416 protein-coding genes, 4 tRNA genes, 1 other RNA gene and 4 pseudogenes (1 of these 425 only partly in view) are annotated in these 453045 nt (G+C 66.2%); 201 read left to right on the top strand and 224 right to left on the bottom strand.

The genetic code is table 11. The annotated features are described in order from the left end of the window. Together DVK03_RS15720 and DVK03_RS15715 are read right to left on the bottom strand one after the other, a co-directional pair. Positions 1 to 386 carry the 5' portion of a ubiquinol-cytochrome c reductase iron-sulfur subunit gene (locus DVK03_RS15720; RefSeq protein WP_004041374.1) on the bottom strand. Its footprint begins 268 nt before the window's first position, so 386 of the gene's 654 nt are visible here — the first part of the coding sequence; it begins with the start codon at positions 384 to 386; its stop codon lies beyond the left edge, outside the window. Next, positions 386 to 961, bottom strand: a complete 576-nt coding sequence (locus DVK03_RS15715; protein WP_004041375.1) for a hypothetical protein — start codon at positions 959 to 961, stop codon at positions 386 to 388. Before DVK03_RS15715 ends, DVK03_RS15720 begins: the two co-directional genes overlap by 1 nt. Before the next feature lie 264 nt (positions 962 to 1225). On the opposite strand from DVK03_RS15715, the gene narO reads away from it, so the two are divergent. Continuing rightward, positions 1226 to 1861 (top strand): transcriptional regulator NarO, encoded by a 636-nt coding sequence (narO, locus tag DVK03_RS15710; protein WP_004041376.1) that lies wholly within the window; start codon positions 1226 to 1228, stop codon positions 1859 to 1861. An 82-nt stretch (positions 1862 to 1943) separates the two neighbouring features. Then, positions 1944 to 2096 carry a hypothetical protein gene (locus DVK03_RS20135; protein WP_162471306.1) on the top strand — a complete coding sequence of 51 codons (153 nt, stop codon included), beginning with the start codon at positions 1944 to 1946 and terminating at the stop codon, positions 2094 to 2096. A 1517-nt stretch (positions 2097 to 3613) separates the two neighbouring features. Here DVK03_RS20135 and DVK03_RS19750 read toward each other — a convergent pair. From DVK03_RS19750 to DVK03_RS15705, 3 genes are all read right to left on the bottom strand, one after another. Next, positions 3614 to 4333, bottom strand: coding sequence for a hypothetical protein (locus DVK03_RS19750; protein WP_147301756.1), 720 nt, complete (start codon positions 4331 to 4333; stop codon positions 3614 to 3616). A 67-nt stretch (positions 4334 to 4400) separates the two neighbouring features. Further along, a complete protein-coding gene (locus tag DVK03_RS19745; protein ID WP_121540823.1) occupies positions 4401 to 4697 on the bottom strand; it encodes a hypothetical protein in 297 nt (98 codons plus the stop codon). Positions 4698 to 4761: 64 nt separating this feature from the next. Then, on the bottom strand, positions 4762 to 5640 hold the full coding sequence (locus DVK03_RS15705; protein WP_115803513.1) for a ComEC/Rec2 family competence protein: 879 nt from the start codon (positions 5638 to 5640) through the stop codon (positions 4762 to 4764). A 99-nt stretch (positions 5641 to 5739) separates the two neighbouring features. Here DVK03_RS15705 and DVK03_RS15700 point away from each other — a divergent pair, with 99 nt between their 5' ends. Next, positions 5740 to 6819, top strand: a complete 1080-nt coding sequence (locus DVK03_RS15700) for a ComEC/Rec2 family competence protein (RefSeq protein WP_115803514.1) — start codon at positions 5740 to 5742, stop codon at positions 6817 to 6819. Here the strand turns inward: DVK03_RS15700 and DVK03_RS15695 are convergent. The 3 genes from DVK03_RS15695 to DVK03_RS15685 all read right to left on the bottom strand — a co-directional run bounded on the left by DVK03_RS15695 (position 6800) and on the right by DVK03_RS15685 (position 8822). After that, positions 6800 to 7624, bottom strand: coding sequence for an IS5-like element ISHvo1 family transposase (locus DVK03_RS15695; RefSeq protein ID WP_115803515.1), 825 nt, complete (start codon positions 7622 to 7624; stop codon positions 6800 to 6802). The genes DVK03_RS15700 and DVK03_RS15695 overlap by 20 nt on opposite strands. A gap of 375 nt (positions 7625 to 7999) precedes the next feature. Further along, positions 8000 to 8353: a hypothetical protein gene (locus DVK03_RS15690; protein ID WP_115803516.1), complete on the bottom strand. Its 354-nt coding sequence runs from the start codon at positions 8351 to 8353 to the stop codon at positions 8000 to 8002. Between the two features lie 16 nt (positions 8354 to 8369). Continuing rightward, on the bottom strand, positions 8370 to 8822 hold the full coding sequence (locus DVK03_RS15685; RefSeq protein WP_115803517.1) for a hypothetical protein: 453 nt from the start codon (positions 8820 to 8822) through the stop codon (positions 8370 to 8372). Positions 8823 to 9354: 532 nt separating this feature from the next. Between DVK03_RS15685 and DVK03_RS15680 the strand changes: the two genes are divergently transcribed. Then, positions 9355 to 10677: a twin-arginine translocation signal domain-containing protein gene (locus tag DVK03_RS15680; RefSeq protein ID WP_115803518.1), complete on the top strand. Its 1323-nt coding sequence runs from the start codon at positions 9355 to 9357 to the stop codon at positions 10675 to 10677. Continuing rightward, on the top strand, positions 10670 to 11782 hold the full coding sequence (locus tag DVK03_RS15675) for a hypothetical protein (protein WP_115803519.1): 1113 nt from the start codon (positions 10670 to 10672) through the stop codon (positions 11780 to 11782). The genes DVK03_RS15680 and DVK03_RS15675 overlap by 8 nt, the downstream gene beginning before the upstream one ends. A 91-nt stretch (positions 11783 to 11873) precedes the next feature. On the opposite strand, the gene DVK03_RS15670 is transcribed toward DVK03_RS15675, so the two are convergent. Genes DVK03_RS15670 through DVK03_RS15645 form a run of 6 tightly spaced genes read right to left on the bottom strand, consistent with a single transcriptional unit; the run spans position 11874 to position 18813 of the window. Next, a complete protein-coding gene (locus tag DVK03_RS15670; RefSeq protein WP_115803520.1) occupies positions 11874 to 12185 on the bottom strand; it encodes a hypothetical protein in 312 nt (103 codons plus the stop codon). After that, complete coding sequence (locus DVK03_RS15665) at positions 12175 to 12777, bottom strand: hypothetical protein (protein WP_115803521.1); 603 nt, start codon at positions 12775 to 12777, stop codon at positions 12175 to 12177. Before DVK03_RS15665 ends, DVK03_RS15670 begins: the two co-directional genes overlap by 11 nt. Next, positions 12774 to 13517 (bottom strand): phosphate starvation-inducible protein PhoH, encoded by a 744-nt coding sequence (locus tag DVK03_RS15660; protein ID WP_115803522.1) that lies wholly within the window; start codon positions 13515 to 13517, stop codon positions 12774 to 12776. The genes DVK03_RS15665 and DVK03_RS15660 overlap by 4 nt, the downstream gene beginning before the upstream one ends. Before the next feature lie 13 nt (positions 13518 to 13530). Next, a complete protein-coding gene (locus tag DVK03_RS15655; RefSeq protein WP_115803523.1) occupies positions 13531 to 16167 on the bottom strand; it encodes an ATP-binding cassette domain-containing protein in 2637 nt (878 codons plus the stop codon). Further along, on the bottom strand, positions 16164 to 17162 hold the full coding sequence (locus DVK03_RS15650; RefSeq protein ID WP_004061560.1) for an ABC transporter permease: 999 nt from the start codon (positions 17160 to 17162) through the stop codon (positions 16164 to 16166). Before DVK03_RS15650 ends, DVK03_RS15655 begins: the two co-directional genes overlap by 4 nt. A gap of 4 nt (positions 17163 to 17166) precedes the next feature. Continuing rightward, on the bottom strand, positions 17167 to 18813 hold the full coding sequence (locus DVK03_RS15645; RefSeq protein ID WP_233521822.1) for an ABC transporter substrate-binding protein: 1647 nt from the start codon (positions 18811 to 18813) through the stop codon (positions 17167 to 17169). A gap of 403 nt (positions 18814 to 19216) precedes the next feature. Here DVK03_RS15645 and DVK03_RS20540 point away from each other — a divergent pair. Continuing rightward, positions 19217 to 19330: pseudogene (locus DVK03_RS20540) on the top strand (transcriptional regulator TrmB); the annotation flags it as partial. A gap of 42 nt (positions 19331 to 19372) precedes the next feature. Here the strand turns inward: DVK03_RS20540 and DVK03_RS20290 are convergent. Next, positions 19373 to 19819 (bottom strand): hypothetical protein, encoded by a 447-nt coding sequence (locus DVK03_RS20290; protein WP_223174126.1) that lies wholly within the window; start codon positions 19817 to 19819, stop codon positions 19373 to 19375. Between the two features lie 513 nt (positions 19820 to 20332). Between DVK03_RS20290 and DVK03_RS15630 the strand changes: the two genes are divergently transcribed. The 3 genes from DVK03_RS15630 to DVK03_RS15620 all read left to right on the top strand — a co-directional run bounded on the left by DVK03_RS15630 (position 20333) and on the right by DVK03_RS15620 (position 22607). After that, complete coding sequence (locus DVK03_RS15630) at positions 20333 to 21142, top strand: hypothetical protein (RefSeq protein ID WP_115803525.1); 810 nt, start codon at positions 20333 to 20335, stop codon at positions 21140 to 21142. A 92-nt stretch (positions 21143 to 21234) separates the two neighbouring features. Continuing rightward, positions 21235 to 21687, top strand: a complete 453-nt coding sequence (locus DVK03_RS15625) for a helix-turn-helix domain-containing protein (RefSeq protein ID WP_004061567.1) — start codon at positions 21235 to 21237, stop codon at positions 21685 to 21687. Positions 21688 to 21959: 272 nt separating this feature from the next. After that, complete coding sequence (locus tag DVK03_RS15620) at positions 21960 to 22607, top strand: hypothetical protein (RefSeq protein WP_231896230.1); 648 nt, start codon at positions 21960 to 21962, stop codon at positions 22605 to 22607. A gap of 19 nt (positions 22608 to 22626) precedes the next feature. Here the strand turns inward: DVK03_RS15620 and DVK03_RS15615 are convergent, their stop codons facing one another. Beyond that, entirely contained in the window at positions 22627 to 23529 is a 903-nt protein-coding gene (locus tag DVK03_RS15615; protein WP_115803526.1) for a helix-turn-helix domain-containing protein, read from the bottom strand. 126 nt (positions 23530 to 23655) lie between these two features. On the opposite strand from DVK03_RS15615, the gene DVK03_RS15610 reads away from it, so the two are divergent. From DVK03_RS15610 to DVK03_RS20630, 3 genes and pseudogenes are all read left to right on the top strand, one after another. After that, on the top strand, positions 23656 to 25125 hold the full coding sequence (locus DVK03_RS15610; protein ID WP_115803527.1) for a M23 family metallopeptidase: 1470 nt from the start codon (positions 23656 to 23658) through the stop codon (positions 25123 to 25125). 121 nt (positions 25126 to 25246) lie between these two features. After that, a complete protein-coding gene (locus tag DVK03_RS15605) occupies positions 25247 to 26614 on the top strand; it encodes a DUF6498-containing protein (protein ID WP_115803528.1) in 1368 nt (455 codons plus the stop codon). Then, a pseudogene (locus DVK03_RS20630) lies at positions 26602 to 26706 on the top strand (IS5/IS1182 family transposase); the annotation flags it as partial. The gene DVK03_RS15605 and the pseudogene DVK03_RS20630, both read left to right, overlap by 13 nt. Positions 26707 to 27284: 578 nt before the next feature. Here the strand turns inward: DVK03_RS20630 and DVK03_RS15595 are convergent. From DVK03_RS15595 to nikR, 5 genes and pseudogenes are all read right to left on the bottom strand, one after another. Continuing rightward, a pseudogene (locus DVK03_RS15595) lies at positions 27285 to 27500 on the bottom strand (hypothetical protein); the annotation flags it as partial. A gap of 83 nt (positions 27501 to 27583) precedes the next feature. Further along, positions 27584 to 27760 (bottom strand): hypothetical protein, encoded by a 177-nt coding sequence (locus DVK03_RS19840; RefSeq protein ID WP_158599090.1) that lies wholly within the window; start codon positions 27758 to 27760, stop codon positions 27584 to 27586. A gap of 138 nt (positions 27761 to 27898) precedes the next feature. Further along, positions 27899 to 28186, bottom strand: coding sequence for a hypothetical protein (locus DVK03_RS15590; RefSeq protein ID WP_004061579.1), 288 nt, complete (start codon positions 28184 to 28186; stop codon positions 27899 to 27901). Between the two features lie 283 nt (positions 28187 to 28469). Beyond that, positions 28470 to 29312, bottom strand: coding sequence for a halocyanin domain-containing protein (locus DVK03_RS20285; protein WP_115803708.1), 843 nt, complete (start codon positions 29310 to 29312; stop codon positions 28470 to 28472). A gap of 659 nt (positions 29313 to 29971) precedes the next feature. Beyond that, the gene (gene nikR, locus DVK03_RS15580; protein ID WP_004041006.1) at positions 29972 to 30400 is read right to left on the bottom strand and encodes a nickel-responsive transcriptional regulator NikR; all 429 of its coding nucleotides are present in this window, start codon (positions 30398 to 30400) and stop codon (positions 29972 to 29974) included. A gap of 596 nt (positions 30401 to 30996) precedes the next feature. Here nikR and DVK03_RS15575 point away from each other — a divergent pair. Continuing rightward, on the top strand, positions 30997 to 32037 hold the full coding sequence (locus tag DVK03_RS15575; RefSeq protein ID WP_115803709.1) for an ABC transporter substrate-binding protein: 1041 nt from the start codon (positions 30997 to 30999) through the stop codon (positions 32035 to 32037). Positions 32038 to 32376: 339 nt separating this feature from the next. Here the strand turns inward: DVK03_RS15575 and DVK03_RS15570 are convergent, their stop codons facing one another. Further along, positions 32377 to 33978, bottom strand: coding sequence for an oleate hydratase (locus tag DVK03_RS15570; protein ID WP_115803529.1), 1602 nt, complete (start codon positions 33976 to 33978; stop codon positions 32377 to 32379). 168 nt (positions 33979 to 34146) lie between these two features. After that, positions 34147 to 34800, bottom strand: a complete 654-nt coding sequence (locus tag DVK03_RS15565; protein ID WP_004041009.1) for a helix-turn-helix domain-containing protein — start codon at positions 34798 to 34800, stop codon at positions 34147 to 34149. A gap of 289 nt (positions 34801 to 35089) precedes the next feature. Between DVK03_RS15565 and DVK03_RS15560 the strand changes: the two genes are divergently transcribed. Both DVK03_RS15560 and DVK03_RS15555 read left to right on the top strand, forming a co-directional pair. Next, a complete protein-coding gene (locus tag DVK03_RS15560; RefSeq protein ID WP_115803530.1) occupies positions 35090 to 36223 on the top strand; it encodes an aminotransferase class V-fold PLP-dependent enzyme in 1134 nt (377 codons plus the stop codon). Between the two features lie 210 nt (positions 36224 to 36433). Further along, the gene (locus tag DVK03_RS15555) at positions 36434 to 37129 is read left to right on the top strand and encodes a creatininase family protein (protein ID WP_115803531.1); all 696 of its coding nucleotides are present in this window, start codon (positions 36434 to 36436) and stop codon (positions 37127 to 37129) included. 278 nt (positions 37130 to 37407) lie between these two features. On the opposite strand, the gene DVK03_RS15550 is transcribed toward DVK03_RS15555, so the two are convergent. Next, positions 37408 to 38382, bottom strand: coding sequence for an ABC transporter substrate-binding protein (locus tag DVK03_RS15550; RefSeq protein WP_115803532.1), 975 nt, complete (start codon positions 38380 to 38382; stop codon positions 37408 to 37410). A 525-nt stretch (positions 38383 to 38907) separates the two neighbouring features. Between DVK03_RS15550 and DVK03_RS15545 the strand changes: the two genes are divergently transcribed. Further along, the gene (locus DVK03_RS15545; protein WP_115803533.1) at positions 38908 to 40713 is read left to right on the top strand and encodes a PAS domain S-box protein; all 1806 of its coding nucleotides are present in this window, start codon (positions 38908 to 38910) and stop codon (positions 40711 to 40713) included. Positions 40714 to 40817: 104 nt separating this feature from the next. On the opposite strand, the gene DVK03_RS15540 is transcribed toward DVK03_RS15545, so the two are convergent. From DVK03_RS15540 to DVK03_RS15530, 3 genes are all read right to left on the bottom strand, one after another. Then, a complete protein-coding gene (locus DVK03_RS15540) occupies positions 40818 to 41852 on the bottom strand; it encodes a HEAT repeat domain-containing protein (protein WP_115803534.1) in 1035 nt (344 codons plus the stop codon). Positions 41853 to 41945: 93 nt separating this feature from the next. Further along, positions 41946 to 43199: a PQQ-binding-like beta-propeller repeat protein gene (locus tag DVK03_RS15535; protein ID WP_115803535.1), complete on the bottom strand. Its 1254-nt coding sequence runs from the start codon at positions 43197 to 43199 to the stop codon at positions 41946 to 41948. Beyond that, on the bottom strand, positions 43189 to 44379 hold the full coding sequence (locus DVK03_RS15530) for a PQQ-binding-like beta-propeller repeat protein (RefSeq protein WP_115803536.1): 1191 nt from the start codon (positions 44377 to 44379) through the stop codon (positions 43189 to 43191). The genes DVK03_RS15535 and DVK03_RS15530 overlap by 11 nt, the downstream gene beginning before the upstream one ends. A 127-nt stretch (positions 44380 to 44506) precedes the next feature. Here DVK03_RS15530 and DVK03_RS15525 point away from each other — a divergent pair, with 127 nt between their 5' ends. Both DVK03_RS15525 and DVK03_RS15520 read left to right on the top strand, forming a co-directional pair. Continuing rightward, positions 44507 to 45796, top strand: a complete 1290-nt coding sequence (locus tag DVK03_RS15525; RefSeq protein WP_115803537.1) for a PQQ-like beta-propeller repeat protein — start codon at positions 44507 to 44509, stop codon at positions 45794 to 45796. After that, entirely contained in the window at positions 45793 to 47016 is a 1224-nt protein-coding gene (locus tag DVK03_RS15520) for a PQQ-binding-like beta-propeller repeat protein (RefSeq protein ID WP_115803538.1), read from the top strand. The genes DVK03_RS15525 and DVK03_RS15520 overlap by 4 nt, the downstream gene beginning before the upstream one ends. Positions 47017 to 47078: 62 nt before the next feature. On the opposite strand, the gene DVK03_RS15515 is transcribed toward DVK03_RS15520, so the two are convergent. After that, positions 47079 to 47837 carry a helix-turn-helix domain-containing protein gene (locus tag DVK03_RS15515; RefSeq protein ID WP_006599967.1) on the bottom strand — a complete coding sequence of 253 codons (759 nt, stop codon included), beginning with the start codon at positions 47835 to 47837 and terminating at the stop codon, positions 47079 to 47081. 60 nt (positions 47838 to 47897) lie between these two features. Here DVK03_RS15515 and DVK03_RS15510 point away from each other — a divergent pair, with 60 nt between their 5' ends. The 4 genes from DVK03_RS15510 to DVK03_RS15495 all read left to right on the top strand — a co-directional run bounded on the left by DVK03_RS15510 (position 47898) and on the right by DVK03_RS15495 (position 52223). Further along, positions 47898 to 48698: an alpha/beta fold hydrolase gene (locus DVK03_RS15510; protein WP_369333264.1), complete on the top strand. Its 801-nt coding sequence runs from the start codon at positions 47898 to 47900 to the stop codon at positions 48696 to 48698. 173 nt (positions 48699 to 48871) lie between these two features. After that, positions 48872 to 49738 carry a hypothetical protein gene (locus DVK03_RS15505; protein WP_199506010.1) on the top strand — a complete coding sequence of 289 codons (867 nt, stop codon included), beginning with the start codon at positions 48872 to 48874 and terminating at the stop codon, positions 49736 to 49738. Between the two features lie 86 nt (positions 49739 to 49824). Next, positions 49825 to 50601 carry an ABC transporter ATP-binding protein gene (locus tag DVK03_RS15500; RefSeq protein ID WP_006599969.1) on the top strand — a complete coding sequence of 259 codons (777 nt, stop codon included), beginning with the start codon at positions 49825 to 49827 and terminating at the stop codon, positions 50599 to 50601. Further along, the gene (locus DVK03_RS15495) at positions 50598 to 52223 is read left to right on the top strand and encodes a hypothetical protein (RefSeq protein ID WP_115803540.1); all 1626 of its coding nucleotides are present in this window, start codon (positions 50598 to 50600) and stop codon (positions 52221 to 52223) included. Before DVK03_RS15500 ends, DVK03_RS15495 begins: the two co-directional genes overlap by 4 nt. Before the next feature lie 55 nt (positions 52224 to 52278). Here the strand turns inward: DVK03_RS15495 and DVK03_RS15490 are convergent, their stop codons facing one another. The 4 genes from DVK03_RS15490 to DVK03_RS15470 all read right to left on the bottom strand — a co-directional run bounded on the left by DVK03_RS15490 (position 52279) and on the right by DVK03_RS15470 (position 56757). Beyond that, on the bottom strand, positions 52279 to 53508 hold the full coding sequence (locus DVK03_RS15490; protein WP_115803541.1) for a PQQ-binding-like beta-propeller repeat protein: 1230 nt from the start codon (positions 53506 to 53508) through the stop codon (positions 52279 to 52281). Positions 53509 to 53616: 108 nt separating this feature from the next. After that, entirely contained in the window at positions 53617 to 54480 is an 864-nt protein-coding gene (locus tag DVK03_RS15485) for a DUF6293 family protein (RefSeq protein ID WP_008610322.1), read from the bottom strand. A gap of 570 nt (positions 54481 to 55050) precedes the next feature. Then, entirely contained in the window at positions 55051 to 55458 is a 408-nt protein-coding gene (locus DVK03_RS15480; protein WP_004041026.1) for a PPC domain-containing DNA-binding protein, read from the bottom strand. Positions 55459 to 56031: 573 nt separating this feature from the next. Then, positions 56032 to 56757: an SDR family NAD(P)-dependent oxidoreductase gene (locus tag DVK03_RS15470; protein ID WP_115803543.1), complete on the bottom strand. Its 726-nt coding sequence runs from the start codon at positions 56755 to 56757 to the stop codon at positions 56032 to 56034. Between the two features lie 120 nt (positions 56758 to 56877). Here DVK03_RS15470 and DVK03_RS15465 point away from each other — a divergent pair, with 120 nt between their 5' ends. Beyond that, on the top strand, positions 56878 to 57831 hold the full coding sequence (locus DVK03_RS15465) for a TIGR03560 family F420-dependent LLM class oxidoreductase (RefSeq protein ID WP_115803544.1): 954 nt from the start codon (positions 56878 to 56880) through the stop codon (positions 57829 to 57831). A gap of 83 nt (positions 57832 to 57914) precedes the next feature. Next, entirely contained in the window at positions 57915 to 58739 is an 825-nt protein-coding gene (locus DVK03_RS15460) for a polysaccharide deacetylase (RefSeq protein WP_115803545.1), read from the top strand. Between the two features lie 27 nt (positions 58740 to 58766). Here DVK03_RS15460 and DVK03_RS20475 read toward each other — a convergent pair whose 3' ends face one another. The 4 genes from DVK03_RS20475 to DVK03_RS15440 form a co-directional block, all read right to left on the bottom strand. Continuing rightward, entirely contained in the window at positions 58767 to 61304 is a 2538-nt protein-coding gene (locus DVK03_RS20475; RefSeq protein WP_115803546.1) for an ABC transporter ATP-binding protein, read from the bottom strand. A gap of 180 nt (positions 61305 to 61484) precedes the next feature. Further along, positions 61485 to 62465, bottom strand: coding sequence for an ABC transporter permease (locus DVK03_RS15450; protein ID WP_186372494.1), 981 nt, complete (start codon positions 62463 to 62465; stop codon positions 61485 to 61487). Then, positions 62458 to 63465: an ABC transporter permease gene (locus DVK03_RS15445; protein WP_049896000.1), complete on the bottom strand. Its 1008-nt coding sequence runs from the start codon at positions 63463 to 63465 to the stop codon at positions 62458 to 62460. Before DVK03_RS15445 ends, DVK03_RS15450 begins: the two co-directional genes overlap by 8 nt. Before the next feature lie 60 nt (positions 63466 to 63525). Next, positions 63526 to 65112 (bottom strand): ABC transporter substrate-binding protein, encoded by a 1587-nt coding sequence (locus DVK03_RS15440; RefSeq protein ID WP_115803547.1) that lies wholly within the window; start codon positions 65110 to 65112, stop codon positions 63526 to 63528. A 221-nt stretch (positions 65113 to 65333) separates the two neighbouring features. Here DVK03_RS15440 and DVK03_RS15435 point away from each other — a divergent pair, with 221 nt between their 5' ends. Beyond that, on the top strand, positions 65334 to 66038 hold the full coding sequence (locus DVK03_RS15435) for a creatininase family protein (protein WP_004061634.1): 705 nt from the start codon (positions 65334 to 65336) through the stop codon (positions 66036 to 66038). A gap of 100 nt (positions 66039 to 66138) precedes the next feature. Here the strand turns inward: DVK03_RS15435 and DVK03_RS15430 are convergent, their stop codons facing one another. After that, on the bottom strand, positions 66139 to 67551 hold the full coding sequence (locus tag DVK03_RS15430; protein ID WP_115803548.1) for an amidohydrolase: 1413 nt from the start codon (positions 67549 to 67551) through the stop codon (positions 66139 to 66141). A 364-nt stretch (positions 67552 to 67915) separates the two neighbouring features. Between DVK03_RS15430 and DVK03_RS15425 the strand changes: the two genes are divergently transcribed. Beyond that, on the top strand, positions 67916 to 68680 hold the full coding sequence (locus DVK03_RS15425) for an IclR family transcriptional regulator (protein ID WP_115803549.1): 765 nt from the start codon (positions 67916 to 67918) through the stop codon (positions 68678 to 68680). Between the two features lie 133 nt (positions 68681 to 68813). Here DVK03_RS15425 and DVK03_RS15420 read toward each other — a convergent pair whose 3' ends face one another. The 13 genes from DVK03_RS15420 to rhcC all read right to left on the bottom strand — a co-directional run bounded on the left by DVK03_RS15420 (position 68814) and on the right by rhcC (position 84266). Then, the gene (locus DVK03_RS15420) at positions 68814 to 70763 is read right to left on the bottom strand and encodes an archaea-specific SMC-related protein (protein WP_115803550.1); all 1950 of its coding nucleotides are present in this window, start codon (positions 70761 to 70763) and stop codon (positions 68814 to 68816) included. 79 nt (positions 70764 to 70842) lie between these two features. Next, positions 70843 to 71466 carry a rod-determining factor RdfA gene (rdfA, locus tag DVK03_RS15415; RefSeq protein WP_004061642.1) on the bottom strand — a complete coding sequence of 208 codons (624 nt, stop codon included), beginning with the start codon at positions 71464 to 71466 and terminating at the stop codon, positions 70843 to 70845. A 792-nt stretch (positions 71467 to 72258) separates the two neighbouring features. Then, positions 72259 to 73056, bottom strand: a complete 798-nt coding sequence (gene rhcB / locus DVK03_RS15410; RefSeq protein ID WP_115803551.1) for an L-rhamnose 1-dehydrogenase — start codon at positions 73054 to 73056, stop codon at positions 72259 to 72261. 51 nt (positions 73057 to 73107) lie between these two features. Further along, positions 73108 to 73959 (bottom strand): 2,4-diketo-3-deoxy-L-rhamnonate hydrolase, encoded by an 852-nt coding sequence (rhcF, locus tag DVK03_RS15405; protein WP_006599980.1) that lies wholly within the window; start codon positions 73957 to 73959, stop codon positions 73108 to 73110. Between the two features lie 99 nt (positions 73960 to 74058). Beyond that, complete coding sequence (locus tag DVK03_RS15400; protein ID WP_008609140.1) at positions 74059 to 74817, bottom strand: IclR family transcriptional regulator; 759 nt, start codon at positions 74815 to 74817, stop codon at positions 74059 to 74061. A 228-nt stretch (positions 74818 to 75045) separates the two neighbouring features. Beyond that, positions 75046 to 76074, bottom strand: a complete 1029-nt coding sequence (locus DVK03_RS15395; RefSeq protein WP_008609137.1) for a TIGR03560 family F420-dependent LLM class oxidoreductase — start codon at positions 76072 to 76074, stop codon at positions 75046 to 75048. 2 nt (positions 76075 to 76076) lie between these two features. Further along, positions 76077 to 77282, bottom strand: a complete 1206-nt coding sequence (gene rhcD, locus DVK03_RS15390; protein WP_115803552.1) for an L-rhamnonate dehydratase — start codon at positions 77280 to 77282, stop codon at positions 76077 to 76079. Between the two features lie 87 nt (positions 77283 to 77369). Then, positions 77370 to 78404 (bottom strand): 2-keto-3-deoxy-L-rhamnonate dehydrogenase, encoded by a 1035-nt coding sequence (rhcE, locus tag DVK03_RS15385; protein WP_115803553.1) that lies wholly within the window; start codon positions 78402 to 78404, stop codon positions 77370 to 77372. Positions 78405 to 78573: 169 nt separating this feature from the next. Beyond that, positions 78574 to 79755, bottom strand: coding sequence for an ABC transporter ATP-binding protein (locus DVK03_RS15380; RefSeq protein ID WP_006599984.1), 1182 nt, complete (start codon positions 79753 to 79755; stop codon positions 78574 to 78576). A gap of 96 nt (positions 79756 to 79851) precedes the next feature. Beyond that, a complete protein-coding gene (locus tag DVK03_RS15375; RefSeq protein ID WP_004061658.1) occupies positions 79852 to 80823 on the bottom strand; it encodes a carbohydrate ABC transporter permease in 972 nt (323 codons plus the stop codon). Beyond that, on the bottom strand, positions 80823 to 81749 hold the full coding sequence (locus DVK03_RS15370; RefSeq protein WP_115803554.1) for a carbohydrate ABC transporter permease: 927 nt from the start codon (positions 81747 to 81749) through the stop codon (positions 80823 to 80825). The genes DVK03_RS15375 and DVK03_RS15370 overlap by 1 nt, the downstream gene beginning before the upstream one ends. Before the next feature lie 58 nt (positions 81750 to 81807). Continuing rightward, entirely contained in the window at positions 81808 to 83184 is a 1377-nt protein-coding gene (locus tag DVK03_RS15365; protein WP_115803555.1) for an ABC transporter substrate-binding protein, read from the bottom strand. A 212-nt stretch (positions 83185 to 83396) separates the two neighbouring features. Beyond that, a complete protein-coding gene (gene rhcC / locus DVK03_RS15360; RefSeq protein ID WP_004061663.1) occupies positions 83397 to 84266 on the bottom strand; it encodes an L-rhamnono-1,4-lactonase in 870 nt (289 codons plus the stop codon). 79 nt (positions 84267 to 84345) lie between these two features. On the opposite strand from rhcC, the gene DVK03_RS15355 reads away from it, so the two are divergent. Further along, positions 84346 to 84648 (top strand): L-rhamnose mutarotase, encoded by a 303-nt coding sequence (locus DVK03_RS15355; RefSeq protein ID WP_004061665.1) that lies wholly within the window; start codon positions 84346 to 84348, stop codon positions 84646 to 84648. A 543-nt stretch (positions 84649 to 85191) separates the two neighbouring features. Here DVK03_RS15355 and DVK03_RS15350 read toward each other — a convergent pair. Together DVK03_RS15350 and DVK03_RS15345 are read right to left on the bottom strand one after the other, a co-directional pair. Further along, positions 85192 to 86289, bottom strand: coding sequence for a Gfo/Idh/MocA family protein (locus DVK03_RS15350; RefSeq protein ID WP_008607086.1), 1098 nt, complete (start codon positions 86287 to 86289; stop codon positions 85192 to 85194). 100 nt (positions 86290 to 86389) lie between these two features. Continuing rightward, positions 86390 to 87457: a glycoside hydrolase family 105 protein gene (locus DVK03_RS15345; protein WP_115803556.1), complete on the bottom strand. Its 1068-nt coding sequence runs from the start codon at positions 87455 to 87457 to the stop codon at positions 86390 to 86392. Between the two features lie 187 nt (positions 87458 to 87644). Between DVK03_RS15345 and DVK03_RS15340 the strand changes: the two genes are divergently transcribed. After that, complete coding sequence (locus tag DVK03_RS15340; RefSeq protein WP_115803557.1) at positions 87645 to 88418, top strand: IclR family transcriptional regulator; 774 nt, start codon at positions 87645 to 87647, stop codon at positions 88416 to 88418. An 18-nt stretch (positions 88419 to 88436) separates the two neighbouring features. On the opposite strand, the gene DVK03_RS15335 is transcribed toward DVK03_RS15340, so the two are convergent. The 4 genes from DVK03_RS15335 to DVK03_RS15320 all read right to left on the bottom strand — a co-directional run bounded on the left by DVK03_RS15335 (position 88437) and on the right by DVK03_RS15320 (position 93650). After that, entirely contained in the window at positions 88437 to 89888 is a 1452-nt protein-coding gene (locus DVK03_RS15335; RefSeq protein ID WP_115803558.1) for an aldehyde dehydrogenase family protein, read from the bottom strand. A gap of 140 nt (positions 89889 to 90028) precedes the next feature. After that, a complete protein-coding gene (locus tag DVK03_RS15330) occupies positions 90029 to 90937 on the bottom strand; it encodes an AEC family transporter (protein ID WP_115803559.1) in 909 nt (302 codons plus the stop codon). A 98-nt stretch (positions 90938 to 91035) separates the two neighbouring features. Then, a complete protein-coding gene (locus DVK03_RS15325; RefSeq protein WP_115803560.1) occupies positions 91036 to 92070 on the bottom strand; it encodes an SGNH/GDSL hydrolase family protein in 1035 nt (344 codons plus the stop codon). Between the two features lie 641 nt (positions 92071 to 92711). Then, complete coding sequence (locus DVK03_RS15320; RefSeq protein ID WP_004041058.1) at positions 92712 to 93650, bottom strand: dihydrodipicolinate synthase family protein; 939 nt, start codon at positions 93648 to 93650, stop codon at positions 92712 to 92714. A 209-nt stretch (positions 93651 to 93859) separates the two neighbouring features. Between DVK03_RS15320 and DVK03_RS15315 the strand changes: the two genes are divergently transcribed. Then, a complete protein-coding gene (locus tag DVK03_RS15315; RefSeq protein WP_004061681.1) occupies positions 93860 to 94699 on the top strand; it encodes an NAD(P)-dependent oxidoreductase in 840 nt (279 codons plus the stop codon). A gap of 81 nt (positions 94700 to 94780) precedes the next feature. On the opposite strand, the gene DVK03_RS15310 is transcribed toward DVK03_RS15315, so the two are convergent. Continuing rightward, entirely contained in the window at positions 94781 to 95242 is a 462-nt protein-coding gene (locus DVK03_RS15310) for a universal stress protein (RefSeq protein ID WP_115803561.1), read from the bottom strand. Positions 95243 to 95350: 108 nt separating this feature from the next. On the opposite strand from DVK03_RS15310, the gene DVK03_RS15305 reads away from it, so the two are divergent. From DVK03_RS15305 to DVK03_RS15275, 7 genes are all read left to right on the top strand, one after another. Further along, positions 95351 to 95572: a hypothetical protein gene (locus DVK03_RS15305; protein WP_004061687.1), complete on the top strand. Its 222-nt coding sequence runs from the start codon at positions 95351 to 95353 to the stop codon at positions 95570 to 95572. Positions 95573 to 95743: 171 nt separating this feature from the next. After that, positions 95744 to 97543, top strand: coding sequence for an ABC transporter substrate-binding protein (locus DVK03_RS15300; protein ID WP_115803562.1), 1800 nt, complete (start codon positions 95744 to 95746; stop codon positions 97541 to 97543). 73 nt (positions 97544 to 97616) lie between these two features. Beyond that, positions 97617 to 98621 (top strand): ABC transporter permease, encoded by a 1005-nt coding sequence (locus DVK03_RS15295; protein ID WP_013034964.1) that lies wholly within the window; start codon positions 97617 to 97619, stop codon positions 98619 to 98621. A gap of 2 nt (positions 98622 to 98623) precedes the next feature. After that, on the top strand, positions 98624 to 99646 hold the full coding sequence (locus DVK03_RS15290; RefSeq protein ID WP_008610421.1) for an ABC transporter permease: 1023 nt from the start codon (positions 98624 to 98626) through the stop codon (positions 99644 to 99646). 45 nt (positions 99647 to 99691) lie between these two features. Further along, the gene (locus tag DVK03_RS15285; RefSeq protein WP_004041065.1) at positions 99692 to 100762 is read left to right on the top strand and encodes an ABC transporter ATP-binding protein; all 1071 of its coding nucleotides are present in this window, start codon (positions 99692 to 99694) and stop codon (positions 100760 to 100762) included. Next, positions 100759 to 101820 carry an ABC transporter ATP-binding protein gene (locus tag DVK03_RS15280; RefSeq protein WP_006599995.1) on the top strand — a complete coding sequence of 354 codons (1062 nt, stop codon included), beginning with the start codon at positions 100759 to 100761 and terminating at the stop codon, positions 101818 to 101820. The genes DVK03_RS15285 and DVK03_RS15280 overlap by 4 nt, the downstream gene beginning before the upstream one ends. Before the next feature lie 173 nt (positions 101821 to 101993). After that, positions 101994 to 102212: a hypothetical protein gene (locus DVK03_RS15275; protein WP_004041067.1), complete on the top strand. Its 219-nt coding sequence runs from the start codon at positions 101994 to 101996 to the stop codon at positions 102210 to 102212. Positions 102213 to 102355: 143 nt separating this feature from the next. Here DVK03_RS15275 and DVK03_RS15270 read toward each other — a convergent pair whose 3' ends face one another. After that, on the bottom strand, positions 102356 to 103486 hold the full coding sequence (locus tag DVK03_RS15270) for an enolase C-terminal domain-like protein (protein WP_115803563.1): 1131 nt from the start codon (positions 103484 to 103486) through the stop codon (positions 102356 to 102358). A gap of 108 nt (positions 103487 to 103594) precedes the next feature. Next, entirely contained in the window at positions 103595 to 105022 is a 1428-nt protein-coding gene (locus DVK03_RS15265) for a sulfatase (RefSeq protein WP_115803564.1), read from the bottom strand. 56 nt (positions 105023 to 105078) lie between these two features. Here DVK03_RS15265 and DVK03_RS15260 point away from each other — a divergent pair, with 56 nt between their 5' ends. Beyond that, positions 105079 to 106695 (top strand): glycosyl hydrolase family 28 protein, encoded by a 1617-nt coding sequence (locus tag DVK03_RS15260; RefSeq protein WP_304466018.1) that lies wholly within the window; start codon positions 105079 to 105081, stop codon positions 106693 to 106695. A 175-nt stretch (positions 106696 to 106870) separates the two neighbouring features. Further along, a complete protein-coding gene (locus DVK03_RS15255; protein ID WP_004041071.1) occupies positions 106871 to 107287 on the top strand; it encodes a heme-binding protein in 417 nt (138 codons plus the stop codon). A gap of 84 nt (positions 107288 to 107371) precedes the next feature. Here DVK03_RS15255 and DVK03_RS15250 read toward each other — a convergent pair whose 3' ends face one another. Next, entirely contained in the window at positions 107372 to 108241 is an 870-nt protein-coding gene (locus DVK03_RS15250) for an SMP-30/gluconolactonase/LRE family protein (RefSeq protein ID WP_115803565.1), read from the bottom strand. Between the two features lie 743 nt (positions 108242 to 108984). Between DVK03_RS15250 and DVK03_RS15245 the strand changes: the two genes are divergently transcribed. The 12 genes from DVK03_RS15245 to DVK03_RS15190 all read left to right on the top strand — a co-directional run bounded on the left by DVK03_RS15245 (position 108985) and on the right by DVK03_RS15190 (position 122302). Continuing rightward, positions 108985 to 110706 (top strand): ABC transporter substrate-binding protein, encoded by a 1722-nt coding sequence (locus DVK03_RS15245; protein ID WP_008609275.1) that lies wholly within the window; start codon positions 108985 to 108987, stop codon positions 110704 to 110706. Next, a complete protein-coding gene (locus DVK03_RS15240; protein WP_004968525.1) occupies positions 110703 to 111734 on the top strand; it encodes an ABC transporter permease in 1032 nt (343 codons plus the stop codon). The genes DVK03_RS15245 and DVK03_RS15240 overlap by 4 nt, the downstream gene beginning before the upstream one ends. Continuing rightward, positions 111731 to 112630 (top strand): ABC transporter permease, encoded by a 900-nt coding sequence (locus DVK03_RS15235; protein ID WP_004061713.1) that lies wholly within the window; start codon positions 111731 to 111733, stop codon positions 112628 to 112630. The genes DVK03_RS15240 and DVK03_RS15235 overlap by 4 nt, the downstream gene beginning before the upstream one ends. Next, positions 112627 to 113739, top strand: a complete 1113-nt coding sequence (locus DVK03_RS15230; RefSeq protein ID WP_008609280.1) for an ABC transporter ATP-binding protein — start codon at positions 112627 to 112629, stop codon at positions 113737 to 113739. The genes DVK03_RS15235 and DVK03_RS15230 overlap by 4 nt, the downstream gene beginning before the upstream one ends. Further along, a complete protein-coding gene (locus tag DVK03_RS15225; protein ID WP_006600002.1) occupies positions 113732 to 114802 on the top strand; it encodes an ABC transporter ATP-binding protein in 1071 nt (356 codons plus the stop codon). Before DVK03_RS15230 ends, DVK03_RS15225 begins: the two co-directional genes overlap by 8 nt. Beyond that, positions 114799 to 115890 carry a DUF917 domain-containing protein gene (locus DVK03_RS15220; RefSeq protein WP_115803566.1) on the top strand — a complete coding sequence of 364 codons (1092 nt, stop codon included), beginning with the start codon at positions 114799 to 114801 and terminating at the stop codon, positions 115888 to 115890. Before DVK03_RS15225 ends, DVK03_RS15220 begins: the two co-directional genes overlap by 4 nt. Then, a complete protein-coding gene (locus DVK03_RS15215) occupies positions 115883 to 117427 on the top strand; it encodes a hydantoinase/oxoprolinase N-terminal domain-containing protein (protein ID WP_006600004.1) in 1545 nt (514 codons plus the stop codon). Before DVK03_RS15220 ends, DVK03_RS15215 begins: the two co-directional genes overlap by 8 nt. Continuing rightward, positions 117427 to 118515, top strand: a complete 1089-nt coding sequence (locus DVK03_RS15210; RefSeq protein ID WP_115803567.1) for a DUF917 domain-containing protein — start codon at positions 117427 to 117429, stop codon at positions 118513 to 118515. The genes DVK03_RS15215 and DVK03_RS15210 overlap by 1 nt, the downstream gene beginning before the upstream one ends. Then, positions 118512 to 119627, top strand: coding sequence for a DUF917 domain-containing protein (locus DVK03_RS15205; protein WP_115803568.1), 1116 nt, complete (start codon positions 118512 to 118514; stop codon positions 119625 to 119627). Before DVK03_RS15210 ends, DVK03_RS15205 begins: the two co-directional genes overlap by 4 nt. Positions 119628 to 119839: 212 nt before the next feature. Then, positions 119840 to 120370, top strand: a complete 531-nt coding sequence (locus tag DVK03_RS15200; protein WP_115803569.1) for an Lrp/AsnC family transcriptional regulator — start codon at positions 119840 to 119842, stop codon at positions 120368 to 120370. Between the two features lie 74 nt (positions 120371 to 120444). After that, positions 120445 to 121116 (top strand): helix-turn-helix domain-containing protein, encoded by a 672-nt coding sequence (locus DVK03_RS15195; protein WP_006600006.1) that lies wholly within the window; start codon positions 120445 to 120447, stop codon positions 121114 to 121116. Positions 121117 to 121252: 136 nt separating this feature from the next. Continuing rightward, positions 121253 to 122302: a zinc-dependent alcohol dehydrogenase family protein gene (locus DVK03_RS15190; protein ID WP_115803570.1), complete on the top strand. Its 1050-nt coding sequence runs from the start codon at positions 121253 to 121255 to the stop codon at positions 122300 to 122302. 171 nt (positions 122303 to 122473) lie between these two features. On the opposite strand, the gene DVK03_RS15185 is transcribed toward DVK03_RS15190, so the two are convergent. Continuing rightward, positions 122474 to 123784 (bottom strand): aspartate aminotransferase family protein, encoded by a 1311-nt coding sequence (locus DVK03_RS15185; RefSeq protein WP_115803571.1) that lies wholly within the window; start codon positions 123782 to 123784, stop codon positions 122474 to 122476. A gap of 258 nt (positions 123785 to 124042) precedes the next feature. Here DVK03_RS15185 and DVK03_RS15180 point away from each other — a divergent pair, with 258 nt between their 5' ends. Both DVK03_RS15180 and DVK03_RS15170 read left to right on the top strand, forming a co-directional pair. Continuing rightward, a complete protein-coding gene (locus DVK03_RS15180; protein WP_004041086.1) occupies positions 124043 to 125422 on the top strand; it encodes an NAD-dependent succinate-semialdehyde dehydrogenase in 1380 nt (459 codons plus the stop codon). Between the two features lie 276 nt (positions 125423 to 125698). Next, entirely contained in the window at positions 125699 to 127111 is a 1413-nt protein-coding gene (locus DVK03_RS15170; RefSeq protein ID WP_004061736.1) for an APC family permease, read from the top strand. Positions 127112 to 127178: 67 nt separating this feature from the next. Here the strand turns inward: DVK03_RS15170 and DVK03_RS15165 are convergent, their stop codons facing one another. The 4 genes from DVK03_RS15165 to DVK03_RS15150 all read right to left on the bottom strand — a co-directional run bounded on the left by DVK03_RS15165 (position 127179) and on the right by DVK03_RS15150 (position 129163). Next, a complete protein-coding gene (locus DVK03_RS15165) occupies positions 127179 to 127673 on the bottom strand; it encodes an Lrp/AsnC family transcriptional regulator (RefSeq protein WP_004041088.1) in 495 nt (164 codons plus the stop codon). Positions 127674 to 127797: 124 nt separating this feature from the next. Further along, positions 127798 to 128139, bottom strand: a complete 342-nt coding sequence (locus DVK03_RS15160; RefSeq protein ID WP_115803572.1) for a ferredoxin — start codon at positions 128137 to 128139, stop codon at positions 127798 to 127800. Continuing rightward, complete coding sequence (locus DVK03_RS15155; RefSeq protein ID WP_004041090.1) at positions 128139 to 128975, bottom strand: CbtA family protein; 837 nt, start codon at positions 128973 to 128975, stop codon at positions 128139 to 128141. The genes DVK03_RS15160 and DVK03_RS15155 overlap by 1 nt, the downstream gene beginning before the upstream one ends. Before the next feature lie 2 nt (positions 128976 to 128977). Then, positions 128978 to 129163: a CbtB domain-containing protein gene (locus DVK03_RS15150; protein ID WP_004041091.1), complete on the bottom strand. Its 186-nt coding sequence runs from the start codon at positions 129161 to 129163 to the stop codon at positions 128978 to 128980. A gap of 169 nt (positions 129164 to 129332) precedes the next feature. Here DVK03_RS15150 and cbiT point away from each other — a divergent pair, with 169 nt between their 5' ends. Genes cbiT through DVK03_RS15095 form a run of 11 tightly spaced genes read left to right on the top strand, consistent with a single transcriptional unit; the run spans position 129333 to position 138098 of the window. Further along, the gene (gene cbiT, locus DVK03_RS15145) at positions 129333 to 129887 is read left to right on the top strand and encodes a precorrin-6Y C5,15-methyltransferase (decarboxylating) subunit CbiT (RefSeq protein ID WP_004061742.1); all 555 of its coding nucleotides are present in this window, start codon (positions 129333 to 129335) and stop codon (positions 129885 to 129887) included. Further along, positions 129884 to 130591 carry a cobalt-factor II C(20)-methyltransferase gene (locus DVK03_RS15140; protein ID WP_006600012.1) on the top strand — a complete coding sequence of 236 codons (708 nt, stop codon included), beginning with the start codon at positions 129884 to 129886 and terminating at the stop codon, positions 130589 to 130591. The genes cbiT and DVK03_RS15140 overlap by 4 nt, the downstream gene beginning before the upstream one ends. Continuing rightward, positions 130588 to 131427 (top strand): precorrin-4 C(11)-methyltransferase, encoded by an 840-nt coding sequence (cobM, locus tag DVK03_RS15135; protein ID WP_004041094.1) that lies wholly within the window; start codon positions 130588 to 130590, stop codon positions 131425 to 131427. Before DVK03_RS15140 ends, cobM begins: the two co-directional genes overlap by 4 nt. Then, positions 131420 to 132400 carry a cobalt-precorrin 5A hydrolase gene (gene cbiG, locus DVK03_RS15130; RefSeq protein ID WP_115803573.1) on the top strand — a complete coding sequence of 327 codons (981 nt, stop codon included), beginning with the start codon at positions 131420 to 131422 and terminating at the stop codon, positions 132398 to 132400. The genes cobM and cbiG overlap by 8 nt, the downstream gene beginning before the upstream one ends. After that, positions 132397 to 133281, top strand: coding sequence for a precorrin-3B C(17)-methyltransferase (locus DVK03_RS15125; protein ID WP_115803574.1), 885 nt, complete (start codon positions 132397 to 132399; stop codon positions 133279 to 133281). The genes cbiG and DVK03_RS15125 overlap by 4 nt, the downstream gene beginning before the upstream one ends. A gap of 3 nt (positions 133282 to 133284) precedes the next feature. Next, entirely contained in the window at positions 133285 to 134322 is a 1038-nt protein-coding gene (cobJ, locus tag DVK03_RS15120; protein ID WP_115803575.1) for a precorrin-3B C(17)-methyltransferase, read from the top strand. 1 nt (position 134323) lies between these two features. Further along, complete coding sequence (locus DVK03_RS15115) at positions 134324 to 134578, top strand: ferredoxin (RefSeq protein WP_004572753.1); 255 nt, start codon at positions 134324 to 134326, stop codon at positions 134576 to 134578. Beyond that, positions 134575 to 135252: a cobalamin biosynthesis protein gene (locus tag DVK03_RS15110; RefSeq protein ID WP_115803576.1), complete on the top strand. Its 678-nt coding sequence runs from the start codon at positions 134575 to 134577 to the stop codon at positions 135250 to 135252. The genes DVK03_RS15115 and DVK03_RS15110 overlap by 4 nt, the downstream gene beginning before the upstream one ends. Further along, positions 135249 to 136469 carry a CbiX/SirB N-terminal domain-containing protein gene (locus DVK03_RS15105; protein ID WP_004572755.1) on the top strand — a complete coding sequence of 407 codons (1221 nt, stop codon included), beginning with the start codon at positions 135249 to 135251 and terminating at the stop codon, positions 136467 to 136469. The genes DVK03_RS15110 and DVK03_RS15105 overlap by 4 nt, the downstream gene beginning before the upstream one ends. A gap of 2 nt (positions 136470 to 136471) precedes the next feature. Further along, positions 136472 to 136855 (top strand): DUF3209 family protein, encoded by a 384-nt coding sequence (locus DVK03_RS15100; protein ID WP_004041101.1) that lies wholly within the window; start codon positions 136472 to 136474, stop codon positions 136853 to 136855. Between the two features lie 4 nt (positions 136856 to 136859). Then, positions 136860 to 138098 (top strand): PQQ-binding-like beta-propeller repeat protein, encoded by a 1239-nt coding sequence (locus DVK03_RS15095; RefSeq protein WP_115803577.1) that lies wholly within the window; start codon positions 136860 to 136862, stop codon positions 138096 to 138098. A gap of 35 nt (positions 138099 to 138133) precedes the next feature. On the opposite strand, the gene DVK03_RS15090 is transcribed toward DVK03_RS15095, so the two are convergent. Continuing rightward, complete coding sequence (locus DVK03_RS15090) at positions 138134 to 140290, bottom strand: VWA domain-containing protein (protein WP_115803578.1); 2157 nt, start codon at positions 140288 to 140290, stop codon at positions 138134 to 138136. A 44-nt stretch (positions 140291 to 140334) separates the two neighbouring features. Between DVK03_RS15090 and cobN the strand changes: the two genes are divergently transcribed. The 12 genes from cobN to DVK03_RS20440 all read left to right on the top strand — a co-directional run bounded on the left by cobN (position 140335) and on the right by DVK03_RS20440 (position 157736). Next, entirely contained in the window at positions 140335 to 144189 is a 3855-nt protein-coding gene (cobN, locus tag DVK03_RS15085) for a cobaltochelatase subunit CobN (RefSeq protein ID WP_115803579.1), read from the top strand. After that, entirely contained in the window at positions 144182 to 144862 is a 681-nt protein-coding gene (locus tag DVK03_RS15080; RefSeq protein WP_115803580.1) for a precorrin-8X methylmutase, read from the top strand. The genes cobN and DVK03_RS15080 overlap by 8 nt, the downstream gene beginning before the upstream one ends. Further along, positions 144855 to 145685 (top strand): cobalt-precorrin-7 (C(5))-methyltransferase, encoded by an 831-nt coding sequence (locus tag DVK03_RS15075; RefSeq protein ID WP_115803581.1) that lies wholly within the window; start codon positions 144855 to 144857, stop codon positions 145683 to 145685. The genes DVK03_RS15080 and DVK03_RS15075 overlap by 8 nt, the downstream gene beginning before the upstream one ends. An 88-nt stretch (positions 145686 to 145773) precedes the next feature. Next, complete coding sequence (locus tag DVK03_RS15070) at positions 145774 to 146982, top strand: ABC transporter substrate-binding protein (RefSeq protein WP_008605878.1); 1209 nt, start codon at positions 145774 to 145776, stop codon at positions 146980 to 146982. A gap of 463 nt (positions 146983 to 147445) precedes the next feature. Beyond that, positions 147446 to 148819: a diaminobutyrate--2-oxoglutarate transaminase gene (locus DVK03_RS15065; RefSeq protein ID WP_115803582.1), complete on the top strand. Its 1374-nt coding sequence runs from the start codon at positions 147446 to 147448 to the stop codon at positions 148817 to 148819. Further along, positions 148816 to 150387: an aspartate aminotransferase family protein gene (locus DVK03_RS15060; protein WP_115803583.1), complete on the top strand. Its 1572-nt coding sequence runs from the start codon at positions 148816 to 148818 to the stop codon at positions 150385 to 150387. The genes DVK03_RS15065 and DVK03_RS15060 overlap by 4 nt, the downstream gene beginning before the upstream one ends. Then, entirely contained in the window at positions 150384 to 152165 is a 1782-nt protein-coding gene (locus DVK03_RS15055; RefSeq protein ID WP_115803584.1) for an IucA/IucC family siderophore biosynthesis protein, read from the top strand. Before DVK03_RS15060 ends, DVK03_RS15055 begins: the two co-directional genes overlap by 4 nt. Beyond that, entirely contained in the window at positions 152162 to 152803 is a 642-nt protein-coding gene (locus tag DVK03_RS15050; RefSeq protein WP_115803585.1) for a GNAT family N-acetyltransferase, read from the top strand. Before DVK03_RS15055 ends, DVK03_RS15050 begins: the two co-directional genes overlap by 4 nt. After that, positions 152800 to 154173 carry a lysine N(6)-hydroxylase/L-ornithine N(5)-oxygenase family protein gene (locus DVK03_RS15045; RefSeq protein ID WP_115803586.1) on the top strand — a complete coding sequence of 458 codons (1374 nt, stop codon included), beginning with the start codon at positions 152800 to 152802 and terminating at the stop codon, positions 154171 to 154173. Before DVK03_RS15050 ends, DVK03_RS15045 begins: the two co-directional genes overlap by 4 nt. Before the next feature lie 8 nt (positions 154174 to 154181). Then, positions 154182 to 156020 (top strand): IucA/IucC family siderophore biosynthesis protein, encoded by a 1839-nt coding sequence (locus DVK03_RS15040; protein ID WP_115803587.1) that lies wholly within the window; start codon positions 154182 to 154184, stop codon positions 156018 to 156020. 658 nt (positions 156021 to 156678) lie between these two features. Further along, positions 156679 to 157434, top strand: a complete 756-nt coding sequence (xacR, locus tag DVK03_RS15035; protein ID WP_004041114.1) for an HTH-type transcriptional regulator XacR — start codon at positions 156679 to 156681, stop codon at positions 157432 to 157434. Positions 157435 to 157604: 170 nt separating this feature from the next. Further along, positions 157605 to 157736: a hypothetical protein gene (locus DVK03_RS20440; protein ID WP_255409752.1), complete on the top strand. Its 132-nt coding sequence runs from the start codon at positions 157605 to 157607 to the stop codon at positions 157734 to 157736. A 44-nt stretch (positions 157737 to 157780) separates the two neighbouring features. Here DVK03_RS20440 and DVK03_RS15025 read toward each other — a convergent pair whose 3' ends face one another. Further along, on the bottom strand, positions 157781 to 159229 hold the full coding sequence (locus DVK03_RS15025) for a 2,5-dioxovalerate dehydrogenase (RefSeq protein WP_115803588.1): 1449 nt from the start codon (positions 159227 to 159229) through the stop codon (positions 157781 to 157783). Positions 159230 to 159385: 156 nt separating this feature from the next. Here DVK03_RS15025 and DVK03_RS15020 point away from each other — a divergent pair, with 156 nt between their 5' ends. After that, entirely contained in the window at positions 159386 to 160624 is a 1239-nt protein-coding gene (locus tag DVK03_RS15020) for a xylonate dehydratase (protein ID WP_008610469.1), read from the top strand. Positions 160625 to 160885: 261 nt separating this feature from the next. On the opposite strand, the gene xacK is transcribed toward DVK03_RS15020, so the two are convergent. The 6 genes from xacK to DVK03_RS14985 form a co-directional block, all read right to left on the bottom strand. Beyond that, positions 160886 to 162037, bottom strand: a complete 1152-nt coding sequence (gene xacK / locus DVK03_RS15015; protein ID WP_115803589.1) for a xylose/arabinose ABC transporter ATP-binding protein XacK — start codon at positions 162035 to 162037, stop codon at positions 160886 to 160888. A gap of 2 nt (positions 162038 to 162039) precedes the next feature. Beyond that, entirely contained in the window at positions 162040 to 163203 is a 1164-nt protein-coding gene (xacJ, locus tag DVK03_RS15010; RefSeq protein ID WP_115803590.1) for a xylose/arabinose ABC transporter ATP-binding protein XacJ, read from the bottom strand. A gap of 3 nt (positions 163204 to 163206) precedes the next feature. Further along, positions 163207 to 164136, bottom strand: a complete 930-nt coding sequence (gene xacI, locus DVK03_RS15005; RefSeq protein WP_004061770.1) for a xylose/arabinose ABC transporter permease XacI — start codon at positions 164134 to 164136, stop codon at positions 163207 to 163209. Positions 164137 to 164138: 2 nt separating this feature from the next. Further along, positions 164139 to 165092, bottom strand: coding sequence for a xylose/arabinose ABC transporter permease XacH (gene xacH / locus DVK03_RS15000; RefSeq protein WP_004061772.1), 954 nt, complete (start codon positions 165090 to 165092; stop codon positions 164139 to 164141). A gap of 54 nt (positions 165093 to 165146) precedes the next feature. Next, entirely contained in the window at positions 165147 to 166463 is a 1317-nt protein-coding gene (locus DVK03_RS14995; protein ID WP_006600028.1) for an ABC transporter substrate-binding protein, read from the bottom strand. 319 nt (positions 166464 to 166782) lie between these two features. Next, positions 166783 to 167547, bottom strand: a complete 765-nt coding sequence (locus tag DVK03_RS14985) for an L-arabinose 1-dehydrogenase (protein ID WP_115803591.1) — start codon at positions 167545 to 167547, stop codon at positions 166783 to 166785. Between the two features lie 99 nt (positions 167548 to 167646). Between DVK03_RS14985 and DVK03_RS14980 the strand changes: the two genes are divergently transcribed. Both DVK03_RS14980 and xacC read left to right on the top strand, forming a co-directional pair. Further along, complete coding sequence (locus DVK03_RS14980) at positions 167647 to 168408, top strand: SDR family oxidoreductase (protein WP_004061776.1); 762 nt, start codon at positions 167647 to 167649, stop codon at positions 168406 to 168408. 141 nt (positions 168409 to 168549) lie between these two features. Beyond that, complete coding sequence (gene xacC, locus DVK03_RS14975; protein WP_115803592.1) at positions 168550 to 169425, top strand: pentonolactonase XacC; 876 nt, start codon at positions 168550 to 168552, stop codon at positions 169423 to 169425. A gap of 24 nt (positions 169426 to 169449) precedes the next feature. Here xacC and DVK03_RS14970 read toward each other — a convergent pair whose 3' ends face one another. The 4 genes from DVK03_RS14970 to DVK03_RS14955 all read right to left on the bottom strand — a co-directional run bounded on the left by DVK03_RS14970 (position 169450) and on the right by DVK03_RS14955 (position 174113). After that, entirely contained in the window at positions 169450 to 170427 is a 978-nt protein-coding gene (locus DVK03_RS14970; protein WP_004061781.1) for a D-xylose 1-dehydrogenase, read from the bottom strand. A 60-nt stretch (positions 170428 to 170487) separates the two neighbouring features. Then, positions 170488 to 171675: a D-xylose 1-dehydrogenase gene (locus DVK03_RS14965; protein ID WP_115803593.1), complete on the bottom strand. Its 1188-nt coding sequence runs from the start codon at positions 171673 to 171675 to the stop codon at positions 170488 to 170490. Continuing rightward, a complete protein-coding gene (locus DVK03_RS14960; RefSeq protein ID WP_006600031.1) occupies positions 171672 to 172541 on the bottom strand; it encodes a fumarylacetoacetate hydrolase family protein in 870 nt (289 codons plus the stop codon). The genes DVK03_RS14965 and DVK03_RS14960 overlap by 4 nt, the downstream gene beginning before the upstream one ends. 798 nt (positions 172542 to 173339) lie before the next feature. Then, on the bottom strand, positions 173340 to 174113 hold the full coding sequence (locus DVK03_RS14955; protein WP_115803594.1) for an SDR family NAD(P)-dependent oxidoreductase: 774 nt from the start codon (positions 174111 to 174113) through the stop codon (positions 173340 to 173342). 98 nt (positions 174114 to 174211) lie between these two features. Here DVK03_RS14955 and DVK03_RS14950 point away from each other — a divergent pair, with 98 nt between their 5' ends. The 5 genes from DVK03_RS14950 (at position 174212) to DVK03_RS14930 (ending at position 177757) form a co-directional block, all read left to right on the top strand. Beyond that, entirely contained in the window at positions 174212 to 175252 is a 1041-nt protein-coding gene (locus DVK03_RS14950) for a zinc-binding dehydrogenase (protein WP_115803595.1), read from the top strand. Between the two features lie 461 nt (positions 175253 to 175713). Then, positions 175714 to 176577: a ParA family protein gene (locus DVK03_RS14945; RefSeq protein ID WP_004041136.1), complete on the top strand. Its 864-nt coding sequence runs from the start codon at positions 175714 to 175716 to the stop codon at positions 176575 to 176577. Continuing rightward, positions 176574 to 176996, top strand: coding sequence for a hypothetical protein (locus DVK03_RS14940; protein WP_115803596.1), 423 nt, complete (start codon positions 176574 to 176576; stop codon positions 176994 to 176996). Before DVK03_RS14945 ends, DVK03_RS14940 begins: the two co-directional genes overlap by 4 nt. A gap of 155 nt (positions 176997 to 177151) precedes the next feature. Continuing rightward, the gene (locus DVK03_RS14935; protein ID WP_004061804.1) at positions 177152 to 177382 is read left to right on the top strand and encodes an AbrB/MazE/SpoVT family DNA-binding domain-containing protein; all 231 of its coding nucleotides are present in this window, start codon (positions 177152 to 177154) and stop codon (positions 177380 to 177382) included. Next, positions 177383 to 177757, top strand: coding sequence for a PIN domain-containing protein (locus DVK03_RS14930; RefSeq protein ID WP_115803597.1), 375 nt, complete (start codon positions 177383 to 177385; stop codon positions 177755 to 177757). A 169-nt stretch (positions 177758 to 177926) separates the two neighbouring features. Here DVK03_RS14930 and DVK03_RS14925 read toward each other — a convergent pair whose 3' ends face one another. The 4 genes from DVK03_RS14925 to solA form a co-directional block, all read right to left on the bottom strand. Continuing rightward, positions 177927 to 180440, bottom strand: coding sequence for an FAD-dependent oxidoreductase (locus DVK03_RS14925; RefSeq protein WP_115803598.1), 2514 nt, complete (start codon positions 180438 to 180440; stop codon positions 177927 to 177929). A 213-nt stretch (positions 180441 to 180653) separates the two neighbouring features. Further along, positions 180654 to 180812, bottom strand: a complete 159-nt coding sequence (locus DVK03_RS20130) for a hypothetical protein (protein ID WP_004041141.1) — start codon at positions 180810 to 180812, stop codon at positions 180654 to 180656. 36 nt (positions 180813 to 180848) lie between these two features. After that, positions 180849 to 182603, bottom strand: a complete 1755-nt coding sequence (locus DVK03_RS14920; RefSeq protein WP_115803599.1) for a BCCT family transporter — start codon at positions 182601 to 182603, stop codon at positions 180849 to 180851. 290 nt (positions 182604 to 182893) lie between these two features. Next, positions 182894 to 184036, bottom strand: a complete 1143-nt coding sequence (gene solA, locus DVK03_RS14915) for an N-methyl-L-tryptophan oxidase (protein WP_115803600.1) — start codon at positions 184034 to 184036, stop codon at positions 182894 to 182896. Between the two features lie 197 nt (positions 184037 to 184233). Between solA and DVK03_RS14910 the strand changes: the two genes are divergently transcribed. Both DVK03_RS14910 and DVK03_RS14905 read left to right on the top strand, forming a co-directional pair. Next, the gene (locus DVK03_RS14910) at positions 184234 to 185376 is read left to right on the top strand and encodes an aromatic ring-hydroxylating dioxygenase subunit alpha (protein WP_004041144.1); all 1143 of its coding nucleotides are present in this window, start codon (positions 184234 to 184236) and stop codon (positions 185374 to 185376) included. Further along, positions 185369 to 185743: a hypothetical protein gene (locus DVK03_RS14905; protein ID WP_004061816.1), complete on the top strand. Its 375-nt coding sequence runs from the start codon at positions 185369 to 185371 to the stop codon at positions 185741 to 185743. The genes DVK03_RS14910 and DVK03_RS14905 overlap by 8 nt, the downstream gene beginning before the upstream one ends. Positions 185744 to 185771: 28 nt before the next feature. Here the strand turns inward: DVK03_RS14905 and DVK03_RS14900 are convergent, their stop codons facing one another. After that, a complete protein-coding gene (locus DVK03_RS14900; RefSeq protein WP_004061817.1) occupies positions 185772 to 186422 on the bottom strand; it encodes a helix-turn-helix domain-containing protein in 651 nt (216 codons plus the stop codon). 242 nt (positions 186423 to 186664) lie between these two features. Between DVK03_RS14900 and DVK03_RS14895 the strand changes: the two genes are divergently transcribed. After that, a complete protein-coding gene (locus DVK03_RS14895; RefSeq protein WP_004061818.1) occupies positions 186665 to 187543 on the top strand; it encodes a hypothetical protein in 879 nt (292 codons plus the stop codon). Between the two features lie 154 nt (positions 187544 to 187697). Here DVK03_RS14895 and ilvA read toward each other — a convergent pair whose 3' ends face one another. Further along, a complete protein-coding gene (ilvA, locus tag DVK03_RS14890; RefSeq protein ID WP_115803601.1) occupies positions 187698 to 188939 on the bottom strand; it encodes a threonine ammonia-lyase in 1242 nt (413 codons plus the stop codon). Positions 188940 to 189307: 368 nt separating this feature from the next. On the opposite strand from ilvA, the gene glyA reads away from it, so the two are divergent. Together glyA and DVK03_RS14880 are read left to right on the top strand one after the other, a co-directional pair. Further along, the gene (glyA, locus tag DVK03_RS14885; RefSeq protein WP_115803602.1) at positions 189308 to 190555 is read left to right on the top strand and encodes a serine hydroxymethyltransferase; all 1248 of its coding nucleotides are present in this window, start codon (positions 189308 to 189310) and stop codon (positions 190553 to 190555) included. A gap of 234 nt (positions 190556 to 190789) precedes the next feature. Continuing rightward, complete coding sequence (locus tag DVK03_RS14880; protein ID WP_004041150.1) at positions 190790 to 191209, top strand: heme-binding protein; 420 nt, start codon at positions 190790 to 190792, stop codon at positions 191207 to 191209. Positions 191210 to 191256: 47 nt separating this feature from the next. On the opposite strand, the gene DVK03_RS14875 is transcribed toward DVK03_RS14880, so the two are convergent. The 3 genes from DVK03_RS14875 to DVK03_RS14865 form a co-directional block, all read right to left on the bottom strand. Then, positions 191257 to 192414, bottom strand: coding sequence for a M20 family metallopeptidase (locus DVK03_RS14875; protein ID WP_115803603.1), 1158 nt, complete (start codon positions 192412 to 192414; stop codon positions 191257 to 191259). Positions 192415 to 192535: 121 nt separating this feature from the next. Next, positions 192536 to 193768, bottom strand: a complete 1233-nt coding sequence (locus tag DVK03_RS14870; RefSeq protein ID WP_004041152.1) for a Cdc6/Cdc18 family protein — start codon at positions 193766 to 193768, stop codon at positions 192536 to 192538. Between the two features lie 793 nt (positions 193769 to 194561). Further along, positions 194562 to 195128 carry a TATA-box-binding protein gene (locus tag DVK03_RS14865; protein ID WP_004061821.1) on the bottom strand — a complete coding sequence of 189 codons (567 nt, stop codon included), beginning with the start codon at positions 195126 to 195128 and terminating at the stop codon, positions 194562 to 194564. Between the two features lie 272 nt (positions 195129 to 195400). On the opposite strand from DVK03_RS14865, the gene tenA reads away from it, so the two are divergent. The 3 genes from tenA to DVK03_RS14850 are packed head-to-tail and all read left to right on the top strand — an operon-like array spanning position 195401 to position 198371. Then, positions 195401 to 196066, top strand: coding sequence for a thiaminase II (tenA, locus tag DVK03_RS14860; RefSeq protein WP_115803604.1), 666 nt, complete (start codon positions 195401 to 195403; stop codon positions 196064 to 196066). Then, positions 196063 to 196848, top strand: a complete 786-nt coding sequence (locus tag DVK03_RS14855) for a TenA family protein (RefSeq protein WP_115803712.1) — start codon at positions 196063 to 196065, stop codon at positions 196846 to 196848. Before tenA ends, DVK03_RS14855 begins: the two co-directional genes overlap by 4 nt. Continuing rightward, complete coding sequence (locus DVK03_RS14850; RefSeq protein WP_115803605.1) at positions 196842 to 198371, top strand: sodium:proline symporter; 1530 nt, start codon at positions 196842 to 196844, stop codon at positions 198369 to 198371. Before DVK03_RS14855 ends, DVK03_RS14850 begins: the two co-directional genes overlap by 7 nt. Positions 198372 to 198377: 6 nt before the next feature. On the opposite strand, the gene DVK03_RS14845 is transcribed toward DVK03_RS14850, so the two are convergent. Then, positions 198378 to 198770, bottom strand: coding sequence for a pyridoxamine 5'-phosphate oxidase family protein (locus DVK03_RS14845; RefSeq protein WP_004041157.1), 393 nt, complete (start codon positions 198768 to 198770; stop codon positions 198378 to 198380). A gap of 260 nt (positions 198771 to 199030) precedes the next feature. On the opposite strand from DVK03_RS14845, the gene DVK03_RS14840 reads away from it, so the two are divergent. After that, positions 199031 to 200050: a GNAT family N-acetyltransferase gene (locus DVK03_RS14840; protein ID WP_006600047.1), complete on the top strand. Its 1020-nt coding sequence runs from the start codon at positions 199031 to 199033 to the stop codon at positions 200048 to 200050. An 18-nt stretch (positions 200051 to 200068) separates the two neighbouring features. Here DVK03_RS14840 and DVK03_RS14835 read toward each other — a convergent pair whose 3' ends face one another. From DVK03_RS14835 to DVK03_RS14825, 4 genes are all read right to left on the bottom strand, one after another. Next, positions 200069 to 201079: an aldo/keto reductase gene (locus DVK03_RS14835; RefSeq protein ID WP_006600048.1), complete on the bottom strand. Its 1011-nt coding sequence runs from the start codon at positions 201077 to 201079 to the stop codon at positions 200069 to 200071. Between the two features lie 81 nt (positions 201080 to 201160). Further along, on the bottom strand, positions 201161 to 201898 hold the full coding sequence (locus DVK03_RS14830) for a sporulation protein (protein ID WP_004041160.1): 738 nt from the start codon (positions 201896 to 201898) through the stop codon (positions 201161 to 201163). Between the two features lie 236 nt (positions 201899 to 202134). Continuing rightward, positions 202135 to 202350, bottom strand: a complete 216-nt coding sequence (locus DVK03_RS19740; protein ID WP_049897149.1) for a hypothetical protein — start codon at positions 202348 to 202350, stop codon at positions 202135 to 202137. Positions 202351 to 202531: 181 nt separating this feature from the next. After that, the gene (locus tag DVK03_RS14825) at positions 202532 to 202726 is read right to left on the bottom strand and encodes a hypothetical protein (RefSeq protein WP_004061830.1); all 195 of its coding nucleotides are present in this window, start codon (positions 202724 to 202726) and stop codon (positions 202532 to 202534) included. 209 nt (positions 202727 to 202935) lie between these two features. Between DVK03_RS14825 and DVK03_RS14820 the strand changes: the two genes are divergently transcribed. Continuing rightward, positions 202936 to 204426, top strand: a complete 1491-nt coding sequence (locus tag DVK03_RS14820; RefSeq protein ID WP_115803606.1) for an aldehyde dehydrogenase family protein — start codon at positions 202936 to 202938, stop codon at positions 204424 to 204426. 214 nt (positions 204427 to 204640) lie between these two features. Here the strand turns inward: DVK03_RS14820 and DVK03_RS14815 are convergent, their stop codons facing one another. The 10 genes from DVK03_RS14815 to DVK03_RS14770 form a co-directional block, all read right to left on the bottom strand. Beyond that, positions 204641 to 205450, bottom strand: a complete 810-nt coding sequence (locus tag DVK03_RS14815; protein ID WP_115803607.1) for a molybdenum ABC transporter permease — start codon at positions 205448 to 205450, stop codon at positions 204641 to 204643. Beyond that, on the bottom strand, positions 205431 to 206348 hold the full coding sequence (locus tag DVK03_RS14810; RefSeq protein WP_004041165.1) for an extracellular solute-binding protein: 918 nt from the start codon (positions 206346 to 206348) through the stop codon (positions 205431 to 205433). The genes DVK03_RS14815 and DVK03_RS14810 overlap by 20 nt, the downstream gene beginning before the upstream one ends. Continuing rightward, positions 206345 to 207103 (bottom strand): molybdenum cofactor guanylyltransferase, encoded by a 759-nt coding sequence (locus DVK03_RS14805; protein ID WP_115803608.1) that lies wholly within the window; start codon positions 207101 to 207103, stop codon positions 206345 to 206347. The genes DVK03_RS14810 and DVK03_RS14805 overlap by 4 nt, the downstream gene beginning before the upstream one ends. A 4-nt stretch (positions 207104 to 207107) precedes the next feature. Beyond that, positions 207108 to 207581, bottom strand: coding sequence for a molybdopterin-dependent oxidoreductase (locus tag DVK03_RS14800; RefSeq protein ID WP_006600054.1), 474 nt, complete (start codon positions 207579 to 207581; stop codon positions 207108 to 207110). 151 nt (positions 207582 to 207732) lie between these two features. Next, complete coding sequence (locus DVK03_RS14795) at positions 207733 to 208326, bottom strand: molecular chaperone (protein WP_004061839.1); 594 nt, start codon at positions 208324 to 208326, stop codon at positions 207733 to 207735. After that, positions 208323 to 209636: an NrfD/PsrC family molybdoenzyme membrane anchor subunit gene (nrfD, locus tag DVK03_RS14790; RefSeq protein ID WP_004061840.1), complete on the bottom strand. Its 1314-nt coding sequence runs from the start codon at positions 209634 to 209636 to the stop codon at positions 208323 to 208325. Before nrfD ends, DVK03_RS14795 begins: the two co-directional genes overlap by 4 nt. Further along, positions 209636 to 210457, bottom strand: coding sequence for a sulfate reduction electron transfer complex DsrMKJOP subunit DsrO (gene dsrO / locus DVK03_RS14785; RefSeq protein ID WP_004041170.1), 822 nt, complete (start codon positions 210455 to 210457; stop codon positions 209636 to 209638). The genes nrfD and dsrO overlap by 1 nt, the downstream gene beginning before the upstream one ends. 2 nt (positions 210458 to 210459) lie before the next feature. Next, positions 210460 to 212979, bottom strand: a complete 2520-nt coding sequence (locus tag DVK03_RS14780) for a molybdopterin-dependent oxidoreductase (RefSeq protein WP_115803609.1) — start codon at positions 212977 to 212979, stop codon at positions 210460 to 210462. Next, positions 212972 to 213211, bottom strand: a complete 240-nt coding sequence (locus DVK03_RS14775; RefSeq protein WP_004041173.1) for a 4Fe-4S ferredoxin N-terminal domain-containing protein — start codon at positions 213209 to 213211, stop codon at positions 212972 to 212974. Before DVK03_RS14775 ends, DVK03_RS14780 begins: the two co-directional genes overlap by 8 nt. A gap of 132 nt (positions 213212 to 213343) precedes the next feature. Continuing rightward, entirely contained in the window at positions 213344 to 213985 is a 642-nt protein-coding gene (locus DVK03_RS14770; protein ID WP_004041174.1) for a helix-turn-helix domain-containing protein, read from the bottom strand. Positions 213986 to 214143: 158 nt separating this feature from the next. Here DVK03_RS14770 and DVK03_RS14765 point away from each other — a divergent pair, with 158 nt between their 5' ends. The 7 genes from DVK03_RS14765 (at position 214144) to DVK03_RS14730 (ending at position 223699) form a co-directional block, all read left to right on the top strand. Continuing rightward, the gene (locus tag DVK03_RS14765; protein ID WP_115803610.1) at positions 214144 to 215406 is read left to right on the top strand and encodes a glycosyltransferase family 2 protein; all 1263 of its coding nucleotides are present in this window, start codon (positions 214144 to 214146) and stop codon (positions 215404 to 215406) included. Between the two features lie 247 nt (positions 215407 to 215653). Beyond that, positions 215654 to 216820, top strand: a complete 1167-nt coding sequence (locus DVK03_RS14760) for a hypothetical protein (protein WP_004041176.1) — start codon at positions 215654 to 215656, stop codon at positions 216818 to 216820. 177 nt (positions 216821 to 216997) lie between these two features. Next, a complete protein-coding gene (locus DVK03_RS14755; protein ID WP_115803611.1) occupies positions 216998 to 217723 on the top strand; it encodes a hypothetical protein in 726 nt (241 codons plus the stop codon). Positions 217724 to 217792: 69 nt separating this feature from the next. Continuing rightward, positions 217793 to 219619, top strand: coding sequence for a spermidine synthase (locus DVK03_RS14750; protein WP_115803612.1), 1827 nt, complete (start codon positions 217793 to 217795; stop codon positions 219617 to 219619). 6 nt (positions 219620 to 219625) lie between these two features. Then, positions 219626 to 220150, top strand: a complete 525-nt coding sequence (locus DVK03_RS14745) for a hypothetical protein (RefSeq protein WP_115803613.1) — start codon at positions 219626 to 219628, stop codon at positions 220148 to 220150. Positions 220151 to 220186: 36 nt separating this feature from the next. Further along, a complete protein-coding gene (locus DVK03_RS14740) occupies positions 220187 to 221158 on the top strand; it encodes a hypothetical protein (protein WP_004061855.1) in 972 nt (323 codons plus the stop codon). A 237-nt stretch (positions 221159 to 221395) separates the two neighbouring features. Next, entirely contained in the window at positions 221396 to 223699 is a 2304-nt protein-coding gene (locus tag DVK03_RS14730; RefSeq protein WP_115803614.1) for a pentapeptide repeat-containing protein, read from the top strand. A gap of 25 nt (positions 223700 to 223724) precedes the next feature. Here DVK03_RS14730 and DVK03_RS14725 read toward each other — a convergent pair whose 3' ends face one another. Further along, on the bottom strand, positions 223725 to 224555 hold the full coding sequence (locus tag DVK03_RS14725) for a carbon-nitrogen hydrolase family protein (RefSeq protein WP_004041188.1): 831 nt from the start codon (positions 224553 to 224555) through the stop codon (positions 223725 to 223727). A 42-nt stretch (positions 224556 to 224597) separates the two neighbouring features. Beyond that, positions 224598 to 224951 (bottom strand): hypothetical protein, encoded by a 354-nt coding sequence (locus DVK03_RS14720; RefSeq protein ID WP_115803615.1) that lies wholly within the window; start codon positions 224949 to 224951, stop codon positions 224598 to 224600. 252 nt (positions 224952 to 225203) lie between these two features. Between DVK03_RS14720 and DVK03_RS14715 the strand changes: the two genes are divergently transcribed. Further along, positions 225204 to 225629: a DUF5518 domain-containing protein gene (locus DVK03_RS14715; protein WP_115803616.1), complete on the top strand. Its 426-nt coding sequence runs from the start codon at positions 225204 to 225206 to the stop codon at positions 225627 to 225629. 202 nt (positions 225630 to 225831) lie between these two features. Here DVK03_RS14715 and DVK03_RS14710 read toward each other — a convergent pair whose 3' ends face one another. From DVK03_RS14710 to DVK03_RS14700, 3 genes are all read right to left on the bottom strand, one after another. After that, complete coding sequence (locus tag DVK03_RS14710; RefSeq protein WP_004041191.1) at positions 225832 to 226554, bottom strand: ThuA domain-containing protein; 723 nt, start codon at positions 226552 to 226554, stop codon at positions 225832 to 225834. 492 nt (positions 226555 to 227046) lie between these two features. Further along, a complete protein-coding gene (locus DVK03_RS14705; RefSeq protein WP_115803617.1) occupies positions 227047 to 228873 on the bottom strand; it encodes a hypothetical protein in 1827 nt (608 codons plus the stop codon). A 211-nt stretch (positions 228874 to 229084) separates the two neighbouring features. Beyond that, positions 229085 to 230023 carry a dihydrodipicolinate synthase family protein gene (locus tag DVK03_RS14700; RefSeq protein ID WP_115803618.1) on the bottom strand — a complete coding sequence of 313 codons (939 nt, stop codon included), beginning with the start codon at positions 230021 to 230023 and terminating at the stop codon, positions 229085 to 229087. Between the two features lie 102 nt (positions 230024 to 230125). Here DVK03_RS14700 and DVK03_RS14695 point away from each other — a divergent pair, with 102 nt between their 5' ends. Together DVK03_RS14695 and DVK03_RS14690 are read left to right on the top strand one after the other, a co-directional pair. Further along, positions 230126 to 231178: a Gfo/Idh/MocA family protein gene (locus tag DVK03_RS14695; protein WP_115803619.1), complete on the top strand. Its 1053-nt coding sequence runs from the start codon at positions 230126 to 230128 to the stop codon at positions 231176 to 231178. Positions 231179 to 231270: 92 nt separating this feature from the next. Further along, a complete protein-coding gene (locus DVK03_RS14690) occupies positions 231271 to 232515 on the top strand; it encodes a mandelate racemase/muconate lactonizing enzyme family protein (protein ID WP_115803620.1) in 1245 nt (414 codons plus the stop codon). Between the two features lie 63 nt (positions 232516 to 232578). Here DVK03_RS14690 and DVK03_RS14685 read toward each other — a convergent pair whose 3' ends face one another. Continuing rightward, complete coding sequence (locus DVK03_RS14685; protein ID WP_158599088.1) at positions 232579 to 233616, bottom strand: hypothetical protein; 1038 nt, start codon at positions 233614 to 233616, stop codon at positions 232579 to 232581. 437 nt (positions 233617 to 234053) lie between these two features. On the opposite strand from DVK03_RS14685, the gene DVK03_RS14680 reads away from it, so the two are divergent. From DVK03_RS14680 to DVK03_RS14665, 4 genes are all read left to right on the top strand, one after another. Continuing rightward, positions 234054 to 235190 (top strand): mandelate racemase/muconate lactonizing enzyme family protein, encoded by a 1137-nt coding sequence (locus tag DVK03_RS14680; RefSeq protein WP_115803622.1) that lies wholly within the window; start codon positions 234054 to 234056, stop codon positions 235188 to 235190. A 123-nt stretch (positions 235191 to 235313) separates the two neighbouring features. Beyond that, positions 235314 to 235763: a universal stress protein gene (locus tag DVK03_RS14675; RefSeq protein ID WP_115803713.1), complete on the top strand. Its 450-nt coding sequence runs from the start codon at positions 235314 to 235316 to the stop codon at positions 235761 to 235763. Positions 235764 to 235826: 63 nt separating this feature from the next. Then, positions 235827 to 237260 (top strand): hydrolytic enzyme lplD, encoded by a 1434-nt coding sequence (locus DVK03_RS14670; RefSeq protein ID WP_008608596.1) that lies wholly within the window; start codon positions 235827 to 235829, stop codon positions 237258 to 237260. An 82-nt stretch (positions 237261 to 237342) separates the two neighbouring features. Then, positions 237343 to 238425: an LLM class flavin-dependent oxidoreductase gene (locus DVK03_RS14665; RefSeq protein ID WP_115803623.1), complete on the top strand. Its 1083-nt coding sequence runs from the start codon at positions 237343 to 237345 to the stop codon at positions 238423 to 238425. A gap of 57 nt (positions 238426 to 238482) precedes the next feature. Here the strand turns inward: DVK03_RS14665 and DVK03_RS14660 are convergent, their stop codons facing one another. The 3 genes from DVK03_RS14660 to DVK03_RS14650 form a co-directional block, all read right to left on the bottom strand. After that, positions 238483 to 238728, bottom strand: a complete 246-nt coding sequence (locus DVK03_RS14660) for a hypothetical protein (protein WP_115803624.1) — start codon at positions 238726 to 238728, stop codon at positions 238483 to 238485. A gap of 70 nt (positions 238729 to 238798) precedes the next feature. Continuing rightward, the gene (locus DVK03_RS14655) at positions 238799 to 239452 is read right to left on the bottom strand and encodes a ThuA domain-containing protein (protein WP_115803625.1); all 654 of its coding nucleotides are present in this window, start codon (positions 239450 to 239452) and stop codon (positions 238799 to 238801) included. A 100-nt stretch (positions 239453 to 239552) separates the two neighbouring features. Beyond that, positions 239553 to 240236 (bottom strand): carbohydrate-binding family 9-like protein, encoded by a 684-nt coding sequence (locus DVK03_RS14650; RefSeq protein ID WP_115803626.1) that lies wholly within the window; start codon positions 240234 to 240236, stop codon positions 239553 to 239555. An 86-nt stretch (positions 240237 to 240322) separates the two neighbouring features. On the opposite strand from DVK03_RS14650, the gene DVK03_RS14645 reads away from it, so the two are divergent. The 6 genes from DVK03_RS14645 to DVK03_RS14620 all read left to right on the top strand — a co-directional run bounded on the left by DVK03_RS14645 (position 240323) and on the right by DVK03_RS14620 (position 246731). Next, positions 240323 to 241513 carry a UxaA family hydrolase gene (locus tag DVK03_RS14645; RefSeq protein WP_115803627.1) on the top strand — a complete coding sequence of 397 codons (1191 nt, stop codon included), beginning with the start codon at positions 240323 to 240325 and terminating at the stop codon, positions 241511 to 241513. After that, a complete protein-coding gene (locus DVK03_RS14640; RefSeq protein WP_115803628.1) occupies positions 241510 to 241821 on the top strand; it encodes a UxaA family hydrolase in 312 nt (103 codons plus the stop codon). The genes DVK03_RS14645 and DVK03_RS14640 overlap by 4 nt, the downstream gene beginning before the upstream one ends. Beyond that, entirely contained in the window at positions 241818 to 243032 is a 1215-nt protein-coding gene (locus DVK03_RS14635) for a UxaA family hydrolase (RefSeq protein WP_115803629.1), read from the top strand. Before DVK03_RS14640 ends, DVK03_RS14635 begins: the two co-directional genes overlap by 4 nt. A gap of 147 nt (positions 243033 to 243179) precedes the next feature. Next, entirely contained in the window at positions 243180 to 244364 is a 1185-nt protein-coding gene (locus DVK03_RS14630) for an MFS transporter (protein WP_315851354.1), read from the top strand. Between the two features lie 132 nt (positions 244365 to 244496). After that, positions 244497 to 245531, top strand: a complete 1035-nt coding sequence (locus DVK03_RS14625; protein WP_115803631.1) for a Gfo/Idh/MocA family protein — start codon at positions 244497 to 244499, stop codon at positions 245529 to 245531. Positions 245532 to 245609: 78 nt separating this feature from the next. Next, positions 245610 to 246731 (top strand): Gfo/Idh/MocA family protein, encoded by a 1122-nt coding sequence (locus tag DVK03_RS14620; protein WP_115803632.1) that lies wholly within the window; start codon positions 245610 to 245612, stop codon positions 246729 to 246731. 137 nt (positions 246732 to 246868) lie between these two features. Here the strand turns inward: DVK03_RS14620 and DVK03_RS14615 are convergent, their stop codons facing one another. Both DVK03_RS14615 and DVK03_RS14610 read right to left on the bottom strand, forming a co-directional pair. Beyond that, on the bottom strand, positions 246869 to 247984 hold the full coding sequence (locus tag DVK03_RS14615) for an ABC transporter ATP-binding protein (protein ID WP_115803633.1): 1116 nt from the start codon (positions 247982 to 247984) through the stop codon (positions 246869 to 246871). Continuing rightward, positions 247981 to 249042: an ABC transporter ATP-binding protein gene (locus DVK03_RS14610; RefSeq protein ID WP_004041211.1), complete on the bottom strand. Its 1062-nt coding sequence runs from the start codon at positions 249040 to 249042 to the stop codon at positions 247981 to 247983. Before DVK03_RS14610 ends, DVK03_RS14615 begins: the two co-directional genes overlap by 4 nt. A gap of 215 nt (positions 249043 to 249257) precedes the next feature. On the opposite strand from DVK03_RS14610, the gene DVK03_RS14605 reads away from it, so the two are divergent. After that, entirely contained in the window at positions 249258 to 249476 is a 219-nt protein-coding gene (locus DVK03_RS14605; protein WP_115803634.1) for a hypothetical protein, read from the top strand. 233 nt (positions 249477 to 249709) lie between these two features. Here DVK03_RS14605 and DVK03_RS14600 read toward each other — a convergent pair whose 3' ends face one another. Together DVK03_RS14600 and DVK03_RS14595 are read right to left on the bottom strand one after the other, a co-directional pair. After that, positions 249710 to 251836, bottom strand: coding sequence for an ABC transporter permease subunit (locus DVK03_RS14600; protein ID WP_115803635.1), 2127 nt, complete (start codon positions 251834 to 251836; stop codon positions 249710 to 249712). Between the two features lie 205 nt (positions 251837 to 252041). Continuing rightward, a complete protein-coding gene (locus DVK03_RS14595) occupies positions 252042 to 254132 on the bottom strand; it encodes an ABC transporter substrate-binding protein (RefSeq protein WP_115803636.1) in 2091 nt (696 codons plus the stop codon). Positions 254133 to 254294: 162 nt separating this feature from the next. Here DVK03_RS14595 and DVK03_RS14590 point away from each other — a divergent pair, with 162 nt between their 5' ends. The 3 genes from DVK03_RS14590 to DVK03_RS14580 all read left to right on the top strand — a co-directional run bounded on the left by DVK03_RS14590 (position 254295) and on the right by DVK03_RS14580 (position 257804). Further along, positions 254295 to 254537: a hypothetical protein gene (locus DVK03_RS14590; protein WP_223174116.1), complete on the top strand. Its 243-nt coding sequence runs from the start codon at positions 254295 to 254297 to the stop codon at positions 254535 to 254537. Positions 254538 to 255104: 567 nt separating this feature from the next. Continuing rightward, positions 255105 to 256169 carry a S9 family peptidase gene (locus DVK03_RS14585; RefSeq protein ID WP_115803637.1) on the top strand — a complete coding sequence of 355 codons (1065 nt, stop codon included), beginning with the start codon at positions 255105 to 255107 and terminating at the stop codon, positions 256167 to 256169. 96 nt (positions 256170 to 256265) lie between these two features. Further along, entirely contained in the window at positions 256266 to 257804 is a 1539-nt protein-coding gene (locus DVK03_RS14580) for a glycoside hydrolase family 28 protein (protein ID WP_115803638.1), read from the top strand. A gap of 48 nt (positions 257805 to 257852) precedes the next feature. Here the strand turns inward: DVK03_RS14580 and DVK03_RS14575 are convergent, their stop codons facing one another. Together DVK03_RS14575 and DVK03_RS14570 are read right to left on the bottom strand one after the other, a co-directional pair. Continuing rightward, the gene (locus DVK03_RS14575) at positions 257853 to 259229 is read right to left on the bottom strand and encodes a DUF362 domain-containing protein (RefSeq protein ID WP_115803639.1); all 1377 of its coding nucleotides are present in this window, start codon (positions 259227 to 259229) and stop codon (positions 257853 to 257855) included. 24 nt (positions 259230 to 259253) lie between these two features. Beyond that, complete coding sequence (locus tag DVK03_RS14570; protein WP_115803640.1) at positions 259254 to 260402, bottom strand: Gfo/Idh/MocA family protein; 1149 nt, start codon at positions 260400 to 260402, stop codon at positions 259254 to 259256. Positions 260403 to 260779: 377 nt separating this feature from the next. On the opposite strand from DVK03_RS14570, the gene DVK03_RS14565 reads away from it, so the two are divergent. The 3 genes from DVK03_RS14565 (at position 260780) to DVK03_RS14555 (ending at position 264962) form a co-directional block, all read left to right on the top strand. After that, complete coding sequence (locus DVK03_RS14565; protein ID WP_199506011.1) at positions 260780 to 262894, top strand: pectate lyase; 2115 nt, start codon at positions 260780 to 260782, stop codon at positions 262892 to 262894. Between the two features lie 84 nt (positions 262895 to 262978). Continuing rightward, positions 262979 to 264085: a Gfo/Idh/MocA family protein gene (locus DVK03_RS14560; RefSeq protein WP_115803641.1), complete on the top strand. Its 1107-nt coding sequence runs from the start codon at positions 262979 to 262981 to the stop codon at positions 264083 to 264085. 109 nt (positions 264086 to 264194) lie between these two features. After that, a complete protein-coding gene (locus tag DVK03_RS14555) occupies positions 264195 to 264962 on the top strand; it encodes an IclR family transcriptional regulator (RefSeq protein ID WP_004041222.1) in 768 nt (255 codons plus the stop codon). A gap of 386 nt (positions 264963 to 265348) precedes the next feature. On the opposite strand, the gene DVK03_RS14550 is transcribed toward DVK03_RS14555, so the two are convergent. From DVK03_RS14550 to ade, 3 genes are all read right to left on the bottom strand, one after another. Next, the gene (locus DVK03_RS14550) at positions 265349 to 266143 is read right to left on the bottom strand and encodes an IclR family transcriptional regulator (RefSeq protein ID WP_008605613.1); all 795 of its coding nucleotides are present in this window, start codon (positions 266141 to 266143) and stop codon (positions 265349 to 265351) included. 333 nt (positions 266144 to 266476) lie between these two features. Further along, positions 266477 to 267652 (bottom strand): BMP family ABC transporter substrate-binding protein, encoded by a 1176-nt coding sequence (locus DVK03_RS14545; protein WP_004041224.1) that lies wholly within the window; start codon positions 267650 to 267652, stop codon positions 266477 to 266479. A 169-nt stretch (positions 267653 to 267821) separates the two neighbouring features. Continuing rightward, complete coding sequence (gene ade / locus DVK03_RS14540) at positions 267822 to 269501, bottom strand: adenine deaminase (RefSeq protein ID WP_233521826.1); 1680 nt, start codon at positions 269499 to 269501, stop codon at positions 267822 to 267824. A gap of 220 nt (positions 269502 to 269721) precedes the next feature. Here ade and DVK03_RS14535 point away from each other — a divergent pair, with 220 nt between their 5' ends. Genes DVK03_RS14535 through DVK03_RS14525 form a run of 3 tightly spaced genes read left to right on the top strand, consistent with a single transcriptional unit; the run spans position 269722 to position 273475 of the window. Then, positions 269722 to 271350: an ABC transporter ATP-binding protein gene (locus tag DVK03_RS14535; protein ID WP_115803643.1), complete on the top strand. Its 1629-nt coding sequence runs from the start codon at positions 269722 to 269724 to the stop codon at positions 271348 to 271350. Next, complete coding sequence (gene tsgB13 / locus DVK03_RS14530) at positions 271347 to 272489, top strand: glucose ABC transporter permease TsgB13 (RefSeq protein ID WP_008607966.1); 1143 nt, start codon at positions 271347 to 271349, stop codon at positions 272487 to 272489. The genes DVK03_RS14535 and tsgB13 overlap by 4 nt, the downstream gene beginning before the upstream one ends. Beyond that, positions 272483 to 273475: an ABC transporter permease gene (locus DVK03_RS14525; RefSeq protein WP_008607967.1), complete on the top strand. Its 993-nt coding sequence runs from the start codon at positions 272483 to 272485 to the stop codon at positions 273473 to 273475. Before tsgB13 ends, DVK03_RS14525 begins: the two co-directional genes overlap by 7 nt. A gap of 322 nt (positions 273476 to 273797) precedes the next feature. Here the strand turns inward: DVK03_RS14525 and DVK03_RS14520 are convergent, their stop codons facing one another. From DVK03_RS14520 to DVK03_RS14500, 5 genes are all read right to left on the bottom strand, one after another. Beyond that, complete coding sequence (locus DVK03_RS14520; RefSeq protein ID WP_115803644.1) at positions 273798 to 274382, bottom strand: NTP transferase domain-containing protein; 585 nt, start codon at positions 274380 to 274382, stop codon at positions 273798 to 273800. Further along, the gene (locus DVK03_RS14515) at positions 274379 to 275521 is read right to left on the bottom strand and encodes an XdhC family protein (protein WP_115803645.1); all 1143 of its coding nucleotides are present in this window, start codon (positions 275519 to 275521) and stop codon (positions 274379 to 274381) included. Before DVK03_RS14515 ends, DVK03_RS14520 begins: the two co-directional genes overlap by 4 nt. A 116-nt stretch (positions 275522 to 275637) precedes the next feature. Beyond that, positions 275638 to 276507 (bottom strand): xanthine dehydrogenase family protein subunit M, encoded by an 870-nt coding sequence (locus tag DVK03_RS14510; protein ID WP_115803646.1) that lies wholly within the window; start codon positions 276505 to 276507, stop codon positions 275638 to 275640. After that, the gene (locus tag DVK03_RS14505; protein WP_115803647.1) at positions 276504 to 278867 is read right to left on the bottom strand and encodes a xanthine dehydrogenase family protein molybdopterin-binding subunit; all 2364 of its coding nucleotides are present in this window, start codon (positions 278865 to 278867) and stop codon (positions 276504 to 276506) included. Before DVK03_RS14505 ends, DVK03_RS14510 begins: the two co-directional genes overlap by 4 nt. A gap of 1 nt (position 278868) precedes the next feature. Further along, positions 278869 to 279345 (bottom strand): (2Fe-2S)-binding protein, encoded by a 477-nt coding sequence (locus tag DVK03_RS14500; RefSeq protein ID WP_115803648.1) that lies wholly within the window; start codon positions 279343 to 279345, stop codon positions 278869 to 278871. A gap of 922 nt (positions 279346 to 280267) precedes the next feature. Here DVK03_RS14500 and DVK03_RS14495 point away from each other — a divergent pair. From DVK03_RS14495 to DVK03_RS14455, 9 genes are all read left to right on the top strand, one after another. After that, positions 280268 to 281587, top strand: a complete 1320-nt coding sequence (locus DVK03_RS14495) for a Zn-dependent hydrolase (RefSeq protein ID WP_115803649.1) — start codon at positions 280268 to 280270, stop codon at positions 281585 to 281587. A gap of 26 nt (positions 281588 to 281613) precedes the next feature. After that, positions 281614 to 282030 (top strand): DUF3830 family protein, encoded by a 417-nt coding sequence (locus DVK03_RS14490; protein ID WP_115803650.1) that lies wholly within the window; start codon positions 281614 to 281616, stop codon positions 282028 to 282030. A gap of 359 nt (positions 282031 to 282389) precedes the next feature. After that, a complete protein-coding gene (locus DVK03_RS14485) occupies positions 282390 to 283814 on the top strand; it encodes a uracil-xanthine permease family protein (protein WP_115803651.1) in 1425 nt (474 codons plus the stop codon). A gap of 86 nt (positions 283815 to 283900) precedes the next feature. Further along, on the top strand, positions 283901 to 285280 hold the full coding sequence (locus DVK03_RS14480; RefSeq protein ID WP_115803652.1) for a dihydroorotase family protein: 1380 nt from the start codon (positions 283901 to 283903) through the stop codon (positions 285278 to 285280). Between the two features lie 83 nt (positions 285281 to 285363). Continuing rightward, on the top strand, positions 285364 to 285870 hold the full coding sequence (gene uraD, locus DVK03_RS14475) for a 2-oxo-4-hydroxy-4-carboxy-5-ureidoimidazoline decarboxylase (protein WP_115803653.1): 507 nt from the start codon (positions 285364 to 285366) through the stop codon (positions 285868 to 285870). Positions 285871 to 285967: 97 nt separating this feature from the next. Beyond that, positions 285968 to 286954 carry a factor-independent urate hydroxylase gene (gene pucL, locus DVK03_RS14470; protein ID WP_115803654.1) on the top strand — a complete coding sequence of 329 codons (987 nt, stop codon included), beginning with the start codon at positions 285968 to 285970 and terminating at the stop codon, positions 286952 to 286954. Position 286955: 1 nt separating this feature from the next. Further along, positions 286956 to 287306 carry a hydroxyisourate hydrolase gene (gene uraH / locus DVK03_RS14465; RefSeq protein ID WP_004061872.1) on the top strand — a complete coding sequence of 117 codons (351 nt, stop codon included), beginning with the start codon at positions 286956 to 286958 and terminating at the stop codon, positions 287304 to 287306. Positions 287307 to 287899: 593 nt separating this feature from the next. Further along, positions 287900 to 288085, top strand: coding sequence for a hypothetical protein (locus DVK03_RS14460; protein WP_004041242.1), 186 nt, complete (start codon positions 287900 to 287902; stop codon positions 288083 to 288085). 111 nt (positions 288086 to 288196) lie between these two features. Next, positions 288197 to 288598 carry a hypothetical protein gene (locus DVK03_RS14455; protein WP_004061875.1) on the top strand — a complete coding sequence of 134 codons (402 nt, stop codon included), beginning with the start codon at positions 288197 to 288199 and terminating at the stop codon, positions 288596 to 288598. 47 nt (positions 288599 to 288645) lie between these two features. Here DVK03_RS14455 and DVK03_RS14450 read toward each other — a convergent pair whose 3' ends face one another. The 5 genes from DVK03_RS14450 to DVK03_RS14430 all read right to left on the bottom strand — a co-directional run bounded on the left by DVK03_RS14450 (position 288646) and on the right by DVK03_RS14430 (position 293866). Then, positions 288646 to 289779, bottom strand: coding sequence for an ABC transporter ATP-binding protein (locus DVK03_RS14450; protein WP_115803655.1), 1134 nt, complete (start codon positions 289777 to 289779; stop codon positions 288646 to 288648). A gap of 10 nt (positions 289780 to 289789) precedes the next feature. After that, on the bottom strand, positions 289790 to 290656 hold the full coding sequence (locus DVK03_RS14445; RefSeq protein WP_004041245.1) for a carbohydrate ABC transporter permease: 867 nt from the start codon (positions 290654 to 290656) through the stop codon (positions 289790 to 289792). Positions 290657 to 290660: 4 nt separating this feature from the next. Then, positions 290661 to 291554, bottom strand: coding sequence for a carbohydrate ABC transporter permease (locus tag DVK03_RS14440; protein ID WP_004041246.1), 894 nt, complete (start codon positions 291552 to 291554; stop codon positions 290661 to 290663). A gap of 21 nt (positions 291555 to 291575) precedes the next feature. Continuing rightward, positions 291576 to 293057, bottom strand: coding sequence for an ABC transporter substrate-binding protein (locus DVK03_RS14435; RefSeq protein ID WP_115803716.1), 1482 nt, complete (start codon positions 293055 to 293057; stop codon positions 291576 to 291578). A gap of 131 nt (positions 293058 to 293188) precedes the next feature. Next, on the bottom strand, positions 293189 to 293866 hold the full coding sequence (locus DVK03_RS14430) for a glycerophosphodiester phosphodiesterase (RefSeq protein WP_115803656.1): 678 nt from the start codon (positions 293864 to 293866) through the stop codon (positions 293189 to 293191). Between the two features lie 114 nt (positions 293867 to 293980). Here DVK03_RS14430 and DVK03_RS14425 point away from each other — a divergent pair, with 114 nt between their 5' ends. After that, on the top strand, positions 293981 to 294745 hold the full coding sequence (locus tag DVK03_RS14425) for an inositol monophosphatase family protein (protein WP_008610349.1): 765 nt from the start codon (positions 293981 to 293983) through the stop codon (positions 294743 to 294745). Between the two features lie 97 nt (positions 294746 to 294842). On the opposite strand, the gene bioB is transcribed toward DVK03_RS14425, so the two are convergent. Both bioB and DVK03_RS14415 read right to left on the bottom strand, forming a co-directional pair. Then, positions 294843 to 295901, bottom strand: coding sequence for a biotin synthase BioB (gene bioB, locus DVK03_RS14420; protein WP_115803657.1), 1059 nt, complete (start codon positions 295899 to 295901; stop codon positions 294843 to 294845). Positions 295902 to 296041: 140 nt separating this feature from the next. Next, the gene (locus DVK03_RS14415) at positions 296042 to 296239 is read right to left on the bottom strand and encodes a hypothetical protein (RefSeq protein WP_004041251.1); all 198 of its coding nucleotides are present in this window, start codon (positions 296237 to 296239) and stop codon (positions 296042 to 296044) included. A gap of 149 nt (positions 296240 to 296388) precedes the next feature. Between DVK03_RS14415 and DVK03_RS14410 the strand changes: the two genes are divergently transcribed. Further along, positions 296389 to 296907 carry a TRAM domain-containing protein gene (locus tag DVK03_RS14410; RefSeq protein WP_004041252.1) on the top strand — a complete coding sequence of 173 codons (519 nt, stop codon included), beginning with the start codon at positions 296389 to 296391 and terminating at the stop codon, positions 296905 to 296907. A 202-nt stretch (positions 296908 to 297109) separates the two neighbouring features. After that, a complete protein-coding gene (locus tag DVK03_RS14405; RefSeq protein ID WP_233521827.1) occupies positions 297110 to 297508 on the top strand; it encodes a hypothetical protein in 399 nt (132 codons plus the stop codon). Between the two features lie 141 nt (positions 297509 to 297649). Here the strand turns inward: DVK03_RS14405 and DVK03_RS14400 are convergent, their stop codons facing one another. The 4 genes from DVK03_RS14400 to DVK03_RS14385 all read right to left on the bottom strand — a co-directional run bounded on the left by DVK03_RS14400 (position 297650) and on the right by DVK03_RS14385 (position 301733). Next, on the bottom strand, positions 297650 to 298684 hold the full coding sequence (locus DVK03_RS14400) for a transcription initiation factor IIB family protein (RefSeq protein WP_115803658.1): 1035 nt from the start codon (positions 298682 to 298684) through the stop codon (positions 297650 to 297652). A gap of 170 nt (positions 298685 to 298854) precedes the next feature. Continuing rightward, on the bottom strand, positions 298855 to 299157 hold the full coding sequence (gene yciH / locus DVK03_RS14395) for a stress response translation initiation inhibitor YciH (protein WP_115803659.1): 303 nt from the start codon (positions 299155 to 299157) through the stop codon (positions 298855 to 298857). A gap of 99 nt (positions 299158 to 299256) precedes the next feature. Beyond that, entirely contained in the window at positions 299257 to 300030 is a 774-nt protein-coding gene (locus DVK03_RS14390; RefSeq protein WP_004061890.1) for a helix-turn-helix domain-containing protein, read from the bottom strand. Positions 300031 to 300143: 113 nt separating this feature from the next. Further along, on the bottom strand, positions 300144 to 301733 hold the full coding sequence (locus DVK03_RS14385; protein WP_115803660.1) for a MarR family transcriptional regulator: 1590 nt from the start codon (positions 301731 to 301733) through the stop codon (positions 300144 to 300146). 420 nt (positions 301734 to 302153) lie between these two features. Here DVK03_RS14385 and DVK03_RS14375 point away from each other — a divergent pair, with 420 nt between their 5' ends. From DVK03_RS14375 to DVK03_RS20125, 3 genes are all read left to right on the top strand, one after another. Further along, positions 302154 to 302525: a hypothetical protein gene (locus DVK03_RS14375; RefSeq protein WP_004061893.1), complete on the top strand. Its 372-nt coding sequence runs from the start codon at positions 302154 to 302156 to the stop codon at positions 302523 to 302525. A gap of 364 nt (positions 302526 to 302889) precedes the next feature. Next, complete coding sequence (locus tag DVK03_RS14370) at positions 302890 to 303507, top strand: class I SAM-dependent methyltransferase (RefSeq protein WP_004061895.1); 618 nt, start codon at positions 302890 to 302892, stop codon at positions 303505 to 303507. 67 nt (positions 303508 to 303574) lie between these two features. Continuing rightward, positions 303575 to 303736 (top strand): hypothetical protein, encoded by a 162-nt coding sequence (locus DVK03_RS20125; protein WP_004041260.1) that lies wholly within the window; start codon positions 303575 to 303577, stop codon positions 303734 to 303736. A 99-nt stretch (positions 303737 to 303835) separates the two neighbouring features. Here the strand turns inward: DVK03_RS20125 and DVK03_RS14365 are convergent, their stop codons facing one another. Further along, on the bottom strand, positions 303836 to 304624 hold the full coding sequence (locus DVK03_RS14365; protein ID WP_115803661.1) for a winged helix-turn-helix domain-containing protein: 789 nt from the start codon (positions 304622 to 304624) through the stop codon (positions 303836 to 303838). A 199-nt stretch (positions 304625 to 304823) separates the two neighbouring features. On the opposite strand from DVK03_RS14365, the gene DVK03_RS14360 reads away from it, so the two are divergent. Next, positions 304824 to 305795, top strand: a complete 972-nt coding sequence (locus DVK03_RS14360; protein WP_115803662.1) for a DMT family transporter — start codon at positions 304824 to 304826, stop codon at positions 305793 to 305795. A gap of 266 nt (positions 305796 to 306061) precedes the next feature. On the opposite strand, the gene DVK03_RS14355 is transcribed toward DVK03_RS14360, so the two are convergent. Genes DVK03_RS14355 through DVK03_RS14345 form a run of 3 tightly spaced genes read right to left on the bottom strand, consistent with a single transcriptional unit; the run spans position 306062 to position 308586 of the window. Continuing rightward, positions 306062 to 306460 carry a hypothetical protein gene (locus DVK03_RS14355; RefSeq protein WP_115803663.1) on the bottom strand — a complete coding sequence of 133 codons (399 nt, stop codon included), beginning with the start codon at positions 306458 to 306460 and terminating at the stop codon, positions 306062 to 306064. Continuing rightward, on the bottom strand, positions 306457 to 306822 hold the full coding sequence (locus DVK03_RS14350; protein WP_115803664.1) for a phosphatidate cytidylyltransferase: 366 nt from the start codon (positions 306820 to 306822) through the stop codon (positions 306457 to 306459). Before DVK03_RS14350 ends, DVK03_RS14355 begins: the two co-directional genes overlap by 4 nt. Before the next feature lie 57 nt (positions 306823 to 306879). After that, on the bottom strand, positions 306880 to 308586 hold the full coding sequence (locus DVK03_RS14345; protein ID WP_115803665.1) for a histidine kinase N-terminal 7TM domain-containing protein: 1707 nt from the start codon (positions 308584 to 308586) through the stop codon (positions 306880 to 306882). Between the two features lie 204 nt (positions 308587 to 308790). Between DVK03_RS14345 and DVK03_RS14340 the strand changes: the two genes are divergently transcribed. The 5 genes from DVK03_RS14340 (at position 308791) to DVK03_RS14320 (ending at position 316075) form a co-directional block, all read left to right on the top strand. Beyond that, positions 308791 to 310779 (top strand): helix-turn-helix domain-containing protein, encoded by a 1989-nt coding sequence (locus DVK03_RS14340; RefSeq protein WP_115803666.1) that lies wholly within the window; start codon positions 308791 to 308793, stop codon positions 310777 to 310779. Between the two features lie 199 nt (positions 310780 to 310978). After that, positions 310979 to 311611 (top strand): TasA family protein, encoded by a 633-nt coding sequence (locus tag DVK03_RS14335; protein WP_004061909.1) that lies wholly within the window; start codon positions 310979 to 310981, stop codon positions 311609 to 311611. A gap of 153 nt (positions 311612 to 311764) precedes the next feature. Next, positions 311765 to 313405 (top strand): TasA family protein, encoded by a 1641-nt coding sequence (locus DVK03_RS14330; protein ID WP_115803667.1) that lies wholly within the window; start codon positions 311765 to 311767, stop codon positions 313403 to 313405. Beyond that, positions 313402 to 314220 (top strand): signal peptidase I, encoded by an 819-nt coding sequence (locus DVK03_RS14325; RefSeq protein ID WP_115803668.1) that lies wholly within the window; start codon positions 313402 to 313404, stop codon positions 314218 to 314220. The genes DVK03_RS14330 and DVK03_RS14325 overlap by 4 nt, the downstream gene beginning before the upstream one ends. A 7-nt stretch (positions 314221 to 314227) precedes the next feature. After that, positions 314228 to 316075: a hypothetical protein gene (locus DVK03_RS14320; RefSeq protein WP_115803669.1), complete on the top strand. Its 1848-nt coding sequence runs from the start codon at positions 314228 to 314230 to the stop codon at positions 316073 to 316075. A 34-nt stretch (positions 316076 to 316109) separates the two neighbouring features. On the opposite strand, the gene DVK03_RS14315 is transcribed toward DVK03_RS14320, so the two are convergent. Together DVK03_RS14315 and DVK03_RS14310 are read right to left on the bottom strand one after the other, a co-directional pair. Then, the gene (locus DVK03_RS14315; RefSeq protein WP_006600083.1) at positions 316110 to 316466 is read right to left on the bottom strand and encodes a hypothetical protein; all 357 of its coding nucleotides are present in this window, start codon (positions 316464 to 316466) and stop codon (positions 316110 to 316112) included. Positions 316467 to 316531: 65 nt separating this feature from the next. After that, positions 316532 to 317554 (bottom strand): LLM class flavin-dependent oxidoreductase, encoded by a 1023-nt coding sequence (locus DVK03_RS14310; RefSeq protein WP_115803670.1) that lies wholly within the window; start codon positions 317552 to 317554, stop codon positions 316532 to 316534. A gap of 345 nt (positions 317555 to 317899) precedes the next feature. On the opposite strand from DVK03_RS14310, the gene DVK03_RS14305 reads away from it, so the two are divergent. After that, complete coding sequence (locus DVK03_RS14305) at positions 317900 to 319078, top strand: M24 family metallopeptidase (RefSeq protein WP_115803671.1); 1179 nt, start codon at positions 317900 to 317902, stop codon at positions 319076 to 319078. A gap of 26 nt (positions 319079 to 319104) precedes the next feature. Further along, positions 319105 to 320412 (top strand): glutamate dehydrogenase GdhB, encoded by a 1308-nt coding sequence (gene gdhB / locus DVK03_RS14300; protein ID WP_369333262.1) that lies wholly within the window; start codon positions 319105 to 319107, stop codon positions 320410 to 320412. A gap of 57 nt (positions 320413 to 320469) precedes the next feature. On the opposite strand, the gene DVK03_RS14295 is transcribed toward gdhB, so the two are convergent. Next, positions 320470 to 323628, bottom strand: a complete 3159-nt coding sequence (locus DVK03_RS14295; protein ID WP_115803672.1) for an FAD-binding and (Fe-S)-binding domain-containing protein — start codon at positions 323626 to 323628, stop codon at positions 320470 to 320472. 6 nt (positions 323629 to 323634) lie between these two features. Further along, complete coding sequence (locus tag DVK03_RS14290; RefSeq protein ID WP_115803673.1) at positions 323635 to 324603, bottom strand: D-2-hydroxyacid dehydrogenase; 969 nt, start codon at positions 324601 to 324603, stop codon at positions 323635 to 323637. 129 nt (positions 324604 to 324732) lie between these two features. Between DVK03_RS14290 and DVK03_RS14285 the strand changes: the two genes are divergently transcribed. Together DVK03_RS14285 and DVK03_RS14280 are read left to right on the top strand one after the other, a co-directional pair. Then, positions 324733 to 326043: an amidohydrolase gene (locus DVK03_RS14285; protein WP_115803674.1), complete on the top strand. Its 1311-nt coding sequence runs from the start codon at positions 324733 to 324735 to the stop codon at positions 326041 to 326043. Further along, positions 326040 to 327335 carry a threonine/serine dehydratase gene (locus DVK03_RS14280; protein ID WP_115803675.1) on the top strand — a complete coding sequence of 432 codons (1296 nt, stop codon included), beginning with the start codon at positions 326040 to 326042 and terminating at the stop codon, positions 327333 to 327335. The genes DVK03_RS14285 and DVK03_RS14280 overlap by 4 nt, the downstream gene beginning before the upstream one ends. A gap of 74 nt (positions 327336 to 327409) precedes the next feature. Here the strand turns inward: DVK03_RS14280 and DVK03_RS14275 are convergent, their stop codons facing one another. Both DVK03_RS14275 and DVK03_RS14270 read right to left on the bottom strand, forming a co-directional pair. Then, a complete protein-coding gene (locus DVK03_RS14275) occupies positions 327410 to 328774 on the bottom strand; it encodes an aminotransferase class III-fold pyridoxal phosphate-dependent enzyme (protein ID WP_115803676.1) in 1365 nt (454 codons plus the stop codon). A gap of 181 nt (positions 328775 to 328955) precedes the next feature. Further along, positions 328956 to 330590 (bottom strand): BCCT family transporter, encoded by a 1635-nt coding sequence (locus tag DVK03_RS14270; protein WP_004061931.1) that lies wholly within the window; start codon positions 330588 to 330590, stop codon positions 328956 to 328958. 459 nt (positions 330591 to 331049) lie between these two features. Between DVK03_RS14270 and DVK03_RS14265 the strand changes: the two genes are divergently transcribed. After that, the gene (locus DVK03_RS14265; protein ID WP_004041279.1) at positions 331050 to 331703 is read left to right on the top strand and encodes a hypothetical protein; all 654 of its coding nucleotides are present in this window, start codon (positions 331050 to 331052) and stop codon (positions 331701 to 331703) included. A gap of 75 nt (positions 331704 to 331778) precedes the next feature. On the opposite strand, the gene DVK03_RS14260 is transcribed toward DVK03_RS14265, so the two are convergent. Together DVK03_RS14260 and DVK03_RS14255 are read right to left on the bottom strand one after the other, a co-directional pair. Continuing rightward, positions 331779 to 332165, bottom strand: coding sequence for a Rid family detoxifying hydrolase (locus DVK03_RS14260; protein WP_008097267.1), 387 nt, complete (start codon positions 332163 to 332165; stop codon positions 331779 to 331781). A gap of 15 nt (positions 332166 to 332180) precedes the next feature. Continuing rightward, positions 332181 to 333560, bottom strand: a complete 1380-nt coding sequence (locus tag DVK03_RS14255; RefSeq protein ID WP_115803677.1) for an aspartate aminotransferase family protein — start codon at positions 333558 to 333560, stop codon at positions 332181 to 332183. Positions 333561 to 333718: 158 nt separating this feature from the next. Between DVK03_RS14255 and DVK03_RS14250 the strand changes: the two genes are divergently transcribed. After that, entirely contained in the window at positions 333719 to 335386 is a 1668-nt protein-coding gene (locus DVK03_RS14250) for an aldehyde ferredoxin oxidoreductase family protein (protein ID WP_115803678.1), read from the top strand. Between the two features lie 54 nt (positions 335387 to 335440). Here the strand turns inward: DVK03_RS14250 and DVK03_RS14245 are convergent, their stop codons facing one another. The 3 genes from DVK03_RS14245 to DVK03_RS14235 all read right to left on the bottom strand — a co-directional run bounded on the left by DVK03_RS14245 (position 335441) and on the right by DVK03_RS14235 (position 340204). Next, complete coding sequence (locus DVK03_RS14245) at positions 335441 to 336238, bottom strand: IclR family transcriptional regulator (protein WP_115803679.1); 798 nt, start codon at positions 336236 to 336238, stop codon at positions 335441 to 335443. 690 nt (positions 336239 to 336928) lie between these two features. After that, positions 336929 to 337732 carry an inositol monophosphatase gene (locus DVK03_RS14240; RefSeq protein ID WP_115803680.1) on the bottom strand — a complete coding sequence of 268 codons (804 nt, stop codon included), beginning with the start codon at positions 337730 to 337732 and terminating at the stop codon, positions 336929 to 336931. A gap of 1236 nt (positions 337733 to 338968) precedes the next feature. After that, positions 338969 to 340204, bottom strand: coding sequence for an MFS transporter (locus tag DVK03_RS14235; protein WP_223174111.1), 1236 nt, complete (start codon positions 340202 to 340204; stop codon positions 338969 to 338971). 173 nt (positions 340205 to 340377) lie between these two features. Between DVK03_RS14235 and DVK03_RS14230 the strand changes: the two genes are divergently transcribed. Together DVK03_RS14230 and DVK03_RS19735 are read left to right on the top strand one after the other, a co-directional pair. Next, on the top strand, positions 340378 to 341013 hold the full coding sequence (locus DVK03_RS14230) for an IS6 family transposase (protein ID WP_115804006.1): 636 nt from the start codon (positions 340378 to 340380) through the stop codon (positions 341011 to 341013). 288 nt (positions 341014 to 341301) lie between these two features. Then, positions 341302 to 341622: a hypothetical protein gene (locus tag DVK03_RS19735; protein ID WP_147301748.1), complete on the top strand. Its 321-nt coding sequence runs from the start codon at positions 341302 to 341304 to the stop codon at positions 341620 to 341622. 58 nt (positions 341623 to 341680) lie between these two features. Here the strand turns inward: DVK03_RS19735 and DVK03_RS14220 are convergent, their stop codons facing one another. Next, positions 341681 to 343174, bottom strand: coding sequence for a pentapeptide repeat-containing protein (locus DVK03_RS14220; protein ID WP_147301747.1), 1494 nt, complete (start codon positions 343172 to 343174; stop codon positions 341681 to 341683). Positions 343175 to 343291: 117 nt separating this feature from the next. Here DVK03_RS14220 and DVK03_RS14215 point away from each other — a divergent pair, with 117 nt between their 5' ends. Then, positions 343292 to 344455: a hypothetical protein gene (locus DVK03_RS14215; protein WP_115803305.1), complete on the top strand. Its 1164-nt coding sequence runs from the start codon at positions 343292 to 343294 to the stop codon at positions 344453 to 344455. Beyond that, positions 344452 to 345570, top strand: coding sequence for a hypothetical protein (locus tag DVK03_RS19730; RefSeq protein ID WP_147301746.1), 1119 nt, complete (start codon positions 344452 to 344454; stop codon positions 345568 to 345570). The genes DVK03_RS14215 and DVK03_RS19730 overlap by 4 nt, the downstream gene beginning before the upstream one ends. Positions 345571 to 345711: 141 nt before the next feature. Here the strand turns inward: DVK03_RS19730 and DVK03_RS14210 are convergent, their stop codons facing one another. From DVK03_RS14210 to gnd, 7 genes are all read right to left on the bottom strand, one after another. Continuing rightward, the gene (locus tag DVK03_RS14210; RefSeq protein ID WP_115803304.1) at positions 345712 to 346446 is read right to left on the bottom strand and encodes a DUF6339 family protein; all 735 of its coding nucleotides are present in this window, start codon (positions 346444 to 346446) and stop codon (positions 345712 to 345714) included. Positions 346447 to 346448: 2 nt separating this feature from the next. Continuing rightward, entirely contained in the window at positions 346449 to 346967 is a 519-nt protein-coding gene (locus DVK03_RS14205; RefSeq protein ID WP_121540822.1) for a hypothetical protein, read from the bottom strand. Between the two features lie 612 nt (positions 346968 to 347579). Further along, positions 347580 to 347888 (bottom strand): DUF3892 domain-containing protein, encoded by a 309-nt coding sequence (locus tag DVK03_RS14200; RefSeq protein WP_115803301.1) that lies wholly within the window; start codon positions 347886 to 347888, stop codon positions 347580 to 347582. A 487-nt stretch (positions 347889 to 348375) separates the two neighbouring features. Further along, positions 348376 to 348448 (bottom strand) — tRNA-Arg (locus DVK03_RS14195). 62 nt (positions 348449 to 348510) lie between these two features. Then, complete coding sequence (locus DVK03_RS14190; protein WP_304466017.1) at positions 348511 to 349977, bottom strand: MATE family efflux transporter; 1467 nt, start codon at positions 349975 to 349977, stop codon at positions 348511 to 348513. A gap of 187 nt (positions 349978 to 350164) precedes the next feature. Then, positions 350165 to 350746 carry a 2Fe-2S iron-sulfur cluster-binding protein gene (locus DVK03_RS14185; RefSeq protein ID WP_049896652.1) on the bottom strand — a complete coding sequence of 194 codons (582 nt, stop codon included), beginning with the start codon at positions 350744 to 350746 and terminating at the stop codon, positions 350165 to 350167. A gap of 180 nt (positions 350747 to 350926) precedes the next feature. Next, a complete protein-coding gene (gene gnd / locus DVK03_RS14180; RefSeq protein ID WP_004041720.1) occupies positions 350927 to 351826 on the bottom strand; it encodes a phosphogluconate dehydrogenase (NAD(+)-dependent, decarboxylating) in 900 nt (299 codons plus the stop codon). 91 nt (positions 351827 to 351917) lie between these two features. Here gnd and DVK03_RS14175 point away from each other — a divergent pair, with 91 nt between their 5' ends. After that, the gene (locus tag DVK03_RS14175; protein WP_115803300.1) at positions 351918 to 353012 is read left to right on the top strand and encodes an aminopeptidase; all 1095 of its coding nucleotides are present in this window, start codon (positions 351918 to 351920) and stop codon (positions 353010 to 353012) included. A 96-nt stretch (positions 353013 to 353108) separates the two neighbouring features. On the opposite strand, the gene DVK03_RS14170 is transcribed toward DVK03_RS14175, so the two are convergent. Next, positions 353109 to 353411 carry a rubrerythrin-like domain-containing protein gene (locus DVK03_RS14170; RefSeq protein WP_004041718.1) on the bottom strand — a complete coding sequence of 101 codons (303 nt, stop codon included), beginning with the start codon at positions 353409 to 353411 and terminating at the stop codon, positions 353109 to 353111. Positions 353412 to 353565: 154 nt separating this feature from the next. Here DVK03_RS14170 and DVK03_RS14165 point away from each other — a divergent pair, with 154 nt between their 5' ends. Genes DVK03_RS14165 through DVK03_RS14155 form a run of 3 tightly spaced genes read left to right on the top strand, consistent with a single transcriptional unit; the run spans position 353566 to position 354912 of the window. Next, positions 353566 to 353967, top strand: a complete 402-nt coding sequence (locus DVK03_RS14165; protein ID WP_004041717.1) for a 30S ribosomal protein S6e — start codon at positions 353566 to 353568, stop codon at positions 353965 to 353967. A 24-nt stretch (positions 353968 to 353991) separates the two neighbouring features. Continuing rightward, positions 353992 to 354429 (top strand): hypothetical protein, encoded by a 438-nt coding sequence (locus DVK03_RS14160; protein WP_004063077.1) that lies wholly within the window; start codon positions 353992 to 353994, stop codon positions 354427 to 354429. A 54-nt stretch (positions 354430 to 354483) separates the two neighbouring features. Next, positions 354484 to 354912, top strand: a complete 429-nt coding sequence (locus DVK03_RS14155; protein WP_004041714.1) for a DUF5807 family protein — start codon at positions 354484 to 354486, stop codon at positions 354910 to 354912. Positions 354913 to 354957: 45 nt separating this feature from the next. Here the strand turns inward: DVK03_RS14155 and DVK03_RS14150 are convergent, their stop codons facing one another. Both DVK03_RS14150 and DVK03_RS14145 read right to left on the bottom strand, forming a co-directional pair. After that, a complete protein-coding gene (locus DVK03_RS14150) occupies positions 354958 to 356247 on the bottom strand; it encodes a DHH family phosphoesterase (protein ID WP_115803299.1) in 1290 nt (429 codons plus the stop codon). Between the two features lie 103 nt (positions 356248 to 356350). Continuing rightward, a complete protein-coding gene (locus DVK03_RS14145; protein ID WP_186328097.1) occupies positions 356351 to 356812 on the bottom strand; it encodes a universal stress protein in 462 nt (153 codons plus the stop codon). A gap of 101 nt (positions 356813 to 356913) precedes the next feature. On the opposite strand from DVK03_RS14145, the gene DVK03_RS14140 reads away from it, so the two are divergent. Continuing rightward, positions 356914 to 357369 (top strand): universal stress protein, encoded by a 456-nt coding sequence (locus DVK03_RS14140; RefSeq protein WP_004041708.1) that lies wholly within the window; start codon positions 356914 to 356916, stop codon positions 357367 to 357369. A gap of 51 nt (positions 357370 to 357420) precedes the next feature. On the opposite strand, the gene DVK03_RS14135 is transcribed toward DVK03_RS14140, so the two are convergent. Both DVK03_RS14135 and DVK03_RS14130 read right to left on the bottom strand, forming a co-directional pair. Further along, positions 357421 to 357975, bottom strand: coding sequence for a GNAT family N-acetyltransferase (locus tag DVK03_RS14135; protein WP_004063074.1), 555 nt, complete (start codon positions 357973 to 357975; stop codon positions 357421 to 357423). Then, positions 357972 to 358340 carry a universal stress protein gene (locus tag DVK03_RS14130; RefSeq protein ID WP_004041703.1) on the bottom strand — a complete coding sequence of 123 codons (369 nt, stop codon included), beginning with the start codon at positions 358338 to 358340 and terminating at the stop codon, positions 357972 to 357974. Before DVK03_RS14130 ends, DVK03_RS14135 begins: the two co-directional genes overlap by 4 nt. 120 nt (positions 358341 to 358460) lie before the next feature. Between DVK03_RS14130 and DVK03_RS14125 the strand changes: the two genes are divergently transcribed. Beyond that, entirely contained in the window at positions 358461 to 359228 is a 768-nt protein-coding gene (locus tag DVK03_RS14125) for a DUF5806 family protein (RefSeq protein ID WP_115803298.1), read from the top strand. Positions 359229 to 359293: 65 nt separating this feature from the next. Here DVK03_RS14125 and DVK03_RS14120 read toward each other — a convergent pair whose 3' ends face one another. Next, positions 359294 to 359821, bottom strand: a complete 528-nt coding sequence (locus DVK03_RS14120) for a hypothetical protein (protein ID WP_006601078.1) — start codon at positions 359819 to 359821, stop codon at positions 359294 to 359296. Positions 359822 to 359947: 126 nt separating this feature from the next. Here DVK03_RS14120 and DVK03_RS14115 point away from each other — a divergent pair, with 126 nt between their 5' ends. Beyond that, entirely contained in the window at positions 359948 to 360400 is a 453-nt protein-coding gene (locus DVK03_RS14115; protein ID WP_115803297.1) for a hypothetical protein, read from the top strand. A gap of 32 nt (positions 360401 to 360432) precedes the next feature. Here DVK03_RS14115 and DVK03_RS14110 read toward each other — a convergent pair whose 3' ends face one another. Together DVK03_RS14110 and DVK03_RS14105 are read right to left on the bottom strand one after the other, a co-directional pair. After that, positions 360433 to 361722: a dihydroorotase gene (locus DVK03_RS14110; RefSeq protein ID WP_115803296.1), complete on the bottom strand. Its 1290-nt coding sequence runs from the start codon at positions 361720 to 361722 to the stop codon at positions 360433 to 360435. Between the two features lie 64 nt (positions 361723 to 361786). Further along, positions 361787 to 362473: a lipoate--protein ligase family protein gene (locus DVK03_RS14105; protein WP_115803295.1), complete on the bottom strand. Its 687-nt coding sequence runs from the start codon at positions 362471 to 362473 to the stop codon at positions 361787 to 361789. Positions 362474 to 362527: 54 nt separating this feature from the next. On the opposite strand from DVK03_RS14105, the gene DVK03_RS14100 reads away from it, so the two are divergent. Beyond that, on the top strand, positions 362528 to 363439 hold the full coding sequence (locus DVK03_RS14100) for a hypothetical protein (protein WP_115803294.1): 912 nt from the start codon (positions 362528 to 362530) through the stop codon (positions 363437 to 363439). Positions 363440 to 363661: 222 nt separating this feature from the next. Then, a complete protein-coding gene (locus tag DVK03_RS14095; protein WP_115803293.1) occupies positions 363662 to 364345 on the top strand; it encodes a helix-turn-helix domain-containing protein in 684 nt (227 codons plus the stop codon). A gap of 199 nt (positions 364346 to 364544) precedes the next feature. On the opposite strand, the gene DVK03_RS14090 is transcribed toward DVK03_RS14095, so the two are convergent. Both DVK03_RS14090 and DVK03_RS14085 read right to left on the bottom strand, forming a co-directional pair. Continuing rightward, entirely contained in the window at positions 364545 to 365672 is a 1128-nt protein-coding gene (locus DVK03_RS14090; RefSeq protein WP_006601081.1) for a hypothetical protein, read from the bottom strand. 60 nt (positions 365673 to 365732) lie between these two features. Continuing rightward, on the bottom strand, positions 365733 to 368312 hold the full coding sequence (locus DVK03_RS14085) for a PAS domain S-box protein (RefSeq protein WP_115803292.1): 2580 nt from the start codon (positions 368310 to 368312) through the stop codon (positions 365733 to 365735). Positions 368313 to 368549: 237 nt separating this feature from the next. Here DVK03_RS14085 and DVK03_RS14080 point away from each other — a divergent pair, with 237 nt between their 5' ends. Further along, positions 368550 to 369035, top strand: coding sequence for a PaaI family thioesterase (locus DVK03_RS14080; protein ID WP_004041693.1), 486 nt, complete (start codon positions 368550 to 368552; stop codon positions 369033 to 369035). Between the two features lie 78 nt (positions 369036 to 369113). Here DVK03_RS14080 and DVK03_RS14075 read toward each other — a convergent pair whose 3' ends face one another. Next, positions 369114 to 369686, bottom strand: coding sequence for a cysteine hydrolase family protein (locus DVK03_RS14075; RefSeq protein ID WP_115803291.1), 573 nt, complete (start codon positions 369684 to 369686; stop codon positions 369114 to 369116). 99 nt (positions 369687 to 369785) lie between these two features. Between DVK03_RS14075 and DVK03_RS14070 the strand changes: the two genes are divergently transcribed. The 4 genes from DVK03_RS14070 to DVK03_RS14055 all read left to right on the top strand — a co-directional run bounded on the left by DVK03_RS14070 (position 369786) and on the right by DVK03_RS14055 (position 374605). Further along, positions 369786 to 371216 (top strand): Hvo_1808 family surface protein, encoded by a 1431-nt coding sequence (locus DVK03_RS14070; RefSeq protein ID WP_115803290.1) that lies wholly within the window; start codon positions 369786 to 369788, stop codon positions 371214 to 371216. 96 nt (positions 371217 to 371312) lie between these two features. Continuing rightward, on the top strand, positions 371313 to 371771 hold the full coding sequence (locus DVK03_RS14065; RefSeq protein WP_115803289.1) for a hypothetical protein: 459 nt from the start codon (positions 371313 to 371315) through the stop codon (positions 371769 to 371771). 44 nt (positions 371772 to 371815) lie between these two features. Then, on the top strand, positions 371816 to 373255 hold the full coding sequence (locus tag DVK03_RS14060) for an Hvo_1808 family surface protein (protein ID WP_115803288.1): 1440 nt from the start codon (positions 371816 to 371818) through the stop codon (positions 373253 to 373255). Between the two features lie 183 nt (positions 373256 to 373438). After that, entirely contained in the window at positions 373439 to 374605 is a 1167-nt protein-coding gene (locus tag DVK03_RS14055) for a nicotinate phosphoribosyltransferase (protein WP_115803287.1), read from the top strand. A gap of 93 nt (positions 374606 to 374698) precedes the next feature. Here the strand turns inward: DVK03_RS14055 and DVK03_RS14050 are convergent, their stop codons facing one another. Further along, complete coding sequence (locus tag DVK03_RS14050) at positions 374699 to 375301, bottom strand: TIGR00296 family protein (RefSeq protein WP_004041686.1); 603 nt, start codon at positions 375299 to 375301, stop codon at positions 374699 to 374701. 150 nt (positions 375302 to 375451) lie between these two features. On the opposite strand from DVK03_RS14050, the gene rnpB reads away from it, so the two are divergent. The 4 genes from rnpB (at position 375452) to DVK03_RS14030 (ending at position 379006) form a co-directional block, all read left to right on the top strand. Beyond that, positions 375452 to 375879: RNase P RNA component (gene rnpB / locus DVK03_RS14045), an RNA gene on the top strand. A 91-nt stretch (positions 375880 to 375970) separates the two neighbouring features. Further along, on the top strand, positions 375971 to 377116 hold the full coding sequence (locus DVK03_RS14040; RefSeq protein WP_115803286.1) for a zinc-dependent metalloprotease family protein: 1146 nt from the start codon (positions 375971 to 375973) through the stop codon (positions 377114 to 377116). Positions 377117 to 377200: 84 nt separating this feature from the next. Beyond that, on the top strand, positions 377201 to 377533 hold the full coding sequence (locus tag DVK03_RS14035) for a hypothetical protein (RefSeq protein ID WP_004063056.1): 333 nt from the start codon (positions 377201 to 377203) through the stop codon (positions 377531 to 377533). A 240-nt stretch (positions 377534 to 377773) separates the two neighbouring features. Continuing rightward, a complete protein-coding gene (locus DVK03_RS14030) occupies positions 377774 to 379006 on the top strand; it encodes a digeranylgeranylglycerophospholipid reductase (RefSeq protein ID WP_115803285.1) in 1233 nt (410 codons plus the stop codon). Positions 379007 to 379090: 84 nt separating this feature from the next. On the opposite strand, the gene DVK03_RS14025 is transcribed toward DVK03_RS14030, so the two are convergent. Continuing rightward, positions 379091 to 379483, bottom strand: a complete 393-nt coding sequence (locus DVK03_RS14025; RefSeq protein WP_199505991.1) for a hypothetical protein — start codon at positions 379481 to 379483, stop codon at positions 379091 to 379093. Between the two features lie 111 nt (positions 379484 to 379594). Here DVK03_RS14025 and DVK03_RS14020 point away from each other — a divergent pair, with 111 nt between their 5' ends. Further along, the gene (locus DVK03_RS14020; protein ID WP_115803284.1) at positions 379595 to 380827 is read left to right on the top strand and encodes an MBL fold metallo-hydrolase; all 1233 of its coding nucleotides are present in this window, start codon (positions 379595 to 379597) and stop codon (positions 380825 to 380827) included. A 49-nt stretch (positions 380828 to 380876) separates the two neighbouring features. Here DVK03_RS14020 and DVK03_RS20120 read toward each other — a convergent pair whose 3' ends face one another. Next, positions 380877 to 381017 (bottom strand): hypothetical protein, encoded by a 141-nt coding sequence (locus DVK03_RS20120; RefSeq protein WP_004063052.1) that lies wholly within the window; start codon positions 381015 to 381017, stop codon positions 380877 to 380879. Between the two features lie 149 nt (positions 381018 to 381166). After that, complete coding sequence (locus DVK03_RS14015; protein WP_004063051.1) at positions 381167 to 381550, bottom strand: SHOCT domain-containing protein; 384 nt, start codon at positions 381548 to 381550, stop codon at positions 381167 to 381169. 241 nt (positions 381551 to 381791) lie between these two features. Here DVK03_RS14015 and DVK03_RS14010 point away from each other — a divergent pair, with 241 nt between their 5' ends. Continuing rightward, positions 381792 to 383900 (top strand): PAS domain-containing sensor histidine kinase, encoded by a 2109-nt coding sequence (locus DVK03_RS14010; RefSeq protein WP_115803283.1) that lies wholly within the window; start codon positions 381792 to 381794, stop codon positions 383898 to 383900. 15 nt (positions 383901 to 383915) lie between these two features. On the opposite strand, the gene DVK03_RS14005 is transcribed toward DVK03_RS14010, so the two are convergent. Both DVK03_RS14005 and DVK03_RS14000 read right to left on the bottom strand, forming a co-directional pair. Beyond that, a complete protein-coding gene (locus DVK03_RS14005) occupies positions 383916 to 384191 on the bottom strand; it encodes a hypothetical protein (RefSeq protein WP_004063049.1) in 276 nt (91 codons plus the stop codon). A gap of 44 nt (positions 384192 to 384235) precedes the next feature. Further along, positions 384236 to 384724 carry an Lrp/AsnC family transcriptional regulator gene (locus DVK03_RS14000; protein ID WP_004041677.1) on the bottom strand — a complete coding sequence of 163 codons (489 nt, stop codon included), beginning with the start codon at positions 384722 to 384724 and terminating at the stop codon, positions 384236 to 384238. A 202-nt stretch (positions 384725 to 384926) separates the two neighbouring features. Between DVK03_RS14000 and DVK03_RS13995 the strand changes: the two genes are divergently transcribed. Further along, positions 384927 to 385874 carry a DMT family transporter gene (locus DVK03_RS13995; RefSeq protein WP_115803282.1) on the top strand — a complete coding sequence of 316 codons (948 nt, stop codon included), beginning with the start codon at positions 384927 to 384929 and terminating at the stop codon, positions 385872 to 385874. A gap of 42 nt (positions 385875 to 385916) precedes the next feature. On the opposite strand, the gene DVK03_RS13990 is transcribed toward DVK03_RS13995, so the two are convergent. The 4 genes from DVK03_RS13990 to DVK03_RS13975 all read right to left on the bottom strand — a co-directional run bounded on the left by DVK03_RS13990 (position 385917) and on the right by DVK03_RS13975 (position 389697). After that, on the bottom strand, positions 385917 to 386837 hold the full coding sequence (locus tag DVK03_RS13990; protein ID WP_013035554.1) for a DMT family transporter: 921 nt from the start codon (positions 386835 to 386837) through the stop codon (positions 385917 to 385919). Between the two features lie 318 nt (positions 386838 to 387155). Next, positions 387156 to 387440 (bottom strand): DUF6360 family protein, encoded by a 285-nt coding sequence (locus tag DVK03_RS13985; RefSeq protein WP_004063046.1) that lies wholly within the window; start codon positions 387438 to 387440, stop codon positions 387156 to 387158. Between the two features lie 66 nt (positions 387441 to 387506). Continuing rightward, positions 387507 to 389285 carry a nitrite/sulfite reductase gene (locus tag DVK03_RS13980; protein ID WP_115803281.1) on the bottom strand — a complete coding sequence of 593 codons (1779 nt, stop codon included), beginning with the start codon at positions 389283 to 389285 and terminating at the stop codon, positions 387507 to 387509. 88 nt (positions 389286 to 389373) lie between these two features. Then, positions 389374 to 389697, bottom strand: coding sequence for a hypothetical protein (locus tag DVK03_RS13975; RefSeq protein WP_004063044.1), 324 nt, complete (start codon positions 389695 to 389697; stop codon positions 389374 to 389376). Positions 389698 to 390001: 304 nt separating this feature from the next. Between DVK03_RS13975 and DVK03_RS20115 the strand changes: the two genes are divergently transcribed. Beyond that, positions 390002 to 390172, top strand: coding sequence for a hypothetical protein (locus DVK03_RS20115; protein ID WP_188148408.1), 171 nt, complete (start codon positions 390002 to 390004; stop codon positions 390170 to 390172). A gap of 96 nt (positions 390173 to 390268) precedes the next feature. Continuing rightward, positions 390269 to 390943, top strand: coding sequence for a hypothetical protein (locus DVK03_RS13970; protein ID WP_115803280.1), 675 nt, complete (start codon positions 390269 to 390271; stop codon positions 390941 to 390943). Here the strand turns inward: DVK03_RS13970 and DVK03_RS13965 are convergent. Further along, positions 390931 to 392175, bottom strand: coding sequence for a M20/M25/M40 family metallo-hydrolase (locus DVK03_RS13965; protein WP_115803279.1), 1245 nt, complete (start codon positions 392173 to 392175; stop codon positions 390931 to 390933). The genes DVK03_RS13970 and DVK03_RS13965 overlap by 13 nt on opposite strands. A gap of 86 nt (positions 392176 to 392261) precedes the next feature. Here DVK03_RS13965 and DVK03_RS13960 point away from each other — a divergent pair. After that, positions 392262 to 392335, top strand: a tRNA-Lys gene (locus DVK03_RS13960). A gap of 387 nt (positions 392336 to 392722) precedes the next feature. Here the strand turns inward: DVK03_RS13960 and pepF are convergent. Continuing rightward, positions 392723 to 394522, bottom strand: a complete 1800-nt coding sequence (gene pepF, locus DVK03_RS13955) for an oligoendopeptidase F (protein WP_115803278.1) — start codon at positions 394520 to 394522, stop codon at positions 392723 to 392725. Between the two features lie 386 nt (positions 394523 to 394908). On the opposite strand from pepF, the gene DVK03_RS13950 reads away from it, so the two are divergent. Then, complete coding sequence (locus tag DVK03_RS13950) at positions 394909 to 396246, top strand: M28 family metallopeptidase (RefSeq protein WP_115803277.1); 1338 nt, start codon at positions 394909 to 394911, stop codon at positions 396244 to 396246. A 9-nt stretch (positions 396247 to 396255) separates the two neighbouring features. Here the strand turns inward: DVK03_RS13950 and DVK03_RS13945 are convergent, their stop codons facing one another. From DVK03_RS13945 to DVK03_RS13900, 10 genes and pseudogenes are all read right to left on the bottom strand, one after another. Then, entirely contained in the window at positions 396256 to 396582 is a 327-nt protein-coding gene (locus DVK03_RS13945) for a hypothetical protein (RefSeq protein ID WP_115803276.1), read from the bottom strand. A gap of 111 nt (positions 396583 to 396693) precedes the next feature. Beyond that, complete coding sequence (locus DVK03_RS13940; RefSeq protein ID WP_115803275.1) at positions 396694 to 397341, bottom strand: HAD family hydrolase; 648 nt, start codon at positions 397339 to 397341, stop codon at positions 396694 to 396696. Positions 397342 to 397428: 87 nt separating this feature from the next. Continuing rightward, positions 397429 to 398280: a tRNA pseudouridine(38-40) synthase TruA gene (truA, locus tag DVK03_RS13935; protein ID WP_115803274.1), complete on the bottom strand. Its 852-nt coding sequence runs from the start codon at positions 398278 to 398280 to the stop codon at positions 397429 to 397431. 70 nt (positions 398281 to 398350) lie between these two features. Continuing rightward, positions 398351 to 398795 (bottom strand): annotated as a pseudogene (locus DVK03_RS13930) (universal stress protein). A 122-nt stretch (positions 398796 to 398917) separates the two neighbouring features. Beyond that, a complete protein-coding gene (hisS, locus tag DVK03_RS13925; RefSeq protein ID WP_115803273.1) occupies positions 398918 to 400213 on the bottom strand; it encodes a histidine--tRNA ligase in 1296 nt (431 codons plus the stop codon). A gap of 54 nt (positions 400214 to 400267) precedes the next feature. After that, complete coding sequence (locus DVK03_RS13920) at positions 400268 to 401173, bottom strand: EamA family transporter (protein WP_004063032.1); 906 nt, start codon at positions 401171 to 401173, stop codon at positions 400268 to 400270. 106 nt (positions 401174 to 401279) lie between these two features. After that, entirely contained in the window at positions 401280 to 401870 is a 591-nt protein-coding gene (locus tag DVK03_RS13915; RefSeq protein WP_004063031.1) for a hypothetical protein, read from the bottom strand. 3 nt (positions 401871 to 401873) lie between these two features. Next, positions 401874 to 402236, bottom strand: coding sequence for a DNA-binding protein (locus tag DVK03_RS13910; RefSeq protein WP_004041739.1), 363 nt, complete (start codon positions 402234 to 402236; stop codon positions 401874 to 401876). Positions 402237 to 402341: 105 nt separating this feature from the next. Further along, the gene (locus DVK03_RS13905) at positions 402342 to 402797 is read right to left on the bottom strand and encodes a 30S ribosomal protein S19e (protein WP_004041740.1); all 456 of its coding nucleotides are present in this window, start codon (positions 402795 to 402797) and stop codon (positions 402342 to 402344) included. A 114-nt stretch (positions 402798 to 402911) separates the two neighbouring features. Next, positions 402912 to 403940 carry a lysylphosphatidylglycerol synthase transmembrane domain-containing protein gene (locus DVK03_RS13900; protein ID WP_115803272.1) on the bottom strand — a complete coding sequence of 343 codons (1029 nt, stop codon included), beginning with the start codon at positions 403938 to 403940 and terminating at the stop codon, positions 402912 to 402914. A gap of 151 nt (positions 403941 to 404091) precedes the next feature. Between DVK03_RS13900 and thiL the strand changes: the two genes are divergently transcribed. Beyond that, positions 404092 to 404985: a thiamine-phosphate kinase gene (gene thiL / locus DVK03_RS13895; RefSeq protein WP_006601101.1), complete on the top strand. Its 894-nt coding sequence runs from the start codon at positions 404092 to 404094 to the stop codon at positions 404983 to 404985. Between the two features lie 38 nt (positions 404986 to 405023). Here thiL and DVK03_RS13890 read toward each other — a convergent pair whose 3' ends face one another. From DVK03_RS13890 to DVK03_RS13875, 4 genes are all read right to left on the bottom strand, one after another. Then, positions 405024 to 406163 carry a site-2 protease family protein gene (locus tag DVK03_RS13890; RefSeq protein ID WP_006601102.1) on the bottom strand — a complete coding sequence of 380 codons (1140 nt, stop codon included), beginning with the start codon at positions 406161 to 406163 and terminating at the stop codon, positions 405024 to 405026. A gap of 469 nt (positions 406164 to 406632) precedes the next feature. Further along, positions 406633 to 406878: a hypothetical protein gene (locus tag DVK03_RS13885; RefSeq protein ID WP_008574797.1), complete on the bottom strand. Its 246-nt coding sequence runs from the start codon at positions 406876 to 406878 to the stop codon at positions 406633 to 406635. Positions 406879 to 407184: 306 nt separating this feature from the next. Then, positions 407185 to 407970: a molybdopterin synthase gene (locus DVK03_RS13880; protein WP_115803271.1), complete on the bottom strand. Its 786-nt coding sequence runs from the start codon at positions 407968 to 407970 to the stop codon at positions 407185 to 407187. A gap of 24 nt (positions 407971 to 407994) precedes the next feature. Further along, a complete protein-coding gene (locus DVK03_RS13875; protein ID WP_004063024.1) occupies positions 407995 to 408339 on the bottom strand; it encodes a hypothetical protein in 345 nt (114 codons plus the stop codon). Between the two features lie 93 nt (positions 408340 to 408432). Between DVK03_RS13875 and pyrH the strand changes: the two genes are divergently transcribed. Further along, complete coding sequence (gene pyrH / locus DVK03_RS13870; RefSeq protein WP_004041748.1) at positions 408433 to 409146, top strand: UMP kinase; 714 nt, start codon at positions 408433 to 408435, stop codon at positions 409144 to 409146. A gap of 1 nt (position 409147) precedes the next feature. Continuing rightward, entirely contained in the window at positions 409148 to 410815 is a 1668-nt protein-coding gene (gene lysS, locus DVK03_RS13865) for a lysine--tRNA ligase (RefSeq protein WP_115803270.1), read from the top strand. Positions 410816 to 410866: 51 nt separating this feature from the next. Here the strand turns inward: lysS and DVK03_RS13860 are convergent, their stop codons facing one another. Next, a complete protein-coding gene (locus tag DVK03_RS13860) occupies positions 410867 to 411406 on the bottom strand; it encodes a hypothetical protein (protein WP_008574805.1) in 540 nt (179 codons plus the stop codon). Between the two features lie 130 nt (positions 411407 to 411536). On the opposite strand from DVK03_RS13860, the gene DVK03_RS13855 reads away from it, so the two are divergent. The 3 genes from DVK03_RS13855 to DVK03_RS13845 all read left to right on the top strand — a co-directional run bounded on the left by DVK03_RS13855 (position 411537) and on the right by DVK03_RS13845 (position 415623). Then, positions 411537 to 412022: a hypothetical protein gene (locus DVK03_RS13855; RefSeq protein WP_115803269.1), complete on the top strand. Its 486-nt coding sequence runs from the start codon at positions 411537 to 411539 to the stop codon at positions 412020 to 412022. A 148-nt stretch (positions 412023 to 412170) separates the two neighbouring features. Beyond that, the gene (locus DVK03_RS13850) at positions 412171 to 413955 is read left to right on the top strand and encodes a site-2 protease family protein (RefSeq protein ID WP_006601107.1); all 1785 of its coding nucleotides are present in this window, start codon (positions 412171 to 412173) and stop codon (positions 413953 to 413955) included. A gap of 117 nt (positions 413956 to 414072) precedes the next feature. Beyond that, the gene (locus DVK03_RS13845; protein WP_115803268.1) at positions 414073 to 415623 is read left to right on the top strand and encodes a heme-binding protein; all 1551 of its coding nucleotides are present in this window, start codon (positions 414073 to 414075) and stop codon (positions 415621 to 415623) included. A gap of 181 nt (positions 415624 to 415804) precedes the next feature. Here the strand turns inward: DVK03_RS13845 and DVK03_RS13840 are convergent, their stop codons facing one another. The 3 genes from DVK03_RS13840 to DVK03_RS13835 form a co-directional block, all read right to left on the bottom strand. Then, the gene (locus tag DVK03_RS13840) at positions 415805 to 416053 is read right to left on the bottom strand and encodes a hypothetical protein (protein WP_115803335.1); all 249 of its coding nucleotides are present in this window, start codon (positions 416051 to 416053) and stop codon (positions 415805 to 415807) included. 281 nt (positions 416054 to 416334) lie between these two features. Continuing rightward, positions 416335 to 416505 carry a hypothetical protein gene (locus DVK03_RS20110; protein ID WP_004041755.1) on the bottom strand — a complete coding sequence of 57 codons (171 nt, stop codon included), beginning with the start codon at positions 416503 to 416505 and terminating at the stop codon, positions 416335 to 416337. After that, a complete protein-coding gene (locus DVK03_RS13835; protein ID WP_115803267.1) occupies positions 416505 to 417578 on the bottom strand; it encodes an aldo/keto reductase in 1074 nt (357 codons plus the stop codon). Before DVK03_RS13835 ends, DVK03_RS20110 begins: the two co-directional genes overlap by 1 nt. A 189-nt stretch (positions 417579 to 417767) precedes the next feature. Here DVK03_RS13835 and DVK03_RS13830 point away from each other — a divergent pair, with 189 nt between their 5' ends. The 3 genes from DVK03_RS13830 to DVK03_RS13820 all read left to right on the top strand — a co-directional run bounded on the left by DVK03_RS13830 (position 417768) and on the right by DVK03_RS13820 (position 419326). After that, positions 417768 to 418685, top strand: coding sequence for an acyltransferase (locus DVK03_RS13830; RefSeq protein ID WP_115803266.1), 918 nt, complete (start codon positions 417768 to 417770; stop codon positions 418683 to 418685). Positions 418686 to 418799: 114 nt separating this feature from the next. Beyond that, positions 418800 to 419096 (top strand): hypothetical protein, encoded by a 297-nt coding sequence (locus tag DVK03_RS13825; protein WP_004063015.1) that lies wholly within the window; start codon positions 418800 to 418802, stop codon positions 419094 to 419096. A gap of 50 nt (positions 419097 to 419146) precedes the next feature. Then, entirely contained in the window at positions 419147 to 419326 is a 180-nt protein-coding gene (locus DVK03_RS13820) for a hypothetical protein (RefSeq protein WP_004041759.1), read from the top strand. Between the two features lie 193 nt (positions 419327 to 419519). Here DVK03_RS13820 and DVK03_RS13815 read toward each other — a convergent pair. Continuing rightward, positions 419520 to 419590, bottom strand: a tRNA-Gly gene (locus DVK03_RS13815). A gap of 163 nt (positions 419591 to 419753) precedes the next feature. Between DVK03_RS13815 and DVK03_RS13810 the strand changes: the two genes are divergently transcribed. Further along, positions 419754 to 420584, top strand: a complete 831-nt coding sequence (locus DVK03_RS13810; protein WP_115803265.1) for an NAD+ synthase — start codon at positions 419754 to 419756, stop codon at positions 420582 to 420584. Positions 420585 to 420617: 33 nt separating this feature from the next. Here the strand turns inward: DVK03_RS13810 and DVK03_RS13805 are convergent, their stop codons facing one another. Next, on the bottom strand, positions 420618 to 421313 hold the full coding sequence (locus DVK03_RS13805) for an enoyl-CoA hydratase/isomerase family protein (RefSeq protein WP_004063013.1): 696 nt from the start codon (positions 421311 to 421313) through the stop codon (positions 420618 to 420620). A 60-nt stretch (positions 421314 to 421373) separates the two neighbouring features. Here DVK03_RS13805 and DVK03_RS13800 point away from each other — a divergent pair, with 60 nt between their 5' ends. Both DVK03_RS13800 and DVK03_RS13795 read left to right on the top strand, forming a co-directional pair. Next, positions 421374 to 422051, top strand: coding sequence for a hypothetical protein (locus DVK03_RS13800; RefSeq protein WP_115803264.1), 678 nt, complete (start codon positions 421374 to 421376; stop codon positions 422049 to 422051). Positions 422052 to 422129: 78 nt separating this feature from the next. Beyond that, positions 422130 to 422201: transfer RNA gene (locus DVK03_RS13795), tRNA-Thr, on the top strand. An 81-nt stretch (positions 422202 to 422282) separates the two neighbouring features. On the opposite strand, the gene DVK03_RS13790 is transcribed toward DVK03_RS13795, so the two are convergent. Further along, on the bottom strand, positions 422283 to 423287 hold the full coding sequence (locus tag DVK03_RS13790) for a pectinesterase family protein (protein WP_008605643.1): 1005 nt from the start codon (positions 423285 to 423287) through the stop codon (positions 422283 to 422285). 242 nt (positions 423288 to 423529) lie between these two features. Next, entirely contained in the window at positions 423530 to 424141 is a 612-nt protein-coding gene (locus DVK03_RS13785; RefSeq protein ID WP_186372488.1) for a metal-dependent hydrolase, read from the bottom strand. Between the two features lie 98 nt (positions 424142 to 424239). Here DVK03_RS13785 and DVK03_RS13780 point away from each other — a divergent pair, with 98 nt between their 5' ends. Together DVK03_RS13780 and DVK03_RS13775 are read left to right on the top strand one after the other, a co-directional pair. Then, the gene (locus DVK03_RS13780; RefSeq protein WP_004063005.1) at positions 424240 to 424857 is read left to right on the top strand and encodes a hypothetical protein; all 618 of its coding nucleotides are present in this window, start codon (positions 424240 to 424242) and stop codon (positions 424855 to 424857) included. Positions 424858 to 424897: 40 nt separating this feature from the next. Further along, positions 424898 to 425551, top strand: a complete 654-nt coding sequence (locus DVK03_RS13775) for a TrkA family potassium uptake protein (RefSeq protein WP_004041766.1) — start codon at positions 424898 to 424900, stop codon at positions 425549 to 425551. A 309-nt stretch (positions 425552 to 425860) separates the two neighbouring features. Here DVK03_RS13775 and DVK03_RS13770 read toward each other — a convergent pair whose 3' ends face one another. From DVK03_RS13770 to DVK03_RS13760, 3 genes are read right to left on the bottom strand one after another with little or no spacing between them, the layout of a single operon-like run. Next, a complete protein-coding gene (locus DVK03_RS13770) occupies positions 425861 to 426727 on the bottom strand; it encodes a phosphate ABC transporter ATP-binding protein (protein ID WP_115803263.1) in 867 nt (288 codons plus the stop codon). Continuing rightward, positions 426724 to 427422 (bottom strand): ABC transporter permease, encoded by a 699-nt coding sequence (locus tag DVK03_RS13765; RefSeq protein ID WP_004063002.1) that lies wholly within the window; start codon positions 427420 to 427422, stop codon positions 426724 to 426726. Before DVK03_RS13765 ends, DVK03_RS13770 begins: the two co-directional genes overlap by 4 nt. 24 nt (positions 427423 to 427446) lie before the next feature. Then, positions 427447 to 428475: a substrate-binding domain-containing protein gene (locus DVK03_RS13760; RefSeq protein WP_115803262.1), complete on the bottom strand. Its 1029-nt coding sequence runs from the start codon at positions 428473 to 428475 to the stop codon at positions 427447 to 427449. Positions 428476 to 428706: 231 nt separating this feature from the next. Here DVK03_RS13760 and DVK03_RS13755 point away from each other — a divergent pair, with 231 nt between their 5' ends. Then, positions 428707 to 429183, top strand: a complete 477-nt coding sequence (locus DVK03_RS13755) for a PIN domain-containing protein (protein WP_004063000.1) — start codon at positions 428707 to 428709, stop codon at positions 429181 to 429183. A gap of 59 nt (positions 429184 to 429242) precedes the next feature. Here the strand turns inward: DVK03_RS13755 and DVK03_RS20105 are convergent, their stop codons facing one another. The 12 genes from DVK03_RS20105 to DVK03_RS13700 all read right to left on the bottom strand — a co-directional run bounded on the left by DVK03_RS20105 (position 429243) and on the right by DVK03_RS13700 (position 437213). Further along, entirely contained in the window at positions 429243 to 429416 is a 174-nt protein-coding gene (locus DVK03_RS20105) for a hypothetical protein (protein WP_004041771.1), read from the bottom strand. Between the two features lie 233 nt (positions 429417 to 429649). Continuing rightward, positions 429650 to 430057 carry an ACT domain-containing protein gene (locus DVK03_RS13750; protein ID WP_115803261.1) on the bottom strand — a complete coding sequence of 136 codons (408 nt, stop codon included), beginning with the start codon at positions 430055 to 430057 and terminating at the stop codon, positions 429650 to 429652. 160 nt (positions 430058 to 430217) lie between these two features. Then, positions 430218 to 430850 carry a non-canonical purine NTP pyrophosphatase gene (locus DVK03_RS13745; RefSeq protein ID WP_004062997.1) on the bottom strand — a complete coding sequence of 211 codons (633 nt, stop codon included), beginning with the start codon at positions 430848 to 430850 and terminating at the stop codon, positions 430218 to 430220. A gap of 54 nt (positions 430851 to 430904) precedes the next feature. Further along, positions 430905 to 431183, bottom strand: coding sequence for a DUF5808 domain-containing protein (locus DVK03_RS13740; protein WP_004041775.1), 279 nt, complete (start codon positions 431181 to 431183; stop codon positions 430905 to 430907). Between the two features lie 62 nt (positions 431184 to 431245). Next, positions 431246 to 432904, bottom strand: coding sequence for a bifunctional N(6)-L-threonylcarbamoyladenine synthase/serine/threonine protein kinase (locus DVK03_RS13735; protein ID WP_115803260.1), 1659 nt, complete (start codon positions 432902 to 432904; stop codon positions 431246 to 431248). A gap of 33 nt (positions 432905 to 432937) precedes the next feature. Next, positions 432938 to 433243, bottom strand: coding sequence for a 30S ribosomal protein S24e (locus DVK03_RS13730; protein ID WP_004041777.1), 306 nt, complete (start codon positions 433241 to 433243; stop codon positions 432938 to 432940). Between the two features lie 68 nt (positions 433244 to 433311). After that, a complete protein-coding gene (locus DVK03_RS13725) occupies positions 433312 to 433851 on the bottom strand; it encodes a GTP-dependent dephospho-CoA kinase family protein (protein ID WP_115803259.1) in 540 nt (179 codons plus the stop codon). A gap of 13 nt (positions 433852 to 433864) precedes the next feature. Then, a complete protein-coding gene (spt4, locus tag DVK03_RS13720) occupies positions 433865 to 434062 on the bottom strand; it encodes a transcription elongation factor subunit Spt4 (protein ID WP_004041779.1) in 198 nt (65 codons plus the stop codon). Further along, positions 434062 to 434634: a DNA-directed RNA polymerase gene (locus tag DVK03_RS13715; protein WP_004041780.1), complete on the bottom strand. Its 573-nt coding sequence runs from the start codon at positions 434632 to 434634 to the stop codon at positions 434062 to 434064. Before DVK03_RS13715 ends, spt4 begins: the two co-directional genes overlap by 1 nt. Before the next feature lie 7 nt (positions 434635 to 434641). Further along, the gene (locus DVK03_RS13710; protein ID WP_004062994.1) at positions 434642 to 435010 is read right to left on the bottom strand and encodes a hypothetical protein; all 369 of its coding nucleotides are present in this window, start codon (positions 435008 to 435010) and stop codon (positions 434642 to 434644) included. Between the two features lie 22 nt (positions 435011 to 435032). After that, complete coding sequence (locus DVK03_RS13705) at positions 435033 to 436268, bottom strand: translation initiation factor IF-2 subunit gamma (RefSeq protein WP_115803258.1); 1236 nt, start codon at positions 436266 to 436268, stop codon at positions 435033 to 435035. A gap of 237 nt (positions 436269 to 436505) precedes the next feature. Beyond that, a complete protein-coding gene (locus DVK03_RS13700) occupies positions 436506 to 437213 on the bottom strand; it encodes a hypothetical protein (protein WP_004041783.1) in 708 nt (235 codons plus the stop codon). A 225-nt stretch (positions 437214 to 437438) separates the two neighbouring features. On the opposite strand from DVK03_RS13700, the gene DVK03_RS13695 reads away from it, so the two are divergent. Then, positions 437439 to 438422: a DUF5787 family protein gene (locus DVK03_RS13695; RefSeq protein WP_115803257.1), complete on the top strand. Its 984-nt coding sequence runs from the start codon at positions 437439 to 437441 to the stop codon at positions 438420 to 438422. A 4-nt stretch (positions 438423 to 438426) separates the two neighbouring features. Here the strand turns inward: DVK03_RS13695 and DVK03_RS13690 are convergent, their stop codons facing one another. From DVK03_RS13690 to DVK03_RS13680, 3 genes are all read right to left on the bottom strand, one after another. Further along, a complete protein-coding gene (locus DVK03_RS13690; protein WP_004062991.1) occupies positions 438427 to 438639 on the bottom strand; it encodes a hypothetical protein in 213 nt (70 codons plus the stop codon). Then, a complete protein-coding gene (locus DVK03_RS13685) occupies positions 438636 to 439460 on the bottom strand; it encodes an MBL fold metallo-hydrolase (protein WP_115803256.1) in 825 nt (274 codons plus the stop codon). The genes DVK03_RS13690 and DVK03_RS13685 overlap by 4 nt, the downstream gene beginning before the upstream one ends. 66 nt (positions 439461 to 439526) lie before the next feature. Further along, positions 439527 to 440945 carry an ATP-binding protein gene (locus DVK03_RS13680; RefSeq protein WP_115803255.1) on the bottom strand — a complete coding sequence of 473 codons (1419 nt, stop codon included), beginning with the start codon at positions 440943 to 440945 and terminating at the stop codon, positions 439527 to 439529. A gap of 323 nt (positions 440946 to 441268) precedes the next feature. Here DVK03_RS13680 and nasA point away from each other — a divergent pair, with 323 nt between their 5' ends. The 6 genes from nasA (at position 441269) to DVK03_RS13650 (ending at position 447901) form a co-directional block, all read left to right on the top strand. After that, a complete protein-coding gene (gene nasA, locus DVK03_RS13675) occupies positions 441269 to 443410 on the top strand; it encodes an assimilatory nitrate reductase NasA (protein WP_115803254.1) in 2142 nt (713 codons plus the stop codon). 58 nt (positions 443411 to 443468) lie between these two features. After that, positions 443469 to 444101 (top strand): molybdenum cofactor guanylyltransferase, encoded by a 633-nt coding sequence (locus DVK03_RS13670; protein WP_004062986.1) that lies wholly within the window; start codon positions 443469 to 443471, stop codon positions 444099 to 444101. 265 nt (positions 444102 to 444366) lie between these two features. Continuing rightward, a complete protein-coding gene (locus DVK03_RS13665) occupies positions 444367 to 446121 on the top strand; it encodes a nitrite/sulfite reductase (RefSeq protein ID WP_115803253.1) in 1755 nt (584 codons plus the stop codon). Between the two features lie 2 nt (positions 446122 to 446123). Then, positions 446124 to 446327 (top strand): hypothetical protein, encoded by a 204-nt coding sequence (locus DVK03_RS13660; protein WP_115803252.1) that lies wholly within the window; start codon positions 446124 to 446126, stop codon positions 446325 to 446327. A gap of 127 nt (positions 446328 to 446454) precedes the next feature. Beyond that, complete coding sequence (locus DVK03_RS13655; protein WP_115803251.1) at positions 446455 to 447588, top strand: thiolase family protein; 1134 nt, start codon at positions 446455 to 446457, stop codon at positions 447586 to 447588. A gap of 130 nt (positions 447589 to 447718) precedes the next feature. After that, entirely contained in the window at positions 447719 to 447901 is a 183-nt protein-coding gene (locus DVK03_RS13650) for a hypothetical protein (protein ID WP_115803250.1), read from the top strand. 51 nt (positions 447902 to 447952) lie between these two features. On the opposite strand, the gene DVK03_RS13645 is transcribed toward DVK03_RS13650, so the two are convergent. The 3 genes from DVK03_RS13645 to DVK03_RS13635 form a co-directional block, all read right to left on the bottom strand. Beyond that, positions 447953 to 449860, bottom strand: coding sequence for a cation:proton antiporter (locus DVK03_RS13645; RefSeq protein ID WP_004062981.1), 1908 nt, complete (start codon positions 449858 to 449860; stop codon positions 447953 to 447955). A gap of 129 nt (positions 449861 to 449989) precedes the next feature. Next, positions 449990 to 451990, bottom strand: a complete 2001-nt coding sequence (locus DVK03_RS13640) for a long-chain fatty acid--CoA ligase (protein WP_115803249.1) — start codon at positions 451988 to 451990, stop codon at positions 449990 to 449992. 97 nt (positions 451991 to 452087) lie between these two features. After that, on the bottom strand, positions 452088 to 452996 hold the full coding sequence (locus DVK03_RS13635; protein WP_006601120.1) for an MBL fold metallo-hydrolase: 909 nt from the start codon (positions 452994 to 452996) through the stop codon (positions 452088 to 452090). Positions 452997 to 453045: the final 49 nt, after the last annotated feature.

The raw sequence follows: 453045 nt of genomic DNA, 5'->3' as shown, positions 1-453045 counted from the left end.
CCGTAGGCGTCCTCCGCGTGTCTCACGAGCAGCGTCGGTGCCTTTTCGATGCCCGGCCGGGGCTCCGGGAACACGGTCATCTTCTCACCTTCACTGAGGGCGTTCTCGCCGATGCGCTCGCCGTCGCCGTCGACGAGGTAGATGCCGTCCGAGTACACGGGGCCGGTGTACGAACGCTCGAAGACGCGAGTCAGCCCCGCCAACGGTGCCGCGAGGCTCGCGACGGCGGTCAATCCCCCGACGCTGGCGAGCAGTTTCGCGTAGTCGCGGCGGGCGAGCGAGGCGCGGTCGTCGGAGAAGATACTCGGCTGGTGGTTGCTGTCGTCCCCGCAGTCAGCGCAGTGCTCGTCGCAGTCGTCCGATGCGTGCTGATTGTCGAGTCTCATTAGTGTCCCCTCCGCTCTGCGACCTCGACGTGGGGGAGGAACCACGCGTAGTACGATACGGTGAGCAAAGCGAGCGCGGTGAACATCCCCGCGGCGTAGACGCCGAAGTACTGGGTCCGCGCGAGCGTCAGATACTCGCCGGTGAACAGCGCCGCAAAGACGATAGCGAGGATGGTCAGCCCGCCCATCGCCACGATTCCCTCGATAGCGTCGGAGGCGTCGTCGTACTCGACGACCCAGCGGTCCGCCGTCCAGAACCACGGAAGCCCGACCCGACCACCGTCTGCGACGGTCGGTTCGTCGCTCGGGCCGGCTCTGACCGCCGTGTCCATGAACCGGTGGACTGCGGCGAGGACGCCGACGAGCGCGAAGAGCGCGACCCACACGATGACGCCCACCTGACTCGGCGCGAGCTTCTCCGGCGTGTCGACGATCTCTTGTAGCGGCCGCATCTCGGTGACGCTCTGGTCGATTTCTATCTGTTCGCTCGGCGGCTCGCCGTGCAGCGCCACGTACCACGTCGGCAGGAGCACCGCGACGACGAGCAGCAACACGACGACCGTCCCGCGTCTCACGGTGACTCACCCCGCGTACCGACGCGCCGCCTCACACTCCAACCGGGCGTCGATCCGTTCACCCGTTTGGCCCCGAGCAAGCTCGTATATAGCATACTTCGATTCGTTCGAAAATCTGCACCGAGGCCAGTAACACCCGAACCATAGGGTGCGGGGACTTTATACCGCCCTCGTCGAGGAATCGGAGGGAATCCGAAGCGAAACCGCGTGACTGCGAACGGATTCGCCGAAGAATATTTCAGAACCACCACCGTACGCCGGCCTATGAATGAGGGCGTGCACGGTGAAATCCACGTGGCCGACCCGTCCATCTGTCGGGTGTCGGAGGCGTCGAAGGAGACCGCAGTCGAATCCGTCTCGCGGTCGGTCGGCGCTACCGGCGATACCGCCGCAGTCGAGTTTACCGCCCCCTCGTCGGCCGCGATTGATGACGCGGACGAGATATTTCACCACGAACAGAAGACGATTTATCGCGTCACCCACTCTTTCACCGAGGAGTCGCGGTGTGCCTGCGAACTCATCGAGGGTCACGGCTGTCCAGTCCGCCACCTCGAAGCGGACTGCGGCGCGGTCGTGCTGTCGTTCGTCGCCGCGGACCTCGAGTCGTTCCGCGACATCGTCGTCAACCTCAAATCGGCGTTCGACGGCGTGTCACTCCGGCGACTCACGCAGTCAGAGCCGGACTCCGCTACCGGCTCGCTCGTGTTCGTCGACCGCGACGAACTGACGGCGAGACAGCGGGAAGTCCTCGAGACGGCCCACGAGATGGGTTACTTCGAGCACCCCCGTGAGGCGAACGCGACGGAGGTCGCCGCGGCGCTCGATATCAACCGCTCGACGTTCACCGAACACCTTTCGGCCGCCCAGTCGAAGCTTCTCGATACGATTCTCGACGTGTAGTTGATAACTCGCCTATGTATTCCCGCCCTATGATGGGGTGTGATAGATACTGATTGGGGTCTGTGCTTCGGTCGTGATCGCCGTGCCAGGTCAGTTCGTCTTCGACTGCCCGGTGTGCAGCGTCGAGGTGTGTGTCGACGCGGGCATCCGCGAGCGGATTCTGGACGACGGGTGCGTGTTGTGCGCCTCGCCAGTCGAGACGGACGCATTCGACCCGCACCCGCGCAAGTCGTAACCTGGTCTGCCGTCCCTCGCTTCGCGGACGGCGACGGGGATTTCTGTCGGTGGCCGCGTTCATTCTTTGGTCGAGAGTCACCGCCTCGATTCCTTGGTCTTCGAGAGGACTCACCACGTACGCGCTTGCACCATCGCGCCGTCTCGTCGACAGCTGAACTCAAAGCCAACTCATCCTCTCTAGCCAGCCTCGTTGGAACTCCGAGTCCGACAGTACCAAACTACACCCTCGAAATCCCCCGGGAATACAATCTACTCGTCGATTCAATTGGGGCAACTCAAAATCAACGAGCAAAAGCACACGCTCCATTCGAGAGACACAACCCGTGTGTCACGTCGAGAAGCCCCCCAGAGTACGCTCAGGAGCGCCATTGCACAAGATGGGTGGTCGTCGAAAAACCCAATACGAGCAGTCGTCAACCCCCACCCAATTTCGGCGTTGACGGCAATCGAATACAGTCGATACACCCCACCAACGAGAGGGTGTACTGACGAATTAGCGTATTGACGTTGTGTTTGGTGAGCATTACAGGAGGTGATGTTTCCATTGGCCAGTGTTGTATGTGGATGAGATTCGTGCAGTAGCGGGACTCCTGTGGGTAAACACAAGCAAATTAGAAATCAGTACTGTCGAATAAATCGGGCCGATAGTGATTCGTTTTCACCCTCGATTGGTTCCGATCTGCGTACACCCTTGCGGAAAATCGACGTGGGTACACCCCTGTAGACCATGGGTGTAGAGCCCGGAATCTAGTTCACCCTCGAATTCAGGGATGTAGAATTCCACTAGTTTTGGCCAAGGGTGTATCCGTTGACTCGACTAGTGATTCCAACGAAGGGGGACCTTAGAACACTCTGTCTTCCTCTGTGTGCTACTTCTTCTGTGTCCTCAGTTTGTCGGCTCTCTAGCTCAGTCGGCAGTGAATACACCGAGCGATAGTGTCGAGTTCACTGATCGTTCACACGAACGACATTGAACCGATGTGACGAGCTTCTGAACATCGCTGATTGGTGTGGTTGTCCGGATAACCTCGCTTATCCTGAAAAGTGAGGGTGTATTTTTCACTGAACTCAGAATAGCCTAACTAAAATTTCCGTGAGCATAGCAGTGGATAAGTCCGCACAACTATCGATTACACGGGGGCAGTCGCATAGTTCACTAGGAAGCTAATGAAGAAATAGAGAAACGCAGCAGCAATGACCCCGCCTTTGAAGGACTCATTGGCACTCTGTAGGAGCCCCACAGAGGCGACCAGAGCGGCTACTATGTCAATAACTATCGCCAGATGAGAAGTCGGAGCAACAGTCATCACACCGGCATAGAAGAAACGCGAGAGTTTGTTAGCCGTTTGGACGGCATCCGGTGAGCTACCGAGCGAGAAATCGATTGTAGAGGAACAAGGCTGTAAACAGGACGAATGCTGCCAGGCCCCCGGTTTCGATGGCTTCCTCTGCGTCCACATTCTCTCTGTGGAGATCAGAAGTTGTGAAAGTACTGTTAACTCAAATATGGAGATCTCAGCTGCCAGGCCCAGTACCTCTTGACTCAGTTGACTTCTGAGCGTTATAAAAATCGATGAACAGGTATTTCACGAATGTTTTGTCGAACTTATTTTTTCGATTCCGAAAGACAACCACACCCACAAGAGTAGCGATGGTAACACCACCAGTTACGTTAATTGAAGGAAGAAGAGAGTGCCCCAGACAACTGAAGCCAACTAAAGCAGCGACCACAACTAGGAGGGACCATGATGCGGCCCACATGCTTCGATGAAATGAATAGACCGATTGAAACCGAAGTGCTCGCGTATACGGCGTCGTCTCGAGGTAGCTCAGGACCATCTTCAACAGCTTCCCGTAATGATTGAACTCCGATGGGAGCGAAAATCGTTGCTCGCACAACGTCAAAAATGACTCCTCAACGTACGTGACCGATATAGGTGCCGACTCTGGATTTTCACTTTGAATCGCAGTGAGCGTATCTCCGAAAGTCGTTGGTGAGTCAGCCCGACTGCCAAGTGCTTGCAGTAGATGTCCGATCACGTACGCGAAGGCAAGAAACCCCCCGACAATCACCCCGCTGGGAAGTCCTTGCATCGGCTCATCAACTGAGAGTAAAAGGATGAAGGCACCTGTCCAGAGGGCACCTGGAACGAGATTCGTGAGGACATCATAGAAGCCGAGTGCCCCAAAGCTTCGCGCGAGAGCCATACTTGTTGATACAGTTATTCCACTCACCTATATATCACCTCATATGAATTACTGAAAGAGGTTTGCCGAGGTATCGACCCGATCTATGATGGGTTTATGCCGACGCTAGGATTTGTTCTTCGACAGCGGTCAGATCTGCACTAGACCCAAAGAGTTCCCCAAGAATTTTGCCAACGAGCCATGCTGCACCAACCAAGACAACCGCTTTACCAATAGCTTCCCCCAAGGAGGGTTGCTGCGACTGCTGCTCCAACGTAGACGTAGTTGGGTTAGAGTCCTGTATACCGTCGAGCAGCCCGTTTGAGGTAGTTTCAGCAGTGGGGGCAAGAGTATCGAACTCCGGACCGTCACGGAGTCCAGTGTTTTGCGAGGGGTCGAACGTGGAAACCATTATCTGACATATGTTGCTGACTCCTTATAAATACTCGGACGTATTCTGCGAGTACTAAAGATGGTCAATCGATTCGTACACGGTACTCTTCGTCGTCTATTCCGATGTCGAGAACACCATCCTGTCGAGTAGTAACAACATTCCGATTTGTCGTTGTTCCTGATCGTCGGGAGACAGGGATGCCTGTTGCCTGCGCACTGTATTTTTGGCTTGCATTCGTCGACCCGGCTTTCGCGTCCGAGATCGCAACTAACTCCGGCGTCATATAGTGAAACAACTTCGGTGTGTAACTACTCTCACGGCCGTGATGTGGTGCGATGAGAACATTTGTATCTCGAAGATCATCGCGTACTGAGGATCGCTGCAGAAGGGCTTCGATCGCCTTTTGTTCGAGGTCGCCCGCAGTGACAAGCTTGAACGACCCATATTCAAGAACTGTCAAAATACTCAGATTGTTTAGGTTCACCGTCTCACCCCTGCTTAAGTCGTCGATCGGTGTCGTTCCGGCTTCCTCCAACGAAAGGATATGATGTGTAAACGTCAGACCACCGTTCCAAGAGGGATCACTCGGTGAGAAGGTCGCTCGTTTATCATACGAACCAGTAAGTGTCAGATAGGAATCTGTCACTGTCTGATAGTGCGGACGATCGGGATAGAGGTCGTTTTTCCGCCGTCTGATGTACTCATCTGCTTCGTCACGACGGGCAATCACTTCGGGTGAGAAGTACGATGAAAACTCGGGTAAGTCTTCGATATGATCTTCATCTGGATGCGTGAGCACTAGGTAGTCAACCGAATCGATTCCGTGCTGTGTATGGATGTGGCGACTGGGAGAAAAGCCATTCGTGTGTCCGAGATCAATAATTGCGTTACGTTCCGGCCCTTTAACAAAAATTGCATCCCCTCGCTTGACGTCCCAAATGTAGATTTCGACAGCAGCCATACTGGCATTAGATTAGCCGGCTTCTTAGGAGGTTCGGACAGGGTTAAAAAGAAATGTCACCCGAAAGAAACATGCGGAGTTGGTGTGTGTTCACATCAAATGCTCTATAATCACCTTCAGGTTCATTTTTTGAACGTTGACCACGGTGATTGCACCATCATTCGGCACCCCGGTGATCAGCATCGTGACGAAGGGCGAATATCGGTTATCGATATCAACGATTGGCCGGAGCAAAAGGCGCATGTTGAAGAAGACGACATCAGCAGTCTGGAGTACTATCTCCAGTTTCCGGTAAAGGACGATCAACAAAGCCGCTTATCTGGTATCCGACAGAAAAGCCAGATCAGCCCTGAAGAGTACGCTCAAGAGTATCTCAATGATCCAATCGAGTACTATAGCGAGAACTTTGACGAGGTGACGCACAAGATTTGGCGCTTCATCGCAACACATCCGGATATGGACCACCTATCGGGGTTGAAGCGACTTGACGAAGAAATCGGATTCAATGTGTTTTGGGACACCAATCACAATCGCGAACGTGATGAAGATAGTTGGTATGAGGTCTATGAGTGGGGAGATTGGGAACTCTATGACGACATTCGAGAGGGAAACACGGGCCACGACAATATCCAGCCGACTCGAGGGCAACAAAAGAAATTCTGGGAACACGACAGTATAGAGATTCTTCATCCGTCCCCGGAGTTCGTTCAAGAGCTTAATGAACAGAATGCTGAGCTAGAAAATCCAGAATATAATGACTACAGCTACGTCCTCAAAATCCAACACGGAACACGCTCAATTCTGCTCCCAGGAGATGCCGAAACAGAAGTTTGGGACGATATCTTAGAGGAGTGGGGACCTGAGGTTCTCGAAGACGTCCATGTGCTGAAAGCTGCTCACCATGGTCGCAAGGATGGCTTCCACAGAGAGGCAGTAGAAGCGATGGACCCCGCTTACGTGATTGTGAGTGTTGGGAAGAAAGACAACCAGGACGCGTATGATAACTATCGCTCGGCATGTAGTGACGAGACAGAGATACTATCGACTCGTCAATACGGTCGTATCAAGGCGAGCTGTACCCACCCGAGCTCGATTCTCGTCGACAAGGCGGAACCAGATGGGATGGCTCTGGTGAATCGCCATACAGCGGTTGATTTGGCTATGTTGCGGCACGCTTGATATTGTGAACGACACATTTCAAAACGAGTTCACGAAATTCACGGTACCACGTTCGCGCTCGCACGGCGTCGCCGTGCGTGCGCTTGATCGACGAGAAGACAGTCTCACACATCGATCTCTGGCGGTATCGAGGCCCATCGACTCGCGCGTTATGCGCGTGGTCGATGGGCCGGAAGATACGATGTTTAATCAGCGGTCTCACGCCTTCCTCGCGTAGTTTTTCGCGTAACTGCATCCAGTCGTAGCCTTTGTCAGCGGCGAGGCTGTGCAGGTCGCCTGCGTTGCGGGAGGCGACCTGCCAGCCGAGTTGTGTGTCGTGGGTTTTCTCGGTCGTACAATGAACGTCGAGAACAGCTTGCGTTTGCGTATCGACGAGAGCCGTCGCTTTGAGTGTCTGAACGTGGTAATTCGTGCGGCGGCAGTAGTGCTTGCTAGCGTTTTCGCGGTCAAAAAAGGTGGCATCGATGGCGGCGTGACCCGAGGGGTCGTGCAGCTGCGCCGACAGGCGCAGCAGCACTCGCCAGGCCTTCATCTGAAACCTATCAAATGCCTTAACTAGTGTCGAGTGATCAGGGAGATCGCCCTCTTCGAGGCCGATCTCGGCGAGAATATGCGGCATTTCGCTCAGCAGATCCAGTGCGTTGCGGTACGACTCATCGAGGTAAATCCGCAGACAGTGCAGCGATACGAGAGCGTAGTCGGCGAAGCCGCCACCCCCTGCGGGGGCGGCGACTTCGCCTCGGTCACCAACAACATTTTTAGCCAACGTGACCGCCTTCTTCGTGAAGCGGGAGATTTTCGACATAGAGCATCGACGGTTTCCCGCTTCATCTTCCAAATTCTACCGGTCGAAACCGACGCCGTCTAGTGATTCACCAGAGCCGAGTAGTTCCTTTTCGGTGTCAATACCGAAGAGTTTCAACAGAGTCAGATTGGTATCTCTGTTGAAATTTTCTGAACCTGACAGAAAGTCCGTGTGGAATATAGAAGGTGTATTTAGCAATCGGAGCCACTTATTTCATACTGGGTGAGTCAAACGCCCCGATTAGAAGAGCGTGTGAATCAATCACACTGAAAAGACCGCGTTATACAACCAGAATCACGGACGGTCATTTGCAGAGCGAAGGTGTGAGGACATTCCAGTACAGTTCTCAACACAATATCGATTGTTTACAGGGCTTCAATATGCTATAAGTACGTATATTGCCGAGAGCGTCCCTACACTGAGTAAAACCCGATATACAACGTCAGTTCTTCGATTATTCTGGATTAGCCCACTGACAGCATAACCAAGCACAATGGCAATTACAGATAGAAGAAGTTGCCAGTTCGGGATCATGACATTAAGAATCTCCCACGTGTTGCAGCTACAAGCCTGTTTGCACTCCGACACCCCACCGAACACAGTCCACTCGTCGGTCACCACACCACCGGACAGCGGCGTGTACTCGACACGATAGATATCAGCCACGTCGTCGACGACGATTCGAACAGCGATACCACGATCAGGAAGCGGCTCTCTCAGGAGTACCATTGGCCACAGCGTCGACTCAATAATGGACATCAGCGGGAACGATCCACAGATGATCGTTCGACTCGACGAGTTGCTCAAGCCGCTCGCGGTGGCGAACCCCGTCAGCGAACTCGTCGTAGAGGTACACTACCGGCCCACGGTACGCCCCGAGATTGTGGCACGCATGCCTGACGAGGTCCTCATCGCGCATGATCGCCGCAGCGTCGAGGTCGTCAACGCCCTCGCGAACACGCTCGAGGTTTCGCTCGAACTCGCGTGTCGTCACCTGCCACCCGCGCTCAAGGAGTTCCTGGCCGTCTTCTGAGTCAACAGGTTCTGCAACCGGGAGGTCACACCACCGGGCGCTACCGGCGACCGTTGTCGAGTCGTCATCGACCGTCACATAATGTTGGTCGAACACGTCGGCGGTCCGCGAGAGGGCTTGGTCTGTTGTCGATGCAGTCACGAGCGCGTAGATTATCTGGTGCATTCGTCGTCACCTCGCCGACTCAGGAGTCGAAGTCTGTCCGACCCCCTGCGCCGGCACCCATCGTCGGCGCACACAAACACAACTCACTACGAGACAGCGGGGTTCACACATACTGTTGTTCTTGGGAGGTTTGGAGGTCACTTCACACCGGAATTTCGTTAAAACAAGACCTGCTACACCAGACCGACCAACATCTGGTATCTTGGTCAGATCCGTACTGCGGTGTTCGAGATATGGAACGGAGTTATACTAGTTCACAGTTCACACTACAGACAGACTGTCTTCTCGTGAGTTGAGCCGGCGGTATCTGTTCGCCACACAATCAACACCGCTAAGGTAAGCTATGGTTGAAGCCATCGAATCGCTCTCGTTACCCCACAGTTTCAGCAGTTTTATACACTTTTAGGCCGACCAAAAAGTGATGTCAGAGCGGGACACTTGCCACCGACCACACCGGAATGAACACGTCCGAAACGAGGACAGAGATGAAGAGAACAGCCGTCACGACTGTCCAGCGGATAGCGTACCGCCGATGGACGATTCAGAGAGCGACGAACTCGACCGGCGGGCGTTCCTGAAAGCCGCCGTGGCCGCGGGCGGCGCGGCGGCGTTCAGCGCGTGTCTCAGTCGAGAAGATACTGACGTTCCGCGCGGTCCCGACGACCTGTCGTCGCATCCGGCGCGGCAACACGCGTGGAACCGTGTTCTCCCACGCGATGACTATGGGAACGTTGTCGCCCCGAGACACCATCTCCTCCTCTATTTAGATCTTCAGACGAGTGGCCGTCCGACTGACGCGGACAGAGAAGCCGTCGAAACAGCGCTTCGCGGGGTCGAGCGCGCTTACGAACGAAGCGGTGACGGGCTCTTACTGACCGTCGGTTACTCGCCGGCGTACTTCGACCGGTTCGACGACCCGCTTCCCGCCACGGTCGACGTTCCGCGACCGGAGGCGCTATCCCCCTTCGAAGACCCTGCATTCGACGAACCGGACGCCGTGCTCCATCTCGCTAGCAATCGTGCGAACGTGGTTCTCGGAGCCGAGTCGGCGCTGACCGACGGGCGTTCGACGCTCAACGGCGTCGACCAGCCGATGGCGAACCTGACCGACGCGTTCGAGGTAGTCGACCGCCGAACCGGGTTCGTCGGGACGGGACTGCCAGCGCAAAACGCCGACGTCGACGGCGTGCCGTCCGACAGCGTCCCCGAGGACGCGCCGCTGTTCATGGGGTTCAAATCGGGGTTCGAAAAGAACCAAGCGAGCGAGGACCGCGTGACCATCCGGTCGGGTCCGTTCGCCGGCGGAACGACGCAACACATCTCACGACTGAGACTCAATCTCGACCAGTGGTACACGCAGGACGACCGCTGGCAGCGCGAAGCGAAGATGTTCTGCCCGTACCACGCCCAAAACGACCGTATCGAAGGCGTCGGCGACAACCTCGGAACCGACAGCGCCGTCGGCGACTGCGGCGACGCGACGGACACCGCCCGCGAGACGGGCGTCGTCGGACACACACAGAAAGTCGCCCGGGCGCGAGAGGACGACAGCCCCCTCCTCCTCAGACGCGACTTCGACTCGACCGACGGTGGTCACGCGGGGCTTCACTTCCTCTCAGTACAGCGGGGAATCACCGACTTCGTGACGACGCGAGAGGCAATGAACGGGACGGACCTCGCCGAGAAGTCGTCCGTCGGCCAGCGCAATAACAACGGCATTCTGCAGTACGTTCGCACCGTACGGCGGGGGAACTTCCTCGTACCCCCGCGCCGTCTGCGGGCGCTGCCGCCGGCGGCTCCCGCGGACGGGTCGACGGGCGAGGACGACTCGGCGAGGGAGGAGCCTCGTGCGTAGACGCACCCTCTTCCGGACGGTCGGGGGACTCTCTGTCGGCGGTCTCGCGGGCTGTCTCGGCGGTGTCAGTTCCGGGGGGTCCGGCGCTGAGGGGACCGAGTCGAACGGCGGCTCTACGGCGTCATCGGCCGAACCGCCGCTCGTCGAAGACCGACCGGACGCGGTCTATCTGCCGACGCACTTCGAAGGCATGGACGTGGTCGGTATGCAATCGGCCGGCGATTACAGTTGCGCGCTCGCATACACGTACTCACACCGCTTCTGGTTAGTCAAGCCCGATGGGCTGACGACCGTCGCCGTCGAGCCCGAGGACACCGTGCACGTAATGCCCATCGTCTGGCACACAGAGACGGGTCTCGTTCCGCCGGACCGCAACCCGCAACTGACGTTCACACGGGACGGCGAGACCGTCGCGGAACTCTCGCCGTGGCCCATGCTCTCACAGCCGATGGGCTTTCACTTCGGTGACAACGTCGCGCTCGGCGGCGAGGGCGTCTTCGACATCGACGTGCGTGTCGGGTCGCCGTCGATTCGGCGGACCGGGGCGCTCGCCGACAGCGGGGGTGACGTCTCGTTTTCCTTCGAGTTCGAGTTCGCGGCGTCGGCGCTCGACGAGATTATGGTGTCGGACATCCCCGCCGACGAGGAGGGGACAGCGGGTGCCGTCGAACCGATGGCCATGGAGATGCTTCCGAGCACGCAGGTCCCGACGGAACGCGACCTCCCGGGAACGGTCCGGGGAACGGCGACGAGCGGTGACGCCGTCTTCGTCGTGACGACGCTCGCGGACGCGACGCCGTTCGGCGGCACGACGGGCGAGACGTACGTCGCCGTCTCCCCGCGGACGCCACACAATCGGTATATGCTCCCCCAGATGGCGCTGTCGGGAACACTGCGACGCGACGGCGAGACGGTCTTCGACGGCTACCTCCAGTCGACGCTCGACCCGGACCTCGCCTATCACTACGGAGCCGTCGTTCCCGAACTCAGTGCGGGCGACGAGTTCACCATCACGGTCGACTCACCGCCGCAGGCGGCTCGCCACGAGGGGTACGAGACGGCGTTCCTCGACATGGAGCCGATGACGATGACGCTCACCGAGTAAACGCGAACGCCAGGCGGCGGGCGGGGGTAGCTGGGCGGCGTCGTCGGATGCGCCCGCTCACCGCGACGGGCCGAAAAGATCGATGTCAGAGTCAGAACCACGCGGGGTCCGCCGCACCGGCGACCGACAGGAGGGCGGCGGCGACGACCACGCCGCCCCAGCCAACCCGCTTCGAGGCCCGACCGGAGACGACCGCACCGACCGCGGCGCCGCCGACGGCGAGACCCAGCCCGCCCACGGCGGGGGTGAACCACGGGGGAACTTCGTCGGGTTCGAGCGGTTCGCTCGGCGTCGAATCGTCGTGGTCGAGGTGGGCGCTTCCGACGCTCGCCCCGCCGCCGAGCAGACAGACGACGAGGGCGACGGCGACGAGCGCGGCCGTCGCGTCGGTTCTAGAACTCATCGCGGAACCACGGGAGGAATCCCGCGAGGAAGCGGTCGGTCGCGGGCATGAAGTACGACCCGTAGTGGTACGTCGGGTCGAGCGTCGTCACGACGAGGTCGCCGGTCCACGTCTCCCGGTCGAGGTAGAGGACCGCGTCGCCGTCGACGTCGGTCACGAGCACGTCCGCGTCCGCGGGCGCATCGAACGCCCCGTGGAAGTGCCACGTGCAGTCGCGGGGCGGGACCGCCTCGAAGAACGGGTGGTCGTCGCGCGGGAACCGAAGGCCGCTGTCGCCGTCGGCGTTCAACCACCACCAGAAGTTCGTCGGGCGGTGAGTCCACGACAGTTCGGGGAGCCACGGGTCGGGCTGGCCGCCGAACACCGCCGCGTCACCGCCGCCATCGAGGAAGTCGAAGATGGCGTCGCGCCCCTCGTGGAGCGCGCCGAGATGGAGTCGCGACGGGACGAGGAGTCGGTCGAACGCCGAGAGGTCAACCATCGACAGGTCGCGCACGTGAACCACTTCGTCGACGTACCGAGCGTACTCCGAGTCCAAGAGCGTCCGGCGCTGTGGAGCGGTCCCGCTGTAAAGCGCGGCGAGGCGCGTCATCGGCGGTCCTCCCCGTTTCGGAGCGGTTCCGGACTGCCGCCAACGGCGACATCCGACTCGGTTCGAATCCACGAGACGAGCTGCCGCGGCACCCGGGCGGCGCTCGTCTCCCGGCGACCGAACCCGATGAGGTCGTTTCCGCTGTGGGCGAAAATCGTCCCGTCGGTCGTCTCGTCGTCGACGTAGACGACCGGCTCACCACCGGGGAGTTCGAGAATCGCCGTCGCGTGTGCCGGCGGCGGGTTATGCCCGCGAGCGAAGAAGCCGGCGACGCCGCGCTGGTAGGTCAAATCGTCCATCGAGACGCCGTCGAACACCGGATGTGAGGTGACTTCGCTCACGACGTAGTCCGTGTGGTCTTCGATGTCTCGGGGAACGAACGGCTCCGCGCCGGGAAGCCACCGAGTTGCGAGGTGGCCGCTGAAGACGACGACGCCGCCCGAGTCGAGGAACTCCCGAATCACGTCGCGGTGACGGTAGAGGTAGTCCTGGTCGGCGTGGCTGGAAATCACCACGCCCGCAAAGCGGGATAGCTCGGTCTCCAGCAGGTCGTACTGGTCGATTCGGACGAGGTGCTCGCGGACGAACGGGGTCTGACAGAACGGGCGCGTAAAGCAGTCGTCGGGGTCGAGAAACCCGACGGGTGACGCCCCGTCCCCGGTCGGCGGTGCCGTCTCGGTCGCCTCGGTCTGGCCGCCGTTCGTCGCTGGTCGCGGTTGCGTTGAGTCGTGTGTCGTCATCGGGAGTCGGTTGTCATCGTTCTGCGTGCGGTTCGTCGACCTCTGCGGGCGCGTTCTCAGCGATATCGTCAGCCGCGTTCGCGTCTGCCGCTGTCGGTGACCTGCCGGCGTGGAGCGCCCTCGTCGCGTCGACGAGCGTTCGCGTCTCCTCGTGGGACGGCGTCGAAAGAAGCGTCGCTGGGGGGCCGCTCTCGACGATGCGACCGGCAGCGAGGACGGCGAGCCGGTCGGCGAACTCGCTGGCGGCGGCGATGTCGTGTGTCACGTGAAGCAGCGTGATGTCTCGGGCCGCGACGAGGTCGTACAGGAGTTCCAAGAGGTCGCGGCGGAGCGGTGCGTCCAGCATCGAGGTTGGCTCGTCCGCGACGAGGACCGCCGGTTCGAGAACGACGGCGCGAGCGATGGCGACGCGCTGCCGCTCGCCCCCGGAGAGCGCGGTGGGTCGCCGCCCCGCGTAGTCTTCGGCCGGCGCGAGGCCCACGTCGGAAAGCGCGTCGAGCACGCGGGCGTCGCGGTCGCCCGGCTCGCCGATGTCGTGGATGTCGAGCGGCTCACGAACGGCGCACCCGACCGTTCGGTTCGGCGACAGCGAGGCGTAGGGGTCCTGAAACAGATAGTGGACCGTCCGCCCGAGCGACGTGCGGTCGGTCGCGGCCCACGACGGGACCGACCGACCCTCGACGGCGACGGTCCCCTCGTCGGGGGTGACGAGTCCGGCGGCCATGCGGCCGAGCGTGCTCTTTCCCGCACCGCTCTCACCGACCAGCGCGACCGATTCGCCGCGGCTGACGCGGAGATGTACCCCCCGAAGCACCGCGTCGCCGTCGTACGACTTCGCAACGCCGTCGTATTCGAGGTGGGCGTCGCCCGTGTCTGCGGACCCCGAGTCCGTGGGTGCAGTGGAATCCCCGGAGGCACCCCGCGATGCGCCGATATCGGACGGGAGCGTCGGTCGCGCGCCGAGCAGTTCGTTCGTGTACGGGTGGTCGGGCGACTCGTGGAGTCTGTCGGTCTCACCGACCTCTACGACGTGGCCGTCTCGAACGACGGCGATTCGGTCGGCGACGCGAGCGACCGACGAGAGGTCGTGGGTGACCATGACCAGCGAGAAGCCGAGTCGGGCCTGAAGCGATTCGAGCAGGTCGAGCAGTCGAATCGTCGTCACCGTGTCGAGGCCGGTCGTCGGCTCGTCGGCGACGAGCACGTCCGGGTCGTTCGCGAGGGCGGCGGCGATGACGCCCCGCTGACGCATCCCGCCGCTCAGTTCGTGGGGGTATCGCCCGTGACTCTCGGCGGCTAACCCCACGTCCGTCAACACGTCTTCGGCGCGTTCGCGGGCGTCGTCGCGGGAGCAGTCGCGGTGGGCGACCACCGCCTCGACGACCTGTTCGCGGAGCGTCCGCCTCGGGTCGAGCGCGTTCATCGCCTCCTGCGGGACGAACGCGACGGCGTCTCCACGGAAGTCGGCCATCGTCGGGGACCGGGCGGCCCCCGCGTCGTCGATGCGGTCGGTCCGGAGCGTCACGGACCCCGAGGCGACACGTCCGGGCGGGTCGAGAAGCGCGAGGAGCGCGAGCGCGAGACTGCTCTTTCCGCTCCCCGACTCGCCGACGACGCCGAGGGTCTCCCCGCGGCCCACCGAGAGGTTCACGTCGTCGACCGCGGTCGGGGCGGTATCGTCGTCGCCGTAGACGACGGTGAGGTCGGTCACGTCGAGGACCGGAGCCGAATCGGGGGCCGGCGGCATTACGGTGAGTTCCGGGCCGTCGTCGACGGCGGTCGCGGCGCGCCGGTCGCCCGCGGTGCGCCGCTCGATACCGAGCGCGAGAAAGGTAAACGAGAGCACGCTTCCGCCGATGGCGACGCCCGGCGGGAGCACCCACCACGACCACGCGTCGGTGAGGAAGGCGCTCCGCTGTTGGGCGTAGAACAGTATCGTCCCCCACGAGGGGGCGGTCGGGTCGCCGAGGCCGAGGAAGCTCAGCGACGCTTCGAGGAGTATGGCCGAACTCGCGGCCTTTGCGAACTGGGCGACCGCGATGGGCAACAGCGCGGGGACGACGTAGTGTCGGGCGATGTAGGTCGGCGAGGCGCCCATCGACCGCGACGCCCGCACGAAGGTCCGCGCTCGAATCGAGAGCACCTGCGAGCGAAGCTCTCGGGCGGGACGCGCCCACATCACCGCGACGAGGACGCCCACGGTCGTCGCCAGACTCGGGCCGAGCACCGCGGCGGCGACGATAACGAGCGGCAAAAACGGGAGGGTCAACACCACGTCGACGACGCGCATCAACACCGTCTCGGTCCGCCCGCCGACGACGCCCGCCGTGACGCCGACCAAAAGCCCGGCGAGCACCGCGAGCGACCCGGCGAGCAGGCCGACCAAAAGCGACACGCGCGCCCCGACGAGGAGGAGCGAGAGGAGGTCGTGTCCGGCGTCGTCCGTCCCCAACGGGTGGGCCGAACTCGGCGCTTCGAATGGGTCGCCGACGGCGACGTCCGCGGGGTACGGCGCGAGCATCGGTGCGAACACGGCGATAACACCGATAGACAGCACGCCGGCCGCGCCGACGAAGACGAGCCAGTCGCGCCGCGAGAGGGTGCTCGCCGCGGCGACGAGGCCGCCGAGTCGGGAGGTGGCCGCGCTCACTCGCCGGCCCCCCCATCAGCCGCGCCCGTTCGCGGGTCGACGAGCGGGTACGTGAGGTCGGCGAGGACGTTGGCGGCGATGACCGTCACGGTGAGGACGAGGAACGCGCCCTGCAAGAGCGGGTAATCGCGGGCGAGCGCCGCGTCGTAGACGAGCATCCCGAGTCCGGGATACGAGAACACGGTCTCGACGACGACCGCGCCGCCGACGAGCGTTCCCAACTGAAGGGTAAAGCGCGTGTAGATGGGCAGCAGGGCGTTCGGGAGCGCGTGTCTGAACAGAATCGCTCGCTCGGAGAGTCCCTTCGCCCGCTCGAACCGGACGAAGTCGGCGTCCGTCGTCGTGAGGACGGAGCCGCGGGCGACGAGGTAGATGCCGCCGGTCCGGGCGAGCGTGAGCGTGGCCAGCGGGAGCGCGAGATGCATCGCGCGGTCGACGAGCGTGTCGAAGACCCCCGTCGTCCCCGCGACCGAGGCGATGCCGTAGGAGGGGAACCAGCCGAGCCGGAACGCGAACACCGAGACGAACAGCATACCGACCCAGAACGCGGGCGTCGAGTTGGCGGCGACGAGGGCGGTCAGGAGCGCCGCGTCCGTCTCGGACCCCTCGTTCCACGCGCTCCACGCGCCGAGGAGCGTCCCCACCAGCGTCGACACGACGAGCGTGAGACCGACGAGCACGAGCGTCGAGGGGAGGTGTTCGAGGATGACGGCGGCGACCGGCCGCCCGAACATCACCGACGAGCCGAGGTCGCCGCGCACGATTCCGAGCAGGTAGTCCACGTACTGGATATGAAGCGGCTGGTCGAGGCCGTACGTCGCCAGCAGTTCCCGTCGCTGGGCGGCCGACAGGTCGGCGACCGCCTGCCCGACGACGTACCGAAGCGGGTCGCCCGGCGCGAGGTGCGGGAGCGCGAAATTGACCGTTAGCGCCGCGAGAAGCGTCGCGCCGTACTCGACGACGCCGCGTCCGACCGCCCGGAAGTGCGCGGTCATGGGCTCAGTCGAACGACCGGGTCACGGCCGTGCCGCGTTCGTCTTCGGGGAGGAGCGACCACTTGTGATGGATGCCGAAGCCGGGCGACTCGGCCCACGCGTCGTGCGCCTCGGGGTCGTAGCCCCAGCGCGGCTCGGGGTACCACAACACGAGCGACGTGGGCTGGCTGTTGAACAGGCGCTGCATCTCGAAGAGCACCTCCTTTCGGGCCTCGACGGTCGTCGTCTGTCGCCACTCGTCGTAGAGGGCGTCCCACTCGGGGTAGTCGATGTCGTTCCGCCAGAGGTAGCCCGAGCGGTGGGACATGACGAACTGGTCGGGGTCGGCGACGCCGTGCGGCGAGATGTCGCTGACGTACATATCGAAGTCGCGGGAGCCGAACAGGCTCCCAATCGAGCCGGGGTCGAGCGTCCTGACCTCGACCTCGATACCCACTTCGAGGAGGTCGGCGGCGACCATCTCGGCGGCGCGAATCCACGTGGGCTGGTTCGACGCGACTTTCAGCGAGAACGACAGCGGGTCGCCGGCCTCCGTCTCGCGGACGCCGTCGCCGTCGTCGTCGGTGAAGCCGAGTTCGTCGAGCGTCGCCCGAGCACTCTCCGGGTCGTACGGCGTCGACAGGTCGGGTGCCGTCCACGGCGATTCGGGGTGCGGATAGCCCTCGACGCCGGGGCGCGCCATCCCGAGCGTGACGGTCTCCGTAATCGCTTCCCGGTCGATGGCGTCCGAGACCGCGCCGCGGAACGCGTGCTGGTCGAACGGCTCGCGCTCGTAGTTGATTCGGATTTCGACGAGCGAGAGCCAATCGGTTCGAACGACGTCGACCGACTCCGAGGACTCGAACCGGTCGATGGCCTCAGGCGGAATCTCGACGTTCGCCGTGTCGACTTCGCCGGTCTCCAACGCCGTGAAGATGGTCGAGTGGTCCTTGATAATCGGGACCAAAAGCTCGTCGACGAGCGGTGCCCCGCCGAAGTAGTCGTCGTTGGCGACGAATCGGAGCCGCTCGCCCGCCTCGTAGTCGACCAGTTCGTACGGACCGGTCCCGACTGGGTACTCGGCGTACGTGTAGGGGTCGTCGACGCTCTCCCAGATGTGCGCCGGGAGGATGGGGAGGTCCGCGAACGTGATGTCCGCCAGCGTCGGTGCGGGGTACGCGCACTCGAACCGGACCGTCTCGTCGTCGACCGCTTCGATGGCGTCGATTTCGGGGGCGTCGCTCACGTGGTGCGTGTAGCGATTCGGCTCGGCGTCGCGGAAGTAGCGATAGGTGAACACCACGTCGTCGGCGGTGAACGGTTCGCCGTCGTGCCACGTGGCGTCCGGGCGAACGGTCGCGGTCCACGTCGTCTCGTCGACTTGCGTCGTCTCCGTCGCCAGCCCCGGCATCGGGTCTTCGACGTACGGCGACGGCGCGAGCAGGCGGTCGTACACGAGGTCCTTCAGCCAGTCGAACGAGCTGCCGCTACTCACGTAGATGTTCAGCGGCGAGCTCGGGTCGGCGTCGGTCGCAATGCGGAGCGTCGTCGACTCGCCGTCCCCGCCGAGGTCCTCGGCAGCACCGGTACAGCCGGCGAGTCCCGTGAGCCCCGCGAGCGCGGTGGCTCCAGTCTTCAGGGTCGTACGCCGCGTTAAGTTCCTGTTTTTCATCATTTGTTTAGGTCGGCCTAAATCATATAGAGTTTCCGATTTAGGTGGGCCAAAAGTACCTGAATTCGGGGATTAAACAGCCCATTGAACCGGATAATGGCAATTGGCTGTCTAGTTCGGAGCGCGTGGTGACAGCAATGGGCGTCCGTTCACCGACGATAATGACAATAATACAATATATTCGAGGGAGGCGGGTCGGGGGAGTTGATGAGTAAGGACCGTCTCCAATATTCGAAGATTAGATGTCTCCCTCAGAGCGCTTGCAATTGCTGACGTGCTAACTGCCACGTCGCTCACACAACGTGGTGCGCTCACACGGCAGAGGTCAGATGAACACTAAGTATGATTTCTGTGTCGCTCGCCAGCTTGATTGTGCTGCACTCACGGCGTCAACACAACTGGTCTCGAGGGCGTGCTGCGCTATCTTGAGACGCACGGCGAGGTCGATGACGGCCGACTCCCGGAGCGGGACGGGTTCCAGCAGTTGGCGGCTGACTACGGTGTGCGACTACCTCGAAATCCGATATCACCATTATTTTTATTGAAATTCTCTCGTCTCTCATCCGGTTGGGAGCGCGAGGAGAAACGCGAAAAACGCTAATGGGATGACGAAGACCGCAGCGTACCAGAGTGCCGCGGTGACGAGTAACAACCACGTGCCGAGTCCGTAGTTGGTTGGGTCCCAATCAATGCCAACCCGCGGTAAGCCGATAACCGAAGTCAGTGGCAGCACACCCATGTATGCAATCGTGAGTACGAACGCCATAGCCAGCAGTGCATTCGAGAGCGCGGCACCCTCTGTACTCGTTGTCGTGAAAACAATGCCAGTACCGATCGCGAATGGGACCGACAGCGCAATAGCGACGAGGAGATAGCTTGCGACCGTGGAGCGTACTGGTGGGAGTCCGTGGAATAATGAACGAATTCGGCTGCTGAGTAGGATCGGGCTCCACAGTACCGCAGCGACGAGTCCGGACCCGAACACGAGAGCGAGCGTGTCGAACATCGGTACCTACTGGACCAACACCCGTATGACTCAAAAGCATACAGGAGACTTAAAACCGATTTTGAACAGCGGCTCTGCTTAGCTGAGCGCTTATTCTTGGAAAAGAGCAACCAATACACGCATCCCCGTGCTCACGTCGGCATTCTTCACCCGTCTCTTCGATGAATACGAGTCGCTCAACTGGCGCGAATTGGTGCGTGACTCCCGCTGTCCCGAGTGTCGTCAACACTGTCCGTCGAGTATATCGATCACTCGTTTGTCGCGTCTACTGATCATCGATAGGGTTCGGAACGGTTCTCTCTCACGGAACTGGTCGAACGATAGATGATACTGACGTAGTATCACGAGTCGGCAGTTGTCGCCGGGCGGGATGCTTCAACACCCCGATAGCTCAAATCGAAACTGTGCTCTGCGTCGTATCCACGAAACAGGCGTGAGAAGGGGCCAGATGGTTAAATACGATTTTGATACTACGTTCGACCTAAGATATCACAGCGGTAACTCGTAGATACGATGGTCACTGCCTCCGCATTCAAAGATGGAGTAAGCGCCCTCCGCGCGAATCCGGTCCTGCTCATCGCTGGCCTGTTCGTCGGGGCAGGCAGCCAGCTGCAATACGTCGACCACCTCATCGAGTCGCCGTATCTCTCGGTGAGCGTGTCGCTCGCCTGGCTGATCGTCTTCCCGTTCGTTATCGGCGGGTTCATCGGCACTGCCCGAGCTGCGATCGACGGCACAGACCCGTCCCTCACTCACTTTTTCACGGTAGCCCGGACTCATTACTTTCGGCTGCTCCTTGCAACGGTGGTGTTCGTGCTACTCGTGTTTGGAACCGCGGTCGGATTTGGACTCATCGGGTTCATCCTCGGTGTCGGTTCGATGGCGCTCACCGCGATTCACGAGATGGCTGCGTTCGCAGCAGGCGTCATCTCGCTGCTCGTCTGGCTCGTGTCGATCCTTGGTGTCATTATGTTCGTGCAGTTTTACGACACGGCAATCGTCATCGAAAACGCGAGTGTCACTGCTGCGTTCCGGAGAAGTGTTGGGCTCGTTCGCTCGAACCTGAAAAGCGTCACTGGATTCTCCGCGACGTGGCTCGTCCTGCTGAACGTCTTCTTTGTTCCCGAATACCTGGTCCAGTTGACGATGACAGACGCTGGCCCAGCTGACGCATTACCGATCGAGTTCGGGATTCCGATTGCTGTCCTGCTCCCGATCGGAATCGCTCTTTCCGCGGTCGGCTTCGCGTACTTCTACACGGTGTACACGGCCTACTATCTGCGATTAATCGCTGCCTCAACTGAGACTCCGGACTCAGTATGACCATCCACCAACAATTACGTACGATAGTTTCGAACAGCCACCGAACAGATCAAACCCCCGCAATCGCCGCCCGCAGAAACTAACCAAACCCTATGTCACGGATCCTCCCGACACGAACTGACGCGACCGTTGAACGAAGCGATACGCCGGCCGTCCTGAGTCTCGACGACGACGGGACGCGAGACGTGATCGAAGCACTGTCTTCCGAGACCGCCTACGAGATTTTTCGACTGCTCAACGAAACGCCGGCGACACCGTCACGGATCGCTACTCAGCTCGACCAGAGCGTGCAGAACGTCCATTACCACTTGGAGCATCTCGAATCGGCCGGCGTAATCAAAGTTGCGGACACCTGCTATTCGGAGAAAGGCCGGGAGATGAGCGTCTACGTCGTTTCTGAAGACCCGACACTGCTCTTTCTCGGCACCGAGGACGATCGGCCGAGTCTCAAACGCGCGTTCAAATCCTTCGCCTCACTGCTTGGTCCACCGTCGATCCTGCTTGCCGCCGGCGAATGCATCTCCCGGTTCGTTACTGCCGAATGAGTAAACATACCGACACACCGGTCCGAGCTTCTACTGCCGGCGACCCAACCGCGGATGACGCGGCACCGACGATCAAGGCCCGAGACGATGTCGATGGCTGTGGGTGTCTTGATTGCCGCAATATCAAGACCCCTGCAACTCGTCGAAGCGTTCTCGATTCGTTAGTCTGGTCCGTTCGCCTGTTTCGGTCCTATCCGTCAATCGTCGTTTTCGCGGGTGTGATCATTTTTGCTAGACGGCTTCTCGAAACGGACGGTATCGACGCGCTTCCGATGCCCGCAATCGCCGTGGTTGAGACTCTGACGGCGTTTGCGTTCATCATCTTGATCCGTGCCTACGTAGGAACGATCGTCGCCGGTGAACTGACCGGCGAGCCCGTCACGAGACGTGAGGGGTTACATCGAAGCCTCGCTCGGACGCCATCACTAGTCGGAGTCGTCATTCTCACCGTATTCTTGGTGATGACGGTTCCGTTCTTCTTAGCACTACCACTCTTCCTTATCGTCGGTGTGCTCCCGGTCATACCGGGAGAGACGATCAGTTTCCCCGTCGCCGCAGCGGTGGGTGGAATCGCCTTTGTCGTGCCGTTTCTGTTTCTCCTGTACAAGTTCTGGTTCGCACTCGAGGCGTGTGTTATCGGCCAGTACGGCCCGCTTAGATCATTCCGCATGAGTTGGCGCATCACGACGAACTACCGAGGCAGATTCGTGCTTATCGGGGTGATGGTGATCGGAAGCGCAGTCAGCCTCTTTCTCCCGACATATCTCCCCGAGATTGGGACGAGTCTAGCCTCGTTAAACCCCGTTTCGAGCGTCATCTCATCGAGTGTCAGTGAGCTACTCTCGATCGTGTGGGCGAGCGCCTACGCGCACATCTACGTCCAAGGTATCGTGTCGTCATCTACGCTACGACCGACCTAACGAACGGCCATCAAGCCAGTTATTCAACGGCAGCAGAACAGATGTTGAGGTCGTCGCTGACAGTAATCTCAGCGACGACGTCGTCATACGTGATGCTGATCGTGGCATAGAACGGGTCGCCGGAGCTGACCCAACCGGTTACGTCAGGGAGCACTCGCTCCGTCGCTCGCATGCTACTCGACTTACTGAGCGGAACACCAAGCTCGGTCAACGCCTTCGTCACCTGCGGTTCGAACTGGAGTGCACTGACGATATCGACAGTAAGGAACCACGAGCACGTCTCACAGGTGAACTCCGCAGTCGGTGTCGAGTCCTCATCAAGTCGCTCCCGCGGCACAGTGACGCTGGTGATGCCAGCACACGACGGGCATTGGCCCGTGCGAGCCAGTCCGACGTGGTGCATCATCCGGTCGTAGAGGGCTTTGTAAACCTCCTCTCCCTCACGGACAGCGAGCCCGTTTTTCGGAAACCGGTACGTCGCTCCCCAGAACAGGTCACACGCGGGGCATTCGACGGTGAGAAATTCCTGCTCGTACTTTCCTCGAAGCCCGGATTCACAGTTCGGACAGGACTCCTCAATATCGAAGTCGGCCGGTATCGACTCTGTTGGTCGGTTCGCAATGACTGCCTCGTAGAGCGCGATCGCGCTCGCCGTCGGAACGTATCCCTCCGCCACCTCTTCGATGTAGACGTCGCGGAGCTTTTCGAGGTGGTAGTTGAACTTCCCGCTGTCTTCCATCTCTGTTGCTGCCATCAGTTCGGCGTACGAGAGCGTGCGCTGCTCCCGTACGTCCGAACGTGAATCCGGATCGACTGGCGAGTACCGCTCGAAAAACGCGCGCAGAATGTCGAGTCTGATTTCGTGGCCGAGCAACGCGAACGCCTCCTCCGACGCCGCTCCCCCGCGTTCACTGTTCGTCATACAGACTCGTTGAACGGTGGGGTCATTGAGTGCTCCCCTCCGCGATGCGTGTGAGTTGTTCTTGTGAAGTTGAGCTCACAGAATGCTTACGCACCTGAATACCCATCTCTCACGCAGTACCTACGTATGTCGAATCAAGCTACGTCACCGTCTCTGGGTTCGCGTCTCCGCGAGCGAATCCAGTCTATCAGCCCGTTCTCCCTGACGCTGCTCGGGTTAATCGGGGTCCTTGGAAACCTGGTCCCCCAGCTTGAGATACTCAAGTTGTTCCACCTGTTCTGGTTTTTCGCACTCTGGCCGTTCGTGTCGATGCTACTCAGCGGCACCAAGCAATCGCTCGGATTCGGCGCTGACGACGAGGGTCCCCGAGACTGGCTCGAAATTGACACCGGCTGGCGAGGCCAGATCGCCGTTCTGCTCGGTATCCCACTATCGTTTTTCAATCCACTCGTGTTTCGCCAGGACGCGATGCAACTGCTGGGAAGCCTCGTCGCTATCGGGAGACACCGTGGTTCGCTTCCCAATCCAGAAACGTACGACCAGACCGCGAGCTATCGACTGCCCGTAGAGGGGACGTGGACAGTCGTAAACGGAAGTCCGATCAAAGAGTACTCCCACTCGTGGTTTCCGGCGACCCAGCGCTACGCCTATGACCTCGTGATTACGGACGGAGAAGGGCGCAGCCGTCCAGTAAGCACAGACACGAGAATCGAGAACTACTACTGCTACGACCAGCCCGTCCTCGCACCCGCCGACGGCGTCGTCATCGACGTACACGACGATGGCCCGGAACTCGGCCGAGCCGGTGGATTCTCGCATCCGTTCAAACGGAGTCTGACGGGGAACGCCGTCACGATCCGGCACGCGGAAGACGAGTATAGCAATCTCGCTCATCTCGTCCCGGGGAGCATCGAGGTTGAACCCGGAAATCGGGTGAGGCGCGGCGAGCAAATCGGCCGGTGTGGGCATTCGGGAAACTCCGCAGAGCCACACCTCCACTTCCAACTTCAGGATCACCCGACGTTCGAGATTTCGGCGGGACTACCGGTCCGGTTTGACGACGTTGACGTGAACACGCCGGGGGGAGACGTTGTCGAAGAGACGAGCTGGACGGAACCGGATGGTTCTGGCCGCTACATTCACGTCGGCCAGCGGGTATCACACACGACTGACGGTGAGCCCCATCAGTCCGAGGACACAGCTAGTCCGTTCGAGACGGCTTCCTCGGGGCTTAGTCGCGTCCGGACGCTTGGACGGGTCGCTACGGGTGTCTCCATCGGCGGCTTCGTCACCGTACTCGCGGGGGTTGTCGTGCCATCGTTACAGACGACTGCACTCGCGCTCGCAGGACTGGCCGGTCTTGGACTAGTGTATCAGGCCGGGCGAACCCTCGTGGACGGTACCCGAGTTCGTCTCGGGGTCCTCGGAACAGTTTGTGGTGTCGGCGTGGCGTCGGCGTTGGTCGGTGTCTTTGCCGCCCAAGAGAAACTCCCGACACGTGACTCGTCCGGGGTCGGAACGGGGGTGTTCGCGGCTGGGTTCCTGTTGTACATCGCGGTGTGGGAATACGGGCGGCGAGGAGGTAGAAGCGATTGATTCGTCGCCACGTGGACGACTGCATCGTCACAGAGGCTTTACAGCAGCGGATACACGGGGAAGGTGGCCTATATCGATGAATAATAACTCGGCGGAGCCAGCAGCAAACGATTCGTCTGCCGTGTTTCTGGTGACGGTCGCGGCGAACATCGTCCCGCTGGTCGGCGTGTTCCACCTCGGGTGGAGCGCACAGACGTTCGCGGTCGTCTACGCGATGGAACTGGTCGTCGCCGTCCCGTTCGCCGGGTTGAAGGCGTTGTTCGCGCGCCGCCCGCCGAACTACGACGAACTGGAGCGCCCACAGGAGGGGAACCCGCTCAAACCCGACGAGTGGGGCGGGGTCTCCGCCGGACCGAGCGACCTCAACCGCCGGCGTGGGAACGTGACGGTCGTCGACTCGCTCCCGCCGGTCTACCCCCGGAACGTCCCGTTCGTCTTGCGAGCGTTCGGGGCTGCCGTGGCGCTCGTCGGGATGTTCCTCTTCGTACTGAGCCGGGTCATCGACGTGCCGGCGACGCTCGCCGATCCGATTGTGGCGACGAGCGCCGTCTCCCTGATCGTCTCGCACGTCGGTGTCATCAACCGCGAGTACTTCCGGAAGCGGCGCCACGAGACGAGCACCCCCCGGGACGTGATCGGAAGCGCGAAGAACGAGGCCGGGGTGGCCGTGGTGGTGCTCTGGTTCGCGGCCGCCGGTGGTCCGACCGGCGCGCTGGCCGCGTTCGTCACGGTGAAGCTACTCGCGGAGTGGCGGGACTACCGCGGCGGGCAGTCGTCCGACCCCGACGAGGAGGCGGGGACGCTCCCGCCCGTGGCGGCTCCGGACGCGTCGCCGACGGCTGAGGTCCATCCGAACCGGTGCGCCGTCCGCGGTGCCGCGCTCTGGCGGGGCGCGACATCCGCCGTCGGCGGCGGCCCGGCGTACCTCCTCGCGTGGGTTGGGCTCACCGGCGGATCGACAGGGGCGGTCACCGCCACGGCGGTCTGTTTCGGCCTCCTGCCGGCCGGCCTCGGCGGGCTAAAGGCCGTCGAGTATGCCGTCACTCACGGTACATTGGCGTACCAGCGCCGCGACGATGCGGTAGTCGCGTACGACGACTTCACCGGGGCGGTCCAATGGGCTATCCCCGTCGATGACCTCCGGGACGCCGAGCTGTGCGAGGGAGAGCTCGTCGACCGCGCCTGCGACACCCGAACGTTCTCGCTCATACCGTCCGCGGGGGAGTACGAACTCAGTGTCGCGCACCTCCAGGAGTATGGCCGAGCCGTCGAGGCGTTCGAACTTCCGGTGGAGACGACGGCATTCGGCCCACTCGACCGACGCGTGGCCGGGATAGCGGCCACAGTCGGAGCCTGTGGCATCGCCGTCGTCGCTGGCGTCGGCTACTACGCTCCCTCCATCGCGGCGGTCGCCGCCGGATTCGGCGGCCCGTTGGGCGTCGTCGCTCTCAGATCGGCGTGGCGGTGGGCGCTCCCGGCGACGCCGTGAGAGCGCTCGGCTGGTCTCGACAGTTCCATAAGGTCGTTTTGATGTGCGCCCTCATCAACAGTGAATCGCTACGTGAATCGCTGGAACCGTAACTCAGCATCGCACGAGCATCGGGCGACCTTGCTCCGAGAGGAGGTCGGTCTTTCATCTCGTCGGGCTGGAGGTCCGCAGGACGCTCCTCACAGTACCGGTCGTCTGCTGCCTTGTGATGGCGGTGGAGCCGGTCGGCCGACTGGAGCCGTTCCTTGTTACCCGTGATCGACGTACAAACGGAGAAACCCAAGAGGGGTGATAAGGAAAAATATGTAGACGCTTGTCGAAGTAATCGCAACCACGCTAACGTGGTCTAGAATAGCTAGGAGAACGACAGCGGCGAGAATAATGTCTACTACTCGTCCGGGACGTGTTTTAGAGAGCATTGTAACCATCTATTCAGGTGCAGTTCAAGAAGGCTAAAAGGCATTTTGTTCGGATATATAGCTGCCGAATTTTACAGATATCGACGTATTTGGGGTCGCACTTGGAACGATTTACTGGGAACTCCCCCGTTCGATTTTGGCCTTTGGATAGCTGACCCAACGGAAGCAGGCAGTATCGTTTATACTAACCAAGGGATTCAAGGACATTTTGGTAACGATAGGAAGGCCGCTGTGGAATGAGCTCAAACGAGTCAGGACTCGTCGAGCAACGAGCGAGCCCGCTGCACGTAACTGTTCGCACCCCAGCCACGGGCGTCGCTGATGTCATCGAGGAGCAGCCGTGCCTCGGCAGTCGAGAGCTGTTCAGTTCGAACGAACACCGAGAGCAGCGTCGGCGTCGTGACGAGTCGGGTGTCAGCGAGTGAGGCGTGGATCAAACCAAGTTGGTTGAACTCGTCACAGAGAAACTCATTCGGCTCTCTGGGTGACGTACCGATCTCGTATTCTTTTCTTCCACGGCGGTGCGCATCGAGGTCTTGCGTTTAGTACGTCACCGCTCCACTAGAACAACACCAGGTACAGAGCTGGAACGGTCCTTCGAGATGACCAGTTCAAGGAACCGGCGGACAAGCGTGTCCGGGAAGGCAGTAGTAAGAACACGGTGTGTTGGGTCGGTCTCTGTGATTACGATAGAGCCCGCATCAACACCCGCGAGAATCACGCTCATGGGCCACCGAATCATAGCTGTAAACCGCAGATAGTCGGCGGAGCGTCCGTAATTGGCTTGCAATGTTCGTTCATCGCTATAAGTTGCAACGACCACATCAGTCGCTCGACAGTCGAGACGGCTCGTCCCTGCGGAAAGTTACTCGTCTGCCTGGTTGCCGACCTCTGCAATGACCAGTGCGATTCCGAAAACTAACAGCCCGTAGCCCACGATACCCGCCGCGAACGACTGCTGGGACAGGCCGGCCGTGCTTCCCGCACCGATGCCGCCGCCAAGCATCCCAATCTTCCACGAGGTACCCTCGCCGGACAGGGTTCGAATCGTCTCTGCGTTGTCGAGCGCAAACGCCGTTGTCGTCCCGTATATGAGTGGAATCATTGCCACGAGACCGAGGTTACCGCCGTCAACGACGGCCGTCAACGACATTACGCCCAGACCGACAATCGCCGATAGAACGTACCGAATGGGTCGTCGCACAGCGGCGTATCGTCCGAGCGTTACTTCAATGTCCGAGGTTGTCTCTCGTACGCCATTCGTGTCAGGTTCTGAGGGTTCAACAGAGCCGAGTCGTCTGAAACCCTCTTGTCGAGTTCCGAATCAGCGATAGCATGTCGCGAGCGCACGGGCGTCTCCTGCGTTTCGCACCTTGCGAGAGGGCTCAAAGAACTAGCGCTGTCTAACTCGCTGCCGTCTCAATGAGCGGCAATAGTCATTCGACGATAATCGCTCCTTTCTGGTCGAGTGATCTGTGGGGCTGACAGGCGTAGCGATACGTTCCGCTCTGTTCGAACGTATGTCGGAAGTGGACTCCGGATTCGGGCGTAACCTGACCGGAGTGGATGTCTGAATTCAGGAACACCACGTTGTGCCCGCCGCCGACTCCAGTCCAGTTCCACTCGACCGTCGTACCCGTCGTAATCTTCAGAACCGGGGGGTCGAACGCAAAATGACCGCTGTTTCCCTGCGTTCCGACAGAGACTGTCGCCGTGTCGACGTCGGTTCGGTCAACCACCGTACCGTCGAAGTTGCTGCTGTCGACGACCCACCTGTCGACGGTCTGGTTCCCCGTCGACGGAGGCTCTTTGACGAACACGGCGCCGCGCATCCCTTCGTCTCGGTGCGGTTCCGAGACGAACGGGTACGTCCCTGGTTCTTCGAAGATGTAGTGATAAGATGTCCCCGATTGGGCGTTCGGTCGTCCGCTGTCGAAGGTCCCATCGAGCGCAACGATGTTGTGGAGCCCGCCGTGACCGGTCCAGTCCCAGGTCACATTCGTCATGGGAGCGACTTCGATTACGGGCGGGTCGAACGACAGTCCGTCCTCGACGGGGTGGCCAACCTCAATCGACGGTTGGGAACCAGGCCCGTATCGAAGCGCATCGCCTCGGTAACCGTTGGCATTTGCCAGCCAGTCGTCGATTGACTCGGGGGGTGTCAGGGTTGACTCCGTGGTCGTCGTTGCGGTGGTTTCGGAGTCGTTCGTGCTCGTCGACGACGTCGTACTGGTACTGGCGGCGTTCGATTCACGATTTGTTGTGCTACAACCAGCCATCGCCACGATGCCAGCGAGAGCGGTGCTGCGGAGGAGTTGCCTACGAGTCGGGGACCGTTTCATTGCAGTTTGACGGTCGAGTTATTGTCAAATCAACGCGATGACGCTTCCCCAGCACTGGGAGTACGCCCACACCTACATATGTATAGAGCGTGTAAATTCAGGGTTTTAGTATTGAATGAGAGTCGCGACCGGTCGACCGATTATCTCGTTGTGATTGACAGAACACAGATTCCGTGCGAAGACGAGGAAAGCGACATCCGATACAAGATGGGCGGGAGGACTCGCGGCACCCGTCAACTAGCGACCCCAGCCAAGGCGGCTGGATCGGATTTCCGAGGTCTGAGCGGGAGACATCCAAGACGGATGGCGTCGAGACATAGTGTTGCACGGCCGGGGAAATCGGGACGTACGCGACCGTGACAGTATCGAGCGTCCACCCCCTCCACCGAGATAGCCAGCGACTCCCGTTGCAGCAATCGTGGGTGCGCCTGCCTCCTAGCGCAGTCTTCGACGCGAGATTTGAGCCATTGGTTTTGGCAACTCTCTCGACATATCAACCGGTTCTTGTGAGTTTCCCATCTAGAGCTGATACTAACGAAGATTGAAGTTCGTAGATGTTGCTAGGGGCGGCGTGAACGCAGAGAAGGGCAGCAGAATTAGTTCATGTCGGCCAGCGGGCCGAAGTCGTCGACGGGGAGTACTGAGTAGTCGATTGTGAGCGTGTCCTTCGTCGCTCGAATCTTTCCGACGAACGTCGAGATTTCTTCGAGCGACCCTTCCAACACGAACAGTTCCATGCAATGATGGCCGCCGACGTGGCTATGGAAGTTCGATGCGACGATGTCCTCGTGCTCGTGGCGGAGGTGCATCATTTTCTCCTCGACACTTGTCGTTTCGTAATCGAAAACGACTGTAACGACGCCCATTAACTCTCGGTCTTCGAGTTTCTTGTCCTCGAACTCACCGAGAAGGTTTCGGCTCGCCTCGCGAATTACTTCACTGCGACCAGTATAGCCGTGGTCGTCCGCGAACTGATCGATTCGATTAAGCAATTCCTCCGGCATCGAGACGCTGACCACGCTCATATAACAACATAGGGCGGACAAAATATTAAACATTATCATCCTCAGCTTCGGAAGAACGGTAATTGTGGTCTGCCCGCTCACGATGGAGGGGCACCAACACTCGGTGAAATCGACGCCAAAGGCGAAGAAACGTCGGCGCTCCTCACCGACCGCGTACAGCTCTGTCAGCACTATTTGGGGAACGAGTCGTCCGGGTCGGTTGCAGCGGGAGTTGGTACAATCAAGTCTGTTCGGGATGAGACCGACGACGCGGTCGAGGAGATGAACGCTCCTGACGGCAGAGTGTGTCCGCGTTGCGGACCCGGTCTCACCGAGAGTGGGCCGTCGATGTGCCCACGCCGCGGTGCTCCTCGCTGATGTTTTTTGCCTGCCTAAAATTCGGAACGCTTTTGCGTATTTAGGTGAGCCTAAATCATATGCCAGACGGTTCCAGCGATCACGAGACACCGACGCGACGAGACGCAATCAAGTACGGTGGGGCAGTCATCGGTGGGGGACTGCTCGCTGGCTGTATCGGACAGTCGAACTCTGCGTCACCGTTGACTGAGACAACCGCGAACGACTCGTCAACCGCGACGAAGACCACAGAACCGGAGGTGGAGAGTTATTCGGTGACGATGGCACCAGCCGGTACTATCGAACTCGACGAGGTTCCCAAGAGCGTATTCACCGTTCTCGTTCACCACGCAGACATGGTCGTCGCTCTCGGTCACGGTGATGCCCTCAATGCGATGTACAGCCCGTCCAACTTCGAGGGCAATTACGACAAGCTTCTCGAACGTCTCAATGGAGTCTCGGTCGATTGGTCGAATCTCTACAACTCGTGGAATCCGGACAAGGAAACCCTGTACGAACTCGACAGTCACCTCCACCTAGCCGACCCGGCATACGTCTCGACAATGGATGCGTGGGACACCGCGGATGTCGAGGAAGTCCAAACGGAAATCGCCCCTTGGTTCGGGAACTCCCTCAGTCGGAACCACAGCGAACCGCCGGCAGACTGGGCAGACCAGTACCAGTATTATTCCCTCTGGGATATTTTCGGCAAAGTAGCGCAAGTCTTCCGAGAACAGGAGCGGTACGAAGCGCTCTCCGACGTCAAAACCACTCTCGACTCGACAATCTCGTCGAGTCTCCCAGCAAGCGATAACCGGCCGCAAACGGCGCGAATCATGACGACTCCGGAGCTGGATACCATCTGGACCTTCCACATGAACGGCCCGGGATTCATTCGGTCGCACACGCGTCCGTTCGGCGTCCCCGACGCACTCTCGGATGTGGAAGAGAGCAGCACGATTGACCTGGAGACCCTCGTCGAGACCGATCCGGAAGTCATCCTCGTCGAAAACGCGTTTGCCAGGAGCGACGATTGGCGAGCAGTAAAAAAGGAGTTCCACAACGACCCGGTTGCGGGAGAAATTTCGGCAGTGAAAAACGACCAGGTGTATCCGCTTAGCGCCCGGTACGGCGGCCCAATAATGAACCTCTTCCAGTTAGAGATGGTCTCCAAACAGCTGTATCCGGAGCAGTTCGGTGAGTGGCCTGATTACGACGGTGGTCCGTATCCCGACTTTTCCAAGGAGGAACAACTGTTCGACCGCGAACAGGTCGCGAATATCATCAACGGCGACTTCTAACTGAATTTGACCCCAGGTCCCTCAACGGGCAGAAAGCGGGTCTACCGCAGGTCCGATTCAGTCTCGATGTTGCTGAACGCAAGTCGCGCATCAAAATCAGCCTCCGAGGTTGTTGATCGGTGATAATGCAACAGCCGCACTCACTAGCTCTCGAAGTTCAGGAAGAGCCCTGAAGTCATCAGTAATCAGGAACGGTGCATCCACCTCACGGACCGCGGGCAACTGGCTTCACCGTCGTCGATTCGGCTCGTTGCGAACACAGATATCGCCGTCGAGGAGTTCGAACGCCCTCGGTTCGAGACGGCCGCCGAATCCGAGCCAGCGTCGTCTTCGAGGTCGCTATCTGAAAGCGGCCCGTACCGTGTCGAGAAGCACGTCGGGCTCGTACTGATGGGTGCTCACCGGCGGCACATCGCCCTCGGCGTCGAACAGTTCGTGAACCGCCATCAGTGCCGAGCGAACCGAGTACTCGACGGTGAACACCACGTCGTCGGGAACCTCGGCGAACTGGCCGAGGAACGCGAGATTGTTCGATCCCGCAGGGACGACCTCGGGGCGGTCACCGGGCGTCCGCGGCATGAACTGACTCGTGATGAACGGCATCATACAGGGGATACAGGTGGCCGTCTCGCGGAGCTCTTCGAGACGGTCGGTGTAGCCGAGGTGGTGACAGAGCTCCGCCAGAATCTCCTCGCCCGTACAGTCCTCCATCTTCTTGTTCACGTGATTCCCGCGTTCTTCCGGGAAGAGGCCGTACCCCCAGATGACCTTCACGTCATCCGGCTGGTTCGCGAAGTGGGGCTGGACGGCGGTGACGATGGAGAGCAACCAGTTCGACTCCGTGAACGTCACGAGCGCGTTCCCCGGCTCTTCGCGGGTGACCTCCACGACGTGTTCGAGGAAGTCCGGCTCGCGGAGTGTGAGCGTGAACGACTCCCACTTCGACTCGGGCACGTGGTCGGCGAACACCGAAGGCCTCCCGAACTCGGGGAAGTCGTCCGCGAGTGCCTTCCAGAGTTCGAACGAGGTGCCGCTGTCGTGCAGGTCGGGGGCCTCGGTCATCGACCCGAGGCTCAGCGCGTCCGTCATCGACCCATTCGTCACGAAGACGACGTCGGTCGGCTCGACGGCGATAGTGCCGGCGGAGCCGTCTTGGTCCTCGTAACGGATGGTTTCGACCGTCTTGCCCGCGCGGGCCGGGACGATATCGAGGTCGGTGACGGCGTGGCCACCCAAGAAATCGACGCCGCGTGCCTCCAGCCAGCGGCGGAGCGGTCGTACTACGGAGTCGTACTGGTTGTACTTCGTCCGCGACACGCCGCTCAGCGTGTGGAGTCGGGGAAATTCCCGTGTGAACCGCTGCATGTACCGGCGCATCTCCGCCGCGCTGTGCCACGGCTGGAAGGCGAACGTCGTCGCCCACAGATACCAAAACGTGGTGTCGAAGAAGGTCTCGTCGAACCACTCCTCGATGCGTGTCTCACCGAGCCTCTCCTCGGGAGTGAGAAGGAGGCGGAGCAGCGATAGACGGTGTTGCGTCTCGAACCCGTAGGAGGAGACGTCGAGTATCTCTTGGTCCGCGCCGACGAGGCGGGCCTCGGCGTACGTCTCGTGTTTCTCGTTGAACTCGTCCATCTCCCCCTTGATGGTCGTGTCGGGGTCTTCGAGCGACGGAATCGACCGGAAGAGGTTCCACGTACACTCGTAGGTCGGAAAGTTGAACATGCGGCCGCCGGGTAGGACGTAGCCCTCCTCGGGGGTTCCGCGCCCGTCGAGCGCGCCGCCGAACACCTGCCGCTTTTCCAGCACGTGAACGTTCTCGCCCGGTATCTCGGTGTCTCGAAGGAGGAACGCGGCCCCGGCGAGAGACGCGATGCCGCCGCCGACGAAGTAGGCGTCGCGTTCGGCCGCGTCCGCTTCGGTGCCGACCGTATCGGTCACGCGCAGGTCACCCCGTCAACCGTCGTCATGCGGCGGCCTACCCGCCGATTCGGGTGGCGTCCGACGCCGTCAACGGGGAGGTTTCGCACCCGTGATTGTAGCTTCGATGCCATGTCTGTATCCCGGGGGCGTGCGGCGATAAGTACTGACTCTAACCTGTTGTGGTGTTTAAGACGTCTTTTTATCTGAGGCGACAGTGTGCCGGACGAGTCGGTCTTGTGCCCGCCGGAGTCGCTCGGAGACGGACGGGGCGGTGACGCCGAGTTCGGCCCCCAACTCCGCCAGCGAAGTCGTTCGCGGAACGGAGAAGTAACCCGCCTCGTGGGCGGCGAGCAGCGTTTCGCGCTGTTTCGCGGTGAGTCCGTACTCGTTGCTGTCCGAGGGGGCGACGTCGACGACGCGGTCGAGTCGGAACGTGATACCGTTCTCTTCGCAGTCCTTGTTGAACTCGGCGAGCGTCGCTCGGTCGGAGAGCCGCGTCCGCACGTCCCATCCGCTCGGGGTTATCGTCGCTGAAATGGGGGCGGTGTCCAGCCGGATAAACTCCGTGTAGATGGCCGGCGGCCGCTCCGAGAGTTCGACGCGATAGAGACGGCGGTCCACGGTCGACCCGAGCACGCTGTGAGTCGCCACCGACGCGTCCCGTAACGCCGCGTCGACCGAGTCCAACCGGCCGCCATCAGCCCAGAAGATAAGCACCGGTCGGCTCCGCGCGGACGTCAGCGTGTTCTCTACCCGGAGGGTCACGTCCGGTACGGCGGCGGCGACGTCGGTCAGCGGCAACCGCTCCGAGACGAGACGACACTCGACGACGAGGGTCATGGTCAGTGGAAGACGACGGACGAGGTCCCCAAAAGTCCTGAGGTCAGAACGTCTCGGCTCGCTCTGTTTGATGAACCCGCGTTGACTTCGTGTCGACATCGATCACCGCCGACGCGTGTGCGACGACACCCATCGCCGGCGCAGAGATAACCTCTCCAAGTACCTCACGAAGCACGGTGCGGAGGGACGTTCTCGATAGTGGATACAGATACCCGGTCGGCTTAGGAGATAAGCTCGACACAGAATGCTTCGGGCGAATTACTAAGTCGGCTCTAGGGCTACGAGACTCATGGCGGATTGGAATGCGGATTTCGGGCCGTTCGATGGACATACTTGGCTGAACTGCGCCCATCAAGGGCCCTTACCGAAGCGAGCCGTCGAGGCGGTTGACGATGCGGTTACATTGAAACGAGCGCCCCATCGGCTCCCAGAACAGGCCTTTCGCGAGGTACCAGCCGGGGTCAAACGGGCACTCGGGACACTCATCAACGCCTCTCCCGACGAAATTATCCTCGGAAACAGCTTCTCGTACGGGCTGCACCTGCTGATTCACGGGCTTGAGTGGAACGAAGGTGATGAAGTAATCCTCGTCGAGGGTGATTTCCCGGCGACAATTCTCCCGTGGCATCTGCTCGAATCCCAGGGGGTCCAACTGCGGTTCGTCGATGCCGAGTGTTCGACACCCTTGACACAGCAGCTCGCCGAGACAGCGACCCCGCGGACGCGCGCCTTCTGTACGACGTGGGTGGACTCGTTCACTGGGCGGCGGCTCGATATCGACGAGATCGGAACCGTCTGTCACGAACACGACGTGCTCTTCGTGCTAAACGGCTCGCAGGGCGTTGGGGCGCGGCCGATTGACGTATCGCGAACACCGGTCGATGTGCTCATCAGTTGTGGCTACAAGTGGCTCTGCGGACCGTACGGCACGGGCTTTACGTGGCTCACACCGGAGGTCCTCGATGCGCTTGGTCCAGTGAACGCTTATTGGTTATCGATGCAAGCCGGAACGACGCTGGACGAAATGCAGAATCTGTCGCTTGATACGGAACTCGGTGCGTCCGGATACGACGTCTTTGGAACGGCGAACTTCAACAACTTCATGCCCTGGACTGCGGCGGTCGAGTATTTGACCGGAATCGGCATCGAGCAGATCAGCACTCATGGCGAGCGACTCGTCGGTCAGCTCATCGAGGGGGCTGAATCGAGTTCGTTCGAGGTTGTAACGCCGGAAGACCCTCAACGGCACGCCAACATCGTCGTACTCAGCCATTCGTCGGAAAGCGTGGCCCGTGAAACCCATCGAGCGCTTGCGGATGCTGGCATCCATACAGCCTTGCGCGAAGGGAATATTCGTGTCAGTCCTCACGTGTACAACACGCACGCCGAAATCGATGGGCTGGTCGAGCGACTGCCGAAATAATCCAGGCTCGCCATGGTGTCGCGCAGATCCGTGGAACTGTCAATTGAGCGCTCGTCACACGGGAGCAATCGAACGATTTCAGTTGGGAATCGCATGCAAGATTCGCGCCCCGAATCAGCACAACGTACAGTATTGGCCCGCGGCCGACACGGTATGCCGCCGAGTGACCGGATTGGTATCGCTTATGTAGCGTGCTCAGCACCGAACGGTATGCACCTTGAGACGAGTTCCTGGACGGACGTCAAAGACGCGGCACCGACGGTAGCGCTGCTCCCCGTTGGAAGCACGGAACAACACGGGCCACACGCACCCGTCGGTACGGATACGATTATCGCACAGGAACTGGCGAGCGAGGCTGGCCGGCGCAGTGATCTCAACTCGGTCGTCCTGCCGACGATTCCAGTCGGCATCGCACCGTATCATAGTCACTTTCCGGGGACGCTATCGGTCTCCGCGGAAACGCTTCGGCGGTACAGCTATGAGATTCTCACCTCGTTGTCGGACTCGAGCGTGGAGATGGTCGTGTTCGTCAATGGCCACGGTGGAAACGGTGAGACGCTCCGAAACCTAACGCGTACCGTTGCCGACGACTCGACGGTTGACCTCGAAGTGTTCCTCTGGGAGTGGATGAGCGCCGTTGACGACCACGTCAACCACGCCGGTGAACTCGAGACATCCATGCTCCTTCACATCTGTCCCGACGAGGTCGGCAGCCCAACCGACGGCGACGCCGCAACCTGGGACGACACGGTCGATGGTGGCGTCGTCAATCGGTTCACAGAAGAGTTCAGCAAGAACGGTGCAGTCGGGGATGCGACGTCTGCGTCCGCCGAGCAGGGCGAACAGTTGTTCGAAACGGCCACCGACGCACTCTGTTCGTTTCTGCGTCGGGTCGATGACCTCTGAGTGCCCTCGGTCGAGCCGAGTGGAACCGATTCACTGGAGGCCAACGTTCAGAGAACGAGTGCGACTGAGTTAGCGAGCGTGGTGACGGTCGCCCCCCTGCGAACCGACGGTGAGTATCGTTACACGCCCGGAAATGTCAAAAATTCAGTATCTTTTTGTACCCTCGCGTCGCGTACCCGGGTGACTTCGAACTGAGCACGCTGAGGGCGAACTAGCGATACTCGGCGTAACTGCCCGAAGCAGAAACGGTCCCGCGGTAGGTATTATTCTAACCCGTCTCAGATGTTTCCGTGGACGATTTCTGCGACGCGTTCACGGTCGAATAGCGTCACGTTCTCGAACGAGTCCGGGTAGATATCTTTCGCCGCCCGGTCGGTATGGTAGAAGTTGATGATTGGCCCTTGGTCAAGGTAACCGGCACTGTAAACCGCGTCGTCCTCAACCGCCTGCACGCTATGGGACCCCGCTTGGTCTTGGAGTGGTTCGACGACTTCCTTCTGGAACGTTGACTCGGACGCCCCGCCATAGTTTCGCACCAGCAGCACCTCGGGGTCGATTTCGATCAGGGCTTCGATATCGAGCGTCCCCCTGTCAGAGAAACTGTAATGACCGACATCCGTCGCCGCAAGCGCATCGGTCAGCCCGAGGTCACGCCACTGCTTGGTGCTGACTCCCCCGTCATCAAACCGGAACGGGTAGAACTGGAAGCCCGCTCCGTCGGCCGGATATACCAGTAAGGCGGTTGGACGCTGGTCGGCTGGCGGCAAGTGCTCATCGACCAACGCAAGCATCTCCTCGTGGAGTTCGACGAATGCCTGGTATCGGTCCTGTGCCTGAAAGACCTCAGCCATCAATCCGAAGGCCTCGTACAAGGTGTAGTAACGGTAATCGTGCCAGTCGTCGCTGTGGCGGCGGATAAAGTTGCCAAAGAACGGGCCGACGTTGTCCGCAATCTCATCGACGTCAGACTGATCCCAGCCGTACCAGAGTCGCAGTATATGGGGGTCTATGAAATGCACGTCCGCGTTCATCTCATAGAACAGTTCCTTACTCACACCGTCGGCAACCAGTTCCACGGTGTCATCTGCGTCGAAGTCTATCCCGGGAAGCTCTTCGAAGGCCTCGCTCGCAAAACGGTCGTGGTTCTGAATACCAAGCGTCTGTCCACCACCGAGTGCGAACGCCATATCCGCAAAAGTGGGTAGTAATGCGGTCCACCGCTCGGGCGGGCCGTCGAACGCAACCTCACCCATTGGTTCGATTGTGACAGTGTACGGCTCATCTGACCCGGTCGCCGTATCCGTCTCCGAGACCGTCTCCGAAACAGCCGTCTGCGTCGATGACGTACGCGACTTCGGAGACGAACTGCTTGGCTCGGAAGTACCAGAACAGCCTGCAAGGAGCCCGCTTCCCGCGATTGTTCCGCCGTACTTCAGACAGCCACGCCGTGTCAGTGTCTTGCTGTTTTCGGAATCGTCCACCATATTATTTAGGCCAGCCTAAACATACAAAACAGTTCCGAACTTTAGGCCAGTCAGATATTCAGGAACGTCAAAGCAACCACCGGGGGCGACTGGCTTAGCGTATTCGTTTTCGCAGAGAACAGCCGTCCGCAAACGCGACCCGGTTCACGCGTTCACGTCGCTTCGAAATCCACCAGAAAGCACTCGTCGAGCAGGTCGGTGAATGTGAGCCCAACGTGACTCAACGACCTGCTCGGTCCTCAAACTGCGACTATCGTTAAGTACCTTCTCAGCACACGTCTAAGCGGGATAGACATGAGCGAGCTAGTGGACGAAGTGGTCGTCTTGTACGTCGACGACGACGAGGATTTCACCGAACTGACGGCGGTGTTCCTCGAACGGGAATGCGACCGGTTTCGCGTCGAGACGGCCACGTCCGTCGCCGAGGGACTCAATCGCGCGGGGGATTCGACGTTCGATTGTGTCGTCTCGGACTACGACATGCCCGAGCGCGACGGGTTAGACTTTCTCGAAGCCCTCCGCGAGGACGCACCCGACCTCCCGTTTATTCTCTTTACCGGCGAAGGAAGCGAGGAGGTCGCCAGCGATGCCATCTCCGCGGGCGTCACCGACTATCTCCAGAAAGAACAGGGAACCGGCCAGTACACCGTGCTCGCGAACCGTATCGAAAACGCAGTCGAGCGGCACCGCTCGCAACGCGCGCTCGAAGCGAGCGAACAGCGCCTCTCGTTGTTCATCGAACAGTCACCGCTCGGCGTCCTCGAATACGACAGCGACTTCCAGATCATCGGGCTCAACGAGCGCGGCGAGGAGATTCTGGGCTACACTGAGGAAGAACTCCGCGGCCACAGTTGGGAGGTCATCGTCGCGGACGACAGCTACGACAACGTCGACGCCGTCACGGACCAGCTCGCGGTCGCGGAGGGCGGCTACCACAGCATCGACGAGAACGTCCGGAAAGACGGCGAACACATCCGCTGTGAGTGGCACAATCGAGTCATCACCGACGACGACGGCGAGGTCGTCGGCATCATCTCGCTGTTCCAAGACGTGACCGAACGCGTCCGCCGCGAGAACGAACTCGAACGGACCAACGCGCTTCTCTCGACGCTCATCCGGTCGCTCCCGGTCGGCGTCCTCGCCGAGAACAGCGACCGGACCGTCCTCGCGATTAACGACCGACTGCTCGAACTGTTCGACATCTCGGAACCGTCAACCGGGCTTATCGGCGCTGACTGCCGAGAGTTGGCACGGAAGACCAGCGAACTCGTGGTCGATTCGGAGGGCTTCGTCGAGCGCGTCGACGAACTAATCGCCGGGACAGAGTCGGTCCACAACGAGTCAGTCGCCCTGACGAACGGTCGGACGCTCAACCGAAGCTACGAACCGATCGAACTCCCCGACGGGACCGGCCATCTCTGGATGTATCGCGACACGACCGAGCAACGCGAGCGAGAACAGCAGCTTCAGCGCCAAAACGAGCGACTGAGCGAGTTTGCGAGCGTCGTCAGCCACGACCTCAGAAACCCGCTGAACGTCGCCGCGGGGAACGTGGAACTGGCTCGTGAAGACCACGAGAGCGAGCGTCTCGAAACCGCCGCTCGGGCGCTGGCCCGTATCGACGACCTCATCGACGACCTGCTCACGCTCGCCCGGAAAGGCGACAACGTCGGTGAACGAGAACCGGTGTCGCTGGGGACGCTCGTCACCGACTGCTGGGAGACCATCGAAACGGGTGACGCCGAACTCCAAACCGACCTGACGGCGACGGTCGTCGCCGACCGGAGTCGGCTCCAACAGCTCATCGAGAACCTCGTCAGAAACAGCATCGAACACGGTGGCGACGGCGTGGTGGTCACGGTCGGCGAACTCCCCGACGGGTTCTACGTCGAGGACGACGGGGTCGGCATCGCGGCCGACCGACGCGACAGCGTCTTCCAAGCCGGACAGACGACGTCACGGACGGGCACCGGGTTCGGGCTCGCTATCGTGAAGCAGGTCGCGGAGGCCCACGGCTGGACGGTCAGCGTCACCGAGTCAGACGGTGGTGGCGCGCGGTTCGAGATTACGGGCGTCACGTTCGCTGCGGGCGACAGGTGAACGGCGGCGGCTGTCGTCCGAGGCGCGGGAGCGAACGCGGGAGCGAGTTTCGGTCGGCACGGCCGTGACGGACGACCGCTCGTCGGTCACGCCGGACGCGGAGTTCAGTACGGCGCGCCGCAGCTCGGACACATCGGCGGCGCGCCCTCGGGGAGGTCGATACCGCAGTGGGGACAGACACCCTCTGCGTCGGGCGACGTTATCTCGGTGACTGCGTCCGCGGTCGTGCGTCGAACGCCGGCGAGCGTGCCGACGTCCTCGACCGTCGACGCCGCAGCCGCGGTATCGCCCTCCATCGACGCCCGAAGAAACCCGACTCGTTCGGCGACGAACGCGGCCGCCTCGTCGGACTCCGCACCGAGCGCCGAGTCCGGAACCGCCACCGATTCACCGTGGTCACGGCGGTCGCCGCGCTCACCGGCCAACAGCCCGAGCGCCTCGGCGGCGCGGCCCCGGACGAAGGCGTTCTCGTCGACGAGCCGAGCAGAGAGCGCCCCGCGAACCGCCGCGAGCGAGTCGGGCGAATCGCAGCCGACGCCCGCAATCGCCGTACAGAGATGGTATCGGACGAGTTCGTCCCCGTCGTCGAGATGTTCGGCGAGCGCCGAGACGCGGTGGCGAAGCCGCCCGGGGTCGCCGAGCGCGACGCATTCGAGCGCCTTCGCCAGCTTCTGTTTCACCTCGGGTTCGTCGAACGAGAGGCCGACGCGGAGGTCCGCGAGCACCGCCGGCGAGGCGACCGCGTCGGGGTGGTCGAGCGCGACGTAGCCCAGCGCCTCGGCCGACCGCGCGCGGACGTAGTAGAACTCGTCCTCGTCGGCGAGGCGCTCGGCGAGCGCCGAAACCGCGGGCGCGACCGCGTCGGGGTCGGCCTCCGCGACCGCGACGAGCGCCTTCGCGGTCAGCAGTCGAACGGCGCGCTCGTCGTCGGTGAGAAACGGCGTGACGGCGGGGAGAAACGACTCGAACGCGGTCGGCCTGTCGTCCGCGAGGTCTCGAAGTTCGCGGAGCGCCCGCTTTCGGTCTTCCGGCGACGCCGTCAGGAGTTCCCCGAGAGAGTCGCTCACCTCATCGTCAGTTCGGGTTTCGGCTGCTTCGACGAGGCGCTCCAGCGGAGACGCGCGGCGTGTGTCGTCCATCGGTTCGTGTCCCTCGTTGACGGGGTATCCCCTCGGCACAGCAATAAGTTGGTGGGGAGCGCGTCGTCGAATCGGAGACTCGGGGACGCGGAGTCAGTCCAGCGGGAACCGCGCGGCTTCGCCGTCGTCCACGTACGAGACAAACACCGACGCCGACTCGACGCGGAACGAGAGTCGACTGGCCGATTCCGGTTCGTACGACCACCGCGACGCGCCGGTGTCTCGGGCCAGCACCTCGAAGCCGCGGTCCCAGACGGCGACGACGCGAGAGTCAGTGACGCCGAGTGAGTCGACGGACGGGAGTCCGGTCACGGTCTGCCACCGCCGCATCCCGTCGAGGCCGAAGCAGTCGATTTGGCCGAGAACCCCGCCGTCGGGGTCGTCGACGCGGGTCCCGACGAACACCGCGTCGTCCGTGGCCTCGACCGCCCGAATCTGGTAGCCGGTGGGGTTCGCCCACCGTTTCTCGCCGGTCTCGCGGTCGAACGCGAGCAGTTCCTGCCGCCCGTCCCCCCGGCGGATGAGGTACGTCTGCGACCCGAGCACCATCGTCCGTCCCACGTCGCCGATGGGGACGCGCCACCGAGCGCTCCCGTCTGACGGCTCGTAGGCTGCCAGCGTCCCGTCTCTCGCGGCGACGACGAGTCGAGAGTCCGCGACCACGTTGGAATACCACCGTCGGGGCTCAGTTCGCCACCGGACGCTCCCGTCCGCCGGCGAAAGCGAGACGACGCGCGAGTCGCTCCCGCCCACCGGCACGGGAACCACGAGCGAGTCGTCGGTGACGCCGTTGAGGGAGTGCGAGGAAACAGCCCGGTCGAAGCGTCGGTCACCGGTCTGGGGGTCGTAGCCCGTGAGCGTGTTCTCGGGGGGCGCGAAGTCGAGTTCAGCGACGAGTGAGTCGGTGCGGACGAGTCGCGCCCGGCGCGCCGTGCCCTCGTCGCGCCACAGTTCGTCGCCCGCCGCATCGACGGCGTAGAGGTCGCCGTCGGTGCTGTGGACGTGGTACGGACCGCCGGACGAAGGGGTGACGGGTCGCGTCTCTATCGGGCCGCCCGTTTCGAACCGGACGGCGGTCGACCCGTCTTCGCGCCGCAGGCCGTACAGCGCCTTGTCCTGCATCCCGACGAGAACCAGTTCGTCGGTGGTGGCGGGCGGACCGGCCATGTACGCACCGTCGATGTCGCGTCGCCAGACGGGCCGTCTCCCGCCGAGTCCGGGAATCGAACCGCAGCCGGCGACCGCGAGCGAACCGACGGCCGCGAGCCCGCCGAGCACCGCGCGGCGGGAGACGTGTCGGTTCCGATTCCCGGCCGAACCCGACCGTTCCGGCGGCTCACTCGGCATCGAGCACCTCCGGGGCGAGGCGAGCGAGTTGCCATTCCTGTCCGACGTAGACGCCACCGCCCGCGGCGACAGCCCAGTTCACTCTGCCGCCATCAGGAGTTCGCTCGAACAGCTGTTCGTCGACGAGCGTCCCGTCGGTCGCGTGGACGTACAGCGCGGTCGGGTCGAACGGGACGGTCCCGCTGTGCCCCCGGACGAGAATGTCCGACCCCACGACGGTCACCAGTCGGTCGTCGACGCGGGTCGGCCCACGGGTCACGGGGGCGGCGAGCTCGTCCCGCCACAGTCGGGTGCCGGACGCGGCGTCGAAGGCGTACAGGAAGTAGTCCGCGCCGCCGACGTACACGCGGCCGTCGGCGACGAGCGGCCGAGAGAACACGGTGTTTTGGAGCGGCGCGCGCCACCGAACCTCGCCGGTCGCCGCGTCGAGCGCCAGCAGTTCCTCGGTCGCGCTCCCGACGAAGACGGTGTCGCCGGCGACCGTCACCGACGATGGCGACGGACCCGCGTCGACGCGCCACGATTCGGAGCCGTCAGTCGCGAACCGGCGAAGCGTCCCGTCGAGGAGAGGCGCGACGACGCCGGCTTGGGAGCCGTCTCCGGCGGGTACGGGAGCGGGCGCGCCGGCGAGCGACGCCGGCAGGTCGGCGCGGAAGCGTCGGTCGCCCCCCTCGCGGGACAGCCCGAGCAGTCGGTCCACAACGTCGTGTTCCACGCCCGAGATGGGGACGACGACGGTGTCGCCGGCGACGGCCGGCGGGTACTGAACGACGCCCGGGTCGGGTCTATCGACGCCCGTCAGTTCGGTGGACCACGCTCGCTCGCCCGCCTCGTAGTCGACCGCCGTGGCCCGCTCCGCCCTCGAAAACAGGTAGGCGTGGCGGTCGTCGAAGCCGAGGGGCGACCGGCGGCCTTTGCCACCGGTCACCGCCCAGCGCTCCTCGCCGGTCGCGGGGTCGAGCGCGGACACCATCGGGTCGTCACGAAACTGGCTCTCAGTCCCGACGAGCAGGGGGCCGGACGGCGGCCGAACGGCGCGGGTCGGAGTCCGCACGTCCACCGTCCACGCGGTCGGCATCGGAAGCGAGTCGTCGCGGCCCGTGAGGCTCGCACAGCCGGCGAGACCGGCGGCGAGCGCCGGAATCGTCTTCAGCGCGTCGCGTCTCGAATAGGAGGGCATCGCGGGGACGTGTGTGCCGGTTGATAATACTCCTGTTGGTTCCGACGGCGGCGCGACCGGCCACAGTCGGCGGGTCTCCGAGTCGGGAGCCACGAAACCTTTTATCCCGCGCCGAGACGGCGGGCGTATGCTCTCCAGACGAGAGGTACTGGCCGCGGGCGGAGCCGCGCTCGTGAGCGGGGTCGCTGGCTGCGGCGGTTCGTCGCCGGCCCCGGACGCGACGTTCGACGCGCCGACGACGGCGTGGCCGACCGCCGGCTACGACCCGCAGGCGACGGGTCGCGCCCCCGACGGCCCGACCGAAGGAACCGTCTCGTGGAGCGTCTCGCGGAGTTCCGCCGACCCACCGCTCTACGGCGCGCTGTCCCCGCCGGTCGTCGCTGACGGCACGGTCTACGTCACTGGGGTCGCCACCCACTATTACAGGCCGGACGACTTCGTGAGCCCGCTGGCCGCAATCGACGCCGCGTCCGGGTCGGTCCGGTGGGTCGAAGGCTTCGCGGACGGGCTCGGCGGCGGCCCCGCGGTCGTCGACGACGACTCAGGAACCGTCGTCATCGGCGGGTACGACGGCGCGCTCCACGCCGTCGGGAGCGACGGGGGGAGCGAATGGACCGCGGACCTCGGCGGCCGACTCGGTACGCCGACGGCGTACGGGGACCGGCTGTACGTCGAAAGCGGGAGCGGTCGCCTGCACGCCGTCGGAAGCGACGGGAGCCGGCTGTGGACCGCCGACCGACCGGGGCCGGCAGAGCGCCTCCTCGGTCCGGACGAACCGGTCGAAACCACGATGCCCGTCGCCGACGACCGCGGCGTCTACGCCGCCTTCACGCCGTTCGACCGGGGGCGCGAGGCGGTCGTCGTTCTCGGCTACGACCACGGCGGCGGGCGGCGCTGGCGGACGGTGCTCGACGGACGATACGGCCGGTCACCCAACGGCCTCGCCGTCACCGACGACGCGCTGTACGCGACCGTCGGCGGAACCGTCTACGCGCTGGACCCCGACACCGGCGAGCAGCGGTGGCAGTTCGTGACCGGCTCGGCGGCGGCAGGCCCGCCGACGGTCGACGACGAACGAGTCTACGTCGGCGCGAAGAACCTCTACGCGCTCTCGCGGAGCGAGGGCGTCGAACGGTGGCGCGTGGTGAACGAAGCGCCGCCGAGCTACGACCGCGACCCGACGGCGCTCCCGTATCTCGCTCGTCCACCCGTCGCCGACGGGCGAGTCTACATCCGAACCGGAGCAGTCTCCGCCGCCGACGGGACGCGGCTGTGGGGCGGCGACGCCGACGAATGGCTTCAGAGCGGGAACTACTTCGCCGAGCCGTACTACGGCCGACCGGTGGCGTCGCCGGTCGTCACCGGGGACGCGATGTATCTGACCCACGCGCACCGCGGGGTGGTGAAGGTCGCATGACCGACGCGGGCAAGCGACCGACCCGACGACGGCTCTTGGCGAGTCTCGGGGCGACCGCCGCCATCGGCGCAACGGGCTGTCTCGGAACGCGGTCGGAGCACAACCCGACGAACGGAGAGTGCCCCGAGTACGACCCCGTCGAACCGGCGACGACGGACTGGCGCGGCGTGCTGGGTCCGGCGACGAACACCGGAGCCGTCGCGGCCGAGGCCGTCCCCGAGGGCGACCTCGCGATAGACTGGACGGTGCCCGTCGAGACCTACGTCGGCCACCACGTCCCGGTCGTCGCCGACGATACCGTCTACGTCCACGACATGGACGACGAACTCTCCGCGGTCGACGCCGAGACCGGCGAGCGGATGTGGACCAGACCGCTCACCGACCCCGAACCCGCGCCCGCAGTCGGCGGCGGGACGCTCGTCGTCGTGACTAACGCCGCGACCCACGCGTTCGACGCGGCGACGGGCGACCGGCGCTGGAAGCGAGAAGACCTCGACGGCGGCATCTTCGGCGCGAGCCCCATCGTCGCGGGCGACACCGTCTACGTCCAATCGGGCGTGGCGACCCACGCGGTGGCGCGTTCGACCGGCGAGACTCGCTGGCGGGCCGCGACCGGGTTCCCCTCCGACTCGACGCCCGCGGTCGACGGCGACACGGTCTACGCCGCCGGCGACGACACCTACGTCCGGGCGCTGGATACGGCCGACGGGACGGAGCGCTGGCGCGCGAAGACGAGCGCCCGAATCGACTGTAACGTCTCGGTCGTCGAGGGGACCGTCCTCGTCGGGACCGGGGCGGGAACGGTGCTCGGATTCGACGCCGAGACCGGCGAGGAGCGCTGGCGCTACCGGCTCGAACCGCGGCGGGCAGGGGGCGAACGCCGACCGAGGCAGCCCGAGACCATCGCGACCGACGGCAGTCGGGTGTACGTCGCGGCCGACGACCGACTGGTCACGCTCGCGCTGGCTGACGGGACCCGCTGTTGGGACAACCGGAGCTACGCCGGGAGCTACGCGAGCGGTATCGCCGTCGGTGCGGGAACGGTGTTCGTCCCGACGCGGGATGACAGCGGCGGCGCGATGACCGTCCTCGACGCCGCCACCGGGAATACGCGACAGGAATTGGCCGGAGACGAGCGCCAACGCTTCGACATCGGACCGAGCGTCGCCGGGGACGGCGTCTACTTCGCCGGCCGGAGCGCCGTCGTTCGGCTGAGTTAGGGCGTTCGTCGCCGGACGCGACTCGGCCGGTTGGGTGGTCGGGCGGTCCGTTCCGCGGTTCGTCAGTTCGGAAGCGGCGGCCACGTCGTCGCGACCGTCTCGGCGATGAGCCGGGTCTGCGCCCGCCGGAGTCGCTCGGAGGCCGAGGACGCGGTGATGCCGAGTTCGTCGGCGACCTCCCGCAGGGTGGCCCCGCGAGGGATGTCGAAGTAGCCCAGTTCGTACGCCGTCCGGAGCGCCTCGTTCTGTCGGTCGGTGAGTCCCTCGCCCGGCGGTTCGGGGTCGCCGTCTCGGGCGAGTCGTCGGAGTTCGAAACCGGCGTTCCGCCGCCAGAACGACGCGAATCGCCCGAATTCGTCGCGGTCTGCGAACCAGCCGGTCTGCCGCCAGCCCGCCGGCCGGACCTCGATTCGCTCGATGATGGCGTCGGCGGTGGCGAGGGCCTCCAGTCCGGCGAGGTCGTCGAGGCTGTCTCCGAGCTGTTCTTCGAAGCTCCGCGCCGGAGCAGCCTGATACCGGCGCGTCTCGCCCGACTCACCGATTCGCGTCCAGTCGGCCACGTCGAAGGCGTCGTCCATGGCGCTTTCGAGCGCCCGCACCTCTCCACCGGTGGCCGTCACGATGAACATCGGCCGCTCGCCGTGGTTGTACTGGAGTTCCAGCGCGAGCGTCGCCTCCGGAACCGCCGCCGCGACCCCGGTCAGCGGGAGCGCGTCGCAGTCGATGTCGAACTCGGCGATGAGCCCCATACGTCCGCTCTCTCGGCGGTCGGTCATGGGCGTGTCGAAGCGGCCGAGGCGGTCTCCGTCTTCGGCCCCCATGTAAACGGCCGCACGGCTGAGAGTGCGACTTAGCCGACGCCGGCGACAAGCGAGGGTGCGATGCAACCGATTCGATTCGAACCCGGAGCCGAACCGTCCGACGAACGATTCGGAGACGACACGCCGCTTCTGTGCTGTCACGGCGGGATGGCACCGCCGGCGTTCTGGGACCCGGTCGTCCCGCACCTCGGGGACTACGAGGTCGTCGTCCCGGAGCGCCCCGGGTTCGGCACCTGTCTGGACGACGCCGAGACGACGCCCGCCGAGGCGGTGCTGGAGCGTGAGGTCGAGTGCGTCCGCGAACTCGTCGACGGGATTCGCGCGGCGACCGGGCGCGACCCGGTGCTGTTCGGTCACTCCTACGGCGCGCTCACCGCCCTCGAAGCGGCGACCGACGCGCGGGTGGCCGCCGTCGCCGCCTACGAACCGGCGGTACTCCCGGAAGCGAACCGAACCGTAGGCGAACCTCTCGGAGCGCATGGCCGCGCTCGTGGAGGCGGGACAGCGGCGCGAGGCGGTCAAACGCTACGTCGAGCAGGTGCTCCACCCCGACGGCATCGACGACCTCGACGCGTGGCTCGACGAATGGCCCGTCTGGCCCGACTGCGTCGCCCTCGCCGAGGAGGTCGTCCGGATGAACCGCGCGGTCGAGCAGTACCGGCTTCCGGCCCGCCTGGACGTGGACGCGCCCGCCGCGGTCTTGGCCGGCACCGACGGTCCCGACTTCCTCCGCGAGAGCGCCCGAAACGTCCACGACGCCCTCCCGACCAGTCGGTTCGTCGAGTTCGACGCGCTCGGCCACGGCGGCCCCGGCGACGACCCCGAGCGGGTCGCGGCCGCGGTCGACGCGTTCCTTCGTGACCGAGCCAGTCTCCCGTGAAAGCGCCGATTACACGGGTACACGCGTAATCGCGGTCTCGGCAACACGGGCCGCCTCCCGTTCGTCAACGACCGAGTTGTGGGTCGGAGACCGGGGACGGGAGGGACGACCTGTCAACCCAACATTCTTTGTGCGGTACCGCGACATGGGCGGTATGGCAGCCCTCCAATCCATCGGCACAGCCGCCGGCTCTCTCAGACGGAACCCGATACTGTTCGTCGTCGCCATGGCGTTCAGCCTCGTCCAACTCCCGTCGCTGTTCGCACAGGCGGTCGGCCCGCTCGTCGGCGGCATCGTCTCGCTGGTCTTCAGCGGGGTCACGGTATTCGTCATCCCGTTTTTCTTCGGCGGGGTCCTCGGCATGGCCAACGAAGCTATCGACGGTCGCACCTCGCTCGGCACGCTCGTCAGCGAGGGGAAGTCGCACTACGTCTCGCTGCTCGTCGTCTACTTCAGCCTGCTCGTCGTCAACCTCGTGTTGTCGTTCGTCGGCGGCTTCGCCGCGGTGTTCGTCGGCCTCGCCGTCCTCGGGAGCGGAATCGAGTTGGGCACGGTCGGGCTCGCGATTCTGGCCATCGTCGTCCTCGCCGTCGTGCTCACCTACCTCGCCGTGGCGTTCGTCGTGCAGTTCTTCGGCCACGCAATCGTCATCGACGACCTCGGCGCGGTCGACGGCGTCAAGCGGAGCGTCGCCTGCGTCAGAAACAACCTCGTATCGGTCTTCGGCTACTCGGTCATCGTCGGCCTCGGCGGCCTCGTCGCCGGCGTGTTCGGCGGCGTGGCCTCGCTCCTCCTCACCCCGTCGCTCCGGCATCAGGGGACCGCGGTGGCCGGCGCGGGAAGCGGTGCGCCCGCCGCGTCGGCGTTTTCGAGCCTCCCGGCAATCGGCGTCGTCGGCATGGTCGCCGTCGCGGTCGGACTCGTGCTCGTCAGCGGCCTCATCGGCGGCTTCTTCGCCGCGTACTCGACCGCGTTCTACCGGTCGATTCGCCCGACGAACCCCGAGACGACGACTCCCTGAGACGGCGGGCGAATCGACGCGTTTCTGTTGCCCGTGTGTCAAGCCGCAACCATTACGCGTCCGGAGAGTGAATCGAGGCTCGTCCCATGCCCTCCACGAACGCGGACGCCGCGGTCGAAGCGACCGACCTCAGAAAGGCCTACGGCTCCGAGGTCGCGCTCGACGGCGTCTCGCTGTCGATTCCGAGCGGAACGGTGTACGGCTTTCTCGGGCCGAACGGCGCAGGGAAGACGACGACGATGCGCATCCTGACGGGGCTGTCACAGCCCACCTCGGGGTCGGTCCGCATCTGCGGCCTCGACGTGGGCGACCGCGGGAAACTCGCGCCGCACGTCGGCTACCTCCCGGAGACGCCGCCGCTGTACGACGAGTTCAGCGCCCGCGAGCAGCTCGACTACGTCGCTGACCTCCGCGACATCCCGTCGGAGACCGCCGAGGCGCGCATCGACGACCTCCTCGACCAGTTCGACCTCGTCGGCGACGCGAACAAGCGCATCGGCACGTACTCCAAGGGGATGAAACAGAAGACCGCGTTCATCCAGAGCGTGCTCCACGACCCGGACGTGCTGTTTCTCGACGAGCCGACCTCGGGACTCGACCCCCGCGCGGCGCGGCAGATTCGGACCTCCATCGGCGACGTGGCCGACTCGGGGGCGACCGTCTTCCTCTCGACGCACATCCTGCCCGTGGTCGAGGCCGTCGCCGACGAGGTCGGCGTCCTGTTCGACGGCCGCGTCGTCGCCGAAGGGACGCCCGACGAGGTGAAATCGCGCGCCCAGACGGGCGGCGAAGGCTCGCTCGAAGACGCGTTCCTCGCGGTCACGAGCGACGAACCGCAGCTGTCGGGTGCCACCGACGAATGAGCCTCCGACGAGACGTTCGCCGCGGCCTCCGAATCGGGCGCGCCGAGTTCGTTCGGAGTATCCGGGGGTACACCTCCGAGACGCGCCGAGTCGTCGGCCTCTTGTTGCTCCTGTTGTTCTTCGGGGGCAGCCTCCTGTTTTCGCTCCCGGCCGTCTACGTCGCCGGTCGGAGCGCGCAGTCCGTGACCGAGATTCCCCTCTTCGGCCTCGTCGCCACCGCGGTGCCCGTGGTGCTCACGCTCCTCGCGACGTTCCGAACGCTCGAACGAATCGGCCGCGTCGAACACGAGTCGCTCGTGCTGACCACGGTCCACCCGCGGGCCGTCGTCATCGGACTCATCACGGCCGAAATCGCCCGAATCGCCCTCTGGTTCGGACTCCCGATTGCGGTCGTCGCCGCGACGTTCACGGCCGGGCTCGGCGCGCCGTCGCTGCTGCTCACGACGACTGTCGTCGTCGTCCCGCTCGCGTGCTGTACGACCGTCTGGGGCTACGCCGCCGGCGTTGCCGTGCTCCGCGGCTTCAAGCGTCTGCCCGGCGTCCGGCGCGTTCTCAAAGTCGTCGGCTTCGTCGCGATGGCCGCGTTCGTCCTCGTCTCGCAGGCGTTCGGCCGGTTGCTGGGCGATGGGTCGCTTCCGGTTGACACGCTGGCGGCGACGCTGACGTTCGGTCCGCTCACCGACTACCTCGCGCTCGCATTCGTCGGCACCCCGCTCGCCCGACCGTTCTCGGCGGCCGCCGTCGCCACCTTCGCAGCCATCGCCGCGCTCACGCCTCTCGGCCTCGTCGTCGCCACCCGGCAGGCGAGCGCGCTCTGGTTCACCGACCGCGCGCCCGGGGGCGACCGAGGCTCGGCGGCGAGCGCGAAGGCTGACGGGTCTGCCGGCGGCTTCTCGACGCCGAAGCCGCTCGCTGGGACGAACGGCGGCAACGTCGCGTGGGGCCTGCTCGTCCGCGGCGTCCGCCACCCCCAGCAGTTCACGCACCTCGTCATGCTGGTGTTCTTCCTCGGCCCGCTCGGGACGACCATCGTCCAGTCCTCGGCCGACGGCCTCGGACCGATACTCGCCGCGAGCGGGGCCGGCCTCGGAACCTATCTCGCGGGCGCGACGTTCGGCCTCAACCCCGTCGGCGACGACCGCCCGCAGTTCCCGATGTTGCTGTTGACCGCGACCGCGCCGCGAACGCTGGTCCGCGGACGCGTCCTCGCCGGTGTGCTTCTCGGCGCTCCGGTCGCGGCGGCGCTCCCGCTGGTGACCGTCGCCCTCGGTACGTCGCCGCTGTCCGCGGTCGGCTTCGCGCTCGTCGGCGTGTGCATGTGCCTCGCCGCCGCGACCTTCTCGGTCGGCATCGGCGCGGCCTACCCGATATACGAGGAACGCGAGTTCTGGGGCGCGACCACGGTCGTCCCCTCGACGCTCGTGCTGATGGCGTTCATGTTCGTCGTCGGCCCCGGAACCGTCATTGGCCTCGTCGCGACGTGGTTCGGCGTCACCGGGCACCTCGCTCCGACGCCGCTTCTCGCCGCCGGAGTCGGGCTGTACCTCCTGGTGACCGTCGGCGTCTCCTACGGCTCGTACCGCTACGCGATTCGACGATACCGGACGTACACGTTCGACTGACGGGAGGTGGCATCGTCGGTCGGCGCGAAACGCAATCGGCGGCGACGAGTGGGCGTCAGTCCGTCACGCGGAACACGCCGGGGTTCCGACCCATCCCGGCGAAGTAGAGTTCAGACCCGCGGACCGACAGGCCGCCCGACGGTCGGGCGTCGAGCGCCGTCGACCACAGGTTCTCACCGGACGCCGCCGAAACCGCGTAGAGACGGTCGTCGCTCCCCACGAAGCGGGTGTCGCCGGCGACGACCGGCGGTCGGGCGAACGTATCCGCATCGAGCGACAGCGTCCACTTCGTCGCGCCGTCGGCGGCGTCGAACGCGGCGAGGCTCCCCCGCGAGGTCTGGGCGTGGACCGTGTCGCCCGCGACGGCGGTCCGCGGACTGCCGTTCTCCGGGAGCGGAATCGACGCCTGCCACTGCGTCGACCCGTCTTCGAGGGCGAGAGCGAACACGTTCCCGCGGTGGGCGTTGTAGTATAGGTGAGAGCCGCCCACCGCGAGCGGGACGCCGCTCTGCGGGAGGTCCTCGCGCCGCCATCGCTCCTCGCCGGTGGCGGCATCGAGCGCGGCGACGCCGGTCTGTTCGTGGTCAGCGCCGATTGGCGTGTAGACGACGCCGTCGCGGGCGACGAGTCCGGGATACGCCTCGCCGGCGTCGTAGCACCATTGCTCCGCCCCAGTCTCGGGGTCTCGCCCGAAGACGGGCGCGCTCCCGCCGTCGACGAGCGTCTCCGCGGCGAGCACCGGCGCGTTTTCGGGGGTCCCGTAGCCGCCCTCGGTCGTCCGCCAGCACCGCTCGCCGGTCCGGGCGTCGTAAGCCGCGACGAACTCGGCGGTCGAGACGAACATCGCGTCGCCGGCGAGCGTGGGCGTGGACTTGCCGTGCGCGTAGTCGATAGTCCACGCGTCGTCGGACTCGGCGGGGGCGGTTTCGGAATCGAGGTCGAGCGCGCGATAGACGCCGTCCTCGCCGTCGCCGTCGCTGTGGCCGAGCACGCCGCGCCCGTCGGCGAGGGCGACTGACGTGGCGAGCGCGGCGTCGCCCGACGCGATTCGTTCGACGCTCGCGTCAGCCGAGGGGCCGGAGTCGGTCGTGTAACCGGTGTTGGCGAAGTCGTACTGGGCGGTCGGCCACGCGCCCGTCACGTCGCCGACGGGCGCGTCGCGCCGGTAGTCTCGCTCAAGGTCGAGGGCACCGAGCGCGCGGCCGACACAGCCAGAGAGCGACGCCAGAGCGGTCGCCCCGCCGGCCGCGAGAACGGCTCTGCGCGTGTGCATGTTGGAGGGCATACATATCTGGCTCGTGTCGCGACCGTACTAACAGTTCCCCTCGAAGCGGCGGGGGCGGCCGGGGCGGCCGGGGAGCGGCGGAGGCAGTAACCGCGAGGGCAACTCGCCCTACCGATTCTCCACGAGCGCGTCGACCGGGTTGTCGAGGGCGAAATCGACGCTCTCGGACGGGTCGTCGGTCCGCGCTTCGAGGTCCGAGACGACCGATTCGGCCCGGTGGCGGAACGCGCGGAGCGTCTGTCGCCCCTCCTCCGTGAGTTCGAGATAGCGGCGAGTACCGCGCTGGGTGACCGTGACGTAGCCCTGATGTTCGAGCGTCGCGGTGACGCGGTTGTCGAGGACGTTGTAGTCGCCGGTGACGGGGTCGTAGTCGTCGGCCTCGCCGTCGACGCGGCCGCGCATGAACTCGAGGCCGTAGCGAGCCGCCTCGGTGATGAGCGTCTTCTTTTTCGCGTGCTTGGCGTCGGTGTCGTGGGCCTCGATGATGGCGAGCGCGGCGACCTGGTCGGGAGACGGCGAGTCGATTTGGTAGGTCGTCAGGAGCGACGCCTGCGCGAAGCCCTCCGTGACCGGCGCGTCGAGGCCGTGCGGCCGGACCTCGGGGTCGACGACGTACGGTTCGGCGTCGGTGTGTTCGTCCATGCAGGCCATCGTCGCGCCGACGGCCGCGCGCTTGGTGCCGGCGGTGACGTTGACGCGGACGAAGTCGTCGGGGTGCCAGTCGGCGATGGTCGTAATCGCGCCCATCACCTCGTACATATCGAAGAGGTCCAAGTATTCGACGTCGGGCGGAGAACCGACTACGTCGGCGATGCGGTCGACGACCGCCTCGTGGTAGGTCGGGCGCTCGACCGCGGAGTCCTCGTGTTCGAGGAGGTAGACCTTGTCCGGTCGGTCGTCCTCGATGGGGCCGACGATGCGGTCGTGTTCGCGCCACAGGGGGACGATGTGAACGCGGAGGTGTCGTTTCATCTGTCACTCTCGGCCACGACCCCCCGGGTCGAAAGTCATTCGATTGGGTAATTCGCCCGGAGGCGAACGAGAGAACGCCCGTAACCCCGAACTTCCGGAGAATACACGCTATTCACGCTACTCACGTAAGTAACGGTAGTAACCGAGGAACCGCCAATATAGGATGTCGACTACGAATAGTTGCCGCCGGCCGCGCCCTCCAACGCACCGGCGGTTGCGACCCGCCGACGGCGGCGCGACCAGCGGTCCCCGGTCGCGTCTCCGCGGCGGAACCCGCGTCGGCGGACAACCCCCGGAACCCTCGTTCGGTGCGCTCGGGGCGTCGGCCAGTCCGCCGACACACGCCCTCGCCCTCCAGCCCCCCTCGCTTCGGCCCTCCACCACCGGCCGACGCCCCGACAGCGCCGTCTTTTCTTTCTCCGAACTGCCTCACGCCAGCCGACGGACGCGACGCTCTCGACTCACGGCAGGCGTGGGAAAAAGCGACCGAGCGTCCGCATCGCGACGCGCTCGGTCCGATTCAGTTCGATTCAGTTCGATTCAGTCCGACTCGGCTCGGTCCGGGCCGGCTCAGATGTCGAACACGTCGAGGCCGGTCCGCTCGTCGAGGTGGTGGGTTAGCGGCGTCTCGCCGAGGTGGATGACCACCTCGAACGTCCCGGAGACGCGCGCGCCGGAACAGTGGCCGCCGAGCGTCTCGAAGTCGCGAGTGCCGACCTGAATGTGCGTGTGAATCTTGTCGGGGCCGATATTGCCGAGGAAGCTCGTCACCTCGAACTGGCCCGTGAACTCCTCTTCGAGGTACTCCTGGTCGTCCACGTCGTAGTGGCCGAGCGTGACGGCGTCGACCGCGCCGATACCCGTGAGAAAGCCGTGTTCGATGTCGAGTTCGTCGCGCACCGCGGCCAGCGAGTCGAGGACCTGTTCGCCGGGGTCCAGCCTGACGACGACCGTGTCGCCTTCGTTGACATAGTCCATGGTTGTGCCCAAGCGTCCGGTACACCGGCGGTGACGTAATATGTTTTGAAAGACTCGACGGTGCGGGACGAACGCGGATGCTAAAAAAATATTGTTTTGTCGATATTTTCTCTGTTCACTAAAATATCGGATAAAAATACGAAATCGAGAACGACGACTCGACCGGTAGTGACACCGACCACGCGGCCGCGAACGGAGGCGGTTCAGGAGACAACGGCCGAACTTCAAGCGGTCAGTCGCACCGGCACGTACCGGAACGCACCGGCACGCACAGAGACACGCCGACGCGCGCCGACGCGAGCCGATTCGGTGACGCAGCTCGGTTCCGAGTTCGCCATCGAGTTGTGACGGCCTACAAGTCGGGTGAAGGCGCTGTACTAGCCGTTTTCGTCATAGACGCGCTGGCTGGTCCAGAGACGGCCGAGTGAGCAGCGCCGAGACAGTGCTGGTCGGAGAATACGAGAGATTAGGCGCCGAACTATCAAATTAGAATATTATCTTTGAATTTAGTATGTCTCGGTCGGTTCGCGGGTACTGGCTGTTCGCTCGGCGTCCGGCGACCGGCGGCCTCGGTCACCGGAGCATCGACCCGCCGTCGACCGTCAGCACCGTCCCCGTCACGTAGCTCGCGCCGTCGCAGAGGAACGCGACCACGTCAGCGACTTCCTCGGGCGTTCCGATGCGTTCGAGCGGGAGGTCGGCGGCGTACTCGGCGAGCGCCTCTTCGGTCCAGAGATTCGACTCGGTGAGAAGCGGCGTCTCGACGATCCCCGGCGCGACGCAGTTGACGCGCACCTCGGGGCCGAGCTGTTTCGCCAGCCCCTTGGTCAGCCCGAAGACGCCCGCCTTCGACGAGGAGTAGTGGACGCCGCCGGTGGCGCTCCCGCGGAGGCCGGCGACGCTCGACACGTTGACGATGGCACCCTCGCCGCGCTCGACCATGCCCGGGGCGACGGCGCGGGCGACGACGTACTGCCCTTTGAGGTTCACGTCGAGGACGCGGTCCCACTCGTCTGGGTCGAGGTCCGCGAGGGAGACGGCCCGCGAGATGCCCGCGTTGTTCACGAGCGCCGCCACGTCGGCGACCGATTCGACCGCCGCCACCGCGTCCGCGACCGCGTCGGGGTCGCGAACGTCGACCGCGAACTCGTGGACGCCTTCGTCCTCCCAGTCGGTCTCGCCGGTCTCGATATCGAAGCAAGCGACGTAGTCGTAGTCCGCTCGGAGTCGCTCGACGACCGCCCGTCCGATACCGCTGGACGCGCCGGTCACGATTGCCGCGCGCTGGTGGTCCGTCATGTGATACCGAACGGCTCGAATTGTAGTACGTGTTGGGGTGGCGGCGAGTGAGGACGCGAGTGGGAGTGAGAAAGCGAGTGGAGTGGGAACTGTTTTCGTGGTCGCGCGTGAGCCGTTCGTATGCAGTTCGCAGTCAACGTTCCGACCAGCGCCGGCGACTCCGTTCACTCCCAGTTGGCGTTCTGCGACGAGATTTCGTGGGACGCGCAGGTGGAGTTCGCCGTGGCGATGGAGGACCTCGGCTTCGACGGCGTCGCCGTCCCCGACCACGTCATGACCGGCAGCGGCCCCACGACGGAGTGTTTCGTCACGCTGGCCGCCATCGCCCGCGAGACCGAAGACGTGTACCTCTACCCGAAGACGGTGAACAACCACTTCCGGAACCCCGCGCTCCTCGCCAAGCAGGCCGCCACGCTCGACGCCGTGAGCGACGGCCGACTGAAACTCGGCATGGGCGCCGGCTGGAAGGAAAGCGAGGCGCGGGCCTACGGCTACGACTGGCCGGACGCGCCGACTCGCCTTCGGATGCTGGAGGAGTCGATTCGGATGCTCAAGCGCCTGTGGACCGAGGAGACGGTCAGCTTCGACGGCGACTACTACACCCTCGACGAGGCGATGTGCCGGCCGCACCCCGTCCGAGACCCGCACCCGCCCATCATGGTCGGCGGCGGCGGCGAGTCGTTCACGCTCCGAATCACCGCCCAGTACGCCGACTCGTGGAACTTCTGGGGACCGCCGGAGGTGATGCAACACAAACTGGACGTGCTGGAACGCCACTGCGAGGGCTACGGCCGACCGTTCGGGGAGATAGAGCGCTCGTGGTTCGCGCGGTGTCTGCTACGCGAGGACGAGGCGGAACTCGACGCCCTCCTCGACGAGCACTTCCCGCGGTTCAAGCCCGAGAACGTCGCCGAGGGCGAGTTCCCGCTCGTCGGCACGCCCGAACAGGTGCGCGAGCGACTGGCGACGTTCGTCGAGATGGGCTTCGGCGAGGTCGTCGTGGAGTTCGTCGACTTCCCCGAGACGACGAGCGCCGAGTTGTTCGCCGAAGAGGTCGCGCCGGCGTTTCGGTAGCTCGCGGAACGAGAGACGAGAGGCCGCCAGCGTTCGGGTGCGGCAGGGAAACAGCTATCACATCGATTTTCGTACGTCGAAGCGTGACTCACCACAGCGTCTGCCTCACGTTCGACTTCGACGGCGTCTCCTCGTGGATACACTCCTTCGAGTCGCCGGACAGCCCGACGAAACTGTCGAGAGGACTGTTCGGCGTCGACGTGGGCGCGCCCCGCGTCCTCGACCGCTTGGACGAGTTCGGCGTCGAGACCACGTGGTTCACGCCGGGCCACACCATCGACAGCTTCCCGGAGGCCGCCGAGGAGGTGTGGAGCCGCGGCCACGACATCCAGCACCACGGCTGGTCGCACACCCGCCCGGGACAGTACGAGTCGAGAGAGGCGGAGTACGACGACGTGAAACGCGGCGTCGAGAGCATCGTGGACCTCACGGGGCGGCGGCCGACCGGCTACCGCTCGCCGTCGTGGGACTTCTCGACCCACACGCTCGGCATCCTCGACGAACTCGGCTTCGAGTGGGACTCCAGCCAGATGGCGACCGACTTCGAGCCGTACCGCGTCCGCGAGGGGTGGGCGGCGCCCGCCGACGCCCCCTTCGAGCGCGGCACCGAGACCGACATCGTCGAGGTACCCGTCTCGTGGCAACGCGACGACTTCCCGGCGTTCGCCTTCAACCGCAAGCGGGGCTACGCGAACGAGAAAGCGGTGTTCCGCCAGTGGCGCGAGCAGTTCGACTGGATGGTCGACAACGTCGATGACGGCGTCTTCGTCCTCACGATGCACCCGCAGGTCATCGGGCAGTCACACCGGCTCGTCCGGCTCGAATCGTTCGTCGAACACGTCGCCGACACGCCGGGCGTCGCCTTCGAAACCGTGGCCGAAGTCGCAGACCGGTTCGGGTCGGCCTAAGGGCGAAATAAAGCCGGCGGCGCTTTTTCAGGAGTAGTGGTGACAGCTGACGATACGGTCGAGTTCGTCGGGCGACTCCAGCGCCGGCACCTCGGAGGTGCAGACGCTCGGCTCGACGAACGTCTCGGTCAGGAGCGACGCGGCGTCGCGCCACGCGCCGTCGGCCGCGAGCGAGAGCGCGCGCTCGACGGCTTCTCCGGCGTCGCCGGCGGGGAGGCCGTCGGGGAAGTAGGTCGCTCTCGCGTCGTCGTCGGCCGCGTCCGGGGACTCGCGCTGGACGGCTCTGACGAACCGGCGCACGCGGTCCCACTCGTCGTCACTGAGGTCGAGTTCCGCCGGGGCGACGAGGCTCGGACATCGGGTGTGGAACCGGCAGCCGCTCGGCGGGTGAATCGGCGACGGCACGTCGCCGGACAGCGGAACGGTCTCGCGGGACACCCGCGGGTCGGGCACCGGAATCGACGAGAGGAGCGCCCGGGTGTAGGGGTGCTTCGGGGACTCGAACAGGTCGTCCTTGTCGGCGAGTTCGACCAGTTCGCCGAGGTACATCACGGCCACGCGGTCGCAGACGTGGCGGATGACGCTCAGGTCGTGGCTGATAAACAGGTACGTCAGCCCGAACTCGTCTTGAAGCTCCTTCATCGTGTTGAGCACCTGCGCCTGCACCGACGCGTCGAGCGCCGAGGTCGGCTCGTCGCAGACGATGAAGTCGGGGTCGACCGACAGCGCCCGCGCGAGGTTGACCCGCTGGCGCTGGCCGCCGGAGAACTGGTGCGGGTAGCGGTTGTAGTGGTCGGCGTCGAGACCGACCGTCTCCAGCAGTTCGCGCGCCCGCCCCTCGCGGTCGCCCTCGTAGAGCCCGTGGGCCCGCATCGGCTCCTCGACGATTTCGCCGACGGTCATCCGCGGGTCGAGCGACGCCTGCGGGTCCTGAAAGACGAACTGCATGCGCTTGCGGCGCTTCCGTAGCTCCTCTTTCGACAGTTCGGCGAGGTTCTCCCCGTCGAAGACGATGTCGCCGGAGGTCGGGTCGACCAGCCGGAGGAGCGTCCGCGCGAGCGTGGACTTCCCGCAGCCCGACTCGCCGACGAGGCCGAGCGTCTCGCCGGGCAGGATGTCGAACGAGACGCCGTCGACCGCGCGGACGTGCTCGCGGTCGGCCGAGAAGGGGAGGAGTCCCGCGTCGCGGTCGAACCGGAGGCGGTCGAGGAAGCCGTCGCTCGCGTCGAAGTACTTCCGCAGGTCGCGCACGCTGAGCAGCGGGTCGGCGTCGGGGTCGAAGGTGGACCCGGTGGCGGCGGCGTTTGCGGTGACGGCGGCGTCGGCGGCGTCACCTGCGGAGGCGGACGCCGACGCCGACTCCGGCTCTGACTCTGATTCCGATTCGGCGGCGGCCGAAGCCGACTCCGACTCGGCGTCGTCGAGCGGGGCGCTCTCCCAGTAGCCGGCCTCCGCGAACGCGTCGTTCCGCAGACACGCCGCTCGGTGGGACGAGGCGGCGGCGACTTCCGCGTCCGCGAGGGTCGTCCCGTCGGCAGTCTGCATCTGCATCGCCACGTCACCGTCTTCGTCACCGCCGCCGTCGACGCGCCGAGCGTCGGGGTGGGAGTGCAGACACGCCTCTCGGGCGTGCGGACACCGCGTGTGGAAGCGACAGCCCTGCGGCGGATTGATGGCCTCCGGCATGATGCCCTCGATGGGCGACAGGCCGTCCACGTCGCGGTCGGGCCGCGGAATCGACCCGAGGAGCGCCTCGGTGTAGGGGTGTTTCGTGTCGTGGAAGAGGTCGTCGACGGTCGCCTGCTCGACGATTTCGCCGAGGTACATCACGGCCACGCGGTCGCATATCTCGGCGACGACGCCCATGTCGTGGGTGACCCAGACGAACGACGTGTCGTAGCGCGCCGCGAGGTCCTTCACGAGGTCGAGAATCTGCGCCTCGACGGTCACGTCGAGCGCGGTGGTCGGCTCGTCGGCGATGACGAGGCTCGGTTCGCACGCGAACGCCATGGCGATGAGGACGCGCTGGCGCATCCCCCCGGAGAACTCGTGGGGGTAGTCGTCCATCCGGCGTTCGGCCTCGGGGATGCCGACCTCGCGGAGGCGCTCGACGGCGATGGCCTCGGCTTCGGCCGCCGACACGTCGCGGTTGAGCCCGATAATCTCGCTCAACTGCTCGCCGACGGTGAACACCGGGTTGAGGCTCTCCGTGGGGTCCTGAAATATCATCGCGATTTCGCGGCCCCGGATGCGCTCGCGTATCTCGCGGCTCGACAGCATCTCGGGGTCCTGTCGGGGCTCGCCGTCGGGGTCGTCGCCGCGCTCGACGCCGACGAGCAGGTCGTCTTCGAAGCGGACCTCGCCGTTGACGATGACGCCCGGCGAGTCGATGAGGCGCATGATGCTCCGCGCCGCGACGCTCTTTCCCGCGCCGCTTTCGCCGACGATGCCGAGCACTTCGCCGCGCTGTACCTCGAACGAGATACCGTCGACGGCCCGAACGGTCCCCGCGTCGGTGCGGAAGTGGGTGTGCAGGTCGCGGACGGTGAGTAGCGTATCAGACATTGGTCGTGGAATCGTGGGGGGCGTCGGTGCGTGAGATGGGTGCCTCTGCAAAACCGCAAGAGCGAGTGCCGACGCCGCCCCGGGGAGGGAGCGATAGTTCGGCGGGCGAGCGACTGACGGCGGCCGGGCGACTCCCGGCCCCGGGGCGAACGGTCGGTGAGAGGTGTCGTCCGTTCATCGTCAGTCGTTCGACCGCGGGTCGATTGCGTCGCGCAGGCCGTCGCCCAGCAGATTGAAGCCGACGACCGTCGCGAGAATCGCGAGGCCGGGCCAGAGACTGAACCACGGGTTGACGATCATGTACTGCCGCGAGTGGGCGAGCATCTGCCCCCACGACGGCGTCGGGGGCTGGACCCCGAAGCCGAGGAACGACAGCGACGCGACGATGAGGATGTTCACGCCGACCTGAAGCGTCGACTGGACGAGCACCGGCGCGAAGCTGTTGGGGATGATGTGGCGGAAGATGATGTGCCGGTCGCGCACGCCGGCGGCCTTCGCGGCCTCGACGTACTCCATCTCCCGGACGCTCAGCACCTGCGAGCGAATCAGGCGCGTGAACACCGGAATCGTCGTGATGGAGACGCCGATGATGGCGATACCGAGCTCGCGGCCGAACGCGGACATGATTGCGATGACGAGGATGAGGAACGGAATCGCGTACAGCGATTCGACGAACCGCTGGAGCACGTCGTCGACCCAGCCGCCGTAGTAGCCGGAGACCGCGCCGACGACCGTCCCGATGGTCATCCCGATGCCCGTCGCGATGAGACCCACCTGAACGGCGATGCGGGTGCCGTACACCAGCCTGACGAGTACGTCGCGGCCGCGGTGGTCCGTCCCGAGCGGATGCGCCCACGTCCCCGTCCCGAAGCTGTTTTCGATGCCGACCGGCGGGAGCAAGATGGTGCTCCCCGACGGGTCGTTCTCCGGGTGGTACCAGAACGTCGCCGCGAACTGGTAGTCGAACAGGTCGGCGTCGATAGTCGTCACCAGCGCGACGAGCGTCACGAGCCCGATGACGTAGAGACCGACGCGCGACGCCGAGTTGCGCTTGAGCTGTCGAAGCACCTGCGAGGTGCGCGAGACGGCGGAGCGCTCGTCGGCGTCCGCGACGCCGCCCGTGCGGGCCGAGTCGCCGGCGGCGGCCGTCGAATCACTCACCGGCACCACCCCCGTAGGAGATGCGCGGGTCGATGACTGCGTACAGCACGTCCACGACGAGCACGCCGAGGACGAACACGATGGCGAAGAATATCGTCGTGCCCATGATGAGCTGGTAGTCCTGCGCCCGGACCGCGGTGATGATGAGGTTCCCCATCCCGTTGATGTTGAAGACCGTCTCGGTCAGCACCGCGCCGCCGAGAGCGGTCGTCATCTGGATGCCGATGACCGTGAGCACCGGCAGTTGCGCGTTCCTGAACGCCTGTTTGCGGAGAATCGTCCGCTCGGAGACGCCGTACGCGCGAGCGAGCTGGACGTAGTCCTTGTTGAGCACTTCGAGCATCGACGACCGCTCGATGCGCGTAATGGCCGCCATCTGAAGCGTCCCCAGCGTGATAGAGGGGAGAATCAGATGCGACGCGGCGGTCGCGAGCACGTCCAGTCTCGACGCCGCCCCCTCGACCGACGCGGGGTCGGCCCACGGCATGACGAGTCCGCTCGGCGGCAGGAGGTCGCCGTAGTACGCGAACACGATGATGAGAAGCAGGCCGACCCAGAAGCTCGGCGTGCTGACGCCGATGAGCGACGTGATACGGGCGAGGTGGTCGTAGCCGTTGTTACGGTTCTTGGCGGCGAAGATACCCAGCGGAATCGCCGAGCCGATGGCGAGGGTGAAACTCGACGCGAGGAGCAGCAGCGTCACCGGAAGCCGCTCGAAGATTTTCTCCGTCACCGCGACTCCACCGTAGTGGATGCTCGTCCCGAAGTCGCCCGTGGCGACGGCCGCGACGTACCTGACGTACCTGATGTACAGCGGTTGGTCGAGGCCGTATCTCGCGCGGGCGGCCTCGATGGCCGCCGCGTCGGCGCTCGGCCCGACCAAGATGCGAACCGGGTCGCCGGGTATCGAGTTGATGAGGACGAACGTGACCGTAACGACGAACAGCAAGACCGGAACGATTTGGAGTAATCGTCGTCCGATGTAACCGGTTGTCGTCATGAGTGGAGTGGATGGGGAGTGAGCATATAACGTTTGGTAACTGTTACCGACAGGGTACCGTCATCTGTCGACGGAGACGTTGTTGTAGCCGGTGAGGAGCCGCGGGTTCTGCGGCGAGACCGGGTGGACCTGAAAGTCGCTGACGGTGGACTTCACGCCGTAGGAGTTCTTGTAGTTGAACGCCGGGAGGTGGACCTTCTCCGCCAGGAGCGTCGAGATGGCCGACTGGTAGAGCTGTTGGCGCTCGTCGCGGTCGGTCGATTCGCGCGCGCCCTGAATCTGCTCCATCACCTCGTCGTTCTTGTAGTAGACGCCCTGGTTCACGCCCTCCGAGTCCTCGTGGAACAGGTTGTAGATGAAGTCGTCGGGGTCGGGGTAGCGGACCCACCCGAGGACGTAGATGTTGTAGTCCGAGGCGTTGCCGGTGTAGGCGCGGCTGAGCATCGCGCCCCAGTCGAGCCGTTCGACGTGGGCCTCGTAGCCGGCCTCCTTGATGCCGTTGGCGATAGAGAGGCCGATGTTCTCGCGGTTGTCGTCCGGCGGGACGATAATCTTCGCGTCCCAGTCGGCGGGGACGCCGGCCTCCTCGAACAGCGCCGTCGCCTGCTCGACGTCCTTGTCGTTCGGGATCTCCATCCACTCTTCGAGCGGCATGTCCCACTCTTCGACCATCGGCCCCGGAAGCGGGCCGTACTGGCGGAGTCCGGCCGGGTCGATGTAGCGGTCGACCGCGTCGTCCATCGAGAAGCTGTAATCGATGGCCTCGCGGACGCGCTTGTCGGCTGTCGGCCCCTCGTTACAGTTGAACGCGACGTAGAAGTAGCCGACGCTCTCCACCTCGGAGATGCTCGTGTCTTCGGTGCCCTCGACGGTCTCCCAAAGTCGGGGCGGAATCGTCTCGATAACGTCCACGTCGCCCGTCCGGAGGTTGGTGACGCGCGTCGTCGACTCCGTGATGGGGGTGAACTCGACGCCCGCGACGTCGGGTAGTTCGTCGCCCCAGTAGTCGTCCCAGCGTTCGAGCGTGACGTAGTTGCTCTCTTCCCACTCGACGAACTTGAACGGCCCCGAGCCGATGGGCCGTTGGGTACTGAACGCCTCTTTGTCCTCCTCGCGGACGGCCTCCGGCACGACCTGATGGGTGAGGACGTGCTGGAACATCGCGTAGGGGTTCGAGAGGTCGAACTGGACCGTCGTCTCGTCGATTGCCTCGACCGAGTCGATGACGCTGAAGATGCCCAGGAGGGGCGTCTCCTCCTCGATGGGCGCGCGGAACGAGTAGGCCACGTCCTCGGCGGTGACCGGGTCGCCGTTGTGGAACATCGCGTTGTCGACGATTTCGACGATGTATCGGGTGTTGTCCCGCTCGATGGTCGGCATGCTCGTCGCGAGGTTCGGGACCACGTCGGTCCCCTCGCCGTAGGTGTACAGCTGACTGAACACCCGGTTCGCGACGAGCGCGTCGGGGTTCGAAAGCTGCGTTATCGGGTCGAATCGGACGGGGTTCAGCGCCTGGCCGATGTTTATCGTCGCGTCGGAACCGCCGGCGGCCGTCTCGGTCGCGCCGCCCGCGGTCGTTTCGCCGCCACCGCCGTCTCCCTCGCTCGTCGTTTCGGACCCGGAGTCGGACGTACAGCCGGCGAGCAAGACGGGTATCGACGCACCCGTCGTTTTCAGTATATCTCTACGTGAGACACTCTCTCTCATCATTGACGCCGAATCATTTCGGCATCACCAACATAAGCGTTTGCATACCGTGTGTTCGTTTCCCGTTGTCTGCTAAAAATTCCGATTCAAAAAGTATTATATATGGAAGCTGTGCGTATCTCCCTATGGACTCAACGGAGTCACAGTCGCTCCTAGCGGAGATGACGTGGCAGGAAGCCGAAACCGCGTTCGACGAGGCGGACTTCGTCGTGCTCCCCTGTGGGGCAACCGAACAGCACTCGACGCACCTCCCGACCTCGGTCGACTCCATCCGAGCGGAGAACCTGACCGCGGAGCTCGCCGCGGCGGCCCCGGAACACGACTTGAATCTCCTCGTTCTGCCGGTGCTCCCGTACGGCTACTCGGAGCACCACATCAACTACGCGGGGACGATTTCGCTCGGAGCCGACACGTACCAGGAGATAATCATCGACGTGGGCCGGTCAGTCCAGCGCCACGGCGGGACCCGGTTTCTCGTCGCCAACTTCCACGGAGGCAACATCGAACCGCACAAACTCGCCCTCGACCGACTCCAGCGCGACCACGGACTCGACTCGTACTACGCACATTGGACCGACTTCGCCCGCGACCAGTTAGAGGCGCGGTTCGGTACCGAGTGGGGCCACGCCGGCGAGTACGAGACGAGCGTCATCGAGCACTACCGTCCCGACCTCGTCCGCGGCGACCGCAAGACGCCGCAGACGAAGAAGAACCGATACGAGGTCCGCCAGTACGCCCACTTCGACGACCTGACCGTCGAGGGCGGCCTCGGCGACCCGACGCAGTCCGACCCGGAGTTCCTCGAAGAAGTCATCGAATCGACGACCGACCGCATCCTGACGCATCTCCGGTCGGAACTGGAGTAACGCGGGCCTCGGCGACGGAGAGGCGGAGAGACGGATAGACGGACGAAATCGAGCGAAACCGCAAACCGAAACGAGAGCTGATTTTCCCGACGCTCGCCACCTACAACGTGAGGTGGAACGGCGGCTCCGTCCCCTCGGGCAGCGCACACTCGTAGTCGCCGGGGACGGACGCTTCGAACTCCTCGCGGGCCGCCGCCACCAGCGCCTCGTCCGAAAACAGGTCGAGCGTCGTCGCCGCGAGGACCTTCGCGGCGTACACCGCGGCCTTCGACCCGAAGCTCCCGTTTGCGGCGACGGCCTGCCACGTGTGCGAGGGCGTCCCCACCGGCCACGACGCCGCCCAGAACTGCGCGGTCGGCGTAATCCAACTCACGTCGCCGACGTCCGTCGAGCCGTTGAGGACGGTCCCCACGTCGTAGGAGGGCTGGGCGTCCGGATACAGCACCGACGAGCGCGCCGCCTCGCGCCGCTCCTCGGGGAGTTGCGCCGTCCGCGCCTCGATTGTCTCCGCCGAGAGCGTCTCCTGAAGCTCCGCGGCGAACTCGCGGTCCTCGTCGGTGTACGGGATGGGGCCGGCGAGTCGCATGTTCTCCAGCAGTGCATCGGACAGCGCGTGGTTCGCCACGTAGTCGTAACAGCCCGTGTGGAACCGCCGGGAGACCGTCGTCTGGGTCATGAGCGCCGCGCCCTCGGCCACGTCGTCGAGCCAGTCGGTGATGCGGTCGACCTCGTCGCGGGTCGGCGCGCGGACGTAGAACCACGCCGTCGCCTCCGCGGGGACGACGTTCGGCGCGCCGCCGCCGTCGGGGATGGTGTAGTGGATGCGGGCGTCGTCGGAGACGTGCTCGCGCATGAACTCCGACCCGGTGTTCAGCAGTTCGACGGCGTCGAGCGCGCTCCGACCCGACTGCGGGCTGTCGGCGGCGTGCGCCGACTCGCCGTGGAACGTGTACTCGACGGAGTTCATCGCGAGCGTCTGCGCCATGAACGGCGCGCTGAGATGGCTCGGGTGCCACGTGAGCGCGGCGTCGAGGTCGTCGAACGCCCCGTCGCGGGCCATGAACACCTTGCCGACGAGTATCTCCTCGGCGGGACAGCCGAAGAACGTGACCGTTCCCTCGGCCCGCCCGTCGTCGATGGCGCGCTTCGCGGCGAGGGCGGCCCCGACGCCGGCGACGCCGAACAGGTTGTGTCCGCAGCCGTGGCCCGGTGCGCCGGCCTCGACGGGATCCCTGTTCGACGACACCGTCTGCGACAGCCCGGGCAGGGCGTCGTACTCCCCGAGGATGCCGACGTGCGGTTCGCCCTCGCCGTAGGTCGCGCTGAACGCCGTCGGCATCCCGCCGATGCCCTCGGTGATGTCGAATCCCGCGTCGCGGAGGACCGACGAGAGCAACTCGGCGGATTCGGTCTCGTGAAGGCCGAGCTCCGGCTGCTCCCAGAGCGACTCGGTGAGTGAGACGAGTTCCGCCTCCAGCGACTCGACCGTCTCGAACGTCTCGTTGTGGTTCATTGCGTCTCGTGCGATTGGACTGGAGAAACGATAATAACACTTCCGGAGCGGTGAACGTTCGGGCTTCGAATCACCCACTGAACGCACGATTCACGAGGAACGAATCCAAACACCGGGAAACGCCGAAATCTGACGAGCGTCGTTGCTCCCGCGTTTCGGACGTTTCCGGACCGCTCTCTGCCGTTTTTCGGTCGTTGACCTCGCCGTCTTCGAGGCGGGGCGTCGCACCCCAATCCAGCCGCAAAGCATGCACATAGTTCACAAACAACTCGTTTCGGCGTCAGCGTGGCCCGCATTCGTTATCGAACAACTGGTATTCGGGAGCAGCGAAAATACTATGTGCAATGGTGACGACCCGCAGATAATGACCGAAACCGCGAACGACCGCTCGCTCAAAACGACGGTCACAACCCTCAGAATCGTCGAACTACTCAGGGAGCGCGACGGGGCGGGCGTGACCGAAATCGCCCGCGAACTCGACATCGCGCCGAGCACCGCACACACTCACGTGACGACTCTCGAAGCGCAGGAATACGTGGTCAAAGAGGGCGATACCTACCATCTCGGGCTTCGATTCCTCGGTCTCGGGAACTTCGTCCGAACGCGGAAACGCCGATTCGGGAAGGCCGAACACTACACCAACGTCCTCTCGAAGGAGTCGGAGCGGCGCTCGATTTTCACCGTCGAGGAACACGGGCGGGGCGTGTACGTCCACACCGCACCCGGAAAACACGGCGTCTGGACGCAGTCGACGGTGGGAAAGCGCGTCTATCTCCACTCGACGGCGAGCGGGAAAGCCATCCTCGCCAACATGCCGCGAGAACGGGTCCGAGAAATCGTCGACCGAATCGGCCTCCCGAAGGAGACCGAACAGACGATTCACGACGAGGAGGCGCTGTTCGACGAACTCGCCGAAATCAGAGAGCGCGGCTACGCGTTGAACGTCGAAGAGCAGATCAGCGGGGTTCGCGCGGTCGGTGCGCCCGTCATGGGGCCGGACGGCGACGTGTTCGGCGCGCTGAGCGTCGCCGGCCCCTCCAACCGGATGAAAGGCGAGCAGTTCGACCGTCTCACCGAAGTCCTCCTCGGCATCGCAGAGGAGTTGGAACTGAGCATCGCGCTCTCCTGAGCGCGTCGCCCTGTCGCCGTCAATGTCCAGTTCGTGACACACCTAATAGTGTAACTCGAAACGAGATGCGCCGTTCGCGACGCGACTCGACGCGGGGATGAAAAACGAGAAAAACGAAGCGCTGTCGGCGTCGTTACGCCGGCGAGTAGCGCGGATAGGAACTGTCGACCGCCTGCGCGTCCTCTTCGAGGAGAGCGACGGTGAGGTAGTCGGCGTAGTCCGCGAAGTAGTCCACGAGCCGCGAGATGCGGTTCGAGTCGATGGCTTCGAGCGAGTCGAGGACCATGAACGGCACCGTCTCGTAGACGTCGTGGATGAGGTAGCCCGCGAGCGCGAACACGAGGCCGGTCACCTCGCGCTCGGACTCCGAGAGGTGGGCGACGGAGTCCTCGTAGCTCACGCCGTCTTCGTTCGTCCGGATGACGTGGAGGTCGAACACCGATTTCGTGACCTTCCTTCGGCCCTCCCGAACCCGCTTTTCGGTGCGCTCGATCCAGATGCGTTCGAGGTTGTCGTATTCGAGCACGTCGAGCACGTCGTCCATGTGGGTGTTGAACTCCTCGACGGCCTCGGATTCGAGGCGCTTGATGCGCGTCCGAAGCTCTTCGAGTTCGTCTTCGATGTCCTCGCGGGCCGCTTCGAGTTCGTCGCGCTCGTCGAGTTGGCGCTCGATGTCGGCGATTTCGTCTTCGACGTCTTCGAGGTCGCTGCGGAGGCGGCCGAGGTCGTATTCGAGCTGGTTCGCCTCGCGGTGGAGGTCGAGCAGGTCGCCGTGTTCCTCGCTTTCGAGTTCGTCGACGGTCTGTTCGAGCGAGTCGATTTCGGCTTCGAGGTCCGAGCGGTCGGATTTGAGCTCCTCGATGCGCTCTTGGCGGGTCTCGCGCTCGCTTTCGATTTCGGAGAGGCGGCGCTCGATGCGGTCGCGCTCGCGCTGGCGGCGCTCGTAGGTGGACTTCTCGTCTTCGAGTTCGGAGAGCTGTTCGCGGTGGTCGCGGTTGTCTTCGAGCTTCTCCTCGCGGAGCGTCCGGAGGCGTTCGAGCGTCCCCTCGATTTCGGACTTGTCGACCTCGGAACCGCACGTCCAGCAGACGACCTGGTCGTCGCCGAGCAGTTGGTCGGTGACGCTCCCGCCGGCGTCGTCGGCGTCGCGGAGCGCGTCCACGACGTCCGAGGACGTGCCCGAGAGCATCTCCTCGTTGAACTGAATCACGGACTGAAGCTCGTTGACGGTCGACTGAATCTCCTGCCGGCGCGTTCGGAGGCGGCTGATTTCGGACTCGATTTCGTCGATTTTGCCGCCGGCGACCTCCGGGAGGTCCTCGGCGTCGTCCTCAAGCTCCGCTTCCTCGGATTCGAGCGCGTCGAGGCTCTGTTTTTCCGTCTCGATGCGGCGGTCCACGTCGTTGATGTCGCGGCGCTTGCTCCGGAGGTCGCCAAGCTTGGATTCGAGTTCGCTCTCGACTTCCTGACGCTCGCTCACGCTGGCGTCGTACTCCTCGACCTCCTGTTCTTTCTCCGCGAGTTCGTCTTCCTTCTCCTCGATTTGGTCTTCGAGCTTCGTCCGCCGGCGTTCGAGCTGCGGCAGGCGGTCGGAGAGGTTGCTGAGCGTCGAGAGCTCGTCGGCGATGTCGCGTTTCTCCTGCTGGAGCGACTCGATCTGCTCGTTTATCGACTCGACGTCCACCGGACGCATGATGAGGTCCCGGAGGTCGTCGCCGCGGGCGACCGCCTGTCGGGCGTCGTTCGTTTCGAGCAGGAACGCAAAGAGGTCCGCGAGGTCCGGGTCGTCGAGGACGGGGTTCCCGCCGGAGATGACCGTGTCGCCCTGCCGCTCGAACGTTCGAGTGTACGTCTCGTCGCCGATAGTGAGTTCGACGGAGCCCTCGTCGGCGTCGCCTTTGAGCGCCACGTCGTCGCTCCCGTGGGCGGCCATGATGGACCGCAAGAGCGACGTTCGGTTCGTGGCGTTTCGACCCGCCAAGACGGTCACGCCCGGCTCGAACGACGTTGACAGGTTGTCGATGCCACCGATATTCTCGACCGAAAGGTGGACTTTGGATTTTGACACTTGTTCTGAGCTCATACCTTGACCCAACAGGTACACCAATATAAAATCACCCGTTGAGTCGAGGATAATGTGACAGCGCTAAGTATGTAATCAGTTAGTTCGATTCGCTCTCGTCGCAGTCGCACCCGCCGCGCTGGAGCAGTTCGACGACCTCGTACTGCGTCCCGCAGTCGCGGCAGTACACTTGCGTGTCCACGAGGACATCGAAGTCACCGAGTCGGAGTTTGCTCGTGTTGCGGAGCGAACTCAGACTCTGCTCGATGACCGCGACCAGTCGGCCGCGGAGTCGCTGGATGGACTCGATGACGTTGTCGATTCTGTTTCCGGACGAGGAGTCCTTCGAGACGCCGCGAATATCCGTCAGGTAGGTGTAGACCGCCTGGTGAGAGACGAAATCCGAGAGCAGTTGGTCGACGTCGACGCCGCGGGACTGGAGCGTGTTCTTCGCCTGAACGCGCATCCCCTCCGTGGTCTCGTCGCCGGTGAGAAGCGTGTACAGGTTCTCGACCTCGCCTTCGAGGACGTCCTCGCCCGCCTTGCGGAGCGCGGCGTCGAGCACCTTCTCGTTCATCAGATCCGCGAGGTCCCGGAGGCTGTCGCTGTCCTCGGGAGCCGTCCAGCGGTCGGCGAGCTGCTCGCCGAATCCGTCCAAGTCGTACGTCTCGATGACCCGCTCTACCTTGCTTAGGCGACGGTTCGTGCTTTGGTCGGTACCCATTACTCGCTTTTCACACGGTGGCGTGAAATATCTTCAGGTTTGGAGAGCGATTCGCCACACTCGGTGAGGCGCGTTCGTCGGAATCGAACTAGTAATATCCGGCAATGTCGGACGGAATAGATGGGGTTCGACGACTCGCGCGGAGACTGGGCAGTAACGCGGGGCCGGAGTCGGGAAGGCAGACGCTACGTAGCCGACGGGAGACGACCGAAAAATAGAGCATCAATGGGACGTTGTGCTCGGTAGGTAGCCGCGCCACGTGTTCACGAGTATCAGTTGGGCAGGCGTACTCGGTGGGGGCTACCGTGCGTACAGTATGACTGACGTACTGATGGCTATCGTGCTGGATGCACGGGATGCTGATTACACATGGGTCGGATTGCTCCACCCACGTGCTGTTACACGACACACCGATATGTGAGTTATGTTTATGACTATTATTGCCACGGAGGCGAAATCCGGTGCTCAAAGCCACGAGCTCGTCGCTGAGTGCCAGAGGTGAATTGGACGAGTCACGGACGGCGACGACAGGCCACCAACTGCGGCGGCGCGAGTCGGTGCGGACATCTCCGAGTCGCTTGATTTCGCATCCTCGCGGCGGTCGCGCGCGCCGCGACGGGCACGCCGCGGTTCAGTTCGCCCGGCCGCCAGATTCTACACAATCAATATCCGATAATGCCGGACTGCGTGTGAGTACTGTGGCCGAACGCTCGGGTTCCGGCTCCGGCTCGGGGAGTCGAAAGCATCGATTTCGGACGCTTCGGGCGGCTCTCGAAGTCGTCGCGGCGAACACTAGTGTTTGAGGTAGCCGCCGTCGACGGCGATGGACTCGCCGGTTATCCAGTCGCCCTCCTCGGAGAGGAGCAGGACCGCGACGTGGCCCACTTCTTCGGGTTGGCCGATTCGGTCGAGGATGTGCACGTCGAGCGTCTCCGCGAGGATTTCGTCCGGCGACTTGCCCGACTGCTCGGCGTGCTCGTCGAGCCATTCCTCGACCATCGGCGTCTCGACGGTGCCCGGTTTGAGCGCGTTGACGGTGATGCCGTGGTCGCTCAGTTCCTTCGCCAGCACGGTCGTGAAGGCGAGGACGGCCGCCTTGGACGCGCCGTACGCGCCCTGTCCGGCGAACGGCCGCTCCGCGCCGACCGACGAGATGTTGACGATGCTGCCCTCGATGTCGCCGTCGACCATCCGGCTGGCGACGGCCTTGGAGACGAGGAACGTCCCCTTGGCGTTCACCTCGAAGTGGAGGTCCCAGTCGTCTTCGGTCGTTTCGAGGAGCGGGACGGCCTGCTGGACGCCCGCGTTGTTCACGAGGCCGTGGATGTCACCGAGCGCCTCGATTGCGGCGTCGACGGCGGTCTCGACGCCTTCGGCGTCCGTCACGTCGACCTCGTACACCTCGGCCTCGCCGCCCTCCTCGCGGACGAGGTCGGCCGTCTCGGCGGCCACCCCGGGCTTCGTGTCGAAAATCGATACGTCGGCCCCGGCGCGGGCGCAGCGGACCGCGATGCCGCGGCCGATGCCGCGCGCGCCGCCGGTCACGACGATATGCCTGTCTCTCAGTCGGGTGTCTGTGTGCGTGCTCATAGTCGGTAGTACCGGGATATCCTATAAATAATTGTGCTGTACGGCGGGCGGTTACTCGTCGCGCTCGGCGACGACCGGGTTGGTTAGCGTGCCGATGCCCTCGATTTCCACGTCGACGCTGTCGCCCGGTTCGAGCAGTTCCGGCGGGTCGCGGAAGATGCCGACGCCGCCGGGCGTGCCGGTGGAGATGACGTCGCCCGGGCGGAGCGTCGTGATGCCGCTGATGTACTCGACGACCTCGTCGACGCCGAAGATGAACTCGGAGGTGTTGGACTCCTGTTTCGTCTCGCCGTTGACGCGGCAGGCGACGTCGAGGTCGTGCGGGTCGACGTCGCCCTCGGGGACGAACGTCGGCCCCATCGGGGCGAACGTGTCGTAGCTCTTGCCGCGGAAGAACTGGCCGTCGTCGAACTGCGCGTCGCGGCCGCTCACGTCGTTGATGGCGGTGTAGCCCGCGACGTAGTCGAAAGCGTCCTCGGCGTCGACGTTCTTGGCCGTCTGCCCGACGACGACGCCGAGTTCGACCTCGTAGTCTACCTCGTCGATGGCCGCCGGGTGGACGATGGGGTCGCCGGGGTTCGTGACGGACGTACCGGCCTTCCCGAACAGGAGCGGGCGTTCGGGGACTTCCTCGTCCTGTTCTTCGGCGTGGTCGTGGTAGTTGAGGCCGACGCAGACGATTTTACCGGGGCGCGGCACGGGCGCGAGGAGTTTCACCTCCTCGACGGGGACCGACTGGTCCTCGGCGGCGTCCGCGGCGTCCTCGACGACGGTGAGGAAGCCGGGGCTGTTGAGGTTCTGGACGGTCACGTCTTCGCGGAGGCCGGAAAGCGGGACGACATCGTCGTCGCGGCGGACGCCCCACTCGGGAGCACCGCCCGCGGTGTATCGAACGAGTTGCATCGTTACACTCTGCCACACCGTGGTACGTAACTGTTGCGCTCTACGCAGCATTGCGACGACGGGAGCGAGGCGGGCGGCCCGAGGCCGCCGACCCGCCGACTACGAGTACGTGAGGTTCACCTCGATGACGTTCGCGCTCTTGAGAATCTGGTTCGGCAGCTCCTCGGTAAAGCGCTCCTCGCGCATCCGGCTTTTCGGCCCCGAGACGCTCACGGCGGCGATGGCGTAGTCGTCCTCGTTGAGTATCGGCGCGGCCACACAGCGCATGCCCTTGACCCGTTCTTCGTCGTCGTAGGAGTAACCGCGCTCGCGGACCTGCTCCAACACGTCGAACAGTTCCTCGCGGTCGGTGATAGAGCGGTCGGTCACCGCCTCCAGTCCGTGGCGGTCCAAGATGCCCTCGACTTCCTCCCGCGGCCGGTTCGCCATGATAGACTTCCCGAGCGCCGTCGTCTGCAACGGGACGCGCATCCCGGCGTGGGTGTCCAGACGAACGGCGTCGGGACCCCGCGAGCGGTACAGAAAGACGCCGATACCGTGTTCCTCGATCATCAGATTCGCGTGCTCGCCGGTCACCTGCGCGAGTTCGTTTATCTCGGGGCGGGCGATGTTGAACACCTTCTGTCGAGAGCGCGCGTGCGCGCCCAATTGGAGGAATCGCGTGCTGACGTAGTAGGTGTCGCCCTCCTTGACGAGGTACTCCTGTTGCTCCAGCGTCCGCAGGTGGTCGTGAATCGTGCTGGTCGGCTTGTCCAGTCGCTTGGCTACCTCCGAGACGCCCGCCCCGTCGAGTTCCCGCAGGAGGTCGACGAGTTCGAGCGAGATTTTGACCGCGTTGACCGGGACGTCCTTCGTCATAGTTGGTTATGAACCCTCATCCCTCAAATGTCTTTCCGCTATTGCCGGAAACGGTGGAACGGTCACGAGCGCCGAACTCGGGGATGGAGAATTTTTTGTATAATTTAAATAATTCAAATTCTGTACCTGTCGGGGAGACGACTGACGAGAGGATGCGAAAAAAGAAAGCGAGTGCGCAAGGGCGACGCGAGCGCGACCCGAGCGCGCCGCGCTCGACTCGCGGGTGCCTCAGTTGAACTGCGGGATGACTTCGTCCGCGAACAGTTCCATGCCGCCGGTGTCGGGGAAGTCGATGAACCAACCCTGGAACTTCGTCACGCCGGCGTCGATGCGGCGATCGATGGCCTCCGCGCACTCCTCGGGCGTCCCCATGATGAAGTACTCGCGGGCGTCTTCCTCCGTCACGATGGGCGCTTGGTCTTGGTACTCTTCTTCGAACTGGATGGGCGTCATCAGGTCGAGCAGGCGGTCGAACTTCTCCTCGTCGCGGGTGCAGATAACGTGGCCGTCCCACGAGTACTCGATGTCGTCGGGGTCGCGGCCGACGGTCTCGCAGTGGTCTTCGATGACGCCGATTTTGTGTTCGAGCGTCTCCACGTCGCCGTTGAACACGTCGGTGTTCCACACGTCGGCGTGCTTGGCGACGAGTTTGAGCGTGACCTCCTCGCCCTGCCCGCCGACGAGGATGGGCGGATGGGGGTCCTGCACGGGACCGGGGACGCAGTAGGCGTCCTCGATTTGGTAGTGCTTCCCGTCGAAGCTCGCGCCGTCGGTGCCGGCGGCCCACATGCGCTTCATGAGACGGATGGACTCGTCGAGTCGCATCAGGCGCTCGAAGCCGTCGCGGTACTCCCAACCGTAGGCGTCGTACTCCGGTTCGTGCCAGCCCGCGCCGAGGCCGAGTTCCAGCCGCCCGTCGGAAATCACGTCGAGCGTGGCCGCCATCTTGGCGACGAGCGCCGGGTTGCGGTAGTCGTTACAGAGGACGAGCGAGCCGAGGTTGATGTCCTCGGTGAAGCCGGCGATGGCCGACAGCAGCGTCCAACATTCGTACTCGGCGTGGTCGCGACCCAACAGCAGGTGGTCTGGTGCCCACACCGCGTCGAAGCCGAGTTCCTCCGCCTTCTGGACGCCCATCTTGGTCGTCTCCCAGTCGAGCGCCTCGTACTGCGGGGTGTCGCGGTGCGTCGGCTCGGTCCCCTCGTCGGGCGCGCCGGCGAAGACGGGGACGTTGTACTCGAAGCTGATGTCCGACATCGTTACTCGATGGCGAAGTGTTCGAGCGCCTCGCGGTTCAGTTGCGTGCTGACGCCGGGCTCGTCGGGCAGCGGAATCGACCCGTTCTCCGGCGACGGCGGGTTCTGGAAGATGGCGTCGGCGTAGGTCGACTCGCGTTTCTCCTGGCGCTCCTCGAACCACTCGGGAGTCGGGAAGTACTCCGCCATCGGCATGTTCGTGTGACCGGCGATGGCGTGGAGCGTCGGGTTCGTGCCGGCGTGCGGGATGACGGGCACGTCGTGGACCTCGGCCATGTCGGCGACCTTCTGGAGTTCCGTGATACCGCCGACGCGACCCACGTCGGGCTGGAGGATGTCGACCGCACCTTCTTCGAGGAGGTCCTCGTGGCCCCAGCGGGTGAACTCGTGTTCGCCGCCCGAAATCGGCATCGGCGCGGCCTCGCGGACCTCGGCGTAGCCGGAGATGTCGTCGGCGATGACGGGCTCTTCGACCCACGCCATGTCGTACTTGCCGAGGCGCTGGGTCATCTCCTTTGCGTACTTGACTGACCAGCCCATGTAGGCGTCGCCCGCGATTTCGATTTCGTCGCCGACGGCGTCGCGGACCGTCGCGACGATTTCCTCGTTCTTCTTCATGCCCGCGCGGCCGTCCTCGGGGCCGTGGAGGAAGCGGAGTTTCATCGCGTCGAAGCCCTCCTCGACGTACTGGACCGCCTCGCGTTCGAGCTTCTCCATGTCGACGGGGTGGAGGTTCGACGCGTAGGCGGGGATCTCGTCTTTGGTGGGGCCGCCGAGCAGTTCGTACACCGGCTTGCCGGCGTCCTTCCCGGCGATGTCCCACAGCGCCTGGTCGACCGCGCTGATGGCCATGACCGCGACGCCCTTCCGGCCGAACGGGAGCGTGGCGCGGTACATCTGCTCCCAGAGGAGTTCGCGCTGCATCGGGTCTTCCCCGACCACGATTTTCGACAGCGTCTCCTCGACGACGGTGGCGATGGCTCCGGTACCCCAGTTACCGACGCCGACGCCGGTGATGCCCGCGTCCGTCTCGACCTCGACCACCACGTCGCCCACGGGGCCCATCCACTTGCGGCGGGCCTGCGGGTTCTCACCGTCGACGTTGCGGTACTCGTCGTACTTCGACATGATGGTGACGAGCGGGAATTCGATGAACTCGCCCCACGACTCGTTGCTGATTTTCGTCGCTGAGATGTCTGTAATCTCCATGATTTGTTTGGTACGACCTCACATCCAATCGGCACGGGTAAAATAGTTTCTGTCGTCGAGCGGTTCGCGGCCGGAATGCGGGGCCGTTCAGCCGTCGAACTGGAAGACCGGCTTGCAGGTCTCCGAACCGAGGAACGCTTCGAACGCCGCGGCGGGGTCGTCGACGCTGTAAGAGGTGTCGAGAATCTTCTCGACCGCGATTTCGCCGCGCTCCATCAGGCGAAGCGCCTGCTCGAAGTTCGTCCACGTCGAGCCGTAGGAGGTGTTGATGTCGACCTCGCCGCGGACGGTCGAGGTGAGGCTGAGTTCGCTAGCCGAGTTCGGGATGCCGACGACGACGATTTGGCCGCCCTTGCGGACCACGTCGTTCCCGGAGACCACGCCGCTGTGGTGACCCGTCGCGTCGAAGACCACGTCGAAGCCGATGCCGTCGGTCTGCGACTCGACCCGCCCGTCGAGGCCGCCTTCTTCTTCGAGGTTCACCGTGTCGATGCCGAGGTCTTCGAGCAGCGGGAGGCGATACGCCGCGTCCTGACCGAGTCCGGAGACGACGACGTTCGCGCCGAGGGAGTCGGCGACGGCGGCGACGAGGACGCCGATTGGGCCCGGCCCCTCGACGAGGACGTTGTCGCCGGGCGTCGTCACCGACTGGTCGAGGACCGCGCGGGTGGCGATGCTCGTCGGCTCCGTGATGGCGGCGTGCCGGAGGGGAACGCCCTCGGGAACCGCGTGGACGTGCTCGGGGGTGACGGTGACGTACTCCGTGTACGCGCCGTCGCGGTGCATCCCCGTAATGGAGAAGTTCTGACAGACGTTCGGCTGACCGTTCCGACACTGGAAGCAGTGACCGCAGTCGTGAATCGGCTCCTCGACGACCTTGTCGCCGACCTCGAACGTCTCGACGTTCGCGCCGACCTCCGTGACCGTCCCGGAGTACTCGTGGCCCATGATTCGCGGGATGGGAATCCACTCGTAGCCGCCGTCGTACTTGTAGGCGTGAGCGTCGCTCCCGCAGAGTCCCGCGGTGTGGACCTTGATGAGCAGTTCGTCTGCGCCGGGAGTGGGAACCTCCCGCTCTTGTGTCTCTACCGAGCGCGGCCCGGTCTGAATGATGGCTTTCATAGTTGCGAATAACCGTGTGGGTTCGTCTCGTTTTACACCATGTGAACACACCGATTAATATGTTTGGGTGCGGGTGGGAGATTTCGGCCGTAGCGCGGCTGAAGCCGCGGCTGAGTGGGCTTCGAAAGCCCGTCCGATAGGCGAAGGTGATGTCTCCCGGACGTTCGGCTCAGATTTCGACGCCGTCGGACTCGGACGACTGGGACTGCGACTGGACGGCGGCTCGGTTCTCGATACGCCGCCCCTTGCGCAGCGCCTCCGTCTGGGCGTCGAACAAGTAGACGTGTTCGGGCGCGATAGAAAGCGACAGCGTGTCGCCGGACGACAGTCCGTGGAACTCGCCGATTTCGGCGGTGACGTCGCCCATCGGTCCGTTTCCGTGAACGATTGCTTTCGTGCCGACCGGCTCGACGACGCGGACCTCCACGTCGAACGTCAGCCCGTCGGCGCGGCGCTTGCTCGTCTGGTAGAAGTCCTGCGGGCGGAACCCGACGTTGACGCGCCCGGGCGGCACCTCCGTATCGAGGGCGTCACTCGGCAGTTCGAAGCTCACGCCGTCGAGTTCGACGCGAGCGCCGCCGTCGGCGTCGGCGACGACGCCGTCGTAGATGTTCATGTCCGGGCTGCCGACGAACTGCGCGACAAAGAGGTTCGCCGGCTCGTTGAACACTTCCTCCGGGCGTCCCAGTTGCTGGAGCGCGCCGTCGTTGAGAACGGCGATTTTGTCGGCGATGGTCATCGCCTCCTCCTGGTTGTGGGTGACGTACGCGGAGGTGATTCCGACCTCGGACTGCAGTTCGTCGATTTCGGTCCGCATCGTCTTGCGGAGCTTCGCGTCGAGGTTCGCCAGCGGCTCGTCGAACAGGAACAGCCGCGGCTCGCGGATGATAGCCCGGCCGAGCGCGACGCGCTGTTTCTGGCCGCCGGAGAGCTGTGCGGGCTTGTTGTTCAGGAGCTGTTCGATTTCGAGCATCGTGGCGACCTCCTCGACGCGCTCGTCGATGTCCGCCTTCGACATCCCGTTGTCCTCCCGCTTGAGGCCGAACCCGAGGTTCTCCCGGACGGTCATGTGCGGATAGAGCGCGAAGTCCTGGAACACCATCGCCACGTCGCGGTTGCGGGCTTTGATGTCGTTGACGACGACGTCGTCGAAGCGAATCTCCCCGGAGGTTGGCGTCTCCAGCCCGCCGATCATCCGGAGCGTCGTCGTCTTCCCGCACCCGCTCGGTCCGAGCAGAACGAGGAACTCCCCGTCTTCGACGTCGATGTCGAGGCTGTCGACCGCGACGACTCCGTCCTTGTCGGGGTCGCCGAAAATCTTCGTGACACCGTCTACTGTGAGGTGTGTCATTGTAAAACATTATCGTAGTACACCTCTTAAAGCTAGCGACTGAATGCGAAAATTGGCCGCGGTGTGCGGCACCGAAAGACGGCGGCTGAGAGGGTGTTATCCCTTGATAGCGCCGCCGGTGAGTCCTTGCACGAAGTAGCGCTGGATGTAGGCCAGTCCGAGCAGGACGGGAAGCGAGATGATGATGGAGGCCGCGGCGACGACGTTCCACTGGGTGTTGAACCCCTGCACGAACGTCAGGAGCCCCGGCGGAACCGTGTACCGGGAGTTGTCGAGGAGCGTCAGCGCGAACACCAACTCGTTCCACGCGAGGAGGAACGCGAAGATGAACGACGCGATGAGCGAGTTCCGCGCCATCGGCACGATGACGTACCAGAACGTCTCTATCGAGCTACACTGGTCGATGCGGGAGGCCTCGATAATCGAGTCCGGGAAGTCGTCGAAGAAGCCCTTCATCAGCCAGACGACGAACGGCGCGGTCATCGCGCCGTAGATGAGAATCAACACGAGGTGCGTGTTGAACAGGCCGAGCGCCGAGACGAGTTCCCACTCGGGGACCATGATGGCGGTCCCCGGGAACATCAGCGACGCGAGGAAGATGCTCATCAGCGCGTTCTTCCCAACGAAGTCGCGGCGCGACAGCACGTACGACGCGGCCGTCCCGAGGACGAGCGCGATTGCGCCCGCGCCGACGGCGACTTTCAGGCTGTTCAACACGAGCGACAGGATGTCGATGTCGATGGCCGACGACGCCTGCCAGCCGAACAGGTTGGCGAACAGCGAGGTGTAGCCGCCCGCCTGAATCGACGACTCGACGACGAGCCGGAAGCCCTCAAGCGAGAAGTCGTTCGGGAACACCGTCGGCGGAATCTGCTGAATCTCCGCGGTGGTCTTGAACGCCGTCACGACCATCCAGTACAGCGGGAAGAGGACGAACGCGAAGACGACGAGCGTCAGGAGCGCGACCGCCGTCTTGCGGACGTACGCACCCGCCGTGGTGTCGAACAGCCACGACTCGTTCCGCCGGAACTCGGCGGCCGGGTCGGCGTCGGAGTCTTGTGCCGCCATCAGACGTCACCCCGCACTTGGTCGTACACCTGGATGTAGTAGTACGAGAACACGAGCAGGACGACGAACAGGATGAGCGACAGCGCCGACGCCAGCCCCACGTCGAAGTCGACGAACGCCGTCCGGTAAATCATGACCGGGAGCGTGCTGCTGGAGACGCCGGGGCCGCCCTTCGTCATCACCCAAATCATCGAGAAGTTCCTGATGTTGTAGATGAGCATCAGGAGGAACCCGATGGCGAGGTTGTACCGCATCATCGGGATGGTGATGAACCGGAACTGCTCCCACGGCGTCGCACCGTCCATCCGCGCGGCCTCGTAGAGATGCTCGTCGATTCCCTGCAAGGACGTGAGCGTCAACAGCGCGAACAGGGGTGCGAGCCGCCAAATCATCCCGATGATGGGCGGCCACAACGAGAGTTCCGTCGAGCCGAGCATGACGATGTACTCGTCGACGACGCCGAGTTGGACGAGCAGTTCGTTGATGATACCCTGCGACCCGCCGAACATGAACTGCCAGATGGACGCGCCGACGACCCGCGGGAGGACCCACGGGATGAGCACGATGGCGCTCGCGACGCTCGTGTACGGGAGCTTCTCGTGAAGGAGCCAGCCCATCAAGAAGCCGAGGACGATAGCGGCGGAGCTACCGACGACGACCCAGACGAGCGTGTTCCACAGGACCTGATGGATGGTCGGACTCGACCAGATTTCGGCGTAGTTCGCCAGTCCGACGAACTCGGCCTCGCTGGGCGCGAGCAGGTCCTTGTTGAAGAAGCTCGAGTAGATGGCCTGCGCGATGGGGTAGAGGATGAACAGTCCGACGAGCGCCGTCACCGGTAGGACCGGGAGGTACATCTTGACCCCTTCGGGAATCCGTTCGGAGACGCTCTCGAACGACCCTCTCGCCTGCTTCGAGTAGCTCATGGCTTCGTCTCACCACCGCGGGCCCGCGGTCGTTCGAGCGACGGTCCGAATCGCATGGTCAGGCCAGCTCCTCGTCGATGACTTCCTGAACCGATTCGTTGGCGGCGCTGCAAGCCTCTTCGGCCGTCGCGTTGCCGAGGACGACCGGCTGGATGACCTCGGTGTTGATGATGCTCTGGACCGACGCGATGCCCGAGAACGACGGGAACCGCGAGGTGCGCGTGAACAGATCGTCGTTCTCGTACAGCGTCACGAGGTCCCCGAACTGGCTCCGGAAGAGGTCGCTCGGGTCCTCGAAGGCGCTTTCGAGCGTCGGGACGCGCCCGCGGATGCCCACGTCGTTCTCGGCGTCGTAGGTCCACGGCGCGAGCTGTTCTTCGGAGTTCCACCACTCGGTGAAGTCGAAGGCGGCCCGGAGCTCGGCCTCCGAATCGGTGCCGTTGCCGAGCATGAACCCCTGCGCGTTCTGTAAGAGCAGGTCGCGGGGTTCGAAGCTCCCCGACGGGCTGTCCGGCAGCGGCGCGCGGGTGACGGTGTGACCCTCGCCGTCGAGCCACTCCTGCGGCGCGCCGGTCGTCTGGTAGACCGCGTTGGCGTGGGAGTACGTGATGAAGATGCCGGACTCGCCCTCGCGGAGGAGCCGTCCCGCACCGATGTGGTCGTTCTCGGCTATCGAGTTGGGGAACAGCCCGGCGTCCGCGATGTCCTGATAGAGCCTGACGGCGTCGACGAAGCCGGGTTGGTCGACCGTCGCCTCCAGCGTCTCGGGGTCGAAGTACCGGCCGCCGTTGGCGTAGACGAAGCCGATGAAGTAGCCGGTCGTCAGGCCGAAGTCGGTCCCCGGCGCGGTAATCGCCGCCGACACCTCGTCTAGCTCCTGCATCTCCTCGCCGAGTTGGATGAGTTCCTCCCAGTTGCGCGGCGGGCTGTCGAAGCTCGTCTGTTCGAGATAGTCGGTTCGGATGTCCACGAACGGGCCGAGGTCGGCGTAGCCGCCGGGGAGCCCCCACTGCCGCTCCCCTTCGGTGTCACCGAGGCTGTCGTAGATTTGCGTATCGACGTTCGCCTGGATGAACCGGCTGTTTATCTCCTCTAGCTCGTCGGCGAACTGCTCTTGGTCGAGCGGTTGGATGGCGCTCGCGCCGACGTAGTCGGGAATCTGTTGGGTCTGGCCGGCCATCACGTCCGGGAGGTTGTTGTTCGCCGCCGCGGAGGCGATAATCTGGTACTTCTGTCCCCACTCTTGGTGCTGGTAGGTGACGTCGTGCTCGCCGTAACTGCCGTAGTGGTTACTGATGTACTCCCGTTCGGCGGGGATGCCGCCGAACAGCCAGAAGTCGAGAGACTGGGAGCCCGAACCACCGCCGCCGGAGCCCCCGGAGCCGTCGCCTCCGCCGGAACCCCCACCGTTGCCACCGTCGTTTCCGCCATCCATACAACCAGCCAACGCCGCGGTGAGACCCGCTCCGAGCCCAGTCACGTATCGCCGCCTGCTGAGCCGGTTCGATGAACTACTGTTTGCCATGGTGTACCATTACAAATCACTATAATTCATTATAATAAATATACCGGTGCAATCTAGAGCGGGAATAGCAGCCACCGAATCGACGATGGGCGGGCGAGGCACGTTGTGACGACCGATTACACTCACCCGAGGTCGACGTGCCGCCGGAACGACTTCTCGGTCAGCCACGACCGGTCGGCCTTCGACAACGAGTCGACCTGTTTGAGCCAGTTACACGCCTCGGCGTAGCTGGCAACGTCGCTGACGTTGGGGTAGTCGGAGCCCCAGACGACCCGCTCGCGCCCGAAGGTGTCGAGGAGCCACCGGACGTGGTCGTGCATGTCGGCGTAGGGGAACGCCGAGTCGGACATGTGAACGATTTCCGAGACCTTCACCGCGACCGAGTCGTGTTCCGCGAGGTCGGCGAACCGGCTGAACGTCCCCTCGTCGGTGGGGGTGTCCGGGCCCGCGTGGGCGAAGTGGTCGAACAGGTAGGTGAGGTCGGGGTACGCCTCGACGAGTTCGAGCGCCTGGTCGAGTTGGCCGTGGTCGCAGAGAATCTGAACCGTGGCGTCGTGCTCGACCGCGGCCTCCCAGAACGCGGTCTCCTCGACGCTCTCTCCGAGCCACGTCACGCTCGGGTCGAACGTCTCCCACATGCGGTCGTACGGACAGGCCGCGCCGAGTCGGAAACCGAGGACGCCGTCGGTCTCCATGCAGCGGTCGAGTCGCTCGACGGCGTCGGCGGCGAAGGGGTCGAGCATCACGATGCCGTGGAGTCGGTCGTACTCGGCGGCGACCCGGCGGGTGTACCAGTTGTCCGTCCAGTCGCAGATGGGGTAGCCCACGACGACGGCCTCGTCCACGCCGTTTCGGTCCATGTCGGCGAGCAGGCGGTCGGCGGTGTAGACGGTGTGCACGTCGAAGCTGTCGACGAGGTCCAAGATGGGGCCGTTGGTCCACGGGTGGTCCGGGCTCGCGGCACCCCACGCGTGGGTGTGGGTATCTATCATTACAATCGACGACGGGCGTTCCCGTACTAAATCTTACCCGCCGAAAAGCTAAGACGGGGGCCGCCGAATCGGAGGCCGTATGGCGCGAATCGCGTTCCACCTGGAGATTAAAGACGGCAAGCGAGAAGAGTACCGAACGAAACACGAGAACGTCCCCGAGGCGCTCGAATCCGCCTACTTGGACTCCGACGCCGGCCTGCAAACGTACAGCGTCTTCGAGAAAGACGGCCACGTTTTCGGCTTCATGGAAGTCGACGACCCGGAGGCCATCCAAGAAGTCATGGACAACAGCGAGGCGCAGGCCGACTGGGCCGAGGTCATGAGCGGCATCACCGTCGAGACCGACGACAGTTGGATGGACGAAGTCTACCGGATGGTCTGACGCCCGGGAGACGAGAATTGTCCGGGCATGGCGGACGAAACGCCGTTCCGACCGAATATATCAAGACCAACAGTATCGAATAAATATCCATAGACACTCGTTTTCGGCCGTCTCAATCCCCACATCGGGACGATTCCAGAGGATTCCTGCGGCTCCGGTTCTACCGGATGATTGTCCGGTGATGGCGGAAGTCCGTCCGGGGTGGAATCGACCAGTTGCGGTTGTCCGTCGAGGCGAGGACGCAAGGGCGAATTGAGTGCTCTCGCCGGCAACGCGGGTCGTACGCCGCAAATCATTACGCACATAGAACTGTAATTCAGAGTTGGTTCCATTTAAATTGATTCGGGAATAATATGGTGACCGGACGTGAGTCAGTAACGCTGACGCCCGCCAGGGGAGAACGTGACGAAACGGCGCTACTCTGTACCGACAGCGCGTCTGTCACGAATATTTAGGGCGTTGTCAGTGACCCACGACAGGAATCCGATATCCGGTGATGTCGGATGGTCACACGTGGTGAGCGACAAACCGACCGCCCGCGGGCTACCAGGACGTAATCGGAACTTCGCGGAGCGGCCCCGGAAGCGGGACATCGACGGTCGAGTCGGTGTAGTGCGAGAGGTAGAACCCGACGATGATTTCGAGCGAGCGAGTCGCCGCGACGCCGGGCGAGTAGTTTTCGGCGTCGCCGTCGAGGAGTTCCTGCACGTGGGCCGCCGCGTTTGCGAAGGAGCCCTTGTAGTCGCCCTCCCACGTCCACGCGCCCTCGATACCGGGGAGCGGTCGCTCGACGTGGTCGCCGTCTTCGAGCGACCAGTAGCGCCACTCGCCGTCGTCGTTGTTCATGTAGAGTTTGCCCTCGGTGCCGATGAAACTCAGCGTCATCGAGGAGACGTCGCGCGGAATCGTGCAGTCCACGGTGACGAACGTGCCGTCGTCCATGACGACGTGCCCGCCGCCGCCGGCGTCGACGACCGACTCCGTGGCGTCCAGCGCGTCGAGCGCCTCGTTCTCGCCGGTGATGTGGCCGCTCACCCGCGAGGCCCGCGCGTCGAGGAGGTAGACGAGGGTGTCGAGGACGTGCGTGGAGTTCCGCATGAGTTCCATGCGGTACTGCGCGCTCACGGACTTCACGTCGCCGAGGATTTCCTCCTCGCGGACGAGGTCGCGGAGCCGACGGAGCTTGTCCGTGAACCGAAACGAGTGGTTGACGACGAGTTCCGTGTCGGTGTCGTCGCAGACGGCGACCATCTCCTCGGCGTCGCTGACGGCCGACGCGATGGGTTTCTCGCACCAGACGACCGAGGGGTCGGCCGCGGAGCGCGCGGCGTCGACGACGTGGTCGCGGTGGAGGAACGACGGCGTGCAGACCGACACCGCGTCGAGGTCCTCGGCGTCGAGCATCGCCTCGTGGCCGACGTACCGGCGGTCGGCGGGGATGTCCCACGCCTCCCCGAAGGTGTCCAGTTTCGACTCGTCCACGTCTGCGACGGCGACGAGTTCGATGTCGTCGGTCGCGGCGTAGCCGCCCGCGTGGCTCGCGTCGATTTTCTCCTTGCCGATGGCCGCCTCGTCGTGCATGCCGAGGATGCCCATTCCTGCGATGCCGCCGGTTCCGATGATGCCTGCGTGGTAAGTCATAGTGTCTCCTGTCGCGGGAGTTCGTTCGTCAATGTGCGCCGGAGCGCATAACTGTGGTGCCGGGCCGAAAGAGTCGAAACGAACGCTGGGGGCGAAGGTCTCAGTCGAGCGCGGCCGCGGCCATCAGGAACCAGCCCTGTCCGTACGGCGTGTCCGTCAGCGGGGCCTCGGGGCCGCCCGGCGGGCCGGCGACGCGGTTGACCGCGCCCTCCTCGCCGACGACGCGAGAGACGGCTGCGAGCCCGTCTCCGGCGGGTCGGCGGTAGGTCTCCGCATCGAGGATGCCGAGGTCGATGCCGCGGGCGAACGCGTAGGCGAACATGAGCGTCCCCGACGATTCGAGCGGCGTGTGCGGGTCGTCGACGAGGTTGTGCCAGAAACCGCTACCGTCTTGGAGCGGAAGGAGCGCCTCGCAGTGCGACCGGAACAGGTCGAGGAGGTCGTCGCGCTTCGGGTGGTCCTCGGGGAGCCGTTCGAGCACGTCCGCCGAGGCGGCGGCGGCCCACCCGTTGCCGCGCGCCCAGAACGCGCCCTGCGGGTAGTGGTTCGGCTGTTCGACCCAGATGTGGCGGAACAGCCCCGTGTGGCCGTCGCGGAGGTGCGCGGCGTGAATCAGAATCTGCTCGACCGCCTCGTCGAAGGCGTCGGCGTCGCCCGCGGCCGCGCCGTAGCGGGCGAGGAAGGGACACATCATGTAGACGGAGTCTATCCACAGCGACTTGATGCCCGCGAGGTCGGGGTCGTGGTGGGGGATACCGCCGTCTTCGGTCCGCTCGAAGGACAGAAGCGACTCGTAGGCGCGCTCGGCCGCGTCGAGGTAGCGGTCCTCGCCCGTGCGGTCGTAGAAGTCGAGGACGCCGTGACCGATGGCGGTGCTGTTGTTCGTGTTCATGCACTTCTTGACGGTCAGCTCCCAGCTCGCCTCGTACTCGCGGCCGTGGCTGAACACCTCTATCGGGTAGCTCGGGCCGTAGCTCAACTGCCCGGCGTCGTTCTGTGTCGCCACCGCGGTGTCGACGAGGTGCTTCGCGCGCTCGACCGACTCGGCTCCCCCCTCGGCGAGCAGGCCGTTGATGGCGACGCCGGTAATCCACGACTGACCGTCGATGTCCAGCGACCTGAGGTACGAGGCGGCGCGCTGGACTGGTGTAAGCTCGTCTGTTGGCATGAGTACAGTACCCACACGAAGACGTGCGAGGATGAAAAATGTATCCCATGGCGTCGCGCCACCACCGGACGGCGGCCGCGCGGGCCAGTCGGTCAGCCAGTCCGGAGCCGGGGGTACTCGTTCGCCGCGACAGACACGTTCCCCAGGCGGGAACAAATATATACGGCTCTGGTTCGACTACCACACCATGAGCTCCCCACCGAACAAACGCCCCGGTCGAACAATCCGCTCGGTCCAGATAGCGTTCAATATCATCGACCTCCTCCAGGAGGAGGCGGGCATCGGCGTGACGCGAATTGCCGACGAGCTCGGCCACTCGAAGAGCACCGTCCACAGCCACCTCCGGACGCTCGAAGAGCGCCGCGTCATCGTGCGCGAGGGCGACGGCTACCGGCTGGGCCTGCGGTTTCTCGACGTGGCTTCGCACGTCCGCGACCAGATAGGCAACTTCGACATCGTTCAAAAAGAGGTCGACTCGCTGGCCGAGGAGACGGGCGAAATCGTCCAGTTCGGCGTCGAGGAGTACGGCAAGGTCTCGTACCTCCACAAGGCGCAGGGGGAACACGCCGTCGAGACGCTGTCGCGGGTGGGGACCCAACAGCCGATGTACTCCACGTCGCTGGGCAAGACGATTCTGGCGTACCTGCCGCCCGAGCGCATCGAGGAAATCGCGGCCGCGATGGAGTACGAGCCCAAGACGGCGAACACCATCACCAGTCCGGAGGAGCTGTTCGAGGAGCTCGAAACCATCCGCGAGCAAGGGTACGGCATCGACGACGAGGAGAACATCAACGGTCTGCGCTGCGTCTCTGCGCCCGTCAAGAACGACGAGACGATTCTCGGCGCGATTAGCATCACCGGCCCGTCGAGTCGGTTCACCGAGGACCGCCTGCACGGCGAACTCGCGGACTACGTCCGGAGCGCCGCGAACGTCATCGAACTGAACACGAAGTTCTCCTGAGGGCGCGGGGCCGGCGGCTCAGTAGTTCTCGTAGATAGTCTTCACCGACGAGAAGAAGTCGAGGCCGGCGTCGCCCTGCTCGCGGTAGGTGTTCGTCGACGAGTCCTTGTAGCCGCCGAAGGGGACGTGGAGTTCGAGGCCGGTCGTCTTCTCGTTGATTTTCGCGACGCCCGCTTCGACCTCGTTGACGAAGCGCTTGCCCTCGCTGAGGTCCTGCGTGACGATGCTGGCCGACAGGCCGTAGTCGACGTCGTTGGCGAGGGCGAGCGCGTCCTCGAACGAGTCGGCCTTGACGACCGCCAGCACGGGGCCGAAAATCTCTTCTTGGGCGATGCGAGCGTCGTTTTCGACGCCGGAGAACACCGTCGGCTCGACGAAGTAGCCGTCGTCGTAGTCGTCGCCGGAGAGCCTGCTGCCGCCGGCTTCGACCGTCGCGCCCTCCGAGGACCCGATGTCGACGTATTCGAGCGTCGTAGACAGTTCGTCCTCGGAGACGTGCGGACCCATGTCGGGGTCGTCGAGGCCGTCGCCGACGACGAGCGAGTCTGCGTAGTCGGAGACGGCCGCGACGAACTCGTCGTACACGTCCTCGTGGACGATGGCGCGCGAGGTGGCCGTACACGACTGGCCGGTCGTGCCGAACGCGCCGACGCCGACGGTCTCGGCGGCGTCTTCGATGTCCGCGCTGGGCATGACGACGGTCGGGTTCTTGCCGCCCATCTCACACTGGACGCGCTTGAGGTCGACCGCGGCCGTCTCGGCGACCATCGTCCCCACGGCGGTGCTGCCGGTAAAGGAGACGCCGTCGATGCGCTCGCTCTCGATGAGCGGGCCGCCGACCTCGCTCCCGGAGCCGGTGATGGTGTTCGCCACGCCGGCCGGGAGGCCCGCGTCGTCGAGACATTCGAGGACGATGGCGACGACGCCCGGCGCTTCGGACGCCGGCTTGAGGACCGCGGTGTTGCCGGCGGCGAGCGCCGGGGCGAGCTTCCAGACCGGGATGGCGATGGGGTAGTTCCACGGCGTGATGAGCGCGACCGTCCCGAGGGGTTCGTGCTTCGTGTAGAGGTCCTTCCCGGGGGCGCTCGCGGACTTGACGGTGCCGCCGAAATCCCGCGCTTTCGCGCCGTAGTAGTGGAAGATGTCGATGGCGCGCTGTACCTCGCCGCCCGCCTCGGAGCGCGTCTTGCCCTCCTCGCGGACGAGCACCTCGGTCGCCTCTTCTTTCCGCGCGTCGAGGTTGTTGCCGGCCTCGCGGAGAATCGCGCCACGGGACGGACCGGGCGTCGACGCCCACTCGTCCTGCGCGGCGACGGCCGCGTCGAGCGCCGCCTCGACGTCTTCTTTGGAGGACGCCGGGTGGACGCTGACGACTTCGCCGGCCGCCGCGGGGTTCGTCACTTCGAACGTCTCTCCCGACTGGGAGTCGGTCCATTCGCCGTCGATGAAGTTACCGTAGGTTCTCGACATTCGACCTAGCCATGCACAGCCATCACTAAGTAAGCTTCTCATGGCGAGCGCGGATGGCCGCCGCGAGCTCGTGGCCGTCGCAAGGTGTGAGCGAAGCGAATTCGCGAGGTTCGGACTAGTATCGACGAGTCGCCGCCGACTCAGAGCAGGAACTGGAGGACGACAAAGAGCGTCGCGACCGAGACGGCGGTGGTCGCGAACACGTTCATCGACGCGAGGTCGGCGTCGCCGCCGAGTTCGTTCGCGTAGATGAACGACGAGACGGCGGTCGGCGTCGCGAGCATCGTCACGCCGGCTTGGACCGTCGACCAACTCGACGCGAACGTCGAGAAGACGGCGAAGGCGAGAAGCGGCATCAGGACGACTTTGCTGCCGACGACGGCCCCGACGGTGCGAAAGTCGAACGACTCGGTGGAAATCGTGAGCGACGCGCCGATGGAGAGCAGCGCCACGGGGAGCGCGAGCGAGGAGAGCGCGTCGAGCCCCGTCAGAAGGACGCCGGGGACGCCGAGGCCGAGCCCGGAGAAGGCGAGCCCCAACACGAGCGCCGGAATGACCGGCGTCTTGAGCACGCCGACGAACTCCTCTTTGAACGACACGTCAGCGCCGTTGACGAGCACGAGGACCGTGATAGTGAGCGGGACGTGGGTGAGCGCGCCGATGCCGAGGATGACGGCCGCCTTCGCAGACGCCAGCGAACCGAACGTCGAATCGACGAGCGGGAGCCCGAGGAAGCCGAGGTTCGAGTAGTACGACTGGACGATGGCGACACTGCGAACCGAGTCGGGCGACACCCGCCGGTGGACGACCCAGCCGACGGCGAGCATCGTAAAGAGGACGAGCCAAAAGCCCAACACGAGCGTCGGCTCGATGACTTCGCGAATCGGCTGGTCGTACGTCGAGGTGAACACGAGCGCGGGGAGCGCGAAGGCGAACGCGAAGAACGTGAGTTTGTCGCGGCGGCCGCTGTCGAGGAGGCCGAGACGCTTCGCTAGCGCCCCGAGGCAGAGCACCCCGAGCATGTAGCCCAGATTTGCGGCGACGGTCATACACGTCCATCGAACAGGGGGGTTCTTCCGTGTTACGCTCGCGGAGATTTCGTTCGGGTAGTTCGACCACGAGAGCGCCTGAGAACCGCGTATTCCAGTTAATCGTCCATGAGAGATTCGAGCTCGCGCGCGAGGCGCTCGCCGATGCGAATCATCGCGTCGTCGCCGGGATGGACGAGGTCGGTCGTCATTCCGCTGGCGGTCGGCAGGAGGTCGGGGCCCTCCACGAGGTGGACGTTGTCGTAGCCGCACTCGTCGACCACGTCACGAAGGTGCTGGCGGAACGTCTCGGAGAGCGTCGCTTCCTCGTGGTCACGCTTGTACTCGCGCACGTGCGGGAACAGCGTGATGCAGGCGACGGGTTTGGTCGGGTTCGCCGCGGCGACGGTTTCGACCATGTCCGCGGCGCGCTCGCGGAACTCGTCGGGCGAGAATCGGCCGACCATATTCACCGACAGCGAGAGCGTCGCCACGTCCCAGTCGTCGCGGGCGGCGATGTGCTCGGCCATCGCGGGGTCGCAGTAGGCTGTCCCGCAGGAGCCGAGGTTTATCGGGTCCGCACCGAGTCTCCGGGCCGTCTGGTTAACGTACGTGAGCATCTCCGCCGACGGGTCCTCGCCCTCGGTAATCGACGTGCCGTACGCGAGGTATCGGAGGCTCGGAACCTCGTCGGCGGTCGGCGGCCGCCGCGCGCCCTCGACGCCGTGGTAGTAGATGTGGCCGCCGCGGTGGTCGCCGGGGAAGACGAGTCGGCACACCTCGGGTGCGTAACGCATCTCGCCGGTCGCCGCCGGGTCGAGGTCGGACAGCGACTCCGGGGGAGACAGTTCGACCGTCTTCGGCTCCGGCCCGAGCGTGAACTCCTCGCCCGTCGCCTGAAAGTCCCCCCAGAACGGCCGAACGAGGCTGTCTCGCTCCTCGGAGGAGAGCGTGATTCGAACCGTCTCATCGGGGACGAGTCGAATCTCGGTTCCCGCCGGGTGAGACATCCGCGTCTGCGCGCCGGTGTTCAGGCCGCTCCTGACGGCCTCCGGAACGCGGAGCAGTCGAAGTCCCTCGTGCGGTCTGACCCGCTGGAGCGCCCTGACGTTGTGGAACTGAACGTCGTCGTGCTGGATATCGTCGTGCTGCATACCGTGTGAGTCACGCACACGCCACACCTACTTATCCCTACCTCCGGCGACCGACGCGCGGCGACGGGCGCGCCGGTGCTGGACGGAGACAGACGCCGAAGTGGCATCATCGGTTCCCGAGGCGGGAAAATTACAGCCATATGATTGTAATATGTGGGCGAATATAGCGTCGAATTCGCGCGTTCGTCGTGAGTGACGCACAGCCGACCAAAACGCCAACCCTCCCAAACCCAATCTAGAGCCCACAGAGAGGCCTAAATCCGAATATTCGCCACCGGGGAACGCAAAGTCCATCCAGAGTGAATAATTGGGCACGATTCGCCCGATGTTCGTTCCCCACCGGCGAACAAGATGGAGTATGACGCTGCCCTCGTGCGGTCAGTCTGGGAATGTGGCCGCTCAACTGCCGGAGCTGAAGGTGTGTTATGATTGGTGCGGGCCGGGAGTCCGGTGGGGACGAGCGGCCGGTGAGACGTGAAAACGGCTCAACAGGGAGCGAGGGAACGTCGAGACGGCGAAAAATGGGGTGGGGTGCTTCCGACGGCTGCCGTCGGGTAGCGTCAGGCAGGTGCGGTGAGCGTGGTCAGTCGATATCGGTGCGGTCGGAGTCGTCGGTGCGCGCCCGGGTCGATGTCGGTGAGTCAGTCGATGACGCGGGCGATGCCGTCGTCGAGTTCCTCGTACAGTTCCTCGGCGCGGCGCTCGTCGTCGGCCGACAGCGACCGAATCGGCTCGCGGACTTCCCCGCCGTGCAGGCCGGCCAGTTCGAGGCCCTTCTTCACTATCGGGACGCTTATCGCGCCGGGAAGGTCGTTGTCGGTTCCCGTCTCGCCGCGGAGAGCTTGGAACGGGAGCGTCAGGTCGCGAATCTCGCGGGCGCGTTCCCAGTTCTCCTCGGTGAGCGCCTCGAACAGCGCGAGGCCGATTTCCGGGCGGAAATTGCTGACGCCCGCCGAGAACCCCTCGATGCCCTCGTTCCAAAACGAGACGGCGTAGGGTTCCGCGAGGCCGTCCACCCAGACCACGTCGTCGTCCGCGACGGCGACGGCGGAACCGAGTTTGACCGGGTCCTCGATGGCGTACTTGACGCCGACGACGCCCTCGATGCGCGAGAGGTCGCGGAGGAAGGAGACCGAGGGGTCGAAGCCGCGGACGTAGGGAACGAGCGGCGTGTCGGTCGCGGCGTCGAGTTTCTCGTAGTAGCGGATGAGTCCCCGCTCGTGGACGTAGGTGTGGTCCGGCGGCATGACCATCATGGCGTCCACGCCGACGCGGTCGTAGGCTTCCATCAGGTCCGTCGCGGCCTTCGTCGACCCGCCGACGCCGGCGAGGACGCAGGCGCTGTCGGGGAGCGCGTCGACCGCCGTCTCCGTCACGTCGACGCGCTCCTGTTGGGACAGGGAGTGGTATTCGCTGATGTTCGCGGCCGCGAGGAACGACGAGATACCGTCGCCGGAAAGCGACTTCGCGTTCGCTTCGAGTTTGTCGTGTTGAATCTCCAGGTCGTCGTCGAACGGCGTGAGCAAGCCGACGGCGACGCCACGGAGACGACTGCGTACACGGTCGTCTGCGAGTGGCATGGTACAGTCAATCTGAGTCAACCGTGATAAACCCATCGTCAACGCCTGAATCCGGCGTTCACGCGCGTGAGAGCGCCCGCGAGTCGTCCATCTGGTGCGCGGCAGTCAGGCTTCGTGACCCGAACGGGCGGGCCGAAGCGGTACCCGAATTGAAGTCGGACGTCGCGGTCACCCATCAATTTATTACGATTTGGTCAGAGTGGATTCGTATGGACGTCTTGATGACCGGCGTCTATGGCCGGTGCGGCACCGCAGTCATAGACCACCTGCACGACGACGACGCCTACGACTTCACGTACTTCAACCGCTCCGACCGCCCCGACGACCACCCCTACGGCGGCTACGACACCGTCGTCGGCGACGTGTCCGACTACGACGCGCTCGACGGCGCCGCGGCGGGGCAGGACGCGATGGTCCACATGGCGGCGTACCCCTACACCGACGGGACGTGGGAGGACATCTTCGAGCCCAACATCATCGGGATGTACAACGCGCTCGAAGTCGCCCGCGAGAACGAAATCGAGTCGTTCGTCTTCCTCTCGACCAACCACGTCATGGGCGGCTACGAGGACGAGTTCTCCCCCGAGATATACGAGCCGGGCCACGGACTCGTCATCGGCCACGAGGACCCCGTCCGCCCCGACTCGTTTTACGGCGCGTCGAAGGCGTACGGCGAGGACATGGGTCGGTACTACGTCGAGAACTACGAATACCCCAAGCAGTTCTACGCCCTCCGGGTGTGCAGCGTCCGGATGCCGGAGTACGACCACCCCTACGGCGACGCCGAGGCCGCCGTCGAGAACGGCGAGTTCGAACGCGGGAGCGCCGAGTACGAGGAAACCGTCGGGCGCATGAAGGCGATGTGGCAGTCCCGCCGCGACTTCGCCCACGAAATCGACTGCTGTCTGCAAGACGACAACGTCGAATTCGGTATCTTCAGCGGCGTGAGCGACAACCAGCGCCGGTGGTACGACCTCGAACACGCCCGCTCGCAAATCGGCTACCACCCGCAGGACGACGGCGAGGAGTGGGACAGCCCGCCGGAGTAGTCTCGAACGACTGAGTACAGACGGCTACGCGGTCGCGGGGGCAGAAAAAACGAGAGTCGGGTCAGTCCGCCGCGACGACGCTCACTCGGTGTGAAGCGTCACGTAGCCGTCAAAGTTGAGAATCACGAACTGCGCGAGGTCGCCGAACAGCGCCTTTCCGGTCGGCGACCGCTTCCGGCCGAGGATGAACACGTGGTCTGCGCCCTCCTCGTCAGCGACTTCGATGACCGTCTCGGCGCGCTCTTTCTCGGCGGCGATTCGCGGGACGATTTCGTAGGACACCTGGTCGTCGGTCGCGAAGACCTTCCGGGCGACCTCCTCGGCGTCGTTCATCGCGCCCTTGAACGCGTCCTGTTCGGTGTACGACGTGTGCTCGACGTCGCCAATGGTGTCGAGGACCTCCTGGGTCTCCTCGAACTCGTCTTCGGTGAGCGTGACGAGGAGGACGAGGTCGGCGTCCGCGCCGAGCGCGTGTTCTCTGGCCTCCCGGAGGAGGTCCGCGTGCGAGTCGGTGTTCTCGATGAGTACTAATCCTCTGTCCATGCACCCTCATTCCGTCTCGCCTTATCTAAGTCTACCGGGGAAAGGGACGGCGAGGGTAAGGCTGGCCGGGGCAGTATACTGAAATACACCGCGGTACTCTACGCAGACATGCCCGAAACGAGTCTCGCCGACGTGCTCCGCGATTACGAGACCCGAATGAAGCTCGTCCTCGTCATCTCGCTGGCCTCTATCGCCCTGCTTCTCCTCTCGCTGCCGTCTATCGAACCGGGGACGACGACCCACGCGCTCGTCTATCTCCAACTGACGACGTTCGGCGGATTAGCGGTCGTGATGCTCGGACTGTTGCTGTGGACGGCGAGGAGCGCGTGAGACGGGGCGAAAACCAGCGCGAACGGGCGGGGAACTGTTATTTTCTCTATCATGGTTGGGATGGGCAAATCCAGTATCTATATTAACGGGGAGTATCATGATAGATGATACCGCATGGCTGGAAAGCGTTCAACCAACTGGAGTAGACGAGACCTTATCAAGTACGGGGCGGTGGCTGGCACGGCTGGACTGGCCGGCTGCTTCGATAGTTCCGGGCAGACGACCGAAGACGGCAGTACCGGGGACGGCACGGACGGCGGCACGACCACCGAGGGCGGCGCGAGCATCGCCGACGACACCCTCGATTACCCCGCGGGCCGACCCGCGACGGACGTGCAGTTCAACCGGTACAGCCTCGGCAACTACGCGCACACCCTTCAGGACCAACTGTTCGAGGAAGTCGCGCGCGGCTACGCCGACGGGACGGTCCGACCCGACCTGCTCGAAGACATGACCGTCGACGGGCGGACGCTCACGCTGACGTTCCCCGAGGGGTTCAAGTGGTGGAACGGCGACGACCTGACGGCCGAAGACTACTACATCGGTCTCGAAATCGACCGCCTGCAATCGCCCGAGCAGTCGCCCATCGAGAGCAACACGCTGGTCGACGACTACACCATCGAGCGGACGTTCAAGACGGCCGTCTCGCCCAACCTGATGAAGGCGAACGTCGCCGAGACGTTCGTCAACACCCCGCGATCGATTTACCGCGAATACCTCACCCGCTACGAGGAAGCATCGAATGAGAGCGAGCGCGAGAGCGTGACGAGCGACCTCCTCGACATGAGCATCACGACCCAACAGCTCATCGACGAGGGGCTCGGCAACGCGCTGTACCGCGTCACCGGCTTCAACTCCTCGGAGACCGTCCTCGAGAAGTTCGAAGACCACCCGTACGCGAGCCGGACGGACGTCCCGAACGTTCGCATCATCCCCGAGACGACCGCCGACGTGGAGTCGCTGTCGGTGAACGACCAGCTCGACATGAACCCCGACGTGCTCATGTCGGAGTCCCAGCAGTCCCGGTACCCGGACAACATCGAGAACGTCTACCGACTCAACTGGTTCCGCACGCAGAAGTTCACGTTCAACTTCAAAAACGAGCACATCGCGCGACTCCCGGTCCGGCGCGCCATCGTCAACGCGGTGGACTTCGAGTCGATGGTCGCCGCGATGCGGCAGGCCGGGACCGTCGGCGCACCCGCCGAGAACCAGACGGCGCTGCGCTCGACGATTCACGAGGAGTACCTCGGCGAGGACTTCGTCGACCAGCTCATCGACTACCCGGTCGGCAAGGACCTCGACGCGGCGACGCAACTGCTCGAAGACGCCGGCTACACCAAGGAAGACGGGACGTGGGTCGACCCGGACGGCGAGTCGTTCACCTTCACGGTCCTGACGCAGAACAACAACACCCAGGTGCAGGCGACGAAGGTCTTCAACGACCAGCTCAACGCGTTCGGCATCCAGACCGAAATCAGCACGGTCAGCTCGACCGACTACTACCAGCGCCTCCAAACGTACGAGGCGGACATCTTCTGGATATGGCACGTCGCGAAGGCGCTGTGGCACCCGACGGCGTACTTCTCGAACAACTTCTACGGCATCGAGGTCGGTGACCCCTCCAGTGGGAACGAGACCGGCCCGACGGGCAAGCCCTTTACGACGACCATCCCGAGCGAGGTCGGCGCGACCGAAATCTCCGGCAGCGGCAAAGAGATTCAGCCCGCACAGCTGATGAACGACCTGCCGAACTCCGAGTCCGCAGAGCAGGTCAGAGAGCGGACCCGCGACCTCGTCCAGTGGTTCAACTACGCGCTTCCCGACTTCGTCTTCGTCGAGGAGGACTCCGGCTACTGGGGCGACACGCAGGACTTCTCCATGCCGACGGGCGACGACTACGAACTCAACACGAACCGACCGGGCGAGTTCTCCTTCAAAAACGGGTGGATTAGCTCCAACTCGCAGTGAGGTGAGACGGCAGCCTCGACGGGCTTAACCACCACAATTAAGCTCTCTCACGCTAGAAGCCAAACTATTAATAATGACACCAAAGTATTTGTTGAAGCGTCTCGGGCAAGCGATACTGACGTTTTTCGTCACGATGACGGTCTCGTTTCTGCTGTACCAGGCCATGCCCGGTGGCCCGACGGAAGCGATGCGGAGCGTGATCCTCTCGCAGAGCGGCGGGAGCGTCGATATCGACCGACTGAACAGGATGATACAGCTCTACACGAACGTGAACCCGGACCAGCCGATGCACGTACAGTATTTCAACTACGCGTCTGACGTGATTCTCCGGCAGGACCTCGGCACCTCGTTCTTCAAAAACGAGGAGGTCACGACGCTCATCATGCAGCGCATCCCGTGGTCGATGTTCATCAGCGTCTACGCGCTCGCGCTGGGCTACTCGCTGAGCATCTTCCTCGGCGTGATGACGGCTTACCGGGAGAAGTCGCGGTTCGACTCCACGGTGTCATCGCTCATCATCGGACTCAACTCGATTCCGTACTACATCGTCGGCGTCGTGCTCATCTACTTCCTCGCCATCCAGAACAACTACTTCCCGACCGGCGGCCGAATCGGCTCGGGCATCGCCGCGGGGTACAATCCGGAGTTCATGCTCAGTCTCGTGCAACACGCGGCGCTCCCGGCGATTTCGATGGGCGCGCTCGCGACCTCCGGCGCGCTCGCCATGCGCGGGAACGCGGTTCGCGTCCTCGGCGAGGACTACATCCGCGTGGCGCAGCTCCGCGGGCTCCGCGAGACCCGCATCGCCACGCAGTACCTCGGGCACAACTCCATCCTCCCGATGTACACGCAGTTCATGATCGGCATCGCCGGCGTCTTCAGCAGCGCCGTCATCGTCGAGGAGGTGTTCGCGTACCCGGGCATGGGCCTCCTGATGTTCGAGGCGGTCAAGACGCAGGACTACCCGCTGTTGATGGGCACGCTCCTCGTGTTCACGGCGATTTCGCTGACCGCTATCTTCATCGCGGACCTCACGTACACGCTCATCGACCCGCGCATCTCGGTGGGTGAGGAGTAACCATGAGTGAAGCACATTCCGACACGTTCGACCTGAAAGACCTCTACGAGGAGGACATCGACCCGGACCCCGAATCGGGTGCCGACCGCGCAAAGCGATTCCTCGAAATGAACGTTGTCGCACCCGCGCGCATCGCGGCCGACGACTGGCGCGCGCTCGTCGGCGGCGCGATTCTCGCCTTTTTCCTCCTCATGGGCACCGTCGGCGTCTGGCTCGTCGAGCGACCGACGAGCGGTGACGCGCCCGTCCTCGCCGCGCCGTTCGAATCGCTGGCGTACCCGCTCGGCACCGACGTGTTCGGCCAGCCGATTCACGCCCAGCTCATCCACGCGACGCCGGGCATGTTCAAGATGATATTCGCGGGCGCGGTCGTGAGCGTCGGCTTCGCCGCTCTCGTGGGCGTCGTCGCCGGCTTCGAACACGGCACGCGCATCGACTCGTTCCTGATGACCGTCACCGACGTGGTCATCACGATTCCGGGTCTGCCGCTCATCATCGTCATCACGGCCATCTTCCAGCCCGAGAACCCCTACATCGTCGGGGTCTTCCTCGGCATCGACAACTGGCCGGGGCTGGCGCGGACCGTCCGCTCGCAGGTGCTGAGCATCCGCGAGGAGTCCTACGTCGAGGCGTCCGAAATCATGGGCATCCCGCTGTCGTCGATTCTCCGTCGGGACATCCTCTCGCAGCTCATGCCGTACGTGATGATAAACGGGGCGCTCACCTCGCGGCGCATCATCTTCGAGTCCGTGGGGTTGTACTTCCTCGGCATCCTGCCGTTCACCACGTTCAACTGGGGCGTCATGATGAACCTCGCGTACGAGGGCAACGCGCTCACCCGCCCGGACATGCTCCCGTGGATGGTCGCGCCCATGGTCTGCATCTTCCTGCTGTCGTTCGGGCTCGTCCTCCTGTCGCAGGGGCTCGACAGCCTGTTCAACGTCCGCCTCCGGGCGCGCCACGCGAACACCTCGAAGAAAGGCACCTCGAAGAACAACCAATCGCAGGCGACCGGCGGGGACTGACCCCGTGCCAACACCTATAACCAGACGATGACTACCAACCAAGCAATGCGAACGTCGAATCAGAACGACTCGGACCCCGACCAAGACGTCGTGTTCGAAGTCCGCGACCTGGAGGTCACTTTCGGGACCAACCGAGGCGAATCGAGAGTCGTCCGCAACGTCGACTTCGACATCTACCGCAACGAGACGCTCGGGATGGTCGGCGAAAGCGGCAGCGGCAAGTCGATGACGTCGTCCGCGTTGATGAACGCGGTCGTCAGCCCGGGCGAGACCTCCGGCGAAGTTACCTACTACCCGCCCGACGGCGGCGAGCCGATTTCCGTGCTCGACCTCGACGAGGAAGAGCTGCGGAAGTTCCGCTGGGGCGAAGTCGCCATGGTGTTCCAAGGCGCGATGAGCTCGTTCAACCCCGTCAAGAAGGTCCGCGGCCACTTCAGGGAGACCCTCGAAGACCACAACCGCGACGTGGAGGCGGGGCTCGACCGCGCCCGCAAGATTCTGGGCGACCTCTACTTAGACCCCGACCGCGTCCTCGACTCGTACCCCTACGAGCTCTCGGGCGGGATGAAACAGCGCGCGCTCGTCGCGCTCGCGCTCATCCTCGAACCGGAGGTGCTCGTGATGGACGAGCCGACCGCCGCGCTCGACCTCCTGATGCAGCGCTCTATCGTCTCGCTGCTCAAGGAGCTCAAAGCGGAGTACGACCTGACGATTATCTTCATCACCCACGACCTGCCGCTTCTCACCAAGCTCGCGGACCGGCTCGTCGTGATGTACGCGTTCGACATCGTCGAAATCGGCTCGACCGAGGAGATACTGTACGACGCCGCGCACCCCTACACGCGGTCGCTCCTCAACGCGACGCCGGACCTGAACGCCCCCATCGAGGAGATGCAGTCCATCTCGGGGTCGAAGCCCGACCCGGTGACCAACATCCCCGGCTGTTCGTACCGGCCGCGGTGCCCGATGGCCGACGAGTCTTGCGCGGAGGCGGAGCCACCGATGGCGGACCGCGGCGGCGGCCACCGAACCGCGTGTTTCTACCACGACGACGTGTCCGACGAGATTCCGATTCCCGCGATGGAAGCGGCCGAAGAGGGCGGTGAGGCCGAATGAGCGTCGATAACTCCATCCTCTCGGTGGACGACGTATCGGTCCACTTCACGGACAGCAGCGGCTTCCTCGGCCTGTTCGGCGAGCGACAGACGGTCCGCGCCGTCGACGGCATCTCGCTCGACATCGGGGAAAACGACGTGGTCACGCTCATCGGCGAGTCCGGCTGCGGTAAGTCGACGCTCGGAAAGGCCATCATCGGCGCGCAGGAGCCGACCCACGGCTCGATTACCTACCGCGGACAGGATATCTGGGAGGCGAAAAACAGCCGCGACCCGGACATCCCGTTCTCGGAGATTCGGCGGTCGCTCCAGATTATCCACCAGGACCCCGGCAGCGCGCTGAATCCGAACCAGCGCATCCTCACCTCGCTGATGCTCCCCCTGAAAAAGTGGAACCCGAACCTCGGCGAGGAGGAGCGCCGAAAGCGCATCTACGCGCTCCTCGAACGCGTCGGGCTCACGCCCGCCGAGGACTTCGTCGAGCGGTTCCCCCACCAGCTCTCGGGCGGCGAGAAACAGCGCGTCGTGTTGGTTCGGTCGCTGCTTTTGAACCCGGACGTCATCCTCGCCGACGAGGCCATCAGCGCCCTCGACGTGAGCCTCCGGGTGGAGATGATGGACCTGATGCTCGAACTGCAAGACCTGTTCAACACCTCCTACGTCTTCATCAGCCACGACCTCTCGAACGCCCGGTACATCGCCGAGAAGTCCGGCGGCCGCATCGCCGTCATGTACCTCGGCCGCATCGTCGAAGTCGGGCCGATAGAGCAGGTCATCGGTGACCCTCAGCACCCCTACACGCAGGCGCTGAAGTGGGCGACCCCGAACCTCTACGAAGGAGACGAGGACGACGACCTTCCGATTCGGAAAATCGACATCCCCGACCCGACGAACCGGCCCAGTGGCTGTCACTTCCACCCGCGCTGTCCGAAGGCGCGCGAGGTCTGTGAGACGAACGACCCGGGCGCGTTCGAAGACGAGACCGGCCACGCCGCGCGGTGTTTCCGCGCCGACGAAGACCACGAGTACTGGGACAGTCCGAGCATCGTCGACGACTGAACCGGGCTCGCGGACGCCGTGCGCGGCCAACTATCGACCGCCGACCACCGACCGCTGACCGTCAGCCGCTTTCCAGCACCACGTTTTCGCCCCGCAGAGCCGTCCGAGCCGGTCGAACGACCTCCGAGCGAGCAGTATCTATTTGTGTGCGGAGAGCGACCGTGTGGGTACGTATGTCAGTCAACGCATCGCGCGTGCCTTCGCTCCGGAAGGCCGCGGCGTCGAACCGGAACTTCATTATGACCGCGCTCGCCGGCGTCTGCATGATTCTCCTCGCGCGTTTCGTCCTCGACGGGACGATTGCAGGAATGTTCGGCGTCTGGGGCATCTCGCTCGTCGGCGTCGCCGTCGGCGGCTACCTGTTGCTCCGACTCTGGGGCGCGTACAATTGACCTCCGAGACTCGGCCACCGACCGGAACGGCGAACTGAATCACCACTCGGAAAAACGGGGATAGCGTTTCGCGAGCGACCGCCGTCGCGTCGTCGTTCTCTCTCGTCGCACCCGGGGTCGTTCCGTCCCGCCCGCCGAGGCAGTTACGCGACGCGGTTGGCGTCGATGTAGTCCCAGTCGAACGCGTAGCCGAGGCCGGGCGTCTGCGGCAGTTCGACCACGCCGTTGTCGTCGATTTCGTCCGGCGGGTGTTCGAGACCGGGGAAGTACGTCTCGTAGTCGTGGTTCGGGTGCAGGAGGCCGCGCTCGTAGTACCGGCCGGGGAACGCCATCGTCCCGAGTAGTTGGAGGTTCGGCGCGTCGCGGCCGTGAATCTCGCACTCGATGTTGAACGACTCGCAGAGGCCGACCGCCTTCAGCGCCGGCGTGAGGCCGCCAACGTCGTAGACGCCGACGCGGATGATATCTGCGATGTCCCGCTTAATCCACTCGGCGCGGGTGTGCATCCGACCCTCGGCGGTCTCGGGGCCGACGACGGCGATATCGAGTTCGTTCGAGAGCCACTCGTAGGAGGACATCGAGTGTTCGTCCATCGGCTCTTCTATCCAGCGGAAGTCGAGGTCTTCGAGCGCCTTCCCGATTTTCTTGGCCTCGCTCCGGCTGTAAAAGTGGTGGGCGTCGAGCATGAGGTCGATGTCGTCGCCGACGCGCTCGCGGACCGCCCGGCAGGCGGCGATGTCCTGTTCGGGGTCGTCACCGAACGGCGGCATCCACGTGTGGAGTTTGACGGCCTGATACCCCTCCGCGACGAGTTCCTCGGCGAAGTCTGCGTACGCCTCGGGCGAGCCGAGTCCGTCGGGGTCGTCGTCACCGACCATCGTACTGCCGTACGCCGGGACCGAGTCACGGGCCGCGCCGATGAGTTGGTAGACCGGGAGGCCGGCGTCCTTGCCGGCGATGTCCCAGAGCGCGCAGTCGATGGGCGCGACGCGCTTGTCAGTGAGCGTTCCCTTGTTCAGTCGCTCGGCCCGACAGAGCAGTTGCCAGAGCTTCTCGCGGTACAGCGGGTTCTCGCCGACGAGGTGCTTCTTGGCGAACTCGTTGGCCGCCTCGTGGCCGCCGCGGCAGTAGCCGTCGGGGCCGCCGTCGACGACGACGTGGGTGATGGTCCGCGTCGACTCCCTCGGCTCGCCGGGGTGGCCGTGACCCTTCTCGTCGGGGTCGATGTGGGACGCACAGCTGAACCGGATGGTACGGATGTCGCTGATCTCCATTCGTGGTAGTCGGTTACGCGGAACGGTCATAAAAGTACGGCGGGAGCGGCGATTTCGAGGGGCCGTGGAGGAGCAAAAGACGAGAGAGAATCCGGCGACGACGACGCGTCAGTCCAGCACGTCCGCCGGCTCCTCGGGGTACGGCTCGCGGACGAGCCGACCCATGTCGATTTCCTGGTACGGCGCGCGCCGGAGCGTCCCGTTCTCGACGAACTCGTCCGCGCTCGCGTCGGCCAGCTTCGCCGCCAGCGCGTCGCGAAGTTCGGCGACGACCTCGGGGTTGTCGGCGGCGCACTCGTCGAGTTCGTTCGGGTCGGCCGCGAGGTCGAACAGCTGTTCGCGGCCGCCGTTGCGCATGAACACGTACTTCCAGCGGCCCTCGCGGACCATTCCGGTGAAGTTCGGCGGGAGCCGCGGCGTCCGGTGGTAGCCGAACAGTCGCTCGCGGGACTCCGCGTCGCCCCGAATCGTCCCGAGCACGTCGACGCCATCGCGGAGTTCCTGGTCGCCCGCGGCGGTCGTCGCGATGCCGAACAGGTCGGTGAGCGACACGAGGTCGTCGCGGCGCTCGCCGGCCGGAAGCTCCGCGGGCCAACTCACGAGAAACGGGACGCGACACGACGACTCGAAGAACGACGACTTCTCCCAGCCGCGGTGGTCACCGAGGAGTTCGCCGTGGTCCGAGAAGAAGCAGATGAGGGTGTTGTCGGCGTCGTCGCGGGCCTCGACCGCGTCGAGCAGGCGACCGATTCGGCGGTCGACCTCCGAAATCATCCCGTAGTAGTACGCCTTGATGACCCGGACGGTGGTGTCGTCGATGCCGCCCTCGCGGGTCGTCCAGAAGTGGTGGTTCTGGGCGGGAATCTTCTCGTCCATGTGGTCGGTTTCGAGGTCACCTTTCACCGGGTTTCCGAGCCGCTCGGGGTCGTACATCCGGTCGAAGGGCGGCGACGGCGCGAACGGCGGGTGCGGCGGTTCGTACGAGACGAGGCCGAAAAACGGCTCGTCGGTGTCGCGGCCGACGAGGTCCACCGCGCGGTCGGTCATCCACGCCTCGTAGTTGTCGTCCGGCGGGAGTCGGTTCTGTTGGGGGAGGTGGACCATCGCGCCCTGTCGGGCGGTCGTCTTGACCTCGTGGCCGGTCTCCTCGCGGAACGTCTCGAAACTCAGGTGGTGGTCGTAGCCGAGGTCGATGTCGCGCGGGTGGGCGTGGTACTTCCCGACGAGGAAGGTCCGGTAGCCCCGCTCGCGCATGCTCCGTGCGAGGAAGGGGCCGCACCGGTCTTCGAGGTGTCGCGCGTCGCGCTTTTCGTTCCCGAGGTAGCCCGTCGTGATGGCCTCACAGCCGGTTCGAATCGTGTGTCGCGCCGGGATGCAGATCGGGTCCGGCGAGTAGGCGTTGGTGAAGGAGACGCCGCGGTCGACGAGTCGGTCGATGTTCGGGGTGTGGATTCGACTGTTTCCGAGCGCCTGAATCGTGTCCGACCGCTGCTGGTCAGTCATCACGAACAGGACGTTTGGGCGAGCATCACTCACGGCCGAACTCCGACCACCAGTAGTATAAAGATAGGTCACCGCGACGGTACGGGTACATGCCACCCGCAGCGAGTGCCTTCGACGTGACAGCCTACGCCGACGAGACGGACGACCTCCAGACCGAGGCGTTTCAGACGGCCATCGACGACTGCTCGGAGTCCGGCGGCGGGACCGTCACCGTCCCCAGCGGGACGTACACCGTCGGAACCGTCCACCTCCGAAGCAACGTGACGCTCTATCTGGAAGCCGGCGCGGTCGTCAGCCCCGCGAAAGACGAGTCCGAATACACGGACAAGTTCATCGGCCCCGACAACGAGCGCATCTTCTTCCTCGCCGAGGACGTGGAGAACGTCACCATCGCCGGCGAGGGCGAGTTCGACGGCCTCGGGACCGAGTTCATGCGGATGGACACGCCCATTCAGGGCCACTCCAACGAGAGCGCGTCGCACCCGCTCATCTCGAACGGCCCCCACGAGGCGAGACAGGGCGACGCCTACCTCTCGCGGACTGAGGGGACGGACGGCTGGCCCGTCGCCAAGCCCGACTTCCGGCCCGGGCCGATGTTCCGGTTCAACAACTGTACGAACGTCCGCGTCCGCGACGTGACCATCCGCGACATGCCCGCGTGGACGCTGTCGTTCCACGGGACCGAGGAGGTCGATATCCGCGGCGTCGACATCCTCAACCACCTGCTCATCCCGAACTGCGACGGCATCGCGCTCGGCGACACGAAGAACGTCCACATCTCCGACTGCACCATCCAGTCGTGCGACGACAGCATCACCTTCGGCGCGCGCCCCGACGAGCCGGTGACCTGCGAGGGCATCGTCGTGACGAACTGCACGCTCCGGTCGAGCGCCTGCGCCATCAAGTTCGGCTCGGGCACCGACGACACGATTCGCGACTGCCTGTTCCAGAACATCGTCGTGCAGGAATCGAACCGCGGCCTCGGTATCCAGCACCGCGACTCGGGCGTCGTCGAGAACGTGCTTTTCACCGACATCGTCGTCAACTCCAACATGCTCCCCGGCCCGTGGTGGGGCAAAGGCGAGCCCATCTACGTCACGTCGGTCCCGCGGGACGGCGACACCGACCTCGGCGGGATTCGGAACGTGCGCTTCTCGAACATCGTCGCGCGCAGCGAGAACGGCGCGCTCGTCTACGGCTCCGCGGACGCCGATATCGAGACCATCGAGTTCGACAACGTCCGCATCGACCTCGCCGGAAGCGAGCACGCCGACGAGGTGGGCGGCAACTTCGACCTCCAGCCGAGTTCGGTCGTCACGCCCATCTTCGCCAACGACATCGCCGGCGTCCACGTCGAGAACGCCCGCGACGTGACGATGCGCGACGTGACCGTCGAGTGGGACGACGACGGCGACCTGCCCGACTACTACCGGAGCGGACTGGCCTGCGAGGACGTGGACGGCCTGCTGGTCGACGGCTTCGTCGGCCGACAGGCCCACCGCGACGACGACGCGGCGGCGATTTCGCTCTCCGACACGACGGACATCACGGTTCGGAACTCGCGGGCGACCGAGGGAACGGGAACGTTCCTCTCGCTGTCGGACACGGCCGACGAGCGCCTGTTCGTCAACAACGACCTCATCGACGCCGCCGACGCCGGCGACGTGGCGTCGTTCGAGCGGTCGGGGAACGCCCTCCCGCGGTAACCCGTACGTTCAAGCCGACGCGACGACGACAGGGGAACGCGAACGCGAACACGCGCAGTCGAGTCCGCAGCGTTCGATTCGGTTCGAATAGCCGCATCGCCGTCTGTGGCCGTTCCGGCGGCGGTTCTCCCCGTGAGCGGTGGATTTTTGCTCCGAGCCGCCGACGGTCGAGTCGATGGTACAAGAGCTGACGCTAGCCGAAGCCAAGACGATTCTCGACGCGATGGAGGAGAAAGCCGAGGAACTCGGCGTTCCGCTGAACCTCGCGGTGACGAACAGCGAGGGGAACCTCCTCGGCTTCCGCCGGATGGACGGCGCGAAGCTCGTCGCGAGCAACATCGCACAGAACAAGGCCTACACCGCGGCCGCGGTGAAGAAGCCCACCCACGAACTGAAGGAAGGAGCCGAACCCGGCGGCGACGTGTACGGCCTCCACACCACCGATAACGGTCGCGTCGTCGTCTTCGGCGGCGGGTTCCCGGTCGAACACGACGGCGTCGTCGTCGGCGCGGTCGGCGCGAGCGGCGGCGCGGTGTCCGAAGACATGGAAGCGTCCCAAGCGGGGCTCGACGCGTTCGAACCGCTCCGCTGAGACGCCCGCGTCGGAGTCGCCGCGGTCGGGGTCGATTCCGACAACAGCCACTCCAGCGTCTCTGTCCTCGCGGTCCCGTTTCGGTCAGAAGCGAACGTACGCCGAGCGGTCGGTCTCGGCCGCGTAGAGGCTGCCCGTCATGTCCGCGACGTAGAGCGTCGAGCCGTCCGGCCCGCCGAGCGTGCAGTTCGTCGGGCGGTTCTCGGGGAACGGGTGACGTTCGAGCACCTCGCCCTCCGGGGAGAACACGTATATCGACGGTCCCGGGCCGCCTTTCTCCCAGCCGGCGCAGGCGACGATGTCGCCCGACTCCGTGAGCGTCATGCCGTCGATACCGCGATGGTCACCGAAGTCGTGCAGTATCTCGCGGGGGCCGAGCGACCCGTCGTCGCGAATCGGATAGGCCCGCAGGTCGGTCTCTTGGTCCGGGCCGTAGGTGCATTCTGCGACGTACAGTCGCGACTCGTCCGGCGAGAGGAGGATGCCGTTCGGTCGGTCCATCTCGTCTGTGAGGCGGACGAGTCGCCAGCCGTCGCTCGCGTCCGCATCCACCCGCTCGGCGCGGAAGACGGAGGTGTGACCGAGCAGCCCCCGGTCTTTGTCGTCGGGGTCGGTGAACCAGATATCCCCGTCGCGGTCGATTTCGAGGTCGTTCGGCCCGTTGAGCGGCGTCCCCTCGAACTCGTCGACGACGACCGACGCGGATTCACCCGGTGTCAACGCGGCGATGCGGTGGCCCTCGGCCTCGCAGGCGTACAGTTCGCCGTCGCGTCCCTCGTGGAGGCCGACCGCGCCGGCGGTCGAGTCGATGTAGACGCTCGTCTCTCCCGTCCCCGGGTCGTATTCGAGGACCTGATGCTCCTTTATCTCCGTGAATCGAACCGCGTCGCCGGTCCAAATCGGGCCCTCGGTGGCCCGAAACGGACCCGCGACCCGCTCGAACTCCCATGCCATCGAGTGGTCGTTCTCCCCGCGGGGACTTAAGCGTCGTCCGAGTCACTCCACGTGCCAAATTGTCAACTGAATTTCCGATTTCAGAATCACTTCTGCGAGATGGAACGGGGCGAACGAGTCGGGTGCAACCAAGCCGGAGAGACGGTTCGGAACAGCGTCTTGTGTGAGGACATAAAAAGTAAGTAAGCATATATTTTTCTTAAAATGTAAGATTTTAGATAGATGTCAATCAGTTGTCGAGCCACAATGACTAATAAATATCCAGTAGTAAGGAGATAAAAGCGATATTATAGCCATAAATAGGCGTTTTAGAATCCGTTTTATGAATCTATGTTAGAAATCTTACGAGACCGGGATAAATTTGTCAGGTTTCAAAATATCATTGTATTCTTATAATAATCCGTCTCGAACGACCGAGAACTGTATAGTCGGGAACGGACTCTCGTCGCAGTAGCGGGGAGAGCGCGGGCGCGAGCGGCGAGCGAGCGCCAGCGGGCGGAAAACTAATACTTCCAATCGTCCACGACAGCCGGTGACGTGCTTCGGACGGTCGTGCAGTCCGTCGATTACGGAGACACGACCAGACGTGTGGCAGACGACAGACAGCCACATTGTTCCATATTGTTCACCGAGTATTCCGTTTTGAACCAGGAATATTGTTTTAGGTTACTATACGGTATCTTTATGTTCCATTGCACCTCTGTGAGAATGAGTAACGTATGTCGAGAAAAGACATCACACAGATGCGGTCGCAGGTGGGTTCGGCGTCGGAGTCGGTCCGCGCTCGGTTCGGAGACGCGGCGAGTCGGCGGAACTTCCTCAAGGCGCTCGGGACGGCCGGAATCGCCGGTCTCGCGGGCTGTTCCGGCGGCGGCGAGAGCTACGACGGCCAAGAACAGACCACGGCCTCGGGCGGCGACGACGAGGAGACAGAGACGGAGTCGTCGTCCGGCGGCGACTCGGGCAGTTCGACGCTCCGCATGAGCGCGACCCAGCGCTTCGGGACCGTCGACCCCGCGAAGGGGACCGACTACACGCAGGTGCTCGCGTTGGTCAACCTCTACGACCCGCTCGTGTTCCCCGATACGGAGGGGAATTTGCAGGGGCACCTCGCGGAGGACTGGACCGTCTCGGACGACAACCAGACCTACACGTTCACGCTCCGCGAGGGCGCGACGTTCCACAGCGGCAACCCCGTTACGGCGGAGGACGTGCAGTTCTCGGCCGAACGCTTCCTCGATATCAACCAAGGCTACTCGTCGCTGCTCGGGAACGTGCTCTCGAAGGAGAACGTGACCGTCGAGGACGAGCGGACGGTGTCGTTCACGCTCGACCGCGTCCACTCGCCGTTCCTCGCGACGCTCGTGCTCCTGTTCGTCGTGGACAAACAACTGGTCCTCGACAACGCCGCAGACGGCGACTTCGGTGACCGCGGCGACTACGGCCAGTCGTTCCTCAACGACAACGACGCCGGCTCAGGTCCGTACGAACTCGCGGGCTTCGAGCGGCAGGCGCAGATTTCGTTCAGCCGCTACGCCGACTACTGGGGGTCGTTCAAAGACGGCGCGTACGACAACGTCACCGTCCAAATCATCACCAACGACCCGACCGTCCGCTCGCTGATGAAGACGGGCGAACTCGACATGTCGAGCCAGTACCAAAGCGAGGAGACCTACGAGGCGCTCGCTGCCGAAGACGACATCCGCGTCGAGTCGGTGCCGACGGTGACGACGTTCTACTTCAAAATCAACACCCAGAAGGCCCCGACCGACGACCCCGCGGTCCGCGAGGCGATGGCCTACGGCTTCGACTACGAGACGGCACGCAACGAAATCGCGCCGGGGTCGCTCCCCGCGCAGGGCCCGCTCCCGTCGTCGTTCGGCGTCCACAACGACGACATCGTCCAGCCGACCTACGACCCCGAGCGGGCGCGGCAGATTCTCGCCGACGCCGGCTACGAGGAGGGCGACATCACCGTCCAGAACACCTACGTGAAGGACTACGGCCTCGAAGAGAAGATGGGGCTGCTGTTCCAGCAGAACATGGACGAAATCGGCATCGACGTCGAGTTGAACCCCCAGACGTGGGGGACGATGACCGAACTCGCCACGAGCGTCGAGGACACGCCCCACATCAATCAGGTGTTCTACGGGCCGGTGTACCCCTCGCCCGACACGGTGTTCTACAACCAGTACCACTCCGAGGCCGCCTCGACGTGGATGAGCATGGAACACCTCGAAGACGAGAACGTCGATTCCCTCATCGACGAGGCGCGCTCGACGGTCGACGCCGACGCCCGCGCCGAACTGTACGCCGAGGTGCAAGAACGCATCGCGAACCAGTACCCCGACCTGTTCATCTTCGTCCAGTCGAAGAAACACGCCTTCGCCGCCGACGTGGCGGGCTACACCTTCCGGCCGTCGATGAGCTTCGACTACTGGTTCCCCGACTTCTACCAAGAATGAAGTACTGGCAGTATCTCGTGCGCCGGCTCGCGGGCATCCTCGTGAGTCTCATCGGCCTGTCGATAATCATCTTCACCACGTCACGAGTGCTCCCCGGGAACCCCGCGCGAATGGCCCTCGGCGCGCTCGCGTCCGAAGAACAGGTGCAGGCGCTCGCCGCCGAGATGGGCCTGAACAAGCCGATTCCGTTGCAGTACCTCGACTACATGCGGGGCCTGCTCGTCGGAGACCTCGGGACGAGCCTCGAAACGAAGCGCGCGGTCAGCACCGACATCGTCTACTACCTGCCGGCGACGCTCGAACTCATCACGGTGTCGATGTTCCTCACCGTCGTCATCGGCATCCCGCTGGGCGTCATCGCCGCGCAGAACAAAGACGGGCTCGCCGACAACGCGACGCGGCTCGTCGCGTTCTTCAGCGTGAGCGTGCCCGGCTTCTTCATCGCAATCATGTTCCAGCTGATATTCGGCTACCTGCTCGAATGGCTCCCCATCACGGGGCGGCTCGGCTCGGAGTTCGGCTCGGGCGTCTCGCGGTTCACGGGCTTCCTGCTCGTGGACACCCTGCTGTCGGGGAACCTCGCGGCCCACGTCGACGCGTGGGCGCACATCATCCTCCCGGCGCTCGCGCTCTCGCTCGCCGGCATCGGCCAGGTGATGCGCATCACCCGGTCGAGCATGATTGACGTGAAAGACCAAGACTACGTCGAGGCCGAACGCGGCTTCGGCCTCCCCTCGTGGCTCGTCACGTACAAGTACACGCTCAAGAACGCGTTCATCCCGACGCTCACGATTCTGGGGCTGCTGTACGCCTCGCTTCTGGGCAACGCGTTCCTCATCGAACTCGTCTACTCGTGGCCCGGCCTCGCGTCCTACGGCGTCACCGCGGTGCTGAACAACGACTTCAACGCCGTCGTCGGCGTCACGATGACCATCGGCGTCGCGTTCGTGAGCATCAACTTCCTCGTCGACGTGCTGTTGGGTCGCGTCGACCCGCGCATCAGACTGGCGATGGAGGAGGCGACATGAGCGCCGAGTCAGCGAGCGTCCTCGACCGGGTCGTCTCGGCCGAGCGCCGCGAACTCTGGCAACGGTCGTGGAAGCGCTTTACCAGCAGGCCGATGAGCGTCGTCGGTCTCGGCATCATCATCGCCATCGTCCTGCTCGCCGTCTTCGCGCCCGTCGTCGCGCCGTACCCCGAACACGCCGGGAAGTTCACCGACTTCTCGAACACGCTTCAGCCGCCGAGCGTCGACCACCCGCTGGGGACCGACCACGTCGGCCGCGACGTGCTCTCGCGCATCCTCTTCGGCTACCGGCTGTCGCTCATGCTCGTGGCCGTCGTCCTCGGCTTCGGCGTCCCCGTGGGCGTGCTGCTCGGCCTCGTCGCCGGCTACTACGGCGGCTGGACCGAGACGATTATCATGCGGGCGACCGACACGGCGCTCGCCTTACCGCCGCTCGTGATGGCGTTGGCAATCACGTCGGCCTTGGAGCCGACGCTGACGAACGCGATGATAGCCATCGCGGCGCTGTGGTGGACGTGGCACGCCCGCCTCGTCCAGAGCATCGTCGCCAGCGAGCGCAGCGAGGAGTACGTGCAGGCCGCGAAGCTCGCCGGCGCGAGCACGCCGCACATCCTCTTTCGAGAGATTCTCCCGAACACGCTGTCGCCGATTCTGGTCAAGGTGACCCTCGACGCGGGCTTCGTCATCCTCATCGGCGCGGGGCTGTCGTTCATCGGCGTCGGCGTCCAGCCGCCCCAACCCGGGCTCGGCACGATGGTCAGCCAAGGAACGTCGTACCTGCCCGACTCGTGGTGGGTGAGCGTCTTCTCCGGCCTCGCCATCTTCGTCCTCGTGATGGGGTTCAACATGCTCGGTGACGGCCTCCGTGACCTGTTCGACGTGGAGGTGAACCGATGAGACTCGACGAGCCGGTCGCCGAGAACCCGCTTTTGACCGTCGAGAACCTCGAAGTCGGCTTCGAGTCGTTCGACGGCCTCGCGGAGGTCATCGACGGCGTCAATCTCTCTATCGGCAAAGGCGAGGTCGTCACCATCGCCGGCGAGACCGGCTGTGGTAAGTCGGTGACGATGAAGTCCATCCTCCGCCTCCTGAATCAGCCGCCGGCCCGCGTCAGCGGCGACATCACGTTCGACGGGACGGAACTGCTGTCGCTTTCGGACCGCGAGTTCGAGCGCGTCAAGGGCCAACGGATGAGCCTCGTCTTCCAGGACCCGATGTCGAGTCTGAACCCGACGTTCACCATCGGGGAACAGCTCACCGACACCGCACAGTTCGGCGGCGACAGCGACACGGGCGTCGTGGAGTTCTTCCGCCGCCGCTTCAGCGGCGAGCGCGACGAGGCGCGCGAGCGCGTCGTGGAGATGCTCCGCGAGGTCCAGATGCCGGACCCCGAGAACATCATGGACTCGTACCCGTCGCAGCTGTCCGGCGGGATGCGCCAGCGCGCGCTCATCGCGCAGGCCCTGCTGAACGAGCCGGACCTGCTCATCGCCGACGAAATCGGCACCGCGCTGGACGTGACGATTCACGACCAGATTCTCGACCTGCTCGCGGACCTCATCGAGAACCACGACCTGAGCGTCCTGATGATTACCCACAACCTCGGCGTCGCCCGGCAGGTGAGCGACCGCGTGTACGTCATGTACGGCGGCCGCATCGTCGAGACCGCGCCGACAGACGAGCTGTTCGAGAACCCGAAACACCCCTACACCCAGGGGCTCATCGCGTCGATTCCGCGCCTGACGGGCGACGAGATGGCGACCGGCATCGACGGCTCGATTCCCGAGTATCTCGACCCGCCGCCGGGCTGTCGGTTCGCGCCGCGGTGTCCCTACGCCACCGCCGAGTGCGAGGAGGCCCGCCCGGAGATGTACGAGCGCGGCCCCCAGACCGGCGTCGAGTGCGTCCTCTACGACGAGGCCGTCCCGGCGTCCGAGCGGCCGACCGTCGAGGAGACGCGGAGTCACATGACCCGCAGGCCGGGCAAGCAGACGGGGGGTGACTGACGTGTCCGAACCCCTGCTCGACGTCGACGACCTCGAGAAGTACTTCCCCGTCAAAAGCGGCATCATCAAGCGCACGTCCGATTACGTGAAAGCGGTCGACGGCGTCTCGTTCGACATCGAGCGCGGGGAGACCCTCGCGCTCATCGGCGAGTCCGGCTCCGGCAAAAGCACCGTCGCGCGGACGATTATCGGCCTGACCGGCGCGACCGGCGGGACCGTCAGATTCGACGGCGAGGACATCACGAACGCGACCGACGAGCAACTGGCTCGCCTCCGGTCGCGCGTCCAGATGGTGTTCCAGGACCCCACGTCGAGTCTGAATCCCCGACGAACCATCGGCAAGTCGCTCGCGGTCCCGTTGAAGGCCCGCGGCGTGCCGACGTCCGACCTCAGAGAGCGCGTGGTCGACCTGCTCGAACGCGTCGAACTGAACGACGAGTACTGGAACAAGTACCCCCACGAACTCTCCGGCGGGCAGAAACAGCGGGTGAACATCGCCCGCGCGCTCGCGGTCGAGCCGGAACTGCTCTTGCTCGACGAGCCGACGAGCGCCCTCGACGTGAGCGTGCAGGCGAAGATTATCGCGCTCCTCGAGGACTTACAGGCGGAGTTCGGCCTCACCTACCTGTTCATCACCCACGACCTCTCTCTGGTCCGCAACTTCGCCGACGAGACGGCCGTGATGTACCTCGGCGAGATTCAGGAGCGCGGCCCCACGCAGGAGGTCTTCCAGCGGCCGCGACACCCCTACTCCCGGGCGCTTCTGTCCGCGATTCCCGTCACGACCGACGAGGAAGAGGCGTACAAGCCGCGGCACGAACCGCTCCGGGGCGAAATTCCGAGTCCGCGGGACGTGCCCACGGGCTGTCGGTTCCACACGCGGTGTCCCTACGCGACCGACGCGTGTTCGGCCGACGAACCGGCGTTCGTCGCGGTCGACGCCGGCCCCAGCGTCCGGTGTCACATCTACGACGAGGCGTACGCCGACGCGTTCGACGACGCGCCCGAGGTGGCCGTCGCGGCGGTCGCCGACGAGGGGGTCGCATCGAACCAAGAGCCATGAAGATAACCACAGACAACATCGACGACTTCGCCACCGGCGCGACCGTCCTCGGGACGGGCGGCGGGGGCGACCCCTACATCGGGAAGCTGATGGCACAGCAGGCAATCGAAGAGCACGGTCCCGTCGACCTCATCGACCCGCGAGACGTGCCCGACGACGCGCTCGTCATCCCGAGCGCGATGCTCGGCGCGCCGACCGTGATGGTCGAGAAGATGCCGAAGGGAACCGAGGCGTTGGCCGCCTTCGAGGCGCTCGAAACGCACCTCGGACAGGAGGCCTACGCGACGATGAGTATCGAGGCGGGCGGGCTGAACAGCACCGTCCCCATCGCCGTCGCCGCCGCGCTCGGGCTTCCCCTCGTGGACGCCGACGGCATGGGCCGGGCGTTCCCCGAGGTGCAGATGGTGACGCTCACGATGGGCGGCGTCAGCGCGACCCCGATGAGCATCGCCGACGAGAAGGGCAACTCGCTTCTCGTGAACACCGTCAGCAACGAGTACGCCGAGGCGTTCGCCCGCGTGACGAGCATCGAGATGGGCGGCGCGTGCATGATAGGCACCTACGCGCTCTCCGGCGCGGAAGTCCGCGAGCACGCGATTCTCGACTCGATGTCGCTCGCCCACGACATCGGCGAGGCGATTCGCACCGCCAAGCACCGCTCGCGTGACCCCGTCGAGTCGGTCCTCGACCTCACCGACGGCTACGAGCTGTTCGCGGGGAAGATAACCGACGTGGAGCGCCGGACCCAAGGCGGCTTCGCCGTCGGTGAGGCGACCCTCGACGGCATCGACGACTGCGAGGGCCGGACGTTCGCCCTCGACTTCCAAAACGAGAACCTCGTCGCCCGCGACTCAGAGCGCGGCGTCGTGGCGAGCACCCCCGACCTGATTACGGTCGTGGACGCCGAGACGGGCGACCCCGTCACCACCGAGCGACTCGCCTACGGCCACCGGGTGCGGGTCATCGGGATGCCGTGTTCACCGAAGTGGCGGACCGAGGAGGGACTCGACCTCGTCGGCCCGGCGTACTTCGATTACAGCATCGACTACGAACCAATCGAAACTCTCCAGCAACCCAGACATGACTGACTACCGAATCGGAATCGACGTCGGCGGCACCAACACGGACGCCGTCGTCATGGACGGCGACGACAACCTCCTCGCGAAGACGAAGACCCCCACGACAGAAGACATCACCTCGGGCATCCTCAACGCCCTCGACGTGGTCCTCGACGACAGCGGCGTCTCCGAAAACGAACTCGACTACGTGATGCTCGGCACGACCCACGCGACGAACGCCATCACGGAGCGGCGCGGCCTCAACGAGGTCGGCGTCATCCGCATCGGCGCGCCCGCGACCCAGAGCATCCGCCCGCTCCTCGAATGGCCCGACGACCTCGCCGCGGCCATCGGCAACAACGTCGCCATCCTCGACGGCGGCCACGAGTTCGACGGCCGACTCCTCAACGACCTCGACGAGGAGCAGGTCAGAGCGCAGATTCGCGAGTTCTCCGACGTGGACGCCTTCGCCGTGACGAGCGTCTTCTCGCCCGTCCGCGACGACCACGAGACGCGGGTCGCGGAACTCATCCGCGAGGAGGTCGGTGACGACGTGCCCATCTCGGTCTCGAACGAAATCGGCAGCGTGGGCCTGCTCGAACGCGAGAACGCGACGGCGCTCAACGCCGCGCTCACGAGCGTCGCCTCGGAGGCCGCGAACGCCTTCGTCGAGGCGATGGACGAACGCGGCATCGACGCGAACCTCTACTTCGGCCAGAACGACGGGACGCTGATGAGCGTCGACTACGCCATCCGCTACCCCATCTTCACCGTCGCCAGCGGCCCCTCGAACTCGGTTCGCGGCGCGGCGTACCTCTCACAGGTCGAAAACGGCATCATCGTCGACGTCGGCGGTACGACGACCGACGTGGGCGCGGTCACCGAGGGCTTCCCCCGCGAGAGCAGCGTCGCCGTCGAAATCGGCGAGGTGAAGACCAACTTCCGGATGCCCGACATCATCGCCATCGGCATCGGCGGCGGCTCCATCGTCTCGACCGACGGCGGCGTCACCGTCGGCCCCCAGAGCGTCGGCTACAAGCTGACCGAGGAGGCGAGGTGTTTCGGCGGCGAGACGCTGACCGCGACCGACCTCGAAGTCGCCGCGGGCACCATCGACATCGGCTCCGAGACGCCGGCCGTCGACGATGAAATCGTCGAGGCCGCCCGCGAGTACGTCAGAGAGCGCGTCGAGCGCGAGGTCGACCGCATGAAGACGAGCGCCGACCCCGTCCCCGTGGTCATCGTCGGCGGCGGGAGCATCCTCGTCCCCGACGACATCGCGGGCGCGAGCGAGGTCCACAAGCCCGACCACTACGAGGTCGCGAACGCCGTCGGCGTCGCCATCGCGCAGGTCTCCGGCGAGGTCGACCGCATATACAGCCTCGACGAGATGGACCGCGAGGGAGCCATCCAACACGCGAAAGACGAGGCCACGGACAACGCGCTCGCGGCCGGCGCGGACCCCGACAGCGTGGACATCGTCGACATCGAGGAGGTCCCGCTTTCGTACCTGCCCGGCAACGCGGTGCGAATCAAGGTGAAGGCCGCCGGGGCGCTCGACCACTGATGACGGTCGAAATCGGCGTCGAAGAGATAGAGGACATCGCGCTCGGCGCGACCGTCCTCGGCACCGGCGGCGGGGGCGACCCCCACGTCGGCAAACTCGTCGCGAAGCAGGCCATCGAGGAGTTCGGCCCCGTCGAACTCATCCCCCCGGACGAGTTGGACGCCGAGGACTTCGTCGTCCCGACCGCCCAGATGGGCGCGCCCACCGTCTCGGTCGAAAAGCTCCCGAGCGGGCGGGAGGCCGTCACCTCGATGGAGCGCGTCGAGCGCGAACTCGGGAAGACCGCCGACGCGACGATGCCAATCGAGTGCGGCGGCATCAACTCGACGTTCCCCTTCGCCGTCGCGGCCCGCCGCGGGCTCCCCGTGGTCGACGCCGACGGCATGGGTCGGGCGTTCCCCGAACTCCAACACGAGACGTTCAACATCTACGGCATCAGCGGGACGCCCGCGGCCGTCAGCGACGAGCGGGGAAACACCTGTCTCATCGAGACGGACGACAACGACCAGTTGGAGTGGCTGGCCCGCGGCGTCACGGTCAGGATGGGCGGCGTCGGCTACGTCTCCGACTACCCGATGACCGGCGCACAGGTCAAAGAGACGGCCATCCCCGGCACGATGTCGCTCGCCCGCGACCTCGGCCGCGCGCTCCGACTCGCCGAGGACGACGCGATGGACGCCGTCCGCGAGGTGACCCGCGAGTCGATATACGGCGAGGCGCGGTCGCTGTTCGAGGGGAAAATCGTGGACGTCCAGCGCCGCACCGAACGCGGCTTCGTCTTCGGCCACGTCGACATCGACGGCCTCGACGAAGACGCGGGGTCGGAGATGCGCATCGAGTTCCAAAACGAGAACCTCGGCGCGACCGTCGACGGGAGCTACGTGGCGACCGTCCCCGACCTCATCACCGTCCTCGACCGCGAGACGGGCGGGCCGATTCCGACCGAGAGCCTCCGGTACGGGGCGCGGGTCCGCGTCCTCGGCATCCGGACGCCCGAGATAATGCGGACGCCCGCCGCCCTCGACGTGTGGGGGCCGGGGGCGTTCGGCCTCGACGCGACCTACGAACCACTCGCGGACCACCCATGAGTTTCGACATCCCACACCTGACGGCGATAACGCTCGACGACCTCGAAGCGCTCGGCATCGGCGCGGGCATCCTCGGCACCGGCGGCGGCGGCAACCCCCGTCTCGGCCGCCTGCGCCTCCAGACGCTCCTCGAAGACGACGCCTACCCCGACGCGGTCGAACTGGTCGACCCGCGGGACCTGCCGGCCGACGCCACCGTGGCGAGCGTCGGCGGGATGGGCGCGCCCACCATCAGCGTCGAGAAGTTCGCCGGCGGCGACGAGGAGGTGCAGTCGCTTCGGGCCATCGAAGACCTCTCCGGCGAGACGGTCGACGCGCTCATCCCCGGCGAAATCGGCGGCGCGAACAGCATGGCCCCGCTGTGCGTGGCGGCGATGACCGACCTCCCCGTGGTCGACGCCGACGGCATGGGCCGGGCGTTCCCCGAACTCCAGATGGACACGTTCTTCATCTACGGCACGCCCGTGAACTACGCGGCGACGACCGACGAGCGCGGCAATCAGGTCGTCTACCGCGACATCGACTCGGCCAAGCGCCTCGAAGACCTCGCGCGGGCCATCACCGTCCAGATGGGCGGCCGCTCGGGCTACGCCTTCCCGCTCATGACCGGCGCGTTCGTCTCGGAGTACGCGGTTCCCCACACCGTCTCGCTCGCCACCGAACTCGGGCGGGCGGTCGAACGCGCCCGCGACGCCGGCACCGACCCGGTCGACGCCGGCCGCGAACTGCTCGGCGGCGAGGAGCTGTTCGCCGGGAAAATCGTGGACGTGCACCGCCGCAACCGCGACGGCTTCGCCCTCGGGAGCGTCACGCTCGCCGGGTTGGACGAGGACGCGACCCTCGAAATCGAGTTCCAAAACGAGTTCCTCGTCGCGCGGGACGACGACGGCGACCTCCGGACGACCGTGCCCGACCTCATCTGCCTCGTCGACACCGACACCGGCGCGCCGGTCACGACCGACGCCCTGCGGTACGGCCAGCGCGTCCGCGTCCTCGGCGTGCCCGCGCCCGAACTGCTCACGACGCCCGAAGCGCTCGACGTCATCGGCCCCGAAGCGTTCGGGTACGAGGTTCCGTACGACCCGCTACCGCGGGACGAGGCGGGGTGGTGACCCGGTGGTGACGCCTCGGTCGCGCCGGTGGCCTCGCCGCTGAACTGCCCTCGACGCCGCGTTTCGCGCGGCGTCCCACGACCGAATCGCTCGCCACCCACCACCCACCCACCGCAAGCCGTGGACTAGCCAATTCGACACAACTATTGTGTCGTTTTGGTTCGTTTACGCCACCCGCAGTTTCAAATCGAACCCCACCAATACATCCGACCATGGAAAACCCCGACCTCACGTCCGCCGACGCGCCGCCCGACCCGAACACGCCGGAGGCGGTCCTCGAAAACTACCTCGACGAGCACGACTACGAGATATTCCGCGCGCTCAACGAGAACGGCCGCATCTCAGACACCGAACTCGCCGAGCGCGTCGGACTCTCCCGGACCGCGGTCCGTCGCCGCCGCGAGAAGCTTCAAGAGAGCGACGTGCTCGAAATCCTCGCGGTCATCGTCCTCCAGGAGGCCGACCTCGCCGACGCGCAGGTGCTCGTCTCGTTCGACCAGCACGTCTCCTCCGAGGTGCGGACCGAGTTCATCACGATGCTCATCGACGAGGGACTCGTCTACAACGCGAGTTCCTGTCTCGGCGAGTACGACCTCGTATTTAGCGCGTGGCACACCGACCTGAACACCTTGAAAGAGTACGTCTGGGACCTCTTCGACGGCGAGGAAATCGTCGACGACTACACCATCATCCCGCTTCTGAAGACGTGGAAGGCGTGGGACAAAGAGCTAGACCGCCCCTGAATCGAAGGGTCGGGTCACCCCCACGCAGCGGAGACCCCAGAACGTTAACTCGCCGGACGGCGTGATACCACACAATGGCTATCACCACGGAGTTCGTTCTTCGCTCGACTTCGCTTCCGCTGGTCAGCATTCCGACCGCGCTACGGCCGGACGAGGTCGAGTGCGTTCACGCACTCTGTCTGCAACCGGACGTGCAGATATTCACCGTGCAGTTCGAGCGGGAAGACGGCGTCACTAAGGCTGACCTCCTGACGCGCGACGAGGTCGTCGCGGCCGACGCAATCGGAGAGACCGCCGACAAGGACGTCTACAAGCTCACCGTCGAACTGGCGGAGTCGGTCTCGAAGGCGTTCGAGCCGGACTTCGGGGGCGCACAGCTCGAACCGACGGTCGTCACCGCCGACGGCTGGCACGAGACGAAAGTGTTCAAGGAGTACGAGGGGTTCAACGAGTTCCGAGAGAGCTGTGAGACCCACGGCATCTCGCTGGACCTCGTGTCCATCGCGTCGGAGGGGTCCGCGTCCGACGAACCGACGGACAGCCTCACCGACCGCCAGCGGGAGGCGCTGACGCTCGCCGTCTCGCGCGGCTACTACGAGAGTCCGCGACAGATTACGGCCGAGGAGCTGGCCGCCGAACTCGGCATCTCGCAACCGTCGCTGTCGAGTCTCCTCCGACGCGGCGAACGGGAACTGATTACCTCCTCGCTGGGCATGCAGGCGCGGATGCAACCGCCCACGCAGTGAACCGCCGCTGGGCCACGTGCCCACGCGGTCGGCTCGCTTCCCCGTGGACGAGCGGGACGGCCGCCCGGCCGCAGTTAAATGGACTGTTCATATAGCATCGCATCTATGCCCGCAAGGTCCGTACCTCACAGCGTACGTGAAATCAGCAGTCTATCGCGGTCCGGGCGACGTTCGCATCGAGGAAAAACCAGAACCGGAGCTTCAACAACCGACCGACGCGGTCATCCGCGTCACTCACACCGCCATCTGCGGGTCCGACCTCTGGTTCTACCGCGGTCACGAGGAACACGAGGAGGGCTCCGGGGTCGGCCACGAGCCGATGGGTATCGTCGAGGAAGTCGGTGAGGACGTCACGAGCGTCCAACCGGGCGACCGCGTGCTCGTCCCGTTCGCGTACAGCTGCGGGGAGTGCGAGTTCTGTCGCAAAGGCATCCACACCGCGTGTGTAGACGGCGGGTTCTTCGGTCCGCACGGCGACGAGACCGGCGGCGCACAGGCCGAGAAGGTCCGCGTCCCTCACGCCGACGGCACGGTCGTTCGGGTCCCCGAGCGGTACGCCGACGACGAAGAAACGCTCAAATCGCTCCTCCCGCTCACGGACGTGATGTCGACCGGCCACCACGCCGCCGTCTTGGCGGACCTCGAAGCCGGCGACACCGCGGTCGTCATCGGCGACGGCGCGGTCGGGCTGTGCGGCGTCCTCGCGGCGAAGCGCATCGGCGCAGAGCGAATCATCGCGGTCGGCCACCACGAGGACCGCTTGGAAGTCGCCCGCGAACTCGGCGCGACCGACACCGTCTCGTCCCGCGGCCAAGAGGCCGTCGAGGAAGTCCTCGAACTCACCCACGGCGGCGCGAACCACGTCCTCGAATGCGTCGGCGCGGCGTCGGCGCTCGAAACCGCCGCACAGGTCGCCCGTCCCGGCGGCTCCATCGGCGCCGTGGGCGTCCCGCACGTCGAGTCCGCCGACTTCCTCCAGCCGATATTCTACAAGAACCTCTCGTTCTCCGCCGGCGGCGCACCCGTCCGGAACTACATCGAGGAACTCATGGACGACGTGCTGCAGGGCACCCTCGACCCGTCGCCCATCCTGACGAAGACCGTCGACCTCGACGGCGTCCCGGAAGGCTATCAGGCGATGGACGACCGCGAGGCAATCAAGGTCATGGTGAAAGTCGACGAGTAAGACACACCCTGACCCAGACCGACGGTCGAGACGCGCTTCCGGCGGAGGCGGCCGTTTCAGCGGGGGCTATCCCTCCCCGGCACCAATCCACAACTATCACCACCGTAAGCCGCGAGACCGAGAGCAATCGAAACGAGGCCGTGAGCGGGTGTCGCGGTCGACGCAGGCGACTCAGGCCAGGTCGTCCAGCGCGACTCTGAGCGCGTCGACGGCCTCGCCGAGCTGCGCCTGCGAAATCGTCAGCGGCGGCTGGAAGCGCATGACGTTCTTGTAGTAGCCGCCGACGCCCATGACGACGTTGGACTCCTCGCGGAGGTGCTCGCCGACCGCGGCCGCGAGTTCCTTGTCCGGGGCGGGCGCGACGTGCTGCGGGCCGGTCGTCTCGGGGTCCACGAGTTCGATGCCCTGCATCAGCCCGAGGCCGCGGGCCTCGCCGACCACGTCGTAGTCGGATTCGAGCGTGGCGAGTTCGGCCGAGAGCCACTCGCCGTTCTCGCGGGCGTTGTCGACGATACCGTTCTGGAGTTCCTCGATGGTCGCCAGCGCGGCCGCGCAGGCGACGGGGTTGCCGCCGAACGTCGAGAGGTGGTCGCCGGAGCCGAACGCGTCCGCGATGTCCGCGGGGGCCGTGAACGCGCCGAGGGGCAGGCCGTTGGCGATGCCCTTCGCCTGCGTCAGGATGTCCGGTTCGACGCCGAACTGCTCGCTGGCGAACAGTTCGCCGGTGCGGCCGTAGCCGGTCTGGACCTCGTCGGCGATGAGGAGCGCGCCGTGGTCGTGGGCGATGTCCCGAACACGCTTGAGCCACGCCTCCGAGGGAACGACGATGCCGGCCTCGCCCATGACGGGTTCGACGACGACCGCCGCGAGGTCGCCGCTGGTGTGCGAGCCGATGACCCGTTCGAGCGCGTCCGCGCAGTCCGCGCCGCAGGTGTCGCCGTCACAGCGGGGACAGCGGTAGGCGTACGGTGGCGCGGTGTGAGCCACGTCGTTGATGGTCGGAGCCATGTCCTGCTTGTAGGCCCGGTTGCCGGTGAGCGCGAGGCTCCCGAGGGTGCGGCCGTGGAAGCCCATCTCCAGCGAGATGACCTCCTTGGAGCCGGTGTACTTCCGGGCGAGTTTGATAGCTCCCTCGACGGCTTCGGTGCCGGAGTTACAGAAGAAGGTCTTCTGGAGGTCGCCCGGCGTCACCTCGGCGATGGTCTCGGCGAGGTCGGCCACCGGCCGGTTCGGATGGACGTACGAACAGCCGTGGACGAACTCCTCCAACTGCTCCGTGGCGGCCTCGACGACCGCCTCGTTGTTGTGTCCGACGTTCGTCACCGAGATGCCCGAGAACACGTCGAGATACTCGTTGCCGTCGAAGTCTTCGAGGGTACAGCCGGACGCCCGCTCGACCGGGACGTTCAGCGATTTCCAAATCGGCATGAGGTAGTCGTCGTACGCCGCCTCGACCGACGAGTTCGTCGTCCGTTCTCTCATGAACACAAGTTCTAAACTGAATCCTAATAAATTATTCTGTGTGGAATATCATCCAGAACACTGCGGGTGTGTCGGGACGAGGGCGGTCGTTCCAGACTCGAACGCGCCTGGGAGCTCCGTACTCGACTGCGTTCGTCACCGACGCGCTTTGAACACAGTCCGAGTATTCTGCTTCGTCTGGAACATTTATCAACATATGGGACGACAGTGGGTCCAAGCGGGAGCGACGAGCGACCGCCGCGCTCCCGAGAGCCGACCATGAAATCCATCAACCCCGCGACCGAGGAGGTCATCGAGACGCACGAGGAACACGACGAAGCGACGGTCGACGCGCGATTGGACGCCGCGTGGGACCGGTTCGAATCGTGGCGCGAGACGCCGATTTCGCGGCGCGAGAAACTGCTCGCGGCCGCGGCCGACGTGCTGCGCGAACACAGCGAGGAGTACGCGACGCTGATGACCGAGGAGATGGGCAAACCCGTCGAGCAGGCGGTCTCCGAGGTCGAAAAGTGCGCGTGGGTCTGCGACTACTACGCCGAACACGCGTCGGAGTTCCTGCAGGACGAGCACATCGGAACCGTGCCGGGGTCGAAGACGTACGTCTCCTACGAGCCAATCGGCCCGGTGCTCGCGGTGATGCCGTGGAACTTCCCGTTCTGGCAGGTGTTCCGGTTCGCGGCCCCGCACATCACCGCCGGAAACGTCGCCGTGCTCAAGCACGCGCCGAACGTCTTCGGCTGCGCCGACGCAATCGCCTCCGTCTTCGAGCGGGCGGGCTACCCCGACGACGTGTTCACCTCGCTCCGGATTCCCGCCGAGCGCGTCGCCGGCGTCATCGAAGACGACCGAGTTCGGGGCGTCAGCCTGACGGGGAGCACCCGCGCCGGGCGGGCCGTCGCGGAGACGAGCGGCCGCGAACTCAAGCCGACGGTGCTCGAACTCGGCGGGAGCGACCCCTTCGTCGTCCTCGACGACGCGCCGCTCGAAGCGACCGCGAAGCGGGCCGCACGGGCGCGAACGCAGAACAACGGCCAGTCGTGTATCGCCGCGAAGCGCTTTCTCGTCCACGAGGCCGTCTACGACGAGTTCGTCGAGCGCTTCACCGAGGAGATGCGCGCACTGACCGTCGGCGACCCCACCGACCCCGAGACCGACGTGGGGCCGCAGGCGCGGGCGGACCTCATGGAGACGCTCCACGAGCAGGTCACGGCGTCCGTCGAGGCCGGCGCGACGCTCCGCCTCGGCGGCGAACCGCTGGACCGACCCGGCCACTACTACCCGCCGACGGTGCTGACCGACGTGCCCGAGGACGCGCCCGCGAGGACCGAGGAACTGTTCGGCCCCGTCGCCACCGTCATCAGAGTCGAAGACGAGGCGGAGGCGGTCCGCGTGGCGAACGACACGCCCTACGGCCTCGGCGCGAGCGTCTGGACGGCCGACGCCGAACGCGGCGAGGCGCTCACGACGAAGCTCACCGCGGGTAACGTCGCGGTCAATCACGTCGTCGCGTCTGACCCGCGGGTCCCGTTCAGCGGGACGAAGGACTCGGGCTACGGGACCGAACTCTCCCGGCACGGGATTCGGGAGTTCGTCAACACGAAGACGGTCTGGGTCGAGGACGCGCCCGCCGACGAGTAAGCGCGACGACGCCCGACCCAGCACCCGGAGCGACACCCAACGCGACACCGGGCGCGACGCCCGCGACGACGCCCGGAACGCGAATCGAGCGCGGACGCCGTTTCTTTCTGCTCGACGAGTTGACTACTATTCGAACCGACGGCCGTTTGGCGATTTTCCGGTGAATCGTCGCTCGATTTGTCGTCCCAGATGACGGATTACTATTGAACTGTGTTTCTAATAGAGGCTAAAAATTGAACACAGTAAGATATATAGTGGGTAAGTTAGAATGTGGTGATGTCACTCATAACCATGACAGGAGAACTCTCACGCGTCCTCTCGAAGCGCGACGTGTTCGTGCTCGCACTCGGAGCGATGATCGGATGGGGTTGGATCGTGCAGACGGGGTACTTCATCGACCAAAGCGGCGTCACCGGCGCTATCTCGGCGTTCGTCCTCGGCGGGTTCATGGTGACCGTCGTCTCGCTCATCTACGGCGAACTCGCCTCCGCGATGCCGTTCGTCGGCGGCGAGCACGTTTACAGCATGCGGGCGTTGGGGCCGGCCGGCTCGTTCGCCTGTACGTGGGCGATAATCTTCGGCTACATCAGCGTCGTCGCGTTCGAGGCGGTCGCGCTGCCGAGCGCCCTCGCGTACATCGTCCCCGGCTTCAACGTGTTCGAACTCTGGACGGTCGCCGGTCAGCCGGTCTACGGTACGTGGGTCGCGACGGGCGTCATCGGCTCCGTGGTTATCACGTACCTCAATTATCGGGGTGTCCGGCCGGCGGCGCAGTTCCAGGCGATTCTCGCGCTCGTCATCACGCTGTCGGGGCTGACGCTCCTTCTCGGCGCGCTGTTCAACGGCACGTCGCCGTCGTCGCCGCCGCTCGCGGGAGCCGGCATCGGCGGCGTGTTCACGGTCGCCATCATGACGCCGTTCATGTTCGTCGGCTTCGACGTGATTCCGCAGGCCGCGGGCGAGGCCGACGTGTCACCGAAGCTCCTCGGCGGGCTCATCGGGCTCTCGGTCGCCTGCGCCGCCGCGTTCTACATCGCCGTCATCTGGGCGGCCGGGCAGGTCGCCACGGGCACGACGCTCGTCGAGAGTTCGCTCCCCGCCGCGACGGCGATGGAAATCGCGTTCGACAGCGTGACCATCGGCCGCATCATGGCGCTGGCCGGCCTCGCGGGCATCCTCACGAGCTGGAACGGGTTCGTCCTCGGAGCCAGCCGCGCGATTTACGCGATGGCCGACTCGCACATGCTCCCCGAGAAGCTCGCGACGATTCACGACGACCACGACACGCCGTCGACCGCAATCGTGCTCGTCGGCGGCCTCGCGGCGCTCGCGCCCCTGTTCGGCGAGCAGATGCTCGTGTGGGTCGTCAACGCCGGCGGGCTCGGCATGGTGACGGCGTGGCTTCTCGTCGTCGTTTCGTTCCTCGTGCTCCGGTACCGCGACCCCGACTTCGACCGGCCGTTCAAGCTGCCGGCGGGCTACGCGGTCGGCGCGCTCGGGCTGCTGTTGACCGTGTTCTTCGTCGGTCTCTACCTCCCCGGCTCGCCCTCGGCGCTGGCGTGGCCCTACGAGTGGGCGATGGTCGGCGGCTGGTGTCTGCTCGGCGTCGTCCTGCTGGCCGTCGCCGGCGGGCTGCCGACCCGGACGGAAGCGAAGGCGCACCTGAGCGCCCAGCAGCTCGAAGACTGATTCGCTTTCGCTTCCGGCGGTCGAAACGCGGTGCGGCGGGGTTCGTGCGGATACGGCACGGGCCGCGTCACGACACGTCGGGGAGAAGCGCCGCTTTCAGTTCTTCGAGTTCGTAGTCGTTCAGCGGGTTCGGCTCGTCCTTGATGGTCGTGATGACGAACGTCGAACTCGTCCGCGAAATCTCGTCTATCTCCTCGAACTCGGAGATGAGGTCCTCGACCATCGAGCGCGAGGCGAGATGCGAAATCAGGACGAAGTCGGTGTCGCCGAGCGTGAAGTACACCTCGTTGACGCCGGGCACCTCCCCGAGTTTGTCGCCGACCTCCTTGTGGTACTCCGAGCCGTACTCGGCCCAGACCTCGGTGATGAGCGTGAGGTTCAGCCCGGCCTTCTCGAAGTCGATATCGAAGATGTCGTTTTTGATGATGCCCTGCTCTTGGAGCCGTTCGAGGCGGTAGTGAACGGTCGACTTCGGGATGCCCGTCTCCTCGGTTATCCGGTCGGGACTCCCCGATTCGAGCGTCCCGATGGCCTTGAGGATTCGAAGGTCCTTCTCGTCCATGGACCGTAATCAGGTGTGCACCGATATTATTGTTCTGCGTTCAACCCCGCCCGCGTCGGGGAGGGAACGACAAGAGGCGGTGAGAACGGCGCGGCGCAGACACCGACGGTCGTCCCCGGGACGGTCAGTCGCGGGGTCGAACGCCGAGGTTCGACGCGTCGGGACCGAACTCCTCGGCCAACAGCGCCGGCACGTCGTCCGGGCGAACGTCCGAGTACCACCGGTTTCGGGGGTGGATGGCGACCGCGGCCCCGTCCGCACTACAGAGGCCGAGACAGCTCGTTTCTGCAACGTGGACCCGCGACCAGAAGACGCCACGGTCGCGCAACCACGAGATCACCGCGTCGTACACCGCCGGGCCGTCGGCCTCGGCGCAGTCGGCGTACTCGGACTCGCGGCCGTTCGTACAGACCAACACGTGGTCCGTAAAGCCGTGCTCGCGGACCTCGTCGGTTCGGTCGCGCATCAGTCGGCCGCGGGAGCCGAGTCCCGGCCGGCGGTCGGAATCCCCGGTTCGGACTCGGACTCACTCGACGGCCGGAACCGCGCGTGCGCCGCCGCGAGGACCAGCCACAGGAGGACCTGTCCGAACGCGAACAGGCCGGTGAGCCCGGTTTCGAGCGCCGGCGACAGCGCCCCGCGAACCGCGTTTTCGGGGGCGACGACGGCCAGCACCGCGAGCAGGCCGAACGGGACGGCCGCGCCGACGAGAGCCGCACCGAGGCCCCGCGACTCGCGCAGGCGGGTGTAGACGTAGCCGGCCGAGAGGCAGGCGAGCGCCCCGGCGAGCATCATCCCGGCGTAGAGCGGGAGCCGCGTCGCCGTCGAGAGCGACTGTTCCGCCCCCGGCGCGACCGGCGGGAGCACCAACCACGGCGCGCCCGAAACGGTGACGAACCCCGCGAATCCCATCAGATAGCTCTTCGCGGCGTCGGGTCCGGGAATCGCCGGTTCGAGGAAGAAAAAGGCGACCCCGAAGAACGCGCCGCCGAGCACGACGCCCCACAGGCCGCCGGCCGCGACGCTCACGGCTTTCGTGACCGCCATCGACACCGCGGTGTCGTGATGGCCGCCGCTCTCGCCGGCGTGGGAGTCACCGGACTCGTGGCTGTGAGCGCCCTCGGCCTCGTGACTGTGGGCGCTTTCGGCCTCGTGAGTATGTCCGCTCTCCTCGACTGTCGCGTGGTTCAGGTCGTCCGCGTAGCCGACGAGCGGGTTGGCGACGACGGCCATGAACAGTCCGAACACCAGTCCGGCGACGACCCCCGCCTTCACTCCCCGCGTCAGGTACTCCCCGAACATCGTCAGTGGCAGGCGATGCCGGCCGCGTGGCGGAAGTTGTGCAGCGAGTCGTGGACGAGCGGGTCCTGCACGAACAGGAGCGTAAAGCCCAGCGCGACGATAAAGAGGGAACCGGCAGCCATCTGCGCGGGGGTCAGTTCCGTTCGTGCGCGTTCGATGCGACCGTTGACGGTGTTCGCCGTAGCCATGGTAAACTCGGATTGATGAAAACCAAGCACAGTTGTAAAACTTTCGAGAACAAGCGAGATTGTGTTTCAGCAATCTCGATTTAATAACTCGGGAGCGGATTTTATGAAACCCAGTTTGTGGTACAACAAGCACAATTGTTTTCAAACCGCGCCGGGATTGTCGAGTCGAATGTCACAGGTAACGCTCCCGCACGACGCCAAGGCGGGACCCACGAAACCGGAGGTAAGAGCGGTCACGCTCGATAAACTCGGCTTGCGGCCGACGGACCACTTCGTCGACGTCGGCTCCTGTACCGGCTCGGTCACCATCGAGGCGGCCCGGCGGGTCGAGCGCGTGACCGCCGTCGAGCGCAAGCCGGACCGACTGGACGTGACGCGGAAGAACCTCGCGGCGAACGACTACGACGCCGACGTGACGCTCCGCGAGGCGGAGGCTCCCGACGGTCTCCCGGCCGACGCCGACGCGATGTTCGTCGGCGGCAGTCGGAACTTCGAAGCCGTGTTGGACCACGCCGTCGAGACCGGCGTCGACCGAATCGTCATGAACGTCTCGCGGGTCGAACCCGCCGGCGACGCCATCGAGGCGTTCCGCGAGCGCGGCCTGCTCTCGGCGGTCGTCCAGATGCAGGTGAGCCACGGCTACGAACTCGCCGGCGCGACGAGTTTCCGGTCGAACAACCCGGTGTACGTCGTCGTCGGCCGACGCGACGCGGAGGGGCTATGACCGTCTACGGCATCGGTCTCGGCCCGGGCGAGGCCGACCTCGTGACGGTCAAGGGGAAACGCCTGCTCGAATCGGCGGCGGTGGTTTACTCGCCCGGCCGCCTCTCGCGGACGGTCGCGCTGAACCACGTCCCCGAGGAGCGCATCGGTGACCTCGACTTCCCGATGACGCGCGACCCCGACGAACTCCGCCGCGCGTGGAAGGAGGCCGCCGCCGAGGTGGCCGCCCGCGCCGACTCCGAGGACGTGGCGTTCGTGACCCTCGGCGACCCCAACGTCTACTCGACGTTCGGCCACCTCCGCCGCACCCTCGACGCGTTCCACCCCGACATCGACCTCGAAGTCGTCCCCGGCGTGAGCGCGATGACGGCCTTCACGACCGCGCTCGGCGTCGAAATCGAATCCGGAACCGGGCTGGCGCTCCGCGAGGCCGCCAACGGTGCCGCGCCGACCGGCCCCGACCGCATGGTGCTGTTCAAGGTCACCGACGCGCCGGCGACCCACGAGAAGCTGACCGAAGCGGGCTACGACGTTCGCTTCGGCCGCCGCCTGTTCATGGAGCAGGGCGAGACGGTCGTCACCGACGACCCCGACGAACTCGCGGAGCGCGACTACTACACGCTGGCCTACGCCGAGCGCGAGGGCGTCGAGCGCGACGTGGCGACCGCCGAGTTCGACGGCGTCGAATCGGGGGGGTCGGCGTGAGCGCGGACGGCGAGGCGGACACCGGCTTCACCGACGAGGAGGGAATCCCCTTCGTCGGCGCGGGCCCGGGCGACCCGGACTTGCTCACCGTCGCCGGGCGGAAACTCGTCGAGGACGCCGACCTCGTGGTGCACGCGGGGTCGCTCGTCAACAGCGAACTGTTGGACGAGTTCTGCGCCGACGCCGAGCGGGTCAACAGCGTCGGCAAGGACCTCGAAGAGCTGATTCCGCTGATGGCCGACGCCTACGAGTCGGGCCGAACCGTCGTCAGACTCCACAGCGGCGACCCGGCGATTTACGGGGCCGCCTTGGAGCAGATGGACGCGCTGGCCGAGGCTGGCGTGCCGAGCTACCTCGTTCCCGGCGTCACCTCGGCGTTCGCCGCGAGCGCGACGCTCCGCACCCAGTTGACGCTCAACGAGGTCTCGAATCACGTCGTCTTCACCCGGCCGCGGGGCCGGACGCTCTCGGCCGAAGAGGACCACATCAGCGACTTCGTCGGCTTCGGTGACACCACGGTCTGTATCTACCTCGGCACCCACGCCGTCTCGGAGACGATGGACCGCCTGCTGGACGAGGGCCACGACCCAGACACGCCCGTCGCGGTCGTCTACCACGCCTCGTGGCCGGACGAAGACGTCATCGAGGGCACCATCGAGACCATCGGCGAGCGGGTCGAAGACGCGGGCTACCGCGCCTCGGCGCTCGTCATCATCGGCGAGGCGGTGAACGGCTCGGCGTACGAGCGGTCGTTCCTCTACGGCGACTGGGCCCGCGGCGGCGACGCACCGAACGACGAACCCGACACCGAAACACAGGAGCCAGACAATGAGTGACACAGACACCAACTCGGACACCGACTCCGGAAGCGGCCACTGTCAAACGCCAGACAGCGACGGCGAGGTTGCCGACGAAATCGCCATCGTCAGCTTCGAACGAAAGCTCGACACGGCCGAGGAAATCAAGCGCGACCTCGCGGACGACTACGACCGGATAGACGTCCTCACCTACCACGGCGACGTGTTCGCCGACCACTGGGGCGAGTACGACTGCTTCGTCGGCCTCATGGCCAGCGGCATCGCCATGCGGAAGACCGCCGGCCTCCTCGACGACAAGTGGGAGGACCCGGCGGTCGTCGTCGTCGACGAGGAACTGACGTGGGCGATTCCGCTCACCGGCGGCCACCACGGCGCGAATCAGGTCGCCCACGACCTCTCGAAGCTCGGGGCCGTCCCGGCGATGACGACCGCCTCTGAGGCCGCGGGCAAACAGGGCGTCGAGAGCAAGGCGAAGGCGCTCGACTCCCACGTCGTCAACGGCGATTCGACCGTGGCGACGAACCTCGCCGTCCTCAACGACGAACTCGGTCCCGTCGCCCGACTCGACGGCCCGAAGGCGGTCCTCGTCGACGACGACGTGACGGTCCTGAAGCGCAACGGCGGCGACGGCGTCGTCCTCGGAACCGGGAGCGTCTCCGGCGCGAAGAAAGCGCAGTTCCTGACGGCGTGGGAGCAAGCGCTCGACGACGCCGACTACGACTGGGACGACATCGACTTCGTCGCGACCGGCACGCGAAAGGCGGACGAACCGGGGATGCTCGACGCGGCCGAGGAAATCGGCGCGGGCGTCGTCTACTTCGAAAAGGAGACGCTGACCGAGTTCGAAGGGCCGACCCCCTCGCGGTCGAAGGAACTCATCGGCTGGCCCGGCATCGCCGAGGCGAGCGCCATCGCCGGCGGCCGCGACCACGAACTCGTCGTCGAAAAGCGGCGCTACGACGACGCCGTGACCGTGGCGGTGGGACGATGAACGACGGTCGCGAGCCGACCGAACCGGCGACCGAGTCAGCGACTGAACCGGCGGCCGACGACCGCGACGAGGTCCCCGACGACTACGGGACCCTCTACGTCGTCGGCATCGGGCCCGGTCTCCCGGACCACATGACGAAGCGGGCGAAGGAACTCATTTCCACCTCGGACTGCGTGGTCGCCTCGAACCTCTATCAGGAGTTCCTCCGCGACGACGGAACCCTCCCGCCCGAGGGGAGCGACGACGGGCCGGAGGTCGTCCGCTCGTCGATGGGACAGCAGGTCGAACTGACCCGCGAGGCGTTCGAGCGCGTCCGCGACGGCGAGGACGTGGTCCACGTCTCCGGCGGCGACCCCAACGTCTACGGGAAGTCCGACCTCGTGTTCACGATGGCGAAAGGCGACGAGGCGACCGACGTGCCAATCGAAATCGTCCCCGGCGTCACCGCGGCGCTCGGCGGCGCGGCCATGATGGGCGCGCCGCTGTCGAACGACTTCTGTACGGTCTCGCTGTCCGACAAGTGGCGCGGCTGGGACGAAATCGAGGAGAAACTGCGCGCAGCCGCCATCAGCGGCTTCGTCATCGTCCTGTACAACTGCTGGCGCAACTACGAACGCGCCATCGACGTGGTCCGCGAGGAGCGGGCCGACGACGTGCCGGTCGGCATCTTCAACGACGCCGGCCGCGGCGAGGCCGGCCGGAATCTGGACGACGAGACGTTCTCGGTGACGACCCTCGGCGACGCGAAGGCCCACGACGACGACGTGGGCGGGATGGGAACCTCGATTCTCATCGGCACCCACGAGACCGAACCCTGGAGCAACGACTACCAAACGTACCTCGTCACGCCCCGCGGCGGGCGCGACGTCGACGACTTCTAACCCATGAGCGACTCAGACACGACAACCGAATCGAACTGCGGCGGTGCGACGACCGAATCGACTGAATCGACTGAATCGGAATCGGAATCGGAATCGAAGTGCGGCGGGACGAAGACGGAGGCCGAGTCGGACACGACCTCGAAGTGCGGCGCATCCTCCTCGAAGTCCGATGGCGAGTCATCTTCGAAATGCGGCGGCAGTTCGGGCGGGTCGAAGAAGGAACAGACCGCGGAGAAGGTCGAAGCGACCATCGAGGACTTCGACGGCGAGCCGGGGCAACTCGTCGCCGTCGGCCTCGGTCCCGGCCGCGCGAGCGAGATGACGACGCTGGCGAAAGACACGCTCCGCGAGGCCGACCACATCGTCGGCTACACGACCTACATCGAACTCCTCCCCGACGACGTCGTCGAGGGCGCAGAGGACATCTACTCGACGCCGATGTGCGGCGAGGTCTCCCGGACCGAGGAGGCGGTCGACCGGGCGCTCGCCGGCAACGACGTGGCCATCGTCGGCAGCGGCGACCCCAACGTCTACGCGCTGGCCGGACTCGCGCTCGAAATCCTCGAATCGAAGGGCGCGACCGCGAGCATGGTCGACTTCGACGTGGTCGCGGGCGTCCCGGCGGCGCAGTCCTGCGCGGCACGGTTGGGCGCGCCGCTCGTCAACGACACAGTGACCATCAGCCTCTCGGACCACCTGACCTCGATGCCGACCATCGAGTCGCGCCTCCACGCGGCCGCCAAGGAGGGCTTCACCATCGCCATCTACAACCCGTGGAGCCGCAAGCGCCGGTCGAACTACGAGAAGTGCTGCGAGATTCTCCTCGAACACCGCGCGCCAGACACGCCGGTCGGCATCGTCCACGGCGCGGGCCGCGACGACGAGGAGGTCGAAATCGTCGACCTCGGTGACCTGCCCGACCTCGGTGAGACCGACCTCGTGGACATGACGACGACGCTGCTCGTCGGCAACGAGGAGACGTACGTCTGGGACGACCGGATGGTGACCCCGCGGGGCTACGAGCAGAAGTACGAGTACTGAGATGTTCGAAATCGAAATCGACCGAGACGCCTGCGACGGCATCTTCGCCTGTCTCGCCCGCGACGGGCGGTTCGTCGAGGACGACGACGGACTCGCCACAATCGACCCCGACGCGGCCGGCGTCGTGCGCGTCGAGCAGACGGGCGGGCGCGTCGTCGCCGTCCTCGAAGGCGACGCGGAGTCGGACGACGACGCGACGCTCGCGGCCCGAGCCTGCCCGCCGGGCGCGATTTCGGTCCGGGAGGTGGACGCGTGAGCGACGCGAACGCCGGCGTCGCCCCCGCGGACGACCTCCTCGAAAGCGCGCCCGAGACGGCCTACTTCTGGGGCCACGTCGCCGGCGGCGGCCAAATCGAACGAGCGCAGTTCACCGTCTCGACGGGCGACGAGACCTGCGCGAACCGCCTCGCGGTCATCGCCGGCGGCGGCGACATCGACCGCCGGGAGACGGCGCGAGAGTACGCCCACAACACCGCCGTCACCCGCGTCAAAGACGAGTACCGCGTGACGGTCGACGGCGACGTGGTGCGAAGCGCGAGCGCCGCGTTCGGCCTCCCCGTCGGCGGCGACGCCGGCGGCTACCGCTTCGACGTGTTCGACGCCCGGCGAAAACAGCTCCTCCGCGGACTGCTCGAATCCTGCGGGACGGTCTGTTTCAAATCCTCGTCGGGGACGGTCGGCATCTCGTTCGTCCACGACGACCGGGCGCTCCTCGAAACCGTTGACCGACTGCTCGACGCCTGCCCCGTTGACGCGCCGACCGGCGAGATTGGCGAGACCTCCTCTGGCGGCTACTGGTTCGGCATCGACGACGACGCGGCCGCCGGCTTCGGTGAGTGGGTCTACGAGGGGAGCGACGAGACGAACCTGTTCGCGCCGACGCGGCGTCGAAAGCTCGTCCGTAGCCTCGAAGAGGCGGAGAACGCATGAGCCTCGAACGACCCGACCCGGCGCTCGACGACGACGCGGTGCTCCTCGTCGGCCACGGCTCGCGCCGCGAGGAGTCGAACGAGCAGGTGCGGACCCTCGCCGCGAAGTTGGAGTCCAAACTGTCGGTCCCGGTGGACGCGGCGTACATCGAACTCGCCGAGCCGTCGATAGACGACGCAATCGAGACGATGGCTCCGACCTGCCGGACGATGACCGTCGTTCCCCTCTCGCTTTTCGCCGCCAGCCACGTCAAAAACGACGTGCCGCTGGCGGTCCAGCGGGCCCGCGCGACCCACGACGACACCGAGTTCAGGTTCGGCTCACATCTCGGCATCCATCCCTCGCTCGTGGACCTGTTGGACGAGCGGGCGCGGGCGGTCGAATCCGACCTCGGCGTCGACCGCGAGGACAACGACGTGGCGGTCGTGCTCTGCGCCCGCGGGTCGAGCGACCCCGACTCGAACGGCGACGTGCACAAACTGGCGCGCCTGCTGTACGAGGGCCGCGAGTTCACCCGCGTCGAATCGGCGTTCATCGGCGTCACGACGCCCCGGCTTGAGGAGACGCTTCACACCGTCGCCAAGGACCGCCCGGACGCCGTCGTCGTCCTCCCGTACATGCTCGGTGACGGCGTGCTGACGGAACGAATCGTGGACACCGCCGAGACGTTCGACGAGGAGTACCCCTACGTCGACGCCGGCGCGTCGGGACCGCTCGGCACCGACGCCCGGGTGGTCGAGACGCTGGCCGACCGCTATCAAGAGGCGCGGTCGGGGAGCGTCGAGATGTCGTGCGACACCTGCAAGTACAAGGTCGAACTCGCCGGCTACGAGGACGACGAGGGCGGCGCTCGCGCGATGCTTCGCTCGCTCGTCCACCAGGCGGAACACGCCGACCGGAGCGACGTTGACGACGACCCGCACGTCCACGACGCCCCCGAGAAGCACGTCGCGGTCTGCACGAACCAGACCTGCGCCGCGAGCGGCGCGGCGACCGTCCTCGAACAACTCAGACAGGGCGTGCGCGACGCCGACGACTGCGACGTACACGTCTCCCGGAGTTCGTGTCTCGGCCAGTGCGGCGACGGCCCAATCGTCGCCGTCTACCCCGACAGCGTCTGGTACGGCGGCGTGACGCCCGACGACACCGACCGCATCGTCTCGTCCCACCTCGAACGGGACCGCATCGTCTCGAACCTCGTCCACCAATCACTCTAATCATGGCCTGCGCAGAACTCGAAGCGCTCCGACTGGCGCTGTTGAACATCACCGGAACGACCGACGAACACGCGAAGCGACACGCCGAAGCCGAACTCGAAGACTACCTCGGCGACGCCGACCCCGGCCCGATTCAGGCGCTCGCGAACGCGACCACGCTCGACGAGGCCCAGCGACATCTCGACGCCGCGCTCGTCGACCTCGAATCGGAGGCGACGCGAATCGACGACGACGACCCGCAGGCCGGCTACCTCCGCGGCCGACTCGTCGCCGTCCGCGACGCCGAACGGTCGCTTCGCCGTCTCCGCGAGGGCACGGACGCGCTGCTCGACGACCTCGGAGAGGCCCACCACACGCTTCACGACGCCTTCCCCGTCGAGGACTGAACCGATGCCATCGGCTCCACTCTCGGCCCGCCGCGACCTCGGTGAAGTCGACCCCGCGAGCAGTCGCCACAACTGGACGCGCTCGGCGGTCGCCGCGACCGACGACGCCGTCTTCGTCGGAACCGCGGCCGGCCGCGTCGTCGCGCTGGAAGCCGCTGCCGACTCCGCATCCGACACCGACGACCGCTGGGAGGCGCGCGGCGACAACCCCGTCGTGTCGATGGCCGCCGCCGACGACTTCCTCGTCGTCGGCGAGCGCGGCGGCGACGGACTCGTTCGCGTCCTCGACGCCGAGACGGGCGACGCGCGCTGGACGTACGCGACGACCGACGACGTTGGCACCGCGGCGAGAGACTCGCTGTTCTTCCGACCCTACGTCGTCGACCTCGCGGTGACGGGCGACAGAGTCGTCGTCGCCGCCCGACGGTACGAACGCGACGGCGACGAGCGAGTCTGGCGGAGCGTCGTCCTCGGGTTCGGCCGCGACGGCCGGGTCGCGTGGCGCAGACGCGTCCACGCCTCGCCCATCGCGGTCGCCGCCGAGGGGGACCGCGTCGCCGTCGCGTACAACCGCTGTCCGAACCCCGAACAGGACGGTCTCGTGCTCCTCGACGCCCACACCGGAGGGCGAGTCGCGTCGTGGGACCCCGGCACCGACGGCGACCGGCGGGTCGGGGACGTGGCGTTCGCGGGCGACGCGCTGGCCGTCGCCAGCCACGGCGACAAACGCGGCTACCTCCTCGATTTCGAGGGGAGCGAGCGGTGGCGACTCGACCTCGCCACCGAGCGGCGCGTCGGCGACGAGACCGTCTACGCCTATCCGACCCACGTCTGCGTCGCCGGCGAAACCGCCGCCTTCGTCACGGGGAACACGTTCGCGGAGTCGACCCGCGACCCGGACGCGCGACATCCCGACGAACACACCGCGGTCGGCGTCTCCGTCGATGGGGGCGAGCGCCTGTGGACCCGCGACACCGGCGGGTTCGCGCGCGCCGCCGTCGCGGCCGGCTCGCGGGTCTTCGTGCCGTCCGCCCAGCACTTCCGGGAGCGAGAGGCCGACCGCCACGGCGTCCACACGTTCGGTGCGACGGCGGGGCACGTCCGGACCGACGACCTCCCCGGAATCCCGACCGCGGTCGCCGCGGGTGGGGGCGTCCTCGCGGTGGTCGAAGAGCCGGTCGAGTACCACGACGAGGGCGTCACGCGCGGAGCCTACCGACTCCGCACGCGACCGATTCGATAGAAGAAACCATGCGACACGAGACGAGCGATACCCCGCTACTGCCCGTCCGCGAAGCGCTCGGCCTCAGCGACCCGCTCGGCCGACAGGTCGGAAAGCGGGATGCGCCGCGCGTCCGTCTCGGAGACGAGGATGTCGGTCACGCCGATGCCGTCGTCGCCGGCGTCGACGACGACGACCGACGCGTCGGCGGTGGCGAGGCTCCGCGCCGCCGACCGGGTCTGTCCGGTGGGGCTGCCGTCCGCGACGGTAACCCGGCCGTCGGTGACGACGACGACGAGCGCGGCGTCGGCGTCCGAGCGGTCGATGACCCGGCGAGCGGCGTCCAACCCGGAGGGAAGCGGCGTCCGGTCGCCCGTCGGAAGCTCCTTCAGGTGCCGCGCCGCCAGCGTCACGCTGTCGGTCGGCGGGAGCAACACCTCGGCCTCGTCGCCCGCGACGGCGACGAACGCGACCTCGTCGCGTTGCTCGTAGGCGTCTTCGAGGAGCGACAGCACGGTTCCCTTCGCCTGCCGCATCGCGGCGCGCATCGACGCGCTCGCGTCCACGACGAACACGACGAGCGTCGCGGCCGACCCGCGGGAGACCGCGGTTCTGAGGTCCGACCGGGTGACGCGGGACCGGCCGGCCGAGGCGGCGGCCCGGACCGACGCCGGCACGTCGATGTCGTCGGTCTCGGTCGCCGGTTCGGTTCGTACCCGCGAGCCTCGACCCTGACGCGACTCCCGAACCGCGGCGCGGCTGCCGTCACCCGGCGTCTCCGCGTCGAGGCCCGCGTCCTCGACCGGCGGCCGGTCGGCGTCGCCAACCGCGGCCCGGTTCTGACCGGGGAGAAGCGGCGTGGCCTCGTCGGGGTCGTCGCCGGAGTCGTCGGTATCGCCGTCTTCGGAATTTTCGCCTTCCGAACCACCGTCTTCGGGTCCGCGCTCGTCGGCTCCGCCGACCTCGCCGCCTCGGTCGTCATCCCCGGCGTCGTCGTCCCCGGCGTCAGAGTCGGGAGCCGCGCCGGGGGCGTCGCCGTCGGAATCGTCGGCGTCGGCGTCGCTGTCGCCTCCCTCGGCGCGTTCCTCGCCGTCGCTGGCGTCGCCGTCGTCACTCCCGCCGTCGTCGGCATCGCCCGCATCGTCACCCTCACCGTCCCCGTCGTTAGCGTCGCCGCCCCCGTCGTCGTCCCGGTCTTCGTCCTCGTCGAAGTGGTCGTCGAGCACGTCGTCGACGTCCGGGTCGTCGTCGAACGGGCGGCTCTGAAGTCGATGCGGGAGCGCGAGGGCGGCCGCTTCCCGCACGTCGCTTTCGAGCACCTTCGTCCGACCGTCGAGCGCCGCGAGGGTGCGGGCCGCGCGGGCGATGGCGATGTCGGCGCGGTGGCCCTCGACGCCGGCGTCGACGCAGAGTTCGGCGATATCGCGCTTGAACTCGGTCGGGAGGGCGACCGAGTCGAGGCGGGCCGTCGCCTCGCGGAGCGCGGTTTCGAGCGCCGCGGTCTCCTCGCGGTGGGCGTCGCCGGCCGTCGCCGGGTCGTCGCCGCCCGCCAGCGCCCGGTCGATAATCTCCACGCGGTCGTCGATGTCGCGGCTGCCGACGACGGTCGCCTGGAGGGCGAAGCGGTCCCGGAGCTGAGGGCGGAGGTCGCCCTCCTCGGGGTTCATCGTCCCGACGAGCGTGAACTCGGCGGGGTGTTCGACGCTCATCCCGTCGCGCTCGACGCGGTTGACGCCGCTCGCGGCCGCGTCCAAGAGCAGGTCGACGAGGTGGTCGTCGAGGAGATTCACCTCGTCCACGTAGAGGATGCCGCGGTTCGCGCGGGCCAAGAGCCCGGGGTCGAACGACGCCTCGCCGTCCAGCGCGTCGGCGACGGAGAGCGTGCCCGCGACCCGGTCGCGGGTCGCGCCGAGCGGGAGCGTCACGAGCGGGACCGACCGGCGTTCGACCGCGGGGTCGTCGCGGGCCCGACACGAGTCGCACTGGCGGGCCGGGTCGTCCGGGTCCGGCGGGCAGCCGTACGGACAGTCCGCGACGACCGCCTGTTCGGGCAGGAGGTCCGAAAGCGCGCGGACCGCGGTCGACTTCGCGGTGCCCTTCTCGCCGCGGACGAGCAGGCCGTCGAGGTTGTCGTTGGCTCCGACCGCCAACAACGCCCGTTTCAGTTCGTCTTGCCCGACGATAGCCGAGAACGGAAGCGTCTGAGTCGTCATCGAATACGAAAACGTAGTTGCAGTAAGACAATAACACTTTATCAATGACACCGACAATCGGACTGTACACAGCGACCGAAAACGAGTTGGGCGCGGTCCAGCGGGCCGCGCGCCGACTCGACGGAATCGACCTCGTCGTCCGCTCCGCGAGCGACTTGGACGACGTGAGCGACGCGGACGCCTTCGTCGACGAGTTGGAGTCGACGACGGCGGCCGTCTTCTGGCTCCACGGGGCCGAAGACAGCATGCCCGGCTACGACCACGCGGTCGAACGACTCGAATCGGCGGGCGTGCCGCTCGTCGTCAAGGCCACGGGCGACGCCTTCGCTCGCCGGGACACGACCGTCGCCGACGCGGACCGCGAGCGCGTCTGCGAGTACCTCGACCGCGGCGGCGCGGTGAACGTCGAGAACCTCTGTCGGTTCCTCGCCGCCGAGTACGCCGGCGTCGAGACCGAGGTCGACGACCCTGTCGAACTCCCGACAGAGGGCGTCTACCACCCCGACTACCCCGGCGTCGAGTACGACGAACTGCTCGACACGCACGACCCGGACAAGCCGACCATCGGCGTCTGGTTCTACGAGTCCCACTGGACGCACGCGAACACCCGGTACGTGGACGCGCTCGTGGAGCGCCTCGAATCGCTCGGCGCGAACGTCCTCCCGGCGTTCTGCAACCCCGCGACCGACGAGGCCGGACAGGAGAACGCCGAGTGGGTCGCCCGGAACTGGTTTTCGGACGACGACGGCCCCGTCGTCGACGCCGTCGTCAGCTCCTTCATGTTCTCGCTGTCGATGAGCGAGCGGGGCCGCGACGCCGACGACGAGGGGTCGGCCGCCGAAGACGTGTTCCTCACCGAACTCGGCGTCCCCGTGTTGCAGGCCATCACGACCATGCGCTCTCGGAGCCGCTACGAGTCGAGCGACACGGGCGTGATGGGCTTCGAACTCGCGCTGTCGGTCGCGCTCCCCGAGTTCGACGGCAACGTCATCACCCACCCGATAAGCGGGAAAGAGCGGATGGAAGACGAGGCGGGCGTCGGGAGCGCGCCGAAACAGCACTTCCCCATCGAGGACCGCGTCGACCACGTCGCCCGCCTCGCGGTCAACTGGGCGCGGCTCCGCCACCTCCCGAACGACGAGAAGAACGTCGCGGTCGTCCTCCACAACTACCCGCCGAGCGACGACGGCATCGGGACCGCCTTCGGGATGGACAGCCCCGAGAGCACGGTCAACCTCCTGTCCGAACTCCGGGAGCGGGGCTACGCCGTCGGTGACCTCCCCGCGGACGGGCAGGCGCTCATCGACGACCTCACCTCGCAGTTGACGCTGGACGACCGCTGGGTCGCCCCCGAGGACGTGCGGGACCTGAGCGTCGACGTGGTGGCTCCCGACCAGTACGCCGACTGGTTCGAAGACGCCGACGACCGCTTCCGCGACAACGTCGTCGAGGAGTGGGGCGACCCGCCGGAGCGACCGTTTGCGATTCCGGGCGTCGAGTTCGAGAACGTCCTCGTGACCGTCCAGCCCCCGCGCGGCTTCGGGATGGACCCCTCGAAGGTGTACCACGATTCGGACCTCCAGCCGCCGCACGACTACGTGGCGTTCTACGCGTGGCTCCGCGAGTCGTTCGAGGCCGACGCCGTGGTCCACCTCGGCACCCACGGCAGCCTCGAATGGCTCCCCGGCAAGACCGTCGGGCTGAACGGCGAGAGCGCGCCGGACCAACTGGTTTCGGACCTCCCGAACGTCTACCCGTACATCATCAACAACCCCGGCGAGGGGACGCAGGCCAAGCGCCGGTCGTACGCGGCCATCGTGGACTACCTCACGCCGGTCATGCGCACCGCGGGAACCTACGACGACCTCGCGGACCTCGAAGAACTCGCCCGCGAGTACCGCGAGGCCGGCATGGACGAGGCCCGCCCCGAGCGCGGCGACCAACTCCGCGAACTCCTCGTCGACGCGGTCGACGACCTCGACCTCGCGGTCGAACTCGGGTTCGACGACGCCGAGGCCATCCGCGGCGCGGACGGCGATGTCGGCTCCGACGAGGCCGAAGTCGAGTTCGACGAACTCGTCGAGCGCGTCCACGAGTACCTGACCGACGTGAAGACGACGCAGATTCGGATGGGCCTCCACACGATGGGCGAACCGCCCGCAAACGACCGACTCGTGGAGTACCTCGTCGCGCTCACCCGCCTCCCGAACGCGGACACGCCGAGTCTCCGCGAGAGCGTCGCGGGCGTCATGGGCGTCGACTACGACCGGATGCGGGACGAGCCGGGGACGTACGACGACGACCTCGGGATGTATCTCTCGGAGGCCGCAGACCGCGTCTACGACCAGTGCGTCGAACTGGTCTCCGCACTCGCGGAACGCGACTTCGACGTGCCCGAGTCGGAGGTCGACGCCGGCCCCGACGACGAGGTGAACATGAACCTGCTCGTGGTCGATATCGACCAACTCGGCGACGCGCGGGCCAAGCGCGGCGCGCACGACGACCTCCGCGAGGTGCTGGCGTTCATCTGCGACGAGGCAGCCCCGCGAGTCGCGGCCGCGGAAGCCGAGATTCCGCAGACCGCCGACGCCCTCGACGGCGAGTACGTCCGCCCCGGTGGCTCCGGCGCGCCGACCCGCGGCGGGGTGGACCTGCTGCCGACCGGGCGGAACTTCTACACGCTCGACCCGCGGAAAGTCCCGGCCAAGCCGGCGTGGAGCGTCGGCGAGCGCGTCGCCGAGGGCGTCCTCGACCGCCACTACGACGACCACGGCGAGTACCCCGAGGAGTTCGGGGTCGTCGCGTGGGGGACGCCGACGGTCCGGACCCGCGGCGAGACCATCGCGCAGGTGCTCGCGTTCATGGGCGTCGAACCGGTGTGGACCGACGCGGGCCGCGTCGACGACGTGGAGCCGATTCCGCTGGACGAACTCGACCGGCCGCGAATCGACGTGACGACCCGCGTCTCGGGGCTGTTCCGCGACGCGTTCCCGCAGGCCGCGAGCGTCGTCAACGACGCCGTCGACGCGGTGGTCGAACTCGACGAACCCCACGAGCTGAACTACGTGAAAAAGCACGTCGAGGAGGACGCCGCCGAGTTCGAATCGGAGGGCGTGGACGCCGACGAGGCCGAGAGACTGGCCAAACACCGCGTGTTCACGACGACGCCCGGCGGCTACGGCGCGGGGACGAACAAGGCCGTCGACGAGGGCGAGTGGGACGACCGGAGCGACCTCGCGGACGTGTTCGTCCAGTGGGGCGGCTACGCCCTCGGGAGTCGCGGCAAGGTGACCGAGGCCCACGACGCCTTCGAGCGCCGCTTGAGCGGGGTCGAGGCGACCGTGAAAATCGAGGACACCGCCGAACAGGACGAGTTCGACTCCTCCGACTGGTACGCCTTCCACGGCGGGTTCGTCTCCGCGGTCGGTGAGATTTCCGGGAGCGACCCGGCGTCGTACGTCGGTGACTCCAGCGACCCCGACAACGTCAGCGTCTACACGAACGAGGAGAAAGTCCGCAAGGCGATGCGGGCGCGCGTCCTCAACCCCGACTGGCTCGACAGCATGGAGGAACACGGCTACAAGGGCGCGGGCGACCTCTCGACCACGGTCGACGTGGCACTCGGTTGGGACGCGACAACGGGCGTCGTCAGCGACACCCTCTGGGAGAACCTCGCGGACGCCTACGCCTTCGACGAGGACCGACAGGAGTGGCTGCGCGACGTGAACCCGTGGGCGCTCGAAAGCATCACCGCGACGTTCCTCGAAGCCATCGACCGCGACCTGTGGGACGCCGACGACGACGTGCGAGAGCGGTTGCAGGACATCAACCTCTCCGTCGAAGGCGACCTCGAATCGAACACGACGAACGCGATGACGCAGACCCAATCCAATGACTGAACGAGACGCCTACGCCGACCTCGGCGCGACGACGCAGGAAGCGATGGACATCGCGGAGACGAGCATGGACATCGTCCGGACGTTCGTCCCCGACGAGACGCTTAACGACCGACTCCGACAGAAGGCGGTCCACTCGACCGGCGACATCGAGTTCCAGCACCTCATCCGGTGCCAGAACGACCCGGTCGTCGCGGGCGCGAGGGCCGTCCTCGACGAGCGCCCCATCGTGACCGACATCACGATGGCGAAAGCTGGCATCACCGGCCGCGGCCACGACTGCCAGGTGCGGAAGGCAATCGGCAACGGAGCCGAACTCGCCGCCGAAACGGGCATGACCCGGACCGCGGCCGCGGTGCTCGAACTCGACAAGGAGGGCGTCTACGACGGCGCAATCGCGGTCGTCGGCAACGCGCCGACCGCCGCGTTGGCGCTCTGCGACTGCATCGAGAACGGAACCCGACCGGCGGCCGTCGTGGCGACGCCCGTCGGCTTCGTGAAGGCCGAAGAAAGCAGGAAGCGCGTCCGCGACGTAGCCGACGAGTACGGCGTGCCCGCGGTGACGAACGTCGGGAAACGAGGCGGGAGCGGCCTCGCGGCCGCGCTCACGAACGAGCTGATTCACGTCGCCAGCGACGTGCGAAACGGCGACGTAGACCTCGCAAATCATGAGTGAGGACGAGAGCGACCCGTACGACCTCGATTCGGGACCTGACCCGGCGGCGTTCGCCGCGGCCGCGCCCGAACCGAGCATCGACGAAACCGACGGGGGCGGCGAGGACGCCGACGGTACCGAGGACGCCGCCGCGCCGGTGTACGCGGTCGGCGTCGGCCCCGGGAATCTTGAGTATCTGACGCCCCGCGGGCGGCGGGCGATTCGAGAGGCCGACGTGGTCGTCGGCTTCGAGACGGTCGTCGACTTCGTCGCCGACGAGACCGACGCCGACCTGCTCACCTGCGGCTACGCCGACGAGGCCGACGCGCTGGCCGAGTTCGGGCGGCGCGTCGCGGCCGGCGACCGGGGGACGGCGGTGCTCATGGGCGACCCGAACCACTCGGGCTACCAGTTCCTCGGGAGGGTCCAGCGGGCCGTCGACCGGCCGGTGCGGGTGATTCCGGGCATCTCGTCGCTCCAGATAGCCGCGAGTCGCGCCCGGACGCCGATGGAGGACACGCGGTTCGTCACGCTCCACAAAAGCGGGTCGCTCGACGCCGACCTCGACCGATTGGCCGAGGCGGCCGGCGAGCGCCACCTGCTCGTCCTGCCGCGACCGTTCGACTGGATGCCGGGCGACATCGCCGGGTTCCTCCTCGATTCGGGCGCGGACGAGTCGCTGGACGCGCTCGTGCTCGAACGACTGACCCACGACGACGAGCGAATCACCCGGACCACGCTCGGCGGCCTGCGCGATTCGGCCGGCGGGAGCGGCCCCGACTCGACGCCGTACTCGGACCTCTCGGTGCTCGCTGTCAGAGCGCCCGTCGACGCGGCGGACTGAGCCGCCTCCTTCCCCCGCCCCGCGCGAAGGTAGTTAGGCTCGCCTAAATTCCGAAGACGTTTTAACCATTTAGGGAGGCCTAAAAGACATGGCAAACGACGGACAAAGCGGACGGGAATCGACGCGGCGCGAGTACCTCCAGTACGGCGGCGCGGTCATCGCAGGCGGCCTGCTCGCCGGCTGTACCGGCGGGAGCGGGTCGGAGACGACGACGACGGCGTCCGAGCCCGAGACGACCACGGCCGCGACGACCGAGGCGGCGACGGAGACCGAAACCGAGACAGAGACGACGACCGAGGCAGCGGAGTCCTACTCGGTGTCGATAGAGCCGGTCGGCGAGGTCACGTTCGACTCGGTCCCGGAGGCGTGGATTGCGAACAACGGCAGTTGGGCCGACATGGGCGTCGCGCTCGGGCTCGACGCGCCGATGGGCGTTTGGCTCCCCGGCCGGTACCACACGCAGTACTACGACGAGATTCCGGACGTGAGCGTCGACAAGTCGTCCATCCGCCAGCTGTGGGGAGACAGCGGCGTCGGCAAAGAGCAGTTCTACGAGCTGAACGCGGACGTGCACATCGCCGACCCGAACTTCCTCCTGAACCGCGGCCAGTGGAGCGAGGCCGACATCGAGGAAATCAGCACGCAGGTCGGGCCGTTCTTCGGCAACAGCATCTTCTCGCGCGGCTACGCGTGGCACGAGGACTACCGCTACTACACCCTCTACGAGGCGTTCGAGAAGTTCGCGCAGGTGTTCCAGCGCGAGGACCGCTTCGAGGCGTTCGAACAGGTCCACGAGGAGTTCCAGTCGAACCTCGCGCCGGTCGTCCCCGCGCAGGGCGAGCGACCCTCGGCCGCGGTCGTCTGGGCCGGCGGCGACGAGCCAGAGGAGTTCTACCCCTACGTCATCGACGAGGGGACGAGCTTCAAGCATCTCAACGACCTGAAAGTCAACGACGCGCTCGCGACGACCGAGGTGCGGGACTTCTACAGCAACCGCGGCGCGGTCGACTTCGAGACGCTGCTTGAGGTCGACCCCGAAGTGCTCCTCGTGCGCGGACAGGAGGCCAAGACACGCGAGGAGTTCCAGAACACCGTGGTCTCGTTCATGGAAAACCACGAGGTGGCGGGCGAACTCACCGCCGTCCAGAACGGCGACGTCTACCGCGCCGGCGCGCTCTATCAGGGCCCCATCACGAACCTCGTCGTGACGGACCGCCTCGCGCGGACCCTGTACGACGCCGACGAGCGCCTGTTCGACGCCCAGCGCGTCGCGGACATCGCCAACGGGAACCTGTAACTCGCCCCGGGTTCGCGGCCCCGCTTTCTCTCTTCGCCCACCCGTCGAGCGGCGCGTCCCGCCAGAACGCTTATCATATTTTAGGCTAGCCTAAAAAATATGGCAGTGAGCCAAGGTATGGGCGTGTCCCCGGCGGTCACCGCAGCGTGGTTCGTCGAGGGAGAACTCCCGCTCATGGAGGTGTTCCGCCGAGCGAAAGCGAGGTGAGTCCGCGACGGGGCGGGGTGGGGCGGGGCGGACCCCGGAACGCGACCGACCACCGACTCCGTCCGTCGGAAGAGCACCCAACTGGACCGTAGGACCGGTCGCCGCGAGTCGGTCGTCGCGGCCGACGAGCGGTTGCGCTGTCCCGAAATTTTTACTAAAAATTAGATTGCAGTAAACCTTTTGTGTTTTTAGGCCGGCCTAAAACACGCATGTTCGACAGCGATAGACTGACGACGAATCAACGGAGGGAAGCGCGATGACCGACCCGGCAGCCGGCAACGAGGCGTTGCTCGAACAGCAGGCCGCCCGCGAGTCGAGCGCGCGGACCTATCCCCGACACCTCCCGCACGCGATACGGGAGGCCTCGGGCGTCACCGTCACCGACATGGACGGCGAGGAGTACTACGACTGCCTCGCGGGGGCCGGCACGCTCGCGCTCGGACACAACCACCCGAGAGTGGTCGAGGCGATGGAACGCGTCCTCGCGGAGGACCGCCCGCTCCACACCCTCGACATCACGACGCCCGTCAAGGAGCGGTTCGTCGACACGCTGTTCGACAGCCTCCCCGACGAGTTCGCTGACAGCGCGCGGGTGCAGTTTTGTAGCCCCGCCGGGACCGACGCCGTCGAGGCCGCGCTCAAACTCGTCAAAACCGCGACGGGCAACCGGAGCGTTCTCGGGTTTCAGGGCGGCTACCACGGCATGACCAACGGCGCGCTGAGCCTGATGGGCGACACCGACCCGAAGGAGGACGTGCCCGGTCTGATGCCCGACGTACACCACCTTCCGTATCCGTACGAGTATCGGTGTCCGTTCGGCGTCGGCGGCGACGAGTGCCACGAACTCGCCGCCCGGTACGTCGAGCGCACCCTCGACGACCCCGAAAGCGGCATCACCGAGCCCGCGGGGATGGTGGTCGAACTCGTGCAGGGCGAGGGCGGCGCGATTCCCGCGCCCGACGACTGGACCCGCGAGATTCGGCGGATGACCCGCGAGCGCGACATCCCGCTGGTCGTCGACGAGATTCAGACCGGCCTCGGCCGGACCGGCGAACTGTACGCCTTCGAGCACGCCGACATCGTCCCCGACGCGGTCACGCTCTCGAAAGCCATCGGCGGGTCGCTCCCGCTTTCGGTCGTCGTCTACGACGAGTCGCTCGACGTCTGGGAGCCGGGTGCGCACGCCGGCACCTTCCGGGGAAACCAGCTGGCGATGGCCGCCGGTATCGCCACCATCGAACACGTCCTCGAACACGACCTCGACGACCACGCCGCGCGCATGGGCGAGCGGCTCCGCGGCCACCTCGACGCGACCGAGCGCGCCCACGACGCCGTCGGAGACGTGCGCGGTCGCGGGCTGATGCTCGGCGTCGAACTCGTCGACCCCGCGGGCGAATCCGACGCCTGCGGGCGCTACCCGGCGAATCCGGACCTCGCTGACGCCGTCCGCGAGGCGTGTTTCGACCGCGGCCTCATCGTCGAACTCGGCGGCCGCCACGGGAGCGTCGTCCGGTTCCTCCCGCCGCTCGTCGTCAGTCCGAGCGACGTGGACGCCGTCGGGAGCATCTTCGCGGACGCCGTCGAGGCCGCAATCGAGGACGCCGACGGCCGCCGGGAGGTCGCCGCATGAACGGCGTCGGCGATGTCGACGGCGTCGGCGAGCGCCGCGACCCGCGACCGGACGCCGCGAAGTGGTTCCTGAGCGGCGACGACGACGACCGGGCGCGCTACCGCGACGCGATGCGGCGGGCGTGCGACCTCGTCCTCGACGAGTTCGCCGCGGAGGCGACGCCGTACTCGGGGGCGACGCCCGAAGAAGTCGACGACGCGCTCGCCCGGTTCGAGATGCTGCCCCACGAGGGCGACGGCGTGGCCGCGGCGCTCGACCGCACCGAGCCGATTCTGCGAAACTCGGTCGGCGTCTCCGACCCGACCTGCATCGCGCACCTCCAGTGTCCGCCGACGATTCCGGCGCTCGCGGCCGAAGCGCTCCTGACGGCGACGAACCAATCGATGGACTCGTGGGACCAGAGCCCCGCCGCGACGCAGCTCGAACGGCGGTTCGTCGGGAAGCTGTGCGACCTGTTCGGCTACGAGGACGGCGACGGCGTGTTCACGAGCGGCGGCACGCAGTCGAACTTCGTCGGCCTGCTCCTCGCCCGCAACAAGGTCGTTTTGGAGGAGTACGGCGTCGACGTCCAGCGCGAGGGGCTGCCACCGGAGGCGCGGGACCTGCGCATCCTCTGTTCGGCCGACGCCCACTTCACCGCCACGCAGGCGGCCTCGCACCTCGGCCTCGGTGAGAACGCCGTCGTCACCGTCCCGACCGACGACGACCGCTGCCTGTCGATGGCGGCGTTCGACGAGGCGGTGGCGGACCTCCGCGAGCGCGGGAAACGCCCGTTCGCAATCGTCGCCACCGCCGGAACGACGGACTTCGGAAGCATCGACCCGTTAGGCCCGCTGGCCGAGCGCGCGGCCGAACTCGACTGCTGGTACCACGTCGACGCCGCGTGGGGCGGCGCGCTCGCCCTGAGCGACGACCACGCCGACAAGCTCGCCGGCATCGAGGCCGCGGACTCCGTCGCGGTCGACTTCCACAAGCTGTTCTACCAACCGATTAGCTGCGGCGCGGTGCTCGTCCGCGACGCGTCGGCGTACGACCTCATCGACCGCAACGCGGCCTATCTGAACCCCGTGCGCGACGACGACGCGGGCGTGCCGAACCTCGTCTCGAAGTCGGTCCAGACCACCCGACGATTCGACGCGCTCAAACCGTTCGTGACGATGCAGGCGCTCGGCCGCGAGGGGCTGGCGTCGATGGTCGAGTACACCATCGACCTCGCCGCCGACGCCGCGAGGCTCATCGAGGCCGACCCCGACCTGCGGCTCGTCCACGATTCCGACCTGAACGTCGTCGTGTTCCGGTACGTCCCCGACCACGGACGAGACGGCGGCGGCCCGGCCGACGGCCCGGTCAACGGCCCGAGCGCCGACGACCTGAACGAGGCCATCCGCGACTCCCTCCTCGACGACGGCGAGGCCGTGGTGGCCCGCACCACCGTCGACGGCGAGACGTGTCTGAAGCTGACGCTCCTGAACCCCCGAACGACGCGCGAGGACCTCCGAGACCTCCTGCGCGAGATTTCGGACCGCGGAACCGCTCTCGAACCGACGACCGACGACCGACACGCATGAATCCGAACGACACAGCCGAGTCAGCGACGATACACAGCTTCCTGAACTGCTACCTCCGGGAGACCGGGGACTACGCCGTCGTCCCAGCCGGGGACGTGCCGGTCGAGGCGGACGCCGAGGTAGTCGTCCACGCGCCGCTCTCTCAGCAGGGCGTGGACCTCTACGTCCCGCTTTCGTACCGGTCGCCGACGGGTCGCCACCAGTTCGACCTGCCCGGCGTCTACCGGCTTCCCGATGGCGAGACGTTCCCCCTCGACTACACCGTGCTCGTGACGCTCGTCACGAGCGAACTCAGACTCGACCGCGACGACACCGGCGCGGCCGACGAACTGCTCCTGCGGGTCGTCAAGAGCTGCCAGAACATCGAGCGGTTCGTCGAGGCCCGGCGCGGCGACGAGGAGCGACTGTACGGCTTCGACACCTCCTTCCGCGACGCCGAGCAGTCGCTCGTCTTCGGCCACCCGCTCCACCCGACGCCCAAGAGCAGACAGGGTATCCCGGCTCACGAGTCGCGGGCCTACGCGCCCGAACTCCGCGGGTCGTTCCCGCTGGCGTACTTCAGCGCCGACCCCGAGTTCGTCTCGCAGGACTCCACTCGCGAGGAGTCGGCGGCCGAGTGGGTCAAGTCGACCCTCCGCGCGGACGACTCGGTCCCCGAGTCGTTCGTCACCGAACACGTCGAGGGCGACGAGGTGCTGCTTCCCGTCCACCCGTGGCAGGCGGACTACCTCCGCTCGCAACCCGAGGTGCAAGCGCACCTCGGCGACGGCCTCGAATACGTCGGCCAAGTCGGCCGGGAGTTCTACCCTACCTCGTCGGTACGGACGCTGTACGCCCCGGACGCGCCGTTCATGGTCAAGGGGTCGCTGAACGTCAAAATCACCAACTCCGAGCGGACGAACAAGCTCCCGGAACTGGAGCGCGGCGTCGCCATCACCGAACTGCTGGACACCGAACTCGGCGGCGACCTCGAATCCCGGTTCCCGGCGTTCGACGTCGTCCGCGACCCGGCGTATCTGACGGTCGACCTCGGCGACGGCGAGTCCGGCTTCGAGACGGTCCTGCGCGAGAATCCCTTCCGCGGCAACGCGGCGGCGAACGCGACGCCCGTGGTCGGCCTCTGTCAGGACCACCTCGACGACGGGTCGTCGCGGCTGGCGACGCTCGTGGAGGGCATCGCCGACCACGAGGGACGGGCCACTCCGGCGGTCGCAGAAGACTGGTTCAGACAGTATCTCGAACTGTCGGTTCGACCGGTGCTGTGGCTGTATCTCGAACGCGGGCTGGGCGTCGAGGCCCACCAGCAAAACAGCGTGCTGACCCTCGACGGCGGCTACCCCGAGACGTTCCGCTACCGCGACAATCAGGGCTACTACCTCCCCGAGTCGATGTACGACGAGGTGGACGCGCTCCTGCCCGGCATCGGCGAGCGCGCCGACACGGTCTGTCCGGACGCCGTCGCCGACGAGCGCATCCGGTACTACGTCGTCATCAACAACGCCTTCGGCCTCGTCAACGCCTTCGGCACGGCCGGACTGGTGGACGAGCGACGCCTCCTTGGCGTCCTCCGCGACGAACTCGAATCGCTCCGTGAGTACGACCGGCCGTCGTCGTCGCTGCTCGACGACCTCCTCACCAACCCGACGATTCCGTGCAAGGCGAACCTGCTCACGCGGTTCCACGACATGGACGAACTGGAGGGGTCGCTGGCGAACCAGTCGGTGTACGCCGACATCGACAACCCGCTCGTCACGGAACTGGAGGTGCCAGCGCCATGACCGACGCACCGGCGACCGCGACCGCGAACGCGGCGACTGCCGACGCCGGCCGCGAATACGCGTATCGCGTCCGCGACGAGACCATCGACCGGACCATCGCCTTCGCGGAAGTCGACCCGGCGCTGGACGTCGACCGCCTTCACGCGTGGCTCGGCTCGGACCACGTGAAGCCGTACTGGCAACTCGACCTTCCGAAGCCGGCGTTTCGGGCGAAACTCGACGAGAAGTTGGCCGACGACCATCTCACGCCGTACGTCGGCCTGCTCGACCACACGCCGATGAGCTACTGGGAGACGTACCGCGCGGCCGACGACGTCGTCGCAGAGTGCTACGACGCCGCCCCCGAAGACCGGGGCATCCACCTGCTCATCGGGCCGCCGGAGTATCTCGGACACGGCCACTCGATACCGCTCTTGCGAGCGATGACGGCGTTTCAGTTCCGCGCGACCGACGCGACTCGCGTCGTCAGCGAACCGGACGTGCGAAACGAGCGGGTCATCCACGTCTTCGAGCGATGCGGCTACGAGCCGCAGGGGCGCATCGACCTCCCCGACAAGGAGGCGCTGTTGATGCACTGCGAGCGCGACCGGTTCTTCGACACGGTGGCCGAGAATGCGGAGGCGGAGGTGGGCCGATGAGCGAGCCCCGCGTCCGCGACGTGGTCGGAATCGGTCTCGGCCCGTTCAACCTCGGGCTGGCGGCCCTGCTCGACGGCGCGCCCGAGGACGTGGACGCGGCGTTCCTCGAACGGGACGCCGAGTTCGCGTGGCACGAGGGGATGCTCATCGAGGGGACGACGCTGGAAGTGCCGTTCCTCGCGGACCTCGTGACGCTGGCCGACCCGACGAGCCCCCACAGCTACCTCAACTACCTGCGGGAGACCGGCCGCGTCTACGAGTTCTACTTCTACGAGACGTTCCAGATTCCCCGGCGGGAGTACAACGACTACCTCCGGTGGGTGGCCGACCGACTCGACGCCTGCCGGTTCGAACGCGAAGTGACCGAGGTTCGCTGGGACGACCGCGAGGAGTGGTACGCGGTCACCGCGCGGAATCCGGACACCGGCGACCGCTTCGAGTACCGCGCCGAGAACCTCGCGCTCGGCATCGGCTCCCGGCCGCACGTCCCCGAACACCTCCGTGGACACCCGACCGAAGACGTGTTCCACACGGCGCGGTATCGTGGTTCCCGCGAGCGCGTCGTGGAGGCGGACACGGTCACCGTCGTCGGGTCCGGGCAGAGCGCCGCCGAGGTGTTTCAGGACCTCCTGGAGCGCCAGCCCGACCACGGCTACCGGCTCGATTGGCTGACTCGCTCTGACGGGTTTTTCCCCATGGAGTACTCGAAACTCGGCCTCCAGCACTTCACCCCCGAGTACGAGCGGTACGTCTACGACCTGCCGCAGGCGGTGAAAGACGACCTCATCCCGAATCAGGACCTGCTGTACAAGGGCATCGACCCGGAGACGAGCGCCGAGATTTACGACCTGCTCTACCGGCGCTCCATCGGCGGGCGCGACCCCGACGTCGGCCTCTTTGCGATGACCGAAGTCCGAGATATCGAGGCCGTCGGCGACGCGTACGCCCTCGACTGTCACCAGTGGCAGGCCGAGGAGTCGTTCGTCCACGAGAGCGAGGTCGTGATTCTCGGGACGGGCTACGAGCGACCGATTCCAGCGTTCCTCGAACCGCTGGAAGACGCCATCGACTGGGACGAACAGGGCCGGTTCGGCGTGACCGAAGACCACCGGCTCGCGGTCGACGCGCCGGGTGACGTGTTCCTCCAGAACGCCGAGGTCCACACCCACGGCGTCGGGGTCCCGGACCTCGGCCTCGGTTGCTACCGGAACGCGAAGTTCGTCAACCGACTCGTCGGCCGCGAGGTGTATCCCGACGACGACGACACCGTCTTTCAGGACTTCTCGGTGGCGCAGTTCCTCGACCACGCACCGAACGCTTCCCGCGCCGAGGGAAGCGAGACACCACCCACGCCGACGCAAGACGACTAACGATACCGATGAATCCGAACGACACCACGCTACGGGACGCACTGGACGCAGACGTCTGGGAGACGGTCGAACGCCGCCTCCTGACGAAGATGCTCGAAGAGTTCGCCTACGAGGAGATAATCGAGCCGCGGAAGGTCGACGCCGGCGACGACCGCCACGGCTACCGGTTCGACCTCGGCGAGGTGAGCTACCGGTTCGAGGCCGCCGACCGGCTGATGGACAGCCTCCACGTCTACGGCGACACGGTCGAGCGGCGGGCCGACGGGACGTGGGAGTCGCTCCGTGACCCCCTTCGACTGCTTCGCGACCTCGGAGAGACGACCGACCTCGACGGCCTGACCGAGGGGAACCTCGTCCGCGAGTACAAGCGGACGCTGCTCGCGGACGCCCACATCGAGTCGCGAAAGCGGGACCGGGGGGGCTTCGACCCGACGGACCTCGACTACGCCCGTCTCGAAGGCGAGATGGAGGGCCACCCGTGGATTACGTACAACAAGGGGCGACTCGGCTGGGGCTACGACGACTACAAGCGGTACGCGCCCGAGCGCAAAGCGCCGGTGACGCTCTCGTGGGCGGCGGTCCGCAAGGAGCACGCGACGTTCGTCGGAGCCGAAGGGGTCGACCACGACTCGCTCGTCAGCGGCGAACTCGGTGATCACTACGAGCGCTTCCGAAGCCGCCTCGACGCGAAGGGGTACGACCCGGACGCCTACTTCTTCATGCCGGTGCACGACTGGCAGTGGGAACACACCGTCGTCCCGCTGTTTCCCGACCACATCGCGGCCGGCGATATCGTCCCGCTCAGCGACGGGCCGGACGAGTACCTCCCGCAACAGTCGGTCCGGACCTTCGTCAACGTCGACGACGCCGAGAAACACCACGTGAAAGTTCCGATGCGGATTCTCAACACGCTCGTCTGGCGGGGGCTTCCCGGCGAGCGGACCGAACTCGCGCCGACGGTCACGGAGTACATCAAAGGCATCTACGAGCGAGACGACTTCCTCCAAGAACAGGGGTTGATTCTCCCCGGCGAGATTGCGGGGCTCAACTACGACCACGCGGACTTCACCGACATCGACGGGTCGCCGTACCAGTACCACGAACTGCTGGGCGCGGTCTGGCGGGAGTCCATCTACACGTTCCTCGAAGACGACGAACGGGCGATGACGCTCTCGTCGCTGATGCACGTCGACGGTGCGGGCGAACCCTTCGTCTCGCGGCTGGTCGAACAGTCGGGGCTCAGCCTCGACGAGTGGCTGGGCGAGTTCTTCGACACCGTCTTGCCGCCGCTCCTGCACTTCCTCTATCGCTACGGAACGGTGTTCTCCCCGCACGGCCAAAACACCATCCTCGTCGTCGAAGACAGCGTCCCCACGCGACTCGCGGTCAAGGACTTCGCGGACGACGTGAACGTGAGCGACCAGTCGCTCCCGGAGTTGGAATCGCTCCCCGACGACGTGCACGACGTGCTTCGGAAAGAGCCGCCCGAAGGGCTCTGTCAGTTTATCTTCTCCGGGCTGTTCGTCTGCGTCCTCCGGTACGTCGCCGACGTGCTCGAAGAACACGAGTCGTACCCCGAACGGGAGTTCTGGACGCACGCGCGACGCGCGGTTCTCGACTATCAAGCGCAGTTCCCCGAACTCCAATCGCGGTTCGACCTGTTCGACCTGCTCCGACCGGAGTTCACGAAGCTCAGTCTCAACCGGAACCGCATCTTCGACTACGGCTACGACGACTCCCCCAGTCGTCCGCACGCTTCCGAACACGGAACGGTGACGAACGCGCTCTACGAAGTCGCGGACGAGCGACCGGACGGCGCGAGTCAGACGGGCACGGCGGACGACTGACCCGCTGAGCGGGCCTCGAAACGTCGGCTCCGCCGACGGCGCTCCCCGATGCCGAGTCACCACCGTGGAGCCAACCGTTCGTCCTCGACTACGAGTCACGACGAGCGAGGGCCGGAAACTGAACGATGGGTCAAAGACATCCAACATGGTAGTGCGTATTAATTGCACGACAATATCAGGAAGAAGCGTCTACACTTGCCAGTCGCTGCCAACGCTACGAGACGAAACCAGCAGTCACAGACACGACAGGGAAGACAGCGATCAGGACTCAAAGGGCGTTAATCCGGAGTTTCAAGAATATCCGAACAACACTGGATGTTGTTTCGACGGAGAGGTGGAAGAAAAGTAAAGGCGAGAGACGAGCGGTGATGAGATGGGAACGGAAGTTCACCGCTTCCAATATTGTGATTCAAAAGAAAAACCACTGAGGAAAGAGAGATAGTCGAGGGACGGACAGTGGTGGTCGTGGTGAAACCCCTGTTCGAGAGACTGCCGACAACGGGAGGCGGCCGCCCAGTCCACCGAGACGAAGGGGCCGCTGGTGAAACAGGTATCTGCTGCGAGAGCATCCGCGGTCCCGCCTCAACGACAGTCCGCGTTCACAGCGCCTCGTTCTCCCGACCAGAACACTTATTCAGATACTTGATAACGAATAATCATGGACGCCAAACATCCGGTACGAACCACGGAAAAGACGCTGGCGCTCGTCGAGGAGTTGATGCAGAAAGGACCCTGCGGGGTCACGGAGCTGGCCGGCGACCTCGACATGGGAAAGAGCGCGGTCCACAACCACCTGACGACGCTCCAGAAACACGGGTACGTCCTCAAGGACGGCGACGACTACCGCGTCGGGTTGAAGTTTCTCGAAGTCGGCGGCCACAGTCGGAAGTCGATGGAAGTGTATCAGGTCGCCGAGCCAGAGGTCAAATCGCTCGCCGCCGACACGGGCGAACTCGCCAACCTCCTCGTCGAAGAACAGGGGATGGGCGTCTACCTGATGCGAGCGAAAGGCGACGACGCCGTGGACCTCGACACCTACGCGGGCCTTCGGACGAACCTACACACGACGGCGCTCGGGAAGGCGATTCTCGCGAACCTCCCGGAGTCGCGGGTGGACGAGATAATCGAGCGTCACGGACTCGAACAGAAGACGCCGAAGAGCATCGGCACGCGGCAAGAGCTGTTTCAGGTGCTCGAAGGAGTTCGCGAGCGAGGCTACGCCATCGACGACGGCGAGCGTCTCGAAGGGCTGCGCTGTCTCGCCGCACCCATCAAATCCTCGTCCGGCGAGGTGCTCGGGGCCATCAGCGTCTCCGCTCCGGCCAGCCGCGTCAGCGACGAAGACCTCCACGGGGCGCTTCCCGAACGCGTCCTGAGCGCGGCGAACGTCGTCGAACTCAACATCAACTACTGACGCCCCTCGTTCGCTATCTCGGAACAGTAGCAGCTCCGCACGAATCATCGACGCAGGACCGTATTGACGTAGTTCCCGACGGACGACGACGATAGACAATTACACGATTACGCTTGTAATTTTCACGACAATAGTTCCGTCCATCCTATTCTGATATAGAGAATAGAAAGGTGTCGAGCCGGAACAACAGCATCGGCGGGGGTGGGACACGAAAGAGGAGAGGAGAGGAGAGGAGAGGAGAGGAGAGGAGAGGAGAGGAGAAGAGAGGAGAGGAGAGGAGAAGAGAAGAGGGAGCAAAATAACGAGGTGATGGCAGACGGTCGCCGTCGGCGACCGGGCGGGACGCTCAGTAGCTGTCGTAGACGGTCTTTTCGATGGTGTAGAAGTCGAGACCGGCGTCGCCCTGCTCGCGCCACGTCTCGGACGAGGAGCGCTTGAACCCGCCGAAGGGGACGTGGAGTTCGAGGCCGGTCGTCTTGTCGTTGACCTTCACCACGCCGGCTTCGACCTCGTCGACGAAGCGGTTCGCCTCGGTGTGGTCGTCGGTGACGATACTGGCCGACAGGCCGTAGTCGACGTCGTTCGCGACCGCCAGCCCCTCGTCGAAGTCACTCACTTCGATGACGGCGACGACCGGGCCGAAGACCTCCTCCTGTGCGATGCGCATGTCGGGGTCCACGTCGGTGAACACCGTCGGCTCGACGAAATGACCCGTCTCGACTGCCTCGCCCTCGGGGACGCCGCCGCCGGCGACGAGCGTCGCGCCCTCGGCCTCGGCGATGTCGATGTATTCGAGCGTCGAGGAGAGTTCGGACTCGCTGACCTGCGGGCCCATCTCGTGGTCGGTACCGGGGCCGACGTCGAGGGACTCCGCGCGGTCGACGAGCTCGGCGACGAAGTCGTCGTACACGTCCTCGTGGACGATGGCACGGGAACAGGCCGTACACGACTGGCCGGTGGTTCCGAACCCGCCGTTGGCGACGATGTCGGCGGCTTCGGCGGGGTCCGCGGAGTCCGCGACGAGCGTCGGGTTCTTCCCGCCGAGTTCGGTCTGGACGCGCTTGCCGGCGTCTGTGGCCTGCTCGTACACCATCTCACCGACTTGACTGCTGCCGGTGAAGGAGACGAGGTCCGTGCCCTCGTTGCCGATGAACTCGCTGCCGACCGAGCTACCGGGTCCGGTGACGACATTGAGGACGCCGTCCGGGAGGCCGGCCTCGTCAAGCGCGCAGGCGATTTCGATGACGACGCCGGGCGCGATGGAGGCGGGCTTGAGGACGACGGTGTTGCCGGCGGCGAGCGCCGGGGCGAGCTTCCACGCCGGAATCGCAATCGGGTAGTTCCATGGCGTGATGAGCGCCGCGACACCCACCGGCTCCTGTCGCGTGTAGAGGTTCGTGTTCGGCCCGCTCGCACCCTTCTTCGTGCCGCCGAGGTCGGCGGCCTTCGACGAGAAGTAGTGGAAGATGTCGATGGCGCGCTGTACCTCGCCCGCCGCTTCGGGCCGCGCCTTCCCCTCCTCGGCGATGAGAATCTCCGTCAGTTCGTCCTTCCGCTGGGCGAGGAGCGTCCCCGCCTCGCGGAGGATGCGCCCGCGCTCGGGGCCGGGCGTGTTTCGCCACTCGTCTTCCGCCGCGACGGCGGCGTCGACGGCCGCCGCGGCGTCGTTCTCGTTCGAGTGCTGATACGCCGCGACCACTTCGCTCGGGTTCGCGGGGTTCGTCACCTCGGTCGTCTCTCCGGTCTCCGAGGTCACCCACTCACCGTTGACGTAGTTTTTACTAGGGTCCGTCATCGGGTACACGTTCTGTCTTCCGACATACAACTCTTGCGAAGCTGTCACTATTTGTTGGCTGTCGACGACGGGGCGAGTTCGGGAGCGCGCGTCGGGGTGAGCGACGGACTACCGACCCACACACTTTTGTAGTGGCTTTCGAGATATACGTGCGCAATGGTTGAGCAAGCGAAGCTTAGCGACCCGAACGCGGAGTACACGATGCGCGACCTGTCCGCGGAGACGATGGACATCACGAATCCGCGAGGTGGCGTCCGCGACGCCGAAATCACGGACGTACAGACGACGATGGTCGACGGGAACTACCCGTGGATTCTCGTCCGCGTCTACACCGACGCGGGCGTCGTCGGTACCGGCGAGGCCTACTGGGGCGGCGGCGACACCGCCATCATCGAGCGGATGAAGCCGTTCCTCGTCGGCGAGAACCCCCTCGACATCGACCGCCTGTACGAGCATCTCGTCCAGAAGATGTCCGGCGAGGGCTCCGTCTCGGGCAAGGTCATCTCCGCCATCTCGGGCATCGAAATCGCGCTCCACGACGTCGCCGGAAAGCTCCTCGACGTGCCCGCCTACCAGCTCGTCGGCGGGAAGTACCGCGACGAGGTGCGCGTCTACTGCGACCTCCACACCGAAGACGAGGCCAACCCGCAGGCCTGCGCCGAGGAGGGCGTCCGCGTGGTCGAGGAGCTCGGCTACGACGCCATCAAGTTCGACCTCGACGTGCCCTCGGGCCACGAGAAGGACCGCGCGAACCGCCACCTCCGAAACCCCGAAATCGACCACAAGGTCGAAATCGTCGAGGCCGTCACCGAGGCCGTCGGCGACCGCGCGGACGTGGCGTTCGACTGCCACTGGTCCTTTACCGGCGGGAGCGCCAAGCGCCTCGCGTCCGAGCTGGAAGAGTACGACGTGTGGTGGCTCGAAGACCCCGTGCCGCCGGAGAACCACGACGTGCAGAAGCTCGTGACCCAATCCACGACGACGCCCATCGCGGTCGGTGAGAACGTCTACCGGAAGTTCGGCCAGCGGACGCTGCTCGAACCGCAGGCGGTGGATATCATCGCGCCCGACCTGCCTCGCGTCGGCGGCATGCGCGAGACGCGGAAGATTGCCGACCTCGCGGACATGTACTACATCCCCGTGGCGATGCACAACGTCTCGTCGCCCATCGGGACGATGGCCTCCGCGCAGGTCGCCGCGGCCATCCCGAACTCGCTGGCCCTCGAATACCACTCCTACCAGCTCGGCTGGTGGGAGGACCTCGTCGAGGAGGACGACCTGATTCAGGAGGGTCGCATGGAGATTCCCGAAAAGCCCGGCCTCGGGCTGACGCTCGACCTCGACGCCGTCGAAGCACACATGGTCGAAGGGGAGACGCTCTTCGACGAGGAGTAACCCGACGCCGAGAGCGAGACTGTCCCACAGCGGCCGCGACAGCCTGACATACCACACCCATAACCCGGACGCACCACCGCGGGCGAGAACCGTGAGCATCTCTCGCCCCGCGGCGCGTCCGCCGCGGCCGCGTTTTCACTCGCTTGAGTTCGAGACCGGAGCGACGCGACTCGCGGTTGCAGTCGCGACGCTGACGGCAGATAACCTGACGGCTGACAGCGGCGCGCGAACCGCGGACGAAAAGGAAACCGCGGTGACCGGTCAGTTCGAGACGAACGCGTCGATGGCGCGGTTCGACGGGAGCTCTCGGTTCTTCAGCGCGTCGCCGGTCTCCCCGTCGAACAGGTGAATCGCGTCTTCGGGGAACGAGACGGTCGTGCGGTCGCCCGCTTCGACTCTCGACTGTCCGGTGGTGGTCGCGGTGAACTGGGTCCCCTCGTCCCCGTCGACGAATCGCAGGTGGACGGCGTTCTCGTTCCCCTGCGGCTCGACGACGACGACTTCGGCGTCGAAGGTGCGCTGGCCGGAGCGCCGCTCGCCAACGGTAACGTCCTCGGGTCGGATGCCGAGCGTGAGGCCGCTCGCGCCGCCGAGTTGGTCTCTGGTCGCCCCCGAAAGCGGGTAGTCGAAGCCGTCGCCGCGGAAGGTGTCGCCCGAAAGCGACCCGTCGAAGAGATTCATCGACGGCTCGCCGATGAAGCCCGCGACGAACAGGTTGTTCGGCCGGTGATAACAGTCCAGCGGCGTGCCGACCTGCTGGAGTTCGCCGTCGTCGAGGACGGCGACGCGGTCGCCCATCGTCATCGCCTCGGTCTGGTCGTGGGTGACGTAGACGGTCGTCACGCCGAGTTCGCCTTGCAGGCGCTGGAGTTCGGTCCGCATCTCCGCCCGCAGTTTGGCGTCCAGATTGGACAACGGCTCGTCCATCAGGAACACTTCGGGGTCGCGCACGATTGCGCGTCCGAGGGCGACCCGTTGTTGCTGGCCGCCCGAAAGCTGTCCGGGCTTGCGGTCGAGCAGGTCGCTGATGCCGAGCATGTCGGTCGTCTCCTCGACCCGCTGGCGTATCTCGTCGTCCGGCAGGTCGGTCGACTCTTCGAGGCCGAACGACATGTTCCCGCGGACGCTCTTGTGCGGGTACAGCGCGTACGACTGGAACACCATCGCGATGTCCCGGTCCTGCGCGGACACGCCGTTGAGGACGCGGTCTTCGAGTCTGAGTTCGCCCTCGGTGACGGTTTCGAGCCCCGCCATCATCCGGAGCGTCGTGGATTTGCCGCAGCCCGAGGGGCCGACGAGCACGAGGAACTCCCCGTCGTCGATATCGAGCGATATCTCTTCGACGGCGACGATATCGCCGCCGCCCTCGTCGGTGTACACCTTCGTTACGTCGTCGAGTGTCAATCGTGCCATGGCTACTGTTCGAGTTGTGTGAAGTCGGCTTCCTGGTCGTGACGTCGGTTGTGCACCGCGGTTCCGGTCTCCGCGTCGAACAGGTGAATCTTGTCCGGCGGAATCGTCACCGTGACGCGGTCGCCCCGCGTGACGAGATGCATCCCCTCCGTGACCGCTTGCAGGGCGTCGTCGGCGGAGGGCTGGTCCGGGTGCGAGAGGTGGAGGACGTTCTGGTCGCCGTGGGGCTCCACGACGGTCACGCCCATCCGGAGTTCGTGGTCGCCGAGCGCGGCGTCGTCGGCGGTGTCGTCGGTCGTCGCGTCAACGACCTCGATGTCTTCCGGGCGAATCCCCAAGACGAGGTCCTCGCGGTCGCCGACGGACTCCAGCACGTCCGCGCCGAGCGGGTACGAGAAATGCTCGCCGACGAACGTCGACTCCGAGCGCGTCCCGCGGACGAGGTTTATCATCGGCTCGCCGATGAACTCCGCGACGAACAGATTGTTCGGCTCGTGGTAGCACTCGAAGGGCGAGGCCACCTGCTGGAGTTCGCCGTCGTCCATGACGGCGATACGGTCGGCCATCGTCATCGCCTCCGTCTGGTTGTGGGTGACGTAGACGGTCGTGACCGCGAGTTGGTCTTGCAGGTTCTGGAGTTCGGTCCGCATCTCCGCCCGCAGTTTGGCGTCCAGATTGGACAGCGGTTCGTCCATCAGGAACACCTCGGGGTCGCGCACGATAGCACGTCCGAGGGCGACCCGCTGTTGCTGGCCGCCCGAGAGTTCGTCGGGTTTTCGGTCGAGCAGGTCGGCGATGCCGAGCGTCTCCGCGACCTCGACGACGCGCTCGTCGCGTTCTTCAGACGTGTATCCCTCCTCTTCTTCCAGTCCGAACCGGATGTTCTGCCGGACGGTCATGTGGGGGTACAGCGCGTAGTCCTGAAACACCATCGCGATGTCGCGGTTCTGCGGGACGCGGTAGTTCATGTGGTCCCCGCCGATGTAGATGTCCCCGCTGGTCGGGGTCTCCAAGCCGGCGAGCATCCGGAGCGTCGTCGATTTGCCGCACCCCGAGGGACCGACGAGCACGAGGAACTCCTCGTCGTCGATGTCGAGCGAGAGGTCGTCGACGGCGACCGTGTCGCCGAAGCGCTTCGTCAGGTCGGTGAGTTGAATCTGTCCCATGGGTCAGGCCTCCGTGCGAAGTCCCTTCGCGAACTGTTCGGCGAACGCGACGTACAGGATGAGCGTCGGAACCGCCGCGAGGAACGCCGCGGACATCCTGATACCGAAGTCGATGCCGGAGGTCGACGCCCCGATTGCGGGCAGCACCAGCGTGACCGGTGCCGCGGGCGCGTCGGACCCGGTGACGAGCGTGAACGCGAAGAGGAACTCGTTGTAAATCTGCGTGAACTGGTAGATGAACACGACGCCGAACATCGGCTTCGAGATGGGCAGGATGACGCGCCGGTAGATCTTCGTGATGCTCGCGCCGTCGATTTTCCCGGCCTCAACGAGCGAGTTCGGGAGGCTCTGGTAGTACGACCGGAACAGTATCGTACAGATGGGAATCCCGTAGGCGATGTGGGTGATGACGAGCGGCACGAGTTCGGCGTGGTACCCCTGGAAGAAGGGTATCGACGCCACCATCGGCTCTAGCATCCGCGCGAGCGGGAAAATGTTGTTCCAGAAGCGCGCGAGCGGGACCAACACGGCCTGATAGGGGACGAAGACGCCGACGACGAACAGCATCAGCATACCCATCTGCGCCCGCCAGTTGACCATCGTGAGGCCGTAGGCTGCCATGCTCCCGAACAGGACGCTCCCGATGGTCGCCGGAATCGACATGATGAGCGAGTTGAAGAACGACCCCGAGAGCTGTTCGAGAGCGAACTGGATGTTCCCGAGGGTGAAACCCTCACCGACCGGCGGCGCGAAGGGAAGCGAGCGAGCGACCGACTCGTTCGTCTTGATGGCGGTCATGATTCCCGTCTCCAGCGGGACGAGGAAGAACCCGAGGAAGAACACGACGAGCGCGTACTGGGCGACGCGCCGGAGGTTCACGTCCTCGACGAGCGATGCGACGTCGAAGCTGCCTGTGGATGACGACTGTGACATGGTCAGAGACTCCCCTGTTTGTACTGGTAGTAGAGGTACGGTCCGATGACGCCGAGCGCCATGATGAGAAGCATGGTCGCGATGGCGGCCGAGTAGGCCCACTCACCGAACTTGAACGCGCGGCGAACCATGAGCGTCGCCAGGATGTCCGTCCCGTTCGGCGGGCGGTAGCGACCGACGAGGGCGTACAGGAAGGTGAAAGCCTTCAGCGCGAACACCATCAGCACGACGGCCGCGCTGACGGACGCCTCCTTCAGTTGCGGGACGATGATGCGGAGGTAGGTCCGAGTGATGCTCGCGCCGTCGACGCGGGCCGCCTCGAACTGGTCGTCGGGAATCGACTGGAGCCCCGCGAGGTAGACGACCATCGTGTACCCGCTGAACTGCCAGATGAGGGCGAATATCACCGCGCCGAGCGCGATTGATGGATTCCCCAACCAGTCCACCGGATTGAACCCGAGTGTCGTCACCACGAGGTTGAGGATGCCGCTTTCGACGTTGAACATCCAGAGCCACAGTTGCGCGGTGACGACGAACGAGAGGCTCATCGGGAGGAGATAGACCGTCTGGAACTTCTCGGAAAACCGGATGCCGTGGTCCAACAGGATTGCGAGGAACAGGCCGAGCACCAGACAGATAGTCGTAAAGCCTACGAGGAGGACCAGATTGTTCTGCGCGGCGGCGATGAACGCGTCGCTCGACAGCGCCTGTGCGTACATCTCCAAGTCGAGCGTGGAGTAATCGGGAGTCCCGAGACCCTCGTAGTCCGTAAACGAGATGGCGAAGTTGTAGCCGATACCACCGTAGACGGCGATGCTCATGAGGACGAACGGGATTCCCCAGTACGGCGCGGAGCGGACGAAGTCGCTGTTGAGGAAATACCGGAGTTTCGACTCCCACCCGACCGCCTCGTCAGTCGCGTCAGAAACGTGCTCCGTGTTATCGTGTGTAGCCATGGATATACCTATATTTTATTTGTGTATAATGAGGGTGAAGTTTCAGCCGAGGTCTCACTCCGAGACCGCTGCGACGAGCGCGTCGGCGGTGGCTTCGACGTTGAACGGCCCCATGAAGTTGTCGCCGAAGGCGGTCTTACACGCGCCCATCGTCTTGGGCGTGACGGCGAGTCCGTGGGCGATAGTCGGCGGGTACGCCTCCGAGTCGGTGAGGTCCTCGTAGGTCATCGCGAGGAAGTCGGTCAGTTCGCTCGGGTCGATGTCGGTGCGGAGCGGAACCGACCCCTTGGGGTTGTTGAAGGCGATTTGCGCCTCCTTCGTGCCGACGAACTTCTGCCACGCGATGGTCTCCTCGCGGCTCGGGTTGTTGCTCGGTGCGACGATTGAGTCGACGTGGTAGAAGTAGATACCTTCCGTTCCCGGGAACGGTATCCAGTCCCACTGCTCTTTGTAGTTGAAGCTATCGTCGGCGCGGAACATCCCGTACACCCAGTTGCCCTGATGGATGGTTGCCGCGTTCCCCGAGATGACCTTCTGGCCCGCCGTCGTGAAGCTGATGGACGAGGCGTCGGCGGTGATGTAGTTCTCGTTGATGGTCTTCAGCGCTTCGAGCGCCTCGACGACGGCCGCCCTGTCGGGGTTGCCTTCGATGAAGTTCGTGTACGCGTCGACGCCGCTCTGGCTCGTCAGAATCTGCGCCCAGAGTTGGAGATTCGTCCACGGCGCGACCATCGCCTGCGCCATCGGCGTCACGTCCGTGTTCTGGTCGATAGCTTCGAGCGCGTCGAGGAGCGCGTCGACGCTGTCGAGGCTCGACGCGTCGATGCCGGCCTCCTCGAACACGGCGGTGTTGTAAAACAGGTTGTTCATCCGGTGGGAGCCGATTGGGACCGCCGGCATCTGGTCGTTGAACTTACACAGTTCGACCGCGCGGGCCTGCATGGTGTCTTTGAACCCTTCGGCGTCCCACACGTCGGCTTCGAGGTCCATGAGCGCGCCCGAGTACCGTTCGAGGTTCTTGCCCGGCCAGTTGGCGAACGAACTCATCGGGTTGTTGTTCGCGAGTCGCCGGAGAATCGTCGCGTTGAGGTTCACGTTCGCGCTCGCGCCGACCGCCTGGAAGTTCGTATCCATCTCGGGATGCTCCTCCTCGAAGGCCTCGATGAGCGCGGTGACCGCCGCCTCGCCGTCGCCGCCGGCCCACCCGTGGAGCACTTCGAGCTGCGAGTCCCACGACCCACCGGAACTGCTCCCGCTCGTCTCGGTGTCGTCGGTGGAACCGCCGGAACCGTTCCCGTTTCCGCTCTCGGTGCTCTCCGTCTCGGTTCCGCCACCGCCGGTACACCCCGCGATACCAGCGGCCGCACCCACGGTCAGGGCCTTCAAATATTTTCGACGGTTTACACTTTCATCGCTACTGTCATGCTCGACCATGTAGTACCCATGTTATCTACCCACACATATAAGTTGTGGATAGCAGATGATGATATAAAAACAGTGGGTCCCAGCAACGCGCTTCGCGATGGATTCGCCCCGAAAACTACCGCGCGAGAACCTGAACGCTCCTTCGAGAGGCGAACGAGACGCCGTTCGGGGTCGTGCGTCGTCGCCCGCGACACCGACTCGCAGTAGCGGTGCGTCGGCATCGACGAACGTCACTCCACGGTCGCTCAGCCACCGCCCCGCTCGCTCACTCCACGACGGTCGCCGAGTTGTCTCGCGGGCGGTAGCCGATGGCGCGCATCGTCTCCGTGAGCGAGAGATATCGGTCGTCGTTCGCCGAGATGAGGTTGACCGCGAGCGGCGAATCGGGAAGCGACGCCTCGACGGCCCGGCGCATCCCCTGTTCGCAGTCGCCGGGGCTGAGCCACATCGCGCGGACGTAGCGCGCGACCGACTCCTCTTCGTCCATCTTCTCGCGGACCTCGTTGGCCGTCAGGAGCCATCCGATGCGGAGATTGAGCACTTCCAGTCCGTGTCGGTCCGCGTAGTAGTTGCCAAGCGCCTCACCGAACACCTTGCTCACGCCGTAGTACGAGTCGGGGCGCGGCGGGTCCGACACGCCGACCGCCTCGGCGTCGGCCGCCAGCGTCTCCGGTCGGGTCGCGTCCGCGATGTTGTACATCTGGTGGACGTGGTTCGTGCTGGCGAAGACGAGTCGGTCGATATCGGCCGCCAGCGCCGCCTCGTAGACGTTGTACGTGCCGCCGATGTTGACCTCGTAGACGCTGTCCCACGCCGCGTCGGGGTTCGGGTTGGCCGCGAGGTGGACGACGGTGTCGTGGCCCTCGAACGCCTCGGTCAGCGCGTCTTCGTCGCGCACGTCGAGGATGACGCTGTCGAGTCCCTCGCGCTCGCGATGCGTGATGGGCGTCACGTCGTGGTCCGACGCCAGCGCTTCGACCGTGACTCTCCCGACGTTACCAGCCGCTCCGGTGACCGCAATACGTGCCATACGATGACAATCGACGGAAGTCTAATAAACGTGTTCCAAGCGTCCGTCGCCAGATTCCCGTGGGGAAACACGTATGCGGCAGGGTCACAATCACGGCGTATGGTCGACCGACCAACCGCCTTGGAAGACCCGCTCGACGGCCGGACGGCGCTCGTCACGGGTGCGAGTTCGGGAATCGGAGCGGCGACCGCGCGCGTGCTCGCCGAGGACGGCGCGGACGTGTGTCTCGCCGCCCGCAGAGTCGAACGACTGGAATCGCTCGCTGACGAGATTCGTGACGCCACGGACGCCGCCGTGAGCGTCGTGCCGACGGACGTGACCGACCCCGACGCGGTCCGGGCGCTCGTCGACGCGACCGTCGAGCGGTTCGGCTCGCTCGACATCGTCGTCTGCAACGCCGGCCTCGGCATCGACAAGCCGGTCGCGGAGCTGACCGACGAGGAGTACCGCCTGATGACCGGCGTCAACGTCGACGGGATGTTCTACACGGCCAGGGAGGCGCTTCCGCACCTCGAAGCGTCCGAGGGCAACCTCGTCTTCCTCGGGAGCATGTCGGGGAACCACCCGCGGCCGCACAACCCGGTGTACGCCGCGACGAAGTGGTGGGTCCGCGGGTTCGCGTCGAGCCTCCAAGGGGCCGTCGGCGAGGAGAACGTCGGCGTGACCTGCGTCAATCCGACCGAGGTTCGGACCGAGTTCGGCTCCGAGAGCGGCGAGACGCTCGAAGCGTCGTTCGAGGAGGGCGAAGTGACGGAGGCGATAGAGGTGGCCGACGCCATCGCCTACGCGGTCCGCCAGCGGTCACCGAACACGGTGCTGTCGCTCGACCTCTACCGACGCGACAAGCTCTCGCACTTCTGAGCGGCGGGCGCGGGGGTTCGGGGGTGCGACGGCACGGCGACACGGGGCGCGGTGGCGTAGCAGCACGGCGGCGCAGTGTCGGCGTGCCGCGCCCCGAACCCGAGGGAAGCGTATTTTGCGGTCGGTTCCGAACGGTTGCTCATGACCGTCACGAGAGTGGTCGACACGTCGTGCCGACTCGGCGAGGGTCCGGTCTGGCACCCCGACGAGAAGCGGCTGTACTGGGTAGACATCGAATCCGGGCGACTCCACCGCTACGACCCCGAGACCGGAGCGCACGACTGTCCGGTCGAAACGTCGGTCATCGCCGGCGTGACGATACAGCGCGACGGGTCGCTCCTAGCGTTCATGGACCGCGGTCGCGTCGGGCGCGTCGTCGACGGCGACCTCCGGGAAAGCGCGCGAATCGTCGACTCACCGACCCGGTTCAACGACGTCATCGCCGACCCCGCCGGGCGGGTGTTCTGCGGGACGATGCCGTCAGATACGGCGGGCGGGCGGCTGTTCCGCCTCGACACCGACGGAACGGTGACGACGGTCGAAACCGGCGTCGGAATCCCCAACGGGATGGGATTCACCCGCGACCGCGAGCGGTTCTACTTCACGGAAACCGAGGCGAGCACCGTCTATCGGTACGCCTACGACGAAGAGACGGGAGCCGTCTCGGCCCGCGAGCGGTTCGTCGAATCGCCGGAGACGCCGGGGCTACCGGACGGGATGACGGTCGATTCGACGGGGCACATCTGGTCGGCCCGCTGGGAGGGCGGCTGTGTGGTCGAGTACGACGCCGACGGCACCGAACTCGGCCGGTTCGACGTGCCGACGGAGAAGGTGACGAGCGTCGCCTTCGGCGGGCCGGACCTCGATTCGCTCTACGTGACGACCGCCGGCGGCGACGGGGACGGGAGCGCTGGCGAGGGCGACGAGAGCACCGGCGACGCTGCGGGCGCGCTGTTCCGCCTCGACGTGGCGGCGACCGGGCGGCCCGAGTTCCGCTCCGACGTTCGGTTGGGGTGAGTCGAAACGGACAGCGGCGGGCGGTCAGTCCAGCTCGACTGCGGCCCCGGTCTCGGCGCTCTCGTAAATCGCGTCGATGGTCCGCATGACCGACACGGATTCCTCGCGGTCGACGCGCGGCGTCTCGCCGGTCTCGACGGCGCGGGCGAACGCCTCGACCTCGCGGCGGTAGCTGTCTGTCGGGTCGAACGTCTCCGTGACGACGCGGCCGTCGGTCGCGTAAGTGAGTTCGGCCGCGGCCGTCGGGTCGACGTTGAACGCGGGGTTCGCCTCCAGCCAGCCGTCGGTGGTCTGGACGCGGTAGTACTGCGTCTCGGGCGTGTCGAACGACGATTCGACGCGGGCGGTCGCGCCGGAGTCGTACTCCAAGACGCCCGACATCCGGGTGTCGACGCCGCAGTCGCGCGTGTCGGTCGTGGTCGCGTACACCCGGTCGGGCGTCCCGAGGAAGAGTCGCGCCGCGCTGACGGCGTAGCAGCCCACGTCCATGACGCTCCCGCCGGCGAGGTCGGGGTCGATGCGGATGTCGTCGGCCCCGTCGGGCAGGCGGAACGAGAAGTTCGACGTGACAGAGACGACCGCGCCGAGCTCAGACGCGACGAGTTCCGCGGCCCGCTCGGTCAGCGGGTGGAACCGGTACATGAACGCCTCCATCAGCGTGACGCCCGCGTCCTCGCAGTAGTCGAAGACGGCGGCCGTCTCGTCGGCGCTGGCGGTCAGCGGCTTCTCGCAGAGGACGTGCAGCCCGCGGTCGGCGGCCGCGCGAACCCAGTCGGCGTGGAGGCCGTTGGGGAGCGGGATGTAAACCGCGTCGAGGGAGTCGTCGGCCAACAGCGCCTCGTAGCTGCCGTAGGCGGTGGGGATGCCGAGTTCGTCGGCGACGGCGCTCGCCCGCGCCTCGTCGCGGGACGCGATGGCGGCCGCCTCGTGCTCGCTCGCCTGCACCGCGGGGATGACCGATTTGACGCCGATGCCTGCCGTGCCGAGGATGCCGAACTTCATGCGGGGAACTGCGGGAAACCCGATAATAAAACTGCGGGCGACGACGCGCCGAATCGAGTCCTACGTCCCGTCGGAATCGGGGTCGGCGTCGTGGTTGGCGGCGGCAGCGTCGGCGGAATCGGAGTCGGCGGAATCGGAGTCGGCGGAATCGGAGTCGGCGGCGTCGACGGCGACATCGGTCCCGCGCTCCGCCGCGGCGTAAATCGCGTCCATCGCGCGCATGTCCACGAGCGCGTGGTCGCCGTCGGGCGCGGGGTCGGAATCCGACAGGAGCCGGGACGCGAAGTAGTCGAACTCCTCCGTCATCTGGTTTACCTGCTCGAAGTCGTAGTCGGCGGACTGGTCCCCCCACGACAGTCGGAATCCCCGCTTTTGGCGGTTGTAGAACGCGGGCTCGATTTCGAGTTCGCCCTCGGTGCCGGTCACCCGGAGGTGGCTCGACTGGTAAGCCGACTGGCTGGCGGTGCAGACCGCGAGCGTGCCGTCGTCGAAGTCGACGCCGAAACTGACGTGCTCGTCGCCGACGGCCTCGAACGCCTCGTCGTCGACGCGGGCGGTCGCCCTGACGCGGACGGGGTCGGCGTCGAGGACGAACCGGGCGGTGTTCAGCGGGTAGAGCCCGATGTCCATGACGGTCGCGCCGCCGGAGAGTTCGGGGTCGAGCCGCCACTGGTCGGGGTCGGGGACGACCTCGTCGAGCAGGCGCTGGGACATGTGGCCGTGGACGAACACCGGCTCGCCGATGACGCCGGCCTCGACGAGTTCGCGGGCGCGCCGGACGGCCGGCTCGGTCTGCATCCGATAGGCGACCATCAGGGGCACGTCGGCGCGGTCGCAGGCGGCGACGAGCTTTTCGGCCCGCTCGACCGACGCTTCCAGCGGTTTCTCGCAGAGGACCGCCTTCCCCAACTCGGCGGCGGTTTCGACGTACGGGAGATGCAGACCGTTCGGCGTGACGACGTACACCGCGTCGTAGGCGTCGGCGGCGACCCCCTCGTGGAACTCGTCGTAGGTGAGGCCGTGGGTTATCGACTCGGTCAACGCGGTCGCGCCCTCGGCTTTCTCCTTCGAACTGCTGACGACGACCGTCGTCTCGCAGAACTCGGACGCCTCGACCGCGGGAATCGCCTCGTCGCAGGTCCACCAGCCGAGGCCGATCATGGCGACCCGCACGGTGCCCGTCACGTCGTCTCCCTGCCAGTCGCGGCGCGTGAACTCCTCGACGATGTCGGTGGGGGCGGGGCTCATACGGTGGTGACGGAGTTCGAGAGGGTTCCGATACCCTCGATAGTGATGTCGACGTGGTCACCCTCTTGAAGGTCGAACGGCTGTTCGGGGACGAGCGACGTGCCCGTCAGGATGACCGCCAGTTCGGGCACCGTGTTGTGTCGCGTGAAGTACGACACGAGTTCGTCGCAGCTGCGGACCATCTCGCTGGTGTTCGTGGCGTCGTCGTAGATGACTTCGCCGTCGCGCTCGATAGTCATGCTCATCTCCAACTCGTGGGGGTCCTCCACGTCTTCGGGCGTCACCACACACGGGCCGATGGAACAACAGCGGTCGTACACTTTCGCCTGTGGGAGATACAGCGGGTTTTCGCCCTCTATCGACCGACTACTCACGTCGTTGCCGACGGTGTAACCGACGATTTCCCCCCGGCGAAGCACGATACCCAGTTCGGGCTCCGGCACGTCCCATTCGGAGTCGCCTCTGACGCCGATGGCGTCGCCCGGTTCGACGGTCCGAGACGGCGTGGCCTTGAAGAAAACCTCCGGCCGGTCGGCGTCGTACACGTCGAAGTACATATCGGGCATGGAACTCTCCTCCTCGCGCGCTTGCTCGCTTATCTGGTAGGTGACGCCCGCGGCCCAGATTTCCTCGGCGTCGACGGGGACCGTCGCGTGCCGGTCGACGAACGCGTCGTCGACCACGTCGGCGTCCTCGGTCAGTTCGGCGGCGAGTCGGTCGACCGAGGTCCGGGCGATACTCGCCACCCGAGCCAAGTCACCGAACGTCCGAAGGTCCGCGTCGGCGCTCGTGAGGTCGTACGTCGTGGAGTCGCGGCCTGCCGTGAGACGACGCTCTCCCGACACCGCTAGCTGGTGGTAATGCATTCAGTATCCTCATTACCAGCGATTGTAATAAAAGTACGTCCCGGTATGGGCGGCGCGGCGCGGGGCAATGCAGAAAACCCCGAGACGTCGGCGGGTTCGGTCTCGAACTCCCGGCCGAGTGTAGTTCGCTCGCCCGTTGACGACGAGCGCCGACGAGCGCGAGATGACAGGCAGAAGAGGCGACACGAGCCCGACGCGTGTGACGTAGAGAGACACACGAATTCCCAGTAACAGAACACGCCGAGTCGGCGGGTCGAATCGGCAACGCGGCGACGAGACGGCCGTGTCGGAGCCCACGAGTGCGAACTGACGACCCACACCGGTGTCGTCGAAAACGACCACCGAGAGAGACAAGTCGACTATTACGGCTCGTCTCGGCCGATAATCAGGAACGAGTGGGTCGAGAGTTCGCCAGACACTCCCGTTTTCTATCACAGAATTCAATCACAGCACGCACGAACGAGAGAGTCCGGGAACAGCCCACGCGACGTGCGGTGCGCCGGTTTTAGATTACACGCATACGCTTGTAATCCAGGCGGTCGACACCGGGAAGCGGGGCGGGGTTCCCGAGAGTCCGGAGCAAGAGCGAACGCGGGGGACGAGTCACTCGGCCTCGCACCTTCGTTCCCTATTACAGAACGATTGTCCAGCAGTCTCCGGCGTCTGCCGGCGGCAAACCCGTCGGAAGCGACATCGAAACTCCCGTCGGGAGGGGCTAGCGCGCGCTCACGAGAGCGCGTCGATGGCGAAACGGGAGACGAGAGACGGGAGACGGGAGACGGGAGACGAAAGACGGGGTTAGAACGCGCTGTCCGCGAACCCGCCGTCGACGGTGACGACCTCACCAGTCACGAACGAAGACGCGTCGCTCGCGAGGAAGACCGCCGCGCCGACGATTTCCTCCCGTTCCGCGACTCTGCCGAGCGGCGTTCGCTCGTCGATTCGCTCGCGCTTTTCGGTCCCTTCGGCGTAGGTGTCGGCGTTCTGCGGCGTGATGACGAAGCCCGGTGCGATGGCGTTGACGCGTATCTCGGGGGCAAGTTCCTTCGCGGACGCGCGGGTGAACGCCTCGACGCCGCCCTTCGCCGCCGAGTAGGCGGGGAGGTTCGCCATCGAGAGCCGCGCGGCCAACGAGGAGATGTTGATAATCGACCCGCCGTCGGCGACGGCCGGGACCAGCTCCTGCGTCACGCGGCGGACGCCCCCGAGCGCGATGTCGGTGACGTGGTCCCACGCGTCGTCGTCGATGTCGCGGACCGTCTCGCGGGATATCGCGCCCTGCGAGGCGACGACCACGTCGACGCCGCCGAACTCCTCGACGGCGCGCTCGCGGACGCGTTCGAGCGAGGCCGGGTCCGTCACGTCGCAGGTCTCCCGAACCGCGTTCGCTCCCAGTTCCTCGATAGCGTCGGCCGTCTCGTCGACCGCCGACTCGCGTCGGCTGGTTGCGAGGACGTCCGCGCCCTCGCTGGCGAATCCGAGGGCGATTGCCTGACCGATACCGCTCGTCCCGCCGACGACGACGACGCGCTTGTCACTGACGGAGACTGGCGTGTGCTCGTATGCGACCATGGTCTCAGTCCGCACGGTGCCGACATGATAGTTGCGGAACGCGCGACGGGAGTGCCGCATGCAATACGTTTTTACCGACCCGTGCCACATGTGCTCTCATGCGAGGACTTGCCAAAGTAGAGCGTAGCTCCGGCGCTATGGAGTTCGTCGAGCGACAGAAACCGAAACCGGGTGCCGGAGAGGTGCTCGTAGAGGTCGACTACGCCGGCCTCTGCGGGAGCGACGCGGGAATCTACGAGTTCGAATCCGCCTTCGAGCGGATGGAGCTGCCGACGGTCATCGGCCACGAGTACGCCGGGCGCGTGGTCGAAGTCGGCGACGGCGTGACGGAGTTCGGCGTCGGCGACCGCGTGGTCGAACGACCGATTCGCGGCTGCGGCGAGTGTTATCAGTGTCGCATCGGCGAGGAGAACGTCTGCCAGGACGCGGTCATCACCGGCGTCGACCACGACGGCGCGTACGAGCGGTTCATCGCCGTCCCGGAGCGCGCCCTCCACCCGATTCCCGACGACGTGAAACAGCAGCACGCCGCGGTCGCGGAGCCGACGAGCATCGCCGCGCGCGCCGTCATCGAGAACTCCCGGGTCGGCGCGGGCGACCGCGTGTTGGTCGAAGGCCCCGGGCCAATCGGTCTGCTCACGGCCCAAGTCGCGGCCGCGCAGGGCGGCACCGTCGTCGTCTCCGGCGTGGGACAGGACGCCGACTATCGCCTCCCGCTCGCGGAGGAACTCGGCTTCGAGACGGTCAACGTCGCCGACGACGACACCGAGGCGCGCCGCGAGCGCCACACCGGCGGCGTCGGCTACGACGTGGTGTTCGACACGACCGGCCACCCCTCGGGGCTCACGACGGCCGTCGACGAGGTCCGCAAGGGCGGCCAAATCGTCCTCGTCGGCCAGACCGGCGAGACGTCGATGCCCTACTCCCCGCTCGTTCGGGCCGAAATCGACCTCCAGTGTTCGTACGCCTCGATGTACGAGGACTTCGAGCGCTCCTTCCGACTGATTCGCGACAGCGACGTGGACTGCGAGACGTTCGTCGACACCCGGTTTTCGCTGTTCGAAGCCGACGAAGCCTTCGAGACGTTCATCGAAGGCGGGACGTGCAAGCCGGTGTTCGATATCTCGGAGTTGGCGTAGGAGGGATTTCGGGCGGGCGAGCGCCAGCCCTCTGGACACCATTAGTTCCTACAATATACAATACTACCACCGGGCTCTATACAGAAGTTTTGAAGTTAGAACAGGGAAAAATAGATTATCCAAGTTATTACCTTACGTTAGATATATAATGTACCTGTATATCAGATATCGCAGATATAATTCAAGTTGGTATATTCGGAAGGAGAAATAGAGTCGAGACCCCCTTAAGAACCACTATATAGGCATTCTAAAGTATTTTAACCATGGTAGTATTGTATTTTTTGTCCAATAATAACTGCCGAGAGGAGAACCGACAACGACCACACGACAGTCCTGAGAGGATATCTTTAGATAATTTAGATAATTTAGATTGTCTAAGATGGGCGAGTTTCTCGGAGTGCCGAGATAACCATAATTATTTCAACTACGCCGAGAATCTCGATAGTACGGATATCCCCATCATGTCACGTGCAGTCAGCGTCTGTCTCCTCAAAGGCGGTATCGGCAAGTCGACGACCTCCATCAACCTCGCCCGCGAACTCGCACACCGGGGAAGCGACGTGCTGCTCGTCGACCTCGACCCGAACGGACACACCACGACGGGTCTCGGGTTCGGAGAAGAGTTCTACTCGGAGGCACATCTCGGAGACGTGCTCCTCGACGACGCCGAGTTGGAGCCGCGAGAGCTCATCTTGGAGACCGGGTTCGAAATCGACCTCCTCCCCTCGAACGACCGCATCGAACAGGTCGAATCCGACCTCGGCGGCGTGATGATGGGGTCGGCGCGGCTCAAACAGCGCGTCATCGACCCGCTTCTCGGGGACGACTACGACTACGTCGTCGTGGACTGCCCCGCGGCGCGCGGGAAACTCAACGACAACGCGCTGTACGCCACGCAGAACCTCGTGTTGCCGATGCGCCCCGAATCGGGCGCGCTCTCGGGGCTCGAAAAGACCGTCAAGCGACTCATCACGCCCGCGCGCGAGCACTTCGACCTCGAAATCCTCGCGGTCGTGCCGACCGACCTGCGGGACCGAATCGACCACGACCGCCCGACGAGACGGCTCGTGGAGGCGCTCGTCTCGAAGCCGAACATCGCCTCGAAGCTCCCGAACTTCGCGTACACCGACCCGGACGTGTTCGAGGCCATCGACGACGGCGAGTGGGACGGCGACCTGCCGAAGCCGGGGATTCGGCATCGGTCGGCCATCGACGCGTCGATTCGGGAGCACATGCCGCTGCGGGACTACGACAGCACCTGCGACCAGTTGGCGTGCTACGACGAACTCGCGCAAATCGTCGAAGAAGGCGAGGTGGCCCGATGAGCGAAGACCCCTTCGGCGACCTCGACGCCGCGATGGGAAGCGGCGAGACCGACTCCGGGCCAGAGCCGGAATCCGAACCAGCGGACGAAGACGCCGGCACCGACGACGCGGTCGAATCGGACGACGAGGCAGCGACGGAATCCGCGTCCGCCGAACCCGTCGACCCCCGCGAGCGCCCCGCCTTCGAGTTCGACGAGACCGTCCACAAGGCGCTGTACGTGCTCGAAGCGGTCGCCGACGAGTTCGACGACATCATCACCTACGACGTGGAGCGCGAACTGACCCGCGACCACGGCCTCAAGGGCGTCACGAAGAGCGAACTCCACAACGCCGCGCTCGCCGTGGCGACCGAACACCCCGAAGAAATCGTCGAGCGCGTCCTCGAACAGCGCGGCGTCGACGACGAAGATTCCGAATAATTCGGATAATCCGAGTCTGTCGGAACTCGGAGCACCGGACAGAAGTCGAGTAGCACCGACAACGGGAGCAGTCGGGAACGAGAGCGTTCTATCCGAGTGGGTGGCAAATCGGGTTATGGGGAAAACTCTTCTTTCTACCCATCGTAGTAGACCGTATGTCCGAAGCGACGCTGGACGGTCGCGGACGCCTCACGCTCCCTAAAGAGGTCAGAGAGCGGTACGGCGAACACTACCACATCGTCCAACTGCACGACGGTATCAAGCTGATTCCAATCGAAGACGACCCGCTCGATGCGCTCCGCTCCGAGTTCGCGGACGTCGAGAAGACGGCCGAAGAACTCCGTCGCGGAGCGCGGAACGCGGCGCTCGACGAGGCCGGCCGCTGAATGTACGCCGAGACGGACTTCCTATTGGCGCTCATCAAAGACGAAGACTGGCTGGACGACGCCGCAGAGGCGGTCTACCGAAACCATCGAGACGAACTGTGGACGTCGCAGTTCACGCTCATCGAACTCCTCATGGTCGCGTACCGAGAAGAGCGGGACACGGAGCGGGTCATCACGAACGTCGCCGCGCTGTTGGAAGTGCGCGGGGACGTAGATACGGTTCTCACGGCCGCGACCTACGTCGAAGACCACGGGTTCACACCCTTCGATGCGCTCCATCTCGTCGAATCCGATGGCGACACTATCGTTTCGAGCGACGAGACGTACGAGTCGTTTGCCCCGCGGCTCGACCTGAAGACCGTCGAAGACGAGTGACAGCGGGAGGATAGGTATTTTTCAGACAGTCCCGATTCCCAACAAATCTGCCGAGTTCAGCACGGCCTCGGCGGACAATCGGTGACTGCGGTTCGACAGCGCCGATAAATTGAGGGGGAGGCAGAGGCGGAGACGGTGGCGGAGGCGGTGACGCGACGAAATCCAGCGTTCACCGAATCATCTTGTCGCGGTCGGGGTCGAAAAGCGGCCCGGACCGGACCGTCGCGGGGTGAGCGTCACCCTCGTACCGGATTTCGACGTCCTGCCCCGAGCTGGCGTACTCCTCGGGGAGGTAGGCGTACGCGATGCCGGCGTCGATGGTGTAGCCGTAGTCGGCCCGACAGCAGTAGCCGACGACCTCGTCGTCGACGAACACCGGGTGGCCCGCGTCGACGACGGCTTCCTCCTCGTCGAGCGTTATCGGGACGATTCGGTCGCTCGGGCTGTCGTCGTTTTTGTCCGCCACGAGCGCCGCCTTCCCGACGAAGTCGGTGTCGAGGTCGACCGCGAAGCCGATGCCGGCCTCGTACGGGTTGTGTTCGGGCGTGAGGTCCGTCCCCCACAGGCGGAATCCCTTCTCCATGCTCGTCGAGTCGAGCGCGGCCCAGCCGACGGGCGCGATGTCGTACTCCTCGCCGGCCTCGCGAATCGCGTCCCAGAGCTGGCTTCCGTACTCGGTCGGGGCGTAGATTTCCCAGCCGAGTTCGCCGGCGTACGAGAGTCGGAGCATCGTCACGGGGATGCTACCGAGGTAGGTCTCCTGTGCGGAGTAGAACGGGAACTCGTCGTTCGAGAGGTCGGCCTCGACGAGGTCCGAAAGCACCTTCCGGGAGTCGGGTCCGAAGACGCCGATACCGGTCCGACTGGAGACGTGTGCGGTCACGTCGACGGAGCCGTCGTCGGGCGCGTGCTCTGTGACCCACCGCGAGTGGAGCGTCGCCGAGCTTCCGCCCCCGGTGAACAGCACGAACCGCTCGTCGCCGAGGCGGGCGACGGTCAGATCGGCGAGTACGCCGCCGTCCTCGTTGAGCATCGCGGAGTAGCGCATCCGGCCCGGCGTGACGTCCATGTCGTTCGTCAGGAGCCCTTGCAGGAACTCAAGCGCGCCTGGGCCCGACACTTCGATGGGCGTGAACGTCGTCATGTCGACCATGCCGACTTTCTCGCGGAGATGCTGGTGTTCCGCGCCCTGGACCTTCGACCAGTTCTGCGAGAGCCAGTCGGGGCGGTCCGGCACGTCGTACGTTTCGAGGAGCGTCTCGTTGGACTCGTACCACTGCGGGACCTCCCAGCCGTCGCTGTCGTAGAACTCCGCGCCGAGGTCGGCCTGCCGGTCGTAAAACGGGCTCCGGCGGAGCGCGCGCTGTCCGTCCGGCTGTTCGCGCGGGTGGACGAGTTGGTACACCTCGCGGTACTGCTGCGCGCCGCGCCCGTAGGTGTACTCTCGGCTGCCCGTGTGCGACTGGAACCGGGAGACGTGCGCGCCGGAGGCGTTGACGCGGGAGCCGTCGAGCCGCGGCGTCCCGTCTTCCATCCAGCTGGCGACGATGTCGCCCGCGCCGCCGGACTGCGTGACCCAGACGGCGAGCGCCCACCAGAGACCCTCGGTGTCCTCGTCCGGCCCGAGGATGGGCATGCCGTCGGGCGTGAACGAGAACATGCCGTTGATGGCGGAGGTCCACTCGCAGTCCTCGAAGCCGGGGACGAGTTCGCTGGCGGCGTCGAACGCCGACCGGTCGTGGTCCGGGTGGGTGTTCTCGTAGAAATGCTCCTCCGTGAACTCCCGGAGCGACGGGTATTCGAGTCCGAGGTCGTCGAGCTTGTCGGGCCCGTAGATGTCCGCCGGGTCGACCAGCAGCGACTCGTGGTTGTACGAGCCGATGCCGTAGCGCTCGCCGTGCTGGCGGTAGTACAGCGAGTGGTCCTGATGCCGGAGGAGCGGCTGTTCGATTTCGCGCTCTGCGCCTTCGAGCTCGTCCAGTTCGTCGGAGACGAGATACTGGTGCGCGCAGGGGACGAGCGGGATGTCCGTGCCGACCATCTCGCCGAACAGCGGCCCCCAGATGTTCGTGGCGACGAGCACCTCGTCGGCCTCGATGCGGCCGTGTTCGGTTTCGACCGCGTCGACGCTGCCGTCGGTGGTGTCGATGTCCGTGACCTCGGTGTGGCCGTAGAACTCGACGCCCGCCTCGCGCGCCTCCTCCGCCATCGACTCGGCGGCGCTGACGGCGTCGGCCTTCCCGTCCGAGGGGACGTAGTAGCCGCCGTAGATGACGTCGGCGTTTATCTGCGGGACGCGCGATTCGACCTCCTCGGGCGTGAGGAGTTGGCCCTCGTCGATGCCGTAGGACTGACCCCACTCGCGCTTGCGTTTGAGGAAGTCCCAGCGGTCTTCGGTGTAGGCGACTTCGATGCCGCCGCACGTCCGGAAGTCACCGAACCCGTCGTAGAGGTCGCGCGTGTACGACGCCATCTCCGTCATCAGCTTGTTCCCGGCCGTCTGGAACACGAGTCCGGGGGCGTGAGAGGTCGACCCCCCGGTCTCGAACAGCGGACCCCGGTCGAGGACGACGACGTCTTCGCGACCCGACTCGGCGAGGTGATACGCCGCGCTACAACCGACACAGCCGGCCCCGACGACGACCGTTCCGGCGCGTTCGGGAAACGTAGACCATGTGTTCATGTACCAAACAGTAGTGACTGCGGCCTTCGGATATCTCTCCGGGTCCACTATCTGAGGTGTATAGATACCGGGGGGTGACGAGGGAGGGGCCTCACCACGGGTGCGTCGCGTGGTCCGACGAGAATCAGCGTCAGAGAGCGACGAGTACACGCGCGGCGACGAAAGCCGTGCGCCGACGAGGAGCGCACTGACCGGAGTCACCCGCCGACGAAGTCACTCGCCGACGAGGTGCTTCTCTCTGAGGTAGATGACGAGACTGGCGCTCAGGAACGCGAGACCTGCGCCCCGTAGCTCACCGGCCGTCATCGCGAACAGTGCAACGACGAAAAGGAAGACCGCGAACGCCGCCGAAACGACAGCGAGCGCGTTCATCGATAGCGTCGAGTCATCGGTTCGGTGGCTCCGCGGTCAGTCGTCCGTCGTGCCGGGGTTCTGCCGGACGTTGGTCACGACTGACGTCCGAGAGCGACCGACGTCGATGTCGATGTCCTCGTCCGCCAAGTCCTCGATTCGCTCGGCGAACTCCTCGGATTGCAGGAGTTCGTACTCCTTGTCGAGGCCGAGATAGACCGTGTAGCACATGATGACGAGGACGACGGCGAACGGGAACCCCGTCGCGATGGCCGCCGTCTGGAGCGCGCCGAGACCCCCGCCGTAGAGGAGAAGCGACGCGACGAGGCCCTCGATGACCGCCCAGAAGATGCGTTGGGTCCGCGGCACGTTGTGCTTGCCGCCCGACGTGAGATGGTCGACGACGAGCGACCCCGAGTCCGAGGAGGTCACGAAGAACGTGACGATGAGCGTCACGGCGAGCAGCCCCGAGACGGCGCTGAACGGGAACTGTTCGAGGAGCGCGAACATGGCGACCGTCTGGCCGGCCTCGTTGTAGGTCGCGAGGACCGCGCCGTTACCCTGAAGCGAGTTGAACAGCGCGCTCCCGCCGAACGCCGAGAGCCAGACCGTCGAGAACAGCGACGGCAGGACGAACACGCCGAAGACGAACTCGCGGACCGTCCGCCCCTTCGAGATGCGCGCGACGAACATCCCGACGAACGGCGACCAAGCAATCCACCACGCCCAGTAGAACACCGTCCAAGCGTTGACGGTGGACGCGCCGTCGCCGAGCGTCCCGGTGAAGAACGCGAGCGAGAGGAAGTCGCTGAAGTAGTTCCCGAGGCCCTGCACCCACGCGCCGAAGATGCTCATCGTCGCGCCGGCGGCGAGCACGAACGTCAACAGCACGAACATCAGAAAGACGTTCACCGTGCTCAGACGCCGGATACCGCCTTCGAGGCCGGCCGCGACAGAGGCGGTAGCGATGAGTGTAATCACGGCGATGAGCGCGATTTGCATCCCGGTGTTGTTCGGAACGCTCAGGACGCCGAGCATGCTCCCGCCGAGGATGTACGACAGCCCGGTGTTTATCTGTGCGACCCCGAGGCCGAGCGACGTGGCGAGGCCGAACAGCGTCGCGAACACCGCCACGAGGTCGATGAGGTGGCCCGGCCAGCCGTAGATTCGCTCGCCGAGGAGCGGCCAGAAAATCGACCGGAACGTGAGCGGCAGCCCCCGATTGAACGAAAAGAACGCGAGTCCCAAGCCGACGAGGCCGTAGATGGCCCACGGGTGGAACCCCCAATGGAAGAACGTCTGCGTCATCGCGGCGATACCCGCACCGCCGGACCCGGCCTCGGCGTCGAAGAAGCCGGGGACGTTACTGAAGTAGTACAGCGGCTCCGAGACGCTGTAAAACATGAGCCCGATACCCATGCCCGCGCTGAACAGCATCGCCATCCACGAGAAGTCGCTGAACTCCTTTTCCGCCTCGACGCCGCCGAGGGTTATCTTTCCGTACTTACTCAGCGCGAAGTACGCCAAGACCACGATAAAGAGGTTCACCGACAGGAGGAAGAACCACCCGAAGTTCCCCTCGAAAAAGCCCCTGATACCCGAATAGACGCTCGCCGCCTGCTCACCGAGAATGAGCGTCGCAGCGACGAAGACGCCGATTATCAAGAGCGCGGCCGGGAAGACGACGGGATGGATATCGAACCCCAACCCCTGGATGTTTCTGTCACCGGGTTCGCGCTCCATATCGGGATAAAACAGGTCTTCCTGTAACTCGCTCGTCGACCGACCGGTCGAGTCGTTGCTATTCGCCATTCGATACAGCCTCCATTGACGACCGCCAGATGAATTCGTGTTCGGTCATATCGTTGTCCCCGCTTTGGGGCCACCCACTGTCACCGTCGAGAGACGACCCGCGTCGGATTCGACGCGTCCGCTCCGACCGTGACACGAGTCCACACCCCTCACGATTCAACCAACCCATTGGTGTTACACATCATAACAAGTCGGCTTCGATAATAGTGGCATTTATACGCAAATGAAGAAAACTTACGGAAGTTATATCGTCAAATCGGTTGACGAGCGGCAAGCTCGACCGCCCGTCGTCACTCGAACCGGTCGAGCGAGAACATATCGAGCGGCAGGTCGCTCTCGCCGTCGACGGCGAGGTCAGCGAGGATTTCGCCGATGACGCTGGCGAACTTGAAGCCGTGTCCCGAAAAGCCCGCGCCGACGGCGACCTGCGGGTGGTCCGGCAGCGTGTCGAGGATGAAGTGCTCGTCCGGCGAGTTCGTGAACATACACGTCGCGAGCGACATCGTCGGCCCCGCGGCCTCCGGGAAGTACTTCTCCGTGACATCACGGAGTATCGCCTCGTCGGCGCGGTTCGGCTCGCGGTCGAAGTCGTCGGGGTCGACCTCCTCGTCGCGGTGGTGGTACTTGCCGAGTTTGAACCCCGGCACGTCGTGGACCGGGAAGCCGTAGAACCGACCCTCGGGGACGCTGAGGTTCCAGACGGGGAACTCCTCGGGCGCGAACGTCGCCGGCGACTCGGGTTGGAACCACGCGAGCGCCTGTCGCTCGGGGATCGCGAGGCCGTCGAGCGCGTCAGCGAGTTTGTAGTTCCACGCGCCCGCGGCGAGCACGAGCGCGTCCGCGACGTACACGCCGCGGTCGGTGCGGACGCGCACGCCGCCGTCGTTCGTCTCCGCCCAGTCTTCGACCCGTTCGCGGGCGCGGATTTCGGCACCCCGGGCCTGTGCCGCTTCGGTATAGCCGATAATCGACTGCTCGGGGACGACGAACCCGCCGTCTTCCTGATAGACCGCGCGGTAGTCCTCGGGGAGTTCGTAGCCGGGGAATCGTTCGTTGACCTCCGCGCCGGTCAGCACCTCGTGCGGGATGTCGTGTTCCTCACAGGAGCGTTTCGAACCCGCGAACACGTCGTTGTCGACGGGGCCGGCGTCGATGGAGCCGGTTCGGTGGATGATATCGCGGCCGGTCTCGCCGGCGAGGTCGTCCCAGAGGTCGTACGCCCGCTCGATGAGCGGGACGTACGACGGGTGTTCGTAGTACGCGCGGCGGATGATGCGGGTGATGCCGTGGGACGACCCCTGCGAGTGAGGGATGTCGTAGCGTTCGAGACCGACGACGTCGAGGCCGCGGTCGGCGAGGTGGTACGCGGTCGCGCTCCCCATCCCGCCGACCCCGACGACGGCGACATCGTATCGGTCGTCGCGGACACTCATTGTGCCCGGCGGTTCGGAACGTCCCCCCTTGACTCTTGACCTGTATCACGGAGCCCCTTTTTCAGAGGAACGACGCTCGGCCCGCCGAGAGCGGCGCTCGCCGCCGAACGGCGGCCGCTCGCGGATATCCACCGCCACTTATACGGGTCCACTATTTCCGACGAATCCTTTTCCACAGATGTGTGTTTCTTCCTCCCATGACACGGTGGAACAACAATCGTGACGAAATCGGTGCGGTAAGTGCCGACATCACCGCGGAAACGAACGCGCTGCCGGCGAGGTACTTCACCGACCCGGAGGTCCACGAGATGGAAAAGGAGAAAGTGTTCGGTCGGTACTGGGTCTACGCGGGCCACGAGACCCACATCCCGGACGCGGGCGACTACTTCACGCGAACCATCGGTGACAAGCAGATAATCGTCACCCGCGACGGCGAGGGCGACGTGCGGGCGTTCTACAACGTCTGTGCCCACCGCGGGTCGAAGATGCTCGACGACACGCCGATGACCGACCCCGGCAGCCTCAGCCGCATCACCTGCCCGTACCACCTCTGGGCGTACGAACTCGACGGGTCGCTCCAGAGCACCCCCAAGAGCTTCGAGGAGGCGAGTCTGAATCCCGACCTCGACGACGACGCCGTCAGCGAACTCGACCCCGAAGAAAACGGCCTCATGGAGGTCAACACCGACGCTATCGGGCCGCTCGTGTTCGTCAACTTCGAGGACGAACCGAGCCTCTCGCTTGCCGAACAGGCCGGGGAGATGAAGACGGAACTCGAAGACCTGCCGCTCGGCGAGTACGAACACGCCCGGCGCTACGTCTCCGAAGTCGAGTGCAACTGGAAGACGTTCAGCGGGAACTACTCGGAGTGCGACCACTGTCAGGCGAACCACCAAGACTGGGTGCAGGGACTCGAACTCATGGAGTCCGAACTCGAAGTCAACGACTACCACTGGGTGCTTCACTACAAGCACAAAGAGGACGTCGACGACGAGATGCGCATCCACCCCGAACACGAGGCCAAGTTCTACTACTTCTGGCCGAACTTCACGGTCAACATGTACGGCACCGCCGACGGCTACGGCACGTACATCATCGACCCCATCGACGAGGGGCGCTTCCAGCTCATCGCGGACTACTACTTCCGCGACTCCGAGCTGTCGGAAGAAGAAGAGAAGTTCGTCCAGACGAGCCGGCAGCTCCAAGAAGAGGACTTCGAGCTCGTCGAACGCCAGTACGAGGGGCTCACGTCCGGCGCGCTCGGGCAGGCACAGCTCGGTCCGAACGAACACACCGTCCACAAACTGCACCGCCTCGCGCAGGACGCGTACAATGCCTGACGACGAGAGTGCCAAACTAGCCGAAAAACCACACGCCGGCGTCGTCACCTGCCCGGCGTGCGACCTCCACGTCTCCGTCACGGAGCCGAACGACGCCGTCGACCTGTACCGTCGACACGCGAACGTCACCGGCCACGACGTCGAGTGGGAGCGCGTCGCGTTCGACGTCGAGGCCGAGAGCGACGACGTGAAAACGGCGCTCACCGAACTCGGTGAGGACCACCCCGACGGCGTCGAACTCGGGCGGCTCGCCGCGGCGCTCGCGGACAACGGCGTCGCCATCGGCGAAACGCTCGACGCCGTCCGCGACCTGCGGATGAGCGGCGAAATCTACGAACCGCAGGACGACTACGTCCTCGCGGTCTGACTCCCGCCTTTCTTCGGGGGTTATTCCGTCACTCGTCGAGGAGAATCGACTCGACCAGCTCCGCGGTCCCCCGCCTGATGCGTCCGCTGACGGCCGTCGGCGAGATGTCGAGTACTTCGGAGAGGTCGTCCAGCGCCGCCTCTCGCGGCTCCTCGAAGTAGCCGTGTTCGTAGGCGGCGACGAGCGCGTCGCGCTGGGCGTCGGTCAGCTTGCTCGGCTCGCCGTTCATCCAGCCGTCCTGTCGGAACATCCGGTTCAGCTCGAAGGAGATGTCGTTCGCCTCGCAGTACTCCCACACCTCTGAGAGCGCCTCGCGGTCCGAAAGCTGGAGCCGGACCCGCCAGCCCGCCGTGTCGTTGCTGCACGCGTCGAGCATGAGCCCGCCGAGTTCCGTGATGATAGGCGAGAGAAGAATCGTGTCGGGCGTGTGTCCGATGCGATACACCGCCGACTCCTCCCGCTCGGAGACGAGCTGCCAGTCGCTGACCGTGTGGTCGACCTCCAGCGCCGCTTCGAACGCCGAGACGTCCGCGCCCTTCACGACGAAGAAAAACAGGCCGGTCTCGGGGTCGGTCGCGGATTGAGAGATGACGTCTATCTCGCTCGCGGCCTCCGACTGAATCGTCGGCGTCAGCGCGAGGTCGTCGTGCGCGATGTCGGCAACGGTTATCAGACTCATCGTGTCTTCACCTCGTGGATACAGAGATTCGACACCGGGGAAGCCGGACTGCCGGTTCGGTTGAAGGTCGCGAACTCGCGTCGACACTCGCGACAGAAGCGTTTCTCGTGGGCACGATATAGTAGTGTGAACATTAGATTTTTGTTTATAGTTTTCGCCGCATATTCTGTGGGGCTATATAAACTGACTCAGTATTCCACACCGCTTTTCAGGGAGTCTCGGCGCGTCCGTCGAAACGGACAATGAGCGTGGGTACATCGCTTCGGCGGCTGGGCGAATTCCTCGAAGAGTGCGAGCGGACGGACGCCGCGAGCGTCCGCGAGTCGTCCGTGACGGTCACGGACTCGGGCGCGTCCGCGGATGTCGAGTTCGCGCTCTCGTCGGACGCCGACGGCGACATCCCCGTTCGAATCCGAGGGGCGTCGCTCGACTCCGACGGGTCGATTGGGCTCACGCTCGGCGTCGACGACGTGCTGCCGAGCGACCGCGAGCACGTCGCCGTCGACGCCGCGGACGTCTCGCTCGACGGCGACCCGGCGGTCGTCGTCACGGTCGCGACCGATGCGCCGACGACGAGTTCAACCGAGACGGCCGACGACGACGCCGATTCCGAACCGCCCGAAGCCGTTCGGAACCCGAACGTGCCGGCGTTCGAAGACACGACGTACCTCGAAGCCGTGTACGCGCGGTACGAGACGTTCGAGCGGATGGCCGACGCCTTCGAGATGGACGTGACGGACGAGACGGTCCGCAGGTACATGATCGACCAAGGCGTCCACGAACCGTCGTCGTACGAAACGTCGCTCGCCGGCGACCCGACGGGCGTCGAGCGACCACCGGCACCCGCGGCGGACGGCGACGGGTCGCCCGAGGCGCTCGCCGACGGCATCGGCCTCCCCGAGTCCGTCACAATCGACCAACTCGCCGACGCCGCCAACGACGCCAAGACCGTCTACGAGTTCGGCAAGGCGCTCGACCTCGAACGCATGGACGCGCTCGACCTGCTCCAAGACCTCGACCTGCTCGAATTCGTGATGGGCCGACTCACGACCGACGACGACCCCGACGTGAGTCGGGAAGACGTCGTGGCGCGCATCCGGCAATCGGCCGGAGAGACGTAGCGGGCGCGTCGTCGGTATCGGTGAGTCGCTTCGCGGAGAGGACATCAACGCGTTCGTCGTTCAAGCCGCGTCCCGCCGCATCTCACACGTCGTATCAAATCGAGAGGCATTCGAGATTCGGCTGCGAGAACGGTCGAAACCGAGGAACCGGGCGCTAGCTCGGCTCCGAAACGTCGTCGACCGCGTAGCCCGCGTCCTCTATCGTGTCCACGACGGCCGCCGCGTGTTCGGCTCCCTTGGTCTCGATGCGGAACAGGAGGTGGGCCTCGCCGACGTCGAGGGCGTCGACGGCGCGGACGTGGCGAACGTCGTGAATGTTCGCGTCGCGGTCGGCGATGAGCCGGGAGAGTCGCGCCATCTCGCCGGGTTCGTCCCGGATTCGAACCCGGAGACGGAGCGTCTGGCGACGGCTGGTGAGCGCGTGGACGAGCACCGTCTGGAGCATCGTCATGTCCAGATTGCCCCCGCAGAGAAGCGGCATGACGGTCTCGCCCTCGACGTCGAGGTCGTCGCTCAGCACGGCGGCGACGGAGACGGCACCGGCACCCTCGACGACCTGCTTGGCGCGTTCGAGCAACAGCAGAATCGCCTCCGCGATTTCCCCGTCGGAGACCGTGACGACCTCGTCGACGTGTTCCTCGATGGTTCGGAGCGTCAACTCGGAGATGCCGCCGGTGGCGATGCCGTCCGCGATGGTGTTGGTGTCGTCAAGCGTCACGGGAACGCCCTTGTCGAGGCTCTCGTGGACCGTCTCCGCGCCCTCAGCCTGCACGCCGACGACGCGAATCTCGGGGTCGTGGTGCTTGATGGCGGTGGCGATACCCGAGATGAGCCCGCCGCCGCCGATGGGGACGACCACGGTGTCCATCTCGGGGAGGTCGCGGTACATCTCGACGCCGAGCGTTCCCTGTCCGGCCACGATGTCGCAGTCGTCGTACGCGTGGACGAACTCGGCGTCCGACTCCTCGGCGAGCGACTGGGCGTACGCCATCGTCTCCTGGAAGTCCTCGCCGACGAGTTCGACTTCCGCGCCGTAGTCGCGCGTCGCGTCGATTTTCGTCTGCGGGGCGTTCTCCGGCATCACGACCGTGGAGTCGGCCCCGCACTCGGTCGCCGCGAGCGCGACGCCCTGCGCGTGATTGCCGGCGCTCGCGGCCACGAACTCGTCGATGCCGCGGTCGGTATCCTGTCGAATCTTGTTGTACGCACCGCGCGTCTTGAACGACCCCGTCCACTGGAGGTGTTCCATCTTCAGGTAGACGTCCGCGCCGACGAGGTCACCGAGCGAGGTGCTCCGCTCTATCGGCGTCCGCTTGACGACGCGGTCGTTTTCGAGTCGCTCGCTCGCGCGCTCGATGTCGCTGTACTGCACCGGGAGGGACTCGACCTCACTCATCGGCGGCTCACCTCGGCGGTCGGCCGAACGGCTCGCCGGGGCGTGCGCGTGTCCCCTCGGTTCCGGGACGTTCCGTGGTCTGTGATAGTTCTTGGCACGGTATGTGAGAGACGTAACGAAGTTCCAATATAGAGCTATCGCCGGTGGGTACTCGTCTCGGTGAGAACTGAACACGTAATACGTCGATTTCGGCCGTGAGCGAACCCAATTCAGGATATCTTTCGAAGATATCCAAGCGGCACTCACCGCGCTCATCGACCCGAACACAGAACGTGCGCGTCCTGTCACGTTGTGGTTCTGGTTCGGCGTGCCGCCCTCGTCTCGGGGGACGGCGAAGCGTTATACCGCAGAGTCGAGATGCACCCACGATGCCTTACGACACCGTTCGAGAGACCGATCCGGCCGTCGCCGACGCGCTGGCGGGCGAACGCGAACGACAGAACGATACGCTCGCCATGATAGCGAGCGAGAACCACGTCAGCGAGGCGGTCATGGAGGCCCAAAGCTCGGAACTGACGAACAACTACGCCGAGGGCTACCCGGGGAGCCGGTACTACGGCGGCTGTGAGTACGCCGACGAGGTCGAACAGCTCGCCATCGACCGCGCCAAGGAGCTCTGGGGCGCCGACCACGTCAACGTCCAACCGCACTCGGGCTCGCAGGCGAACATGGGCGTGTTCCTCGCCGTTCTCGAACCCGGCGACAAGATTCTCTCGCTGGATTTGACCCACGGCGGCCACCTGAGCCACGGCCACCCGGTGAACGTCGCGGGGAAGACGTACGAGGTCGAACAGTACGAGGTCGACGCCGAGACGGGCTACGTCGACTACGACCAACTCGCCGCGAAAGCCGAGGCGTTCGACCCGGACATCATCATCTCGGGCTACTCCGCGTACCCGCGAGAGGTCGAGTGGGAGCGCGTACAGGCCGCGGCCGACTCGGTCGACGCGTACCACCTCGCCGACATCGCCCACATCACGGGCCTCGTCGCCGCGGGCGAACACTCGTCGCCCGTCGGCACCGCGGACTTCGTCACCGGCTCGACCCACAAGACGATTCGGTCGGGTCGCGGCGGCATCATCATGTGCGACGAGGAACACGCCGACGACGTCGATTCCGCGGTCTTCCCCGGCCTCCAAGGCGGACCGATACTGCACAACGTCGCCGGCAAGGCCGTCGGCTTCGGCGAGGCGCTAACCCCCGAGTTCAAGGAGTACGCCTCGCAGGTCGTCGATAACGCCGCCGCCCTCGGCGAGCGGTTACAGGAACGCGGCCTCGAACTCGTCTCCGGGGGGACTGACACGCACTTAGTTCTTGTCGACCTCCGGCCGTCGCACCCGGACACGACGGGCAAGGACGTGGAAGCGGCGCTCGAAGAGGTCGGTATCGTCCTCAACGCCAACACGGTTCCCGGCGAGAGTCGTTCGGCGTTCAACCCGAGCGGGATTCGCGCCGGCACGCCCGCGTTGACGACCCGCGGCTTCGACGAGGAGGCCTGCCGGACCGTCGCGGACCTCATCTACGAAATCGTCGACGCGCCGCACGACGAGTCGGTCAAGGGGTTCGTCGACCAGAAGGTCGACGAACTGACCGCCGAGTACCCGCTGTACGACTGACCGGCTATCGGGTCGGTTCGCCTCGAACCGAACGTCTTCTCGATGCGTCTTCGACCCGATTCCGAGGGTTGACAATAAGTATAAGAGAACCAATAGTTGTTGTTCTCCCGTCAGCGTCGTTCGAGGGTCACTCAGACGCCCGAAATCGGGAGAGAGGAGCGAAATCGGCCGCTCGTTCGAGACCCGCGGCGCACGTATAAGTAGGGCCGTCGAGACCGGTTTCGACGAAGCGATATGTCCGATGCAATCAATCTCGAGACGGCGAAGACACTCATCGAAGCGGCGGAAGCGGAAGCCGAGTCGATGGGGCTGCGAATGGTGATTACGGTCGCGAACCCGGAGGGTAACCTCATCGCACAGCACCGAATGGACGACGCGTGGCTGGCGAGCGTCAACATCTCTCGAAACAAGGCGTACACGGCGGCCGCGCTGCAGATGCCCACGCACGAACTCGCCGAGGGGAGCCAGCCCGGCGAGTCGCTGTGGGGCCTCCAGACGACGGACGAGAATCGACTCGTCGTCTTCGGCGGCGGCTATCCGCTCGAAGTCGACGGCGAACTCGTCGGGACCGTCGGCGTCAGCGGCGGCGAGGTGTCCGAAGACATGGCGGTCGCGAGCGCCGCGGTCGAGCGGTTCGAAGAACTCGTCGAATAGCCGAACGCGGCGTCACGTTTTTTCAGCCCGTCAGCCGACAGTCGGTGTCAGTCTGCGCCGGCCTCGAACAGCCCGCGGAGCGCCGTGCGGAGGATGTCGTACCCGGCTTCGACCTCCGACAGTTCGATGTACTCGTCGTAGGCGTGGGCCTGCGCCATCGACCCCGGCCCCCACGTAATCGCGTCCATCCCGGCGTCGTTGACGAGGTTCCGAACGTCGGTCGCCGCCCGAATCCCCCACGGCTCGGGGTCGATATCCGCCCGCTCGGCGGCCGCGTCCCGAAAGCGCACCGCGATGTCGCTGTCGGTCGGAACCGCCGCCGATTCGTAGACTCGCGTTCGCGTCCACTCGACGTTCAGGTCGTGTTCGGCCGCCACGTCGGAGAGCAGCGCGTCGATTTCGGCGTCGACTTCCTCGACTGTCTCAGCGGGGACGAACCGCCTGTCGACCGTGATGGTCGCGCTCTCCGGGACGACGTTCTCCTTCGTCCCCGCCTCGAACCGCGTGACCGTCGTGGTCGGGCGACCGACGAGCGAGTCGGAGCGTGCCCGAATCTCCTCGTCGTACGCTTCGAGCGCGTCGAGAACGGGACGAGCGTTCCCAATCGCGTTGTCCCCCTCGTCGGGCCGGCTCGCGTGCGACGGGTCGCCGCCGACGGAAATCTCGTACCAGCCGAGGCCCTTCGCGCTCGTCGCGGTCCGCAGCGCCGTCGGTTCGAGCACGACGCCGTAGGTGCCGTCGTAGCCGCGTTCGAGGAGCGTCTTCGTCCCCGGTTCGGCCGTCTCCTCGCCGACGGCAGCGTGGAACACGAGCGAGCCGTCGAGCGCGCCGGACTCGAACGCGTCGGCGAACTCGACCGTCGCGAGCATCGCGAGGGCGACGCCGCACTTCATGTCCGCGCTCCCGCGACCGTACAGTCTGCCGTCTCTGACGGTCGAGTCGTACGGTGGATGGGTCCACTGGTCTCGGTCGCCCGCCGGGACCACGTCGAGGTGGCCGTTGAGGACGACCGAGGGTTCGCCGCCGCCGACGCGGGCCGCGACCTGCGGTCGGTCGGGGAACGGTTCCTCGACGAGCGTCGCCGAGACGCCTCGGGAGTCCAGCCAGTCGGACACGAACTGCGCCGCCGCCGCCTCGTCCCCCGGCGGATTCTCGGTCTCGATTTCGACGAGACTCGTGAGCAACGAGCGTAACTCTTCGTCCATGGTTTCGGTCGTCTATCGACAGAGACGGACGTGTGTTAAGGGTTCGTGCGGTAGCTTTTTTCCGACGCGGCCGACAGCATCGGAGACCCGTGCGGACGCAGGCGTCGCGTGCCGTGCGTCGCTATTCGAGCGTGGAGATACGGCTGTCCCGGAGGAGCACTCGCTTGACGATGTCCGGGTCTTCGAGCAGGCGGTGGGTCCCGTGGACGCCCTGTCCGCGGCCGCGCCCGCGGACCTCCGACTGGATGACGTTGAGGAAGTCGAGTTCCTGCAGGAGTTCCTGCACGCGGCGCTCGGAGAGTTGGTCCATGTCGAGGTCGTCGGCGACGGTGAGATACTGTCGGTAAATCTTGTTCGTCGTAATCTCGGCGGTCTTCCGGCCGCCGGTCTGGAGGACCAGCGAGTAGAGGACGGCCTTCGACTGCGTGGCGGTCCCTTCGAGGAGTTCGCTGAAGCGGTCGGCCTCGCTTTTCTCCTTGGCCGCCCGCACGTGGTCGTCGGTGACGGTCTCGGCGCTCTCGTTTCGCGCGATTCGGCCGGCGTTGCGCAGGATGTCGATGGCCTTCCGGGCGTCGCCGTGTTCCTGGGCGGCGAGCGCGCTCGCGAGGGGAATCACGTCGTCGGTGAGGACGCCGGGCTTGAACGCGTCCTTCCGGTTTTCGAGGATTTCGCGGAGTTGGTTCGCGTCGTACGACGGGAAGACGAGTTCGTCGTGGGCGAAGCTCGATTTGACGCGCTCTGTGAGTTCTTCGGGGTAGTCGATTTTGTTCGAGATGCCGATAATGCCGATGCGCGAGTCCACTATCTTTTGATTCTCGCCCGCGCGCGAGAGCTTTCGGAGCACCTCGTCGTCGCGGAGCATATCGATTTCGTCGAGGATGACGATGGTCACGTCGGAACAGGTGTCGAGCACCTGCCACAGTCGGTTGTAGTAGTCGCCGGTCGACAGCCCGCGCTCGGGAATCGTCATCCCGCTTTTCGACGGGTCGTTGACCTGCGAGGCGAGCGTCTTGATGACCGAGGCCTCGGTGTGCTGTTCGCCGCAGTCGATGACGGCGATGCGGACGTCGACGTCCTCGCGGACCGCCTCGTGCTGGAGTCGCTCGCTCACGAGGCGAGCGGTGAGCGTCTTTCCCGACCCGGTCTTGCCGAAGATGAACAGATGGGTCGGTTCGCGTCCGAAGATGGCGGGGTTGAGCGCCTGTGCGACTTTCGACATATGCTCGTCGCGGCCGACAATCTTGTCGGGACCGGGGAGATGAGAGATTTTGAGGATATCCTCGTTCGCGAAGATGGGTTGGTCATAGCGGAACAGCGGGTCGCGGGTCCCACCCTCGCTCTCGTCCGATGTCATGTGAGTTCGGTATTCATACTCACCCGTAATAAATGTGAAGGGGTGGACTCGCGTTTGTAACAGCGACAAATACGGCCGTTTGAACGGCACTTCGGACCCGGTTTTGGATTCGACGATCAACGAGTAGTATCGCGCAAGTAAGACCGTCAGACACCACCCTCGCGTTTGTAACGGCAGAGGCGGTCACGAGGAAGACACAGTCGGTGGGGGGTACACTCGCGTTTGTAACTCGGCCTCCGAGAGACCACCCTCGCGTTTGTAATCGAACGGGGGAGTACCGTCGCGTTTGTAACGTCGAGTGGTGAAAGGGGCAGTGCAGACACACCACCCTCGCGAATGTAACGCGAATCGGCGTGGGGGGTGGGCCGACGGGTGAGGTGTTATCGGTTGATTTTGCCCCTATATTTACAAACGCGAGGGGGGTGTGTCGAATCTCCCTAGGGACTGGCGTAGCCGTTACAAACGCGAGGGGGGTGTGTGTGTGTTCCCGAGGACAGATGGTCTACTCGTGAGTGACACCCGGTCCTCGAAGAGTAGTCATGGTATCTCGACATCACATTATCACTAGTAGCTAGACTACTAGTTCTACTACTTAACACAACAAAAAACAATAAAACAACAGCAACAAAATAATAACAACAACAAAATAACAAAGCGGCACAAAATCCAACAACAAACAACGAACAACGAATCCGTGACCGGTCTGCCGACTTCCAGTTCACTACCCCCCAACCACGCCAACACGTCGGGCAACACCCCGTCGCTCACCGCCGACCGAGTACCCGACGAGTGCTCACCCGAGTAGTCCGAGTTCGCGAACGTCATCGTCGACGGTTTCGAGGGCTGCTTCGGCGTCGCCAACCCGCTTCGCCCCCGTAATCACGATTTTCCCGCTCCCGAACATGAGGACGACGACGCTCGGTTCGTCGAGGCGGTAGACGAGTCCGGGGAACTGCTCGGGTTCGTACTCGACGGCTTCGAGACCGAGGCCGATAGCCAACGCGTTCAGGTTGAGCGCCGCCCCGAGGTCGGCGCTCGAAACGATGTTTTGGACGGTGATATCCGGGTCGTCGGGAATCGGGATTCCGAGTTCGGTGAACTCGTCGAACAGCGTTTCGATGGCCGTACTCACGTCGTCGACGCTGTCCGCGCCGGTGCAGACGACTTTGCCCGACCGGAAGACGAGACACGCCGACTTGGGATTTCGAGTCCGATACACGAGTCCGGGGAAGTTCTCGGGGTCGTAATCGGTCCCGTTCATGTCGAGCGAGAGTCGTTCGAGGTCGAGCTCGACCGGAACTTCCGTCGAAGCGACGACGTTCTGAATCTCGATGGACCCGATGGCGTTCACCTGCGACATCTTGTGAAATAGTTGACACTCATTCGACTTAAACTACCGGGGTCGTTTCTCCCCGTTAACCACCGGACAACTGGACAACCGGGCGGCTAATCGGCCGTCGACCGGACAACAGTCCGGATTTGGAACACAGTCCGGACTTAGAAACCGTCGAACGGTGGCGAACCCGTTGAACACATCCGATACGCTGGTCCGAGACGCCGCTCTCCCGCGCGAATAACTAATGAATACTACCCCATCATAATTCTTTTCAGCGTCTTCTTCGATTACTCGCTATGGCGTTCACAGACACGATTCACGACGAGGACGACGAGTTCTGGTCGGCCATCCTCGACCATCCGATGGTCGTCCGACTCGGGGAGGGGAGCCTCGACGAGGAGCCGTTCCGCTACTGGGTGCGGCAGGACTACGTCTACCTCGTCGAGTACAGTCGTCTCTTCGCGCTCGGTGCCGCGAAGGCCCCGACGCTCGACTCGATGGGGACGTTCGCGAGCCTCCTCGAATCGACCGTCAACGAGGAGATGGACCTCCACCGGAGCTACGCCGCCGAGTTCGGCATCGACACCGACGAACTCGAAGCCACGACGCCGTCACCGACGACCCGGGCCTACACGGATTTCCTCGTTCGCACCGCGACGCTCGGCTCGTTCGGCGATATCGTCGCCGCCTTGCTCCCCTGCATGTGGGGGTTCAACGAGACGGGACGCCGCCTCGCGGACGCGGGTATCCCGGACCACGACCAGTACGCCGCGTGGGTCGAGCTGTACGCCGGCGACGAGTTCACCGAACTCACCGACTGGTGTAAGGCGCTCATGGACGACGTGGCCGCGAGCGCGACCGAGTCGGACCGCGAGCGCTACCGCGACCTGTTCCGCACGTCGGCGCAGTACGAGTACCTGTTTTGGGACGCCGCGTGGCGGCAAGAGGAGTGGCCGCTATGACCGACGGCGACCCGTCGGACTCGGTCGGCTCGCCCGGTGAGAGCCAGCCGGCCCCCGAGACGTACGACGAGTTCGCCGCGTCGCGGTCGGACCCGCGCTTTACCGACTGGCTCCGCGACCGCGCGGGCGAGTCGTGGGACGACGCGACCGCGCACCGACTGACGCGGGAACTCGCCGCCGACGAACTCGCGGACGACGTGTTCAGGCAGTATCTCGTGCAGGACTACGCCTTCGTGGAGACGCTCGTCGGCGTCTTCGGTCACGCCGTCGGCACCGCGCCGACGATGTCGTCGAAGTCGGAACTCGTCTCGTTTCTCGGCGTCCTGACCGACGACGAGGACGACTACTTCCTGCGGGCGTTCGACGCGCTCGACGTGCCCGAATCGGTCTACTCGGAGCCGAAAACCACGCCGACGACGCGCGCCTTCATCGACCTCCTCGAACGCGCCGCGGGGCAGGGCGGGTACGCCGAGACGCTGGCAGTGCTCGTCCCCGCCGAGTGGGTCTACCTGTCGTGGGCGACCGCCGCGGCCGACGCTGACGACTCCCCGTCTCGATTTTACCTCTCCGAGTGGGTCGACCTCCACGCAGTCGACGACTTCGCGTCGTTCGTCGAGTGGCTCCGAACCGAACTCGACCGCGAGGGTGCGGCCGCCTCGCCGCGCCGACAACGGCGGCTCGAACAGCTGTTCCGTCGCACGGTCGAACTGGAGGTCGTCTTCTTCGACGAGGCGTACGAACTGGGCCGAGGTTCGTCCCGACCGGGTGACGACCGATGGTGAGTTCGACCGTCGCGCTCGGGCTAACCGTCGCGACGCTCGTCGCGTTTACCGGCGTCGGCGTGTGGTTCTCCCGGGGTCGCGTCGGCTCCGTCGAGGACCTCATCAGCGCCCGCGACTCCGCGGGAAGCCGGCGGACGACGTCGACGCTCGTCGCGTCCGTCATGGGCGTCTGGGTGCTGTTTTCGGCCCCCGAAGCGGGCGCGAGCTTCGGTATCGCGGCCGTCGTCGGCTACGCGGTCGGCGAGGCCGTCCCGATGCTCGTCTACGCCCGCCTCGGCCCGCGAATCCGGGAACTCATCCCCGAAGGCCACTCGCTGACCGAGTACGCCCACGCCCGATACGGGACCGCGATGTACGCCTTCGTCCTCCTCGTGAGCGCGCTCTACATGTTCATCTTCCTCGCCGCCGAACTGACCGGCATCGCGGGCGCGCTCTCGCTCGTCGCCGGCGTCCCGCAGTGGCAGACCGCGCTCCTCGTCGGCGGCTTCGTCCTGCTCTACACGAGTTACGGCGGCCTCCGGGCCAGCATCGCGACCGACGCGGTCCAAGCGGTCGTCGTCATCCCGCTCCTCTTGCTCGCGTTCGCCGGCGCGCTCGTCGCGCTCGGCGGCCCCGCCGCCGCCATCGACGGCATCACGGCGACGAACCCCGCGCTCCTCGACCTCGGGGCGGTCGCCGGCCTCCAGTTCGGCCTCGCGCTCGCGTTCGCCATCCTCGGCGCGGAACTCATCAACCAGACCTGGTGGCAGCGCATCTACGCGGCCGACTCGTCGGAGACGGTCGGGCGGAGCTTCCGGACCGCGGCGCTCGCCAACGGTGCCATCGTGTTCGTCACCGCCTTCTTCGGCGTCGTCGCGGTCGGCAACGCCGCCGTCGTCACCGACCCCGCGAGCGCGGGCTACAACGCCGACGCCGCCTTCTTCGTCCTCCTCGGCGAGGCGTTCCCCGAGTGGCTCGTCCTCGCGGCGGTCCTCCTCGCGCTCCTGCTCGTGATGAGTTCCATCGACACGCTGTTCAACGCGCTTTCGAGCCTCGTGACCGCGGACCTCGCCCGCCTGCTCGCGGAGCCGAGCGACCGCCGCCTCGCCCTCGGGTCGCGGGCGCTCACCATCGCCGTCGCGGCCGCCGCGATTTACGTCAGTCTCCGTGCTCAGAGCGTCCTCCGACTGTTCTTCTTCGCTGACCTGCTCGGCGCGGCCGTCGCCTTCCCGCTCGTCTACGGGCTGTACTCGACGCGAATCACCGGCCTCGGCGCGCTCGCGAGCAGTCTCACCGGGCTCGCCGTCGGCCTCGCGTTCTTCCCCGACCTCCGCGGCGTCATCACGTCGATTCCGGTCGTCGGCGGCCTGCTCCCCGCGGCCGACCCGCTGTATCTCACCTCCTTCGGCGGGGCGTTCGTGGTGTCGACGGCGGCGTCGCTCGTCGCCGCCCGATTCGCGGACGCCGGGTTCGACCTCGGGCGGCTCTCGCGGGAGATTCGGCGGTTCGACGACGGCCAAACTGACGCGCCGTCGTCCGACTGAACGACTTCAGTACTCGCTGACCGTCGCGGTCCCCACCGAGATGCGGACCAACTCGTTTTCGGGCCACGCCGACTCATCGGCCCCGTACTTCCGATTGATTCGCCGCGTGGCGGCTCGCAGGGCGTCGTCGTCGGTGACGACGGTGGCCGTTCCGAGAACCGTCACCTTCCATTGCGCCTGTCCCTTCTCGTCCTTCTGGATGGAGAGCGCGACGCGCGGGTTCTCGCGGATGTTAGCGAGCTTTCGGCCCGTGGTGAGCACTTCGATTACCCCGCGGTCGGCCGCGTAGTCGAACCAGACGGGCGCGACGTGGGGGCGGTCGTCGACGCTGGTCGCGAGGTGCGCCATGAGCGGTTCGCTCGTCACGAGCGACGCGGCGCGTTCGGAGAGACCGGCCATGGTCGAAGTTCGGTCTCACCGCGTAAAACGGTGGCTTCGACCCGGCGTTACAAACGCGAGGGTAGTCCCCGCTTTGACGGCTTCCTCCCGACTCGTCGACTTCCGACCCGCGAACGTTTGCACCGTCGTCGGATTCTTATCTGAGATTTGCCGTTAACGACTGCCGTGATGCGGTTGTGAGCCGTCCGAAGCGGGTCAAATCACCCGCATAACGGGCGCATAACAAAGAGGGCTGACGCGACAGTTCAGGCACCTTACTCATGAGTATCGAGGTTCGGCGGGCGACTGGAGACGACGTCCACGGCTGGGACGCGTTCGTCGAACAGTCACCGCATGGCAACGCGTTCCATCAGTACGACGCGCTGGAGATTCAGGCGGCGCACGCGGGCGCGGAGTTGGTTCCGCTCGTCGGACGAAAAGGCGAGGAGGTCGTCGGACTGTTTCCGGTGTTCCGAATCAACAAGGGGCCGATAGCGACGGTGTTTTCGCCGCCGCCGGAGCTTCGCGTCGCGTACCTCGGTCCGGTCCTCCTGAACATGGACCACATGAAACAGCGAAAGCGCGAGGGCCGACACCACGAGTTCATCGACGACTGTCTCGCATGGGTCCGCGACGAGATTCGGCCGCGCTACGCCCACATCCGACTCGACGGCCGGTACGACGACCTCAGGGCGTTCTCGTGGAACGACTACGCGATAACGCCGCAGTACACCTACCACGTCGACCTCTCGCCCGGCGTCGACGACGTGTTCATGAGCTTCAGTAGCGACGCCCGGTCGAACATCCGGAACGCGCCCGACGACGCGTACACCATCGAGGAGGGCGGACCCGAAGCAATCGCGCGCATCGTCGAACAGGTCGCCTCGCGCTACGAAGCGCAGGGCATCTCCTATCGGTCGTCGCCGGAGTTCGTCAGGGACCTCTACGCCACCCTTCCCGAGGGACAGATTCGCCCCTACGTCCTCCGAATCGACGGCGAGTTCGCCGGCGGAATCCTCGCCGTCGACTACAAGGAGACGGTGTCGCGGTGGCAGGGCGGCGTCCGGGCCGACGTGGACTCAGACCTCGCCATCAACGACCTGCTGGACTGGCGCATCATGCGCGACGCGATGGACCGCGGGCGGACGACTTACGACCTCGTCGGCGCGAACAACCGCCGCATCAACCGATACAAGGCGAAGTTCAACCCCGAACTTCACCCCTTCTACTCCCTCGAACGGAACGCGCCGGGGATGAAGACGCTCGCGCACCTCTACAAGACGATTCGCGAGGGCGTGTAATACTGCCCAAATAGGCCGTTAGAGCCCCGCGTAGGGGTCGGGCTTCGCCCCGGTCAGGCGGTCGACCTGCTCGTCCGTGAGGTCGATGGTCGCGGCTTCGAGGTTCTCGGTCAGCTGTTCGACCGTGCGCGCGCCGACGATGGGTGCGGTGACGCCGTCGCGGTGCATGAGCCACGCGAGCGCCGTCTGCGCGGGCGTCGCGTCGACTTCTCCGGCGACCGCATCGAGTTCGTCGTGCACGTCGAAGTTCTCCTCGGTCAGATACGACTCCTCGAACCGGCTGGACTCCGCGGCGCGGGACTCGCCGGTGAGACCGTCCTCGCGGGTGTACTTTCCGGTGAGAAAGCCCTGTCCGAGCGGGCTCCACGGGCAGACCGCGATGCCGTACGAGCGGGTCATCTCCAAGTAATCCCCTTCGATTTCGCGGTCGACGAGGTTGTACCGCGGCTGTGCGACCGTGAACGGCTCCCAGCCCTCGGCGCGGGCGATTTCGTTCGCCCTCGCCACTTTCCAGGCGTTCGGTCGGAGCGTCGACGCGCCGAGGTAGTGGACCTTCCCGTCTTCGACGAGACCGTTGAGCGTCTTCATCATCTCGCGCGTGGGCGTCTCGTCGTCCCAGCGGTGGATGTAGAGCACGTCAACGTAGTCGGTGTCGAGGCGGTCGAGTAGGGCGTCGATGCGGTGGCGGACGTTCTTCCGGTTCGTCCCGCGGCTGTTCGGGTCGCCGTCGCGAATCTGCCAGTAGATTTTGGACGCGATGGTGAAGCGCTCTCGGTCTCGGTCCTCGAGCCAGTCGCCGATCCAGCGCTCGCTCGCGCCGCCGCCGTAGATGTCTGCGGTGTCGATGAAGCGCCCGCCGGCCGCCTCGTAAGCGTCGAGCAGTTCGTGCGCGCGCTCCTCGTCGATTTCGACGTTGCCCTGTTCGGTCTCCTTGCCGAACCGCCACGTCCCGAACTGGAGTTCGCTCGTCTGGAGGCCCGTCTCGCCGAACGGGACGAAGTCCAGGTCGATGTCTTCGAGTGTCGTCATGCCGGCAGAGATACGCCGAATCGACGCAAAAACGTTGGGTCGCCGGAAGTGAGTTGGGGTAATTCGTCCCGTGCGCCGCCGTCAGGCGTTGGCGCGAATCAGCGACTCCAGCTCGTCGCGCACGTCGCTCACGTCGGTGGTCCGAACCGTCGTCTGGACGGTCCGCTCGTCTAAGTCGCTGAGCTCGCTCAGCACGCCGCCGCGGCGGTCGACTTCGAGGAACAGTTCGAGCGCGTCTTCGTCCGGTCGCGGCACGACTTCGAGTTCGTCTACATCGCCGGCGAACGGACCCGACGTGGGTCGGAACTCGAACTCTTGGACGAAGCGCCGCGACGAGGTGAACACGCCGTGGGGGTCGGCCTCGCACTCGGCGGTGTGCAGCGAGAAGCCGAGGTCGTCGAGCGCGTCGAAGACGGCTTGCAGCCGCGGCGTCGGCTGGACGTTCAGGTAGTCTTTGTCTTCGGGGTCGACGGCCAGTTCGATGTCGAGTTCGGTCTCGACCCACACGTCGACGTTCCCGAGTGTGACGGGCGTCCCGTGGGGAATGTCGAGTGACACGTCCCGTGTCTCTTGTTCGTCCGGTTGGACAGTGAGGCTCTCCGCGAGGGTGTACTGCGCGATATCGACCTCTCGGTAGCCGTCGTCGGTTCGGTAGCGGGTCTCCAGCTCGAACCGAACCTTCCCGATTTCCTGTTCCGCCGACCCGCCTTCGATGCGAACCTCTGCGTCGACCGTCTCGCCGGGGCGGACGGTATCGGAGGGGAGGACGGTATCGACGGTCGCGTTGCCGATTCCGATTCGTGCGAGGACCTTCTTCATGATGCACCCCGCACGTCTCGCTCGCGGTGTAAGTATCTCGTGGCTCCTCTCGATTCTCGTGACGGATATGTGCGTCTCACGAGTCGCACGGGAGCTATATAGCCGAAAATCTTCGCGTGTCACAGGATAGTCGCACCCGACTCCCGCGAGCGGGTCGCGGTCGGCGCGGCCTCGCACTTCGTCGCGTCCGGTTCGGCGGTCCGCCTTCGCGTCCGGTCAGGCCGGCGCGGCAGCGCTCACGTCACGAACACGTCGCCTTCGACTTCGTAGAGATAGCCCTTGTTCAGGAGTTCGTCGACGGCCGCGGGGTCTTCACCCGCCGAGCGAACTCGTTGGCGCGCGTCCGCCACGGGCATCCCGGCGTCGCGGTCAGCGACGAGGGGCCGAAGGTGCTCGAACGCTCGCGTCGCGCGAGGAGAAAGCGGTGTATGTCCACCCTGTTTCGGTGTCATCGAGTCCTCTGTTCGCGACCACGGAACGCTCCGTAAAGAAGGTGGGTGTCGGTTCGGATGTTTCGCGGAACGGCGACTCGCCGTCGAATGGGCAAACTTGAGGCGTACGGATGACGCCTCGCACTCGGCGGACGATTCTGATTCGTGACGCAGTACAGCACGCACCCCGAGCGGAACGCGCTCACCTCTCGGCGGACAGTTCGTCTCTTTTCACGAGCAGAACGACCGCGATAATCGCTGCGAATATCGTGTGTGACTGCCGCAGCGTGCTGGTTTCGACGACAGCCGAAAACTGAGTTACCACGATTACGAACGCGGCAGCGTAGAGCAGACACGGAACGATGAGATACATCGTCAGCGCCCTGGTTCGCCTCATGGGAACCCGTTTCTGTTAAAAAAACATATATTCATCGGCGGTCTGTCGTCTCCTCGTCGTCGTTGTGTACGACGCTTTCATTCGACACGTCCATACTGTCACCGCGCCTCGCGCGCCGCGGGGACAGAGGCTCTTGAGGTTGTTGTAACGCGAGCAGTTCTCCCCATTACGGCCCCATTTATCCCGCCGTCCCCAACTCACGACTGCACATGGTCGACGACATCGCCACCGACGCCGATTGGAACGCGCTGTACATCGACGGCGAGTGGACCGAAAGTGAGAGCGGCGAGAGCATCGCAGTCGAGGACCCGTCGACCCGCGAGACGGTCGCGCACGTCCCTCGCGGGACGGAGGCCGACGTCGACGCCGCCTACGAGGCGGCCGCCGAAGCCCAGGAATCGTGGGCCGAAGCGCCGCCCGCGCGGCGGCAGGAGGTCGTCGAGCAGTTCCTCCAGGCGCTGAACGAGTACGAAGACGAGATTATCGACCTCCTCGCACACGAGGTCGGCGGCTCGCGCATCATGGGCGAGACCTCCATCCAAATCGCCTCCGACCACGCGAGCGAGGCCGCGACGCTGCCCCGTCGGATGCGTGGCGAGCACGTCGCCTCCAACATCCCCGGCAAGGAGAACATCGTGCAGAAGAACCCGAAGGGCGTGGTGACGGTCATCTCGCCGTGGAACTTCCCGCTGAACCTGTCGATGCGGGCGGTCGCGCCCGCCGTCGCCGCGGGGAACGCGGTCGTACTGAAGCCCTCGACCAACTCCCCCATCACGGGCGGGCTGCTGTTCGCCAAGCTGTTCGAGGAGACCGACCTCCCCGAGGGCGTCGTCAACGTCGTCACCGGCCGCGGCTCCGAAATCGGTGACCGCGTCGCCGGCCACCCCGAGAGCGACGTGGTGGCGTTCACCGGCTCCACCGAGGTCGGCAAGCGCGTCTCGGGCATCGCCGGCGAGAACCTCGCCGTGCCCGCGATGGAACTCGGCGGCAACAACGCCCACATCGTGACCGAGGGTGCGGACGTCGACGCCGCTGTCGACGCCGCGGTCTTCGGGAGCTTCGTCCACCAGGGACAGGTCTGTATCTCCATCAACCGCCACATCGTCCACGAGTCGGTCTACGACGAGTACGTCGAGAAGCTGACCGAGCGGGCCGCGGAGCTGCCCGTCGGCTCCGCCCACGAGGACGACACGGTCGTCGGCCCCATCATCGACGAGTCCCAGCGCGACGAGATGCTGGGCTACGTCGAGGAGACGGTCGCCGCCGGCGCGACGCTGGAAACCGGCGGCTCGACGGCCGACCTCGACGGCGTCGACGACTCGCTTGTCGTCCAGCCGACCGTCCTCTCGGGCGTGACCAACGACATGGCCGCGGCCTGCAACGAGCACTTCGGCCCCATCGCGCCCGTCATCCCGTTCTCGGACGTCGACGAGGCGGTCGAACTCGCCAACGCGACCGAGTACGGCCTCTCCGGGTCGGTCCACGCCGGCGACCTCGCCACCGGCAAGGAAATCGCCCTCCGGATGGAGACCGGCAACGTCCACGTCAACGACCAGCCCATCAACGACGAGGCGCACGTCCCGTTCAGCGGCATCGGGGCGTCCGGCGTCGGCACCTACAACAGCGACGCCTTCCTCGACGAAATCACCGAGGACAAGTGGATTTCCCTCCAGCACGAACCCCGCGACTACCCGCTGTAAGCGGGACGACGCCGGTCTGAGTGAGTCCTGCGGTCGGTAGCCCGACTCCTCTCTTCGTTCCTTCCTCTCACGCCCCCGTCGTGCGCCAGCGACAACACGACGGCCTCGCCGGAGACGACCGTCTCGTCGCCCACGCTCGCGACGGGCATACGGTCGCTTCGGGGGCCGCCGCACTCGACCCTCGGGTGCGGCGCGATGGTGGGTTTCTGTCCGTTCACTCCCACGGGTTCGTCCCCAGCGCGTGGACCAGCAGAATCGCCCCGACGGCGATGCCGACGAGGACGAGCGCGACCGGGAACGCGGCGTCGAGGCCGGTCGAGAGGTACGACACCCAGATTTGCACCGGGAGCGTCCGCGGGTAGTACGCCAGCATGAGCGTCGCGCCGAACTCTCCGATTGCCCGCGCGAACGTCAGGGTCACGCCGGCGAGGATGCCCTGCTTCGCCAGCGGGAGCGTCACGCGTCGAACGCTCCCGACGCGGTCCTCTCCGAGCGAGCGGGCCGCCGCTTCGAGTTGCCTGTCCACGCCGTCGAAGGCCGTCTTCGCGGTCACGACCAGAAACGGCGAGGCGACGTAGGTCTGCGCGAGAACGACGCCGAAAAGCGAGCGCGTCAGCGGGACGCTCGTCAGTTGGCCGAGGCCGGCGGGGCCGACGAGTCTGAGCAGTAACATCCCGCTGACGACCGGCGGGAGGACGAGCGGGAGCATCACCAGCGCCAGAATCACGTCGCGGCCGCGGAACGACGTGCGCGAGAGCCAGTAGGCCAAGGGAACGCCGAAGGCGACGGCGACCAGCGTGCTGAGCGTCGCCGCGACGACGGAGTTGGTGGCGGCGGTCAGGACGACCTCGTTCGTCACGTCGGTAGCCAGCGACGCCGGCGACTGCGCGAAGACGAGCGCGCCGATTGGAAGCAGGTAGTAGAGGAGAAGCACCCCCGCGAGAAGCAGCGTCAGGCCTCGCCACGTCTCGGGCAGGAGTCGCGTGACGCCGCGCTCGAGGCGGTTAGGCTGTCGGTGGGACATCTCCGAAGTAGTGTGGGTGGCTCGCGCGCACGGTGAACCCGGAGGGTTCGAGGAAATCGCCGGCGGTCCCGACGAGCGCCTCGAACACCGACTTCGCCGCCGCCGTGTCGGTGCGGCGCGTCGCGGCGTACCGAATCGGGCCGCCGCGGACGGTGACGCCGTCCGGGAGCGTGTAGCTGACTGTCGCGTACGCCGACGCGTGGTCGGGGTCGCTCAGGTTGATTGCCGCCGGGAGTTCGAGGTACGGGTAGTCGCGCTCGACGGCCATGCTCCGGTAGACGAACGCCGCGTCGACGCCGCCGGCGTCGAACTGCGCGAGCAGTTGCGTCTCGGGGTATATCTGGTCGCGGCGGAGCAGGTCCGCTGTGAGCGCCGGCCGGTCGTAGTGGTCGGCCGCGAGCGCGAGCGCGAACCGCGTCCGGTAGCCCAGCGGGTCGAGGTCGGGGTCGGTCCGACCGAGGCTGACCGCGTCGTCGAGGAGGGCGTCGGGCCACGAGGCGGCCTCGGTGACCCGCGTTCCGCCCTCCGTCTGGGGGTTGTACGCGACGACGAGCGCGTTGTTGGCGAACGTCGCGTACCACGGGACCGAAAGCGGCGCGTCGAACAGCGCTGGGTCCGCGAGGGCGACGATGTCGGGGTCGCGTTGGTCGTCGTCGACCATCCGGGCCACGCGCGCTGAGCCGTGGGCCTCGACCTCGATGCGAGTTCCGTCCGGCGCGTCGAACTCGGTGGTGAGCGCCCGCTGGAGGCTTCCGGCGGCGAGAATCGATACGGTCGGTGCTTCCTCACCCCGGCCGAGACAGCCCGCTGTCGCGGTGAGGCCGCCGGCCGCGACCCCGCCGACGGCCGCGAGGAACGCCCGTCTGCTCGACCGACCCGCGGCCGAGTCGGGGTTCATCGCCGCACCTCGTCTCCGGCGGCGACCCGCGCCAACTCCGTGCGCGTGTTCACGTTCGTCACCGACCGGTCGACGCTCTCGGGAAGCGCGTCGAATCCGACGTACTCGACGCCGTCGAGTCGGTTCAAAAGCGCCCCGAGGCCGTCGTCGGGAGCGAGTTCGGAGACGTTGTCTCGGACCGCGGCACGACGGTACAGGGCGTGAAGCGGTTCGTGGCCGCGCTCGGAGACGGGGACGATGGCCGGCGGACTGGGGCGGTCGCCGTCCGCTGAGACGTGCCGGTCGCGGTCGCGGTCGCGGTCGCCGTCGCTCCGGGCGGCGCACTCGAACAGCGCCGCCACCGCGTGCGGTTCGAGAAGCGGCATATCACAGCCGGCGACGAACAGCCACGAAGTGGTGACTGTGTCGGCGGCCGCGGTGACGCCCGCGAGCGGCCCCGCTAGCCTCGGTTCGTCGCGGACGAACCGCACGTCCCAGTCCCTCGGGAGCGCCTGCGCGAGGCGCTCGCGCTGGTCTGCGGTCCGAACCGCGACTATCGGGGGGCGGCCCGCCACGGCTCGGAGCGTCCCGACGACGCGCCGAATCAGCGGCTCCCCGTCGAGCGTCGCGAGAGCCTTGTGTCCGGGCCCGAAGCGGGTGCTCTCGCCGCCGGCGAGGACGACGGCCGTCGCGTCCGGCGCGGGCCGTAGACTCGGCGCGGCCGCCGCTGTCGGCGCGTCCGTCCGGTCCGGTCGGTTCTGTCTCTCTCGCGTCATCTGGTCAGGGTTTCTTGAAGATGTCTTCGAGCGATTCGGGGTCGGTGGCGGGGTCGAGCGCGAGCGCCTCGACGGCGCGGACGCCTTTCACCGTCCGCGACCCGTCGACGTCGGGCGCGATAAAGCGCGTCTCGTAGTCGTGTTCTTCGCCTATCGGTGTCCCGTCACGGGCGTAGGCGACGACCGCGTCGAGGGCGGCGTACACGTCGATGCAGACCCGATAGCCGTCGGCGCTCTCGACCAGGAGGTGCGTCGTCTCGTCGTCGAGGCCGGCGTCGGCAAAGAGGTCGAGGACCGGAACCCCGGTCCACGTCGCGGTGTGTCGCGTCCCCGACGCGCACGCGACCGTCACTGTTCGGTCCTCGCTGGCTAACCCGCGTAGCTCTGGGCCGGTCAGCGACACTCGACTGTCGCCGCAGACGAGAATCGACTCGGAGAGGGGGGTCGCCGGCCGCGACCGGTCGTGGTGTGCGTGCATGCGTACTCACTACTCCAATATCGGTTGACTCTAACGGTGTATGTAACCGCTGATAATTAAGGCTTTTAAAGAGGTCGAAAAAGCGAGTCGACTCGGCGCGGGAGCGACCTGGTGAGTGCGTTCGGTTCGGCGGTTCCAACTCGGCTGTGTGTCAGTCGCTGACCACCTCCCGCGTCGTCCGGGCGAGCGCCGCGTAGAACGGCGACCGCGTCTCGGTTTCGACCCGGTCACAGAGGTCGTCGACCCACTGCGTGAGGTGTTCGTCGCGGAACTGGTCGAGGCGGTCGTCGCGGCCGTGTTCGGCGAGGTACGCGCAGAACTCCAGTTCCGTCGCGACGTGGTCCGGCAGGTCGCGCTGCTCGGGTCGGTGCTCGACGCCGAACGCCTGATACCAGCGCTCGACGGCCGTCGTCGCCGGTCCCAGTACTTCTCCGAACTCGTCGTCGTCCGCCCTGTCGCGGTAGACGCTCTCGTAGGGCGGACACGGCGGGCCGGCCGGGCCGATGAACAGCCGGGCGTACTCGCTTCGCAGCGCGTGGAGTTCGAGCGACTCCAGCGGGCCGAACAGCGCCGACAGTTCGCCGTCGTTTGCGACTTCGACCAGCCGCTCGGTCGGTTCGCGCCAGCAGGCCGCGAGGACCGCGTACGTCGCCGTCCGAGCCGACTCGAAGGCGTCGCCGGCCGCCGCGTGCTCCTCGTACTTCTCGTTCCCCTCGCTCGGGCTTTGGGCGGCGGGTTCGCTCATCGGTCTTCCCCCCGCGTCTCGCCACCGTCGGTCGCGACGGCGGTCGATTCGGGTTCCGCCTGAATCGGGACGTATCGGAGTCCGAGGGTGACGATGAGCGCGCCGATGGCGATGACGCCAGCGGTGACCGCGACCTCGACGAGCGTGGGAGTGTACGACCCCGCGGTCGCCCAGATGTCGGTCGTCACGCCGGCGTACTCGCCGCCGACGGAGATGCCGGGCGCGGCGTCGATGTTGGCCGCGTCGTAGCCGGTGAAGACCAGTCGAACCCCCTCGAAGGTCGTCCCGAACACCGCGAGGGCGCTGGCGGTGAAGATGACCGACACGCGCTTGCGGAACGACGGGAGCGCGAGCATGACAAGCGGGACCGCCCCGCCGACGACCGTCCAGAGCCAGAAGTACGCCGACTCACCGATGAGGAAGCTTTCGGTGATGGCCCAGAACCCGAAGTGGTCGGCCCACGCGTGCGGGAGGCGCTCGGCCGCGAGCAGGTAGACGACGTGGAACGCGAGGAAGATGCCGAGCACCTTCCCGAGGCTCGTCAGCTCCTCGCGGTCGACGCTGAAGCGGGTGAACCGCGAGACGAGGACGGAGACGACCAACAGCAGACCGAGCCCGGACACGAGCGCCTTGGCGATGAACACCGGCGCGACGAGCGGGCTGAACCAGTCGCCGCGGCCGATTTGCGTCGCGAAAATCCACCCGGTGACCGAGTGGAGCGCGACCGCGGTCGGCAGCGCGACGGCGGCGGTCCAGAACATGAGCGTCCGGTCGCGCTCGCGGCCGGCTTCCGTGTCCTCGACGCCGAGCGCCAGCCGCGACCCGCGGGCCGCGAGGTCGCGGCGGGTCAGGAGCCAGAGATACCAGAGGTTCAGCGCGCCGTAGAGGATGACGATGCCGAAGTCCCACACCATCGGTGACCGGAAGTCCGGCGAGGTGAAAAACTGGTAGAGGCGCTCGGGGCGGCCGATGTCGGGCAGGATGAGCAGCCCGGCGACGGTGATGCACGCGAGGCTCACCAACACCCCGAGGCGCGCGAACCCCTCGTAGCGGTGCGAGTGGAAGAACTTCGGCGCGCTGGAGATGATGAGCCCGCCGGCCGACAGCCCGACGAACAGGACGAACATCATGATGTACAGCCCCCACGAGAACACGTTGCGCATCCCCGTGACGACGAGGCCGGTGGTGAGCTGGTAGGCCCACGCGGCGACGCCCACTAAGACGACGGCGGCGAGAAAGCCCACCCAGAGCTTCCCGGCGCTTCCGAACTCGGGGACGACGAACCGCGAGGTGGCGGTCTCTCTCGACATCAGTCGTCACCTCCCTCGAACGCGGGAACGTGCGGAAGCGCGTCGTTCGACAGCGAGCCGTGCGACCCGCCGCCGCCGCTTCCGCCGCTTTCCTCGACCGGACCGTTGTCCTTCGGCTCCGACCAGACCGACACGTCGTCGAGTTCGCTCTCCATCTTGTCGGAGGTCTGCGGGCGACCCGGACTCATCTCGCCGCGGATGTAGTACGTCTTCGGGTCGGTGCCGCGGTCTTCGAGCAGTCGCGTCGTCTGGTACTTTCTGATGTACTTCGAGACGGTGCTTTCCTCGTTGTCGAGGTCACCGAAGATGCGGGCGTCCGCCGGGCAGTTCACGACGCAGGCGGGGTCGAGCCCCTCCTCGACGCGGTGTGAACAGAACGTACACTTCTCGACGACGCCCTGCGGCCGGGCCGGCACGTCGCCGGTGCCGTCTTCGGGGACCGTCTGCGGTTCGTCCCAGTTGAACACGCGGGCGTTGTACGGGCAGGCGGCCATGCAGTAGCGACAGCCGATACATTTGTCGTAGTCGATTTCGACGATGCCGTCCTCGCGGGTGTAGGTCGCGTTGACCGGACACACCTTCACGCACGGCGCGTTGTCGCAGTGCTGGCAGGCCGTCGGCTGGTAGGACATCTCCAGCGTGCCGTCCTCGCCGTTCTCCGGGTACGTCCCGGCCGGCGTGTCCATCTTGTCGCCGCCCTCGGTGAGCACGCGGTTCCAGTACTGGCCGAGGCCGACGTTGTTCTCCTGTTTACACGTCACGGCGCAGGCGTGACAGCCGATACACCGCTCTTGGTCGATTACTAAGCCGTAGTTAGTCATGGTCAGTCACCTCCCGCCCCGGCGCTGGTCGCGCCCGAACCGGTCGGCTGGTCGCTCGTGTACTTGCTCGTGTCGACGTCGCTCGGCGCCGGTTCGACCTCGACTCTGGTGTCGTAGAACGCGAAGTTCCCCGTCACCTCACACACGTCCGTGTGGGTCAGGTCGTTGTGGTGGCCGCGGACGTAGTCGCTTCCCCACCAGCCCTGGTCGGTGTTCACCAGCCCGGGTTGCATCCCGTCGTTCAGCTTCGCCTTCACGACCATCTCGCCGCGCTCGTTGTGGACGCGGACGTAGTCGCCGTCTTCGATGCCGCGGGCCGCGGCGTCCTTCGGGTTGATGTCCAACTGCGGCTCGTTGTTTATCTCCCGCAGCCAGTTTTGGTACTCGTACTGCGAGTGGATGCGCCACTTCGAGTGCTTCTGGATGAACATCAGCGGGTAGTCCTCCGCCGTGTCCCAGTCGTCGGCCGTCCGGCTCTCGATGTGCTTCGGCAGTTCCAGCGTGACGCCGCCTTCGGTCGGCGCGTCCTCGTCGTACAGTTCCAGCCGGCCCGACGGGGTGTTGAACTCCCCAGTGAACTTGACGACCGGCGTGCTCACCTTCACCGTTCCCTGTTCTTTCAGCGTCTCGTAGTCCACCTCGTCGTCGTTGGCGAGCAGTTCTCGGAGCGTCGCCGACTTATCGCGGTTGAAGTAGTCACCGAAGCCGAGGCGCTCGGCCAGCCTGACCAGCATCCAGTGGTCGGACTTCGACTCCCACAGCGGGTCGTGGGCGGGCTGGCGGTACATGATGTGCGGGTGGCCGCCCCACGTGTCGACGACGTCCTCGCGTTCGAACCAGTGGGACGCGGGGAGGATGATGTCCGCGTGCTGGACCGACGGCGTGTGGTGCATGTCGGCGACGGCGATGAGGTCGAGGTTCTTCGACGCCTCCAGCCACCGCTGTCTGTCCGGCATCTGGTTGGCGATGAAGTTCGACTCCTGTGAGTACATCACCTTTAGCTGGTAGGGGTCGCCGGACTCTATCGCGGTGAGGATGTCCGTCTGCGGGAGCGACGTGGTTCCGGGCCCGTCCTCGGGGGCGTCGTAGCCGCCGTTGTCGTACGACCCGCCGAGCGGGTGGCTCCCTTGAATGCTCCCGTGGCGACCGAAGTCGCCGGTCAGCCCGAGGAGGATGGCGTACGCCTGCCCGAAGGTGTGACCGTACTTGTAGCGGTCGACGCCGTAGCCGGAGGCGATGCCGCCGGGGCCGCGCGTTGCGAGCCAGCGCACCGCGGTGCGGATGTTGTCGGCGTTGATGCCGACCTCGGCGGCGACGGCGTCGGCGTCGTAGTCGGAGACGTGTTCTTCGAGGAGCGAAAGCGCCGTGTGGCAGTCGACGCCGGCGACGGTGTACTCACCGAACAGCGCGTACTCGCCGTACGTCTCGGGTTCGAGCGCGACCGGCTCGCCCGTCGATTCGTCGACCGCGACGGGCAGGTCCTCGGTCACGTCGTCGAACACGTCGCTCGCGTCGAGCAGTTCGCCCGTGTCGTCGCGGACGAGCGCCGGCCCGAGCGTCCGCTTCCGGAGGAACTCGGTGTCGTAGGTGCCGTCGTCGAGGACCGTCTTAATCATCGACAGGGTCAGGAGCGTGTCCTTCCCCGGCTTGATGGGGAGCCAGAGGTCGGCCTTCGCGGCGGTGTTCGTGTACACCGGGTCGACGCAGACGAGCTTCGCGCCGTTTTCGACCGCGTCGAGGAGCTTCGAGGCGTCCTGTTGGAGGTTGCTGGCGAAGATGTCCGAACCCCAGACGATGACCGTGTTCGCGTTCCGCCAGTCGACGACCTCGTTGGTCGGGACGTTGAAGAAGCCGGCTCCGGCGAGTCGACTGAAGCCGAGTCCGACGTTGATGTCGATGGACCACGACTTCTGAGTCCCGCCGAACAGCGACGACAGCCGGCTCTGGATGGTGCCGCTGATGCCGTTGTTCCCCGACCCCGTCTCGAAGTAGACGCTCTCGGGGCCGTAGTCGTCGCGGACGCGCTCCATCTCCGCGGCGATGTAGTCGAGCGCCTCGTCCCACGTGACGCGCTCGAACTCGGCGGCGTCGCCGCGGCCCTCGGGGTTCGGACTCCCCGGCTCCCAGCCGACGCGCTTCATCGGGTACTTGAGCCGCGTGGCGTTGTAGATGCGCTGGGTGTGCGACAGCCCGAGGGTACAGGCGCGTTTGTACCGCTCGTCTTCGGGAATCTGCGGCTCGATTTTCCTGACGCGTCCGTCGCGGACGTGCGCTTCGAGCGGACACTTCCCGCGACAGTTCGGCGCGCACGCCGTCCTGATAATCTCGTCCTGTCCGACGTAGCTCTCGATGCCGGGGTTCTGCCTCGACGCCGGTTCGGTGGCGGTCTCGGCCAGCGAGGAGGCGTAGCCGCCGCCCCCGAGTCCGAGCGCGACGGCCGCGGCCCCGCTGGCTTTCAGCACGTCGCGTCTGAACACGCCGTCGCCACCACCTCCCGTCGAGCCGCGTCTGTCGTCACTCATCGAACCCCTCCGGTTCGGTCGGGCGGGCGTCCTCACCGAACTCCGCGACGACCGCCTCGTGGTACTTCTCGTGGAACGCCTCGTCTGAGAGTTCGCCGTTCGAGACCCGAATCGCGTCGCGGGCCATCCGCAGTCCCAACTCGGCGTCGTAATCGCCCCCGTCGAGGATGTTCGCCGCTTCCGTCTCCCACTCGTCGAGCGGAGTCAGTCGCGGCTGTTGTGGGTCGTTCATGGTTACACACGTATCGAGGGTGGCGGCCTCGGTAGGCCACCCGCTGGATAATGAAGCGGTTTATATACTCGACGTCGCCCCGAGCCGTCTCGAACGTCAGCTGTCTGCCGTTTTTGCGGGGTGGTCGAGGGATTACTCGGAGTCGAACACCGCCGTCGCGAGCTTGGCTTCCACGGCGTTCAACCGCTGGGAGAGCGCCGACTTCGAGATGCCGAGCGCCTCCGCGAGCGTCGCCAACTCCGTCCGTCGCGGCGTCTCGTAGTAGCCGTGGTGGACGGCGATGAGCGCCGCCTCGCGCTGCTTCGCCGTGAGCGACGAGAGGTCGATCGTCGCCGTCTTCGACTCGGTCGAATCGCCGCGCCCGTCGGAGGTGAGTCGCCTGAGACAGACGCGCTCGGTCAGTTCGTCGAGCCGCTCCACGAGGTCGGTGATGACCGCGCGGTCCGAGAGATACGTCTCGACGACGATACACTCGCCGTCGGCGCGGCGGATTCGCGGTACGCATTCGAACTCGGCGAACGCCCGGCAGAGACAGTCGTCGCCGACGCTCGTCGTCGCGTGGACCACTTTCGAGGCGTCCCCGTCGCCGACGGTCACCTCGGCGTGGCAGACGTCGCCGTCGAGTTGCGTGTGAACGTCTTCGACCGCCGAGTCGGGGCCGGCTAACGGGCACGAACAGCGCTTTGCAGGCTCGATTTCCAGCAGGAGCTGGAGGTGTTGTTCCCGCAGTGTGTCGGCTTTCGCCTCCGCGACGCCGCTCGTGGAATCAGCCATTGGTAGTCAGTCGGTCAACACGGGGGAAGTGGGTTGTGCTGGTTCTCAGATTCCGGCACTGCTCTGTCTCGTCGCGGGCGACGGCTCCTGGCCCGCACCGAGTCGGTCGATTCCGTAGTCCGTACATTCATTACTCCAAGAATGTATGTCTAATCTACATGTTCGAAGTCCAGTCCGAGCTGGCGATATTCGCCCTCTTGATGCTCGTCTGGACCGTCTTCGCGCTCTACTCGGCGTCGGTCTTCACGTGGTTCGTCGAGGTGCTCGTCCTCGCGTGGCGACAGACTATCGCCGCCGACGACGTCGCCTACGGCTACGACGACATCCAAGTCCGCATCATCACCATCGACGCGGCGGGCATCGTCCAATCGACGGTCGACGCGGTCCCCGACGGCCTCGCGGACGTTCGGGTCGTCGCCGAGAAGCCGATTTCGGTGGACGGTGCGTCGGTCCACGTCGTCCCAGAGGAGTTCACCTGCACGGCGACCCACAAGGGCCGGGCGCTCGAATGGGCGCGCCGCGAGATTCCCTGCGACAAGGAGTTCGTCCTCTACCTCGACGAGGACACGCTGATGGCGAACTTCGAGGGGTTGCCGGAGGGCGACATCGTCCAGATTACGGAACTCCCGCTGTACACCGGGTCGTGGGTGACGTATCTCTCGGAGGTGTTCCGCATCGGCTACCAGCGCGAGCAGCGGGCGTTCGGCCGGTTCAGATTCCCGCTGTACGCGTGGGGCGGCGGCATCGCGATTCGGACGCGCCTCGAAAACGACATCACGTGGGACTCGAAGACCATCACCGAGGACACGGACTTCGCGTGGCGCGCCGCCAGCGCGACGAACCTCGAGTTCAACGTGCTGGACTGCAAGTTCCGCAATCAGGCCCCACCGTCGGTGATGACGATGCTCAAACAGCGCCGTCGGTGGTTCTCGGGGACGCGACAGGATTCTGACCTCCTGCCGCTACATTATCAGGTGTTCCTCCAGTTCCGCCTCGTCGCGTGGGGCTTTTCGCCGCTCATCCCGCTGATAACGCTCCTCACGTTTCTCGTCCCCGGCGCGCTCCCCGACCTGATGCTCTACCGAATCGGCTCGCTCGTCGAGTTCGCCACGCTGTTCGTCGTGACGGGCGTCGGCGTCGCGAGCTACTGGTCCGAGTCGAAACTCACGCTCCTCGCGGTCCCGTGGACGCCGGTTCTCGTCGTTCTCAACACCGCGGGCGCGCTCTGGGGGTTCGTCTCGCCGGTCGAACACTTCACCGTCACGACCAAGGTTCCCCTGGAGACGGTCGAAAAGCGGAACCCCGCGTTCGAACCCGGTTCGCTCACGGACCACGACGGCCGGGACGACCTGCCGGAACAGTTGGACGTGCACCGACTCACGACCGAACTCCGCGAATCATTTCACATAGATGATGATTGATTGTGGGCCGACCGAGCCGTCTCGACGTGGCGGCTGATAATATCCCGTAGAATACAGTGTGTGCGCTGCCGTCCAGCGATTTTGGTTCGTCGTCAACCCGTGAGAATCGAATCAAGCCTTATCCACCGTATCTGTGAATCTCCATGTGTATGTCACCGAACATTCAACTATGTCAGTGCCCGTCACGGTGCTCGGTCGGGTGCGGTTCGACCCCTCGCGTGCATCTCGGTCTCGGGGGTGACCGCCCGTGGCGATAGTCGAGTCGCTCGTCGGCAACGGCCTGTTCGTCCTGTTCCTCGCGGTGCTCGTCGGGATGGGGCTCGGCAAAATCAGCTTCCGCGGCGTCAAGTTCGGCGTCGCCGGCCCGCTGTTTGCGGGGCTGGTGCTCGGCCACTTCGGCTTCACCGTCCCCGACGCGTACAGCGGGCTCACGCTGGCGCTGTTCGTCGCCGCCGTCGGTCTCATCGCGGCGCACGAAATCGAGGGGACCGTCAAGGCGTACGGGCTCAACTTCGTCGCCGTCGCGGTGCTGATGCCGACCGTCGCGCTGGCGCTCACCTACGTCTGGACGCAGTTCGTCTTCCCCAACGCGTCGACGCCCCTCATCATGGGGTCGTTCTCGGGCGCGCTGACGAGCAGTCCGGGGCTGGGGTCGGCTATCGAGGCCCTCCCCGCGGCCGCCCGGCAGGACTACCAAATCGGCCACTCGGTCGGCTACGTCGTCGGCGTGCTCGTCATCGTTGTGTTCCAGCAGTTGTACCCCGTCATCGCCCGCCTCGACCTCGACGAGGAGAAGCGCGGCTTCGACGAGGCTATCGGCGGCACCGACGACGACGAATCGGGCTCGTCGGTCACCGAGGTGACGTTCAGCGTGATGGGCTACGCGCTCGTCATCGTCGCCGGCGCGGTCATCGGGTCGATTCCGATTCCGATGGGACCGTTCGGCACGCCCTCGCTCGGGACCACCGGCGGCGTCCTCGTCGCCGCGCTCGTCTTCGGTTACTTCGGCCGGGTGGGTCCCGTGCCGACGCGCATGGACACCGGCATCCTCTCGGAGATTCGGGCGTTCACGCTCGCGATGTTCCTCGCGGTCGTCGGCATCGGTGCCGGCGGCGGCTTCCTCGCAACCATCTCCGAGTACGGCCTCCAAATCGTGGCGGCCTCGGCGCTGACGAGCTTTATCGCCATCCTCGCCGGGCTCGCGCTCACTCGCTACGTCTGGGGCATGGACTGGATTAGCGCCGCCGGCGGTATCACGGGCGGCCACACCGACACGAAGGGTCTCGCGGCCGCCGTCGACGCCACCGGAGCCGACGAGGTCGCGGCGGGCTACGGTAACACCTACCCCTTCGCGCTCCTGTTCATGGTCGTCTACGCGAAGCTCCTCGTTATCATCATCCCGCTGGCCGCGTAGCCGCTCGTGTGCGTTCGCCGCGACACGAGGCGGTTGGCGCGGTCGCGGGCCCACCGCGGGCCCACCGCGGCCCCGTTCCGAGATACGCACCGGCCGGCGCGGTTTTCTCTCACGCCGAACGTATCGAACCACAAGACTGTTATCCTAGTTTTCTGATTGACAGAGACGAGAGTCCCCATGAAGCGCCGCACGTTCCTCCAACTGACCGGTCTCGGGGCCGCCGGCGGGCTCGCCGGCTGTCTCGGCTCGAACTCCCCTCCCCCGCGAAAGTCCAGCGTCGTCTCCGACTTCGAGGTGTCCGACGGCTCGCTCGTCGTCGACCTCGCCGACCAGACGTGGGTGATGTCCCGCTACGAAGCCGCCGACCAGTCGTCGCTGTCAGGGTTCGACCCGCAGTCGCTGGCCGCGCTCAGTCCCGTCGGGGTCGTGAGCGCGAAAGGAAAGGGCGGCGGCGGTGGCGGCCGCGGTGCGACCGGTCGCGGCACGGGCGGCTACGCCTCCGCTCCGCGGACCGTCCACGGCCACGCGTGGTACCACGGCGGCGACTACGCCGACGACTGGTACGAGAACAACGCCGGCAAAGTGAGCCGGTTCCCGGTCGGCGTCGCCGCGCTCGGCATCGCCTACCTCGGGTCGACCGCGGCGATGCGCGACGACGCGCCCGACGCCGGCCCGGTGCCGTGGGACCGCGAGATACAGGACCCGAGCGGCACCGCCGAGTACGACATGTCCGACGGGAGCCAACTGGGTCGCGACGGCTGGTACCGCGTCGGCGCGCACATCGTCGGCGACGACGTGAACCACGACTTCCGCTGGGAGTGTTACGACCTCGAAGTCACCGACGGCATCGGTGACGCGGGGTACTCCATCGAGGAAGAGTGGAAAGTCTCCCCGCGCATCTGACCGGGACGAACCACGACGACCGCCGCGGCGACATCGTCGCGTCCGCCGCGACCGACTCGCCTTCCATCGATGTCTAACACACGAACCGACACGGCGACGCTCCTGACGCTCACCTTCGTGGTGTCCTTTTGTAGCTTCGCCTACGAGTTCGTCTACTCGGAGCTGCTGACGGTGATGTACGGCGGAACGGTCACCCAGTACGTCATCACGGTCGGGCTGTACTTCTTCAGCCTTGGCATCGGCGCGGCGCTTTCGGACGACCTCGACGGCGAGACCCTCGGCGGGAACTTCTTCCGCACCGAGGTGCTCTTGGCCGCGGCCGCACCCGCGGGCTTCCTGCTCATCGTCGGCCTCAACAGCGTCCGCATCCCGCAGGCGGTGCCCGCGGAACTCGTCTGGACCGTCGCCCGCCTGCCGGTCGTCGTCGTCGGGTTCCTCTCCGGGTTCGAACTCCCGCTTTTGACCCGCATGTTCGACGACCTCGACGACGACGGGTCGTCGACGCCCTCGTGGCTCCGGACCGCCGGCACGCGAATCCACGATTTCGTCGTGGCCGCCGTCGGCACCCTCTGGACCGTCGAGCGGACCGAGGGCCGCAGAAGCGGGCTTTCGGTCGTCCTCGCGATGGACTACGTCGGCGGCCTCGCCGGTGCCGTCGTCTACGCTCGCGTCCTCTACCCGGGTATCGGCCTCATCCCGACGATATTCGTGCTGGCGCTCCTCAACGGGGTCGCCGCGCTCGTCTTCGTCGCCCACTTCGGCGCGTGGTCGTGGTGGCCCCTCGGCGGCGACGAGGCGTCCGCAAGCGCCGGCACCGGCGGGAACGCGGCTGCCAGCGCCAGAACGGACGGCTCCGACCGGTCGCTTTCGGCCGCCCGCGTCTCGAAGACGCTCCTCGTCGTCTGCCTCCTCTTGACGGCGACCTACGCGGGCGTCGTCGCCAAACACGACGTCGCCGACGAGCGCCTGTCGCAGCTCTACCTCGAACAGCAGATAGAAAACGAGTACCCGCCGGGCGCGATACGCGCGACGGTCACCTCACAGGAGACGACCGCCTACCAGCACGTCATCCGGTACGACCGAACCTGGACCGGCACCGGCCCGAACCCGCACTTCGACGGGCGGACAGAACGGTGCCTCCGCCTCGGCGCGGCCGTCCAACTCTGCGAGAGTTGGGCCGACAGCTACCACGAGGGGCTGGTCGACGTGCCGATGTCGCTGGTCGACCCCGGCCCCGACACCAAGGTGCTCGTCGTCGGCGGCGGCGACTGGATTGCCGTCGACCACCTGCGGGAGTACGGCGTCACCGTCGACCACGTTGACCTCGACGGCGAGTTCATGCGCGACGCGAAGACGGACCCGTTTTTCGCCCGCTGGCACGACGACGCCTACGAGTACGACCGGCTGAACACGACGGTCGCGGACGGCTACCGCTATCTCCAAAAGACGAACGAGACGTACGACCTCGTGTTGCTCGACATCCCCGGCGCGACCGACGACGACCTGCTCACCCTCTACTCCACGGAGTTCTACCGCTCCGTCCGAACCCACCTCTCCGAGGACGGCGTCGCGGTGACGTGGGGCTACTCGCCCGACGCCTACCCCGAACACCACAAGGCGTTCGTCAACACCGTCGGGGCCGCGGGCTTCACCCGAGAGCTTTCCTACTGGGTGCGCGAGGACCTCGACGACGACGGCGAGACCGAGCGCGTCGAGCAGTTCTACGTGCTCGCCCCCGGCGACCGCCCCCGACTCACCGGCGACGGCGCGACCCGGTACGTCCGCGCCCGCGAGGAACACTACGGCGCGGTCGAGTGGCACGCGGTCCCGCACTACCGCGGCGTCCGCGAGAACTCCATCTTCCACCCGAACTACGACATCCTCGTCGACACTTGATTTCCCATGCCCTCCCACCCACCTTCCACGACCGAATCGCCTTCCTCCGCCGACCCGTCGCCGCCGGCCGAGACACCGACGGAACTGTACTTCGGTTACAGCGCCGATGTCCCCGACCTGACGACCGTGGACGTGAAGACGGTCGCCCCGGCGACGCTCGCGGGCGAACCGGCGGTCCTCACCGTCATCGGCGAGTCCCACTACGTCGGCCTGCCGGCGCTCGACTTCCACGAGCTGTGTTCGTGCAAGCCGCTGCCGCACGAACGGACGCATCGGACGCCGCTGTCCGCCGGCGCGGAACGCGAGTTCAGCTTCGAGAGCGACCGGCTCGACGCCCGAACGGTCGTGGAGGGCCGGCCGCTCGACGCCTTCCCCGGCCCGGACGACGCGACGGTCGCCTACCGGTTCGACCCGGAGGCGTGGACCACCATCCGCATCGCAGACGGCGGCTACGAGACGTACCACACCTACCCGGAGTACGACCTCGCGCTGCACACGGAGACGACGATGACGCCCAAAACTCAGCGATGACGCCCAACACCCACCGATGACGCTCAACACCCACCGATGACCCGAAACGCTTCCACCTACGACGGCGACGTGACGCTCAACGGCTCCGAACGACCCCCGGTCGAACTCCGCGACCCCGCGGACGTGTTCGTCGGCGGCGCGAGCGTCGCCGGCGACCTCGCGGTGCAGAACGCCGAGTACGTCTTCACCCACGCGCCGGTGACCGACGACGCGGCCGTCGGCGATGGGACGGGCGGCGACGCGGCCGTCGAGACCGAAATCCGCGGCAGTCTCGAAGACGGCTACGTCCAGTCGGTCGCCGGCGACGTGCTTCTCGGCGACGCCGAAGACGTGTTCATCGCCGCGGACGCCGCCGACGGCGCGGTTTCGGCACCCGGCGCGGAGAACGTCTACGCTGGCGAGGCAACGCCCGCGGCCGCCCCCGACGACTACGACGTGTCCACCTTCGGCTGGAAGCAGTCGGGGAGCGCGACCGACCCGGACACGGGCGTCTACGCGGTCGGCATGGCCCACGACATCGACCTCACGAAAGTCACCGCCGACGTGGAGCTCTACCTCGTCGGCCACGGCCACGAGGTGCGCGTCGAGGGTCGGGGCGCGGCCGTTTCGGTTCACTTCGTCGGCTACGACAACACCGTCAGCGTCGGGCCGTATCTCGCGTCGAGCGTCGAGACCGACACCGGCTTCGACAACGCGGTCGATTCCGACCCGTATCCAGCCGAGGACCTCGTCGAGATGTCCAGAAGCGAGGCGTACTCGAACGCCGGATTCGGCCGCCGGAAAGTGACGTTCCAAGAGCCGGCCGACGGCGACGAGTGGTGTCCGAACTGCGGCAAGCCCGCCGAAGCCATCATCGAGCGCCACCAGATGGAGGCGTTCTTCCTCTTCGGGTGGCCGCTTTGGACCTTCGAGCAGAGCACTAATCCCGCCCGCGAGTGCGAACACTGCTCGCCCAACGCGATTCACGCCGAACTCTCGGCGTCCGAGCGCCGCGAGATATTCGACTGACGCCGGCGGCGGTCCGAAGATATATATCAACACGTCGGACAATGTTGCACATACGACCGTCCGCGCGGTCGAGCGTCGCCCCGACGCCCGAGCGCGCTCGCCGCACTCGGCTCGGCCGCCGGACTCGCGGCACCCGTCACGCCCGCCGTCCTCAGCGCGCCCACCGCAGCCGTCCGCCCCTCCCCAGCCATCCGCCCCTTCCCAGCCATGTCGAGAAATGAGTCCACGCCGGCGCTGATGTCCTCTTCGTCGTGTCGGTACACGTTCGACCCGTCGGTGCAGACCGACGCCCACCTCCAGACGACGTGGGAGTGTCCGCACGAAGCCCACCCCGAAAGCGAGTTCTGCGTGTTCCACATGAGCCGCGACGAGCGCGCATCGCTCGACGTGACCGGCGACGACATCGTCGACGAACTCCGGGCGAACCTCCAGTCGCCCGACACCCGCGTCAACGAGTACGTCGGCGCGGACCTCCCGCATCTCTCGCTCACCTATCAGGACATCAACGGCGCGACGAACCACGTCCTCAACTTCCAGCACGCCGATATCGAGGGCTTGGATCTCACCCACGGCCGCCTCGACCAAGGGTTGATTCTCCGCGAGGCGACGGTCGACCGCCTCAAACTCGACGAGGCGGTCGTCACCGGCGACGTGGACGCCCGGGAAGTCACCGTGACCGGCGCGGTGACGGCCGACGAGGCGACGTTCGAACAGGACGTTCGCTTCTCCGGGGCGACCTTCCGCGGCGAGGTCCGGTGCGACGAGACGGTGTTTCAGGGCGACACGAGCTTCGCGGACGCCACGTTCCACGGCACGGCGCGCTTCCGAAACGTCGAGACCAGCGGGAGCAGTCACGTTCTGGAGGACCACATCACCTTCGCGGACGCGACGTTCCGCGACGACGCGAGCTTCAGACAGGCCATCTTCGACTACGTGACGTTCGACGGCGCGCGGTTCACCGCCGGCTCGGACTTCGAACACGTCGAGTTCGAGGGCGACGCGCGGTTCGACGGCGTCCGCTTCGACGAGATGGCCGACTTCGACGAGGCGCGGTTCGACGACGACGCGAGCTTCGCAAACGCCCGATTCATGCAGTTGGCCGAGTTCCGCGGCGTCGAGTTCAACGGCGGCAGCCGGACGACCCACGACGACGTGACGTTCGAGGGCGCGACGTTCGAGGGCGAAGCCGACTACAAACTCGCGCGATTCCGCTATTCGGACTTCAAAGACGCCGTGTTCAAGGGCGCGGTCAGCTTCGACCGCGCGACGTTCACCGCCCGCACCGACTGCTATCGCCTCCGCGTCGACGGCGCGTTCGACCTCTCTTTGGCGTCGTTCGGCGGGCAAGCGAACTTCGACGACAGCGAGTTCCACGACGCCGTCGTCGCCGAGGAGGCGACGTTCGGCTCCGATGCCTCGTTCGAGGCGGTCGAGTTCCAATCGAACGCCCGGTTCGGTGAGGCCCGATTCGAAGAGGACGTGAGATTCAACGCCGCCACGTTCCGCGGCCTCGCGTCCTTCCGCGGGGCGTTCTTCCAGGGCGAACTGCAACATCTCGAAGCCAACGCCTCGTTCAACGAGGCGACCTTCGAGGCCGGCGCGGAGTTCGAGGCCGCGAACTTCACGAGCGCGTCGTTCTGGGAGACGACGTTCCACGACCGGGCGGACTTCCGGCAGTCGGACTTCGAGACGGCGCGCTTCCGCGTGCTCGTCGGCGACCGCGACACCTACCTCGACTTCACCGACGCGACGCTCGACGGCGGCACGATTTCGCAGGGCTCCGGCGAGCCGACGCCGTACGACCTCACCCGCGCGACCATCGGCGACCTGACGCTGGAGGGCGACGGCAACGAACACCAGCTTTTGGACCACTTCCGCTTTTGCCTCACCGAGTTCGACCGCTTCGACTTCAGCGACCACCACGGCTATCTCGAACGCAACGACTGGACCATCCACGACTTCGTCGGCAACGGCGCGACCGGCCAGTTCGCCGTCGAACTGACGCCCGATATCATCGAAGAAACGTACCGAAAGGCGCAGGACAGCGCCAACGCCGTCGGTGACACCCCCGCGAGCCGCGAGTTCGAGTTCAAGCGCTACTACTACAACCGCCAGAAGAACTTCGACATCATCCTCAACGAGTACTCGCTGAACACGTGGGCCCGCGGCAAGAAGGTCGCCAGCGTGGGGCTGAACACGCTCATGCAGGTCACCTGCGGCTACGGCAACCGACTCCCGCGAATCGCGGCGTTCACGTTCCTCCTCCCGGCGCTGTTCGGGCTGTGTTACGCCCTCGGCGGGCCGTTCCTGACGCAGGCGGGGAGCGTCTTCGACCCCGCCGCCGTCGACAAAACGACGATGGAAGTGCTTTTCGACAACGTCTATTACAGCTACATCAGCTTCAGCACGGTCGGATACGGCGATATCAACCCGCTCGGGCCGGCGGCGCGGGTGCTCGCGGCGAGTCAGGGGATGTTGAACGGGCTGTTCTTCACCCTGCTCACGTTCACGCTGTTCAAGCGCGTCCTCGGCGGGAGCTAATCGGGCCGGGTCCGCGGTCCTGTCCTCACTTCTCCGACCGCTCGTACACGTCCGGTCGCGCGTGCTGGAGCGTCTGCATGTCGCGGCGAATCTCGTCCAGGTGCGACAGGTCGATGGTCGCCGTGACGACTTCCTCGCGGTCCCGCGCCTTCGAAATCACGTTCCCCCACGGGTCGACGACGAGCGTGCGGCCGTAGGTCTCGACCCACGACGGCTTGTCCCCGATTTGGCCGGGCGCGATGACGTACGCCTGATTCTCGATGGCGCGGGCGCGAAGGAGCGGCTCCCAGTGGTCTTTTCCGGTGTGCATCGTGAACGCCGACGGGACGAGTAGGACGTTCGCGCCGGACTGCGCCATCGCCCGGTAGAGCCCCGGAAACCGGAGGTCGTAGCAGATAGAGAGGCCGAACGTCGCGAGATCGGTATCGACCGTCACCGGCCTATCGCCGGGGGCGACGTAGTCGGACTCGCGGTGTTCGACGCTGCCGTCGAGTTCGATGTCGAACAGGTGGACCTTCCGGTAGGTGTCGAGCACCTCGCCGCTCGGGCCGATGAGCGCCGACGTGTTGTAGACTCGGTCGCTGTCCGGAATCCGCTCGAAGAAACTGCCCGTGTGGACGAAGACGCCGTGCTCGCGGGCCTTCTCCGAGAACCGTTGTATCGTCGGGCCATCAAGCGCCTCCGCGACCTCTGCGAACCGCTCTTCCGGGCCGATGAAGGTCGTCATCTCCGGGAACGCCACGAAGTCAGCGCCGTCGGCCGCGGCCTCGTCGAGGAGGCCGAGCGCCCGCTCCACGTTCGCCGCCTTGTCGTCTCGGGAGTCTAGCTGGCACGCGGCCGCCACGAATCGGGACATCTCGTCGGGAGGCTACGCGGACCGGCGGTATGGTAGTCACGGTTACTCGCTCGGGTCGAACTCCAGATAGACGAGTCGCTCGTCTCCGACCGTCCAGCCGCGATGCCCCGGCGGGATGGTCGCGGCACGGCCGGCGGCAGTCTCCGTCCGCGCCCCGTCGTCCAGTTCGAGACCGAGCGTCCCGGAGACGACGTAGATGTCGTGGGCGTTCTGACAGTAGTCGGGTTCCGTTCCGTCGCGGTCGGCTTCCGCTTCCCACCCCGGCTCCAGCGTCGCTCGCGTGACCGACACGCCGCGTAGTTCGACCGACTCCGTGCGACCGCCTTCGAGTGCTGTCGAGGTTGCGTCGGAAAGCTTCGTGACGACCAGTTCGTCGACTGTTGTACTGTCTGCCATGAAACACGTCCTGCGGGCATCGTAGTATCTCTTGCGTCGGAACCGAACCCCCGATTACAATATATCAAAATACTTTATAGATTCTATTCATCTACTACTTGTGACATTTATCGCTCCGAGGGTCCTGTCGTCATCGCCGGCCCCACAGTCTGCGAACAGTACCACGAACGGCCCGGACGCCGAGTACAGTTCGACCCCCGCGGTCAAACCCCGCCAAATATATGACTTCTTAGCCGCCTTACATACGCGCGTATGATCTCGATTCCCCGCTTCAGTGCCCTCTCTCCGGAATGGAACGCCGCGCTCGTCGGGGCGATAGCCTCGCTTCCCATCAGTGCCGTGGTGAACTGGTTCCCGAACTCGGAGGCGACCGTCGGTGCCGGGATGATGATATTCGGGGCGGTCACCGCGGGAGTCGTCGCCGCGGTCCGCTCGGTGGATTCGGACGCCGCCGGACTCTACGCCGGTTTTCTTGGCGGCGTTCTAGAACTGGTCATATTCGCGGTGACGACGGGAACGACGGTGGCGTGGCCGCTGTCCAGAGTCGCGTTCTTCGCATTCGCCGGCGGGGTCGTCGTCTGTCTCGCCTCCATGTTCGGTCTGGGGTGCGGTCGAATCGGCGGATGGCTGATGCGGACTGTCGGCTCACGGTGGAACCCCACCGCGAGCACGTCGTAGCCTCCTGTTGCTGTTCTACGTTGAATTACCAATTTTCAAATATATATCTAAATCTGGTATGTGTGGCCGTCCCGCTGCTCGACCCCGAGGTCGAACATCCTCCCAGTTCTCCCAGTGACCAAAGAGCGAATTCGTTCAGCAGCAGTTGTGGTCGTCGTTCTTCAGTGGGGAACAGTCTCCGCGCCGACGCGCGCCGCTCCGCTCACTCCTCGACGTGTTCGAGCGGGTCGGTCTTCCCCCACCGCGCCGACGCGCCCTCGGTCGGCGTCGCCCACTCGACGGCGTTGTCGATGACGCGTTTGACCTCGTCTTGGTGGAAGATGGGATACTCCTCGTGGCCCGGTCGGAACGCGAAGATTCGTCCGCGGCCGCGGCGGTAGCAGACGCCCGAGCGGAACACGTCGCCGCCTTCGAACCACGAGATGAAGACGGTTCTATCGGGTTCAGGGATGTCGTAGGGCTCGCCGTACGTCTCCGTCGCCGGGATGACGAACTGCTCGTCGAGGCCGTCAGCGATGGGGTGGCCGGGGTCCGCGACCCACACCCGCTCGCGCTCGCCGCCGTGGCGGTATTTGATGTTGCAGGTCGTCCCCATCAGTCGCGTGAACGGCTTCGAGTTCTTCCCAGAGTGCAGCGGGATGAAGCCCATCCCCTCGTGGACGCGGTCGACGACGCGCTCCGCGACGGCGTCTGTCACCTCGTCGTTGGCGCAGTGGGACCACCAGACCAACACGTCCGTCGCGTCCAGCGTCGCCTCGTCTAAGCCGTGTTCGGGTTCCTGTAACGTCGCCGTTCGTACCTCGCGGTCCGGTCCCTCCAGATGCGCCGCGATGGTTCCGTGGATTCCCGTCGGATACCGCTCCGCAACGGCCGGTTCCTCCCGTTCGTGGACGTTCTCGTTCCAGACGGTGACTCGTGTGGGCATGCGCCATAGTGTTCGCCCCCGGTGATAAATTCTCTCACCACTCGTGACTGCGGTCCTCGTTCACGCGCAAAGCCCGTTCCCTCAAAGGGAACAATGTGTATAATCGAAGAAGAACGGCTATCAGCGACGAATCAGCCACTCCTGCGTTCGGAGCCGACGAACTACGAGATGCTGACCCGATTTCCCGACCCATTTTCGTTACAGACGTATGGGTGTAATCTGTGTCTGATAGCTCCTCCCACGGCCCTCGCTCCGGACTCGTAGAATATATCTCGATTAATAATTCCCAACACGGGAACACCGTTTCTCCCGGTGTTTCCGTCGCAGGGCGACCTGATAGCTAATCATCGGTTTCGAGACTTCTCAGTCGCTCTCTCGAATACTGAGATGCCACGCGACGACTACTGTCGTTCCCGTGACGGGAACGAATCGACGCTTTTCCAGTCCTCGTACGCGCCTTCCGAACCCGGCGCGGCCCGGTCGGCGTGTCGCTTACGGCTCCGTCTCCGACCACGGGTGGTCGTAACTCGGGTCGTCGACACCGCGCTCCGCCCCGTCGGTCTCGACCGCGGTGAACCGGTGTTCGCCGTACGCGCCGGCTTGGACGACGACCTCCTCCCGCCTCGCACCGGTGTTGACGAGCGTCAGTTCGAGGCCGTCGCTCGTCACCGACTCCACGAGCGCGGCGACGCCGGACGGGAGCCCCGGCCGCTCTCTTCGGGCGTCGAAGTGGCGCACTTGGGCCATCACGAGGCCGCCGTAGTAGACCGGCTGTGGCGCGCCCATCGTGAGTTGGAGGAGCGCCTTGTGGAACGCCGGGTTCCGGTCCCTGAGGTAGTCCTCGTCCACGGTCGTCGGTTCGTTTCCCTCGGCGTCGAACAGCCGCAGTCGCTCGTCGACGTGCTCGCGCGTCGCGTCGAGGATTCGGTCCGGGTAGTCCGGGAACTCCCCGTCGAGATAGGCGAGCCACGCGTACTCGTGGCCGTCGCCGTGTTTCGTCTTCGCCCGCGGGTCGACGCGTCGCCAGTCCTGCGTCCCCCAGTCGCGGAGCCGACGAATCCGGTCTCGGTCCTCGTCGCGCATCGACATGTACCAGAGGTGGACCGCGTAGGGGTCGTCCGTGTGCGGCTGGAACTCGTACCAGCCGTCCCGCCACAGCACCTCTCCGTCGTCTTCTGTGAGAACACCCGACGCGTTGTAGTGGTAGTCTCCCTCGTCTCCGTACTTGTGTGGGATGTGGAGGGTGCTGTGTACGTCGTCTTCTGCGACTTCGATGCCGTTCTCGATGAGGACGTCGAGCTGCGACCGCGGGAAGTCGAGATACTCCCGGTCGCCTTCGAGCAGGACCGCGTTCTCGGCGGCGACCGTCGGCCCGATGCCGACGTAGTGCCACCCGCCCCACGACCAACCGTAGTAGCCGCCGTACCACGAGCCGTCGGTGTACTCACCGATTTCGCCGGAGCGCCCGACGTTGTCGGGGATGATACCGCCGTTCTCGGCCGTCCGCTCCCGCCACGCGCCGAGGTAGTCGGTCACCCACTCGCGGTAGCGTTCCTCTCCGGTGTGGAGGTAGGCGTTCGTCATCAGGCTCGTGATGTTGAGGTTCAGCGGGATGTCGCCCTTCGCGCAGCGCTCGTTCAACACCTCGAACAGGCGCTCTTCGTTCGCCGGGTCGAGGAGGTCTGCGGCCTCGTCGAACTCCAAGTCCCGCCACGGGAGGCCGTGTCTGGCCCAGCGGTAGTCCGCGCCGTAGGGGTGGTGTTCGTAGGCGGAGAAGTCGCAGAACTCCGGGCCCATGCTCCCGTTCATCGGCCCGCGAACCACCCGCTCGTCGGCGTCGTAGTTCCTCGCCTCCGAGTCGGCGGTGTAGAGCTCCGCGAACTTCTTCGCCCGGTCGACGACCGCCTCGTCGTCGGGCGCGGCGAGGCCCATGTTGTACGTGTAGAGATTGCCCTCCCCGAGGTGGAACCAGTCGCGGCACTGTTCGAACTCGTCGACGACCATCGGATGGCCGAACGGCGTCTCCGTCTCCGCGCCGCGTTCGAGCGCGGCCTCGTACACGCGGCGGGCGTGGTCGAGCAGGCTTTCCTCGCCGCCCATCGCGTACACGAGCGGCCAGTTGTAGAATCCCTCGACCACGTCGTCGAAGCCGTCGACGCCCACGTGGTCGTCCGGCGGCCAGAACGGCTCTCCGTCGGGTCCGGTGTAGTCGGCGACGAACCGGTCGACCGCGTCGGCGGTCAGGTCGAACAGCGCTCTTTGTTTGTGCGCCCACGTCGGCGGCCGAGTCGCCTCGGCGGTCGCTTCGAACTCGCGCATGCCAACATACCCCGCGTCTCGGGTGATGAATATTTGGGTCGCGCGAGATACTGGTAGCTGTCCGGTCCGGCCCGCGGTGCGCAGGCCGGCCGTCTCGTCGCTGAACCGTCGGTTCAGTCGTCACTCTCCGCGCCGATAGCGACGCACTCGACCTCGTGCGTGGCCGTCGCTCTCGCCGCTGTCGGTCGTCGGCGTCTTCTGTCGTCCCCACTCAGTCGATGAGACGTTCGATGTCGTCGTCGAGTTGGTCGTACAGTTCCTCGGCGCGGCGCTCGTCGTCGGCCGACAGCGACCGAATCGGCTCGCGGACTGCCCCGCCGCGCAGGCCGGCCAGTTCGAGCCCCTTCTTCACCGCTGGGACGCTGATAGCGCCGTCGAGGCTGTTGTTCTGCCCGGTCTGGTCGCGGAAGTTCTGGTAGGGCAGACAGATGTTTCGAAGCTCGCGGGCGCGCCCCCAGTTCTCCTCGGTGAGCGCCTCGAACAGCGCGAGGCCGACTTCCGGGCGGAAATTGCTCACGCCCGCCGAGAACCCCTCGATGCCCTCGTTCCAAAACGAGACGGCGAAGGGCTCCGCGAGGCCGTCCACCCAGACCACGTCGTCGCCGGTGGTGCTGGCGGCCGCGCCGAGTTTTACGGCGTCTTCGATGGCGTACTTGATGCCGACCACGCCGTCGAGTCCCGCGAGGTCACGGAGATAGTTGATTGACGGGTTAAACCCCTTCACGTACGGCACCAGCGGGGCCGTCGAGGCCTCGGCTAGTTTCTCGTAGTAGCGAAGCAGGCCGCGCTCGTGGACGTACGTGTGGTCCGGCGGCATTATCATCATCCCGTCGACGCCGATGCGGTCGTAGGCGTCGATGAGTTCGCGCGCGCTCGCCGTGCTCCCGCCGACGCCGGCGAGGACGCACACGTCTGACGGGAGCGCGTCGACCGCCGTCTCCGTCACCGCGATTCGCTCCTGCCGGGTCAGCGAGTGGTACTCGCTGATGTTCGCCGACGCGAGGAACGTGCGGATTCCCCCGTCGTAGAGCGTCGTCGCGTTCGCTGCCAGTTCGTCGTGTTCGATGTCGAGGTCGTCGTCGAACGGGGTGAGGAGCCCGGCGGCGACGCCGCGCAGGTGCTCGCGCACACCGCTCTCTGCGAGTGGCATACCCGAACCACCGGGCACTCGCGCATAAAATCTTCGGACAGGGGGGTCGCGCGCCCGACGACCGTCACAACAGTTATCTGCCCTATCTCTGTAATCGCATCCATGCCGCGTCAGACAGACCCGTCTCCAATCGCCGTCGGCGTCGTCGGCCTCGGTAGCCTCGGTCGTCGGCTCTGCCAACAGTTCGTCGAACTCCCCCGGTCGGACCTCGTCGCCATCTCCGACGTGGACCCCGACGGCCTCACCGAGGTCGGTGACTCCTTCGACGTTCCCGAGGCGCACCGCTACCGGTCGTTCGAGGCGTTCCTCGACTCGGCCCCGATGGACGCCGTCGCCGTCGCGACGCCCAACGGCCTCCACTACGAACAGACCTCGGCCGTGTTGGACCGCGGCCTGCACGTCCTCTGCGAGAAGCCGCTCGCGACCGACGCCGAGGAGGCCTACGAACTCACGACCCGCGCCGAGGCGAGCGACCAAACCGTGATGGTCGGCTACCAGCGACACTTCAATCCGGCCTACAAGCGCGCCCGCGACGAGTGGGCCGACGGCGACCGCGTCCCGCGCTTTATCACCGGCGAGGTGACTCACGACTGGCAGTCCTACTACGAGAAGGAAGACGACTGGCGGATGAGCCCCGAGTTGAGCGGCGGCGGCCACCTCCTGAACGTCGGCACGCACGTCATCGACGCCATCCTCTGGACGACCGGCCTCACGCCGACCCACGTCAACGCCTACGTGGACTTCCACGACGACGAGCAGGTGTTCGACCGCCAGTCTTCTATCATCGTCGAGTTCGCGGAGGGAGCGGTTGCGAACGTCTCCGACACGGGCGTCGTCGCGCGGACCCGCGAGCACGTCCACATCTGGGACGACGAGGGCGCGATATACCTCGAAGGCCACGAGTGGGACGACCGCACCGGCTACGTCATCGACGACGAGGGGACCGAACACCACCCCTACGACGGCTACGAGCGGTGGCTGAGCAAGGGAACCGCGTTCCTCGACGCCATCGAGACCGGCGAGACGCCGCCCGCGACCGCCCGCGACGGCCTCAAGGCGGTGCTCATCACCATGGCGGCCTACGAGTCGGGCCGGCGCAACGAGCGCGTCGCCCTCGACGACCTCTACCCGTTCGCCGCCGACGTCTTCCAGTAGCGCGCCGCCTTTCTCTCCCGGTTGTCTCCGCTCCCTCCCCGAGTCCCGCTTGCGAGGCGGAGTTTTATCGTGATGGCCGAGTCTGTTGAGATATGCGAATCGCGACTATCAGCGGCTACGCTCTCTCGTCACCCATCGAACCGCCGCAGGACCGCCCCTTCCACGGTGGCACCCGTCGCCTGCTCAAACGCGACGTGGTGCTCGTCGTCGTCGAGTCGGCCGACGGCACCCGCGGCATCGCCACCGCCGGCGCGAGCAGTTCCGCGATGCGGGAGTACTTCGAGGGCGACTCGCAGGGGACCTTCGCGGACGTGGTAAACGGTGCGGTCGCCGACGCGCTCGAAGGCGAGCCAATCGAGGAAGTCGGAGACGCCCACGCGATACTCCGCGACACCGACCTGCCCGACCGACTCCGCCACGAGGCTATTTCGGCGCTCGACGTGGCGCTGTACGACATCCGCGGGAAGCAGGTCGGCGCGCCCATCTACGAACTGCTCGCCGACGACTACGGCACCGACCCGACGACGGAGATGCCCCTGTACGCGAGCGCCGGGATGTACATGGAACCCGAGGGCTACGCCGAACAGGCGGCGACCATCCGCGACCTCGGCTTCTTCGGCTACAAGTACCGACCGGGCATCGGTCCCGACGGGGACCGCCGGACTATCGAACTACTCTCCGAAATTGCGGGCGACATGAAAGTGATGCTCGACGTGCACACGTGGTGGAAGATTCGCGACGGCTACGACCGCGAGACGGTCGAGGACCTCGTCACCTTCGCCGCCGAGCGGGACTGCTACTGGGTCGAAGAGCCGGTCTCGCCGGACGACCACGCGGGCTACGTCGACCTCGCGGCGACGGGCGCGCCGCTGGCCGGCGGCGAGAGCGAACCGACGCCAGACGGACTCGTCGCGCTCGGTGAGACGGGTGCGGTGGACTTCCTCCAGGGCGACGTTCGCCACCACTGCGGCTACACCGGCTGTCGTCCCGCGGTCGAGTCCTGCGTCGGCCGCGACGTGGAGTTCGTCCCGCACAACTTCGGGACGTGGGTCGGCCTGCTGGCGAACGCGCACCTCGTCGCGGCCGCGCCCGAGGTGTCGCTTCTCGAATATCCGGTCTTCGAGGACGACCCGCTCCTCGACGCCGACACCGACCCCGGCATGTACCCCTTCGACCTCGCGTTCGACATCATCGAGGGTCAACCCACCGTCGAGGACGGCGTCCTCTCGCTGTCCGACGCGCCGGGGCTTGGCGTCGAGGTGAACCTCGACGTGCTCGACGACTACCCCTTCGAGGAGGGGCCGTGGACCGAGTTCCACTACGACGACGCCGAGTGACGAAGCCGGTCGTGTGGCGGTAGTCGCCACGACGCCGCTTTTCTTTTCGCGTCGTCGAACGGGTCAGCGAGACCCGGCGTCGCGCTGCTCGACGCGGACGGCGTGCGATTCGAGCCACTGCCGGAGGTCGCTCTCGGGGACGTGCAGTTCCCGGTTGTTCTCGGCGAGGTCCGGATAGCCGCCGACCGCCGACTGGCTGTCGATGTACTCGCCATCGAAGTTTCGGACCTCGTTGATGACCCGCCGGTCCTGATACGTTCGGTCGCCCGGGCGCGCCCCAGCGTACGCGAGGTTGTGTCGCGTCGCGTCGGCGGCCGAGAGCGGCGAAAGCCCGTCGGGCCACAGCGGCGGTTCGTCGAGGAGCGTCACGTCGGGCCCGTACATCGGCGTCTCCGGGTCGGTGGTGTTGGCGTCGCCGTACACCTCGCCGCCGCCCTCGATATTGTAGTCTCCCTCGTCGACCCGGCGGAACGAGTTCCCCACGATGCTCGCTACCGTCGAGTCCCCGAGGTTGACCGACTCGTTGTAATGGTACATGACGTTGTTCACGAGCGCGCTGCGCGTCTCGGCCTTGAGTCGCGGATTGCGGCCGATGTTATGGGCCCAGACGTTCCCGTACAGCGCAACCTCCTCTGCACCGTCGCCGACAAGCGACCCATAGGAATGGGTCCCCTTCGGGTGCGTGGCGTCGGCCAGTCCCTCGGCCATGATGCAGTTCGAGTAGGTCGTCCGTCGCGAGTCGTACCCGGGCGACCCGTTCTCGTCGACCGCCCAGGTAATCGAACAGTGGTCGATGACGTTGTTCTCCGTCTCGTCGGCCGTCCGCACCCCGTCGGGAACCCACCCGACGTCCCGTCCGGCGTCGCCCGGCCGAACCCGGACGTGTCTGAGCACGCAGTCGTCAGCTTCGACCCAGAGGCCACCTCGGACGAGCGTGATACCCGGCGACGGGGCGGTCTGTCCGGCGAGATACAGTTTGTCCTCGTCGATAGTGAGTCGCGCCGCGCCGAGGTCGATGGTTCCGCTCGTCTCGAACACCACGACGCGCGGCCCACTCCGGTTGACGGCGGCCTCGAACGCCTCGCGCGTTGGCTCGGTCACAGTGTACACCGGCGTGTCGTCGTCGAGCCACGGAGCCGCATCGGCGAACCCGTCGCCGGGGCCGAAATACGACCCGGTGGACGAGTCGGTACGCTCGGAACCGTCCGCTGCCGCGGCCGAATCGGCCGCGAACAGAGCCGAACTCCCGATAGTTCCGACACCAATCGCTCTCATGAACTCCCGTCTATTGTGTTTCATGGTAGCTAACGTGTAGCATGATTGCCAGCAATCATCGATCAAGGTGAAAAACAATGAAAGTTATGGCTATCTGACATCGTCGGTTCGCCTCCTCGGGCCGGACATCCCGAACCCGAGTGGAATCGGCCTCAAGCGCCTCGGTTATCCCATCCGGCACTGTCACGTCGGTGGGTCGCCGCCGCGCCGTCGCTCGACCGCTCGGCACAAGCTATATTGTACCGGTCCGCAGTGTAGCCGACATGGAAATCACAGACATCGAAGTCATCCCGATATCGCACCGCCTGCCCGACGGGCAGGGCCTCGGCGACGCGCGCGGGTTCGGCCACGACAGGGCGACGACGCTCATCCGCGTCGACACCGACACCGGCGAGGTCGGCTGGGGCGAGGCGTTCGCGCCGGGGAGCGTCGTCGCGCCCGTCGTCGACGAGTTTTTCCGCGACGACGTGGTCGGGATGGACCCCTTCGACGTGCGGCGGCTCGCCGAGGAGTCGTACACTGACCCGTACCACTTCGGCGGGAGCGTCTTCGTCCAGAGCGCCCTCAGCGGCATCGACGTGGCCCTGTGGGACCTCGTCGGCAAGGCGACCGGCAAACCCGTCCACCGCCTCCTCGGCGGGACGCCCCGCGAGACGCTCACGGCCTACGCCTCGACGATGTACTTCACCGAGGCGGACCGCGACATCGCCGCGCCGATTCGAGACGCCGTCGACGAGGGCTTCTCGGCGGCCAAGATAAAAATCGGCACCGGCACGGACTCCGACGTGGAGCGGGTTCGAACCGCCCGCCAACTCCTCGGCGACGACGCGCGACTGATGGTCGACATCAACGGGAACTACCGGCCGCGACAGGCGATTCGAACCGCGAAGGCCATCGAGGAGTTCGACATCACGTGGATGGAAGAGCCCGTCCCGCCGGAGAACCTCTCGGGCTACCGCGAGGTCAAACGCGGCGTCGACGTGCCGCTGGCGGCCGGCGAGGCGCACTACGGCCGCTTCGAGTTCAAGCGTCTCGTGGACGACCGGACGGTCGACGTGGTCCAGCCCAATCTCGGTCGGTGCGGCGGGCTCTCGGAGGCGAGTCGCATCGCCGACCTCGCCAGCACGGAGAACGTGGCGGTCCGGCCGCACGTCTGGAACAGCGCTGTCGGCCTCGCCGCGGCGGTCCAGTTCGCGGCCTCGGTCTCGGACTACCCGCACACGCGGCACGTCCCGGACCCGATGATGGTCGAGTTCGACCGGAGCGAGAACCCGCTCCGCGACGAGATTCTCAAGTCGCCGTTCGACCCGACCGGCGGCGAAGTGGACGTGCCACAGGGCCCCGGACTGGGCGTCGACATCGACGAAGACGCGCTTGAGCGGTACCGCGCCGACAACTGAGTCGGGCCGTTCGCCCGCTCGTCTCCTTCCTCACCGCGCCGCCGAACCGACCCCGCGCTGTTCCGACTCGCGGGATAGTTTTATGCGTCAAAGCACCGTGGCACCGGTATGCAGTCATCGCTAGTGGTAGTCGACAGTACGGACTCCAACGAGCGCCTCCTCGCCGAGGCGGGGCAAATCGCGGCCGGCACGGACACGCCGCTCGTACTCCTCACGCGAATCACCGAGGACGAAATCGTCGAGAACGCCGAGACGTTGCAGGCGATGAGCGACGCCGCCAACACGCCGCTGGAGTCGAACTCCGCGCGGGAGGTCGCAACCCGATTCGCGTCGCAGGCAGCGAACGAGGCGTTCGAGTCGGTGGACGGAACCGTCGAGTACGACGCCGTCACCGTCGTGGCCGAGGAGGGCGAGTTCGCGGACGAGGTGATTCGCGTCGCCGCCGAGCGCGGTTGTGACCACGTCTACGTCGCCGGCCGACAGCGCTCGCCGACCGGAAAGGCGCTGTTCGGGGACACCGCACAGCGCGTCGTCCTCAACTTCGACGGACCGGTCACCATCCTGACCGAGTGACGGAGCATCCGGACCCCCCGAAACGACAGCTATTTGCGACCCTGACTCGTCATATGTTATCACATGTATCAGCTGTCGGAGCAGGCGGAGCCTGTACCGTCGGGTTCGTCCCGAACCATCGACATCGGCTACATCGGCGGCGGGAGTCAGGGGTGGGCCCACACGCTCATCAACGACCTCGCGCAGTGTCCTGACCTCGCGGGGAGCGTCACGCTGTACGACGTGAACTACGAGATGGCGTCGAAGAACGCCCTCCTCGGCAACCGCGTGATGGACCGCGAGGAGGCGGCCGGTGACTGGTCGTTCGAGGCGACCCGGAGCATGGACAAGGCGCTCGACGGGGCCGACTTCGTCATCTGTTCGATTCAGGACCCGCCGGGCGAGACGTTCGTCCACGACATCGACGTGCCGCAGGAGTACGGCATCTATCAGACGGTCGCAGACACCGTCGGTCCCGGCGGGGCGATTCGGGCGCTGCGCGCGATTCCGCAGTACCGCGACATCGCCGCGACGGTCCGCGAGCGCTGCCCGGACGCGTGGGTTATCAACTATACCAACCCGATGACGGTCTGCACGCGGGCGCTCTACGAGGAGTTCCCCGACATCAACGCCATCGGGCTCTGCCACGAGGTGTTCAAGACGCAGGAGCTGTTCGCCGACATGGCGGAGCGCTACATCGACGAGGCGGAGGACGTCGCCCGCGACGAGATTCGAGTGAACGTCAAGGGCGTCAACCACTTCACGTGGGTCGACGAGGCGCGGTGGCGCGACCGCGACGTGTTCCAGTACCTCGACGAGGAACTCGACCGCCGGAAGCCGCTTTTCGACCGCGACCCGGGCGACCTCGACGGCGAGTCCTACTGGGTGAACAACGAGGCGGTCGCCTTCGACCTCTACGACCGCTTCGGCGTCCTCGGCGCGGCGGGCGACCGTCACCTCGTGGAGTTCGTCCCGTGGTATCTGAGCATCGACGAACCGGAGGAAATCCAGCGCTACGGCATCCGACTCACGCCGAGTTCGGCCCGCGTCTCCGACGACGAGGGTCCGGACGAGATGGAGCGCTACCTCGAAGGCGACGCGGCGTTCGAGTTCCGCGAGTCCGGCGAGGAGGCGGTCGACATCATGCGGGCGCTCTCCGGCGAGGGGACGTTCGTCACGCACCTCAACTACCCCAACGAGGGGCAGGTCGACGGTCTCCCCGAGGGCGCGGTGGTGGAGACGAACGCGCTCCTCTCCGGCGACGACGTGACGCCCCTCTGTGCGGGCGGCCTGCCCGACGAGGTCGAGAGCATGGTGCAAACCCACGTCACGAATCAGGAGACGCTCGTCCGCGCGGGCTTCGAGGGCGACCTCGACCTCGCGTTTCAGGCGTTCCTCAACGAACCGCTCGTCACCGTCTCGCGCGACGAGGCACAGGAGTTGTTCGCGAAACTCGTCGAACTGGAGCGGGAGTACTTCACGGACTACGACCTCGACGCGTCGGTCCTGCGGGCGTAAGTCGGCGTTTCGACCCCCCGAACACGTCACTTCCCCGCTTTCGGGGGCAGCTATTTATCCCGCCGTTCAGTCGGTACACGCGATGTCGAGCACACCGAGCCGCGGCTTGAGCTTCGGCTGTCAAGTGGTCAGCTACGGAAACGTCGAGGAAACCATCCAGCGATCGGTCCGAGCCGAGACGGCCGGGTTCGACACCGTCACCGTCCCGGACCACCTGTTTCACCCGACCGGTTCCGAGGAGTATCTGGTGGACCCGCCGTGGGAGGCGTTCTCCGTCCTCGGGGCGATAGCCCAGCGCACCGAGGAAGTGACTCTCATGCCCGGCGTCGCAGACTCGGTGCGCCGCCACCCGACCGAACTCGCGCACGTCACGGCCACGCTGGACCGGATGACGGACGGTCGCGCCGGTCTCGGCATCGGGGCCGGCGAGGCGTTCAACTTCGCGCCGGTTGCGGACATCGACTGGGACGACCCGTACACCCGGTTCAGGGAGTGCGTCGCCGTCATCGACGGCCTGTGGAACTCGACGGCCGACGAGCCGTTTTCCTTCGCGGGCGACTACTTCGACCTCGACGACGCGCACATGGGGCTGAAGCCCGCACGGGAGCCGCGGCCGCCGCTCTGGATAGGCGGCTACGGCGAGAGCATGCGCGGCCTGACGGGCGCGGTCGCTGACGGCTGGTTCCCGTGGATTTACTCGCCCGACGAGTACGCGGCCGACCTGCGGAAGGTCCTCGACGTGGCCGCGGACCGCGGCCGCGACCCCGATGCCATCGACCGCGCCGTCATGGTCCCGACGACGGTCTCCGACGACGGCGACGAGGCCCGCGCGGCCGGTATCGAGCGCAACCGCGTGAACCTCGCGCTCCGGCCGCCGCTCCTCGCCGACATGGGCTACGAGGATATCGCGGCGTCGACGCCGGTTATGTGGCAGATGGCGTTCGACGAGCAACAGGAACGGCAACTGTCGGCGGCGGCCGAGCGCATTCCCGACGAGGCTGTTGACGACATCTGCGTCGCCGGCGACCCCGAGCGCGCCATCGAGCGCATCGAGGCGTTCCGCGAGGCGGGCGTCGACAACCTCGTTCTCATCCCCGTCGGTGACTACGAGACGACGATGCGCCACTACGAAGACGAGATTATCCCGTACTTCAGCGAGCGATAGCGGGCGAAGCGGCATCTGAGAACGCTGTTTTCCGGCGGTGCGACTCGGTGAGGTCGGTCACTCCCCCGCGCCGTCGCCGGCACCGGCCTCCTGTCGGTCGGTCCCGTCGTCCGCTCTGCTCGCGTCGATTCGCGGTTCCACGCCGAACCGGTAGTAGACGGTCCAGACGGCCGCGACGACGGCGACGATGGCGAACAGCATCGGCGACCACTGCATGCCGAACTGCTGGGCCAGCCACATCCCCGAGAGCAGGACGCCGAGGACGAACACGAACACGGTCAGGTCGGCGGCTCGAAGGTTCATGCCCCGACGTTCGGAACCGACCGGGATAAACATTCACACGGTAACGCCGGCGACGCCGCGGCCGACCCGCTCAGTCGCGGACCAGCCAGCCGACGGCGTTGCGGAGCAGTCGCCGGTAGTCCTCGTTCTCGAAGGCCTCGGCGGTGTGGCCGAGCGACGCATAACAGACTCGGCCCGAACCGTACTCGCGGACCCACGCGACCGGGTAGTCGGTGAGGTCGGGGTGGGCCATGCGCGCGAGCACGGTCACGTCGTCGTCCACGTCGACCTGATACGGCTCGTCGAACACCTCGAAGCCGCCGACGCCGTCTGTCACGGCGTGGTCGGAGACGATTTCGACGCCGAACGTCGAGCGCTCGGGGTGGGTGAGGAAGTGACCGCCGAGGAGGTCGCGGAGGTCGGGAAACGGCTCGTCGCGTTTGTCGAGGCCGCCGTCGCCGTCGTGGACGTTGATGAGGTCGGCTGCGCAGTGGAGACCGAGGTACGCCCCGCCGTCGCGGACGAACCCGAGGAGGCCGTCCAACTGCTCGTCTGTTAGGGTCGCGTCGGTCAGGTAGTCCACGACGAGGTCGTAGCCCCCGAGGGCGGCGAGGGCGTCCCTGTCTGTCGTCGCGGTCACCGCGGCGGCGTCGCCGATGGCGGACTCGATGTGCGGTCGCATCTCCTCGAAGTCGTGGAACGAGAAGGTCGTCTCTCCGATGACTAACGCTGACGGCTGTCGCATGGGCTGCCGTTCGCGACCCGTGCGAAAAGCCGTTTCGGTGCCACCACCCACCACGGCTTGCGCGGGATAACCACCCGCCTCGCCAACTGGCGACGACCGCTCACTCGAACTCGATGCGCCCGAAGAACTCCGGCGAGTGGTACGTCGGCTCCGGTAGGTCGATGCGGTTCCACGTCCCCTTCTGCGCGTCGGGGAGGCCGCTCCGGTAGAAGTTCCCGCGCCAGACCGCCCCCGAGTCGAGTTCGAGCGGGAGGCCGGTCAGCGACCGGAGCGTCGAAAGCGGGAGCCGCGCCGCGAGCCACCAGGTGTCGTCGTCCGGGGACGCGGTCTTCGTCGGGCCGGAAACTGATGTCTCGACCTCGACGGCCGCCGCGTCGGTCGGTGCGACGAGGTCGCGGCCGATGTCGCGCTCGCGCCAGTTCGGCTCCTGCCACGCGAGTTTGAACGCGCCGCAGCAGTTCGCCTCGAAGTTGCAGTACCGCCCCGGCGAGCCGTCGTCTGGCGGCTCTGGCGTGGCGAACAGTTCGACCGAACTGTCCTCGAACGTCGGCCCGTTCAGTTCCGTCACGTCGGCGGTTATCTCGTCGTCCTCGACGTGGAACTGGAGGTAGAGCGCCGCCGGGTCGAACAGCGCCCTGACCGTCGTCTCCGGGCCGGGTTCGTCGCCCCACGCGTACTCGTCCAGCCGGGCGACGTTCGCCCGCTCCCACACCGTCCCGTCGACCGTCCCGGTCAGCGGGACCGCTCTGGCCGCGTCGATGCGGCTGACCTCGTAGGTTCGCATACGACTCACTCACTCGACCCGCCCGCAAGAGCGTTCCGCCCGCGCCCGACGAAACCACTTTGTCGGGCGCTACCGAATCCCGTGGTATGAGACGAGAGTTCACCGGCTACCGCCGGGAGAGCGGCCGCGTCGGGGTCCGAAACCACGTCGCCGTCCTTCCGACCTCGGTCGCGTCGTCCTGCGTCGCCCGCGGCGTCGCGGCCGAAGCGGGGGCGTGGGCGCGTGCGACGCCGCACCAGATGGGAGCGAGCCAACCGGACGCGGCGCGGAAACAGACCGAGCGAGTGCTGGTCGGCGTCGGACGCAACCCGAACGTCGGCGCGGCGCTCGTCGTCGAGTTCGGGACCGAGGACATCGACGCCGACGATATCGCCGACCGAATCGCCCGCGACGGGAAGCCGGTAGAGACGCTGTCGGTCCGCGAGGTCGGCGGGGCGGCCGCGGCCCTCCAGCGCGGACGCACCGCCCTCGACTCGCTGAACGAGGCGGTCGCGGACGCCCGCCGCGAGTCGGCCGACGCGAGCGAACTCGTCGTCGGCGTCGAGTGCGGCGGGAGCGACGCCACCTCGGGCATCGCCGCCAACCCCGCCGTCGGCGACGCCTGCGACCGTCTCGTCGCGGCCGGGGGAACCGCCTCGTTCAGCGAGACGCCGGAGTTCATCGGCGCGGAGCACGTCCTCGCGGAGCGATGCGCCGACGAGGAGACCCGCCGTCGACTGCTCGACCGCGTCGAACGACGCGAGGCGACCGCCGACCTGATGGGCGTCGACCTCCGGGGCGCACAGCCCTCGCCCGGCAATCAGGACGGCGGCCTCACGACCATCGAGGAAAAGAGCCTCGGAGCCATCTCGAAGGGCGGCACGACCCCCGTGCGCGGCATCGTCGACTACGCCGAGCGCCTGCCGGTCGGCGGCGGCCTCGTCCTGATGGACACGCCGGGCTACGACGTGGAGAGCGTCGTCGGCAAGGTCGCCGGCGGGGCGCAGATTATCGTCTTCACCACCGGCCGCGGGAGCACCACCGGCAACCCCGTCGCGCCCGTGGTGAAGGTCACGGGCAACCCCCGGACGTGGGAGCGAATGCGGGCGAACGTGGACGTGAACGCCGGGGCAGTGGTCGAGGGCGATGCGACGATTGCCGAGGCGGGCGAGCGCGTCTTCGACGAGGTGCTCGCCGTCGCCGACGGGAAGCGCACCGGGGCCGAGACGCGCCGGATGGAGGAGTTCGCCATCACCGAGGTCCACCCGCGCGAACTCGCGGAGGTGCGTGGCGCGTGAAGGGCCGCGTCCTCGACGGGGCCGCCCTCGTGCTGGCCGACGGCGACAGCGTGGCGACGGCGCTCGGAGACCTCGACGACGGCCGCGAGGTCCGCGACGGAGACCGGACGGTGACGCTCGCGGACGACGTTCCGTTCGGCCACAAGTTCGCCCTCGAACCGCTGTCGGCGGGCGAGGCGGTCCGCAAGTACGGCGAGGTCATCGGGCGGGCCACGGAGGCGGTCGCGGCCGGCGAGTGGGTCCACACGCACAACTGCGAGAGCACCCGCGGCCGCGGCGACATGGCGGCAACGGAGGCGGAGCGATGACCGAGAACCGCCTCACTGACCGACCCGACCGACCCGACCGAACCGGCCGCGATTCGTTCTCGGGCTCCCGCCGACCCGACGGCCGCCTCGGAATCCGCGACCGGGTGCTCGTCCTCCCGTCGGTCATCTGCTCGCACGTCGTCGCCGAGGAGATAGCCGCTCGCTCGCCGGGCGCGGTGGCCGCGCCCCACGACCACGGCTGCGGGCAACTGGGCGCGGACGCCGAGCAGACCGAACGAACGCTCGTCGGTCTCGCCGGCAACCCCAACGTCGCCGGCACGGTCGTCGTCGGCCTCGGCTGCGAGACGGTCCGCAGCGACGCCGTCGCCGCCGCGGTCGAGGAACGCGGGCTTCCGGTCCGCGAACTCACGATACAGGACGCCGGCGGGACCGACGCCTGCGTCGACCGCGGCGCGGCCGCCGTCGCCGACCTCCGCGAGTCGGCGGCCCCGCAGGAGCCAGCGGAGGCGGACGACTCGACGGCGACGGCCGACGACTCGGCGGCGACGCTCGGGGACCTGACGGTCGGCGTCGTCGTCGACGACCTCGCGGACTCGACCAGACGGCACGCCCACCCGCTGGTCGCCGCGTTCGTCGAGCGAGTCGCGGCGGCCGGCGGGCGGGTCGTCGTCGCCGGCAACGAACGGTTCGCCGCGCACCCCGAGGAGACGCGGGCGCTCGTCGGCGGCGCGGCCGCCGACCGACTGCTCGACGCGGCGGGCAGGCCCGCGAGGGCGACGCGCGTCGGCACGGAGGCGGCGACCCGCGGCTTCGACGCGGCGACGGGGTTCCTCGGTGACGCGCCGGTCACGGGTGTCGTGGCGTACGGCGAGCGGGTCGGAGCCGGGCACGACCGAGGCGACGTGGACGCCGCGAACGGCACGAACGCCGACGGCGGGGTGACGATTCTCGACGCCCCCTCCCGGGTCGAGGAGGCCGCGACCGGCCTCGCCGCCGCGGGCGCGCATCTGGTCCTCCACGTCACGGGACAGGGGACGCCGGCCGGCCATCCCGTCGTCCCGGTGGTGAAACTCTCGGGCGACGCGGACACCCTCGCGGCGGTCCCCGACGACATCGACCTCGACGCTCGCGAGGCGGACGCGGACGACCTCGAATCGCTCCTTCTCGCCGTCGCGGACGGCGACCGAGCCTGCGCCGAGCGACACGGACTCACGGAGTTCGCCATCGCCCGCGCCGGCCCGTCGACCTGACGCACCACCGAGTCCGCTCGCCGGGTCGGACGCGCCGCCTTCCGCCTCGCCAATCTTTATTGGGTGGTAGTGTCACACCCGGTCGTAGTGGGAGTCAATCAGCAGGCTCGACCAGCGAGTCGAGGGCAGCGGAGCGCACTCGCGCTCATCGGCGTCTCGCGCGTCGCGTGCGGGTCGCTTTTCGGCACGGCGATGGCGCTCTACATCGGAGAACAGGGGTCGCCGTTCGCGGTGAGCCTCGCGTACGCGGCGTTCTCCTTCGGACTGTTCGTGTTCGCCCCGGTCTGGGGCGCAATCGCCGACATCACGGGTCGCCGGCGGGCGATACTCATCGGCACCGCGTTCCTCTCGACGCTCGCGGTCGCCCCGTTGACCGTCACCGCGTCGGTCCCGCTCCAAATCGCCTGTCGCGGGCTGTTCGCGGTGTTCACCGCCGGCTTCCAGTCGGTGATTCTGACCATCGTGAGCGAGTCGGGCGGCGAGTCCGGCCGCGGGCGCTCCATCGGCTTTTACAGCAGCGCCCGCTCCTCGGGAGCCATCAGCGGTCGGCTGTTCGTCGGCTATCTCGTCGGCGTGCTCGTCCCGACAGACCTCTATCTCGTCGTCGTCGGCCTCGGACTCGTGGCGACCCTCCTCACGCTCCGCATCAGCGACCCGACGCCGCCGTCGGAGGCGACGCTGACCGCGGGCCGACTCCTGGGGGAAGTCCGCGGCCGACTCCTCCCCGGCGGCGCGCGGCGAGAACTGTTCGAGCGGACCGGACTCGGCTGGCTGTACGTCGGTATCGTCCTCCGGAACATGACCGAGAAGGGGTTCATCTCGGTCGTCCCGGTGTTCCTCGTCGCCGACGTGGGCCTCTCGAACGTCGTGATGGGTGCCGTCCTCGCGGTCAGCCCCGCGGTCCGTGTGGTCTCGATGTACGGCTTCGGCCGCCTGAGCGACAGCATCGGGCGGAAGAAGCTCATCGTCGGCGGTCTCGCCGGCAGCGGCGTGCAGGCGCTCGTCGTGGTGCTCGCGCTCGTCCCCGACGGACAGTTGGCCCGCATCGGTATCAGCAGCACCGCCTTCGTCGTCCACGCGGTGACGTTCTCCATGCTCACCGTGGGCACTATCGCCTTCGTCGCCGACGTGGCCCCCGTCGACCGCGAGTCCGAACTGATGGGCCTTCGCTCGACCGCTCGCGGCCTCGGCGGCGTGCTCGGCCCGCTCGTCGTCGGCGTGCTCGCCACCCGGTTCGACTACGCCACGGCGTTCGTCTGCACCAGCGTCCTCGCGTTCGTCGCCGCCGGACTCGTCGGGCGGACGCTCACCGAGAGCTTCTCGCCCGAGTGAGGCCGCGCGACCGCACGACTGCGCGACCCCGACCCCCGCTCGTAAACGCTTATCACGCCGCCCGCTGACGTTCGAATCGATGACGCCCACAGTCACAGTCACTGCCACTCTCTCGTCCGACGGTGAGCGCCGATGACCGAGACGCCGGTTCGGGTCGGTATCGTCGGCTGTTCGAGCATGGGCCGGTCCCACGCCGAAGCGCTCGCCGCCGTCGACGGCGCGGACCTCGTCGGCTGCGCCGACCACACCGCGGAGACCGCTCGTTCGTTCGGTGAGACATACGGCTGTCCGTCGTACACCGACCACGCCGCCCTGTTAGTCGACGCCGACCTCGACGCCGTCTGCGTCTGCACGCCCAACGGTGCCCACCGCGACATCGTCGTCGACGCCGCGGCAGACGGCATCGACGTGCTCTGCGAGAAGCCGCTGGAAATCACGCCCGACCGTGTCGACGACATGGTCGCCGCCTGCCGCGACGCGGGCGTCACCCTCGCCTGTATCCTCCAACGGCGGCTGTTCCCCACGATGCAGTTCGCCCGCGAGGTGGTCCGCGATGGCCGGCTCGGACGACTCGTGTTCGCCGACGTGCGGGTGAAGTGGCACCGCGACCGCTCGTACTACGACGTGTCTTCGTGGCACGGGAGCGCGGACCTCGACGGCGGCGTCTTGTTCACGCAGGCGCTTCACGGCATCGACCTGCTCCAGTGGGTCGCGGGCGACGTGTCACGGGTCGCGGGCACCGGCGACGCGCTGTACCACGACATCGACGCCCCCGACACGGCCGCGCTCTCCCTCCGATTCGAGGGCGGCGCGCTCGGGCAGGTGTCGGCGACGACGGCGACGCGACCCCAACAGCCCATCAGCCTCGAATTCAACGGAACCGAGGGGACGCTTCGCGTCACCGAGACGGGCGTCGAACTGTTCGAAGTGAACGGGGAACAACAGCCCGTTGAACTCCCCGAACCCCGCCCCGACGGCCCGCACGTCGCCCAGATACGCGACTTCGTCGCGGCCGTTTCCGAGGGGCGACCGCCGATGGTCTCACCCGCTGCGGCCAGAAAAGGACTGGACATCGCCTTCGCCGCCGAGGTATCGGACAGCCGCGGCGAGTGGGTGTCGGTGTCGTCTATCGGCGGCCGCGGCAACCTCGAAGACGCGGACGACTGAGCGCGCTTCCCTGACCGACGACCCCTTCGCGCCCGCGCCCGGCAACAGCTATTTGGGCCTCTCCCGCGTCGCCCCGGTATGGAGCGCGTGACTCTCGGTATCATCGGTTGTGGAGCCATCAGCGACGTCTACTTCGAGGCGGGGAACCGCTTCGACGCCCTCGACATCGCCGCCTGCGCCGACCTCGACGCGGACCGCGCGGAGGCGAAGGCGGACGAGTACGGCGTGCCTCGCGTCCTCGCGACGGAGGACCTGCTCGCCGACCCCGTAATCGACGTGGCGGTCGTGCTCACGCCGGCGGGCACCCACGGCGACCTCGTGTCGGCCGCGCTTCAGGCGGGCAAACACGCCTACACCGAAAAGCCGCTCGCGGCGACGAAGGCCGAAGGCGAGGCGATTTTGGAGACCGCCGCCGAGCGCGGACTGACCGTCGGCGTCGCGCCCGACACCGTCCTCGGCACCGGCATCCAGACCTGCCGCGACCTCATCGACGAGGGCCGCATCGGCGACCCAGTCGGCGCGACGGCGCTCTGGTCGAACCACGGCCACGAACACTGGCACCCGGACCCCGACGGATTTTACGAGGACGGCGGCGGCCCGCTTTTCGACATGGGGCCGTACTATCTCACGTCGCTCGTGACGCTCCTCGGCCCGATTCAGTCGGTCGCCGGGACCGCGAACACCCCGTTCGCAGAGCGCGAGATAACGAGCGAACCGCGCCGCGGCGAGCGGATTCCGGTGTCGGTGCCGACCCACGAGACGGCCGTCGTGACCTTCGAAAACGGCGCGACGGGGACGCTCCTCACGAGTTTCGACGTGTGGGAGTCGGAACTGCCGGGGTTCGAGATTTACGGCACCGAGGGGACGCTGAGCGTCACCGACCCCAACCGGTTCGACGGGACGCCTCGCGTCCACCTCAGCGACGACGACGACGGCGAGTGGCGCGAGGTTTCCGTCGAGCGCGACCACCCCGGCCAACAGCGCGGTCTCGGCCTCGTCGACCTCGCGTACTCGCTTCGCTCCGACTGGGACCACCGGACCAGCGGCGACCTCGGGTTCCACGTCCTCGAAGCGATGGACGGTATCCGCGAGTCCGCCGAGGAGGGCGCGTACGTCCAACTCTCGGCGCAGTGCGAGCGCCCGCCGTCGGTCCCCGACGGCTTCCCGACTGATGTCGGTCCGGCGGGCGACGCGGAGTGAACTCGGGAGTGAGCGCAGGCATCGGTGCGGGAGCCAAAACGGGCGTCAGTACGGGAGCGAAAACTGGCATCGGTGCCGGTACCGGTTTCGGTGTTGGTGCCGCCGTCTGAACAGCAGTCTCAATCGAGGTTTCTCTTTCAGTCGGCCGGCTGTTCCGCGTCGTCCGCGACGTCGATGTCGAGGTCGTCGGTGAGCGGCTCGCTGTTCCGGTAGTCGACTCTGTCGTGTGCGTCGAAGCAGGCCGCCTCGTGGCGGTCAGACGGGCCGCCCATGCCGGAGAGGTCCGGCGTGTTCGACGTGCAGTACTCCCGCGCCTCGGGACAGCGGGTGTGGAACCGACAGCCGCTCGGCGGGTTCTCCGGGTCCGGGATGTCGATTTTCCTGACCGGCGGCGTCTCGATGGGGTCGTTTATCTCCGAGAGGCCGGAGGTCGCCCACAGGAGGCTCTTGGTGTACGGATGCTGGGGGTTCTTGATAATCTCGTCCGCCGGGCCGATTTCGACGATGCGGCCGAGGTACATGACGGCGATGCGGCCGTCGGCGCGGCCGGCGAGGTACCGGGCGTTCGCCATGTTGTGCGAGATGAAGACGAACGAGGTGCTGAACATCTCCTGGAGTTCGAGAAGCAGGTCCATCAGGTTCACCCGGAGGCTCACGTCGAGGGCGCTCACGGCCTCGTCGGCGAGGATGAGGTCCGGTTCGAGCAGCATCGACCGGACGATGACGGTCCGCTGGGCCTCCCCGCCGCTCAGTTGGTGGGGATACCGAGACGCGTAGTCGTCCGCGGGGGTGAGCCCGACCGTATCGAGCATCTGGTGGACGAGTTCCCGCCGTTCGACGAGGTTGAGTTCCGGCCGCCACTTCTTCAGCGCCGGGTTGAGGTTCTTGAATATCGTCCGGTTGGGGTCAAGCGAGTTGCCGGCGTCCTGGTGGACCATCTGGAGCGACTTCCGAATCTCCTTGTACGGGATGTCGCCGGCTTCGAGGTCGGACTTCCAGATGTCCTGTCCGCGGAAGCGGACCGTTCCCGAGGTGGGGCGCTGGAGGCCGATCATGGCCTTTCCGAGCGTCGTTTTGCCGCAGCCGGACTCGCCGACGAGCGCGACCACGTCGTTCTCGCCGATGTCGAGCGAGACGTTGTCGACGGCGCGGACGACGCCTTTGTCGTCACCGAGGAAGCGGTCGAGGATGCCTTGGTTGCCGCCGAAGTGGACGCTCAGGTCGTCGACGCGGAGCAGGGGGTCGGCGCTCATTTCGAGACCTCCTTCTTGAGGGGAATCGTCTCGCGGGCCTCGTCCGTGTAGAAGCACGCGGCCCCGTGGTCGTCGGACACCTCCATGAGGTCCGGGTTCGTCGCCCGGCACCGCTCGTCGGCGAGCGGGCATCGGGTGTGGTACGAACACCCCTTCGGGACGTTCAGCGGGTCCGGGCTCGTCCCCTCGATGGACGCCATCTCGTCGAGGTCGGCGTCGATGTCGGGTATCGAGTTGAGGAGCTCCCGCGTGTAGGGGTGGGCGGGGTCCATGACGATGTCCTGCACCGGGCCGAGTTCCAGCAGTTCGAAGGCGTACATCACCGCGAGGCGGTCGGAGATGCGCGCGACGTGGCTCAGGTCGTGCGTCACGATGACGATGGTGAGGTCGTACTCGGCTTTCAGCTCCGAGAGGAGCTTCAGAATCGACTGCTGCATCAGCAGGTCGAGCGCGGCGGTCGGCTCGTCCATCACGAGCACGTCGGGGTCGAGGATGAGGCTCAGCGCGATGAGCGCGCGCTGTTTCATCCCGCCCGAAAGCTCGTGGGGGTATGCGTCGAGGACGCGGTCGGGTTCGAGGTGTACGTCGGAGATGAGCTGTCGGGCGCGTTCCATCCCCTCCTGAATGTCGTAGTCGTGCGCTCGGAGCGTCTCGACGAAGTGGTCACCGATGCTGAGCGTCGGGTTGAACGAGTCGAGAGCCCCCTGTACGACCATCGAGACGCGCTCCCAGCGGAACCGGCGAAGCTCCTCTTTGCTCAGCTCGTTGACCTTGATGGGCTCGCCCCCCTCCGGCGGGTTGAACACCACGTCGCCGGTGAGCGTCCCCGGGGAGTCGATGGCGTCGAGCATGGAGTCCGCCAGCATCGACTTGCCGGAGCCGGACTCGCCGACGACGCCGAGCACCTCGCCGCGGCGAACGTTTATCGACACGTCGTCGAGGACCCGCGCGTCCCCGCGCTCCATCGCGAACGCGACGCTCGCGTTCGTTATCTCTAAGACGTTGTGCTCGGCAGATGGCTCGTCCCGCGTCTTCCGTTTGGTGTGTTGCGTCGCCATGGTCAGTCCCTCTCGTCGGTTCGTACGGCGGGCGAGCGACCCCGCCCGTTACGCGTGCCTATCGTCAACATGTGACCGTAGTGGAAAACTATCATGTTCAATCCCACTTAACACTTTCCGCCGGCGCAGTCGTCGCGTGCCGATTCCGTGGGATTCGGGTAGTTCGACCCGCGATACCGGCAAACTATAAGTTCGTCCGCGATGTCCGTGCTGGCATGGCGCAAGCGCAGACGCGACAGAACGTCCTGTGGACAGTTCGCTCCAAATTCGGCGGTATCACCTCGGCGGTGATTCTCATCGGCGCGCTGTTGATTCTCCTGGGCGCGGTCCTCCAGACCGGCGTCTGGGCGGGAATGTTCGGAATAATCGGCGGATTGCTGGTGTTCGTGGCCGTCGCGTTCCGGGTCCTTATCTGGGCGTACCGGCTGGTCTGATCACATCATGGTGAACCCGTAGTACACCCCGACGAGCAGGAGTACGAGTATCACGAGGCCGAGCAGGTACCGCGTCGTATTTCCTTCTTTCTCCACTTTCATGGTTGAAGTCCGTTTGATAGGTCGATAGCGCGTGTGTTAATCTTTTCCCTGCTATCGAGTGGCACGGATACGCTCGGCGCGAAACGACCGAAAAAACAGCGACACGAAATCGACCGACTGGGGTGTGCTCGTCAGTCCGCAGCGGACGCGGCACCGTCGCCGCCCTCCGAGCCGCCGCGACCGCCTTCCATGTCGTCGGTCGAGACGGTGGCCGCGTGGCGGGCGCGCAGGCGGGGGTTGAACAGTCGGTCCGTCCCCTGGGCGAACAGTTGGAGGCCGTACGTCATCGTGACGATGAACAGTATCGGCGCGAGCAGCCAGTGGAAGCGGTCCATGCCGGACAGCGCGCCGCCGTTGCGGGCGATGTTGAGGATGACGCCCCAGTTGCTCGTCGTGAACGGCAGCACGCCGATGAAGTACAGGCCGACCGACTCCATCAGGATGTTCCGCATGGAGCCGACGGTCCCCATCGTCAGCATCGGCATGAGCCGGGACATGACGTTCTTCGAGAGGATGCTCGACGTGGGCAGTCCGAGCACCCGCGAGGCCTCGACGTGGGACTCACTGCGGATGGTGAGCACCTGCGACCGAAGCTGTCGGGCCAACCGTGGCCAGTTGTCGATTGCCAGCACGAACCCGACGAACACCGGGCTCTTCGGTTCGAGAATCACGGCGAGGACGATGACCAGCGCCAGTCCGGGGATGTTCATCATCACGTCGGTCACCGTCATGAGCACCTTGTCGATGACGCCGCCGAGGTAGCCGGCCGTGACGCCGAGAAGGATGGCCAGGCCGAGCGTCACCGCCGCGCCCGACAGCATCATGATGAGCATCGGACGGGTCGCGAGCACCTGCTGTGCGAGGAGGTCGCGGCCGATGTCGTCGGTGCCGAGCGGGTAGCGCATGTTCTCCAGCGGTTGCAGGAGAATCGGCCCTTGCATCGGCCTGACCTCGGGGACGAGGTACGGTCCGAACAGCCCGAGGAAGCCGAAGATGCCGAGGATTATCGCGCCGACGCGCGCCCGCGGCGAGGTCCAGATGATGCGGAACGGGGTCAGGAGGCTCTGGTCGATTCGCTCTCTGATGTACTCGCCGCGCGAGAAGTCGGAGCTATCGACGTCGAAGCTCATCGCGCCGCTGGACGAGATGCGGTTGCCTTCGATGCGGTCGTCGATGGTTTCGGTCTCGTCCGCGCCGCCGCCCCGCAGGCGGTTGACGAATCGCTGGAGGGTTTCGCGGTACGACCGCGAGTAGGACTCGCGCTGGGTGTGCCCGGCGCGGGGGTCGATGAAGCCGTAGGTGAAGTCGGCGATGAGCAGGCCGACGACGGTGACGATGGTAAAGAGGATGACCGCCGCCATGACCGTCGTGTAGTCCCGCGCCATCGTGGCCTCGTAGAAGTAAAAGCCCATGCCGCGGTAGCGGAATATCTGCTCCATGATGACCGACCCGCCGAACAGGCTGGCGAGCCCGGCCATGAGGCCGGTGTACATCGGCAGCATCGAGTTCCACCCGATGTACCGCAGTTGAATCCGGCTGTCGGGCAGTCCCCTGAGTTCCGCCACGTCGACGTAGTCCTCACCGATGATGCGGGTACAGTGCGCCCGGAATTCGAGGCCGCCCCACGAGGTCAGCGCGAACGACATGATGGGCAGCGCGGCGTGTCGCAGCACGCTAGCCATGAACTCGATGTTGAACCCGGGCGTGAGCGCGTTGTCGTAGCGCCCGCCGTTGGGGAAGAACTCGGTGCCGAACCCGAGCATGAACAGCAGCACGAGGCCGACGATGTAGTACGGGACGGCGTCGGAGAAGATGACGAAGTAGCTTCCCACGATGTCCCAGGCGTCTCCCTCGTGGACGGCGAGGAAGCCGCCGATGAGAAACACCATGATGGTGCCGATGACGAGGGCGAAAAGCGAGACGAACATCGTCCACGGGATGGCCGGTCCGAGAACGTTCCAGACCGGGTCCGCGTAGAATATCGACCGGCCGAAGTCCAGTTGCGCGACCGAGATGATGTATTCGACGTACGCCTGCAACATCGGTTCGTCCGGGTTGACGTTCGAGTACATCTCGACCATCTGGTTGAGACGGGTCGTCGAAACCGCCCCTCCGGAGCGCTGTCTAATCTGCGCGGCGATGTAGTCCATCGGCCCGCCGGGAATGAGCCGAACCGTCACGAACGAGAACGTGATTGCCGCCCAGACCGTTATCAGGGCCTGCGCTATCCGGCGCACGTAGTAATTTTTCTCGACCATCCTTGCTAGTTGTTATCTCTCATGTGTGTACTTAATCATTATGAATAGGGCCACTTTCGACCGCACTCGACCGAACCGGCCTCGCCGTCGTCGCGTCCGGGGCGATTAGTTCCGCCTCCGTACGGGGAGTTCACCGCATGGCTGAGACGTGTGGCTGTCTCGGTGAGACGACGGGTTCCGGTTCAGATGGCGGCGCTCGGTGAGATTACTGGCCTCCGGCCGGGTGGAAGTACTCGGTTCCCATCTTGGCCATGTACTGGCAGTAGGAGTACTGACCGACCTCGACGATTTCGTAGCGATACGCCGGATTCCGGTTGTTGTCCGGCGGCATCGTCCCCCAGTTGTCGTGATTCAGCCAGTAGCCGCCGGTACCGCCCTCCTCGTTTATGAGCATCATCGGCAGCGTCTGGTTGAATATCCACGAGACCTCGGCGACTTTCTGTCTGCGCTCTTCGTCCGACATCTGCGTTCGGAGTTCGTTGAGTTCGTTGATGACGTCGACTTCTCGGAGGTCGCCGTCGGGGTTCCCGATGGGGTACGGAACCTCCACGGTGCGGTCCATCGCCCAGTTGTCGTTGGTCGGAAGCGGCTGTCCGGACAGCGACTCCTGAACCCTAAACGAGTTCGAGAAGCCGAGGAACGGCGGGCCGGACTTCGCTCCGCCCCAACTGTCGAACAGCATCTCCCAGTCGCCGGATTCGAGCGTATTTCCGGCGCGGATGGTCGCCTCCTGTGCGGTCACTTCGGTCTGGAGACCGAAGTCGTCTAGATAGGTCTTCGCGATTTGGGCGAACCGCAGGGCCATCGGCTCCTCGTCGGACGTCGCCGTGTAGAACCGGAGGGTGACGTTCTCCCCGTTCGGGTCCTGCCAGCGACCTCCCGACCGGGAGAAGCCGGCGGCTTCGAGGAGTTCGGTCGCCCGCTGTTCGTCCACGTCGTCTTCCGTGTGGGCGTATCGGTCGAGTTGCGTGAGAGCGCCGCTCGGCCACTCCGAGTTCCCGCCGAACCAGGGCACCTCCTTGTCTTGGCCGATTCCGGTCGGGATGCGGTCTTCGACCCAGTAGGTGCCGTAGTCCGGGACCCACTCGACGAGCGGTCTCCGGGGGACGATGTGGTGAATCGCCTTCCGAACGCGCGGGTCGCCGGTGATATCGCTTTGGCAGTTGAGCAGGACTCCCATCGACCCGCTTCGCATCTGCGGCGTGATTTGGTCTTCCGAGAGGTCGTCGGCGGGACCCCATCCGCCCTCTCTGAGTTGGTCCCGGGCGGACTGCGATTCGGGTGGGTAGCTCACGTCGATGACGCCCTCCTGCATCGCCCTCGTCCGCTGTTGCTGGTTCGGGTAACGGTGCCAGTCGAGGTTGTAGTCTATCATGTCGCCCGTGATTTCGCCGTTCGCCCACTCGGCGTCGCTGAATGGGCTGACGTAGTCGTCGTAGGGTTCGAAGTGCGCGACGTTCTCCTCCCCGCTGACGAACTCCCAGACGGAGTTCCCCGGCACGTTCGCGTTGTCCCAGACGTCCTGCTGAATCGCCTGCATCATCTCCTGTTGGGCGGAGGTTCGCTCCGATTCGGTGGTGGCGTCGTCGAACATCTCGGCGTACTGCCCCCAGATGTCCCGGTGCGCCCAGAGCCACGCCCGGCGCTTCATGTGACCGAACTCGAATATCTCCCGGCTGATACTGGGCTCGACGAGGTCGAAGGTGAGTTCGTATGTCCCGGTCTGCTCTACGTTCTCGTACAGGGGCTGTGCGCCGTAGCCCTTGTGGACGGTCTGCATCAGCTGACCGATTTTGAGCTGCGTCGTCACGTCCTCCGCCGTCAGGTCGTCGCCGTTGTGCCACGTGTAGGTGTCGCGGATGTTCCACGCGACTTGTCCGTTGTCGGCGTACTCCCAGTCCTCGACGACCATCCCCTTCGTCTGGTTCGACACCTTGTCGTGGACGGCCAACTGGTCGAACATCGCCCAGTACCACCGAAACGAGAAGTTCGCGGCGTTCCCGTAAGGGTTGAACCGGGCGTTCGTCGGCGCGAGCGAGATGATGTGGTCGAGCGTCTGTCCCGACGACTGACCGTCCGACTCGCCGTCGGTCGTCGTGCTTCCACCGCCGCCCTCGTTTTCGAGGGGTGTCGGCGTGTCCTCGTCCCCGCCCTGACTACATCCTGCCAGCGCGGCGGCGCCGGCGGTGGCACCGAACGCGTTTCGAAGCAGACGACGTCGCGTCTGTGGCGACACGTCTTCCCATTCACCGTCGCTTATCCAGTTGTCGGACTCAGCGCTGCTTTGCGAATCCATCACACAGTACCCATTACGACTATTCTATATATACCCATCGATAATGCTGATTATTTAATGACATTAAGTTTGACTGCGCGGACGCGCTTGCGACTCTGGACGGCCGAACCGCGAGATGGTGGCCCCAAAGGACTATTATCCCGTTTTGCGAAATCGCCGGTAATGGGAACCTCAGAACGGTCGTACTTCAAATGTTGGATTTGCCGGAAGAAGATGCTGTGGACGACCGTGCTCTCGTTCACGCTCCTCATCGTCGTGCTCGGACTCCTCGCGATGACGGGCATCGAGCGCGGGACCGCCTCGTACGTCGTCCTCATGATGGACTTCGCCCTCGCCGGCGTGCTTCTCGCGACCGTCGGCGTCGTCTTCTGGCGGTGCGGCTACCTGAGCGACGCGCTCGACTGACCGACTGACTCTCGGCCCGGTCTCGTCCGGTCTGGCCCGTTCCGTTTCGGTCCGTCCCGGCCGGTCTCGGTTTCTTTCTCGCCCTCGCTCTCGACTCGCGTCGCCACCGTTCTTCATACTACAATGTCCTGTTCTCCATACCACGCTGACATTTTTGACGCTATCATTCCGCTGTCTATTGATTTCGGCGTCGAGTACACCTCCGAGACGGCCGTTTTTGTTCGCGTACGGGGAACTCAGACCCGTCGGCCGAGCGGGCGTCCCCCCCGAACCGACGCTCTGTCAGCGCCCGGTGTTCGAGAATACCCGCTCTCAGGACTCTTATCGGCAGGACTGCGGTCGGTGGGCGTCTGTCGATTGCCGTGACGCCGCTACAACCGTAATGCTCGTTTCCCCGCGTTCTGCTCGTTTCGTTACCCGCCAGATATGTCCGAAAACGGGTCGTAGACGGCCTCAGATGCGAGCTATCGCTTCTCTCTGTTCTGTTCGCCCACGGGGAACGATTTACCCCGTTTACGGCGTCGACACGCACTTGTGAGGTCGTCGCGTTCGTCGAAACGACACCGAATGACCGGCTTCGACTACGACGACTGGTTCGACGGCGTCCTCCGAGCGAGCGACGGGAGCGACAGTTCGGTCGTGTCCGCGGGCACCTCCGGCCGGGCGTTCGCGGCGTGGCAGGCGTCGTTCCGCGGCGAACTGCGCGATGTACTCGGATTCCCGGCGATGCGTGACCGCGCCGTCGAGGACATCGACCCGAGGCGACGGGAGCGCTCGGGAGGAGCGGTTCAACACCGGAGTTACGAGCGACAGACGTGGAGCGTCCGCACGGAACGGGGGTTCCGCGTCCCGTTCTATCTGCTCGTCCCCGACTCGGTGGACCCGCCGTATCCCGTCGTCGTCGCGCTTCACGGCCACACCGAACACGGCAAGGACCTCGCCGCCGGTGTCGCAGATGGCGAGGCGGCCCGCCGTCACATCACCGACGACCGACGGGACATCGCGCGGCAGGCGGTTCGCCGTGGCTTCGCCGTCGTCGCCCCCGACATGCGCGCCTTCGGTGAGCTAGCCCCCGACGCGGCCGACGAATCGAACGCGTCCAACGCCGTCAGCGCGTGTACGTACTGGCAGCAGCGCGCCCAACTCGTCGGCCGGTCGCTCGTCGGCGAGCGCGTCTGGGACGTGTGCCGGCTGGTCGATTTCGTCGCGGACGCCCCCGACCTCGACGCGGACCGACTGGCCGTCTGCGGTCACTCCGGCGGCGGGACGGTCGCACTCCTCGCGGGCGCGCTCGATGAGCGACTCGGGGCCGTCGTCGCCTGCGCGTCGGTCTGCCCGTTCGAGGACTCCATCGTCCCCATCGACCACTGCCTGTGCAACTACGTCCCGGGCCTCCGACGCCTCGGCGAGGTGTGGGACATCGCCGGCCTCGTCGCTCCGCGGCCGCTCCGCGTCGTCGCTGGCGACGCCGACCAGATTTTCCCGATTGCCGGAACGAGACGCGCGTTCGACCGCATCCGCGAGCGGTACTGCGCCGCGGACGCCGACGGCGAGTGCAGTCTCTACGTCGGCGACGGCGGCCACCGCTTTTTCGAGGCCGGCGCGTGGCCCTTCCTGCGCGACCGGCTCTGAGGCGACCTGCCGTCTTCCTCCCATCGGGCGACCGGCCGTACTGCGCCGTGGTACCTCGGCACAACGTTTATCAACGCGCTCGCGGATGCTTCAGGCGTGACTCTCGAACAGCGGAACGTGCGCGACTACGGTATCGACGACGACGATTCGCTCGACACGGCGGCGATTCAGACGGCGCTCGACGACTGCGCCGGAACGGGCGGCGAGGTGTATCTCCCGCCGGGGACGTACCGAAGCGCCCCGCTCCGCGTCGGCGACGACACGACGTTCAGGCTGGCCAACGGCGCGGAACTCCGGTTCGTCCAGGACTTCACCGCGTTCCCGACGGTCGAGAGCCGCTGGGAGGGGTGGAACCAGGACGGCTTCCACCCGTGTCTCCACGTGGCCGACGCCGCGAACGTCACCATCACCGGCGAGGGCGTCATCGACGGCGGCGGCTCCTACTGGTGGGAGTTCGTGTCGGTACCGCCCGAGCAGTACCCCTCCGAACTCACCGAGCGCCTCGAGGAGATTCGGAGGGGCAACAAACAGGACGCGGTGAGCACGTTCACGGTGCGCCCGCCGCTGCTCCAGATAGACGGCTGCGAGAACGTGACCGTCTCCGGCGTGACGCTCCGGAACTCCCCGTTTTGGAACACGCACGTGGTCTACTCCGACGACGTGACGATTCACGACGTCTCGATTCGGAACCCCCCGGACGCCCCGAACGGCGACGGCATCGACATCGACTCCTCGCGATTCGTCAGGGTCAGCGACACCCACATCGACGCCGGCGACGACGCCATCTGCCTGAAGTCCGGAAAGGACGAGGAGGGCCGCGAAGTCGGTCGCCCGACGGAGAACGTCGTCGTGACCAACTGCACGGTCGAACACGGCCACGGCGGCGTCGTCATCGGGAGCGAGACGGCCGGCGACGTGCGGCACGTCACCGTCACGAACTGCACCTTCACCGACACCGACCGCGGCATCCGCATCAAGTCCAAGCGCGGCCGCGGCGGGACGGTCGAGGACCTCCGGTTCGACACCATCGTCATGCGCCGCGTCGCCTGCCCGTTCGTCATCAACGGCTACTACCAGACGGACATCGACAGCGACCCCAAGCCCGTCACCGAGGCGACGCCGAACGTCCGCAACGTCGACTTCCACCACATCACCGCCGAGGAGGTCGAGTCGGCGGCGTTCCTCGCGGGCCTCCCCGAACAGCGGTTCGAGGGCATCTCCTTCACCGACGTGGACATCGACGCGACCCGCCCGTTCGACGCCTCGGACCTCTCGCCCGCGATGGCGAAAGGCTACGACCAGCGACACGGCGTCTTCTGTAAGTCGCTCGGCAGCGTCTCGTTCAAGGACGTTCGCGTGACGGTCCCCGACGGGAGCGGGACCCCGCTGACCGCGGAAGCGAGTTCGACCGTCGTCCTCGACGGCTTCGAGGCCGAGGCCGACGAGGGGCCGGCAGTCGTGGCAGACGGCGTCGAGAACCTCCGAATCGGCGGTTGCGTCGCCCCCGACGACGGCGAAGCGTTCGCTCACGTCCGCGACGAGGACGACGGCGAGTCCTCGGTGCTCCTCGCGGGCAACTACGGCGACATGGCCGAAGCCGTCGTCTCAGTACAGCCAGAGACGGTCGAGCGGTAGGCGACGCCCGACGAACTCGTTTTTCCGAAAAAGACGCTTCTGTGCGCTTCAGTCCCGGAGCGACGGCGCGGCGAACTGCCCGTCTTCGAACGCAATCGGCGAGGCCTCTTCGACCACGCGGAGGTCGTCGCGGTCGCGGGCCTCCTCGACGAGCGCCGGCGAGGCGTACAGCCGGTGGAGGTGCATGGTGTCGGCCGCGCGGACGACCCGGACCGTGTCGGGGTCGACGACGCCGATGGTCGACAGCGCGGCGACGACGCCCGCACGGTCGGTCTCGACGACGGGCGGGAGCTTCACGCCGCGGATGGTGCTCGCGGTGAGCGCGTTGATGAGCGTCGTCCCCGCGTCCAACTCGGCGGCGATGTCCTCGTGAATCACGTCCGCCGACCCGACGCCCATCGCGTTGCCGTGGGTCTTCTCGGTCAACCCGCGGGTGTAGATGCGCTTGATGTTCGGTTTTTCCGGGGCCGGTTCGTTGATGGAGAACGGTCGGCGGCCGATGACGTTCGTGTCCATCCCCTGCCCGCTAATCTCCTTGCCCTGCCGGTCGAACACGACCAAATCGAGCTCCTCGAACGGGAGCTTCGGCATCAGGTCGTACGCGGTTTCGAGCAGTTCGCGCTCGCGGTCGAGGAAGCCCGACGGGGGGACGCCCTCGATGAGCGTGGTGTCGTCGTGCTGGTCTTCCACGATGGCGACGCCGCCGACGATGGGAAGCGAGTCGAGCAGTTGCTCGGTTATCTCGGGAATCATCCGCCGGAACGACCAGTCGACGGCCCACTTGTGGGCGATTTGCGCGCCGCGCTGTTTGCCCATGCCGATGACGAGCATCTTCGACAGCCCGCTTTCGACCTCGCCGTCGAAGTCGGTGTGGGGCTTGACGCGGTTGATGGGGACGATGGCGTCCGCGGCCGCGGCGTTGGCGTCGGCGACGACGGGCACGTCGCGGTCCGGCGTGCGCCCGACCTCAACGACCTCCATGCTGGACCGAATCTCGCAACCGATTCGCTCCTCGGTGACGCCGAGTTCGTTCAGCATCTCCCGCTGTCCCTCGCCGGTCGCGCCGCCGTGGCTTCCCATCGCGGGGAAAATGAACGGCTCGTAGCCCGCCTCGGAGACGGCGTCGACGACGCCCGCGACGATGTCGGGTATGTTCGCGATACCGCGGCTTCCGACGCCGAGCGCGACTTCGCCGCCGTCGGGAACGTCCGCGAACGACAGCGCGCCGACGGCCGTCGCGGCCGCCTCCGCCACCTCGTCTGTCGGAATCGGGTTCGTCTCCCAGACCTGTTCGATGATACCTAACTCGGGGAGCGGCGGGTTGCCGCACGCTTCGAGGATAACGTCTTCCGGGACTGAGAGCCAGTCTACGGGGTTCTCGCCGTCATCTGTGTGCATGCGAAACTCGACGGCCGAGTTCGACATAAAACTGTTCGTCGGGGGGCTTTTCTACACGCTGAAGTCGTTGAGGACGACCCGGCGACCCTCCTCAGAGGACCGATAGCTCGCCTCGGTGAGTTGGACGCCGCGCGCCCCGGCGGTGAAGTCCCACGGGAACGGCTCGTCGGCGACGACGTGGCGGATGAACTTCTCCCACTGGAGCTTGAACGCGTTCTCGAACACCCGGTTGTTCGGGACGCCCGTCCAGTCCTCGTAGAAGTCGTGTTCCTTGGGCGTGTCCGGGTTCCACTCCGGTTTCGGCGTGTTCGCGTGGCCCTGCGTCTTGCAGTCGCGCAGGCCGGCGACCGCGCTTCCCTCGGTCCCGTCGACCTGGATTTCGAGGAGGTCGTCGCGGTTGACGCGGACGGTCCACGAGGAGTTGAGTTGGGCGACGATGTCGTCTTCCAACTCCATGATGGCGTAGGCGGCGTCGTCGGCGGTCGCCTCGTACGGTTCGCCGTCCTCGTCGATTCGCTCGTCGATGTGGGTCTTCTGGAGACAGCGGACGGACTCCACCTCACCGAACAGGTTCTCCAGCACGTAGCTCCAGTGGGAGAACATGTCGTCGACGATGCCGCCGCCGTCCTCGGCGCGGTAGTTCCACGAGGGGCGCTGTGCCTCCTGCCCGTGGCCGGTGAACACCCAGTAGCCGAACTCGACGCGCACCGAGAGGATGTCGCCGAAGAAGTCCTGTTCGATGAGCCGCTGGAGCTTCAACAGTCCGGGGAGCCAGAGTTTGTCCTGGACGATGCCGTGTTTCACGTCGCTGTCTTCGGCCATCCCGGCCACGTCGAGCGCGGCGCTGAGGTCGCTCGCCAGCGGTTTCTCGCAGTAGACGTGCTTTCCGGCGTCGATAGCCTTCATGACGCTGTCAGGGCGGCGGGGGGTTATCTGCGAGTCGAAGTACACCTCGTCGTCGCCGTCGAGACACGTTTCGAGGTCGGGGTCGACGGTCCAGCGGTCGATGCCGTGTTCCTCGCTCAGTTCGCGGAGTTTGCGCTCGTTGCGGCCGACGAGAAGCGGGTCCGGCATGACTCGTTCCCCGCTGGGGAGTTCCACGCCGCCCTCCTCGCGCAGCGCGACGATAGAGCGGATGAGATGCTGATTCGTTCCCATCCGGCCGGTCACGCCGTTCATGATGATACCTAGCTCTTGCATGGGCTAACTCGTTGCACCAATCTGCTGGTCGGAGTGTAATAACCTTTTGCATGGTTTCGGGTTCCGCCGTGAACGATTCGCGCGTCTGACCGTCGCCCGCACCCGTGAACAGCCGATTCGACGCCGAATGTGAGCGCGGAGCCGACGACGTGCGTGACTCGGGCGACTCCGATTCGGGTATGCCGAACTTTATATGTATTTCCCGATATGTTACAAACGTATGCTTGTAATATATTGGGTTTCACCTCGTCATTTCGTCACAGACACCGTTTCATTCGTTCGCCACTCTCGAACTTTATCTACTGCCGTCGCCCCAGTTCGGGGCTACCATAAATTATAACAATCGTTGAATATGTTATCTGGTGAGTAATTCGCTCATGACACCTGACAGGAGAACGTTCCTCCGCGTGCTCGGAGCAGGCAGTATCGGCGCGACGACTGCTGGCCTCTTCGGTGGCGGCGCTGCGGCCGCGACCGTGATTTCGATGCAGGGCGGCGGCGACGACATCTGGGGCACGGCCGACGCGTTCCACTACCACTACACGGAACTGAGCGGCGACTTCGACGTCGCCGTCCAGAACACCGGCATCGACAACGTCGAAAGCTGGACGAAGGCGGGCCCGATGGTTCGCGAGTCGCTCGACCCCGACGCGAAGAACGTCATGGTCCGCCGCCGCCCCAACGGCGAGGCGTCGATGCAGTACCGACCCGAAGACGGGGCCGAGACGAACAGCGTCGGCGGCACACCGGCCGACTGGCTCCGCCTCGCGCGAAGCGGCGACACGATAGAGACGTACCACTCCACGGACGGCGAGACGTGGACCTCGATTACCACGCTCGGCGGCGACGACATCTCGCTGGGCGACAGCGTCTACGTCGGTCTGGCCGTCACCAGCCACCTCTCCGGGACGCTCGCGACGGCGACGTTCCAGAACCTCTCGGGGGTCGACCCCGACCGGAACCGAGACATCGGCGACGTCGATGTCGCGGGAAGCGTGGAGAGTACGGCGGGCGTCCCGCTCGTCTCGACCGGCGACGTGACCGCCATCGCCTCCGACGCCGCGACCCTCACCGGCGAACTGAGCGACCTCGGCGGTGCGGATTCCGCGGCGTGTTACTTCGAGTACCGGGAGGTCCCGACCGAGTCGTGGAACACCACGGCATCGACGGAACGCTCCTCGCCGGGCGCGTTCAGCGTCGAGGCCGGCGACCTGACGGACCGCCGCTACTACGAGGTGCGCGCGGTGGCCGACACGGCCGACGGAGACACCGCGAGAGGCGCAGTCTCCACGTTCAGCACGCCGAACCCGTCGAACAGCAAGGCCCCGGACAGCGCCGGCTCGGACCATGCCGGTCCGGACAGCGCGTCGCAGTTCGGACCGAGCGACGGGTTCGCGGACGCGGCACCGTGGCTCGACGACGACACGCCGGTCATCGTGATAACCGAACCGACGCGCCGCCAACTCGAAAAGGCGGTCACCGTCGACGGCGAGCGACTGGTCGTCTTCGAGACCAGCGGCACGGTTGACCTCGGCGTGCGCGACCTGCCGATTCCGTACGACAAGTGCTACATCGCCGGGCAGACCGCGCCCTCGCCGGGCGTCACGTTGGTCAGGGGCCGCGTGAACGTCGCGGCGAGCGACTGCGTCCTCCAGCACGTCCGGGTCCGACTCGGTGACGCGGGAATCGAGGAGCCGACCGAGGACTGGGCGCTCGACACGGTCAACACGGCCGACGAGACGGAGAACAACGTCATCGACCACGTCTCCGCCTCGTGGAGCGTCGACGAGTGTCTCTCGGTCGGCTACGAGACCGCGGACACGACCGTCTCGAACTGCCTCGTCGCCGAGGCGCTCGACGACTCGGTCCACCCGAAAGGCGAACACGGTTACGGGTCGCTCATCGGCAACGACGCGACGAACGTCGCCATGCTGGGGAACGTCTGGGCGTTCAACACCGACCGCCACCCCCGACTCAAGGAGGGAACCGAGAGCGTCGTCGTCAACAACGTGATGTACGACTTCGAGGACGGAACGTGGCTGGATCCCGACACCGAGGCGAGCATCGTCGGCAACGCCTACCGCAACCCCAACTCCGACAAGGCGAACGTGTTCGCCGAGGACGATGTGGACACGGCCACCGCGTACCTCGAAGACAACGTCACCGACGACGACGTGCCGATGGTCGACGAGAACGTGACCGTCGTCGACGAGCGACCGCTGTGGCCCGACGGACTCGCGGCGATGCCGTCGGACCGGACGTTCGAACACAACCTCGAAAACGTCGGCGCGCGCCCGGCCGACCGGACGGCGACCGACGAGCGCATCCTCGAACACGTCGAACTCGGCGCGAGCTATCTCGTCGACAGCCAAAAGCAGGTCGGCGGCTACCCGGACCTCCCGGTCAACAGCCACGAACTGAACGTCCCGAACGGCGGGACCCGACAGTGGCTTCGGTCGTGGTCTCGGCGGGTCGAATCGCCCGACGGCTGACTGCGCGGAGCCGACGCGCCGCCCGCGACCGGCTATATTGCTTGTACCCGCATCTTTTTACATCATTTTCGGTGAACTACGTGTATGGGTGCGAACATCGGATACATCGGTATCGACCACCACCACCGGGACCCCTACTTCGCCGTCGCGAGCGAGTTGGACGCGACGATTACCGCGGTCTGCGAACCCGGACGACGGGTCGACGTGGGGAACATCGCGGCGATGGACGACCGGCCCGACGAAATCACGACCGAGGGACAGGACATGGCGGACCTCGTCGGCGGCGCGGCGGTGTACGAGGACCCTCACGAACTCGTCTCCGACGCCGACGTCGACGTGGCGTGGATAACCTACCGGAGCGACGAGACGCCGGCAATCATCGAGAGCACCGTCGAGAACGGCGTTCACGTCATCAGCGAGAAACCCATCGCTCGGACCGCCGCCGACCTCGAAGATATCGCTGACCGCGCCAACGAGCTCGGCGTGACCGTCTCACCGACGATGTACTACCGGCGCAACCCCGTCGCGATGACGCTCCGCGACCGGGTTTCGGAGGGCTTCTTCGGTGACGTGTGGACGCTCGACGGCCGCTTCAACGCCAGCCAACTCTCCTACCGCGACACCGACCACTACCTCTACGACCGCGAGACGAGCCGCGGCGGCGCGCTCCAATGGATAGGCCCGCACTGGGTCGACGTGATGCCGTGGATTCTCGACGACCCCATCGCGCGGGTGAACGCCCGGTTCCACGACGCGGTCGAGGCGGACGTGGAAGCCGGTGCCGTCCTCCAGTTCGAGACCGAAAGCGGGACGCTCGGCACGTACCACACCGGCTACTACCTGAGCGACCGCGGCAAGGACACGCACCTCGGACTCTACGGCACCGAGGGACAGGCGCTGACGCCGCTGCACCACGACTCGCTCCAGCACGAACCCACGGTCCCGCTCGATATCACCTCGGAGCACCCCGACTGGACCGCCGCGCCGAAGCGGACCGTCGAGTTCGAGTTCACGTACGACCGCTTCCCGGCGTGGGGCGACTTCGTGCAGGACTACTTCGAGGACTACTTCGCGGGCTACGAGACCGGCGACGTGCCTGCGACGGTCGACGACGCCGTGCAACTGCTGCGCGTCCTCGACGCGGCGTACGAGTCCGGCGAGCGCGGCGGGTGGGTCGAAGTCGAGGGGTGACGTCGGTCGACGCCGCCCGGACGCCGCCCAACACCGTCTCGCTGAGACCGCGTCCGCTTAGTCGTTCGACCATCCCGAATTTTAAATACATAGCCGAAAATATTGAGGTATGCCAACGGATAACTCACCAAAGACGCTCCGGACGACCGCCACCTCGATAGCGATTCTGAAGCAACTCGAAGCGATAGACGGCGCGCGAGTCTCCGAAATCGCCGAGCGGATGGACAAGCCCAAGAGCACGATTCACGGTCACCTCGCGACGCTCAAGCAGGAACAGTTCGTCATCAAGGAGGGCGATTTCTACTTCATCGGCCCGGAACTGCTTCGGTTAGGGAACCAAGTCCGGACGCGGGAACCGGCGTTCGTCCTCGCGCGGCAGTTCACCGAGCGACTGTTCGAAGAGACCCGCCTTCGGTCGATTTTCACCGTCGAGATGGGTGGGAAGGCTGTCTTCCTGCACACCGCCTCGGGGAGCAAGATGGGGTGGTCCCACGAGCAACTCGGCAATCGGTTGTTCCTGCACAACACCGCCGTCGGGAAGGCGATTCTCGCGGAACTCCCGGAGCCGCGCATCGAACAGATACTCGACCGATGGGGCCTGCCGCAGGAGACGGAAAACACCACCACCGACCGCGAGGCGCTGTTCGAGGAACTGGAGCGCGTCCGCGAACAGGGCTACGCCGTCAACCGCGCCGAGAACTTCAACGAACTCTACGCCATCGGCGTCGCCGCGACGCGCCGTTCGGGCGACGTTATCGGCGGTTTCAGCGTCACGGGCCCGGCCCACTCGGTGACCGGCGAGGACCGGAAGGCCGAACTCGCACACACGGTCAAGGACATCGTCAGCGAGTTCGAACTGGAACTCGCGCTCGCGTGACTCGGGTTCGAGCGAGCCGAACCCGCGGTCTTCGCCCGCTCTCCTGGCTCGACCGACGGTACGTTCGTTTTTGCCGAACTTTATATGCTCTCGAATCGTGACTATCTAATGACACAATTTCAGCACTTCGTCGCAGCGGATTACGGTCGTAGATGTGTAAAATTATCTGCCGCTCCCGCATCCGTGCCATCGCGCACGGTGTATTGTACGATAATAACACATTTGTGTGGGTGTGCTGAATCAAATCCAATAGAGCGTGCTTCTGTCGGTGGTATTAGGCGTTCTCCAAGACAATGCAAGGTGAATATCGCGGGTATTTAACAATATTCTCACACGACTCCCGTTTGGAAGCGCGTTCGAGCATTACAAACGTCCCGTCCCATCGACTACGACTGCGCGTTCATGTTGATGTTGACCTCGATGACGTTCGCGGACTGCGTGACGAGTTTCGGGACGTGCTCTTGGAACTGCTCGCCTTGCAGGAGACTGGTCGGGCCCGACACGCTCACCGAACCGAGCACCTGCCCGCTCGGGTCTTCGATTGGCGCGCCGATGGCGCGAAACCCTCTGATCTCCTCTTCGTCGTTGTACGCGTAGCCGCGCTCGCGAATCTGTTCGAGTTCGTCGAACAGCGCCTCGCGGTCGGTGATAGTGGCTTTCGTCTGCGCAGGGAGTCCGCGTTGTTCGATGATTTCCTCGACTCGCTCGTCGGGAAGGGCGGCCAAAATCGCCTTTCCGGAGGCGGTGTAGTGGAGGTGGTCTTGGCTCTGTACCTTCTCGGTCTGGTACTCTCCATCGACGCTCGTGTCCCCTTTCACCTGGTAGAGGTTGACCCCGTAGCCGTTCTCCTCGGTGACGATGTGCGTGTACTGGTCGGTCTCCGCCGCGAGTTTTTCGACCTCCGGCTTACCGTATCGGTACAGCGGGCTCTGATTCCGCGCGTACTCTCCGAGGACGGTGAATTTGAACGCGAACCGGTAGCGGTCCCCGCGCTGGACGAGCAAGCCGTTTTCCTCCAGCGTCCTGAGATGGATGTACGCCGTGCTCTTCGAGATGTCCAAATAGTCGGAGAGCTCCGAAACACCGATTCCATCGCAGTCTTTGACGGCGTCGAGAACCCGTGACGCCGTCGTGACCGTCTTCAGCGTCCGTGGCCCCCCTTTTTGCCCCGTCTGTTTCATAGTGTGGTTGTGTCACTCCTCCCGTATTAACGTTCGCCTATGTTAACTATACGATGCTACATGAATGTGTACGTACGGTAAATACACTATATTTGGCCTTATTCTCATATTCCGGTCTAAGGGCGGGTCTGTCCGTTCTCGGAATCCGCGAAATTCGTTTACCATAGCCGAACGCAGTGACTCCGGGTCGCCGCCACCGGCGGGGGTCCGGTGGCCCTCGTCGTCTGCGGTAGTTCGCGGCCGCAAAAAGTGCGCTGTGGGTTGGCATACTCGTCCGTCGGTCGGCCGGTCGACCGTCGTCGTGCTCCGCCGCGCATCCCCGGCAGACGCGGATTAGCTCGGCACTTCGCCTTCGACGCCTTCGACGAAACTGCTCATCTCTTGGAAGAGGAACTCGTCGCTTTCCCCCTCGAACGCGCTGCCCGCCCACACGTCGAGTTCGTCGTTCAGGATTTGCTCTTCCGTCGCGGCGACCTGGTCTTTGACCTCCTGTGAGACGTTCGGTCCCCACTCGTCGAGCATCGGAACGCCCGTCTCCATCCCGCCCCAGAACGCATCGGCTTCCCACGACCCCTCGTGGAGCGATTCGAGGGTCGGACCGTAGAACTCGGTCCAGTCCCAAATCGGAGAGATGAGGTAGTTCTCACCGCCGAACTGCCCCATCGGAGCGTTGTACCCTGAGGTCCAGACGCCGGCGTCGCTGGCGGCCCTGACCGCCGCCGGCGAGTCCTGCTCTTGGGCGATGACGTCACAGCCCTCGTCGATGAGCGCGTTCGCGGCCTCTCTGGCCGTCGGCGGGTCGAACCAGGCGTTGACCCAGCGAACCTTGAACGTCGCCTCGGGGTTGACGGAGCGCGCGCCCAGCGCCATCGCGTTGATGGACCGAACGACCTCCGGAATCGGGAACGCGGCCACGTACCCGATGGTGTTGTTCTCGGTGACCATTCCGGTGGCCTGTCCGGCCAGATACCGCGGCTCGTAGATGCGACCCATGTAGCGACCCATGTTCTCCCGCGTCCGGTAGCCCGTCGCGTGTTCGAACACGGTGTCCGGGTAGTCCTCCGCCACCGCGTACATCGGGTCCTGGTAGCCGAACGTGGTTCCGAATATCACGTCCACGTCCCCTTGGGCGTACTGCTCGAAGACCCGCTCGGAGTCCGAGGGCGCGACGGCCTCCGTGTACTCCGTCTCCAACCAGTCGTACTGCTCGTCGACGGCCTGCCGGGCTTGGTCGTGCGCCCACGACCACCCGAGATCACCGATTTCGGAGATGTACACCCACGCGGCGTTGACCGTCTCTCCCTCGCTTGGCCCCCCGCCGTCGGTGGTCTCGACGTCGCCGGTCGTCGTTCCACTGGTCGTTCCCTCGCTGGCCGTCGTTTCGCTCGCCTCCGTGTCGTCGGTGTCTCCGGTGTCTCCACCGGTACAACCCGCGAGCGTGGTGACGCCGGCGGCACCGAGCGCACTCAGTACGTCTCTCCGCTGAATCGAAGATTCCTCGTCTAACATCGCGTAACCGCTTACTTGTCATTGTAATTTATACTTAAATATTTTCATAATCTTCTAGATATAACTGTCATACGGGTCGGTTCCGCCACGTTTTGCAATCGCATGTCGCTGAATACGATGTTTCTGTGGACGAATATCGACTCCACGCGCCGCGGCGGTCGTTCTGCTGTCAGTCGATAACTGTCGGCACGTACTCGAACGACTCCACGTCGACCAGTCCGTTGTTGGTGAGTCGGTACGTCGGAATCACTTCGAGGGCGAGAAACGACAGCGCCATCAGGCCACCGTCGCGGTCGAGTCCGAGGTCGTCGGCGGTCGCCTCGACTGATTCGAACGTCTCCTTTACGGTCCCCAGCGATTCGTCCGACATCAACCCTCCCATCGGAAGCGCCAGCGACGACAGGGCGTCGTCCTCCGGGTCGTACGCCGCGACGCCGCCGCCGACATCCCGGAGGTGGTTCGCCACGGTCGCCATCGAGTCGTGGTCGACGCCGGCGACGATGCAGTTGTGCGCGTCGTGGGCCACCGTCGATCCCACAGCGCCCCGCTCCAGCCCGAGCCCGCGGACGAATCCGCGGCCGATGCCGCCCGCTTCCCCGTGCCGTTCGATGACGGCGAGTGGAAGCACGTCGTCGTCCGCGTTCGCGGTGAGGACCCGTTCCTCGTTGACCGGCGCGACGGGAACGTCTGCTTCCGCCCGTCCCGTCTGGAGTCCGCCGACCGCGTCGATGACTCTGACTCGCACGGGGTAGTCCCCCGCGTGTCGCACCGCGAGGTCCGCCGCCGACACCGGTTCGAACCTCACGGTGTCGGTCGCTATGGCCGACGCCGGCGGCGCGCCACCACCCTTCGTCGGGTCGACTGCGCCGTCGACGACGACGTGGTCCACCTCCCACGTTCGCAGGTCCGAGAGCAAGACGAGGTCAGCCGGTGCCCCCGGCCGAATCCGCCCGAAGGGGAGCCCGTAGCTCTCGGCGGTGTTGACGGTCGCCATCTGCACCGCCTCCACCGGGTCGACGCCCAACCGGATGGCCTTTCGAACCGCGAAGTCGACGCCGCCCCGCTCGACGAGGTCGACGACGTCTCTGTCGTCGGTACACAGCGAGAGCCGCCGACTGTCCACCTCGTCGACGAGACCGACCACGTCCGCGAGGTTCTTGCTCGCGGAACCCTCCCTGAGGTAGACGCGGAGTCCCGCCTCGACTTTCTCTCGGGCTTCCGCGAGACCGATGCTCTCGTGGTCGTTGTCGAGGTATCGGGCGACCGTCTGGAGGTCGCTTCCGCGTACCCGAGGCGCGTGTCCGTCGACCGTCAGCCCGCGGTCCCTCGCGGCCCGAATCTTCTCGTGGACGGAGTCGTCGCCGGCGACGACGCCGGGAACGTTCATCACTTCGCCCAGCGCGACGACCTCGTCTTCCCCGAGCAGGGCGTCGACGGCCTCGGCATCGAGCGTCGCGCCCCCGTCCTGTAACGTCGTCGCCGGGACCGACGACGGAACGGTAAAGCGGACTTTCAGCGGCGTCCGTGTCGCGTCGGCCATCATCGCCTCGACGCCGGCGACGCCGCTCACGTTCGCAATCTCGTGCGGGTCGTGAACCACGCTCGTGACGCCCCGCGGCACCACCGCGTCGGCGTACTGCGGGAGCGTCACCATCGACGACTCGACGTGCATGTGCGCGTCGATGAGACCGGGCGCGATGTACTCCGCGTCGAGTTCGCGGGCCGCCGGTCGCTCTTCGAGCGCGACGATTCGCCCGTCGTCGACGGCGACGAACGACTCCGAGACGGTCCCCGTGTTGACGTTGACGAGGTTCCCGCTGACGAGGAGGTCAACCGGTTCGTCGCTCATCGTTGCGCTCCGTTCGATTCGGCTATCCGAGAGGCGGTCGGTGTCCACATCGATAGGCGCTCTTGTCGGAGGCGGGATTTATGAATTTCCCCACGTCATCCGAACACCCCCGAACAGATGGGCACGTCAAAACAAATATTCCGGTCATGAGAACAGTTATCTTGGTGGATTCAATACACTCCTGTGAATATACCACATGACAAGGGAACCATTTCTCCGGATGGAGAACATCGTGAAAGCGTTTCCGGGCGTCGTGGCCAACGACCACATTGACCTCACCGTCGAGCGCGGTGAAATCCACGGGTTGCTCGGCGAGAACGGCGCTGGAAAGAGCACGCTCATGAAGATTCTGTACGGTCTCTACTCGCAGGACGACGGCGAAATCTCCCTCTCCGGAACGCGGCTTCGGCTGGACTCCCCGCAGGACGCTATCGACGCGGGAATCGGGATGGTCCACCAGCACTTCATGTTGATTCCCCGTCTAACCGTCGCGGAGAACGTCGTCCTCGGCGAGCGCGAGCCGGCGACGCTGTTTCGCCCGGACGCGGACGCGGGCGGATGGCTCCCGGACGCCGTCCGCTCCAATTCGCTCGTCCAGTCGCTCGCCGGGCGGTTTTCGCTCGGCCTCGACGTTCCGGAGCGGCGCATCCAAGAGCTGGCCGACCGGTACGGCTTCGACATCGACGTGAGCGCGAAAGTCTGGGAGCTGGGCGTCGGCCAGCAACAGCGCGTCGAGATTCTCAAGGCGCTGTACCGCGATGTCGACCTGCTCATCCTCGACGAGCCGACGGCCGTGTTGACGCCGACCGAGGCCGACCGCCTTTTTGACTCGCTCGAACGCCTCACCGACGAGGGCGTGTCGATTATCTTCATCACGCACAAGCTCGAGGAGGTCGAAGCGGTCGTCGACCGCGTGACCGTCCTCCGCGACGGCGAGAACGTCGGCACCGTCTCCACGTCAGACGTTTCTCGGGCCGACCTCGCGGAGATGATGGTCGGCCGCGAAGTGCTGTTCACGGTCGACAGAGAACGCGTCGCCCCCGGCGAGCCAGTCCTCCGGGCGCGGAACGTCTCCGCCACGGACGACCGCGGCATCGAGGCGCTGTCGAACGTCGACCTCACGGTTCGCCGCGGTGAGGTCGTCGGCATCGCCGGCGTCAGCGGTAACGGGCAGAAGGAACTCGCGGAAGTCATCGCCGGACTCCGCACTGTCTCCGCGGGCAAACTGACTGTCGACGGGACGGACCTCACGAACGCCTCGCCCCGGACGTTTATCGACAACGGCGTCTCGTTCGTCCCTGAAGATAGAAACCGCTACGGCTCCGCGGGGGACCTCTCTGTGATGCACAACGCGGCGATGAAGGATTTCCGCGAGGACCGCTTCGGGAGCGGGGTGACGCTGGACTACGGCGAACTCCGGGCGCACGCCGAGGCGCTCGTCGAGGCGTTCGACGTTCGCGGCGTCCACGACGTGACCGACGCGACGGCCGGCGACCTCTCGGGCGGTAACTTACAGAAGCTCATTCTCGCCCGAGAAATCTCCCGTGACCCCGACCTCCTCGTCGCGAACCAGCCCACCCGCGGCGTCGACGTCGGCGCGATAGAGTCCATCCGCGAGGCGATTCTCGACCAGCGGACCGAGGGGACCGGCGTGGTGCTGCTCTCGGAGGACCTCGACGAGATTATCGACCTGAGCGACCGCATCCTCGTCGTCTACGAGGGCGAGGTCGTCTACGAGACGACGCCCGAGGACGCCGACCGCGAGCGAATCGGGCTCGAAATGACCGGCGGCGGGGACGCCACCGCGACCGCGGGCGCTCAAGTCCGAGGACTCGGTGGGAGCTCATGAACGTCGAACTGCAACTCGACCCCCGGCGAACCGTCCCCGCGTGGCTAGCCTACGGGACGCCGGTACTGACGGTCCTCGCGGCCTTAGCCGTCGGCGGCGTCGCGCTCGTCGCGCTGAACGTCGACCCGGTGGACGCCTACGGCGTGATGTTCGTCGAGACGCTCACCAGCCAGTTCGGCCTCACGGAGGTCCTCGTCAGGGCGGTCCCCCTGATTCTGGCGGGCCTCGCGGTGTATCTCCCGCTGAAGGCGGGGCTGTTCAACATCGGTGCCGAGGGACAGCTCCTCCTCGGCGCGCTCGCCGGCACGTGGGTCGCCGTAAACGTCTCGCTTCCCGCCGTGGCGTTGCTCCCGCTGATGTTTCTCGCCGCCTGCGTCGCCGGCGCGTTCTGGGCGGGCATCCCCGCGTGGCTCCGCGCGAAGTGGGACGTCAACGAGATTATCACCTCGCTTCTGTTGACGTTCGTCGCACAGGAACTCCAGAGCTACCTGCTCCGCGGGCCCATGCAGGGCGGCACCGGGAACTTCCCGCAGTCGGCTCGCTTTTCGGACGCCGCGACCCTCCCGCCGCTCGCCGGACTCGTGCCCGGCGGCGAGTCGATACCGCTCTTCGCGGACGTTCACGCCGGCCTGTTGGTCGCCGTCGCCGCGGTCGTCGCCACGTACGTCGTCATGACCAAGACGCGCCTCGGCTTCGAGGTCACGTTCGTCGGCTCGAACGACGAGGCCGCCCGGCAGGCGGGGATGAGCCGGTACACGGTGTACCTGTTCGTCTTCCTCCTCGGCGGCGCGTTCGCGGCGCTCGGCGGCATCGCTGAAATCGCCGGCTCGCAGGGGCGGTTCCGCGCCGCCTTCGCCCCCGGCTACGGGTTCACCGCGATTCCCATCGCCCTCCTGGGCCGCAACAGCGCGGTCAAGGTCATGCTCGCCGGGCTGTTTTTCGCCGTCCTGTTCGTCGGCGGGTCGAGCGTCGAGGTCGCCTTCGGCGTCCCCGCGGCGTTGGTCGAAATCATTCAGGCGCTCGTCATCCTCTTTCTCATCACCTCGGAGTTCTTCAAGCGCTACCGAGTCGGCATCGCGTTCGACCGGCGGGGGAACGACGCGCCGGCCGACGCCACAGGCGGTGATGCGCGGTGGTGAGCTTCGCCGCCGGCCTCCTGAACGCGACGGTGCAGGCCGCGACGGTGCTGTTGTTGGCCGGGCTCGGAGAGCTCATCAGCGAGCGCGCGGGCGTCCTCAACCTCGGCGTCGAGGGGATGATGCTCGTCGGCGCGCTCGGCGGGTTCGTCGTCACCGCCGTTACGGGGAACTACTGGCTCGGCTTCGGTGCCGGCATCGCCTGCGGGATGGCGCTCGCGGCCGTCCACGCGTTCCTCTGTATCTCCCTGAAGTCGAACCAGGTCATAAGCGGCGTCATGCTGACGCTGTTGGGGACCGGCCTGACGACGTTCTTCGGGTCCGGGTGGGTCCAAGAGTCCATCACCGGCTTCCCCCAGATGACTTTCCCGATAGTCGGCCGCTACCTCGTCCACCTTCCACTCGTCGGTGAGGCGTTCTTCCGCAGTACCGCAACCGACTACCTCGCGCTCCTCGCGGTGCCGGTCGTCTGGTTTTTCCTGTATCGGTCGAACCTCGGTCTCGAAATCATCGCTGTCGGCGAAGACCCCGAGATGGCCGACACGATGGGTGTGCCGGTGTTCAAACTTCGCTATCTCGCGGTCATCATCGGCGGCGGCTTCGCCGGGGCCGCCGGCGCGCACCTCTCGCTGGCGTTCTCCCAACTGTGGGTTCCCGGCATGACCGTGGGCCGCGGCTGGATTGCGGTCGCACTCGTCGTCTTCGCCCAGTGGCGGCCCAGCAGGATGCTCGTCGGCGCGTACCTCTTCGGCCTGCTCGACGCGCTTCAACTCCGGTCGCAGTCGCTCTCGCTGGCCCTCGACCCGAACGCCCCCCTTGCCGGCGTCCTCAACCCGCTCGTCAACACGCTCACGAACCCGCAGATTATGTCGACGTACCCCTACCTGACGACGATTGCCGTCCTCTCGTACGCGGTCATCCGGACCGAGAGCGTCCGACTCGCGGTCCCCTCCGCGCTGTTGCAGTCGTACAACCGCGAGATGGACTGACCCGGCGTTCGACGCCGCGACCGTGGCACTGGCCGTGCCCTGACTCGCGCCGTCACCCCTCTTTTCACCGCTCACGCCGCCTTCACTCGTGTCGCCCGTCGTTCGGTCACGCCGAGCCGCGCCCGCGACTCGTTACAGTAGTACCGTCGTAATGTTGTTAGTATCTCCTCCCTCTCACCCCACGGATATAATGAATATAATCGTCTACTGCATTCCGAGGGCGGTGGTGTGGCTCCCGCGTCGCTCCGGCGGTCCCGCGTGCCCGGTCAGCCCTCCACGATGCCGAACTCGCGGCGGTCGGGAGACGCCTCGACGACCGGCGTCAGCGGTGCGCTTCGAGGTCGGCCACCGTGTCGATATCCGCGTGGATTCCGGGGTCGTCCACGGCGACTCGAGCGACTGGCATCGCTTCGAACAGGGCGCGCGCACCCGCGTCTCCCGTGAGCCTCCCGAACCGGTCGAGCGCTGCCGCGTCGAACGCGACGGGGTTTCCGCGTCGCCCGTCGTACACCGGGACGACGACGTGTCGGTCGTCGCGGTCAATCGCCGCGAGGAGTTCGTCGTAGGTCGCGCTCCCGACGGCGGGCATGTCGCCGAGCGCGAACACGCCGACCGACCCGCCGCGCGACAGCACCTCCTCCGCCCCGCGCCGAACCGACGCGCTCTGTCCAGCGTCGTATCGCTCGTTACGGACGACCGTCAGCCGACTTTCGAGCGGTTCTAACGTTCGCCGGACCCGTTCGGCGTCGTGTCCGAGGACGACCACGGTTTCATCGACCGGCGACTCGACCAGCCGCCGGGCCGCCCGGCGGACGATTGGCTCGCCGTCGAGCGGCTGACAGAGCTTGTTCCCGGGTTCGAACCGGGTTCCCGCCCCCGCGGCGAGCAGGATGCCCACCCGGGTCATCCGAGCTCGGGCCGCCCGTGAATCGGGCCCGCGCGGTCGGTCAGCCGTGCCCCGCTGCGGCCGTTGTGAACCGCGAGCAGTTCGCTGACGATGCTCAGCCCGATGGCCGAGGGTTCGTCGCCGCCGATGTCGAGGCCGCACGGGGCCGCGATTCGGTCGCGGTCGGTCGCGTCAAGCTCTCGGTCCATCGCCTCGCGGAGCTGGTCGAACCGCCGCCGCGGGCCCATCACGCCGACGTACGGAACCTCGGTCCCGAGTATCGACTCCAGCGCGAGTCGGTCGTCGACGAAGTTGTGCGACATGAGCACGACGTAGGTGTGGTCGGGCGCGTCGACGAGGGCCGCGAGTTCGGCGGGGTGTACCGCGGTCACTTCGCTGGCCGCCGGGAACCGACTCTCGTCGGCGTGCGCCCCTCTCGCGGCCGCGACGCGGACGCGGAAGCCGGCCTGCGCGCCGAGCGACGCGACGGGGTTGACGTCTCCGTGGCCGCCGAAGACGAGCAGCTCCGGCGTCGGCGCGAGGTCGTTTGCGAACACCCGCACGTCGCCGTCGCTCGTCCGCACGTCGAGCGTCGCCGCCGCGCCTGACGCCGCCCCGTCGAGCCGCGATTCTGCCTCGGCGACGACCGCCTCGGGAAGGCCGGGACGGCCCTTCGAGAGCCGTTCGCCCCGTCCCCGCGTTATCACCGTCCGGTCGCCGACGCCGATTGCCGGGTCGTCGGTCTCGACGGCGGTGAGCACCGTCGCCGCGCGTTTCTCGCGGAGTTCGCTCAACGCGGGGTCGAAACTCGCGTCGACCGGCTCGACGAGCACGTCGATGACGCCGTTGCAGCCGAGTCCGAGCCCCCACGCGTCGCCGTCGCCTCCCCGGAGATCGAACGTCTCCAGTCGCGGCGTCCCGCTCGCGCTCACCCGCCGCGCGGTCTCTGTCACCGACTCGGTTATACAGCCGGCGGTGACCGCGCCGAGTCGCTCGCCGTCGGGCACGACGACCATCCGCGCCCCCGGTCGGCGGTAGCCCGACTCCTCGACGTTCACGACGGTCGCGACGACCGCCTCCGACCCCGAGCCTCGCTGCTCGCGCATCGACTGCCGGACGCTGTCTGCGGTCGCGCTCCACGGGTCGTCTGTCGTTCGCATCGTTCAGTCGCCTTCCCGTACTCCCGTCAGCAGTATTGATTTATCGGTCGGTTCGGTGGCCCCGCCGCACGGGACGGTCGGACGAACACGCCCACACGCCCCGCTCGGCCGGCGGTTCACGGCTCCGAAGCGGCCCGCTCGATTGCCTGTCGGCAGTACGTCCGGACGAGCTGTCGCCGGTACTCCTCGGTCGCCGCGTCGTTCGCCAGTAGCGACGCCGTCTCGACGTCGTCGAGTGCGGCGGTCGCGGCCTCGGTCGCACCGTCGCCGTCGACGACCCTGCCGACGGCCTCGTCGACGAGCGCGCGTTCGACGTTCGGGAGCCGAACCGGATACGGCTTGGCCCCGTTCACCGCGACTCGGGCCGAGCGCACGACCCCGTCGTCGGTCTCGAACGCGGCCGCGACACCGACGACGGCGTACCCCGAGTACTCCGAGGTTCGGACGTAGCCGCTCCGTTCGACGCTCGGCACCTCGACTCTGGTGACGAGCTCGTTCCCGTCGAGCGCGGTCGTTCCGGGGCCGCGGAACCAGTCGTCCGCCGCTATCGCCCGCCGGCCGGCCGGCCCGCGAGTGACGACTCTCCCGCCGAGTGCGAGAAACGCCGCCGGCGCGTCGTATTTCGGGTCGGCAAACACGAGGTTGCCCGCGATCGTCCCGCGGTTTCTCGCCTGAAAGTCGCCGACCGAATCGGTCGCGTCGGCCAGCGCCCGCGCGCGCTCCGCGACGGTCGCGTCGGTTGCAATCTCGTCGTGGGTCACGAGCGCGCCGATAGCGACGCCGTCGCCCCGCTCCGTGATTCCGCGCAGCTCGTTGAGGCCGCTCACGTCTATCAGCCGGTCGGGGGTCTCGATGCCGTCTTTCAGCAGGGGTACGAGACTGTATCCGCCGGCGATGACGCGCGTCTCGTCGGCGTCTGCGAGTCGCTCGACCGCCTCCGGCACGGTCTCGGGTTCGACGTACTCGACCGACTCGAACGCCGTCATCGGTCCCGGCCCTCCTGGAGCGCGGTCCACACCGTCTCGGGCGTAATCGGGAGTTCGGTCGCCCGGACGCCGACGGCGTCGTGTATCGCGTTCGCAATCGCGGCGGGCGGGCCGAGTATCGACACTTCGCCGACGCTCTTCGCGCCGAACGGCCCCGTCGGCTCGTCGGTTTCGACCAACTCCGTGTCGATGTCGGGGAGTTCCGGCGCGTGCATCACCTCGTAGTCGCGGAGCCCGCGGAACTCCGGCGCGCCCCGGTCGTCCAGCGGGAGGTCCTCGGAGACCGTCTGTCCGAGTCCCATGACCGCGCCGCCGATGACTTGGCCGCGAGCGCCCGCGGGATTAATCGCCCGTCCGCAGTCGACGGCGTTCACGAGTCGGCGCACTTCGAACTCGCCGGTCTCGGTGTCCACTTCGACCGCCGCGAGCTGCGCCGCGAACGGCTTGGGCGAGAGCGCAGTGTGGTGCTTCCCGGTTCCGGTGAGTCGCCGCTTCGGCCCGTGAATCCCCTGAAACGCCTCCGACGCGAACCGTTCGAGGGCCATCGACTCTCCGTCGGGGAACCGGACCTCGCCGTCGGCCAGTTCCACGTCGTCCGGGGCGACTCCGCGCCACTCGGCCGCGAGGTCGCGAACCTTCGCCGCGAGGTCGCGAGCGGCCTTCTCGGTCGCGTTCCCGCTGATGTAGGTCGTACTGCTCGCGTACGCCCCGTTGTCCCACGGGGTCGCGTCGGTGTCGTCGGCCTTCACGTGGACCGACTCGATGCCGAGTCCGAACACGCTCGCCGCAATCTGGCCCATCACCGTCTCAGAGCCCTGTCCGGTGTCTCCGACGCCGACCCGGACGGTGAGCGTCCCGTCATCTTCCAGCGTGATGTTACACCGGGAGAACTCGCTGCTCGGGACGCCGGATTTCGCCATCGCCAGCGCGACCCCGTAGCCGCGCTGGTAGCGGTCGTCGGCCGGTTCCTCGGGGCCGTCCGCCCAGCCGAGCGTCTCGCAGGCGCGTTCGAGACACTCCTTGACGCCGACGGATTCGAGGGTTCGCTTGCTCTCGCTGTACTCCGGTTCGAAGCTCTCGTCGCCCTCCTCGACCGCGTTTCGCCGCCGCAACTCGACCGGGCCCATCCCGATGGCCGCGGCGACCTCGTCGAGGTGGCTCTCGATGCCGAACGTCCCCTGTACCGCCCCGTACCCGCGCATCGCCCCGCCGGGCGTGACGTTGGTGTAGACCGCGCGCCCGGTGAAAAGCCGGTTCTCGCAGGGGTAGACAGACAGCGGTTCGTGGGCGGCGTTCATCAGCACCGCGGAGGCGTGACAGCCGTACGCGCCCGTGTTCGAGGTCACGTCGACGTGCATCGCCGTGAGCGTCCCGTCCTCCCGGACGCCGGTCTTGACGCGGACGGTCTGGGCGTGGCGCGTCTGCGCCCCGTGGAGGTCCTCCTTCCGGTCGTTTTTCAGCCGGACCTTCTCGCCGGTTTCGAGCGCGAGCGCCGCGCCGATGAACTGGTTCGGGAGCGTGTCCTGTCTGACGCCGAAGCCGCCGCCGACGCGGGGCTTGACGACTCGAACGTCGGTGCGGTTCAGGCCGAACACGCGGGCGATTTTGTCGCGGCAGATGTGCGAGACCTGCGTCGTCGTCCGCAGGACGAGCCGCCTTCGGTCGTCCACCCACGCGATGGTCGTGTTCGTCTCCATCGGGAGGTGGTGGACGGCCTGCGTCTCGTACTCCCCCTCGACGACCTCGTCGGCCGCCTCGAACCCGCGTTCGACGTTTCCCTCCTCGTGGCGGGTCTCGCAGACGACGTTCCGCTCGGGAGCCGCGTTCTCTTGAGGGTTCTCGTACGGCTCAGGGTGGAGCGTCGGCGCGTCCGCCCCCATCGCCTCGTGCGCGTCGAGGACGTGGTCGTACGGCTCGTAGTCGACCTCGATGGCGTCGACCGCGGCCGCGGCGGCCTCGGCGGTTCGCGCGGCGACGGCGGCCACCGGCTCGCCGACGAACCGGACCGTCTCGTTCAGGACGCGCTCGTCGAACGGGGCCGGGGCCGGGTAGGGAAAACCGGTTCGCGTGAAGCGGTCCTCGGGAACGTCCTCGTGGGTGAGCACCGCCTTCACGCCGGCTATCGCTTCCGCGGCCTCGGTGTCGATAGACCGAACGCGAGCGTGCGCGTGCGGGCTCCGAAGCACCTTCGCGGCGAGGGCGTCGTCGGTCGGCACGTCGTCGGTGTAGCGTGCCTTGCCGGTGACGAGCCCCCAGCCGTCGACTTTCTCGACGCTCTCGCCGACGGGGGCGTCGTCTCCGCGCGCCTCGCTGGTCGACTTCGCCGCCGTCTCGGGGTCGCCGGTGTCGGACCGAGGCATCTTACCCGGAGCCCTCGGACGACGCGTCCGACCCGGAGAGGCGGTCGGCCGCCGCTTGCACCGCCTCTATCTGCTGGACGTAGCCCGTACAGCGACAGATGTTGCCGCTCAGCGCGTCTGCGACCTCGCTCTCGGTCGGCTCGTCGTTCCGCTGGAGGAGGTCGTACGAGGCGAGCAGTACGCCGGGGATGCAGTAGCCACATTGGGCGGCCCCGTGTTCGAGGAACGCCGACTGAAGGGGGTGGAGGCCGCCGTCGTCGTCGGCCAGTCCCTCGACGGTCATCACCTCCGCTCCGTCGCAACTCGCCGCCGGAACGAGACACGACCGGGTGACTCCCTCGTCGCCGAGGATGACGTTGCATGCCCCGCAAACGCCCTCGTCACAGCCGTTTTTGACGCCGTAGTACCCCGCCCCGCGGAGCGTCTCCATGAGCGTCTCGCCGGACGAGACGGCGAACTGTTCGTCTTCACCGTTCACGCTCGCTCGGATTACGGTAGTTGACGTGCTATCTTGAATCATTCTTGAATATATCGGCTCCTATACGCAATTAAATATTCTGGTAGGGGGCATAATTGTGCCAGCATCCCCTCGATTGTCCGGTTCACGAGCGCGGTCTTCGGGAGCGGTCTCGATGTCGCCGGTGTGGTCGTTTCGTTCGTCGTCTCCCCAGCCTCACCCCGCCTCGCACCGACCCCGCCTGATTCCCGATTCGACGCTCCCGTTTGAAATAGTCGAACGCGTTCCGCGGGAGGTCGAGCGCGCTGTGGCGACCGCTCGCGGCTCGCGAGAGACACGATACCGTTTGTCATCACGGGGGTCGTGCGTCTGGAATAGGAAATTACAACCGTAAATTTGTAATCCATCGCGAGGAGTTCACCCAAGGACGGGAGCGCACGCCGTGGTGTCGCTGTCCCCCGTCGCGCGTTCGAGCATCTTGGACGAGCCGAGGTAACCACCGTCGCTCGGCGGTGGCTAACGGAGCGGTATCACCCCACTTTCGTCGAGCGCGCTCGATGTCTCGCTCGGACGGGATGAGTAATCGGGTTCGAGCTGGTCGTGTGGGCGGTTGTCGGACGCACTTGTCTCGTCGGCGTTTGAAATAGTCGAACATTCTAATCCGGCCCTCCGGTTGGAACTGTGTATGTATTCACTAAATTTGAAAAATATCGAGTATTCTGGCCACCAAATCGCCATCTCACGAAATGTTTATCAACAAGTGGTGTTACTCTCGGGGTAAGTACGCAATGATACCTTTCAGACCGAAGCCGACAGCCGCCGACCGCCGGCTCCGGACGACGGGGACGGGCGGCGGTTCGGTCGCGGACGTTCCTGCCTCGCCGCGACACGGTGCCACCCGGCGGCGGAATCGACGGCGCAGCGGTCGCCGTGACGGGGGACCGTGACGGCCCCGACTCGCGGCAGTGCGGGTCGCGTTTCGTTCGACATCGACGGCGACTCTCTCCGCGAAGACATCGAGCGAACGGCGGTATTCGGCTCGGTAGACACCGAACACGGGCGCGGTCGAACCGCGCTCCCCGCCGACGCGGCGAACGGGCGGGCCCGCGATTACCTCGTGAGCCGCCTCGAAGCGGTCGGTCTCGACGTCCGTATCGACGCCGTCGGCAACATCGCCGGTCGGTGGACCCCGGACGGCGTCGACCCGGATGCGGCCCCGGTCGCCGCCGGGAGCCACCTCGATTCGGTTCCGAACGGCGGCATCTTCGACGGACCGCTCGGGGTCTACGCCGCCGTGGAGGCCGTCCGAAGCATCCGCGAGAGCGACCTGACGCCCGCTCGCCCGCTCGAAGTCGTCTGCTTCACCGGCGAGGAGGGGACGCGCTTCGCTGACGGCGTCCTCGGGTCGACGGTCGCCGCCGGGAAACGCGGCGTCGACGAGACGCTCGCGCTGACGGACGGCGACGTGACGCTCGAAGACGCCCTCGACCGCGTCGGCTACCGCGGCTCGGGCCGCCTCGACGCGAGCGCGTGGGACGCGTGGGTCGAACTCCACATCGAACAGAACACGCGCCTCGGAGACGCCGGCGTCCCTCTCGGTATCGTCACCGACATCACCGGAACCGCGCGGTGTCACGTGTCTATCGAGGGGCAGGCCGACCACTCGGGGACGACCGAGATGACGGCGCGCCACGACGCGCTCGCCGCCGCGAGCGAACTCGTCTTGGAGGTCGAGCGGCGCGCCGCGGACATCGCGACGACCGGCAGCGGCACCGCCGTCGGAACCGTCGGCGAACTCGACGTCGAACCGAACGTCGTCAACGTCGTCCCCGGCGCGGCCTCGCTCCGCCTCGACCTCCGGTCGGTCGACCGCGAGGAGATACGCCTCCAGTTGGACGCGGTCGAACGGGCGCTCGACGCGGTCGAGACCCACCGCGGCGTGACGACTTCGTTCGACTGCACCTACGACGTTCCGCCGACGCCGCTGTCGGAGCGCTGTCGGCGGGTCGCGACCGAAGCGGCCCGCGCGTGCGACATCGAGACGCTGTCGCTCCATTCGGGCGCGGGTCACGACACGATGCAGGTCGCCGACGTGACCGACGCCGCGCTCGTGTTCGTCGCCTCCGAGAACGGCCACTCGCACTCACCGAGAGAGCGGGCCGACTGGGCCGACTGCACCGCCGCGACCGAAGTGCTCGCGGGGACGCTCGCCAGACTGGCGACGACGGGCGACACCGAGACGGACGACACCGAACGAAACTAACCACCATCACACGAACCACTACACCCATGTTACAGCTAGAAATCGGAGACCGGACGTTCACCGCAGAACTGCACGAAGACCGCGCGCCCGCCTCCGTCGAGGCGGTTCGAGAGTTCCTCCCGTTGGAGTCGGGGCTCATGCACGTCCGCTGGAGCGGCATCGCGACGTGGATAAACATCGACGAAATCGACCTCCCCGAGATTCCGCGGGAGAACCACACCGTCTACCCGTCGCGGGGCGACCTGCTTCTCTACCCCGGCTACCGGAACGAACAGGAGATTCTCGTCCCCTGCGGCCCGACGTGCTTCAAGAGCCCCGCCGGTGAACTCGCCGGGAACCACTTCGCGACCATCGACGCGACGGCGGAGGAGCTGAAGGCAATCGAGGAACTGACGCTCCGCGAGGGCGTCCAAGACGTCGTCATCCGAGAGGTATCGGAGTGACCGACATCGCGGTCCTTCACGACGTGCTTTCGGCCGCCGCGCGGAGCGACTACCTCGTACTCGCGTGCCCCTCACCGAGACGACGCGCGGCCTCGTCGACGAGCGGACGTTCAACGCGCTCCCGACCGTCGGTATCGGCCCGTCCGTAGGCGGGGACGCCACAGGCGGTCGCACCGGTAGCGCGCGCCCTCGATGAGCCGCGCGATTGCATACGTTCCCTCGATGATTTCTACGACTGTCTCGCTCGACGAGCGAGCGCTGTCTGTACGTGTGTTCTTGCTCGAAGGAAAACATCATTCATAGATATATTAGGTGAATAAGGGGTAGTTTCAAAAGCCAGTCTCGTGTCGTGTGAGCTGATGACTAGCACATCCGCCGATGCGGAGAGCGACTCGGTCGTACTGTACGATATCGAAGACAGACCGCCGCTGGGCGAGGCGGTCCCGCTGGGAATCCAACACGTCCTCGCGATGTTCCTCGGCAACGTCGCGCCGCCGCTCATCCTCGCGGGCGCCGTCGGTTCGGTGTCGGGCCAGACGACGTTTCTCGTGCAGATGGCGCTCATCGTCGCCGGCGCGGCGACGCTCGTGCAGGCCTTCCCAATCGGTCCCGTCGGCGCGCGACTCCCAATCGTCATGGGAACGAGCTTCGCGTTCCTCGGCCCGCTCATCGGCATCGGCCAACAGTTCGGCATCGCCGCGGTTTTCGGCGCGTCACTTCTCGCCGCGCCCGTCGAGTTGGTGATGGGCGTCACGCTCGACCGCTTCCAGAAGTACTTCCCACCGCTCGTCACGGGCATCGTCGTGATGCTCATCGGGCTGACGCTCATCCCGACGGGGATGAACTACGCCGCGGGCGCGTCCGCCGGCCCCTCGGCCGCCGGCTACGGCTCGTTTGCGAACCTCGGCCTCGCGGGGCTCGTCTTGGTCGTCACGGTCGTTCTCAACCAGTTCTTCGACGGCTTCCTCCGCGTCATCAGCGTCTTCGTCGGCATCGTCGTCGGCTACGTCGCCGCCATCGCGCTCGGGATGGTCGACTTCACCGCCGTCGCGACCGCGGGGTGGATAACCGTGCCGACGCCGCTCAGGTTCGGCCTCGAATTCCCGCCCAGCGCCGTGCTCACGGTCGCGTTCCTCTACGTCATCACCGGTCTCGAAACCATCGGCGACATCTCCGGCACGGTGTCGGCGACCGGCCGGAACCCGACCCGCAAGGAGTTCCGCGGCGGCCTCGTCGCCGACGCCGTGATGAGCGCGTTCGCCGCGCTGTTCAACGCGCTTCCCAACACGTCGTTCTCGCAGAACGTCGGCCTCGTGAGCTTCACCGGCGTCGCGAGCCGATACGTCGTCGGCATCGGCGGGGTCGTCCTCGTCGTGCTCGGCTTCGTCCCGAAGGTCGGCGCGGTCGTCTCCGTGATGCCCGACGCCGTCCTCGGCGGCGGCGCGCTCATCCTCTTCGCGATGATCTTCTCCTCGGGGGCGCGCATCATCACGCAGAACGTCACGCTCGACCACCGGAACTCGACGATTCTCGCGCTGTCGATGGCGTTCGGCCTCGGCGTGGCGTTCCGCCCCGAGGTGCTCCAGAACTTCCCCGCCGAGGTGCAGACGCTGTTCGGCTCCGCGCTCGTCACCGGCGGTTTCACCGCGCTCGCGCTCAACGTCGTGCTCCCCGGCGGCGGCGTCGGCCTCGGCCCGACCGAGCACACCGACGGCCTCGACCCGGAAGACCTGACCGAACTGTCGAGTTCTGAGTCGTCGCCCTCCGCGCCGGTCGACGACTGAGTTCGCCCCGTCTGCTGCTTTCTCGCCCCAGTTCGACCCGCGGTCTACCGGTACGTATAATTCGCTCCACCGAGGAGTGTGTCGTGATGATTATTGACACGATACTCGCCGGCGGGACCGTCGTCACCGACTCGCGGACGCTCGACGCCGCGGTCGCGGTCGACGAGGGTCGCATCGTCGGCGTCGGCGACGAGGACGCCCTCCCCGCTGGACGGAACCGAATCGACGCGACTGGACAGGTCGTCATGCCCGGCGTCGTCGACCCGCACGTCCACGTCGACGACCACGTCTCCATCGACACCTACCGAACCGTGTCCAGCGCGGCGGCGCTCGGCGGGGTCACCACGTTCATCGACTTCGCGTGGCAGGCCTACGAGGGTGCGGACAGTCCGTGGGACGAGCCGGCGACCCTCTCGGAGGGCCTCGAACGCAAACGCGCCAACCAAGAGCAGGCGCTCGTCGACTTCGGATTACACGGCGGGATTCTCAGGGAGGACGACGCGGTCTTCGAGGAGATTCCGGCGCTCGTCGACGACGGCGTGACCTCGTTCAAGATGTACACCGCCTACGAGTTCGGCGTCTCGAACGGCTTTCTCAAGCGGGTGTTCGACCGCCTCGCCGAACACGACGCGGTCGGCGTGGTCCACAGCGAAGACGACTCGGTCTGCCGGGCGCTCACCGCCGAGCTCCGGGCCGCTGGCGAGGACGCTCCCGAGACGTACCCGCAGTCTCGCCCCGACTACGCCGAGGCGATGGCCGCGTCCGACGCGGTCACGCTCGCGACCGAGGCCGGGGCGAAATACTACGGCATCCACACGACGTGCCGGGCGGCCGCCGACGCGCTCGCCCGCCACCGCGAGGACGGGTCACGGGTCAGGGCGGAGACCTGCACGCACTACACGACGCTCGACGACTCCGTCTACGTGGAACTGGGGAACCTGCCGAAAATCGCGCCGCCCATCCGCAAGGAAGACGACGTGGAGGCGATGTTCGAATACCTCCGCCGCGGCGTGCTGAGCGTCGTCTCGACGGACCACGTCGCCTCGAAGCGCGCCGACAAGGTCGACCGGCCGTGGTGGGAGGGCCCGTTCGGCGCGAACGGCGTGCAGGTCAGTCTCCCGGTGTTCCACGACGAGGCGGTCAACGAGCGCGGGCTCTCGTACCCCTTCCTCGTCCGCGTGATGTGTTCGAACCCGGCCGAGACGTTCGGCCTCCCGAACAAGGGCACGCTCGAACCCGGAACCGACGCCGATATCGTCCTGTTCGACCCCGACGAGACGTACACGATTTCCGCCGACGCGAACGCCTCGAAGGCGGACTACTCGATTTACGAGGGTCGGGAAGTCACGGGCCGGGTGACGAAGACGCTCGTCCGCGGCGAGGTCGTCGCGGCCGACGGCGAGGTCGTCGGTGACCCCGGCCACGGCCGGTTCGTGGAGCGCGAGCGCCCCGATTGGAGCGCGTGAGTCGGGCCCCCCGCCGATTCGACGCGGAAGGAGGGAGGTTCACGAGTAGGTTGAAGTGTCGAGGTCACGCACGCCAAACAACGATGCACGAACTCACGCTCCAGCAGGTGAACCGCCTCGACGACGACTCGTTCGTGGACGCGCTCGGGGAGATATACGAACACTCGCCGTGGGTCGCCGAGCGGGCGCGGTCGTCGCGACCGTTTTCGTCCGTGGACGAACTTCGGTCGGCCATGAAGCGCGCCGTCGAGGACGCGTCGCGCGAGAAGCAACTCCAGTTGCTCCGGGCGCACCCCGACCTCGGAGAGCGGACCGAGATGACCGACGCCTCGGAGGCGGAACAGGCGTCGGCCGGGCTGGACTCGCTCTCGCGGAGCCAGTACGAGACGTTCCAACGACTGAACGAGACGTACCGCGAGCGGTTCGGCTTCCCGTTCGTCATGGCGGTGAAAGACGAGAACCCCGACGCGATTGCCGCGGCGATGGAACGCCGGGTCGACCACTCGGAGTCGACGGAGTTTCGGACCGCGCTGGACGAGGTCCACACGATTGCGGAACTCCGGTTGGCGGAGCGGTTCTCGTCAGAATAGGAATCGACTGTCTGTCTGAATCAAAGCCGAAACGAGTCGCGTATGTCACGCGAACGCAAAGATTTTTGTTTAACGATGCACCGTTCATAGACGAATTATGACAGCGCAACAGTCACCGGTGGACGGTGACGCCCCGGACAGCGGCGAACAGCGGACGATGAACTACGGGAAGGAGAACGTCGCCGTCTACCGGACGTACGCGACCCCGCTGGAGGGCGTTCGCACGATTCCGGAGTCGTCGTTCGACGGGCGGGACAACGTGCTGTTCGGCCTCGACGTTCGCGTGCAGGTCGAAGGCGAGGAGTTCCTGCCGTCGTTCAGCGAGGGCGACAACACGAAGGTCGTGGCGACGGACTCGATGAAGAACTTCATCCTCCACCACGCCGGCGAGTACGACGGGGCCACCCTCGAAGGCTTCTTGGAGTTCGTCGGGTCGGGGTTCTTGGACACCTACTCGCAGATGAGCGCCGCCGAGGTGTCGGCCGACGAGATTCGATTCGACGAACTGCCCGTCCCAGAGGACGACGGCGACGGGTACGAGGCGAGCGACCTCGTCTTCCGCGTCTCCGACAACGAGTCCGGCTACGGTTCCATCTCGCTGACGCGAGACGACGGCACACCCGTCATCACCGACCAGACGAGCGGCGTCACCGGCCTCGAACTGGTCAAGGTCAAGGGGAGTTCGTTCACCGGCTACGTCCAAGACGAGTACACGACGCTCCCGGAGCGCGAGGACCGAACGCTCTATATCTCGCTCGATATCTTCTGGAGCTACGACGACCCCGAAGACGCGCTCGGCGAGGACCCCGAACAGTACGTGCCGTCCGAGCAGGTCCGCGACATCGCCCACGTCGTCTTCGACGAGGTCGACTCGAACTCGATTCAGGACCTCATCTACCAAATCGGCCTGCGCGTCCTCGAACGCTATCCGCAGCTCGCGTCCGTTCGGTTCGAGGCGAACAACCGCACCTGGCTCAGCGTCCGCGACGACCTCGACGGCGACGCCAGCGTCCTGCGGGAGCCGCCCGCGCCGACCGGCTTCCAGCAGTTCTCGATGGACCGCGGCGACCTCGACGAGCAGTAAGATGAGCGAAGGAGTAACCACGCACGTCCTCGACACCAGCAGCGAGGGACCGGCGGCCGGCGTCGACGTGACGCTTCAAAAACTGGATTCGTCCGGCGAGGCGGAGACGGTCGGCCGCGGCACGACCAACGACGACGGACGGGTCGACGAACCGCTTTTGTCGGGCGACGCGATGGAGACCGGAACCTACCAACTCCTGTTCGAAGTCGGCCCGTACTACCGCGACGGCCCCACGGAATCGTCGTTCTTGGAGACGGTTCCGGTCCGGTTCGTCGTCGACGACGCCAGCGAGCACTATCACGTTCCCCTGTTGCTGTCGCCGGGGAGCTACACGACCTACCGGGGAAGCTGAGACGCCGATCGGGACCATGGCTCGTCGCCCCGACAGGAACGCCAGAACGAACTAACAGCAATTCGGGAGTATCGAAAAAATACCATATTCCGTATCAATTTCGGGGCTGGACGATGGACCCACTCGTCTCGGAACCCGCCGTCGGATACTCGCCGGTTTCGAGACCTTGCTACCAGAGTACAACCGACGCTCAATCACTGTACCCGACGAAAGCGACCGTACTGGCGCTACCGACTCGAACATCACGCGAGGCCGTCGTTCGTGCTGACGACGCGAGAGTCGCTCCGAACGGCACGTCTCGAAAGCTCGACCCTCGCGGGCCTGAAGACTGCGTCTAGTTCCTTTTTTCGTCTGTTGGTTCCTTCGAACGGGCCGTATCGACCGACCCGTTCACTCCTCTCCTACCGTAGAGAAAGACGATTGACTGCTCGCACACCTCTCAGTATTTTATTATATATTGGATTTATAGATAATTCGTTCTTTCGACTGTTGATTCACCGTCTCCCCGAAGCCGGCCGCCGTCTCTCTCGGGTGTCGATTCCGCGGTTCGGGGCCACCACCTTTTCCTCCGAGGAGTCGCTACTGCCGACGCCATGGGCGTGATGAGCAAGCTTCGACGGCTGCTCGGACTGGTAGAGGGCCACGAAGACGAAGTCGCCAAACAGGTCGGAAAGCGGACGAAGGTGAGCGAGGAGAAAGCCAAGAAAGGCATCGAAAAGGCGACTGACGCGGTCAAAAACGGCTCTGACTCCGGTTCGGGAGATCGGAGTAGCTACTGACCGCTGGTGGTAGTGGTGGTGCAGGGGCCGCGACGGGCGGTCGACCGGGGGAAGTCGGCCGCTCGCAGTTCTCGGCGGACCACTCATAACGGTCCGCCTCGCACACGGACTATGTCCGAATCTCACGCGCCGTCCCTCGACGGGCGCGTCTTCAAATCGGTCGCCAACGCCGAGAGCGGCGACGTCGGCGGCGACACCCACTTCTGGTTCGACCAGTCCGGCGACCTGATTCACGCGACGTACCGCGGCGGAACCGTCAGGCTGGGCCACCTCGTCGGCCGCCACCGCGGCGACACGCTCGACTTCCGGTACTCTCACGTCACCGACGACGGGACGACTGCGACCGGCCACTCGACGGACCGCATCGAGCGACTGGAAGACGGCCGCCTCCGCCTTCACGAGGACTGGTCGTGGGACTCGAAACCGGGGTCCGGCACGAGCGTCCTCGAAGAACTCACCGACGAGGAGCGCGCGGGACTCGACCTGTCGCCCGAGGCGTTCGACGGGCGGTAGCGACGCGCCCTGCGTTCGCTTCGCCGCTCGCCTCGCCGCCTGCCTCGTCAGTCGGCTACGACGCTCTCGGTCGCCCGCTCGGGAACCGACGAGTGGTAGACGGCGTCGCCGTCCGCATCGAACAGGTGCAGGCGGTCCGTATCGACGGCGAGTTCGACGGTGTCTCCGGCCGTGATTCGGCTTCGCGGCTCGACTTTGACCCGAATCTCCTCGTCGCCGAGGCGACAGTGCAGAAGCAGGAGTTCGCCGAGCGGTTCGGTGACCGTCACCTCGGCGGTGAACGACTCCGACGCCCCGGCGGTGTTCGAGACGAGAGACACGTCTTCGGGTCTGACGCCGAGCGCGAGGCCGTCGTCGTCCACGTCGTCCAGCCCGGAGCCCGCAGGGAGCGTGAGCGAGAGGCCCGGCGCTTCGGCGACGAGTTCGCTCCTCTGCCGGCGGACCGCCACGGGAACGAAGTTCATCGCGGGCTCGCCGACGAAGCCGGCGACGAACTGGTTCGTCGGGTAGTCGTACAGCTCTTGGGGCGGTGCGACCTGCTGGAGCCTCCCGTCTTCGAGTACCGCGACCCTGTCGCCGAGCGTCATCGCCTCCGTCTGGTCGTGGGTGACGTAGACGGTCGTCGTATCGAGGTCGCGGTGGAGTTTGAGCAGTTCGGCGCGCATCTGCACCCGGAGCTTCGCGTCGAGGTTGGACAGCGGCTCGTCCATCAGGAACACGTCCGGTTCGCGGACGAGCGCCCGGCCGATGGCGACCCGCTGTCGCTCCCCGCCCGAGAGTTCCTTCGGCTTCCGGTCGCGGAGGTGTGCGATACCGAGCGTCTCGGTGGCGTCTTCCACGCGCCGTTCGATTTCGTCGGCGGAGAACTCGCTGGCCGATTTCATGCCGAACTTCATGTTCTCCGCCGCCGTCATGTGCGGGTACAGCGCGTAGTTCTGAAACACCATCGCGATGCTTCGGTCCTTCGGCGGCACCTCGTTGACGACGCGGTCGCCGATGGCGATGGAGCCGTCCGTCACCGATTCGAGGCCGGCGAGCATCCGGAGCGTCGTCGATTTGCCGCACCCCGAGGGGCCGACGACGACGAGGAACTCGCCGTCGTCGATTTCGAGGTCGATACCCTTCACGGCGCGCACGTCGTCGTACGTCTTCCGTAAGTTCTGAATCGTGATGTCTGACATGGTGGGTTCGCTATTTCTGTTGGATGGTGAGCGTTCGCAGGAGCGGTCGGTGCAGCACGACGAGCACGACGAGCGGCGGGAGCAACGCGAGGACCGCGCCGGCCATGATGAGCCCCCACTGCGTCAGCCCCGCCTGCGCGGAGCCCTGGAGGTACCGAATCCCCACTTGGACGACCTGACTGCTCTTGTCGGTCACGACGACCAGCGGCCAGAGGAACTGGTTCCACGTGTAGATGAACGTGATAACGCACACCCCGGCAATCATCCCTCTCGACATCGGGACGAGCACCCTGAACAGGAAGGTGAGCGGGCCGACGCCGTCGAGGCGCGCGACCTCGACGAGCGAGGCCGGAATCCCCGTGAACTGCTGGCGAAAGAGGAACACGGCCGTCGCGCTCGCGATGTAGGGTCCGGTCAACGCCAACAGGGAGTTCGTCCAGCCGAGGTCGGCCATCAGCTGGAACAGCGGGACGATTCGAACCGGCACCGGCAACAACAGCGTCAGCAGGATGAACATGAACACCGCCCGCTCGTACGGGAAGCGGTAGTAGACGAGCGCGAGCGCCGCGAACAGCGAGAGCGTGACCTTCCCGACGACGACGACGACGCTCATCACGAACGAGTTCAGCATGTACGTGCTGAAGTCGTAGTTCACGAGCGCGTCCGAGTAGTTCGACAGCCCCCTCGACCCGAGGCCGAGGTTCGTCACCTGATACACCTCCGTCGTCGACTGCGTGCTCATGATAATCGCGAGCAGCAGCGGCGACGCCATCAGGAGGATTGCGAAGACGATGCCGCCGTGCAGCAGCGCGTCGTCCGGCAGTCGGTGCGCGAGTCTTCCCGCGTCGAACGTCGTGGTGTCTGTCTCTGTGGCCATCTCGTTATCCTCCGTACCGCCCGTAGCCCGACGCGAACCGAAGCTGGATGTACATCAGAACCGACACGACGACGAACAGAATCACGGACTGCGCGGACGCCAGCCCGAGGCTGTTGAACTGGAAGGCGTCGCGGTAGAGCTTGAATATCAGGAAGTTCGTGGCGTCGCTCGGCCCGCCGCTCGTCATCAGGTCGACGAGCGGGAACGTCGAGAAGAACGCGTATATCGTGTTCATGACGACGAGGAACGTCATCGTCGGCGCAATCATCGGCACGTACACCTTGTACAGCATTCTGAACCGACCGACGCCGTCGATGCGCGCGTTCTCCGTCAGTATCTCGGGGATGTTGTTCAGCGCGGCGACGATGAAGATGATGTTGTAGCCGAGTTGTTTCCAGACGGCGACGACCGCGAGGATGGCGAACGCCTGCGGGCCGTCGTTGAACCAGTCCAAGGTGAGCGGCGTCAGGAGTTCGAGGTAGTGGGTGAAGATGCCGAGATTCGGGTGGAGAATGAAGTTCAGGAGAATCGCGGCGACCGCCGGCGGGAGCGCGTACGGCCAAATCGCGGCGACGAGATAGACGGACGACCGAACGTCGACGGAGAATATCAGGTAGCCGATCAGCAGCGAGACGCCGAGCGTCCCGAAGACGACGACCGCCGCGAACGCGACCGTGATGAAGAAGCTGTACTGGTAGGTGCCCGACGTGAGCAGGGTGACGAAATTCCCGAGCCCGGTCCACGTCTGTCGCTGTCCGAGAAACAGCGTCTCGTAGAGACTGAGGCGGAACGTTTCGAGCGCGGGGTAGTACAGAAACGCGACGAGTACCGCAGCTGTCGGGAGCAACAACAGCGCCGCCTGAAGCGTCGAATCGTACGGTTTTGTGGCAGTAGACATGTGGCTGACGTGTCGGGGAGCCTACTGGCTCCCGTCGTAGTTGCCGTTGTACCCGGCGAGCGCCTCGCCGACCTGCGTGTCCATCCGCGACAGTCCCTCCTCGACGCCGAGTTGGTCGTTGATGATGCTGACCGATATCTCCTCGTTAATCGACCGGGTCTTGGGGAACACACCCATCACCGCGCCGCGAGTCGCGGGCGTGTCTTCGGTGTCTTGTAGCTGGTCGAACGCCGTGCTGAAGTTGGGGTTGTTCTCGAACCAGCCGTCGTCCGTGAGCTGGTCGATGGAGCTCTGTCGGACCGGGAAGTAGCCGCTGTTGCGGTGCCAGCGCGCCTGCTGCTCGGTCTGGGTGACGTAGGCGATGAACTCTCCCGCGGCCTGCTTTTTCTCGTCGGAGAGGGCGTCGGGCACCCACAGCGACCCCCCGCCGATGACGACGCCGGTGTTCGCGCCGTCGGGCGTCGGCAGGTAGCCGGAGCCGAGTTCGAAGCCGTTCTCCTTCGCGCCGGACTGCATCGAGACGATGTTCGACGTGGAGTCCCACAGCATCGGCACCTTCTGGGTGAGGAACGCCTGTCGCGCTTCGCCCCACGCCTCGATGCCGGGGTTGAGATAGAGACCGTCTTGGGCCATCCCCTTCCACCAGGAGTAGACGCTGCGGCCCGCCTCGGAGTTGAAGAACGTCTGGTCGGGTCGACCGTCGCGGCCGTTCTCTTGGTTCACGAGCACTTGGTCCTGTTTGGCGAACTGCTGTTCGACCTGCATCCAGGTGTGGTTCGGCCAGCTGATTCCGCTCTCCATGTCGGTCTGGTCGACGATGGTCTGTGCGGCCTGCCGGACCTCCGCGAGGCTCCGCGGCGGGGTTTCGGGGTCGAGGCCCGCCTCCTCGAACGCGCTCTTGTTGTAGAGCATGATGGTGTTCGAGGAGTTGAACGGCATCGAGTTCAGCGTCCCGTCCATGCGGTAGTAGTTCAAGACTGACGGCAGGAAGTCGTCGAAGTCGATTTCCTCTTCCGGCAGAATCTCCTCGACCGGCGTGAACGAGCCGCTGTCGAGCGCGAGTCGCGTCCCGACCTCGAATATCTGGACGATACCCGGCGGGTCGCCGGCCCGCGACGCCTGCAACGACTGGTTGAGGTTCTGCCGGTAGCCGCCGTTGTTGACCGCCTCGATGGTGATTCCGTCGTTCTGCTGTGAGAACTCGGCGGCCATGTCTCCCAGCGTCTGGCCGAGTTCGCCGCCGAAGATGTGCCAAAACGAGACGGTCACGTCCTGCGCGCCGGATGTCCCGGCCGTCGTTCCCGACTGTTCGGTGCTCCCGCTTCCGCCCTCGGTCCCGGTCGGTGAGTCGCCCCCGCCGCCGGAACAGCCCGCGAGTCCCGCGACGCCGACGGCCCCCGCCGTCGCGAGGAATCCGCGCCGACTGGTTGTGCGTCCGGTAGCTCGGTTCGTCGTTTCGGCTCGCTCGCCGATAGGGCCATTTTCAGGCATGTACTGGGACATATCCGAACACATAATTTAAATTTTCCTATTATTTGGAGTATAATTAGACATATGTTGTTCTCTGGTGTGGCTCGTACCGCTCTGATTGGGGTATAAAAAGGTGGTCGACGGCCTCGGGCGTCGAGTCGGGTTCACGAGCACGCCTCCGGGGCGACGACATCCCATCGGTCGACGGTGAGGGCGTCCACGCCGAGCGACCGGAGGGTCGTCGCGGTCGCTTCGTCGTCGACGGTCCACGCGTCGACGAGCAGGCCGGCGTCGTGCGCGCGCTCCACGAGGTCCGAGGAGGTACACAGGCCGTGTTCGACGTGGACGAACTCACAGCCTCGTTCTGCCGCCCACGTCAACTCCGCGGACGCGTCGTCGCGGAACGAGTAGCCGACCTCGGCCGGCGTCGGCGTCTCCAGCGCGATATCGACCGCTTCGCGCGACGGCGACGAGAAGACGACCCGCTCGTCGAGTCCCTCGACGGCCGCTAAGGCGTCTTCGACGAGGCCCGGGTCGCGGGTGTCGAGGTTCATGCCGGTGCCCGCGGGCCACGCCTCGACCACCTGGTCGAACCGCGGAATCGTCGCCTCCGAGCCGTCGACGCGAAGCGCCGTGAGGTCGTCGACGGCGGTTTCGTCGAGTCGACCCGCGGCCGTCGTCAGCCGCGACAGGTCGTCGTCGTGAAACGCCACCAGCTCCCCGGAGCCACAGCGCATCACGTCCACCTCGACGAGGTCGACGTGGGGCGCGGACCCCTCGATTGCGGGAATCGTGTTCTCTGGATACTGGCCCGCACAGCCTCGATGCCCGATAGTGAGCATACGATACGTCATCGACAACGACTTATCAACCGTACTATGATAGCAACGTACTGAACAGATTACTATTGAGACAACATAGCAGTCACAATATACGAGCCCCGGCCACGTCGGTGCATGGTGAACGACCGCTACCTGTGGACCGCGATTCGGGCGGCCGAGGTCGCCGGCGACGAGTTACGGGCCCGGTTCGAGTCGAGTTCGCGCGAGCGGTTCCGCGACCGCCCGGCGGACGAAGCCGCCGAAGCGCGAATCACCGACGTGATAGCCGCCGCCTTCCCGGACGACAACGTCGTCTCCGAGGAGGGTTCCCCGGAGTTCCGCCCGAAGCCGCGCTGGGTCGTCGACCCGCTCGACGGCACGGTCAACTTCCACAACGGCGTGCCGCACTTCTCCGTCTCTATCATGTACGAGGGTGCGACGCGGCCCGACGTCGGCGTCGTCAACTACGTCCCGGCGGACCAGTTGTACGTCGCAATCGAGGGCGAAGGCGCGTTCGTCAACGGGCGGGAACTCTCGGTTTCGAACGCCGCCGAGCTGTCTGAGGCGCTCGTCGTGACCGGGTTCGACTCGCTGGCCCGAGCGAACGGCGACGGCGCGTACCTCGAAGCGCTCTGCGAGTCGACGCGAGGCGTTCGCCGGATGGGGTCGGCCGCCGCGGAGTTGGCGCTCGTCGCCGCCGGCCGCTTCGACGTGTACTTCGAGCAGAACCTCGATATGTGGGACGCGCGGACCGGCCCGCTTCTCGTCCGCGAGGCCGGCGGCGAGGTGACGCACGTCGAGGCGATAGACGACGTGACCGGCGACACCGTCGTCGCGTCCAATCAGGCGCTCCACCGGCAGGTCATCTCGCTCATGTCCCGGCACAGCGCGCTCGGGTGATGTGGCGCGTCTCGGGCGGCGGTTCGGCGGTTCGGTGGTTCGGCGGTTCGTCGATTGGGCGGTTCAGGGTTCGACGGCTCGGCGGTTCGTCAGCCCCTCAGCCGTCTCTCGCTTCTCGGCGCTTGACGGCGTCCACGTCGAAGTCGTTGACCGCGCGGTTCGGTTCGAGGCCCGCCCGCTCGACGACCTCGATGTCGGCCGCCGGCGACTGGCCGTCGGTCGTCAGGTAGTCGCCGGTGAGGACGCCGTCCGCGCCGGCCTCGAACGGCAGGTGTTGTTCGTCGGGCGCGAGATTCACTTCCCGCCCGCCGGTCAAACGGACGCGCGCGTCGGGGTGGAGCAGTCGGTAGACTGCGACGGTCTTGACGAGTTCCGTCGTCGTGATGTCGGCGTGGTCGGCGTCGCCGAGCGGCGTGCCGGGGACGGGGTTGAGCACGTTCACCGGGAGCGACTCGACGCCGACTTTCTGGAGTTCGAGAGCGGCGTCGACCCGGTCCGCCGGCGTCTCGCCCATCCCGAGGATGACGCCGGCACAGAGGTCCATCCCGGCGTCTTTCGCCCGCCGGAGCGTCACGAGTCGGTCCTCGAAGTCGTGGGTTCCGACCACTTCGTCGAAGTACCGCGGCGAGGTCTCGATGTTGTGGTTGTAGTGGTTCACGCCCTCCGCAGAGAGGATTCGCGCCTCCTCCTCGGTGAGCAGGCCGAGCGAGGCGTCGATTTCGACGCTCGTCTCGTCGCGGACGAGTCGAATCGCCGCCAGCACCTCCGCCCACTCGTCGGGTCGGCGCTCCTTCGAGACGCCCTTCTCGGCGACGACGATGCCGAACCGCTGTGCGCCGTCGCGTTCGGCGCGCCGCGCGGCGTCTAACACCGCTTCCGGCCCGAGAAAGCCGTGCGTCTCGATGCCGGTGTCGAAGTGCGCCGACTGCGCGCAGAAGCCGCAGTCCTCGGCGCAGTCGCCGGCCTTCGCGTTGACGATGGAACAGGCGTCGACGGTCCCGTCGGAGCGGACGGAGCGGACGTAGTCGGCACCCGCCGCGAGGGGCTCGACCGGCTGCGCGATGAGCGCTATCCCGTCGGTCCGGTCGAGTTCGTCGCCGTCGAGCACCCGCCGCACCGCGTCGTCGACAGTCGGGTTCCCAGTCTCGTAAACCATACTCAACTACTCAGTTGACGAACTCAAAAATCCGTTGTCTCGTCGACATCCGTCTTCCCGACGAGAAATGCTCGCCCGTGTGTGGGACGGCCGACCCCTCGGGGGCCGCCCGGCCACGTTCGCGCCCGCGGATGCGTCACTCACCGAGCGGCGTCGCTCGGTTCCACGGCCGTCTGCTCGTCGTCGGACTCCTGTATCGACTCGTACTTGCCGCGGTAGTACAGCCACCCGAAGACGAGCAGCGTCAGGGGAAAGAACACGAGGGCGACGAGCGCCGCCGGCGGAAACAGGACGAACAGCGCGAACGTCTGCCACGAAACGAGTGTGTCGCGTGCCATGCCCGATAGTTAGCATTGGGTTGACATGTGTATTCGGGAACGATTCCGGTCGGGTCGAATCGGATTTCCGGGGATTCTATCGTGTCTCGGCGACCGGAACGGTAGTCACTTTCACCACCTTTTATTTTGTTTGAGTCGAAGTAGCGGTAGTGACTGATATCTCAGATTCTCTTCGGCTCCTTTTCGAGACGTCGGTCGAGCGAGACGGCGACCGTTACGTGGTGTCGATTCCGACCGAACTCGTCGAAAACGGGTCGATTTCGACGGAGGAACTGTACCGCGTCGCGCTGCTTTCGAGTCCGCACGCCGCGTCGGCGACCGAGGCCGCTGTCGAATCGGCGGCGGCGACGACGACGGAGACGACGGCGACGACGACCGCTGACGACCGCGACATCGATTCGGACCCCGCTCGGGAATCCGCCGCCGACACCGCGTCTGGACCCCGCGAAGCGCACTCTCAGCCGCGACAACCGCCCGTCGCGGAGGGCGACGTTCGGTCCGTCATCATCGACACGCTCGGTGACCAAGGCGACGGCATCGCGAAGGTCGAACGCGGCTTCGTCATCATCGTCCCCGGCACGGAACCCGGCGACCGCGTCGAGGTCGAAGTCACCGACGTGAAACAGACCGTCGCGTTCGCGGAACCGGTGGACGGCGCGAGCGTCTGACCCGCGGGTCCGAACGCCGGCTCTGCCCTCGTGGTTGGTATATTCCAAACGAGACCACATTAGGCTCGGAACCTTCACTGAAGAGCGTGGAATCGTCACAGAGACGGCTTCCAAACGAGACCACATTAGGCTCGGAACCGTAGCCGCCGATACCATTCTATGTCCGAACGAACGTTCCGTCACGCCTCTACGCTATCCGACGATGCGCGAGCCGAGTCCCATCGAACGGACCGCCCGGCGTCCGAATCGGGCGATGACGCCGACATGGACGCCGCCGACGTGCAGTCGCGGTCGGCGGCGCACGAACCGATGGTGTCCGACCATCCGGCAGGGAATCGCGCTGTGGGCGATTATCGCGGTCGGCTGGGCGGTCATCCCCGCAGACCATCCGATGCAGATTGCCGTCGCTATCAGCGGCGTGTACGCCTCGCTTCTCCTGCCGACGGCGCTCTACTTCGACTACCGGGAACGACGCGCCGAATCGAGCGCCGAGGGGAGAGTCCGCGAAACCGCGGGCGCACTCGCTGACCGCGTCCGCGACGCGCTGCCGGGTCGCGGCAGTTCGACTCGCGCGTCGTCGTCGTGTTCGTGCAACCGCTGACGGCGTGAGAACGGCGTCGCGTCGCCCGCGGCCGAACCCGCACAGTCTGAATGGGTCGAACGGGTCGAACAGTCCGAACGGGGCGTCTGAAAACGACGCGAATCGAAGAAAGAACCGTCTTCTCGCGCTCGAAACGTCCGCTTAGGCGGTCGACCCGACGGCCCTTTCGCCCGATTTCTGGGTCGCTTCGAGGAGTTCGCGGTAGCGGTTTCTGATGGTCACTTCGCTGATGTCGGTCACGTCGCTCACCTCGGACTGCGTCAGTCCCTCGTCGGCGAGGAGCGCGCCGGCGTAGATGGCCGCCGCCGCGAGTCCGACCGGGCTCTTGCCGCTGTGGATGCCCTGCCGCTTCGCGTTGTCGAGGAGCGACCGAGCGCGGCGCTCCACGTCGTCGCTCACGTCGAGTTCGGAGACGAACCGCGGGAGGTACTGCGCCGGGTCGGCCGGCTTCATGTCCAGCCCCAGTTCGCGGGAGACGTAGCGGTACGTCCGGGTGAGTTCCATCTTGTCGACGCGGGAGACGCGCCGCACCTCGTCGAGGGAGCGCGGGACGCCGGCCTGCCGAGCGGCGGCGTAGATTGCGGCGGTGGCGACGCCCTCGATGGAGCGGCCGGGCAGCAGGTCGTCGTCGAGCGCGCGGCGGTAGATGACCGAGGCGGTCTCGCGGACGGTGTCCGGAAGCCCGAGCGCCGAGCCCATCCGCTCGACCTCACCGAGCGCCTGCTTGAGGTTGCGCTCTTTGGAGTCGCGGGTGCGGAACCGCTCGTTCCACGTCCGGAGGCGCTGCATCTTCTGGCGCTGTCCCGTCGACAGGGAGTTGCCGTAGGCGTCTTTGTTCTGCCAGCCGATGTTAGTCGACAGCCCCTTGTCGTGCATCATCGTCGTCGTCGGCGACCCGACGCGGGATTTCTGGTCGCGCTCCGCGGCGTCGAACGCGCGCCACTCGGGGCCGCGGTCGATTTCGTCCTCGCGGAGGATTTCGCCCGTCTCGGGGTCGACCCACTCGCCGTGCTGCTCGTCGTAGACGAGGTCGGTCCGCTCCGCGACCGCCGCCTCGGCCGATTCGGTCTCGGCCTCGCCCTCGTCGCGCTCGTCGCCGGACTGTCGGGCCTCGGGTCCCGCCGCCGGTGCCGACTCGTCTCGCATCGAACGCCAGTCGACGTGTTTCGTGTCCATTGAGTACCTCTGTATTCCGGACCCAGGGTAATGGGCTCTCGTTTGGAATATACCAACTGTGTTCGTTCCCGGAATACGCGACCGGGAGACATCGACCGCTCGCACGTCGGTTGCCGCGTCAGTTATCCGCCCTTTTCGGCCGCGAGAGCTATCGAATCACGACAACACGCTCAGCGCTCGACGCCGAAGCCCTCGTCGCGGAGCGCGGCTTCGAGGCGCTCGCCGTGTTCGCCCTGCAGTTCGATGCGCCCGTCGGTCACGGTCCCGCCGACCGCGAGCCGTCGCTTCAACGTCGACGCGAGGGCGTCCAGTTCGTCGGCCGGGAGGTCGAGACCGTCGACCACCGTCACGGGCTTGCCGTACCGTCGGGTGTCGACGCAAATCGACGCGCGCTGGTCCGCCCGCGCGAGGTCGTCGCCGATTCCGAGGTCGTCCGGCAGGCCGGTGATGTCGCTGAAAGTGTCCTTTCCCACGCATCTACGTACGCGTCCGCGGCGTATCAGGGTGTGGTTGGAATGTTCCAACCGTTCTGCGGCCGTCTCTCGTCGAGCGTCCGGCCCGGGAGTCGCCGGTCAGGCGCTCGCTTCGAGCTTTTCGGGGTCGACGCGGTCTTCGACTTCGGTGCCGAGCGTGCCGGTGACGAACTGCCGGGCCAGCCACGCCTCGGCGCGGGTCAGGCGATACTGGAGCGTCGAGTTCGGGATGTCGAGTTCCTCCGAGATTTCTTGGACGGTGTGCTGGCGCGGCGTCTCGTAGTAGCCGAACTCGACGGCGGCTTCGAGCGCGGCCTGCTGTTCCGGCGGGAGGCCGTCGGCGGAGACGCTCTCTTCGAGCCAGCACTCGGGTTCGCTGATGCGCTGGACGCTCAGCGAGAGGCCGTCGCTGAGGCTGTCTTTGACCTCCTCGTAAATCTCGCTCACCGTGTCGTCGTCGGAGATGAGCAGTCGCCACTGGTTCTGTGCCCCCCGGCGTTCGGCCTGCATCAGGAGGCCGTCGCCGATGTGCTTCGCGGCGACGTGGGGAATCGACTGAATCCCGTCGCCCTCCTCGCGGCAGGAGTAGACGATGCGCCCGTTTGGCGTCTCCGACAGCACCTCGTACTCCCACTCGACGACCGGCGCGCCGCACATCCCGAGGACGCCGTTGCACCGGGTGGCCTGCTCGATGACCTCGTCGAACGCTTCGAGCGCCTCCGTCGGCCCGGTGAGGCGGTCGAGTCGCCACATCGACTCGCTCGTGGCGTGTATCGCCATGGTCTTGGAGTGTAAGTCCGGGTTCTCGATGAACAGGTCCATCACCTCGTCGGCACCCCGCTCGTACTCGACGGTGAAGACGAATTCTCGCATGAGTCTTCCCTAGTTCCCCGAGGCCTATATTCTTGGTTGGTATGTTCCAACTCCGTCCGCGGTTCGGGATTCCAACTCGCGGGCCGGGTCGTCCCGGTCGCCGCGTCGCCCGCTCAGGACTCGTCGAACGGCGACCGGGCGTGTTCGGGAACGCTCTCCGGGCGGGCGATGAGGTTCTCTCGGCCGAGATTTATCTTCGCGACGGTTCCCTCGTCGGCCATCCGCGAGAGGACGCGACTCACCTTCGATTTCGACCACTCCGTTCCCTCGACGACTTTCGACTGCCGGAGTTGGCCGCCGTTGTCGTCGAGGAGCCTGAGGACGCGCGTCTCGTCGTCGAGGAGTTCCTCGGCGGCGGGGGAGCCGTCGGCGGGGGAACTGTTGGCGGCCGACTGCGCACGCGCCGCACCGCCGCCTCCGCCAGTCTGGACCGCGTCCGCCGACGCTCCGTCGCCTCGGCCGTCGACGTGGTCGGCCGCGCGGGCGCGAACGTCGGACAGCCTCGCTCGCGCGTCGCTGTCGCGGACTCGCACGCCGACGACGAGCAGGGCGACCGCGATGGCCGCGACCGCGAGGACGAGCAGCCAGCCCTCGCCGCCGAGTTCCAGCGACCCGACGACCGCCCCCGGTGCGGCGTTCGGGTCAGTCCCCGCTTCGACCTCAGCACCGTCGCCGCGGCCGTCGCCGTCGGTGTCGCCGCGGTTCGGGTCGGTCCCGATGACGTTGACTTCGCGCCCGTCGTCGAGACCGTCGCCGTCGGTATCCGCCTCGGTCGGATTCGTCTCGTAGCGGTTGACTTCGGGGCCGTCTTCGAGGCCGTCGCCGTCGGTGTCGGCGGCGGCGGGGCTCGTCTCGCGGACGTTGACCTCGGGTCCGTCTTCGAGGCCGTCGCCGTCGGTGTCGGTGGCTGTCGGGTTGGTTTCGTAGCGGTTGACCTCCGCGCCGTCGTCGAGGCCGTCGCCGTCGGTGTCGGCGGTCGTCGGGTCCGTGCCGTGGGTCGTCACCTCAGCGCCGTCGTCGAGGCCGTCGCCGTCGGTGTCGGTCTCGGTCGGGTTGCTCCCCTGCTCGTTGATTTCGACGCCGTCGCTGAGGTCGTCGCCGTCGGTGTCCGTGCTCGTCGGGTCGGTCTCGTAGCGGTTGACCTCCGCGCCGTCGGGTACGCCGTCGGTGTCGGTGTCGGCGACGAGCACGTCCGTGCCGCGGTCGAGTTCGTCCCGGTTGCCGAGGTTGTCGCCGTCGGCGTCGCCGGCCGGCGCGAGCACCGTGACACCGCGACTCGCCTGCGCGACCGGCTCGCCGCCGTCGCCGGGTCTGACGACCGCTGTTACGGTGCGCTCGCCGGTCGCGTTCGCCGGCCACGCTGCGAACTCGAAGCCGACGCGCCGTTCACCGGTCGCGTTCGCCCCCTCGCTTCCGAGCGGTTCGCACCCCAACAGCATCGTCGAGCCGTCGTCGCGGTCGGTCTGCAAGCAGACCTCGGTGTCGTTGCCGTCTCCCGCGACGGTCACCGAAACCGTCGAGGGTTGCCACGAGGCGACGTACGGCCGGCCGTTCTCGGTCGCGACGACGCCCGGGCCGCCGTGGTCGACCGCACGCACTTCGACGCCATCCGCGGCGACGACGACCGGCGAGACGGCGACCGCGACGACGAGTAACGCCGCGACGAGCGTCCATCCGACCCCCGAGACGCGTTTGACTGGCATGTGTTTGTTCTTTATCTGTCGACTCTGCTAGTGTATAATGTTTTGTTTATCTGTTTATTGAACATTTTTACAACTATTCGGACAGTCAATTCGGTCTGAATGTTTTCATATACTGTATTTTCTCCCCGTCCGGGGCGTCGGTATCGACAGTCGCCACCGGGGTTCACAGGCGGGTCTATCGCTTCTCGATGTCGTTCGTCGCCGTCCGCGACCGCTCGCCGCCGCCTCTCGCCGGGTCGCTCCGCAGCGACGAGACAATCGCCGTACTGGGCCGCCCTCGTCGGCCCTCGGTTGGCTGGCGAACGTTCCGTTAATCCGACTGAAACGGTCGAAACAGTCGCTCGAAACGGTTGTTCAGGGAGAGAACGGTCGGGACGACTCTCCCCCATTATCATCCGCCGAGCGAGACTGCTGACTGCGATGCGCGAAACGCTCACTCGACGGCAGTTCGGTGTCGGCGTCGCGGTAGCGACCGTCGCACTCGCCGGCTGTACGGACACGGGCGGTGGTGGTGGTCCCGTGAACGGTACGAACGGCACGGACGGCGAACCCGCGGTCGGCGGTACCGAGACGACAGCCGAGACCGGTGGTGTCGGGACGACGACCGAGGACGAGACGACGATAGCGACGACAGAAGACGAGACGACGACGATAGAGACAACCGAGGAAGAAACGACGGAAGACGAATCGACGACCGACGACGGAACGACCGACGACGAGATGACGGAAGACGAGACGACGACCGACGACGAAACGACCGAGAACGAGACGACGACCGACGACTCGGCGTAACGACCGCGGTCGACGACCCGCTGGCGCACGCGCCGCGAGCGAGGCACGGCACGCTCGACTGGTACACCCGACTGCTCGTGCCCGCGGCGGCGCTCACCCCTCCAGCCCCCCACGACACACTCGCTCCCTGTCCCTTCGCGGGACAGCCGAATCCCCCTGACGCACCCTTCACGTTCGGTCCCCTTGACGCACACCTCCTCGACGTGCCCTCCAGCACGCTCCCCCTGTGCCCTCCAGCACGCTCCCTGCGCCCTCCAGCGCACTCGACCGACGTGCAGTCACCGACTTTTCGGACCCCAATCGCGTTCCGTCCCGGTGGCGCACACTCCGCGGAACATTTACCCGCCCGCTCGCTACTCGGGGTATGGACGCAGACGACAACCACCGCGGATGGGCCGAGCGTTCCGGCGACTTCTCGCCGGAGTACTACGCCCAAATCGGCCCGAACGAGGTCAGTGAGACGCTCGCGACCGTGTTCGAGCACTACGCGGCGGAGGACGCGTCGATTCTCGAACTCGGATGTAGCTCCGGTCGCCACCTCGCACACCTCCACGACCGCGGCTACGAGGACATCACCGGCATCGACATCAACGACGACTCCTTCGAGGTGATGGCCGAGTACTTCCCCGAACTCGTCGATACCGGCACGTTCCTCACCGGCGCAATCGAGGACCTGCTCCCCGACTTCCCCGACGACAAGTTCGACGTTATCTACTCCGTCGAGACGCTCCAGCACGTCCACCCCGACGACACGTGGGTGTTCGAGGAAATCGCCCGCGTCTCCTCGGACCTCGTGATAACCGCCGAAAACGAGGGCAACGGCCCGACGCGCGGGCGCGCCGGCTCCGAGGTGAGCTACGTCAACGACGACTTCCCGCTGTATCACCGCAACTGGAAAGACGAGTTCTCGGACCTCGGCCTCGCCCAACTGCTCTGCGAACCGGGCAAGCGCGACACGGTTCGCGTCTTCCGGGTTCTCTGACGCCCCGCGCTCGGCTGCCACACTCACAACTTGTTTCAATGAAGCCGGCGAACAGGGCGTGCTGACCATGTACACGATGTCCAGCGACGACTTCAGCGTTCATCAACAGGACTGCGACGAGGCCGGGTCCGGGATTCCCATCACCAGCCTCCCGGACGAAGTCACCTCTCTGGACGACCTGCCGTGTTCCTGCTGGGACGAGGTCGACTCGTTCGACGAACTCGACTGACGGGTGGGACGAGGGCATCTGCTGGCATCTCGCAGGCCGCCGATATGTCTCGTGAGTCGGTTGACGGGGCGACGACGCGGTCGGTCGTGATACCCGCTTTCAGAGTCGGTCGAGGTCGAGCGGCTCCGCCGCCTCCCAGTAGCGCTCGAACAGCTCGTCGGCCCACGTGAGCACCTCCGGTTCGGTCACGTCGATAGAGGCTTGGAGGATGCCGCTGTCGTCGCGGAGGAACAGGTGGACCGTCGAGTCTGCGATGGTCGCCGCCATCGGAATCGGCTCGTCGGTGATGCGGACGGCGGCCGCGTCGGCGTCAAGGAGGTCGCGGAGCTGTTCGCGCAGTTGGGAGTCGTGGGCGAGCGCGTCGATGGCGTCCGACGAGAAGACGCCCTCGAACCGCTGGTCGCCGGCGGCGGTCCGCTCCCTGACGATGTCGAGGTTCTGTTCGTTGAAGGCGTACGAGAAGATTCGCACGTCCTCGGCCTCGCTCAGAAGGGTCACGGCGCGCTTGACAGGCGCGTTCGGCCGGACCTGACTCGGCGTGGTAATCGTCGCCTCGGTCAGGTGTTCGAGGTCGAACGTGATGGCGTCGGTCGGGAGCCACTCGACGACCGGCCGGAGCTTGGCGTCGGTGTCGAGGATGTCGACGAGGTCGTCGAAGCCCCGCGAGACGAGTTCGCCCGTCACCGTCGCCCGGTACGCGCCGTCCTCGCGGACGAGCCACGACCGGTCTTCGAAGTCGCTGAGAATCCGGCCCATCGTCGGCTGTGACGCTCCGGTGCGCTCGACGAGTTCGCGTCTGGAGTGCGGCCGCTCGGCGAGGTACCTGAGCGCGTCGACGCGGTTCTGCGAGAGTGCGAGGAACTCTATCTCGTCTAATGCCGACTCCATGCACCGGGGTTGTGCGCGCCTCGGTAAACCTCTTTCGCGTCTCGAAATAATTTCACACCATGAATCATGCTCGACCGCCGCGAACCTTTCTTGCCATGAATTAATTTCTGAATCAAACTATACGTGGGGGAGTCGTACGTGTATCCAAGATGCGTTCACTTCACTCTGCGTTCGGTCTCTCGCTCGGAGGTGTGGGTCGGTGACGGCGACGCGCCGGCGGCTCGTCCTGTTCGTGCTGACGGCGTTCTTCTTCGGTGGGACGTTCGTCGCCGCGAAGGCGGGTCTCGACTACCTGCCGCCGCTTTTGTTCGTCGCGCTCCGGTTCGACATCGCGGCGGTGCTGCTCGTCGGCTACGTCGTCGCCACCCGCTCCCGCGCCGAACTGCTCCCGCGGTCGGTCCGCGACGTGGTCGGCATCCTCGCCACCGGCGTGTTCGTCATCGGCCTCGCCAACGCCCTCCTGTTCGTGGGGCAGGAGCACGTCTCCAGCGGCGTCGGGTCGATTATCTTCAGCCTCAATCCGATTCTGACGCCCGTGTTCGCCATGGCGCTTCTCGCGGATGAGCGCCTCTCCACCCGGGGCGCGCTCGGGATGCTCATCGGCCTGCTCGGCGTCGGCCTCGTCGTCGGCGTCGACCCCGCGAACCTGCTCGACGGCGAGGCGCTCTGGAAGGGCGTCGTCTTCCTCGGCGCGGTCAGCGGCGCGCTCGGGACCGTGCTCATCCGCTGGGCCGACACGTCGCTTTCGAGCACCGTCCGCACGGCGTGGGCGCTCCCCGTCAGCGCGGCGCTCACCCACGGCATGAGCGTCGCTTCCGGCGAGTCGCTCGCCGCGGCTACGTGGTCTCCGACGGCGCTCGTCGCGCTCGCCTACGTCGGCGTCTTCGCCGGCGCGGTGGCCTACCTCACCTACTTCGGCTTCCTCGACGACGTGGGGCCGATTCGCGGCAACCTCGTCTTCTACGCCGTGCCCATCGTCGCGACGCTCGGGGGGACGGTGCTCCTCGGCGAGTCGATTTCGACGCTCACCGTCGTCGGCTTCGCGACTATCTTCACCGGCTTCGCCGTCCTCGCGACGGAGTCGCTCCGCGGTACGGTCGTCCGCGTCTACGACGAACTCGGGTCCCGCGTGGCCGGTCTCGCCGGGGCCGCGGCTCCGGGCCGCGACTGAGTCGCTGACGAGTCGCAGACCGGTCGCTCGCGGAACGACGATGACCGGGTAGAAATGTAGGGGCGGACCATCGGGCGGCAGTCCGAGGGGGCAGGGTCGGAGTACCGTTGGCACGGGATGGGCCGCCTGTCTGTGCAGATATGTCACCTGTCCGCCGACCAGACAGCGTCGTGCGGACATGTGGAAATCGCCAGCTCCCTAAGTAGTCTTTTTGGCCGACGCCTCGAAAACCAGCGGACTGCGACGTGGTCCTTCCGATTTTCGCACTATCTATCGGAGAGCGCGACCGCCCCGAGCGCGGCAATCAGACAGCAGTTCCCGACGCCGACGAGGAACAACGCGTTCCAACCGGACGTATCGACGACGAGGAGCGCCGCGAACGCCGCGATACCGAGGGCGAACAGGAGGACACCGAGATAGCGGTCGTACCGCGGGTCGTAGTCGATTTCGGCCAGACGCAGGAGCGGTCCCGGTTCGGGCGGCTCGTCGCTCCGAGCGTCGCGGACTTTCCCGCGGAGATGCAGGAGCACCATGCCCGTCGCAACGGTCCAGACGACGCCGGCCGCGAGGTTGACCTGCGGGCCACCGAAGGCAACGGCAAGTCCCACGAAGACCGACGTGGCGGCTATCGCCCCTGAAACGGCGGTCTCGCTCGGTCCCGTCATTCGAAATCCAGCCGGAGATAGCTCGTTCCGTGCCGGTAGTTGTACGCCTCGACCACGACGCCGAATGCCGAAAGAACCGCGAGAACGGCCCACAGGAGATTCGACAGCGCGCCGCTGACGTATCCGCCGGCGAACAGGAACGTCGTGTACACCGCGGAAGCGAGCGGGAAGGCGGGGTGTTCACGGACGGTATCGACCGCGCCGGCGGCCATGTAGACGAGCGTGAGCAGACCCATGGCGGCGAGCACCGGATCGACCGGCCCGTCGATGAGCGTCGCCAGACCGACGAAGACGGCGGCGACGGCCGCGAGCACGGCCACTCGCCACCGGCTGACGCCGGCGGGCAGAACGGTGGAGGGCATCGCCTTCCTATCGACGTGCTGACTTTTTGAGTGTTTGGGAGCGCGGTCGTCCCGCTCTCAGGCCTTCCGCAGGCGGACGACGAAGACCGCGCCGCGGGGCTCGTTGTCCTCGACCCACACGTCGCCGCCGTAGCCGCTGACGATGGTGTCGACGAGGTAGAGGCCGAGGCCGGTTCCGGGGCTTTCGAGCCCCTTTTCGCCGCGGCCGAACACCACCTCTTTTCGGTCGTCGGGGATGCCCGGTCCGTTGTCGGCGATGCGGACGAGCGCGTCGTCGTCGCGGACCTCGACCGACACGTCGATTTCGGCCCGGTCGGTGTCGTTGTGCCGCACCGCGTTCGTGAGGAGGTTGCGGAAGACGGTCCCCAGCATGTCGTCGGCGACGACGGTCACGGTCGACGGCTCGTCGGGGAGCGAGACCGACGCGTCGGCGGTTCCGTCGCGGACCGCGCTCGCTTCCGCCCAGAGCGGTCCGGCGAGCGTCGTCGGGCGATTCGTCTCCTCGTCGTCGAGCATCGTCGCCATGAGGTTCCGGACGTTCACCGTGAGTTCGGTGGCGTGCTCGCCGTTCCTGATTATCGTGTCGAGGCGCTCGCGCAGCGCCTCGTCGTCGACCGACTCCTCGACCAGTTGCGCGTTGCCGAGGATGACGGCCATGTCGTTTCGGATGTCGTGACGGACGATCTGATTGAGGAGCGTGAGCTTCTCGTTTTGGGAGAGAATCGTCTGTTTCTGGCGGTGTAACTCGGTCACGTCGCGGAGGACGATGACCCACCCGACGGTCTGGTCGCCCCGTTCGAGTCGCTGGGAGCGGGCGCTGAGATACACCGCTTCGCCGCCCTCTCGGGTGGTTTCGATGCTGTCGTTTTGTTCCGTCGTCAGGTCGAGGTCCGGCGAGACCGCGGTGACCGGGTCGCCGACGGCCGCGCCGAAGCGCTCTAAGAGCGCCGCACCGCGGGTGTTGACGTGGACGATTCGCTTGTCCGCGTCGAGGACGAACACGCCGTCGGGCGACTCCTCCATCGCGGTCGTGTAGGCGATGGGCGGCAAGTCGAGAAACCGGTAGCGAAAGAGCGCGATGCCGATGGCCGCGGAGGTGACTGCGGCCGAGGTCGGAACGAGGTTCACGCCGTCGCTGTTGAACGGCGGGATTCCGAGCGAACTGCACGCGACGAAGACGAACGGGGCGGCGAGACCGACGCTCACCAACACCGCCTGCGGGATGTACGTTCGACCCAGTCGGGCCGCTTCGTAGAGGATGAGCACGATAGCCAGCACGGAGAGCACCGCGTTGTAGAGCAACTGCAACACGACGTGACCGAGACCGACGTCGACCCGCAGGACGACGAGACCGTTCGCCTCGACGAGGCGCGTCGCCTCGATGGCGAGGCCGTTCGGATTCGCAAACAGGACCGCCAGAAAGACGGCCGGCACGGTCATGACCGCCGCGACCAGTCCGGGCGTGATTCGGCTGACCCGGTCGGTGTGGAGGAGCGTAAAGAGGAACGCGAGCGCGCCGAGCGGCGCGACGCCGAAGTAGAGAAACCGGTAGAAAAGCAGCTTCAGCGCCGGGTCGGTCTGCAGGAGTTTGAGCGCCGCAAACCCGGTCCAGAGGGCGAGTCCGACGTTCACGGCGAAGAAGGTAACGAGCTCGGACGACTGCCCGTGGGCCTGCATGTGCCGGAGGCTGTACGCCCCGAGTAGGACCGCGGTACTCATCGCAAAGAGGGTCGGAAGGACCAAAACGGTGTACTGCCAGTCCATCTCTCACCGGGCCCGACCGCTGCTCGCGTCCATCGGTGCGTGTTCTGTGCCCGCTCTGGTATTTAGAGGTGTCTGTTTGCGAGCGATTATTCCCGTCGCTGTCGGCGCAAACCAAACGAACATTCCATGTTTCTCGGGCTGCCGCCCGGACCCGTCACCCGAACAGCTTATCCCGGTCGATGTGCCACGGACGGCCGAACCGCCGTGACCGAGACGACAGACGAGACGAGTGCGGACCCCGTCACGGTCCTCCTCGTCGACGATAACCGCGACTGGCTGGCGCTCGTCGTGCAGCGACTCCGCGAGGAGGCCCCCGACTTCGACGTTCGGGAGGCCAACAGTCCAGAGGGCGCGCTCGACCGCCTCACCGACGACGTGGAGTGCGTCGTCAGCGACTACTACATGCCCGGTCGGACGGGCATCGAGCTGCTTTCCGAGGTCCGCGAGCACCGACCGGACATCCCGTTTCTCCTCTTTACCGGCGCTGGCAACGAGGGACTCGCCAGCAGCGCGCTGTCGGCCGGCGCGAACGACTACATCGTCAAGACGAGCGTCGGAGACAGCGCCGCGGCGCTCGCCACGCGCGTCCGAACGGCCGTCGACAAGCACCGGACCGAGCGCGCGCTTGCCGAGAGCGAGGCGCGCTACCGGACGCTCGTCGAGAACGTCCGCGACGCCATCTTCGTCGCCCGCGACGGCGGCGTCGTCCTCGTCAACGAGGCGGCGACGACGCTCACCGGCTACGACCGCGCGGCGCTCACAGACGGCGACATCGTCGAGACGGTCGTCCACCCCGACGACCGGGCCCGCGTCCGCGACGCGCTCGACCTGTCGGCCCCGCGGTCGCTCGACATTCGCATCCGCGACCGCGCCGGCGAGACGCGCCACTGCATCCTCGACGTCGACTACGTCGTCGACGACGGGCTGCCGGGGTCCATCGGCGTCCTTCGGGATATCACGGCGCAGGTCCACCACCAGCGCCGACTCGAACGCGAACGCGACACGAAGGAGGCGATTCGGGAGATTCTCGTCCGGCAGTCCTCGCGCGTGGAGGTCGCGGAGTCGTTCTGTCGGTACATCGGGAGCGACCCCGACGCCGTCGTCGCGTGGGTGGGCGAGCGGACCGCGGGCGGCGGGCTCGACCCGCTCGCGGTCGTCGGCGACGAGCCGTACCTGCGCACAGCAGGCGTTCTCGACGCCGACGCGGCGGCCCGGCGCGACTCGACCGAACCGAGCCTGACCGCCTTCCGCGAGGGCACGACGGTCGTCCGCGGCGTCGAAGGCGTCGACGGACGCGAGTCCGACGCGCCGGCGACCGCCCCCGACGCCGGGTGGACGGCGGCCGCCGGCGCGGACGGTATCGAAACCGCGGTCGCCGTCCCGCTTCGGTACGGCGGCGTCGACTACGGCGTTCTCGGCGTCTACCGCCGCGGTGCCGACGACGACCGGGAGCGACGGCGACTCGAAGAGTTGGCGGAGACGCTCGGCTACGCCCTCAGCACCGCCGAGAGCCGCGAGGCGCTCGTGGCCGACGAGGTCGTCCGCGTCAGCCTCCGCGTCCGCGACGCCGACGCGGGGATTCTGGCGGTCGTGGACGCGCTCGGCCGCGACGCGGAACTCGTCGTCCACACGGTGTTGCCACGCGGCGACAGCGAGCGCTACTTCGTGACGGTTCGCGGCGCGTCCGAGGCCGCGGTGACGGACGTGCTTTCGAGCCTCGACGGCGTGACCGCCGGTGCCGTGACCGCCGACGGCGGGGTCGTCCGGGCGCAGTTCGACACGGCCGCCCCCTCGCTGGGGACGGCCGTCGCCGACGCGGGCGGCGTCCTCCACCGCGTCGTCGTGGCCGCCGGCGAGGCGACCGTCGTCGTCGACCTCCCCCGGCGGCGACCGGCCGGCCCGTTCGTCGAGGCGCTCGCGGCCGTCTTCGACAGCGTCACCATGACCGCGCGGAGCCACCGGACCGTCGAGTCCGATATCGGCGCGAGCGTGCTGGCCGGCCTCACCGACCGACAGCGCGAGTCGCTCGAAGTCGCGTACCGGACGGGCTACTTCGAGCGCCCGAAACGCCGGAGCGCCGCCGAAGTCGCCGAGGCCATCGGCGTCTCGCGGTCGACGTTCACCCAACACCTCCGGGCGGCCCAGCGGAAGGTCTTCGCAGAACTGTTCGACGGCGAGCGCGGCGGTCGGTGAACCGACCGCTCCGATACGCGTTCGTCGGTTCCTCCGCGCTCACGTGCCGAGCGCTATCACGTCGCTCGGTTCTTGTCGGATACCGCATAGTGGTGGTATCGGGTTATTGCCGCGTAATCGAGTAGAGATGTCTGAAGGTCACCCCACCCAGAATATCACGGACGGGAGTGGGTGTACGGTGGGCCGCACGGAGAACTCAATGGCAGACAAAGTATTCAAACTCACACGACGCCGCGCCCTCGGGGGGCTCCTCACGATTGGTGCGGGAAGCGCCGCCGCCGGCGTGGGCACGTTCGCCCTCTTTAACGACACCGAATCGAGCACCGAGAACACGCTTCAGGCGGGGACGCTGAGCCTCGCCGACGGAGCCAGTTCCGCGAGTTTCAGCGCCACGGGTCTCGCGCCCGGCGACGAGACCGACACTTTCGAAGTCGACCTCGAAAACGACGGGTCGCTCGACGGCAGTCTCGACATCGACCTCACGCTGACCGAAAACGACAGCGACGCCACGGCCGGCGACGACGGCGACGCGGACGCCTCGGTGGCGGACCTCGCGGGCGTCCTCGACGTGACGACGTTCGAAGTCGGGAGCCTCGACGTGCTCGACGACCGCTTCGGCGGCTCGGCCACCCTCGCTGACGTGGTCGCGGCGAACAGCGACGCGGCCGACGGCGACGACGACTCGAACGTCCAGGACATCGACCTCGAATCCGGCGAGACGAAGACGTTCTCCTTCGCGCTGGCGATGCAGGAAAGCGCCGGCAACGAGTTCCAGGCCGACGGGCTCGACATCCAGTTCGACTTCGAACTGAACCAGCGGGACAGCCAGTAACGATCCGGCAGAACCGCCGGTAACGACCCGGCAGCACAGCCAGCAATCACCCTCGTTCGCGGGCGACGGGGACGACGCGACTCGGTCGCAGCCACTCCGACCGAGTCTCCTCTTTCGTCCCGGCCGTTCGGACGCACTCATCGACGCCACTCAATGCCGAAACAGACGCCAACGCTGACGCTCACTCGACGCCGCTTCCTCGGCGGGCTCTTCACGATTAGCGCCGGAAGCGCCGCCGCGGGCGTCGGCACCTACTCGGCGTTTTCCGACGCCGAGCGCGCCGACGCGTCGTTCGGCGTCGGCACGCTCGACCTGACGGTTGACGGCGACGACGAGCAACTCACGTTCCTCGAAGAGGTCGACGTCGCGCCCGGCGACAGCGGCACCGCGTCGGTGACGCTCCGCAACCGCGGGTCGCTCACCGGCTTCCTCGACATCGACGTGCTCGGCGTCACCGACGACGAAAACGGCCAGTCGGAGCCCCCGTCGCAGAACGACCCCCGCGTCGGCGACGGCGAACTCGCGCAGGTGCTCGAAGTCCGCGCGTGGCTCGAAGCTCCCGACGGGTCGAAGACGTTCCTCTGCGGGCGTTCGGACTACGCGACCCTCGACTCGATTTTCGTCGCGGACGAGACGTTCGACCTCGATTACGAACTCGCCTCCGGCGAGTCGGTGGAGTTCTCCATCGCGTGGCGACTCCCGTCGAGCGCCGGCAACGAAGTCGCCTCGGACATCGCGGGCGTCGACCTCCGGTTCGCGCTCGACCAGCGAGCCGACTCGGACGGCGGCGCGACCTGCGAGGCCGGCGACGACGACTCGGAGTCCGGCTCCGGCGACGCCCGCGACGCGATGGGCGGCTGGGACTGGGCGACGGTCGCCCGCTACGGCGAGCCTTACGACGGCTTCGTGTACGGCAACTCGGAGCCGGAGAACTACGAAATCGCGGTGCTGAAGCGTTCCGGTCCCTTCGAGACCCGCCTCCACAAGCAGAACAACGACTGGCAGCGCGCGTGGGTCTCGGGCCGAACCGAATCGTTCCGCGTCGACTTCGACGGCAGCAAGGTGACGATGACCGTCGGCGACACGGAGTACCCGGACAAATACGGCCAGAAGGGACAGGGCGTCGGCGCGGGCGACGTGGTCGCGCTCGGCGTCACGGTCTCCGCCTCGGCCGCGTGGTCGTCGGTCGCGGTCTCGGACCTCGAACTCACCGCCGACGGGCGGACGAGCAGCCTCGCAGACGTTTCGGTCGACGCGACCGGCACGAACCACGTCCGCATTCGCCGCGAGATAGACGGGTCGTTCTCGCTCACCGGCAAACTCCGGTTCTCGTGGCACCACTACTCGCACGCCGACCCCGACGACCTCGTGATGCGCGTCGACGTCAAGACCGACGGCGGCCACCATCACCACACCAGCGCCGAAGACGATATCGAAGCGGCTGAAGTCGACGCGGACGAACGCGACCCGGTCGAAAAAGCCGCCGAAGCCGCCGAAGGAGACGAAGACGACGAGAGTCGCACGGGCGACGACGCAGGCGACGAACCCGACCGGAGCGGCACGGTCAACGACACAGCCGGAGAGCCCGACCGGAGCGGCACGGTCAACGACACAGCCGGAGAGCCCGACCGGAGCGGCACAGCTGAAGCAGACGAGGGAACCGACGAGAAGCGTCGCCCGGGCGAGGATGCAGACGGTGAGACCGAAGTTGACGACAGCGACGACGACGGTGAGCAGGCGATGACGACGGAGACGACGGAGACGACGGAGACGATGGAGACGACCGACCAATGAACTGGTCTCGCCTCGCCGCGGCGGCCCGCGTCCTCGGCGGCGTCGTCCTCCTCGTCGCCGTCGCGCTCGTCGTCGTGCTCGCCGCGCCGCAGGCCTTCGGGGCCGACGCCAGTTACACCGTCCTCTCCGGAAGCATGTCACCGACGTTCGACGCCGGCGACGTGGTGGTCGTCCGCGACGTGTCGCCCGCGGACATCTCGGAGGGCGACATCATCACCTACCGAGCGGCCGGGAGCGCCATCACCGACGAGCGGACCGACCGCGTGACCCACCGGGTCGTCGCGGTGGACCGAAGCGGCGACAGCCCGGTGTTCCGGACGAAAGGCGACGCCAACGAGGATATCGACTCGGACCCCGTCGCCGCCGACCGCGTCGTCGGCCGCGTCTGGTTCCGCGTCCCGTACCTCGGCCTCGCCGCGCAGTTCGCCCAGTCGCAACTCGGGTTGGTCCTGTTCGTCATCATCCCCGGCGTACTTCTCGTCGTGACCGAACTCTACTCGCTGTACGCCGACGCGCTCGTCGAGGTCGACTCCGACGAGTCCGACGAGAGCGCCGGACGCGACGGGTCGCCCGACGCGGGGACCGAGACCGGAACTGGCTACGTCAGCGCCTCCGACGGCGGCGTCACGCTCTCCCCCGAGCGAACGGGCGTCCGTCTCTCGGAGCCCGTTGCGGTCGTCGACCCGTCGCCCTCGGCGTCCGCCTCCGCCTCCGCGTCCTCCGACTCGCCCGGCGACATGGTGTGGGTGACCGACCCCGTCGACCGCGCTTCTGACGCGGCGGCGACCGACGAGCCCTCCGAGGACGGGCGGTGAATTTCTCGTGACCGGCTCGGACGACGGGGACGCGTTCGACTTCGACTGGACGCCGGAGCGGTCGCCCGAACTCCAGCTCGCCGACGCGACGCGGTGTCGCCGCCTCGTCGACGCGTCGGCGGCCGACCGCGACGACGACGCCGAGCGCTTCGAGGAGGTCGACTTCGACCGTCTCTCGCGGGGCGACCGCGTCCTCTGTCTCCCCGGCGAGCGCCTCCCCGTCCACGGCGTCGTCCGGGCGGTCCGGCGTTGGGACCCGTCGTCGGCGTCGTTCGTCGGCGTCGACGGTGACGCCACGCTCGTCGAACGCGAGCGCGAGCGGTCCTCTTCCGACGAGGGTGACGGGCCGCGAACCGAGACGCGTCCGGTCGACGTCGGCGACGAAGTCGAACCCGGCGACCGGCCGACCGAGACGGCGCTGGTGGTCGAGTACCGCCCGCCGCGTGCGGGCCTGTTCCCGCTTCCGCTGTCGCTCGCCTCGCTCTTGCCGGCGAAACTTTTCGGCACGCTCTCGCCGCAGTTCTCGCAGGTCGTCGGCCGGGTGTTTATCGTCTTCGTCGTCATCGGCATCGTGCTGGTCGGAACCGGCTTTGCCGCTCCCGGAAGCATCGAACGCTTCCTCGACGACCGCGGTATCAACGACGTGCTCTCGGACCTCCGTGGCGACGACCCCGAGCCGTCGCCGCCGACCGTCACCGTGACCCCCCCGCCGCCGCCGACGCCGGACGCCCCACCGGAGGAAACGAACCAGTTCGAAGACCCGGACACTCCGACACCCGCGTCGACGCCGAGCGCGACCACAACGCCGAACCCGACCCCGTCGTCTCCCACGCCAACGCCCGCGCCGACGAGCAGTCCACCCCCGACCACCACGGCACGCGCTGGAACTGGCGGTGGCGGTGGAGGTGGTGGCTCCGGAGACAGTCAAACGACGACGACGGCCGAATCGTCGGTGTCGCCCGACCCGACGCTCACCGTCGAGGCCGCGGACCCGGCGACGGTCCGCAGCGTCGACGGGACGGTCGGGACGCTCAGCGGCCCCGTGACCGGGACGCTCTCGTGGACCGGCACGGTCGACAGCGTCGTGCTCGTGGTGAACGCGTGGGTCCCCGACGACGGCTGGCAGGAAGAGCGGCGCGTCACGCTCCGGGAGTCGAGTCCCGTGGACATCGCCACCGCACTCGGCTCCGACGTGACGTACGCCGAGGGGAACCGAACCGCCGGCTTCGCCGCCACCGACGACGGCGAGACGACTGTCACGACGGGCTACGTCTCCGTGACCGCGGTGTTCTTCCGCGACTCGACCGAGGTCGCCCGAACCGAGGAGACGGCGTCGTTCGACGTGACCGTCGAGAACACCGCCGGGAGCGCCCCGGCGGGCGTCGACCTCGAACTCGGCTCCGGCGGGGCGGGCGTCTCGCTTCTCGACACCCAGTCGGTCGCACCCGGCTCCGCGGGCAACTCGACGGGGACGCTCACCAACCGCGGGCGCGACCCCGGCGTGTTGACGCTGGAGTCGATGCCGTTCGAGTCCGCCGAAAACGGTCGCTCCGGCCCCGAGTTAGCGGTCGATTCGACCGGCGGAGCCGACGAGGGCGAACTCCACGAGGCGCTCGCCGTCAGACTCCGCGTCGAGCGGGCCAACGGGACGAGTTCCTACGTGCTCGGAAATGAGACGACGTATCTCGACTTCGCCGACGTGTGGAACGAATCCGTCTCGCTCGGCCGACTCGACGGCGGGGAGTCGCTGTCGCTCGTCGTCGAGTGGCAGCTTCGGGAGGCGGCAGGCAACGAGATACAGACCGACAGCGTCGACGTGGAGTTCGTCTTCACGCTCGAACAGGCGACCGACTGAGCCGTTCGCGCCTCGTTTTTCCGTCGCTCGCCGCTCAGCCGACGAAGAGCCGGAGGTTGAACGCCGTGGCGAACGCCCCGATGACGGCGAGCGTGACCGGCGGCAGGTAGTACAGCACCTTGTCGCCGGCGCGAGCGCCGTAGACGCAGATGCCGAGACAGAGGAGGAACACCGCGAGCTTCGGGAGGACCAGCCCCCACCGTCCGAGAGCGTCCGTGCTCGCCACGAGGAGGGCGTTCGCCTCGTCGAACCGGCGCTCGTAGTAGAGAATCGTCAGCGTCGTGACGATGTCGCCGACGCCGTAGGTCGCCAGCGCGATGAGCCAGAGCAGCGAGAACTCTCTGGCCTCGAACGGCGTGTCTTCGAGCCGGAGATGACGTAGGCGTGACACACCTCTCATTTCGGGGACTGGGATATGAATCGACCGGGAGCCGGACTGTCTCGGAGACCGGCGCGTCAGACGAGGCCGACGCCCTCTGCGAGCAGTTCGTGCGAGCGGAGGCCGTCTTCGTGATTGCCGACGACGTGTTGAATCATCATCTCGTCGGCCCCGACGCGCTCCGCGAGCTGGTCCAACAGCCCCGAAATCGTGTCGGGACTGCCGGAAATCGCGCGCGGCCACTCCTTCGCTCCGAGGGTCGCCGGCGTGGGCTCGGGGACGCCGCCGAGTTCGTCTATCGCCTCCTCGACGGTCGGTCGCGTGCCGACCTCGCCGCGGCGCATCCGCTTGTACGACGCCTCGGCCACCGCGCGGAGTCGCGCGGCCTCCTCGTCGGTCTCGGCGCAGACGGCGTTCACCGCGACCATGCCGTGTGGTTCGTCGATGCCGCCGGCGAGCGACGACGACTGGAAGCTCTCGCGGTACTCCTCGAAGGAGTGGACGGCGAACTGGGGTCTGATGAAGCCCGCGAAGCAGTAGGGGAGTCCGAGTTCGCCCGCGATGGTCGCGCTCGACGGACTCGACCCGAGCACCCACGGAACCGGCAGGTCGCCGTCGCCCCGCGGGATTTCGAGGTCGGCGTAGGGGTGTTCGTCGGGGTAGTCGTCGTAGAGGTGGTTGACGACGGCCTCGATTTTCTCCGCGTGGTCGCCGTCGGGGTCCTCGACGTGCCGGTCCGTCCCGAGCGCCTGGTCCGCCGCCGGCGACCCGTTCGCCCGCCCAAGTCCCGCGTCGATGCGGCCGGGCGCGAGTCCGTCGAGCGCGCCGAACTGTTCTGCGACCTTGAACGGGCTGTAATGGTTGAGCAACACCGCGCCGGAACCGAGCCGAATCGAGTCCGTCTCGGCGGCGAGGTGGCCGAGCAACACCTCGGGCGTCGTCCCCGCGAGGGTGTTCGCCATGCCGTGGTGCTCGGCGACCCAGAAGCGCGAGTAACCCAGTCGCTCGGCTTGCTTGGCGGTTTCGACGGTGTTCGCGTACGCGTCGGTCGCGGTCCCACCTTTTGGAACCGGCGAGAGGTCGACGATAGAGAAGTCCATACCCCCGCTCCGAGACTGCGAGGAATAACGATTGGGCTCCCAGCAGATGCGTACTGTTCTCGGTGAGCCGGTGGCAGTTAGAATTGTATCTGTGGAACACAATAGCTTGGTGAAATAATCTAGATTATCTATATGAGTCACATGGTTTAGGTAATTCAAATTTCTGGAGGCTTAATGTGGCTGTAATGAGACACGACCGGTACCTGTGGCCCTCTGCATCGGATGTAGTCATGTGAATAATATACAATACTAACTGCCACCGCGGCGTTGATGTACACAGTATCCGTGACCGTGGTCCACAAAAAATTTTTACGGGCCCTATTCGATGGTTCGATAGAGGTTCCCATGCCAAGAGCCGTATTCGACAGCGCCGAGTACGACAGACGCATCGCCCGGACCAAAGAGCGGATGGCCGAGCGGGGACTGGACGCGCTCTTCGTGAGCGACCCCGCGAACATGAACTATCTCACCGGCTACGACGGCTGGTCGTTTTACGTCCATCAGGGCGTCGTGGTCACGCGGGACCGCGACGAACCCGTGTGGGTCGGCCGCGACATGGACGCCAACGGCGCGCGCGCGACGACCACGCTGAGCGAGGAGAGCATCCGGCCGTACAGCGACGACCACGTCCAGTCGCCGCACGACCTCCACCCGATGGACTTCGTCGCGGCCGTGCTGGAGGACCTCGGCGTCGACGACGCCCGCGTCGGCCTCGAAATGGACGCCTACTACTTCACCGCGAAGTCGTACACGCGCCTGCAAAAGAATCTCCCCGAGGCGAGCTTCGAGGACACGACGCTCCTCGTGAACCGCGTGCGCATCAAGAAGTCCGACGCCGAACTCGACTACATGCGCGAGGCCGCCCGCATCTCCGAGAACGCGATGCAGGCCGGCCTCGACGTCATCGAGGAGGGCGTCCCCGAGTACGAGGCCGCCGAGGCAATCTACTCGGCGCTCATCGAGGGAACCGACGACTACGGCGGCGACTACCCGTCTATCGTCCCGCTGATGCCCTCGGGGGACCACACCGGCACGCCGCACCTCACGTGGACCGACCGCGAGTTCGAGGACGGCGACCCGGTCATCATCGAACTCTCGGGCTGTCGACACCGCTACCACTCGCCGCTCGCACGGACGACGTTCGTCGGCGACCCGCCCGAAGAGCTGTCCCGGCGGGCCGACATCGTCGTCGAGGGGATGGAAGCCGCCCTCGACGCGGTCGAACCCGGCGTGACCTGCGAGGCCGTCGAGAAGGCGTGGCGCGACACCATCGCCCAGTACGGCATCGAGAAGAAAGACCGCATCGGCTACTCGATGGGGCTGGGCTACCCCCCGGACTGGGGCGAACACACGGCGAGCCTCCGCCCCGGCGACGAGACCGTCCTCGAAGAGAACATGACGTTCCACACCATCCCCGGTCTCTGGTTCGACGACTTCGGCGTCGAACTCAGCGAGACGTTCGTCGTCACGTCCGACGGGGCGGAACCGCTGGCCGACTTCCCCCGCCGGCTATTCACAACTTAATTATGACTCCGGGTCACAGCCCTAATATGATGAACGAAGATGGCAAAAATCGAAACGGCGAGGCGGTCACCGACGGCGGCTCGGGGTCCGAACCCGAGACGGCGCTGGCGACCGCGCGACGGCAACTCGAACGCGCGGCGAGTCACGCCGACGTGGACGACGGCGTCGTCGCGCGCCTGAAGCACCCGACGCGAGTCCAGCAGGTGTCGGTCCCGCTCCGCCGCGACGACGGCTCGCTCGACGTGTTCACCGGCTTCCGCGCCCAGCACGACGACGTGCGCGGGCCGTACAAGGGCGGACTTCGCTACCACCCGGAAGTGACCGCCGACGAGTGCATCGGGCTCTCGATGTGGATGACCTGGAAGTGCGCCGTGATGGACCTGCCGTTCGGCGGCGGCAAGGGCGGCGTCGCGGTCGACCCGAAGACGCTCTCCGACGAGGAGCGCGAGCGACTCACGCGCCGCTTCGCCGAGGAGATTCGCAACGTCGTCGGGCCGAAGAAGGACGTTCCCGCGCCCGACATGGGAACCGGTCCGCAGGAGATGGCGTGGTTCATGGACGCCTACTCGATGCAGCAGGGCGAGACGACGCCCGGCGTCGTGACGGGCAAGCCGCCGGTCATCGGCGGGTCGTACGGCCGCGAGGAAGCCCCCGGTCGCTCCGTCGCCATCGTCACCCGCGAGGCCGTTGACTTCTACGACTGGGACATCGAAGACACGACCGTCGCGGTCCAAGGGTTCGGTTCGGTCGGCGCGAACGCCGCCCGCCTCCTCGACGAGTGGGGCGCGAAGGTGGTCGCCGTCTCCGACGTGGACGGAGCCATCTACGACCCCGACGGCCTCGACACGCAGGACGTCGAGGGCCACGACGAGCGCCCCGGCATGGTGTCGGGCTACGACGCCCCCGAGTCGCTTTCGAACGAGGAACTGCTCGAACTCGACGTGGACGTGCTCATCCCGGCGGCCATCGGGAACGTCATCACGACCGAGAACGTCGACTCCATCTCGGCGGAGATGGTCGTCGAGGGCGCGAACGGGCCGACGACGTTCGCGGCCGACGCCGTCCTCGAAGAGCGCGGCATCCCGGTCGTCCCCGACATCCTCGCCAACGCCGGCGGCGTCACCGTCTCGTACTTCGAGTGGCTCCAGGACATCAACCGCCGTCAGTGGTCGCTCGAACGCGTCCACGAGGAACTCGAAGCGGAGATGCTCAAGGCGTGGAACGCGGTCCGCGAACACGTCGAAGAACGCGACCTGACGTGGCGCGACGCGGCGTACGTCGTCGCGCTCTCTCGCATCGGCGGCGCGAAGGAGACGCGGGGCCTCTGGCCCTGAGCGACTGCGCGTCGGGCGAAAGCTGACACGACTCGCGGTTCTTTTTCGGCGCGCGTCTCAGTCAGCGACCGCTTCGGAGACCTTCTCTATCGGGTGCGGCGGGTCGTCGGCCGCGCCGTCCATGTCCTCCAGTTGGGTCCGACACGACGCGCCGGGGGCGACGACGGTGTCGCCGCGGCTCCCGCTAATCTGGTCCGCGAGGATGCCGCCGATGGCCGTCGACAGCGAGTGGTGTTCGGCCTCGTAGCCGAAGCTTCCGGCCATCCCGCAACAGCCGGAATCGAGCGGGTCAACGTCGTAGCCGGCGCGCCGGAGGACGCCCACCGCGTGGTGGTCCTTCCGCGTCGCCTTCTGGTGGCAGTGGCCGTGGTACGTCAGCGTCTCGTCGGCCGCGCCCGCCGACGCGTCGCAGTCGAGGTCCTCCACGAGACGCTTCGCGTCGAGGTACTCCATGATGCCGTAGGTCTCGGCGGCGACGTGCTCGGCGTCCTCGCTCGAAAGCAGGTCGAGGTAGTCCGACTGGAGCATGACCGCGTCCGAGGGCTCGACGAGCACGACGCTCCAGCCGGATTCGACGCGGGGCGCGAGCGCGTCGACGTTCGTCTCGGCGCGCGCCCGCGACCGGTCGAGAAAGCCCTTCGAGTGGGCCGGGCGGCCGGTGGCGGTCACGTCGTCGGGAATCGAGACGTGGACGCCGGCGGCTTCGAGGACGCGGACCGCGGCCTTCCCCGCGTCGGGGTGGTTGTAGTTGGTGTAGCTGTCCGGGAACAGAAGCACCTTGTCGGTCGCCTCGGCCTCGGGGACGCGAGCGCCGCCCCGCGCTTCGAACCAGTCTTCCAGCGATTCGCGGTGGAACGTCGGGAGCGACCGCTCTCGGGCGATGCCGACGGTCTTCTCCATGACCGTCCGCGCGCCCGGCACCTTCGCCGCCCAGTTCGAAAGCGGAGCGAGTCGCGACCCCAGTTCGTTCAGCCGGTCCACCTCGGCAAACAGGTGGTCTCGGAGGCTCGCACCCTCGCGCTGGTGGTGGGCGTGTTCGACTTCGGCTTTGAGTTTCGCCATGTCGACTTCGCTCGGACAGTCGCGGGCACAGCCCTTACAGCCGACACAGAGGTCCAGCACCTCGCGCATGAACTCGGTGTCCGTCGCGTCGGCGTCGAGGTCGCCGCTCATCGCCTGTCTGAGCATGTTCGCCCGGCCGCGGGTCGACAATCCTTCTTCTTCCGTGGCGCGGTAGGTCGGACACATCACGCCGCCGGTGGTCGACTGGTCGCCCCGACAGCCGCCGCAGCCGTGGCAGAGTTCCGCCATCCCCTGAAAGCCGTTTTCGGTGTCCCACTCGAGTTCGGGGTCGAAGCCGGCGTCGAACTCGTAGTCGGGGGAAAAGCGGAGGTTCTCGGTCATCGACACGTCGCCGCAGACCTGCCCCGGGTTCAGGAGCCAGTCGGGATCGAACGCCGTCTTGAGGTCGCGGAAGGCGTTCCAGAGGCGGTCGCCGTACAGCTTGCGGTTCCACTGGGTTCGCGCGCGGCCGTCGCCGTGTTCGCCCGACACCGACCCGCCGGCCTCGACGACGAAGTCTGTCACCTCGTCGGCGATGGTCTCGAACGAGTCGAGGCCGTCGAGCGTTTTCGTGTTGACGAGCGGGCGGACGTGCAGCACGCCCGGCCCCGCGTGGGCGTAGAAACTCGTGTTCGCGTCGTGGTCGTCGATGACCTCGCGGAAGCGCTCGACGTACCCCGGCAGTTCGTCGGCTGGCACGGCGCAGTCCTCGATGAACGAGATGTGCTTCTCGTCGGTCGTCCGCGAGAGCAGGATGGGCGCGGCGGCCTTGCGCATCTCCCAGAGCCCCGCGCGCGCCGCCTCGTCGTGGGCTTCCAGCGCGTCGAACGCGCGGGCGTCGTCAGCGACGCCGACACCCGAAGACGGCGTCGCCTCCGGCGTCACCGAGGGCGCGCGAGCCGTCAGCAGGTCGGCGACTTTCCGCCGACCGTCCGCGTCGGAGTCGGCGTAGAACTCGACCAGCAGGGCCGCGCGGGTGCCGTCGGGGAGCGACGCGGCCACGTCGTGGAACTCGGCCGTGTCGAGCGCGAGGTCGATGAGCACGTCGTCGATGAGTTCGACCGCCGCGGGGTCGTGGTCGAGGATGGGGGCCACGTCGGCGGCGGCGTCGAACACGTCCTCGTAGGTGAGGAGCGCGACCGCCTTCGTCTCCGGGAGCGGTTCGAGCGAGACGGTCGCCTCGGTCACGACGGCGAGGGTGCCCTCGCTCCCGGCGAGCAGGCGCGCGAGGTTCACGGACCCCGCCTCGCAGTCAGGGTCGGTGCCGGTCCCGTCGGAAAGCGGGCGCTCCCCGCGCGCCTCGTCGACCAGCGCGTCGAGGTTGTACCCCGAGACGTTGCGCTTGAGGTCCGGGTAGCGGGCGTCTATCTCCTCGCGCTCCTCGTCGAGCACGCGGACGACCTCGGCGTAGATTCGGGGGAGAAGCGGACTCTCCGGACCGTCGGCACCCCACGCGTCGCTGTCGGGGTCGGCTTTCTCCCGGAGGTCGTCCACGCCCACCTCGCCGAACTGGTGGACGCTCCCGTCCGCGAGGACGACCTCGCACTCTTCGACGTAGTAGTCGGTCTTGCCGTACTTCAGCGAGTGCGCGCCGGTGGAGTTGTTGCCGATAGCGCCGCCGAGGACGCTTCGGTCGCCCGCGGCGGGGTCCGGGCCGAACGTGAGACCGTGGTCGGCCGCGGAGTTATTGAGCTCCGCGAGCGTAACCCCGGCCTGCGCGGTCGCCGTCGCCGCCTCGGAGTCCACCGATTCGACCCCGTCCATGTGCCGCGAGAGGTCGAGGACGACCGCCTCGTTGACGGCCTGTCCGGCGAGACTCGTGCCGCCGCCGCGCGGGAGGACGGGAATCTCGCGGTCGGCGCAGTACTCCACGACCGCCGCCACGTCGGCGGTCGAGGTCGGCATGACGACGCCGACGGGGAGCACTTCGTACGCCGACGCGTCGGTCGCGTACAGCTGTCGGGTGTACTCGTCGAACCGAACGTCGCCGTCGACGAGGCGGTCGAGGTCGGAGACGAGCGCCTCGCGGTCGGTGTCGCCGCCGGCGTAGTCGTAGCCGGCGCGCGGGTCGTCGCTTGGGTCGACACGCCGGTCGACCTGCGAGTCGGCCCGCCGGTCGCCGCGAGGGTCGTCGGGGCGTTCCTGCGTCGCCATCGGGAGTCAGTTCGACTCGGCGGCCAGCACTTGGTTCTCCAGCTCCGCGCCCTCGTCGAGCCGCCCGAGGTTGCCGGCGACAATGTCGGCGAGGCGGTCCCAGTGTTTCGGCGTGTGTCCGCCCGTGTGAGGCGTGATGAGGCAGTTCTCCAGCCCCCACAGCGGGTGGTCCGCGGGGAGCGGCTCGGGGTCGGTCACGTCGAGCGCGGCCCCGCGAATCTTGTTCGACCGGAGCGCCGACACGAGCGCGTCGGTGTCGACGATGCCGCCGCGGGCGGCGTTGACGAGCACCGCGTCGGTCGGCATCGTGGCGAACTCCGCGTCCCCGATGAGCCTGCGGGTCAGGTCGTTCAGCGGGCACGCGACCACGACGTAGTCGCTCCGGGAGAGCGCGTCGTGAATCGCGTCGGATTCGAAGCCGGCGACTTCGTCGGTCGGCCCGCCCTTCGACGGGGTGTAGCGGATGCCGACGGTCTCCACTTCGAAGCCCTGCAAGCGCTGGGCGACGGCCTGCCCGATGGAGCCGAGGCCGATAATCGTCACCGTGCTGTCGGTGAACTCGCCCGATTGGAAGTGCCGCCACTCGGCGCGCTCTTTGCGCCGCCAGCCCTCGTGGAGGCGGCGGGCGAACACGAGCATGTTGCCGATGGCCTGCTCGGCGATGCCCGGCGCGTGGATGCCGCCGGCGTTGGTGACGGCGACGCCGTGGTCCGCGAGCGCGTCCATCGGGACGTGGTCGGTGCCGGCGAACGTGCAGGCGAACAGTTCGAGGCGGTCGGCGCGGTCCAGCAGGTCCTCGTCTATCGTGATGCCCGTGACGACGCGGGCGTCGGCGACGAGTTCGCGTTCCTGTTTCGGCGTCCGGGCGAGCGTCACGGTCCGGTCCGGGAGGCGCTCGCGGAGCGCGTCGGCGTACGATTCCATCGAAAGGCCCTCGGTCCCCTCGCGGAGGACGACGATGTCTGTCTCGGTCATGATATCGGTCGCGCGCGTCGCGGGCGCGGTTGCTACATCGATTGGGTGACGCTCCCTTAGTCTTTTTGTGTAGCCGGTGTCCACGGATACCGTTTATGCTTAAGTGGGTGGCGGGTGGTACGTGTACGCATGGCTGACGCCGTTCGAGCGCGATTAGCGGAGCTTCGCAGAGACCTCCACCGCCACCCCGAACCGGGCTGGTGCGAGTTCCGGACGACCGCGCGGCTCGTTGAGGAACTCCGCGCCATCGGCGTGGACGAACTCGCCGTCGGCGCGGACGCCTACGACCCCGCAGACCGGATGGCCGTCCCGAGCGACGACCGGCTCGACGAGTGGTACGAGCGGGCGCTCGACCGCGGGACCGACCCGGAGCTTCTCGAACCCCTCCGCGGCGGGACGACCGGCTGTGTCGCCGTCCTCGACCGCGGCGAGGGACCGACGGTTGGCCTCCGGGTCGACATCGACGGCCTGTTCATCGAGGAGTCGGCCGACGCGGGCCACGACCCCGCCGCCGAGGGCTTCCGCTCGGAGACGGGCGAGACGATGCACGCCTGCGGCCACGACACCCACATGACGTGGGGGCTGGCGACGCTCGAAGCCGTCAAGGAGAGCGACTTTTCGGGTCGCCTCGTCGTGTTCTTCCAGCCGGCAGAGGAGGTTTCGGGGGGCGGCGCGCCCATGGCGAAAAGCGAGCACGCCGCCGGCATCGACTACTTCTTCGCGGTCCACGTCGGCCTCGACCACCCGACGGGCGAAGTCGTCGCCGGCATCGAGAAACCGCTCGCCATGTGCCACATCGACGCGGAAATCGAGGGGACGACCGCCCACGCCGGAAAAGCGCCGGAGGCCGGCGCGAACGCCATCCACGCGCTCGGAACGGCCATCGAGAGCGTCTACGGCATCCCGCGACACTCCGACGGGATGACCCGCGTCAACGTCGGTCGGGTCGAAGGCGGCACCGCGAGCAACGTCATCGCCGACGAGGTCGAGGCCGTCGCCGAGGCGCGCGGCGAGACGACCGAACTCATGGAGTACGCGAAGTCCGAACTCCGCCGGCGGTTCGAGAAGGCCGCCGAACTGCACGGCTGCGAGGCGACGGTCGACGTGGTCAGCGAGAGTCCCCGGGCCGACAGCGACCCCGAACTCGTGGAGGCTGTGGCCGACGCGGCCGAGACCGTCGAGGGCGTCGACCGCGTCGTCCAGACCGCCGACTTCGGCGCGAGCGAGGACGCGACGTTCCTCATGGAGCGCGTCCAGCGCGACGGCGGCCTCGCCTGTTACTCTATCGTCGGGACCGACCATCCGACGAGCCACCACACCGCGACGTTCGACGTGGACGAACGAAGCCTCGAAACCGGCGTCGACGTGCTCACGCGGTCGATTCTGTCGGTCGTGGGGGTCGAGTCGGCACCGACAGTCGGGACGGGAGCGAACCGATGAGCGACGGGCGCGTCACCGGCGAGTCGGCACCGCCGGCGTCCGAAATCGTCACCGCCGACGACGTGGCGGACGCCCACGAGCGCCTCGACGGCGTGGTCCACCGGACGCCGCTCGATAGCTCGCGGACGATAGCCGACCGCTGCGGGGCCGAGCGGGTCGACCTCAAACTGGAGAACGTCCAGCGGACGGGGTCGTTCAAGATTCGCGGCGCGTACAACGCGATGGCGCAACTCCCCGAGTCGGTGCGCGAGCGGGGCGTCGTCGCCTCCAGCGCCGGCAACCACGCGCAGGGCGTCGCGCTCGCGGGCGACCTATTGGACATCGACACGACCATCGTCGTCCCCGAAATCACGCCGGCGGTGAAAATCGACGCGACCCGCGGTTACGGCGCGGACGTCGTCGTCGAAGGAGAACTGTACGAGGAGTCGTACGAACACGCCCTGCGACTCGCAGAGGACGAGGGACTGGAGTTCGTCCACCCCTTCGACGACGCGGCCGTCATCGCCGGGCAGGGAACCGTCGGGCGGGAAATCGCGGCCGACGCGCCCGGCGTGGACGCGGTTCTCGTCTCCATCGGCGGCGGCGGCCTCATCTCGGGCATCGCCACCGCGATGCAGGCGCGGGACCCCGAGGTGCGAGTTATCGGCGTCCAACCCGAGGGCGCGGCCCACGCCAAGCCCTCGCTGGAGGCCGACGAGATTCGCATGCTCTCGGCGGTCGATACCGTCGCCGAGGGTATCGCCGACGCGCGACTGTTAGAGCGGACCTTCGCGGTCGTCCGCGACCGCGTCGACGACGTGGTCTCGGTCGACGACACGGACCTCGCGGTCGCCACGACGGTCCTCGCGGAGCGGGCGAAGACGGTCACCGAACCGGCCGGCGCGGCCCCGGTCGCCGCGCTGCTCTCCGGCGCGGTCGACGTCGAGGACGAGCGCGTCGCGGCCGTCGTCTCCGGCGGCAACGTCGGCCTCTCCGAACACGCCGAACTGACTCGCGTCGGGATGCAGGCGCTCGGGCGCGCCGTCGAAGCCCGCCTCGAACTCGACGGCTGGCCGGCGACGCTGGGCGACCTCTCCGAGGCAGTCGCTGCCTCGGGGGCCGAACTCGACAGCGTCGAGCGCGCCGCCCGAACCGCGTCCGACGCGCCGAATCGGGTTCCGGTCGAGGTCCGACTCGACGGGAGCGGCCCGGACCACCTCGCGGACGCCCTCGACTCGCTTTCGGCGCTTGACGGAGTCGAAGTCGCTTCGCACTCGCTGGACGAGCGCGGCGAGTCTACTGAGTCATCCTGACGCGTCCGGAAAAACGGGGGTGGCCCCTCTCGGGCCTGCATCTTTTCTGTGCTGTTCGCTGGCGACGCCGACCCTCACGCGACCGCTTCGGTCGCCACGGCGTCCATCGCCTCGCAGAAGATGCCCACGCCCAGCTCGATTTCGCGCTCGGTGGAGTCGAGCGGGGGCAGGAGGCGAATCGTCTTCTTCCCGCAGCCGAGGGTGAGCAGGCCGCGGTCGAGCGCCGCCTCGACGACGGCGTCGCGGCGCTTCTTGGTGTCGAACTCGACGGCGAGCATCAGACCCTTGCCGCGCACGTCGACCACGTGGTCGGGCGCGTCGTCGGCGAGGAGTTCCCTCGCCTGCCGGCCGCGCTCGGTCGCGTTGTCGAGCAGGTCGTACTCCTCGATGGCGTCGAGGGTGAGCGCGCCCTGCATCGACGCGAGCAGGTCGCCGCCGCCGAACGTCGACCCGAGGCGGTTCTTCTCGGTCGGGAACACGTCGGACCGCGAGACGGTCGCGCCGACGCGGAGTCCCTTCGCGCTGGCGATGACGTCGGGTTCGATGGGGTAGTGGTCGGCGGCCCACATCTCGCCGGTGCGGCCGACGCCGGACTGAATCTCGTCCACGACGAGCGGGATGTCGTAGGTGTCGCAGACGGCGCCCACCTCGGCCATGAACGCCTCGCTCGGGAAGCGGTAGCCGCCGACGCCCTGAATCGGTTCGAGAATCGCGAAGGCGACCTCGTCGGGGTTGACGTGGCCGCCCTCCGGCGACAGGGAGTTCCGCAACCGCGAGCCGTCGCCCGCGAAGAAGCCGCAGTCGCAGGCGTCGTCGCCCCCCGAACAGCCCGAATCCGCGCAGAACGGCACCGTCTCGATGCCCGCGACCTGCGGATAGTGGCGGGTGTAGACCTCCTTCGACTTCGTGAGCGAGAGCGTCCCGAGCGTCCGGCCGTGGAAACTCCCCTCGAAGGCGTAGCCGTACTTCGCGGGGGCCTCGTGGTCGTGCGTTATCTTCATCGCGTTCTCGACGGCCTCGGCCCCGGAGTTCGACAGGAACACCGTGTCCATCCCGTAGTGAGAGGACACGTCGGTGAGCTTGTCCATCAGGTGGCTCGCCCCGGGGAACTCGGCCGTCTCGGGGTCCGGACCGGCTCCGAAGTACATGTCCTGCCCGGCGATTTTCATCGGCTCGACGAGGTCGAACTCCCGGAGTTTCGACAGCACCTTCTCGTTGTTGTAGCCGAGCGGGGCGGCCCCGATGTGACAGGTGAAGTCCAAGAGGACGTTGTCGTCCACGTCGGTGACGAACGGGCCGTCGGCCTCGGCGGTCACGTCCCAGACGAACTCGTGGGAGTACTCGCTGGGCGCGGCGTGTTCGTGGTGGAACTCGACCCACTTCTCGGCGTTGGGTCCGGGCAGCGCTGCTGCGTCCGGCTCTGCGGTATCCCGATTCATACACAGGATTTGTTAATGGCATACATTAAAACTTGGTATCTCAGGGACGACCGTGTTGGTCTATTCGCGTCGGTCGCGTCGGCCGTATCGACCGCGCCGGCGGCGCTCGCGATGGGAACCGAGCGCAGAGAACGGAGACGGACGGCGACGGGGACGGAACTGCGGTCGGCTGGACTCGGCGTCAGTCGTCGTCGTGGCTGGAGACGTTCACGGCCGGCGCTTGCCCGCCGGTCGACTCCGACTTCCCCCAGAGGCGCGTCTCGTCTTGGAGGAGGAGGCTGCCGTAGTCCTGTTGGAAGGTTCGGATGAGTCCGAGCGTCGCTATCACGCAGATAATCGCGAACGGCGCGCCCGTGATAATCGCCGCGGACTGCAAGGCGTTCACGCCGCCGACGACCATCAGGATGGACGCGACCGCGCCCTGGAGGACGGCCCAGAAGATGCGGTTGAGCGCGGACGGCTCTTCTTTCCCGCCGGTGGTCATCATCGACACCGCGAGCGTCGAGGAGTCGGCCGAGGTGACGAAGAACGTCGTCACGAGCACGAGGAACGCGAACAGGAGGAGCGGCCCGGCGATGGGGAGATTGCCGAAGAGGACGTACCCCGAGACCGCCTCGCCGTACTCCGAGACCGGACCGAGGACGTTCGCCGCGCCCGTGTGCTGCATGATGACGCCCGCGCCGCCGACGATGGCGAACCACGGGACCGTCGCGAGCGAGGTCGCGCCGATGCCGGCGAACGCGACTTCGCGGACGCTCCGACCGCGCGAGATGCGGGCGATGAACAGCCCCGCGAAGGGCGACCACGCGAGCGGCCAAAGCCAGTAGAAGACGGTCCACGCGTTGACCCACTTACTGGCGCTGGTCGCGGTGGCCTGCGTGAACAGGCTCATCTGGAAGAAATCACCGACGAAGCCGCCGGTCGCCTGCGTACCGAGTTCGAGGATGCGGAAGGTCGGCCCGAATATCAGCGTCGCGAGCATCAATAGGCCGAACACGACCATGTTGAAGTTCGAGAGCCGGCGAATCCCCTTGTCGACGCCTAACACCAACGAGATGGTGAAGATGACCACCATGCCCGTGATGACGAGGATGGTCCCCACGTCACCGAGCTGGATACCCCACTGGAAGTTCAGGCCGGTGATGAACTGGCTCCCGATGAAGCCAAGCGAGGTGGCGACGCCGCCGAGGGTCGCGAACACGGCGAGGATGTCGACGACTTTCCCGATTGCGCCGTCGACGTTGTCCGCGCCGAGAATCGGCGTCAGCACCGCCGACACGCGGAGCGGCGCGTCGTAGTTGTAGACGAAGTAGCCGATGGCGAGGCCCATCACGGTGAAACACGACCACTGGGTCAGACTCCAGTGGAAGATGGAGTACTGGACCGCAAGCGGCATCGCCGCCGAGGACTGGGCCTCGGCCCCGTACAGCGGCGGGACCGTCGAGTAGTGGAACAGCGCCTCCGCGGGGCCCCAGAAGACGATGCCCGCCGCGAGGCCGGCGGAGTACATCATCGCGAAGTACGAGAGGAAGCCGTACTCGGGGTCCTCGTCACCGAGCTTCAGGTTCCCCCACGGCCCGAAGATGACGAAGCCCAAGAACAGGACGAACCCGAGCATCGCTATCAGGAAGAACCAGTTGAACGTCGCGAGAATCCACCGGCGAATCCCGAGGACGAACTCGTAGGAGCCTTCGGGATTGAGGCTGAACGCGCCGACGAAAAGCAGCGTTATCGCCGCGCCGAACGCGAATATCACCGGCTCGATTTCGTCGAGGAACTCGCTGACCGCGCCGTTGGAGGAACTCACCGCCGACACCCCCCGTGAGTGACCGCGCCTCTCGACTCCGTCCGCACGGAGCCGTCACCTCCCGACTGACTGGTCGAGGCCCGCGCCCCGAACTGTGCGCCACGATGACCGTTGCACCCGTGTGCTGTAATGTGGTCTGTCATGCTATCGCTCCGACGGACACCATGCTACCTGATGTCTTACGTCACGACAAGTGCAAACATTACCATAAAATTTGTGGTTATCGGTGACGCCGAGAACGGAATCCGTTTACAAACGGTCGAAAAATCGGTGGTCGGTTCGATTTCGGTTGGTCGTCGCGCCGTGGCCGGGCGCTTCGCTCCGAACGGTGCCGCCTCGTTCGCGCGCTCCCGGCGTTCTCACACGAATTGTAGACAGAATCCGAGGAATCCCGGATTTCCGGCCCGTATCGGCCGAATTTCCGGTTCGTTCGTAACGCTTAATCGAATTCGTACACGCGTTCTGTATATGGCAAACGACGCCGACGGAACGGACGGCACCGACGACCTCGCCTACGCCGCCGACCGCGGCCGCGGCATCCTCACGCCGAGCGACCGCGAGTTCCTGCTCGGCCGGAAGACCGACTACACCGACCACTCGAAAAAACAGAAGCGAAACCGGATTCGACGACGCCTCCGCAACGCCATCCTCGATTTCACCATCCTGTTCGAGTCGCTCGAAGACCGCGACCGCGAGACGGTGTTCAACCCCGACGCCGCCGACCGCGAGGCGTACACGCGGGGCATCACCGACATGCTCGCCTTCCTCCACCTCGGGACGATGGGCTACTACACCCCGTTCAAGGACATGCTCGCCGAGGGCGTCAACAAGGCCGAACAGGAACTGGCCGGCTCCGACTACCGGATGGTCACGGTCGATTTCAACGTCGAACCGGTCGGCCAAATCGACGTCGACGCCGTCATCGACAAGCTCGAACGCGGCGCGTTCGACCAGCTCACAGACGAGGAGTTACAGGCGTTCGTCAGGCTCCTCGCGGAGTCCGACGACTTCTCTGCGACCGACCTGCGCGCCGACATGAAAGCGCAGATGTCCGAGTTCGTCGAGCGAATCGACGCCGCGAACGAGCGGCGCGACCGCCGAGTCGACGACCTGAACGACTGACCGGCGGGTCGCCGGTCCCCGGAACCTCGGCGGTCGCGCGGGTGCGTCCCCGCGCCCCGTCCCCACATCCGCGACCTATCCGAGATACGCTATCGCGTCCATCTCGACTCGCACGTCGCCGGGGAGTCGCGCGACCTCGACGCAGACGCGGGCCGGCGGCACCTCGTCGAACCGCGCGCCGTACGCCTCGTTCACCCGTTCGTAGTCGTCGAGGTCGGTGACGTACACCGTCAGTTTCACCGCGTCGTCGAGGCCGTCGCCGCCGGCCTCGGAGACGACGGCCGCGATGTTGTCGAGCACGCGGTCGGTCTGTGCTTCGATGTCGCCGTCGACCTCCTCGCCCGTCTCGGGGTCGACCGGGCCGTAGCCCGAGACGTAGAGCGTGTCGCCGGCGACGACGCCCTGCGAGTAGGGGTTGTCCGTGCGCGGGGCGTCGTCCGTGATGACTCGTTCCGGTGGCATCGGTGGTGAGGGTGGTTAGACTCGTTGCGTTTCGGCCGTGACCGACTCGATGCCGTCGGTGATGACGTCGAGCGCCGTCTCCGCGAGGTCGCGGGTGAGCACGAGCGGCGGGAGCAGCCGCAGGATGTTGCCGTGCCGGCCGGCCTTCCACACCAGCACGCCGCGCTCGAAGCAGTACTGCTGGAGCGCGTCGGCCGCGTCGCCGTCGGGGTTGCCCTCGGCGTCGACGAACTCCGCGCCGATGAACAGGCCCTCACCGCGAACGTCCACGATTCGGGGGTTGTCCTCCGCGACCTCCGAGAGCCGGCCGCGGATGTACTGGCCGAGGTCGCGGGCGTGCGCGAGGAGGTCGTGTTCCTGGATGTACTCGATGGCGCGGGTGCCAGCGCGCATCCCGACGACGTGGCCGCGGTAGGTTCCCGCGTGGTCGCCCGACCCCCACGTGTCGAGGTCCTCGTGGTAGATGGTCGCCGACAGCGGGAAGCCGGTCCCGCCGAGCGCCTTCGCCGAGGTCATCACGTCCGGCGTGACGCCGTACCACTCGCTGGCCCACCACTCGCCGGAGCGACCGAGACCGCTCTGAATCTCGTCGAACACGAGCGGCACGTCGTTGTCGTCGGCGATGTCGCGGAGACCCTTCAGGAATCCCTTCGGCGGGGTGACGACGCCGCCCTCTCCCTGAATCGGCTCGACGAAGATGCCCGCCGGGTTGGCGAGGCCGCCGTAGGGGTCCTCGAAGATGGCCTTGACCTCTTCGAGACAGTGGTCCACCGCCTCCTGCGGGCCCTTGCCCATCTCGACCGTGTTCGGGTAGGGCGCGTGGACCACGTCGGGCAGCAGCGGCGCGTAGTCGCCTTTGAACTTCTTGTTGCCGGTGAGGCTCATCGCGCCGCTCGTCGCGCCGTGGTACGCGCCGCGGAAGGCGACGAGACCGGTCCCCTCGGTGTTGTACTTGGCGAGTTTAATCGAGGCCTCGATGGCGTCGCTTCCCGTCGGGCCGCCGAAGACGACGCGGTTGTTCCCGCGCAGCCCCTCGGGCGCGATTTCGTCCAGCTTCTCGATGAGGTCGAGCCGCGCCTCGGTCGGGAAGTCGACGGTGTGGACGAACTTGTCCGTCTGCTCGTGGACCGCGTCGAGGACGTACGGGTTCGAGTGGCCGACGTTCAGCACGCCGATACCGGCGAACATGTCGATGAAGGTGTTGCCGTCGGCGTCGCGCACCGTCGCGCCCTTCCCGCTGTCGAACGCGATGGGGATGTCTTCGGGGTACGAGACGGCGCTGCTGTCGATTCGCTGTTGCTTTTCGAGGAGTCGCGTCGACTTCGGCCCCGGAACGTCGTCCACGCTCGGCGCGTCGTCGAAGTGCAACTCGTGAATCGGCGGACCTGCGACCATGCCTCAACCCATGCAGAACAGTCATAAATAATTTGTCCACGATTCCTATTGATAACGTACACAGTATCCGGTTTCGAAGTCGACCTCCCGCGGTGATTTGGTTAGCGACACAACAGTAACCACAATGGATTTGTGCGAGGCAACTCCTTCTTTTTCCAATGTTACACGCAAAAGGTCCGCTTCTCACGGTCGACCTGGGGGACGAGACGAGTCGGACGGAAGACATCGACGGGATTCTCGAATCCTACGTCGGCGGGCGCGGGGTCGCCACTCGACTCGCCCACGAGCGCGTTCCCTTCGACGTGGATCCGTTCAGCCCGGACAACCGGGTGTACTTCAGCACCGGCCCGATGCAGGCGTCGACCATGAGCTTCACCGGCCGCACGAACTGCACCAGCGTCTCGCCTTTGACCGGCGGCCTCTGCTCGTCGAACGCCGGCGGGTTCGTCTCGCGGAACTTCGCTGACGCGGGCTACTCGGCGGTCGAACTCGCGGGCGCGAGCGACGAACTGGTCGTCCTCCACGTCACAGACGAGGGCGTCGAGTTCGAGGCCGTCCCGGACCTCGCCGGCGCGACGGTCCCCGAGACGGTCGCGTACCTCGACGACGAACACGGCATCGAAGCCGACCGGACGATGGTCGTCGGTCCCGCCGGCGAGAACCTCGTGCGCTTCGCCTCCATCATGACGAGCGAGGAGCGCGCGTTCGGCCGCGGCGGCCTCGGCGCGGTCCTCGGGTCGAAGAACGTGAAGGCGCTCACCTTCGGCGGCGATGCCGCGCCCGACATCGAGATTCCGGCGTCGCAGATGGAGATTCACCGCGACGCCGCCACCGACGACCACATCATGAAGCGACAGGGAACCGTCGCCGTGCTGGACCTCGCAAACGAGATGGACGGTCTCCCGTCGTACTACTTCTCCGAGCGCCACTTCGAGGGCGCGGAGGGCATCAACGGCGACGCCATCGAGCAGAAGAAGTACAAGAAGGGAACCTGCTCGGCCTGCGCGTTCGCGTGTAAGCTCCCCACGAGAGACGAGGCGGCGGGCGTCGAGACCGAGGGGCCCGAGTTCGAAGTCACCATGGCGTTCGGGTCGAACTCCGGCGTCGACGACATCGTGGAAGTGATGAAGTCGAACGAGCTGTGCGACCGCTACGGACTCGACGCCATCTCGGCCGGCAACACCGTCGCGGCCTACCTCGCCAGCGAAGACGAGTTCGGCAACACCGACCTCATCCACGACCTCGTGGAGAAAATCGCGCTTCGGGAGGGCGTCGGCGACGACCTCGCCGAGGGCATCGCCCGCGTGCACGACGACCTCGGCGTGGAGAACTGGACGGTCAAGGGGATGGACTTCGCCGCCCACGAGGGCCGCGTCCTCCACGGACAGGGGCTGTCGTACGCCGTCGCCAACCGCGGCGCGGACCACATGTACGCGGTGTTCTACTCGCAGGAGTACCCGCTGGTCGGCAAGGACGACGCCTACCCGCCGGAGGGGTTCGAGGGCAAACCCAAGCGCCTCATCGAGAAGGAAAACCAGATGGCGCTCAACGACAGCGGCATCGTCTGCAAGTTCTCGCGGGACTTCATGACGCCCGAACGCTACGAGATGCTGTTCGGAGCCGATTTCGAGGACCTGCTGGCCGTCGGCGACCGAATCGTCACGCTCGAACGCCACTTCAACAACCAGCGCGGCTTCGACCGCGGCGACGACACGCTCCCGTACGCCGACGAGCTAGACGGGTTCGAGGCGGCGCTCGACGCGTACTACGAGCGTCGCGGCTGGACCGACGACGGCGTCGTCCCGTCCGGAAACGTCCCGGCGTAACGCGTCTGCGTTCCCCTTCGCCCGACGGCTTCACCGACCCTCTCGCCCTCGTTTTCACTCTTCGTTCGGCTCGTTCGCTTGGGTCTGATACAGCTCCGCGACGCCCTGTTCGAACCGCTCGGCGGCGCGTTCGAGCAGTTCGACCTGCGTCGCCCGCGTCTCCTCGTCGATGACGTAGGCGGGACCGCTCAGATTCAGCGACCCGTACACCTCGCCGCGCGGCGACTTCACGGCTTTGCCGATGGCCCAAAACCCCTCGACCGCCTCGCCGCTGTTTTCGGCGTAGCCCTGCTCGCGGACGGTCGCCAACTCCGCGAACAGTTCGTCTTCGGTCGTGATGGAGTCGCCCGTCGCCGCCGGGAGTCCCCAGCGGTCGATGATTTCCCGCACTCGCGTCTCCGGGTACTCGGCGATAATCGCCTTGCCCGAACACGTCGTGTGGACGTGAAACGGGCTGCCGTCGATGAGAAAGCGCGGCGTGTTGGCGAATTCGAGGTCGCCGTACAGCGAGACGATGCGACCGTGTTCTTCGACCGCGAAGTCCGCGTCCATCGACGACTCGCTGTCGAGCCACGAGACGGTCTCTTGGGCGACGCGGTAGTAGTCCTTGCGCGTCCTGACGTAGTCTCCGAGGTGGCAGAACTTCGCCCCGAGGTGGTACTCGTTGTCGACGTTCACGACGTAGCCGTACTCCGCGAGCGTCTTGAGGTGAGCGTGGACGGTGCTCTTCGCGAGGTCGGTCGCCTCGACCAGTTCGCCCATCGTGGCCCCCTCCAGTTCGAGGATGTGGTCGACGAGCGCCAAGGAGGCGGCTGTCGTCTTGAGCACGCCGGACGGGTCGTGTCTATTCATGGAGGGGAATCTACGGTCTGGGCTTAAAGATGTACCTCCGTCACGACTACTGTCGCCCCCACGACGGCCGCGACACCGGCGCTGCACGCTCGCGTACTCGTGACACTCCCCGACTGGTCGGCGCTCCGAGCGTTCCGCGGAGTCGAACGTTTATGTGCTCGCGCTTTGATTGTCAATAGTTAACATGGTTCTCTATGATTATTACGACCTGTTCGAGTCGGAATCATCGTGGCCGCTGCGGGGTGACCGGCTCGTTCATATATACGTATTCGGGAGTTAGGAACGCCGAGTCTTCCGAGACGCGTGAGAGTCGGTTTCACGGGCGACTGAGCGGCTGAGACGACCGCTCTCGGCTCGGTTTTCGGACGCGTGAACGTTTAAGTAGGTCCGTCGGCGGGTGAACAACCCGGCTCGTTTGCCGTCTCATCCGTCGGCGCGCTGCGGCCGCGCCGTCCGTCCGAGGCCGGTCCCCTGTGCGGCTTCCGGCGCTCAGAACTATATTTTAGTTGATATATCTTCCCGGTCGCTTGACGGTTCCCCGTCGTCGTCGGTCTCTCGTCCGCATCTCCATTACAGGCGTAACCGTGTAATTCAGTCGGTCGGGGCCCAGGGTCGAGGTCGCGGTCACGCCCACGTCGCCACGGACTCGGTTTGGGGTCGGCGCGATGCCGCGTGATGCCGTTTGCGCCGTTATCGGGTCTCCTCGAACGCCGCCTGCGCCGCTTCGAGCACCTCGTCGTGTGCGTGCCCGTTGGACGCGACGAGACCGGGCTGTCCCGGTCCCCAGGCGTTCCCGTGGATGTCGGTCACCATTCCGCCCGCCCGCTCGACGAGGTAGACCCCCGCGACCGTGTCCCACGCGTTCGGGTGTTCGTCGAATCCGATGACCGCGTCTATCGACCCGTCGGCGAGTCGCGACAGCGTCAGCTGCGTCGTCCCGAGCTTTCGCATCTCACCGAACGTCCCGAAGATATCGCCCGAGAGCCGTTCGATTCCCGGCCGGTCGCCCACCTGATACCGGAGCGTCGAGGAGACGAGAAAGGCGCTGGTGTTCGATTCGTCGCTGACCGTCATGGGTTGGCCGTTCCGCTCGACGCGCGCCGCCGTCGCGACGTAGGTGTCTCCCGTCTCGGGCGAGACGTTCACCGCCGCAATCGGCGTCTGGTCCTCGACGACGGCGACGCTCGTCACCCACTCGCGGGCCCCCCGCGTGTAGTTCTGCGTCCCGTCTATCGGGTCGATAATCCACGCGTAGCCCGACTCGGGGACGGTCTTCAGTTCGTCGTCCTCCTCGCCGACGACCGCGTCGTCGGGGAACCGCTCTCGAATCGCCGCGATGACGCGCCGTTGTGTCTCGCGGTCGACCTCGGTCACGAGGTCGATTGCGTCGCCTTTCTGTTCGATGTCCAGTTCGGTTCTGAAACGCGCCGACGCGTGGTCGGCTCCCACTTCCGCGGCGTCGATTGCGACTGCTTCGCGCGGGTCTGCATCCATGCCCGAACATCTCCCCACGGCGAAAAAAAGCCTCGGACAGCGGACAGCGCTTCTGTCTCTCCCTCGTCGGTGACCGCCGAGCCACCGGGTCCGTCTCGGCTCCCGCGTCGCTCGCCGTCGCACCGACGCGTCACGGAGTATTGTTCGAATAGCGATTCACTACCGCGGCCAGATGTTGGCGGTTGAGCGCGGATTCCGCGTGCAGGTGATAATTGACCTCACTGCCGGCAGCCGTCGTCAGCGAGGCCGGAATCCTCTTGGCTCACTGGCCGTCTCATGCTGGCCCGTTAGCGCATTGTGTCGGCAGATTATCTACCTCCCCGAGCGTTGAGTTGGGCGAGCGTTCCGACTCTCATCGACCAGTTCGATGAAAGCGTCTCGGGCGACTGACGCGGTCGGTCCGGCACGTCGTCGCCGGTCACCGACCGTATCCGTTCTCGAACTCGGTATTGTAGGATAAGTACATCTTCACCGTGTCGTCGGCCGCGTCGCCGCAGGTACTCGTCGGCCGAACGCGTTTTTCTCACGGTTCCGTTCTTCACCGTCGAATTATCCCATCTGATACACCCCGTCGAAAGCGAAGCCGACGGAGAGAGTACAGTCGACGAACCCCTCGTCGACTCATCATAGTGTCTTGCTTATCAAGGACAATATTAGTTGGGTTAAACTCGTCTTCGACGGCCAATCGATTCGACGGCAAGAGACGACGCTGGCCGGTTCATCTTTCCGACTCTCGGAGACACGCGGTCTTCAGCGAACCCGAACTCCGACAGTTGCAGACCCATTCGGCTGCATGCGTCGATTACTCCCCGTTTTTCGAGCTGATCGTTCGATAGAATCCTGTCGAGCGCAGTTTCACGCCCGAAAACCACGAGCGGAGCGTCTCCACCGTTCGCGGACTGACAGCTACGCGGCCGACCAATAGAATTCAATCTTATTTACAATACTATCCCCGAATAGCTAACGATGCAGCCCAGCCGTAATGTCCGCGGCGGCGAGTTTTCTCTGTTGCATTCCGGCAGACCGCTACGAACCGCTCTCGCCTCTCCGCGGGCGGTCCGCCTTCGACGTCGCTGTGCGGACACCGTCCAACGAGGGAGCGGGCCGACCGACCCGCTGTCGGGCCGGGTCGGGTCGGGACGGGTCCAAGCGGGTCGGTCCCGTCGCGGCCGCGCCAACTGCGCTCAGCTATCGCCCGGCCGGGAGCAATCCGCGCCCGCTCGTCCTCTCGTGCGACTAATCGTCCGAGCCGGCCGGCGTCGCTTCGGTCAGCGAAGACTGGTTGCGCACGGCAACCGCGCCGAAGACGCCGGCAAGCACGAGCCCGACCGCGCCGAGCACGAGGAAGGTTCGGCCGGTTCCGAACATCTCGATGAGCGGCGCGACGGCTATCGGGGAGATAAACATCCCGAGGAACTGCGTCGTCGTCACGCCGCTGAGCGCCCGCCCGCGATACTGCTCGTCGACCCGCGCGGACACCCAGTAGTTCGTCGTCGGGAGGAGCAGGCCGAGTCCCGTTCCCGCGATGACGATTCCGACGACGATAGCCCAGTAGTTGGTGGTCAGGCTCGTGACGGTGAACCCGACGCCCGTCGCGACGAAGACGCCGACCAGAATCACGACCGGGTCGAACCGCTCGCGGATTCGGTCGAAGTTCATCGTGACGAGCCCCGAGATAATCATCATCGCCGCGAGCGCGACCCCGGTCATCAGTCCGCCGACGGATGTCACCGTCCGCAGATAGAAGGGAATCTCGACGTTAATCTGATTGTAGCCGATCATCCCCGCAAACATGATCAGATAGAGGGCCGCGAGGAACGCGAGCGGGAGCGTCGACAGGATTTCTCGGAGCTCCGTCCACGTTGGAATCGACCCCGCCTGCTGTTTATCTCCTCGGTCCGGTTCGTCGATATACCGGACTACCGCCGGGAGCACGAGCAGGGCGACGAGATACGTGAGGAACGCAGTCCGCCAGTTGAGGTCAGCGATGACCCCGCCGGCGATCACCGCGACTGCTGCACCGAACGGCATGATGGCCCCCTGCCAGCCCAGCACCTTCTCCCGGCGCTTGCCCGAGTAGTAGTCAGCGATCAACGTCGTACTGCTCACCATGATGCCGGCGACGGCGATGCCGAGCAGGACTCGCGTCCCGAGAATTACGTAGAGCGAATCGGCGACGTACGCCAGTGATGGCCCGACTCCGTACAGCGCCAGCGACCCGACCAACACCGCTTTCCGACCGTATCGGTCGACTATCACGCCGATTATCGGGGCGAAGATAGCGATGATTAGACCAGTCAGCGTGCTGACGAGCTGCGCCAAAGTCCCCGCGTTCGGAACCGACGGGAACGCGCTTTCGATTGCCGGCAACACGGGATTGACGATTGCGCCCGAGAGCGCAACCAAGGTCGTCGCAAACAGTAACGTTGCGACCTTGAGTGGAGAGTCAGATTCGGACACTGAGCTACTCATTGGACCCTCCATACCGGCGGGACGCATCTCGATACCGAGACGGGGTGAAACGCCACTCGATACTACCGACTGTGGATGTGTTTTCGAATATCATGGTCTGGTCCGTTCTGCGCCGTGTGGGCGGTGTTCAGATAAGGATTGAAAGGTGAGGCGGAGCGTTTCCCGAGTGCTCTATGCCCGAAAACGCTTGCCTCGGCGGTAATCTCGGCCAGATCGAGTTAGAGTTTGTGGAACGAGAAGCGACACCGCAACTGCTGATGAAGCTCAGTATTCAACTCCATCTCGCTGGATTGTCGCTTTCGAATACTGTTTCTGTTCTTGAGATATTTGGTGTCGAACGGGCTCGTTCCACGGTTCACAACTGGGTGCACAAGACTGATCTACAGCCCGACAATGGTCGAAGTCCGACTCACGTTGCAGTTGACGAAACCGTGATTCGACTCAACGACGAACAGTACTGGCTGTACGCGGCTGTCGACCCAGAAACAAATGAATTACTTCATACAAGGCTTGAACCGACGAGAACCAAGGTTCTCGCTCATTCGTTCTTCCGTGAGCTTCGCGAGAAACACGACGTCGACGACGCCGTGTTTCTCGTCGATGGCGCGACACCGCTGAAAGACGCCTGCAACCGACACGGCCTCCGATTCCGATACGAAAAACACGGGAATCGGAACAGCGTCGAACGTGTCTTTCGAGAGATAAAACGTCGAACTTCCTCGTTCTCAAACTGTTTCAGCAACGCCGAAGCAGAAACTGCCGACGACTGGCTCAGATCATTCGCGTTCGCATGGAACCAGCTTATCTGAACACTACCACCGGAAGGGTTCCACGTCGCACCGAGCAACCTAGAAGAGGACAACTACTTCCAGGACCTGATTGAGAACCACGGAGATGAACTGAAAGAGCACAAGAACCGGATAGAGGAGCTCTACGAACAATTCACATCTCTGGAGGATGAGTTCATTGACGAGTTCGACGACAAGGAGCCGTTAGAAGAAGCATCAATTGACCTCCAACCGACCTCTCTTTATTCTGGATGGGTCTTTGAGCGAGGCGTCCTCCTAGAACGCACGGACCGAACCAAAGAGGACCTCGTGAAAATCGCTCACGACGTGATAGAAACAGAGACTAGTGCAGATAGTGACAAGGTGAAGTATCCTGGCGACCGGAAATCGCGATACGGGACGTTCGTCGTTACCCGCCCCCGAGACGACTCAGTTGTGAACGACAAAGAAGCCGTGGTTGAAGCGCTGGAGAGAGCGATTAACAAAGTCGACGGTTACGAAGAATACTCGATTTCTAAGGAAGCAGCTTCGGTCTTAGACGAGATCGAGTCCGAGTTAGAGGCTCTAAAAATGAAGCTCGTTGAGTATGAAGGGATGGCGACCTATCCAGGAGACTGCAAGTATGTTTAGTGAATCAGCAGATTCCGTCGTCCCCATCTTTGAATTGTCTGATGTAATAAGCAGGTTACTATGCCACTGCTCTCCGCCCTAAGGTGAAAATCAGCAATGCTTCGAGCAGTTTCCCAAAGCCAGTTATGAGTACTCCGGCAGACTCACTTGCTCCCGTCAGTGTTACAGAGCCACTTGAGAATGTCAATAACCGCCGGAGACTCAGTTCTAAAACAGGCAGTGCTACACCGGGACGAAATGTCCCACATACACTGAATTTAATATGTTCAGATGGGGTTTGGAAACCTAATCCAAATAAAATCATGGCCGACAGTATCCAGGCTACAAATCCTACCTTAAGTACATGCTTTGGACTCTCTCCGTACCACATGAGCCATTTAAGTGTCGAGTTACGAACCCACGCTAGCCCTGGGAATCGATGCTTACGCTCCGCTTCCTTTTCACGGACATTGTACTCCCTTGCCGCTTGGCGAAGCGAGTTGCTTCGATAGGTGGTTTTTAGCACGCTGTAGGTTTGCTCTGCTTGACGGAGCTTTTTCAGCTGCTTTGGAACTTTGACATCTGTCCCACTTTCGGCTTGTTTTTTGGCTCTCCATAGGTTTATCTGGGCACGAAGACGGCTATAAATTCGATAAGGTGTGGAGCAAAGCTTGAACTTAAAATGTGTTCTCCAACGGATCCTCGGAAAGACAGAATCTGGTGGATCTGGCTCTATTGGTGACGTACGGGTTCCGAATTTTCTGTCGCTGACTCGGGGTATCTCATATTTACTCAGCAAGTGCGTTGGTTCCGCACAGCGGTCGCCTTCGTACTCTAGTAGTAGCTGTGGTCCAAAGCTGGTTTTAGCGTCGATCTCAATATTTGGAAACCGGATGTCGGATAACTCGGCTTCATTAAAATCACAATCAAGTAATGTTGCTTTTGAGAATGTTGCTTCAGTCAGTTTGGAAGCATTGAATGACACCTGATCAAGAGTGGCGTTTGTGAAAATTGCCTCATCTAAATTGCTTTGGTGTAGCCGAACTTCCTCAAGGGAACTATCACTAAAATCAATCTCTGTACCTTTGATGCCCCATAGATTAGTATCAACGATCTCTGCATCTTGGAATAATGCCTGTCGTAGATCGGCACTCTGAAATTGTGTCTGGACGCAGGTTGCCTCAGTAAAAACAGCATTCCGTAGTGACGCATCATCTTCAAACGTCGCTGAGTCCAAATTAGTCTCTGAGAAGTCTGCGCCGGCAAGCAAGGCACCATCAAACGTCGCACCACTAAGATCTAACCCAGTAAAGTCTGCTCGAGGAAGTCGCATATTGGACAGGTCTAGTGTAGACCCTTCAGACAAGCTAGAAAACTTGACACCGGTGACGCTACCGTATTCCTCTTCAATCGCCGCTATAACCTGCTCAACACATTTACTCTTTTCAGAATGAAGAATGCAATATGTATCATCGTGGCCTTCCCAAACGGTACGGCTGCAGCTGTTAGCGCTGTACGATCTCTTAGCGCGATTAGGCTCGTCTGCCGCTTGATGGTCACAGATGTCGGTCACGTGATAGCGTCCGGACTGGGTTTACCGTTCCTATGGTGTAAATACTACTGTCAATGAATCACACCAACTAGCTAGTCCTCATGCAAGTTTGATATATCATTAGCATGAAGTGGCGGTATGGTCTTCAAAATCGAACCGGAGCCACCGGATGACTCAGACGACGGCGAAGACAAAGAATCTCGTCCAGATGGGTTCTATCGGGGGTCGTTCGATGACACTAATGACTTCTTGAAATATCTGGACGAATTCTACGGATACTATCCCGGGAGCCATCTACAGATTATTCCTGGTGTGACCAGTCACTCAAAGGAGGAGTTTATCAACGAGTTGATGCGGAGTGGTCAAGGATGGTATGAAGAACACGAGTATGGGGCAGTTTCTCGACTCATTTCTGACGAAGAAAATGAGACTGGAATCTATTTCGTTAAGCGTGACTCAGACGGGCTCTTTACCATTGTCACAAATGATTCAAAGAGCGACTATGTTGATGGTGACTTAATTCCGGATTTGAAAAGAGTGTATAACACACAGGTTATGCAGGTCTCCTCTCGACAAATTCGGCAACTAGTCAAGGATATGGTGTCTGCGAACGACCAAGCCAAAGCCACAGAATTCCACCTAAGGCGTAGACGTGGGGAGTCTAATCCTAGCATCCCAGATGAGTTTGATACAGATAACAAACGGACTCTGAGTTACTGGGGCGACGACGGCGCAACTGCTCTTCCTCACTTACTGGACACTTTTGGTGTACGCATTAGCAAAATCTGTTTGGAAATCCCTGATGTCATCCGGTTTAGGATCGACGAATCTGGGGTTCTAAAGCTTGAGTCCGGGAGTATTATCGACTTATTATACGAAAGAGTAGACGGCCTTACTGACAAGATGGTCAACGGGAAGAAGGCTTACGATAGTGCTGATGTTGACACAATCAAATTAGGTGATATGGAGGTTTCTCAGGCGAGTCCAGCTCTCATTACGCCTAGCGATGGTTCTGAATTTGACTACGAAACGATTGAAGGCACTATTGAGTCATTGAGACAGCGTAACTATGCACCTGTTGACCCAATCGTAGAAACCGACCCGGTGTATTTCACAACTACCATCTATGACGTGAGTAATGGACTCTATTTCGATCTCCGTGGCGATAGCCAGTCAATGAGACTTTTCCCCAGAGATGGAAGTGAGGACTTACGGACATTCTTTGGCGTTTTGGAATCCGTCCAGGAGAACGTCGAGAAAGATGCACAGAGTCAGGAGAATGTTGAGGTGGTGCAAGAATGAAAGGATTGAACGGTCACGCGAGAGGGTGGCAAGAGACGGAAACTGAATTCAACGAATTGGCGGATGGGAACGCTGAAGACTGGCTTACTGATCGGCTTGAGGCCCGCCTTGACGACCCCGATGAAGTTGAAGCCATGAAGAACACGTATGAGCGTGACCGGGAGACATACGATCGTCGATTTATTCTCCGGTCCACGCTACTTGCTGCTTTTGTTCATGGTGGAATCATCCACAATGAGACTGACTGGACAATTGAAGGTCGTGTTGTATTCCACGAAGAAGAGTTCGGCCCGGCAGACCTCTTAGTTGCCGAAAGTTACGAACACGGGAGTATTGCGATTCTCGCCGTAGTGAGTCCAGAGCAAGAAGATAACTCATACGAGCGAATTCAACAGCTTTGTTACTATATTGTAGACAACTCAACGGCTATCGAAACTCGGCTTGGAACCACATTGAATGAGGACAAAGTCAACGGGGCCATCGCTCTTAATGAGGTTGATGAGTCGTCAATCTTAGAGGATGTTGAGACAGCAGATGTAAATGGAAGTCCGAATATACCAATCTCCTTATGGATGTTTGAGAGTTCGGACGAACGGCTCTCAGCAGTTGAACAAGATGATTCAAACCACCCACTTGGGCATGTGCCGGACGGCGGACTGGGGGACTTCCTCTTAGAAGGAAGAGAAATTGCTAACACGAAACATCTAGAAGAGAAGCACTTCCACGATTCACACCACGAGAAGCTCTACAGAGAACTTCGGAATTGGTTATACCACAATCATCGTGGTAGTGAAAGACGCATAAGGGACTTCTCTTATGAGGAGTTGACCAGATTCCTACAGAGTGGACATGGTCAACCATCGAACACTATTGTCGAGTCGCGAGCGACGGCACTTGTAGATTGGTGGCAAGAAGCTGATGTCATTTCGGAGGTGTCCGAGCCGGAAGGCTTCGATGATGACGATACTGTCTACTCAATCATCAATCACGGAGGTCGGGCAGATATCAGTGATATCGATTCGGAATACAGAGACGGCGTAAAAGAAGCTCTGATTCGAGATAACCTCCGAAAAGAGTACTTACAAGAAAATAAGTATAATTCAGAAGACACCTGAGGTCTGACTGAAGTAATTCATCGAGAACTCACTTTGGCGATTTTTTGATGATGAGTTCCCAAACGAGGATGAATAGTACTGTCAGAATACCGGCTCAACAACCAAATCGTTCATCTAGCTGAAAAAGTGACTTGGACTGACTTACGAACCGTCTTTGACCCGTCCTATCTTCTGCTCTATCAGCTTCTTTACTCCGTCTGATTCGATCGCTTCTGCAGAGATGGACGAGAGTTCGTGACTCAGTGCGAGCGCCACCTTCTCGACGAGACCGCTGTCATCGATGAACTCGTCGTCGTCGCGTTCGTAGGCGACCTCGGCGAAGGCTTGGACGGCGGCCTCACGACGGAGGTCTTTGCGATCGAATAACCGATTCGAGATGTATTGGCGGGAGAGTATTTTCTCGGTCGGTTCGTAACTGCCCTGTTCAGATCGGGTGAAGTCAGCCATGAACCAAAGTCTCGCAAAGGCCGGTGCGTAGAGGTCTTCGGTCGATTTCGTGAACTTCTCTCGAAGTGATGTGATCGAAGTAGTCCCCTTCATCGGCCATCGGAATCGGACGTAGTCGGGACGCCAGATAATCGCTAAGTAGTGCCAAATTCCCGGGTCGCCAGCTGCTCTGCGAGGAACGTCGATAAATTTTCTCACGGCAGGTGCGACGGCAGCGTCTAAATCCGAGCGGTCCGACTCGAATCGGTGGCGCCCTTCGTTCATGACGTAGTCAAGCACTTGACCTAGCGAGTCGAGATCTGCTTCGTAGTCAGTTTCCTCTACGAAGGGTTGAACCTCGCTACTGTCGTACGTGATATCGTCTTGGATGAACTCGTCTGTTACTAGGTTCCCTTCGCCACCAGTAGTGAGTCTGCAGAGTGTCTCCATCGTCAGATCATCTCCAATAGTCGTTTAATATCGTTGTATGGTTGCTGTCGCTGCTGGTAGATTGCCTCGACCTCGTTGATGGTCGTGGAGATTGCTTCGATGTCCAACGAACTCTCGAACTCGTCGACTGTACCGTCGGTAAAGTAATCTCCGCAGAGATCAGTCAAGAGTGTCTCTTGCCAGTCGTACTCGATTCCCCCTTTGATGACTGCGTGCGTAGCTCCTTTGATCGTGAACTGCGTCAACATAGAGACAGCAAGATGATTTAGTGCGACACGTCCGATGAGTCCCTGTTTGGTCGGTCTCTCGATCGCGTTGATGGCTGCAACGACAGTCGGGTACGCCTCGTTGAGATACAGTTTTGGTTTAGCAGCATCGGTGACGTCTACGTGCCACTCAGCACCTGGCTTACCAGGGTTGTCGTCTTCGTTGAAGTCTGCGGGGATGACGGGGAGGTCACCGCTGAGCGACAACCGTGGCGGGTCGAGATACAGATCGACGTATGGGCCGTGAGCGAGCATCCGCCCACTCTGTCTAGCGTACTCGTCGTCGTCCGGTCGGTAGTCATTCCGAATCAGGAGTGGTTCAAACTCGACACGACCACGGTAGGATTCCCTCTCTATTACGATGGTTCCGCTGTAAGTTCCTTGCTCAAGATCGTCGGTTTCGATGGGTTCGATATATTCACTCCGCCTGCGTACCTACAGTTCAAATCCGACTACACGTGTCCTGAATGTATTCACCCATTTAGTCTTGCGAGTGAGGGAAGGTACTATCGTCCAAAAAGAGACGTTCACGAGACGGATAATGGACGGGACGTGACCGGCCAACGAATTCTATGTTGTGAAAACTGCAACAACCTCGAAATTGAAGAGTCGAACTGGTTGCTTCAGAACTAACTCTCCAGAATCTGGACAGACAGCATTGTTAAAACCATCATTCGCTGTCATTACTGGCTTGATAGATACACAGGTTGTCCTGTCCAGCAATGACGTGTACTTGAACGAACAATGATCGACTCAATTGCTAAGTAGAACTGCGTGTCTTGCATGGCACCATATGGGAACTCGGGAAATATGGTTTGTAGTTAGAATATCTCATCCATAGTAGTATGACAGCAAAACTATGACTGTTTAGAACGTAGGTAGATTATCAAGATTGTCTTCCTCTGTATCGTTTTGATCTGTTCGGATAAACATCTCACCGCCGACTTCCAGTACGTGTACCTCATCACCGAGCTGCCATTTCCCTGAACTCTCGTTCTTAAATGCGGTAGTGTAGTCATTGCCCGATTCAATACTTGTCACCACGGTAGAACGGTCAATCTTTCTTGTATTCGTGAGAATTTCGGGCTTCACTTCCTTCCGCTTGACCTGTTTAATCCGAGTATTGTCGTAGTTGTATTGAACCGCCGTGATGGCATAGTCGCCCCATCCTGTCATAAGTCAGCATTTGTAGTGTCTGTTATTTAACCTATGGTGTCCGGGGCGAAAGTGAAATACGGGAAGACCGATCGTGACTAATTTGCCTGCTCGTTTCTCAGCACAGCAGCCATCAATATCGAAACAGTCTGTCAAAGTGGTTGATTCCGAAACGATTGACCGTGGCAAATTGCAGTGGTTTCTGAAGTAACGGTCTACACGTAACACTAAGACTTGGAACAGTAGGTGACAGACTCGGCAGGCTAACTAGACTCTACTAACCAATAAGCCAAAGAAAACAGGAAATCCAAACGACCGCTCTTTTATATCCCAAAGTAGTCTGTGAATTAATATCTCATCACACTGCCCTCTCCCCTTTGAATCCTACCTAATCGCAATACAGCGGTGACCACCGTTCGGAAAACGAACGGAATCAATTCAGAAGTCGACGTACTCTTTATAAGTGATGTACTCACGTCTATCGAATCTACACCGTTCAGAAACCGAACGGACCCGACGGGATTTGAACCCGCGACATCTTGGTCCGGAACCAAGCACTCTGTCCACTGAGCTACGGGCCCTCAGCGGAGAGAGCTACACGGCACCGACGTAAAACCGTTGTGGAACCCGCGCCGGCGGCCGATTACGTTCCGGCCGCGTCGGCGTCGACGACGCTGTGTTTCCACGTCCCGCGGGTGAACCACGCCGTGGCCGCAATCGCGCCGAGAATCTGTCCGACGGCCATTCCGAGCCAGATGCCGGTCTCGGCGAAGCCGAACTGGAACGAAAGCAGGTAGACGATGGGCACTCGGCCCAACCAGAGCGCGAAAAGCGAGAAACCGAGGGCGGTCTTCGTATTCCCCGCGCCGCGGTACGCGCCGAGGACGACCTGGAGGACGCCGATGAAGCCGAACTCGACCGCGCGGATACGGATGTACTCGACCCCGAGGTCGATGGTTTGGGCGGCCGAGGTGGTCCCGGTTTGGAGGAAGAACGCGACGACGGGTTCGGCGAAGACGTACGCGAGGACGCCGGTGGCGAGCATGACGCTCGCGCCCACTTTGGCGGCGAGCCAGACGGCGCTTTCGGCACGGTCGGGTTTCCCCGCGCCGAGGTTCTGGCCGACGATGGTGTTTGTCGCCCGACCGAGGCCGAGCGCCGGAAGGAACACGAGCGACGTGAGGCGGTTGCCGAGGCCGAACGCCGCGACGACTTCGGGCTTAAAGGTGACGACCATCGCGGTGAGGGTGATAAAGCCGAGGGCCGTGGCGGACTGCTCGATAGCGCTCGGGACGCCGATATCGACGATTTGCTTGATGTACTCGAACTGCGGGCGGAAGTCGGCGAGTTGCACGTCGGGGCCGGCGCTCGTCCCGAAGATAACGTAGATGCCGATGACGGTGGCGACGGCGCGCGAGAGGACCGTCGCGTACGCCGCGCCGGCGACTTTGAAGCCGTCGAAACCCGTGGCGGCGAAGAGGCTCGCCTGGAAGCCCTCTACTCCGAGCATCGAAAACAGCGGGTTGGCGTCGAAGCCGAAGATGAACACCGGGTCGATGACGATGTTGATGACGACGCTGATGAACATCACGACCATCGGGGCGCGGGTGTTGCCGTAGCCGCGCATGAGCGCGGAGAAGACGAAGAAGCCGAAGAGGAACGGCAGGCCGAGGAAGAACACCCGCATGTAGTCGCCGGCGAGGGGGATGACCTGCCCGGCGGTCGCCTCCGAACTCGGGAGGACGCCGAGCATCGCGTCGGTGGCGAAAAAGCCGATGACGCCGACGACGACGGCGATGACGGTGATGAACGTGAGCGTCTGTCCGGCGACGGTCCCGGCGGAGCCTTCGCTTTTCGCGCCGGTGTACTGCGCGACGAGCGTGCTGCCGGCGACGGTGAAGCCGCCGCCGACGGAGATGAGAAGGAAGATGAGCGGAAACGCGAGGCTGATGGCGGCGACGGCGTCGGTCGAGAGCCGGCCGAGCCAGACGGTGTCCGCGAGGTTGTACGCCACCTGGAGGAGTTCGGTGACGATAATCGGCCACGCCAGTTCGAACATCGGCCGTTTGAGGTCGCCTTCGGTGAGGGAACCTCCTTCGGGGAGGGACACTGAACAGGTGAGACACGCGGAGACCGTTTGAAAGCGTCGATAGGCGTCTTCGAACGCTGGAACGTCCCGGCACCGAACGAGTGCGACTGGGCGAGTCGTGGCGGGGCGGTCGGCCGCACGAGCGGCGACCGCGGCTCACCGGGATGGGTGGCGTCGCGAGAAAAGGTGGGTGGCTGCGGTCGTCGCGTTACGGCGCTTCGCCGGTCTCGATGGCGAAGTCGGCTTTCGGGTAGGCGACGCAGGTGAGCGTGTAGCCGTTGTCCATCTCCTCGTCGGAGAGCGTCTCCTGGGTGTGGTGCGTGATGTACTCTTCGGCCGGGCCGTCGGTAATCTTCGCGGCACAGGAGACACAGGAACCCTGTCGGCACGCGTAGGGGAGGTCCATCCCGGCGTCTTCGCCCTGGTCGAGCACCGTCTCGTTGCTCGCCAGCTCGATGGTCTCGCCCTGCTTGACGAACTCGACTTCGAAGTACTCGACTTCGTCTTCGGGCATGTCGGCGGGGCTCGGCTCTTCTTCCGCTTCCTCGCCTTCGAGTTCGGCGCCCTCTTCGCCGCCACCGACCGCGGCGACGCCGCCGCCGCCCCCGATAGAGCGGTTCATCGGCTCGGGGAAGTCGGTCTCTGCGACGGTCGCCGCGCGGCGTTCGAGGACCTCCTGTGTGATGTCGGCGGTCGGCTCCCAGCCGGTGCCCTTCGAGTAGTGCAGGGCGACGGCGAGGAGTACCAGGACCAATCCGGCCCCGACACCCACCAGACTGATGACTGCCATACCGGCGGATATGGAGGGAGGGGTTAAGGAAATTGTGATTGTGGCGGCACCCGCGGGCGGTCGATTTCGCCGCCGAGACGAGGGTTTCACCGGGGTTCCCACAATATCGGGGGCGAGAACGGCGTCCGTCTCGGGCGCGCCGAGAGCGTCGCCGGGCACGGCCGGTAGTTCGCGGCCGCGTCAGTCGTCTTTCCGAGCGACCTCGTGCCGGCCGAAGCCGTACCGGAGCCGGTTGGCGAGGCGGCGGGAGAAGCGGTCGTCGGCGCGGGAGCCGAACCGCTCGGCGAGCGACTGGTAGATGAGCGGGACCGGGACCTCCTGTTCAAGCGCCTCTTGGACCGTCCACGTGCCGGTCGAGCCGCCCGCGACGTGGTCGTCCACGTCACCGAGGTCGCTGCCCTCCTCGCGGAACGCCTCCTCGCAGAGTTCGAGGAGCCACGAGCGGATGACCGCGCCGTTGTTCCACGTCTTGGCGACCGATTCGAGGTCGAGGTCGTAGCGACCCTCGGCGAGCAGTTCGAAGCCCTCGCCGTACGCCTGCATCAGCGCGTACTCGACGCCGTTGTGGACCATCTTCACGTAGTGGCCGGAGCCGGAGTCGCCCATGTGGCCGTGGCCGTCGGGGCCGGTCGCCACGGCGTCGAAGACGGGGGTCAGCTCGTCGTAGGCCCACTGCGGGCCGCCGACCATGAGCGAAAAGCCGAGTTCGGCACCGGCGGGGCCGCCGGAGGTCCCGCAGTCGAGGTAGGCCGCCGAGCACGCTTCGGCGCGCCGCACGGACTCCTCGAAGTGGGAGTTGCCGCCGTCGACGACCACGTCGTCCCCGTCGAGGTGCGGGTCGAGGTCGTCGAGGGTCGCGTCCACCGCGTCGCCCGCGGGGACCATGAGCCAGATTCGCTTGTCGTCGCCGAGTCGGTCGACGAGGTCGGCGACGCTGTCCGCGGGTTCGGCACCCGCGTCGGCGGCCGCCGCGACGGCTTCCGCCGAGAGGTCGAAGGCCACGACCTCGTGCCCGGCATCGAGCACTCGGTCGACTACGATGCGTCCCATCCGGCCGAGGCCGATGACGCCTAGTTGCATGCGTCGGCATCGTCCGCGGGGGGTGGTAGTGGTTGTGGTTTGGCGCGTTCGCGGACGCCGACGTTTTTACCGCCGCGCGCGAGGGTCGCGTATGGACGAACGCATCCACGAGCACGCCGCGGTGCTCGTCGACTGGAGCGCGCGAATCGAGGCCGGCGACGACGTGGTCGTCTCCGTCGGCGAGGGGGCTCACGACCTCGCGGTCGCCGTCGCCGACGCACTCGGCGAGCGCGGCGCGAACGTCGTCACGACGTACGCCTCCGAGGAGGTCCAGCGGGCGTACCTCCGCGCGCACGACGGCGACTTCGAACTTCCCGAACACGAACTCGCCCTCTACGAGGCCGCCGACTCGGTGCTCTTTCTCGGCGGCACCCGCAACACGGCGGCGACCGCCGACGTGCCGACCGAGACGCGGCAGGCCTACGGCCGCGCCACGAGCGAGGTCAAAGAGGCGCGCATGGACACCGATTGGGTCTCGACGGTCCACCCCACCCGCGCGGCGGCCCAGCAGGCGGGCATGTCCTTCGAGGCGTACGCCGACTTCGTTTACGACGCGATTCTCCGCGACTGGTCGGAACTCGCCGAGGAGATGGCGAACATGAAAGACGTGCTCGACGCCGGGTCGGAGGTCCGCATCGTCAAGGCCGACACCGACCTCACGATGTCCATCGAGGGGCGGACCGCCGTCAACTCCGCGGCGTCGGTCGCCTACGACTCCCACAACCTCCCGTCGGGCGAGGTGTTCACCGCGCCCGTCGAGGACGCCGTCGAGGGCGAGGTGTTCTTCGACGTGCCGATGACGCTTGAGGGTCAGCGCGTCGAGAACGTCCACCTGACGTTCGAGGGCGGCGAGGTCGTGGACTTCTCCGCGGGCGCGGGCGAGGACGCGCTGGCCGGCATCCTCGACACCGACGAGGGCGCGCGCCGACTCGGTGAACTCGGCATCGGCATGAACCGCGGCATCGACCGCTTCACCGACAGCATCCTCTTCGACGAGAAGATGGGCGACACCGTCCACCTCGCGGTCGGTCGAGCCTACGGCGCGTGTCTCCCGGAGGGCGAAGACGGCAACCAGTCCGCGGTCCACACGGACATGATAACCGACATGAGCGAGGACTCGCGCATCGAGGTCGACGGCGAGGTCGTCCAGCGGAACGGCACGTTCCGGTGGGAAGACGGGTTTTAACCCGCCGCAGCGCCGTCTCTGTCTTCTCGGTGCGGCGAGCACGAACCACCGCGAACGTCGTGTCTGTGCCTCCTCCTGGACTCCGCCGCTTGCGACTCAGTCCCGACCCGTGCCGGCGTTGCGAAGCGTCCCGCCGCACTCCGGGCAGACTCGTTCGTGAACGGCCTCTTCGGACTTGTAGCCGCAGGTGGGACATTCGTGGCGTCGCTGTTTTACGAGCGTTGTCGGCCGGGGTTCGACGAGCGTCGTCGGCTCCGCCTCGACCAACGCCTCCGTCCGGCGCTCGACCAACTCCGCCGGGCGTCGTTCGACGAGGTCCGTCGGCTCGGGGCCGACCAGCGCCCTCGATTTGGCTTTGACGAGGGCTACGACCCCACGCGTGTCGATATCCTTGCTCATGTTACGGTGTACGATATGTTGAATGTTAACTCTTACCTGGGTTCTCCGTTCTCCCTGACGACGCCGAATTCGGCCGTTTCACCCCGATTCGGTGGGTGCGGTCCCGAGACGCGCTTTCGACGTACTTTTTATCCGCGACCGTTTTCATCCGCGCATGGCAGAATTCATGGTCGTCGTCGCCGACCCCGACTCCGGTGCGACCTACCAAGTCGACGTCGAAGGACAGGACGCAAACCGATTCCTCGGCCGCGACCTCGGTGACGAGGTCGACGGCGCGGCCGTCGGTCTCGACGGCTTCACGCTCGAACTGACGGGCGGTTCGGACAAGGCCGGCCGACCGATGCACCCCGACGTGCCCGGCGGCGCGCTCAAGGAAATCCTCGCCGAAGACGGCATCGGCTACAAGCCGTCCCGCGACGGCGAGCGCAAGCGCGTCACCGTCCGCGGCCGCGAGGTCTCCGACGAGACCGTCCAGATCAACGCGAAGGTCGTCGCCGGCGAGGGCGACGTCGCCGCCGCCTTCGGTGAGGGCGACGACGAAGAAGCCGACGAATAACGCCGTCTCACTCCTCTCTTCCCCGTGCCAGAGCAACTGCCCTCCGACCATCCGTCGGTCCAGACGTTCCGCGCGAACATCGCCCGAAGCGGCGGCACTCGCCGCCCCTGCCTGCGCGTCCCCGACGACGTGCTCGCCGCCGACGGCGATTTCGTCCGCCTCCACCTCGGCGGCACCGCCTACCACGCCCGTCTCTCGGCCGACGCCTCGGGACTCGTGATTCGCGGCGCGTACGACAACAAGCGCCTCGCTCGCACCCCGAACGACGGCGAGAATCGACTCGTCGAGTGGTGCCGCGAACACGACCGGGCCGACGGCGACGCCGTCGAACTCGACGAACTGGACGACGGCTACCAGTACGGCCTCCGGGTTCCGGGTGTCCGGCAGGTGTACCGCATCACCGAACGGCCGAACGACTCGCTTTCGAGCATCGCGGAGCAGTTCGGCCCGTCCGACGAGTGACCGGTCGGACTCCGAGACACGCCGCTTTTACGCGCCGACCGCCCTAGGCGGGGTATGAGCAAGGTAACGGAGTATCTCGCAGGCGAGCGCCTCGACGACGTGGCGCTCTATCTCACCCACGAGTACCTCGACAGTCAGGGCAAACTCCCGAACATGGGCGTCGAAGTCGACAACGGCTACGTCCTCGTCGTCCCCGGTGACGACGGCCGCCGCGCCTTCGCGGCCGGCACGGGCATGGACGCCATGGAGTTCGCCCAGACCGCCATGGGCAACGACGGCGACATCGACGACGACCTGAGCGGCGGCACCTGCCCCGAGGCGGCCGCCGAGGAGAACCACGAGGTGAAGTTCATCTTCTCGTTCGCCGAGGCGCAAAACGAGGAGGTCGGCGGCATCTACGAGGAGGGCGACGTGGTCCACGCCTACGCCAAGTGTACCTGCGGCACGACGTACTCCGACCGCTGGGTCGTCGACGACGCGTAATCGACCCCCGTTTTTCGACGCCGCGTTTCGAGTTTAGTTTCGCCGTTAGCGCTCGGTTTCGACGCCTTCGTCGTCTTCGGCGTCATCGTCGGCTTCCGCGTCGGCCGCGGCTTCCGCTTCCGCTTCCGCTTCCGCCTCCGCGACCGCGTCTGCGACCTGCTCGAACGCCCGGAGGATGACGCGCTTCGTCGTCGCGCCCTGCGTCGTCCAGTGGTGAGCGTAGTCGAGCATGTCGTCGTAGATGTCGGGCTTACAGCCGGCGGCCTTCGGGTGGCCGCCGCCGTTGACGAGGTCCGCGACCTCGTGACAGCGCTCGAAGTCGTCGGAGCCGCGAATGGAGGCGCTTCCGGCGGGCTTGACGACGACCGCCGCGTCCGCGCCCGCCTCGCGGAGGGCGTCGGCGACCTCGTTCTGCGAGCAGCGGCCGTAGGTGACGCCGACCGTCCAGTCGCCGACGGTCTTCAGTTCGGCGCGGTCGACGGCGGCCTGAATGAGGTTCTCCTTTTCGACGCGGCGGTGGGCGATGTACTCCTCGACGACCGGCGGGAGGTCCGCGCCGTACGCGCCGACGACGGCGACGTACTCCTCTTTCGAAGTCCAGTAGGCGTAGTCCGCGAGGTCCTGACTCCGCTCGTCTTCGTTCAGCCAGAGGTCGTGGTCGCGGGTGACGGCCGCGAGTTCGGAAAACCGCTCGTCGAACTCGTAGTCGAGTTCGCGGAGCGTCACGTCGGTCGAACACTCCTCGTCGGACTCGCCGACGACGAGGTCGACGCCGGCCTCGCGGACCGCCTCGGCCACCTCGGGCTTCCACTGGTGGTGGTCGTACCAGTGAATCTCGCCCGCCGTCTCGACGAGCGCGGCGAGTTCCTCCTCGACGTACTCGAACTTGTCCGGACAGAGGTCGCAGACGTACACCTCGACGCCCTCGGGGGCGTAGTCGGCCACGCGCTGGAGGTCGTCTTCCAACGAGTACGGACTCGACCCCATCAGCGCGACCGGCGACTTCGGGCGCTCTTCTTCCGCTTCCTCGTTGAGGGGCGATTCGTCCTCGTCGTCCTCGTCGCCTTCGTCGTCTGCGAGTTTCTCCTCGATGCGTTCCTCGAAGTCGGCCACGTCGAGTGCGGCGTCGTACGCCTCCCGGAGGAGGGCGACGCAGCCGAGGCCGTCGGCGTCGGTGTCGGTGACGACCGCGACCGACGCGTCTTCGAGTTTCGCCTTGGCGCGCTCTTCGGCGCGTTCCTCGTCGAACGACTCGGGGTAGAAGAAGCCGGCTCCGGGGAGCACGGACTTGCGGGGGAGCGAGAGCTGAGAACTGTCGATGAGCTCGTCTTCCATACGCCGAACTCGGGCGCGACGGGGAAAACTCCTCCCGATTCCGTCGGCGGAGACCGCGCCGAACGTCCCGCGGGCCGCGACCGAACCGAGCCACGCGGCCCGCTCAGGCCGCCTCGTCGCTCAGCAGGGAGTCCGTCGTCCCCTCCTCCAGCTGGCGGACCGTCAGCACCGGCACCGGACAGGTCCGGACGACGCGCTCGGCGACGCTGCCGATGAGAAAGCGGTTCTCGCCGTGGCGGCCCCGTGTTCCCATGGCGACGGCGTCGGCGTCGACCTCGCGGGCGTAGTTCGAAATCTCGGCGGCGGGGCGGCCCTCTCGCACCGCGACGGTCACCTCGCGGTCGGTCGCGGCCTCGACCTCGGCGAGCGCCTCCTCGCCGCGTTCGGTGAGCGCGTCGCGCATCTCGTCGCGGAGTCGGTCCGGCGCGGTCTCCACGTCGCCGGCGTCGATGACGTACAGCGCGTGGACCGACGCGTCGAACCGCTCTGCGAGGTCGACGGCGACGCTGACCGCCCGGCGGACGCTCGCCGAGCCGTCGGTGGCGATGACGATGGTGTCGAACATGGCTTCGGGTTCACGGCGCGGCGGCATAAAACCAGTCTGGGGCGGTCGGCCGGCGGGACCGTGGGGTGAGTTTTTTGTCGTCCCCCGACGCAGGTGGGGACATGTCACCGCGCCCGCTCTCTATCGACCTCGTTCTCGTGCCGGTCGACCAAAGCGAGGAGGCGACGCGCGCGGCGGAGTACGCCGCCGCCGTCGCGGCCGAGTACGACGCCGCGGTCCACGCCGTCCACGTCCTCGGCGAGGACGTCGTCCGCGCCATAGAGCAGGGCGTCGTCGACGAGGACGCCGTCGCCGAGGACAGCAAGGCCGTCACCGACACGGTGTCGGCGCTCGCAGAGACCGCCGACGTGCCCGTCACCACGTCGGTCGCCTACGGCTTCTCGCGGACGAGCAAGCTCCGCCACCCCGGCAGCGTCGTCCTCGACACCGCAGAAGAACTCGACGCGGACTTCATCGTCGTGCCCCGAGAGCCCGTCTCGGGCGACCCCGGCGAGGTGCTCGCCAAGGCCGCCGAGTACGTCCTCCTGTACGCCAGCCAGCCCGTGCTTTCGGTCTGAATCCTGTCTGAATCCTGAATCGTTGGTCGTTGTCGCGGCTCGCCGCCGCCCTCAGCCGCCCTCGTCGTCCGGCGGTTCGGCGAGTCGGATGGTCATCTCCAACTCGAAGCTCTCGGCGTCGCTCGTCTCGAAGCCGACGGTCTGGTAGAGGCCGACCGCCGCGCGGTTCCACCGCTCGACCGTGAGCCACACCTTCTCCACGCCGGACTCCCGGCCGTGGCCGAGCAGCGCCTTGATGAGCCGCGTCCCGATGCCGGCGCGCTGGTACGTCTGGTGGACGAAGATGGCGAGTTCGTAGGCGTCGCCGTCGGGGACGAGCGTCGCGTGGCCGGCCACCTCGTCGCCGTCCCACGCGATGACGTTCAGGCAGTCCTCGTCGAGGATGTTCTCCAGCCAGTCGCGGATGCGGTCCTCGCGCCCCGGCGGGATGCCCTGCGCGCGGTCCGAGGGGTCGAACGCGTCGTACATCTCGACGAGCGCCTCCAACTCCTCGTCGGAGCCGTCGTGCGCGCGCACCTCGATGGTGCGGTCTTCCCCGTCGGTGAACGACAGCGGCGGCGCGTCGTACGGGTCGGCGACGGCGTCGGAGAACGTTCGGTCGCTCATCGTACTAGGGTGACGGTCACGTGGGAGTTCAACAGGACGAACTCCGCGATGTTGCCGATCTGTATCTTCCCCATCGGGCTCGTCTCGCCGCCGCCGAGCACCAGTTGGTCGAACCCCTCGTTCTCGGCGAGGTCCACGAGGGCGCTCCCCGGGTCGCCGTCGAGCGCGCGGACGGTCGCGTCGACGCCGCGCTCGTCGAGCAGTTCCGTCACCCGCGTTTCCATCTCCTCGCGCGAGCGCTCGCCGGACGGGTTGTCGACGATGGCGACCGTGAGGTCGTCGCCGACCTCGGCCGTCCGTTCGACCGTCGTTTCGAGCGCCCGCATGGAATCGTCGCTGCCACCGATTCCGAGCAGTACCTTCATGATTCCCAATCTCGCGGGCGCGATAGAAAACCCTTACCCGGAAACGGGGGGCGACATCCCCGCCGGCGGGGGACCGCGCGTCGCGGAACCCTTTTCGGCCGTGCCGCGGTAGCCCGCGGTATGACAGACGAGTCCGACGAGTTCGAGACGGGCGCGAGCGACGCCGAGGAGACGGCTCGCCCCGACGCGGACCCGCGAGCGGCGGCGGACGAAGCGGCGGCGGACGAAGCGGCGGGAGACACGGAGCCAGCAGACCCGGCCACCGACTCGGAGACTGCGGGCGCGGAACCGAGAGACGACGCCGGAGCCGATGCCGACGCCGAAACCGCGACTGAATCCGAGGCCGGCGACGCCGGTCCAGACGCCGGAGCCGACGCCGACGACGCGGTTCCCGAGGACGTACAGAAGTACGCCCGGTTCAAGAAGGTCGACGGCGCGCAGTACGACCGCGTCAACGACTTCCTCCGCGAGCGGACTTACGTGACGGCCCGCGAGTGGGCAATCGCGCGACTCTGCGCCGACTTCCGGACCGAGACGGGCGTCGAGATGACGAAAATCGGGAACAACCTCCCCGAACTCGTCCCCTTCATGACCGATACCTACACGCCGCAGGCGGTCAATCAGGCCCGGTCTGCGTTCCGCGACAAGGTCCGGAAGTCGGGCGCGACGTTCCTCTACGGCGCGATGTCGGGGTTCTTCACGGCCGAGGAACTCGACGAGATGATGTACGAGGTGACGGAAATCGCCAAGTTCCTGCTCGAAGTCGAGGGCGTCGACCTCTCGGTCGAAGAGGAACTCGAAGCCGAAGAGCGCATTTCGAGCGTCATGCGCGAGGTCCGCGAGGCGAGCACGGAACTGCGGCAAGAGGAACTGTCTGACGAGGGGTGAGGCCCCGCGGTCCGTGCGACTCCGCACCGGTTTTGCCCCCGGACCGACGCCGCGCCGACTCGCAGTCAGGGGAAAAGCGGGTCCGGTTCCGACTGGACTAACTCGACGCGTCGGTCCGCCTCGACCGGCCGAACGTAGAGCCGGAGTTCGTCCTGTTTTCGCGCCTTCGTCGCCATCGCGTCCACCTCGCCCAGCTCGTAGTACAGCGGGACGACGACGGCCTTCGACGCCGCGGCGTCCTGCACGACCGAGACGACGAACACGGTGTCGTCCTCGCGGGCGCGGTACACGTCGTAGCGGTCGAACTCGGCCGACTCGACCCACGACGACAGCGCGTCGAACTCGCTTCCGGGGACGAGCACGTCGAAGCCGACGCGCTCCGTCGCCTCCGGCAGGTTCGCCGGCGGCAACACCGACACGTCGCCGGGATGGAGCACGAGCGTCTCCCAGCCCTCGTCTTCGTACTCGGCCGCGGTCGCCTCGGCGTCCTCCACGACCGTCTCCCAGAACGACAGCAGTCCCGTGAGTGCGTGCGGTTCGTCGGCGTCCGCGTTCGGGTCGCGGCCTCGCGGCGGCGTCCGCTCGTCGGTCATGCGTGTCACTCCCTCGGGGAGTCGGACGGGAAAAAGATTCGCTTGCGTCGGGTTCGTCCGGTCCGGCGGGGGTCCCGACACCCGACGGCGGAACTGCTATCTGTCTCCCCGCCGACAGTCGGCCCGATGCGATGGTCACTCCGCGCGGTCCTCGGGTCGCTCCAACTCCCCGTCGCCGGGGCCGGGGTCGCGCTTCTCGCGTTCGTCTGGCGGACCGCCGTCACGATGCCCCCGCCGCCGCCCGGAAGCGACGGCTTCGCCCACGGGCTCGCGGGCTTTTTCCTCCTCGTGTTCGGGGTCGCCGGCTTCGTCCTCCTCGCTGGTGGCCTGCTCATCCCGCCGGGACCGGGATACGGCGTCCGGTTCACTCGCAGACAGCGCTGGCTGTTCGCGTACGCGCTGGTCGCCCCGGCGCTCGCCGTGGGCGGCTTTCTCGCAACCGTCGTCGCATCGTCTGCACTCGGCGGACTCGGCGGCCTCGCCGGGTCGGCAGTCTCGCTGGTCGCACTGACCGCGCCGCTGGCGGTGCTCGTCGGCGTCGGCTGGAAGGGCGCACAGGTCGCGGCCGCGCGGTTCTGAGAGTTTCGCGCCGCAGTCGCGCTCAGTCGCGCTCAGTCGCGGACGTTCTCGCCGGCGACCGCGCCGAACTCGTCGCCGTCCCAGACGAACTCGCCGCGGAGCATCGTCCACTCGGGGAAGACGCCGGTGTGCCCCTCGAACGGCGTCCACTCGCAGTTCGAGTGGAGGTCCGCGCCGCGAATCTCGCGGGCGGCGTCGAGGTCGTACAGCGCGAGGTCGGCGTCCGCGCCCGCCTCGATGCGGCCCTTGCGCGGCAGGTTGAACACGTCGGCGGGGTTCGCGGCGACCACGTCGCGGACGCGCTCGGCGGTGAGGTCGCCGGCGACGACCGCGCCGAGAAGCAGGGGCACCATCGTCTCGACGCCGGGGACGCCGCTCGGGGCGTCGAGGAGCGACCGTTCTTTCTCCTCGCGCGTGTGCGGCGCGTGGTCCGTGGCGACCATGTCGATGCGGCCGTCGGCGAGGCGCTCGAACATGGCCTCGCGGCGCGCCTCGGAGCGGAGCGGCGGGTTCATCCGGCCGTAGGTGCCCAACTCGTCGAGGTCGTCGCGGGACAGAAACAGGTGGTGCGGCGTCGCCTCGCAGGTCGCGCCGCCGTCGCGGGCGGCGTCGACGCCCTCCGGCGTGCTCGTGTGGGCGATGTGAATCTGCGCGCCGGTCTCGCCGCCGACGCGGACGGCGCGCTCGACGGCGACCGCTTCGGCCTCGGCGGTCCGGTAGGCGCTCCACGCGTCGGCGTCGGCGTCGCGGCCGACCCCGCCGAGGTCGCCCTCGATGGCCGATTCGTCGAACAGGTCGGCGTCCTCGGCGTGGACCGTGACGGGCACGCCCGCCTCGCCGGCGCGCTCCGCGGCCTCGGCAAACAGGTCGGCCTCGATGCCCATGTCGCCGGTCGAATCGGCCAGAAACACCTCGCCGAGGGCGAAAAGCGGTCGGTCGAACAGGCTGTCCGGGTCCCAGTCGGCGGTGACGCCGCCGTTGATACCGTAGTCGATGCAGGCGTTCGCGGCGCACTCCGCTTTCACGTCGAAGCCCGCGCCGTCGGTCGTCGTCGGGTCGGTGTTCGGCTGGTCGGCGACGGTCGTCACGCCCCCCGCGGCGGCGCTCCGCGCGCCGGTCTCCCACGTCTCCTTGTGCTCGAATCCCGGTTCGCGGAAGTGGACGTGCACGTCGATAGCGCCCGGCAGAAGCAGGTTCTCCTCGGCGTCGACGGTCTCCTCGTCGGCGACGGGGTCGAGGTCACCGACCGCCTCGACGGTTCCGTCCTCGACGCGGACGTCGACGGCGCGGCCGTCGGCCAGCGTCGCGTTCTCGATTCGCATACGAGGGGGTGCGACGCGCCGGGTGCTAAGTCCGGCGGTTCGGGGAGCGGTCGCAGTCAGTCGCTCACGCGAGGTCCGCCGCGCCTTCGACGCGCGTCTCCGCGTCGCCAACGAAGGCGGCTTCGAGGGCGTCGCAGACCGCGTCGGAACTGGCCGGGCCGCCGGCGTCGGCGACGCTCCCCACCGAATCCGGGTCGAAGGGAACGTCGATGGCCTCGTAGACGGGCGCGAGCACGTCGGCTATCTCGTCGCGGTCGGTGACGACGACCACGCCGGAGACGAGCGCGCTCTCTTTTCGAACGCGCTGGGCGAGGCCGCAGAGCTTCCCGCCCGCTTGGACCGAGTGGTCGCCGGGGCAGTACGACGCCGGGGGCTCGCCCCGCCGCGCGGGGACGCCGAGGGTTCGCAGGGCGCGGACGACGGCGGTCGTTCCGGCCTCGTACCGCGCGTCGAGGCCGCTCCGGGCGTCGTCGAGGGGAACCGCGTGGGCGAACGCGACGGTGGTTCCCGTGTAGGCCACCGCGCGGCCGCCGACGGAGCGCTCGACAGCGGGAAAACCGCGTTCCTCGGCGGCGGCGACGGCCTCGTCGTACCGCGGGGCGCGGGTGTCGCGCCTGCCGAACGCGAGCTGTCGGTGCGGCGTCCACGCGCGGAACGCCGGTTCGTCCGTGTCGCCCGCCTCGCGGAGCATGGCCGCGGTGACCGCCCGGTCCGCCTCCCGGTCGGGCCCGCGGCCGCGGATGACGCGCATACCCGAGAGAACCACCCCGACGTACCTAAGCGCACCCGTCCCGTCCCGACGACCATGCTGCGACTGCCGCGGCCGATGCTCTCGCGCTTCGAGCGCTTCTCGCTCTACAACTCGCCGTACCCCGCCCACGACAGCGGGTGTGCTATCGACCTCTACGTCGCCGCCGACGACCCGGTGGCCCGCTCGCCCGTCGCGGGCGTCGTCCGCGAGACGCGGACCGTCCGCGCGCCCGACAAGCCCTACGCCCACGACGACGAGTACCTCATCCTCGTCGATGTCGACGCCGACGCCACCGGACTGGACTGGCTCGGCGACCCCGACGACGACCCCCGGGACGGACTGGTCGCGCGCATCCTCCACGTCGACCCCGGCGTCGACGCGGGCGACGAGGTCGCGGTCGGTGACTCGCTGGGACGGCTCGTCCGCTCCGGCTTTTTCGCGCCGTGGGTCTCGAACCACGTCCACGTCGGCTTTCGGGCCGCGGACGCGAACCACCACCGGGCTCGGGGGTCGCTCCCGGTGTCGCCCGACGTGACCGTCTCGCCGCTCGACTGGGACGGGACGGGAACCGTCGTCGAGACGGCCGAGACGTTCGTCGTTCTCGACGCCCCGACCCGCGCCGACGCGGCGGTCGCCCCCGACGGGTTCGTCGGTCTCGCCAGCGACGAGGGCGTCGTCCTCGACGGCGGGCTCGCCCACTACGGCTTCGGGGGCGCGCTCTCGCCCATCGAAGACGGACAATCGCTGTCGCTCCTCGGCGAGCGGGTCGGCCGGGCGGCCGGCCGCGACGTTCCGTGGGCCGACTTCGACGTGCTCGTCGACGGCGTTCAAATCACTGGATTGTCACTATTCGCGTCTCGCGTCGACTTCGGGAGCAAACTCGTCTGTCCCGGTCACGGCTTCGCCACCGGCGACGAGGTGTCGGTCGAGATTCGCCCCAGCGCCGACCCGATTCGACTCGACTGACGGCGGCAGAAGTGTCATGAAACTGCTTTTTAAATCCTCTCCGGCGCGACTGCCCGACACCTCCACTTTGTGGCACCATTTTTAAACACCTTTACTATGAAAGGATTAGTCTCCGCAAAAAATATCCTTCGGTCGCCCGTATTTTTCTCCGTTCGTGAGATCCGACATACGAGCGTGTGCCGTCGCTTCGGTGTTCGATGCAGCCGCTGCCTCCGCGCTGCGATGACCGGCGACCACGCCAGTGGGTACGAGGTCGAACTCGGCCACCCGCTGGCCGGGGCCTCGCCCGACGGAACGTTCGAGGACCCCGAGTTCGAACTCACGTTCGTCGGCGGTATCCCGGTGACGGACGAGCCGGTTCCCTACTTCGTCGCCCGCGGGAGCGACCGCGAGGCGCTCGACGACCTGCTCGACGACCACGCGAGCATCGAGCGCTTCGAACCGGTATCGGACGGACCCGAGGGACGGCTTTACCGCTGCGAGTGGGCGACCCGCGACGGCGACATCCTCTCGGCCATCCGCGAGTGCGACGGCATCGTCCGGCGAATGGTCGGCACGAGGTACGGCTGGTCGCTGTCGGTGTACTTCCCGTCGAACGAGCTGACCACCCGATTCCACGACGCCTGTCTCTCCCGCGATATCGACATCGACGTGCGCCGCGTCGAACCGGCCCGCCTCGACGAGCGTCACCCCCCGGACACCGGCCTCTCGGAGAAACAGCTGACGGCGCTTCGGCTCGCCTTCGAACGGGGCTACTTCGAGACGCCGAAAGAGGCGGGTCTCGACGACATCGCGAGCCGGTTGGGTATCACCGAACAGGCGCTCTCACAGCGGCTTCGTCGGGCCCTCCGAAACCTCGTCGGGTCGACGATAGACGACCTCGACCGCGGTTCGCGGTCCGAGTGAAGAGCCGATGATGCGTCAAAACGGGACCGTGGTGGGGCGCGGCAACCGGGCGCGAGATGCCACGGCGGGTGTCGATTTCGCCGCCGGAACGGCGCGACTCGCGGCTCTCCGGCGGTGCGCCCGTGTGGGGGGTGCCACCGACGCATATCGGTACGCCGATTCTAGTAATATATCTGACCCTTGTGTGGACAATCGGTATTTAAGCGGCGTCGAAGTAATCGAGATACCCCGAGGCGAACGCCCGTAGTTCGTCGTACGTCGGCGGCGACCCGGTTCTGACGAAGTGTCCCGCGACGGCGTTGCCGACGACGAGCGACTCCGCGCGACCGAGGTCGAGGACGTGCGCGAGCGCGAGGCCCGCGTTGAAGTGGTCGCCCGAACTCGTCGTCAACACCGGGTCGTCCGTCCGGGGGACCCCGACGGTCGCGGTTCCCGCCTCGTCGACGAGGTGCGCCTCCTCGATGCCGTGGCCCGCGAACCGACTGACGCCGAGGTGGTCGAACGCCGCCTGTGACTCGCGGCCGAAGTCGTCGCTCTCGACGCCCGCCAGCCGCGCGAGATAGCGCGTCTCGTAGCGGTTCGCAGAGACGACGACGCGCACCGCGTCGTCCAGCGCCGACACCTGCTCGACGCCCGCGGCGACCACGTCGGGCTCTCGCTTTCTGAGGTCGCCGGGGTCCAAAAGCAGCGTCTCCGGCGGGTCCGACAGCGTCGGCCACAGCTCCTCGCGGAGGCCGCGGGCCACGTCCGGTAGCTCGGGCATCTCCGACCAGTAGCCCATCCCGACGAGTTCGGCCCCGTCGACCAGTTCGGCCAGTCGGTCGAGGCCGACGCGCGACTCGATTCCGGCCCAGTCGAGCGTCATCAGCGCGCCGATTTCGGTGAGCATCAGCTTCCCGTCGCCGAACTCGACGGCGTCGGTGTAGCCCGGCGACCCGAGGGTCTCCAGCGGGAGGTGGCCGAACTCCTCGACGAACGGCTCTTCGACCGGGTCGCCGAGACAGCCGACGACTCCGGGCTCGAACCCCATCCGGTCGAAGGCGCGCGCGAGGTGGCTCACGTGTCCGCCGGTGCGGACGCCGTCTTGAATCCACTCGAAGGTGAGCGAACTCTCGGCTTCGACCGAGTCGTTCACGCGGTCAGCGAACGCGTCGAGCGTCGGCACCCGCTCGTAGGTATCTGCCGACTGTCGCTCGGAGACGAACTCCCGAACGCGGTCGATGTAGCCGTCGAATCCGAACAGCACCCGCCCGCCGTCGACGCGCTCGGGCAGCGACTCCCGACACGAGTCGGCCGCGCGGACCGTCGTCTCGTCCGGTGTTTCCATGGCGCTCCGTTCGGACGACCCGCAATTAGTGTTGCCGCCGGCGGCGACACTCTCGGCCCGTCAGTGGTCGCTTTCGGTCGTGATTTCGAACCGTGCGCCGCCGTCGTCGCTCTCGACGAACCAGACGCTCCAGCCGTGGGCGTTCACGACGCTCATGACGACGCTGAGGCCGAAGCCGGTCCCCTCGGAACTCGTGGTGTAGCCCGCCTCGAACATGCGGGGGCGGTCGTCCGGCGGAATCCCCGGGCCGTCGTCTTCGACGTAGAAGCCGGCGCGGTCGTCGAGGGGGCCGACCCGGACGGTCACGTCGTCGCCGCCGTGGCGAATCGCGTTCGAAAAGAGGTTTTCGAGGAGCTGTCTGAGCCGCCCGCGGTGGGCGTCGACCGGGATTTCGCCGTCGGTGACGAGCGTCGCTTCCGGCGCGTCGCTCGCGGCGGTCGTCCACGCCGCCTCGGCGACGCCCCCGAGCGACAGTCGCTCGGCCTCCTCGACCGTCTGACCGTTGCGCGCGAGCGCCAACATGTCCTCGACGATGCCGGCCATCCGCTCGTGGGCGTCGGCGACGCGGTCCAGTTCGTCGCCGTCGTACTGCTCGCGGGCGAGGTCGAGATAGCCCATCGCCGCGTTCAGCGGGTTCTTGAGGTCGTGCGAGACGACCGACGCGAACGATTCGAGCTGTTCGTTCTGGCTGGCGAGTTCGCGCTCGCGCCGCCGCAAGAGCTGTTCGCGTTCGACCCGGTCCAAGACCGCGCGGGTGTTGGCGGCCAACACCTTCGCCAACGCGATGCGCTGGTCGGCCAGCGAGTCGTCGCCGACGGACGCGACGAAGAACACGCCGTGGTCGGGAATCGGCACGATGAGTTCCTCTTTGACCCCGGCGTCGAGGACGAACCGTCGCGGGTTCGAGTCCACGTCCCGGTAGAGGTTGTGCTCGCCGCGTTCGAACACCTCCCACGTCAGCCCGGCCCCTCGCGGAATCGGCGGCACGTCGCCGAACACGTCCCACGCCTCGTCGGTGAACGCCGTCGGGACGAGCGCGTCCTGCGACTCGTCGTACAGGAGGACGCCGCTAATCGCGTAGTCGAGGACTTCGGTGACGGCCTCGCGGACGATTTCCGCGACTTCCTCGCGGCTCGTCGCCCCCGTCAGCCGTCGGGTCGACGCGTGCAGCGCGTTGAGCCGCTGTTCGTACCGCTTTCGCTCCGTCACGTCCGTCGAGATGCCGACCGCGCCCGCGACCTCCCCGCCGTCGTCGACGATGGGCGAGACGGTGAACTCGGCCACGTAGTTTTTCTCGGGAAACGACAGTTCGATTTCGAACCGCTCGCGCTCGCTCTCGCCGCCGAGGACGGCGTCGAGCGCGGACTGGGCGCGTTCGTACTGGTCGGCGGCGAGATAGCCGGCGTCGCGGAGCGCCGAGACGTGTCGGCCGACGAACGTCGACATGGGGATGGTCGTCCGCGAGAGCGCGGCCTCGTTGATGAACTGGACGACACCCGCCTCGCCGAGCACGTACGCGCCTTGGCCGATGCTCTCGACGATGGTCTCGTAGCGCTTGAGCCGCTGCTCGTAGCTCCGCTGTTCGGTCACGTTCCGCGAGGTGACGACGAAGCCGTCGACCGAGGTGTCGGCCTGATTGCTCCCCACGGATTCGAGCCACGTCCACGACCCCTCGGCGTTCCGCTGGCGGTACCGGACGGGGTCGGTCCCGTCGGCCCCGGTCTGGAGCGCGCGCTCGAAGACGGCCTTGACGCGGTCCCAGTCGTCGGGGTGAATCAGGTCGGCGACGTGCTCTCCGACGAGTTCGTCCTCGTCGAATCCGAGCACCTCGGTGACGGAGGGGCTCTGGTACTTGATTCGCCCGTCGGTTCCCACGAGGGTCACGAGATCCCGTGCCAGCTCCACGAGCCCGCGGAACTGCGCTTCCGTGGCCCGCTGCTCGGTCACGTCGCGCATCGAGACGAGGACGGCGTCGGAGCCGTGGTAGTCGATTTCTCTGACGTTCGTCGAGCACTCGCGGGCCGCGCCGTCGGCGTCGACGAGACGAATCTCGTAGCTCGCGGGTGCGTCGCCGCCCTGTCGTCGCGTCGTGGCGATGGCGGCGGCCCGCTCGCGGTCGTCGGGGTGGACGATACTCGACACCGACCGCTCGGCGAGTTCGCCGTCGCGCAGGCCGGTGAGCTCGGTCAGCCGGCGGTTCCAAAAGCGAAACTCGCCGTCCTGCGCGACGAAGATGGCGTCGTGGCTCTGTTCGACGACGGTCCGATACAGCGAGTCCGAGTTCCGCCCGGCCGACGCCCACTGCGTGAACTCGATGGCCCGCTCGACCCGCGCGGCGACAGAGGCAACCGCTTCCGGCGTCTCCGGGTCGCTGATAGCGATTGCGCCGCCGTCGTGGGCCGATTCCGGGGTGCTTTCGGTCAGAAAGAACACCGGGACCACGCCGACTCGGTCGCGGACGCCGGAGACGAACTCGGCGTCGAGAGCGCCGCGGACGACGACGCCGCCGACTCCGGCGTCGAGGGCACTGAACACGTCGCCGCGGTCGGCGCACGTCTCGGTCGTGAACCCGCGTCGTCCGAGGGCGTCGACGAGGCCGTCGGGGCACTCGTCGACCAGTACGACGCGGGTGTCGCTCATACCCGTATCACTCCGTGAACGTGTATATATTTCACTCACCACCGGACTGACAAGTGCTCCACGGCTCCCGTCCGCTCGGCTCACTCGCCGGTCGGTTTCCCGCTCGCAGTCGCCTCGGTGCGGCCCACTCGTTGCTCGCGGGACCGGCGAGGCGACCGCCTGCTCGCGCTGCTCGCGGGGCCGCCGGGGTTGCCACCGACCGTCGGTTACATACTATTTGACACACTCGTTCGTGATATGGCCGACGACTTTCCCGCCGAGGCCGCGGCAATCGTCCAGCGACACATCGAGGACGAACACGGCTACCTGTCGTGGCTCAACACCCGCGTCGACGCCATCGAGCGCGGCCGCATCGTGATGACCATCCCGTACGACGAGAAGCTCACCAACACCGTGTCGCCGCCGACGATTCACGGCGGTATCGCGGCGACGCTCATCGACACCGCGGGCGGCATCGCCCTCCGGACGATGCTCGACGACCCGCTCGCCGGCGGCGTCGCCACCATCAATCTCAACGTGAACTACCTGCGGCGGGCGTCGGGCGACCTGACCGCGGTCGCTGAGGTCGTCCGCGCCGGCGGCTCGGTCGGCGTGAGCACCATCACCGTCGTCAGCACCGACCCGGAAGAGGACTCGGACGTGGCCGCCCGGCAGTCGCCGTCGAGCGACTGGAACGACGCCGTCGCCACCGGACAGGGCGCGTATCGGCTCTTTCGGGAGTGAGACGCGGTCGGAGTCGCGGTCAGCGTCGGAGTCGGGGTTAGAGTCAGGGTTCCGCTCGCGCTCGGCGGGGCCGCCGGTCTACTCGAACGTCACGTCCGCGAGCGTCGCCGTCTCGCCGAACAGCCAGTCGGCGTGGTCCACGGCGTACGCCTTGTGTTCTTCCTCGATGTAGCCGAGCGCGTCGGTGACGAGAATCGGTCGGTAGTCCCGCAGGCCGGCGCTCCCGGCGGTGTGGAGGACGCAGACGTTCGCCAGCGTGCCGCAGATGAGCAGGTCGTCCACGCCGTGGCTGTCGAGCCAGCCCGCCAACTGCGTCCGGTAGAACGCGTCGTAGGTGTGCTTCTCGACGACGAGGTCCTCGTCGCGCACGTCGAGGTCGCCGTGGAGGGCGGCGTCCCGCGTCCCCTCGACGACGTGTTCGCCCCAGCGCTCGAACTCGTCGTAGTAGTGGTTGCCGTCGAACTGCTCCGGCGGGTGCACGTCGCGGGTGTAGACGACGCGCGCGCCGGCGTCGCGGGCGGCGGCGACGAGTCCCGTAACCGGTTCGATTGCGGATTCGCTCCCCGGCGCGAACAGGCTCCCGTCGGGGTGACAAAAGCTGTTCTGCATATCCACGACGACCACCGCGGTTCGGGTCGGGTCGAGTTCCATGCGCGTGGGTTGCGCCGGGACGACCAAAACAGTACGCGCCGGTTCGATTCGACGCCCGAACCCGACAAGGTACTTCACTCCGGAGTCTAAGGGTACGATATGCGAACCACCGGTCTCCGCGCCGTTTTCGCCGCCGTACTCTTGGTTCTCGCCGGCTGTGCCGCCCCCACGGCCGCGCCCGGCGGCGACGCGTCGCCCGCGACCCCCGACCCGGACAGAGACGGCTTCGACGACCCCGACCAGGACGTGCTCGGCTGGGAGAACGGCTACTGGTACGACGAGCCAATCGCTGTCGACCAGTCCGACGGCCTCAACGACTCCGAGATGGAGGCGTACGTCGCCCGCGGGATGGCCCGCGTCGAACAGCTCCGGCAGTTGGAGTTCGACGAGCGCGTCCCCGTCAGCGTCGTCTCCCGAGACGACTACCGGAGCGCCAACGCCGGCGGCTCTGCCGCTTCGGACTCCGAGTACAACCGCTGGAACGACCAGGTGTGGGAGGCGCTTTTCATCGCCGGTGAGTCGACCGCGAGCGCGAGCGCCATCTCCGAGACGACCGGGAGTTCGGTCCTCGGCTTCTACTCGCCGTCCGACGGCGAAATCAAAATCGTTACCGACTCCCCGGGCGAGCCGACCATCGACAACGCCACGCTCGTCCACGAGCTGGTCCACGCCGCACAGGACCAGCGGTTCGACCTGACCGACGCCCGATTCCGAAGCGAGACGCAGGACGGCGACCTCGCCACCGACGGCATCGTCGAGGGCGACGCCAGCTACGTCGAACGACAGTACAGCGAGCGGTGCGCGGCCGGGACGTGGGACTGCGTCGCCACGCCCGACACGGAAAACAGCGGCGGCAGCCCGAACCTCGGCGTCCTGATTACCATCTTCCAGCCGTACTCCGACGGCCCGGTGTACGTCCACGACCTCTACGAGCGGGGCGGCTGGGAGGCCGTCAACGACGCCCTTCGCGACCCGCCGGCGTCCACCGAACAGACCATCCACGTCACCGACGAATCGCCCCGTCCCATCTCCTTCGTCGACGAGGGGACGAACGGCTGGACCACCTTCCCCGACCAGGGCGTCGAGGGCTCGGACACGGTCGGAGAGGCGTCGATGTTCGCGATGTTCTGGTATCAGGCCCGCACGTCCGGCGCGGAAACCGTCCGCGTCCAGTCCATCCTCGACACGAACTCGCAGTACGACACGTACAACTACGACGCCGAGCCGTCGAACGGCTGGGCGAACGACCGCCTGTTCCCCTACCGCAACGCGGCCGGCGCGGAGACCGACTACGGCTACGTCTGGATGACTGAGTGGGACACCGACGACGACGCGCGGGAGTTCCACGACGCGTACCTGAACATCCTCAGCGCCCACGACGCCACCCAGCGGGACGACGGCGTCTACGTCATCGCGGACGGCTCGTTCAACGACGCCTTCCGGGTCGTCCGCACCGGCGACCGCGTCGTCGTCGTCAACGGGCCGACGCCCGCCGACGTGGACGAGATTCGGCCGGGACTCGCCGGCTGAGTCGACTCCGCGTTTCACGCTGATTTTCCCGTTCCGTTTCGCGTTCCCGCCCGCCCGGTGACAAAGCACTTGCCGCGGGGCGACGCCAACCGGGATATGGCCCGCTTTCGAGCCCTCCCGCTGGCGGCGCTCGCCGCGCTCGCCGTCCTCTCCGGCTGTGTCGGCGTCCCGACTGCCGACGCGCCGGGTGAGTCGCCGTCGGTGACGGCGGAAACGCCGACTGCGACGGCGGAAACGCCGACTGCGACGACGGAACCCACACCGACCGACCCGGCGACGCCCACGGAAACCGACGAGTGGTACTTCGACTGCAACGCCTCGCTTTCGGTCGACCCCGCGGATGAGGTTCCGAGCGACGCGACCGTCTTCGACTACGCGAACCTCTCGACAGAGCGGCGCGCGGAGTTCGACGCGGCGGTTGGCGGGTCAAACTCCGCAGAGAGCGCCGACGCCGCGTCGTTCTCCGAGCGGACCGACGCCTACGAGTTCTGGGTGGAGCGCCCGTACGTCAGGTACGAAAACGAGACGTACAGCTCCGTCGTCGCAATCTGCTGACCCCGCGCCGGGACGCTTTTTCGACTCCCGCCCGTGAATTGGCTATGAACCGCCGCCTCGTCGCCGTTTTCTCCGCATTTCTGCTCGTCGTCGCCGGCTGTGCCGCCCCCGTCGCAGACCCGAGCGCCGCGAACGACAACTCGGACGCCGCGGTCGGGGGCGCGGACCCGGACCCGGACCCGGACGCCGACCGGTCGTGGCCCGAAGACCCGCCGACCGACCGGCTGGGCTGGGAGGCCGGCTACTGGTACGACGAGTCCATCGCGGTCGACCAGTCCGACGGCCTGAACGACTCCGAGATGGAGGCGTTCGTCGCCCGCACGATGGCTCGCGTCGAGGTCGTCCGCGAACTGGAGTTCGAGGAGTCCGTGCCGGTCGAGGTCGTCTCGCGCGCCGAGTACCGAAACGAGTCCGACGCGTCGACCGACCCGGTCCACAGCGACTGGAACGACCAGGTGTGGGAGGCGCTGTTGCTGGTCGGTGAGGACCGGACCATCGACGAGGTGTTCGACGAGTTGTACGGCGGCGTGGTGCTCGGCTACTACTCCCCCTCCGAGGGCCGCATCGTCGTCGTGAGCGACGACAGCCAACCGACCATCGACCGTCGGACGCTCGCCCACGAACTGGTCCACGCCGCACAGGACCAGCAGTTCGGTCTGGACCGCTCGCCGTCGACGCAGGACGCCCAACTCGCCCACAGCGGGCTGGTCGAAGGCGACGCCCGCTACGTCGACGGCCTGTACGAAGCCCGCTGTGAGGCCGACTGGGACTGCGTCCCCCGGCCCTCGGGCGGCGGCTCGGGCGGCGGCTCGGTCGACTACCCGGTGTTCATCACCATCTACACGCCGTACAGCGAGGGGCCGACGTTCGTCTCGGACCTGCGCGACCGCGGCGGCTGGGCGGCCGTCGACGCGGCCTACGCCGACCGCCCCACCTCGACCGAGCAGGTGCTCCACCCGACCCGTTACCCCGACGAGCGACCGGTCGAGGTGACGGTCGAAGACCGCTCGTCGGCGGCGTGGACGCGCTACGACACCGACCCCGCCGCCGACACGGTCGGCGAGGCGTCCATCTTCGCGACGTTCTGGAAGCACCGCGCCGTCGACCGGGCGAGCCTCCAGCAGGCCCCCGGCGCGTACTCGCCGTACAACTACACCGCCGAACCCTCCGAGGGCTGGGCCGGCGACGCGGTGGTTCCCTACCGCCCGGCGTCCGACGAGACGTACGAGGCGAACCCCCACGAGCGCGGCTACGTCTGGCGGACGGTCTGGGACACCGAGGCGGACGCCGAGCAGTTCGAGCGGGCGTACGTGACCGACACGCTGGAGCGCAGCCTCAACGCGTCGGAGGCGGGCGAGGACACCTACCGCGTCGACGACGGCCCCTTCGCGGACGCCTATCGGGTGACGAGAGACGGCGACACCGTCACCGTCGTCAACGCGCCGACCGTGGCGCAGGTGGACGAGATTCACGAGCGAAGCTAGGAGAAATCACTTGTTTCTCGGCTGACAGTCGCTCCGTATGTCCAGCCGGCTCGGTCGCTTCGCGCTCGTCGCCTCTTTGCTCGTCCTGTTCGTCGCCGTCTGCTGACCCGTTGAAGACAATTCGTCTTCGACGCACGTGACCGATTATACACCTTTTTCATCGGCCGGGTGGAATCCGCGCCAATGAGTGACTTCGATATCGTCGGTCCCGAGGCCATCCGCGACGGCGTCGCGACCGACGCCTACTTCGAGCGGACCGAGGCGACCCTCCGACACGCGGGCAAGAACCCCCGCGTCGTCGCCGAGGTGACGGCCGACCAGTTCCCCGACGGCGACTTCGAGCTGTTCGCCGGCGTGAAAGACGCCGCGGAACTCCTCGCCGGCCGCGATATCGACGTCGACGCCATGCCCGAGGGCACGCTGTTCGACGGCGGCCCCGTGATGCGAATCGAGGGCGACTATCTGGAGTTCGCCCGGCTCGAAACCTCGCTTCTCGGCTTCCTCTCGCACGCCTCGGGCTGTGCGACGGCCGCCCTCGAAGCCCGCGCGGCGGCCCCCGACTCGACCGTTCTCTCGTTCGGCGCGCGACACGTCCACCCCGCCATCGCCGCGATGGTCGAGCGGAGCGCCCTCGTCGCCGGTCTCGACGGCTTCTCGCACGTCGCCGCCGGCGAGATTCTCGGGAAGGAGGCGTCGGGGACGATGCCGCACGCGCTCCTCATCGCCTTCGGGCGCGGCAATCAGGCCGAGGCGTTCCGCGCGTTCGACGAGGCCGTCGACGAAGACGTGCCGCGGGTCGCCCTCTGTGACACCTACGGCGACGAGACCGAGGAGGTGCTCCAGGCGGTCGAAGCGCTCGGTGACGACCTCGACAGCGTCCGCCTCGACACCACCTCCTCGCGCCGCGGCGACTTCCGTCACATCGTCCGCGAGGTTCGCTGGGAACTCGACGCCCGCGGCCACGAGGACGTGGGCATCTTCGTGAGCGGCGGTCTCGGCCCGGCCGAACTTCGGCACCTCCGCGACGTGGTCGAGGGCTTCGGCGTCGGCGGCCACATCTCGAACGCCGACCCGGTGGACTTCGCGCTCGACATCGTCGAGGTAAACGGCGAACCCGCGGCCAAGCGGGGCAAGCTCTCGGGCGTCAAAGAGGTCTACCGCACGGTCGACGGCGGCCACCACGTCGGCCTCCGCGGGCGGCCCGGTCCGACCGACGGTGAGTCGCTCCTCGAACCGCTCATCCGCGACGGCGAAGTCGTCTCCGAGTTCGACTTCGACATCGACGCGGCCGCGACGCGGGCCAGCGAAGACGCCGAGTCGGTCGGATTCGGCGGGGTCAGCGAGGAGTAAGCACGCGTTCTCGTTTTGCGGCGGCGACGCTCGGAGCCGTCGCTCGCCGGTCGTAGCCCTCCCTCCGAGAAGTCGAGTTGTCGTCGCGACGACTTACAGCGCTTCGACGCTCCCGCCGTCGTCGCGCTCGCGGAAGACCTGTCCTTCGAACAGGGTAATCATGGTATCGTCGTCCTGCCACGCCAGCGGCGACAGACCGGCTTTGCGGCAGGCGTTCGTGAGGAACTCCTCTTTCGACCAGCCGAGTTCGACGGGCAGCGTCGGATACATCCAGCCGTGGGTGCCGCCGGCGTCGATGGCGATGCCGTGGGTGCCGAGTTCGATGTCTGCGACTGGGTCGTTAGTCAGCGTGTAGTTGTTGACGATACAGACAGAGATGTTCAGGTTCGGCAGTTCGGGTGCTTCGATTTCGGTCTGACAGGAGTCGCCCGACGCGGCCTTGATGGCGGCGTCGACGATGGCGTGACCGAGTTGGTCTTTCCCCCGATACGCGCCCGCACAGCCCCGCAGTCGACCGCGCCCCCGTGTCGACTTGATGCGGACGAACGCCCCGGTTCGAGCGTAAAACGCGTCGCGCATGCTGCCCGGTTGTTCTCTCTGCCCGTGAAGAACGTACGATTCGACCGATTCCCGCGCTAGTTCGACCGCCCGCGCCCCATCATCGTAGGTGAGGTGTACGGTCTGCGCCTCGGACATATTACCATTCAAGTTCTGTGGTGACTTCAACGCTTCCCTCGGATGTTATCCCGTTGTTATGTAGTTTCGTTGCAACATAACGTGCGGCTAAACCCCGGTAGGACCCCGTTAATCGAACCGCTTATCCGACCGACCTGACTAGGGTAGGTCGGCAGAGAGAGCCCAGTTCCCGTGCCCGAGACGGGCATGAGGAAAGTCCCCCCACCGTCCGAACGGGTGACCGGGCGCAAGCCCGGAGTCGGAGACGGCTGGCGCTGGAACAGAAACGAGACCGCTCGACCCGACCGATGATGCGCGCGCGACGGCTCCGCCGTCGCCGGCGCGGCCGTCACGGCCGCGTGCGAACCGACCCGTAAGGGAAGGGAGCTAACCCGCAGAGGGATGAGGTGGCGTCGCCATCTCCGACGGTCGAGAACGGATGGAACGGCGAATCCTCACCGGTGCAAGTCCGCGCCGCGAAGGTAGTTCGGACGGCGCGTCGGGTTCGCCCGTCGCGCCCTCGGGGGCTCGCCCCGAGAAGGACGCGGACGCTGAGCCGAATGCTGGGACGAACAGAAGGGGGCTTACTCCTCTCAGCCGCTTTCGAACCGCCGAGCGACCGCTTTGTCGGTCGAGCCGTTTTCGCGCCGTCGGGAAACGCTCTTGACCGTTCGCCGCCGCAGTCTCGGTATGCGCGGCCCGACTCTCCTCGTGGCGGTGCTCGTCGTCCTCGCCGGCTGTGCCGCGCCGGTGTCGCCGGGAACCGACGGGACGACAGCGACGACTGCCACGTCTGCGGCTTCGCCGCCGACCACCGACTCGGCAACCGAGTCGCCCGCGGCGACCGCGACCCCGACGACTTCGCCTCCGTCGACGACCGCGACCGTGACCCCGACTGCCGCGCCCACCGAGTCACCGACGCCCGAACCCACAACGGCGTTCACGCCCGCGCCCGGCTACGGGCCGTGGGGGTCCGAGCCGGTCGTCGTCGCCGTCGAAGCGCCCGACGACGGCCGCGACTACGCCGCCCTCGTGAGCGAGGCGACGGCGTTCTGGGAGGGGAACGACTCGCGCTACCTGGAGTACGAAATCGACTACGAGGTCGACGCCGACGCCCGCGACCCGGACCTCGTGGTCCGCTTTACCGACGACATCCCGGAGTGCAGCGGGCTGGACGACGCGGCCGGCTGCGCGCCCTACCTCACCGACGCGTGGCAGATAGACCGCCCCGAGACCGTCTACGTCCGAACCGGATACGGCGACGACTCGACGGTCGATATCGTCGCACACGAACTCGGTCACACGCTCGGACTCGCCCACGGCGACGAACCCGCGGACCTGATGAACGCCACGGGCATCCTCTACACGCTCCCGCGGACGAACGCGACCGAGAAGGCGTTCCCGTGGGACGACCCGAACTTCACGGTCCACATCGACGACACGAACGCCTCGGACCCCGACGCGGCCCGCGAGCAGGTTCGCCACGCGCTCGACTACTTCGAAGGCGGCGCGCCGGGGATGCCCGACAACCTCTCCTACACCTACGTCGACGACCCCGCGGACGCCGAGGTGCGCATCTCCTTTGCGGACAGTTCGCCGTGCGCCGCGGGCGCGGCCTCCTGCGCCATCGCCGGCGGCTACGACCCGGACGGCGACGGCTCGTTAGAGACCTACGGCAGCTACCGGGTCGTCCTCGTCGACCTCGACACCGAGGCCGTCGGCTGGCACGTCGGCTACTGGACCGCCCACTACCTCGGCGCGGAGGCCGACGACGACAAGCCCGAACCGTTCCAGAACGCGACGTACGGCGAGCGCCGGAGCGAGTGGTGGGCGTAGCGCCGGCGTCGCGTCGCCAGCCGAGCGCTCTGCGCCGCAGACGGGGGTTTTCACCCGGACGAATCGGCCGAGTCCTTCTTTGGCATGGCCCCCGTAGAGAGAGTCGTGACCCCCACCGACAGGCACGGCGACACCCATCCCGCGTTCGACGAGGAGTCGTTCCGCGACGCCCTCGCCGAGTTCGGCGGTACCGACGCCGAGCGCCGGGTCGTCGCGCGGCAGGCCCGCGACCTCGCGGACTCGGGGCAGGCCGAGTCCGACCGCGGCGCGCCGCTCACGGGCGACGAAATCGTGCGGAACATGCGCGACGCGCCCGAGGGCGGCCCCGCGACGCGCTGGAACTGGTGGCTCGGCGCGCTCGAAGCCGCCTACGGCGGCTACCGCGAGTTCCAAGTCCGCCGCATCCCGAAAGCCTGACCGTCGCCGCTCGCTCGCGTTGCGGCCCTGTCGGTCGTCGTTTTCGCTGCTGTCCAGCGGTGCGCCGCGGCCACCCCCGCTCGGCCGCCGCCTCCCGCAGTCATCTGTCGCCCCTCCGAGGACGGATTCCGTCGAACGGCCCCCGTTCCCGACCGTTCAAAACCAAAGCAGATTACACGCTTGTTACAGAAAAGGTGTGTAACGCGTACGACCAACCCTACCGGTGATGCCTACTCTACAATGACTGACAACTACGACGTGATTATCGCGGGCGCGGGCCCCGCAGGTGGACAGGCGGCACGAGACCTCGCCGCCCGAGGCTACGACGTGTGCGTCCTCGAAACCGAGTCCGAAGACGAGTTCCCCTCCAGAAGCAACAAATCGACCGCCGGGACGTTCCCGTCGACGATGGCCTCGTTCAACATCCCCGACGAGGTCGTGATGAACTTCACCGACGACGTCGTCCTGGAGTCCCCGAACGACCATTACCACCGCCACCAGCCCGGTGCAGTCCTCGAGTTTGCCGACTTCAAAAACTGGCTCGTCGACGAGGCGGAGGCCGACGGCGCGGAGTACCGCTTCGACGCGCGCGTCTCCAAGCCCATCATGGAGGGCGGCGAAATCGTCGGCGTCCGATACAACGGCGACGAGGAGGTGTACGCCGACATCGTCATCGACGCCACGGGACCGAGCGCTCCGCTCGCCAAGGCCCTCGACGTCTGCGACCTCCGCCGCGAGAAGCAGGCCATCGGCATCGAGTACGAGTTCGAGGGCATGGACCTCGCGCCCGACGGCTACGGCGACCTCACCGACGCGATGATGCTCCGTCTCGACCACGACATCGCGCCCGGCGGCTACTCGTGGATATTCCACACCGGCGGCGACACCGCGAAAGTCGGCGTCTGCTACATCCAAAACGAGGGCCACCGCCACAACGCCAAGTCGGGCTACACCATCGACGACTACCTCCAGTACTGGACCGAGTCCGACCCGCGCTTTGCGAACGCGGAGCGCATCGCGGGCAAACAGCACCGCGGCTCCGCGCACATCCAACTGCCGGGTCGAATGAGCACGGACAACTTCATGGCCATCGGCGACACGGTCCCGACCGTCGACCCGCTGTGGGGCGAGGGCATCGACAAATGCATGCGCTCGGGCCGGGTCGCGGCCGCGACCGCCGACCGCGCGCTCACCAACTCCGAGCGCGACACCTCGGCGTCCGAACTCGCCATCTACGACCAGCTGTGGCACGACCGCGTCGCGCCGAAGGTGAAAAACCGCCTGTTCATGACGGAGATGCTCTACCGCGCCTCCAACGAGCGCTACGACAAACTGCTCGAAGACCTCCACCGCCTCCCCGACGAGCAGTTAGACGCCGCGAACGGCGGTAGCCCGCTCGCCATGTTCCGGATGCTCAAATTCGAAGACCTCTCCATCCTCGCGTCCACCGCGAAAGACTGGTTCTCGAACTGAGCCGCCGGGCGACACGCGCGTCTCTCCGTCCCCGGTGTCCCCGCTCGTCTCTCGCCTCCGTTCTCGTTTCTCTCGTCGAGCCGCTCACCCGGCTCTGTCGCCGTCGCTCCTGCCGTCGCCGTCACCGAGCATCGCCAGTGCGTCGGCCAGCGCCGCCCGCGCCGACGCGACGTGTTCGTCGGCCGCCTCGTCTTCGGTTCCGTCGACGTTCGACAGCAGGTGTTCGACGTGGCCGAGGCGCGTCCGGACCACCTCGTCGTCCGGGAGCGGGCCGACTGCGAGGTCGCCCGCGACTGCCTCCGCTTCACCGAGCCATCGGCTCGCGTCCTCGCGGACGGGGCGGGTCGCCGTCGCGGCGAGGCGGTCGTGGAGCGTCGTCACCAGTCGGTCGAGGTCGTCGCGGTCGGATTCGGCGTCGGTATCGGCGTCGGCGTCGGCACTGGCGTCGGGGTCAGGGTCAGGGTCGGAGCCGGTCACGCCTCGGGAGACGGCGGCCGGCGTGAAAAGCGTCGAGCCCGCGAGCCCGCCGAGTCCCGCTGGCCTCGCGGGACCGACGAGCAAAAGCCCCTCCGGTCGGTACTGCCGCCAATGAAACTCCAGTTCCTCGGCGGGGCCGAGGAAGTCGGGCGCAGCGCGATTCTCGTCAACGACTCGCTGTTGCTCGACTACGGGATGCTGACCGGGAACCCCCCGCAGTTCCCCGTCGGCTCCGTCGAGCCCGACGCCGTCGTCGTCTCGCACGGCCACCTCGACCACGTCGGGACGGTCCCCTCGCTCCTCTCGGGCGACGACTGGCCGGCGGTCCATTGGACGCCGCCGACCGACGAACTCGCTCGGACCCTCGCGCGCGACACGCTCAAACTCCACGGCGGCAGCTACAACTGTCCGTTCACCGAGACGCACGTCCGGCGGATGACCCAGCAGTCGGCACACCACGACTACGGCGAGCCGTTCGAGGCCGCCGGCCACGAGGTCACGTTCTACAACGCGGGCCACATCCCCGGCAGCGCCCACGTCCTCGTCGACGACGGCGAGACCCGCCTGCTGTACACCGCCGACTTCCACACCGACGACCAGCGGTTGGTTTCGGGGACGACCGCCCGCCCGGACGCCGACGTGGTCATCTGCGAGTCCACCTACTCCGACGTGGAGCACGAGGACCGCGCGACCGTCGAAGAGCGGTTCGTGGAGTCGGTGCGGACGACCGTCTGGGAGGGCGGCACCGTCGTCGTCCCCGCGTTCGCCATCGGCCGGACGCAGGAGCTTCTCATGGTGCTCGACGCCCACGACATCGACTGCTACGTCGACGGCATGGGGGTCCGCGTGTTGAAGATGCTCGGAAACCATTCCGACTACGTCCGCGACGCGGCGGCGCTCAAGCGGGCGAAGTCGAACGCCAGAGTCGTCTCGGGCCGGGACGGCCAGCGAAAGCGCATCGCCCGGGAGAACTCGGTCATCGTGACGACGAGCGGGATGCTCTCTGGCGGGCCGGCGATGACGTACATCCCCGAGATTCGGGGCGACCCGACGAACAAAATCTGTCTCACCGGCTATCAGGTCGAGGGGACGCCGGGCAGGGAACTGGTCGAACGCGGCCGGTGCGAACTCAACGGCGGCGTCGTCCCGGTGGCCGCCCGCGCCGAGATGTACGACTTCTCGGCCCACGCCGACCGCCACGGGCTTCTGTCGTTCCTCGACGACTACCGCGACGCGCCGGTGTTCGTCAACCACGGCGACCGCTGTGCGGCGTTCGCCGGGGAGCTCAGCGCCGACGGCTACGAGGCCGCGGCTCCCGACATCGGGGCGACGGTCGAAGTCTGAGACGCGCCGGCGGCGACCCGTAGCGGGTCGAACCGACCGCTCCCCCGACCTATTCGGCGTGCTCGTCGTCGTCCGGAACCGCTATCGACCGGCTCGCGGCGACGCACGCGGACACGCGGAGTCGGGTCCGCTGCGACCGGAACCGACCGATAAACGAACGGAACTTCCCGTCGGATGCATCCGAAGCCATGGTTTTAGGTTGGCCTAAATGACCATAGTCGTTGCGGTGAGTGCGCACTGCCTTCAGCGGGTCGGCCGCGCGCCGACTCCCCGCGACCGCCTCCCGGGGAACCCCTTCGTTTCGCCTGCAACGTCCGGAGTATCTCGATTTCCGACGCGTCAGTCGCGGTCGAGTCGTTCGCGGCGGCGGTCGAACTCCTCGTCGTCGATGTCGCCGCGGGCGTAGGCCCGGCGGAGTTCGTCGAGCGCGCCGTCGCTCCCGTCGTCCCCGTCGCGCAGGGCGCGGAACAGGAGGACGCCGCCGCCGACGACCACTGCGAGGACGAGCAGTTGCCCGAAGATTCCCATCCCCCACATCCACCACGGGACGGTCCCGCCGGTTCCGCCGTGCATCCACGTGTCGTGCATCCAGCCGCCGCCCCACCCCATCGGCATGCCGCCGCCGAAGCCGGCCATCCCGACGAGGGCGGGGAACGCGAACAGCGCGGCCAGCGCGAGCAGGACGATGCCAGCGAGTCGCGTCGAGTCGTTTGTCGTCGTCATAGTGTTCACCGAGGCGGCGGGTGCCGCCTCACAGGTGACAGTACGCGCTCCACGTTTAGGTCGATTGTCGCTTCGGGGCTTCGGCTCCGACGCCGGCAAAGATTGGATTTCTCCGGTTTTCGCCGCCCGAAGTTTGGAATCTTCGACGTGGGCGGGGCGCGGCGTTCGCGCTCCCCGCCGGTCATGATTTCCCGCCGACAGCTGTCGGTTCATACTTGAACCTCGCTGTCCTCTCGCCGGTATGCCTGGTCGGTTACACGTCCTCGTCGTCAGCGAGGACGCCGCCGTTCGCGAGCGTCTCGCCGACGAGCTTCCCGACTCGGTCGGTGACGCGACGACCGATGTCAGCGTCTCGACCGCCGACAGCCTCGACGCGGTCCACGCGGAACTCGAACGCGCTCGTATCGACTGTGCCGTCGTCTCGGCCGAGGTCACCGACGCGGAGGGTCTCTCGCTCGCCTCGAAACTCCGCGCCGACGGCGTCCCGCGCGTCTCGGTAGCGGGGTCGACCGCTGCCGACCGCGACCTCGACACGCTCGGCCGCGAGGTCTACGACGCCGCCCACAGCGCCGTCGGCTCGCTCGACTACCGCGCGCTCTTCGAGGCCGTCAACGTCGGCCTCGCGGTTCGCAACCTCGAAACGCTCGAACTCGTCGACATCAATCAGCACTATCTGGACATCCTCGGCATCGACCGCCAGTCGGTCATCGATACGAGTCCCCTCTACGTGACCGCGGATATCGACGGCTACGACGCCGAGCGCGCTCTCCGCGAGGTCGAGGCCGCCCGCGAGGAGGGCGGAGCCGCCTTCACGTGGCCCATCGAGGGCGCGTCGGGCGGCACCGTCTGGATTCGCGTCAGCCTCACCGTCGCCGAGATTTCGGGACGGGACCGACTCATCTCGACGGTCGAGGACGTGACCGAAGAGCGCCGACGCGAGCGCGACCTTGCGGCGTTCAAGGAGGCGGTCGACGCCGTCGACGCCGGGGTCACCATCACGGAGCACGACCGACACGTGTACGTCAACCAGACCGCGGCCGACATCTGCGGCTACTCGGACCCCGAGTCGATGCTCGGGACGGGCTGGGGCCACCTCCACGACGAGCCGGAACTCGAACGCCTCAGAGAGACGATTCCCCCCGCGCTCGAAGCCGACGGCGAGTGGCAAGGCGAGGTGACGATTCGCCGGCGCGACGGCGAACGCGTTCCGGTTCGGTTCTCCATCACGTCCCTCGAAGGCGACCGCAACGTCGTCGTCTTCCAGAGCCTCTCCGAGCAGAAAGCGCGCGAGGACGAACTCGAACGGAGCCGCGACTTCCTCGAACGGACCCAGCGCATCTCGAAAGTCGGCGGCTGGGAACTCGACCTCGTGACCGACACGCTGGCGTGGACCGACCAGACGAAGCGCATCCACGAGGTGCCGCTCGACTACGAGCCGACGGTCGACGACGCCATCGAGTTCTACGTCACCGACGACCGGGACCGAATCCGCGAGCTGTTGGACCGCTGTCGGTCCGAGGGCGTTCCCTGGGAAGAAGAGTTCCGACTGGTGACCGCCGAGGGGTCGGAGCTGTGGGTCCGCACCCACGGCGAGCCGGTCATCCGAAACGGACGCGTGGCGGCGCTCAGGGGGACGATACAGGACGTGACCGCCCGTCGCACCCGCGAGCGCGAACTCGAACGGACGAACGCCGAGCTGGAGGCGCTCAACCGCATCGTCCGCCACGACATCCGCAACGACATGGCCGTCGTCGTCGGCTGGGCGGAGCTACTCAGAGAACACGTCGACGAGGAGGGCGCGGACATCCTCTCGCGCATCCTCTCGACGGGCCGCCACACCACCGAGATAACCGAGGTCGCCCGCGACCTCATGGAGACGATGAGCGGCGGCGGCGTCGAGACCCGCCCGATGTCGCTCGCCAGCGCCGTCGACCGCGAGCTCGCGGTCCGCCGCGAGGCGTTTCCCAACGCCACGTTCGCGGTCGACGGCGAGATACCGGACGTGGCGGTGCGCGCGAACCCGCTCATCGCGTCGGTGCTCGGGAACCTCCTCAACAACGCCGTCCAGCACAACGCCGACGACACCGTCGTCACCGTCTCGGCGGCCGTGGACGACGACGCCGGCATGGCGGTCATCCGCATCGCCGACGACGGCTCGGGCATCCCCGACGCGCGGAAGTCGGTGGTCTTCGGCAAGGGGGAAAAGGGACTCGAAAGCACCGGGACCGGCCTCGGACTCTACCTCGTTCACCAGCTTGTCGACTCGTTCGGCGGCGAGGTCCACTTCGAGGACAACGAACCCACGGGTACGGTCGTCGTCGTCTCGCTCCCGCTCGCGTCGGTGGACTGAGCCGACCGTCCGGTCTCAGACCGTGTCGGTCGGCTCGTGGGACTCGGCCATCTCGGTCGCGGCGGCCGCGTACGACTCCCTCGTCTCCTCGTCGGCAACGCGACCCAGTTCGTCTTCGGGCACGTCGACGGCGGCGTAGGTGTCGCGCACGTCGGACTCGAAACTCGTCAGCGAGCGCTCCTTCCGGTGGTAGCGCGTCCCGTCGGGGGTCGCGTACACGAGGATGATGATGTTCTGTTCGTCGTCCGAGTAGGTCCGTTCGACCAGCCACGTCCGCACGTCGTTCGACATGGTCGGTAGTACGTGGCCACCCGTGATACTCCCTCGGCCGACTCTCAGTCCTCGATACCCAACTCGTCGAGGAGCGTCTCCAGCGTGTAGCTCTGGAGCGCCCGGTGGCTGTCGCGCATCGAGGAGATGACGAACGTCGAGTTCGTTCGCTCGACTTCCGGCGTCGCCTCGAAGTCGCTGATGAGGCGCTCCACGCGGTCGGAGTCCGCGAGATGGGCGACGACGATGAAGTCCGTCTCCCCCATCGTGAAGTAGAGTTGCGTGACGCCCTCTATCTCCAGCAGTTTGTTCCCGACTTCCTCGTACGACCCGCTGTAATCCGCCAGCACTTCCACGACCACGGTGACGCCGAGTCCGAACGCCTCTAAGTCGATGTCGTAGAGGTCGTTTTCGATGACGCCGTCGTCTTTCAGGTTGTTCAGACGGTAGTGGATGGTCGACACGGGGATGTCCGTCGCTTCGTGTAGCTTCTCGGGACTGCCCGTCCCGAGGTCCGCGATGGCCTTCAACAGGCGCACGTCGCGTTCGTCCATACCCTCCCGTTGCGGTCGGTGACGTAAGTCCTTGTTCTGTCCGCCGTTTTCGCCACCTCTCGCGGCTTCTCGAATCTTCACGAATTATAGAGCGATTGGTACAGCAAAATATAGACTATCTATTCTAATCTCCAACTCAAAACAAATCTCTTGTAGAAGGATTTAACAGCGTGCGTCTCTGAGAGCTGAAACAGATTCGACTATGACGCGAACCACTTGGAGAAACGTTCCGACGACGCCCCTGCTTTTCGTCGCGCTCGCGGCGATGTGGGGCACCTCGTTCGTCGCCATCGAGGTCGGCTTGGAGTTCTTCCCGACGCTCTCTTTCGCCGCGCTCCGCTACGAACTCGCGGGGCTCGTGATGCTGGCGTACGCCTGCTACTCGACCGACCGCTGGCGGCCGAAGACGAGGGACGAACTGCTCGCGACCGCCATCGGCGCGGTGTTCATCATCGCCGCCTACCACGGCCTGCTCTACCTCGGACAGGAACACGTCCCCGGCGCGGTGGCCTCTATCATCATTAGCCTCTCGCCTATCCTGACTGCGGTCTTCGCCTCCGTTATCCTCGCCAGGGGGTCGCTGGGGAAGACCGGGACGGTCGGGCTGCTCGCCGGCTTCGCCGGTGCCGTGCTCGTGGCCGACCCAGTCTCGGCGTTCTCGGGGTCGTCCGGGTCGGCGCAGGGACTCGGCATCGTCCTCATCTTCCTCGCCGCGGTGTCGTTCGCGCTCGGCGCGGTCCTCACCCGCCCGCTCCGGAGTGACCTCCCGGTCCAGTCGATGCAGGCGTGGTCGATGCTCGGCGGCGGCGTCCTGCTTCACGGCTGGGCACTCGTCCGCGGCGAGTCGCTTTCCACTATCGAGCTCGCCCCCGTCGGCATCGCGTCGTTCCTCTACCTGACGCTCGTCTCCGGCGCGGTGGCGTTCCTCCTCTACTTCGAGCTTCTGGACCGCCTCGGCCCGACCGAACTCAACCTCATCGGCTACGTCGAGCCCGTGGTCGCGGCGCTCATGAGTTGGGTACTCCTCGGCCACGTCATCGACACGACGGCGCTCGTCGGCTTCGGAGCCATCTTCTTCGGCTTCGCGGCGATGAAAAAGAAGACGCTGGTGTCCGTCGCCGTCGCGGTCCGGCGGCGGGTCGCGGCCTGAAGTCGGTCCGCCTTTCGAGTTCTGTGCTGTTCTCTTCTTCTCCTATTCGGCTTCCGCGGGGACGCTCCCCCGGAGGCCGACGAACCGAGCCACGCTCTCGCGCTGCACGAGGAGGAACCCCGAGAGGATGACCCCGAAGCCGAGGACGGTCGCCGGCGAGACGGCCTCGCCGAGGAACGCCCAGCCGGTGACGGTGGCGACGACCGGCATCGCGTAGGCGACGAGGTTGCCGCGGACCGGGCCGGCCTCCGAGAGGAGCGCGAAGTAGACCGGGTAGGCCGCGGCGGTCGCGGGCATACCGACGTAGAGAATCGCGGCGACGAGCTCCGGCGACCACGCGACCTGCGCGACCGACTCGCCGAGACCGAGGCTGGCGGCGTGGATGCCGACGGCGGCGGCCGCCATCGCCCACGCGGTCTGCGGGAGCGTCCCGATGGACGGCCCGACGCGCTTGAGGAGCACGGTCCCGAAGGCGACCGACAGCGCCGAACAGACGATGAGCGCCTGTCCGACGCTCCCGCCGCCGAGGACGCTCTCGGGGCCGACGATGACGACGACGCCGACGAGTCCGAGCAGGATGCCGGCGGCGTCGACAGCCGAGATGCGCGCGTCGTCGAGGAGCAGGACGGCGAACACCGGGGAGGCGACGGGCATGATGCTGTACATGACGGCGGCCGCGCCGGTCGTCGCGTGCTGCTGGCCGAGGAAGAGGAACACGTTGTTCGCCCCGAGGACGAACGCGGCGCTGGCGAGGATGCCGAGGGCGTCGGCGCGGGTCCGCGGGAGCCAGTAGCCGCCGCGGACGGCGACGAGCGTCAGGAGAACGACGGCGGCGACGTCGACGCGGAAGGCGGCGAACAGCACCGGCGGGACCGACCCGATGGCGGCTTTGATGCCGACGAAGGAGGTTCCGAACAGCACCGCGGCCGCGACGAAGAGGACGAGGGTCCGATGACGGCTCACGCCATCACCCCCCGCGCTGTGGCCGGCGTTCGATTCGCCGGGCGGGCGCGGGAGGTGGAGTGCGGTCGACGCTCGGTGCGTGGACAGCGTAGAGGCGTCGTCTGTATCACAACACGTTCTGCGACTCCCGAAGGCATATGTCTAACGATTGGGCTCGTAGCAATACGATTCGACCATTCGAGTCACGGTTTCACACGATTCGTTGACCAAACCGGGGGAGAATATCTCATGGGTGGTGTTGCCACGAACCGTCGGGGTCGTACGGACAGTCGCGTCGCTCGGGGCGTCGAACTGTCGTCGAAAATCGGGGGACGGCGGTCAGTCCTGCTGTTCGGCTTCGACGCGGTCGGCGTGTTTTTCGAGGTCGGCCGCGATTTTTCGGGCCTCCTCGGGCGACAGCGTCAGTTTGTCCGCGTGCGGCGCGAGCGCGTCGAGCTGCGTCCAGTCGAGTTCGAGTTCGAGGGTAATCTCGTCGGGGTGCTTCCGCGGCGAGGTGACGTTGCACACGGCGAACGCCGACTCCTCGAAGTCGTGGCCCGTCGCCGACGCGTCGACGAGGTCTAGCGTCGTGTAGGCGTTGACCTTCAGGATTCGGTCTGGCATCTGTGAGTACTGTTGGGTGTCGTCGTAAATAGGTAGCGCGGCGGCGTCGTCACCGAGGCGACCCGCTCAGTCGTCGCTCGGGATGGGCGTGCCGTCGGCGCGGGTCGGCGCGGGACTCGCGTCGAGGCTGTCATCGTCAGCGTAGGGGTACCACGTGCGCTTCGTGTTGTGCATCATCGGGTCCTCGTAGCTGGTCTCTTCGGGTTCGACCAGTTCGGCGAGGTCCTCTTCGTCCGTCCGGGCGACGAACTCGCGGAACGTCTCGTCGCCTTCGCGGCGCTCCTCGAAGTTGGCGAGCAGGTTCTTGATGGCACCCGGCACCTCGTCGACGGGGACGCGCTGGGTGACCCACTCGGCGAAGTTCGGGTTCTCGCCGAGGCCGCCACCGAGGCCGATGTCGAGCGCCTCGACCGGCTCGCCGTCTTTGCGGGTCTTCATGCCGCGGAGGCTGATGTCCGCAATCTGCGGCTGGGCGCAGGAGGCCGTACAGCCCGAGAGGTGGATGTGGAAGTCCTCGACGCCCGCGGGGAGTTCGACGTTCTCCTTGAGCCAGCGGGCGTAGCGGACCTGCCGGTTTTTCGTCTCCACGATGGAGAGCGAACAGAACTCGGTGCCCGTACAGGCGATGGAGCCGCGCATGAACGGGTGCGGGTCGGGCGAGTAGTGGTCGAGAAGGTCCTCGTTTTGCAGCGCGTCGAGCTTTTCTTCGGGCACGTCGGTGATGATGACGTTCTGGCGCTGCGTGATGCGAATCTCGCCGGAGCCGTACTCGTCGGCGACGCGGGCGAGTTCCTTCGTGTCGTCGACGCCCATGCGGCCGACGAGCACGTCGAGTCCGACGTAGTAGTTGCCGTCGGCCTGCTCGTGGATGCCGACGTGGTCGGAGTGGCCGCCGTCGGCGTAGCCGGAGTTGTAGGAGTACTCCGAGCGCAGGTCCTCGCCGGCGGTCTCCAGCTCGAAGTCGACGTACTCCTCCTGGAGGACATTGCGGAACTTCTCCGCGCCCCACTCGTCCATCAGGAACTTGATGCGGGCGTTGTAGCGGTTGTCGCGGTCGCCGTTGTCGCGGAACAGCGCGGAGATGGCTCCCGACACCTCGGGGGCCTGCTCGGGCGTCACGAACACGTCGATGTCGCGGGCGAGCCGCGGTTCGTTCCGCGAGAGGCCGCCGCCGATGCGGATGTTGAAGCCCTTCGTCTCCTCGCCGTCGATTTCCTTGGTCGCGGGTTCGAGCGCGAGGTCGTTGATATCGCCCTGACCGCAGCCCTCGCGGCAGCCGGTGACGGAGACCTTCCACTTGCGCGGGAGGTTCGAGTGGTCGTCGTTGCCCTTGAACGTCTCGTTGAGCTCCATCGCGACGGGGAGCGCGTCGACGTGCTCGTGTTTGTCCTTGCCGGCGACGGGACAGCCGACGATGTTCCGCCACGAGTCACCGCAGGCCTGCTGGGTCGACAGCCCGACCGATTCGAGCTTATCGAAGATTTCCGGGATGTCCTCCAGCTTAATCCAGTGGAGCTGAATCGACTGGCGGGTCGTCCAGTCGACGTAGCCGTTGCCGAAGATGGGGTTCTCGGCGGGGCCGCGGGCGTACTCGTCGGCGACCTCCGCGACGACTTCGGTCTGGCCGGGCGTCAGCACGCCGTTCGGCGTCCCGATGCGCATCATGAAGTACGACTCTTGGCCGTTGCGCTGGTGGTACAGTCCCCACCATTTGAAGCGCTCGAACCAGGCGTCTCGCTCGTCTTCCGGGATGGAGTCCCAGCCCTGCTCAGCGAACTCCAGCAGGTGCTCTCGTATCTCGTTACCGTAGACCTCCGACTTCCAGCGTTCGACGTCCGTGGGCATTCGTATGAATGTCCATATACGTGCCCACGTAAGGCCCCGAGCGTACCGTCAACCCTTCCCGGTGCTGCCCAAAAGCGGAGAATATTGCTTATTCGCCGTCGTCGCCGCGTCGAACCGGGAGGACGACCCGCTCGCGGTCGATATCGACGAATTCGCCCTCGCGGAGCCTGCCGACCGGGACCCAGCCGGGAACGCCCGTCTGGCCGCAGGCGATGCACTGGCCGTACACTTTCGCGGAGACGGTTCTACCGTCCGCGCCGACGTCGAGGACGTTCTCGACGACGAAGTCGGGAAGCTCGCACCCACAGAATGACGGGTCGTCGAGCCGCCAGAGCTCGCTCACGCTCACTTCTCTGGCGTCGTTCACGGAGACCCACGCCCCGTCGTCGAGGACGCGCAGGGAGACGCTCATACCTCACCCTCGTCGCTCCGGCTACCTATGCGGGACGACGCCCGCAATCCCCGCGGGGGAGCGCGACGGCCGTTTCGGCGGTCGTTCGGTCGGAGTCCTGCGATTGTCCCCGAAACCGGCCGTCAGAGGTAGGGGCAACCCGTTCCGGTAGCCGGGAGTGGGGGTACACATTACAGGTGCGGATTCCCTTATGCGGGTTCGACCGGTACGTGGTGGTGATGAGTGACCACCGCACCGCCGTCCGACAACACGCCTCCGCCGACGTCGCCCCAGAGCTGTTTGAACAGTCCCAGGAGGGAAACGCATGACCGGCGAGGCAGAACTCGAATCCGAACTCGACCGCGACCCCGATGCCGAGGCGGACCCGTCCGCCGAGGCGGAAGACGAAGACCCCGCGGCCCACCTCAAGGACCTCGAAGACGGCGCGGGCTGCACCGAAATCTGGTCACATCTCTCTGAGTCCCGCGAGGAGTAACGCTCCGCCGTCTGTCTTCGCTCGCGGGCCGCCCGCGGCGCGAATCTCGCCTCTCGGGGAGACGTTTTTAAGCCCGAACGCGTTACCGATTCGTAGATGACGAACGACGAACGCCGACGAACGACCGAGGTTCCGGCCGACCGGCGCGAACCGGTCGGTGAACCCGTCGTCCGCGGCGACCCCGCCGTCACGGGCGACCGCGCCCGCGAGGCCGTCGGCTTCGACCCCACCGACCCCGACAGCCTCGCCGAGGCCGCCAGAACGGTTCGCTCGTTCTCCGAGTCCACCGCCGGCGACGACGACCACGTGTTCATGCTCCGCGGGGCGGCCGCCTGCGCCGCGCTTGTCCGCGGCGTCGGCTCGTACAAGCGCGCCGCCGAGCGCGCCGGCGGCGACGTGTCCGTCTCCTTCATCCGCAAGTGGGCCCGCGTCCACGACCTCCCGCAGTCGGTCCGCCGGCACGTCGCCCGCGGCCGCATCGCGCCCACGGCCGCCAAGCACATCGCCCGCGTCTCCGGCGACGCCCGACTCCACCTCGCGTGGGCGACGCTCGACGCCGGCCTGACCGTCCGCGAGGTCCGCCGCCTCGCCAGCGAGGTCAACGACGGCACGCCGGCCGTGGAGGCTCTCGCCGACCACGGCGTCGACATCGGCACGCTCGACGTGACGCTCCCGGCCGACGTGTATCTCGAACTCCGCCGCCGCGCCTCGCTCGAAGACACGCCGCCCGGCGCCGTGGTCGCCGACGCGCTCGACGACTACCTCGACTGAAGGAACCGCGTCGCCGTCTCCCGAATCACCTCGCGCGCCACCTCGACTTCGTCCCACTCGACGGTCTCGTCCGGAAAGTGCGCCTGGTCGATATCGCCCGGCCCGAACAGCACCGTCGGGATACCCGCCTCGACGTAGTGCCGGGAGTCCGCGCCGTAGGTCGCGCCGACCGGGTCGTCGTCGCGGCCGTCGGCCCGGAGCGCCGCCCGCAGCGACTCCACGACCGGCTCGTCGGCGTCGATTTCCGCCGGCTCGAACTGCACCGAAAACCGCTCGAACGCCGGCGGGTGCGCCGAGAGCCAATCGTCGGCGGCGACGACGCGCGCCAGTCGCTCCTCGAACGCGGCTTCGACCTCTTCGACCGTCTCGCCCGGCGCGACGCCGAGTCGCCACTCCGCGGTGAGCGTCCCCGCGACGCTCGACGCCCACGACCCCGCCTCGACGCGGCCGACGCAGACGGGCCACGGAATCGGGTAGTCGAAACGCGGGTGGTCGACCGCGTCGGTCCGCTCCGCTTCGAGGTCGAAAAACGCCGCCCGAATCGCCTCGAACTTCTCGATGACGTCCACCCCGCGCCACCGCGAGGCCGCGTGCGCCGTCCGCCCGGTCAGTCGGAGTCGCTTCATCACCGACCCCTCGGTGACGACGACCGGCTTGAGCCGCGTCGGCTCGGCGACGAGCGCGGCGTCTCGCTCGAACGGGTAGGGGTTGTCGAGCGCGGCCGCCGCGGCTCCGATACCGCCGTCTTCCTCGCCGGCGACGCTCTCGACCACGACCCGCCCGTCGAGGGCAACATCGCCCGCCGCCGCGGCGTCGCGGAGGTCGAGCGCGGCGAAGACGCACGCCGCGAGCCCCGCTTTCATGTCGGCCGCGCCCCGGGCGCTGACGGTGCCGGCGTCGTCGTCCCAGCCGGGCAAATACGGGTCGTGAGACCACAACTCCCTGTCGGCTGGCACCACGTCGACGTGGCCGTCGAGGACGAGCGTCGGTCCCGCGTCGGGGTCGCCGAACTCGACCACGCCGGCGACGCTCGGCCGGTTCGCGGTGTCGATGTCGTCGGGGTCGTCCGGGAACGAGGGATGTTCGGCCAGTCGCTCCGGGTCGGCGGTCCACTCGTACGTCTCGAACCCGAAGTCGTGCAGGCGGTTTTTGACCCACTGTTGAGCCGGTGCTTCGGCGCGGGCGACGCTCTCGAACCGGAGCAGCGCGTCCACGAAGTCGCGAAGGTCCATATTGTGGGGGACGGGAACGGGGTACAAAGCAGGCGGGGGCGGCGAAAATAAACGCTTATCAGTATCCCCATTTAAAGAAACGTCGAGGGCTGGTAGCTCAGTTAGGCAGAGCGTCTGGCTTTTAACCAGACGGTCGGGGGTTCAAGTCCCTCCCAGCCCGTTTCTACTCCGAACAACCGTGAGGAGTGAAACGGCTTCGAGAGATTGAACCCGACCAGTCGCGCACAGCGAAGCGAGCACGTCTGGGCCCGGTTCAAGTCCCTCCCAGCCCGTTTCTGCGACGAAGTACGTGCGGAGTGACACGGCTTTCTGATTCCTACGTCTCCGAGTGATAGCTTCGCCAAGCCGTGTTGCACATTGCGTTGGCTACTTCCACTCCGTGGCTGTCGCTCTCGTCAAACTGGCACTTTGTGAGAGTATCTTTCTATAAGGAGAGAACCCCGCCGCTTAGGGCGGGAGTGAATCCGACACTTCCCACGCAATCACCGTCGATTGCAGGCGGGATATGCAACGACAGGTCGGCTGAGCCCGGCCTGCGATTTTTCGCCTATTCGAGGTCGAGGAGCGTCGCGGCCTCGTCGAGGAACTCGGCGTAGACCGACATCGCGTCCTCGATGGGTTCGGGTTCGGTCATGTCGACGCCGGCGGTTCGGAGCACGTCGAGGGGGTACTCGCTGCCGCCGAGCGCGAGCGCCTCGCGGTAGTCCGCCGCGGCCGACTCGCCCTCCTCGCGGATGCGCTCGACGATGGCCGCCGCCGCGGAGATGCCCGTCGCGTACTGGTAGACGTAGTAGTTGTAGTAGAAGTGCGGAATCCGCTCCCACTCGCGGGCGATGCGGTCGTCGGTCGCCGCGGGCTCGTAGTACGTCGCCTTCAGGTCGCCGTACAGCTCGTCGAAGCGGTCGGGCGTGAGCGCGCCGTCGTTCTCGATTATCTCGTGAATCTGGAGTTCGAAATCCGCGAACATCGTCTGGCGGAACAGCGTCGAGCGGAAGCGTTCGAGGTACTCGTCGAGGACGTGCGTCCGGAGTTCGTCGTCGTCGACGTTCTCCAGTAGGTACTCGGTCAGGAGCGTCTCGTTGACCGTGGAGGCGACCTCGGCGGTGAAGATGTCGTAGCTCGCATCGTGCCACGGCTGGGCGTCGTTGGCGAGTTCGGAGTGCATCGAGTGGCCCAGTTCGTGGGCGAGGGTGAACATCGATGCGGGGTCGTCCTGGTAGTTCATCATGATGAACGGCTGGGTGTCGTAGGTGCCCGCGGAGTACGCCCCGGAGCGCTTGCCGCGGTTTTCGTACACGTCGACCCAGCGGTCGTCGAGGCCCTCGGCCATCCGCTCCTGATAGGCCTCGCCGAGCGGTTCGACGGCTTCGACGATGTACTCCTTCGCCTGTTCGTACGGAATCTCGGGGCCGTGGTCGCCGGTGAGCGACACGTACAGGTCCCACATCTTGAGTTCGTCCGCGCCGATAGCCTCCCGTTTCAACTCGGCGTGGCGGTGGAGGTGGCCGAGGTTGTCGCGGACGGTGTCGAGTAAGTTGTCGTACACCTCGACGGGGACGTTGGGGCCGTCGAGGGCGGATTCGCGAGCGGTCTCGTAGTCGCGGATGCGCGCGGTCTTCACGTCCTTCTTGACGCTGTTTTTCAGCGAGGTGCCGACCGCGTTGCGCACGTCGGCCCAGCGGTCGTAGAACTCCTCGTGGACGGTCCGGCGGAACTCGCGGTCGGGGTGTTTCTGGAGTTTCGTGAAGTTACCCTGCGTGATTTCGACCGACGTGCCGTCGGGCTGTTCGACCGTCGGGAACTCCAAGTCGGCGTTGGCGAGCATCGAGTAGATGTCGCTGGACGCGCCGGTCACGTCCGAGAGGTCGGCGAGGACCTCCTCGACCTCGGCGGAGCGGGTGTGTTCTTTCGTCCGGAGCACGTCGTCGAAGTAGTGCTCGTAGGCCGCCAGCTCGGGCTCCTCCTCGACGAACTCGTCGACGCCGTCGCGGCCGAGTTCCTGCAGTTCGGGGTCCAGATAGCTGACCGCGCTGCGGGCCTTCGACGCCAGCGCCTCGGCGCGGCCGGCCTGCGCCTGGTACTCCTGATTCCGGGTGTCCTGGCTACTGCGGAGGTTCGCGTAGGAGACGACCATCGACACCTCGCGGAGCACCTCCTCCATCGTTTCGAGGAGTTCGAGGAGCGTCTCGGGGTCCTCGGTGGCGCGGCCCTCGTAGCTCGCCAGTTCGGGGACGCGCTCTGCGACGTCCTCGTACGCCGCCTCCCACTCGTCGTCGGACGCGTAGATGCTGTCGAGGTCCCACTTGTACTCCTCGTCGATGTCGCTCCGCTCGGGAACCGAACTCATGTCGGGTACTGTGACGCGCGCGCGGCTGGTAAGCCTTATCAATCGACCGGCGAAGCGGGGACGAGGAGGGCGGCCGCGTCGCGGTTAGTGTCGGGTCGCTCTCGCTTCTCGGACCTGCGAACCGTCCCGGACTAAGTCCTCACAGTGCGGACAGACGCGGGGGGCGTCCATGCCCTCCGGGGCGAACACCCTGACGTAACCTTCCGTGACGAAAGAATTGCAGTTCTGACATGTAGGCATGGCGGTCGTGCGTACCACGTCAACTGAGTTAGATGTTGTGGGCGATTTTCGGCATCCGACACCGACCCCGACCGCGGCGGGCCGCCCGAGTCGACGCGGCCCCCGGCGGCGCAAACCACTTTGACCGGCGGGCGTGTGGAACTGCCATGGACGACCTCTCTCCCGCGGTCCGCGAGGCGTTCGCCCGGACGTGGGTCGACGACCGCCCGTGGGCGTTCCTCACCGACTTGACCGCCATCGGCGACCGGATGGCCGGCGGGCCGGGCGACCGACGCGCGAGCACGCTCGTCGCCGACGCCTTCACCGACGCGGGCGTCCGGCGCGTCGAGTTCGATCCCTTCGAGATGGCCCGCTGGACCCGCGGCGACACGACGCTCGACCTCACCGCACCCGACGAACGGCGCTTCGAGGCCGTCGCGCTTCCGTACGCGCCCCCGGCGACCGTCTCCGGTCCGCTGGTCGATGTCGGCTACGGCACGCCGAGCGAAATCGACGCCGCCGACGTGGACGGCGCGCTCGTCGTCGCCAGCACGACCACCCCCGCCGGCGGCCGGTTCGTCCACCGGATGGAGAAGTTCAACTACGCAATCGACGCCGGCGCGGTCGGCTTCGTCTTCGTCAACCACGTCCCCGGCCAACTCCCGCCGACCGGGGCGCTCCGCTACGACGAGGAGGCCGCCGCCCCCGCGGTCGGCGTGAGCGCCGAAACCGGGTCGTGGCTGACCGACTACGCGGCCCGCGGCGGCGAAGCGACCCTCGCGGTCGACGCCGAGACGACGCCCGGCGAGAGCCGGAACGTCGAGGGGCGCGTCGGCCCCGACACCGACCGTGAACTCCTCCTGTGCGCCCACTTCGACGCCCACGATATCGCTGAAGGCGCGCTCGATAACGGCTGTGGCATCGCGGTCGTCGTCACCGCGGCGCGACTCCTCGCCGAGATGGACCTCGCTCTCGGCGTGCGCGTCGTCGGCGTCGGCGCGGAGGAACTGGGGCTAACCGGCTCCGAACACCTCGCGGACCGCCTCGACCTCGACCGCGTCGCCGCCGTCGTCAACGTCGACGGCGCGGGTCGGTTCCGCGACCTCGTCGCCCACAGCCACACCTCGGAGGCGACCGCCGCGGTGGCGACCCGCGTCGGCAACGAGACGCGCCACCCGGTCGACATCGAACCCGAACCGCACCCGTTCAGCGACCAGTGGCCGTTCGTCCGCGCCGGCGTCCCGGCGCTCCAACTCAGGAGCGAAAGCGGCGAGCGCGGCCGCGGCTGGGGCCACACCCACGCCGACACCCGCGACAAGGTCGACGACAGAAACGTCCGCGAACACGGGATGCTGACCGCACTTATCGTCCGCGAACTCGCCGCGACCGCCGCCGACGGGGAGATTCCCCGACTCGATGACGACGAACTCGCCGCGGCGTTCCGCGACGCCGACTTCGAGACGGGAATGAAGGCGGCGGGCATCTGGCCCGACGGCTGGGAGTGAGTCCGGCGGTCAGTCGCGCGCGGGCGACTCGGTGTCGTCTCCTCTGTCGCCGCCCGAGTCGCGCCCCTCGCCGCCGTCGTCGCCGTCGCTGACTTCGACCGTTAGCTCCGCCGCTTCGAGCGCGCGTTCGGTCGCGGCCTCGACGACCATCCCGGCCCCGATGACGACGTAGAACATCCCGTAGACGAACGCCGGCACGGCGACGAGGAGATAGAGCGCGAGGCCGGCGATACCCGTCGTGCCGGCGAGGAAGCCGCCGACGGCGTTGCCGACGCCGATGATAAACAGGCCGAAGACGATGCGGAGGGTGGCGTCCCACGCGGCGGACCGGTCCATGCGTGAGCCGACGGCGAGCCGCGTGATGTGTCTACTGGTCGATACGCGGCGCGGACCCGCGGTGAAGGTCGCGGGGTGAGGGTTGCAGGGGCCGCGAGGTTCTCCCGCGCGTCAGCACACCGCGAGCAGTTCGTCGAGCGAGTCGAGTTCGTAGGTCGGCTCGGCGGCCAACTGGTAGCCGTCGCGGTGCGGTCGGCGGATGAACGCCGAGTCGATGCCGGCGCGGTCGGCCGCGACCACGTCGACGTTGCTGTCACCGACGTAGAGCGCCGAATCGACGCCGAGTTCGCCCATGGCGCGCTCGATGTAGTGCGGGTCCGGCTTCTTCACCCGCGCGCCCTCGACGGTCGGGTCGCGGCCGTAGGCCACCTCGAATCGGTCACCGATGTCGAACACGTCCAGAATGTGCTCGATGGTCGCGTGCTGGTTGTTGCTCACGACCGCCAGCGGGTGGTCGATGTCGTCGAGGGCGGCCACGTCGTCGTACAGCGGTTTCGTCCCGTCTTCGAGACACGCCCGCTGGGTCGCCGCGGCGTGGGTCTCGTGGTGCGACCAAAAGTCGTCGACCGGCACGTCGTGGACCGCGCAGATGCGGCGCAGGCGCGTGAGGCCGCCGTTGATGACGCCGTCGACCGTCTCGGTCGTCGGCTCCACGTCGAACTCGTCGAACGCCCGCCTGACCGCCTCCCGCTGGACTTCGAGCAGCGTCGGCTTCGTCAGCACGCCGTCGTTGTCGAAGATGACAGCGTCGTAGCACATGGTCGAATCGTTCGGCCTCGACCGACGATAACGTTGCTATGTGCGACCCCAACCGCTCCGGAGGGCTATTGACCCCTCACGCGTCGGTCAACCGCGGTCTTCGCCGTCGCCGACGCGTCTGGCATCGCCCGCCCGCTCGACTCCCTCGCGGATGCGCGAGCCGACGCGCCAGCCGATACGGTCCGCCAGCGCCCGCTCTTCGAACGCCGCCGCGGCGCTCTCGGCGGCCATCGCGTCCACGTCGAACTCGACTTCTGGGTAGTCGACCGCCGTGAGAAGCAGGGGCGTCGGCGGCGCGGGTGCGATGCCCTCGGGGCCGTCGAGGTGGTCGGGACCGAGCGCATCGTCCACCTTCGAAAGGGGGGCCGCGCCCGACCCGACGGCGCGGACGAGCGAGACGAGTCGGCGGACGAGTTCGCGGGCGAAGCCGCCGGCCTCGACGCGCACGAGGAGGAAGTCGCCGTCGCGGGTCAGGCCGCCGTCGATGGACCGGACCGTTCCGTGGTCGTCGGGCGTGAGGTTGTGGAAGTCGTGGTCGCCGCGGCAGGCGTCGAAGGCGGCTTTCGCCCGGTCGTCGTCGAACCCCTCCGTCGGCGCGTGGAGGTCGTAAACGTACTCGCGGCGAGTCGGCCGGTGCCGGGCGTGGAAGTCGTCGGGGGCGTCGGCGGCGGCCCACGCCCGGACCGTGCCCGGTAGCTCCGAGTTCAGCGCCCGCGGCGTACACCAGTCGGGACAGTCGAAGGCGACCGTCTGGGCGAGCGCGGAGACGCCGGCGTCGGTCCGCCCGGCGGCGGCGTAGTCGGTCGGTTCCTCGTCGTCGTCGCAGACGCCGAGCGCGCGGCAGGCGTCGAAAATGGCGTCCTCGACGGTCGGCACGTCCGGCTGTCGCTGGAACCCGTGGTACGGGCGTCCGTCGTAGGCGACGCGGAAGGCGCGCATGGCGGGTGCTTGCCCGGCGGACTACTTAACCGACGCCACCCGCGCCGTCGCGCCCGCCCGACCGCACCGCTCACTCGCGTTCGACCGGCGAGTCCTGGCTTCGGACGGAGAGCACCGGCACGTCGGCCAGTCGGAGCACGCGCTCGGTGACGCTCCAGCAGGTAGCGCTCGATGCCGCGGCGGCCGTGGGTGCCCATCACGATGAGATCGGCGTCGACCTCCTCGGCGTACCGGAGAATCGCCCGGTGCGGCGAGCCGTGTTCGACGGCCGTGACGACCTCGATGCCGTCGGCCTCGGCCGCCTCGACGGCCTCGGAGACGATGCGCTCGCCTTCCGCCTCGTAGGCGCGGACGAGGCCGCCGGCGTCGAGTTGGGTCGCGTGGAGGGCGCGCTCGTCGACGACGTAGAGGGCGTACAGCGTCGCGTCCGTCGCCGCCGCGAGGTCGAGCGCGCGGTCGAGCGCCTCGTCGGCGGGGGCGCTCCCGTCCACCGGGACGAGAATCCTGTCGTACATGTCGCTCGCCCGTACGACGGGCGGAAACAACAGGGCGCGCGCCGGTATCGCGGCGCGAGAATCGCGGCGGCGATGGGGGGCGGCGGGACAGTCGGCGTTGCCGGCGCGACCCGCGAGGCGGCCTACTCGTAGTCCTCGTAGGTCGGCGCGTCGCGGTCACCGGGGACGTCGTCGACGGGGACGGTCGTCTGGTCGCCGCTGGCCATGTCCTTGACCGTCACCTCGCCGTTTTCGAGGTCGCGCTCGCCGACGATGACGACCGTGTCGGCGTTGACGGAGTCGGCGTAGGACATCTGCGCGCCGAAGCTCCGGTCGGACACGTCGACCTCGACGACGTTGCCCGCCGCGCGGAGGTCGCGGGCGATGTCGGAGGCGACGCCGCGGGTGTCACCGACGGTGAGGAGGTAGTAGTCGGTCGCCAGCTCTTCGTCGGGCCAGACGCCGGCGCGCTGACAGAGCAGTTGGAGCGTCGCGCCGCCGATGCCGACGCCGACGGCGGGGGTGGGTTGGCCGCCGAACGACTCGATGAGGTCGTCGTAGCGGCCGCCGCCGAACGTCGCCCGCGACACGTCGCCCGTGGAGTCGAAGCACTCGAAGACGACGCCGGTGTAGTAGTCCAGCCCGCGGGCGGTCGAAAGCGACACCTCGCAGAACTCGCCCGCGCCGAAGTCGTCGGCGGCGGCGAGGACGTTCCGGAGGTTCTCGACCGCGGCTTCGACGTCGTCGCCGCCGAACGCCGCGATTTCGTCGAGGTCGCCGCGCTCGATGAGGTCGGCGAACTCGTCGGCCTGGTCGTACGAGAGGCCGGCGTCGGAGAGGAGGCCGAGGTACTCCGCGCGCTCGACCTTCTCGGATTTGTCGACGGCGCGGACCGCGTCGGCGACGTCCACGTCGGCGTCGAACGACCGGAGCAGGCCCCCGAGGATGTCGCGGTGGGAGACGCGGAACTCGAAGTCGTCGGCCGTGAGGCCGAGGTCGGTCAGCGCGTCGGCGCAGAAGGCCAGAATCTCGGCGTCGGCCTCCGGCTCCGAGGAGCCGAAGATGTCGGCGTTGGTCTGGTAGAACTCGCGGAAGCGACCCTGCTGGACCTGCTCGTAGCGCCAGAAGGGCCGGGTCGAGACCCACTTGATGGGCTTCGACAGCGCCTGCTGTTTGGCGACGACCATCCGGGCGACCGTCGGCGTCAGCTCCGGCGTGAGCGCCACCTCGCGGCCGCCTTTGTCCTCGAAGGCGTACAGCTCCTCGACGATTTCCTCGCCGGACTTGTCGACGTACATCTGGGTCCGTTCGAGGTGGGGCGTCCCGATTTCGCGGAAGCCGTAGCGGGCGGCGGCGGTCTCGACGGTGTCGACGACCTCGCGCCGGGCCGACATCTCGCCGGGGTAGAAGTCACGAAATCCCTTGAGTCGGTCGTACATGGGCGTTGGTTGGCGCAGGTCGCGCTTGAAACCTGTTGTTCGGGGCGACGGCGACTACCCGACGAGGGCGCGGAGCGCCGCCGCGTCGCCGAGGGCGATGAGCGAGACGCCGGCGACCGCGAGGACGGCGGCGACGAGGCGCGTGCCGAACCGCGCCTCTCGGAGGACGACCCCGCCGAGGACGACGGCGACGATGGCCTGCGTGTTGACGATTGGCGAGGCGACGCTCGCCGGCACCAGCCCGAAGGCCGTCGAGGTGACGTGTTCTCCGACGGCGACGAGCGCGCCCGCCGCGGCGAACTTCGGGAGGTCGCCGCGGACGCCCGGCCACTCCCGCACTGCGACGGGGAGGACGGCGAGGGCCGCGCCGACGAACAGCACCGGGACGAACACGCTCGTCGGGATGCCGAGTTCTTGTAGGGCGACGCGTTTGCCCACGTCGCTGACGGCGTAACAGGCCGCGCTGGCGAGCGCGAGTTGGGCGGGCCGCGACCGGACGGCGCGTCTGAGCGGGTCGAGGAACGCCCCGCCCTCGTAGTTCGCGACGTAGACGGCGACGGTGGCGACCGCGACGCCGAGGACCTGAACACCCGTCAGGAACTGGTTCAGAAACAGAATCTCGATGGGGAGGACGAACACCGGGACGAGCTTGTTGATGGGCGCGACGTAGGACACGTCGCCGGCTTCGAGGGCGTCGACAAACAGGATGAGCGCGACGCCGACGAGAGCGGCCGTACCGGCGACGATTCCGACGCCCGTCGCGCCGAGTTCGGCCAGCGAGGGGACTGCCGCGGGGTCGTACGTCACCGCCGTGACCGGGAGGTACAGGAGGACGGCGAAGGCGTTGACGACGACCGTGAGAACCGCCCCGGAGTAGCCCGGGAAGTACCGCTTCAGGGCGAAGATGTAGACGCCCCAGACGAACGCGGCGAGAACGGAGTAGGCGATGCCGGGGTCCATGCCTCACCCGGCGCGCGGCGGCGTGAAAAACGACGCGGTACGAATCGGGGGCGCGCCGGGGGAGCGGGTGTCCGGGCCGGGACGGCGTCAGAACGCGGGGCCGCCCTCAGCGCCGGCCGTGGACGTAGCTCTGGACGTGGTCCGGGAACACCTCGTCGACCGCCGCCTGCCCGTGTTCGGCGGCGATGAGGTGGCGGAGTTCGCCCTCGTAGTCGGCCTTCGGAATCTCCTCGGACGGGCCGGTCTCCACGTCGAGATGCGACTCGACGAGGCGGTCGACCGCGCCGCGGCCGAACCCCGAAAGCGGCGAGAGGTAGTCGACGCCGTGGCGGTCTTCGAGGCTCTGGGCCTGCGCCCGCGAAATCGAGGGGACGCGGTCGTCGCGGCGGGTGCCGTCGGCGACGGCGTCGAAGTCGAGGCCGCAGACCGCTTCGAGCGCGTGTTCGTGGACGTGTTGGATGCCGCCTCGGGGGTAGCCGTCTTCGACCATCCGGGCGGTCGCCGCCGCCGCGACCTCGCGGTCGAGCTCCAGCGTCTCGAAGGCGTAGCCGAGTTCGGCCGCCGCGTCGCGGGCGTGAGTCCAGTCTTCCGTGACCCCGAAGTGGGCGGTCACGAGCGTCACGTCGTAGAAGGTGTCGAGAAGCAGCGCGGCGAGCGAGGAGTCCTTGCCGCCGCTGTAGAGGAGCGCGAGTTCCACGTCTTACCGGCGGCGGATGTTGAAGCTCTTCGACTCGGGCTGCAGCTCCTTCAGGAGCGCCTTCATCTTGTCGTCGTCGATGCGGCCCTGAATGCGCCCGCTCTGGGCGAGGGCGACGATTTGGCGTTCGACCTGCTCCGCGAAGTCCGGCTTGGACATCTGCACGGCGTTGAGGCGCTGGCGGGCCTCGTCGGTCAGATGCTGTTTGAGAAGCGCCTGTTTCTGCTGTTCGGCGCGCTGTTGGGCCTCCTCGGCCTGCTGTTGCTCCGCGGAGCCCTGTCCGCCGCCGCCCCGCTGTTCTTGGAGTTCCTGCATCTTCTTCTTTCGAAGCTCCTCCAGTCGCTCATCGTCGGGACTGCCACTCATACCCTAGCGCACGGTCCGATGTCTGAAAACCATTACGGACCCGCATACAGACGGCTCTCGGGGAATCCGCCGTCGAAGAAGAACTCTCGGTGTGTGTCGGCGGCTCTACGCGTAGCGTTCGAGTTCCGGACGGTCGAGGTCGGAGAGCACGTCGGACGCGGCGTTGTCGAGGAAGCTCGTCCCCTCGGCGGTGATGCGGCGACCCTCGCCCTTGGCGGTCTCGACGAGGCCCTCCTCTTCGAGCTGCTGGAGGAGCGTGCGGATGATGTTCTTGCTGCCGGCGTCGCTGTGCGCACCGGAGACGCTGTATCGGTTGGAGCCGCGCTTGAGGCCGCCGTACTCGGTCGAGAGACGGTCGACGCCGACGGGGCCGTTCATGGCGACCTTGCGGAGCAGGCTCGCGCCGCGGACGTACCAGAAGTCGTCCTGCTGGGGCGGCAGCTCGCGGGTCTGGCCGCTCTTCGCGAAGGCCATCCAGTCGGGTTGCTCGATACGGTCCTCGAGTCGTCCGGCGACCTCCTCGATGAGGGCGTCCGCCGGGACGTCATAGATGGTTACCATGGCTATTGGTTCATAATCGCGGCGTTTAAAGGCATCGTATTCGCCCGATACGGGCGGTTGGAGGCTCCTGCGCCCCGCCCGGCGTGCGCCGGGGTGACAGCCCGTATCGCGCCGTCAGGACCGCCACCCGCGCGCGCTCTCCGTGCTCATCACGAGGCCGCCGAGGACGACGGGCACCCAGTAGATGAACCCGCGGAAGACGACGACGCCCGCGGTCGCCACGTCGAACGAGACGGCGGAGCTCGCGGCCGCGACGAGGATGGCGAGCGTCCACTCGATGCCGCCCGCGCCGCCGGGCAGCGGCGTCACGCCGGCTATCGCACCGATGGGGACGACGAACAGCGCGATGGAGAAGGCGATGGGCGCGCCGATGGCGTGGAACGCAACCCAGAGCGCGACCATCTGGCAGAACCATCCGATTCCCGACAGACCGAGTGCGACCGCCAGCCCCCGCGGGTTCCGGCCGACGCGCTCGATGGAGCGGAAAAAGCCGTTGATGCGGCGCTCGATGCCGTCGTTCGACGGCACCGACACCCGCGGGACGTACCGCGAGACGGTTCGGATGACCGGCGTCAGCGCGCCGATGAGCCGGCGTTCGAGGTCGTAGCGGCGTTTCCACGCGGTGTAGACGGCCGCCGGGACGCCGACCGCGAGGCCGACCACGGCGACGAGCGCGATTTCGAGGTTGCGGCCGAGCGTCACCTCCGTGGCGTAGTAGCCCGCGCCGATGAGCGCGATGGTAATCGAGGGGACGAAGTTGATGGTGTCGACGCTGGCGATGGCCGCCAGCCCGGTCTCGTACTCGGTGTCGGCGCTCCGGGAGATGAGCAGCGCGGTCACGGGCTCGCCGCCCGCCTGCCCGAACGGGGTGATGTTGTTCGAGAACGTCGCGCCCGTGAAGATGAGAAACGAGCGGACGAGCGAGACGTCCACGCCGAGCACGCCGAGGACGGTCTTCAGCGACGCCCCCCACGAGACGAGCCACACGAGCGTGATGGCGAGGATGGCGGCCAGGTAGGTCGGCTCGGCCATCGTCACCCGGGCGACGAGTTCGTCCACGCCCGCGAAGTAGAACAGGACGGCGAAGACGGCGATTGCCGCTGCGAAACCGAGCACCGTCGCGCGGAGGTTCTCGCGGGCCATTTGCTGGGGATGCGTCTACGACGGGCATTAAGTCACCGGATTCGACGGCCGAGTAACAGGTCCCGCGTCGCCGCCGTCGGGGACTCGCGGCCCGCGCCGCCGCTCGCTGGCGGATAGATGGACATTTCCGCTCCGCCCGACACGTCCGGATATGGACGAGCGCGCCGCCCTCAGACTGCTCGCCGCGGACCTGCCGGACGCCGGCGACGACGCCGCCGTCGTCGACGACCTCGTCGTCACGACCGATATGCTCCACGAGACGACGGACTTCCCCGCGGGGACGACCCGCTACACCGCCGGCTGGCGCGCCGTCGGCGCGTCCCTCTCGGACGTGGCCGCGATGGGCGCGAGCGCCACCTGCGCCGTCGCCGCCTACGCCGCCGTCGAACTCGACGAGACTGAACTCGGGGATTTCGTCCGGGGCGCGCGGGACGTCTGCGAGGCGGTCGACGCGTCGTACGTCGGCGGCGACCTCGACACCCATCGGGAGTTCACGACGGCGACGACGGCCATCGGCCGCACCGACGACCCGGTTCGCCGCTCGGGCGCGGAGCCGGGCGACCTGCTCTGCGTCACGGGCGAACTCGGCCGGTCGGCCGCCGCCGTCCGCCTGTTCGAGGCGGGCGAGACCGTCCGCGCGAACGACCTGTTCCGGTTCACGCCCCGCGTCGCCGCCGGCGTCGGCCTCCGCGGGTCGGCCACGTCGATGATGGACTCCAGCGACGGCCTCGCCCGCTCGGCCCACCAGCTCGCGGAGGCCGGCGACTGCGGCTTCGAACTCGACTTCGACGCGCTCCCCGTCCACGACGCGGTCGAGGAGGTCGCGGCCGACGCCGACGACAGACGCGACCTCGCGGCGTTCTTCGGCGAGGACTTCGAACTCGTCTTTACGCTCCCCCAAGCCGCGCTCGACGCCGCCCGCGACGCGACCGACGTGCCGCTCACGGTGGTCGGAAAAGCCGTCGAAGAATCCGCAGACGCGGCCGTCGTCGCCGACGGCGAGGCCGTACCGGACCGCGGTTACACCCACGGCGGCGGTGAGTAGAATCCTGTTTTCGCGGCGGTGTCGAGTCCGCCCGCGCCTCACCCCGGAATGACCTGAATCGGCACGAGGAGGAAACACGCCGCGCCGAGGGCGAACGTAACGAGGCCCACGGCCATCCGCGCAGGGCCGAGCGGCGTCTCGTCTATCGGCTTCGCCGGGCCGTTGTAGGCGATGAACGTCGACATCAGCCCCCAGAAGAACCACAGGCCGACGGACTGGTTGAGACCGAGCCCCCGGATGTAGTGGAGATACCCCGCGATACTGAACAGGACGAGCGGGACGGCCGCCGCGAGCGATTCTTGGCGCTCCCCGAGCATCGCCCGGACCATGTGGCCGCCGTCGAGTTGGCCGACCGGGAGCAGATTGAGGACGGTGAAGAACATCCCGACCCAGCCGCCGATGACGACGGGGTGGACGACGGTCCGGGGGTCGGCGTACTCTGTCGGGCGACCGAGCACGGTCGCGATGGCGTCGAGGAGCGGCGGATTGTTGAAGACGATGGTGTCGGCCGACCCGGCGAGGACCCGACTCGGGACGGTCATCGGTTCGAGCGAGAGGCCGATGACGGTGACGACGACAGTCGCACAGAGCCCGGCGAGCGGGCCGGCGACGCCGATGTCGAACAGCGTCTTCCGGTCGGGCATCTGCCCGCGCATGCGGATGATAGCGCCGAGCGTTCCGAACGGGAAGATAAACGGGATGAGGTAGGGCAGCGAGACGTTGACGCCGTGGTATCGCCCGACCGCGTAGTGGCCGAGTTCGTGGACCGACAGGACGCCGAGGACGGCGGCGGTGAAGGGCCACGCCCGAAGCATCACGAGCGGGTTCGCGACGATGTCCGACAGGGGGATGTAGTACCACGCGTGCGCGCCGACGAACAGCGTCGAGAGAATCGTCAGCGCGAACAGCGTGATGTTCTTCCACGGGATTTCCTCGACGCCTTGCGAGGCCGGTTCGACGATGACCACGTCGGTCTCTCCGAGCCCGGACACCTGCGCTTCCACGTCGTAGCCGGCTCCCCGGAACGCCGACCAGATTTCGCGGACGAGCATCTGCTCGGGGACGAGCGACTCGCCGTAGTAGATACGTCGGCGACCGTCTGACCGCACCTCGTGAACGTCGAAGACGGCGCGAAGTGCCTCCACCGGCGGTCCGTCCGCCGATTCGGACTGTTCCATCGGCGTGCAGTAGGCGGGCGACGTGCATAAATCCCGTGACGGAGACCTGACCCGACCGGGCGACGACGGCGCGAGAGGGCTGTCGCTCCGGCCGTGTGGTGTGCGTCGAAGCGGAACGCGAAAGTGAAAATGCGGGGTTGGTTCGCGGGTCGGGTTGGTTCGCGGGTCGGGTTGGTTCGCGGGTCGGGCGGTCGTCGACGGGTGCGTGCGGGGGGAGGGCGTTCCGGGGTCGCGTCGTGAGTTCGGGTCGCTGCGCCCTGGGGGGGGGGGGCGTCAATTCGCCGGGGTCACGAATCGCGAGGGCTGTTGAGTCGCGTCTCGGTTCGGTTTCCGAGCGCGCTTGGCGGGGCTGTCACGGGGCCATTAGGGGCTATCAGTGGCTGTCGCGGGGTCGGGTTCTTTCGTCCGGGGACCGGGCGGTGCGCGCCGTCCTGGCGCTGGCGTCGGTCGGGGCGGGCAGTGCGTGCTCTCAGGCGGTCTCGACGCGCCACGTGGTCGCGCTCGTGTACGACCACTTCTCGATGGTCAGGTCCGTCGCGGAGTCGCGGAGCTTGACCATCAGGGCGCCGATTTCCTTGGGAGACAGGCCGACGTCGTCGGCGATGAATTTGCTCTTGAAGTACATCTCGCCGTCTTTCGCACGGTCGAGCAGGTACTGCTTGAGGCGGTCTTCCTTGGAGCTATCGTCGGTGGAGGGGGGTACTGTTGCGCTCATCTGGTACACCTCACTTCCACCTATCGCCCCATTACCTGTTATAAAGGAAGGTCCGTTAGAATTAGTTCGGCCGCTTTCAGCCTGAATCGTTGCAAACGGTACATTTTAGGAATCTTTGAAATCGGCTTAGATTTTTTAGAACCGGTTCTAAGAGATTCTTTCAGAGAATATCGTCAGACTTCATATGGGTAAATACTCCCGTTTTTCGCCCGTCTGACGCCGCATTTTGCGGCAACAACACCCGCAATATCGCTCGATTTTCGCCCCGTCGGGACTATCCGCATCTCCTGAGTTATCCGCGCCGTCTCAGCGGTCGTGGACCCAGAACTCCTCGTCGGTGGTCGTCTCCTTCTTGAAAATCGGCACCTCGTCTTTCAGGCGGTCGATGCCGTCTTCGACCGTCCGGAACGCCTCTCGGCGGTGCCCCGCGAGGACGACGACGAACACGATGTCCGCGCCGTCTTCGACGACGCCCACCCGGTGGTGCATGAGGACGCGGAGGACGCCGTCGCGCGCCTCCAGTTCCTCGGAAATCGCGTCCATCTTCGACTCCGCGACGCCGTCGTACTTCTCGAATTCGAGGCTCAGCGTCGGGTCGTCGTCCTCCGACTCCTTCGCGCGCACCCGCCCGGTGAACGTCGCAATCGCGCCGGCGTACACTTCCAGCGGGTCGGCCTTCGCGCGCTCGACCAGCGTTTCGAGCGTGACGTGCGGCTCGTGAGAGTCGATTTCGGCGGCGAGAGACGCCACGTCCGCGGCGTCGGCCGTTTCGGCCTCCGCGACGACGTTCGCCGCGTCGGCACCCGCGAGCGCGACCGTCGGGACGCGCGCGTCGGGGAACCCCGAGAGGAGCGCGTAGTCGTACTCGGCCGAGAGGTCGTCGAGGAGTCCATCGAGGTCGCGGTCGTCGCCGGACCCGACCCAGTTACCGTCCGGCGAGAGCCCGTAAGCTGCGGCGACGCCGTCTGTCGACTCCGGTTCGGTCGCGCTCTCGGGGAGCGATTCCACGGTGGCGACGCGGCCGTCCAACTGCGCGGCGAGTCGGTCGCAGAGCGTTGTCGCGCCCGCGCCGACGATTCCGAGGACGTGCATACCCGAAGGACGGCCCGCGCCGGTTTAAGATTGCTCCGTGCCGGCCTCGTCGGCCTCTGGCGTCGGCTCCGATTCCCGCGCCTCGGCGCGCGGGCGGGTCCGGTAGAGGTGGACGGCGACGGCCGCGCCGACGAGTCCGAGGAGCGTCGCCAGCCACGGGGCCGCCGCGCCGACGGGCGTGTCGGCCGTCGCGGGCAGCGTGTCGAACTGCCAGAGCGCCCAGCCGACCGAAAAACAGGCCGCCAGCGCCCAGTTGAAGACGGTTCGGCGGTCGACCTCGTCGCGGCGGTGGCGGACGAGCATCGCGCCGAGCGCGAGCACCCAGCCGACGACGATGAGCGTAACCGTCTCCACGGTGACGAGTCGCATACCGGTAGTCGCCGCGAGAGTGGTTTAAAGCCCCCGACACGGGCGTCTCGCAGTTGATAACCCTTAAGATGCGGTCACGGATACCCGTGTGCAATGAGAGTCGTCATCTCCATCGGCGGAAGCGTGCTCGCGCCGGACCTCGACGCTCGACGCGTGGAGGGTCACGCCTCCGTCGTCGAAACGCTCGCGCGGGACGGGTGCGAAATCGGTGCGGTCGTCGGCGGCGGCGGCGTCGCCCGCGACTACATCGGCGCTGCCCGTGACCTCGGCGCGAACGAGGTCCAACTCGACCAAATCGGCATCGACGTGACCAGAATCAACGCCCGCCTGCTCATCGCGGCGCTCGGCTCGCAGGTCGACCCCAAGGTCGCCCACGACTACGAGGACGCCGGCGACGCCATCCGGCGCGGCGACATCTCGGTGATGGGCGGCGTCATGCCCGGCCAGACCACCGACGCCGTCGCGGCCGCGCTCGCAGAATACGTCGACGCCGACCTGCTCGTCTACGCGACCAGCGTCGACGGCGTCTTCAGCGCCGACCCGAACAGCGACCCCGACGCGACGAAGTTCGAGGAGATGACCGCCGCGGAACTCGTCGACGTCATCGGCGACATCGAGATGAACGCCGGGTCGTCAGCCCCGGTCGACCTCCTCGCCGCGAAGCTCATCGAGCGCGCGAAGATGCGCACCATCGTCCTCGACGGCACGGACCCCGACCGCATCACGCCCGCCGTCCTCCGCGGCGAGCACACGGGAACCGACATCATCCCCGAGGGCGGCGACGAACCCACCTACTGGGCTCCCTGAGATGACGACCGACGACCCCTCCCGCGGCGACGCCTCCGCCGCGGACGCGACCGACGGCGATGCCGACGCCACCCACCACGGCTTCTGGGCCGACGAGGTCGCCGACGAAATCGAGGCACGCGACCCCGACGAACCGGTCGTCGTCAAGGGCGGCGTCTCCCCCTCGGGCGTGGCTCACCTCGGCAACTTCAACGAGATTATGCGCGGCTACTTCGTCGCCGAGGTGCTCCGCGAGCGCGGCCACGAGGTCCGGCAGGTGTTCACCAGCGACGACAAAGACCCCCTCCGGAAGCTCCCGCGAAAGCTCGCGGACGCCGACGGCAACATCGTCGGGCTCGGCGAGGTCGACGCCGGCGCGCTCGGCCGCAACCTCGGCAAGCCGTACACGTCGATTCCGGACCCGTTCGGCGAGGCCGAGTCGTACGCGGCGCACTTCGCGGCGCTCCTGAAGGCCGACGCCGACCGCCTCGGCGTCCCGGTGGAGATGATTTCCAACACCGAACTGTACGAGAGCGGCGACTTCGACCCCGTGGTCGAACACGTCCTCGACCACGCCGACACCGCCCGCGAGGTGCTGGGCGAGTACCAGTCGAAGGTCGACGAGGACTACGTTCCCTTCAACCCCGTCTGCGCCGAGTGCGGTAAAATCACGGAGACGGTCACGGACATCGACCTCGACGCGGGAACCGTCGACTACGTCTGTACCGACATGACCGTCGGCGACAACACCATCGACGGCTGCGGCCACGAGGGGACCGCGACGTTCCGCGAGGGCAAACTGCCGTGGCGCTTCGAGTGGCCCGGCCAGTGGCAGGTCCTCGGCGTCGACTTCGAGCCGTTCGGCAAGGACCACGCCGAGGGCTCGTGGCCCTCCGGCAAGGACATCGCCGAGAACGTCCTCGGAATCGAGCCGCCGGTGCCGATGGTGTACGAGTGGTTCACGCTCAACGGCGAGGCGCTGTCGTCGTCCGCCGGCAACATCGTCACCGTCGCGGAGATGCTCGACCTGCTCGAACCCGAGGTGCTCCGGTACTTCTTCGCGCTCAACCCGCGGAAGGCCCGCGACCTCGACCTCACGCGACTCGACCAGCTCGTGGACGACTTCGACCGCTTCGAGCGCGCCTACTTCGGCGAGGTCGACGACGAGAGCCTGACCCGCTTCGCCGAGCGCGCTTACCCGTTCGTCGTCGACGAGGTCCGCGAGGACCGGGTTCGACTCCCGTACACGTTCGCGGCCGTCCTCGGCATGACCGACGACGAGGACCTCCGCGTCAAGATGGCCCGCAACGAGGGCTTCTTCGACGAGGACACTCCCGACGAGGTGGTCGAGGAGGCGCTCGACCGGGTCGAACGCGCCCGCCGCTGGGCCGAGAAGATGGACAACCAGTACAACTACCGCTTGCAGGTCGACCTCCCCGAATTCGACTTCGAGCCCGCGGTCGAGGCCGCGCTTGACGACCTCGCGGAGTTTGTCGCCGAGGGCCACGACGGCGAGACGATTCAGGGCGAAATCTACGAGACTGCGCGCCGCCACGACATCGAGATGGGCGACTTCTTCGCCGCCGGCTACCGGCTGTTCTTCGACGCCGAACAGGGGCCGCGACTCGGCGAGTTCCTCGGCGAGCTAGAGCGCGACTTCGTCGTCACGCGACTCCGCCGCGAGGACTGACTCCTCGCTCTCGCCCTCAATTTCGCTTCCCTCGCGTTCGCACGGAGTCCGTCAGTTCTCCTCGATGGCGTCTATCACGACCGCGCCGACGACGGCGAGTCGCGGGTCGATACGCTCGCGGTCCACGTCGACGGTGTACTTGTCCCGGAGCGAGAACTGCCCGTCTACCGCGCCGACTTCCTCGCCGGCCGCGTCCTCGATGCGGTACGAGAAGGGAATGAGCGTCGTGACGAGCCGTCTGGCGACCGCCATCGGAACGCTGTCCTCGACGATTCGCCCCGCGACCGAGCCGTCGGGGCCGAGCAGTTGGTAGGTGTGTTTGGCGAACGAGAACGCGCCGCGTTTGACCGCGCCGACGCGTTCGTCGGTCCGGCTGTCGACGATGTCGTAGGCCGCCGACACGTCGAGGACGCTGTCGGCCTTGACGCGGAAGCGCTCCTCGCCGGTGTCGTGGTCGTTCAGCCGGAAGTCCTCTTTCAGTTTGAACTTCTTTTGCTTCGCCGAGAGGACGGGGTCGTCGCCCTCGTAGACGACGTACTTGTTGCTGATGGACACCTTCTGTCGGACCTCGTAGCGGGAACTGTCGAACACGGTTTCCGTTCGTCGCCGGGGTGGCTAAAACCCTTCTGGGGGACGACTTATGTCCCCGACGCGCGTACGGTGAGACGGGCTCGTTCCCCGCGAACGACGCCTACCGCGGCCTCGCCGCATCACAGTTCACATGTCTCTCATCGACTTCATCCGGTCCGTGGAGGAATCGCAAGACGAATTCGACGTCGAACTGGAGGAGTTCGACGCCGACTCGGAACAGGAAGCCGTCGACGACGACACCTCGGGCGGCCGCTCGTGGGGTCGGCTGCTCCTCGTCGCGTTGCTCCTCGTGGGCGTCGCCTACGCCGTCTCGCGGCTTCGCTCGTCGTCCGGCGACTCCTTTACCGACATCGCGCTCGCCGACGACCCCGCCGAGGGCGACTCGGCGGCCGACGAGGAGACCGGCGCAGGCGACGACGCGACCGACGACGAGGACGCCACGGTCACCGTCGAACACGACCCCGAGGCGGAAACGGACGACGCCGCGGCCGACGACGAGGCGGCCGAGGCGGACGAGACGGGCGACGCGAGCGACGAGGAGACCGACGCGGACGACGACGGCGCGGTCGAAGTCGAAATCGAGTCGCCCGGCGACGACGGCGACGACGAGGAGTAACGCGACGCGCTCGTTGCGGGTTGGGTTCGGTTGCGGTCGTCATTCGCGGCCGCCAACGCCCGCCCTCGGTCTCGAAGGCGGGACCGTGACCCGAACGGTGGGACCGTAACCCGAACGCCTTTTGGCGCGCGCCGCTTCCCTTCGGGCGATGAACACGCTGCTTTGGGTTCTCGCCGGCTTCATCGCCTACTCTCTCCTCGCGGCGCTGTTGCGTGCTCGCGGTATCCTCCCCGAGTACGTCCGCGTCCAGGGTCCCCTCACGACGGTCCACACCCGTCGCGGCCGCGAACTCCTCGACAGAATCGCCGCCCCCAAGCGGTTCTGGCGGGCGTGGAGCAACGTCGGCCTCGGTATCGCCCTCGTCATCATGGTCGGGACGTTCGTCCTCCTCGTCTTTCAGGCGGTCGTCATCCTCCAGAATCCGCCCGCCCCGACGCAGGTGAACCAGCCGCAGAACTTCCTCGTCATCCCCGGCGTCAACGACTTCCTCCCGCTTTCGGTCGCGCCCGAAATCCTCTTCGGCCTCCTCGTCGGTCTCGTCGTCCACGAGGGCGGCCACGGCGTCCTCAGCCGCGTCGAGGGCATCGACGTGGAGTCGATGGGCGTCGTCCTCCTGACGATACTCCCCGTGGGGGCGTTCGTCGAACCCTCCGAGGAGAGCCAGCGCCGCGCCGACCGCGGCGGCAAGTCGCGGATGTTCGCCGCCGGCGTGACGAACAACTTCGCCGTCACGCTCGTCGCGTTCGCCCTGCTTTTCGGCCCGGTCATCGGCTCTATCTCGGTCGCGCCGGGCGTCGCCGTCTCCGGCGCGTACGCCGGCTCACCGGCCGACGCGGCGGGTATCTCGGGCGGCGACCGCGTGACCGCCGTCGAGGGCACGCCGGTCAACACGACGCGGGAACTCGACGCCGCGCTCCTCGCGACCGACGCGGGGACGGTGTCGGTCGAACTCGACGGCGAGCGGACCGTCTCGGTCACGCGCGAACTCGTCGTCGCCGGCTCCGTCGCCGGCAACCCCGCGAACCTGACCGTCGAGTCCGGCTCCGACCCGATTCGCGTGACCGCGGTCAACGGGACCGCCGTCTCGACGCGCGCCGACTTCGAGTCGGCCGTCGGCGACTCGCGGTTCGCCCGCCTCGACACCTCCGCCGGCGAGCGCACCATCCCGGTCGGCGCATACATCACGAACGTCGCCGAGAACGGCCCGCTGTACAACGCCACGGGGACGACCCAACCCCTCATCGTCTCGTCGTTCAACGGCGAGCGCATCACCTCGTCGACGGAGTTGCAGGCGGCGCTCGACCGGACGGACCCCGACCAGACCGTCGCCGTCGAACTGTACCGAAACGGCGGCTTCGAGACGGTTCAGGTCACGCTCGGCGTGAACGAGCAGGACGGCAACGGCTTCCTCGGCGTCAACATCTTCCAAGGGACGAGCGGCCTGCTCCTGACGGACTTCGGCACGCAGGAGTACCCCGCGGGGACGTACCTCTCGCTTCTCGGCGGTGACGGCGGCGACGGCGGCCTCGCGACCGCTTTCGAAGGCTCGCCCCTCCAACTCGTCTACGTGTCGCTGCTCTTGCCCCTCGCGTCGGTCGTCCTCGGGATTCCGAACTTCCCCGGCTTCACCGGGCAGGTCGTCAACTTCTATCAGGTCGGCGGCCCGCTCGGCTTCCTCGGCGGCGGCGTCTTCATCGTCGCCAACGTCCTGTTCTGGACGGCGTGGATTAACCTCCAACTGGGGCTTTTCAACTGCATCCCCGGCTACCCGCTCGACGGCGGTCGCATCCTGCGGACCTCGGCCGAGGCCGTCGTCTCGCGGCTCCCGGTCGACGACCCCCACACCGTCGTCCGCACCATCACGACCTCCATCGGCCTCACGATGCTCGCGTCGCTCGTGCTCATGATATTCGGGCCGACGCTCCTCGGCTGACCGGCCTGTCGGTCGCCCCGGTCGTCTCGGTCGACGCCGTCCCGCTTTCCTTCGACGGTTCTCGAACCGCGAAAACGACTCGCAACTTCAATACCGGATGACTCCCTAGGCCACGGTATGGTAGAGGCCCCACAGACCGACGAGGGCTGGTTCGCGCTGCACGACTTCCGAACCGTCGACTGGGACGCGTGGCGTGACGCGCCCGAACACGAGCGCCGCCGCGCAATCGAGGAGGGCGTCGCGTACCTCGACGCCCACGAGGCGGTCGAGGACGCCGAGGCGGGCGCGTCCGCCGTCTTCTCCGTCCTCGGCCACAAGGCGGACTTCGTGGTCGTCCACTTCCGACCGACGCTGGACGACGTCTCCCGCGCCGAACGGCAGTTCGAGCGGACCGCGCTCGCGGCCTTCACCGAACAGCCGACCTCCTACGTCTCCGTCACCGAGGTGTCCGGCTACGTCTCGGACGACTACTTCGAGGGTAACGAGGAGGACATCGACGCCGGCCTGCTGCGCTACATCGAGGGCAAACTCAAGCCCGACATCCCCGAGGACACCTACATGTCCTTCTACCCGATGTCGAAGCGCCGCGGCGAGGAGCACAACTGGTACGACCTCTCGTTCGACGAGCGCCGCGACCTGATGTCCACCCACGGCGACACCGGTCGGAAGTACGCCGGGAAAATCAAGCAGGTCATCGCCTCCTCGGTCGGCTTCGACGACTACGAATGGGGCGTCACCCTGTTCGGTGACGACCCGACCGACATCAAGGACATCGTCTACGAGATGCGCTTCGACGAGGTGTCCTCGAAGTACGGCGAGTTCGGCCAGTTCTACGTCGGCCGGCGCTTCCCGCCGTCGGACCTCGGCGCGTTCCTCGCGGGCGACGGCGTCCCGACGAGCGAGTTCGGCGACGAGTCCCACCACGGCGGGCACGCGCACGGCGAGGGCGGACACCACGGCGGTGACGGCCACCATCATGGCGAGGGCGGTCATCACCACGGCGGAGGTGGCGACGGTCACCATCACGGCGAAGGCGACGACGGCGGCCACCACCACGGTGACGACGGGGGTGACGAGACCGGAGACGAGGACATTCGCGGTCAGCTCGAAGACCTGAACATCTACGCCGGCAAGCCCCACGGCGAGGACGTGTACGCGACGGTCCTCTACTCCGAGGCCGACGCCGACGAGCTGTTCGAGGAGGTCGAAGGCCTCCGCGGCAACTTCGACCACTACCCGACGCACGTCAAGACGGCCGTCTACGAGGCCAACGAGCGCGGCCGGGTCGCCGTCGTCTCCATCTGGGAGACGGCGTCGGCCGCCGAGACCGCCGCGGGCTTCCTCTCGGAGCTTCCCGGCATCGTCGAGCGCGCCGGCGAGGAGTCCGGCTTCGGCACGATGGGGATGTTCTACACCGTCAAGTCCGAACACCGCGGCGACTTCGTCGAGAAGTTCGGCACCGTCGGCGGCCTCCTCGAAGAGATGGACGGCCACTTCGACACGGACCTGATGGTCAACGTCGAGGACGAAGACGACATGTTCATCGCCAGCCAGTGGCGCTCGCAGGACGACGCCATGGAGTTCTTCCGCTCCGACGCGTTCCGCGACACGGTCCAGTGGGGCCGCGACGTGCTGGCGGACCGGCCGCGACACGTGTTCTTAGCGTAACTTCGCGACCATCGAGAGCGGGGTGAGGAACCCCCATGCGGGGGTGACGAACCGTTTTGGTCCAGCTTTTGCCAGCGAGCGGAGCGAGCGCAGGAAACGGTGGCGTGTGCGTGCTCGCGGACCGGCCGCGACCGTGTTCCTCGCCTGACGCGGGAACGCCGAAAATCAGACTGCGGCTTCTCTACGCGAGCGCGGCGCGAACGTCTCGAAGCTTCGGGCGCACTTTGTCGGTGCCGACGCTGTACGCGAAGTACAGCGCCACCGCGCCCATTACGACCGCCCACGCGGCGATTTCGACGTTGCCCTGTTCGAAGGTGACGAAGGCGAACCGCTCGATGTACGCGCCGGCGAGGGAAAGCCCCGCGCTGCCGAGGCCGAAGACGAGGAGTTCGAGGAGGTCCGGGAGCACGTCGACGAGTGAACTACGCATGGTCGTCCCGAACTCGGTCGAGCGTTGTGTCTTTTTTGGTCTCGCAGCGGCTTCAGGTCCGTCCGAAAGTCGGTCCACTCGTCTATCCCACACCACGGTGATAACTCCAAGAGGGGCGAATTTCGGGTGACGGCGCGGACATCGCGGGAACGAACCGAACCGACTCGTTCGAGGACTATCGGTCGAGCGTGTTGCTTGAAACACAAAAACCGCGTCGGAACGAGACGGCTTCGTTGCCGCTGCCGTCGTCGTTTCGGGTCCGTTTTTCCGGCGGTCGCGCCTCAGCGTCCGTCGCGGACGTATTTCGCGGCCCCGACGACGCCGGTGAGGAGGGTCAGCGCAATCCACTTGCCGGCGTCGTCGCCGCGCTTCTTGGCGTCGAGGCTGACCAGCCACGCGAGCGCGACGTGGGCGACCGCGGTGACGCCGAGGAGGGTTTTCAGGCGGCCCATCAGGCTTCGTTGCGCGCGCCTTTCGCGACGCGCTTGTCGAGACCGGCCGCGCGGATGTCGTCGCCGTCGACCGACGAGCGGAGCGCGTCCATGCCGTCGAAGCGGTCGATGCCGAAGTTGTCCGCGTACAGTTCCTCGACGCGGCTCATCTCCTCGTCGGTGAGTTTCGGCACGTCGGAGGCCTTCGCCCACGCGTCGATGTCGGCTTTCGTGCGGAACGTCGGCGTGACGGCCGCGGTCTCGTCGTAGCCGAGGAGGTAGGCGATAGACGCCTGCGCCATCGTCCGCTCGCCGTCGCGTTCGAGGAAGCGGAGTTGTTCGAGCTTCTCCCAGCCCGTCTCGTACCACTCGTCGGGGCGGAAGCCGCGGTGGTCGCCGGAGCCGAGTTCGGTCTCGGGGCGGACCTGCTCGTTCAGGAGGCCCGAGGAGTGCGGCACGCGGGCGATGAGACTCGTCGAGGAACCGGTCTCGCGGATGGTGTCGAGGAAGTGGTTACCCACGTCCTGCTCGAAGGCGTTCCAGACGATTTGGAGCGCGTCGAACTCCTCTTCGATGGCCATGTCGCCTTCGGCCAGCCAGCCGATGGAGGGGCCGAGCGCCCAGCCGGTGGCCTCGATGAGACCTTCCTCTTTCAGTTCGTCGAGGGCTTCGAGCACGTCGGGCGTGACCTCGTCGACGTTCGCGTTGTGGAGTTGCAGGAGGTCGACGTACTCCATGTCGAGGCGTTCGAGGCTCTTTTCGGTCGCCTCGCGGACCCACTCGCCGGTTATCTCCTTGGGGAGTTCGCCGTGGCCGGCCTGCGGGTTGTTGTAGAAGTCGTAGCCGATTTTGGTGGCGACGGTGACCTCGTCGCGGTAGTCGGAAAGCGCCTCGCCGACGACCTCCTCGGAGTGGCCGTGGCCGTACACGTCACCCGTGTCGAAGAAGTCGATGCCCTGCTCGATGGCGTGGTGGAGCATCTCGATGGAGTCTTCGTCCGAGCGGTCGCCCCACCAGTCGGTCCCGACGACCCACGCACCGAAGCCGACCTCGCTGACTTCGATTCCGGAGGTGCCGAGTTCGCGGTAGTGCATGGCCGGCCCTACGAATTGGGGCGACTTATTCCGTGTGTTTTGTTCCCGTACGCTGGGAATCCCGCTGCGGGCGGGCGCTCGGATTTCCGTTCACCAACGGTCGAAACCAGCCAGTATTGCCCGGAGGAAGCCTGACGCGCGGTTCGCACAACCGAATCCATTTGAATCTCGACGGCTTACGACGGTGCAATGACGAAGGTCCACGTTTCGCTTCCGGAGGACGCCGAAGAAGGCTTACAGGCGTTCATCGACGAGGTCGACGGTCGGCTCGCCTCGGACGAAGACACCTGTACGGTCGTTCGGGACACCCTCATCGACCTGTTCGGCGACCGCGAGGCGTGGGAGCGCTGGCAGAACGGCAAGCCCGTCTCGCCCGCGACGCGGGTTCGACTGCAAGGGTACGACCCCTGTAACGCGACGCTCGAAGCCGAGTACTACGCCGAGAAAGACGAGGCGAAGTTCAAGCGCTCGAAGCACCTCCAGTGGCTCTGGCGGCAGTTCGACGCGACGCCGATGGCCGACAACGTCGCCTTCGCCCTCCGGTTCCGACAGATGCTCGCGGACCACCTGTTCGCGGAGGCCGGCGACAACCTCCGCATCTTCAAGGGCGTCACGTTCTCCTACGGTCACAACATCTCCGTCGGTGACAACACGGTCATCCACGACGACGTCCACCTCGACGACCGCGGGAAACTCACTATCGGCGACCGCGTCTCCATCTCCGACAGCGCCCACATATACAGCCACTCGCACGACACCGTCGACCAGACCGAGGTCAGAAACTACCACACGACCATCGGCGACGACGCGCGCGTCACCTACGACGCGATGGTGAACGCCGGGGTCTCGGTCGGTGAGAACGCCATCGTCGGCGCGCGGTCGGTCGTCCAGGGCGACGTGCCCGCCCACCACATCGCGGTCGGCTCGCCCGCCAAGAGCGTGAAAGTAAAGCCCGGCTTCGAAGAGGTCGCTGAACCGCTCGACGCCGGGGGCGAGCGCCGCGCCGACGAGCGCGAGATTCCCTACGAACTCCCAGACGACATCGAGGTATTCGACGAATTCGACCGCGACCTCGACGGCCCGGTGGACTCCCACCGGCGCGAGTAACTCGTTTCGACGCGAACCCGCCGCGTCGACATCGCCCGCGACCACCGCCGAGAGCGTCAGCAGACCCGTTCGACCGAAGAACCGATATAGCATGCTAACGTAAGTCAATGTGTGATGGACTCCTGGGGTTGGATCGTCGTCTACGCCCTCGGGTTGACCCTGCTCCAGCTTCTGGTCTATCGATACCTCGTCAACGGTGGGGAGCCGACGGTAGGCGAGGGGTCCGGCCGGGACTCCGCCCGAACGGACCGCTACACCCACCCCGAAATCGCGGCGTCGCTCGACGACGGCTCGCAGGCCGGCGTACAGACGACGCCGACGGGCGAGCGCATCTGCCCGAACTGCGGGGCCGAAAACGAGGCCGACACCACCTTCGACCTCTGCTGGAACTGCACCCGACGGCTCCGCTGACGACTCGTAGCCGAGTCCGTTTTATCAGCCCTCGCCTAACTACGCGTATCATGGCCGACGACGACGAACTCCACGGCGAAATCGACGCGCTCGCCCGCGACATCGAGCGGGCGATTCTCGAATTCGACTCGGCCCTCGAACGCCACGCGATGATTCGACAGACCGCCCGCGAGCCGGTGTTCCGCTCGGAGTCACCGGAGTTCGACGACGTGCAGAACCTGTTTTTCTGAGTCGGCGGCGCGGGTTACGATTCGAAGACGAGAGTTTGTACGCCGACCGGGAGTCCCGCGAGTGCGCCGACCGGGAATTGAACCTCACTCGCAACGCTCCGCGTTGCTCGCTGCTTCAATTCCCTCGGGCCGCATCTCTTCACTCCACGGGACTCGGAGCCTCGCGGCTCCTCGTCCGGTTCCGTTCAGAAGATGCGCCGACCGGGAATTGAACCCGGGCTCCGAGCTTGGGAAGCTCGTGTCCTACCACTGGACCATCGGCGCGCTACGCTTCGCTTCGAACCGCCTTCCGAAGCAAAAATTCGTAGACTTCGGGGGCACTTGAACGTAGCGCTTCACCCCATCGCGCCCCCGAGAAAACTGGACACCCGTCCATTGTTTTCGCGTGACACGTGGCTATTTGGGCTCCCGGTTCCAAGCGAGGCCCATGACATCCGTCGACGTTCTCTCGGAGGACGCCCCGTTCGACCTCCTGTTGTCCGACGAGGAACTCGAAGCGCACCGCGAGCACATCACGACCTTCATCGAAGACACCGTCGAGGCCGCCGGTGTCGACGGGGCCGTTATCGGACTGTCCGGTGGTATCGACTCGACGCTCACCGCCTTCCTCGCCGTCGAGGCGCTCGGAAAGGAGAGCCTCCACGGGCTCGTCATGCCGAGCGTGGCGAACGACGAGGACATGATGAGCGACGCCGAGGGCGTCGCCGAGATGCTGGGCATCGAGTACGACGTGGTCGAAATCCAGCCCATCGCCGAGACGTTCTTCGACACGTTCCCCGAGGCGGCCGACGACCGCATGGCCGCCGGAAACGTCTACGTCCGCACGCGAGCGGTGCTCAACTACTTCGTCGCCAATCACGAGAACCGCATCGTGCTCGGAACGGGTAACCGCGCGGAGGCGATGACCGGCTACTTCACGAAGTACGGCGACCAGGCGGTCGACTGCAACCCCATCGGGAACCTCTACAAACAGCAGGTCCGCCAGCTGGCCGCCCACGTCGGCGTGCCGGAAGACCTCGTGTTGCAGACGCCCTCTGCCGAGATGTGGTCCGGCCAGACCGACGAGGGCGAACTCGGCCTCACGTACGACGCGCTGGACGCGATTCTCGCGCTCCACGTCGACGGCCCGCTTTCGAAGTCCGCGACGACTCGTCACCTCGACGTAACCGAAGAACAGGTCGACCGCGTGGTCGGCCTCGTCGAGGGGAGCGCCCACAAGCGGTCGATGCCGCCCGCGCCGTCGGCGCTGGACGTGTAGGTCACCGCGGCTCTGCCGACCCGCCCGCGGAATTCACTTTTCGCGCGACGCCGCGATGTCGTCGACGTTCGCCCGATGCAACTCCGCGAAGCCGGCGGCTTCCCGTTCCAAGCGTCCGTCCCGGTTGCCGCGGTCGCGCAGTCGCTCCTTGACGATTCGGAGCGACCGGTGGTCGTTGTCGGCCATCGAGGCCGCGACCTCGCCCGGGTCGTCGACGATTCGAGAGACGAGACCCATCCGGAGGGCTTCGTCGGCGTCGACGACGCGGCCCGAAAGCGAGAATTCGAGGGCGTGGCCCTCGCCGACGACGCGCGGGAGCCGAACCGTCCCGCCCCACGCGCCGAACAGGCCGAGTCGGACGCCCGGTTCACCGAGGGTCGCACGCGGAGTGGCCACCCGCACGTCGCAGGCGAGCGCGAGTTCGACGCCGCCGCCGCGGGCCGCCCCGTCGATGCCGGCGACGACGACCGATTCGGCCGATTCGACGGCGTCGGCGACGCGTTGGCCGTGCTTTGCGAACGCCTCGGGGTCGTCGAGGTCGGTGACGCTGTCGAGGTCCGCGCCGGCGCAGAACGCCGGGCCGCTCCCCCGGAGGAGAACGACCGGTGCGTCGGCACCCGTGACCGCGGCTTCGAGGGCGTCGAGGTCGGTCGGTCTGAGCGCGTTCCGTCGCGCCGGGCGGTCGATGGTCACGACCCGGAGGTCGCCGTCGTCCGTCGTCCGTATCATACGCCCGTTGTGCCGTGGTTTTCCAAAGGTCTTTGCCCTCCCAACCGTAAGTCTCGGCCGATGGACGACGCCGTGCGAGCCCGCGAGGCCGCGCGAGAGGCCCTCTCCGACATCGAGCCCGAGGCCCTCCGCGTGGCGCTGGACGAACGCCTCGACGCCGCCTCCTTGACGCCGGCAGTGCTCACGTTCGTGAGCGCGCGGGCCGTCGAACCGAAGGTCGACCTGAACGGGCTGGCCTCCCGCGCGGCCGGAGTGCAACTCATCTACGAGGGCCTCCGACTCACCCGGTCGCTCGCCCACGACGAGCCGTGGTCGCAGCTCGATTCCCCCGAGGCTGACACCGACGCCGACCTCGATATCCTCGCGGCGGACGTGCTCGTCTCGCGCGGCTTCTACCTCCTCGCCCGGACCGAGGCCGCCGACCACGCCGTCGAGACGGTCCGCGCCTTCGGCCGCGACCAGACTCGCCGCCGCTCGGCCGCCGAGTCGGAGCGCCCGGACCTCGACGGCGAACTCGAAGTGAACATCTGCACGCTCGCCGTCGTCGCCGGTACCACGGCCGTCGGCTCGGCCCCCCCGACCGCGCTCGTGGAGTACGCCGCGGGACTGGCCGACACCCACGACGGCGACTTCCCCCCGGCCGACGAGACCGTCTCCGAGGGGACCGTCGAGCGCATCGCGGCGCTCTACCGAGGCGGCGGTGGCGACGACGCGGTCACCTCCGCCGCGGACCGCTAATCGACATACGCTACCACGGTTCCGGGGCGATTCGAATCGAAACCCCTAAAGAGGAACCCGGACAACCAAGGAATGCCTGCCTGGGTAGCTTAGCGGTAAAGCGCGTCCTTGGTAAGGACGAGACCCCGGGTTCAAATCCCGGCCTAGGCTCTTCTCACAAACTCACACAGAGCGATAGCGAACCGCATCGAGTGAGTTCAACGTCCGTCTGACACCGCCCCGCTCGCACGCTCATCCCTCCCAGTCCCACCACTCCCCACGACTCGCAGAACCCAGCACGTTCGCCTTCGAATACCGCTCAGCCTCGTCCTCGGTCAGCGCCGTCGCCCACGACACCCGCTCGCCCTCCGCCCCCGGGCCTCGGCTGTCGAACTCCGCGTATTCGACCGTCGCCTCGGCGTCCGGTCGCGACCAGTTGTGCCACCCGTCGGAGCGGACGTGCGAGTCCATCCACGTGCGGATAAACGCAGTTCGGGCGTGATTCCGCCACGGGCGGCCGAGATACGCTTCGGACACGTCGGCGTCGGCGGTCAGTTCGCAGTCGAGAAAGACGAAGCCGAAGGGCTCGCTCGCCGGCGTGGAGGCCGCGGTGATGTACGAGTCGGCTTTCGAGTGGACGCGGCAGTCCTCGAAGACGGCGGTCGCGCCGCCGAAGACGAAGTCGGTCGTCCCCTCGAGATAGCAGTCCGAGAAGAACTGGCGCGCCCCCTCGCCGGCGGCGTAGACGGTGTCTTGGTGGCCGAGGACGCGACAGTTCTCGAAGACGGCGCGGTCGGCGTCGACGTGGAGGGCGACGGCCTGTCCGACCGGGCCGGCGCTGTTCTCGACGGTCAGGTCGCGGGCGCGGAAGTCGTTGCCGCGGACCTTCAGCGTGTAGGTGAAGAAGGTGCTGTTGCGCCCGCGGTCGATTCGCTCGAAGTGGTCGCCGTGGGTGATGACCGTCTCCGTGGCGCTCTCGCCGACGAGGGTGATGTCGGGGTTCCACGCGTGGACTTCGACTTTCTCGTCGTACACGCCGTCTCGGACGAGGATACGGACTCGCCCCGGCGGAAACGACTTCGCGCCGTCGATGGCGGCCTGAATCGTCTCGTAGTCGCCGCTGCCGTCCTGCGCGACGACGTAGTCGTACGCGCCGGCGTCGTCGGGGTCGTCAGCGCCTCCGAGAGTCCCGACCGTCCCGGCGGCGACGGCGAGACAGCCGACCGCGACGGCGAGCGACGTGAGTAGTGCGAACATGCGTCGTACCACTCTCGCCGACGCCATACGCTTGGGGGGTACCGGTGGAGCCCATGGCGGGGACGCGAGCGGTTCATCCCCCGTACCGCGCCGACGCGAACGGGTTCGACTCCCCGGTTCGTCGTCGGGAACTGGGGGGCGTCGTCGCTCCGCTAGTCGGTATCAGGGGCAGCGCTGACGGGGGAGAGGCCGTCGTACGCGTTCGAAAAAGCGGGTGGAACTCGGGCAGAAGTGGGTGCGATTCAGCGGAAGTCGCGGACGAACCGCTCGGGCATGAGGTCGACGACGTGGTCGGGCATCGCCGCGACGGCGGTCTCGGCAATCGCAACCATCGGCTTGCGGAGCAGGACGTAGACGCCGGAGACGGCGACCGCGGCGATGACGAGCGTCTCCGCGAGGCCGTCGAAGGCGAGGACCGGCGGGACGGCAAACGCGAGCGTCAGCGCGAGGTCCTCGGGCGCGCCGTCGTAGCGAATCAGTCGCTTCGGGGCGAGCCACCGGCCGTTCCAGTGGTCGTAGACGGCGCGCTCGGAGGTGCCGAGCCACGGCTTGAGTTCGAGGCCGCCGCCGAGCACGTCCGACGCGGAGTGGAGCGCGGCCGCCGCGAGGAACAGTGCGACGGCGAGCGTCGTGGTCGTCGGGTTCAGCGCGGCGACCGCGACCGCGGGCACGGCGAGCGCGCTGAAGTACACGGGGAAGTGGAGGGTCTTCCGGTGCCCCGCGTACAGGTCGAAGTCGGGGAACAGGCCGCCGAGTGCGGCCGCGAGCACCGGGAGCATCCCGGCCTCGGGGACCAGCGCCCACACGGCGGTGCCGAGGACGACACCCGCGAGGGCGTGAGTGGTGGCCATCATCGGTGGGGCGTATGCAATCTGGAGGAAAAACGGTGTCGGTGGTCGTGCTAGCTAGTACCACGGTCGAATTTAGGGCGCTCAGGCCGTAGCACACCGCAATGGTCTCCCGTCGATTCGAACGGCTCGCGGGGCGGGTGATTCAGGCCGCCATCCTGTGTATCTTGCTCGTCGGCATCTACACGCGGAATCTGAGCGTCGTCGTCAACGCGGTGCTCGCGCTGGGCGCGACGTTCCTCCCCGCGGTGCTCCGCCGCGACTGGCAGATTCGGCTCCACCCGCTTCTCGGTCTCTGGTTGGCGCTGGCGGTGTTGCTCCACGCCGTCGGCATGCTCGGCCCGTACAACTACATCGACTGGTGGGACCACGTCACCCACACGCTCTCGGCGACCGTGGTCGCGGCCGTCGGCTACGTCACCGCGCGGGCCGTCGACGAGTACACCGAGGCCGTCCACCTCCCCGACCGCTTCATGTTCGTCTACGTCCTGCTTTTCACGCTCGCGGCCGGCGTGTTCTGGGAGGTGTTGGAGTTCGGCGCGCGCCTCGCCGCAGAAGCCATCGGCTCTGAGGCCGTCCTCGTCCAGTACGGACTCAGCGACACCATCGTCGACCTCGTCTTCGACACCGTCGGGGCGGTGCTCGTCGCCCTCTTCGGGACGCCGCCGCTCGCGGACACCATCGATTCAGTCAGGGAACGCCTCGAACGGACTCGGTCCTGACGGGGCCATCTTTTAGCCACCCGGTGTGCATACTACTACCATGAATTTCGTTATCGTTGGGTACGGTCGCGTGGGCTCGCGGACCGCCCGAGTGCTCCGCGAGGAGGGCCACGACGTGACGGTCGTCGACAACAACGACAAGAAGGTCGACCGCGCCCGCGACGAGGGGTTCGAGGCCGTCCTCGGCGACGGCGGCACCGAAACCGTGCTGCGGGAGGCCGGCATCGAGGGCGCGGACGCCATCGGCGGGCTGACCGGCGACCCGAACATCAACTTCGCGGCCTGCATGCTCGGCAAAGAGTACGACTGCCGGACGGTCATGCGAATTAGCGAGGACTACCGCCAGGAGATTTACGAGCGCTACGCCGACGACGTGGACGAGATTATCTACCCCGAACGCCTCGGCGCGGCCGGGGCGAAGACGGCGCTTCTCGGCGGCGACTTCAACGCCATCGGCGACCTGACGGACCAACTTCGGCTGACGACGGTCAGCGTCCCCGACGGCGCGCCCGTCGTCGGCGAACACGTCGCCAACATCGACCTCGGTGCGGACGGCCGCGTCTACGCCCACGGCCGGGAACGCGAGCCGATGACGATTCCGCTTCCGGGAACCGTCGTCGAGCCCGGCGACCAGCTCGCGCTGTTAACGGAGCGCAACGCGTTGGACCGGGTTCGGTCGAAACTGCTCGGCTGACGCCGAAACGACGAGTTTCCTGTCGAGACCCGTCGCAACCGAGACGCTTCGCTGCGGTACGGTCTGCCTCGGAAAACAGCGCCGTGGTGGCGGCGCCGCGCGTCGTACCGGGGGAACCAGAACGACGATGGTGGTGGTGGTTTTCGTGCCGGGCGCGCCGGTGGGAGGATGGGAACGAAGGCCGAATACGCGCCCCATACTCGGGTACGTATGGGGAACCTTAAATCTGCGTCAGACGGGAGTCACACGCCATCTACCCGCAATATGTGCTGTTATACCACCGACGAGACCGCGGCGGTCAGCCCGCGTTCAGTAGACGAGTTTCCCCTCGACGAACTGGCGGACTCGGTCGTCGTCCGGCGACTCGAACACCGCGTCGGTCGGCCCCGACTCGATGCACGTCCCGCCGAGGATGACGGCCGTCCGGTCCGACACCCGCCGAGCCTGTTGCATGTCGTGGGTCGCGAGTGCGACGGCGATGCCGCGGTCCCGCGCCGCCCGCATCGCTGACTCGATGGCGGCGGTGTTCCGCGGGTCGAGATTCGACGTCGGCTCGTCCAGCAGCAACACGTCGGGGTCGGGCGCGAGCGCCCGCGCGATGGCGACGCGCTGGGCCTCGCCCGCCGACAGCGAGCCGGCGTCGCGGCCGACTTTGTCGAACATTCCGACGGTCCGAAGCGCGTCTCTGACCGTCTCGGACGGCTCGTCGCGGCCGAACAGTCCCTCGACCGCGTCGCGGACGCGAGCCGACCACGACCGACGGACTCGAAGCCCGTAGGAGACGTTCTCCTCGACCGTCGTCGAAAAGAGGCTCCGCGTCTGAAACGCCATCCCGACCCGGCGTCTGACCGCCAGCCGGCGGGCCTCGGGGAGGTCCCACACGTCGTCGCCGCCGACCTCGACCGTCCCCTCGCCGGGACGCTCGAACATGGCGAGCAGTCGGAAGAGCGTCGTCTTCCCCGTGCCCGAGGGGCCGACGACGGCGAGAATCTCGCCCGGTTCGACGGCGAGCGAGATATCCTCCAGCACCGCGCCGTCGCCGAAGCCGTGGCCGAGGCTGCGGGCCGCGAGTCGGGTCTTGCTCCGCCGCGCGCCGTTCGCCGCCGGGTCGGGCGCGGCGGTCTCGTCGGGCTTCTCGGAACCCGAATCGCCGGCACCCGGTCGCTCGGTCGTCATCGTCCCCTCCCGTTCCGTCCCGGGGTCCGGTCGCGGAAGCGCGCGCCGAGGGCGTTCACGCCGAGGACGAGCGCGAGCAGGATGGCTCCGAGGGCGATGCCCGTCTCGATGTTCCCCTTCCGCGCCTCGACGGTGATGGCCGTCGTGAGCGTCCGGGTGAACGACGTGCTGTCCGAGAAGACGATGTTTCCGCCGACGATGAGGACCGAGCCGACCTCGCTGATGGCGCGGCCGTAGGCGGCCAGAAGCGCCGTGACGATGCCGTAGCGCGCCTCGCGGACGACCAACAGGGCGACGTCGGTCGAGGTGCCGCCGGCGGCGAACGCGGCGTCTCTGAGGTCCTGCGGAACCGACTGGACCGCCGACAGCGAGACGCTCACGAGGACGGGGAGCGCGAGGATGGTCTGCGAGAGAATCATCGCCTCGGGCGTGAACAGCAGTTCGAACGTCCCGAGCGGCCCGGACCGGGACAGCACCAAGAGGACGACGAGCCCCACGACGACGCTCGGAAAGCCCATCCCCGTCGAGATGACGGAGGTGACGACCGACTTCCCGTAGAAGTCGCGGAACCCGACCGCCAGCGAGATTGGTAGGCCGAGCGCGGCGCTCAGCGCGACCGCCGCGGTACTCACGTACAGCGAGACGGCCGTGATGCTGACGAGGTAGGTGAGGTTCAGGTCGCCGAGGGCGAACACGGGCGGTGGTGGGGTCCGGTCGGACTAAAAGTCCTCGGGGACGTGCTGTGCCACCCACGACTCGAACTGCGCGTCGGAGACCGACGCCGACGACGAGGCGTTCTCCCCGCCGTCGTAGTTCTCGGGGACGTACTGGCCGAACTGCGGGTCCTCCGAGAGCGCGTTGGGGAAGAACAACTGCGACCCGTTGGCCGTGTAGTTGCTGATTATCTCCTGTCCCTCGGGGCTCGTGAGGAAGCCGGCGTAGGCCATCGCCAGCGAGTAGTTCACGTCGGGGTACTTCGCGGGGTTCACCGGGATGACGCCGTAGGGGTTCTTCAGGATGGTCGGACCGCCCTTGAGCGGGCCCTGCACCTGAATTTCGAGGTCGATGTTGTCCTGCGTCGCGAGGAACGTCCCGCGGTCGGAGAGCGTGTACGCGCCCGACTGGTCGGCCTGCACGAGCGTGTCGCCCATGCCCTTGCCGATTTCTCGGTACCACGTCCCCGACGGCTCGACGCCGGCGGCCTCCCAGATGAGCAGTTCCTTCTTGTTCGTCCCGGAGTCGTCGCCGCGGGAGACGAACGTCGCCCCGGCGTCCGCGACGGTCGCAAAGGCGTCGGCCGCGCTCTCCATTCCCGAGATGCCCGCGGGGTCGTCCGCCGGCCCGACGACGACGAAGTCGTTGAACATCACGTCGCGGCGGTTGACGCCGTAGCCATCTTGCAGGAACTCGTCTTCCGCGCCGCGGGCGTGGACGAGAATCACGTCCGCGTCGCCGTTTCGCGCCGTCTCGATTGCCGCGCCGGTCCCCTGTGAGATGGTTTTCACCCGAGCGTTGAACTTCTCCTCGAACACCGGGTTCAGGGCGTCGAGCAGCCCCGTGTCGTACGTGCTCGTCGTCGTCGCCAGCGTCAGCTCTTGGGTCGAACCGTCACCGCTTTCGCTCCCGCCAGAGCCCTCGGCGGTCTCGTTGTTCGCCTGCGGGGGACTCGTGTTCCCCGTGCATCCGCTCAGTCCGAGAACCGCACCGACACCAGCAGCCTGTAAGAAACGCCGTCGCTCTATCGCCATGCATTGTGGTTCGCCGAACGCGAATTAACTGTTTCCCACGCAACGTAATCACAAATAATTTCAATACCGGTGCATCGTAACGATTCGACCCCGAATCCGGTTGCGTCGGATTCTTTTCGACTCGCCCCGTGGAGACGGCCATGAGCTGGGAGTCGCTTTTCGCCCGCGCCGCCGCCTACGACACCACCGAAGCCGACATCAGCGAGGCGCTTCGCGCCCGCCGAGGCGACGATGCCTGAGACGGAGCCCTCGCCCGCGCGGGTCGTCGCCGACGCCGACGTGCTCGCGGCCGACCTGCTCGTCGATGGCCCCGCGAGAGCGGCGCTCGACCACCTGCGGCGACACTCGTGGACGACGCTCGTCGCCAGCGACCCGCTCCTCGACGACGCCGAGGCGGTCGTCTCGTCGCTCGCGGACGCCGACCTCGCGGCCGACTGGCGCGAGAAAACCGACTCGTGGGCCGAACTCGTCGCCCATCCGGACGGCGACAACCCCGCGCTTGCGTCGGCCTACCGCGGCGGCGCGATGCATCTCCTCACGTTCGACGACCGGCTTAGCTCGGCGCAGGCGGGCGCGGCGCTCGGCGGTCGCTTCCCGGTCAGCGTCCGCCATCCGAAGGCGTTCGCGTCGCTGTTCGCGCCGGAGAGTCTCTACGCCGAGGTCGAAGGCGGGCCGTACCCCGGGCCGGACCGCGACCCGCGGGCGTAGTCGCTCGCGCCGCCCCAATCGACCACCCGTGTCGGCTCTGTCGCTGACCGCCTGTCGGGTCAGTCGTTGAGGACGCGGGTCACCGCGAAGATGGCGAGGACGGTCACGAGACCGAAGCCGACGGCAACACCGAGGCCCTGCGAGGCGTCGCCGAAGAACACCGCGATGGCGGCGAAGACGGCGATGCCGTAGCCGCTGGCCGCGCCGGCGGCGACGACGTTCGCTCGGTTCATGCGTCTCCGTACGCGCCCGCGATGCCTGAGCGTGACCCCCCGCGATTGTGGGTCGTGACGGGGTCGAAGTCGGGGCCGGGGCGAGGGTCGGCTCTCACTCGGGCGGTGCGCGCGCGGTCGGTCTGGCCGGGGTCGGTGACGAGTGGGAGGGAGTCGTCGCAGTCGGGAACCATCACGGCTAATGTGGCACCGCCGAACGTATCAAACTGTTCGCTCGCGAGCCGGGACCGGCGTTAGTTCCCGCCGCCGGAGTCCTCGGCGCGCTCGACGGCACACCCGAGCGATTCGAGCTTCGTCGCGGCCGCCGCCACGTCGCCCTCCCGGACGAGCACGTGGTCGGTCGAGTACGCCGACAGCGCGAACACCGAGATATCTTCCGCGGCGAGCGCGCCCGCGACCCGCGCCAGAAAGCCGACGAGTTCGAACGGCAGGACCATCTCGAAGGTGAGTCGCTTCCAGCCCCGCTCGATTTCGACGGCCGCCGCCTCGTCGACGCGTCCCTCCTCGACGACGACAGTCGTCTCGGTTCCGTCTCGAATCGTCGCGAAGGCGTCCGGGTCACTCCGTTCGGTCTTGACGACCGCGTAGGTCGCCGCCGAGACGGTCACGGTCCCGCCCTCGAAGAAGTCGCTGGGGTCCATGCGTCTCGGGGTCGCTCCGGCGAGGTAAGCGTAGCGACTGGCGACGCGGTCGACGACTCCGGTTCAGCGTCTGGCCGACAATCAGCGACTTTCGACGGACGCCTCACTACCGTTCGGCGTACTTCCGTCGGACGCTCCGCGCCCGACGACGTTCGCCTCGCTATCTCTCGGCGTACCACGTCGCGAACTTCGCTAACGCCCGCCCGCGATGGGAGATGCCGTTTTTCTCCTCGGCGCTCATCTCCGCGAACGTCGCGCCATCGTGTTCGAAGATGGGGTCGTAGCCGAAGCCGCCCTCGCCGCGCGGCGGGACGATGCGGCCGTTGACGCTTCCGGTAAAGAGCTTCACCGGGAGCGCCTCCGTCTCTTCTGCGTCCTGTTCCGCGCCGCGTGCGGCCGCCACGGTCCGGTCGTCGCGGTCTATCGGGTCCGGACTCGCCTCGAACGGCTCGCCGTCGCAGTACGCGAGGACGCAGCGGAACGAGGCCCGGCGGGGCTCGTCGAGCTCGGCCGCGGCCAGTCGGTGAACCGCCTCGACGCCGAGGGTGTCTTCGACGTACGAGGAGTACGGGCCGGGAAAGCCCTCGAAGCCGTCGATGAAGAGGCCGGCGTCGTCCACGAGCACCGGCTCGTCGGCGTAGCGGTAGGCCTCGCGCGCGCCGTGGGCCGCGATGGGGCCGAGGTCGGACGCCTGCACCTCGGTGTAGTCGAAGTCGAGTTGGGTCACGTCGTCGTCGAGGTACGAAAGCGCCTCGCGGACCTTCCCCGCGTTCGTGGTGACGTATCGGAGCACGTCCGGCCCTCCGCGGGCGGACGTGGAAAAGTCGTCGGTGTCGGTCGCGTCGCCTCAGTCGACGATGACTTCGACGGGGCCGTCGTCGGCCTCGGCCTCGTCTTCCGTCTCTTCCGCCTTCTGGCGCTCGTTCCAGAGGAGGCCGCCGGCGACGAGGAGGACGACCCACGACCGCCAGCTCGCGAGGTTCAGCGTGTAGCCGATGCCGAACGGCTTTTCGACCAGCATGCCCTTGCCGGGCTGCCAGTACGACGAGAGCAGTCGGCCGGCGCTCGGGCGCTCGAAGTTGTACGGGATGCCGAAAAGCGTTCCGCGCTGCGGTTTGTCTGCCATGTGTGACGGATACGCCGGCTCGGGATAAATCGTTTTGGCCTTCCGACGAGTTCGACGGCGGCCTACCGGTACCGGCCGCGCGACTCGACCTCGCGCAACCGGGCGATGACCTCGGCCGAACCGACGGCCTCGTAGCCCGCTTCGAGCGCGTCGATGAGCGGGTCGGCGTCGGCGGCGGTCCCCTGGACGCTCTGGGCGAACACGTGGAGGTCCATCGCGTGGTCCTCGACGTGGCCCGTGTGGAAGCCGAGGCCGAAGTCGATGAGATACACGCGCGGGTCGCCGTCCGGCCCCGTTCCGACACGGACGTTCCGCGTCGTCGGGTCGCCGTGGACGATACCGGCCTCGTGGAGTCGCGCGAGGTACTCGCCGACGACGCGGACGGCCTCGGGGTCGAGGCGCTCCGCGAGGTCGGCATCGCCGACCCGCTGGAACGCGATGACCCCGTCGACGGGGTCTATGTCCTGAATGACGGGCGTCCGAACGCCGGCGCGCCGGGCGTCGCTCGTCAGCCGCGCCTCCGCCTTCGTACGCTCGCGTCGGAGCCTGTCGTCCAGTTCCGGGTGGCGGTACGTCTTCGGGACGCGCCGCTTGACGACCTCCTCGGTACCGATGTCGACGGTCGCCTCGGCCCCGCGAATCGCGCCGTCGTCGGTGTAGGCGCGCGCGACCGACTCGTCCGCGCCGCGCCACGTCACTTCGACCTGGTCGGGGCGGAAGTTCGGGTCCACGGTCGATTCCTCGACCGCGAGCGTGTCGCCCGCGGCGAGCATCCGCGCGCCGAGGGCGGCTATCATGCCGGCGTTGTCGCGGAGGAACCGCGGTTCGGGCGCGTGGAACTCCGCGCCGCGCTGGTCGCACATCTCCGCGAGCATCTCGCGCAGGCGGGCGTTCTGGCCCACGCCGCCGCCGAGGACGAGTTCGTCCGTCCCCGTCAGCGACAGGGCGCGCTCGGCCACCTCGGTGAGCATGGCGAAGACGGTCTCTTGGAGACCGGCGCAGATGTCGGGGACGGGCGTGCCCGCGTCCGCCTCGTCCTTCGCGGCGCTCATGATGCCGGAAAACGAGAAGTCCATCCCTTTGACGACGTACGGCAGTTCGACGTAGTCGCCGTCCTCCGCGGCCGCCTCGACCTTCGGGCCGCCGGGGTGGGTCCAGCCGACGTGGCGGGTGAACTTGTCGAGGGCGTTGCCGACGCCGGTGTCCATCGTCTCGCCGAGGACGCGGTAGCGGCCGTTGTGGTAGCCGAGCAGGTGGGCGTTCGCGCCCGAGGCGTTCAGACACACCGGCGAGTCGAAGCCGGACTGGTAGCGGCCGATTTCGAGGTGCGCGACCATGTGGTTGACGCCCAGCAACGGCACGTCGAGCGTCTGGGCGACCGAGCGGGCCGCGGTGCCGACGATGCGGAGACACGGCCCCAGACCGGGGCCGCGAGAGAAGGCGACGCCGTCGACGACGGGGCCGTCGCCGTCGTGTCGCGCCGCGGCGTGTTCGAGCGCGGTCTCGACGACCTCGGGGATGGCGGTCCCCATGTGCTCTGCGGCCTCGCGCGGGTGGATGCCGCCGCTGTCGGGCTGGTAGGGGTCAGATTCGATGAAGACGTGGTCGACCGCGGGGTCGGGCGTCCGTCCGGTACCGGAGCGGAGCGCGTCGGGGTCGTCGGTCTCGAAAACCGCGGCGCTCGCGGCCCACGCTGTACCTTCGATTCCGAGAATGCGCATCGAGTGTGAAGAAACGGCGGTCGGAAGCCGAGACTACGCCTCTTCGGCTTCGACTTCGGCGTCGGTAATCTTGTTGCGCTCGAGCATGTGGTCCTGCTCGACGTCGCGCGCGAACTCGGGGCTCTCGTAGACCTTCGCGTAGCCCGCGGTCTTGCGCATGCCGAACTTCGTGTCGAGTTCGTGGACGACGACCTCGTCGGAGTCCTTGTTCAGCTTGGCCGCGAGCGAGTCGCGGACCGACAGACGAGAGGGCGTCGCTTCCTCGTGGACGATCTCGAATCGAACGTCCGTCCGGTGCAACATGGGGTTCTCCTCCTCGGAGATGATTTCGATATCCATGGTTCAGTTACCCGTAATTCCCTCCGAAGCAAGTAAAAGGATTTCGAAGGGACGAGCGCGCCCGCGTCTCAGGCGTCGATGGGCGCGACGACGGCGTCGAAGTCGCCGTCGAACCGCGCGAGGAGGTCCCGCATCTCGCTTTTGGCCGCGTCGGTGACGGCGACGCGGACCATTCCCTCGTCAGGCTGGCCGTAGACGACGGTCGAACCGACGGGCGCGGCGAGCACCGCCGGGAGCGTGGCGAGGTCCTCTTCGCCCTCGACGAGGAGCGTCGTCGGCTCGGGGTCGTCGAGCGCGGCCACGAGCGCCTCGACGAGGGCGACGGAGACGGTGCCCGGTTCGTTTTCGACCTCGACGAGGCGGCCGGTCTCGACCGCCCGCCGAATCTCCTCGCCGACGGCCTCGCGTTTCGTCTTGCCGTCGACGACGGCCACGTCCGGCGGGCGACCGGCGCGGCGGAGGTGGAAGGTGACGACGTCGCCGACGGCGACGAGCGGCGCGTCCGCGTCCTCGCTGGATGCGTCTGCCAGCAGGTCGTCGGCCTCGGCGTACACCGGGCCGAACGGCTCTTTGAACGCCGCCCGAAGCGCCGTCGGCAGGGTGAGCATGCTCAGCGGACCCTCAGCGGACCTTCAGCGCGTAGCCGCCGGGTTCGGTGACGTTCATCTCGGTGGCGATTTCGCTGTCTTCGGGATGGGTGATGACGACGTAGCCCGCCCAGTCCTCGGTGAGACTGCTCGACCCGCAGTTCTCGCAGGTCTGTTTGTCCGGGTCGTTGACGAAGTGGCACTCGCGGCAGGCGAGACGGGGCTTCGCCATCAGTTACCCTCCGCCGAGGCCTCGCTCTGCTGGCGCTTCGATTCGAGCCAGCCGTGCTTGCCGAGCCCCGGCTGTTTGGCCGTGAGGCCGATCTTCGAGTCGCGCGGGTTGCGCTCGTCGATGCTCTTGGTGACGATGCGGGCGCGCACCTCGTCGTCGACGGCGAGCGTCTGGTTGGACTCGGTCGACGCGAGCTGCTGGTTCTCGCCGTCGTAGGCGAGGTATTCGTCGGATATCTGCGAGACGTGCAGCAGCCCGTCGACCGGGCCGATGCCGACGAAGGCACCGAACTCGACGACTTCGACCACGATGCCGTCGACGACCTCCTGCATGTCGGGGTCGTAGGTGATGGCGTCGAAGTCGGCCTCGTAGTAGACGCCGGGGCGGTTGGGCAGCACGGTGCCCTCGCCGATGTCGTTGACGTTCACGACGCTCACGACGCTCCCCACGTCCTCGTCCATCCGTCCTTCCAACTTGTCCTGCAACAGTCGCTTGACCCGCTCGGGCGTCACGTCGCCCAGGTGTCGGGGTGGGACTTCGACTGTATCTTTGAGTCGTACCCGTTTGTACATAGTTTCGTTAAGGTTCCGTGATTGCCAGCGTGGCGTGCCCCCGGATGCCGACGACGGGAATCCCGCAGTCGAGCACCCGGTCACGGAGGGGCTTGTCGTTCGTGACGACGTAGTCGACCTCGCCCGATTCGGCGAGTTCGACGACCGCGTCGTCGGCGTACGATTCCTCGGTTTCGACCGCCCGGCACCGGGTCGCCAGGTCCGCGCCCACGCTCGCCGCGACGCCTTCGGTCCCGCCGCCCGACGAGAGCTTCTCCAGCTCGTCGAGGACGGCCGTGGGGACCACGAGGTCCGCGTCGGCCGCGAGCAGCCGGTCGAGTTCGTCGAACACGCGGACGTCGAGTTCGACCGGCATCATGAGCGCGTTCGTGTCCATGACGACTACGGTGGCGGTCACGTCACTTGAGCGTCCCGATACCGATGAGCCGCCAGCGAGCGCCCACGCGGCGGTTGATGGCTATCTTCGCGCCCTCCTCGGCGCAGACGGGGCGCTTGAGCGAGACTTCCGCCTCGCCGCTTCGCGCGCTCGTCACCGCGCCGACCGTGGTCGCGGTGCCGACGGTGAGCATCAGGGGCTCGCCGGTGGATATCTCGTCGATACCCTCGCCTTCCTCGCCGCCGACGACGCGGTCGAGCAGTTCCACGTCCATGGTGAACTGCTCGCGCGTCGGCGGGAGCGTGCCGGGCTCGCCGGCGACCTGTCCCGCGAGCGCGTCGCCCTTCGTGAAGCTCGGGTCGAGACCGGTCCCGACGCCGCAGAGCCCGCCGGGGCGGACCTCGTCGACCATGTTGCCGCCCGCCTGGAGCGAGCGGATTTCGGTCGTGATGGAGCGCCACTCGGTCTGGCCCTCCTCGTCGACCTCGCGGCCGGGGCGGAGTTCGAGTTCGTCGCCCGCTTCGAGCTTGCCGGCGACGACGCTGCCGCCGATGACGCCGCCCGCGAGGCCGTCCCAGGTCGTCCCCGGGCGGTTGATGTCGAAGCTGCGCGCGACGTACATCTGGCTGTCTTCGGTCTCGTCGCGGTCGGGCGTCGGAATCTCCTCCTCGATGGCCTCGATGAGGAGGTCGAGATTGACCTCCTGCTGGGCGCTGATAGGGACGATGGGCGCGTCTTCGGCCACCGTACCCTCCACGAACTCCTGTATCTGTTCGTAGTTGTCGACGGCTCGCTCGCGGTCGACGAGGTCGACCTTGTTCTGCGCGATGACGATGTTCTCGATGCCGATGATGTCGAGCGCCATCAGATGCTCGGCCGTCTGGGCCTGCGGCACGTCCTCTGTCGCGCTCACGAGCAGGATGGCACCGTCCATGATGGCGGCACCAGAGAGCATGGTCGCCATGAGCGTCTCGTGGCCGGGCGCGTCGACGAACGAGACGGTGCGGAGTACGTCCGTCTCCTCGCCGTCTTCCGTCTCCTCTTCGACCGTGTAACACTCCGGCGCGTCAACGCCGGGAATCTGACGGAACGTCGCGTCGGCGTACCCGAGTCGGATGGAGATACCGCGCTTCATCTCCTCCGAGTGCTGGTCCGTCCACGAGCCGGACAACGCTTGAACGAGCGTCGTCTTTCCGTGGTCGACGTGACCGACGAGTCCGATGTTCACCTCCGGTTGTTGTGGGTTTTTCGTCACCATTGACCTCCTGAGAGTAATCTTGCGTGAACTTGGCTCCGAACGACTGATAAAGGTGCTGTTCTCGGAGCGGCGACGCTGTGGCCGCGTCGGGCGGTCACACACCGCGCGCGGCGATTCAGCGGCGTCTCCCGGTCCCGGTGACGGCTCGAAAAATGGGTGGTCGTGCCCCCCGGCACGACGGTTCGCGAACCGATTCGAGTAACCCCTCGAATCGCTGTCGGCTCCGGGCGTTGCCGGTTATTCGACGCCCGCGACGAGCGACTGAAGCTCCTCGCGGTAGGCGTCGGGCGTGAGGCCGAGGTCGATGTCGACCGAGACTTCGATGGCCTCGGTCGGCTCCTTGGTCACGCTGAGTTCGATGTTCTCGCCGGGGTGTGCGCCGCCGGCGACGAGAATCGTCCCGTCGTGCTCCCAGACGGCCAGCATCCCGCTGACGTCGAACTCCTGTCCCTCGATGGTGAACTCCTTTTCCTCGGTGAACGGGAACGTAATCTCGTCGAAGGCGATGGTGGCTTCGTACTCGGTCACGCGCGCCGACTCGCCGGTGTCGACCGTCGTCGACCGCGTGCCCGTCTGTTCGATGTCCGTGACATCCACGTCCTCTAACTGCCCCTCGTAGTTCGCCCGCGCGTGTTCTTCGACCACGTCGACGACCGTCCCGCGGGCCGCTTTCGGGAGGTTCGACAGGCTCGGGTCGAGCGTCACGCGCGTCGCGAAGAACAGCGAGAACTGCCCCTCGGCCTGTCCGAGCGTCTTCTCCTTCAGCGTCTCCGAGAGGTCCATGTCCTCGTAGACGAGCGTCTCGAACGCCGCGGAGACGCTCGCCGGGCCGACCGACTGCTCGAAGGCCGGGTCTAAGGAGTGTCCCCCGATGTACTCCCAGCCGCCGGCTTCGAGCGCCGCCTCGGGAACCTGCGGCGGTGCCCGCGCGGCGCTCGCGGTCATTCCGGAACTACAACCGGCGAGACCTGCGAGTCCCGCGCTGGCCGCGATTCCGAGGTACGCTCTCCGCCTGATACTGTGGGTTTCGTTGTTTTCCCCCTTCATCGGTCAGTACTGCCGCGCTCTGTCTCAAATAGGTACCCCCCCGAAAATCAGATACGAGAACACCGACACGACCCGACGGCCGTGGGAGCGACCTTTTTGCCGCTCCGCCACCGAGCGTGTCACGTGCCCGTTCCGGCGTCGTCGCCCTCGGAGTTCGCCTTCGAACTGGCGCTTTGCGCCCGCCTCGAACAGACGACCGACTGGCTCCCCGCGCGCCAACTCGGCGCGTCCGTCGCCTCGCCGGGGAGCCGCATCATCGACGTGTGCGCCGTCGTCCCGGGGCCGGGGTTCGACGACCGCGCCCGCATCACCGACCGCGCGATTCCCGCGGCGGCCATCGAGAGCGACGTGGGAGCCGGCAGCGCCGTCTTCTGGCGCGACGGCTTCGACTGCCACCCCGGTCGCGCCCGGCGCGCCACCGACCGCGCCGTCGAGGTCGGCTTCTTCGAGTCCGAGCGCCGCCGGAGCAGGGAGTACGTCCGCCGCGCCGCCCGCTACCCGGACGACTGGTTCGCCCGGCTCGTCGGCATCGAGAACAAACCCGACCTCGGAAGCCCCGGCGACCTGCTCAGACAGCTTCGCCTCGACGTGAGCCTCGCGGTCTTCGACGAAGTGATTCTCACGACTGAGAGCTATGTTACCGGCGCGCACCTCAACCGCATTCCGGAGGAAGTCGGCGTCTGGCGCTTCGACCCCGACACCGGCGACCGCGAGGTGGTCCGCGAGCCTCGCCCGCTTTCGCCCGACTCGACCGGCGTCGAACCCGTCGAGTACCACTCGCTGCACACCGACGTGGCGCTCGTCTCGCCCGCAGAAAAGCGAACCGCGCGCCTCCGACTCGCCGAGCGCGCCTACGGCAAGGGATGGCGCGCCTACGACCTGCCGGGCTGTGCCCGCGCCCGCGTCGACGCCGACGGCCGCCCGGTCTGCGACCACTTCGACCACGTCGTCGACCCCGGTTCGGAGTGCGGCACGGACTGCCCGGCGTTCGAGGCGGCCGACCCGCCCGAACTGGACCGCGACGGCCTCCGCGAGTCGCGGACGGACTGGGTCGCTGACCCGCCCGGCGCGGTCCGCAGACAGTCGGGACTCGACCGGTATCGCTGACGCCTCACTCCGCGTCCGCCCGCCGCTCCATGTAGTTCCAGTAGGCGACGAGCGCGACGCCGATGACGGCGACGAAGACGACTTGGACGACGACGCCGACGAGGTCCAGCCGACCCGTGTCGACGTACGTCAGGACGAAGTTTCCCGCGGCCGCGACGACGCCGGCGACCATGAGATATCTGAACGCCGTGTCCTCGGCGACGGCTCGCAGCTTCACAGGTCGTACACCTCGCCGTCGACCGCCAGCGGCTCTTCGAACGCCTCGTCGGCGGGATAGTAGTGGGCGACGTGGACGAGGCGGGTCTCGTCGGCGTCGAGTTCTTCGCCGAGCGCGATGGCCCCCTCGCGGGTCATGTGCTTCGTGCCGAAGGTCCGCGCGACCCCGTTTTCGTCGTAGTCGTCGCCGCCGATGGGGTGGTACTCGCAGACCGACGCGGGGACGATGGCCTCGGCGAGAAGCAGGTCGGGATTCCGGAGCACGTCGCGGGACGCCTCGGGAATCGCGTAGGTCGTATCTCCCGAAAGCGAGAGCTTCGCACCCGTCTCGGGGTCCTCGATGGCGACGCCGTAACAGACCAGCGGCGGGTGGACGACCGGCACGAACGTCACGTCGAGGCCGCAGGCGCGGAACGACTCGAACGGCGTCCGGTCTTCGACCGAGATGCGGTCGAGGTAGTCGAACTTCGAGCGAATCGCGTCGGCGACGCTCTCGCCCGTGACCGGGTCGACCTCGTCGGCCGCGTGGACCGCGAGGTCGTCGAGGAGGCGGTAAACGTTGCCGAGGCCGTCGAGATGGTCGAAGTGAATGTGAGTTACTAAGGCCTCGTCGGGAAGCGGCACGTCCTGCGTGAGAAACTGGTGGCGGAAGTCGGGGCTGAAGTCCACGAGGAGCGACTCGCCGGTCCGCTCGTTTTCGACGTGGACCGAAAAGCGCGTCCGCTCGATGCCTCGCTCGCGGGCCGCGAGGCAGGTCTCGCAGTCGCACCCGACGGTGGGCGTTCCGGTCGTGTCGCCGGTCCCGAGGAGGGTCACGCGCATTGATTCAACCACGGGGGCGGCGAGGTATAAACGTGGCCGACCGCGGCGGGCGCTCCCGTCGCCCGCCTACTGCGCCGCGCCGGCGTCCTTCTGCGTCTCGCCTTCGTGTTCGTCCGCGTGGTCGTGGTCGTGACTGTGGTCGTGACCGTCTCCGGACTCCGACCCCGCGACGAGTTCCGACGAGTCGGACATCATGTCGAGGTTCTTCAGGTTGTCGCGCTCTTCGAAGTCCGCGACGGCCTCGAGCAGGTCGTCCTGCGTGAGTTCCATCCGCTCTTCGGTGAGCGCTTCGAGGACGGCCTCGCGGAGGACGAGTCGGAGGTCGGAGCCGGTCAGGCCCTCCGTCACGTCCGCGATGGCCGAGGGGTCGAACTCGTCGATGTCCATCCGGTTCGTGATGACGCGGAGGATGTCGGCGCGCATCCCGCGGTCCGGCTTGGGGAAGTTGACGATTTCGTCGAAGCGCCGCCACGCCGCCGAGTCGAGCTGGTCGGGGTGGTTGGTCGCGCCGATGAGGATGACCTCGTCGCGAATCAGCGAGATGTCGTCGATGCTCTTGAGCAGCGTGTTGACCGCGCGCTTGAGCGCCGCGTGCTCGTCCGACCGGCGGGTCTTGGCGACCGAATCGAACTCGTCGATAAAGAGGATACACGGCGACAGGCGCTTCGCCACCTCGAACGTCTTCTCGACGTTCTTGGCCGTCTCGCCGAGGTACTGGCTCGTAATCATCGAGAGCTTCACCTCGACGAACGGCAGGCCGAGTTCGTGGGCGAGCGCCCGCGAGACGGTGGTCTTGCCGGTCCCCGGCGGTCCGACGAACAGGATTTTCCCGATTTCGCGGAGGCCGATGTCCGCGAGGTACTCGCGGTGTTCGATGGCCTTCATCAGCTTGTGAATCTCGCCCTCTTGGTCCGTCGTGAGCACGAGGTCGTCGAGCGTCATCTCGATTTCCTCGGGCGCGCGGACCTGCACGAGGTCGAGCATCTCGGCGTCGTCCTCGTCGTCGAAGTACTCGTCGAGCAGGCTGTCTATCCACACGCGGTCGGCGTGAATCGGCCGGGTCTGTTCTCTCGCGTCCGCGTGGGTCACGTCCACGTCGTCGCGGTCCTCGACCGACTTGGCGACCGTCGGGTTCGTCACGAGCCGGTCGTAGTCGGCCCGCTTGACGAACCACTCCAGCGCCATCTCGGGTTGGGTCAGCGAGAGACGCCCGGAGAACTCCTCACGCTGGGTGAACATGAGGTCGGAAATCGCGTCCCAGGGGTGTTCGACGCCGGTCGCCTTCCGCGCGACGGACTCGGTCACGACGAGCGGTCGCTCGATGCCGGCGGCCGACGAGTCGTCCTCGTCGCCGTCGTCCTCGGCGTCCGCCCAGAAGACGCGTCGATACCGCGGGGGAAGGTCGTTTTCGTCAAGCGTTCGGTCGTCAGTGTAGAGGTGGGCCGTCAGCAGAAACTCGACAACCTCGAGCGCCCGTTCACTCATCCCCCAGAAATTGCCCGGGGAGACGCATAAGAGCGTCGGAGCGCCGCCGGGTGCCGCGCGCGACCGACCGGCCTCGATGGCACGGAACGCGGTCCGGAACCGCCGTCAGACATTAATTTCAGAAAAACAATCAAAAAACATATTTTAAATTGGGGGATTTACGCGATTATATTCCTTTCATTCGATTGTATATTGTGTCTTTATTCGGAACACGTGGGGAAAAATATCCGTTATTAAACGATTAGGTCTTTATGGTTATCTTCCGCCACTGTGAGCCAAGAAAGTGAAATGATATTCACGAACGGCACGGGATATATGCCCGAATGCGGTACATTCGACGCGAGCGGTGGGTGGTGAGTCGCGTGGCGAAACAAGTCCCCACGACCTGCATGCGCTGTGCGGTCGGCTGTGGCCACGTCCACCTCGGCTCCGATACGGCGTACGGTCTCGACGCGGTCCGGGGCGACCCCTCGCATCCCGTGAACAACGGGCTGGCCTGCGGTCGCGGCATCCGCGAGTCGGCCGACCCCGACGGCTCGTGGCTCACGCGACCGCTCGTCAGGGAGAACGGCGAACTCCGGCAGACCTCGTGGTCGGACGCGCTTTCGCGCGCGGGAGACGCTATCAGCGACGCGATGGCCGACGACCCCGACGAGGTCGCCGTCCTCGGCAGCGGCCAGCAGACGAACGAGGCCGCCTACGCCCTCGGAAAACTCGCTCGCGGCGGTATCGGCACCAGACACTACGACGCGAACACGACGCTCTGCATGGCGAGCGCGGTCACGGCCTACTACCGCGCCTTCGGGAGCGACGCGCCGCCGCCGACCTACGACGACATCCCCGAGGCGGAGACGCACCTCGTCTGGGGGGCGAACCCGGCGGTCGCCCACCCCGTGATGTTCCGGTGGATTCGCCAGTCGGCCGACGACGGCGACCTCGTCGTCGTCGACCCCGTCGAGACGAAGACCGCGGGCGTCGCCGACGACCACGTCGCCATCGACCCCGGCGGCGACCTCGCGCTGGCGCAGGCGATTCTCGGACACCTCGTCGAGACCGACCGCGTTGACGAGGCGTTCGTCGAGGAACATACCGAGGGGTTCGACCGCGTCGTCGACGAACTCCCCCCGGTCGAGGAGGCGGCGTCGGAGGCCGGCGTCACCCTCGACGAGGTCGAGAAACTGGCGTCGCTCCTCGACGCGCCCACGCTCGTCTACTGGGGCATGGGCGTCAACCAGAGCGTCCGGGGCACCGCGACCGCCGGCGCGCTCGTGAACCTCTGTCTCGCCTCCGGCAACCTCGGCCCCGGGTCCGGCCCCTTCTCGCTCACCGGGCAGGCGAACTCGATGGGCACCCGCGTGGTCTCCTCGAAGGGGACGTGGCCCGGCCACCGACCGTTCGAACACCCGGACCACCGCCGGACCGTCGCCGAGGCGTGGGACGTGCCCGTCTCTCGACTCCCCGACGACAACGGACCCGGGCCGGTCGGCATGTTCGAGTCGTCGCCGTCGGTCATCTGGACCGTCGCCACCAACCCGCTCGCGGGGTTCCCGGACGCCACGGCCGCCCGCGAGGTCCTCGACGACTCGTTCCTCGTCGTGCAGGACGCCTTCCGGTCGGAGACGGTCGAACTCGCGGACGTGGTGCTCCCCGCGGCGACGTGGGGAGAGTCCGAGGGGACCACGATGAACATGGAGCGGACGGTCTCGCGGGTCCGCCCGGCCACGGAGACGCCGCCGGGCGTCAGACAGGACCTCGACATCATCGCCGACGTGGCCGCCCGCGTCGCGCCCGGGTTGCTCCCGAGACCGTCGGTCTCACCGAGCGAACTGTTCGACGAGTTCGCCGCCCTCACCGAGGGCACCGACGCCGACTGCTCGGGGCTGTCGTACACGCGACTCGACGGCGAGCGCGCTGTCCGCTGGCCCGCGCCGGACCCGACGAGCGAGGGCGGATACCGCTACTACGACGACGCCGACGGGGAGTCGGACGACCCGACGTGGTCGTTCCCGACGGCGTCCGGGAAGGCCCAGTTCAGCGCGCTCTCGGGGTCGTCGCTCCCCGAACCCGCCGACGAGTCGTACCCGCTGACGCTCACGACCGGCCGCGAGGCCGACGGGTACAACACCGGGGTCCGCACGCGGAGCGACACGCCGGACCAGCCGGTCGCCCGCGCGCATCCCGACACTATCGACGCGCACTGCGACGCGGTCGTCGACCCCGAGGGCGACCGCCGAACCACCGTCGTCTCCCGTCGGGCGTCGGTCCCGGCGACGCTCGACCCCGACGACGCCGTCCCGCCGGGCCTCGTCTGGCTCTCTATTCACCATCCCATGACAAACCGACTTACAAGCCCTGCGGTCGACCCGCAGTCGAACGAACCGAACTTCAAGCAGTGCGCCGTCCGCCTCGAACACCCCGAGACGACAGCCGCCTCCGACCGCCTCGCCGCCGAGGTGAGCGACTGATGGCGTTCGTCGCCGCCGGCGGACGGTCCCGCGAACTCGAACCCACCGCCGCCTGAGAATGGCAGACGCGTCGCACCCACACCTCGACACCGGCCGCGCGGGCATCATCCTCGCCGGCGGCCGCTCGACCAGATTCGGCGGCATCGACAAGGCGACGGCTACGGTCGGCGGCCAGCCCATGATTCACCGGGTCGCCGCCTCGCTCGACCCCGTCGTCGACGAACTCGTCGTCAACTGCCGCGCCGAACAGCGCGACTCCCTCGCCGGCGCACTCTTGGACTTCGATATCCGGTTCGCGGAGGACTCGCATCCCGACCGAGGCCCCGTCTTCGGCCTGCGAACCGCCCTGCGGGCGACGAGCGCCGAGTACGCGGCGGTCCTCCCGTGCGATATGCCGCTCGTCCCGAGCGGGTTCATCTCGCACCTCTTCGGCCGCTTGCAGGGCAGCGCCGGCGTCGTCCCGCGGGTCTCCGAGACGACCCAACCGCTCCCCGCGGTCGTTCACTGCCGCGCTGCCGAAGTCGCCTGCACCGACACTATCCGCGACGGCGACGAGCGCCTCCAGACCGTGATGTCCGCGCTCGACGTGACCGTCCTCGACGACCGCGAAGTGGAGGCTCACGCCGGGACGCACGCGTTTCACAACGTGAACTCCTTCGACGACTTGCGCGCGCTCACCCCTCGCCGGTGAGCCGCGTTCGAGGCATATACTACACTATCGTTCATTATGATATATTTAGATTGTCGAATAAACAGCCGGATTTCTGCCCAGAATATACCCTTATATTCGGAATATTTGGTTATAAAATGGACGAATAGTGAACATGTGGCCTATTTCTACACATTATCAACGAATACGCTTATCAACTTCTATCGAGTCGTGTTATCACGAAACATGACCAAGTTCGCAACCAAACGCACACGGATAGTGGACGATTGCCCACTGGTGGTCGGTAATGGCGAGTAAGAAGGAAGCCTGGAAGTCGGAGCTCTACGGCGATGCGGTCCGCGACAAAATCGAGGAGTTCGCGGAAAAGGGGGTTGACGCCATCCCCGAAGAGGAGCGAGACAAGTGGTTCACTCGCTTCAAGTTCTGGGGCGTCTTCCAGCAGCGGACGGGTCAGGACTCGTACTTCATGATGCGGCTGACGAACGCCAACGGCGTCCTCGAACCGGGGCAGCTTCGCGCCATCGGTGAGGTCGCGCGCGACTACGCCTCCGGCCCCGTCGAGAACCCCGAGTTCGGAGACGCGTGGATCGACCTGACGACCCGCCAGTCGATTCAGCTCCACTGGCTCGAACTCGAAGACATCCCCGAGGTCTGGGAGAGGCTCGAAGCGGCGGGCGTCTCCTCGCGCTCTGCGGGCGGCGACACGATGCGGAACATCACCGGCTGTCCGGTCGCCGGCCGCGACAAGCACGAACTCGTCGAATCCCAGCCGCTTCTCGACCGCTTCCAAGAGGACCTCCGCGGGAACGACGCGCTGTCGAACATGCCGCGGAAGTTCAACATCAGCGTCACCGGCTGCCGGGAGGGCTGCGCGCAGGACTCGATAAACGACGTGGGGCTCGAACCCGCGACCAAAGAAATCGACGGCGAGACCGTCACCGGCTTCAACGTCCGCGTCGGCGGCGGCCTCGGCTCCCGGAAGCCGCGCGTCGCCCGCGACCTCGACATCTTCGTCGCCGACGAAGAGCGCGCCTACGAGGTCGTCCGCGGCTTCGTCGAACTCTACCACGAACACGGCAACCGCGACGTTCGGGCCCGCGCCCGCAGTCGCTTCTTCGTCGACGAGTGGGGCACGGAGAAGATTCGCGACCTGCTTCAGGAGGAGTACGTCGACTTCGAACTCCGGTCTGCGGGCGAGAACATCCGCGACGAGTACACCTACAACGCGGGTCGCCCGGAGTCCGACGGGAAACACGACCACATCGGCGTCCACGAGCAGGCCAACGGCGACTACTACGTCGGCCTCAGCGTCGCGGTCGGTCGGCTCACGGCGTCGGACGCCATCGAACTGGCCGACATCGCCGACGAGTACGGTTCCGGCGAAATACGGCTCACTCGCCGCCAGAACCCGCTTCTGATGGACGTGCCGGAGGAGAAGCTCGACGACCTGCTCGCAGAGCCGCTCCTCGGCAAACACACGCCCGTCCCGAACCCGTTCCAGCGCGGCACGGTCGCCTGTACCGGCACGGAGTTCTGCTCGCTCGCGCTCACGGAGACGAAAGCCCGGACCGCCCGGATGCTCCGGTGGCTCCGCGACAACGTGGACGTGCCCGACGACGTGAGCCAACTGAAGATTCACTACTCCGGCTGCACCGCCGACTGCGGGCAGGCGAACACGGCCGACATCGGCCTGTTCGGCATGCGCGCCCAGAAGGACGGCGAGATGGTCGAGGCGATGGACATCGGCGTCGGCGGCGGCATCGGTGAGGAGCCGTCGTTCGTCGACTGGATTCAACAGCGCGTCCCGGCCGACGAAGTGCCGGGCGCAATCGCGTCGCTCGTGGAGGCGTTCGCGGAGCGCCGCGAGCCCGGACAGACGTTCCGCGAGTGGGTCGACGCCGAGGGGACCGAGGCGGTCACGGAGTACTGCGTGCCCGAGGAGACGGAGTTCGAAGCGCCGTACATGCACGACGCGAAGCAGTCGTGGTACCCGTTCGCCGAGGACGAAGCGCAGTCCGAACAGGCGGTCACGAGCGACTGAGCATGACCGAACGCAGCGCCCACGACGACCCGGCTGACGACGCCGAGGCCGCCGGCGACGCCGACACCCGCGTCGACGACGCGCCGTTCGAGCACGCCTCGGCGGATGTCGCGCCGGAGCTCTTCCCGGCGGAACCAACGGCTGCCGACGCGGGTACCGGCGGAACCCCCGGTCGGCCGGACAGCGACTCCGCCACCAGTTCCTGAGTTCCGAGAGTCGGGCCGTCGTCTCCACGTTTCCGCTCTCTCGGCGTTTTTCGACCCGATGAACAACTCGTCACGACGAATAGCGAGTTCTAAACTATTTATGGTGTTCGAACCCCGATGCTGTGCCATGCCAGAGCCAGTCATCGCGGCCGCGTACCGCACGCCGTTCGGTAAGGCGGGCGGCGTGTTCGAAGACGTTCGAAGCGAGGACCTCTCGGTCACGCTCATCGACCACATCCTCGACGAACACGACGTCGGCCCCGACGACGTGGAGGACCTGATGTGGGGCGTCGCCCAGCAGCGCGCCGAACAGGACAACAACGTCGCCCGCGTCATCGCGCTCCTGTCGGCCCTCGGGGAGGGGACGCCCGCGACGAGCATCAACCGCTGGTGCGCCTCCTCGATGCAGGCCATCATCTCCGCGTCCGACGCCATCGCCGCCGGTAACCGCGAGTGCATCGTCGCCGGCGGGGTCGAGAGCATGTCCCGCGTGCCGATGGACGGCGATTCCTACGAGCACCTCCACCCCGAACTGAGCGAGCAGTACAACATCTTCCAGTTGCAGATGGGGATGACCGCAGAGAAGGTCGCCGAGGAGTACGAGGTCTCCCGCGAGGCCCAAGACGAGTTCGCGTTCCGGAGCCACCAGCGCGCCGCCGAGGCGACCGACTCGGGTCGCTTCGACGACGAAATCGTCCCGGTCGAGACGGCCGACGGCGTCGTCACCGAGGACGAGGGCATCCGCCGCGACACCTCGATGGAGATTCTCGGCGGCCTCGACCCCGCCTTCTCGGGCGACGGCTCGGTCACCGCCGGCAACTCCTCGCAGATAACCGACGGCGCGGCCGCCGTCCTCGTCACCAGCCGCGAGTTCGCGGAGGACCGCGGCCTCGACGTGCTGGCCTCGGTCGGCACGAACAACGTCGCCGGCGTCGACCCGACGGTCATGGGCATCGGCCCGGTCCCGGCCACCCGCGGCCTCCTCGACCGCGCCGGCACCGACATCGACGACTACGGCCTCGTCGAAATCAACGAGGCGTTCGCCAGCCAGTGTGAGTACTCCCGGCGCGAACTCGGCATCGACGCGGACAGCCTCAACGTCAACGGCGGCGCAATCGCGCTCGGCCACCCGCTCGGGGCGTCCGGCGCGCGCCTGCCGGTGACGCTCATCCACGAGATGCAGAAGCGCGACGTGGACCGCGGCCTCGCGTCGCTCTGCGTCGGCTTCGGTCAGGGCGCGGCGATAGAGTTCAGCAGATAGCTGCGGGCTCGGCTGCTTTTTGTTTTTCCAGCCCTCCGAGACGCATCGTTGCTCCCCGCCCGATATATGTCACAAACGTCCGTGCCAATTCCGTCACGTTCATACTCCCGTCGTCGAGAGTATCTCGGTGATGAACCTCACGACGACCGCCCTGTCGGGGGCGTTGGCGGCGCTGGTGGCGCTGGTGGCGGCGGCCGCCTCCGCGGGATTCGGATTCGTTTCGAGCCCCGCTCCCGGCGCGTCCGTCTGGGTCGTCCTCGTCGCGCTCACCGCCGGCTACTGGGCGGTGTTCGTTCGGTGGGCCCGGCGCTGAGCGGTCGGGGGCGACGCGAAAAACCGAACGAGCGCCGGGCGGCGAGAGCCGCTATTCGGGGTTGACTAGCTCTTCTGCGTCCCGGACGGCCTCGCGCTCGCCGATGATGGTGATGCGGTCGCCTTCCTGGAGTGTGTACTCCGCGTTGGGGACCGTCGTGTCACCGTTCCGCGAGACGAGCGTGACGAGACAGCCGTCCGGCAGTTCGGGTCCGACCTCGCGGATGGTCCGACCGATGAGTCGCTCGGCGGTGACCTCGACCTCTTGGACGTCGCCGGAGCGACCGATTTCGCCCATCCAGTTCGACATCGACGGGCGCTCGATGTAGTTGTCGAGCGCCTGCGCCGTGGCGATGGTCGACGAGATGGTCCGAACGCCGAGTTCTTCGAACGCCTCGACGTTGTCGGGGTTGTTCGCCCGCGCGAGGACGCTCTCGGGGTCGAACTTCGAGTTCGCCAACTGCGCGACGAGCAGGTTCACGTCGTCGTCGCCGGTCGCGGCGACCACGAACTTGGCGTTCGCGGCCCCCGCGGAGCGTAAGACGCTCGTGTCGGCTCCGTCGCCGTGATGGACGGTAAAGCCCATGTTCCGGGCCGTCTGGACTACTTCTTGGTCCTGCTCGATGAGGACCACGTTCTCTCCGCGGTCTGCGAGGCGTTCGGCGAGCGCACGGCCCACTTTCCCGCCTCCGATGATGAGTACACGCATTGGGATGACGTCGAGATATTCTGCAATCCGGCGAGCGAGACCGGCCTCGAAGACGACGGTCGTCAGGATGACGAGGAACACCGTGCCGACGAGAATCGAGGCGCTCTGGTTCAGCGCGGCGGCCTGCTGGGTCATTCCCTCGGCCGCCAGTCGCGTCGCCTCCTCCTGCAGGGCGATAGCGAACAGCGAGGCCACGGACGCGGGGATGATACCGCGCGGGCCGACGAAGCTCATGAAGAGCTTCTCTTCTCTCGTGAAGCGGTCGCCGCGCGCCGAGACGAAGACCAAAAACGGCCGAATCACGAGCGCGACGGCGGCGACGACGGCGAGGCCGCCGACGCCGAGATTCAGGAGGTTCTGGAAGTCCAACAGCGCCGCGAGGGCGATGAAGACGAACGACAGCACGAGCAGCGTGATGTCGCCTTTGAACGCCGAAATCTCCTCTTCGTACGGCACGTCCGCGTTGCCGAGGAGGATGCCGGCGGTCGCCACCGCGGCGATGCCGGCCTCCGTGGCGACGTAGTCGGCGGCCGCGTAGGACACGAGCGCGCCGGCGAGGACGAGCAGGCGCGCGTTCTGCGGCGCGTTCCCCGGCGAGAGGTCGACGTACCGGAGCGCGTAGTACAGCGACCCGGCGACGATTGCACCCACGATGACGCCGACGCCGAGGCGCTCGGCGAACAGCGTCACGAGGGCGTCGGGACTACTGACGCCTTCGAGGATGGCCTCGAAGATGACGACGGCGACGATGGCCGCCGTCACGTCGTTGACGATACCCTCCGTGTCGAGCGCCGCGCCGACCCGGTCGCGGACCGGGACGACTTCGAGAATCGGCGCGATGACCGTCGGTCCCGTCGCGACGAGGAGCGCGCCCACGAGGAACGACACCGGCCACGGCGCGCCGAGCGCGTAGTGGACGACGACGCCCGTCGCGACGAACGAGATTATCGCGCCGACGGTGACGAGTCGGAACGTCGCGGCCGGCGCTTCCCGTAGCTTGTCGATTCGAAGGTGGAACGCGCCCTCGAAAACGATGATAGCGACCGAGAGACCGACGATGGCCTGTAGTGCGTTCCCGAACGAGTCGGGAGAGATGACGCCGAGGACCTCCGGGCCGAGCAGGATGCCCGACGCGATGAGGAACACGACGCTGGGGACCTGAAAGCGGTCCGAGAGCACCTGCGAGACCACGCCGATGCCGATTATCGCGGCGACGAGCGGGATGAGGTTCGCCCCTCCTGCTGCGGCCACTTATATCGCCTCCATGGATTCGGTTCATGTGACGACGGAAGATAAAACCATACATCTCGGGCGGTATTTCCGCGGCCTTGTGGATACGTATGCCCGCAAAACGCTCGAAAAAGTTTAGGCTGTCAGATTTCACTGGGTCGCATCCCGCTCGCGACTCCGTCGCTCCTCGGTCCCGCGGTCCTCGTCGTAGATGAGAGACACCTCGTCGGCGTAGCGGTCGAGGATGTTCCGGCGCTTTTTCTTCATCGTCGGCGTCATTAGGTCGTTGCCCTCCGAGAACTCCTCGGGAACGACGCGGAACTGCTTGATTCGCTCGTAGGACTCGAAGTTCTCGTTGGCCGCGTCCACCTCGGCCTCGATGCGCTCGTACACCCGGTCGTCGCGGCAGACGGCCTTCGGGTCGTCCGGGAGGTCGATGCCCTCCTCGGCGGCCCACTCCCGCAGGCCGTCGAAACTCGGGACGATGAGCGCCGAGACGAACTTGCGGCCGTCGCCGAGGACCATGCACTGCTCGACCACCGGCGAGGAGGCGAACGCGTCCTCGATGGGGCCGGGCGCGACGTTCTTCCCCGTCGAGAGGACGAGAATCTGCTTGGCGCGCTCGCGGAAGGCGATGTAGCCGTCGGGCCGGCGTTCGACCACGTCGCCGGTGCGGAACCAGCGTCTCCCCTCGTCGTCCTCGACGAACGCCGCCTCGGTCTCCTCGGGGTCGTTCCAGTACCCCTCGGTGACGCTCGGCCCGCGGACGAGCAGTTCGCCCACCTCGCCGCCCGCCTCGCCGAGTTGGTCGCCGACGACGGTCGTGTCGAGTTTCGTCTCGACGTTCCGAAGCGGATAGCCGATGGTGCTGATTTTCGGCGCTTCGGGTGGGTTGACCGAGACGACCGGCGAGGTCTCAGTGAGGCCGTAGCCCTCGTAAATCGGCAGGCCCATCGCGTGGTAGAGCGCGCACAGCTCGGCCGAGAGGCTCCCGCCGCCGCTGATGAAGAAGTCGAGATTGCCGCCGAGTGCGTCGCGCACCTGCCCGAACACGAGGCGGTCGGCGAGGCGGTGTTTCGCGGTGAGCAGGTAGCCCGGCGCGTCGGTCGTGTGGTACGCCTGCCCGACGCCGACGGCCCACTCGAAGACGCGCTTTTTCGCCGGCGACTCGCTGGCCTGCGCCCGAATCGCGTCGTACAGCTTCTCGTACACGCGAGGGACGCTCGTCCCGACCGTCGGCCGGACGAGTTGGAAGTCCTCGCGGAGCGTGTCGGGACTTTCGGCGTAGGCGACGGTCGCGCCCGCCGCGAACATCATGAAGTGGCCGGCCATGCGCTCGAAGACGTGCGCGAGCGGCAGGAACGACAGCGCCACCGCGTCGGGACCGATGACCGGGGTATCGCCTTTGTCCGGGCGCGGACCGAAGCGTCGATAGCTCTCGTTGACGTTCGACCGGAAGTTCCAGTGGGTGAGTCGGACGCCCTTCGGCTGGCCGGTCGTCCCCGAGGTGTAGATGAGGCTGGCGAGGTCCTCGGGGTCGCGCTCGTCCAGCCACGATTCGTAGGCCGCCTCGTCGTACGCTTCCTCGCCGCGGCGATACAGTTCCCCGAGCGTCAGCACGTCCTCGCGGTCGTCGTGGCCGTCGTACTCGTCGACGACGACGATAAACCGCAGGTCCAACTCGTCTTCGACGGCGAGCACGCGCTCCAGTAGCGCCTCGTTTTCGACCACGACGGCGTCCGCGCCCGGGTCGGAGAGCAAGTACTGCGTCTGTCGCTCCGACGACGAGGTGTACACCGTGGTGACGACGCCGCCCGCGCCGAGGACCGCGAAGTCGGTCTGCGCCCACTCCATGCGCGTGTGCGAGAGGACGCCGACGCGGTCGCCGCTCTCGATGCCGAGGTCGCGGAACCCTGCCGCGAGGCGGCGGACGATGCCCCGCATCTCGTCGTAGGTCAGGCCGGCGTAGTCGCCGTCGGGGGCCGCCGGAACGACGCCCTCAGCGACCAGTGACCGCCGATAGACGCCGCCTTTGTATCGCTGCGCGACCCGCGAGGCGTTCCGCGAGGCGCTCGCTTCGAACATCCGTGGGAGGGTCGTCCGCTCGATGACAGGGTCGTCGAACGCCGCCTCCGCGTCCCGCCAGTCCATGTCCTGTTAGTTGTCATTCACCATTTAAAACTATGTACGTTCGGTCTGTTGAAAGCCCGCGATACCGCGGGGAAACGCTGATTGCGACCCGCTCGCGTCACTCGTCGTCGCCGATGTAGTCGAGGTAGCCGAGCACGCCGCGGGTGTTCAGGCGCTCTTCGTCGCGGGCCTTCCGCTCGCCCCACACCTCGTCCATCTGGGTGTGTTCGACGAAGTGGTCGATGACGGCCTCGTCGACGCCGAGCTCCGCGCGCTTCTGTCGGATGGCCTCGACCCACTCCACGAGGACGCGCTTGTACTCCTCGGCGAGGTCGGCGTCGTAGGGCTTCGGGCCGAAGTGGCCGAAACAGACCGTCTCGGGGTCGATGTCCTCGATGGTCCGCACGTCGTCGAGCGCCTTCTGGAGGTGGAACTGCGAGGGCGGCGAGGTCTGGCGGAGCGTCCGCGACCGCGGCTCCCAGATGCCGAGCGCGTCGCCGACGAACAGCACGTCGTCGCCGTCGTCGTGGAACATCACCTGATGCGGCGCGTGGCCGGGCGCGTGGTGGACCGTGAGCGTCCGGTCGCCGAGGTCGATTTCGTCGCCGTCGGTGAGGCCTTCGACGCGGTCTTCCTCGATGGGGAGCGGTTCGTCGTAGAACCGCCATTGGTCTTCGACGGCCGCCTTCGTGCCCTCGATGAGCCGCGAGGGGTCAACGAGGTGCGGCGCACCGAGTTCGTGGGTCATGACGGTCGCGTCGGGGTAGCGCTCGGCGAGGTAGCCCGCGCCGCCCGCGTGGTCGAGGTGGACGTGCGTCGGCAGGATGTACGCGAGGTCGTCGACGCCGACCTCGTCGAGCATTCCGAAGACCGCCTCCCGGTCGGCGGCGATGCCGGTGTCGACGAGCGCCGGCCTCTCGGCGTCGACGAGGTAGACCGAGCCGTACTTCTCCACCTCGTACATCCCGCTGTCGACGTAGTAGAGGTCCGTGCTGTCCGGGACGGGTTCGACGTCGCCAATAGCCATAGTTGACGGCCGTCTCCGGGGAAGAAAAGCGTTCGGTCGCCCCGACCCC

Source organism: Haloferax sp. Atlit-109R (assembly GCF_003665865.1).
In the GTDB taxonomy this organism is placed as follows: domain Archaea; phylum Halobacteriota; class Halobacteria; order Halobacteriales; family Haloferacaceae; genus Haloferax; species Haloferax volcanii.
The sequence above is the reverse complement of the archived record's forward strand: the minus strand, read 5'-3'. Positions and strand labels throughout refer to the sequence as shown.

Bases quoted from the DNA above. Each gene is read 5' to 3' on its own strand.
- narO (WP_004041376.1), top strand. From the start codon at position 1,226: ATGAATGAGGGCGTGCACGGTGAAATCCACGTGGCCGACCCGTCCATC.
- DVK03_RS19745 (WP_121540823.1), bottom strand. From the start codon at position 4,697: ATGGTTTCCACGTTCGACCCCTCGCAAAACACTGGACTCCGTGACGGT.
- DVK03_RS15705 (WP_115803513.1), bottom strand. From the start codon at position 5,640: ATGGCTGCTGTCGAAATCTACATTTGGGACGTCAAGCGAGGGGATGCA.
- DVK03_RS15700 (WP_115803514.1), top strand. From the start codon at position 5,740: ATGCTCTATAATCACCTTCAGGTTCATTTTTTGAACGTTGACCACGGT.
- DVK03_RS15695 (WP_115803515.1), bottom strand. From the start codon at position 7,624: ATGTCGAAAATCTCCCGCTTCACGAAGAAGGCGGTCACGTTGGCTAAA.
- DVK03_RS15690 (WP_115803516.1), bottom strand. From the start codon at position 8,353: ATGGTACTCCTGAGAGAGCCGCTTCCTGATCGTGGTATCGCTGTTCGA.
- DVK03_RS15685 (WP_115803517.1), bottom strand. From the start codon at position 8,822: ATGCACCAGATAATCTACGCGCTCGTGACTGCATCGACAACAGACCAA.
- DVK03_RS15680 (WP_115803518.1), top strand. From the start codon at position 9,355: ATGGACGATTCAGAGAGCGACGAACTCGACCGGCGGGCGTTCCTGAAA.
- DVK03_RS15670 (WP_115803520.1), bottom strand. From the start codon at position 12,185: ATGAGTTCTAGAACCGACGCGACGGCCGCGCTCGTCGCCGTCGCCCTC.
- DVK03_RS15665 (WP_115803521.1), bottom strand. From the start codon at position 12,777: ATGACGCGCCTCGCCGCGCTTTACAGCGGGACCGCTCCACAGCGCCGG.
- DVK03_RS15660 (WP_115803522.1), bottom strand. From the start codon at position 13,517: ATGACGACACACGACTCAACGCAACCGCGACCAGCGACGAACGGCGGC.
- DVK03_RS15650 (WP_004061560.1), bottom strand. From the start codon at position 17,162: ATGACCGCGCACTTCCGGGCGGTCGGACGCGGCGTCGTCGAGTACGGC.
- DVK03_RS15645 (WP_233521822.1), bottom strand. From the start codon at position 18,813: ATGAAAAACAGGAACTTAACGCGGCGTACGACCCTGAAGACTGGAGCC.
- DVK03_RS20290 (WP_223174126.1), bottom strand. From the start codon at position 19,819: ATGTTCGACACGCTCGCTCTCGTGTTCGGGTCCGGACTCGTCGCTGCG.
- DVK03_RS15630 (WP_115803525.1), top strand. From the start codon at position 20,333: ATGGTCACTGCCTCCGCATTCAAAGATGGAGTAAGCGCCCTCCGCGCG.
- DVK03_RS15625 (WP_004061567.1), top strand. From the start codon at position 21,235: ATGTCACGGATCCTCCCGACACGAACTGACGCGACCGTTGAACGAAGC.
- DVK03_RS15620 (WP_231896230.1), top strand. From the start codon at position 21,960: ATGCCCGCAATCGCCGTGGTTGAGACTCTGACGGCGTTTGCGTTCATC.
- DVK03_RS15615 (WP_115803526.1), bottom strand. From the start codon at position 23,529: ATGACGAACAGTGAACGCGGGGGAGCGGCGTCGGAGGAGGCGTTCGCG.
- DVK03_RS15610 (WP_115803527.1), top strand. From the start codon at position 23,656: ATGTCGAATCAAGCTACGTCACCGTCTCTGGGTTCGCGTCTCCGCGAG.
- DVK03_RS19840 (WP_158599090.1), bottom strand. From the start codon at position 27,760: ATGAGCGTGATTCTCGCGGGTGTTGATGCGGGCTCTATCGTAATCACA.
- DVK03_RS15590 (WP_004061579.1), bottom strand. From the start codon at position 28,186: ATGTCGTTGACGGCCGTCGTTGACGGCGGTAACCTCGGTCTCGTGGCA.
- DVK03_RS20285 (WP_115803708.1), bottom strand. From the start codon at position 29,312: ATGGCTGGTTGTAGCACAACAAATCGTGAATCGAACGCCGCCAGTACC.
- nikR (WP_004041006.1), bottom strand. From the start codon at position 30,400: ATGAGCGTGGTCAGCGTCTCGATGCCGGAGGAATTGCTTAATCGAATC.
- DVK03_RS15565 (WP_004041009.1), bottom strand. From the start codon at position 34,800: ATGACCCTCGTCGTCGAGTGTCGTCTCGTCTCGGAGCGGTTGCCGCTG.
- DVK03_RS15560 (WP_115803530.1), top strand. From the start codon at position 35,090: ATGGCGGATTGGAATGCGGATTTCGGGCCGTTCGATGGACATACTTGG.
- DVK03_RS15555 (WP_115803531.1), top strand. From the start codon at position 36,434: ATGCACCTTGAGACGAGTTCCTGGACGGACGTCAAAGACGCGGCACCG.
- DVK03_RS15550 (WP_115803532.1), bottom strand. From the start codon at position 38,382: ATGGGTGAGGTTGCGTTCGACGGCCCGCCCGAGCGGTGGACCGCATTA.
- DVK03_RS15545 (WP_115803533.1), top strand. From the start codon at position 38,908: ATGAGCGAGCTAGTGGACGAAGTGGTCGTCTTGTACGTCGACGACGAC.
- DVK03_RS15540 (WP_115803534.1), bottom strand. From the start codon at position 41,852: ATGGACGACACACGCCGCGCGTCTCCGCTGGAGCGCCTCGTCGAAGCA.
- DVK03_RS15535 (WP_115803535.1), bottom strand. From the start codon at position 43,199: ATGCCGAGTGAGCCGCCGGAACGGTCGGGTTCGGCCGGGAATCGGAAC.
- DVK03_RS15530 (WP_115803536.1), bottom strand. From the start codon at position 44,379: ATGCCCTCCTATTCGAGACGCGACGCGCTGAAGACGATTCCGGCGCTC.
- DVK03_RS15525 (WP_115803537.1), top strand. From the start codon at position 44,507: ATGCTCTCCAGACGAGAGGTACTGGCCGCGGGCGGAGCCGCGCTCGTG.
- DVK03_RS15520 (WP_115803538.1), top strand. From the start codon at position 45,793: ATGACCGACGCGGGCAAGCGACCGACCCGACGACGGCTCTTGGCGAGT.
- DVK03_RS15515 (WP_006599967.1), bottom strand. From the start codon at position 47,837: ATGGGGGCCGAAGACGGAGACCGCCTCGGCCGCTTCGACACGCCCATG.
- DVK03_RS15510 (WP_369333264.1), top strand. From the start codon at position 47,898: ATGCAACCGATTCGATTCGAACCCGGAGCCGAACCGTCCGACGAACGA.
- DVK03_RS15505 (WP_199506010.1), top strand. From the start codon at position 48,872: ATGGCAGCCCTCCAATCCATCGGCACAGCCGCCGGCTCTCTCAGACGG.
- DVK03_RS15500 (WP_006599969.1), top strand. From the start codon at position 49,825: ATGCCCTCCACGAACGCGGACGCCGCGGTCGAAGCGACCGACCTCAGA.
- DVK03_RS15495 (WP_115803540.1), top strand. From the start codon at position 50,598: ATGAGCCTCCGACGAGACGTTCGCCGCGGCCTCCGAATCGGGCGCGCC.
- DVK03_RS15490 (WP_115803541.1), bottom strand. From the start codon at position 53,508: ATGCCCTCCAACATGCACACGCGCAGAGCCGTTCTCGCGGCCGGCGGG.
- DVK03_RS15485 (WP_008610322.1), bottom strand. From the start codon at position 54,480: ATGAAACGACACCTCCGCGTTCACATCGTCCCCCTGTGGCGCGAACAC.
- DVK03_RS15480 (WP_004041026.1), bottom strand. From the start codon at position 55,458: ATGGACTATGTCAACGAAGGCGACACGGTCGTCGTCAGGCTGGACCCC.
- DVK03_RS15470 (WP_115803543.1), bottom strand. From the start codon at position 56,757: ATGACGGACCACCAGCGCGCGGCAATCGTGACCGGCGCGTCCAGCGGT.
- DVK03_RS15465 (WP_115803544.1), top strand. From the start codon at position 56,878: ATGCAGTTCGCAGTCAACGTTCCGACCAGCGCCGGCGACTCCGTTCAC.
- DVK03_RS20475 (WP_115803546.1), bottom strand. From the start codon at position 61,304: ATGTCTGATACGCTACTCACCGTCCGCGACCTGCACACCCACTTCCGC.
- DVK03_RS15445 (WP_049896000.1), bottom strand. From the start codon at position 63,465: ATGACGACAACCGGTTACATCGGACGACGATTACTCCAAATCGTTCCG.
- DVK03_RS15435 (WP_004061634.1), top strand. From the start codon at position 65,334: ATGACGTGGCAGGAAGCCGAAACCGCGTTCGACGAGGCGGACTTCGTC.
- DVK03_RS15430 (WP_115803548.1), bottom strand. From the start codon at position 67,551: ATGAACCACAACGAGACGTTCGAGACGGTCGAGTCGCTGGAGGCGGAA.
- DVK03_RS15425 (WP_115803549.1), top strand. From the start codon at position 67,916: ATGACCGAAACCGCGAACGACCGCTCGCTCAAAACGACGGTCACAACC.
- DVK03_RS15420 (WP_115803550.1), bottom strand. From the start codon at position 70,763: ATGAGCTCAGAACAAGTGTCAAAATCCAAAGTCCACCTTTCGGTCGAG.
- rdfA (WP_004061642.1), bottom strand. From the start codon at position 71,466: ATGGGTACCGACCAAAGCACGAACCGTCGCCTAAGCAAGGTAGAGCGG.
- rhcB (WP_115803551.1), bottom strand. From the start codon at position 73,056: ATGAGCACGCACACAGACACCCGACTGAGAGACAGGCATATCGTCGTG.
- rhcF (WP_006599980.1), bottom strand. From the start codon at position 73,959: ATGCAACTCGTTCGATACACCGCGGGCGGTGCTCCCGAGTGGGGCGTC.
- DVK03_RS15400 (WP_008609140.1), bottom strand. From the start codon at position 74,817: ATGACGAAGGACGTCCCGGTCAACGCGGTCAAAATCTCGCTCGAACTC.
- DVK03_RS15395 (WP_008609137.1), bottom strand. From the start codon at position 76,074: ATGTCGGACATCAGCTTCGAGTACAACGTCCCCGTCTTCGCCGGCGCG.
- rhcD (WP_115803552.1), bottom strand. From the start codon at position 77,282: ATGGAGATTACAGACATCTCAGCGACGAAAATCAGCAACGAGTCGTGG.
- rhcE (WP_115803553.1), bottom strand. From the start codon at position 78,404: ATGAAAGCCATCATTCAGACCGGGCCGCGCTCGGTAGAGACACAAGAG.
- DVK03_RS15380 (WP_006599984.1), bottom strand. From the start codon at position 79,755: ATGACACACCTCACAGTAGACGGTGTCACGAAGATTTTCGGCGACCCC.
- DVK03_RS15375 (WP_004061658.1), bottom strand. From the start codon at position 80,823: ATGGCGGCACAAGACTCCGACGCCGACCCGGCCGCCGAGTTCCGGCGG.
- DVK03_RS15370 (WP_115803554.1), bottom strand. From the start codon at position 81,749: ATGAGCTACTCGAAGCAGGCGAGAGGGTCGTTCGAGAGCGTCTCCGAA.
- DVK03_RS15365 (WP_115803555.1), bottom strand. From the start codon at position 83,184: ATGGATGGCGGAAACGACGGTGGCAACGGTGGGGGTTCCGGCGGAGGC.
- rhcC (WP_004061663.1), bottom strand. From the start codon at position 84,266: ATGATAGATACCCACACCCACGCGTGGGGTGCCGCGAGCCCGGACCAC.
- DVK03_RS15355 (WP_004061665.1), top strand. From the start codon at position 84,346: ATGGCGCGAATCGCGTTCCACCTGGAGATTAAAGACGGCAAGCGAGAA.
- DVK03_RS15350 (WP_008607086.1), bottom strand. From the start codon at position 86,289: ATGACTTACCACGCAGGCATCATCGGAACCGGCGGCATCGCAGGAATG.
- DVK03_RS15345 (WP_115803556.1), bottom strand. From the start codon at position 87,457: ATGCCAACAGACGAGCTTACACCAGTCCAGCGCGCCGCCTCGTACCTC.
- DVK03_RS15340 (WP_115803557.1), top strand. From the start codon at position 87,645: ATGAGCTCCCCACCGAACAAACGCCCCGGTCGAACAATCCGCTCGGTC.
- DVK03_RS15335 (WP_115803558.1), bottom strand. From the start codon at position 89,888: ATGTCGAGAACCTACGGTAACTTCATCGACGGCGAATGGACCGACTCC.
- DVK03_RS15330 (WP_115803559.1), bottom strand. From the start codon at position 90,937: ATGACCGTCGCCGCAAATCTGGGCTACATGCTCGGGGTGCTCTGCCTC.
- DVK03_RS15325 (WP_115803560.1), bottom strand. From the start codon at position 92,070: ATGCAGCACGACGATATCCAGCACGACGACGTTCAGTTCCACAACGTC.
- DVK03_RS15320 (WP_004041058.1), bottom strand. From the start codon at position 93,650: ATGCCACTCGCAGACGACCGTGTACGCAGTCGTCTCCGTGGCGTCGCC.
- DVK03_RS15315 (WP_004061681.1), top strand. From the start codon at position 93,860: ATGGACGTCTTGATGACCGGCGTCTATGGCCGGTGCGGCACCGCAGTC.
- DVK03_RS15310 (WP_115803561.1), bottom strand. From the start codon at position 95,242: ATGGACAGAGGATTAGTACTCATCGAGAACACCGACTCGCACGCGGAC.
- DVK03_RS15305 (WP_004061687.1), top strand. From the start codon at position 95,351: ATGCCCGAAACGAGTCTCGCCGACGTGCTCCGCGATTACGAGACCCGA.
- DVK03_RS15295 (WP_013034964.1), top strand. From the start codon at position 97,617: ATGACACCAAAGTATTTGTTGAAGCGTCTCGGGCAAGCGATACTGACG.
- DVK03_RS15290 (WP_008610421.1), top strand. From the start codon at position 98,624: ATGAGTGAAGCACATTCCGACACGTTCGACCTGAAAGACCTCTACGAG.
- DVK03_RS15285 (WP_004041065.1), top strand. From the start codon at position 99,692: ATGCGAACGTCGAATCAGAACGACTCGGACCCCGACCAAGACGTCGTG.
- DVK03_RS15280 (WP_006599995.1), top strand. From the start codon at position 100,759: ATGAGCGTCGATAACTCCATCCTCTCGGTGGACGACGTATCGGTCCAC.
- DVK03_RS15275 (WP_004041067.1), top strand. From the start codon at position 101,994: ATGTCAGTCAACGCATCGCGCGTGCCTTCGCTCCGGAAGGCCGCGGCG.
- DVK03_RS15270 (WP_115803563.1), bottom strand. From the start codon at position 103,486: ATGGAGATCAGCGACATCCGTACCATCCGGTTCAGCTGTGCGTCCCAC.
- DVK03_RS15260 (WP_304466018.1), top strand. From the start codon at position 105,079: ATGCCACCCGCAGCGAGTGCCTTCGACGTGACAGCCTACGCCGACGAG.
- DVK03_RS15255 (WP_004041071.1), top strand. From the start codon at position 106,871: ATGGTACAAGAGCTGACGCTAGCCGAAGCCAAGACGATTCTCGACGCG.
- DVK03_RS15250 (WP_115803565.1), bottom strand. From the start codon at position 108,241: ATGGCATGGGAGTTCGAGCGGGTCGCGGGTCCGTTTCGGGCCACCGAG.
- DVK03_RS15245 (WP_008609275.1), top strand. From the start codon at position 108,985: ATGCGGTCGCAGGTGGGTTCGGCGTCGGAGTCGGTCCGCGCTCGGTTC.
- DVK03_RS15240 (WP_004968525.1), top strand. From the start codon at position 110,703: ATGAAGTACTGGCAGTATCTCGTGCGCCGGCTCGCGGGCATCCTCGTG.
- DVK03_RS15235 (WP_004061713.1), top strand. From the start codon at position 111,731: ATGAGCGCCGAGTCAGCGAGCGTCCTCGACCGGGTCGTCTCGGCCGAG.
- DVK03_RS15230 (WP_008609280.1), top strand. From the start codon at position 112,627: ATGAGACTCGACGAGCCGGTCGCCGAGAACCCGCTTTTGACCGTCGAG.
- DVK03_RS15220 (WP_115803566.1), top strand. From the start codon at position 114,799: ATGAAGATAACCACAGACAACATCGACGACTTCGCCACCGGCGCGACC.
- DVK03_RS15215 (WP_006600004.1), top strand. From the start codon at position 115,883: ATGACTGACTACCGAATCGGAATCGACGTCGGCGGCACCAACACGGAC.
- DVK03_RS15210 (WP_115803567.1), top strand. From the start codon at position 117,427: ATGACGGTCGAAATCGGCGTCGAAGAGATAGAGGACATCGCGCTCGGC.
- DVK03_RS15205 (WP_115803568.1), top strand. From the start codon at position 118,512: ATGAGTTTCGACATCCCACACCTGACGGCGATAACGCTCGACGACCTC.
- DVK03_RS15200 (WP_115803569.1), top strand. From the start codon at position 119,840: ATGGAAAACCCCGACCTCACGTCCGCCGACGCGCCGCCCGACCCGAAC.
- DVK03_RS15195 (WP_006600006.1), top strand. From the start codon at position 120,445: ATGGCTATCACCACGGAGTTCGTTCTTCGCTCGACTTCGCTTCCGCTG.
- DVK03_RS15185 (WP_115803571.1), bottom strand. From the start codon at position 123,784: ATGAGAGAACGGACGACGAACTCGTCGGTCGAGGCGGCGTACGACGAC.
- DVK03_RS15180 (WP_004041086.1), top strand. From the start codon at position 124,043: ATGAAATCCATCAACCCCGCGACCGAGGAGGTCATCGAGACGCACGAG.
- DVK03_RS15170 (WP_004061736.1), top strand. From the start codon at position 125,699: ATGTCACTCATAACCATGACAGGAGAACTCTCACGCGTCCTCTCGAAG.
- DVK03_RS15165 (WP_004041088.1), bottom strand. From the start codon at position 127,673: ATGGACGAGAAGGACCTTCGAATCCTCAAGGCCATCGGGACGCTCGAA.
- DVK03_RS15160 (WP_115803572.1), bottom strand. From the start codon at position 128,139: ATGCGCGACCGAACCGACGAGGTCCGCGAGCACGGCTTTACGGACCAC.
- DVK03_RS15155 (WP_004041090.1), bottom strand. From the start codon at position 128,975: ATGTTCGGGGAGTACCTGACGCGGGGAGTGAAGGCGGGGGTCGTCGCC.
- DVK03_RS15150 (WP_004041091.1), bottom strand. From the start codon at position 129,163: ATGGCTACGGCGAACACCGTCAACGGTCGCATCGAACGCGCACGAACG.
- cbiT (WP_004061742.1), top strand. From the start codon at position 129,333: ATGTCACAGGTAACGCTCCCGCACGACGCCAAGGCGGGACCCACGAAA.
- DVK03_RS15140 (WP_006600012.1), top strand. From the start codon at position 129,884: ATGACCGTCTACGGCATCGGTCTCGGCCCGGGCGAGGCCGACCTCGTG.
- cbiG (WP_115803573.1), top strand. From the start codon at position 131,420: ATGAGTGACACAGACACCAACTCGGACACCGACTCCGGAAGCGGCCAC.
- DVK03_RS15125 (WP_115803574.1), top strand. From the start codon at position 132,397: ATGAACGACGGTCGCGAGCCGACCGAACCGGCGACCGAGTCAGCGACT.
- cobJ (WP_115803575.1), top strand. From the start codon at position 133,285: ATGAGCGACTCAGACACGACAACCGAATCGAACTGCGGCGGTGCGACG.
- DVK03_RS15115 (WP_004572753.1), top strand. From the start codon at position 134,324: ATGTTCGAAATCGAAATCGACCGAGACGCCTGCGACGGCATCTTCGCC.
- DVK03_RS15105 (WP_004572755.1), top strand. From the start codon at position 135,249: ATGAGCCTCGAACGACCCGACCCGGCGCTCGACGACGACGCGGTGCTC.
- DVK03_RS15100 (WP_004041101.1), top strand. From the start codon at position 136,472: ATGGCCTGCGCAGAACTCGAAGCGCTCCGACTGGCGCTGTTGAACATC.
- DVK03_RS15095 (WP_115803577.1), top strand. From the start codon at position 136,860: ATGCCATCGGCTCCACTCTCGGCCCGCCGCGACCTCGGTGAAGTCGAC.
- DVK03_RS15090 (WP_115803578.1), bottom strand. From the start codon at position 140,290: ATGACGACTCAGACGCTTCCGTTCTCGGCTATCGTCGGGCAAGACGAA.
- cobN (WP_115803579.1), top strand. From the start codon at position 140,335: ATGACACCGACAATCGGACTGTACACAGCGACCGAAAACGAGTTGGGC.
- DVK03_RS15080 (WP_115803580.1), top strand. From the start codon at position 144,182: ATGACTGAACGAGACGCCTACGCCGACCTCGGCGCGACGACGCAGGAA.
- DVK03_RS15075 (WP_115803581.1), top strand. From the start codon at position 144,855: ATGAGTGAGGACGAGAGCGACCCGTACGACCTCGATTCGGGACCTGAC.
- DVK03_RS15070 (WP_008605878.1), top strand. From the start codon at position 145,774: ATGGCAAACGACGGACAAAGCGGACGGGAATCGACGCGGCGCGAGTAC.
- DVK03_RS15065 (WP_115803582.1), top strand. From the start codon at position 147,446: ATGACCGACCCGGCAGCCGGCAACGAGGCGTTGCTCGAACAGCAGGCC.
- DVK03_RS15060 (WP_115803583.1), top strand. From the start codon at position 148,816: ATGAACGGCGTCGGCGATGTCGACGGCGTCGGCGAGCGCCGCGACCCG.
- DVK03_RS15055 (WP_115803584.1), top strand. From the start codon at position 150,384: ATGAATCCGAACGACACAGCCGAGTCAGCGACGATACACAGCTTCCTG.
- DVK03_RS15050 (WP_115803585.1), top strand. From the start codon at position 152,162: ATGACCGACGCACCGGCGACCGCGACCGCGAACGCGGCGACTGCCGAC.
- DVK03_RS15045 (WP_115803586.1), top strand. From the start codon at position 152,800: ATGAGCGAGCCCCGCGTCCGCGACGTGGTCGGAATCGGTCTCGGCCCG.
- DVK03_RS15040 (WP_115803587.1), top strand. From the start codon at position 154,182: ATGAATCCGAACGACACCACGCTACGGGACGCACTGGACGCAGACGTC.
- xacR (WP_004041114.1), top strand. From the start codon at position 156,679: ATGGACGCCAAACATCCGGTACGAACCACGGAAAAGACGCTGGCGCTC.
- DVK03_RS15025 (WP_115803588.1), bottom strand. From the start codon at position 159,229: ATGACGGACCCTAGTAAAAACTACGTCAACGGTGAGTGGGTGACCTCG.
- DVK03_RS15020 (WP_008610469.1), top strand. From the start codon at position 159,386: ATGGTTGAGCAAGCGAAGCTTAGCGACCCGAACGCGGAGTACACGATG.
- xacK (WP_115803589.1), bottom strand. From the start codon at position 162,037: ATGGCACGATTGACACTCGACGACGTAACGAAGGTGTACACCGACGAG.
- xacJ (WP_115803590.1), bottom strand. From the start codon at position 163,203: ATGGGACAGATTCAACTCACCGACCTGACGAAGCGCTTCGGCGACACG.
- xacI (WP_004061770.1), bottom strand. From the start codon at position 164,136: ATGTCACAGTCGTCATCCACAGGCAGCTTCGACGTCGCATCGCTCGTC.
- xacH (WP_004061772.1), bottom strand. From the start codon at position 165,092: ATGGCTACACACGATAACACGGAGCACGTTTCTGACGCGACTGACGAG.
- DVK03_RS14985 (WP_115803591.1), bottom strand. From the start codon at position 167,547: ATGGCACGTATTGCGGTCACCGGAGCGGCTGGTAACGTCGGGAGAGTC.
- DVK03_RS14980 (WP_004061776.1), top strand. From the start codon at position 167,647: ATGGTCGACCGACCAACCGCCTTGGAAGACCCGCTCGACGGCCGGACG.
- xacC (WP_115803592.1), top strand. From the start codon at position 168,550: ATGACCGTCACGAGAGTGGTCGACACGTCGTGCCGACTCGGCGAGGGT.
- DVK03_RS14970 (WP_004061781.1), bottom strand. From the start codon at position 170,427: ATGAAGTTCGGCATCCTCGGCACGGCAGGCATCGGCGTCAAATCGGTC.
- DVK03_RS14965 (WP_115803593.1), bottom strand. From the start codon at position 171,675: ATGAGCCCCGCCCCCACCGACATCGTCGAGGAGTTCACGCGCCGCGAC.
- DVK03_RS14960 (WP_006600031.1), bottom strand. From the start codon at position 172,541: ATGCATTACCACCAGCTAGCGGTGTCGGGAGAGCGTCGTCTCACGGCA.
- DVK03_RS14955 (WP_115803594.1), bottom strand. From the start codon at position 174,113: ATGGTCGCATACGAGCACACGCCAGTCTCCGTCAGTGACAAGCGCGTC.
- DVK03_RS14950 (WP_115803595.1), top strand. From the start codon at position 174,212: ATGCGAGGACTTGCCAAAGTAGAGCGTAGCTCCGGCGCTATGGAGTTC.
- DVK03_RS14945 (WP_004041136.1), top strand. From the start codon at position 175,714: ATGTCACGTGCAGTCAGCGTCTGTCTCCTCAAAGGCGGTATCGGCAAG.
- DVK03_RS14940 (WP_115803596.1), top strand. From the start codon at position 176,574: ATGAGCGAAGACCCCTTCGGCGACCTCGACGCCGCGATGGGAAGCGGC.
- DVK03_RS14935 (WP_004061804.1), top strand. From the start codon at position 177,152: ATGTCCGAAGCGACGCTGGACGGTCGCGGACGCCTCACGCTCCCTAAA.
- DVK03_RS14930 (WP_115803597.1), top strand. From the start codon at position 177,383: ATGTACGCCGAGACGGACTTCCTATTGGCGCTCATCAAAGACGAAGAC.
- DVK03_RS14925 (WP_115803598.1), bottom strand. From the start codon at position 180,440: ATGAACACATGGTCTACGTTTCCCGAACGCGCCGGAACGGTCGTCGTC.
- DVK03_RS20130 (WP_004041141.1), bottom strand. From the start codon at position 180,812: ATGAACGCGCTCGCTGTCGTTTCGGCGGCGTTCGCGGTCTTCCTTTTC.
- DVK03_RS14920 (WP_115803599.1), bottom strand. From the start codon at position 182,603: ATGGCGAATAGCAACGACTCGACCGGTCGGTCGACGAGCGAGTTACAG.
- solA (WP_115803600.1), bottom strand. From the start codon at position 184,036: ATGAGTGTCCGCGACGACCGATACGATGTCGCCGTCGTCGGGGTCGGC.
- DVK03_RS14910 (WP_004041144.1), top strand. From the start codon at position 184,234: ATGACACGGTGGAACAACAATCGTGACGAAATCGGTGCGGTAAGTGCC.
- DVK03_RS14905 (WP_004061816.1), top strand. From the start codon at position 185,369: ATGCCTGACGACGAGAGTGCCAAACTAGCCGAAAAACCACACGCCGGC.
- DVK03_RS14900 (WP_004061817.1), bottom strand. From the start codon at position 186,422: ATGAGTCTGATAACCGTTGCCGACATCGCGCACGACGACCTCGCGCTG.
- DVK03_RS14895 (WP_004061818.1), top strand. From the start codon at position 186,665: ATGAGCGTGGGTACATCGCTTCGGCGGCTGGGCGAATTCCTCGAAGAG.
- ilvA (WP_115803601.1), bottom strand. From the start codon at position 188,939: ATGAGTGAGGTCGAGTCCCTCCCGGTGCAGTACAGCGACATCGAGCGC.
- glyA (WP_115803602.1), top strand. From the start codon at position 189,308: ATGCCTTACGACACCGTTCGAGAGACCGATCCGGCCGTCGCCGACGCG.
- DVK03_RS14880 (WP_004041150.1), top strand. From the start codon at position 190,790: ATGTCCGATGCAATCAATCTCGAGACGGCGAAGACACTCATCGAAGCG.
- DVK03_RS14875 (WP_115803603.1), bottom strand. From the start codon at position 192,414: ATGGACGAAGAGTTACGCTCGTTGCTCACGAGTCTCGTCGAAATCGAG.
- DVK03_RS14870 (WP_004041152.1), bottom strand. From the start codon at position 193,768: ATGACATCGGACGAGAGCGAGGGTGGGACCCGCGACCCGCTGTTCCGC.
- DVK03_RS14865 (WP_004061821.1), bottom strand. From the start codon at position 195,128: ATGTCGCAGGTGAACGCCATCGGGTCCATCGAGATTCAGAACGTCGTC.
- tenA (WP_115803604.1), top strand. From the start codon at position 195,401: ATGGCGTTCACAGACACGATTCACGACGAGGACGACGAGTTCTGGTCG.
- DVK03_RS14855 (WP_115803712.1), top strand. From the start codon at position 196,063: ATGACCGACGGCGACCCGTCGGACTCGGTCGGCTCGCCCGGTGAGAGC.
- DVK03_RS14850 (WP_115803605.1), top strand. From the start codon at position 196,842: ATGGTGAGTTCGACCGTCGCGCTCGGGCTAACCGTCGCGACGCTCGTC.
- DVK03_RS14845 (WP_004041157.1), bottom strand. From the start codon at position 198,770: ATGGCCGGTCTCTCCGAACGCGCCGCGTCGCTCGTGACGAGCGAACCG.
- DVK03_RS14840 (WP_006600047.1), top strand. From the start codon at position 199,031: ATGAGTATCGAGGTTCGGCGGGCGACTGGAGACGACGTCCACGGCTGG.
- DVK03_RS14835 (WP_006600048.1), bottom strand. From the start codon at position 201,079: ATGACGACACTCGAAGACATCGACCTGGACTTCGTCCCGTTCGGCGAG.
- DVK03_RS14830 (WP_004041160.1), bottom strand. From the start codon at position 201,898: ATGAAGAAGGTCCTCGCACGAATCGGAATCGGCAACGCGACCGTCGAT.
- DVK03_RS19740 (WP_049897149.1), bottom strand. From the start codon at position 202,350: ATGACACCGAAACAGGGTGGACATACACCGCTTTCTCCTCGCGCGACG.
- DVK03_RS14825 (WP_004061830.1), bottom strand. From the start codon at position 202,726: ATGAGGCGAACCAGGGCGCTGACGATGTATCTCATCGTTCCGTGTCTG.
- DVK03_RS14820 (WP_115803606.1), top strand. From the start codon at position 202,936: ATGGTCGACGACATCGCCACCGACGCCGATTGGAACGCGCTGTACATC.
- DVK03_RS14815 (WP_115803607.1), bottom strand. From the start codon at position 205,450: ATGTCCCACCGACAGCCTAACCGCCTCGAGCGCGGCGTCACGCGACTC.
- DVK03_RS14810 (WP_004041165.1), bottom strand. From the start codon at position 206,348: ATGAACCCCGACTCGGCCGCGGGTCGGTCGAGCAGACGGGCGTTCCTC.
- DVK03_RS14805 (WP_115803608.1), bottom strand. From the start codon at position 207,103: ATGACGCGAGAGAGACAGAACCGACCGGACCGGACGGACGCGCCGACA.
- DVK03_RS14800 (WP_006600054.1), bottom strand. From the start codon at position 207,581: ATGCACGCACACCACGACCGGTCGCGGCCGGCGACCCCCCTCTCCGAG.
- DVK03_RS14795 (WP_004061839.1), bottom strand. From the start codon at position 208,326: ATGAGCGAACCCGCCGCCCAAAGCCCGAGCGAGGGGAACGAGAAGTAC.
- nrfD (WP_004061840.1), bottom strand. From the start codon at position 209,636: ATGTCGAGAGAGACCGCCACCTCGCGGTTCGTCGTCCCCGAGTTCGGA.
- dsrO (WP_004041170.1), bottom strand. From the start codon at position 210,457: ATGACTAACTACGGCTTAGTAATCGACCAAGAGCGGTGTATCGGCTGT.
- DVK03_RS14780 (WP_115803609.1), bottom strand. From the start codon at position 212,979: ATGAGTGACGACAGACGCGGCTCGACGGGAGGTGGTGGCGACGGCGTG.
- DVK03_RS14775 (WP_004041173.1), bottom strand. From the start codon at position 213,211: ATGAACGACCCACAACAGCCGCGACTGACTCCGCTCGACGAGTGGGAG.
- DVK03_RS14770 (WP_004041174.1), bottom strand. From the start codon at position 213,985: ATGGCTGATTCCACGAGCGGCGTCGCGGAGGCGAAAGCCGACACACTG.
- DVK03_RS14765 (WP_115803610.1), top strand. From the start codon at position 214,144: ATGTTCGAAGTCCAGTCCGAGCTGGCGATATTCGCCCTCTTGATGCTC.
- DVK03_RS14755 (WP_115803611.1), top strand. From the start codon at position 216,998: ATGAAGCGCCGCACGTTCCTCCAACTGACCGGTCTCGGGGCCGCCGGC.
- DVK03_RS14750 (WP_115803612.1), top strand. From the start codon at position 217,793: ATGTCTAACACACGAACCGACACGGCGACGCTCCTGACGCTCACCTTC.
- DVK03_RS14745 (WP_115803613.1), top strand. From the start codon at position 219,626: ATGCCCTCCCACCCACCTTCCACGACCGAATCGCCTTCCTCCGCCGAC.
- DVK03_RS14740 (WP_004061855.1), top strand. From the start codon at position 220,187: ATGACCCGAAACGCTTCCACCTACGACGGCGACGTGACGCTCAACGGC.
- DVK03_RS14730 (WP_115803614.1), top strand. From the start codon at position 221,396: ATGTCCTCTTCGTCGTGTCGGTACACGTTCGACCCGTCGGTGCAGACC.
- DVK03_RS14725 (WP_004041188.1), bottom strand. From the start codon at position 224,555: ATGTCCCGATTCGTGGCGGCCGCGTGCCAGCTAGACTCCCGAGACGAC.
- DVK03_RS14720 (WP_115803615.1), bottom strand. From the start codon at position 224,951: ATGGCAGACAGTACAACAGTCGACGAACTGGTCGTCACGAAGCTTTCC.
- DVK03_RS14715 (WP_115803616.1), top strand. From the start codon at position 225,204: ATGATCTCGATTCCCCGCTTCAGTGCCCTCTCTCCGGAATGGAACGCC.
- DVK03_RS14710 (WP_004041191.1), bottom strand. From the start codon at position 226,554: ATGCCCACACGAGTCACCGTCTGGAACGAGAACGTCCACGAACGGGAG.
- DVK03_RS14705 (WP_115803617.1), bottom strand. From the start codon at position 228,873: ATGCGCGAGTTCGAAGCGACCGCCGAGGCGACTCGGCCGCCGACGTGG.
- DVK03_RS14700 (WP_115803618.1), bottom strand. From the start codon at position 230,023: ATGCCACTCGCAGAGAGCGGTGTGCGCGAGCACCTGCGCGGCGTCGCC.
- DVK03_RS14695 (WP_115803619.1), top strand. From the start codon at position 230,126: ATGCCGCGTCAGACAGACCCGTCTCCAATCGCCGTCGGCGTCGTCGGC.
- DVK03_RS14690 (WP_115803620.1), top strand. From the start codon at position 231,271: ATGCGAATCGCGACTATCAGCGGCTACGCTCTCTCGTCACCCATCGAA.
- DVK03_RS14680 (WP_115803622.1), top strand. From the start codon at position 234,054: ATGGAAATCACAGACATCGAAGTCATCCCGATATCGCACCGCCTGCCC.
- DVK03_RS14670 (WP_008608596.1), top strand. From the start codon at position 235,827: ATGTATCAGCTGTCGGAGCAGGCGGAGCCTGTACCGTCGGGTTCGTCC.
- DVK03_RS14665 (WP_115803623.1), top strand. From the start codon at position 237,343: ATGTCGAGCACACCGAGCCGCGGCTTGAGCTTCGGCTGTCAAGTGGTC.
- DVK03_RS14660 (WP_115803624.1), bottom strand. From the start codon at position 238,728: ATGAACCTTCGAGCCGCCGACCTGACCGTGTTCGTGTTCGTCCTCGGC.
- DVK03_RS14655 (WP_115803625.1), bottom strand. From the start codon at position 239,452: ATGCGACAGCCGTCAGCGTTAGTCATCGGAGAGACGACCTTCTCGTTC.
- DVK03_RS14650 (WP_115803626.1), bottom strand. From the start codon at position 240,236: ATGCGAACCTACGAGGTCAGCCGCATCGACGCGGCCAGAGCGGTCCCG.
- DVK03_RS14645 (WP_115803627.1), top strand. From the start codon at position 240,323: ATGAGACGAGAGTTCACCGGCTACCGCCGGGAGAGCGGCCGCGTCGGG.
- DVK03_RS14635 (WP_115803629.1), top strand. From the start codon at position 241,818: ATGACCGAGAACCGCCTCACTGACCGACCCGACCGACCCGACCGAACC.
- DVK03_RS14625 (WP_115803631.1), top strand. From the start codon at position 244,497: ATGACCGAGACGCCGGTTCGGGTCGGTATCGTCGGCTGTTCGAGCATG.
- DVK03_RS14620 (WP_115803632.1), top strand. From the start codon at position 245,610: ATGGAGCGCGTGACTCTCGGTATCATCGGTTGTGGAGCCATCAGCGAC.
- DVK03_RS14615 (WP_115803633.1), bottom strand. From the start codon at position 247,984: ATGAGCGCCGACCCCCTGCTCCGCGTCGACGACCTGAGCGTCCACTTC.
- DVK03_RS14610 (WP_004041211.1), bottom strand. From the start codon at position 249,042: ATGGCGACGCAACACACCAAACGGAAGACGCGGGACGAGCCATCTGCC.
- DVK03_RS14605 (WP_115803634.1), top strand. From the start codon at position 249,258: ATGGCGCAAGCGCAGACGCGACAGAACGTCCTGTGGACAGTTCGCTCC.
- DVK03_RS14600 (WP_115803635.1), bottom strand. From the start codon at position 251,836: ATGGTCGAGAAAAATTACTACGTGCGCCGGATAGCGCAGGCCCTGATA.
- DVK03_RS14595 (WP_115803636.1), bottom strand. From the start codon at position 254,132: ATGGATTCGCAAAGCAGCGCTGAGTCCGACAACTGGATAAGCGACGGT.
- DVK03_RS14590 (WP_223174116.1), top strand. From the start codon at position 254,295: ATGGGAACCTCAGAACGGTCGTACTTCAAATGTTGGATTTGCCGGAAG.
- DVK03_RS14585 (WP_115803637.1), top strand. From the start codon at position 255,105: ATGACCGGCTTCGACTACGACGACTGGTTCGACGGCGTCCTCCGAGCG.
- DVK03_RS14575 (WP_115803639.1), bottom strand. From the start codon at position 259,229: ATGTCGAACTCGGCCGTCGAGTTTCGCATGCACACAGATGACGGCGAG.
- DVK03_RS14570 (WP_115803640.1), bottom strand. From the start codon at position 260,402: ATGCAAGAGCTAGGTATCATCATGAACGGCGTGACCGGCCGGATGGGA.
- DVK03_RS14565 (WP_199506011.1), top strand. From the start codon at position 260,780: ATGACACCTGACAGGAGAACGTTCCTCCGCGTGCTCGGAGCAGGCAGT.
- DVK03_RS14560 (WP_115803641.1), top strand. From the start codon at position 262,979: ATGGGTGCGAACATCGGATACATCGGTATCGACCACCACCACCGGGAC.
- DVK03_RS14555 (WP_004041222.1), top strand. From the start codon at position 264,195: ATGCCAACGGATAACTCACCAAAGACGCTCCGGACGACCGCCACCTCG.
- DVK03_RS14550 (WP_008605613.1), bottom strand. From the start codon at position 266,143: ATGAAACAGACGGGGCAAAAAGGGGGGCCACGGACGCTGAAGACGGTC.
- DVK03_RS14545 (WP_004041224.1), bottom strand. From the start codon at position 267,652: ATGTTAGACGAGGAATCTTCGATTCAGCGGAGAGACGTACTGAGTGCG.
- ade (WP_233521826.1), bottom strand. From the start codon at position 269,501: ATGAGCGACGAACCGGTTGACCTCCTCGTCAGCGGGAACCTCGTCAAC.
- DVK03_RS14535 (WP_115803643.1), top strand. From the start codon at position 269,722: ATGGAGAACATCGTGAAAGCGTTTCCGGGCGTCGTGGCCAACGACCAC.
- tsgB13 (WP_008607966.1), top strand. From the start codon at position 271,347: ATGAACGTCGAACTGCAACTCGACCCCCGGCGAACCGTCCCCGCGTGG.
- DVK03_RS14520 (WP_115803644.1), bottom strand. From the start codon at position 274,382: ATGACCCGGGTGGGCATCCTGCTCGCCGCGGGGGCGGGAACCCGGTTC.
- DVK03_RS14515 (WP_115803645.1), bottom strand. From the start codon at position 275,521: ATGCGAACGACAGACGACCCGTGGAGCGCGACCGCAGACAGCGTCCGG.
- DVK03_RS14510 (WP_115803646.1), bottom strand. From the start codon at position 276,507: ATGACGGCGTTCGAGTCGGTCGAGTACGTCGAACCCGAGACCGTGCCG.
- DVK03_RS14505 (WP_115803647.1), bottom strand. From the start codon at position 278,867: ATGCCTCGGTCCGACACCGGCGACCCCGAGACGGCGGCGAAGTCGACC.
- DVK03_RS14490 (WP_115803650.1), top strand. From the start codon at position 281,614: ATGTTACAGCTAGAAATCGGAGACCGGACGTTCACCGCAGAACTGCAC.
- DVK03_RS14485 (WP_115803651.1), top strand. From the start codon at position 282,390: ATGACTAGCACATCCGCCGATGCGGAGAGCGACTCGGTCGTACTGTAC.
- DVK03_RS14480 (WP_115803652.1), top strand. From the start codon at position 283,901: ATGATTATTGACACGATACTCGCCGGCGGGACCGTCGTCACCGACTCG.
- uraD (WP_115803653.1), top strand. From the start codon at position 285,364: ATGCACGAACTCACGCTCCAGCAGGTGAACCGCCTCGACGACGACTCG.
- pucL (WP_115803654.1), top strand. From the start codon at position 285,968: ATGACAGCGCAACAGTCACCGGTGGACGGTGACGCCCCGGACAGCGGC.
- uraH (WP_004061872.1), top strand. From the start codon at position 286,956: ATGAGCGAAGGAGTAACCACGCACGTCCTCGACACCAGCAGCGAGGGA.
- DVK03_RS14460 (WP_004041242.1), top strand. From the start codon at position 287,900: ATGGGCGTGATGAGCAAGCTTCGACGGCTGCTCGGACTGGTAGAGGGC.
- DVK03_RS14455 (WP_004061875.1), top strand. From the start codon at position 288,197: ATGTCCGAATCTCACGCGCCGTCCCTCGACGGGCGCGTCTTCAAATCG.
- DVK03_RS14450 (WP_115803655.1), bottom strand. From the start codon at position 289,779: ATGTCAGACATCACGATTCAGAACTTACGGAAGACGTACGACGACGTG.
- DVK03_RS14445 (WP_004041245.1), bottom strand. From the start codon at position 290,656: ATGGCCACAGAGACAGACACCACGACGTTCGACGCGGGAAGACTCGCG.
- DVK03_RS14440 (WP_004041246.1), bottom strand. From the start codon at position 291,554: ATGTCTACTGCCACAAAACCGTACGATTCGACGCTTCAGGCGGCGCTG.
- DVK03_RS14435 (WP_115803716.1), bottom strand. From the start codon at position 293,057: ATGTCCCAGTACATGCCTGAAAATGGCCCTATCGGCGAGCGAGCCGAA.
- DVK03_RS14430 (WP_115803656.1), bottom strand. From the start codon at position 293,866: ATGCTCACTATCGGGCATCGAGGCTGTGCGGGCCAGTATCCAGAGAAC.
- DVK03_RS14425 (WP_008610349.1), top strand. From the start codon at position 293,981: ATGGTGAACGACCGCTACCTGTGGACCGCGATTCGGGCGGCCGAGGTC.
- bioB (WP_115803657.1), bottom strand. From the start codon at position 295,901: ATGGTTTACGAGACTGGGAACCCGACTGTCGACGACGCGGTGCGGCGG.
- DVK03_RS14415 (WP_004041251.1), bottom strand. From the start codon at position 296,239: ATGGCACGCGACACACTCGTTTCGTGGCAGACGTTCGCGCTGTTCGTC.
- DVK03_RS14405 (WP_233521827.1), top strand. From the start codon at position 297,110: ATGCGCGAGCCGAGTCCCATCGAACGGACCGCCCGGCGTCCGAATCGG.
- DVK03_RS14400 (WP_115803658.1), bottom strand. From the start codon at position 298,684: ATGGACACGAAACACGTCGACTGGCGTTCGATGCGAGACGAGTCGGCA.
- DVK03_RS14390 (WP_004061890.1), bottom strand. From the start codon at position 300,030: ATGCGAGAATTCGTCTTCACCGTCGAGTACGAGCGGGGTGCCGACGAG.
- DVK03_RS14385 (WP_115803660.1), bottom strand. From the start codon at position 301,733: ATGCCAGTCAAACGCGTCTCGGGGGTCGGATGGACGCTCGTCGCGGCG.
- DVK03_RS14375 (WP_004061893.1), top strand. From the start codon at position 302,154: ATGCGCGAAACGCTCACTCGACGGCAGTTCGGTGTCGGCGTCGCGGTA.
- DVK03_RS14370 (WP_004061895.1), top strand. From the start codon at position 302,890: ATGGACGCAGACGACAACCACCGCGGATGGGCCGAGCGTTCCGGCGAC.
- DVK03_RS20125 (WP_004041260.1), top strand. From the start codon at position 303,575: ATGTACACGATGTCCAGCGACGACTTCAGCGTTCATCAACAGGACTGC.
- DVK03_RS14365 (WP_115803661.1), bottom strand. From the start codon at position 304,624: ATGGAGTCGGCATTAGACGAGATAGAGTTCCTCGCACTCTCGCAGAAC.
- DVK03_RS14355 (WP_115803663.1), bottom strand. From the start codon at position 306,460: ATGACGGGACCGAGCGAGACCGCCGTTTCAGGGGCGATAGCCGCCACG.
- DVK03_RS14350 (WP_115803664.1), bottom strand. From the start codon at position 306,822: ATGCCCTCCACCGTTCTGCCCGCCGGCGTCAGCCGGTGGCGAGTGGCC.
- DVK03_RS14345 (WP_115803665.1), bottom strand. From the start codon at position 308,586: ATGGACTGGCAGTACACCGTTTTGGTCCTTCCGACCCTCTTTGCGATG.
- DVK03_RS14335 (WP_004061909.1), top strand. From the start codon at position 310,979: ATGGCAGACAAAGTATTCAAACTCACACGACGCCGCGCCCTCGGGGGG.
- DVK03_RS14330 (WP_115803667.1), top strand. From the start codon at position 311,765: ATGCCGAAACAGACGCCAACGCTGACGCTCACTCGACGCCGCTTCCTC.
- DVK03_RS14325 (WP_115803668.1), top strand. From the start codon at position 313,402: ATGAACTGGTCTCGCCTCGCCGCGGCGGCCCGCGTCCTCGGCGGCGTC.
- DVK03_RS14310 (WP_115803670.1), bottom strand. From the start codon at position 317,554: ATGGACTTCTCTATCGTCGACCTCTCGCCGGTTCCAAAAGGTGGGACC.
- DVK03_RS14305 (WP_115803671.1), top strand. From the start codon at position 317,900: ATGCCAAGAGCCGTATTCGACAGCGCCGAGTACGACAGACGCATCGCC.
- gdhB (WP_369333262.1), top strand. From the start codon at position 319,105: ATGATGAACGAAGATGGCAAAAATCGAAACGGCGAGGCGGTCACCGAC.
- DVK03_RS14295 (WP_115803672.1), bottom strand. From the start codon at position 323,628: ATGGCGACGCAGGAACGCCCCGACGACCCTCGCGGCGACCGGCGGGCC.
- DVK03_RS14290 (WP_115803673.1), bottom strand. From the start codon at position 324,603: ATGACCGAGACAGACATCGTCGTCCTCCGCGAGGGGACCGAGGGCCTT.
- DVK03_RS14285 (WP_115803674.1), top strand. From the start codon at position 324,733: ATGGCTGACGCCGTTCGAGCGCGATTAGCGGAGCTTCGCAGAGACCTC.
- DVK03_RS14280 (WP_115803675.1), top strand. From the start codon at position 326,040: ATGAGCGACGGGCGCGTCACCGGCGAGTCGGCACCGCCGGCGTCCGAA.
- DVK03_RS14275 (WP_115803676.1), bottom strand. From the start codon at position 328,774: ATGAATCGGGATACCGCAGAGCCGGACGCAGCAGCGCTGCCCGGACCC.
- DVK03_RS14265 (WP_004041279.1), top strand. From the start codon at position 331,050: ATGGCAAACGACGCCGACGGAACGGACGGCACCGACGACCTCGCCTAC.
- DVK03_RS14260 (WP_008097267.1), bottom strand. From the start codon at position 332,165: ATGCCACCGGAACGAGTCATCACGGACGACGCCCCGCGCACGGACAAC.
- DVK03_RS14255 (WP_115803677.1), bottom strand. From the start codon at position 333,560: ATGGTCGCAGGTCCGCCGATTCACGAGTTGCACTTCGACGACGCGCCG.
- DVK03_RS14250 (WP_115803678.1), top strand. From the start codon at position 333,719: ATGTTACACGCAAAAGGTCCGCTTCTCACGGTCGACCTGGGGGACGAG.
- DVK03_RS14245 (WP_115803679.1), bottom strand. From the start codon at position 336,238: ATGAATAGACACGACCCGTCCGGCGTGCTCAAGACGACAGCCGCCTCC.
- DVK03_RS14240 (WP_115803680.1), bottom strand. From the start codon at position 337,732: ATGGATGCAGACCCGCGCGAAGCAGTCGCAATCGACGCCGCGGAAGTG.
- DVK03_RS14235 (WP_223174111.1), bottom strand. From the start codon at position 340,204: ATGAGTAGCTCAGTGTCCGAATCTGACTCTCCACTCAAGGTCGCAACG.
- DVK03_RS14230 (WP_115804006.1), top strand. From the start codon at position 340,378: ATGCCCGAAAACGCTTGCCTCGGCGGTAATCTCGGCCAGATCGAGTTA.
- DVK03_RS14215 (WP_115803305.1), top strand. From the start codon at position 343,292: ATGGTCTTCAAAATCGAACCGGAGCCACCGGATGACTCAGACGACGGC.
- DVK03_RS19730 (WP_147301746.1), top strand. From the start codon at position 344,452: ATGAAAGGATTGAACGGTCACGCGAGAGGGTGGCAAGAGACGGAAACT.
- DVK03_RS14210 (WP_115803304.1), bottom strand. From the start codon at position 346,446: ATGGAGACACTCTGCAGACTCACTACTGGTGGCGAAGGGAACCTAGTA.
- DVK03_RS14205 (WP_121540822.1), bottom strand. From the start codon at position 346,967: ATGCTCGCTCACGGCCCATACGTCGATCTGTATCTCGACCCGCCACGG.
- DVK03_RS14200 (WP_115803301.1), bottom strand. From the start codon at position 347,888: ATGACAGGATGGGGCGACTATGCCATCACGGCGGTTCAATACAACTAC.
- DVK03_RS14185 (WP_049896652.1), bottom strand. From the start codon at position 350,746: ATGGCAGTCATCAGTCTGGTGGGTGTCGGGGCCGGATTGGTCCTGGTA.
- gnd (WP_004041720.1), bottom strand. From the start codon at position 351,826: ATGCAACTAGGCGTCATCGGCCTCGGCCGGATGGGACGCATCGTAGTC.
- DVK03_RS14175 (WP_115803300.1), top strand. From the start codon at position 351,918: ATGGACGAACGCATCCACGAGCACGCCGCGGTGCTCGTCGACTGGAGC.
- DVK03_RS14170 (WP_004041718.1), bottom strand. From the start codon at position 353,411: ATGAGCAAGGATATCGACACGCGTGGGGTCGTAGCCCTCGTCAAAGCC.
- DVK03_RS14165 (WP_004041717.1), top strand. From the start codon at position 353,566: ATGGCAGAATTCATGGTCGTCGTCGCCGACCCCGACTCCGGTGCGACC.
- DVK03_RS14155 (WP_004041714.1), top strand. From the start codon at position 354,484: ATGAGCAAGGTAACGGAGTATCTCGCAGGCGAGCGCCTCGACGACGTG.
- DVK03_RS14150 (WP_115803299.1), bottom strand. From the start codon at position 356,247: ATGGAAGACGAGCTCATCGACAGTTCTCAGCTCTCGCTCCCCCGCAAG.
- DVK03_RS14145 (WP_186328097.1), bottom strand. From the start codon at position 356,812: ATGTTCGACACCATCGTCATCGCCACCGACGGCTCGGCGAGCGTCCGC.
- DVK03_RS14140 (WP_004041708.1), top strand. From the start codon at position 356,914: ATGTCACCGCGCCCGCTCTCTATCGACCTCGTTCTCGTGCCGGTCGAC.
- DVK03_RS14135 (WP_004063074.1), bottom strand. From the start codon at position 357,975: ATGAGCGACCGAACGTTCTCCGACGCCGTCGCCGACCCGTACGACGCG.
- DVK03_RS14130 (WP_004041703.1), bottom strand. From the start codon at position 358,340: ATGAAGGTACTGCTCGGAATCGGTGGCAGCGACGATTCCATGCGGGCG.
- DVK03_RS14125 (WP_115803298.1), top strand. From the start codon at position 358,461: ATGACAGACGAGTCCGACGAGTTCGAGACGGGCGCGAGCGACGCCGAG.
- DVK03_RS14120 (WP_006601078.1), bottom strand. From the start codon at position 359,821: ATGACCGACGAGCGGACGCCGCCGCGAGGCCGCGACCCGAACGCGGAC.
- DVK03_RS14115 (WP_115803297.1), top strand. From the start codon at position 359,948: ATGCGATGGTCACTCCGCGCGGTCCTCGGGTCGCTCCAACTCCCCGTC.
- DVK03_RS14110 (WP_115803296.1), bottom strand. From the start codon at position 361,722: ATGCGAATCGAGAACGCGACGCTGGCCGACGGCCGCGCCGTCGACGTC.
- DVK03_RS14105 (WP_115803295.1), bottom strand. From the start codon at position 362,473: ATGCGCGTCATCCGCGGCCGCGGGCCCGACCGGGAGGCGGACCGGGCG.
- DVK03_RS14100 (WP_115803294.1), top strand. From the start codon at position 362,528: ATGCTGCGACTGCCGCGGCCGATGCTCTCGCGCTTCGAGCGCTTCTCG.
- DVK03_RS14095 (WP_115803293.1), top strand. From the start codon at position 363,662: ATGACCGGCGACCACGCCAGTGGGTACGAGGTCGAACTCGGCCACCCG.
- DVK03_RS14090 (WP_006601081.1), bottom strand. From the start codon at position 365,672: ATGGAAACACCGGACGAGACGACGGTCCGCGCGGCCGACTCGTGTCGG.
- DVK03_RS14085 (WP_115803292.1), bottom strand. From the start codon at position 368,312: ATGAGCGACACCCGCGTCGTACTGGTCGACGAGTGCCCCGACGGCCTC.
- DVK03_RS14080 (WP_004041693.1), top strand. From the start codon at position 368,550: ATGGCCGACGACTTTCCCGCCGAGGCCGCGGCAATCGTCCAGCGACAC.
- DVK03_RS14075 (WP_115803291.1), bottom strand. From the start codon at position 369,686: ATGGAACTCGACCCGACCCGAACCGCGGTGGTCGTCGTGGATATGCAG.
- DVK03_RS14070 (WP_115803290.1), top strand. From the start codon at position 369,786: ATGCGAACCACCGGTCTCCGCGCCGTTTTCGCCGCCGTACTCTTGGTT.
- DVK03_RS14065 (WP_115803289.1), top strand. From the start codon at position 371,313: ATGGCCCGCTTTCGAGCCCTCCCGCTGGCGGCGCTCGCCGCGCTCGCC.
- DVK03_RS14060 (WP_115803288.1), top strand. From the start codon at position 371,816: ATGAACCGCCGCCTCGTCGCCGTTTTCTCCGCATTTCTGCTCGTCGTC.
- DVK03_RS14055 (WP_115803287.1), top strand. From the start codon at position 373,439: ATGAGTGACTTCGATATCGTCGGTCCCGAGGCCATCCGCGACGGCGTC.
- DVK03_RS14050 (WP_004041686.1), bottom strand. From the start codon at position 375,301: ATGTCCGAGGCGCAGACCGTACACCTCACCTACGATGATGGGGCGCGG.
- DVK03_RS14040 (WP_115803286.1), top strand. From the start codon at position 375,971: ATGCGCGGCCCGACTCTCCTCGTGGCGGTGCTCGTCGTCCTCGCCGGC.
- DVK03_RS14035 (WP_004063056.1), top strand. From the start codon at position 377,201: ATGGCCCCCGTAGAGAGAGTCGTGACCCCCACCGACAGGCACGGCGAC.
- DVK03_RS14030 (WP_115803285.1), top strand. From the start codon at position 377,774: ATGACTGACAACTACGACGTGATTATCGCGGGCGCGGGCCCCGCAGGT.
- DVK03_RS14020 (WP_115803284.1), top strand. From the start codon at position 379,595: ATGAAACTCCAGTTCCTCGGCGGGGCCGAGGAAGTCGGGCGCAGCGCG.
- DVK03_RS20120 (WP_004063052.1), bottom strand. From the start codon at position 381,017: ATGGCTTCGGATGCATCCGACGGGAAGTTCCGTTCGTTTATCGGTCGG.
- DVK03_RS14015 (WP_004063051.1), bottom strand. From the start codon at position 381,550: ATGACGACGACAAACGACTCGACGCGACTCGCTGGCATCGTCCTGCTC.
- DVK03_RS14010 (WP_115803283.1), top strand. From the start codon at position 381,792: ATGCCTGGTCGGTTACACGTCCTCGTCGTCAGCGAGGACGCCGCCGTT.
- DVK03_RS14005 (WP_004063049.1), bottom strand. From the start codon at position 384,191: ATGTCGAACGACGTGCGGACGTGGCTGGTCGAACGGACCTACTCGGAC.
- DVK03_RS14000 (WP_004041677.1), bottom strand. From the start codon at position 384,724: ATGGACGAACGCGACGTGCGCCTGTTGAAGGCCATCGCGGACCTCGGG.
- DVK03_RS13995 (WP_115803282.1), top strand. From the start codon at position 384,927: ATGACGCGAACCACTTGGAGAAACGTTCCGACGACGCCCCTGCTTTTC.
- DVK03_RS13985 (WP_004063046.1), bottom strand. From the start codon at position 387,440: ATGCCAGACCGAATCCTGAAGGTCAACGCCTACACGACGCTAGACCTC.
- DVK03_RS13980 (WP_115803281.1), bottom strand. From the start codon at position 389,285: ATGCCCACGGACGTCGAACGCTGGAAGTCGGAGGTCTACGGTAACGAG.
- DVK03_RS13975 (WP_004063044.1), bottom strand. From the start codon at position 389,697: ATGAGCGTCTCCCTGCGCGTCCTCGACGACGGGGCGTGGGTCTCCGTG.
- DVK03_RS20115 (WP_188148408.1), top strand. From the start codon at position 390,002: ATGACCGGCGAGGCAGAACTCGAATCCGAACTCGACCGCGACCCCGAT.
- DVK03_RS13970 (WP_115803280.1), top strand. From the start codon at position 390,269: ATGACGAACGACGAACGCCGACGAACGACCGAGGTTCCGGCCGACCGG.
- DVK03_RS13965 (WP_115803279.1), bottom strand. From the start codon at position 392,175: ATGGACCTTCGCGACTTCGTGGACGCGCTGCTCCGGTTCGAGAGCGTC.
- pepF (WP_115803278.1), bottom strand. From the start codon at position 394,522: ATGAGTTCGGTTCCCGAGCGGAGCGACATCGACGAGGAGTACAAGTGG.
- DVK03_RS13950 (WP_115803277.1), top strand. From the start codon at position 394,909: ATGGACGACCTCTCTCCCGCGGTCCGCGAGGCGTTCGCCCGGACGTGG.
- DVK03_RS13945 (WP_115803276.1), bottom strand. From the start codon at position 396,582: ATGGACCGGTCCGCCGCGTGGGACGCCACCCTCCGCATCGTCTTCGGC.
- DVK03_RS13940 (WP_115803275.1), bottom strand. From the start codon at position 397,341: ATGTGCTACGACGCTGTCATCTTCGACAACGACGGCGTGCTGACGAAG.
- truA (WP_115803274.1), bottom strand. From the start codon at position 398,280: ATGCGCGCCTTCCGCGTCGCCTACGACGGACGCCCGTACCACGGGTTC.
- hisS (WP_115803273.1), bottom strand. From the start codon at position 400,213: ATGTACGACCGACTCAAGGGATTTCGTGACTTCTACCCCGGCGAGATG.
- DVK03_RS13920 (WP_004063032.1), bottom strand. From the start codon at position 401,173: ATGGACCCCGGCATCGCCTACTCCGTTCTCGCCGCGTTCGTCTGGGGC.
- DVK03_RS13910 (WP_004041739.1), bottom strand. From the start codon at position 402,236: ATGAGTGGCAGTCCCGACGATGAGCGACTGGAGGAGCTTCGAAAGAAG.
- DVK03_RS13905 (WP_004041740.1), bottom strand. From the start codon at position 402,797: ATGGTAACCATCTATGACGTCCCGGCGGACGCCCTCATCGAGGAGGTC.
- DVK03_RS13900 (WP_115803272.1), bottom strand. From the start codon at position 403,940: ATGGCCCGCGAGAACCTCCGCGCGACGGTGCTCGGTTTCGCAGCGGCA.
- thiL (WP_006601101.1), top strand. From the start codon at position 404,092: ATGGACGAGCGCGCCGCCCTCAGACTGCTCGCCGCGGACCTGCCGGAC.
- DVK03_RS13890 (WP_006601102.1), bottom strand. From the start codon at position 406,163: ATGGAACAGTCCGAATCGGCGGACGGACCGCCGGTGGAGGCACTTCGC.
- DVK03_RS13885 (WP_008574797.1), bottom strand. From the start codon at position 406,878: ATGAGCGCAACAGTACCCCCCTCCACCGACGATAGCTCCAAGGAAGAC.
- DVK03_RS13880 (WP_115803271.1), bottom strand. From the start codon at position 407,970: ATGCACGTCCTCGGAATCGTCGGCGCGGGCGCGACAACGCTCTGCGAC.
- DVK03_RS13875 (WP_004063024.1), bottom strand. From the start codon at position 408,339: ATGCGACTCGTCACCGTGGAGACGGTTACGCTCATCGTCGTCGGCTGG.
- pyrH (WP_004041748.1), top strand. From the start codon at position 408,433: ATGAGAGTCGTCATCTCCATCGGCGGAAGCGTGCTCGCGCCGGACCTC.
- lysS (WP_115803270.1), top strand. From the start codon at position 409,148: ATGACGACCGACGACCCCTCCCGCGGCGACGCCTCCGCCGCGGACGCG.
- DVK03_RS13855 (WP_115803269.1), top strand. From the start codon at position 411,537: ATGTCTCTCATCGACTTCATCCGGTCCGTGGAGGAATCGCAAGACGAA.
- DVK03_RS13850 (WP_006601107.1), top strand. From the start codon at position 412,171: ATGAACACGCTGCTTTGGGTTCTCGCCGGCTTCATCGCCTACTCTCTC.
- DVK03_RS13845 (WP_115803268.1), top strand. From the start codon at position 414,073: ATGGTAGAGGCCCCACAGACCGACGAGGGCTGGTTCGCGCTGCACGAC.
- DVK03_RS13840 (WP_115803335.1), bottom strand. From the start codon at position 416,053: ATGCGTAGTTCACTCGTCGACGTGCTCCCGGACCTCCTCGAACTCCTC.
- DVK03_RS20110 (WP_004041755.1), bottom strand. From the start codon at position 416,505: ATGGGCCGCCTGAAAACCCTCCTCGGCGTCACCGCGGTCGCCCACGTC.
- DVK03_RS13835 (WP_115803267.1), bottom strand. From the start codon at position 417,578: ATGCACTACCGCGAACTCGGCACCTCCGGAATCGAAGTCAGCGAGGTC.
- DVK03_RS13830 (WP_115803266.1), top strand. From the start codon at position 417,768: ATGACGAAGGTCCACGTTTCGCTTCCGGAGGACGCCGAAGAAGGCTTA.
- DVK03_RS13825 (WP_004063015.1), top strand. From the start codon at position 418,800: ATGGACTCCTGGGGTTGGATCGTCGTCTACGCCCTCGGGTTGACCCTG.
- DVK03_RS13820 (WP_004041759.1), top strand. From the start codon at position 419,147: ATGGCCGACGACGACGAACTCCACGGCGAAATCGACGCGCTCGCCCGC.
- DVK03_RS13810 (WP_115803265.1), top strand. From the start codon at position 419,754: ATGACATCCGTCGACGTTCTCTCGGAGGACGCCCCGTTCGACCTCCTG.
- DVK03_RS13805 (WP_004063013.1), bottom strand. From the start codon at position 421,313: ATGATACGGACGACGGACGACGGCGACCTCCGGGTCGTGACCATCGAC.
- DVK03_RS13800 (WP_115803264.1), top strand. From the start codon at position 421,374: ATGGACGACGCCGTGCGAGCCCGCGAGGCCGCGCGAGAGGCCCTCTCC.
- DVK03_RS13790 (WP_008605643.1), bottom strand. From the start codon at position 423,287: ATGTTCGCACTACTCACGTCGCTCGCCGTCGCGGTCGGCTGTCTCGCC.
- DVK03_RS13785 (WP_186372488.1), bottom strand. From the start codon at position 424,141: ATGATGGCCACCACTCACGCCCTCGCGGGTGTCGTCCTCGGCACCGCC.
- DVK03_RS13780 (WP_004063005.1), top strand. From the start codon at position 424,240: ATGGTCTCCCGTCGATTCGAACGGCTCGCGGGGCGGGTGATTCAGGCC.
- DVK03_RS13775 (WP_004041766.1), top strand. From the start codon at position 424,898: ATGAATTTCGTTATCGTTGGGTACGGTCGCGTGGGCTCGCGGACCGCC.
- DVK03_RS13770 (WP_115803263.1), bottom strand. From the start codon at position 426,727: ATGACGACCGAGCGACCGGGTGCCGGCGATTCGGGTTCCGAGAAGCCC.
- DVK03_RS13760 (WP_115803262.1), bottom strand. From the start codon at position 428,475: ATGGCGATAGAGCGACGGCGTTTCTTACAGGCTGCTGGTGTCGGTGCG.
- DVK03_RS13755 (WP_004063000.1), top strand. From the start codon at position 428,707: ATGCCTGAGACGGAGCCCTCGCCCGCGCGGGTCGTCGCCGACGCCGAC.
- DVK03_RS20105 (WP_004041771.1), bottom strand. From the start codon at position 429,416: ATGAACCGAGCGAACGTCGTCGCCGCCGGCGCGGCCAGCGGCTACGGC.
- DVK03_RS13750 (WP_115803261.1), bottom strand. From the start codon at position 430,057: ATGGACCCCAGCGACTTCTTCGAGGGCGGGACCGTGACCGTCTCGGCG.
- DVK03_RS13740 (WP_004041775.1), bottom strand. From the start codon at position 431,183: ATGGCAGACAAACCGCAGCGCGGAACGCTTTTCGGCATCCCGTACAAC.
- DVK03_RS13735 (WP_115803260.1), bottom strand. From the start codon at position 432,904: ATGCGCATTCTCGGAATCGAAGGTACAGCGTGGGCCGCGAGCGCCGCG.
- DVK03_RS13730 (WP_004041777.1), bottom strand. From the start codon at position 433,243: ATGGATATCGAAATCATCTCCGAGGAGGAGAACCCCATGTTGCACCGG.
- DVK03_RS13725 (WP_115803259.1), bottom strand. From the start codon at position 433,851: ATGCTCACCCTGCCGACGGCGCTTCGGGCGGCGTTCAAAGAGCCGTTC.
- spt4 (WP_004041779.1), bottom strand. From the start codon at position 434,062: ATGGCGAAGCCCCGTCTCGCCTGCCGCGAGTGCCACTTCGTCAACGAC.
- DVK03_RS13715 (WP_004041780.1), bottom strand. From the start codon at position 434,634: ATGTACAAACGGGTACGACTCAAAGATACAGTCGAAGTCCCACCCCGA.
- DVK03_RS13710 (WP_004062994.1), bottom strand. From the start codon at position 435,010: ATGGACACGAACGCGCTCATGATGCCGGTCGAACTCGACGTCCGCGTG.
- DVK03_RS13705 (WP_115803258.1), bottom strand. From the start codon at position 436,268: ATGGTGACGAAAAACCCACAACAACCGGAGGTGAACATCGGACTCGTC.
- DVK03_RS13700 (WP_004041783.1), bottom strand. From the start codon at position 437,213: ATGACCGCGAGCGCCGCGCGGGCACCGCCGCAGGTTCCCGAGGCGGCG.
- DVK03_RS13685 (WP_115803256.1), bottom strand. From the start codon at position 439,460: ATGCGCGTGACCCTCCTCGGGACCGGCGACACGACCGGAACGCCCACC.
- DVK03_RS13680 (WP_115803255.1), bottom strand. From the start codon at position 440,945: ATGAGTGAACGGGCGCTCGAGGTTGTCGAGTTTCTGCTGACGGCCCAC.
- nasA (WP_115803254.1), top strand. From the start codon at position 441,269: ATGCGGTACATTCGACGCGAGCGGTGGGTGGTGAGTCGCGTGGCGAAA.
- DVK03_RS13670 (WP_004062986.1), top strand. From the start codon at position 443,469: ATGGCAGACGCGTCGCACCCACACCTCGACACCGGCCGCGCGGGCATC.
- DVK03_RS13665 (WP_115803253.1), top strand. From the start codon at position 444,367: ATGGCGAGTAAGAAGGAAGCCTGGAAGTCGGAGCTCTACGGCGATGCG.
- DVK03_RS13660 (WP_115803252.1), top strand. From the start codon at position 446,124: ATGACCGAACGCAGCGCCCACGACGACCCGGCTGACGACGCCGAGGCC.
- DVK03_RS13655 (WP_115803251.1), top strand. From the start codon at position 446,455: ATGCCAGAGCCAGTCATCGCGGCCGCGTACCGCACGCCGTTCGGTAAG.
- DVK03_RS13650 (WP_115803250.1), top strand. From the start codon at position 447,719: ATGAACCTCACGACGACCGCCCTGTCGGGGGCGTTGGCGGCGCTGGTG.
- DVK03_RS13640 (WP_115803249.1), bottom strand. From the start codon at position 451,990: ATGGACTGGCGGGACGCGGAGGCGGCGTTCGACGACCCTGTCATCGAG.
- DVK03_RS13635 (WP_006601120.1), bottom strand. From the start codon at position 452,996: ATGGCTATTGGCGACGTCGAACCCGTCCCGGACAGCACGGACCTCTAC.